The organism is Solwaraspora sp. WMMD1047 (assembly GCF_029626155.1).
Taxonomy (GTDB): domain Bacteria; phylum Actinomycetota; class Actinomycetes; order Mycobacteriales; family Micromonosporaceae; genus WMMD1047.
The window spans coordinates 3,944,331-4,403,592 of the sequence record NZ_JARUBL010000001.1 but is presented as its reverse complement, the minus strand read 5'-3'; the positions used below and the strand labels follow the sequence as shown (position 1 = coordinate 4,403,592).

Sequence of the window (459,262 nt, the reverse complement as noted above, 5' to 3'; positions counted from 1 at the left end):
CCTTGCCGCTGGTGCCTTCGACTCGCTGCGGATCGACGCGGTGACCGATCTGGAGGAGTTGCGCCGGGTCTATGACCTGCCCGGCGAAGCGGCGGTGCGGAAGCAGATGACCGAGCTCACCGAGCAGACCCGGCGGCTGATCGGCTGTTCGTCGCTGGTCCTGGTCGCCAGCGTTGACGCCAAGGGCAACTGCGACGTCTCCCCGCGCGGTGGCCCGGCCGGGTTCGTCGCCGTCCTGGACGACAGGACGGTGGCGGTTCCGGACGCGACCGGCAACAAGCGCCTGGACACGTGGCAGAACGTCATCGCGACCGGACGGGCCGGACTGATGTTCGTCATCCCGGGGCGTCCCACCACGCTGCGGGTCAACGGTCGGGCCTGCGTCTCCACCCGCCCCGAGCTGCTGTCGCAGCTGACCGCCGTGGGTAAGCCGCCGGCAAGTGCGCTGGTGCTGGGGATCGACGAGGTCTACCCGCACTGTCCCAAGGCGTTTCTGCGCGGCGGGGTGTGGAAGCCGGAGCAGTGGTTGCCGGCGGACGCCCAGCCGACCTCGGCCGAGGTGACCCTGGCCCAGCTGCGGATACCGGACCTGACGATCGCCGACATCGAACAGTCGGAGGCCGACGCGCTGAAATACCGGTACGACTGACGGACCGTACAGCGACAGTTCCTGGACTCGGCCGGCGCACCCCAACCAACCGCGTCGGGGTCCGTCGACGGCGGCGCGTGTCCGGTGGTGCGGGAGGTGTCAGCGGTCGGGGAGGAACTTGGCACCCTGGACGTACTCCATCGCCTTGACGAACTCGGGGTTGTTGAGCCGCTGATTCAGCTCTTCTCCGGTCGGTTCGGCCACCCGCTGGTGGATCCACCACAGGTGGCCGACCGGGTCGCGGAAACGGCTGACCCGGTCGCCCCAGAAGAGCTCGGTCGGTTCGGTGACGAGTATCGCGCCGCGTTCGAGGGCCCGCCGCAGCACCTCGGCGTCGTCGGCGACGTACAGGCGAAGGAAGGCCGGTGTCTGCGGCCAGTCTGGCTTGTCGAACATCATGACGACCGAGTCCCCGATGCGGACCTCGGCATGGCCGATCACCCCACCCACGTCCATCCGGGCCAGCTCCGTGGCGTCGAAGACGTCCACCACAAAGTCGATCAACTGTGCGGTGGTTCCGGGAGAGATCATCCACGGGGTCACGGTGTGGTAGCCGTCGGGCACGACCTTCATCATTCAGCTCCTTGTTTCCGGTGCACCGTCTTGTGCACTGCCAGAGACAACGCTAGAGCCCATGTAGGTCAGCTTCGGTCCTAGATCGCGAGGCACCATGGCATGGTGAGTGACACGTCGGCTCGCCTGCTGCGACTGCTGTCCCTGCTCCAGACGCCCCGGGAATGGCCGGGCAGCGAACTCGCCGACCGGCTGCAGGTCACCCCGCGCACCGTGCGCCGCGACGTCGATCGGCTGCGGGACCTGGGCTACCCGGTCCAGGCCACCATGGGCGCCCGCGGCGGGTACCGGCTCGTGGCGGGCAAGGCGATGCCACCGCTGCTGCTAGACGATGAGGAGGCCGTGGCCATCGCCGTCGGTCTGCGCGCGGCGGCGCGGCAGCCGGTCGCCGGCATCGCCGAGGCGTCCGTGCGAGCTCTGGCCAAGCTCCAGCAGGTGCTGCCGTCACGGCTGGGCCGCCGCGTCAGCGCCGTCGCGGCGACCACACTGCCGACGCTTCCAGCGACGGCCTCGCTTGTCGACCCCGCCCAGTTGACTGTCCTCGCGGCGGCGTCCTCGGCCAACGAACGGGTCCGGTTCGACTACCGCAACCACGACGGCAACACCACCCGGCGTCTCGCCGAGCCGCACCGGCTGGTCGTCGTCGGCCGTCGCTGGTATCTGCTCGCCTATGACAGCGAGCGCGCCGACTGGCGAACCTTCCGCATCGACCGCATCACAAACGCCCAGCACACCGGTACGCGGGTACCGCCGCGCCACCCACCAGCCGACGACCCGGCGGCGTTCGTCACCGCCGGACTCTACGACCTGGCACCGGTCTACCGGGCAGTGGTGACGCTCGCCCTGCCGGCAGCGCAGGCAGCAGCCCGACTGGGCGACCACGCCGGCGACCTGCTGCCCGTCGACGACGAATCCTGTCGGTGGCACAGCCCGGAGGACACCGTCGACTGGCTCGCCGTCCGGCTGACCCTGCTCGGCTGTGACTTCACCGTCCACGAGCCAGTCGAACTGGTCGACCACCTGCGCAGGCTCGGCACCCGGATCACTCGCGCAGCGGCCCCCGACACCTGACCGCCTGCAGGGCTGCCACACGATTAGCCTGACGGCTGGCGCGCGACGGCACCGGCTTGTCGACAACGAGAACCGCACGGTCGGTGGCGCGGGGTCCGCGCCTAACAGCTGGTTGAGGCAACATAACCACATGGCGTTGAAGAAGACGACAGTGATGGTCGATGAAGATGATCTGAGGGTCATCAAGGAGGCTGCTGCGAGGCAGGGGCGTCCGGAGTCGGAGTTCTTCCGGGAGGCGTTCCACATCGCGGCGCTGCGAGCGCGGCGCTGGTCGGGGGACTGGGACGTACCTGAGATCGGGTTCGGCGGGCCGGTAAGCGACAATGATGCGGCGGTGGCAGAGGATCACAAGTACGGCCCCGCTGCATGATCATTATCGGAGACGCCTCCGGGTTGGTGGCCGCGTTCAACATCGGCGATCTTGAGCCCGCCGCCGCGTGTAGGGCTCTTGACGAGACGTCGGCGTTCCGGGTCCTCCCCGACGATCTGTGAGGACCCGGCGCCGGACGACGGCTGTGCGTCAGGTGAGGTCGGCGCAGTCTGTCTCGTCGGGCAGCAGGGGTCGCAGGGTGACCGTCCAGCGCTTGCCGGCCGAGGTCCACGGGGTTGCCGCGTTCGCCTGCTCGGCCGCGCTGAGCAGCTTGGACGCCTCGTCGCCGGTGACCGTCACGCAGCCCAGCCCGAGATCCGCGTTGCCGAGTGGGGCGCCGGGCAGTTCTGGTCCCGGCCAGGTCAGCTCGGGTTGCTCGCCGACGTCGCCGGCCGCGACCCACGGCTCGGCGACCGCCGCGATCGCGGTCGGCACGTACGGCCGCGACTCCTCGCCGGTCACTCCGCCGAGCGGGCCGGAGTCGCTGGTCAGCGACTCGGCGAACTCGCGCAGCTTCTCCCGGGCCGCCTGCTGGTCGGCGGTCAGACCGGAATCGGCGGTGGCCTCGCTGAGGGCGTACACCTCAAGGGTTTCGACGCCCTTGTCGCCGCGCACGGTGAACCGGGTCGTCGTCACGTCGGCTACCGGGGGTGTGCCGAGGTCGCTCGCGCTGCCGACGCCGACCGCGCGGGCCTGGACGACCAGGTTCTCCAGCTCGGCCGCGCTGATCGTGCCGACCTGGAGGTTGGGCAGCGCCGGGCCGGGGAAGATCAGGGTGGTCGGCCCCTGGGTGATCACGCGCCCGTCGCCGTAGACGCTGACGGCCGGCAGCCGGGTGGCCACCACCGCCGGCGTGACGAAGCCGCCGGTGTGGTCCATCCGGAACACCACGGCGTCATCGGGGTACGACAGCGCAGCCGACTCGGCGTCCTGGGCACCGGCATCGCCACCCTGCTGCCCACAGCCAGCGGCCAACAACATCAGGGGTGCGCCCACCAGCCACCCGCTTCGAAGGGTTCTCATGTTGTTGAGACGTAGGTAGGCGTGACGACGTTCCCGCGTACCGGAACAAGCCCGTGGCGTGGTCGGAGGCCACCGTCGGCGGCGACGAGTCCTTCGACCGGACCTGGGCGCGCCCTCCGTTCGACTTCTGCGGTCAGTCGTCGAACAGGGACGAAACGAACCGAGCAACCTCGCTCAATATCTCTTCTTGAGAATGATCGTTCTGGCCGCTCAACGGCATGGACGCTTGGTTGAAGGCTTGAAACTCGGAGAGTTGTGGCATGCTACTGAAGAGACTTGGTTTGACGATGAGTGGCAGAATCTGACAGCCATCCGATCGCGCGGCGGCAAGCAGTGTGGGAAGCTCGACTTCGTCGATGAAGGCAGACCCGAGGAAGTCTGCCGTTACGAGGAGGATGGCGGCCCTTGCTCTCGCCATTGCGGCTACGATCTCCGCCCTCCATTGCGCGCCCGGGGTGATCCGGGTGTCGGTCCAAACGTCGACTCTTCCGCGACGCTGAAGAGGAGCCAGGTGCACCTTGAGTCTACCCAGCCATTCTGAGTCGCGATGACTATAGCTTATAAATACTTGACTCCGCCGTTCATTGATCCTCTTTCCTACCATCTTTGCCAGACTGTCTCGATGCTGTCGCTTGAGGTAGAAGAGGAATTGGGGATCATCTACCACCAGCTGCCTTGACCGAGGGTCGAAACAAAGGTGGTCTTCCATCGTCTCGTACTTTCCAAAGCCCTCAGGGAACCGCTCTGATATGTGCAGGTCAACGACAGCCTCGAGGTCGGGGCGCTTATCGAACACATCGTGCAACGACAGGATCCCGTCCGGAGTCTCAGCCAACATGAGCAGAAGCTCGATACAAGCCTGCCTGCTGTCGCCATCGAGCGAAGCGAAGGCTCGAACGACGGCATCGTACTTCCTGGAAAGCACTTCTTCGACACTGGCAAGAGCTTCGTCGATTCCGCCCCCGACGGACTTCTGCTGTAGCTGAGTCTGTGGGATGTTATTCTGCTCCGCCAGGTGCCAGCAGATCATTTGGGCGGTGTGGAGACTGCCGCGGGCGGTCTCGACGATCTGTTCAGAGGCTTCAAAGGCGACATTGAGTGCCTCCTCGCCTTTGCGAATCATGGTCAACACTAGCTTTCCGGGAACCGGAGGCAGTTTGAATACCAGAATCCTGGTGGCAATGTCTGAAGCAAGTTCTACCAGGCGCTGTCCCGTGCCGGGTATGCCGGAAATGATCAATCGGTCTTCGGTCGACTCCTCATCCGCAAGGAGCTTCAAGTAGTCAGCAATCAACTCCCGCAGCGCGGGGGGCAACCTGTGGAAGTCATCAACTGCAATGATCCCATGGTGTCCCGTCACAGGAAGCGCTTTGATCCGTTCCAGGTCGGCGACCCGTCGAGCTGAAAGGATCGGTATCTTCCGTCCTTCGTAGCTCTCTTGTCGGGCCGCTTGCTGAAGGAACGTACTCTTGCCGATCCCAGACGGACCCTCAAGGACTATCCCGAGACCTGGTTGCCGGAGCGCCAGCCGAAATGTCGAGAACTTTGGTGGTTCGACGAATGTGTAAGTAGGTACACCGTTCAGCTTGAAGACATCTCCAAGCTGGTGGATTACGGGACCCGCAATCGTGACATCCGCTGTATTCGTCGACGGATCAGACCCTGTGTCTGGGATGTCCGGATGAGATGGAGGGCCGCCCAATTCGGGATTTCCCTTCCCTGGCTTTTCTTCAATGGGCGTCGACGCGCATTCGGGCGCATCTGCTGAGTGAATCGGCCTATCCGCTGGGTTGAACGTTGCTTTCGGCGTAGATCCTCCGGACGTCACTCCGCCGACCGAGCTTTCCGCGTGATCGGAGGTCAACGGTGGAGGTGTCGCAGGTTGGAGCGTGTTGGAAGGATTGACGTCTGGCAGGTGGTCGGGGTCGGCGCCCGGTAGCCAGGTCAGTGCCTGGCCGGCAACCTCGCGAAGGTTGGGGTCGGTGTCGCTGCTGGCCAGCTCGGCCAGGAGCGTCCGGGTCTGCCGGTCGGCGCCGAACTGGGTGCCCAGGACCCGGACCGTGGCCGCCCGGACCGACCAGTCCTGGTCCCGCAGCCGCTCGACGAAGAGGGCCCGGACCTCGGGGTGCGCGGCCAGTCGGTCGCCGAGCACCCGTAGCACCTCCCGGCGGACCTGCACGTCTGGGTCGTGACCGGCGCGTTCGATGAGCAGTTCGCGGACGTGCCGGTCGGCGCCGAACCACTCGCCGAGGATGGCGACCGCAACGCAGCGGACGGTGGCGTCGTCGCCGGCCGCCCGGCCGACAAGTGCCTCGCACTGCTCGACGTCGGTGTCCAGATGGGCGGCGAGCTTGACGGCGGCCTCTCGGACCAGGTCGGGGTCGGGATCGGCGCGGACCCGTTCGAGTAGCAGTTCCCGGACCGGGGTGTCGACACCGAAGTGCTTGACCAGCAGCCGGACCGCGGCCAGCCGGACCCGGGCGTTGCCGTCGTGGCGGAGCCGGTCGGCGAGCAGCTGGTAACTGACCTCGGTGGAGCCGGTCCGGCCCAGCAGGGTGGTGGCCGCGTGTGCGAAGACCCGTTCGTCGGGGTCGTGCCGCGCCAGCTCGCCGAGCAGGTCGTCGAGATCGGCGGGTCCGCCGGCCGCGGTGACGGCCTGCAGGGCGGCGAGCCGGACGGCCGGGTCGCTGTCGAGTCGGGCCCGGTCCGCCATCACCAGCGGGACGGTCGGGTTGCTGCCGATGCTCGTGGCCAGTGCCTGGACGGCGGCGAGCCGGACCGCCTGGTCGGCGTCGTCGCGGGCCAGCCCGGCGAGCACGTCGCAGACCGCCGGGTCCGTTCCGACCCGGTTCACGAGCGCCTGGGCGGCGACCAGCCGGACCCGGGCGTCGGCGTCGGCGCGGGCGAGTTCGCCGAGGACGGCGCCAACCTCCGGCTCGACCCCGATCTGGTCGGCCAGGGCCTCGGCGGAAAGCAGCCGAACGTCGGCGTCCTTGTCGCCGCGGGCGGCGACGGCCAGCATGTCGACGAGCGCGATGTCCCGGTCGAAGTGGTCGGTCAACATTCGCAGCGCGGCCCGCCGGACCACCTCGTCCGGGTCGGTCCTGGTCCGCTCGATCAGCAGGTCGCGGAGCTTGCCGTCGGGGCCGAACCGTTCCACCAGGCTGCGGGCCGCGGCCCGCAGCACTCCGGGGTTGCCGTCGACCTGGATCCGGTCGATCAGCAGGGTGCGCACCTGCGCGTCGGTGCCGAGTCGTTCGCCGAGCACCCGCACGGCGGTGCGCCGGACCAGCCCGTCGGTGTCGTGGCGGGCGCGGTCGATCAGCAGGTCGCGGACCTGACGGGTGGCGCCGAACCGCTCGACCAGGGCGTGGGTGGCGGCCCGCATCACTTCCGGGTCCTGATCGGTGCCGAGGCATTCGAGCAGCACGGCCCGCAGCTCGTCGTCGCCGCCGTACCGGTCGCCGAGCGCCTGCACCGCGACCCGGCGTACCCTCGGGTGCCGGTCGGTATGCACCAGCTCGGTCAGCAGGGCGCGGACCTCCGGTTCATCGAGTAAGCGTTCCCGGAGTGCCTGCAGGGCGGCAAGCCGGACGCTCGAGTAGGGGTCAGCGCGGGCCAGTTCGACGAGCAGTTCCAGGGCCTGCGGGTCGGTGCCGAACTGCTCGCCGAGGGCGCGTACGGCGGCCAGCCGGACGCCGGCGTGGCCGTCGGCGCGGGCCCGCTTGACCAGCCGGGTCCGGGCTCGCGAGGCGGCCGCCTGGTGCGCCGGACTGTCCACGACGGTGGTGGCCAGCTGTGCGACCTCGGCCAGGCCGGCGACCGACGCGTACGAGGCGGGGCTGTCGTTGAGTTCGCCGAGGACCTCGTCGAAGAGGTCGTCGATCCGCTCCGAGGGGGCGGAGAGCATCGCCGCGAGCCGGGCGGCGTGCGCGGACACCGGCGACCAGACCACCCGTACCCCCCGCCGTCGGTACCAGGACAGGTAGACCTGCCGGCCGGGCCAGGCCGGGCCGATCGCCTTCGCCGAGGGGAGAATCTCCTCCTCGATCAGCGCTGCGGTCTCCCGGTCGTCGATCGACACGCAGTGCTCCAGCAGCAGGATGAGTTGCCGCAGCAGCGACTCGGCGGGCTCGGCGACGTCGGCGTACGGATTGCGCACCTCGGCCAGGCACTGCACCGCCAACGCCAGGTTCCACGGTGACGGTGCGAAACCCTCCGGCGGCCAGGGCTGGTTCACCTCGTGGGTGAGCAGCCGGATCAGGCGGGCGGTGTGCCGTTCGTGCAGCGCGCCGGCGAGCAGCCGGAGCACTTCCCGCCAGGACAGGTCGGCCCAGTGCCGGCGGAACAGTTCGGTGATCTCGTCCAGGCTGATCACCTGGTCGTGCTCGAACTTGGCCAGGATCGCGTCGGCGCAGAAGAACTCCAGGAACGTGCGGTGCACGAAGCCGTACAGGTGGGGGCCGTACCGGCTGAGGATGAAGTTCCGCTCTCGGAACTGGTTGATCATCGAGTGGGCGATCGACCGGGCCGTTGCCGGATCCTGCTGGTAGCGCTCGGTCAGGTACTGCTCGAAGACCTCGCTCAGCTCCTCGCCGGCGATGTAGTTCACGGTCAACCCGCGCTCGGCGGACTGCATCCGGTAGGCCAGCCGGCGCAGCAGCTCCTTCTTGTCCTCGGTGTCGAGGAACTCCAGGCTGGTGTTCTGTTCGCGCAGGTGCCGGTTCACGTCCCACTGCTCGACCAGCACGGTGGCCGCGTGGTCGTAGAGCTTCCAGCGTTCCTGCGGCAGTGGTTGGTGCTTGCCGATGATGGCCAGGATGGTCAGCAGCAGCGGGTTGCCGGCCAGTTCGCGGATGGCGTGCGAGTGCCGCATCGCGTCCAGCAGCCGGGCCCGCCGCAACGCGGCATCCTGGGGCCGGTCGTAAATGGCCAGCCGGTACCAGCTCGACAGGAACTCGGCGGTCTGCGCCTCGTCGAGGTCCTGCAGGGTGTAGTGGGTGAACCCGACCTCGGTGAGAATCCGCCGGGAGTAGCCGATGATCCGCGAGGTGACGATCACCCGCACCTGCGGATACATCGCCGTGAAGCCGGCGATCTGACCGGCCACCTCCTCCCGGCGTCGCCGGTCGAACACCTCGTCCAGCCCGTCGAAGATCACCACCGCCCGGCCGCTGCGGCTCAGGTGCCGCAGCAGCGCCGCGCGCTCCACCCCCAGTCCATCCGAGCCGGCCCGGTAGTCCAGGTAGTCCAGGAAGCTCTGGCACCGGCCCTCGGCCGACAGCGTCACGTACGACCGCAGCTCGATCAACAGCGGCAGGTGGTCGGCGAGCACCGCCAACCGCTCGTCGGTGTGCCCGCCGGCCAGCGCCAGCGCGATGTACCGGGCGGCGGTCGACTTGCCGGCGCCCGGGTCGCCGAGCAGCACGATCGCCCGCCGCTCCGGCGCCCCCAACACGTCGAAGAGCCGCTGCACCGGCCGGGCCTGGTACGACTCGGTCAGGTGGAACAGTTCGTCGGCGTCCACCTGGTCCGGCACGTCGTCGGTGCCGAGGTGCCCGTCGGCCCGCATCCGCCGCAGCAGCTCGCGGGGCAGTTCAATCGGGGGCGGATCCTCCCGCACCGACTGCTCGACGAATGCCGAGGTCAACCTGACCTGCAGGTACTCCTCGTTCTGGGCCGGGGCCAGCGCGTCCAGGTCAAGTACGCCGTACTGCTGGCGCAACCGGGTGTAGTACTGCTTGAGGCTGTCCGGGCTGAGCGCGTGCAGCCCCTGGCCGGGCCAGCCGGTGTCGGCCAGACAGCTGGCCACCGCCGCCGTCACCAGCGCGGCCAGGTCCGCCGCGTCGGAGAAGGTGCTGCACATGTGCCGGTCGGCCAGCTCCGCCCGCAGGGCCTCGATCCGGTCGGCGTCGGCACCCCGGTCGACGAAGTTGCGCGGCCAGGGCGCGTCCTCGCTGAGCAGGAAGATCAGGCACTGTTTTCCGCCGGCCAGCGCCTCCCGGTACTCCAGCTCGGTGATGGACCGGTCGAATCCCGGCGGGACGAAGCCGTACCGCCAGGCAAAAATGCCGATGTAGACGTCGCATTCTCGGACGTCGGCCAGGCAGCGCTCCAGCGGCCTTCGATCCTCTGCCACATAGGACTCGATTGCCGTGTCCTCGACCCGCAGCCGGCGCAGGGCGAGCTGAACCGCGGCCCGACCCTCCTGAAGGTCCCGGAAGGTAGCCGAAACGTAGACTTTGGTCACCGGACGATCCTCCAGGCAGGAAGGAGGCCTACTGGCCGAAGGTAGCACCCGGCATCTAGCGTGGATGCCTCACGTTGATCATCAAGAATTGCCGTTCGATTCCGCGCGGGAGGTGCCATTCCCATCGTCCGCACCTGTCGATCTGCCGGGCTGCCGCTGTCCGCCCATCTCGCCGACCGTCAAGACGCGCTACTCGAAAGCGTCGACCCTTGATCGACCACCCGACCGCGAATCCGTCCGGTTCCAGATCCTCGTCTTGACTACGCCGGGCGGCCAACGTTCAGGTTCTGCATGGCATGTGGGCCTGAACCTTCGAACCGCGCTCTAGCACCGGTCGGGTGAGCAGGTGCAGACGCTCGCGGGCCCGGTCGGCGTCGGGGTGGTCGAGGTCGGTCAGCAGGGTCAGGGCCTCCTGCCAGGCGGCCCGAGCCGCGTCCGGGTCGTCGGCGGCCTCGTAGGTGTCGGCGAGGTTGGCGAGCGTGGCCGCCCGGCCGTACCTGTCGTGGGTGATGGCGAACAGCGCCAGCGCGCGCTGGTAGCAGGCGGTGGCTTGCTGGTGTGCGCCGAGGTGGTGGTGGGCGTAGCCGAGGCTGTCCCAGGCGTCCGCCTCGCCCTGCTGGTCGCCGGCGTCCTGCAACTCGGCGACGGCCTGCCGACACAGGACTAGCGCTTGCTCGTGGTCACCGAGCAACGCGTGTTTCCAGCCGACGACGTTGCGGAGGTACGCCTGCCCGGCCCGGTGACCGGCGGACTCGAACAGGTCGAGGGCCTGCTCGGAGTGGATCAACGCCTCCTTGAGCCGGCCGTCACGTTCAAGCACTTGGCTCAGGTTGAGGTGGACGTGGGCCAGGCCGCTCGGGTCACCCACCTCGGCGAACAGGTCGCCGGACAGGGTGAGCAGCTGGACGGCGTCGTCGAGCCGGCCGAGACGGAAATGCGCCCAGCCGAGGCCGCGCTGGGCGTGCGCCAGCCCGTCGCGGTCGTCGGCGGCCCGCGCCGCGGCCACCGCGATGTCATGGACGGCGGTCAGGTCCTGCCAGCGTCCGATCCGGTCGAGCGGGCGGGTCACGACCCAGGCGAGTTGCCAGGCGTGGCGGGCGAAGCCGTGCTGGGCTGCTTGGCCGGCGGCGACCAGCAGGACCGGCAGTTCGGCGTCGAACCAGGCCTGCGCGGCCTGGGCGTCGGCGACCTCGTCGGTGGTCACGCCGGTCTGAGCCGGGGCGAGGCGGATCGTGCTGAACGGCGGGTGCAACGCGTCGGCCGCAAGGTGTCCGGTGTGCAGGTAGTGGTCGAGCAGGCGGTGTAGAGCCTGGCGCTGATCGGTCCGGTCGGATGCCTGCTCGGCCGCGTACGCCCGAAGCAGGTCGTGGAAGGCGTATCGGCCGGGGGACTGCTCGGTCAGCAGGTGCGCGCGGCAGAGTTCGGCCAGGTGGGCACGTACCCGCGACAGTGGCAGGCCGGTGAGGCTGGCCGCGGCGGGTGCGGCGATAGTCGGGCCGGCGTGCGCCCCCAACAACCGGAACAGGCGGGCGGCCGGCTCGCTCAGTGTGCGGTAGGACGAGGAGAAGACGGCGCGGATGTCGATCGTCGGGTCGCCGTCCGCGAACGGGTCCAGGGCGCCGGCCGCGCCGCGGAGTTCGGCCGCCAGCGCGGCGAGGGTGACGGCCGGGCGGGTCGCGGCGTGCGCGGCGGTGATGGCCAACGCGAGCGGCAGCCTGGCGCAGCGGGCGACGATTTCTCCGACCGCGACGGGTTCCTGCTGGACCCGGTGGGCGCCGAGCCGGCGGACGAGCAGGGCCCGCGCGTCCGCGGGCGGCAGCAGGTCGAGGGTCAACAGCCGGGCCCCTTCGGCGACCGCCAACGGCAGGAGCTGCTCGCGACTTGTCACCAGCACGACGCAACCTGAGGTGCCGGGCATCAGCGGCCGGACGTGTTCGACGTCGCGGGCGTTGTCGAGTACCACAAGCACCCGCCGGCCGGCCAGGACGCTGCGGTAGAGCGCGGCCTGCGCGGCGGGGCTGTCCGGGATCCGCCGGGCCGCGACGCCGTACGCTTCCAGAAACTCCCGGATCGCCTGGGCTGCTGTCACCGCCGCGCTGCTCGGGTCGAACCCGCGCAGGTTGATGAAGAGCTGCCCGTCGGGGAACCGCTTCGCGACCCGGTGCGCCCAGTGCACAGCGAGCGCCGACTTGCCGACCCCGGCGGTACCGGACAGCACCACCACCGTCGTGGCCGGGTCGCCCTCGGCGTCCAGTAGCGCGTCAAGAAAGGCGATCTCGTCGTGGCGCCCCGCGAACGCCGCGAGATCGAGCGGAAGCTGAGCGGGCGCGGACTCATCGTCGGCGGCCACCGACGACGATCCGTTCGACCCGGAAACCGGCCTGGCGGACAACTCGCCCCGAAGCACGGCCCGGTGCATCTCCTGCAACTGGGGACCCGGATCCACCCCGAGCTCGTCGACCAGCCGCTCCCGGACATCCTGATAGCACTGCAGCGCCTCGGCCATCCGACCGGCCTGGGCATGGAGCCGCATCAACGCCCCGGCCAACGACTCCACGAGCGGATGATCGGCGGCGAGGTCGGCTACCGAGCGGAAGGCACGCTCCGGTTCTCCGGCCGCGAGCTCGGCATCAGCCCAGGCCACCGTGGCAGCGATTCGCTCCTGCTGCCACGATTCGCGCATCCGGTCGGCCCACTGGCCGTCCAGCCCGGCCAGCGCCGGCCCGCGCCACAGCCGCACCGCTGCCCGGAGCAGGTCGACCCGCCGGGCGGAACGGCACGCCGGATCAACCGCCTGACCGACCAGCCGGCGGAACCGGTGCAGATCCACCCGCTCGGGATCGATCGCCAGCGCGTAGGTGCCGGAGCGGCCCTCGATGTGCACCCGGTCGTCGCCGACGTCCACGACGGCGAGCGCCCTCCGGGTGCGAGCGACGTACGCCTGCAAGGTCCGCCGCGCCCGCGGCGGGGGACTCGTGCCCCACACCCGGTCGACGAGGACATCCACCGGTACGGGCCGCCCGGCATCGACGGCCAGCGCGGCGAGCACCAGCCGCTGCCGTGGTGAGTCCGGCGTCGATCCCGCCGGATCCCATCCTTCGACCAGGCCCAACAGCCGCAACATCTCACACCCCCGGAATCCCCGGCATCTGTCTAGCGGCCGCCGGATGGCCCGTCAACAGCACTGCAACAGATCCGTCCACAACCCACTGACACGCTGTCGGCATTGGTCACCGCACCAAGGAATCGCCACCTGGGCGGGGCGAACTACCAGAATCAGTCGGAGGAACAGCATGATCGTCGAACAGCTATCCCGGCGGCAAGGGTCACCGCAGGCACCGCACCATTCGACCCGACCGGCAAGGCAGGTGGGTGTCATCTTCACGACGCTCGCCATGTCGAGACTGGCGAGGTTGGGTGCGGCGCTGGCGCTTGCCGCATCCTTCTTCGTGGTCCAGGCCGGCTCACCGGCGCAGGCGGCGGGAGTCTTCGCACAGCTCAGAACCGCGGGGGGCCTCTGCATCCAGCCGACCACGGCCGCGAGCGGTGCACCGCTGGTCACCGCGACCTGTGGTACGTCCACTCTCCAGAACTGGTGGCCGATGCGGAAGAGCGGCACCCGCTACGCATGGGTGAACCAGGGATCGGGCGGATGCATCTACCTCAACACCAATTCGGCGTGGAACGGGGCGCCGATCGTGAACGCCGTCGGCGGCAACTCCTGCAATGTCAGCAACGCAGAGTGGGACACGCACACGAGCAACCTCCAGGTGATCACCAAGATGGAGAGCCGGGTCGCCAACAGGAACACCGGGTTCTGCCTCAACAGCCCCGGCTATGGATCGCCGGGCGACCGGCTGATCCTCTGGACGTGCAGTCCCTGGGCCAACCAGACCTTCTTCTGGGTGGGCTGAGCCGCGCGAATCTGCGCGACGCGGGGCGGGGCGCATGCCCCGCCCCGTGAGCTCGTCAAGGGCGATCGGAGCGGAGTTGCTCCGGCAGGAATTCGGTGGACACCGGGATCGAGCGTGTAGAGCGCGCCGAAGGCGCTCGCGGTCATCACGTGACCGACGGCACCTGACCCGCCGACGCCCGCCTCCGCAAATTCACTGGCGGACCACCGCGACCGCTGCTACGTTGCCGAAGCCGTGCGAGAGACCGAGGAGGTGGTACCCGTGGATGTTTCGACATGGGTGCTCCCCGGTGGGGTCACGGTCGGGCGATAGATCGTCCGGGAGCGCCGTTCACGAGCACTCCCTGAAAGGTACGACCCATGCGATTCACTTCTGAGCAGCGCCTCGACGACGGTGTCCTGGAGCGCGAGTTCACTCTCGGTGAGATCCCCGGCATCCTGTGGACTCCCGTGTCCGGGTCCGCGCCGGCCCCGCTGATCCTGCTCGGCCACCCGGGCGGACTGCGTCGGATGTACCTCCGGCTGGCAGCTCGGGCCCGGCACGCCGTGGCCGAAGGCTTCGCAGCGGCCACCATCGAACTTCCGGGCGGCGGAGACCGACCCCGCTTCGCCGCCGTCGAGGAGGCCCGCGCGGACCTGCAGCGGGCGCTGGCGGCCGGCGAGCCGGTGGCCGACGAGATCGTTGACCGGCTCGTCCTCCCGCTGGTCGACAAGGCGGTGCCGGAGTGTCGGGCTGCCCTGGACGCTCTCCTCGCGCTTCCCGAGGTGGGTGGCCCGGTCGGCTACTCGGGAGGGGTGATCGCCATCGGTGTCCGGCTGGCGGTGGTCGAGCCGCGCATCTCGGCCGCTCTTCTCTTCGCCGGCAGTTTCGTACCCCGGATCATGTTCGAGGAGGCCCGGCAGGTCTCCATTCCGCTGCTGGTCCTGCTGCAGTGGGACGACGAGGGAAACGATCGGCAGCTGGCCCTGGACCTGTTCGACGCCTTCGGCTCCAGGGAGAAGACGCTGCACGCCAACATGGGCGGACACACCGGCGTCCCGCAGTTCGAGGGGGACGACACGAGCCGGTTCTTCGCCCGACACCTGACGTGAGGTCGGCCGCCCGGTTATCCGGTGGCACGTGACACCCCCATGGCAGACCATCAGTCGGTGATCAACGACTGCGCGACGGTGACGCTCTGGCGTCCCACGGGTCCGGAGGAGCTGGCGCTGGTGGAGGCGTCGGGGTGGCGGAGCTGGCCGCCGCGCCTGTCCGACCAGCCGATCTTCTATCCGGTCTGCAACGAGGAGTACGCGACGATGATCGCCCGGGACTGGAACGTCCCGGCCTCCGGCGCGGGCTACGTGACCCGATTCCGGGTACGCAAGACGTTCCTCGACCGCTACGACGTGCACCAGGTCGGCGGCCGGACCATCCTGGAGTACTGGATCCCGGCCGCCGACCTTCCCGAGTTCAACGCGAACATCGTCGGTGTCATCGAGGTCGTCGCCGAGTTTCACTGACGCCGGACTGCCGGGGCGCGTCCAGAAAGGTGGTTCTCGTGGAGGGCGCACCGGTCACCCTCAGCCCGTACGACCCGGGTTGGGCTGTGCTCTTCGAGCAGGAGCGGGTAAGCCTCGAAGCCGCCTTGGCGCGGTGGCTGGTCGGGCCGGTCGAGCACATCGGCTCCACCTCGGTCCCGGGTCTGTCGGCGAAGCCGATCATCGACATGATGGCTCCGGTGCGCAGCCTGTCAGAGGCGGCGGCCGCCATCGAGGTTGCGAACGCTCTCGGCTACCGCAACGGTGTGCACCGTCCGGAGGAGGCGCACTACTTCTTCAAGCCGGAGACCGACAACTGGTGGGAGCGTACGCACCAGCTTCATCTCACCGAGCCGACCTCCCTGCTCTGGCGGCGACGAGTCGCCTTCCGCGACGCGCTGCGGCGCCGTCCGGACTACCGATCCCGGTACGAGCAACTCAAGCGCGATCTCGCGTACGCGCACGGCGCCGACCTCGCCTCCTACGCGCGCAACAAGGACGACTTCGTCAACGAGGTACTCGGCGTGCGCGACAAGACGGAAGCTCCGCCCCTCGGCACACCCCAGAGGCCGTGACGTCCCCACGCCAAGATCGCCGCCGCGCCGCTCACCACGGGTACCTGTGAACCCAGGTCAAACGATGCGGTTGCCGTCTTCCAGGTAGACGGTTACGCCCTCGGAGACCGCTTCCATCGCGGCGGCGGCCCGTCGAGCCAGCAGCGGTGAGAGCCGCTGCTGTGCCTCGATCAGCGTTGACCACGCCCAACTCCGCAGTTCGTCAGCGGGCAGGTGGATCTCGTCGGTCCGGGCCGCGTCCAGGAGCCCGCCGTCATAGATGAACATGACCCCTTCCGTACGGCCGGTACGCGGCGGCACCCAGTCCACCACCAGCAGCCGGCCGGGGGCGATCCCCAGGCCGAGTTCTTCCTCCAACTCGCGCACTGCGGCGTCGTACGGCGACTCGTCTGCGTCCACCGCGCCGCCGGGCAGCTCCCAGTAGTCCTTGTACACCGGCTCGACCAGCAGAATTCTACCGTCGTCGTTGCGCAGAAGCACGGCGGAGCCCATCCGCTTGCGCGGCAACGTGGCCGTGTAGTCGCCAGACGATGAGGAGGTCACCAAGGGAGGCTACCCGTACACATTGTCCCCAATGACCAGATCGGGTTGGCTGGCCATCTGCAGCCCGGAGCGTAGCCGTGCGCGACGATGGGTTTGCGGTCTCGTTGGGCTCGGCATGGCCCTGGACGATCGGGACGGAAGGAAACCGCGATGTCTACCAACACAACCGGCACGGCTCCGGAGGTCCTGCGCGCGCAGATGGTCGAGCGCATTCTCGCCGGTCAGCGGCTCACCCCGGCGGTCGAGGCGGCGCTGCGACAGGTTGAGCGGCACCGATACGTCCCTGCCGCGCCGATCACCGACGCCTACAACGAGCAGGCCGTCATCACCCATACGTTCCCCGACGGCGCCCATCTGAGCTGTGCCTCCGGTCCAACCATCGTCGCCGGAATGCTCGACGCACTCGATGTGCGACCCGGCCACAAGATCATGGAGATCGGCGCCGGCACCGGCTACAACGCCGCACTTCTCGCTACCCTGGCCAGCGCCACCGGCGAGGTCACCACCATCGACATCAACAGCGACGTCACCGCCGCCGCCCGCCGCAACCTCGACGCCACGGGCTACGGCCACGTGCGGGTGATCACCGGCGACGGCGCCGAAGGCGCCGCCGAACACGGCCCGTACGACCGCATCATCGTCACCGTCGGCGCCTGGGACATCCCGCACGCTTGGTGGGACCAGCTCGTTCCCGGCGGCCGGCTGGTCCTGCCGCTGCGCTGGCGCGGCACCACCCGCGCCGTCGCGTTCGTCAAGCGAGACGACCACTGGAACTCCGACTGGGTCTTCCTGTGCGGGTTCGTTCCCATGCTCGGCCAGCCCGGTGAACAGAGCGCCACCATCGACGCCGACCGCCTGGTCACCCTGCACTACGACATAGACCAGCCAATCGACATCACCGCTCTCTACGGCGTCCTCGACCGGGACAGGTTGGAGGTGTGGTCGGATGCCAGCGTCGGCGGCGAGGAGCCCTTCGACCGGATCTGGCTGCACCTGAGCACGGTGCACGCTGGGACGGTCCGGATCCAGGCTGATCAGCGGGCGGTCCGCTCTGGCCTGTGCACGCCGGCCATCGCCACCCGCAGCCCTGCCTTGGTCGAGGACGGCTCGGTGGCCTACTTCACCATCCGCCGCAGGCAGGAGTCGCCGGAACGCTGGCAGCTCGGCGCCATTGGGCACGGCCCAGCAGGCGAGCAACTCGCCATCCGCGTCGTCGAGCAGATCGACGCCTGGGACCGCGACCGCGCTGCCGACCCCCACCTCCGGGCTTACCCGACCGATACGCCCGTTCCCTCCCCACCGGCGGGCAAGCTGATCGTCAAACCGCAAATCCGCTTATACGTGCGCTACTCATCAGCCGGGCCGGCCCTCAATCAGGGTCTGTGACGCTGCGTAGCGAGCGAATCGCGGCCAGAAGCGGGCGTCGCGGGGAGTGTTCGGGCCGCTTGGGATACTTGAGCTGTGAATTGGCAACGGACCGGCGACAGTGCGTACCAAGCTGCTGTCAGAGGTGTCGCTGCGTATCTCGCGGACGAGGACGCCGACGTCTACAACATCGCGGACGCTGCGGTGCGCGACAACGGGGTTGCCTACGCGTTGAACCTCACCGCTCTCGCCGCGACGGCGATCGCCGCTCTGGCCGCGAAAACCGGCCGCACACCGATGGAGGCGCTGTGGGCTATGAAGCCCGAAGGGCGGGACTCCCGCCGATAGATCGCACGGCCGACACCCTCCCGGCGGCACGAGAGCAACTCGCTGGACAGCCCTGCGATCATGCGAAGATGCCGTGTCTCGTCGCCACCGAACGCCTGGGGTGGCCCCGACGTCGGTGGTGGCATGCTTTCATGCTGTTGTTTGGTGAGTTGCAAACGCAGCTGCGTTACGACGTCGAACCGGAGAAGCCGACGGCCACTTGTCACCTACAGGTACGTGACAGCGACAACGCTCTGTGCGGCTATCCATGGGAGCTACTGGTTCTGGTGCCCGTCCAGCCTCCTTGGCGCGACCTCCCGAAATGGCTGCGTTGCGACGAGTGCGGGGAGATGTCGCACCGGCGGCCGTGAACGCGCTGTCGGCGGCAAAACAGGGCGTTCACCGAGGCCGAAACGGCGCGGTGGCGCTAAATCGTCGTGCGTCTGCTGTGAACCGATTTGGCATAGTTCATGGCCGGGTTTCTACTTCGATCTGTTCAGCTCGTGGTCGCATCTGCCTCGCCTCCTCGCCGATGGCCTCTACTCTGTGCTGATGCGTCTGCCAGTCAACACCCGTGTCCTGCTGATCCTGCTCGGCCTCGGCGTGGCCACAGTGGGTGTCGTCGGTTTGCTCTCCGAGTGGCCCTTGGGTACCCCCATGGTCGTGCTGGTCTTCGGCCTGCTGATGGTCACCGTGGCTGCCATCGGTTCCATGCCCAACCTCAACTGGCGCGAGGGCACCATCCTCTGGCCCGACCCGAAACTCTACGAGCGTCTCGACTTGCTGGAGAAGGCGCTTAAGGACTTGAGGGAAACCGACACTCAGCTCGCCGTGGAGGCCGAGAGCGACGCCGAGGTGCTCGACTACATTCTCTCCCGGTTGCCCGCCCCATCTGACGGCGACGAGTACGACAGCGACCATGCCCGGCTGGCCGTATGGGAGGAGAGATTGGGCGAAACTGAGCACGAGATCACCTCTCGCTACTACAGCGGCGAGGACTACGACGACGGGATTAGCATCCAAGGACTGGAGATGACGCGCGACGATCAACGACGCGACATCCGCCTCGAAAGCCGCCGCCTCAAGGCTAGGAAGCGCTTCGGTCCGGCCCGCTACGACGGCCACCACCAAACGCGCGAAGTATGACTGAAGGCAGCAATGCCAGTTCAAGCTCAGATGCTAAATTTGTCGTTTAACCTCCTGTTCCACCGAGGCGTCGCTGCGGACGAGGGCGGTGCGTTATAAAGGGTGGCTGCGATGCGTGCCGACCAGCGGGCTGGGCACAGGCTACGCTGGGGACCCAGCACCCGTTCTCTGCGGCAGATCCGTGCACGTGATCTTGGTCGACATGAGGCGGCAATCGAGGCAAATTATGCCCCTACTTAATCATCAAGGCCATTACGGCAGCACGGAACGTCGTCGACAGAGGTCCGCTCATCGACTACCACTTGCTTCATCGCCCCTATGATCGTGGCTGGCCAGGCTTCGATCTAGGCACCTGGGCAGTCGCTCTCTCATCGGCTGGAGGTTGACGACCGGGACGGCACTCATCCAGGGTTACGCTCGGTCGGCGGCAGAAGAGTGAACCTGACCTGTAGGCGAAAATCGCTCCATAGGACGCTAATGCCGAAGTCCCGCCGACAGCTACCATGCGCTTAAGTCTCGGCGTTGGTAGAATCGAGATTGTCTGTAGAGACGAAGTAGCCGCTTTTAAAACAGTGAGTCGCGCTCGCTTACGTCTGGGGTAGGTACAGTGTCTACAGCCCGAGCTCTCGCGATTGACACACCTGCTTGTCTCGCCCAGCTACGAAAATGTTTACCATTCAGTTCAATCGTGCTGTCCTTTAGTCTTGCCGGAGGCCCTTCTATGAGCGCTCGCCCAAGCGATAGATTGTCGACGGTAGGATCTCCTTCAAGGAGGCTCACGGCTCTTGGACCACCAGGCAAGGTCAGAAGTCCGCGCAGGAGCGCAGGTCCAGCCAGCTTACCTTCAACAAATACGTCAGGCGCAGGAAGCAGGACGTCCCTGTGTTGTTCCTGCACGAGTCCTAATACACGCAGATTGCGCGCAGCACGCTGCTGGCCACGACTGAGTTCGTCCACCTTCACGGCGCGCCTGCTAGCCAGCTCCAACAGCCGCAAGGATGGACCAGGTCCACCATTAATTGACTCGACGCGAATAGCCCGAAGTCGAGAGGTCATCAACAAGGTACCCTTGCCGGCGTGGTCCTCTGACGGGAGTCTTAAGTTGTGATTGTCCAGTTGAGCGATTCCCGCATATTCGAACCAAAGAGCGAACGCTCTGGCGTACGTTGCCCAGGTTCTTTCGCTCCGCTTGTCGATTGCCGGATATGCTTGAGCCAATTCACTTGCAAACAGTGGGATATCGATTCCGTCTGAATGCCGCTCCGCCAGCCTCAGGAACGTAGAATATGCCTTGTGCTGTTTCATGGCATCAGCGACGGTTCTCCGCAGTACCGCTTCTTGGTCGACGGAGCCGACAATAGCCTGAGCCAGACGGATCCTGTTTGGCTCAAATACACTAATTCCTAAGAGGCGAAGCGTCCGCGATGTATTGACAATGCTTCCAGTGGTAGCCCCGACCGCAGTCGCAACATCCGCAATTGCGAGGTCTCCGCCCGCCTTCATGACTTCCACGACGACAGGGGCGACCGCTTGAGGATTGAGGCCGATCGTGTACGAGTCCTGAATCGAAACTCTACCAAACTTTAAGAAGTCTCGAAAGATGTCGGAATACGTATCAAGCTTTTCATCTACTGCCACCAGAAGACGCTTGGCGTGAAGTAGAGAGGTTATGACCGCACTGCCATACCGCTCCGTCACTTCGAGGGCCGAGACGGGTGCATTCGATGCGACATAACGAAGGGCATCCTGCTCCGTCGGGTTCAGAAGGCTCAACTCCGACTCGAATAGGCTCTGGATGTTGATCGCTTCGCTAACTAGTTGTTCCTGAGTCGTACCTCGCTCCTCGATTTCCCGGATCACGTGCCCCGCGAACTTCTTAAAGAGCCAAGGGAGCCCTTGCGAGTACTCGCGTAGACGTTGACTCAGCTCGCGGATGATGTCTTGACCAAGCCGCTTCCGAAGTCGCCGAAGAAGGCCATCAATGTCTCTAGCGCCCATGGGACTGAGCGTGACCTTTACGCTTTTCTCGCGAATTTCATCGCGAAGATGGAAAGGGTGAGATTCAGTCCATCCTACAATGTCAGTTTTCCATGCAAAGCCCAGTAAGACCGGACGCATCAACTCTTGGGCAACGAAGGTTAGGTCGCGGAACTCCCGCGTTGTCGGTACATCCTGGAAGACATTCTCAAACTGATCAAAGAAAATCATCAAGGGCTGTCGGCGGTTCCACGTTGCCCGATCAATCGTTGCCGTGGCGCTCTGAAGGCTAGCCCAAGAGCTGTCCGCCGGAAGGACTATGAGTCCTGCCTCCTCCGCTCTCTGCGCGGCAATTCGAAGTGCCTCTGTAACGAATAACGGCGACGACGCAGTCCTGCTATCGATGACAATGCCGAAGCCTCCGCGTTCTTCCAGCATATCCTTCAGCTTTAGGGCGAGGGAACTCTTCCCCGATCCGGATGGGGCGTTGAGAACAAGAGAACCCTTGCCTGCCTCTAGTATCCTAGTCATTTCTGAAACCGTATTGCGCCTGCCGACGAAGAACTCGGGAGACGCCGGGAACTCGTACTCGAAATCTTCGGAACTGCCGCGTACCGTAACTACAACAGGTCGAGGAAAATCTGACGACGAACGAGTGGGACTGAATACGTGATTATCGTCGATGGGACGGACTCCGAGCCCATTTCCATACTCCGAAGTCTCAATCAGGCGCTTAGCCGTTTCAGGCACAACCGAATCCGGATAGCGCCCCCAGACCAGAATATATTCTGGTCGCCTGGAATATGGATCCAATACTGTGGCACACGAGTAGAGGCCGTCCTCAGTGATGACGATTACTGGATCACTCGGGACAACATCCGACGGCAGGACTAGGTGAGCTGGCCGCACTAGACCGCGATCCACCAAGAACTCCACTACCTGCTGCGCGTCGTAGTAGTGGAACATTGGATTGCGCTCTTGCGCAGCCTTTGCCTTTTCGTGCCCTGGCTTAACAAGCCGGGGCAACACAAACAGATAGCCCTCGACATCAGGATTGACCTCTTGCTCCATCTTGAGCTTGCCGTAGAAGGACGTAAGGGCCTGGGCTGACACATTCGTGCTGTACGCCTTGCATTCTACGACCGCGGTACGTCCCGTGAACGAGTTGGAAACCTCGACGTCTAGCTCAATTCCCTCAGACGTTGGATTCATGTGTTTCTCGCCTGGGGTGTCGTATCCGTATTCGCGGAGAAGAAGCGCGATAAAACGCTCGTATAAGTGGCCTTTGTTGTTATTTCTGACGGAGTCCGTCACGCCGTCAGCTATTACGACGATTCGGTAGTCCTCCACCGCGATGCGCTCCATGCAGATGGCCCCTAAGTTGTCCCGGTGCGGATTCATGGCTGGTTGCACTGAGAACAATCGGGCAGATCAGCGACCTGCCCGCGTTCCGGTTCCATTCGGTTCCGACTGGTCCGATCCGTGATCGGAAATCTCGGTGGGAAGGTGTGTTACGTCGAGCCGGTTAATGTTGCGCCCTGCGATCACCACCATCTGGGCGGGCAGAACGTGGTGACCACCGTCCGACGTCACGTAGACCAGCGGTGCGGTCAGAACAAGCTCCCGCTTGTCGTAGTCGAGGCCGCCAGCAGTGGAGGACACCAAGCTGCCCTGGACGTACGAGCCATCGTCTAGGAGGACGCCGACGGTAGTGATCCCTGTTCCAACCGGTTTCAACTCCTCGAAGACGCGCCACCACGCCGATACTTCGGTGATGTCCTCATTGCCCGCACCGGTCAACCACCGGATGGGACGCCGCCCGCCTAGCCGTCGCGCCAAGCGGCCTATCCGCGGATCGGCCATGACCCACGCGAGCACGGTGGCAGCGGCAAGCAACCCGAAGGACCACCACGCGAGTTGCACGTGGTGGTCGCGGGCGAACGGCCCGGGTGCCTGGATCAGGCCGCGCACGTTGAGGGTGCGATCTGGGGCAATGGCACGCAGCAGCGTCGCCAGCAGACCAACGGTCGTCAGGCTGGCGACGCTGACAAAGATGACCTGAAACGCCTCCCGGAACGCCGTCCGGGGCCCCGTCGGTACGGCCCTCTCGCGACGCAGAACGTAGGCGAGTCCGGGAGCGATCAGCATCAGCAGCAGCGCCACACCCAACGGTGTGGACGGGATCATGACTCCGCGTTCGCCTTAGTACCTGAAGGCGGAGGCGGTGGAGGCGGCGGGGTGCTGCTGGTGACTACCGGGATGGCGGCTGCTCCCGCCGCGTTGAGCTTCTGGCTACGGTCCGACTCGAAGACGCGGCTCGGGGACGTACGCGAGTGGATTTCACTATCTTCCGCCATGCAAACCTCCGGCATCGCGGGGTGGACCTGCTCCACCCCCAACCTATGGACCCCAAGATTGTGCCCGGTGGGTCCGACACTCCTGAATGGGAGGTATGGCCACCGACAGTGTCAACAGTCAGGGTACGCACCCCTTCCACCTGTTCGATGTGTGCCAGTAGACATTTCGCCTGGTCAGCTGTGCACGCACATCGGCTACTTGTTTCATTGACCTGCGACCGTGGCCATGAGCGGAAGCCGAGCGACTGTACCGCTACGCCAGAAATTGGCGATATGAACGGTCACCGGTTTGTCGTAGGCCGTCCGGTGGCGTCTCAATCCGACGGAGGCAGCGCAGGCACTGGTTAAGCCGAGGTTGTTTTGCCGTACTTGACCCATGAGGTCGGAGTTGGCTGGGAGGCCGAAGGGCTCCGGGCGCTTGTCACTCCTCGTCAGGGCGGTCCAAGTTGGGGCGGTGCTTCTTGATCCAGCGTTCGATGTCTGCCTTCAACCAAACGCGGCCGGACTTCAGGTTGTCGATCGGCTCCGGAAAGTCCGGCCGAGCGGTGATCTCGGCCAACCGCTGCCGCGAAACGCGCAGGCGTTCGCCGAGCTCAGCGTGCCCGTAGACGAGGTTGACCACGTGCCTGACGTTATGGATGCGCTTGCCGGACATCTGGTCAACGCGTCAAGCAGTCCGCCCTGAAGCGCTGGCCAGTATGCTTAGAGCCCTTGACAAACAGCCAAGGTCTAGCCAAGGTTGGAAGAGCCGATCGAGGGCCCGGCTCAAGTCGATCGGCAGTGCTCTGTTCGTCACCCAGCGGTGCGGCGACCCGTCAGTCGTACCCAGGCAACTATCCAGCGGCTCTGTGGTCGTACTCGCCGATTGAGGCTGCGGTCGCAGGGCGGGTGGCCCGACCCTGCCTTCCCCCTATCCGGGGTCGGGCCGCCCTTCCAACCGTTCACGGCACAACCCGGCACGACTCTTGAGACCTCGAAGGGTGGTCCCACCGTGCGCCGACTGCTGCGACGCCTGTTCCCGAGCCTCCGCCGCCACCGCCGGCGGGCCGAGCTCCTCGCCGACCTCGACGCCCGTACCCGCATCGCGAACCCAGCCAGCAGCGGCCCGCCCCGCGTGGGCCGCCGCAGCCCGAACGGCGGCGCGTACTACCGCAGCGTGCGGCACGAGCCGATCAGCCCCGGCCAGGTGCGCGACCGCCGCTTCCCGGAGCACATCCGGCACGGCTGCGACCCGGGGGAGGTGCGCGCCTTCCTGCACCTGGTAGCCGACGAACTCGCCGCACTCCGCGCCGAGCTGGCCACCACCCGAGACGAGAACCTGCGGATCAAGCAGGCGCTACGCGAGTGGCAGTCCCAGTTCCGACCAGGGGCGGCGGCATGACCCGGCCACGCGCCCAGCTCGTGATAAGCGTGGCGAACCCGGGCACCGGCCAGGTCGCCAGCGCCAACCTCGTACCCGGCGCTCTGGAGCCGGTCCGGAGCCCGAGCGGGCGGTGGCGGCTGCCGGTCGGCGCGCTGATCGTCGACCTCGCCGCCCAGGCCGGCGTCGCCGCCGCCACCCTCACCGAGCCCGACCAACCCCACAAACCCATAGAACCCATCGCGTACGACCTGAGCCTGCCCGCCGACTGGAAACCTGACCTGCCGACCGCGTACCGGCACGAGCTGGAGGCCCGGGTGCTGGCGGCCCGAGGCGCCGGCCGGAGCTGGATCGTCCTGATCGGCGACCCCCGCCCGCCGGTCCGACCGGACCCGGCCGGCCACCTGCGAAGGCTCTGCGACCTCGCCGACCAGCTCCGCGTCGACCTGGTCATCGACGCCCGCCCCGGGGCGACCCGCTCCGGGCTGGCCTGGGACATCCACCTCGCCCACCCCGGCGCCCCGCCGCCGGACCGCGGCTACCAGCTCTTCGACGACCTGTGGGCCGCGGTCGCCGGCACCACCGTCGACCAGGCCGCCATCGGCCTCGACCGGCCCGACCCGTGGACCCCCGCCCACTACCTCGCGCCCGCCTACGTCGCCGGCCCGCCGACCGCCGGGGGAGAGCGGCGCCCCGGCCCGCTGCCCGACCTCGACCAGCTCGAACGGCGGCTCACCCACGACTGCCGGACCGCCGCCGGGGCGCAGGCGATCTGGCGCGACCGCCACTGGTGGCACACCGCCCTACGACCCGCCCACGACCCGGCGCCGGCCGCCTCAAGCACCCACCCCACCGCCGTACGACGTGCGGTTGAACCGCCCGCCCCACGGCACCAGGGCGACCCCATCCCGACCAGCCCCTGCCGGCGCTGCGACGCCACCGGCACCGGCGACGACGAGCGCACCTGCCCCCGCTGCCGGGGCACCCGCCGACTCCTGCACGGCGCCGTACTCACCGTCACCGACCTGCGCGGCCGCTACCTGCACCTGAACTGGCGCCCCGACGACCCCGACCCGCCCGCCACAATCGTCGCCAGCTACGGCGGCGGCCCGCCCGTCCTGCGGCTACCCGACCACTACCGGCTCACCGGCTGGGCGAACATCTTCGGGGTACGACCACACGACCTGACAGGTCTCGACGGCGCCCACGTCATCGGGCAGCACCTCCGTGACGGGATCATCGAGCTGCCCGACCCGACCGCCGACCCGATCCGCGCCTACCTGACCCGGGTGGCGACCGGGCTGCCCGCCGGCCGGCTGATCGTCCGCGCCAACGACTGGCCCGGACCGGGCCTGGCCGACCTCGCCCGGCTCGCCCTCGGCCTGGACCTCGCCATCGAGATCACCGCCGTCGACCACCGCCTCGACCCCGGCGACCCCCGCCGCCGCCTCGGCGTCACATGGGCGGTAAACCTCGTCGACCCGGCCGCCCCCATCGGCCGGCATCCGGAGGCGCACCGGCACAGCGTCCCGGAAGCCGTCGCGTACTGCCTGCGCTACCTCGGCGCGGTCATCGCCGCCGCCGTCCCCACCGACCCGAACCACCCGATCCCCATCCCACAACACCCCAAGCCGATCACCGGCCACCTCGCCGACCTGCTCGACACCGCAACCCTGACCGACCCGGTACGCCGCCTCGCCGCCCGCCACCCTGGCCGCCCCGCCACCGCCCGCCTCGACGCCACCGGCTACCGCACCACGGTCGCCGACCGGGACGAGGGCAGGAGAGACAACGGGTACGACCACGAGTGGCGCCGGCACTGACCGGACCGGCCACGCCTGCCGGCCGGCAGGCGCCACGACCTCAGGGCAGCAGCCGGTCGTCGGGGACGAGAATGACCTTGCCTGTCGTTTCCCGGGCCTCCAGGGCGGCGTGTGCCTGGGCGGCCTGCGAGAGGGGGAAGGTCTGGAAGGCGGGCACGAGTCTGCCCTCAGCGGCCGCCGCGAGTGCTCGTACCTCGTCCACGGCCCGGTCCTGGCCCGCCAGGAGCAGGGCCAGCGCGTCGATGAAGGTCACGCCGCGCTCCTTCAGCTCCGTCTCATCGGGTCGGAACTCCTCCCGGGACGCCGCGCCGATGGTGACGTAACGACCGCCTTCGGCCAGCAGCCCGAACGCGGCCCGTCCGTTGTCGCCCTCGACACCGTCGAGCACAAGCGTGACGCCGCGCCCGTCCAGGGCGGCGCGGAGCGTGCCCGCCCAGCCCGGCAGGTTGTAGTCGACCGCGAAGTCGGCCCCGAGTGCGCGCACGGCCGCCGTCTTCGCCGGGCCGCCCGCCGCGCCGATGACCGTGGCGCCGACCTGGCGGGCGAACTGGACGGCCAGCCGGCCGATGCCACCGGCAGCGGAGGTGATCAGGACGACGTCGTCGGAGGTGACCTCGGCGATGTCGAGCAGACCGATGGTGGTGGTGCCGGTCATTACCATCGTCACGGCGGCCTCGGGCCCCAGGCCGGCCGGAATCCGGTGTAGAGACGAGACGTTGGCGACCGAGAGTTCGGCATAGCCTCCGGGTCTGCTGCGTGCGGTCACCACCTCGGCGCCGAGCCAGTCGTTGTCGATGTCCGGGCCGACCGATTCGACGACCCCGGCCACCTCTCCGCCGAAGACCGCCGGAAGTTCGGGAAGCGGCGGTCCGATATCCAGACCTTGCCGCATCGCCGTCTCGATCTGGTGGACGCCCGCGGCCGCCACCCGGATCCGGACCTCGCCCGCCCCCGGTACGGGATCGGGGAAGGTCTCGTAGCGGAGATTGTGAGCGGGTCCGAACTCGTGCAGCACGACGGCGTGCATGGCGTTACCTCCCGGTTGCTGACGGAGAACAACCAGTCTTGAACTTCCACCGCGCTTGAGGTCAAGGTCAGCCGGCGCGAGATGGTCAAGTCAACGAAAGACTGAGCGTGGCCCGCTGAGCGTCAGTCGTCCGGCAGACGCGGGCAGCGGGCCGCCACCGACAGACTTTCCCGCATGACATGGAAGATTGTGCTGGGTATCGGCCTCGTCGGAGTCCTCATGCTGATCACTGCCGGATACCTCAATCGGCGCGCCCGCGCGGTGGTCGCCAGCAAACCGATCGATTTCGCCGCGTTGCACAAGGACGTCACGAGAATTCTCGGCGGCGGTGACCGGGCCCGGGCCATCCGCATCTACCGGGAGCGCACCGGCGCCGGCATCCTCCAGGCGCGCGACGCCGTGGAGCGGATCGCGCGGGGCGGCGGCGGGTGAGCGGGCGCCGGTGACTGGTAGGAATACGCAATGGTTCTGGCCACGCTGCGCCGGGCTGGGTCGTGGCGACTGACCTACGAGATCCTGCTGACGGTGCTGGTGACCGCCGGGTCGACGATCCCGGCGGTCACCGCCGGCGTCCACCCGGCGGCGCCTTGGCTGGTTGGCGTGAGCACTCCGATCCTGCTGGTGGGTCGGCTGGTGAATCCGCTGGCCGCCTACCTCGCGGCCGCGATCGTTGGCCTCTGGACCGGCGGTGAGAACAGTTTGCTGCTGGCGGTGCTGAGCGTGTCGTTCAGCTACCGCGCGGCCCGGTGGTGGCAGCTCGCCGTCGGCCTGGCCGCGGCCTGGGCCTGCTTCCTCGGCGCGGCGTGGTGGTGGGAGGAGCGACCTGACGCGTCGACGGCCGTCGTACTGTCGGCGGCGTTCGTGCTGTTCGCGGTCTTCCCTGCCGCGGCCGGGCGGCTGGTGCGGCGACGTCGGACACTGCTCGCCGCCATGCACCGCCGCAACGTGCTGCTGCACCGCCAGCAGGACGACATCGCCCGGCAGGCGCAGGCCCGCGAACGGACCCGCATCGCCCGGGACCTGCACGACTCGCTCGGTCACAAACTGACCCTGATCTCGCTCTACGCGGGCATGTCCCGCGACGGCAACGCGCCGCTGCTGCGGGAGACGTCGGCCGCGGCGATGGCCGAGCTGCGGCAGATCCTGGGCATCCTCGGCCAGGACGACACACAGTCGCCGGTGCCGTCACTCACCAGCCTCGACGAGCTGGCGCAGAGCGCCCGCGCGGCCGGCTCCCGGGTCACGATCGTCGGAGCGGGCGACGACCGTCCACTCGCTCCGCTCACCGAACACGCGGCCTACCGGGTGATCCAGGAGGGGGTGACGAACGCGCTGCGCCACGCGCACGGCGGCGACATCGTGCTGTCGCTGCGGTACGAGCTGGACGCCCTGGTCGCGAGTGTGACCAATACGGCCGGGCGAAGGGTCGTCCGGCAGACCTCCGGGCAGGGTCTGCTGGGCCTGGCCGAGCGGGTCCGGGTTGCGGGCGGCACGCTGTACCACGGCGCGACCCCCGACGGCGGGTTCCGGCTGGCGGCGATACTCCCGTACCCCGAGAGTCCGGCGGACCCGGCGACCTTGGCGGACCCGGCGGAGTCGGCGCTGGTCGCGGCCGCGGCAGGGCCGGCGCCGCCGCCGGCCGCTCGCGCCGACTTCGCGGAGTTGGTCGACCGGGACCGCCGTCGGTCCCGGCTCACGCTCGCGGCGACCACGCTTGCCATCTGCGGCGTGTTGGCGATCTGCGGCGCCGGGCTGTGGCTCACCACCGCCTTCGTCACCGTCGACCGCGCGACGTTCGACCAGGCCCGCGTCGGCCAGGACGCCGACGAGGTCCGCGCGCTGCTGCCCGATGACGGCGGAATCAGCGGTGCGGTCGGGGGAGTGGTGGCGCCGGACGCCAGCTGCGTCGACTACCGTGCCTCCCTGGCCGAGCAGCTCGCCGTGGAGACCGGGCAGGACCTGATATTCCGGTTCTGCTTTCGCGACGGCGTCCTCGTCGACAAGCAGGAGTTCCTGGACGAGGGGTCCTGACCAGACGATGACGGGAAGCCCTGTCGTGAGTGACATCCGCGTTCTGCTGGCCGACGACGACCGGCTCATCCGTACCGCCATCGCGGCGATCATGGGCGCCAGCGGAGGATTCGAGCTCGTCGCGGAGGCGGCCGACGGCCGCGAGGCGGTCGACCTCACCGTGCGGCACCGGCCGGACGTCGCGCTGCTGGACATCCGGATGCCGGTCCTAGACGGGCTGGGTGCGCTGCGCGAGATCCGTCGGGTCGCCCCCTCGGTGTCCGTCGTCGTGCTCACCACGTTCGGCGAGGACGAGTACGTCGCCCAGGCGCTCGCCGCGGGCGCGGCCGGCTTTCTGCTCAAGGAGTCGGCCGCCGAGGAACTGCCCCAGGCGATCCGGGCCGCCGCCTCCGGCGCCGCGTTCCTGTCGCCGAAGGTCACCCGGCAGGTGCTCGACCGGCTGCCGCCGCCGCCCGCCCCCGCGCAGGAGGAGCTGCGGATGGTCGCCACGCTCAGCGATCGTGAGCGCGAGGTTCTGGTGTTGGTCGCGCAGGGATTGTCCAACGCGGAGATCGGCGCCCGGCTCTGGGTCAGTGAGGGGACGGTGAAGACCCACCTGTACCGGGTCTTCGCGAAACTCGGCTGTGACAATCGGGTGCGGGCGGCGATGCTCGCCCAGCGCGCGGGCCTGCTCGGCTGACGGCCCGCCGGCCGCGAGCGCTGGCCGGACTCCGCAGCTGATCCGGCTCAGGCCGCTTCGGTGGTGTGCCGGGCGAGGAACTCGTCGATCGCCTGGCGGATCAGGCCCGACCGGCCGCCCTTGTCGTTGCCGGCCAGCTCGTCCAGCCGTCGGACGGCGGTGGCGGACAGCCGTACCCCGGTCACGATCATCGGCACGCTCTCCGGGGTCGGCGCCGGACCCAGGTCGGGGCCTCTCGCCGCGTCGCGCAGCAGTTCGGAGATGTCGCCGCCCCGGTCGAAGTACGCCACCAGCTCCTCGCGGCTCATGGTCCGCGGATCCCGGCTCAGGCTCATCGCGCTGGCCTTGCCGGCATCCGTCCAGCCGTAGTCCCGCTCCACCACCACCGCAGCGTACAACGCGTAAAACGGAGAACCCAGTCAGGTAGAGGGCGAGTTCCTCTAGTTGACACTTGATAAAGCAGATGCTTGAGTAACCCGCATGGTAAGTACCGCCGAGGATCAGCAGCTCGATGCCCTGTTCACGGCGCTCAGCGACCGGACCAGGCGAGACATCGTGGCCCGGCTGAGCGTGGGCGAGGCGACGGTCAAGGAGCTGGCCGAGCCGTACGCCATGACCATGCAGGCCGTGTCGCAGCACCTCCGGGTGCTCGAACAGTCCGGCCTGATCAGCCGGGGGCGGCACCGGCAGACCCGGCCGTGCCGGCTCGAACCGGCGGTGCTCGGCGCCGCGCTCTCCTGGATCGAGGAGAGCCGGCGCGCGTGGTCGGAGCGGATGGATCGGCTGGAGACGCACCTCGCCCGCCTGCAGGACCCGGCCAACAAGTGAACGACGACGAACTCGTCTACCGGCGGGTCTTCCGCGCGCCGCGCGAGCTGGTGTGGCGGTGTCTCACCGAGCCGGCCGAACTCGCGCAGTTCTGGGGACCACGCGGCATGACCACGCCGATCGACGGCATCATCGTCGAACTTCGCCCCGGTGGCCGGTTCGAGACCCTGATGCGCGGCGAGCACGGCAGCCACCGGATGGTCGCCACCTTCACCGAGGTCGTCCCGCCCGAACGGCTCGCCTGGGTCGAGCCGGCGACCGGGATGCACACCACAAGCACCCTCGACGACCTCGGCGACGGCAGCACCGCTGTCGTCATCCACCAGCGGCATGTGCCCGAGCCGATGCGCGAGCCGCAGGCCCGCGCCGGCTTCCTCACCTCCCTCGACAAGCTCGGGGAGCACCTTGCCCACCTCATCCAGGGAGACCGATCGTGACCGACCCGCAGACCTGGGTGGCGCCGACCTACCAGGGGCTCGCCGATCTCCTGAGCACCACGGCCGCCGACAGCTGGGACGCCCCGTCGCTGTGCGACAAGTGGCTCGTGCGCCACGTCATCGCACACGTGACGATGCCGGCCCGACTGACTCCCGAGCAGTTCGGGGCCGAGATGGCGGCGGCCGGCGGCGACTTCACCGTGCTCTCCAACACCGTGGCCGCCCGGGACGCTTCGCTGCCCGTGACCGACCTTCTCGACCAGCTCCGGTCCCGAGGGCTGCACGCGTGGCAGCCGCCGGGCGGCGGCGCGGCCGGGGCACTGCGCCATGCCGTCATCCACTCCCTGGACGTGACGATCGCACTCGACCGGCCCGCGGTCGCACCAGCCGATGCGGTGACCGCCGTCCTCGACCAGCTCACCGCCGCGGGTGGCGCCTGGTTCGGGGTCGACCTGACCGGTGTCCGGCTGGCGGCCGCCGACACCGACTGGAGCTGGGGAAACGGCCAATCCGTACGCGCCGATAGCGGCTCGCTGGTGGCACTCCTGTCCGGCCGAACGCTGCCCGACGGCCGGACACTGCCCCGGGGCTGAGCCGCGTCCCCGCATCTCGAGATGCAGCCGTTCGGGCGAGCGTTTTCACCGGCTCGACGAGCAGAATCCTGCCCTCGTCGTCGCGAAGCAGCACTCCGAGTGGCCGCCGCTGCTACTACGGATCCTTCGCGCTCTCGCTGCCTATGTGCGATAATCGCACCTATGGCCGAGATTGACGAACGCGCGCTAGGCGAGCGCATCCGCGAAGCCCGCAAGCGTGTGGGCATGAGTCAAGAAGACCTTGGGCGAGCGGTTGGACTCGAGCGCACGGTCGTAAACAAGATCGAGGCGGGCGTACGCAAGGTCACGGCGCTTGAGCTGTCGGACGTGGCCGCCGCTGTCGGTGTGCGTATGTCGACGTTCTTCCAGGACTCAGTGCCAGCGCTTATTGCGCATCGGTCCAGCCAGGGCCTGGACACCGCAGACTCGCAGGTTGATGCACTGCTTGCGAGCCTTGCCAACGAGGTGGAGTTCGTCGCCTCATTGGACGTTGAGGAGTTAGGTCTCGATGCAGCCGATGCAATCTCTCGGGTTGACATCACGCGGCCCTCCACCAACGCGGAGGCCGAGGCGCTCGCGGTGAAAGCACGTGATTTGATGTCCCTTTCGGCTGAGGAACCCATTCGCAATATTTCCAAGAGCGTTGCAAGTGTCGGACTGTTGGTGTTCTCGCGCGATATCGGAAAGGACACTGCTGACGCCGGTACGGTCTTGTTGCCTCGTGGAGGTGTTAGTCTCGTCAACAGCTACATGAAGGTTGGCCGCAGGAGACTTGCGCTGGCACATGAACTCGGTCACTACCTGATCGCAGACGCCTACACCGTTGACTGGCGGGTGGCCGACCACTCCGATGATGCAGTCCCCATGGAATCGCGTCTCGATCGTTTCTCGCGCGCACTGCTACTGCCTGAGGCTGTGATCGCGCGGCAATGGCCTGCCAAGGTTGCTCTATCAGGAGAGCGTGGTGCGGCAATTCAAATCGCGAGTGAATTCCGGGTCGACATGGCTACTCTCGCAACGCGCTTGAAGGAACTGGGGCTGGCTGACAGCGAAACAGTAGCTTCCGTACGCAGGTATCGTACGACCCAGACCGACATTGTTGAAATGGAACTGCACGTCCCCCTTGAGGAGATGGCAGGAACGACGGTCCCCCGACCGTTTGCGCTTGCGGTACTGCGGCTCGTACGCGATGAGAGAATCAGCCGTGAACGGGCACTCGAATTGCTTCAATACACTTTCGACGAGGCCGATCTGCCGAACGTTCGCGAGCGGCGGCCCGATGAGATCTGGAAGTTCGTATCGTGACGGTTCCCAGTGACGCCTGGGTATTCGACACCGGCCCGTTACGGCATTTCGCGATTCATGGATGGCTCGGGATCTTGCGTTTTCTTGCAGGAGAGCGCCCTGTCTACATCCCCGATACCGTTGCGCGCGAACTCACCAACGCCACGGAGCATGTGTCGGCGGTTCGGGCGGTGCTGGATGCCAGTTGGATCCATGTTCACCGATCAACGGCCCGTGATTTCAGTGAAGCATTTGCCCACTACGCTGACCGACTGGTGGTCGGGGAGAGCAACCAAGGTGAATGTGGGGTCCTCGCCATGGGGCAAATTTACAAATGCGAAGTGGTGATAGACGACGCTATACCACGCAATATTGCGGAAGAGAAAGGGATCCAGGTCACAGCAACCGTGCCGCTGCTCTGCGATGCGATCCGAGCGCGGAAACTAACGACAGTCATGGTCGAGGCACTAGCCGACGACCTTCTGGAAGGTGACTACTACCTACCCTTTGGCCCCGGTGGTTTCCGTCGGCACGTACTGGAGAATGGACTTCTGGACTACGACGAGCTCTGAGCGTGCCGGCCGAGGAATTCGTCGATCGTCTGGCGGATCGGGGTCGACCGGCCGCCCGTGTCGTTGCCGGCCAGCTCGTCCAGTCGTCGGACAGCGGTGGTGACAGCAGTACCCCGGTCAGGACGCCCTGTCGCCGTCCTCGCGGCTCATGGTCCTGCGGGCGTTCCCCGACGTATTCCTGACCTGGGCATTCGTGGTGGGATCGAACCCGTCATACCAGCCAGAAATCCGAGGGAGTGCTCGCGATGGTCAGCTTCCGTACCACCCTGTGGGGAGCAGGCGGCACAACGTGGGCATCGTCGTACCCGAGGTGGTCGTGCTGTCGCTCGGTCGGGGCAAGCGCGTTCCGGTCCGCGTCACGATCGACGGTGGCTACACGTACCGGAACACGATCGCGTCGATGGGCGGCCAGTTCCTGATCTCGTTCAACGCCGAGACCCGGGCGAAGACCGGCAAGGGCGCCGGCGACGAGATCGAGGTGGCCCTGGCGGTCGACGACGCTCCCCGTACCGTCGAGGTTCCCGCCGCCCTGGCGGCGGCGCTCGACGCGGACCCGGCGGCCGCGCGGGCCTGGTCGGCTCTCTCCTACAGCAAGCAGCGGGCACACGCCCTGTCCGCGGAGGGCGCTAAGGGGGACGACACCCGGACCCGTCGCGTGCAGAAGCTCATCGAGGCACTCCGGTCCTGAGGTCGCGGGCGCCGCTTCATGCCAGCACTAGCTTATATAAGCGATGGCCGGTACTATTCCGGTCGTGCACGCGTTCGACATCCTCGGCGACCCTCGACGCCGGCGCATTCTGGAGCTGCTCGCCGACGGTGAGCAGACCTCCGGCGCGATCACGGACGTGATTCGGGCCGAGTTCGGCATCTCCCAGCCCGCTGTCTCGCAGCATCTGCGCGTGCTGCGGGACAGCGGGTTCGCGTCGGTGCGGACCGAGGGCACCCGCCGGTTCTACGCCGTCGAACCCGCGGCACTACGCGAGGTCGACGCGTGGCTGGACCGGTTCCGCCGCTTCTGGGAACAGCGCCTCGACGCGCTGGAAACCGAGCTGGCCAGGGGTCGGCGGGCAGCTCGGACTGCGGCTGGGCAGGAGCTCGACCAGCGGACCGGGTCCGGGCTCGGTGCGGGCAGGACCGATCCATCAGCGAAGGGAGCGTGACATGAAAGACGTACTGGAGGAACTGGCCGCCGCTCGCCGGGCGATGGGCACGGGTCGGGTGCCCGCCGGCGACGCGTACACCATCGAGCTGCGGCGTCGATACGACGCGCAGGTTGATGACGTCTGGGACGCCATCACCAGCCCCGAGCGGCTGGGTCGCTGGTTGAAGCCGGTCACCGGGGACCTGCGGCCAGGTGGGAAGTTCGAGCTGGACGGTGGTGAGCACGGCGAGATCCTCCGGTGCGAGCCGCCGCGTCTGCTGAAGGTGTCCTGGCTCTACGGGCCGGACGCCGACGCGTGGCCCGGCACGAGCGAGGTGCAGGTGCGCCTCGCCCCGGACCCGACCGGCGGGACCGAATTCGAGCTGATCCACGCGGCGTACGTCGACGAGCCGCTCTTCCCGACCTACGGCCCCGGTGCGGGCGGCGTCGGCTGGGACCTGGCTCTCCTCGCCCTGGCCGGGCTGTTGGCCGGTGGCGAGACCGTCGGCCACGAGGTGGCCCAGAAGTCGCCCGAAGGGCGCGAGTTCATCCGGCGCAGCGCCGCCGCCTGGGGCGAGGCCCACCTGGCTGCCGGTGGCGAACCGGGGCACGTCGCGGCCGCGGTCGAGGCCACCACCACGTTCTACGCACCCTGAAGGGAATTCGCGCCTTGAGGTACGCCAACTCGATCGAGATCGACCTGCCACGGGAGAAGGTGGCCCAACTGCTCGCCGACCCGGCACACCTACCGAAGTGGCTGCGGGGCATGGTGCTGCACGAGCCGGTGAACGGGGAACACGGACAGGTCGGCACCACATCCCGGGTCGTGCTGCAGGCGGGAAAGCGGCAGCTGGAGTTGACCGAGACGGTCACCCGCCGGGAGCCGGCAGATCTGCACGGGATCCCGAAAGATGTGGTCGTCCACTTCGACCGCGAGACCGTCGGCGCGGGCATGTGGAGTGTGGTGCGCGATCGGCTGACCGAAGCCGGTCCGGAGACGACGCGCTGGGAGAGCGAGAGCGAATTCCGGTTCAGCAGCCCGCTGATGCGACTGGTCGGGCTCCTCATGCCCGGCGCCTTCCGCAAGCAGTCGCAACAGCACATGCAGGATTTCAAGGCGTTCGCCGAGCAGGGGAAGGACGTCCGCGAAGGGACAGACTGACCTGTCGCGTCGGTCGTACCCGTCGTGGCTCCCGGTGTCGAACCGGGCGGACCGCCGTTATGAGCGGCGGCTGGACAGCCAACGTCCCGCCACGAGAGACCACAGCGGATGGCATCCGAGGCCGAAGCCGGATTCGAACCGGCGTAGACGGTGTTGCAAACCGCTCCCTGACCACTCGGGCATTCGACCGTGCGTGCCCTCGGCTGGATTCGAACCAGCGACAACCCGCCGTCGGAGGACGGTGCTCTATCCGCTGAGCTACGAGGGCATGGTGCGGGCGAGAGGATTCGAACCTCCTCAGCGTCAAGCAGCCGGGTTACAGCCGGCCCCACCTCACCATCGGTGGCGCGCCCGCATGGGGTGAAGTGCCCGCGGAAGGTGTCGAACCTCCGACCTTCTGGGTGTGGACCAGACGCTCTTCCGTTGAGCTACGCGGGCATGGCTCCCACGGCTGGACTCGAACCAGCACCTTGACGATTAACAGCCGCCTGCCCTACCGATTGGGCGACGTGGGACCAAGTGTTCCGGGAAGGATTCGAACCTCCGACCACCGCCGTGTCGAGGCGGCGCTCCACCTGGCTGAGCTACCGGAACGTGGCGGGACCAGGAGTCGAACCTGGGGCCTGCGGATTATGAGCCCGCCGCGCTACCACTGCGCCATCCCGCAAGTGCCGCCCCGAGGTCTCGATCCCCGTCAATCCTGGGTAAAAGCCAGGAGCCCGTCCCGTCAGGCGCAAGCGGCGAAGTCCCTCGGGCGCGACTCGAACGCGCACATCGCAGGGTAGAAACCTGCTGCTCTGTCCATTGAGCTACCGAGGGTGGACGTGGGCCGCCAGGGACTCGAACCCTGCTCTCCGGATTAAGAGTCCGGAGCATGACCATCCATGCTCGCGGCCCGCGAGCGGAGGGGAGGAGGGTCGAACTTCTACGGGTTTTCCCCAACGGTTTTCGAAACCGCGGCCGGCGCCGGCTGTCGGCTGTCCCCTCCAAGTCTGTGCCCCGGGCAGGACTCGAACCTGCAACCTCCGGCTTCGTAGACCGCCACTCTGTCCAGTTGAGCTACCGGGGCATGCGTGTCGCCGGGTGGAGTTGAACCACCGATCTCCTCGATATCAGCGAGGTGCCTTAACCGGGCTTGGCCACGGCGACGTGGCGGAAGGGCGCCACCCTTCCGTGTGGGCGTGCTGCGTACCCGGAGCAGGATTCGAACCTGCAACAACGACGTTCTGAGCGCCGCGCCTCTCCCGTTGGGCCATCCGGGCATGAACTGCGTGGAGTACCGGGGAGTCGAACCCCGCGCGGCAGGCTTGCAAAGCGAGCCTGTGCACCAGCACGTACCCCGTGGAGCCGCCGGCCGGACTCGAACCGACCCCCGCGCGTTGCGCTCCCGGACGAGGATTCGAACCTGGCGATTTCCTGATCCAGAGTCAGGCGTCCTACCGATTGGACGATCCGGGAAGGTGGCCGGCGGACCCCCTGGTTTCCGCCGGCCGGATCAGCGCTGGGCGAGGGCGACCCACGTGGGCGCCGCCGGCTTGGACCGCAACGTCATGCCCGCCTCGGCGGGGGTGCGGTCGCCCTTGCGCTGGTTGCAGTCGTAACAGGACGCCACCGTGTTCGACCAGGAGTTCCGGCCACCGCGCGAGCGGGGCAGGACGTGGTCGACGGTGGTGGCGTGCCCGCCGCAGTAGCCGCAGGTGCGGCCGTCGCGGGTGAGCACGCCCTTGCGGGACCAGGTCGGCCCCCTGGCGTAGCGCCACTTCGTGACGACATACCGGACGAGCCGGACCACGGTCGGCATCGGGTAGACGCCGATCAGCCGGTCGGGCTGCGCCTCGTGGATCTCGGCGACCTGCCGGCAGAGCATTCGGATCGCGTGCCGGAGACTGACCCGGTGGAGCGGGCCGAGATCGGCGTTGATGACCAGCACGTCCACCGGATACTCCCTTCGTTGTCGTGGTTGTTCGGTTGGAGCGGCTGCGGGGAGTCGAACCCCGATGTCCACCTCGGCAAGGTGGCGCTCTGCCGTTGAGCTACAGCCGCATGGCCTTGAAAGTCCGTGGTACCACGGGCGGGACTCGAACCCGCACTGAGCCAGGTTTGGCCGGCCGCCTCTACCGTTGGGCTACCGGGGCGTGGCTGGGGATGCAGGATTCGAACCCGCCCGTCCGGGGCCAAAACCCGGTGGCCTGCCGACTAGCCGAATCCCCATCGAGAGCGGTACCCGGGACTCGAACCCGGTCTGTGCCACTGTGGAAGAGTGGTGCCCTACCTGTGGCGAGTACCGCATGCGTCGGGAACTGGGGAGTCGAACCCCACGCTTCCTGGTCCCAAACCAGGTCCGGTCACCGCGCCGGTCGTTCCCGTTTCCCGGCGGCGCAGCCATTTGCTGCGCAGGCGGCGCCGCCGGATTTCATGCCATCCGCTGTGGAGTTCTCAACTATCAGTCCCGCCGGCCGAGGTCGGGGGAGAAGCAGGGGCGGCAGGATTCGAACCCGCGACATCCGGATTTGGAGGCCGGCGCTCTGACCGAACTGAGCTACACCCCTGAGCACGAACAAAGATCTGGGATCGGGGTACGAAAAAGCCGCCCGGTCCCTGGCCTGGGTGGGCGGCTACGCGATCGGCTCCGGTCTAGCCGGGCCACCCATCCAGCTCATAGTCGTCAATTCGGACGCGACCGTTACAAGGCGCGACCGCTTCGCCGAGCGACATCAGTCGCCACGGTGCACTGTTGGCTTGCCGCAACACGTCGGTCCTCCTCGCTCGGTCGCTCCGGTCCTTGCCTGTGCTCAAACGGTACGCCCCGGATGATCGTCGGGGCAACGACTTTTTCTCGCCGACCCGACGTCGATCGTCTTCGATGCCTTGACAGCCGGGATGAGAGCGCTAACACTTGCCCGTAACACGGCCTTAACGTACCTGCCGATTGGACATGTCATGACACGGAGCGGGCTGCCCCAGGCGTACCCGTCGGGGAGCGCCCGGCTGTTGCGCCGTCTGTTGGTCGCCCTGGTGGGAGCGTTGACGGCGGTGACTGGTGTCGTCGTCGTCGTGGCGGCGTCGCCGGCGGCTGCTGCCACCGCCCAGTTCCGTGGCATGAACTGGGCGGTGTTGGGTGACAACTTCAGCACCGGTCCGCTCGTGCTGCATGGGATGAGCGCGTCGGACAGCAACGCGACGGTGCGGGCCAAGGCCAATGCCCTCTATGACGACATGGCCGCCAGCATGGGGGTCAACACCGTCCGGTTGCCGATCAACACCCACACGGTGGGGACCGCGTGGTGGGAGGCGTACCGGGGCGCCATCGACGCCGCCACCGCCCGCGGGTTCAAGGTCATCCTCGCCTACTGGGAGGACGGCGCCGCCTCGGGCGGGCGGATCACGAACCTCGCCGCGTGGAACGCGATGTGGTCCACGGTGACCAACACGTACGGCTCGAACCCCAGTGTCTACTTCGAGCCGATGAACGAGCCGCACGGCTACAGCTCGGCGGACTGGCGCAACGTCGCGGCGAACTGGCTCAGCCACCACTACTCGGCGGTGCCCAGCCGGGTCCTCATCGGCGGCACCGGCTACAGCCAGGACCTACGCGACATCTGCAACGACAGCCGCTTCAACGCGACGTTGCTCTCCTTCCACCACTACGCCTTCTTCTACGGCGAGATGTCCTACGACGCGTTCCGTAGTCACATCCAGACCCGGCTGGGCACCTGCGCCTCCCGGGCGGTCGCGACCGAGTTCGGCGCGCCGATGAACGACGGCCGCAACTACGCCGACGCGGGCAGCACCGACAACTTCGTGCGCCACATCCGCGCCATGGCGCAGGTGATGCGGGACAACCAGATGGGCGGCACCTACTGGCCGGCGCTGGGCGGCAAACCCGGCACCATCGGCTACGACTGGTACTCGATGTTCGCCCTCACCGGCAGCGGCACCGACCTCAACCTGACCGTCCGCAACCCCTCCGGCGCCGACCGGATCCGCTACGGGTGGGGCGACACGATCGGACCGGACCCGACGACCCCGCCACCATCGACCGGATCGGTCTACCGGCTCACCGTGCGACACAGCGGCAAGGCCATGGACGTCCAGCAACCGAACACCGACAACGGCGCGCGCATCGGCCAGTACACCTACGGCGGCAACCCGTGGCAGCAGTGGCGGTTCGAGGACGCCGGCGGCGGCCACCAACGCATCATCAGCCGGCACAGCGGCAAATGCCTCGACGTGGTCAGCGCCTCCACCACCGACGGCGCCGACCTCATCCAGTACACCTGCGGCACCGGCACCAACCAACAGTTCCAACTGGTCACCAACGGCAGCTACTTCCAACTCCGCGCCCGCCACAGCGGCAAATGCGTGGACGTACCCGCCGCCTCGACCACCGACGGCGTCGTCCTCAAGCAGTACACCTGCAACACCGGCACCAACCAGCAGTGGTCACGCACGGTTGTCTGACGACCATCTCCTGCCGAGGAGCGGCGCTCAGCGCGACGTCCCGCCGCTATCTCGGCCAGGTCCAGGCGACCCGGGTGATGACCAGCAGTGGTCAGGCAGGTAGCCGACGGGCGGGTGGCGGTCGCGCTGGCCTGCCGGCTACGGCCGGACGTGCCTGTTCGACATCTGGATGCCGATCCTGGACGGCGTCGAGGCCACCCGTGGCAGGACGAACGCCGAGATCGCGCGAGAACTGCACATCAGCATGAGTACGGTCAAGTTCCACCTTGCCGGTCTGATGCCGGGAAGCGGCGAACAAAAGTGGGTGGAGAGCGGACTGACTTCTTGGAAGGTCGCCACGACTGAGGAGAGCTGTCATGAATCGTCCCTCATTTCCACGTTTCGTCGCCGTCGGTGTGCTGGCCCTGGGGCTGCTCGTCATGGCGGCGTTACCCGGGTCCGCCTCGCCCCGCGCAGCAGGCCCGGCGTACACCGAACTGGCCGGCCTGACGTCGGCCGGCACCGCCATGGAGCTTCCCGTCGGGTCGGTGTTGAGTGTTCGCGGTGCGGGTCCGTATCGGATCGGCGCTCGGCTGCAGGCCCTGCATGAGGCCGGTCTGATCGACTGGGTCACCCCGCCGCAGGAGTGTGACGTCGTACTCACCGGAGTGACGGGCGAATGGTCGGGGGCGCTCATTCTGGCCTTCCGGGCGGGCCGGCTGGTGGAGGTCGGCACCGCCACCGTCCCGCCCCGGTCTCCCGCCGGCGCGTCGGTCGGCATGAGCTGGAGCGAGCTCGAGAGCATCTACGGCGACCGCGGCCGCCTGATCCGCAACCCCGACGGTGAGCAGGCGTACGTCGTTCGCATCGGTTCCCGAGTGGAGTTGTACACCGGGCACCCGATCCGCGCTGGTGTCGGCTACTTCCAGGCCGGGCTGGCCAACTTCGTCCTCAGGAACTTCATGGGCCAGGCGGTCTGCTGATCAGGACCGGGTGCGGCCGGGCCACCACCTCGGCCGCACCCATGACCGTCGTGATTTGCGCCGGACGGGCTGTCGCCCCGCCACCGGCGAGCGCGGGTTTCGTCGCCTGTCGTTTCCGGGTAGCGGGTGGGCCATGAACCGCAATCTCGCCAAGGGTCTGCAGGTCGCCTGGGAACTGCCGGAGTTCCGCAGCGGTGTGCAACACCTCATCGATCTCGACGAGGTGGCCACGCTGCTGGCGGCGCTGGCCGTCTCGGACCAGAACCGCGAGGTTGAGCGCAGCCTGCTGACCCTGCTGCGGTCCGCGTCGGACTCGGTCGAGATCCGCGAGGCCGTACTGCTGCTGCTGGAGCGCGACGAGGTGCGACGGCCGCTGATCGCTGCGGCGGTGGAGCCGCTGGCGGATCGGCCCGGTCAGGCCGCCGCCGTCGCGTCGGCGGCCGAGGATCCCGCGGTGCGGCGTGAGGTGCGGGCGGTGCTCGACAGCGCGAAGGTGCGGGAGCTGATCTGGGCGGCGGCCGAGAATCAGGTGCGGGACAGTCGGTTCGGCCTGATCCGCCGGGTCGCGGTGTTGTTCGTGCGGCACCCCAGCGTCCGGCGGCTGGCGTGGGCCCTACGCCGGCACGGCGTGCTAAGGGAATTGCGCCGCAGGCACTGACCGGGCGCAATCTCAAGCGCGTGGGCCGAGGAAGAGGCCGCCGCTGGCGTCGATGACCTGCCCGGTGACCCAGCGCGCGGCGTCGGAGGCGAGGAACGCGACCACGTCGGCGACGTCACCGGTTCCGCCCAGCCGGCCGAGCGCCGTCATGCCGGTGATCAGTTCGGTCAGCCCCGGGGTCTCGAAAACCGGCCCGTTGGTGGCCGTCCGGGTGGCGCCGGGCGCGACGGCGTTGACCGTGATGCCCCGGGCGCCGAGCTGGTTGGCAAGCGTCAGGGTCATCGTCTCGACCGCGCCCTTGGTCATGGCGAACGACGTCTGGGTGGCGTTGGCCATCCGGGTCGCCACCGACGAGATCGTGATGATCCGGCCGCCGTCGTTGAGCAGGGCCAGCGCCCGCTCGATGATGAAGTACGGGGCCCGCACGTTCACCGCGAAGAGCCGGTCGAAGGCGGCCGGTGTGGTGGCGCCGAGCGGGCCGGCAGGTGGCGCAGCGGCGTTGTTGACGAGGATGTCGAGCTGCCGCCCGGCCAGCGCGGCCTCGACCCCGGCGAACAGGGTCTCGACGTCTCCGGTCACACCCAACTCGGCGCCGACGGCGTACGCCGTTCCGCCGGCCCGCTCGATCTGGTCGACCGTCTCCGACGCGCCGTCCTGGTCCGTGCCGAAGTGTGCGATGACCGTCGCACCCCGCGCTGCCAGCCGGAGCGCGATGGCCTTTCCGATGCCGCGCGACGCGCCGGTCACCAGGGTTGTCCTGCCGATCAGATCATCCATGTGTTAGCTACTCCCTAAATGGTAGTTACTACCAGTGCGATAGTGTCTACCACATGGGCGAGCGACACTCCACCCTGCGGGAGCAGCGACGGGCCGAGACGCAGCGCGTGATCCAGGCACACGCGGTGCGGTTGTTCGTCGAGCGCGGGTACGACGGCACGACCGTCAACGACGTGGCCGAGGCCGCCGGGGTGTCCCCGATGACGGTGTATCGGCACTTCCCCACCAAGGAGGACCTGGTGCTGGTCGACCAGAACGGCCCGTTGGTCGCCGAGCGGATCGCCGCCACGCCCGCCGGCCAGCCGCTGCCACGCCGCATCGGCGGCGCGCTCGTCGACTCGGCGCGGGCGCTGACCGCCTCCGACGACCGGTTCCTACTGGCCCGACTGAGGCTGATGATCTCGACGCCCGCCCTCCGGGCCAGGCACCTGGACAACCACTACGCGCTACAGCGGGCCATCGTGGCCGGTCTCGGGATCGAGGCCACCGACCCGGACGCCGCCTTCCAGGCCGAGGCCGCCGCCAGCGCCTGCCTGGCCGCCATGCACACCGCGCTGGTGCGCTGGGCGAACGACGACGGCCGCACCGACCTGCCCGACCTGATCGCGAAGGCGCTGGCCGCGACCTTCGGCGACGAGACGATCCGGTAGGGGACTGGTCAGCTCCTGTGGCGCCGCGACGCCAGGTCCGCAGCGGCGGCCGACCACCTCGGATGGTCCAAGGTGAAGCCGGCGTCGGTGAGCCGCAGGTTGACCGATCAGCGCACCTCGATGTTGAATGTCTCTCCGATCCATCGGCGGGCTTGAGGCACCGCTCGACGACACGGGGGAAACATGCGTCGAATGTGGAGGGTCGCCGTCGCGCGCCCACTGGCGGTTGTGGTCGCGATATCGGCCGCCGTGGTGGTGACCGTCGCGGCCGGCCCGGGGGCCGTCGCGGCCGGCGCCCCGTCGCTCCCGGGTGGGGCGGCGCGGACGGTCACGCTGGTCACCGGCGACCGGGTCACCGTGTCCGGGGGCGGGCCGCTGCGCGTCCAGCCGGGCCAGGGCCGCGCCGGGGTACGGTTCCTGACCCAACAGGACGGCCAGCGCCGATACGTCATCCCGCACGACGCCCTGGGACTGATCCAGCGGGACCGGTTGGACCGCCGCCTCTTCGACGTCACGCTGCTGCTGGAGCACGGTTACGACCGGCGGGCCGATCTGCCGCTCATCGTCGCGTACGACGATGCCGGTGGGGCGAGGCGGTCGGGCCGGGACGGCGCCGGGGTGCCGGGCGCCACGGTGGTCCGCGAACTTCCCGCCATCGACGGCGTGTCGATGCGGGCCGACCGCGCCGCGATGGCGGACTTCTGGCGCGGGATCACCGGCACCACCGAGGCCGCCGGCCGGGCGGGCGGCGGTGGCCGGCGTACCGCGCTGGCCGACGGCATGGCAAAGGTGTGGCTGGACGGGATGCGGACGCTCTCGTTGGCCACCAGCGTGCCCCAGATCGGCGCCCCGGCGGCCTGGCAGGCGGGATACGACGGCACCGGGGTGACGGTGGCGGTGCTGGACTCCGGGGTGGACACTGCGCACCCCGACCTGGTCGGACGGATCGCGCTTGCGGAGAACTTCACCGGCGACGCCGAGGACGGCCGGGACCGGTACGGCCACGGCACCCATGTTGCGTCCACGATCGGCGGCAGCGGAGCCGCCTCCGATGGCCGGAACCGGGGGGTGGCGCCGGGTGCCCGGCTGATCAGCGGCAAGGTCTGCGTCGCCACCGGCGACTGCGCCGAGTCCTGGATCCTGGCCGGCATGCAGTGGGCGGCCGAGCAGGGCGCGACGGTGGTGAACATGAGCCTGGGCGGGCCGGACTCGGCCGGTGACGACCCGATGGAAACGGCCGTCGAGACCCTGACCGAGCAGTACGACACGCTGTTCGTGGCCGCCGCGGGCAACGACGGTCAGGATGCCAGCGTCGGCTCGCCGGCCAGCGCCGACAGCGCCCTCGCGGTGGGCGCGGTCGACAGCACCGACGCGCTCGCCTGGTTCTCCAGCCGGGGGCCGAGATTCCACGACAGCGCGGTCAAGCCCGACCTCACCGGGCCCGGTGTGGAGATCACCGCCGCCCGCAGCGCGGATGGCTGGATCGGGGAGCCCGGCCAGCCGTACGTCGGTAGCTCCGGCACCTCGATGGCCACGCCGCACGTGGCCGGCGCCGCCGCGCTCCTGGCCCAGCGCCGACCCGACTGGTCCGCGCCGCAGCTCAAGGCGGCGCTGATGGGCTCGGCCAGCCCCGGTCCGGACGGCGGGGTGTTCGGGCATGGCGCCGGCCGGGTCGACGCGGCGCGGGCGATCGGCCAGGCGGTCACCGCGGACCCGCCGAGCGTCAGCCTCGGCCACCACCCGGCACCGCACGGCGACGACCATCCGGTGACCCGGACGCTCACCTACCGCAACCACGGATCGGCGCCGATCACCCTGGACCTGGCGGTCCGGGCCGGCGGACCGGACGGCGCACCGCCGCCGGCCGGGTTGTTCAGCACCAGCGCCGACCGGGTGACGGTGCCCGCGGGCGGGCAGGCCACCGTGGAGGTGACCGGCGACACCCGGGCGGTGACCGCGGACGGCTACTACACCGGATACCTGGTGGCGACCGCGGGGGAGCAGGTCGTGCGCACCCCGCTCGGTGCGGTCGCCGGCCCGGAGGAGCACGAGCTGACCCTGCACATGATCGACCGGGCCGGTCGGCCGGCGGAGCTCTACGCCGGCACGTTGGTGCGTACCGACGCCCCCGGTCTGTACCGGCTCGACCAGGTCGGCGGCACGGTCCGGCTCCGGCTGCCCGCCGGTCGGTACGCGCTGCTGGCCACCGTCTACTCCGACCCGTGGAGCGGCAGCCCCGACACGACGGTGCTCGCCCAGCCGCGACTCGACCTGACCGGCGCGCAGACCGTGCCGGTGGACGCCCGGCTCGGCCGCCCGGTCACCGTGTCGGTGCCGTCCACCTCGGCCGTCCAGTACCTCGCCGAGGTCGCCACCCAGGTCAGCGCGAACGGCGCCCGGCACAGCGAGGTGGTCTTCAGCTGGGATCCGGCCCGCCTCTACACCGGCCAGCTGGGGTCGGCCACCGATCCCGCCCTGACCGCGAAGGTGGGCGCCTGGTTCGCCGAGCCCACCGCCGTCGGCGGCGTCAACGGCAGCCCGACCGTCTACAACCTGGCCTGGTTCGTCGACGGCCACCTGCCCACCGGCTTCACCCGGGCGGTCGCCGCGGCGGACCTGGCCACCGTGCACGCCGAGCATGCCCGACTCGCGCCGGGCGGCAGGGCGGAGAAGTACGCGTACGCCATCGCGCCGGGCCGGATGGACGCCGGGGGCAACGTCAGCCTGCTGGAGTACGAGACGCCGTTCGGCCGGACCGAGTACTTCAACACCGACGGCGGCGGCGAATGGGTTTCCGGGTTCGACGAGTGGACCCGCCTGGACAGCGGACAGCGGGCGTACGTCAGCGGTGCAGTCGGCCCGCTCACCCGGTATCGGGCCGGCCGGGAGTACACCGAGCGGTGGAACCGCGGGGTCTTCGGCCCGGCGCTGAGCGCCCCGGGGCTGGCGGGAAGCTGGGGGGTGAAGCGCACCGACAACACCATCGAGGCGGCGCTGCCGCTGTTCAGCGACGGCGCCGGCCGGCTCGGCAGCGGCTACACCAACACCAGCCGGACCGCGCTCTACCGCGACGGCGCCCTGGTGGCCGAGGAACCGTACCTGTCCGGCACCTTTCCCGGACAGCCGGACGGCGAGGCGGCGTACCGCCTGGAGGCGACGGCTGACCGGACCGGCCTGGTTCCGCTCTCCACCCGGGTCAGCGCGGCCTGGACCTTCCGGTCCGCCGCCGGACCGGCCGGAGCGGTGCGGCCGCTGCCGCTGACCACCGTGGCCTTCGACACCGGACTGGCCGCCGCCGACGCGGCCCCGGCCGGCCGGGTTCATCCGGTCCCGCTGCGGGTGGTGCCGCAGCCGGGCTCGGCGGCGGGGCCGGCGCGCCGGCTGTCCGTGGCGGTGTCGTTCGACGACGGCGCGACGTGGCGGGAGGTGAAGGTGCGGGACACCCCCGGCGGCGGGGTGATGCTCGTGCCGCACCCGGCTGGGGATGGTTACGCGTCGCTGCGCGCCAGCGTGACCGACGCCGACGGCAACACCGTCGAGCAGACCGTCATCCGGGCGTACCGGATCAGCGGCGGGTGATCCCGGCGGCGGTCACCACCTGAGCCCTCGGCGCACCACCTCGTCGCGCCAGTGACCGGGGTTGCCCGGACCTGATGGAGCGATCTGTGCCGGCGGCGATGCCCGCCGTCCGGAGGACGGGGCGACGCCCCGGGGGACGGACATTCGCGTTGATCGTCGACGCCTCATTGGCGATATCAACCTTCCTGTGCGGAAGCATCCCTTACGCTGGCGATGGGTTTGGAGCGATTTCATGGCGGACACCACGTCCGTCCAAACCGTCCCGGTCCGGTGTAGTTCTGATGCTGACTCTCTTCGTTACCGACAGGAGAACCGAATGACCTGGCCTGGCGCCACCGCTGTCCGGCACAGCCGGCAGGTGTTGACCTACACCTGGTCACACCCGGCCAACCGTGGCCGGCAACTGAGCAGCATCATGCGGGCGGTGCGCTTTCAGGTCCGGGGACGCATCGGCCTGCCGACGCTGACCCGGGTGGGCGACCGCGGCCGGATGTGGGTCGAGCTGCACTGCGCGTCCGCATCAAAGGTGGTGTACGCCAACCCGCCGGACTGGGAGGAGATGCGCGCGTGGCGCCGCATCCTCAGGCCGGGCGACCTGTTCGTCGATGTCGGCAGCAATGTCGGCTACTACGCGCTGTGGGCCGGCGACCTCGGGGCCGAGGTCATCGCGATCGAGCCCTCCCCGGACGCCGCGCGGCGGCTCCGCGACAACGTCGGTCTCAACGACTTTCCCATCACGGTCCGGCAGTGCGGTCTCGCGGCCCAGCGGGGACGCATGACCCTGAGCAGGGGAGCGGACAGCATGAATCACCTGCTGCTCGGTCCCGACGCGGTGGGCGAGACGATCGAGGTCGACACCCTGGACAACGTGCTCGGCAACCGGTTCGCGGCGGGCGTGAAGATCGACGTCGAAGGTGCCGAGCGGCTGGTGCTCGAAGGGGGCCGCCGGGCACTCGAGGAGCAGCGGATCGGCGTCCTGCAACTTGAATGGAACGCGAGGAGTTCGCACCTGCTGGGGGAGGACCGAGGGCCGGTCGCCGCCATTCTCGCCAAGTACGGCTACCAGTTCGTCCGTCCGGACCAGCAGGGCGTGCTCCACGACGCGGACCCGGCGGGCGCCAGCTCGCGGGACATGTTCGCCGTGCTGCCAGCCTACCGATGATCAAGGAACAGAATGCGAACCGTCCGCCACTGGAAACCTCGTTACGTCGTCGACCGCCTGCGTGAACTGCGCTACACCCGGCGCCATCCCGACGCGCCCTGGCTGACGCCACAGGCAACCCAACTGCTGACCACCATGCTCCGCCCGGCCGATCACGGCGTGGAGTTCGGTTCCGGGCGCAGCACCCTGTGGTTGGCCGACCGGGTCCGACACCTGACAAGTGTGGAACATGACGAGGAGTGGTACAGCGCGGTCGCCTATCGGCTGAAAGATCGTGGCGTCCACAACGTGGACTACCTGTTCGCGCCGCTGGACGTTCCCGCCGATCGCGGCGCCGAAAGCGAGTACGCACGTACGATCGCGCGCTTTGCCGACGGCAGTCTCGACTTCGTGCTCGTCGACGGGACCTACCGCGACGCCTGCGCGCGGCTCGCCCTCGGCAAGCTCCGTCCGGGCGGGTTGCTGATCATCGACAACGTCGACCGGTACCTCCCCTCGGACTCCCGCTCTCCGGCGGCCCGGGGGCCGGCGCAGGGGCCGGCCGGTCCGGTGTGGTCGGAGGTCGCCGAGGCGCTCGCGGGTTGGCGACGCATCTGGACCAGCAACGGGGTCTGGGACACGGCCATCTTCCTCAAGCCCTGATCTTTCGCTGCGGTCGGTGCCCGACCAGGGATCATCTACACTGATGCCGGTCTATGTTGCCGGAACGCTTCAACCGTGCTGGAATGGGCTCATATCGCCGTAGTGCGGGGGCAACCGCGCTGAGACGGCCCGTACGGGAGCATTGGTTGTGCCGGCAGCGCGCCGACTCTGGGTAGACGCCTGCGCGCCGCATCGGCCGGACCGCCGGGCCAGCTCCACGACGGTGGGCGGACTTCTCCGGGCTGGTTCTCGCCCGCAACCCAAATCCGAGCGGTGTCCTCGCGACGGCCGGCGCGCTCCGCGCCTGCCGGCCGGAGGCCTCCGATCTGATCTTTCCGGTGTGGTCTGCCACGGCACCAGAGCCGGCGACGAGGTGAGAGGCAATCATGGGTTACCGAGAGAGTTTCGCGCGGTGGTACCGCAACCGGTTTGTGTGGGTTGCGGTGGTTCTGCTGGCGGCTTCGGCGGGGGCGGCCGTCCTCGTCACCCGATCGGGCTCGGAGGCGGCGGAGCCGGCGGACCTGCAGGAGCAGATTCTGGCCCGGATGCGTACCACTCTGGAGCAGGCCGACCCGGGGGAGCATCACCACGCCGGACAGGCTGTCGAGCAGGTGGCCGCCGACGGGGAGAAGCCGGCGGTGATCTGCGGGGTCCGCGTCTACGGCTACGAGCCGGCCGAGGTCACCGCGCTCACCGACGTGCAGACGGTCTACGGCTTCCACCTGTGCGGGGTCGCCGAGCGGGACTACCCCTGGGACGTGGCGGTCAAGCTGGCCGGCCCGGTGATCATGGACATGACGGCCGATCCGCCGGGCATTGAGGTGGTCGAGGCGACCGAAGGCGTCATGTTCGTCGACCGGCTGCGGGAGATGTTTCCGGACAAGTACGAGGAGTTGGCGCTCAAGGAGGCGCTCACCGACGCCGAGATGGCCGACCTGCGCCGCCGCTACGACGCCGCGGCGGGGGTCTGAGCAGCGGCTTTGCGTGGGAGTCGGACGAGCCGGTGATCTCGGTCAGCCTGCTTCAAACCAGGGCCAAAGCGGACCAGAGTTGACATCGACGAATCCCGATGTAACAGTTACTGGAAGCGATCCAAACTGATCTCCTTGTGCCGAGGAACGGAGGATGAACAGTGCGTCCACACAGGTTCGATCGATCCGGTGGCCGATCACGGCCAGCCGTCCGCAGACCGCTCCAGGCAGTCGGCCTGGCGCTCGCGGTGATGGTCGGCATGCTGCCCTGGGCCGGTGCGGCCCAGGCTCACGGCACCATCATCAACCCGGCCACCCGCGCCTACCAGTGCTGGAAGACCTGGGGCAGCCAGCACATGAACCCGGCCATGCAGCAGCAGGACCCCATGTGCTACCGGGCGTTCCAGGCCAACCCCGACACCATGTGGAACTGGATGAGCGCGCTGCGCGACGGCCTCGCCGGCCAGTACCAGGCCCGCACCCCGGACGGCCAGCTCTGCAGCAACGGCCTGTCCCGCAACGACACGCTGAACCAGCCCGGCGCGTGGAAGTCGACCACCGTCGGCCGTAGCTTCACGGTCCAGCTGTACGACCAGGCCAGCCACGGTGCGGACTTCTTCCGGGTCTACGTCACCAAGCAGGGGTTCAACCCGAGCACCCAGCGGCTCGGGTGGGGCAACCTCGACCTGATCACGACGACCGGCCGCTACGCGCCGGCGCAGAACATCTCGTTCAACGTCTCGACCTCGGGACGTAGCGGGAACCACATTCTGTTCGTGATCTGGAAGGCCTCGCACGCCGACCAGACCTACATGTGGTGCAGCGACATCAACATCGTCTGATCGGCACCACCCCACGGCGGCACCAACAACCGGCCCAGGACGTCACCTGTCCTGGGCCGGTTGCCGTCATCCGCGCCACCGCGCCGAACCCCCGGTCGGCTCCGGCGCCGTCGCGGGCCAGCCCGGAGCGAGGGTACGCACCAGGCCGGTCCATGCCGCCGAGCCGCCGGGCAGCGGCCAGGCGCGGGTCGGGCCGTACCCGGTCTCGACGGCGCTCAGGTCGCGGGCGACCCGGCGGTTGACCGCGGCGAGCGCCACCGACGCGCCCGGTGTTCCCGCGTCCACCGCCCGTGCCAGAGCGGCCACGGCGGCGGCGTGCCGGACGACCACCGCCGCGGCCTCGTCGGCCGCCTGCTCGCGGCGGACCAGCGAGAGCCCCAGCAGCGGCGGAGGTCGCCGCTCGGCCAGCGCCGCGACCAGCCGGTCGTGGCCGTCCAGGACGAGATAGCTGTCCAGGCCGCTGATCCACCACAGCAGCACCGGTGGAAGCGAGCCGTCCCGGCTCTGCTTCCGGTACGCCCTGACCCGCCCGTCGCCCGGGTCGGCCAGCCGGCGCAGCGGCAGGACCTGCCAGGCGCCGTTGTCGGTGAACCAGTCGATGCGGCCGGGACCGTGGGGCAGCAGCAGCTCCGCCCAGGACGCCGACCGGAGCCGGGGCACCTCCGCGCTGATCACCCAGCGGCCGGCGTGCAGCGGGCCGCTGCCAACCTCGGCCAGCGCGGTGGCGAAGTGGTGCGCCCAGCCGGCGTACCAGGAGTGGTCCTCGCGCTGGCGGGCGAGCGCCGCCGCGCGGGCGGCGCGGACCGGCGGCACCGGCGACCGGAACCGGCCGGTGGCCAGGTAGTCGACCCCGGCCCGGTCGTCGTCGAGGACGGCCAGCAGCGCCACACTGTCGCCCTGCCGCAGCAGCAGCCGCCCGCGGCCGGCCACCTCCACCCGCAGGGCGGCGGGGCCGGGCCGCTCGACGTCGAGAACGAGCGCCTCCCACGACCCGGCCACCGGAAGATTCGTTCGGCGTACGACCTGCTCTGTCACGCTCACCACCGCATCCTCCCCGGCGGCGGGCATAGGCTGGCGATGGAGGCCCCGATCGGGGCGCGGACCTCTTGCGAAGGGTCACGATGAGACTCGGACTGCACTACTGGAACTTCTCCACCCCGGCCGACCCGACCGAACTCGCGCCGACGCTGGCGCGGACCGCGCGGATCGCCGACCAGGCGGGGGTGGCGTCGTTCACGGTGATGGACCACTTCTTCCAGATGGAGGGCATGGCGACGGCCGAGGAGCCGATGCTGGAGGGCTACACGACGCTGGGCTTCCTGGCCGCCGCGACCGAGCGGATGACGCTCGGCCTGCTGGTGACCGGCGTGATGTACCGCTACCCGGGGCTGCTGGCCAAGACGGTGACGACGCTTGACGTGCTCTCCGGCGGCCGGGCCCGGCTGGGCATCGGTGCCTCCTGGTACGAGCGCGAGCAGCGCGGCCTGGGCGTGCCGGTGGTGCCGGTCGCCGAACGGTTCGAACGGCTGGAGGAGACGCTGCAGATCTGCAAGCAGATGTGGAGCGACGACAACGGCTCGTACCAGGGACGGCACTACCAGTTGACCGAGACGCTCTGCGTGCCGGCGCCGCTGAGCCGGCCGTACCCGCCGATCATGATCGGCGGCGGGGGAGAGAAGAAGACCCTGCTGCTGGTCGCCCGGTACGCCGACGCCTGCAACGTCTTCGGCAGCAGCGCGGCCGACGTGGCCGGCAAACTCGACGTGCTGCGCCGGCACTGCGAGGCCGAGGGGCGCGACTACGACGAGATCACCAAGACCGTGCTGGTGACCCGGGCGCCGCTGCCGGACGTGGACGCGTTCGTCGCCGAGGTACGCGAGTACGCCGCGCTCGGCGTGACCGAGGTGCAGACCATGCCGACCGGGCATCCGGTCGAGTTCGCCGAGCAGCTCGCCGAACGGGTGGTGCCCAGGCTGGCCGACATCGGCTGACCGTTCACCTCGGCTCCGGCGCTGTTCACGAGCTGTTGGCCGGGGCGTGTCAGTGCGCTGGTTGGCTCCCGGCATGACCAACTTCCAACATGCTGACATTTCCCTGGCCGCCGGTCAGGACGACAGTGGACCGGCGGCGCCGGTGACCCGGCGGGCGATTCTCGGTGGGGTGGTGGTCGGCGGTGCCGCGATCACGGCCGGTGCGGTGACCGGCGGCCCGGTCGGTGGCGGACCCGCCGCGGCCGCGCCGGCCGCCGGTGACCGCGACGACCACGGCCAGGTCCGGCCCGGTGGCCGGCGGCTGCTCTGCGAGCCGTACCTGCTCGACCCCCGCGCCGACGCGGTCTACGTGGTGTGGCACACCGAGGAGCACGGCACCCACCAGGTGGTGCTGGTCGGCCGGGCGGTGGCCGGGATGTCCGAACCGGACGCGATCGAGGCGGCGACCGGCGACCGCCGCTCCGGTCCCGGCTGGCGGCGGGTGACCGCCGCGACGACCCGGCTGACCCGCACCCGGGAGGACGCCGCCTCGGCGGTGCCGGGCCGCTCGTACAGCGCGGTGCTGGACCGGCACGTCTACCGGCACCTGGCCGACGTCGACCGGCTTGCGGCGGGCCGGACGCCGTACCGGGTGGTGTCGGTGGACCACCGGCGGCGGGCCACGGTGACCGCGGCGTACCGCCTGGCCCCGGCGGTGGCCCGCAACAAGCCGGTGCAGCTGCTGCTGACCAGCGACCACCAGCTCAAGAACATGACCCCGGCGAACCTGGAGCAGGTCGCCGCGACGGTCGGCGTCGAGCTCGACGGCGTGCTGGTCGCCGGTGACCTGGTGAACGTGCCGGACCGGGCCAGCGAGTGGTTCGACAGCGCCACCGGCCTGGCGTTCTTCGCCGGGCTGACCGGCCGGGCCGAGAAGGCGCTGGCCGGGCGGACCTACCGGGGCGCGCCGCTGGTGCAGCACGCGCCGATCTTCCCGGCGATCGGCAACCACGAGGTGATGGGGCGCTGGTCGGACACCGCCGGGCTGGACAGCCAGTTCAACGATCCGCAGCCGCGCGCGGTGGCCGAGGAGCTGTGGCGGCGGGACCGGCCGGCCGGCGAGGACCGGGCCGCCTGGCTGGCCGAGCGGTCCTGGGACGTCACCACGTACGAGGAGATCTTTCCCTATCCGCGCAGCGGCGCCGGCGGCCCGCGCTGGTGGTCGCGCAGCGTTGGCGACGTCTTCCTGGTCTCGCTCTTCGTCACCCAGATCTGGCGGTCACCCGCGTCCGGCGTGCGGGGCAAGTTCCAGGAGGCGCCGGCGGACCTGGCCCGGCCGGAGAACTGGGGGTACGGGCAGCACATCTTCGAGCCGATCAAGCGCGGCTCGGCGCAGTACGCCTGGCTGGAGCGGGAACTGGCCAGCCCGGCCGCCCGGCGGGCGCGCTACCGGGTGGTGATGTACCACCACCCGGGGCACGGGCTGGGCGACAACTCGGCGCCGCCGTTCACCGACCCGGTGCAGACCATCCACCGCGACGCGGCCGGCGCGGTCACCGCCGTCACCTACGACTACCCGCTCGCCGACGATTACATCCTGCGCGACCTGGAGCCGCTCTTCTCCGCCGCCGGGGTGCATCTGGTCCACAACGGACATTCGCACCTGTGGAACCGGTTCCGCAACGACCGCGGGGTCAACTGGTTGGAGACCTCCAACGTCGGCAACAGCTACGGGGCGTACGACGTCTCCTCCGGCGCGTCGCGCAACCTGCCCGCGGACCCGGACCACGTCCTGCAGGGCGACCCGGGCGGGCTGACGCCGATCGTGCCGACGGTGGCGCCGCTCACCGACGCCGCGGGCCGGCCGCTGCCGTATGTCGCCAGTAACGACATCACGGTCTTCTCGGTGCTCGACTCGGCCGCCGGGGTGGTGCGTTCCTACCGGTACGACACCCGCCAGCCCGGTACCGACGCCGTGCTCTTCGACGAACTGCCGCTGCGCTGAGGTCTTCTGAGCGGCGCGGTCAGGAGTTGGTCCTGCTTACCCTGACCGCCTGGCATTCGGCGGCCCGGTCGCGGCGGTGAGTTGCACGCCGGCCGGGCCGCTGTCAATACCGATCGTTGGTAAACGGCAGTCGAGTCTGCCGGTCAACCGTCAACGCTTTTGGCAACCGGCATCGCGAACTCGCCAGCTTTACGTTGCGCAATAGGGGTCTATACTCTTCGGCAACGGCCTCGACGTGGAGGATCACCCCTACTGACAAGATCACATCGTCCCAGACGGGCCAGGCCGCGGGTCGCCAACTCGGAGGTCACGTGCACTACTTCTTCCTCAGTTATGCCCGAGGTGACGAGGATGAACTGGTTCAGCGCTTCTTCGAGGATCTCAGTACCGAGGTGCGGCTGTTGGCGGGCCTACCCCGCCACGAGATCGTCGGCTTTCTCGATCGAACGATCCAGGTGGGTGAACGCTGGCCCCGACAGTTGTCCGAGGCGCTGGCCACCTGCCGGTCCTTCCTCGCTCTGATGACCCCACGCTATTTCCAGAGCCGGGCCTGCGGTCGGGAGTGGCACGCTTTCGCCGACCGGACCGCACGGTACGAGTCGGTGGCCGGGGTCGACTCCTCTCTTCTGAAACCCCTGATGTGGGTACCGACGCCACCGTCGAAGATGCACCGGGCCGCGGAAAACATTCAATACTACTCCGACGCACTCGGCGAAACCTACCAGCGACTGGGCATCCGTCAGCTGATGCGCCTACACCGACATCGAGACGACTACAGGTCCTTCACCTTCGAGCTGGCGACTCAGATTGTGGCGAGCGTCGAATCGCACCGGCTCGCGGAGGGCAACCTGGTCGACAACTTCGGCGCGCTGCCGAGCGCGTTTCACCGCAATGTCGCCCAGTTGGCGGAATCCGACCAACCTGACAAGCCATTCCTGACGCACATCATTGTCGCGGCCCTTCCGCGGTCGGACATGCGTGCGGTTCGCCAGGAACTCGACGTCTACGGTGATCAGGGGCTCGACTGGGCGCCCTACCGCCCGCCACTGCTCAGCCCGCTCGTCGAGTACGCCTGCGCCATCGCCGAGAACCACAGCCTGGACTTCCGGCTGGCCGACCTGAGCGAGCTGTCCGCCCGGGCGGTCCAGGCGCACCGCGACAATCAGATAATCCTGCTGCTGGTGGACGCCTGGGTCAGCAAGGTCGCCGACGCCCAGCAGGTGCTCGCCAGCACCGACCGCGACAAGGCACCGATCACGGCCGTCCTGATCCCGAAGAGCCGGGACGACCTGGAGACCCGGCGCAACTGGCCGGACCTGTCGATGGCCTGCCGGGAGATATTCGGGCGACTCGCGAACGACGACGAGCTGTACCGCTCTCCGATCACCTCACACGTGGCCTTCGGCGAGACGCTACCCGAGGTCCTGGAAGCGGCCCGGAACCGCGTACACAGCGTCGGCACGGTGCGACGAAGGCCGGACCGGCACACCAGCAACCAACAGGCCCGGGTGGACGGACCCTGGATGGATCCCGGCTGACAGGAGGGGCTCAGTGACGACTGCGAGCAGTACCCCACCGGGGTCGGGCCAGCGGCCGCCCGGCAATATCATCACGTTCTACTCGTACAAGGGCGGTGCCGGGCGGACGATGGCGCTGGCCAACGTCGCCTGGATCCTCGCCAGCGCGGGGCACCGGGTCCTCGCGGTCGACTGGGACCTCGAATCACCTGGTCTGCACCGGTACTTCAAGCCGTTCCTGCTGGACAAGAATCTGCGTACCTCGCGCGGTGTCATCGACATGGTCCGGGACTACGCCGACGCGATGCTGCAGCCGTTGTCGGAGGGTGAGGACCCGGACTGGATATCCACCTACACCGACGTTCTGCGCTACGCAGTGTCGCTGGACTGGGAGTTCGATCCACCGCCGGCCGAGGCGGACGAGACCGGACAGTCCCACCGGCGCCCGGCCGGATACCTGGACCTGCTTCCCGCCGGCCGGCAAGACTCCACCTACACCACCGCGGTCGGCACCTTCGACTGGACCGCGTTCTTCGAGCGGCTGGGTGGCAACGCCTTCCTGGAGGCGCTCGCGTCGAACATGCGTGAGAACTATGACTACGTCCTGGTCGACAGCCGCACCGGCGTCGGCGACGGCACCGGCATCTGCACGATCCGCCTACCGGACACCGTCGTCGCGTCGTTCACCATGAACGACCAGAGCATGGACGGAGCGGTGGCGGTCGCCCGGTCGATCGTCCGGCAGCGCGAGCAATCCGTCCGACTCCTGCCGGTGCCGATGCGGGTCGAGGACGCGGAGCAGGGCAAGCTCGAGGCGGGCCGTGACCATGCCCGGCGGAGCTTCGCCCCCTTCCTGCCGCGGATGAGCGCCGAGCAGTTCGATCGTTACTGGGGGGACATCGAGATTCCCTACAAGCCGTTCTACGCCTATGAGGAGATCCTCGCGCCGTTCGGGGACCGACCGCGCCAGGAGGGGACGCTGCTGGCCGCCTACGAGCGTCTCACCCGCGAGGTCAGCGGGGGCGCGGTGGAGAACCTGGTGGCGATGGACGAGCGGCGGCGTCGGCGCTGGCTGCCGGCATTCGAGCGGACCCGCCCCGGAACCGGTGTGGACCTGCTGATCAGCTACGCGGCGGTGGATCGGATGTGGGCGGAGTGGATCGGTGGGGAGTTGTCCGACACCGGCCTGCGGGTGAACCTGCGCGAGGTGGATTTCTCCTCACCGACCGCCGGCGTCGACACGCTCGGTGAATCCGAAACCAGCCAGGTCGTCGCCCTGCTCTCCCAGGACTATGTCCAGTCCCCGAACGCCGCGGAGTTGTGGAAGCAGACGATCGACCGGGAGCCCACCGGCAGCCACCAGTATCTGGTGCCGATCCGGCTGGACAGTGCCCGGCTGCCGTTGCTGTTCACCGGCCGCGAACCGCTCGAACTCGCCGGTCTGAGCGAGGAGCGGGCGCGGGAACAGCTTCTCGCCGCCTTCGAACGTCCGGATCTGCCCGGTCGGGAGACCGGCTCCGCCGGTTCAGGAACGCTGGCCCGGAAGCGATTCCCCAACGCTGAGCCACCCATCTGGAACGTGCCACCACGCAACGTGACCTTCACCGGTCGCCGGGCGTTGCTCGAGGACATCCGCGACCGACTCTCCGCCGCGGACACCGTGGTGGCGCCACAGGCCCTGCACGGCCTCGGCGGCGTGGGCAAGACCCAGACCGCGCTGGAGTACGCCCACCGGTTCCGGGCCGACTACGACGTGGTCTGGTGGGTGTCGGCCCGGCAACTGAGCGTTGTCCGGGGCTCCCTCGCCGAGCTGGCCGACCAGCTGGGGGTGGCGGCCGGCACGAGCGTCTCCGAACGGGTCCAGGAAGCACTCGCGTCGTTGCGTCGTGGCCAGCCGTTCCGGCGGTGGCTCCTGATCTACGACAACGCCGAGGAGCCGGCCGAGCTGCGTGATCTGATTCCCCAGGGTCCCGGCCACACCCTGTTGACCACCCGCAACCAGGCATGGCCGGGTCAGGCCATGACGGTCGAGGTGGGCGTCTTCAGCCGCGCCGAGAGCATCGCGTTCCTGCGCCGCCGGGCGATGCGCCTCACCGAGGCCGAGGCGTCGGTTATCGCGGAGCGGCTCGGCGATCTTCCGTTGGCCGTCGAGCAGGCCGGTGCGTGGCTGGCGACGACGGGGGATCAGGTCGAGACCTACCTTGAGCGGCTCGACCGGCAACTGCCGCAGATGCTGTCGGAGGAGCTACCTCCGGACTATCAGGAGACCGGGGCTCAGCCATGGCTGGTCTCCCTGGGCAGCCTCCGGGAGCGCAACCCGGCGGCCGCCAAGCTGCTGGAGGTGTGCGCCTTCTTCGCGGCCGAACCGATCCCGATGCCGCTGGTGACCAGCGAGCGATTTGCGTCGATCCTGGTGCCGTACGATTCCACGCTCCGCGATCCGCTGCTGGTGCAGCGGGCCATCCGGGAGATCGGCCGGTACGCGCTGGCCCGGATCGAGGCCAGCCGGTCGTCCGCCCAGCCCGCGCCGGGTCGTTCGGCGGACGATTCCGGCGCGCCGAGCGTCCAGCTGCATCCGTTGGTGCAGGCCGTGATCCGGGTTTCGCTGCCGACTGAGGAGGCGAACCGCAATCGGGAGCACGTGCACGCCATCCTGGCCGAGCGGAACCCGAAGGACCCGGACCGGCCCGAGAACTGGCCGCGCTACGCGGAGCTCTGGCCACACATCATTCCGGCGAAGACGGTGACGTCGGAGCAGCCGGAGGTTCGACAGCTGCTGCTCGACATGGCGCGATATCTCTGGAAGCGCGTCGACTACACCACCTGCGAGGAGCTCGCGACCGAGGCGATCGACCGGTGGCAGCGCCATTCCGGGAAGAACGATCCGCAGACCCTGCTGATGCGGTTTCACCTGGCGAACGCCCTGCGGTTGCGGGCCCGGTACTCGGCGGCGTACGAGATCGATCGTGACGTGCACGAACGGTTGCAGAGCGCGCTGGGCGCGGAACATCCGTACACGCTCATGGTGGCCAGCAGCCTCGCCGGCGACCTCCGCGCGTTGGGGCGCTTCACCGAGGCCCGCGACCTGGACGAGCAGACCGAACCGATCGCCAGGGACGTCTTCGGCGAGTACAACGCCCTGGCCCTCAACGCGGCGCACAATTTGGCGGTCTCGCTGCGGCTCGTCGGCGACCTGCGCCGGGCGCTGCAACTCGACGAGGACACCCTCAACCGGCGGCGCGCGGCACTGGGCGAGCGGCACCCCAACACCCTCTACAGCGCGGGGAACTACGGACGTGACCTGCGGGACACCGGAGACCTGCGGGAGTCACGGCGGGTCCTCGAGGCAACCGTGGAGGCGCATCGGGAGGTGCTCGGCGCGGACCATCCGGAAACCCTACGGGCGATGAAGAACTACGCGGTCACGCTTCGGAAGATCGGTGAGTTCGACAGGTCGCAGGAGATGAGCATGGACACGCTGGTGCGCACCCAACGGGTGTTCCAGGGGCCGGACCACCCCGATGTCCAGGCCTGCGCCATGAACCTCGCCTGCGACGAGTCGGCGCTCGGCCAGGACGAGGCGGCGCTACGCCGGGCCGCGCCGGTGTACGAATGGTGGCGGCAGAACATGGGTGAGGATCACCTTTTCACGCTCGCCTACGGCAGTAACGTGGCCATCTTCCTGCGCAAGGTCGGCCGGGCGGAGGAGGGTTACCAACTGAACCAGAAGATGGTCGACCGGTTCGCGGCGGTCGCCGGCGCCGACCACCCCTACACCCTTGCGGCGACCATCAATCTGAGCAACTGCCTGTACGACCGGGGCGACTTCGAGGCGGCCCGGCAGACCGACGAGCAGGAGTACGAGCGCATCCGCCGGTTGCTCGGCCCGGACCACCCCGACACGTTGGCCGCCGCGAACAACCTCGCGACCAGCCGGACGGCGGTCGGTGACCGGGCCGGCGCACAGGAGCTACGGCGATCCGTGTTGCCGATATTCCGCCGGGTCCTCGGCGACGACCACCCCAACACGATAGCCCTCACCGAGGAGAACCGGCTCAACTGCGACCTGGAGCCACCACCGACGTGACCGCGGCGGGCGCCAGCCAACCGGCCAGCTCCACCGGGTCGCAGCCGCGACCACGGCCGCGCAACTCTCGGTACGTGGCCAGGCAGATCTCGGGTGCGGCGAGTTTCACCGGACTGGCCGGGTCCCGGTCGAAGGCCAGGGTCAGGCCGATCCAGGCGTCGAGATCGTCGGGATCGGAGACGATCCGATCCTGGTACGCGACGCGCGCGGCGGCGTAGTCGGTCGCCGCCAGCGCGAGATCTCCGGCGGACACCTCCGCTCCTGCTGTCTGCGCCAGCGCCGCGAAGCGATCCGGGTCGGTGAGCCGCAGGCGGGTCAGGTCCAGTCGGTTGCTGACCGAGAGCATCCGGTCGGGCTGGGGCCGCACCTGAACTGCGAGGGTTGTCGCGGGACACTGTCGACCGGCGAGGTAGTCGTCCGCCAACCGGGTGACGGCGGGCGGATCCGGGTGGTGGTTGCGCAACCGCCAGCCCACCCGGTGGTCCGCTGCCGCCTGGGCGGCCAGCATTCGTGCCTCGGTCGAGGTGGGTTCGGACTGCCACGGCTGCTGCGCTTCGCGCAGCCCGTCGAGGAAACGCCGACCCGGCGCGGTGAAGCGGCCCGTCGCGGCGAGGGTGCGGTGCGTACTCCACACCAGGTCGCGCCAGCGCACGAACTCCGCTTCCGCCACCCGCGCGGCACCGCCGGCCTGCACTCGTCGCTGGACCCGCCAGAAGTCCGTTACGCCGGCGAAGGCGTAGATTCCCTGCAGCACGGCTCCTACCGGCCGGGGGTCGTCCCGCCACGGTGCATAGTGGATGGCGTCTTCGTCTCGTTCGTACAGCTCGACAATGTCGATCAATGCGCCCAGCTTGGCGTGTTGGAACTCGTGCAGCAGGCCGAGTGCGAACCCGATGCCGTCAGCCGGGCGGGTCATCGCCGTCGCGCCGAACGCGTCCGTGCTGGTGACATTGCTGCCCGCGTTGCTGCTCGGTGAGTCCAGCGGCACGATCGTCGTCAGTCCGGCGGCGATCGCTTCGGCGTACGGGCGATGGTGTCTGGTGAGCAGGGCCCAGGCGTCGGTGAGCGCCCGTTGCCACTCCAGTACCACGCCGTCGGGCAGCCGGGACGAGGCGCCCAGCCGATGCCGGTCGCGGAACGGATCGAGGTCGTCCAGCCGCAGCGCGATGCCGAGCCCGTCGCACTCGGCCCGGAGCGTGCGCATCGCCTGCCACCGCCTGGTGGGGCCACCCGGCCCGGTGGGGATGGTCACCTGATCGATGTGGATGGCGTCGGCGTCGCCGGAGACGACGACGGGTGTGTCCGGCGTGACCATGGCCAGCCCGTGCTCCGGCACCATGAGACCGTGGCCGACGGGAGCGAGCTTCAGCTGGAACTCCAGCCCGGCCTGCCAGGCGGCGACCGCCGCGACGCAGCCGAGGTAGTCGAGGTCCTCGCGGCTGGGCGGCCCTCCGTTCGCCCCGTTGTGCACCCGGCGCACCATCTCGGCGAGCCAGGTCCCGACGTGCGGCTGTCCGAGGACCTTCTGCTTGACGCCCGGACGTTTCCGATCGGCGGCGACCAGCAGCGCGAAGTGATCATGCAAGGGGTCGCTGCCGGGTAGCCTGTCGAGCAGGAGGCGGAGGTGGAGCATCCGCTTGCTGATCTGCCCGTCGCGGAGTCGGGCGATCAGGGCCGCGTCGCCCAGGCCGCCCGCGAGTTGATCAAATTCGGAATCACTCAATAGATGTGTCGACATGGGAATCTTTCTTCACCTTGGCAAGATCGACCTGCAGCCGGCTGGAGATGTGCCTGATCAGGCGGTCGAGGTCCGCGCAGTAGATGGATGGATTCAGGAATGAGCCGGCGCGGTACCGGTGTGGATAGTATCCACCCCCGCAGACCTGACGTATCGGGCATTTCCCGCACTGGGTCGAGAGGCTGGAGACCCCGGCCTGGCGGGTCCGGATCGCCGGATGTGCCATCGCGGCGTCCAGCGGATCGGCGAACACGTTGAGATCCGTCCGCACCGCGCCAGGGTAAGCTGATCGGAGGGTGTCGATCTGCTCGTAGGCGCCGTCCACGTTTATGACAATCGTGGCGACCGGGCTCAGTCCGACGGTTTCGGTGCGGCTGGGGGCGCCGCACAACAGTCGGATGATTTCCTCGAAGAGGCGGACCGTGCCATGCCGCGCCGGCGCCGTGTAGTACCGCTCGAAGACCTGCACCAGCCAATCCCCGTAGCGGGTGGAATCGGGGCTCCAGCCGGGCGGCGGTTGGTCCCAGTTCGCGTGCGGTAACAGGAAGTCCAGGACCGGCGGATGGTAACCTGTCAGGGACTCGTACGTCCGGACCGGATCGTTGTCGACGTCCACCACGCAGAGGATTCCGGCGAACGACTCCGGACGGTTGGCGAGCAGTCGAAGCGCACGGTCCACCGCGGGGAAACTCGTCCGTCCGTCGCGGTGTCGCCGATGTCGGTCGTTGGCGACCCGATCACCGTCGAGACTGATGCCGACGCGGACTCCGCAGGAGGCAAGTTGGTCCACCATCGACTCTGTGAGCAGGACGCCGTTCGTCTGCATGGCGACATCGATCGATCGGGCGGGCAGCAGTTCCCGCAGCCGCCTGGTCCGCGAGGTGAGCGTCCCCAACCCGGCCAGCAACGGCTCGCCACCGTGGAAAACCACGCGCACGCGGTCGATCCGGTGCGCCTTGACGTGTTCCGCGATGCGCGAACAGGTCCGTTCGAAAACCTGATCCGACATGACCGCGGGGTCGAAAAGCGTGCTCCGATCGGCGAGTTCGTACATGTAGCAGTAGTCGCAGGCAAGATTGCAGCGGGAATGGACCTTCAGCACGTACTCGCGGAAGGGGACAAGTGTTCCGGAAGTCGCTTGAGGTCGATTGTGATAGGCGGACTGGACGGGAGTAAGTGTCATGGATCAAATAGCCGAATTCCAACCAGCCACTACGTCGTGCGGCTGTTCAATGTCGCCCATGATTCGGCGCAGTGACCTGGCGAAGACGCTCTCCGGCAGCTCGCCCAGTTTCTCCAGGCTCACCTCGGAAAGATCAACGAGGTCGAAGTGACCATTCTTGGTCATAATTTCCATGCAAATCCATCCTGGATCTAGGCTGTTTGGCATCGGGCAGTCAAGGACGCGACTGTTCCGCCGCGTGTCCGGCGGCGATCCAGATAGTACTGACCGGGCACGGCGTCCCGAAGGCCCGTCTTGAATCGGCGGTGAAGTCAGGTGGGCCGAAAGGGATCGCCGTCGGCCCGCACTGCCTCCGGCCAGCGGATTCCTACAGGTGTTTGACCCTCCAGACTCCACTCCGACGACTGCGAAACCACGCCTAGCAGATTGTAGTGGGCTTGGGTATCCGCTAGTCGTCCTTTTTGCCAAAATCGGTACCGGGTCGACCGAAGAGTCGAGTGTTCCGACCGCCCGTCAGGGGTATAAGTACATTCATGTTGAAGAGGATGCTCGGCCTGGCCGGGGTTGGACTGCTGCTCGTGTTGAGTCTGGCCTGCGGGTTCGGCGGTGGCGGCGATGACGACGGCGACGATGACGATGACGACGACTTCGCGATGCGGCCAGCGGTGGTCAGCCTCCGCTGACGGGGTCAGCCCGGTCAGCGGCCGTTGCGGAGCGAGCCCGCCGGGCTCGGTCGCAGCAGGCTGATCCGGCTGGCGCCCAGCTCGGTGACGTAGAGGTTGCCGGTCGGCAGGTGCTCGACCAGGTCGAGCGGCTGGTTGAACCCGGTGAAGCCGGTGCGCCCGGTGGTCCGGTTGGCCAGCGCCCCACCGGCCGCCACGTCGAACGTGATGATGTCCTGGCCGGCGGAGTAGCGCACCACCAGCAACCGGCCGGCCAGGGCGCCGTCGAACGCGCCACCCCGGTACTCGATCACCCCATTGGCCGAGGCGTGCAGGCCGGCGTCGTACATGCCGGCCAGGTCGAGGTTGGGGTCCGGCGCGGTGCCGGCCGGGTACGCCGGCACCTGGAACGGGTCGGTCTCCGCGGTCGGATTGCCGCCGGCCAGCACCCACTCGCACCGGGCCGGGTTCGGGTGGCCGTAGTAGCGGCCGGGGTCGACGTCGAAGACGTAGTCGGTCTCGGCCGTCGGCACCCCGGTCAGCGCCGGCACGGCCGGCCCGGGGTACGGGTCGCCGTCGATCCGCCGGTCGCAGGCCGCCGGCAGCGGGTCCGGCGTGCCGGGGGTGTTCCCGCCGGCCGCCGAGCCGTTCGTCGGCACGTACAGGTGCCCGTTGCGGTGCCAGACCAGGTCGTAGGCGTTGCGCACGCCGCTGGCGTGGATGGTCAGCGCCGCGCCCGGCGCCCACGGGTGGTAGTCGCCGCCCTCCCCGGTCTTGGCGTCCAGTGGGCCGCCGGTCGGCAGCAGGTCCGGGTCCAGCCGCAGCACGGCCGCGCTGAGCAGCCGTTCCGGACGGTTGCCCCAGGTGGCGTCCGGCGCGCCCATCGCGTTGTTGGAACCCTGGGTGAGGTAGAGCGCGCCGTCGGGACCGAACGCGAGCGAGTTGGTCTCGTGATCCTTCACCGAACGCGGCAGGTTGATCACCGCGTCGGTGTAGGTGCCGAGGTTCGGGCCGGTCAGCCGGGCGATCCGGCTGGACCAGTCGGGGACGTTCAGTGAGCCGACGTACCGGTAGTTGTCGGTGATCCAGAGGATCGGCGCGGCGGCGGTCGAGGCCGGGTCGAACGCCATCCCGATGACGGTCCGGTTGGGAGCGCCGGCCAGCCCGGCGGCGGTGGCGTGGTCCCGCACGGTGGTGATGACCGTGCCGGTGCCGAGGGTGCCGTCGGCGTTGATCGGGAACCGGTGGATCCGGCCGTCCAGGGTGCCGGCGTAGAGCCGGTTGTCCGGCCCGACCACGACGGTGGTGAACGGGGCGCCGGTGGCCACCCCGAGGGTCTGGTCGAAGGCGACCGGCCCGCCGGGTCCGACGACGGTCCCGGTGCTGAAAACCATGGTGTACGGGGAGAAGGCGCGCCCGGCGATGTCGCGTACCCCGGCCGTGAGGGTGAGCCGGTAGCGGGTGGCCGGCTGCAGCGGCGCGGTGGGGGAGAGGTTCACCACGTCCCCGCCGCCGCTGGTGATGACGTTGGCGTCGACCGCCGCGCCGTCGGCGGCCCGGGCCAGGGTGACCGTCGACGCGGTGAGGGTGGCCGGGTCGACGCCGCCGCCGGGCAGCCGCAGGTCCAGCACGACGCTTGTGGTCTGCGGTACGCCGGTGGCCAGGTTCGCGGGGGTGGCGGCCCGCACGCTCGGGATCGCGGCGGCGGCCGGGACGCTGGCGATGTCGACGTAGTTGAGTTTGGTGTTGGTGCCGCTGGCCGGGCTCAGCGTGAGCCGGCCGTCGGTGACGGTGACCACCCGGGTGGCGCTGGCGTGTCGGACCGCGGCGGTCGGCGCGAAGGCGGCCACCGCGTTCTGGTCCTCGACGCTGAGCCAGTGGGCGCTGTCGGTGGCCGTGCCGGCGTCGCCGACGCTGACGGTCACCGTGTACGACCCGGCCGGGACGGCGGCCTCCCACCGCCCGGGGGTCGACACGCCGTTGCCGCCGGCCGGAAGCTGGGCGTGCAGCAGGGTGGCCAGCCGTACGTCGGGCTGGGCGGTGCCGCGGTTACGGCCGTTGCCGACCAGGCTCAGCGGGGTGGGGCCGGTCAGGGTCAGCCACCCGTAGCCGCGCGCGGTGCCGAACGCCTCCCCGGAGTCGCGCAGGTAGCCGGCCGGTGGCGGGGTCGCCGCGTCGGAGAAGTTCACCCGCAGCGCGTACGCGGCGGGGGTGGCGGTCACGGTGGCGGAGCGGGCGGACTCGTTGCCGTCGGCGTCGACCGCGCTGACGGCGTAGCCGTACCCGGTGCCGTTGACGGCGGTGGTGTCGGCGTACCCGCTGGTGGTCAGCAGGGCAGTGCCCGAGATCAGGGCGCCGTCCCGATAGACCCGGTAGCCGGCGAGGTCCGGTGCGGTGCCGGCGGTCCAGGCGAGGGCCACCTGGCTGTCGCCCGGGGTGACGGTCAGCCCGGTCGGCACCGGCGGTGGGTCGGTGTCGTCGCTCACCCGGGCGATCTGCAGGTGGGTGAGCTTGGTGTTGGTGCCGCCGATCGCGTCCACGGTGAGCCGCCCGTCGGCAACCGGCACGGTCACGGTGGCGGCCCGGTACTCCTGGCCGGCGGTGGAGCGGAACCCCTCGACGGCGGCGACGCCCTCGACCCGGATGGTGTGCAGGCTGTCGTACGGCGACTGGTCACCGGCCGAGACCGTCACCTGGTACGTGCCGGCGGGCAGCGCGTACTCCCAGGCTCCGGCGGAGGCCACGCCGTTGCCGCCGCCGGTGTCGCCGTACTGCAGGTGGATGAGGGTGTTCAGGCGGGCGTCGACGCCGGACCGGTTGCGGTTGCGGGTGTTTGCGGTCAGATCGAGCGGTACGGCGGTCGAGCCCACGCTGTCCTGCCGGATCCAGCCCCGGCCCCGGGCGGCGTCGTAGGCGGCGCCGGTGTCGGCGGTGTGGCCGGCCGGCACGGCGGCGGTGGCCGGCTGGAAGTTGATGCTCGCGATCGGGGTGACCGCCTGCGCCCGGGCCGTGGCCGGCGGCGCGAGGATGAGGACGACGGCGAGGGCGGTGAGGGCGGCCACCCGCGTCCGGCGGGTCCGGTGGGTCGCGTGTCGCATGCTCGAACTCCCGGTGATGAAAGTTGAATCACGCTCACACAGTGCAGCCGAATGCTGACTGTCCGGTATCGGACCGTGTTCGCCGCCCAGCTCACCGGGTCGGCGGTAAAACACTGTGGACAGTCGTTATCGGGGCCTGGCGCACATCCGGAAAAGTCGGTGCGGACGCCGGATGACTCCGTGTCGGACCCGTCTGGCAGGGTGCTGCCGTGCCTGTCGAACGGTGGTCCGCCACCCAGATCCTCGCCCTGGCGCCCGATGCCGGCTCGGCTCGGTCGGCGCGGGGTGTCAGCGGTGCCGGCAAGTGGGAGGCGACCGGGCTGGACGGCGAGATCCTCTGGGGGTCCTGCCGAGGCAGCGGCAGCAAGCCGTACCAGGTCTGTGTCGAGCTGTCCGAGCCGGCGTACCGCTGCTCCTGCCCGAGCCGCAAGTTCCCGTGCAAGCACGCTCTCGGCCTGCTGCTGCTCTGGTCGTCGGGGCACGACGGCGGCGCCCCGACGCCGCCGTGGGTGACCGAGTGGCGCGACCGGCGTAGCGCTCGGGCGGCCACCCGCGCCGCCCCGCGCACCGGCCCGCCGGCCGACCCGGCGGCCGCGGCGCGGCGGGCCGCCCGGCGCGACGGCCGGATCGCCGACGGCCTGGCCGAGCTGGACCGGTGGCTCGGCGACCAGGTGCAGCAGGGCCTCGCCGCCGCCGAGCAGGCCGGGCACCGGCCGTACGAGACGATGGCCGCCCGGCTGGTCGACGCCCAGGCGCCGACCGCCGCGACGGCTGTCCGCCGGCTCGGCCGGCTCGCCGGGGTCGGGCCGCACTGGGCCGACCGGCTCCTCGGCGAGCTGGCCATGCTCCGGTTGCTGGTGGCCGGCCACCGCCGGCTCGACGCCCTCCCCGCCGACCTGGCCGCCACCGTCCGCGCCCGGGTCGGCTACCCGGTCGGCGCCGACGAGGTGCTGGCCACCGCGCCGGTCCGCGACCGGTGGACGGTGATCGGGCAGGTCGACGACGTCGGCGACAAGGTGGCCAGCCGGCGCACCTGGCTCCACGGCGCGACCACCGGCCGGTACGCGCTGCTGCTGTCGTTCGCCGCCGGCGGCCAGGGTTTCCCCGCCGACGTGGTGCCCGGCACCGTCGTCGACGCCGACCTCTGCTTCTACCCGGGCTCCCCACCGCTGCGCGCCCTGATCGCCAACCGGCACCCGACCGCCCCGGCGCCACCCGGCGACGACGCGGCCCCCGGGCCGGGCGGCGGTGCGACGACGGCGCCTGGAGCCGGTCGCCGTGCTGTTGCGGCGGGCGGATCTGGTGGCGGTGCGGTTGTGGCGGCTGGATCTGGTGGCGGCGCGGTTGCGGCGGCCGGTGATGGTGTGCCGGACGGCGAAACGGTGGGTGCGGCGCTTGCCCGCTGGTCGGCGGCGCTGGCGGCCGACCCGTGGTGCGTCTCGGTGCCGGTGCTGCTCGCCGACGTGGCACCCACCGACGACGGGCACCTGGCCGAGCCGTCCGGTGCCGGGCTGCCGCTGCGGCCCGGCCATGAGCGGCCGTGGTGGCTGCTGGCGGCGGCCGGCGGCCGGCCGGTCACCGTGTCGGGCGAGTACGGCCCGGCCGGGCTGCGCCCGCTCGCGGCCTGGGTCGACGGGCGCTTCGTACCGGCCCCGCCGGGCCTGCCCGCCGGATCGGTCGGGCAGCGCCGCCCGGAGCTGCCGACCCGGCTGCTCTCGGCGGCGCTGGCCGGCACCGCCCGCCAGCCCTGGTCGGACGGGCCGGTCGAGGTCGCCGGCCGGACCGTGCTGCCCGGCCGGTCAGCCGTCGCTGGTGGGTCTGTGGCTGCTGGCCCGTCCGCCGCTGGTGGGTCCGCAAATGGCGGGTCGGCCGCGGCTGGTGGGTCGGTGGATGGCGGGTCGGCCGACGTTGGCCGGTCGGCTGCTGGCCGGTCCGCCGACGCCGGGCTGTCTGTGGTGGACGGTGCTGGTTCGGGTGCTGGTGGGTTGCTCGCGGCGGCGGCTGTCGCATTGACGTACCGCCGCGCCGGGTTGGCCGCCGTGACGGACCTGACGCCGGTGCCGCCGGCGCCGGCCGAGGAGCGGCCGTCGGTGCCGGCGTCGGCCGCGCGCCGGCTCGCGCTGCTGCTCGCCGAGGGCGCGCTCGCCGGTGGCCAGCAGTCCCAGCAGGCGGTGCTCGCCGAGTGGCTGCGGCTGGCCGCCGACCGGGACCTGCTGGCGCCCCCCGAGGAGCTGCCGGCGCTGCTGGACGCCGGCCGGCGCAGCACCGGCATCCGGCCGGCGCTGGCGGTGGTCGGTGGCCGGCAGGCCCGCTGGCTGGCCGCCCAGCAGCCGGACTGGCGATACCTGCTCGGCGCGGCCGACGCCGACCCGACTGGTGACGACGAGGTCTGGTCCACCGGCACGCCCGGCGAGCGGCTGGCGTACCTGCGCCGGGTCCGGCGCGGCGACCCGGTGGCCGGGCGGCGGCTGCTCGCCGAGACGTTCGCGGCCGAACCGCCGGCCGACCGGGCCGCCCTGCTGGGCGCGCTGGCGGTCGGACTCTCCATCGAGGACGATGACCTGATCGAGCGGGCGCTCGGCGACCGCCGCAAGGAGGTCCGCCAGGCGGCGCTGGACCTGGCGCGGGCACTGCCCGAGTCGGGGCTGCGCCGCCGGATGGCCCAGCGGGCGCTGGCCTGCGTCCGGCTGCACGGCCAGGCGTTCGGCCGCGACCGGCTCACGGTCGGCGCACCGGCCGACGACGACGGCCTGACCCGCGACGGCGTCGACCCGAAGCCGCCGCGCGGCCGCGGGGCCGGCGCCTGGCTGCTGGAGCAGGTCGTCGCCGCCACCCCGCTGCGGGTCTGGACCGAGACCTTCGAGCGCGACCCGGCCGGCGTGGTCGGGCTGCCCGTCGCCGACGGCTGGCGGTACCCGTGGCACCGGGGCCTGGCCCTGGCCACCCTCGCCGAGCGGGACCGGTCCTGGGCGCTGGCGCTGGCCGACCCGGAGCTGCACCGCATCGGGCCCGACACCGAGGACCAGGAGCTGACCTGGCGGATCTACGAGCTGCTGCCGCCGGACGAGCTGGCCCGCCGGGCGGACACCGCGTTGCGCCGCGATCCGACCCGCGCCCACCACCTGCTGGAGATGCTCGCCGGTGACTGGCCCGACGAGCTGACCGGCACCGTGCTGGACGTGATCCGCCGGCTCGCCGGCGACGGCGGCCGGCGCGACGGCTGGCAGCTCGCCGAGCTGTGCCGGCTCGCGGCCCTCGGACTGCCACCCGGGCACGCCGACCGGGTCGCCCGGTTCGCCGCAGACCTGGCCGGCGCCCAGCCGGCCGGTGCGCAACCGATCGGCACCCCCCGCCGCGAGCAGGCGATCAGCCAGCTCGCCACCACACTGGCCTTCCGTCACGAGATGCACAGGGAGTTCGAATGACCGCGCTACGCCCGCACGCGGAGCAGCAGTACGCCGACGAGCTGGCCGCCCTGGCCGCCGCCGACGACCGGCCCCGACCGCCGGGCTGGCAGCTGTCACCGCAGGCGGTGGTGACCTACCTGCTCGGCGACGGCGCGAAGATCACCCCGAAGTACGTCGGCCCGCGCCGGCTGATGGAGGTCGCCGTCGCGACCCTGGTCACCGACCGGGCACTGCTCCTGCTGGGCGTACCGGGCACCGCCAAGACCTGGGTCTCCGAGCACCTGGCGGCCGCGATCTCCGGCGACTCGACGCTGCTGGTCCAGGGCACCGCCGGCACCGCCGAGGAGGCGATCCGCTACGGCTGGAACTACGCGCGGCTGCTGGCCGACGGCCCGTCACCGGCAGCCCTGGTCGCCAGCCCGGTGATGCGGGCCATGGAGCGCGGCTCGATCGCCCGGGTGGAGGAGCTGACCCGGGTCCCCTCCGACGTGCAGGACGCCCTGATCACCATCCTGTCGGAGAAGACGCTGCCGGTGCCCGAGCTGAACTCCGAGGTACAGGCGCAGCGCGGCTTCAACATCATCGCCACCGCGAACGACCGGGACCGGGGCGTCAACGAGCTCTCCAGCGCACTGCGGCGGCGGTTCAACACGGTGGTGCTGCCGGTGCCGGGCTCCGCCGAGGAGGAGGTCGAGATCGTCACCCGCCGGGTCGCCCAGCTCGGCCGGTCGCTTGACCTGCCGGAGGTGCCGGCCGCGCTGGACGAGATCCGCCGGGTGGTCACCGTCTTCCGTGAGCTGCGTACGGGGCTGACCGAGGACGGCCGGACCAAGCTCAAGTCGCCCACCGGCACCCTCTCCACCGCCGAGGCGATCTCGGTGCTCACCAACGGCATCGCGCTGGCAGCGCACTTCGGCGACGGGGTGCTGCGCCCCGGCGACGTGGCCGCCGGCATCGCCGGCGCGGTGGTGAAGGATCCGGTCTCCGACGCGGTGGTGTGGCGGGAGTACCTGGAGACCGTGGTCCGGGAGCGGACCGACTGGCGGGACTTCTACCGGGCCGCCCGCGATGCCTGAACGGATCTACGGGATCCGCCACCACGGTCCTGGTTCGGCGCGGGCCGTGCTGGCGGCGCTGCGGCAACACCCGCCGCAGGTGCTGCTGGTGGAGGGTCCGCCCGAGGCCGACGACCTGGTCCGCTGGGTGGCCGACGGCGGGTTGGAGCCACCGGTCGCCCTGCTCGGCTACGCCACCGACGACCCGGGCCGGGCCGGCTTCTGGCCGTTCGCCGTCTTCTCCCCGGAATGGCAGGCGATCTCCTGGGCGGTCGCCAACGGCGTACCGGTCCGCTTCTTCGACCTGCCGTACGCTTACCGCGCGGCCGAGGCACCGACCTGCGAGCCGCCGAGCCTGCCGACGCCCGGTGACACGGCCACGGACAGCCCGACGCCGAGCGGTGCGGCACCCGGCGGTGCGGCACCCGGCGGGGAGGCTGCGGCCGGCGGGAAGGCTGCGGCCGGCGGGAAGGCTGCGGCCGGGGTGGCGCCCGGTGGGGACGCGGCGGGGAACGGTGTCGCGGTGTTGCGGCCGGTGGATCCGATCGGGGAGTTGGCGTCGGCCGCCGGCTACGACGATCCGGAGCGGTGGTGGGAGGACGTGGTCGAACACCGGGACGCGCCGGCCTTCGAGGCGATCGCCGAGGCGATGGCCGAGATCCGGTCGACCGTGCCGGACGATCCGCAGGACCTGCTCCGCGAGGCGTACATGCGGACCGTGCTGCGCCAGACCCGCCGCGCCCACGACGACATCGCGGTGGTCTGCGGCGCCTGGCACGTGCCGGCGCTGACGGCGAAGGTCACCGCCCGCGACGACGCGGCCCTGCTGCGCGGGCGCCGCAAGACCAAGGTCAGCTTCACCTGGATCCCGTGGACCTACGGCCGGCTGGCCTCCTGGCAGGGGTACGGCGCCGGGGTGCGCTCGCCGGGCTGGTACCACCACCTCTTCACAGCCACCGACGAGGTGATCCCGCGCTGGCTGGTGGCCGCCGCCGGGGTGCTGCGCGAGGAGGGGGTGCCGGCGTCCTCGGCGCACGTGATCGAGGCCACCCGGCTGGCCGAGTCGCTGGCGGTGCTGCGCGGCCGGCCGCTGGCCGGGCTCTCCGAGCTGACCGAGGCGGCCGGTGCGGTGCTCTGCGAGGGCGACGACCTGCGGCTGGACCTGATCGCCCGGCGGCTGGTGGTCAGCGAGCGCCTCGGCAGCGTGCCCGACCAGGTGCCGGTCGTCCCGCTGGCCCGTGACCTGGCCGCCCAGCAGCGGTCGCTGCGGCTCAAGCCGGAGGCGTTGGACCGGGACCTCGACCTCGATCTGCGTACCGACAACGACCTGGCGCGCAGCCGGCTGCTGCACCGGCTCGCGGTGCTCGACGTGCCGTGGGGTCGGCCGCAGGTGACCCGGCGCGGCAGTGGCACCTTCCGGGAGGAGTGGAAGCTGCGCTGGGAGCCGGAGTTCGCGGTCCGGCTGGTCGACGCCAGTGCGCACGGCACCACCGTGCTGGCCGCGGCGACCGCGAAGGTGACCGCCGACGCGCTGGCCGCGCAGACCCTGCCCGAGGTCACCGCGCTCGTCGAGACGTGCCTGCTGGCCGACCTGTCGGGGGCGTACCCGGTGGTGTTGCGGGCGTTGGACACCCGGGCGGCGCTGGACGCCGACACCGGACACCTGATGGCGGCGGTTCCGCCGCTGGCCCGGACGCTGCGCTACGGCGACGTGCGGCGGACCGACCTCGGTGGGGTGGCGGCGGTGACCGCCGGCCTGCTGGCCCGGATCTGCGCCGGTCTGCCGGCGGCCGTCCGGTCGCTGCACGACGACGCCGCCCGGGAGCTGCGGGATCGGATCGACGCGGTGCACGCGGCCGTCGGGCTGCTCGCCGACGAGGACCTGCGCGGGCGGTGGTTGGCCGCGCTGGATCCGCTGGCCGGCCTCGACGGGGTGCACGGGCTGGTCGCCGGCCGGTTGACCCGGCTGCTCTACGAGGCGGGCCGGCTCGACGCCGCCGAGGCCCGGCGTCGGATGGGGCTGCCGCTTACCGTCGGCGTGCCACCGGACCAGGGCGCGGCCTGGGTGGAGGGCTTCCTGGCCGGCGGCGGACTGCTGTTGGTGCACGACGCCGACCTTTTGGCCCTTGTGGACGAATGGCTGGCGGAGATCCCGGCGGACTCGTTCGTCGAGGTGCTGCCGTTGCTGCGGCGTACCTTCGGCAGCTTCGCCGACGGCGAGCGGCGGGCGATCGGCGACCGGGTGGCCGGCGGCGGCCCGACTGGGGACGCCGCCGGCGAACCGGAGATCGACCACGACCGGGCCGGAACCGTCCTGCCGACCCTCGGCCTGCTGCTCGGACAGCGCCTCGCGCTCCCCGGCCAACCGGCGCCGGCCGGGTCAGCGGCGGCCGGGTCAGCGGTGCTCGGGTCAGCGGCGGCCGGGTCAGCGCCGGCCGGGTCAGCGGCGCTCGGGTCAGCGGCGGCCGGCTTGGGGACGGCCGGGTCGGGACCCGCCGGGTCGGGACCGGTTCGGTCAGCGGCGGTTCGGGACGGGGAGGGTGGATGACGATCGGCGAGGACGAGCGGCGGCGCCGCTGGCGGTTGCTGCTGGGTGCGGCGGCCGACGAGTCCTGCGGGCGGCCGGCCGGGCGGGACGCCCAGGTCGACGCCGCGCTGGCGGCGCTCTACGACAACGGCGCGGCCGGCGGCGGGGGCCGGGACCGGTCGGCCGGGCTCGGCGGCTCCGCGCCCCGGGTGGCGCGCTGGCTCGGCGACATCCGGGAGTACTTCCCCAGCACCGTGGTGCGGGTGATGCAGACCGACGCGATCGACCGGCTGCGGCTCAACCAGTTGCTGCTCGAACCCGAGATGCTGGGCGCCGTCGAGCCGGACGTGCACCTGGTCGGCACCCTGCTCTCGCTCAACCGGGTGATGCCGGAGCAGACCAAGGGCCTGGCCCGGCAGGTGGTGGCGAAGGTGGTCGCCGACCTGGAACGCCGGATCGCGCAGCGGACCCGGGCGGCGGTCACCGGCGCGCTCAACCGGGCGGCCCGGGTCAACCGTCCCCGGCATGCCGACATCGACTGGGGTCGCACCATCCTGGCGAACCTCAAGCACTACCAGCCCGAGCACCGCACGGTGGTGCCGGAAAGGCTGATCGGGTACGGGCGGCGCGGCACCGCCGTGCAGCGCGACGTCGTGCTCTGCGTCGACCAGTCCGGTTCGATGGCCGCCTCGGTGGTCTACTCCGGGGTGTTCGCGGCCGTGCTGGCGTCGATGCGGGCGCTGCGTACGTCGCTTGTGGTGTTCGACACCGCGGTGGTGGACCTGACCGACCAGCTCAGCGATCCGGTCGAGGTGCTCTTCGGCACCCAGCTCGGTGGCGGGACCGACATCAACCGCGCCATCGGCTACTCGCAGCGGCTCATCACCCGGCCCCGGGACAGCATCTTCGTGCTGATCAGCGACCTGTACGAGGGCGGGGTCCGGGCGCAGATGCTGCGCCGGGTCGCCGAGATGGTCGCCTCCGGGGTGCAGGTGGTGGTGCTGCTCGCCCTCTCCGACGAGGGCGCGCCCGCGTACGACCACGGCAACGCCGCCGCGCTTGCCGAACTCGGAGTGCCGGCGTTCGCCTGCACACCGGACGCGTTCCCGGAGCTGATGGCGGCGGCGATCCAACGGCGCGACCTGATGGCGTTCGCCGAGCGGTTCGCGGACCGCTGACGGAGCAGAATGGCGGATGGTGCGGGCGGTCTGGCCGGTGGGTGGTTGCGAGCGGTTCTCCCTGGGGAACCATGCCGGCGGCGAGGAGGTTGAGGGCTCACCAGCGGTTGGTGAGGTGTAGCCGCGGCCGGCGGTGGCCGGCACGGAGACCCGAGCGGACGGTCCGAGCGGTTTCCCGGCGGCCCAGCCCGGCCCGGTGGGCGGCGTCGGCCAGGGCGGTGACGATGTCCCGGTCGTCGAGCAGGCCGACGGCGGCGAGTTGGCCGAGGTGGTGGGCGGCCAGGTAGAGGGTGGTGTTGCGGTGGCCGGGAAGCGCCGAGGCGGTGGCGGCCGCCTCGGCGGTCAGCGCCGCCGCCGCGTACCGGTCGGGGTGGCGCACCCCGACGATCCGACCCGGCACCGCGTCGACGTTGGCGGCGGTGCCGTCGCGTCCTCGGCTGGCGCCTCTGCCGCCGCCGCTGACGCATCTGTCGCCACCGCCCCCACCGGTGCCGCCACTAGCGAGGCGGACGGCATCGAAGGTGGCGGTGCGGATGGGCGGGGGCGGGTGCAGCAGGGACGCCAATGGGGGAGGCGGGTCGGTCAGCGCGGTGCCGGGTGGACGGATCCACCGGTAGCGGTCGCCGCTTGCGTGCCGCGACGGCGGGGCGACGACGTAGCCGCCCACGCCCCGCCAGTCGACGCCGGGCAGCAGGGCGGTGCGGTTGCCGACGCCGGTCGGGCGCAGGTAGAGATGCCAGCCGCCGGAGCCACTGCGCACCAGCGGACCGCCGATCGGATGGTCGGCGATCAGGTCGCGCAACGCGGCCAGGCCGTCGCGGCTGTCGATGTCGCAGACGTCGAACCGCTCGCCGGTACGCAGGCCGATGTTTGCCAGCGGCCAGCGCCCCCACCAGCGCCGGATCCGGTCCGGACGGGTGGATGCGTCGCGCAGGCCGTGCGGCAGCAGCGCGGGATGCCACTGCGGGTGCTTGCCGGGACGGTCACAGTCGGACCGCCCACAGTCGCAGGCACCGTCGTGGTCGGTCGAGTGCAGGGGCAGGACGGCGACGCCGGTGGCGGCGTAGCGCAGCGCGGCAGTGGACAGAGGCGTCATGGTTCACCCCCACCGGCAGTCTAGTCGAACATGAGTGCGAACAAGGTGAGCATTCTCAGAGAAGAGTCCGACGGGTCGCTGGGGAAGGATCGGGGTGGGCCTCAATCGTGCCCGACAGGTGACTCTTAGTGAGGGCGGCTGGATGTATCGTCCCGAGCTCGATCCGGTGGCGAACTCGGTGGCGTGGAGCGCTGCCGTCGCGGGGCTTCCGATTCTGACCCTGTTCGTCCTGCTCGGACTCTTCCGGGTCAGAGCCTGGGTGGCCGCCTGGGGAGCGCTGGCGGTCGCGCTGCTGGTGGCCAGCCTCGGTTACGCCATGCCGGCCGGTCAATCGGTGTGGGTAGCCGCGCAGGGGGCGGCCTTCGCGCTCTTCCCGTTGGCCTGGACGTTCGTCACCGCCATTTGGATCTACCAGATGACGGTCCGCACCGGGTCGTTCGATGTGCTGCGGCGTTCCTTCGCGCGGGTCAGCGACGACCGCCGGGTTCAGGCCCTTGTCATCGCGTTCTGCTTCGGCTCCCTCCTGGAAGGTCTGGCCGGTCAGGGCACTCCGGTGGCCATCACGACGGTGATGCTGCTCGCGCTCGGGTTCAGCCCGATGACCGCCGCCGTCGTCACGTTGACCGCCAACACGGTGCCGGCCGCGTTCGGCCCACTCGGACTGCCGATCACCACCCTCGCGAAGGTCACCGACCTGCCCGCGACGGAGCTGGGAGCGATGGCCGGTCGGCAGGTGCCCGTCATCGCGGTGTTCGTACCGCTGCTGCTGGTCTGGCTGGTCGACCGGCGGCGCGGTCTGCGCGAGACCTGGCACCTCGCCGTGATCTGCGGGCTCGCGTTCGGCCTGGCTCAGTTCCTGACCTCGAACTATCTGTCGATGGCACTGGCCGACATCGTCGCGGCGCTGGTCAGCGCCGTGGTCGTGGCTGTCGCGGCGCGACGCTGGCCACCGCGCATCTCGCCCGGCGTCCCGGAGACCGGCGTACCGGCCTCGTCGACTGCCCCGGATCCATTGATCTGGGGGCGGCCGGACGCGGGCGGCCCGACGGTGTTGGTCGGCGGCTCCGGAGCGGCTGACACCGCAACGGGGGGTGCCGGCGCGGGGCGTCCGGAGGGCGCGGTCATCACCCGAACCCGCGCGGACGGGGGCGACTCCAGGGCCGAGGTCTGGCGGGCGTACGCGCCGTACGCCACGATCGTGGCGATCTTCGGCCTGTCCCAGATCCCGGTGGTGTCCGAGGTCCTGAATCTGGTGACCGTCACCTTCAACTGGCCCGGTCTGCATCTGGAGACGACCTCCGGCGCACCGTCCACGCTTCCGCTGTTCCGGCTCAACTGGTTGTCGTCCACCGGCACCCTCCTGCTGCTGGCCGGTCTGATCACGATGGTCCTGCTCGGCGTCTCCGCGCGTACGGCCGGGAAGGCGTATCGGGATACGGTCGTCGACCTGCGGTGGGCGATCCTGACCGTCTGCGGGCTGCTCGCACTGGCCTTCGTGATGAACGCCAGCGGGCAGACGACCGTGCTGGGGACGTGGCTGGCCGGGGCCGGCGGTTTCTTCGCCGTCCTCTCCCCGGTGCTCGGCTGGCTCGGCGTGGCGCTCACCGGTTCGGACACGTCGTCGAACTCGCTGTTCGGCGCGCTTCAGGTGAGCGCCGCGGAGAAGGCCGGACTCGACCCGATGGTGATGGCCGCGGCCAACGCCTCGGGCGGGGTGGTGGGCAAAATGATCTCGCTGCAGAACCTCTGCATCGCGGCAGCCGCGGTGGGCCTCTACGGCCGTGAGGGCGACCTGTTCCGGCGGACCCTCGGCTGGAGCCTGGCGCTGATCGCGGCGATGGCGCTGCTGGTGGGCCTCCAGACAACGCCCATCCTGGCCTGGATGGTGCCCTGACCCGGACCGGCCGCCGGGCTGCCTGACGTGCCGGCTGGACCCGCCCCCTGACCCGGCGGCCCGACCCCCAGGGCCGGGCCGCCGGATCAGGGTCAGCAGCCGATCCGGGCGGTGCCCATCGCGACGTCGTCGAACCAGAGCGTGTCGGCGCCCTCGCCGTAGCTCTCCCAACCCAACCGCAGGTCGGTCAGGCTCGGCCGCCAGTTGGCCCGGTTGAGCCACTGGCCGTCGATGTCGTGGGTGGGGGTGCCGTCCGCGGCGAGGCCGGTCACCGCCGTCCCGTCGACCCAGGTCTGCAACCGACCCTGGGCGCCGTCGACCAGGAACTCCACACAGGTCCACCGATTGGTGGGCAGTGGCATGCTGAGCGCGACCCCGTTCGGGCTCTGCTCCGGCAGGGTGGCGTCGTCGGAGGCCCGGTTCCACTGCAGCGCCCCGTTCTGGCCGCCCATCCGCAGGTCCCGGTTGCCGTCGTTGGCGTCCCGCATGGCCAGGAAGGTGACGTGCTGGGTGGGCAGGGGCGTCGTGTGGCGTACCCAGAATCTGGCGTATCGGACCGCGCCGAGGCTGCTCAGGTCGCGGGTGACCCCGACGAAGACATGGTTGCAGTAGCCGGTGGCGCCGTTGATCCGTACCGACCGGCTGCCCTGGTGGGCCACGGTGTTGTCGATCGCGGCCGACCCGGTGCCCTGGCAGTCCGGGTAGGTCACCTGCCAGTCGCCCGACGGGGTGGTCCCGGCCTGGTTCTCGAACCCGTCACAGAAGGCCGCCGCACCGCACCCGGCCGGCGGTGGCGTGGTCGGCGGTGGCGTGGTCGGCGGCGGGGTGGTCGGCGGCGGGGTGGTGGGTGGTGGCGTGGTCGGGGGTGGGGTGGTCGGCGGCGGGGTGGTCGGTGGGGGCGTGGTCGGTGGGGCGGCGCCGTTGCACGCCGAGCCGTTGACCGCGAAGTCGGTCGGTGGCGCGGAGCTGGTGGCGTACGTTCCCTGCACGCCGAACTCGGTCGTGCCGCCGGCCGGCACGTTGCCGTTCCAGGCCATGTTGCGGGCGGTGACCGCCGCCCCGGTCTGCGTCACCTGGGCGTTCCAACTGTTGGTGATCCGCTGGTCGCCGCCGTAGGTCCAGGTCACCGTCCAGCCGGTCAGGGCGGTGTCGCCGCCGGTCAGGCGGATGTTGGCGGTGAAGCCGCCGGTCCACTGGTTGACCACGTAGTCGACCTGGCAACCGGCGGCGGCGCGGGCGGTCGAGCCGAGGTCCAGTCCGACCGCGGCGGTGGCGGTCGCGGCCAGGGCCACCGCCACGGCGATGGGCACCCGGCGGTGCGCTGTGGAAACCCTCATCGGGTCACGGTCCTCTCGGGAACTGTTGCGACAGTGGTGGCCGCGCAACCGCGCATACGCGGGGCGGACGGCCGTCGATCGGCTCCCGCGAACCGATGTCCCACCGGGAGGGCCGGCCAGCCCGTACGCGGTCGTCCCGGCGACGACGCCCGGCACAGTCTAGAGATGAACATCGATGGACACAACTCGTGGCGACCCTCGGCGCGCGCGGCCCGGGACAGGATCAGCCGGGCGCAGCGCGTGCCAGGGTCGGCCGCGCGCCACGTGCCAGGGTCAGCCGCCGCTGCCCGCCGGGGCCAGCGCCCGGATCCGACCGCTCAGCTCCCGCTCGAAGAAGTCGAAGAACCCGTCCTGGTCCGGACCGGCGTTCTGCAGCGCCAGATGGTCGAAGCCGACCTCGGCGTACGGCTGGACGGCCGCGAGGTGGGTCTCGACGTCCGGGCCCACCGCGAACTGCCCCCGGATCGCCCGCTCGTCCACCCAGGTGGTCGCCGCCTCGAAGTTCGCCGGGTTCGGCAACTCGCTCATCACCTTCCACCCGGTCACCGCCCAGCGGCTGGTCTCCAGCACCGCCCGTACCGCCTGCTCCTCGTCCTTGGCCCAGGCCAGGGGGACCTCGGCGTACCGCGGGCCGGAGCCGCCGGCGGCCCGGTAGCGGTCGATGATCTCGGACTTCGGCTCGGTCGCGAAGAGGCCGTCGCCGAGTTCGGCCGCGATCGTCGCCGACGCGGAACCGCTCGCCGCGACCGCGATCGGCGGCAACGGGTCGGGCAGGTCGAACACCCGGGCGTCCTCCAACTGCAGATGCTTTCCCTCGTACGACTGGTAGCCGCCGGACCAGAGCAGCCGGATGATCTCCAGCGCCTCGCGGAGCCGCTCGTGGCGGCCCAGCACGCTCGGGAAACCCTGGCCGACGATATGCTCATTGAGTCGTTCACCGGCACCGACCCCGAGGGTGAACCGCCCGTCGGAGATGATCGCCGTGGTCGCCGCGGCCTGCGCGATGATCGCCGGGTGGTAGCGGACCGTCGGGCAGGTGACGCCGGTGGCGAGCCCGATGGTCGTGGTCTTCGCGGCGATCGCGCCGAGCACGCTCCAGGCGAACGGGGAGTGCCCCTGGACGTCCAGCCACGGGTGGTAGTGGTCGCTGATCTCCACGAAGTCGAACCCGACCTGCTCGGCCCGCACCGCCTGCCGGATGATCTCCTCCGGCCCGAACGCCTCCGCCATCAGCTTGTACCCGATCCGCATCCCACCGACTCCCGTCCCGCTCGGTCGGCCCCGGACCCGCTGGCCCGCGCCCGCTCGGGCGCAGTTCCCGGGATCGAAGCCGCCAAACGCCCGTAGCCCGCGACAACCGCGACGAGGTGGGACGGCCGACTCAGCCGCCGTCGGCGACCCAGTCCATGTGTTCGATCCACCGGTCGAGCAACGCCCCGTCACCGTGCACCTGCAGCCCGGAGGCGGCCGCCAGCGGGCGACGCCGGCTGAGGACGAGCAGCAGCTCGGTGGCGGGGCCGCGGACCGCGACGTCCGCCTTGGTGTGCGTGTGGGCCAGGACGACCCGGTCCGGTTCCCGGCGGGCCAGCCACTCACCGGGCGCGTCGGTCGCGTGGAAGTGCAGGGTCTGGCCGTCGCCGCGCATCGCCTCGGCGAAGTCCGGCCGGTTCTCCCAGTAGCCCTGGGAGGTCATCGTGTCCAGCCAGTCCTCGACCGCCGCGGCGGCGTGCTCCGGCGCCAGCTCGTACGGCAGGTCCAGTGCCGCCGCCGCGTCGGCCCGGTGTACGCAGATCTCGCCGAACAGCCGACGGGACCAGAACGGCACGCCCGCTTCGGCGCCGGACGGGTCCCACACCGGCGTGTCATCGGCGACCCCCTCGAACGCCCGCTTCGCCTCGGCCGCGCCGTCGGTCAACCAGGCACGCCACTGAGCCGAATCGGTCGGACCCGGAGCGTAGCCGGCGAATGCTCCGCTCGGCTCGGTCATCCGCTCGCATACCAGCATCTGCACCATCCGCTGGGTCGCCCCGACGTGGTCGACCAGCTCGGCCAATGTCCATTTCGGACAGGTGGGTACCGGGGTCGCCGGGTTCCGGTCTGCCACCCAGTCGGCGAACGTGTTCGTCTGTTCCACGACTGCCTTGAGATACGCGGCCGTATCCATCGCTGTGCCTCCAAGTGATCGTCACATTTCGGGGTGGGTGGCCCTCCCGCTCCGGCGAGGCTAGGTGCCGGTCCGCCGCGTCCGCATCGGTCAAACGACTGTCGCTCGACCGCGGTCCCGGGTGCCGGTCACAGCTCGAGCTTTCCCAGCTCGGCGCGTCGGCGGACGCCCAATTTCGGGTACGCCCGGTAGAGGTGATGGCCGACCGTACGCGGGCTGAGGAAGAGCTCGGCGGCGATCTCCCGGTTGCTCATCCCCACCGCCGCGCGGCGTACCACCTGCAGTTCCTGGGGGGTGAGTCCACCGGCGCCGGCGGTGGCGGCCGCACCCGGCGCGGTCTCGCCGAGCGCCGTCAGCTCGGCCCGGACCCGGGGCAGCCAGCCACCAGCACCGATCCGGACAAACGTCTCGTACGCCGCCAGGAGCTGTTCCCTGGCCCTGGTCGGGCGGCGGTGCCGGCGGAGCCACTCACCGAACAGCAGCCGGGTCCGCGCCTGGTCGTACGGACCGCAGTCCTCTCCCGCCAGAGACTCCTCGAACCACCGCTCGGCCGGCCCGCCGCCGTCGAGCAGGCCACGGCAGCGCCGCAGCAGGGCGAGCGCCGCCGGGCTGCGGGTGTACGCCGCCCAGTCGGCGAGCCCGGCCAGGAACCGCCCGGCCCGGCTGGCGTCGCCGGCCCGTACCGCCGCCTCGACGTGGTCGGGAACCGCCCGCACCATGAGGTCACGGCCGGCTGGACCGGCGCAGGCGACCTCGAACCGGTCGAGAGCGCGCCGTGGGTCGCCACCCGCCAGGTCGACCAGCCCGAGTGCCCAGTTGGCCTGCGCGGCTGCCATCCCGTGCTGCCGCCGGTCGGCGAACACCCGCGTCGCCAGCCGCTGGGCGCGCTCGCCGTCCCCACCGACGGCGGCGAGCCAGGCCGCCGCGGCCGCCAGCACGACGAATTCCAGATCCTGACCCAACTCCTCGGCCAGCGCCATCGCCTCGGCGGCATTGCCGTCCGCGTCCCGGATCCGCCCGGCCGCCAGCTGCGCCAGCACCAGCGGCTCCTGGGCGTAGGGCAGCCAGCCCAGCGCCCCTCGGCCGCGCAGCTGTGCGACGTGCTCGTCGAGCATCGCCACGGCCGCCTCGTCCTCGCCGATCAGCAACCCGAGAAACGCGGCGTTCAACCGCTCCAGGCTGACTCCACCGTCGGTGTCCCGGACGGCGAGGAACGCCTTGCGCATCGGCTCGACCGCGGTCGCGATGTCGCCGCACAACAGCTCGGCGAAGCCCACCAGGCCGTCGATCAGGAGGGTGGGACCGGCGGGAATCGATCGAAGCAGCTGGGTGCAGTGGCGCAACAGGATGGGGTCCGCGGTGTCCCGGGCGCACCAGGTGGCCTCGGTGAGGATCGAGACGGCCAGCTCCGGCTCGACCGCGAGCACCGGGGCGGCCGCCGCCAGCGCGATCCGGGTCGCCTCGGCCGGCGACGTGCGCTCGTACGCCACCTGGGCACGGACCCAGCCGGCCTCCGCCACCTCAGCCGGCGTGCCGGCCAGCTCCGCTCCCTGCGTCGCGAGCTCGGCGGCCCGGTCAAGCTGCCCCGCGTCGTACGCCGCCCGAGCGGCGGCCACCAGCCGCCCACCCCGGATCGCCGGTGCGGCGGTCAGCTGGGCCGCCCGGTTCAACGCGAGCGCTGCGGCCGCCGCCGCGCCCCGGCCCGTCGCCCGCCGGGCGACCTGCTCCAGACCATCCGCCGCCGCGTCGTCCGGTCCGCCGGCGGCGGCCGCGACGTGCCAGGCCCGCCGGTCGGCGTCGCGCGGATCGGTGAGCGCCCGGGCCAGTGCCCGGTGCGCGGCGGCCCGATGTGCGAACGGCGCCTCCTGATAGACGGCCGACCGGATCAGCGGATGGCGGAAGGTCACCGCGTCGGCGGTCACCTGGACGAGCCGGCCCCGCTCGGCCGGCTCGAAGTCGACGGCGCCGCAGCCGAGTTCTGCGGCGGCGGTGACGAGGGTGGGCAGGGCGGAGCCGTGGTCGGCCGCGGCGAGCAGCAGGACGGTCCGGGTCGCCTCCGCCAGCCCCCGCACCTGCCGGCGGAAGTGCTCCTCCAACCGTCCCGCGGCCGACAGCGGGGCGATCGGCGCCGGGACCGTGGTCGCCTCGGCCGCGTGGGCCGCCAACTCGACGATGGCGAGCGGGTTGCCCCCGGACTCGGCGACGATCCGGTCGGTGACCCCGCCCGGCAGCGTCGCCGCGGCCGCGATGACCCGGGCGGCGTCGGCGACCCCCAGCCGCGGCAGCGCCACGCTCTCCATCCCGGCGGCGGGGAACCCGGGCTCCCCGTCGCGGGCGGCGAAGATGACCGCTACCGGGTCGGCGGGCAACCGGCGTACGGCGAAGAGCAGCGCGGCGATCGACGACCCGTCGAACCATTGGGCGTCGTCGAGCAGGCACAGCAGCGGCCGGTCACCGGCGATCTCGGCAAGCAGCGACAGCGTCGCCGCCCCCGGCAGCCCCCGGTCGACCGGGCCACCGCCGGCCCCGAACGCGGCCCGCAGCGCTGCCGCCTGGGCGGCGGGCAGCGCAGCCAGCCGGTCCTGGTCGCGCACGAACATCAGCTGGAGAGCGGCGTACGCCACGTCGGCCTCGGATTGGATGCCCACCACCCGCAGCACCCGCATCCCGCCGGCCGCACTCTGCGCATAGTCCAACAGCGCGGTCTTGCCGATGCCGGCCTCCCCGCGCAGCACCAACGATCCGCCGCGGCCGGCCTTCGCGTCGGCGACCAGGCGTCTGATCCGCGACTGTTCCGCGGAACGTCCGACAATCACAGCCGTCACGCTACGCTGCCGGCCGGGTTCCTTGCCCGACCGGACGTTGCGCCACTCATTGCAACAGCAGACGGGAGCCAGCACGGTGAAAGTGACGTGAAGGCGCCCTGAAAGCGGCGGGAAAGCTCTCTCCGGACCGTTGAGCGTGTTCCTACGACAACGAAGTGAGGGAGGCGCGCCAATGCTGGGAAGACCGTCTGCGCCCGTACGGGCGACATCCGGCACATTCGATGAGCGATCGCTTGAGGAGCGTTTCCGTGACGGCGACGAAGCCGCACTTCTTGAAACCTACCGAAAGCACTCTGGATCGATGTTCGCCACCGCATTCAGCCTCCTGGGTGACCGCGACCTGGCGGCGGAGGCGCTGCAGCAGGCATTCGTGCAAGCTTGGCGCGCGTCGGCCACCTTCGACCCGACCCGTGGGCTGCAGCCGTGGCTGTACGCGATCACCCGGCGAACCGCGGTCGACATCTACCGCCGGCAACGCCACACGTCATCCCATGTCCCGTACGACGATTCCTGGTCAACGAACGGTGAACTCACGGCCGAGGGACCATCGTTGGACGCAGCGTGGAAGGTGTGGCAGGTGCGGCAGGCACTCGGACGAATTCACCCCGACGAACGTGAAGTGCTGGAGTTGGCATACTACGGCGGAATGACTCAGGCGGAGATTGCCGCCAGCCTAGGCATCGCGATCGGCACGGTCAAGAGTCGGACATCCCGCGCTCAGAAGCGCCTCGCCATGCTGCTCCATCACGTAAGGGATGCGACGGGGACCCGTTCGACGGTCGCCAGTCTGCCGAACCAGACCGACTAAGGAAGTCCGGCCGTACCGTCGTGACCGGTGCGTTCGGGGTTGGGCGTGGTCCGGAGTCCCGATCAGGTGACGGGGGATGAAGCTGACCCGGAACCGTGCAACTTATTCCGACAGTACCGGGCGATGCTCGTAATCGACGGGGATGGACGTTATCGGCTCGTCCAGAGTGACGTCCGGCCGGCGACGACAGACCGCCCGGATGTATCCGAGGTTGCGACCCTGGTCGGCCCTCAGCGCTTCGATCTCCACACTGTTGTCCGGAGCCACGGCGTACTGCCACTGCAACCACTTTCTCCATCCCTCGGACATCGTGTCCGCCGTCTCCACCGCAACGACACCACTGCGCGACCAGTGGCGAGCCCACCAGTCGGCGGAGTGCAGGCAGGCCATGCTCGGCTCCCACCACCTGGCGAGATGATCAGGTATCGGACCGTCGATCTCCTGCGTGAGTCCGGCGTTGGCGATGCCCACCAGACCGCCCGGATTGACGAAACGCGCGAGGTGATTCATGAAGAGATCGTCGGTTCCGTAGTACATGAACGAGTCGATGCAGACCACCGCATCGAAGAACCCCTGCGAGAATGGCAGAGACCTCGCGTCGGCATGCAAGGCGAAGACGTTCCCGTGGCAACCAGCATCGCGTATGCGCTGAGCGCGTTCATCCACTCCGAACCACAGGTCCACCGACCACACCTGCACGCCGAACTCACGGTTGAGGAAGATCGACGAAGCGCCGCGTCCACTACCCAGATCCAAGACTCTCATGCCGCTCTCGAGTGGCATCTTCTCGGTCAGCCACTCCGCTAGCCACAGCGCGTTGGCGCCCCCACTGACGCAGGACTTCAACCAGTCCATCGAATACTTCGACGAACGAGGGAAGTCTACTGACTCCGTACCGGTCATCTTCGGATTCCTCTCGTATTCCAGGTTGTTCGGTGCGCGGCCGGCACCCCGGCCCCGGTACTTCCGCACCGGGGCCGGGGTGGACCGATCGGGCCTTCGTCACACGACGATCTCGAGGGAGAACTGGATTGAGTGCCGCTGGGCGGGGTGGTACTGCTCGAACCGGTTCTGGTCCATGTCGAAGCTCAGGTAGTTCGGCGAGTGCGCCGACCGGTTTTTCAGCGTGAACTGGTCGAAGACCTTGGAGAGCACCCACTGCTGGGTGCCCGAGACGTCGAACGGGGAGGTGCCGACGACCCCACCGGGACCCTCGATCGTGTACGGAATGTTCTCGGTGTCCATGACGTACCGGTAGCCGTCGGCCAGGCGGTTGCTGACCACGAAGACGACCGGGTTTCCGTTCTCCGTGATCGGATTACCGAGGTTGTCGTTCACCTGCCTGAAAAGCCACTGCTCACCTGCGGGGTTGTAGCCGTCCTTCGGGCGGACGGCGAGCGCGAAAATGCTACCTCCGCCGCTGGTGTCGAAGTGCTGGGCGCCGATGTTCCTCGTTCCGGAGAACTGGTCTGGAGTGTTCACGACGATCCGGTAGGGGACGCTCATGTCGAGCTTCGGGAACGTGGAGATCGGCGTGAACGGTTGGTCGGCCGCCGCGGCGGGAGCCGCCGAGAGAGCCACACCACCAGCCGCGGCCACAACGGCCATGATGCCGGCGACCAAGCGACGGGTCGAGAGCGTACGGGACATCTCGTCTCCTCCTAGAGGGCCACGGGTTACTTTCGCGGCCGCTGTTCGTAGTCACGGAGCAGTACGCCGACACCCCTCATTCCGGTTCGCGCGAAATCCGCCCGCCGTGGCTGCGGCGCGGGAGGCCACCACTGGCGGATCGGCACGCCCGTGACCGTACGTCGCGCACCGGACAGAGCCGCGACCCACCGGACCGCCTCATGATCTGTCGGCTTGTCGGGAGGGAAGCTCTGCGGTCATGTCGTCAGTCGCCCTCGATGATGTTCCGACCTGACTCACAGGCCAAGGTCGTCGTCGCTGACCTTCACATCTCCTACGTCGCGATAGATCAGGTCCACAACGTCACCGACCGGCGCGCCAGTCCATCGGAGTCGAATCTCTCTGGCCAGATCACCGAGCCGGCCCTCCGATCGGTCGACCGCCTGGCGCAGCCTTTCAGAGTCGACGCCGGGAGAATCCCTCGCTGGCGACGTGGCAACAGCCGAATCAAGCGCGACGGCGAGTTCGTCCTCACCCTCGTCGCTGTACAGGGTAATCATGAAACGAAGGTGAATCCAAACCCGGAACTGGTCGCCTACGTCCTGCCAGTACCGAACGGCATCTGCCCAGTGAATTATACGTTCCCGCCCAGCGGAGAGGTTCGCCGCCACGCTGGCCATCCCGCTGCGTGCGAGTGTCACCAGAAATCTGGCGCCGATCGGGGAGGCCAGAGCGTGGCAGCGCTTGAAACTGGCCAACGCGGACACGGGGTCGACCAGAGTTTTGGTTTCCCCGGCGACGAGTTCCGCTGTCGCACGGGCGGAAGGGCCGGGAAGGCTGGCGATTACGGCAGAGGTTCGGTGCAGCCACCTCTGGCTACCCGTCGGCTGCGCCATGTTGACCAGAACAGAGGTCATTCCTGCGGCGGTGACCGTCTCTCCCCAACGATTTCCGACCCGACGCGCCAACCGCCAGCCGCGGTGGAGGGCACGCATGCTCTCCGCGAGATCGCCGGCCAGAAGCAGCATCATGCCGTAGTCCCACCAGATAAACGGCGTCATTTCATGATCAGGGTCCGCGGTCCGCAGCGCTTCCGCGATGAGTCGGCCGGCGGACTCGACCGCACCGCGCGCCGCGCTTCCCATCGCTGCGATCGCCAGCACAACGGGCCGCATAGGGTGGCCGTCGCTGCCCGGGAGGTGACTTGCGGCCTCGGCCCATCCGCGGACCTCGTTGTCGCCTCTGAGCTCCGTGTGAAGCCACAAGGCGGCAGACAGTCGCAGTGCCAGGTCCGGATCGTGGCGACGAGCCCACGCATGGGCGGTGCGCAGATCATGTGTGGCATCCGACAGCTCAATGAACTCGCTGTCGTCCGCCAGGCCGAGCCGGGCAGCGCGTTCCTCGGTCCAGCTCACGACGAACCGGGCGTACTCCTGTCGGAACTGGTTCGCCTCGCCGGCGGCGTCGAGTCGCTCCTCGGCGTACTGGCGGATGACTCGCAGCAGCATGTGATGGCGGCGTTCACCATGGCTCTGCCGGTCCGTGCGGACGAGGGACTTCTCTACCAGCCGCGCCAGCAGGGGCAGGATCATCTCAGGCGTCAGGTCTCCGTCAGCGCAGACGCCCACGGCCCAGGACAGCGGGAACCGGGACGGAAACACGGCGAGACGACACAGAAGGCGTTGCTCGTCCGGGTCCAGCCGTTCAAAGGACCAGTCGAGGGTGGCTCGTAGGTTCCGGTGGCTTGCCCGCTCAGACCGTCGTCCGCTGGCGAGCCCCAACAGGTCCGTAGCCGTCGCGACGGCAGGCAGCCCCAGACTCGCTGTCTGGGCGGCAGTCAACTCGATCGCGAGCGGCAAGCCGTCGAGCCGTCGACAGATGGTTGTCACCAGGTCCGTCACCGCCGGGTCGCGTTCGTCGACCGGGCTGCCGGCAGCCTGGAGGCGGTCCAGGAACAGACGCACGGACGGTGATTCGGTGGCGGCGGGGTCGTACCGGTCCGGCACCGGTAGCGGCTGCAGGACGAGAACGTGTTCGCCGTCTACGGCGAGACGCTCACGGCTCGTGGCGACCACCCGCACCCGGGGGCAGAAGCGTGCGATGGCTGCCAGAATCTGGGCCACCGCCTCAATGACATGCTCGCAGTTGTCGACGATCAGGACGATGGATCGCGTATGCAAGGCGGTGATCAGCGCGTCCTGCGGCGTAATACGAGGCGGATTCGGAATGTCGAGCGCGTTCAGAAACACGCTCGCCACTGCGGCCGGATCTGCCAGAGAGGCCAGCTCAACCCACGCAACCTGCTGATCCGTGGCTAGCCGGCCTGTCCATTCCATGGTCAACCGAGTCTTGCCGACTCCCCCCGGACCCACGAGAGTTACAAGCCGCGACCGAGACAGCGCCTCCGAGATCGTCTGCAACTCGTCCACCCGCCCGAAGAACGCGCTGACAGGAACCGGTGCCGTCCCCGGGCGCACAGCAGGTGGTGCCTGTTCGGACGCACTCCACGGGCGAGCTTGGACCTCCGCCTCGCGCAGGATCTCCACGTGCAACGCCTGCACCTCGACCGAAGGCTCGCTGCCGAGTCCTTCAGTGAGCACCCCGCGTAGGCGTTGATACAGGGCCAGGGCTTCGCCACGTCGGCCACCGTTCGCCAAGGCGCGCATGGCCAATGCGTACGGTCGCTCCCGAAAGGGCTCGGTTGCGATGAGCCCTTCAGATTGCGCTACCGCTTCGCCCCATTCGCCGATGGCCACCAAGGCGGATATTCTCTCCTCGAGTGCCTGTAGCCGCAGTTGTTCCAGGCGGACGGCTTCGGCCGCGCCGAACGTATCGGCGAACTCAGCGTATGCGCGGCCCCGCCAAAGTGCGAGAGCCTGGTCGAGGCTGGTAAGAGCCGCCTGCGGCGCCCACCGCATCAGGTCCCGGCACTCTCGAACGCTGTTCTCGAATCTGTGAGCGTCGACCGCTGTCGCCGGTACGTCGAGTCGGTATCCAGGGGGATGCGTGATTACTTGGCCCCCCGCCGACCCGAGGAGGGACCGAAGACGGGATATCTGGGCGTGCAGGGCTGACCGCGCGTTTTGAGGGGCGGGTTCTCCCTCCCACACGGCCGCCACCAACGCGTCCACAGACACAGTCGAGCCAGGTTCGATCAGCAGCCGAGCCAACACCGCACGCTGCCGCCGACTCGTCATGTCGATCGGGGTACCGTCGATCACTACCGTGAGGGGACCCAGAACGCGAAACTCGTACATGGGCACCTCCGTCCCAACCTTCCATCCTGCCGGCTAAGCCCGGATCATTCCTGTCGCTACGGCAGCCGGCCGCACGGACAGCAATCGCCAGGCTACTCCCGGCCAACGGCGCGTCGGCAAGGCAAGCACCCAGGGCTACGAGAGCCCACCGAGCGATTCGGCCGGTGATGTCCTCCACGGCTTGCGGCAGGCGGCGTGGGGCAGGGGGTTTGCCACCCCGGGACCGACCCGAGTCGGGTCAGGTGGACATCACGCGTTCGTGGAGGGCGGTGACGGCGGTGCGGGCGGAGACGAAGGCGCCGTGCTGTCAGGCCACCGAGTGGCTCAGCCAGTCGCCGGCGAAGTAGACGTTGCCGGCCAGCTCCAGCAGCAGGTCGCAGCCCGGGGTGCCGTACGGGGCGAAGACCCAGGCGCCCTCCAGGAAAGCGGGTGCTCTGCCAGGCGATCGAGAACGACGACGCTGCGGCCTCTTTCCCAGCAGGATGCCGGCTGCCGAATGTCAGCGGCGCCGGATGGCCCCGCGCAAGGTGTCAGCTGCGGCCTGAGGGGACAGGCGCGCCACCAGGCGGGTGGTCAGGGGTCGGGCTCGGTGAGGCGCATCAGGGCGGTCTGCGCCTGCCGGCCGTAGTAGCACAGCCCCGTCTCCTCGCCCAGCGTCCGGCCGCACACGCACCGCCCGTCGGCCGCCGGGACGTGTCGGACGAGCAGCATCCGGAAGGCGTCGATCTGGACGTCGAGCGGCAGCCCGGCCTGGCGCGTCCGGTCAGCCGGCTCCGCAGCATCGTCCGGGTGCCGGCGGTTGGGTGGGTGCTGGCGGTCGGGTGGGTGTTCGCGGTCGGGTGGGTGTTCGCGGTCGGTCGGCTCGGAGAAGGTGCCGGTCGGGAACGGCGGCATCCGGAACCGGTGCGCCTCGTCCGCCGGCACCTCCGTGCTCGAATCACCGCCGGGTTCGGTTGGCGCCTTTCGCTTTCGCGGCGGCCACCCGCCGATCGAGCGCCACTGCCGGGGCGTCCCCCAGGTCACCGCTCGTCCTCCTCGGCCGCTTCCCGCTCCAACCGCCGGATGCGTCGCTCCGCCGCTGCGGCATCCCGGGCGTACGCCCGCTGGATCGCGTCGCCGAGCCGCCGATCGTCGTCCGGTGTGTATGGCAGGCCGTCATTTTCTCCGGTCTCCATCCTGAGACCTCCATTCGAGTTGTGAACGTTCATGTCTGCGCCCGCGTTGGAAAATCGATCGCGGATGCGATCCACCCTGGACTCATGAGCGGTTCAGGCGGAAGATGAGGGGCGTCGGTACCCGGTAGATACTCGTAGCGACACTCAAGAGACTTCGGGTCGAGCGGCGAATGTCGCAGCAAGCCGTAGCGCGTGCCTTGAACGTCTCGAAGTCGTTGATCGCGTCCTTCGAACAGGGCCGCCTGATTCCGCAGGATGACACCGCCGGCGCGCTCGATCGGTTCCTCGGCAGCGGTGACACGATCCGCAAGCTTTCGGCGGCGGCCCATGAGGACCGTGAGCATCAGCGACAGCAGCAGCCGAACTGGTTCCGGGATTGGCCGGACGTCGAACGCGACGCGTTGGCGCTGCGCTGGCATGAGACGAGCCTGATTCCCGGTCTTCTCCAGACGAAGCGCTACGCAGAGATGATTCTGGGCAGCGGACTTCTGACCCGCGCCCAGTCCGACGGCTACACCGCGACCCGGATGGGCCGGCAGGCGCAGTATTCGACCGGGAGAACATTCCGGTCTTGCAGTTCACGATCGATGAGGCGGCCCTGCGTCGGGGACACCCTGCGGTGATGTCAGAACAGTTGCTGCACCTGGTCGAGATTGGCCAGCGCGGAACGGTGATAGTTCAGGTGGTTCCCGAGACCGCAGGGCTCTACCTTGGCCAGTCGGGGAGCTTCATCCTGGCGGATCTGGAGAACGGCCAGCGCGCAGCGTACATCGACGATCAGTTGGAGGGCAGGGTCACTACGGCGTCGGCCCAGGTTGGTGCGCTCGATCCGGCGTGGCAGGCTATAACCGGAATCGCCCTGCCCCGCGACCAGTCGCGGGACCTGATCTTGAAGCTGGTGAGCCTCCATGAGCAGCGATGACCCGCACTGGCGCAAGTCTGGCCGGAGCAATGCGAACGGTGGTGCTTGCGTGGAGGTGGCCGACAATCTCACCGGCAGGGTGCTCGTTCGTGATACGAAGGACCGTGACGGGGGGCGCTGACCTTCGGGTCGGCGTCGTGGCGATCCTTCGTCGAGTCCGTCAAGGGATCAAATCGCGGGTGACTTGGTGATCGTGGACCTGCTCCGGAGTCATCGGCGACGGGTTGAGGCTCCCAGCCCAGACTCGTCACCTGCCGACGAAGGCATGCTCGACCTCTCCTGACGCGAAATGTGGGGTCACGGCGAACTCCATCAGCGTGAGACCGCCATCGGTGCCGTCGTACCGGGTGATCGATGTGTTCGCCACCGGAGCCGCCGCGACGATGACGGCGATCTCGTCGAAACTCAGGCCTTCGATGAGGTGGCGCATCACCACGATCACGGCGTCGTGGGCCACCAGCAGGACGCGCCGGCCCGCGTGCTGGGCGTTCAGGTCCGTCAGCACGGCCGCCAGCCGTCCCGCGATGTCGCCGAACGACTCGCCACCGGGAGGCCGGTAGGAGAACTCGCCTTCGGCCGAGAGCAGGGCTGACTCCGCGGGAAACCGTTGAGCGATCATGGCAGGGGTCAGTAGCTCCAAGTCGCCCATGAGCCGGTCGCAGAGGCGGTGATCGACGGCGGCGGTTGGGTGGTCGACACCCGACTGCGCCGCGGTTTCCGCCGCGCGTAACCAGGTCTGTCGAGCGCGGACGTACGGGGAGCAGACGACGACCTCGGGCCGGCGGTGATCCGGCAGCGCGGCGAGCCAGTGACCGAGTCGGGCGGCCTGCTTCCATCCCAGCGACGACAGCTCGATGTCGGCATCCCGCCCGGTCAGACCATGATCGCTCAGCCCTCGCGCGCGTGCCTCGGCGAAGGCGACGTTCGCCAGGCTCTCCCCGTGTCGGATGAGGGTCAGCTCAGCGACGGTGTCCATGTCTCCATTGTCCGTGGTGGGGGAGATGGATTTCGAGCTCCTGCGGCGAAGCCGGCGAGTTGCTGCCGGTCCTCCACCACGTCGTCCGGCAGGTTGGTGTCGTCGGCGATGAAGTGCCTGACCGGTAAGCAGCAATCAGCGCAGCCAGGCGCCGGGAGTCGGGTAGCAGGGGGGCGCGGAGACGGTCAGATCGGATGATGAAAAGTGCCGGGGAAATGGGGTCGGGGCGGGACTTCTCATCTGTTGATCACGGTGTGATCCGTCAGGTGGCCATCACGCGTTCGTGGAGGGCGGTGACCGCGGTGCGGGCGGAGACGAAGGCGCCGTGCTGCCAGGCCACCGAGTGGCTCAGCCAGTCGCCGGCGAAGTAGACGTTGCCGGCCGGCTCCAGCAGCAGGTCGTAGCCCGGGGTGCCGTACGGGGCGGAGACCCAGGCGCCCTCCACATAGGGGGTGCGCTGCCAGGCGATCGAGAACGACGACGCCAACTCGGTGCGGTACTTGTCGCCGTGGATCTTCACGCCCTGCATCACCGCCCGCGCCTCCCGCTCCGCCGGGGCCAGCGCCGCGTACGCCCGCGCCGAGGCGCCGGTGTTGTAGTAGCCGACGATCAGGCCGCGCTCGGCGTGGAAGTCGTGCGACGGGTACCAGACGTGCGCCAGGTCCAGGTCGGTCTCCGTGATCCCGCCGTAGATCCGCAGGTCCCGCTCCCACCACCGGCTCCGGTACTCCAGGCCGATCTTGCCGGCGGCCGACGCCGGGAAGCTGCCCAGCGCCGACTGCACCCCGGCGCCCAGGTTGTGCGGGATCCGGGCCAGCAGGTACGGCGGCAGCGTCGCCACGCAGAAGTCCGCCTCGATCTGCTTGAGCCGGCCGTTGTGCCGGTAGGTGACGGCCACCCCGGCGGCCAGGTTCGTCACGGCGGTCACCTCGGCGCCCAGCTTGACCCGACCGCCGCCGATCGCCCGCTTCAGCGCCTGCGGAATGCGGTCCATCCCGCCGACCGGCTGGAACATCAGCATCGCCTGGTCGTACCCGAGCTCGAAGCTGAAGTAGCGACCGACGTTGCTGGCGAAGACGTCGGCCAGCGGCGGCGGCGCCCCGAGCGGGGTGCCGGCGTCGTTGCCGGCGCCCGGGTCGCTGGCGTAGCCGCGCCGGCTGGTGCCGGTGTACGCCCACCCGGCGGTCCGCCCGCCGATCGCACCGAAGCTCTGCAGGAACGACAGCAGCCGGGCCTTGTCGTCGGCGGTCAGCGCCGCGTCCAGCGCACCCTGGTCGGTCGCCTTCGCCAGCAGCTCCGACACGTACCCGTAGACGTCCGCCTTGGCGGTGCGGTAGCGCACCGGGGAACCCGGCGTCATCCCGGCCGCCTCGTTGTAGATCAGCGCGTTCGCGTTCGCGTTGGTGAACACCTCGATCGGCACACCCAGCTCGCGGCAGTAGTCCAGGGTGACCATCCACTGCGCGATCCGCGCCGGACCGGCGTTGAAATAGGTCCCGTCGGAGAAGTCGGCCCGCTGGGTGTGGCCGTCCAGATCGGTCTCGACCGTGCCGCCGCGCACCGTCAGGTTCCGCCCGCCGGCGACCGCCCGCGCCTCCAGCACCGTGCAGTCGTAGCCGGCCTTGCCCAACTCGTACGCGGTGGCCAGCCCCGCCACCCCGCCGCCGAGGATCACCACCCGCTTCGCCGATCGGCCGGTCAGGCTGAAGTCGGAGCGCTGCGGGGCGCGGAACGGCGGCGCCGCCGCCCCGGCGGCCGGCGCCAGGCCGAGCGCCCCCATGGTGGCGAAGAGCGCGCCGGCACCACCTGAGATGCCGACCGACTGCAGGAACCGCCGCCGGCTGACCGCCGGAAGAGCCTCGGGCACGGATGCCTCCCCGGATCGAACGATCATGAGGCCCCGATTCTGTAATCGGCGCGTTGCCGCTCGACGCATCGACTGTTGCCGAAGTGTTTCGTTCCCGGCCGGACCGCGCCGGACAACCGGGCCACAACCGGAGCACAACCGGAGCACAGTCGGGCCGCAACCGGTGCCGCCTAGAACCGGTGGGACACCCGTCCCGACCGATGGAGGACCGAGATGCGTCGACGAACGATTTCCGCCACCGCGCTGGCGGCGGTGGCCGTACTGCTGCTCACTCCGGCCGTGGCGCCGGCCGCGCTGGCGACCCCCACCGGGCCGGCGGCGGTCGCGGCGGACGACTACGACGGCGAGACCCTGGCGTTCGCCAAGGAACGCGGTATCACCCCCGCCGAGGCCGAGCGCCGGCTCGGCTGGCAGCAACTCGCCCCCGACCTCGCCGAACGGCTGGCAGGCAAGCTCACCGACCGGTTCGGCGGGGTGTGGATCGCCACCGACCGCGGCGACCGGGTCCGGGTCGGCGTGGCCGGCGAGGTGACCAGGGAGATCGCCGAGATCGTCGAGCGGACCGCCGAGTCCGTCGGCCTCGTGCAGGGGTACGACGTCGGCACCGTCCGCCACCCGCTGGCCCGGCTCGACGAGGCGAACGACTGGCTCGCCGACGGACTGGAGAAGGTGAACGCCGACGCCCCGGCCACCCTGACCGCCGGCGTCCGCACCGACCTGAACGCCGTCGAGCTGCAGGTGCCGCCGCCGTCGCGGCTCACCGAGGGGCAGCGGGCGCTGGTCGCCGACGCCCGCAAGCGGCTGGCCGGGATGCTCGTCCTCGCCGACTCAATCGGCGACGCCACCCCGCGGGCGTGCGCCTACCCGTACTGCGACCCGCCGCTGCGCGGCGGCATCCGGATCACCCACCCGAACGCCGGCTGCACCGGGGCGTTCATCGCCAGGAGCAAGGTGGACGCCAAGCTGTACCAGTTCACCGCCGGACACTGCGCCTACCAGAACTACACCAACTGGTCGACCCGGTTCACCGACAACAGCGAGCACGTGATCGGGCCGGTCTGGACCTGGTGGTGGCACAGCGGCGGGGACATGGCGATCCTGCGGATCAACAACGTGCCCGGCTGGAACCCGCAGCCCTGGGTGCTCGTCACCAACGGGCCGGACACCACCGCCAACTCGACCTACCCCATCAGGTCCGACAAGACGAGCGTGCTCGGCATGCGGATCTGCACCACCGGCGCCTACTACGGGCGCAGCGACTGCGGCTACGTCACCCAGTTGAACGTCACCGCCACCTACGGCGGGGTGACGGTCAAGAAGCTCGGCCGGGGCTCGTTCTGCGGCGTCAAGGGCGACAGCGGCGCCCCCATGTACGCCAAGCACGTCGCCTACGGCCTCCAGGTCGCCGGCTACAGCGAATGCGACAGCCTCTACCAGGGCATCCGCGCCGCCGAGACCACATTGAACGTGAACGTCCTGCACGCCCCCTGAGCCGGGTCCACCCGGGGGCACCCCGGAACGCCGGGGTGCCCCCACAACCGAACCACAACCGGCGGCCGGTCAACTGAGGGCCACGGGTGCGCGGGCACCCGCCTCACCGAGGAGGGGGAGTCATGCCTTCAGGTCTGCGCCGGATCGCCGTCGGGGTCGCCGCCGCGTTGGCGGCCGCCGGAGGACAGGGCCTCGCGGCGGCCCCGGCGTACGCGGCGGCGGCGCCGGGAACCGCCGAGGTGGTCGACGGCGAGCTGCTCTTCACGGCCGGGCCGGGGGTCGACAACCAGGTCGAGTTCTTCTTCCACGTCGTGACCCTGCGCTGGCACGTTCGGGACCACGCGGCACCGGTCGTGCCCGGCCCCGGCTGCGCGCAGGCAACCTCCGCACACGAGGTGAGCTGCGTCGGAGTGACCACCGTCCAGGCCACCACCCTGGACGGCGACGACACGCTCGGCGTACGCGAGAAGCCGGCACCGACCGCGGCCGGGCACCGGGCAGCGGCGGCCGTCCCACCCAAGACGCCGACCCTCAACACAGTGCCGATGGCGCTGTTCGGTGGGTCCGGGAACGACAAGCTGACCGGTGGCTGGAGCGACGACCTGCTCGACGGCGGTCCCGGCTCGGACGTGCTGCTGGACTGGGCCGGCACCGACACGGTCAGCTACGCCGACCGCCGCCGGCCGGTGCGCGCCGACCCGGACGGCGTCGTCGGCGACGACGGTGAGGCCGGCGAGGGGGACACCATCGACAGCACCGTGGAGAACGTGATCGGCGGTGCCGGGGACGACCTGCTGGTCGGCAACGCCGGCCCGAACCGGTTGGTCGGCGGGGCGGGTGACGACGAGATCCACGGTCTGGCCGGCGCCGACCGGCTCTCCGGCGAAGCCGGCTACGACACCCTGATCGGCGGCAAGGACCGCGACCTCTGCCTGGTGGGCACGGACGGCGGCCGGGTCACCGGCTGCGAGGGCGGCGACGCCGCCACCTAGGCTTCGTCGGACTGTCGACGGCTGCCTTGCCGGCCGTCGACAGTCCGTGCTCTGCTTCCCGTACCCGCGGGAGGTGGCACGAGAGTTGGCGCAGTCGGGCACGACCACGGCGGTCCAGGCGGATGCGGTCGCCGCCAGCACGGTGGACGTCCGGGTGCTCGGTCCGGTCGAGCTGCTGATCCGGTGCGCATCGGGTGTGCGGCCGGTCCCGCTCGGCGGCCCCCGCCAGCGGGCCCTGTTCGGGCTGCTCGCGCTGCGCACCCCGGCGATCGTCGCGGTACCGGCCCTGATCGACGGCCTCTGGGGCGACCACCCTCCGGCCACCGCCGTGAAGACCCTGCACGCCCACGTCGCCTACCTGCGCCGGGCGCTCGGCGCGGTGGGCCGGCGCGAGCTGATCGGCACCCGGGCACCCGGGTACGCGCTGCGCACCGACGCCGGGCACGTCGACGCGTACCGGTTCGAGGAGCTGAGCCGGCGCGGCCGGGCGGCGCTGGCGGCCGGCTCCGCCGACCAGGCCGCCGCCCTGCTCGGCGAGGCGCTGCGGCTGTGGCGGGGCGACCCGCTTTCGGACTGCCCGGTCGGCGAGTGGGTGCGCGCCGAGGCGACCCGGCTGGAGGCGGCCCGGCTGCAGGTGGCGGAGGAGTACTACACCGCCGAACTGGGCCGGGGCCGGCACGGCTCGGTGGTCGCGGACCTGGCGGCCATGACCGCCCGGCACCCGCTGCGGGAGCGGCCGTGGGAGCTGTTGATGATCGCCCAGTACCGGTGCGGCCGGCAGGGCGACGCGCTGGACGCCTACCGGCGGGCGCGGGCCGCGCTGGTGTCGGAGCTCGGCGTGGAGCCGGGTCGGACGCTGCGCGGCCTGGAGCAGGCGATCCTGCGCGGCGACCACGGTCGACTCGCCGCCGCGCTGGCCCCGCCAGCCCCGCCCACCACCCGACCGGCCGCCGGCCAGCCGCAGTCCGTCCCGTCGGAGTTCGGTCCGTCGGAGTTCGGTCCGTCGGAGTTCGGTCCGTCGGGGTTCGGTCCGTCGCGGTCCGGCTCGTGGCGGTCCGGTTCGGCGGAGTTCGGCTCGCAGTCCGGTCCACCGGAGTTCGCCTCGTTGGCGCAGGGCCAGACGGTCGGGGAGGGTGATCCGGTCGCGCCGGTGCCGGTGCCGATCACCGCGCTTATCGGGCGCCAGCGGGAGCTCGCCGAGCTGTCCGGGCTGCTCGCCGACCGCCGGCTGGTCACCCTCACCGGGCTGGGCGGCGCCGGCAAGACCCGGATCGCGATCGCCGTCGCCGAGCGGCTCGCCACCCGGTACCCCGACGGCGTCCGGTTCGTCGACCTGACCCCGGTGACCGAACCGGATTCGCTGCCGGCCGCCGTCGCCACCACCCTCGGCGTGCCGGTCCGGGCCGGGGCCGACCCGGCCGACACGCTCCTGCGGCGGCTGCGGCCGGTGGAGACGCTACTGGTGCTGGACAACTGCGAACACCTGGCGGATGCCGGCGCCGCGCTGGTCGAGACGCTGCTCGGGCGCTGCCCGGGGCTGCGGGTGCTGGCCACCGGCCGGCAGGCGCTCGGCGTACCCGGTGAGGTGGAGTGGCCGGTGCGACCGCTACCGGTCCCACCCACGGCCGGGGACCGCCGCCGGGGAGACCGGCAACCCGGCTCCCTGGCGGAACTGACCCGGTACGACTCCGTGCGGCTGTTCCTGGAGCGGGCCGCCGTGGCGGCGGTGCGGGACCTGACCGACGCCGACGCGCCCGCGCTGGCGGCGATCTGCGCCGGGCTCGACGGGCTGCCGCTCGCCATCGAACTGGCCGCCGCCCGGACCGGGGTGCTGACCGTGCCGGAGATCGCCGCCCGGATCCGCGACCCCGAGCTGCTGCGTGCCGGCGGCCGGCCGGCCCGGCACCGGGCACTGCGCGACACCATGGCCTGGTCCTACGGGCTGCTCGGCCCGGCGGCCAGGTCCCGGTTCCGCCGGCTCGCCGTCTTCGTCGGCGGGTTCACCCTGCCGGCGGTCCGGGCCGTCTGGGCCGACGACGCCGAGTCGCCGGTGGAGAGCCTGGCCGGGCTGGTCGGCAGATCCCTGGTGGTGATGGAACGGCGGCCGGCCGGGGCCCGCTACCGGCTGCTGGAGACCCTGCGGCAGTACGCCGCCGAGCGGCTCGCCGACGACCCCGCCGAGGAGGCGACCGCCCGGCGCGACCACGCGGTCCACTACGCCGAGCTGACCCGGGAGGTGGACCGGGACCTGCACGGCCCGTCGCTGGAACGGTTGCTGGACCGGCTCGCCGTCGAACACGACAACCTGCGTACCGCGCTCGCCTGGTTCGCGGCCCACCGGCCCGGCTCCGAGGAGCTGCGGTTCGCCGCCGCGCTGGCCCGCTACTGCCATCTGCGGGGCCGGTACGCCGAGGGCCGCCGCTGGTTGGGCGACGCGATCGGCCGGTACGCCGGCCCGCCGGCACCCGAACTGGCCGACGCCCTGACCGGCGCGGCCCGGTTGGCCTTCTTCGCCTGCGACTACCCGGTGGCCAGCGGGTACGGCGAGCGGGCGCTGGCCGCGTACCGGGAACTGGTCGACCGGCGTGGTGCGGCCCGGACGCTGCGGCTGCTCGGTTCGATCGCCCGCGAACGCGGCGAGTACGACCGGTCCAGCGACCGCTACGCCGCGGCGATGACGGCCTTCGCCGAGGCCGGCGACGAGGCGGGGTCGGCGCTCACCGCGCAGCTCGCCGGCTTCACCCACTGGCTCACCGGTGACCTGGACCGGGCCGACGACCTGCTCGACCGGGCGGCCACCTGGTACCGCCGCGCCGACGACCCGGAGGGGATCGCCTCGGCCCGGGTCCACCAGGCGGCGGTGGCGTTCTACCGGGACGAGCCGGCCCGGGCACGTTGGCTGGCCGGCGACGCGCTGGACCGGTTCCGGCGGCTCGACTTCGACGAGGGCGTGGCCTGGGCGTTGAACATCCTCGGCCTGGTCGAACAGTGCGACGGCGCGCCGGGAACCGCCGTCGGCGCGCTTCGCGGCAGCCTGGAAATCCACTGTGCGGTGGGGGACCGGTGGCGGGCGGCCAGCGTCCTGGAGGCGTTGGCGGCGGTGCTCGTCGACGGAGCGGACCCGGCGGCGGCGGCCGAGCTGCTCGGGGCGGCCGACGCGATTAGGGTCTCCATCGGCGCCCCGGTGCCGCCGCGCGAGCGACCGGCCCGGGACGCGGCCCGCGCCCGGCTGGCCGAGGTGCTCCCCGACCGGGACCGGTACGCGGCCCAGGCCCGAGGCGAGGCGCTGCGGTTCGAGGACCTGCCCGCGCGGTTGCCGGACCTCGTCCCCGGAACACCGACCCCGGCTGCGGCTCGACCGGCCCGACCGCCCCGGGCGCTTCCCGATGCGAACGTGTCGGCCGACGCGCCCCCCGTGCCGGCCGATGCGCTCGCGGTGCCGGCCGGGTCGGGGTGATCCACCCCAACCCGGCCGGTGACGGACGGTCCGGTCAATCGCTGATCTCCACCTCCAGCGACCAGTCGTCCAGGGTGCCGGTGAGGGCGTTGTTCGCGCCCTGGTCGACAAGCAGCCACTCGACCCGGACGGTGTGCACCACCGCGACGTCGTTGCCGGCGATCCGCTTGCACGCCTGGGTGGCGTTGGCGTGCCCGAGGTCGGTGGTGAACGCGAGGTCGTTGGGCGGATCCATCTCTACGCCGTCCAGCATGATCCGGATCTGCAGGAAGTCGGTCGGTACCGCGTTCACCGGCGCGCCCAGCAGCCGGGCCTCGGCGAAGAAGCTGACCTTGATCTGGTCGGGGTCGTTCGCCGGGGTGACGAAGCTGATCACCGAACCGGGTAGCAGCGCGAAGCCGGCGTTCTCGGCGAGATTCGTCGGCAGATCGTTGGTCCGGACGATGTTGGACTCCTGAACGCCGCCCTGGCAGTTGGCGAGCCCCTGGCCGGGCGCGCTGATCATCAGGTCCTCCTCGGCCTGCAGGTTGGCGGTGATCGGCCGGGCGCTGGCCGGACCCGGCCCGACCGCCCCGGCCAGGGCCAGCACCAGCAGCCCCGAGATGAGCAGGAAGACGCGTCTCATGATTCCTCCTCGTGTCCACCCGGCGGTTCCGGGCGTCCTGAGTCGAGGGTGGGCCGGACCGTCACGGCGGCCTCACGGTCCGATCACGGCCGGGCGGCCCGCCACCATGACGCCACCGTGACGTCCACGCGGAGGATCGACCCGACGGACGAAACACAGCGGATGCGAGGCGTCCGCCGGTAGAGGGGGGCAACAGATGCGCGGCATCGGAATGAGGCGGCGGGTGATCGCCGGCACCGTGGCGGTGGCCCTGGGGGTCGCCGGCGGGCTCGTCGGACCGCCGGCCACAGCGGCGTACGCCCTGGGCGATCCGAGGCGGTCCGAGGAGACCAGCGACCACAACGGAGCCGTCAGCAAGGGCGTGACCGTACAGTGCCCGGGCAGGGGGCGGGTGCTGGGCGCGGGCGGACTGATCATCGACGACGGCACCGGCCGGGTGGTGCTGACCGGAGTGATCCCGGACGACACCCTGAGGTCGGTGACCGTCACCGCGACCGCCCGGGCCGGCTACCAGCAGCCGTGGTCGGTGCGGGCGTACGCGGTCTGCGACGAGGTGGACCGGCCGGTGAAGCGGGAGGAGAGCGTGGCCGTGCACAGCCGGGAGGCCACGGTCGAGTGCCCGGCGGACAGCCTGCTGCTCGGGGCCGGATTCCGGCTGACCGGCTGGGCCGAATCCTCCTACCTGGGCGGCGTCGAGTTCGGGCCGGACCTGCGGCGACTCCAGGTACGGGCGACCGGGGTGGGCATGCCGACAAGCGTCACCGCCTTCGGCGTCTGCCTGTACTTCCTGCCCCACGGCGACGACCCGGTCAGCACCCGGTCCGAGACGGTCACGCTCGACGGCACCTGGCCCAAGGTGGTCGCGGTGACCGGCACCGATCCGGACCGACGGCTGTACGGCGTCGCGGCGGCGGTCGACGGGCCACCGACCGTCTTCATCAACGCCCTGGTGCCCGACCCCGACACCGACACGGCGAGCGCCCGGGCGGTCCTGGCGACCCAACCGCCGGGACCCGACCCCGCCGCGGCCCCGGCGACTGTCGACCCCGCCGCCGTCGGCCGTGGTGCGGCAGCCGACGCCGGTCCGACCCTGACCGTCGAAGCCACCGAGGGCGGCACCTTCCACTGAATCGTCATGATCGTGGGGTCCGGTGTGTTCGGATGCGCCGGACCCCTCGCGCTCAGCGGGAGGCCGGGTCGCGGTGGGCTGGTTGCAGCAGCACCTGGGTCGGTGGCCGGACGCCGATCTCCCGCATCGCCGCCTCGTACCGGCGGAACGCCCGGCGGGCCTCGCCGTGCTGCCCGCCGGCCACCAGGGCGCGCACCAGCGCCCGGTGCGCCGGCTCGTCGTAGGGGTCCTGCTCCAGCAACCGGAGCAGATAACCGACGGCCGCCCCCGGCCCGGCCGACATCCGCCGGGTCTGGGCCAGCATCCGCAGCATCGCCAGGTACGCGGCCCGGGTCTCCTCCCGCAGCGGGACCGACCAGTCGGCGTACGGCTCGTCGGCGAACGCCTCCGCCACATCCCCCCGGTCGGCGGCGGCCAGCACCGCCGCCGCCTCCGGCACCGCACCCCGGTCCAGCAACCGGCGGCCGTGGGCGACCTGGGCCAGGAACTCCTCGACGTCCACCCGGACCCGGGCCACCTCCAACGCGATACTGGACTGGTCCGCGACGAGGAAGTGGTCGGGGCTGAACACCTTGGCCGGATCCAGCACCCCCCGAATGATCGACAGCAGCACCGAGAGCCGGTGACCGGTGCGCTCCGGCGGATCCTCCGGCCAGAGCAGGTCACACAGTTCCCCGCGCGGCACCGGCCGGCCGCGCCGCGCCACCAGAATCCGCACCAGATCCCGGGCCTTGCGGGACTGCCACTGCGAGGCGGGCACCGGTCGGCCGCCGACGATCACCTCGAACCGGCCGAGCGCGCGAACCGCCACCTCGGCGGCCGTCCCGCCGGTGCCGCCCGGCGCGGCGCACACGCTGGCGGCCCGGTCCACGACGGCGCCGGCCGCCGTGAGCCGTTCGGCGGCGAGCAGCCCGTCGAGTCGGGCGTCGGTGCCGGCGTCGGGCAGCCGGCCGAGCGCGACCGTGAGCCGGGCCGCCTCCACCGTCGCGCCCGCCTCCGTCCAGATCGCCCGGGCCTCACCGAGCAGGGCACGCCGTCGGTCGGGGCCGTCGTCCGCCGCCGCCCGAAGCTCCAGCGCCTCCGCCAGCCCGGCCCGGTCGTGGTGGGTCCGGGCCAGCCGGGCGGCCCGGGCCGCCAGCTCGGTGGCCGTACCCGGATCGGCGTCGTGCAGCGCGACCCAGCCCTGCGCCACCACGGCCGGCGCGGCGATGTCGTCGGCGGCGTGCCGGCTGGCCTGCTCCGCGTGCCCGGCCGCCGCCTTCGGGTCGTCGGGCAGGCTGGCCAGCGCCAGACCGGCCAGCGCCGGGACCAGGACGTGCACGTTGCCGGTCTGCTCGGCGACCCGCACCGCCTCCTCGTACGCGGCCCGGGCCTGCTCCTGCCAGCCCCGCCGGCGGTGCACCTCGCCGAGACCCAGCAGCGCGGCGGCGAACCGGCGGGAGCCCTTGCGCTGGTAGCGGGTCAGGGCCGCCTCGTACCGGCGGACCGCTTCGTCGTAGCGGCCCAGCATCGCCAGCGCGTCGGCCTCGTTGCAGGTCGCGATCGCCGACAGGCTGGGGGAGCCGGCGGCCGCCGCGTACCGGGCGGACTGCCGGGCCGTCTCCAGCGCGGGCGCGTACCGGGCGGTGCGGATCAGGTGGTAGGTCCGGTTGGTGTGGATGCGGGCGAGCAGCAGGACGTCGGCGGTCCGCTCGGCGATCGGCAGCGCGAGCGCGTAGTACTCCTCGGCGCCGGCGGCGTCGCCCGCGACGCCGAGGCAGAGCGCGACGGAGAGGTGGGCGGTGGCGAGCGCGTTGTCGAGCCCGGCGTCGGCGGCGATGGCCGCCGCCCGCCGGGCGTACCCGATCGCCGTGCCGGTGTCGCCCGCGAGCAGGTGGGCGTGCGCGGTCCAGACCTGCAGCAGGGCCGCGTCGAGCGGTGCGGCCGACCCGCCCGCGGCCCGCCCGAACGCGGCCAGCGCCGCCCGCGCGTCGCCCCGCTGGTACGCGATCCGCCCGACCCGCCAGGCCAACCCCGCGTCCCAGGCCGGCCCGCCGGTCCCGTCACCATCGCTGTGGCCGGTGCCGCTCTCGTCGCCATGGCCGCTGCCGTCGCCGTGACCGGCCCCGGCCCCGTCGCCGTCGCCGTCGCCGTCGCCATGGGCTGGGCCGGCTGCGCCCGGGCCGGTGCCCGGCGGCGGTTGCGCCGCGGCGGCGGCCCGGTAGGCGTGTTCGGCCCCCGGCAGGTCGCCAAGGGTGCGCAGCGCGTCGCCGTGCAGCAGCCGCAGCGGTCGGGTCATCAGCGGCGCGGGCAGCGTGGCGAGCAGCTCCGCGACCGGCTCGGCCCGGCCGGCGGCGATCATCTCGGCGCCCCGCTCGGTGAGCACCCTTGCGCAGTTCGGCAGGTCGTCGGCCTGCCGGTAGGCCAGGGCTGCGGACAGCGCCGGTCCGTGCCGGTCGTACCAGGCGGCGGCGACCCGGGCGGTCTCGTCGGCCGCCGGAGCACGGCAGTCCGGCGCGGCGGGCGCGACGGTTTCCTGCGCCCGTCGTTCGCGGCGACCGCGACGGTCCGCGGTCGGCTGCCGAGAAACCTCGGCCGCGCACTGCCGGACCACCTCCGCGACGACCGGCACCACCCGTTCGGCCGGCGCCGGTCCGTTCGGGATGACCACCGATCCGGCCTGGGTGAGCAGGCCGGTGCGGCGCAGCGTGTCGACGGTCCGGTCGGCGTCGGGATGGCCGAGCGCCCGGCACAGACCGGCCGTCACCGGCGAGAGCCCGCCGGCCACCCGGAGCAGTCGGGCCGCCTGCTCAGGCAGCTCCGCCAGCACCTGATCGGTCAGATACCGGGCCAGCGGCCCGCCGGGTCTGGCCACGGCCGCCGCCAACGGGCCGGGCGCCCGCCCGTCCAGCCGGATGCTCTCGGCGGTGAGCTGGACCAGCGCCGGCCAGCCCCCGGTGGCCTCGTGGACCAGCTCCGCCACGCCCGGCTCCCGCAGGCCGTACTCGTCGCCGATCAGGTCGGCGACCTGCTCCGGTGCCAGGACCAGGTCGGGCGGGCCGAGTTCCGTCCAGAGCCCCCGGCCGAGCCAGCGGGCCGGCGGTGCCGGCAGCGGTGCCCGGGCCGCCAGCACCACCGTGACCGGCTCGGGCAGGGCACCGACCGTCTCCAGCAGAGCGTCGATCTCAGCGGCCGGCGGCCGGGGAAGATCGTCGAAGACCACCACCGGATGGGCCGCGTCGACGGCCGCGCGGACCAGCCCGCTCAGCCCGGATCCGACCCCGCGGTGCCAGCGGGCCGCATCCGGTGGGAACCGGCGGCGCAGCGCGGTGGTCTTGCCGTACCCGGCGGCGGCGACCAGGATCCGACAACCCCGCCGCTCCCGGTCCGGCCTCCACCGGTCCACCGTGCCTCCCGACGGCGGGATCTCGGGGGACGAGCGTCGGCCCCGCAGTCCCGCCGGGCTCAGCCTCGCCGCCGACGGTTCCGGCGGCAAGGCTTTGTCAGGAATGCGAAGCGGCCCGCCTCCCGGCCGGTTCAGGCGCTCTCCCGCAGCACCAGCTCCGAGGCGTACGAGGTGGTCGGTGGGGTGGACACCCGGTCGAGCAGGGCGGCTGCCGCCCCGGCGGCGATCCGGCCGACCGGGTGGCTCGCGGTGGTCAGGGTCGGCGCGCTCAGCGCGGCGAACGGGATGTCGTCGAAGCCGGCGACGGCCACGTCACCGGGTACGTCGACGCCGCGCCGCCGCAGCTCACCCAGCACCCCCAGGGCCATCGCGTCATTGAGTGCGAAGATCGCGTCGGTGTCCGGCCACCGACGCAGCACCTCGGGGACGGCCGCCCGGCCGCCCGCGGCCGTGAAGTCGCCCGGCACGAGCCGGGCCGGCAGGCCGGCGCCACGCATCAGGGCCCGGTACGCCGCCACCGGACGCTGGGCGCAGGGCATCCAGGAATGCCCGGTCACCATGGCGATCCGGCGCCGCCCGGAGGCGTGCAGGTGCCGCAGTACCGCCAGCGTGCCGCCGGCGTTGTCGACATCGAAGGCGGGCACCGCGCGGGAGCCGACGCCGATCGAGGCGATCCGGCCGGACAACCCGGCCGGCACCGCCGCCAGCAGGGCCTCGGTCGAGTTGAGCAGCAGCACCCCGTGGATGCTGCGGTCCTCGGCCAGCCGGTGCAGGTCCGCGGGCCGGTCCAACGGCAGCCACTGCAACGCCACCCCCACGCCGCGCGGGGCGCAGACCTCCGCGGCAGCCCGGACGAACCGGTCGACGTACGGGTCGTCAAGCACCGCCGCGCTGGGTCCGGCGGCGGCCACCACCAGCCGGTACCCGGCGCCGGTCACCAGCGCCTTGGCCGCGGCGTTCGGGGCATACCCGAGCTCGGTCACGGCGGCGGCGACCCGGTCCCGGGCGGTGGTGGAGGCGGGACCGTTGCCGGCGAGCACCCGGGAGGCGGTGGCCCGGGAGACCCCGGCGGCCCGGGCCACGTCCTCCAACGTCACCCGCCGCTCCATCTGCCTGGTCATCCGTCCTCCGTACCGCCGTGGCTGTCGTCCCTGCATCATGCCCGGCCGCCGGGGTCGGCGGCGAACCTCGTCCGGCCGGTGGACGTCGGGCGCCCGACTTGCGGTGAGATCGCTCTCAGGGGTGCGATACGTGGGCGAACCGTCGAGGAGAGGACCACCCCAGGTGCCACCCACCGACGCGGCCGAGGCCGCCGCCCCGCCCGACCGCGTCGTACCCGGCCACGTGATCGCCGCCCGGACCGGGGTGGCCTTCGTCTTCGGGCTCAACGGCCTCGCCCTGGCCTCCTGGTTCGCCCGGGTGCCGGCGGTGCGGGACGGGTTGGGGCTCACCGCCGGGCAGCTCGGCCTGCTGCTGCTCGCCGGCTCGGCCGGTTCGCTGCTGGCGTTGCCGACGGCCGGCGTGGTGGCGCACCGGTTCGGGGCGGCCCGCACGGTGGCCGGCGCCACCATGCTCGTCGCCGGCGGGCTGGCGGTGGTCGGCACCACCGTCGAGGCGTGGGCGTCGGTCGCGGCGGTGGCGGTCGGCCTGTTCGCCCTCGGCTACGGCTCGGGGGTCTGCGAGGTCGCGATGAACGTCGAGGCAGCCGCCGTCGAGCGCCGCCTGGGCCGGACCGTGATGCCCCGCTTCCACGCCGCCTGGAGCCTGGGTACGGTGGCCGGCGCCGCGCTCGGCGCCGGCATGGCCCGGATCGGGCTGCCGGTGGCCGTACACCTGGTGTTGGTCGCCGCGGTGGTTCTGGTCGGCACCCTGGTCGCGGTCCGCGCCTTCCTGCCGGCGGGATCGACCGGTACGGCGACCCCGGCGGGATCGGCAGGCCTCGCCGCGCCAGCGGGATCGGCAGGTATCGCGACGCCGGCGGGACCGGCGGGCGTGCCGACACGCGCTGGTGGCGCCGCGGCCGTCGACCCGCTGGTAGCGGGTCGGCCGGCCCGGCGGGGCAGCGGGGTGCTGGCCGCCTGGCGCGAGCCGCGTACCCTGCTCATCGGTCTGCTGGTACTGGTGATGGCCTTCACCGAGGGGACCGCCAACGACTGGCTGGCGGTGGCGTTCGTCGACGGCTACGGGGTCGGTGAGGCCGGTGGCGCGGTCGTGTTCGGGGTGTTCGTCGCGGCGATGACCCTCGGCCGGACGTTCGGCACGATCGCGTTGGACCGCTGGGGGCGGGGACCGGTGTTGACGTTCTCGATGCTGCTGGCCGCCGCCGGAGCGGCCGTCGCCGTGCTGGCCGGCACGCTGCCGGTGGCGCTGGCCGGGGTGGCACTCTGGGGCCTGGGTACGGCGCTAGGCTTCCCGGTGGGGATGAGCGCCGCGGCCGACGATGAGGAACACGCCCCGGCCCGGGTCAGCGTGGTGGCCGTGATCGGCTACACCGCGTTCCTCGCCGGGCCGCCGGCCGTCGGGCTGCTCGGTGACCGGGTCGGCACCCTGAGCGCGCTGCTGGTGGTGCCGCTGTTGGTGCTGCCCGCCATCGCCCTGGTGCCGGCGACCCGCCGCCCGCCGCAGTCCCGGTAGACCCGTGATCACGAATGATCCGGTGATCTGGCGCGACCCGAACGTTTCGCGATCACGGGTGGGGGCAGGGGTGCGGTGGGTGGGTGGCGGGTAGCGTGACCCGGTGACCGTCACGATCCTTGCCCGGGTGGTCCGGGGGCTGGAGTGGGTGGCCGCCGACGAGGTCGCGACCGCACTGCCGGCGGTGCGGCCACGACTGGCGGCCCGGGAGGTGACCTTCGAGACCGGTCGCTGGCCGGAACCGGGATTGTTGGCGCTGCGGACCGTCGACGACGCCTTCCTGCGGGTGGCGGTGCGCGACGGCGTCGGCGCCACCCGGGACGTGCCGGCCCGGGTCGCGGCGTGGTGCGCCCGCCTGGACTGGGCCACCTGGCGGGACCGGCTCGGCCAACTCCGGCCGGTGCCGGAGCGGCCCCGGTTCGACGTGGTCGCGAGTCTGGACGGTCGGCGTTCGTTCAACCGGTTCGCGCTGGAGAACACGGTCGGCGCAGCGATCGCGGCGCGGCTCGGTGGGGTGTTCGCGGCCCGCGACGGCGCCGGCCGCACGCCGGGGGAGACCGACCTGACGGTACGACTCATGGTGCGTGGTCCGCAGCTCGTGGTCGCGCTTCGGCTCGGGGTGCGCCCGCTGCACCGGCGGGCATACAAGCTCGCGACCGGGGCGGGCACCCTGCACCCACCGCTGGCCGCGGCGATGGCTCGGCTCGCGCTACCAACCGGGCCGCCGGTGGCCGGGCTGCCGGTGGCCCGGCTGCCGGTGGCCGGGACCCCGCAGGCCGGGGCGGCGTCGCGGGGCGGGGCGGCGTCGCGGGGCGGGGTGTCGCAGGTGCCGGTGGTGGCCGACCCGTTCTGCGGGGACGGCACGATCGCGATCGAGGCGGCGTACGCGTTGCCGGCGGCGACCGTGCTCGGCACCGACCTGGACCCTGGCCGGCTGGCGAACGCCCGGGACAACGCCGGCCGGGCCGGTCAACGGATCGGGTTCGGCCGGGCGGACGCGGCCCGCCTGCCGTGGCGGCCGGGGGCGGTGACGTCGGTGCTCACCAATCCGCCCTGGGAGGTGGCGGTGCGGGCCGGTGGAGCGTTGGCCGAGTCGCTGGTGCCGTTCCTGTCCGCCCTGCCCGGCGTGCTGCCCGCGTACGGGCGGGTCGCTCTGGTCCTGGACGCGGAGCTGGACGGTGCCGACCTGCTCGCCCGGCGCGGCCTGCGGGTCCTGCTCGGCCAGCGGATCCGGCTGGCCGGGCGGATCTCCGACCTGCTGCTCTGCGCCCCCGACGATGCCGGCGCGGACGGGTTGGTGGATGGGTTGGGTGCCTGGCGGGAGCGGGCGCTGGCCGGAGGCCTGATCACCCCGGACGGCTTCTGACCTTTCGGCGCCGGCACGCGTCGGCTGAGCCGATCATCGAGAACTTTCATTAGGACTATTTACTGTTAAGAGTGTTTACATTATGGTGACAATTCACAGCCATCTCCGTCCACCATGACGGGAGGAGAACCCGATGCGACGAAGGATCACGCTGCCGGTGCTGTCGGCCGGCGCCATCCTCGGCACCCTGCTGGTGGCGACACCCGCCCAGGCACACGGCTACATCTCGTCGCCGCCGAGCCGGCAGGCGATGTGCTTCCAGGGAAGAGTCGCCAACTGCGGCCAGATCCAGTACGAGCCGCAGAGCGTCGAAGGACCCAAGGGGCAGCGCAACTGCCACGCCGGACTGAGCCGGTTCGCCATCCTCAACGACAACAGCGTCAACTGGCCGGTGACCCCGGTCGGCAACTCGGTCACCTTCAACTGGACGCTCACCGCCCGGCACTCCACCACCACCTGGGAGTACTTCATCGGCGGCAGCCGGATCGCGGTCTTCGACGACGGCGGCCGGCAACCGAACGCGACCGTGTCGCACACCGTCAACCTCGGTGGTCGGACCGGCCGCCAGACGGTGCTGGCCATCTGGAACATCGCCGACACCCCGATGGCCTTCTACTCCTGCGTGGACGTGCAGATCGGCGGCGGGAACCCGCCGCCTCCCAACCCGACCACGCCACCACCGAACCCGACCACGCCGCCGCCCGCCCCGACCACGCCGCCGCCCGCGCCGGGTGGCACCTGGTCGGCCGGCACGGCGTACGCGGTCGGCGCGACCGTCACCTACGGCGGGGCGAGCTACCGGTGCCGGCAGGCGCACACCGCCCTGACCGGCTGGGAACCGCCAAACGTCCCGGCCCTCTGGCAGCGGCTCTGACCACACCGCTCGGTGGCCGGCCGGCCCGGCCGGCCACCGTGACCGAGGGGGTGAGCTGCGACATGATGCGCCCAACCAAAGACAAGCGGCACCGAGGACCGGCTGGCCCGGCCGTGGGCGGGTCGTCAACCAGCACGTCGACCCCACCTCGGATCGGCACCGGCTCGCCGGTGAGAGCCCTGACGGCGGCAGCCCGGCTGGTTGTCGCCCGGCTGGTGGGAGTCGTGGTTGTGGGCGCCCTGCTCGCCGGCTGCGGCTCGGCACCGGCTGGCGGGCCGCAGCCGGCAGGTGACAGGTCAACGCAGGCCGGGTCCGGCCCCGCCGGCGGTCCGGCGTCGGTGCCGGCCGCGGCCGCCTTCAACGCCACCGACGTGATGTTCCTGCAGATGATGCTGGAGCAGCACGCGGCCGCCGAGCGGTTGCTCGCGTTGGCCGCCGAGCAGCCGCTGCGGCCGGAACTGGCGACCCTGGCCGCCGCCATCCAGGTGACCCAGCGGACCGAGGCCGAGACGATGACCGGGTGGCTGCGGGACTGGGACCAACCGGTGACTGCCGATCCGGCGGCGCACCTGGCGCCCGGCGCGCACGGCGGTCACCAGGTGCTGCGCGGCACCAGCACCGCCGACCTCGACCTGCTGCGGACCACCGACGCCACCCGGTTCGAGCGAACCTTCCTCAACATCCTCATCGCGCACCAGCACAACGCGATCGAGCTGGCCCGGATGGAGACCGCCGGTGGGGCGCACCCGGAGGCGAAGGCGCTCGCCCACCGGATCGACACCTCCCGCAACGGCCAGATCCGGCAGCTGCTGCCGATGCTGTCCGGCTGAGAAGGCCCGGTCCGCTCGAAGCCCCGCTGGTCGCCGGTGCGTGTCGGATGCCCCGCCGACGGCGCCGGGCCACTCACGGCGGCGGCCACCCCCGCCCGGGTCCGGCGCGTCGGACCCGGCGCAGCCGGTCGAGGCGGTCCCGCAGGTCCGCCCACGGCAGCCCGTCCAACCCGGTGACCAGGTCGGTGAGCAGCTGCCAGACCTCGTTGGCCGCCGGTCCGTCGGCGATGGTGCCCGGCTGTTCCAGGAAGGCGATCAGCTGCTCGGCCAGTTCACCGGTCGCGCCCCGGCGGTCCGGCGACCCGGACCGGGCCGCGGCACACCGGTACCAGCTCGCCAGCTCCCGGGCCGCCAGGTCGACGGCATGGTATTCCAACGCCTCGCGGACCACCGACCGCCGGTGCCGGCCGCAGTCGAACGAACCGGCGGCCTCCCGGTCGGTCAGGAACGCGTCGAGCCGCTGGCGGCGCGCCTCGGCGAGCTCCGGCCGACCCTGCCGCAACGCGTCCACCACATGCCACCGCAGGTCCTCGGCCGCGGCGTCCACCCGGTCGCCGGAGTGGCGCGGGCGGACCAGCCGGACGTCGATCTCCACCCGGCGGGCGGCGTGCTGCCAGGGGTCGGCCAGTTCGTGGGTGGCCACCGGGTGCCCGCAGTCCGGGCACGACCGTGGCCAGGCGCCGACCAGCGCCCCGGCACCGCGCCGGCCGCAGTCGGCGCCGGCACAGATCCAGGCGAGCGCGATCGCCTCCGGAGGTGGTCGGTATCCGAAGGCCGTCGGGGGTGGCGGGACGTCGCGTCCGGGAAACGATCTCATCCGGATTCGAGCCTGGCCGATACCGGCCCGCGCGTACCACGGTTGCCTGTTGCTGATCGGACGGTGACTTTCGGTGACCGGTGTGGAGCGTCAGCCGGCGGCGGCGAGCGCGGCCATCCGCGCCTGCACATGGCGTACACAGGACCGGCGCCGCCACCGGGTCAGCTCCTTCTCGAGCTGGCGCAGCTGGTGCCGGACCGTGGCCGAGCCGACCAGCCGGGCCCGGGTGAGGGCCTCGTCCGCCTGCCCGCAGGCGCCCTCCACGTCACCGGCGGCGGCCCGCGCCAGGGACAGCCGGACCCCGTACAACGCCTTCGCGCGGACCGCGTCGGCCGGCATCTCGGCCAACCCCTTCGCCAGCAGGTCGGCGGCCTGCTCGGGCAGGCCGAGGTCGTAGTAGCACCAGCCCCGGACCAACCGGTCGGCCCGCCCGGCGGCCGCCGACCCGAGCCAGATCTCGCTCTCCGATCTGGCCTGCGGTCGCCGGTTCAGCCGCGCCGCCCGGTCCAGGGCCGCCTCGCAGTCGGCGGTGTCACCGCTGAGGGCGTACCCCTGGGCGGCCCGTTGGGCGGCCAGGATGCGGACCCGGGTGGTGGCGTTGCGGTCCTGCTCGGCCTGCTCGGCGAGCTCGATCACCCGCCGCGCGTCGCCCCGGTAGAGCGCGAGCTCGGCGTAGCGCACCAGTGCGTACGGGGCCAGCTGGGGCGCCTCGGCGGGGGCCGCCAGCAGCTCGGCGGCGGCGGTCAACCGCAGCGCCCGCTCGTCGTCACCGGCCTCCTGGGCCATCCAGCCGGCGAACTCCAGATAGTGTGCCGCCAGGGCGAGCAGCTGGACGCGGACCGGCTCGGTGGCCGTGGCGCCCAGCCGGCAGAGCAGCCGGGCCGGCGTCAGGACGGTGGGCAGGATCAGCCCGGGATGCGACTGCCGCCCCTGCCGACGGAGCAGGTCGAACAACGTCCGGAACCGGTCGGGGGTCTCCGGGTCGGCGGCGGCGACGTCCAGGGTGGTGGGGCTCACCTCGTCGCCGAGCTGGTCGGCGTGCACCGCGACAAGATCGAGAATGTCCGCAAGGGAGCTTCCGGCGGCGAGCAGCTGCGGTCCGCCGGCCGGTCTGGGCGCCGGGGCGGGCGCGGCGACCAGCTCCTGCAACCGCCCACCGGCGTCGAGCACCGAGTCGCAGATCCGGGCGAGGGCCACACTGGCCGGTCGCCGGCCACGCTCCACCTTGCTCAGATGACCCTTGTCGTAGTGGACCAGGCGGGACAACTCGGTCAGCGACAGGTTCGCCGTGGCCCGTCGGCGGCGCAACTCGGCTCCAAACCGATCAGATGACACGATGCTCTCCCGGACGCGGCGTCTGACGTCAGCCGCTGTCACGGTACAACCACCGGCAACCTGGGGCAGTGGCCGATGTGGATCGATCACCCGGCCGCCCGGTCGGTCAGTGGCGGTCGAAGAGTCGACCCACCCGGTCCAGGAACTCCCGGAGATTCGCCTCGGTGGTCAGGGCGCGCGCCGAAGGTACGTCCAGCCACCGCAGCTCCGCGTCGGCCGACTCGGGTCGGGCCGCCGCCGGGTCGCCGGTGGCGAGCACGTAGCGCAGGTCGATGTGTTCGTGGGCGGGCTCGCCCTTGCCGGCCGCGACCGGGACCACCACCAGGTGGACGAGCGCGCCGTCCGGCCAGGGGACCAGGTCGGTCAGCCCGGTCTCCTCGTACCCCTCCCTAAGGGCGATGACCAGCGGATCCGTCTCGTCCGGATCGGCGTGGCCGCCGACCTGCAGCCAGGCCCGCTGGCGCGGGTGCCAACGCAGCAGCACCCGGCGGCTGGCCGGGTGGACGATCAGCGCCGAGCCGGTCAGGTGCAGCGGGTTGTCCCGCCGCCAGGGGTCGCCGGTGCCGAGCAGGGACCGGGCCCGGTCGAGATCGGCCCGTTCCCGCCCGGCCGCGGGACGGTATTCCGACAGTGCCCGGGCGAGGCTGCTGCCGCGGCCGGGTCGCTGATCATCGGATGCGGTCTGCATGCCTCTCCCGCTGGTGATCGTTGGTTGCCGTGGTTCGGGTGGTTTGCGCGGATGACTGGTTGGCGCGAAAAGCGAAGCTGACGGTAGCCTGATGCATCCCTGGAGGCGAGGACGTTATGCGACTGGCGAATCTGACCGACCGACTGGTGATCCTGACCGACGGTGGTGCGATCGACGTCGCCGCCGCCAGCGACGGCCGGTTCGGTCCGGATCCGCAGTCCGTGTACGACGTCTGGCCGGAGTTCGTCGCCTGGGCCGGCTCCGGCGGGCCGGGACCGGACGCCCCGCTGACCGCGGTGGACCCCGCCGCGCTCGGCCCGGCCGTGCCGCGGCCCCGGCAGATCTTCGCGGTCGGCCTCAACTACCGGGACCACACCGCCGAGTCCGGCTTCGCCCAGCCGACCGACCCCCTGATCTTCACCAAGTTCCCGTCCTGCCTGTTCGGCCCCGCCGGCGACATCGTCCTCTCCGGAGAGCAGGTGGACTGGGAGATCGAACTGGTCGCGGTGCTCGGCCGGGCGGCGTACCGGGTGTCGGCCGCCGACGCCTGGGACCACATCGCCGGGCTCGCCATCGGCCAGGACCTCTCCGACCGGGCGGTGCAGATGCGCGGCACGCCGCCACAGTTCAGCCTCGGCAAGTCGTTTCCCGGCTACGGCCCGGTCGGCCCCTGGCTGACCACCGTCGACGAGCTGGCCGACCCGGACCAGCTCGACCTGGTGTGCACGCTGAACGGGGAGCAGGTACAGGTCGGCAACACCCGGGACATGGTCTTCCCGGTGACCGAACTGGTCGCGTACCTGTCCGGCGTCGGCCCGCTGTACCCGGGCGACCTGATCTTCACCGGCACCCCGCCCGGCGTCGGGATGGGCCGCAGGCCACCCCGCTACCTGGCCCCCGGCGACGTGTTGGAAAGCCGGATCGCCGGGCTCGGCGAACTGCGGCACCGGCTCGTCGCAGCATCCTGACCCGGTCCCCCGATCGGTTACTCCACGTCACACTGTCCAGGTTGGCACGCCCCTGACCTGGACTTATGCGCATCGAGTTAGTTACTTTTCGGTTATCACCCCCGGCATCGTGGCCCGACCCGATACCTGGAGGAGAGACACCTGATGCGTTGGACCGACATCGCGAGATGGGTGGGACCCAGCCCCAACCAGGGCGGCCCGCTCACCCGGCACGACGGCGTGGTGCTGCACATCGCCGCCGGCACCTACGAGGGCACGATCGCCTGGCAGCGCAATCCCATCGCCCGGGTCTCGTCGCACTTCATCGTCAGCAAGTCCGGCGAGATCGCCCAGATGGTCGACACCGACGTCATCGCCTGGACCCAGCGGGCCGGCAACAGCGCCTGGCTGAGCATCGAGAACGCCGGCTTCCTGCCGGACCGGTTGACCCCGCAGCAGGTGGAGGCGGCGGCGCAGATCCTGGCCCGGGCACACCGGGAGTACGGGGTGCCGCTGCGGGTCACCGGCACCCCGGCCCAACGCGGCCTGGGGCACCACTCGATGGGGGCCGAGTCCGGTTACGACTGGGGCCACTCCCAGTGCCCGGGACCCGCGATCAAGGCGCAGAAGCCGGCCATCGTCGCCCGCGCCATCCAGATTGTCGACGAACAGGGGAACGAGATGGAACTCAGCGACCGGCTCAAGAACGGCAAGACCGTCAACGAGGGAATCAGTGACACCGCCGACCGGGTCTACATCATGGTGAACACCCAGTTGCCGGCCATCGCGAACGCGATCGCGGCCCTGGCGTCGGCGGTCAGCGAGATCGACGGGCTGGACCGCAGTGAGCTGACCGCCGCGCTGGCCGCCGAACGCCCCGCGCTCGTCGCCGGGGTGCTGGCCGGGTTGCCCGCCGAAGAGATCGCCGCGGCGATCCCCACCGACCTGGCCGCCCGGGTCGCCGACGAGCTGAGCGGCCGACTGGCCAGCTGACCGGAACGGCCGGCGGGCGGGGGCGGGCGCGGTCGGCCTGGTTTCGGCCCGTTGGGCGTCACCGCCACGGCTGCACGGTGCTCGCCGGCCGGTAGATCCGGTAGCCGGCGACCTCGGTCACGGTCGCGGCGATGTCGCGGTCGCGCAGGTAGGTCCGCAGCGCCGCCTCGCCGGGCGCGCCGGCCACGAAGACGAACCCCGGCCGCTCCGCGGCCCACACCCGCCAGCGGTACGGCAGATAGCGGTCCTGCCCCGCGCGGAGCCGGTCGTCGAGGACCGCGCAGACCACCTCCTCCCGGGTGGTGAAGGTCAGCCGGTTGCAGATCCAGTATTCGGCGTACACGTGGCGTAGGCCGGCCGCGCGAACCGTGTCGGCCAGCTCGCGGGCCCGCCGCTCCTCGGCCCTGATTTCACCGATCCGGGCGACCAGGGCGGCCGACGTGAGCACGCAGGCCACCGTCAGCAGGGCGAGCAGGCCGACGGCCGGCACCGCGAGCACCCGGCGCCGGTCGGGCCGGTCACCGCCGGGTCGCTGGTCGGGCGGTGCACCGCCGCGCTGGCGGGTCGGGCGGGCGGCGAGCCAGACCGGCCAGAGCACGGCCGGTAGGGAGATCTGCAGGATGGACAGGTAGCGGGCGCTCTCCAGCGGGGCCTGCGCCGCGTACGGGCTGCGGGCGTAGCCGGCGATGGTGAGCGCGGCGGCGGCGGCGAGGGCGAGCTGGCCGGCGTACCGGAGCCGGTCGGTGCGGTGCCGGCGTAGGCCCGCCACGGCGAGCCCGATCGCGGCGGCGACCAGGAGCAGGTACAGCACCCCCCAGGACTGCGCCGCGCCCCCGCAGCGCTGCGGGGTGCAGACGCCGGTGGCCAGTGGGATGCCCAGCAGCACCGCGCCGCGCAGCCGGGCCGACAGCGACGGTTCGGCCGGCTCGCCCCCGCTGACCGTGAGCAGTACGGTGAGCGAGTCCTCGCCCGGCGGCGCCGTCAGGTTGGCCACGACCAGCGGGGCGACCCCGACCAGGAAGCCGGTCACCAGCGCGAGGCCGGCCCGGCCGAACAGCTCCCGGCCGCAGCCGGCCAGCAGCACCAGGCCGACGGTGGCCAGGTAGGGCAGCGCCAGCCAGTCGCTCCAGACGCAGAGCCCGGTGAGCAGCCCGTACCCGGCGAAGCCGAGCAGCCGGTGCCGGCCCCGGCGCCGCGCCAGCCAGAGCGCGAGCAGCAGCAGCCCGGCCACCGCCGCCTTGATCTCGGGTCGGCCGCCGACCGCGGTGAGCTGGTCCCGGATCACCCGTTCCGAGCCGAGCGCCAGCAGCCCCACGGTGACCGCGGCCAGCCAGGGCGAGTAGAGCCGTCGGGTGAGCCGGTAGGTGAGGTAGCCGAACAGTGCCCAGAGCAGCAGCAGGGGCAGCCGCAGCAGCCGCCAGCCCGCCCCGAAGACCGCGAACAGCGGCGCCGCCAGGTACGACTCCAGCACCCCCATGTACTGCTGGCCGTAGAGCAGGACCGGGAACTCCCGGCCGTTGGCAATGTGCAGGGCCGCCAACCCGAAGGTCGCCTCGTCGCTGTTGGTGGCCGGCACGGTGAGCAGGGTGAGCGCCACCCGGTAGCCGAGCCCGGCCAGACCCAGGGCGAGCGCCAGCCGGGCCGGGCCGTCCAGCCGGCCCGGCCGGCGCACGGTGTGCCACTCGCGTGCCGTCATCCCCGAACAATCTTCCCATACAGGGCGAACCGGGCGGGCTCGATCGGCCCGATCCGCGGGCACCGGCCGACCGGGCCGCGTGGCCGGCCCCGGCCGGGTATGGCAGGGTGGCAGCGTGGCTCTCGTACCTGCTGGCCCGGCGGCCATAACTCGTCCGCACCGGGCGGCACGGATCGAGGACGCGATCCAGGCGGTGATCGGCCGCCGGCTGCTGCAGCGCGGCTGGCACCCGACGATCGTGGCCTACACCGGCTACGGCGCGCCCGGCTGGGTACGGGTGATGGGCCGGGTGCTGCTCACCCGACTCGACCCGGAGCCACGCCGCCCGGAGAAGGTCCGCGGCTGGCGCTCCTTCATGACCATGCCGGTCAAGGGCGCTCCGGTGATCATCGAGGCCGGCGGCGGCCGGCACGAGGTACGCGCCGACCGCAGCGGCTACATCGACGCCATGGTCGAGGCCGACCTGCCGCCCGGCTGGGCCACCGCCACCCTCAGCTGCCCCGGCGCGGAACCGGTCGAGGCGACCATCCGGATCGTCGATCCGCAGGTGCGGTTCGGCGTCATCTCCGACATCGACGACACCGTGATGGTCACCGCCCTGCCCCGTCCGATGCTCGCCGCCTGGAACACCTTCGTCCTCGACGAACACGCCCGGATGGCCGTGCCCGGCATGGCGGTGCTCTACGAGCGACTGGTCACCGCGCACCCGGGCGCCCCGGTTCTCTACCTCTCCACCGGCGCGTGGAACGTCGCGCCGGCCCTGACCCGGTTCCTCTCCCGGCACCTCTACCCGGCCGGCCCGCTGCTGCTGACCAACTGGGGGCCGACCGCGGACCGCTGGTTCCGCAGCGGCCGGGAACACAAGCGCGCCACCCTGGCCCGGCTGGCCCGGGAGTTCCCCGACATCCGGTGGCTGCTGATCGGCGACGACGGCCAGCACGACCAGGAGATCTACGCCGAGTTCGCCGCCGGGCATCCGGAGAACGTCGCCGGGGTGGCGATCCGCCGGCTCTCGCCCACCCAGGCGGTGCTGGCCGGTGCGTTCCCGGCCCCGTCCGGCGGCTCGGTGGCCGCCGGGCCGCCCGGCCGCCGCTGGCTCTGCGCCCCGGACGGCGCGGGTCTGTGGCGGCTGCTGCGCGACGCCAACCTCGTCTGACCACAGTCATCCCCGTACCGGTGTCGTGATCGGACCGGTAGCCGATGGTTTCCCCGCGGTGGTCGACATGCCGGAGACTGGGTGTGTCGCGAACGGAGGGAGGACCCGGTGACCGGAGCATCGGCCGGCGGGCAGCACCTCGCCCGAGTACGCCCCACCCCAGGCGGGGCGGCCGAACTGCTCGCGCTGGTCGCCCGGCTGCTGCGGCGGCCGCGGCGCAGCGAGCACCGGCTGCCCCTGATCTGGGTCGTCGGCGCGACCGGGTCGGACGTGCTGCGACCGCTGCTGCGCCGGCTGACCGGCGCCCCCCGGCGGCGGGTGCCCCACGTCACCGTGGACGCGGCCCGCTACCCCGACGGCGGTGACGTGCGGCCGCTGCTGGACGAGGCGCACAACCAGCTGTCGCTGGACGCCTTCGGCGCCGAGCCGTTCCAGTTCCGGCACTACTCGCTGGCCCGGTGGCTGATGGACCAGACGCTGCCCGGGGTCGAGGTGCACCACCGGCGGGCCCGGCTCGCCGAGCAGTTGCGTGACCGCCGCCGCCGGCTGGCCGACCCGGATCGGGGCGGCGCCGGCGCCGAGACGGCCTTCGCGGTCTTCTACCGGTTCCTGATCTGGCTGGTCCGCCGGGCCGTCCCCGGCGTGGTCTTCCGGGCCGCCGTCTCCGGCCGGGTGCCGCTGGTCGGCCGCCACTACCGGTGGTTCATGCGCCAGCAGTATCTCGCCCCCCGGCAGTCGGTGACCTTCGTCGGCTTCGCCGAACGGCTGACCACCGGCTGGCGCAACGGCGAACAGCCCGACCAGGTCAACAAGCTGCTGGTACACGCGTTCCTGGAGGACCTGCGGCGCGCGTACGGCCGGTGGCCGCTGCGGCTGGCCGGCTGGCGGCGCACCGCGTACCCGATCATGCTGGTCGACAACGTGCAGCTCGGCAACGCCGGCCACACCCTGCTGCGGCTGATGAACGAGGTACGCAACGAGACCGGCCGGGTTGACCCGCTGCTGGTGGTCGGCGCCGCCGACGAACCGCCGGCCGGCACCGGCGGGCCGGCGTACCGGCTGGTCGACGCGGAGGCGGCGCTCGACGACTGGTGGGACTCGCTGGCCGAGCGCCGCCGGTTGCGCCGCCCGGACGCCTGGTACCTGCTGCTCACCGCGGACGACGAGCCGAGCGGCCGGGTCGCGCCCCGGATCACCACCGACCTGGTGGTGCCGCGGCCGCCGTGGTGGGCGCGGCGGATCACGGTGGCCGGCCTGGTGCTCGCGCTGCTCGCCGGCAGCCTGGTCTGGGCCGGCGGCCGGTGGGGACCGGGTTGCCTGCCGCAGCCGCTGCGCGGCAACATCGCCGTCCGGCTGGTCGACGGCGAATGCATCGGCTACAGCGACAACGCCGGCTACGTGTTCAACCGGGACCCGGGGCAGGACGCGCTGCGCGCCGTACAGGAACGGATCTTCCGGCAGAACCAGGAGGTGGACCGGGTCTGGGCGGGCAGCGACCGGCGTCGACCGCTGATGACCCTGGTTTACCTCGGCATCATGACCGGCCAGCGGACCGGGCCGAACGAGGTCTCCTACGTCTCCGAGCGCGAGGAGCTGGAGGGGATGGCGGTCGCCCAGTACGCCCGGATGAAAGCCTCCGCGAGCACCGACGGCCAGGCACTGCTGCGGATCGTGATCGCCAACGGCGGCCAGCAGATGCGGCACGCACAGGCGACCGTGGAGCTGCTGGCCGAGCTGGCGGAGCGGGATCCGACCGTCGTCGGCGTGGTGGGACTGGTGGAGAGCCGGACCAGCACCGCGCGGGCGCTGCGCCGGCTCAACGAGATCGGGCTGCCCGCCATCGCGCCCACCCTCTCCGCCGACGGGCTCTACCGCAACTCCCGGCTCTACCTGCAGATGGTCGCCCCGAACGCCGACCAGGCCGCGCTGGTCGCCGGCTACGCCGCCGACGTGCTCGGCGTCGCCGACGCGCACCTGCACTACACCACCGGCGACGAGGCCCGGCTGGAGGACGACCTCTACGTGCGCACCCTGGTCGAGGGGGTGACCCAGCGATTCGGCGAGCGGGCGACGGTCAGCCAGTTCCGGTTCGGCGACTCGCTGGCCCACGAGTGCGGCTACCAGGGACTGCTCTTCTTCGCCGGCCGGTACTCCGAGTTCGACGAGTTCCTGGAGGCGCTGCGCGGCTGCGGCAACAACCCGCCCGCCCACCTGGTCGCCGACGACTCGGTGAACCGGTACATGGCAAACCACCAGCTCCGCGCGAACGCGCCGGGCAACCTGCCGGTGGCGTACGTCTCGAAGGCCGCGCTCGGCACCTGCAACCGGCTGCGCGCCGACGCGGCGACCGACGAGGTACGCCGCAGCTTCCTGGACCTGATCGGCCGCGACGACCTGCTCACCCCGCCACGCTGCACCTCCGGCGACTCACCGGCGGTGGGGGAGCGGGTGGCGCTGGCCTACGACGCGTCCATGATGCTGATCCAGGCGGTCGAGCAGCTGGCCGGCCGGCTCGCCATCGCCGGCCGCCCCTGGGAGCCGGCCGCGGTCAGCCCGGTGGCCGTCTTCACCGAGGTGCTCCGGCAGAACGCGACCGCCCCGTACCCCGGGGTCACCGGCCCGACCACCTTCTCCGTCGACACCGGCGAACCGGTGCAGAAGCGACTGTCCCTGATGTACGTCGGCAGCGTGCCGGACGTCTCCGTCCAGCCCCGGGAGATCTACTTCTGCGGCCGCGCCCGCCCCGACGACCCGCCCGGCTGCCGCCGCCCCTGACCCTTACCTGTCATGATCTCCGCATGGTGGAGCTGTCCGTGCGGAGCATGACCAAGGTCGAGTACGAGCGGTGGCGTTCCGAGATCGACCGGCGGTTCGCGGACTCGCAGGTCGCGGCCGGCACCTGGCAGCCGGAGCGGGCACTGGAGCTGGCCCGGCAGGGCAACGACACCCTGCTGCCCGAGGGGTTGGCGACCGACGGGTCGCTGCTGCTCATCGCAGAGCGCCCGGACGGCACGCCGGTCGGGCGCCTGTGGATCGGGCTGACGCACCCGCGCGGCACCGTCGACTGCGCCTTTCTCTACGACATCGAGGTCCGGGCCGAGCACCGGGGACGCGGCTACGGGCGGGCGCTGCTGGCCGCGGCCGAGGCCGCCGTCCGGGAACGGGGAATCTCCGCGCTCGAACTGAACGTCTTCGGCGACAACCAGACCGCGATCGCCCTCTACGCCGGGTCGGGCTACGCGGTCGTCACCCAGCAGATGCGCAAGGACCTGACCGCCGGCTGACCGGCGGGTGGCGGTGGTCAGCCGTTCCAGTCGACGAGCTGGATGATCACGCCGTTGGGGTCGCGTACCTGGAAGGCGCGCTCACCCCATTCCTCGCTGGTCAACGGCATGGTGATGGTCACCCCCTCGGACTGCAGCCGGGCCAGTTCCCCTTCCAGGTCGTCGACGACGAAGGCGAGGATCAACCCCTGGGCGTGGTCGTCGCGCTGGTCGTCGGGGAGGGTGGCCAGTCCGCGGCGCAGGAAGACGACGTTCATCCCGGCGTCGTCGCGGGTCAGGGAGGCGAACCCGTCGGCGGCCATCGCCTCCTGGAAGCCGAAGTGTCGACGGAGGAAGTCGCTGGACGCGGCGACGTCCTCGACGTTGAGGGAGACGGCGGACGAGGTGATCTTCATGCGGGGCTCCAGTGGATCGCGGCCGGCTTATCCCGTACAGCGTACAGGGTAAATTCGGCAGTTGCCCACCTACGCGGTGCCGGTGGCCCAGATCGGCGCGCCGTCGCGGTCCCGGTAGAGCACGAGGTTGCCATCCTCCTGCAGCCACAACGTCGAGGAGCCGGTGCCGGTGGTACGGGTCGACCAGGTCACGGTGCCGTTGGCCCGGTACAGCGCCAGGTTGCCGTCGGGCAGGTTGGCCAACCACACCCCGACCCCCCCCGTGTCGAAGACGCCGGCACGAGGCCGCTGCCGGGTTCGGACAGGTTACCTGTCAGGGAGCCGTCTCTGAGTCGGCGCCACCGTCGCTAGGCTCCGGTCCAAACAGGAGGGATTTCCGATGCTGTGGGTAGAGGGAAAGAAGATCGACGAGGTTCTCACCGACGCCCAGGCGACGAAGCCCTATGTCGACGATGATGTGGTGCGCGAGTTCGTCGACTGGGACGAGGCGCGCGCCTTCGCGGCGCGGACGACCGATCACATCGGCAACCTTCCCGGACCGGCCGAGCCCGGCACCTGGGTGCGGTTCGACCAGGCGGGTCTGAACATCGTCGGTGAGGAACACGACTATCTTTCCCTGGAGCAGACCGTCGCGGCGGTACGGTCGAACAGGTTCATCTACGAGCAGTTCGCCACCGATGTCCTAGCCGCGGAGAGCGAGTTCAAGAAGGCGTACCTGGTCGAGAACACCGCTCTGCTGAGCCAGTTCGGCGTCGACCTGCTCGGTGAGCTGACCCTGGTGGGCGGGGAATCCCTGCTCCCGAAGATCGCCGACACGGTCGCCGAACTCGTGCCGTTCTTCGACAAGACGGCCGACATGAAAGAGATGACCTCCGGGGAGGGCCGTTACTGGGGCCAGCCGGACCAGCGGTACATCAAGATCGGCTGGGGCTGGGCGAAGGACCTCGCCGGCCATGCCAAGACCGGTGCCGAGACCTTGCTGGTCCAGGCCGTCAACACCCACCGCGCCATCCTCGAACCGTTCATCACGGGTCTGCCCGTGGACGGTTTCCTCGGCGACCCGTTGGTCCTGGACATCCATGCGGACAAGTACGCACCCCTGCTGGAGCTCTGCCAGGCGTACGTGCCGGTGATGATCGAACGCGCCCACACCGACCCGGGGATCACCGGCGAGGAACAGCAGGTCCTGAAGGAGATGCCGACGGGAACGGTCGAGGAACAGCAGAGGATGTTCGCGCTGTGGCGCAACCTGTACTTCGCGAAGGCGGTCGAGAACGCCGCCGCGCGAGGCGTGCGGTACGCAGGCATGGGCGATCACCACCGCAAATGGCTCCAGCGGAACCACCGGGTACCGGACAATGCCCACGTACACGTGGTGACCCGCAAGTATTTCAAAGCCGTCGTCGAGCGCACCGGCCTGCTGCGGTCCTCCTGAGCGTCACGAACGAGAAAGGACCGGACATGGCCGTCGAACTCAACGTACGCACCGGCATCGTCATCACCCGCGAGCTGCCCGGCGCCGCCACCATCAAGGCGCCGGCCACGATCTGGTGGCTGGGCAGCCGCTTCCACGTCCGCGACGAGTCCGGGCTCCCGGTGGGCGACCTGCTCGCGTTGGCGACCTCGCCACGCGGTTTCGGCCGGGAACCGCGTACGAAGGAGGAGTTCATGGACACCCGGACCCGGCTGTCCGGCGTGACCGACGTGTACGGCGACCGCGCCGCCCGGCACGGCACCGTGATCGAGGAGGGCACGTCGCTGACGCTTGACACCGGGTCGCTGCTTCCCCTGGCCGAGCTGGTGCTCAGCGGTGACGTGGCCAGCCTGCGCCAGACCGGACGCGGCAAGGTGCTGGGGCGCGACGCGGTCGAGTACACGACCCAGCTGTCCGGTGGGGAGGGTCTGCGCAGCCGACTGCGGCGGCTGGTCGCCGGACCGTACACGCTGTTGCGCGAGGTCACCGACGAGCACCGCGAAGGCGCTCTGCTGCGCGTCGAGGTGTCGAGCCTCGACGAAGGCGTCGTCACCGACGCGGACGTACGGCTCACCCGACGTTGAGGAGCACCGCGGTCGCGTTGTCGTCCCCGGTCACCAGGGTGTCGGTCAGCAGCGTCCGCACCGCCGCGCCGGGGTTCGCCTCGCCCGCGACGACCTGGCTGATGCGGTCGTAGCCGACCTGGTCGGCGACGCCGTCCGTGCAGAGCAGGAACCGGTCGCCGGGGCGCAGGCTGACGTTGAGCAGGTCGGGCTCCGGCGCGCCGGGATGTCCGGCGTAGCGGGTCAGCCGGTAGCGGGCGGCCCGGCCCGGTGGGGAATCCGGCGCGTACCAACCGTTCAGCACCCCGAGCCAGGCGGCGGTGTGATCGACCGTAAGCAGCTCAAGCAGTCCGTCGCGCAGCCGGTACGCCCGCGAGTCGCCGAGCTGCACCAGCCAGGCGGCGCCGGCCGAGGAATCACCGACGAAGGCGGTGAGCGTGCACCCGGTCAGGTCGGACAGCTCGCGGCCCGCCGCGATCACCGCCCGCTGAACCTCGGCCACCGCACCGCGTAGGGCGCCCGCATCCTGGGCCGACGCGGCGTGCCGGACGAAGACGTCCATCGCCGTACGTCCGGCGGCCGTACTTCCCGGACCGTCGCCCATCCCGTCCGCCACCACCGCGAGTGGTCGCGCGGCGTCCAGGTGGAACACGTCGTAGTTGGCGCGGTACCGACGGCCGACGACGCTGCCCGCGGCTGCGGTCAACCGGCGTCCGGCGACGGTCCATTCGGCCAGGCTGATCTCCACGGTTACGCCTCCCCATCGGGCAGGCTAGCGCCGGCGGTCAAGCGACGCCCGGCGTCGGCCCGGCGTCAGGCCGGCCCGGCCGGGCGGAGCCAGAGGACGCCGAGCGGCGGCAGCCGGAGCGCCACCGAGGCCGGCAGCCCGTGCCAGGGCGTGTGGTCGGCGTGGACCGCCCCGAGATTGCCCACCCCCGACCCGCCGTAGTGGGCGGAGTCGGTGTTGAGCAGCTCGGTCCAGGTGCCGGCCCGGGGCAGCCCGATCCGGTAGTCGTCGTGCGGCACCGCGGAGAAGTTGACCACGCAGACCAGCGGCGACCCGTCGAGCCCGATCCGCACGAACGCCAGGGTGTTGTTCGCCGAGTCGTCGGCGACGATCCAGCGGAACCCGTTGGGGCTGGTGTCCTGGGTCCACAGCGCCGGGTTGTCCCGGTAGAGCCGGTTCAGGTCGCGGACCAGCCGCTGCACGCCGGCCCGCGCCGGGTCGTGCAGCAGATACCAGTCCAGGCCGCGCTCCTCGCTCCACTCCCGGTCGTCGGCGAGTTCGCAGCCCATGAAGATGAGCTGCTTGCCGGGGTGCGCCCACATGTAGCCCAGCAGCGACCGGACCCCGGCCATCCGCCGCCACGGGTCGCCGGGCATCTTGCCGGCCAGTGAGCCCTTGCCGTGCACCACCTCGTCGTGGCTGATCGGCAGCACGTAGTTCTCGCTCCAGGCGTACACCAGGGAGAAGGTGATCTGGTCGTGGTGCCAGGACCGGTGGATCGGGTCGCGGGCCAGGTACGACAGGGTGTCGTGCATCCAGCCCATGTTCCACTTGAAGCCGAACCCGAGCCCGCCGGAGTCGGTGGAGCGGGTGACGCCGGACCAGGCGGTGGACTCCTCGGCGATCATCAGCACGCCGGGGTGGTGCCGGTAGACGGTCGCGTTGACCTCCTGCAGCAGGCCGATCGCCTCCAGGTTCTCGCGTCCGCCGTGCCGGTTCGGCTCCCACTGGTCGTGTTCGCGGGAGTAGTCCAGGTAGAGCATCGAGGCGACGGCGTCCACCCGCAGCCCGTCGACGTGGAACTCCTCACACCAGTAGAGCGCGTTGGCGACCAGGAAGTTGCGGACCTCGGGCCGGCCGTAGTCGAAGACCAGGGTGCCCCAGTCGGGGTGTTCGCCCCGGCGCGGGTCGGCGTGCTCGTAGAGCGGGGTGCCGTCGAACCTCGCGAGTGCCCACTCGTCGCGGGGGAAGTGCGCCGGCACCCAGTCCAGCAGGACTCCGATCCCGGCGCCGTGCAGCCGGTCGATCAGGTGCCGGAACTCGTCCGGGTCGCCGAACCGGGCGGTGGGGGAGTAGTAGCCGGTGACCTGGTAGCCCCAGGAGCCGCCGAACGGATGCTCCATCACCGGCATGAACTCGACGTGGGTGAAGCCCAGGTCGACCACGTACTCGGTGAGCTGGTCGGCCAGTTCCCGGTAGCCGAGTCCGGGCCGCCACGAGCCGAGGTGCACCTCGTAGACGCTCACCGGGTCCTCGTGCGCCCGCCGCTGGGCGCGGGCGGCCAGCCACTGCTCGTCGGACCACTGATAGCTGGAGGCGTGCACCACCGAGGCGGTCCGCGGCGGCACCTCGGCGTACCGGGCCAGCGGGTCGGCTTTGTCCCGCCACACCCCGTCGGCGCCGAGAATCCGGAACTTGTAGCGCTGGCCGGCGGCGGCGCCCGGCACGTACAGCTCCCACACCCCGCTGGCGCCCAGCGACCGCATCGGCCAGCCGTCGTGCGCGCCCCAGCCGGTGAAGTCGCCGACCACCCGGACCCCCCGGGCGTTCGGCGCCCAGACCGAAAAAGCCACCCCACCGGTACGCGGCCGCGCGCCGAGCGCCTCCCAGAGGCGCTCGTGCCGCCCCTCGGCGATCAGGTGCAGGTCCATCTCGCCGAGCGTCGGCAGGTGCCGGTACGGGTCGTCGTGCGTCTCGCCGTCCACCTCGACCCGGTAGTCGTGCACCTGGCCGGGCACGGTCACCTCGAAGACGCCGTCGTCGTGGACCCGGTGCATCGGATGCCGGTCGTCGCCGACCAGCGCGGTGACCTTGTCGGCACCACGCCGCAGGGTGCGGATCACGGTGCCGCCGTCGCCCGGATGCGCGCCGAGCACGGCGTGCGGGTCGTGCACCTGGCCGGCGATCAGCTCGTCCATTGGTCACCTTCTGCGCGGGGCGCGGCGTCGCCGCGCGTCGGACCTTCTGATCGGGGTGCGGCGTCGCCGCGTGCTGGACCTTCTGAGCCGGGCTCGGCGTCGCCGTCCGCCTGGGGTGGGCGGCCGTGTGCGTGCACCGTGAAGACGTGGGCCGGGCCGAGTAGCGGGTCGAGCCGGACCGCGTTGTGCTGGCCCCAGTCGTAGCTGGCGCCGGAGAGCAGGTCGGTGACGGTGAACCGGTCGGGCCAGTCGAGCCCGAGCGCGGGCATGTCCAGGGTGGTGTTGCCCCACTGCACGTTCGTCGGGTCGAAGGTGCAGACCACCAGGACGGTGTTGCCGGTGACCGGGTCGCGCTTGGACCAGCAGAGCAGGGCCGGGTTGTCGATGTCGTGGAACCGCAGGTTGCGCAGCCAGTGCAGGGCCGGGTTCTCCCGCCGGATCGCGTTCAGCCGGGCGATGAACGGCGCCAGCGAGCGCCCCTGCGCCTCGGCGGCCGCCCAGTCCCGGTGCCGGATCTGGTACTTCTCGTTGTCCAGGTACTCCTCGGCGCCCGGCCGGGCGACGTGCTCGAACAGCTCGTACCCGGCGTACATGCCCCAGGAGGGGACCAGCAGGCTGGCCAGGATCGCCCGGATGGCGAACATCGGCGGCCCGCCGTGCTGCAGCGTCTCGTGCAGGATGTCCGGCGTGTTGGGCCAGAAGTTCGGCCGCATGTGGTCGGCGGCGGCGACCAGCTCCTCGCAGTACCGGCGCATCTGCGCCGCGTCGGTCCGCCAGGTGAAATAGGTGTACGACTGACTGAAGCCGATCTTGCCGAGCCCGTGCATGATCGCCGGCCGGGTGAACGCCTCGGCGAGGAAGAGCACGTCCGGGTCGGTCTTCTTGATCTGGAAGATCAGCCAGTGCCAGAAGTCGAACGGCTTGGTGTGCGGGTTGTCCACCCGGAAGATCCTGATGCCCTCGCCGACCCAGTGCCGGACCACCCGCAGGATCTCGGCCCGGATCCCGTCCGGGTCGTTGTCGAAGTTCAGCGGGTAGATGTCCTGGTAGCGCTTGGGTGGGTTCTCCGCGTACGCGATGGTGCCGTCGGGGCGGGTGGTGAGCCATTCCGGGTGCGCGGTGACCCAGGGGTGGTCCGGCGCGCACTGCAACGCCAGGTCCATCGCCACCTCCAGGCCGACGTCGGCGGCGGCGGCGATGAAGGCCCGGAAGTCGGCCGGCGTACCGAGGTCGGGGTGGATGGCGTCGTGGCCGCCCTCGGCCGCGCCGATCGCCCACGGCGAGCCGACGTCGTCGGGTTCGGCGACAAGCGTGTTGTTGCGGCCCTTGCGGTTGACCCGCCCGATCGGGTGGATCGGCGGCAGGTAGAGCACGTCGAAGCCCATCGCGGCGACGCCGGGCAGCCGGGCGGTGGCGGTGGCGAAGGTGCCGTGCCGGCCGGGGGTGTCGTCGATGCCCTCGGAGCGGGGGAAGAACTCGTACCAGGCGGAGTAGAGCGCCCGCTTGCGGTCCACCCAGATCGGGTGCGGTCCGCTGGCGGTGACCAGCCGCCGCACCGGGCGCCGCCAGAGCAGGTCGGCCAGGTCGAGGGCAGGGGCCAGGCGCTCGGCCAGCGGCAGTGTCTCGTCGCGCAGGGCGGCGGCTGCTGCGCGTACCCCGGATTTGCTCTTCTTGCCGACCAGGGCGACCGCCTCGTCGAGCAGGGCGGCGCCGGCGGCCAGGTCGTTGGCGAGCTCGGCCGGCCCCTGGCCGGCGGCGGTCTTCTTGGTGACCGCGTTGTGCCAGGTCAGGTAGGGGTCGTCGAACGCCTCGACGGTGAAGCTCCAGGCGCCGACGGCGTCCGGTGTGATGGTTGCCTGCCAGGTGTCGTTCTCGCCCGGTGCCATCCGGACCGGTCCGCCGGTCCGGCCGTCCGGCCCCTGCCAGACGAGGGTGCAGCCGAGCGACTCGTGGCCCTCCCGGTAGGCGCGGGCCGACACCGGCACCAGCTCGTCGACGACCGCCTTGGCCGGGTAGCGGCCGCAGGCGACCGAGGGCGACACGTCCTCGATCGGGAACCGTCCAGTCACCCTGCCAACCTACTGCCAATGATCCGCTCGCACCCGGGCGGTGGGCGCAGCGGTGAGCGGCCGCACTCGTCCAGTTCCGAGCCGACGGTTCGTCGTGCTGTGTCCTACAGCGGTGCGTCGCGCGTCGGATCGTCGGTGCGGTCGAGGTCCTCGGCCAGGCGCAGGAAGCCGTCCAGGTCGGTGCGGCCGTCCTCGCGGAGCAGGGCGACCAGCAGCAGCGTCAGGGCGGCGACGCACGCCGGAGTGACCGGGGGCCGCCGGCGCTCGCCCAGGGCGGCGCTGATCAGGCATTCGGCCAGGTTGGGGTCGAGGTTGGCGCCGCCCGGGTGGTAGGTCGCCCGGGCGGCGGCCACGAACCGGATGACGGGTACCCGGTCCTGGCCGGGTTGGAAGTGCTGGCCGACGGCGAGGGCGAATGCCAGGTCGAGGAAGCGGGCGTAGCCGCGCCAGTCGGTGTCGTCGAACCGGCGCAGCCGGGCGTGGTAGGCGCGGACCCGACCGGTGACCAGGTCGCGGATCGGCCGGGCGTACGCGCCGAGGACTGCCGTACCCCGGCGGTGCTGATCTTGGCGGCGTTCCCGGTGGTCGCGCCGGGGCCGGACCAGGCCGCGCCGTACGGTCGCCGCCCGCTCGGCCCGGATCACCGCCCCGGCGGTCGTGGCCCCGGCGGCGATCGCGGCCGGAAGGGACGCGTGGTCCTCGGTGGTGGTCACGGCCTGACCCGGGCCGGCGGTGGCGGGTGCTCGGCGGCGGCCAGGGCGGCGGCGTTGACGCGCAGCGCCCAGCGCACCGACGCGCACGGGTACTCCTCGCCGCAGGAGCACACCCAGCGGGCCACATGTTGCGGCGGGTGGCTGAACAGGATCTGCGCCGCCATTGCGGCCAGCTCGCTGAACGGGACGACGGCCGCCGAGTCGGCCGGGTCCGCCGGTCGGGTGGCCGCAGGGTCCGCTGGTACGGGAATCGTCGGCGGGGCTGGTGGCGGGTTCGTCGAGTCCTCGTCGGGTCGCCGGCTCGGCCCGGTCCGCCGCCACACGGTCGACCGGTTGTCCGGCTGCTGCTGTTCCACGTGCGTTACCTCCCGGGCAGGGATGCGGGCAGGTGCGCTTCGCCCGGCCGACCGGGGGGCCGATCAGCCGGGCTCTCTGCGGATGGAACGGACCAACACCTCTGGTTGCAGACCTGGGAGCCGATCGGCGTAAACTTCGCCAGACAACACTAGTAAAGTCAACGATAGCTCTACCGTACTTGTCACGTAAAGCCGACTGTGATCAAATGGTGGCGCAGACCTGGGAGCCACCATGCCCACCAAACCGAAATGGGCGTTGATCGCTGATCACATTCGGGATCAGATCGCGTCCGGCCAGCTCAAGTCGGGGGACAAGCTGCCCTCGACGGCTCAACTCCGTGCCGAGCACGGCGTCTCGGCAGGCGTCGTCCGCCAAGCGGTCCTTGTGCTCCAGACGCAGGGCCTGGTTCAAGGCGTACACGGGCTCGGGGTATTTGTCGCGGATCGCCCCGACTGACCACCGGCGCGACTCATCAGCACCGCCGCCCGCCCCGATCCCGCCTCCAACCGGCCGGACGACGAGTGCTGTCTGCGTGATGGTGCGTACGAACCCAACGCGTTGCTGAGTCGGCTCGTCGGCTTCCGCCTTTACTCGGTCCAGTTCGTCATGGACTACGTCCAACTGCGCTTCGACAGCCAAACGGAAGACATGCCGGTCCTCAACTGCGATGTGTTGCCCGTTGTGGAGACTCCCGCCGGTCTCATCGCTCCGGGGCAGGAGGGCTGGGCCGACGCGTTGCGCGCGTTCATACCGAGCCAGGTTGTCGCGACAGCAGAGGAGACGGGCCGTGGCCTTCGGATCGAGTTCGACGAAGGGACGATCTGTTTGCATCCCGACGTCGGTGATGTCCCCGGGCCGGAGATCGCGCTGTTGACCGGCTTCAAGGATAGGAAGTGGATGTGCTGGCGCCCTGGAGAGGAATCCTTCGAGGACCTCGTCTGACACACACTCATGCCGAGATGAGCGCGACGAAGTCGTTCGGCCGATCAATTAGTCCGGAGGCGCTGCGTGGTCGGCTCAGGCGCCTCCGGGAAGTGATCGCGTAGTACCTGAGTTCGGTCATTCGGTTAGTGCCTGAGGTGCGCTGGTGGTGAGGGCGTCGATGATGGTCTGCCGGTCGGGGTTGATCTGGGGTGGGAAGGTGTGGGTGGCGTTGTTGATCGCGAGAGTGGCGGATCGCAGCGGTCGTAGTTGACGCAGGACGTTGCGGATCGCGAGTCCGGTGCGGGTTTGGACTTCGCGGGTGACGGCCAGGGCGGTGAAGACGATGGTCAGGTGCGCCTCGATGGCGTCCTTGGTGTGGTGGAACATGGGTCGGGCGGCGAGGTCGGTCTTGGACATGCGGAAGGACTGCTCGACGTGCCACAGGTCGTGGTAGTTGGAGGTCACCTCGCTCGGGTTCATCACCTGGTGGCCGATGTTGGTGACGTAGCCTTTGAGCCCGACGAGCTTGCGTGCTCTGGCCAGCGACGCTTCGTCGAGGGTGCGGGCGTCGCTTTTGACGGTGACGAACCTCGGGGTCCGGGGTGTCTTCTCCCCGGCGACGACGGCCCGCGCTTTGGCCTCTTGGGCGTTGAGGGTTTTGTTGTCCCGGGCGGCGCGGGTGGCCGAGTATGCCCACACCGCTCGCCATGAGGACGGGTGCGTTCGCGGGTTCCACACCGGTTCGGCCTTGAGGGCGGGGTCGTTGTCGCGGTTGGCGCCGGTGCGGGGGGTGATCGTGTCGATGAGCTGCCCGTCGGTGAAGTAGGTCCCGTGCCAGCGGTAGTGGGACTCCAGGTCGATCGGCGCCTTGGTGGTGCGTGAACCGACGATGAAGCCGAGGCCGGCGTCGTCGAGCTCGCGCAGGTTGGTCGCCGAGAGCATGCCGGCGTCGGCGACGATGACCATGCCCTCGATCTGGTGGCGATCCTGGAACTGGCGAATGATGGGCAGCAACGTCAACGTCTCGGCCTTGTTGCCTTCGAAGCAGCCGATCTCCAACGGGAACCCGTACCGGTCGACGAGCAGCCCGACGACGATCTGCGGGTCCACCCGCCGTTCCTTGGAGTACCCGACCCTACGCAGGTCGTCCTCCTTGTCCGCCTCGAAGTACAAGGTGGTCACGTCGTACAAACACAGGCTGACGTCGCCGCTGCCCGAGGCGTGGGCGAAGCACAACTTTGCGATCTGGTCGCGGTATTCGCCCGTGTGCGCGCGGGTCAGGGTGCGGCGCATCGTCTTCTCACTGGCCGGCTTACACCCCAGATCGGTCAGCACCCGACCGGTGTCGCGGATCGAGGTCGGCTCCACGATCCGCGCGATCACCAGGTCCCGGAAAACCCTGTCGCCCACAGCGTCGAACCCCAGCGACGTGAACACCGAGGCCAGCACCTCGTACAACACCCGCGATGCCGTCGACACCACCCGCGGCGCGGCGACCGCCGCCGGCCCACGCCCCACCGACCCGTCGAGGTCGAACAGCGCCGCGTCACCGGCCGGGCCGACCAGCCTCGCCCTCGCAGCGACCGGCTCGACGCCAAGCTCCAACTCGCCCTGCCCCGGATCAGCGAGCAGCTCACGGGCCCGCGAGACCAGCAGCCCCAACTCAGCCTCGGTACGCGCCGAACCCAGATGAGCAACGATCCGCCGACGCCCGCCAACAGACTCGGCGATCTGCACCGCCGTCGCGCCCGAAGCCGTCCGCACCCGCCGAATCCACGCCACGAACCCGAGCGTAGGGGACCAATTAGTGCCTCAGAAACACCCCACCAACACCCAACACCCCAGGTCAGCGCACTGCCCACCGTCACGCCGCGAGCCAGTGACCAAACTCAGGAGGGCTGGGCCGACGCGTTGCGCGCGTTCATACCGAGCCAGGTTGTCGCGACAGCAGAGGAGACGGGCCGTGGCCTTCGGATCGAGTTCGACGAAGGGACGATCTGTTTGCATCCCGACGTCGGTGATGTCCCCGGGCCGGAGATCGCGCTGTTGACCGGCTTCAAGGATAGGAAGTGGATGTGCTGGCGCCCTGGAGAGGAATCCTTCGAGGACCTCGTCTGACACACACTCATGCCGAGATGAGCGCGACGAAGTCGTTCGGCCGATCAATTAGTCCGGAGGCGCTGCGTGGTCGGCTCAGGCGCCTCCGGGAAGTGATCGCGTAGTAGCGGCCATAGATCGGGACAGCCGAACGGCTTGTTTGCAACCTCAACCCTGATCGGCTCGGAGTGCTCTAGCATCCGAATACAGAATGCACTCCATTCCTTGAAAGAATCAGTCTGGGGGGACGGACTTGTGAAAAAAGAGGCCGATGGTGAGCACATCGGAATACATCGAGGCATACGTCCGAAGCCGAACCCTCTCGTGAGGGCTCAGATCCTGCGGGACAGACTCTCCTACCTGGAAGAACGGCAGAAGCCGTGGCTCGTCGAGAAGGCGACCTTGCACTTCATGCAGCCAGTTGAAGAGTTCTTGCATGGTGGCGGCGCCGGCCATCCCGTTCTGTACCGCGGTTTGGCGCGACAGTATGCGCGCTTGCCATCCCGAAAAGAGCAACGAGACCGCAGCGACAAGAACACTGACAATTGAGAGCACAGTCGCCACCAGAGCACCTCCTCGAGTGTCTCATCGTGCCATCGGTCCGCAAGTGAGATGTCCGCCGTGCCAAGAAGCGAACTCGTCCGACGCCAGGCGCATGATCTGGTCTCCGCGTGTGTCGCGACCGGGCGTAACGCTACGTGACAGGCAGTTGGGTAGGTTAGAACGCTCGGTCGTGCCGAATAGAGTGCCTCCAGGCGGCGTCGACCGCGTGGTCTGGTGCCGCTCCTTTGGACAAGGCTACCGTAGCTGGTAAACCGTCAGATCCGCTTCTGCCAGTAACGATGGCGGCACTCATTCTGGGTCACGGTAGATAGTTCGGTCCAATCTGAACGATGCTTGATTCCAGACACTAGTTCGCGTGGGGTCGATTGCATACCATTTTCGAGAAAGTCTGCGACAGTGTGTATCCGATTCCGTGAAGGCAGACCTGGCATGCGCTACAGAAAGGTTATCGACCACGATGCAGTCTCCCGAAAGCAACGAAACGGATTCAGCCGCGTGGGATAGCGAGCGCAGAAACTCGACAAACCACGGCGCGACCTGAGGGCTCGGCATCACCTCATACTCGCCGCCGCCAGCACGAAAATGAGCTGCTGGCACTCCCGTCTCATCGACATAGAACATCGGACCCGTGACGCTGACCGCTTGGGAGCCCGAGAAGCGAGTCACCGTCAACGCGTCTGCCTGTGTCGCATCAACGAACCGATTCCAATTGCGGTGGGCGAGCAATAGGCCGTGGGCAAGTAGGTTGACATAGAATTGGCTGCCCCCTGCGATCGGGCCGTGATCTAGGCACATCGCGACATATCGCACGGACCCAGCCGTGCCAAGTCCGTCCTGATGAAACGGCAGTCGGTCGGTGCTGAGTGCGGCGCCGGCCGAGGGAACACTGCGAACCGTTACGACCGAGGTGAAATCGCGGTGTTGATCACGATCGTCATGCTCAAGAGGGTGTTCGATCTCCCGTCCCAGCATCAAGACATGGTCGGTGCTACGGAGTATGCGTAGCATTGGATGAACTTTTGAGTCATTGCATCCGAAGTCGACACGGAACCTGAATCTTCCGATTGGTGACCGAAGCGCAGCGGCCGCGTCCGCGAGGGCCGTAGGTTCCCGAAGGTCAAACAGTCGCAATGCTGGCCTACTGTTGATCCACGGCAAGATCTCGCGCGGATGAGATAGCCCGTACCATGACAGCATCCTGTCTAGGACCGCCTCCGCCGTCGCATGGTTTACTCGCGGAACGGGGGCTTTGAAACTCACCGTCGGCTCGACTCGAGTGCCATGAGAAGCTGCTCTCGGCCGACGATCCAGAGGTCGGAGCCATCGAGCTTCAAAGGTTTCATTCCAATCTTTCTCATGATGCGCTCTCCCTCGGGGGTGGCCGGGCGCGCTAGCAGATGTTTGGGTCCATTCATGTCCACTCTTCCGAAAAGATTCATGAGGTGCTCAAGAGTGATTTTCAGTATTTCGTATCTCGACGTGATGTCCGATCCGTACACCATGGTGACGTACACCGCCTCCGGCTCGACCGAGACAATGTCCTCTTCCTGCAGATCAAGGCCCGATCTGTATTCGCCGGAGAGGTACCGTGCGCTCGCCGAGGCGGAGATGGTCCAACTGGCCAGGTAGCCTACAACAGCCTCACGCACGTGAAGCCGCTGAGGCCGTCTCACGAGTACCTTCACGCCTTGCGAATAACGGCCGAGTCGAAGTCGGAGGGTATCGACATCCGCATGCCCATCTCCCATTACCGCCCGTCCAATATCCACAATTCTGTCGAGATACGAGCCCTTGAGTAAGTCAAATCCTTCCACGATACGGAAATCGTTGCTCAGGCTCAACAATCCCCTGACCAGCCAGCCAACAAGTAGCGCCGCGAACGCCGCTGTTGCGACCCAGAAGAGTGCGTTTCCAACTCCCGTTTGGCTCCTCCAGGGCGATAGCTGCCAGAGTGCTGCTGCCCCGCCGAGGCAAAACGCGATCACCAACCGCAGGGTGATACTCGACCTAGATGCGAACGATGACCAGGTCATCTTCGCATGAAGCGACCAGCTACCCCATCCCATACTGGCTGATGCTATACATCGTCTTCTAGTACTCGGGCAGGTGATGTTGATCTTGGCTGAGAGGGCTAGGGGTCCTGGCCGGTGAAGGGGAGCAGCCACGGTTGATCATGGACAGTTGTGTGGACCGAACATGACGCCGCGGTGGCTGCGGCCTACAGGTAGACGCTCAGCGCTGGCGGGTGATACTCGACGACCTGATGCTCACGATCGGCCGACGTTTCCGCAGGTGGAACCCCGCCAGCGGGTTCGCGCGGCATCAGGATAGGCGGCCCGGTTTGTCATGAGGCCAGCGCACGGTTCACGGGGATCCGGGCATCCTGATCTGCCGCCGATCGCGCGCCCGCCAGTGCCGACACCTCCGCCACCTTCGGTAGCCTCCGACCTCGGGCGTGGTCAGCTGCGAGGTGCCCGGTCGTGCCGAAAGTAGTGCATCCGATCTGCTTCAGAGCGGGCATGGGTGCTGCTGCCTGAGCGATTGGCCGCAGCGCCGGCCGGCGATCTTCGACAAAGATAGCACATGTGCTACGCTCGGGTGTATGCGCGAAGTTGGGCTGCGGGAAATGCGGCAGAACGCCAGCGACCTGGTACGTCGGGCACAGGGCGGCGAACGGGTGACGATCACCGTCGCCGGCCGACCCGCGGCCGTGCTCGGCCCGGTCAGCCCTCGAACCTGGCGCGAGTGGGACGACCTAGCCGGCGTGTTCGACCAACCCGCAGACCCAGGGTGGGCAGACGATCGGGACCTGCTCGACGACGCCGTCACCGATCCGTGGGTTGAGCGGTGAGCCGCGGCATCCTCGATACCAGCATCCTCATCGCCACCGATGTGACCCCGATTCCCGGCGAACTGGCCATCAGCGTCGCCAGCCTCGCCGAACTCCAGTTCGGTGTACTGGTCGCGAAAACCGCCGAGGCGAGGGCGCTCCGGTTGGCGCGGTTGAGCGCCATTCAACGTCGATTCGACCCGCTTCCCATCGACGAAGCGATCGCTGACAGCTACGCACGATTGGCCGCACGCGTCGTCGAGACCGGCCGCCAGCCACGAGCCAGGGTGATGGACCTGCTCATCGCGGCAACCGCACACGCCCATGACGCCGCCGTGTATACGCGCAACGCCGATGACCTCGCAGGACTCGAAGACCTCATCACGATCCACACGATCTGACTCGCACAGTCCGCCAACGAAGGAGCTCCGGGCGACCCTGTGGACAAAGGTGACCGGATCTGCCGCGGAGATGGCGCCGTGGTGCAACGGCAGACTGGCCCCGAGGCCGTCTCGTTCTGCGTTGCGGCTCGCCCGGGCACCGAAAACGTGGTCGTGCCGTCCGCCGGAGGGCGCCATGATTGGCTCCGTGACGAGTTTCCCCGCACAGGCGCTCCGCGTTCGCGACAGCACGCTCTCACCGCAGTGCAGGCTCTACGCATTGCGGGAGTGCACTCTGCACTGCGCCCCGTACGGATTCCGCGCCACCTGGCACCACCTGGTTGTCGCCGCCCGTATCCCACGCAGGCTCACCGACGATCTCGATGCGCTCGTGCGCGCCGCTGACGAATTGCAGCAGGCCCGCGATGTGGTCCTGCAGCGTGCGCAGGAGTACGCCGCCCTGCGGCGTCGAGAGAAGGCGACTGGCAGGCGAACCCCACGCATGGCGCTGCCCTGGAACTCGTGGGGCTGGTCCCGAATCGCGTACTGTCCCGATCCCGAGCACCACCCGACGGGGTCTCTCGCCACGGTCGTCGAAGCGGTCCTCGATCGCCACGATGCCGGAATCAGCGTTGAGCGGCACTGCCTGGTATGCGGCATCGAACGGCACCGCCCGGGCCGCGCGTGCAAGACCTGCGGCGTCCATCCTGACGGCCCTGCGGCACGCTGGCGTGCCTCCCCAGTCGAGGATCGCTGGCCACGGGTCTGGCACCGTGAGCTTTGACGACCGGCCGGCGCCCCTCGTCCCGTGAGTTCGGGGTGTATGGATCTGCCGCCGACAGCGCGTTCAGGGCCGTCGGTGCGACATGTCTGCGCACTCGTCGCAACGCAGCCATTTCGGGAGATCGAGCCAAGGAGGCTGGACGGGCACCAGAACCAGTAGCTCCCATGGATGCCGCATAGGGCGTTGTCGTCGTTACGTACCTGTAGGTGACAGGTGGCCGTCGGCTTCTCCGGTTCGACTTCGTAACGCAGCTGCGTTTGCAACTCACCGAAGAACAGCGTGAAAGCATGCCACCACCGACGTCGTGGCCAGCCCAGGCGTTCGGTGGCGACGAGATGCGGCATCTTCGCATGATCGCAGGGCTGTCCAGCGACCTACTCTCGTGCCGCCGGTCGGGCGCCATGTTGCGTGCGGAGGTCGTGGGTGTCGGGCGTCGCGTCGGTGTCAGCTCCGAGCGGGACCGGTGGTGGGCTGTCCCGGCGAGAAAGGCCACTCCTCGAACGAGCTGCAGCGACCGTCCTCGGCGAAGCGCATGATCCATATGTCGCGGTATTCCTCGTCGGCAGGGTCACCGTAGCGGACCTGCACCCGCGCGACCGCGGTATCGCCCTCGACCGCGACGACATCTGTGGTCATCTGGAACATCTCGTCGGGGCCTTCCCGCTCGTTCTCCCACATCCGGGCTATGGCCGGCAGGCCGATGACCGGGTCGTGGTACGGCCCCTGCCGGTAGCTCGCCAGGGAGGTGAAGATTGTGGCGAGCGCCGCCGTCCCAGGCGTCCGCCACGCACGCTCGTATGCCGCGATCCAGTCAGCCACCTGCTTCCTGTCCATGGGTGTCAGCTTGGCAGGTGACGACCGCTCAGTAGGGGTATCCGGTCATGCCGCAGATCGGGTGTTGCGGTACGTGACCGAGGACAACGGAGCTTGGCGCGCGGTCGTGCCGAAGAGCATGCATCCGATTCAAGAATGCCCTGATCGGCCGCAGCTACCCACCGTCAGCGAACGCTGTCCGGTACCGCCTGACGCCACCGACCGATCACGACGGAATGTGTACCGGAGGGCCATTGTGAACTTCTTCGATCGGGATTCCACGGCCGGCCGCCGAGCCCGAGCCGGAGCAGCCGCCCCGGCCCGCCTGGATCAAGCCGGCGGATCTGCGTCGGCGCGGCGGTACCCCGGCACGTCGACCCGGCGCCTGTGGCTTGCCGCTGCCTTGCTAGGCCGGAGACATCGCCCTCTACGGCCCGCGGGCACCATCGCCTGATCCGCTTGCAGGCGGTAGCGTGCCGAGCGGGGCAAATTCCACGGAAGGATCAACGATGACGCTGCGCGACACCCCGCCGTTCCGTGCCGACCACGTCGGCAGCCTGCTCCGCCCAGCCCTTCTGCTCAAAGCGCGCGAGCAGATGGCCACCGGCGAGATCAGCGCCGACGAGCTGCGCGCCATCGAGGACGAGGCCATCCGCGACGTGATCCGCATGCAGCGCGACGTGGGTCTGCGCTCGGCCACCGACGGCGAGTTCCGGCGCACCTCATGGCACATGGACTTTATCTACCGTTTAGGGGGGATTCGTCCCACCGATGAGAAGATCCAGGTGCACTTCCGCAACGATCAGGGCGAGCTCGATTTCGAGTCGGCGGCGCTGGCGATCGACGCCCCGGTCCGGCTCACCGAGACGATCTTCGGCGACGACTTCACCTTCCTGGCGAACGAGGTGGATGACGACGTCACCGCCAAGCTGACCATCCCGTCGCCCAGCATGGTCCACTACCGGGGCGGCCGCGCGGCCATCGACCCGAAGGTCTACCCCGACGAGGAGCAGTTCTGGGCCGACCTCAGTGCCGCCTACGCCGAACAGGTCCGCCGCGTCGCCGACCTGGGCTGCCGCTACCTGCAACTCGACGACACCAGCCTCGCCTACCTGAACGACCCCGCCCAGCGGCAGCTGCTCAACGAACGCGGCGACGACGCCGAACACCAGCACCTGCGCTACATCCGCCAGATCAACGCCGCGATCGCCGACCGCCCCGCCGGCCTGGCCGTCACCACCCACATGTGCCGCGGCAACTTCCGCTCCTCATGGGCCGCCGAAGGCGGCTACGACTTCGTCGCCGAAGCCCTGTTCAGCGAGCTGGCCGTCGACGGCTTCTTCCTGGAGTACGACGACGAACGCTCAGGCGGTTTCGCCCCGCTGCGTTTCGTCCCGCCCGGCAAAATGGTCGTCCTCGGCCTGGTCACCACGAAGAAGGGCGCCCTCGAATCCAAGGACACCCTCAAGCGCCGCATCGACGAGGCCGCCAAGTACGTCCCGCTCGACCGAATCTGCCTCTCCCCGCAGTGCGGCTTCTCCTCAACGGTCGAAGGCAACGTGCTCACCTACGACGAAGAGGTCGCCAAACTCCGGCTGATCGCCGAAACCGCAGAGGAAATCTGGGGCTGACCGAGATTAAAGGCGGAGGGACTCGGCTGGGGAGTTTCCAGCAAGGGACCTGGCGTGACCAATTGCGAACCCGAGTGCTTCGTGTCTATCCCGACTCCGTGGCAGGCTGCCTCGAACCTTCTCGGGTCATTGGAGGGTGACCGGCAGCCCGACCAGCTCGGCGCTGTCCCGCCATAGGCGGTCCCGCACGTCGTCGCGGCGGGCCAGTTCGGACGGGGACAGCCAGGTGAGCTGACCTTGCACGAGCCGTGCGTAGTAAGCGTCGGCGGGCGGCACAGTCCGGCCCGAGGCGATGGCGGCCAGCGCGCCGCCGGCTGCCGGGACGCTGTTGAATCGGGGCACCAGCGCCCGGATCGGGGTGCCGAGCAGTCGCCAGATGAGGCGAACTGCGGGCGGGGTGTTGCGCAGGAGGCTCGTACCCGGCGTCGGGCCCGGGTCGAACGCGACGATCCGCAGCTGCGACGCCTCCGGCTGGGCGGCCAGTCCCCGGACGGTGAGGATGTTGCAGAGCTTGGATGAGGCGTAGGCTCGGCCGCCCGCCGCCTTGGCCTGCTCGTCGCGTTGCGGATCCCGTTCCGGGTTGGCCAGCAGCCGGGCGTCGGCGTGCCGGGGCGGGGTGCTGCTCAGCATGGTCCTGGTGGCCGGGTCGTGCGTGCCGCTGGTGGTGATCGCAACAACGGCGCCGTCCGCGAGCTGGGGCAGCAGCAGCCGTAGCAGCAGGTAGTGCGCGAGGTGGTTGACGGCGAAGGTGGTCTCGAAGCCGTCCGCCGTGCGTTCGTCGCCGGAGGTCAGGCTGACACCCGCGTTGAGCACGAGCGCGTCGATCTCCGTCGAACCGAGTCGGTCCCGCACCGCGACGGCGAAGGAACGGACGCTGTCGAGCCGGGCCAGGTCCAGCGGGATCGTCTCGACGCCCGCCGGCCCGGCGCCCCGCGCGCCGAGTATCAGCCTGGTGTCGGTGGACTGCGCCAACTGCCCAAGGGCGTACGCGCCGAGGCCGGACGTCCCCCGGTCATCACAACGGTCTTCACGTCTGCTGCTCCTGCTTTGCGGTCGGACAGGCTCGCGGCGGCGAGGGACACAAGATGAGTCCTGACTCCGTTTCGGATATTATGAGTGACCGCTCACCTTGTCAACGGAGTCGTCTTTCACCGGCAGTATCCTGTCGTCGACCCAGCACGGCCGATGGCGGAAGGAGCGACCGCGGTGAGCCCAGGTGCCCCTGCGGCCGACAGCGGAGACCCGGGCGGTGGCCGACCGTTGCGCGCTGACGCTCGGCGCAACCGGACCCGCATCCTCGACGCCGCCGACGCGGTCTTCGCCGTGAAGGGTCCGACCGCATCGACGGAAGAGATCGCCCAGCGGGCCGAGGTCGCGATCGGTACCGTCTTCCGGCACTTTCCGACCAAGGAAGCTCTGGTCGAGGCGGTGTTCGTCGGCCGGTTGCATGCGCTCGCCGAGCAGGCCCGGTCGCTGGCCGGTGCGGATGACCCCGGTGAGGCGTTCTTCGCCTTCCTCGCCGAGGCGGTACGCCAGTCGACCATCAAGCACACGTTCGCGGATGCCCTGGCGGACGCGGGCGTGGACCTGCATGCCTCCGAGGGCTCCGTGGCCGAGGCCATCCGGGATCTCCGGCAGTCGATCGGTGAACTGCTCGGTCACGCCCAGCAGGCCGCGAGGGTACGCACCGACATCGACGTCCGAACGTTGATCGCGCTGATAGCCGGCGCCGCCCACGCGATCGGGTACGCCAGCCAGGATGCCGCCGTGGAGAGCCACGTACTTTCGGTGACCTTCGACGGCCTCCGTCCACCGCCGTCGCCCTGAGTGCCGGTACGCGTCCGCCGCGGAGGCCATCTCGGATCGCTCGCCTAACCTGATCTTTAACCTGTTCGGCGTGAGCGGGAATTCGTAGGCTTCATTTTCTTCGTGGTTGGTCCCCTGGTCTTTGTCGTGTTCGCGATGAGGACCCTCGTGGCGTGGGGGGTGAGTCTTGCGGGGCGGCCGGGCGACCGTCCCGGTCCTGGTCGGGAGGGTTTCGGTGCGCCGGGCCAGCCCTAGACCGGGTGCACGGATCTGCCGCTGGCCGGTGCAACACGATGTCGCACGTTTTGAGTGGTTTCGTCGATGGGAGGTTCGACGTCCCAGCCGGATGCCTTCCGCCGAAGCCGCTCCAGGAAGGCCGCCTCCCCCTCGTTGCGACCAACCTCGTCTGGGAACCATCGCACCCCAGCTGCCTCACCCACTACTCGATCATGGCGGAGCGGCCCGACCTGTACCTCTGCGCTGAGAGACGTACATCGAACATCCGGTCATGCCGCCAGTGACGGGCTCCGGGTCGCGGACCTTGTGAGAGGTCAAACATGCACGTAGGGTGCAACAAGCGTGAGGCGGTGCCTACCTGTTTGGAGGCGGCAGCATGCCCGGTGGCGACGACCACGACGTTCCTGCCGGATTCCTCGCCGAGGAGCCGGACCGGCCCTTCGTCATGCTCAATCTGCTGCGGTTCGCCGACGGTGGCCGAGAACGGTATCGCCAATACACCAGGGCGTTGGGGAGACCCTGACAAAACGGTACGGCGTCGAAGTGATCTACGCCGGCGACGGCGACACCCCACTGGTGGCCGACGCGGGTCCGGGGTGGGACGCGGTGCTGCTCGTGAGATATCCCGATCGACATGCGTTCCGGCGGATGGTGCGGGACCCGGACTATCAGCGGATCGCCCAGCTGCGGACGGAGGCGTTGAGTGCGACGGTGCTGCAGCCCACCCGTCCGTGGCGGTCGGCCGCATCCGGGTCGCCGCAGTCATGAGCGTTCTGTGGCGGCGGGCCGCCGCCGGGCGCCGGCCTGATCGCCGGGGACGCGACCTCTATCGCAGCACACTGAGATAGAGGGACATGGTCTGGTCGGCGATGGCGTCCCAGGAGAAGTGCTCCACCGCCCGGCGCCGGCCGGCGCGGCCCAGCTCGGCCGTGTGGTCGGGGTCGGCCAGCAGGTCGGTGATGGCGGCGGCCAGGTCGGCCACGAACCGGTCCGGGTCGACCGGGGTGCCGGTGCCGTCGGTGGCCTGCTCGATCGGGACCAGCCGGCCGGTCTCCCCGTCGGCGACCACCTCCGGGATGCCGCCGGTGGCGGTGGCCACCACGGCGGTCTCGCAGGCCATCGCCTCCAGGTTGACGATCCCCATCGGCTCGTAGATCGACGGGCAGACGAAGACGGTGCTGTGCGTCAGGACCTGGATCACCTCGGGCTTGGGCAGCATCTTCTCGATCCAGACCACCCCGTCGCGGCCATCCCGCAGCTCGGCGACGAGCCCCTGCACCTCGGCGGCGATCTCCGGGGTGTCCGGCGCGCCGGCCAGCAGCACGAGCTGCGTGTCCGGCGGCAGCGACCGGGCCGCCCGCAGCAGGTACGGCAGGCCCTTCTGCCGGGTGATCCGCCCGACGTACACCACGCTCGGCCGGGCCGGATCCACCCCGAGCCGGTCCAGCACGTCGGTGCCATGATCGGGTGCGTACTGGTTGGTGTCGATGCCGTTGTGCACCACCCGGACCCGGTCCGGCGACACTGACGGGTACGCGGCCAGCAGGTCGCGGCGCATCCCGGCGGAGACCGCGATCACCGCGTCGGCGGCCTCCAGCGCGGTCCGCTCGCACCACGACGAGAGCGCGTAGCCGCCGCCGAGCTGCTCGGCCTTCCACGGCCGCAGCGGCTCCAGGCTGTGCACGGTCACCACGTGCGGCACGCCGTGCAGCAGCTTGGCGACATGGCCGGCGAGGTTGGCGTACCAGGTGTGGCTGTGCACCAGGTCGGCGCCAGCGCAGCCGGCCGCCATCGCCAGGTCGACGCCCATCGTCCGCAGCGCGGCGTTCGCCCCGGCCAGGTCCGCCGGCTCCGGGTACGCCGTGACCCCCGGCTCGGCGCGCGGCGCGCCGAAGCAGTGCACCCGCAGATCGGCGAGCCGGCGCAGCTCCCGGGCCAGATATTCGACGTGCACCCCGGCGCCGCCGTATACCTCCGGCGGATACTCCCGGGTGAGCAGGTCGACCCGGAGCTGGCCGGTGGCGGCGGGGGATGGGCTGTCGGGCATGCCCGAACCCTAATCGACCCGTGCCGGACCCTGGTCGACCGGCTGCGAGTTGGCCGTACGACTGGTGACCGGGCACGGGTGTGGTTAGCGTCGGGACATGTCTGCCCCCAAGGTCCTCGCGATCGTGCTGGCCGGTGGTGAGGGCAAGCGGCTGATGCCGCTCACCACCGACCGGGCCAAGCCGGCCGTCCCGTTCGGCGGGATGTACCGAATGATCGACTTCGTCCTGTCGAACCTCGCCAACGCCGGCTATCTCAAGATCGTCGTACTGACCCAGTACAAGTCCCACTCGCTGGACCGGCACGTCACCAAGACCTGGCGGATGTCGAACCTGCTCGGCAACTACGTCGCGCCGGTGCCGGCCCAGCAGCGGCGCGGGCCGTGGTGGTTCGCCGGCTCGGCCGACGCCATCTACCAGAGCTTCAACCTGATCAACGACGAGCGACCGGACTACGTCATCGTCTTCGGGGCCGACCACATCTACCGGATGGACCCGGAACAGATGGTGGCCGACCACATCGCCTCCGGTGCCGGGGTGACGGTGGCCGGCATCCGGCAGCCGCTGTCGACCGCGGACCAGTTCGGCGTGATCGAGGTCGGCGAGGACGGGCGGCGGATCAGCGCCTTCCGGGAGAAGCCCACCGACGCGCAGGGGCTGCCGGACGCGCCGGACCAGATCTACGCCTCGATGGGCAACTACGTCTTCACCACCCGGGTGCTGTGCGAGGCCGTCGAACGCGATGCCGAGGACAAGACCAGCAAGCACGACATGGGCGGCAGCATCATCCCGATGCTCGTCGAGCGCGGCGAGGCCAACGTCTACGACTTCCGCGACAACGTGGTGCCCGGCAGCACCGACCGGGACCGCGGCTACTGGCGCGACGTCGGGACGTTGGATTCCTTCTACGACGCGCACATGGACCTGATCGCCATTCACCCGGTCTTCAACCTCTACAACTACGAGTGGCCGATCTACACCGACCACCCGCCGTGGCCGCCGGCCAAGTTCGTGCACGGCTGGCAGGAGCGGGTCGGCCGGGCGGTCGGCTCGATGATCTCGCCGGGGGTGGTGATCTCCGGATCGCTGGTGGAGAACTCCGTGGTGGCGCCCAAGGTGCACGTGCACTCGTGGGCGCACGTCGAGGGTTCGGTGTTGATGGAGGGCGTCGAGATCGGGCGCCGGGCGGTGGTGCGCAACGCGATCCTGGACAAGAACGTCCGGGTGCCGGAGGGCGTCCAGATCGGCGTCGACGTGGAGGCCGACCGCAAGCGCTACACCGTCTCGGACAACGGCATCGTGGTGATCGGCAAGGGGCAACAGGTCATCGAGTGAAACGGCGGCCGAACGGCGGGGGCGAGGAGCGGCAACCCGGGCGCGGGTGCGGTGCGGCGGGTGATAATCGCTGAGCGCCCGCGACGTTCCGCGCACCCGCCATGGTCTGAGTACCCCGCCGTGATCCGAGTACCGAGGAGGTCCACCCGATGGCCCACGCCCGTGCCGGCCAGCCCGCCGAGCCCGCCGACCTGGTCGACGTGGCCCGGCTGGTCACCGCGTACTACGCCGAGCACCCCGATCCGGCCGAGCCGGCCCAGCAGGTCAGCTTCGGCACGTCGGGCCACCGGGGCTCCAGCCTGCAGAACGCCTTCAACGAGGACCACATCCTCGCCATCACCCAGGCCACCTGCGAATACCGGCGCGAACAGGGCATCGACGGGCCGATCTTCCTGGCCCGGGACACCCACGCCCTCTCCGAGCCGGCTACCGTCACCGCGCTGGAGGTGCTGGCGGCCAACTCCGTCACCGTGCTGGTGGACAGCCGGGACGGCTACACCCCGACCCCGGCGCTGTCGCACGCCATCCTCACCCACAACCGGGGCCGGGACGGCGGGCTGGCCGACGGCATCGTGGTCACCCCGTCGCACAACCCGCCGTCGGACGGCGGGTTCAAGTACAACCCGACGCACGGCGGCCCGGCCGACAGCGACGCGACCAGGTGGATCCAGGACCGGGCGAACGCGCTGCTGGCCGACGGCCTCAAGGAAATCAAGCGCATCCCGTACGCGCGGGCGCGGTCGGCCGAGACGACCGGCCGGTACGACTTCCTCGGCGCGTACGTCGACGACCTGCCCTCGGCGGTGGACCTGGCCGCGGTGCGGGCGGCCGGGGTGCGGATCGGCGCCGACCCGCTCGGCGGCGCCAGCGTGGCCTACTGGGGCGAGATCGCCGACCGGCACGGGCTGGACCTCACCGTCGTCAACCCGCTCGTCGACCCGACCTGGCGCTTCATGACCCTGGACACCGACGGCAAGATCCGGATGGACTGCTCGTCGCCGAACGCGATGGCCTCGCTGATCGCCGCGCGGTCGGCGTACCAGATATCCACCGGCAACGACGCGGACGCCGACCGGCACGGGATCGTCACCCCGGACGCCGGCCTGCTGAACCCGAACCACTACCTGGCGGTGGCGATCTCCTACCTGTTCCGCGGCCGGTCGGGCTGGTCGCCGAACGCCGCGATCGGCAAGACCCTGGTCTCCTCGTCGATGATCGACCGGGTCGCCGCCGACATCGGCCGGCCGCTGGTCGAGGTGCCGGTCGGCTTCAAGTGGTTCGTGCCGGGGCTGCTCGACGGGACGGTCGGCTTCGGCGGCGAGGAGAGCGCGGGCGCGTCGTTCCTGCGTACCGACGGCACCACCTGGACCACCGACAAGGACGGCATCCTGCTCTGCCTGCTGGCGGCGGAGATCCTCGCCAGCACCGGGCGCACCCCGAGCGAGCACTACGCGGACCTGGTGGGCCGGTTCGGCGACCCGGCGTACGCCCGGATCGACGCCCCGGCCACCCGCGAAGAGAAGGCGGTCCTCGGCAAGCTCTCGCCGGAGCAGGTGACGGCGACCGAGTTGGCCGGCGAGCCGATCACCGACACGCTGACCGCCGCGCCCGGCAACGGCGCACCGATCGGCGGGCTGAAGGTCTGCACGGAGTCCGGCTGGTTCGCGGCCCGGCCCTCCGGGACCGAGGACGTCTACAAGATCTACGCCGAGTCGTTCCAGGGGCCGGAGCACCTGACCCGGATCCAGCAGGAGGCCCGTGAGCTGGTCTCGGAGGTGCTCCGGACGGCCTGACGACCGTGGGCGGGCCACCGTAAACCGGCTGACTGTCGGAGCCCCCTGATATACCTTCGGCCGGCTTGACCTGCACCGCGATTGAGGTGCCAGGCTGAGCCGGATCATTCCACAGGGGGATATTGGTGACTGCGACATCAGATCTGGCGATCGAGACATCGGGCCTGGTCAAGACGTTCGGCGACAAGCGGGCGGTGGACGGCGTCGACCTCGCCGTGCGGCCCGGCAGCGTCTACGGCTTCCTCGGACCCAACGGGGCCGGCAAGACCACCACCATCCGGATGCTCGCCACCCTGCTGCGCCCCGACGGCGGCAGCGGGCGGGTCTTCGGGCACGACATCGTCCGGGAGGCCGACGCGGTCCGCGCCCGGGTCGGCCTGACCGGCCAGTACGCCTCGGTCGACGACGAGCTGACCGGCCGGGAGAACCTGGTCATGCTGGCCCGGCTGCTCGGCTCCCCCTGGGCGGCGGCCCGGCAGCGTGCCGACGACCTGCTGACCGCGTTCGGGCTGGCCGACGCGGGCGACCGGCTGGTGAAGACCTACTCCGGCGGGATGCGCCGCCGGGCGGACATCGCCGCGAGCATCGTGGTCACGCCGGACCTGCTCTTCCTCGACGAGCCGACCACCGGCCTCGACCCGCGCAGCCGCAACCAGGTGTGGGACATCGTCCGGGCGCTCGTCGACTCGGGCACCACGGTCCTGCTCACCACGCAGTACCTCGACGAGGCCGACCAGCTCGCCGACCGGATCGCCGTGATAGACCACGGCCGGGTGATCGCCGAGGGGACCAGCGGCGAGCTGAAGTCCTCGGTCGGCGCCGGGGCGGTGCACGTGCGGGTCCGCGACGCCGGTCAGCGACCGGCGGCCGAGCTGGTGCTGGCCGAGGCGCTGGGGGTGCCGGTGGCCGTCGGCTCCGACCCGCTGGCGCTCTCTGCCCGGGTCGCCGACCCGGAGCGGGTGGCCAACGCCCTGGTCGAGCTGAACCGGGCCGGCCTGGCGGTCACCGAGTTCTCGCTGGGCCAACCGAGCCTGGACGAGGTGTTCCTGGCGTTGACCGGCCGGCCGGCCGAGGAGAGCACCGACGAGCGCGCCGAGGAGGTGGCAGCGTGACGACGACCCCGACGACGACCTCGACCACGACGAGCCCGGAGCCGGGCAGCGCGGTCACCGGCGCGGAGAATCCGCTGCGGGCGGTGCTGGCCACCCGGACCCGGCCGCCGCGCCCGACCCCGCTGTCGGCGTCGGTGACGTTCGGCTGGCGGGCGATCCGCAAGATCCGGCACGTGCCGGAGCAGCTCTTCGACGTGACCATCTTCCCGCTGATGACCACGTTGATCTTCACCTACCTGCTCGGTGGCGCGTTGGCCGGCTCACCCCGGGAGTACGTGCAGTACCTGCTGCCGGGCGTGCTGCTGCAGACCGTCGTGATGATCTCCATGTACACCGGGGTGGCGCTGAACAACGACATCACCAAGGGCGTCTTCGACCGGTTCCGGACGCTGCCGATCTGGCGCCCGTCGGCGATCGTCGGCGCGCTGCTGGGCGACGGGCTCCGCTACACCCTCGCCTCGACGGTGGTGCTGGCGCTCGGCCTGGCGCTGGGCTTCCGGCCGGGCGGCGGGGCGCTCGGCGTGGTGCTCGGGGTGCTCGTGGTGCTGCTCTTCGCGTTCAGCCTGAGCTGGATCTGGACCATGCTCGGGCTGCTGCTGCGCACCCAGAACTCGGTGATGGGGGTGAGCATGATGGTGCTCTTCCCGCTCACCTTCGGCAGCAACATCTTCGTCGACCCGGCCACCATGCCCGGCTGGCTGGAGGCCGCGGTGCGGGCCAACCCGATCAGCCACGCCACCACCGCGGTCCGCGGCCTGATGGCCGGCGACGCCACCGCCGGACAACTGGGTCTGGTGCTCGCCGTCTCCGCCGGCCTGATCGCGGTGTTCGGACCGATCACCATGTATCTCTACCGCACCAAGCGCTAGCGCGCCGCCCGGCCTTCCGTTCCCGCGCCGGAGCATTCGCTAGATCGTCCCTTACTGCGGTTATTTGCGCATCAGGCCAGCAGTTGTCGTGTAAATGATGACATTGATGCAGGAAACTGTGAATTATGGCGTACAGCTATTGCCGTCCCTCTATTCCGCGCGTGCATTTTCGCTCCGGTCGGCCTAGCATTGAGATCGCGATCGGTGACAAGCCGTTAGCGCATTTTCCCCACCACCTCTGGAGTAGGCATGCCCAAAGTCCGTCCCTCCCGCTTCGTCCGCCTGCTGGCCGCGGTCGCCGTCGGCGTGACCGCAGTTGCCGCGCTCCCCGCGGTAAGCGCCCAGGCGGCCACGGCCTCGTTCAACGAATCGGTCCGAGGCGGCTACAACGACACCCAGCCGCTCGGCAACGCCACCGGTACCGTGACGAGGACGGGAAGCGCCTCGGCGAGCTACTCGGTGACGCTCTGCGGGCAGAACACCTATCCGAGCTCCCGCGTTGTCATTCAGGGCGGCACCGCCTCTGTCAACCACATCGTCTACTACCAGGACTGCGAGACGTTCAGCGGCACCTTCGCCTCGAGTTCCGCATTCGCCTTCGTGACTATCACCGTGTCCGGTTCAACCTTCTACCCCGGCAACCAGTACACGACATACACGAAGACCGCCACGAGGTACATCTGATCCGCCACCGTCTGACGACGGTCGCCGGTCCGGCAGAAGCAAGCTGACCGCCGTCCGGCGTAGACCTAGGTCGACCCGGGCCGTCGACCTCCGCACCTAGAGGCGGAGGTGGCGGCCCGACGACGATGTGCCGATGACCCCCTCCGAACCCGTCCGGCCACGCCGCCGGCTCGCCCCGGCGATCGGCCTGCTGATCCTCGCGCCGTGGGTGGGCGAATACCTGCTGGGCAACGTGCCGGCCGGCCAGCTCCTCGCGCTGCCGTTCCTGATTCCGCTCTACGGCGGCGGGGCGCTGCTCATCCGGGAGGTCACCCGCCGCGCCGGTCGCGGCTGGCCGACGATTCTCCTGCTCGGGGTGGCCTACGGCCTGATCGAGGCCGGACTGGTGGACCAGTCGCTGTTCAACCCCTCCTTCGAGGGCCACGAGTTCCAGCGCGTCACCCCGGTCCCCGCGATCGGCATCAGCGGGTACCACACGCTCTCCTTCCTGGTCGGGCATGCGGTCTGGAGCATCGGCATCCCGATCGCGATCGTCGAACTGCTCACCCCGGCGGGCCGGACCACACCCTGGCTGGGCCGACGCGGCCTGGTCGCGACCGCGCTGCTGTACCTGCTCGGCTGCGCCATCATCTTCCAGGCGCTGTCCGCGTCGGAGGGCTTCCTCGCCGCACCCGGACAACTCGCCGGAGCGGCCACGGCGGCCCTGCTGCTGATCGTGGCGGCCGTGGTCGGCGCGCGACCCGGACCGCCTCGACCGGGTCCGACCCGCCGGTGGGGCAGGGTCCCACCGGTCTGGCTGCTCGGTGCGGCCACCTTCGTGGCGTCGAGCGCGTTCATCGCGCGACCGGAGAACTGGTGGGGTGGTGTCATCGTGCCCGCCGTCCTGCTCCTCGGCGGCGCCGTCCTGGTGATCCACTGGTCCCGTTCGGCGGACTGGCGGGTCGGCCACCAGTTCGCGCTGGTGGCTGGCGCGTTGCCCAGCTATGCGTGGGCCGGCTTCGTGCTGACCGCGCTGATCAGGCCCGCGGACCAGGTGGCCTGGATCGGCAATGTCGTGTTCGCGGTGCTCGCCGGACTGCTGCTGGTGGTGACCGGGCGGCGGGTGCTGGGCCGCGCCGCTGACGGGCCGCGGGTGACCGGAGGCGCGCCGGCTCGTTGAGACATCGGGTGTGGATGCCCGATGTCGACCGCGGGTGACCGCGCGGCGAGCGGCGAGCGTGAAGGTTGGTGGTTTCGGTGCCCAGGCAGGACCTGGTACCTCGGCTGGTGCGCGGGATACCTCGGATGCTGGGCAGGATCGCCCGGCGCGAGCGGACCCGCCCGGCCGGACCCCCCCGGGTGCTCGTCGTCTACCCGTACCTTCCGCACTACCGCTACGGGGTGTTCGAGGAGCTCCGCGGATGCGGACCGGTCCGGTACGAGTTCGCGGCCGACGTGGACGCCCACAACTCCGGCATTCCGATCATCCCCGCCGACCAGATGACCCCCTTCCACCGGCTCCGCAACACCTGGCTGCGGGGGGCCCTCTGGCAGGCCGGGCTGGTCCGACTCCTGCTCACCGGCCGGTACGACGCGGTCATCTTCCAGGGCTGCGCCGCGTTCCTCTCCTCCTGGGTCGGGGCGCTGGTCTGCCGGCTGCGGCGGACTAGGGTTCTCTACTGGACGATCGGGTGGCACCGCCCGGACCAGGGCTGGCGGCGGCTGACCCGGCTGGCGTTCTACCGGCTCGCGCACGGCCTGCTGCTCTACGGCCAGGTCGGCCGGCGGATCGGCCGGGCCATGGGGTACCCCGACCACCGGATGACGGTGATCGGCAACAGCCTGCGGTCGTCCGTCGAGGAAAGTACCGACGAGGGCCCGGCCGGCGAGGGGAGCGCGGCCGGCGAGGGGAGCGCGGCCGCCGCTCTGGCGGAACTCGCCGCGCTGCTGCCTGCGCCGGGGGCCGACGCCGTCGCGGCGGTGATCCGGCAGAACGCGTACAAGCGTCTCGATCTGCTGCTCCAGGCGGCCGCCCGGTTGGCCGAGCGGGGCCGCCCGATCACCGTGATCCTGGCCGGCGGCGGCCCGGAGCACGACAACCTGCGGCGGCTGGCGAACGAACTCGGCGTCGACCTGCGGCTACTCGGCCCGGTCTACGGCGAACGCCGACTCCGGCTCATCTACGAGCGGGCGAGGCTGACCGTGGTACCGAAGTTCGCCGGCCTGACCGCGGTGCAGAGCCTCTCGTACGGCCGGCCCGTCGTCACCAGCGACAACGAGTACGAGCAGATGCCGGAATCGGAGTGCATCCGCGCCGGGGTGACCGGCGGCCACTACCGGGACGGCTCCGTCGACAGCCTCGCGGACGTCATCGCCGACTGGCTGGACCGGATGCGCGACGGCGAACAGGTGATCGCCGATGCCTGCCGGGAGGAGCTGCGTGAGCGCTGGTCGCCGCAGCGCCACGCGGCGGCGATCGACGCCGCGGTCCGGCGGCACCTCGACCCGGCGGACCGGCAGCCCGGTCAGCGCGACCGGACCGAGGCGCCGGCCGGTCAGGTTCTCACGGGCTGACTGCGGCGGAAACGGCCGGTGCCGCCGGGGAGGCCGAGCCTCCCCGACGGCACCGTGGTACCGGACGGATCAGGGCCGGGGCGCCCCGGCCGTCGGGCCGAACAGGTGCCCCATCGAGCGGGCCACCAGATCGTCCCGGGCGGCCGGAGCCAGACCCTCCAGGCCGAACCCGAGGAAGACGGTGTCCTCGGTGACCACCACCGCGCCCTCCTCGAACGCCTGCTGGCTGCGCGACCAGCTCTCGGCGGCCGGCTGGGAGCCGGCCGGCGGCGCGGCCACCGTCCAACCGCCGAGGTCGGACTCGAACGAGGTCTCCGCCACCGTCTCGCCGTCCACGATCACCCGGGTGTCGTCCAGGAACACCCCGAGGCCCTGGGTGGCCCAGTCCGAGGCGTACGTGATCGAGACCTCGACCTGCTTGCCGGCGTACCCGGTCAGGTCGATCGACCACTCCTGCCACCCGTTCGACGGGCCGGACGCGGCATGCCACGAACCGGTGCTGCCGGTCGGCGAGCAGTCGGCACCCTGGTAGTGGTCGAGGAACGGATGCAGCTCGTTCCACCCGGACTGGCAGCTCTCACCGGTGTCGGTGCTGGTGTGGCCGTTGGCGTCCGGCAGGGTGGTCCAGTTGTCGGTGCCCACCTCGTGCGCCTCGACGAACAGGTGGTCCCAGTTCGCCTCGGTGTCGTACGAGGTGAAGAACCGCAGTTCGCCGGCGGTGGCCTCGGTGAGGTCGACGGTCCGGCTCAGCCGCTTGTACGACACGTCGGACTGCCCGCTGAACAGGTACCACTCGCCGCTGTGCGGGTCGAACGGCGCGCCGCCCGGCCGCACCCAGTCGACCGGGGCCGAGCCGCCGAACTGCGGGAACTGGTCAGGCGGCAGGAACCCGGACGTGGTCAGGAACGACGCGGTGTGGTCCTGGTTGCCGGCCGAGCCGGCCGCGTTGAGCTCACCGGCGAACCCGTCGAACCCGCCCTCCGTGCCGGCCAGCGGATAGGGGTTGCCGTCCGGGTCCGTCCCGCCGTCGCTGACGTTGGCGTACGCGCCCAGGTAGTACTGCTGGAAATCGTTGAAGAGCGGCAGGCAGGTGCCGCCCGGCGCCGGGCACTCCGGCGGCGCGTCCGGTGCGTAGTAGTACGACCCGTCGGCGGCCTGCCCGAAGAGCGCGTACTTGCCGCTGACCAGCAGCTTGCCGCCCTCGTTGAGGTAGTCCCGGACGGCCAGTTCGGTCTCCAGCGCGGAGCGGGTGGTGGTCCCGGCGGGCTGCCCCACCGCGCGCAGGAGGATGTCGTCGCCGGTTTCCCAGACCACCGCGTCGTAGTGCGACAGCACCCCCAGCGGGTGCGGCGCCGAGCGGCCCATCACGTCGAAGTCGTACAGGTCGCTGGTGTAGCCGGCGGCGGTCAGGCCGGCGGCCACCTCGTCGGCGTACTTCGCCGCGTTGCCCTCCTGGGTGGGGCTGGCCCCGGTGACGTCCTCCATCGCCAGCACCAGCGCCTCGCCGCCGATCTCCGTGTGCACCCGGTAGGTGAACGGCTCGCTGGCGACCTTCTCGCGTTCCGGGTGGTGGGTGGAGCGCGGCCGGATGCCGGTGAACCAGACCTTCACCTCGTCGCCCGGCTTCGCACCGGTCACGTTGCCGCGGAACTCGGCGTAGTAGTCGTCGTGGCTGTCGCCGTACCGCTCACCACCGCGCCATTCGCGGGCCGCGACGGTGCGGGGCTTGCCGCCGTTGATGACGTAGTGCATCTCCAGGTTGAGCAGTGACCGCCGGGCGACCGTCGCCACCGGCTGCCTGGACCCGTAGGAGACCGGGAACTCGTCGACCACGAAGTCCGGGGTACGCAGCCCGAGGGAGGAGATCGGGTCGGCCGGGTCCCGGGCGGAATTGGCCACCGAGAGCGCGAACGGGATGTTCTTCGCCACCTCCTGGGCGATCAGCTCCTCGTCGTCGGGGAAGTTGAACCCGCTGGCACAGTCGGCGGCCTCCCACTCGTCGTCCGGGTAGAGGTTGGAGATGGTCTGGCAGGTGGACATCTCCGGGGTGAAGCCGAGGGTCCCGTGCCGGACCGTGGCGTGGGTGTCGGTGTCACCGTTGGTGGTGTAGAGCTCGGCGGAGATGTCCGGGTCGTAGCCGGGCACCGCCGGATTCGCGTCGTCGCCGACCAGCGCCTGGTAGATCACGTCGTCCGGGCTGGGGGTGCTCACCTGCCAGCCGATGCCGTAGAGCAGCAGCTCCGCCGCGGAATGATAGTTGATCATGAAGTCGAAGCCGATCCGGCCGAAGAGCCGGTTCAGCGCCTTCGTCTCCGGCTCCGAGTTCGGCCCCGGGCCGCGGTAGGTCTCGCTCGCCGGGTCGGGGGAGGAGCCCTCGTTGTCGTAACCCCACTTGTAGGCGAAGTTCCGGTTCAGGTCCACGCCGTCGCCCGCGGTGATCTGCCCGTCGCCGTTGTTGTCGCGCAGGTTCTTGCGCCACAGGCGGTTACCTTCGGTGAAGGTGAAGTCGTAGCCGTCCGGGTTGGCCACCGGGACGAACCAGAGCTCGGTGGTGTCGACCAGCTGCGTGATCGCCGGATCGGTGCCGTAGCTGTCCAGCACGTGGTGCATGAGCCGGCGGGTCATCTCCGGCGTGATCCACTCCCGGGCGTGCTGGGCACCGACGTAGAGCACCGACGGCCGGCTGCCGTCCGGTGAGTTCCGGGCGTTCTTCGTCACCTTGACGGCGAGGATCGGCTTGTTCTGGACCGATCGGCCGATCGTCTCGACCTTCGTCAACCGGGGGTGCCGGGCGGCGGTCGCGTTGATCTCGTCGCGGATCCCGCCTGGCTCACTGAAGGAGCGGAACGCGCTCCAACCCCGCGCCGACTCCGACCGCAGGGCCCGGGACGCCTCGGCGCCGTCGACCTTCTTCACCGCCAGCGGGACGCCCTGCCCGATCAGCCGGGCGGCCTGGGCCGGGCTGAGGACCGCCTCGACGGTGACCTTGCCGGTCCCGTCCTGGCCGGTCGTCGCGTCGTGAGCGTCCACTCCGGCCGCCCTCAGCAGGGCGAGCTGTGCTGAGTCGACGGTGCCGGTGTAGACCTCCAGCGTGGCCCGGTCGGTGGCCGCCCGCGGCGAACCCGCCGGGTCGGTCGGTGGTCGTGCGCTGGCCGGTGCGGTCAGCGCCAACGCGCCCACCAAGGTAAACACGCAGGCGATCGCCAGCCGTGTTCTCCTCATTCATGCCCCCTTGGTCGAAGGATCTCCACGCGGGAGCCTCGCCTGCCAGGAAAGGCATGTCAATGAGTTGATCGGTCGGGTTGTGCTGTCGACGCGCTCGGCCGGTCGCCGACCGGGCGATACCGCCGTGCTCAGCCGGTCGGTGGGACCAGCCGGTCGAGCTGGGAACCGCGCCGGGAATTCGCCACGGTCGGGGTAACCGGCCAGGGTGGCTGGACACAGAGACCGGCCAGCCTCGCGATGATCTTCTCCGGATCGTCGTACGGGTCGAGCGCCATCGCGTCCGCGGGATGCAGGGCCGGCACGGCGACGTGGGAGACGAGCGGATGCAGCGGCCGGACGTCGATCTCGCCGGAGCCGAGCAGGTCCTCGTGCAGCTTCTCGCCCGGCCGCAGTCCGGTGTAGAGGATGTCGACCGGCCGCGCGGCCTGCTCCGCGAGCTGGCGGGCCAAGTCGGCGATGCGGACCGGGCTGCCCATGTCGAGCACCAGCGCCTCGCCGTCCCGCCCGATCGCGGCGGCCTGCAGGACCAGGTGCACCGCCTCCTGAATGGTCATCAGATACCGGGTCACGTCGGGATGGGTGACGGTCAGCGGCAGACCGGCCTCGATCTGCTGCTGGAAGGCGGTGACCACGGACCCGCGGCTGCTCAGAACGTTGCCGAACCGGACGCTGAGGAAGGTCCCCTCGGTGTGGGCGGCGGCGTACGCGGTCAGCCGCTCGGTGATCCGCTTGGAGTAGCCGAGCACGCTTGTCGGGTTGGCCGCCTTGTCGGTGGAGATGTTGACGAACATCGCGACCCCGCGGCAGGCGTCCAGGACGGCCTGGGTGCCGAGCACGTTGGTCCGGACCGCCTCCCCGGGATGCCGCTGGAGCAGGGTCAGGTGTTTCAGGGCCGCGGCGTGGAAGACCACCTCGGGGCGGCGCTCGGCGAATATCCGCCGGACCCGTTCCGCGTCGCGCAGGTCGGCGAGGATCAACTCCGGCCCGTCCAGCAGGGCCCGACCGTGCAGCGACAGCTGCAGGGCGTGCAGGGCCGACTCGTCGCGGTCCAGCATCATCAGCTCGCCGGGATTCGCCCGCATGATCTGGCGGCAGAGCTCCGACCCGATCGAGCCGCCGGCGCCGGTGACCAGCACCCGCCGGCCGGCCAGGGCGGTGTCGGTGCCGGCCAGGTCGGCCACCACCTGGCGGCGGCCGAGCAGGTCGGCGATGTCGACATCCCGGACGTCGCTGACCCGGATCCGGTCGTCGACCAGTTCCCGGACCGGCGGCAGCACCTTGAAGTCGGCGCCCGCGTCCAGGGTGGCCGTGCGGATCGTCCGAATGAGTTCGGCGTTCGCGTTGGCCACCGAGAAGATGACCGTGCGCGCCCCGGTGCGCCGGACCGCCGCCGCGATGTCGTACCGGGTGCCGAGCACCGGAACGCCGTCGATGCGCAGATGCTGCTTGTCCGGGTCGTCGTCGAGCAGGGCGACCGGCAGGTACCCGCCCTGCGGGTCGCTCAGCATCGCCCTCAGCAGCGCCTGGCCGGCCGCCCCCAGGCCGAACAGCAGGACCGGGGTGGCCGCGTTGGCGTTGGGTCGCAGGGACCGGTCCCGGTGGTACCGGTACGCCGTGCGGGCGGCCAGCATGAACAGCAACGCCACCGCGCCACCGATGATCGGGGTGCTGGCCGGCACGGGCCGCTGGGCCGCCGTGATCACGTACAGGAAGAGGATGCTTGCCGTGCCGGCCACCGTCGCGGTCAGCTCCCGCACCTCCGGCAGGCTGCCCAGGGGGTGCTGACCGGTCGAGTGCCGCAGCAGCAGAGCGGCGGCGTGGTGCAGCACCGCGCCGGCGATTCCGATCAGGACGGCCTGCCGGATCCGGTCTCCGGTGAAGTCGAACTCGTACCGGGCCCACGACGCCGTGGCGGTGCCGACCACCCATGCCGCGGTCGTACCAATGACCATCGCAATGTTGAGCGCCGAGCGGACCGGTAACGATCGGGACGCGCTGGCGCGGGCGTGCTGGGGCGGGGCGGTCGTCTGCATGTGCGAACTTCCCATCACTTCCGCTGACCTGGCAATTGCGGCGGCATGCGGGCGTCCGCATTCCAGGTATAGCTCTATCTGAACCGCGGATGGTTCACGCGTGTTTCATTATTTTCCCCTCCAATGAGATATGAGACGGCGTCCTTTGCGGTCGGCGCGCGATTTTCGCAGCGGTTCGGGCGTCACGGCGCGGCAGTCCGGTCGTTGACCTCCGTACGACCTGCCGATGGGCTGGGTGCGAAGTCGGCACATAGTGGAGAAGCCTTGAAGAGGGGACAGGCCCGCCGGCTGGGGTCGCTCCTGGTCGCTCAGGTGATCAATCTCGGGGCCGTGCTTGTCGTCGTCCGGCTCTACCCGCCGGCCGCGTTCGGTCAGTTCGCGAGCCTGTTCGCGGTGGCCGTCGTGGTCGCCGGCGTCAGCGCGTTCCGGCTGGAGATCGCGATCACCACGGCGAGCGACGACGACGCGGCGGCGTTGATCGGGGTCGCCCGCCGGCTCAATGTCGCCGTCGGCGGGGGGGCGGCACTTGTCGGTCTGGCCTGGTCGGCGACGGCCGGGCGGGTGGACGACGGCGGCCTGCTGGAAGTGGTCGCGCTCGGTGCGGTGGTGACCCTGTTCGGCCTGAGCAACACGCTCACCTACGCCTGCGTACGGGACGAGCGGTACGGCCTGGTGGCCGCGTCGCGGCTGGCGGTGGCCGTGGTGTCGGCGTCCGGGCAGATCGCCTTCGGGCTGCTGGACCCGACGCCGGGTGGACTGCTGGTGGCCAGCGCGGCCGGCTACGGAGCGGGCGCGCTGCTGCTGCGCCTGCGCCTTCGGGTGCCGGCGTCCGGGGTACGGGTCCGGACGGTGCTCGACCGTCACCGCGGATTCGTCGTGGCAGCGGCGCCCGCCAGCCTGATGAACAGCCTGGCGTTGAACCTGCCGGTGCTGGTCGCGGTTCCGGTGGCCGGCGGGGCGGCGGCGGCCGACCTGGCACTGGCGATGCGGGTCGGGTTGATGCCCATCGCGTTGCTCGGGCAGGCGCTGCTCCCGATCGTTTTCGGGGAGGTCGCCCGGCAGGTGCGGACCACACCGGAGACGGCGTTGGCCGGCTACGACCGGGCGCTGGTCCGACTCCTCATGCTCGGGACCGGCTGCCTCGTGGTCCTCGCGGTCGGAGTGCACGCCCTGGCCGGCCGGATCTTCGGCGCCGAATGGGTCGGGGTGGGAACGATGCTGCTGATCCTGACCCCGTTCCTGATCGCCCAGTTCGCCGTCTCCCCCCTCGGTCAGACCCTGAACGCGCTCGGCCGGAACTGGGACCAGTTCGTCTGGGATGCCTGCCGGCTGACCGGCCTCACCCTGGCCTTCGTCCCGTTGGTGGCCGGCTGGATCGATCTGCGGGCCGCGGTGGCGTGCTTCTCCGCCCTGACGGTGGTCGCCTACGTCGGGCACGTGTCGCTCGCCCGCCGGGCGCTGCGGATGCGGGCCGGTCGGAATCTCAGCCGTGACCGGTCCGGACCGGAGACCGACCGGCCGGCTCAGCCTGCCGGTGGCGGAAGGTGAACCCCCGGTCGTCCTGTCCCATCAGCTCGTAGCCGAGCGCGTCCATCAGTGCCGTGTACGAGCCTCGGGTGTGGGCCAGGCAGATGTACGGCCGGAACCGTTCGATCGTCCGCCGCAGGCCCCGCAGAATCTCCTCCTCGGCGCCGTTGGTGGTGATGCTGACGACGTCGACCCGGTCCAGGCCGGCGCGGTCGACCAGGTCGTCGATGGGCAGGGCCTCGACGCAGATCTCCTGGAACCGGGCAACCTCGGCGGTGGAGTAGGTGGCGCAGCCGGCGGTGAAGTTGGTCGCCGGATGACCCGGGTCGACTCTCATGGTCAGGGTCGTCCGCTCCGACCAGGCCGCCGCGTGGACCACCTCGATGTGATCGAACCCGCGCCGGCGCGCCACCCGCTGGAACTCCTCGACGCTGGCCCGGTCCGGCTCCACCACCAGCAGTTGGCCCTGGGCGCGGGTCCGGCGGGCGAACGCCATGGCGCGGGAGCGTCCCGCCCGCAGGGTGTCCCGAGGGGCACCGACCTGGATGGCGACGGAGCCGGGAACGAGCAGGCGGTACGGCTGCTGGCCCCGGCGCAACGCGTCGGTCACGGCGTACTTCACCGGGTGGGGAACGAGCGGCAGTATCCGGTTCGCCGCCCGGACGACGATCCGGTGAATCGGACTGCGGTGGTTCCACCGGTAACGGAATTTTCTGCGGCCGTCGCCAGCGCGGCTCATGCGAATGCTCCTCGGGTCTGCCGCGATGTCGACAGCGCGGTCATCGGTCTGGTGGTGTCGGTGCCCGCGGGCGGGATTATCCCGGGTGACGAGCCGTGCCGACCCGACGGCGGGGTCGGGCAGAGGCTGGAGATTCCGAGCAGGGCGAAGAACAGCCCGCCGGTCCAGGGCTGGACCATGAACAGGTGGGCGAAGTTGCCCACACAGATCGCCGCGGTGATGCCCAAAAGGGCCGCGTGGAATCCCGCCATGTCCCGGTCGGGAGACTGGCGCGCGATTCTCCACGCCCGCACCGAGAACAGGATGAGCAGCGTAATGGCCAACAGGGCGGCCGGGACGCCACCCCGCAGGGCGATGTCGAGATACTGGTTGTGGGCCCGGAAGAGGACCATGTTGCTCAGTTCCCCGGCATCGGGTCCGAGGTCGAGTGGCCGGAAGCTGTCGCCGAAGATCGGACTGTGGACCAGCCGGTCGAATCCGTTCCGAAAGATGTCCACCCGGTTCTCCGCGGACAGCTTCGCGGATTCCTCGCCGCGCTCACCGATCATGCCGCGGGAGACCAGCGGCACCAGCAGCGCCAGCCCGGCGAGACCACCGATCGTGCCGATGGCCAGGCGCAGGGGGATGCTGACCTGCCTGGGTTGGGCGAAATATGCCACCGCGGCCGCCAGGAACAGCATCGCCAGTCCGGTGCGGGACCACAGCAGCGGCAGGGCCAGCACGGTGGCCGTGATGAGTGCGATGCTGCTGCGGCGGTGCGCGCGGAAGCAGCCCACGGCGAGTGCCAGACCGCAAACCATGATGAAGGGAAAGTAGTTGCGGTACTGCGGGATGCCGGCGGTGAGCACCCGCTCCACCGACTCGTTGCCCAGCAGGGTGGCTCCCGAGTGGTAGATGACCGTGGCGTGCACCAGCAGGAGACACCCGAGGGTCGCCACGATGACCACCCGGCAGACCTTCCGGATGTTCACCTGTCTGGTCGTGACCGCGTACCAGGCGAGCAGCGGGGTGATCGTCTGGATGTAGAAGACGATCGCGTTGAGGCCGCCGCCCAGCGCGACACCGATGACGATGCCGGCCGTGTAGAGGAAGAACAGCCACCCGATCAGCCGGCTGCCGTACGGCTGGCAGGCCCGCGGCCGCCAGGCCCGGTCGAGCAGGGCGAAGGTCGCCAACGGCAGGATGAGGATGATTCCCAGGTGAATCCCGCGCTCCTCCGGGCCGACGGCCCCCGGCGGGGTGATCAGCCGGGAGATGGTCGGCAGTCCCGAACTGGCCTCGATGAAGATCGGTGAGGCGAGGACGGCGAAGAGGGTGAGGGTGGCGGCCGTCCGGAACCGCGCCGCGATCATCGCGGCGATCGCGCCGGCGCAGACGGCTACCGTGATCATCGGAACGGTCGCCGCGCCGACACCCACCACGGCCGCCAAGGCGAGGGCCGGTCCGGCGGTCAGCAGCTCGCGCCACACCTTGCCGGGCCGTGTCGGCCGAGGTGGCCGAGACGGTCGGGGCATTCGAGGGGCGGATCGGCCGGGTGGATCCGCGACCGAGTCGCGGTGGGTCTGGTCAGTGTCCGTCGGCATGTCGCGATCCCATCCCGGAGCCGCCCAGGGCGCGCACCGCCGCCGGTCGTCGGTAACCGAGGCGCTCCAGGAGATCTCCGATTTCGGTGTCGATCGCGACGAGGTCGGCACGCGGGAGGTTCCGCTGTCCGGTGCCCAGGTGCCGGGGGGTCAGCATCGCGCAGGCCCGCCGCAGCCCGACCGGCCGCAGCGGGACCCGCAACCGGTCCGCCAGGTCGGTCAGTTCCCGTTCCGGGTCGCCCACCAGCCGTTCGTACCGGACCTCGACGAGGGGGAGACCGATCCGATCGGCGTCGGACCGCACCCGGGTGACCGACTCCCGCCACTGCCGGGCCGCGACCACGAGCAGGTCCTTCCGGCGCAGGTCGTCGTCGATCCCGGGGTACCGGGGCCCCCACGAGGCGAGCCGGTGGTCGCGGTCCACCCGCTGCCGGACGATGGAGCCCAGATATCTGGCCCCGTAGCGGGGTGCCAGCCGGACGGGGAAGTGCCGCCCCTTACGGAGCAGATAGCGTAGGTCGGTCGGCTCCGTCCACTGGCGACGGATCGACTCGGTGGCATCGACCCCGTCGCGGATCAGGTGGACGAAGCCCGCCTCCGGCAGCACGGCCGCCACCGCGGGCAGCCGCAGGCAGTTGCCGACGGTCTTCTCGATCACCGTCGGCGGGTCGCCGTCGGCGTACCGGTCGACGAATCCCCGGATGAACGCCCGGGCCCGGTCGTCGAGGAGGGCGGGATCGAGCACGTCGTCGCGCCGGTCCTCGTTGCCGTACCGCCACACGTACCCGATGTCGTAGGGCACCGCCCCCGCGCCGGTGGCCGTGGCGAGCGCGTCACGCAGCACCTTGGTCCCGGACCGGGCCGCGCCGAGGATCACGATGCGCCGCGGAGGCGCAGGTGGCTGTCCGGCTCGCCTCATACCGTCGTACCTTCCAGATCGGAGCCGGCGGCCTGCCGCGGCCCGCCGAGTCGGTCGAAGAGTTCCGTCCACCGGTCGAGTTGCCGCTCGGCCCGGAACCGGTCGTAGAGGGCGGCGGCCCGGTGGTGGGCACCGACCAGGTCACCCGGCTGGTGGGCGAGCGACCGGAGCGTCTCGGCGAGCTGCTCCGCGTCGGTCGGATCGACCTGCACCCCGGCGCCCGCGTCGACGATCATCTCGGCGAGTTCGCTCTCCCGTTCCACGAGCGCCAGCACCGGGCAGCCGTGCCGCAGGTAGCTCAGGGTCCGGCTCGGGTACGCCGCCCGGATCATCCCGGGCAGCAGTGAGACGATCCCGAGGTCCGCCTCGCGCCGCAGGAACCGGGCCACCTCGGCCGGTGGCCGGTAGCCGTGGACCCGGGCGTTCAGGCCGTGTCGGGCGATCTCCCGCTGCACCGGGCCGCGCATCGGTCCGTCCCCGAAGAAGTCCACCGTGACCAGGGGTTCGGCCGCCAGCCTGGTGAGTGCGACGAGCAGCGTCTCCAGATTCTGGAACCGGCCGAGGTTGCCGGCGAAGACCACCCGCAGGGGGTCACCCGGCCGGCGTCCGGGGCGGTCCGGCAGCGCTGAGTGCTCCGCGGAATCCGGCGACCACGGGTCGAAGTTGTTGATGACGGCGATCCGGTCGGGCCGCACGCCGCGGCCGCGGACGGTCTCCGCCATGTCCCGGGAGAGCACCACCACCCGGTCCGCGCGGCGATCGGTCCGCGCGTCGACGCGCCGCAGGGTGCCCACGACGCGGCCCGCTTGGGGCGACCCGGCGGCGACCATGACCTCCGGATAGATGTCCTGCTTGTGGTAGACGAACCGGGCCCGGCAGCGGCGCGCGATGAGGGACGCCACCCGGGCCACCGCGACGGGCGGCGTCGATGCCGCGAGCACGACGTCGGCCCGGCCCAGCCGGATTCCGGTGGCCAGCAACCAGCCGCAGAACAGCACGAGGTTGACCACCTTGACCGCGGCGTACCGGCGGTCCGGGAAGACCGGCCAGCGACGGACCGTCACCCGGTCGTCCAGCCGCTCCCGCCGGGGTGCCGGCGGCCCGGTCGGCGGCCGGTACGAGGGTTGGCAGGTCAGGACCTCCACCCGGTGCCCGTCCTCGCCGAGCCGGCGGGCGAGCTGATGGAGGATGTGGGCGTACGGCGCCGAGTCCGGCCAGAAGTAGCGATGGATCAGGACGACCCGCATCAGCCCTCCGTCCGGTGCCAGCGCTTCGGGCGCAGACCCGACCAACGGTGGTGCAGCCCGGCGAGCCCGTGGATGATCCGGCTGACCCGGATCGAGCAGTCCGGCACCTGGTAGTCCACCGGGACCGTGGGCCGTACCCCGGACTCCCACTGGGCGGTGACCAGGTCGACGCAGCGTCCGATCGCCTCGGCGGTGACGCCGGCCAGGACGATGGATCCACTGTCGAGGGCCTCCGGCCGTTCCATCGCGTCGCGGATGGTCACCGCCGGGAAGCCGGAGATGGCCGACTCCTCACTTATCGTGCCGCTGTCCGACAGCACGCACCGGGCCTGGCGCTGGAGCTTGTTGTAGTCGAGAAAGCCGAACGGTTCCAGGAACTCGATCCGGCCGGCGCCGCTCGGGCCCAGGCCGGCGAGCCGCTTGCGCAGCCGCGGGTGGGTGCTCGCCACCACCCGGGTCCGGTGCCGCGCCGCGAGCTCGTCGAGCGCCCGCACCAGCACCTCCAGCCGCGCCGGGTCGTCGACGTTCTCCTCCCGGTGCATCGAGACGAGGAAGTAGCCGCGCGGCGTCAGACCCAGCCGGTCCAGCACGTCGGACCGGACGATCCGATCGTCGTACGCGGTGAGCACCTCGGCCATCGGCGAACCGGTGACGAAGACCCGGCGGGCCGGCAGCCCCTCCGCCAGCAGGTTCCGGCGGGCGTGCTCGGTGTAGCAGAGGTTGAAGTCCGCGATGTGGTCGATGATCCGGCGGTTGGTCTCCTCGGGGACGTTCTCGTCGAAGCACCGGTTGCCGGCCTCCATGTGGAAGACCGGGATGCCCAGCCGCTTCGCCATGACGGCGGCCAGGCAGCTGTTCGTGTCGCCGAGCACCAGGACGGCGTCCGGGCGTTCGTCGAGCAGGACCGGCTCCACCCGGGCGAGGACCCCGCCGAGGACGGCGCCGAGGGAGGTCACCGGCACGTCGAGCCAGTGGTCCGGCGGCCGCAGTTCGAGCTCCTTGAAGAACACGTCGCTGAGCTGCGGGTCCCAGTTCTGGCCGGTGTGCACCAGCCGGTGCTCCACCTCCTCGTCCAGCCGGGCGATCACCCGGGAGAGTCGGATGATCTCGGGACGGGTGCCGACGACGGTCATCACCTTCACCGCGGCACCTCCGCGGCCATCGGTTCCGGGGCGACCGGCTCGGGGTACGTGTCCGGCCGGTCGGGGTCGTACGGCTCGTTGGTCCAGAAGAAGGTCACCAGCTCGTCGTCGCCCAGGTTGCGGATGTTGTGCACCCAGCCGGTCGGCATGTCCACGGCGGCCGGTGTCTCCCCGTCGACGTCGAAGGTGACGATCTCCGGCGTGAGCACCCGCCGCAGCGAGATCCGGGCACGCCCGCGCAGCACCAGGAACCGTTCCACCTTGCCGAGGTGGAAGTGCTCGCCCCGGGTCACCCCCGGCGCCGAGGTGGAGACGAAGCTCTGGCCCCGGCCGCCGTGGGAGCGTACGCATTCGACCAGCCCGCCCCGGTGGTCGCGGTGCGGGGTGAGTCCGATCGGATACCGGTGGGGGAAGGACGCCGCCCGCAGCGTGTTGAAGAGGTCGAGCCGGAGCGGGCCGTCCAGCGGGGGGATGTCACCGCGCGCGTAGTACCGCTGCGCCTCGCGCAGGATGTCCCAGACCGCGGCCACGGTGGTGGCCGCGCCGGCCGGCCGGAGCACCCCGCTCTCGGTGCGGTCGAGGGCGTCGATGACGAGTTGGGCGGCGTGCTGGACGTGCAGCAGCCGGACCGGACGGTCCTGAACATCCGGGGTGCGGCCGTCCACCGCGGCGTGGGCGAAGGTGGCGACGAAGGAGTTGTAGCCGGGCCGGCCGTGTTCGCCGAAGAGGTTGGGCAGGACCAGGTCCGCCAGGCTCGACCCGGCCTGGTCGGCGGCGGCCGCGAGCAGGTCCCGGGCCTGCGCCTTGCCCCGCCCGTACGGGGTGTCCTCGCCGACCCGGATCGAGTTGGCGAAGATCACCCGGGGGGCCTTCGGGCTGCGCCGCACCGCGCCGGCGACGGCGGCGGCCAACCGGACGTTGCCCTCCTCCACCTCGGTCTCCGGGCCGCGGTTGACGCCGGCCAGGTGGACGACCACGTCGGCGTCGCGCAGGGCGCTGTCGAGCTGGCCGTCGTGCCGGCCGACGGCGACGACCTGGTGCGCGGTGGTGGCGTGCAGCCGCGCCCGCAGGTGCCAGCCCAGGAAGCCGTACGCGCCGGTGACGACGATTCTCATGCCGGCACCCCGCTCAGCAGCTCCTGGAGCTCCGGGATCTCGCTCAGCAGCCGCATGGTCTGGTTGAGGTCGAGCCGCTCGGTGTTCTCGGAGGAGTAGTCCTGCACCGAGGTCCGGGCGCGTTCACCGCAGTCGTAGTAGAGGTCGTAGTCGAGGGACCGGGCGTCGAGCGGGACCCGGAAGTAGTCGTCCTGACTGGACGCCTTTCCCAGCTCCTCCCGGCTGAGCAGCGTCTCGTGCAGCTTCTCGCCGTGGCGCATGCCGAGCAGCCGGAACTGCGGTTCGCCGTAGCCCAGCAGCTTCGCCAGGGCCCGGGCGAGGGTGTCGATGGTGCAGGCCGGGGCCTTCCGGATGAACAGGTCGCCGGGCTCGGCGTGCAGGAACGCGTGCTCGACGAGCTCGACCGACTCCCGCAGCGACATCAGGAAACGCGTCATCTCCGGTTCGGTGACGGTCAGCGGCACCCCGGCGCGCAGCTGCTCCACGAAGGCCGGGATGACCGAGCCGCGGGAGTACATCACGTTGCCGTACCGGGTGATCGAGACGGTGGTCCGGCTGCCCGGGTGGTTGCGGGCGAAGGCCTGGGCGGTCTTCTCCATCAGCGCCTTCGACATGCCCATGGCGTTCACCGGGTAGACCGCCTTGTCGGTGCTGAGGCAGACCACCGACCGGACCCCGGCGGCGGCGGCCGCCTCGATGACGTTCCGGCTTCCGACGATGTTCGTCTGTACCGCCTGGTGGGGGAAGAACTCGCAGGAGGGCACCTGCTTGAGCGCGGCGGCGTGGAACACGAAGTCGGCGCCGGTGACGGATTCGGTCACGCTGGCCGGATCGCGGACGTCGCCGAGGAAGAGCCGCAGCCGGGAGTCACAGAACCGCCGCCGCATCGCCTCCTGTTTGGCCTCGTCCCGACTCAGCACGTGCACCGCGTGCACATCCTGGGAGAGCAGGCGCTCGACCATCGTCGAGCCGAAGGAGCCCGTCCCCCCGGTGATCGTCACCGTGGCGCCGGACATGGCACCGAGGCTGATCGACATATCCCGACATCCCGTCTGAAATAGATTCATAGGGCGATAAGAAGCGCAACGGAGCATATATCACGCTCCGGCGGTGGGTCGCTACTTCGCGTGTTCCAGTTCCCGGCGGGCGGCGGCCGCGTCCGACGCGGGGTGTGCCACCGCGTACAGGGTCCGGGCCAGGATGCCCAGGTCGCCGCGGAGGCTGGCGGACTCCACATAGTCCAGGTACAGGCGGACCTTGCGGGGCACCACGACGGTCAGGTAGTGCGCCTCCGGGTCGGCGGCGCGGGCGAGTTCGGCCGACTCGTTCCGGTAGACGATCGAGGCCGGATCGGTGATGCCCGGCCGGACGGTCAGGATGCGGTCCCGCGCGGCGGGGGGCCAGTGGTCGACGTAGCGAGGCACCTCCGGCCGCGGGCCGACCAGGCTCATCCGGCCGCGCAGCACGTCGTACAGCTGGGGAAGTTCGTCCAGTTTGCTGGCGCGCAGGAAACGACCGACCCGGGTGATCCGGTCGTCGGTGTCGGAGGTGACGGCGGGGCCCGGTGCGACGCGCATGGTCCGGAACTTGTGGATCCGGAACGGTCGGCCGTGCCGCCCCACCCGCTCCTGCCGGAACAGCACCGGCCCCCGGCTGTCCAGCCGGACCGCGATCGCGATGGCGAGCAGGACCGGAGCGCAGAGCAGGAGACCGGCGGCCGATCCGGCCACGTCGAGCAGTCGCTTGATCATCCGAGCACCTTCGTCACGGTGCCGATCACCCGGTCCACCTGGTCGTCGCTCATGGTCGAGAAGATCGGCAGGCTCACCACCCGGGCGAACTCCCGGCTGGCGACCGGGAACATCTGCTCGGTCAGCCGGTACGTGTCGCGCCAGTAGGTGTGCAGGTGCAGCGGGATGAAGTGCACGCTGCAGCTGACGCCGAGCCGGGACATCTCCTGGATGAACCCGTCCCGGCGAAGCGGAGCGTCGGGCCGCAGCCGGACGACGTAGAGATGCCAGGCGTGCCGCTGGCCGGCGGCCGGCGTCGCGGGCAGGTCCAGCGGGAGGTCGGCGAAGGCGGCCCGGTAGCGGGCCGCGATCCACTCCCGGCGCCGGCGCATCGTCTCCGCCCTACCGAGCTGGACCAGCCCCATGGCGGCCGCCGGGTCGGTGAGGTTGTACTTGAAGCCGGCCGCCACCACGTCGTACCGCCAGGATCCCCGGTCGTTGCGGTACCTGTCGAAGCAGTCCCGGCTGAATCCGTGCAGGCGCATGGTGCGGGCCCGCCGGGCCAGGTCCGGGTCGCGGGTGACGAGCATGCCGCCGTCGCCGGTGGTGATGGTCTTGGTGGCGTAGAAGCTGAAGACCGTGGCGGCGCTCTGCCCCGCGCCGACCGGCACGCCGTCTTCGCAGCTGGCCGGGAAGGCGTGCGCGGCGTCCTCCACCACCGCGAGGTCGTGCGCCGCGGCCAGCGCCCGCAACCCCGCGGAGGGCACCGCGTGGCCGGCGAAGTGCACCGGCATGACGGCCACCGTCCGGGGCGTGATCCGGCGTTCCGCCGCGGCCAGGTCAAGGTTGAGGGTGACCGGGTCGACGTCGACGAGGACGGGGTCCGCGCCGAGGTGCCGGACGACCTCGGCCGTCGCCGTGAAGGTCCAGGTCGGCACGAGCACCTCGGTGCCCGGGCCGACGTCGAGGGCCTCCAGGGCCAGGTGCAGGCCGGCGGTCGCCGAGTTGACGGCGACCGCGGTCACCCCCGGCCCCAAGTGGGCGGCGAACGCCTCCTCGAACCGGGAGACCATCGGGCCGGCGGTGAGCCACCCGGAGCGCAGCGCGTCGCTCACCGCGGCGATCTCCGCCTCGCCGATGTCCGGCAGGGCGAAGGGCAGCGGGTCGGAGACGGTGGTGACCTGCTCCGGATGGGATCCGATCAACGTGACCTCCAGGCCGAAACCTCAGACGGGTCACACAGTTGTAGCAGTGGGTACGGGGATCGAGCGTGACGAAACCACGCAAGACACCCGAAAGAGGTAAAAAAGGGTCAGGCGAGCCCGGCCCGGCGCAGCGCCTCGGCCATCGCACCGTCGGCCGGCGCCGCGCCCCGCCCGCCGGCACCCCGGCCACCCGTGCCCCGCCCGCCCGCGCCGCGCCCGCCCGGCTCGCCGCCGCGCTGCCGACCGGCCGTACCACCGCGGCCGTCGCCCCGGCCGTCGCCGCGCGCGTCCCGGCCGCCGCCCGCCTCCCGGCCGGGCCGCTCGCCGGCCGCGCCGCGCTCCCGGCCGGGGCGGGCCGTGGCGTCGTCCTCCAGCCGCAGGGTGAGCGAGATCCGCTTGCGCGGCACATCCACGTCGAGCACCTTCACCCGGACCACGTCGCCGGACTTCACCACGTCCCGCGGGTCCTTGACGAAGGTCCGGGACATCGCGGAGACGTGCACCAGGCCGTCCTGGTGCACCCCGACGTCGACGAAGGCACCGAACGCGGCGACGTTCGTGACCACCCCCTCCAGCACCATCCCCGGCACGAGATCGCCGATCTTCTCCACCCCGTCGGCGAAGGTCGCGGTCCGGAACGCCGGCCGGGGGTCCCGCCCCGGCTTCTCCAGCTCGCCGATGATGTCGGTGACGGTGGGCAGGCCGAAGGTGTCGTCGACGAAGTCGGCCGCCCGCAGCCCGCGCAGGATCGCGCTGCGGCCGATCAGCCCGGACAGGTCACCGCCGGTGGCGGCCAGGATCCGGCGCACCACCGGGTACGCCTCGGGATGCACCGCCGAGGCGTCCAGCGGGTCGTCCCCGCCCGGGATGCGCAGGAAGCCGGCGCACTGCTCGAACGCCTTCGGACCCAGCCGGGGCACCTCCTTGAGCGCCCGGCGGGACCGGAACGGGCCGTGCGCGTCCCGGTGCAGCACGATGTTCTCCGCCAGCCCGGCACCGATCCCGGAGACCCGGGTCAGCAGCGGCGCCGAGGCGGTGTTGACGTCCACCCCGACCCCGTTCACGCAGTCCTCGACCACCGCGTCCAGCGACCGGGACAGCTTCAGCTCGGAGAGGTCGTGCTGGTACTGGCCGACCCCGATGGAGCGCGGGTCGATCTTCACCAGCTCGGCCAGCGGGTCCTGCAGCCGGCGGGCGATCGACACCGCACCGCGCAGCGAGACGTCCAGGTCCGGCAGCTCCTGGGAGGCGTACGCCGAGGCGGAGTAGACCGAGGCACCCGCCTCGGAAACCACCACCTTCGTCAGGTTCAGCGCCGGGTGCAGCCGGATCAGGTCGGCAGCCAGCTTGTCGGTCTCCCGGGAGGCGGTGCCGTTGCCGATCGCGATCAGCTCCACGCCGTGCGCCTTCGCCAGCCGGGCCAGCACGTCGATCGAGGCGTCCCACTGCCGGCGCGGCTCGTGCGGGTAGATGGTCTCGGTCGCCACCACCTTGCCGGTGGCGTCGACCACCGCCACCTTCACCCCGGTACGCAGACCCGGGTCCAACCCCATCGTCGCCCGGGTGCCGGCCGGCGCCGCGAGCAGCAGGTCCCGCAGGTTGTCGGCGAAGACCTTGACCGAGGCGTCCTCGGCGGCCTGCCACAACCGGGTCCGCAGGTCCGCGCCGAGGTGGATCAGAATCCGGGTACGCCAGGCCCAGCGCACCGTGTCGGTCAGCCACCGGTCGGCCGGCCGGCCCCGGTCGGCCACCCCGAACCGGGCCGCGATGTCGCGCTCGTAGCGGCTCGGACCCGCCGCCGCGACGGACTCGGGGTCGGCTCCGGTCGGCGCCTCCTCCGGGTCGAAGGTCAGGTCGAGCACCCCCTCCTTCTCACCCCGGAACATCGCCAGCACCCGGTGCGGGGCCAGCCGGGTGTACGGCTCGGTGAAGTCGAAGTAGTCGGCGAACTTGGCGCCGGCCTCGCGCTGGCCGTCGCGTACCTGGGCGACCAGCCGGCCGCGCGACCACATCTGCTCCCGCAGCGCGCCGATCAGGTCGGCGTCCTCGGCGAAGCGCTCGACCAGGATCGCCCGGGCGCCGTCGAGCGCGGCGGTGGGGTCGGCCACCCCCTTCTCCGGGTCGACGAAGGCGGCGGCCGCCGCCCGCGGCTCCACGGACGGGTCGGCGAGCAGCCCGTCGGCCAGCGGCTCCAGGCCGGCCTCCCGGGCGATCTGGGCCCGGGTGCGGCGCTTGGGCTTGTACGGCAGGTAGATGTCCTCCAGCCGGGCCTTGGAGTCGGCCGCCAGGATCTGCGCCTCCAGCGCGTCGTCCAGCTTGCCCTGGGCGCGGATCGACTCCAGCACCGCCGCCCGCCGCTCGTCCAGCTCCCGCAGGTAGCGCAGCCGCTCCTCGAGCTGGCGCAGCTGCGCGTCGTCGAGCATCTCGGTGGCTTCCTTGCGGTAGCGGGCGATGAACGGCACCGTGGCGCCGCCGTCGAGTAGCTCGATGGCGGCGCGCACCTGCCGCTCCCGTACGCCGAGCTCCTCGGCGATCCGCTGGTCTACAGAGGTCGTCACGATCCTGATCCGCCCTTTTCCCGGTGGTGGCCGGCTGCTTTCCGGTGGTGGCCGTCCTGCATTCTGCCGTCTGAGGCCCGTCGCTGTCGCGGGCGGGCCGGTCGCGTCGATCGGCCGGCGGTCGTACGGAGGCGAGGTCGCCCCTGGACACCGTCAGCCGATTCCGGTTAGGTCGGCACGGTGATCTCCCGACTCCAGAAGGTGATGCCATGACCATCGCGGACTCCGCCCCGCCGGCCGCCGCCCGGCCCGCCGCCGCCGCCGCTGACGCCGCTGACGCCGCCGCCGCCGCTGACGGCGGCGGTGACCGGACCGGCCATCCGCTGCGGCGACTGACCGCCGACGAGATCCGGGTGGCGCGGACCGTGTTCGACGAGGCCGGCCTGCTCGGACCGACGGTCCGGTTCGCGGTGTTGGCGCTGGAGGAGCCGGCCAAGGAGGACGTCCTGGCCTTCCCGGCGGTGACGGTGGACCGCCAGGTCCGGGCGGTGCTGCTGGACGTGGCGACCGGGGCCGTCCGCAGCGTCGTCGCCTCGTTGACCACCCGGTCGGTGCTCTCGGTCGGCGAGAGCGATCCCGCCGTGGACGGCCAGCCGCCGATCCTGCTGGAGGAGTTCGTCGCCGTCGACGAGATCGTCAAGGCTGACCCGGGCTGGCGGGCGGCGATGGCCCGGCGCGGCATCACCGACCTGGACCTGGTGCGCCCGTGCCCGCTGTCGGCCGGCGACTTCGACCTGCCGGGCGAGCGCGGCCGGCGGCTGCTGCGGGTGCTGTCGTTCCTGGCCCACCGGCCGGCCGACCACTGCTGGGCACACCCGATCGACGGCGTGGTCGCCTACGTCGACCTGATCGAGCGGCGGGTCATCGAGCTGATCGACCACGAACTGCTGCCGATTCCGCCCGAGGAGGGCAACTTCGACGACCCCGGGTACGTCGGCCCGGCCCGCACGACCCTTCGGCCAATCGAGATCACGCAGCCGGAGGGGCCCAGCTTCTCCGTGGACGGCGACGTGGTGAGCTGGGAGAACTGGCGCTTCCGGATCGGCTTCGATCCCCGCGAGGGTCTGGTGCTGCACCAGCTGTCGATCCGCGACTCCGACCGGGACCGGCCGCTCATCTACCGGGCCTCGGTCGCCGAGATGGTGGTGCCGTACGCCGACCCGAGCCCGGTGCGGTTCTGGCAGAACTACTTCGACGCGGGGGAGTACCTGCTCGGTCAGCAGGTCAACTCGCTGCGGCTCGGCTGCGACTGCCTGGGGGAGATCCACTACTTCGACGCGGTGCTCGCCGACGGCGACGGCAACCCGCGCGAGGTGCCCAACGCGATCTGCATGCACGAGGAGGACTACGGGGTGCTGTGGAAGCACACCGACCTGTTCACCGAGTCGTCCGAGACCCGCCGGCAGCGGCGGCTGGTGATCTCCTTCTTCGTCACGGTGGGCAACTACGACTACGGCTTCTACTGGTACCTCTACCTCGACGGCACGATCCAGTTGGAGGTGAAGGCGACCGGCGTCGTCTTCACCTCGGCCTACCAGGACGGCAGCGCGTACGCCGCCGAAGTGGCGCCGGGCCTGGGCGCTCCCTACCACCAGCATCTGTTCAGCGCCCGGCTGGACATGATGCTGGACGGGACCGGCAACGCGGTCGACGAACTCGACGTCCGGCCGCTGCCGGTCGGCCCGGACAACCCGTACGGCAACGCCTTCACCCGCCAGGTGACCCGGCTGCGTACCGAGTCCGAGGCGGCCCGGCTCGCCGACACCGGCCGGGGCCGGGTGTGGCGGATCGTCAACCCCGGCCGGGTCAACCGGCTCGGCCAGCCGGTCGGCTACCTGCTGCGGCCGGAGGGGCAGCCGGTGCTGCTGGCCGACGGCGGCTCGTCGATCGCCCGCCGGGCCGCGTTCGCCACCCGGCACCTCTGGGTCACCCGCTACCACCCCGCCGAGCGTTATCCGGCCGGCGACCAGGTCAACCAGCACCCGGGCAACGGCGGCCTGCCGGCCTTCGTGGCCGGCGACCGGTCGATCGACGACGCCGACATCGTGCTGTGGCACACCTTCGGCAGCACCCACTTCCCCCGCACCGAGGACTGGCCGGTGATGCCGGTCGACACCTGCGGGTTCACGCTCCGGCCGGCCGGCTTCTTCGACCGCAACCCGACGCTCGACGTCCCGGCCAGCACCGCCGCGCGGTGTGCCGGCGACGCGCCGGACCCCGCGGGATGCGCGGGTCACGAGGCCGGTACCGGCTGACCGAGCCGGCGCACGCGCGCCGACCGGCCGCCGGGGAGGGCGGCCGGTCGGCGCGGGTCGGCCGCCGGGGAGAGCGGCCGATCGGGGCTCCGACCGTCAGCGTCGGACGGTCAGGGCCGCCGCGGCGATGGTCGCGTCGACCCCGTCGAGCAGTTCCCGCAGGGCCGGCGGCAGCAGCCGGCGGGCGGCGTTGATCCGGTCCACCGCCTGGGACCTGTTCGGCAGGTTCAGGACCCGGACCATCCGACCGGCGTGCACCAGTGCGGCGAGCAGCGCGGTACGCGGGTCGAGCGGCCGGTCCGACTTCTCCAGAATGGCGCTGAGCTTCACCCGGGGCACGGCCACCCGGTTCGGGTCCGTGCCGGGCCACCGCACCGCCCGGCGCAGGTTGAGGCCACGGCTGGTCTCCCGGCGGACCGCGCCGGCGCTGACCAGGCGGTCACCGACCTGGTAGCGGGCCTGTGGACCGAGAAACTCCAGCCAGGAACGGACCGGGTGCCCGTCACCGCGGTGCACGATCTCGCCGAGCGCGCGGTCGCTGACCGGCTCGTGCCAGGCCCGGTGGTCGTCCACGTAGACCTGACTGCGCATGATGGAGATCCGGTTCTCCAGGGCGAGTTCGCCGAGCACCGCACCGGCCAGGGTCGCGTCCAGCAGAGCCGGGGCCACCACCGCCTTGCCGCTGTAGTCGTCGTGCGCGATGAGAAACAGATCGTCCGCGAGCCGCCCGGCCGCACCACCCCGGTAGCTGTCCAATGCTCATCTCTCCAGCTGGTGCCGGATCCATGTGACCCCTTGGTGACTCCAAGTGTCGAGCAGGGACAGTACGCGAAGCGCACCGTGCGTTCAAGTCACGGTATCGCTCGGTGTGCGACATCAACTGGCGTTGATGGCATTTAACCCGTCGTTGAGGGCTTGTCGCCCGCAGTGATCGCCTCTAACCTCTCAGGTTGTCGATCCGCAGTGGTCGCGCGATCCATCTCCTTCCCCCACTTCGAGATGAGTCTGTCCATGTCATCGGATACCTCCCCCCGCGGCGCCGGCCTGCGCCGCGGCCGGTTGGGAACTGCCCACCTGGTGTTCTTCACGGTCGCCGCGTCGGCGCCGCTCACCGTGCTCGGCGGCGGCGTCACCACCATGTACGCCGTCAGCGGCAATACCGGAGCGGCGCTCTCCTACCTGCTGCTCGCGGTCGTTCTCGGCGTCTTCGCCGTCGGCTACGCCGCAATGAGTCGGCACGTCTCCAACGCCGGCGCGTTCTATTCGTACATCGCCAACGGACTCGGCCGGGCCGGCGGGGTGTCGGCCTCGTTCGTCGCGCTCTCGGCCTACAACGCGATCCAGATCGGACTGTACGGACTGTTCGGCGCCATCTTCGGCGATTTCATGGCGACGAAGTTCAACGTCGAACTGGCCTGGTGGGGTTGGGCGCTGCTGGCCTGGGTGGTGGTCGGTCTGCTCGGCCTGCTGCAGGTCGACCTGAACGCCACCGTGCTGGCGGTGCTGCTGGTGCTGGAGTGTGCCGCGGTGGTCATCTTCGACGCGGTGGCGATCGGCAATCCGGCCGGCGGTCAGATCAGCTTCGCCGGCCTCGCCCCGGAGAACCTGTTCACCGCCGGGTTCGGTGCGGTGCTGGCGCTGGGCATCGCGTCGTTCACCGGGTTCGAGTCGGGGGCGATCTACAGCGAGGAGGTCCGCGACCCGCGCCGGACGGTCGCCCGGGCGACCTACATCGCGGTCGCCTTCACCGGCCTGTTCTACGCGCTCTCGGCCTGGGCGCTGACGGTGCTCACCGGCCCGGAGAACGCGCCGGCCGCCGCCGCCGAGGCCGGCCCGGGGGTGGTCTTCGGCGCGATCGCCGAGTACGCCGGGGTACTGATCGCCGACCTCGCGAACGTCCTCTTCATCACCTCGGTCCTCGCCGCGCTGCTGTCGTTCCACAACGGAGTGGCCCGGTACGCGTTCGCACTCGGTCGGGAGCGGGTGCTGCCCGAGTTTCTCAGCCGCACCGGCGCCCGGACCGGCGCCCCGGTCGCCGGCTCACTGACCCAGAGCGCCCTGGCGATCGTGGTGGTGCTCGCGTTCGTCGCCACCGGCGGGGATCCGGTCCTCGACCTGTTCACCTGGCTCAGCGGCGTCTCCGCGGTCGGCGTGGTGCTGCTGATGACGCTCACCTCCGGCGCGGTGATCGGCTTCTTCGGCCACCACCGCGGCACCGGCGAAAGCGCCTGGCAGCGCCGGTACGCCCCGGCGCTGGCGACCGCCCTGCTGCTGGCCGTGCTGGGCGTGCTGGTCGGCAACTTCGACGCGTTGCTGGCCCCGGACAGTCCGTCCTACCTGTCCTGGCTGCTGCCGGGCATCACCGGGATCGCCGCGGCGGCCGGGCTGGCCTGGGGAGCCGTCCTGCGGTCGATCCGGCCGGCCGACTACGAACGGATCGGCCGGGGGGCGACCGAGCCGGTCGGTGACCGGGTCGATCCGGAGCTGGCGCTCACCCGCTGACGCCGGTTGCCGGGACACCGCCGGCCGGGCTGCTTGCGCTCGACCCGGCGGCGGTCGGCCCGGCGGCGGTCGGCCCGACCACCGCCGGTCGGGCCGACCGGACGGTGTCACTCGATCGCCTGCCACCAACCGTCCACCGGGGGCGGGTCGGCCACCACGACCCGCTCCCCGGGACGGGGGACCGCGAGCCGCACGTCGCGGGCCTTGGCCTCCCGCCAGAGCCGGTTGACCGGGTCCGCCCAGGAGTGCAGGGCGAGGTTGAAGGTCGCCCAGTGCACCGGGATCAGCAGCCCGCCGCGCAGGTCGAGGTGGGCGGTTACCGCCTCCTCCGGGAACATGTGGATGTTCGGCCAGGCCGGATCGTAGGCGCCGACCTGGACCAGGGTCAGGTCGAACGGGCCGTGGTCGCGCCCGATGTCGGCGTACCCGTCGAAGTAGCCCGAGTCGCCGGTGTAGAAGACCCGCTGGCGCTGCCCGGCGACGACCCAGGAACTCCAGAGCGTGCGGTCGCGGGTCAGGCCCCGGCCGGAGAAGTGCCGGGCCGGGGTGGCGATGAAGTCCAGCCCCGCCACGGTCGCCCGGTCGGCCCAGTCCAGCTCGACGATGCGGTCCTCCGGCACCCCCCAGCGGCGCAGGTGCGCGCCGACCCCGAGTGGCACCAGGAACGGGGCGGACTGCCCGTCCCGCAGCGTCCGGACGGTGGCCATGTCCAGGTGGTCGTAGTGGTCGTGCGAGATCAGCACGGCGTCGACCGCCGGCAGCCGGTCCAGCGGGACCGGGACCGGGTGCAGCCGGCGGGGCCCGACCAGCCGCGACGGCGAACACCTGTCGCTCCAGATCGGGTCGATGAGCACCCGGCGGCCCTCGATCTCGATCAGGGCGGAGGCGTGTCCGTACCAGATCACCGCGAGCTCGTCCGCGGCGGCGTCGGCGGTCGCCGGCGGCCGGTCGTCGGGCCCGGCCGGGGCGCTCGGGGTGACCACCGGCACCGGGCCGGACGGCCGGCGCCGCTGGCCGCCGAAGAGGAACTCGCGGATCGTCCGCTGTCCGTTGTCGGCCACCATCGTCCGGGTGGTCTGCTGGTTCTGGAACGCGCCGTCGCGGAAGTGCGGTGAGGTGCGGATCCGCTCGGCCGGCGGACCACCCGGCCGGCCGCCGAGGGCCGCGGGCAGATCCCGCACCGCCCAGGCGGCGCCGGCGACCGCCGCCAACGCCAGCAGCGTCCCGGTCCGCCGCCGCCGGCCGCCCGTGCCCGATCGTCCCGACCTTGCCATCCGCGCCTCCCAGCCCTCACCCCAACCGTAGATCAGGTCGGCCGGTCGGGACGCCCGTCGCCCGCGCACGCTCAGCCCCGCCTCAGCCGGCGGGGCCGGGCCGGTCAGGTGCCGGGCATGCCGCCGCGTCGGGCGGCGCTGGCCCGCAGGTAGTCCCGGTTGAGCCGGCCGATGGTGGTGAGCGGGATGCCCTTGGGGCAGACCGCGGTGCACTCGCCCGCGTTGGTGCAGCCGCCGAAGCCCGCCTCGTCGTGCGCCGCGACCATGTCCAGTACCCGGGCCGGCCGCTCCGGCTGCCCCTGCGGGAGCAGCCCGAGGTGGGTGACCTTGGCGGCGGTGAAGAGCATCGCCGAGCCGTTCGGGCAGGCCGCCACGCAGGCGCCGCAGCCGATGCAGGCCGCCGACTCGAACGCGGCGTCCGCGTCCGGCTTCGGCACCAGCTGGGCATGCGCGTCCGGGGCGCTGCCGGCGGCGGCCGAGATGTAGCCGCCGGACGCGATGATCCGGTCCAGCGCCGACCGGTCCACCACCAGGTCCTTCAGCACCGGGAAGGCCCGCGCCCGCCACGGCTCGATGGTGATGGTCTGGCCGTCCGAGAAGTGTCGCATGTGGAGCTGGCAGGCGGTGGTGGCCCGCTCCGGTCCGTGCGCCACGCCGTTGATCACCATGCCGCAGGCGCCGCAGATGCCCTCCCGGCAGTCGTGGTCGAAGGCGATCGGCTCGTCGCCGTCGGCGGTGAGCCGCTCGTTGAGCACGTCGAGCATCTCCAGGAACGACATGTCCGGCGAGATGCCGTCGACCGGGTAGTCGACGATCCGGCCCGGGTCGTCCGGGCCGGTCTGCCGCCAGACGCGCAGGGTCAGGCGCATGCCCTCCCGCGCGCCGCCGGGTTCCGTGCGATGCCGCGCGACCTGCTGGGTCAGTTTCACTTGTAGCTCCGCTGGCTGGGGTGGACGTACTCGAAGGTCAGGTCCTCGCGGTGCAGCACCGGCGGCCGGTCGGCGCCGGTGAACTCCCAGGCCGCCACGTACGCGAACCGGTCGTCGTCGCGTTGCGCCTCGCCGTCGGGGGTCTGGCTCTCGGCCCGGAAGTGCCCGCCGCAGGACTCGACCCGGTGCAGCGCGTCGACGCACATCAGCTCGGCCAGTTCGAAGAAGTCGGCGACCCGGCCGGCCCGCTCCAGCGACTGGTTGATGCCCTCGTCCCCGCCGGGCACCCGGACCCGCTGCCAGAACTGCTCGCGCAACGCCCGGATCTCACCGAGGGCCTTGCGCAGCCCCTCCTCGGTGCGCTCCATCCCGCAGTGGTCCCACATGATCCGGCCCAGCTCCCGGTGGAACGAGTCGACGCTGCGGTCGCCGTCGACGGCGAGCAGCCGGCCGATCCGGTCGGCCACGTCGGCGCGCGCGGCGACCACCTCGGGGTGGTCGTCGCCGACCGGCTCGAACGGCCCGGCCGCCAGGTAGTCGGCGATGGTCGCCGGCAGCACGAAGTAGCCGTCGGCGAGCCCCTGCATCAGCGCGGAGGCGCCGAGCCGGTTCGCGCCGTGGTCGGAGAAGTTGGCCTCGCCGATGACGAAGAGGCCGGGGATGGTCGACGCCAGGTCGTAGTCCACCCAGAGCCCGCCCATCGTGTAGTGCACCGCCGGGTAGATCCGCATCGGCACCCGGTACGGGTCCTCGCCGGTGATCCGCTGGTACATCTCGAAGAGGTTGCCGTACCGCTCCTCGATGGTCGGCCGGCCCAGCCGTTCGATCGCGTCGGCGAAGTCGAGGTAGACGCCGAGACCGGTCGGCCCGACCCCCCGGCCGGCGTCCGAGACGCTCTTGGCCGCCCGGGAGGCGATGTCGCGGGGCACCAGGTTCCCGTACGCCGGGTAGGCGCGCTCCAGGAAGTAGTCCCGCTCGGCGGCCGGGATGTCGCCGGGCGGCCGGTCGTCACCGGCGGTCTGCGGCACCCAGACCCGGCCGTCGTTGCGCAGCGACTCGCTCATCAGGGTCAGCTTCGACTGGTGGTCGCCGGAGACCGGGATGCAGGTCGGGTGGATCTGGGTGTAGCAGGGGTTGGCGAACAGGGCGCCCTTGCGGTGCGCCCGCCAGGTGGCGGTGACGTTGCAGCCCTTGGCGTTCGTGGAGAGGTAGAAGACGTTGCCGTAGCCGCCGGTGGCCAGCACCACCGCGTCGGCGTACGCGGTGCTGATCTCGCCGGTGGTCAGGTCCCGGACCACGACCCCGCGGGCCCGGCCGTCCACCACGATCAACTCCAGCATCTCGTGCCGGGAGTTCATCTCGACCGCGCCCGCACCGATCTGCCGCTCCAGCGCCTGGTACGCCCCGAGCAGCAGTTGCTGCCCGGTCTGGCCGCGCGCGTAGAAGGTCCGCTGCACCTGGGCGCCGCCGAAGGAGCGGGTGTCGAGCAGCCCGCCGTACTCGCGGGCGAACGGCACCCCCTGGGCGACGCACTGGTCGATGATCTCCACCGAGACCTCGGCGAGCCGGTGCACGTTCGACTCCCGGGACCGGAAGTCGCCGCCTTTGACGGTGTCGTAGAAGAGCCGGTGGATCGAGTCGCCGTCGTTGCGGTAGTTCTTGGCGGCGTTGATGCCGCCCTGGGCGGCGATCGAGTGCGCGCGCCGCGGGCTGTCCTGGTAGCAGTAGGAGATCACCCGGTAGCCCAGCTCGGCCAGGGTGGCGGCGGCCGACCCGCCGGCCAGCCCGGTGCCGACCACGATCACGGTGAGTTTGCGGCGGTTGGCGGGGTTGACCAGCTTGGCCGCGAAGCGGCGGCGCTGCCAGCGGGTCTCGATCGGCCCGTCCGGTGCCTTGGTGTCGGCGATCGGGTCGCCCTCGGTCCAGAGCGCGGCCTCGCCGCCGCCGGAGGTCGAGGCCAGGTCGGAGAAGGATGCCATCAGCGCACCAATCCGGTGAGTACGGCGAAGGGGACGAGCAGGTAGCCGACGCTGAGGGCGACGGCGAACCCGAGGGCGGCGGCGCGGGCCCGGCGCTCACCGCGCGGGGTCTGCTGACCGAGGCTGCGCAGCGCGCTGAACAGGCCGTGCCGCAGGTGGAAGCCGACCGCGACGATCCCGAGGACGTAGATCAGGGTGACGTACCAGCGCTGGGGGGCGAAGTCTGCCACCACGTTGGCGTACGGGCGGGCCGGGTCGCCGACCGGGTTGAGCTGGCCGGTGGTCAGGTCGAGGATGTGGTAGATCACGAAGAGCAGGATGATCACGCCACCCCAGCGCATGGTCCGGGCCGCGTAGCTGCCCTGCACCCGGGGGCGGTGGGCGTACCGGACCGGGCGGGCCCGGCGGGCGGCCAGCGCGAGCGAGGTGGCCGCCCAGATGTGCACCACCAGCGCGGCGCTGAGCACGGCGCGCTGGATCCAGAGATACCAGGTGGCCGGCAGCAGCGGGGCGCCGATCTCGCGCAGCCAGTGGGCGTACTCGTCGAACGAGGTTTGTCCGACGAAGATCTTCAGGTTGCCGAGCATGTGCGCGACGAGGAAGAGCACCAGGACGAGGCCCGAGACCGCCATCAGGACCTTGCGGCCCACGGTGGAGCGGATCGGTGCCCGGGTCGGTGAGCCGGTCGCTACTGCCATCCTTCGACGCTAAGAGAGCTGCCATCAGTCGTCCAATGCATCAAAGCAGCAGTCTTGATAGCGGTAGGCTATGTTGATGCAGCTCCATCAGTTGCGGTACTTCGTCGCGGTGGCCGAAACCCGGCATTTCACACATGCCGCCGACAGTGTCGGCATCACCCAGCCCTCGCTGAGTAAGCAGATTCACGTGCTGGAGGCCGACCTCGGCGCACCCCTGTTCGAACGGGTCCGCGGCGGCACCCGACTCACCGCCGCCGGCGAGGTGCTGCTGCCGCTGGCCCGCCGGATCCTCGCCGACGTCGACACCGCCCGGCGCGAGGTGCAGGAGCTGGTCGGCGTCCGACGCGGCCGGCTGCGGCTCGGCGCCACCCCCAGCCTCTGCGCGTCACTGGCGCCCCCGGTGCTGCGCCGGTTCCGCGACGCCCACCCCAACGTGGAGCTGCGGGTGGAGGAGAGCGGCTCGCAGGACCTCGTCCGCGACCTGCTCCGCGGCGAGCTGGACCTGGCACTGATCATCCAACCCGCACCCGGCCCCGACCCGGCGCTGCGGGTCGAGCCGATCCTGCGGGAGGGGCTGGTGGTCGCCTCGACCGATCCGCTGCCCGGCACCACCGTCGACGGTGCGCTGCCCCTAGCCGAGCTGCGCGACCACCCACTGGTGATGTTCCGGACCGGCTACGACCTGCGCGACGCGACGCTCGACGCGTGCCGGCAGGCCGGCTTCGAACCGACCCTGGCGGTCGACGGCGCGGAGATGGACTCGGTGCTCAGCTTCGTCGCCGCCGGCCTCGGCGTCGCCCTGGTGCCCGGCATCGTGGTGACCGGCCGCCCCGGCATCCGGATCACCCCACTCGCGCCGCCCGGGGTGCACCGGACCATCGCGCTGGCCCGGCGGCGGGAGGGCGAACCGACCCACGCCGCCCGGGCGCTGCGTCGGATCCTCTTCGGCTACCTGCGCGACGCCGCCGAGCGGGACGGCCTGCCGGCCGGCGTGCACCCCACCTTCGACCCGACCGGCTGACCGCCCGCCCGGGCGCCGTCGGAATCGCCAGTCGGCACCGAAGACGATGACGCCCAGGTAACCGTCCTCGGTGACCCGCATTGGGCGGATCGACCGCCCGGCCTGCCGGCCCGGTCAGCGCACCGGGTAGGTGTCCAGCAGCCCGCACATGCCGTGCCGGCCCCGTTCGTCCGGTTCGGCGATGGCGTAGACATCGGCCGCCGCCAGGTGCGGGGCCGCGCCGTCGGCCAGCGCGTCGAGCTGCCGACCGGTCTCCTCGGCGGCCCGCAGCGCCCCGTCGCGCCACCGCCGCCGCCAACCGGCCAGCATCGGCCGGACCAGGCGCACCGCCGCGGCGTGGAACTCCCGCAACGGCGCGACATCGCCGGCCAGCGCGGCGTCGCGGAGCCGCTCGAAGCCGCGGACCGCCAGGTCCCGGCGGGCGTACGCGGCGGCCAGGTCCCCGCCCGGCGCGCCACCGCCCGGCAGCGTCGCCGCCGCGGCGTACGCCGCGGGGTCGGCCAGCACCTCGGGCGGAAAGGTCAGCACCGCGTCGCCCGCCTCGGGTAGGCCGCTGTTCTGCATCAGCACCACGATCTCCAGGCCACCGTGGTTGACCAGCCGGTGGATGGTGCCCGGCGCGAACCAGACCACCGCACCCGGGCGTAGCACCGTCTCCCGGTAACCGGCCAGGGTCAGGGTCTGCACCAGCCCGGCGCCGGCCGACACCACGTACGCCTCCGCGCAGCACAGGTGCAGGTGTGGACTGCCGCCGACCGCGCCGTCCGGGGCGAGGGTGTCGTACACACAGAGCCGGGAGATCCCGACCCCGCCGGGCAACGGCGGCTGGTGTGGCTGCTCCATATCCGGGTGACCGTAGTTCGCCCGGCCGAGCAGCGTCAACGCCGTGACCTCCGGCAGCGGCGGCCGGTGTTGGCCGGCCTGGCTACCGTGGTCTGCAGCCGGGTGACGGGAGACGGCCATGCCACCGAACACGCTGGACGTTCTGGTTGCGTGCGGGATCACGCTCGCCTGCCTGACCATGCTGTTCATGGCCCTGCTCGACGCCAGCGCGCTGCCCCGGCTGCACCGGCTGCACCGGGAGGTCCGGCGGGCGCCTTCGCTGGAGCTGGCCCGACTGGTACAGATGCCGGCGACCGAACTGCCTCCGCTCTGCCGGGTGAGTGGAATCCTGCGACCCGGGCCGGCAGGACCGCTCAGCGCGCCGGTGACCCGGGTGGACTGCCTGGCCTTCGAGGCGGAGGTCGAGCACCGGTACGACACGAGTGGCGAACACGGCGCGACGGTGAAACAACCACTGCACCGGTTCCGGTCCGCCGGCCCGCTGCGGCTGGCGGCCGGGGAGGCCACCGGTTGGCTGGACGAGGCGCTCTACTGCCAGCCTCCGGGAGCGCTCTGGAAGGCTCCGGGAGCCTGGCGGCCGGCGGTCGAGGAGGTGTCGACCCGGCCGTGGCCCCCACCACCGGGCACCCGGCGCGGAACCGGTCCGATCGAGCTCGGGCCGCTCCTCGCCGACCTGGTGACCCGCGGGCTGGTGTCCGCCGGCACGCTGTCCGGCCCGCGGCCCAACAGCCGATACGTGGTCAGGGAGCGGATCGTCGAGCCCGACCAGCCGGTCAGCGTGCTGGCCCGGCCGCAGCGGCGACCGGAGGGACTGGTGCTGGCACCGGCGCACCGGCGGGAGACCTACGTGCTGGCCGGTTCGGCGGCCGAGGTGACGGCCCTGCTGGGCCGCAACCGGGTCCGGGACCGGCTGCCGCGTGTCGTGGGATGGCTCGGCGCCGCGGTCTTCGTCGGCTGGATCGCCGTTGCCGTCTGGACTGAGATCGGTGGTTAGTGGCTCCGTCAGAGCACCCTGGTCATGAAGACGCTGTGCGGGTCGGGGCGGTAGTCGGCGAACGGTTCGCAGACCTCGAACCCGAACTTCGCGTACAGCCGGCGGGCCGGCAGGAAGAAGTCGGCCGAGCCGGTCTCCAGGCTCAGCCGCCGGAACCCCATCCGGCCCGCCTCGGCGATCAGGTGCGACAGCAGTAGCGACGCGATCCCGCCGCGTCGGCGTCCCGGGTCTGTCCGCATCGACTTCACCTCGGCGTGCTCCGGGTCCAGCCGCTTGAGCGCACCGCAGCCGACGAGCGTGGCACCGTCCAGCACCGACCAGAAGGTGATCTCCGGCTTACGGAGCCCGTCCAGGTCGAGGGCGTGTTTGCTCTCCAACGGCGTGAGCGAGCGCATCTGCGCGACGTGCTCGGCGAGGAACCGGGCGATCTCCGGCCCGGACAGGTCGTCGTCGACGATCTTCATCAGCCTGCCTCCACCTCATCCATCACCCGGTAGATCCGCTGCTCGGAGACCGGGTACGGGGTGCCGAGCGCCTGGGCGAAGACGTTCACCCGCAGCTCCTCGATCATCCACCGCAGCTGGCGTACCGCGTCGTCGGCCCGGCGGGCCGGCGGCAGGCCGGCGACCAGGTCGGCGTACTCCTGCTGGACCTGCTCGATGCGGGCCTGCTGCTCCCGGTCGCGCTGCGGGTTGGTCGGCAGCCGGTCCAGCCGGCGCTCGATCGCCGCCAGGTAGCGGGGCAGGTCGGCGAGGCGGGCGTAGCCGACCTCGGTGATGAAGCCCCGGTGCACCAACGCGGAGAGCTGCCCCCGGATGTCGGCCAGCGCCGCGACCAGCGCCAGGTCCGTGGTCCGGCCGAGCCGCTGCTCGACCTGGTACGCCACCGCCAGCGTCCGGCGGACCCGGTCGACCACCTCGACGGCGGTCTCCACCAGACCCGCGCGGACCTTCTCCCGCAGCGCGGCGAAGCCGGCCTCGTCCCAGGCCGGCCCACCCGCCTCGGCCATCAGCTTGTCGACCGCCGCGCCGGCCGCGTCGTCGAGCAGGTCCAGCACACTCTGGTGCGGGTTGCGACTGAGCGCCAGCTTCTCCGCGTTGGTCAGCCGCCCGGAGACGAACTTCGCCGGCGACGGCAGGGTGAGCCGCAGCAGCCGGCGGGTGCCGGCCCACATCGCCTGCCGCTGCTCGGCCTCGGAGTCGAAGACCCGCACCGCGACGCTGTCGCCCTCGTCGACGAGCGCCGGATAGGCGGTCACCTGGTAACCGGCCCGGACCTGGTCGATGGTGCGCGGCAGGGTGCCGATGCTCCACTGGCGCAGCCCGCGCCGTTCCACCTCCGGCGCGACGGCGGCCACGGTCCGGCGTACCTCCGGAGCGAGCTGGCGTTGCAGCGCGGCCAGGTCCTTACCCTCGGCGACCGACCCGCGCTCGTCGTCGACGACCCGGAAGGTGGGCCGCAGGTGGGCCGGCAACCGGGTCAGGTCCCAGGCGTCCCGGGGCACCAGCACCCCGGTCAGCCGGCGCAGCTCCCGGGCCAGCGCGTCCAACAGCGGCTCCCGACCCGGCGTGATCGCGGCCAGCGCGGCCCGCGCGTGGTCCGGCACCGGAACAAAATTCCGGCGTACGGCCTTCGGCAGCGACCTGATCAGCGCGATCACCAGCTCCTCGCGCAGCCCCGGCACCTGCCAGTCGAAGTCGTCCGGGCTGACCTGGTTGAGCATCGGCAACGGCACGTCGACGGTGACCCCGTCGGTGCTGGTGCCGGGCTCGAACCGGTAGGTCAGTGGCAGGCTGAGATCACCGGCGCGCCACTCGTCCGGGTAGTCCTCCTCGGTCACCCCGCCGCGTCCCGGATTGACAAGCATCGCCTTCTCGAAGCCGAGCAGGTCCGGCTGGTCGCGGCGGGCGCGCTTCCACCAGCTGTCGAAGTGCCGGCCGGAGACGACGTCGGCGGGCAGCCGCTGGTCGTAGAACTCGAACAGCGCCTCGTCGTCGACGAGGATGTCGCGGCGCCGAACCCGGTTCTCCAATTCGGACACCTCGTCGAGCAGGGCCCGGTTGTCGTGGAAGAACTGGTGCCGGGTCTCCCAGTCGCCCTCCACCAGCGCGTGCCGGATGAACAGTTCCCGCGACAGCGCCGGGTCGATCCGGCCGAAGTTCACCTTCCGGCCGGTGACCAGCGGCAGGCCGAAGAGCGTGACCTTCTCGTACGCCAGCACAGCGGCCTGCTTCTTCTCCCAGTGCGGTTCGCTGTAGGAGCGTTTGACCAGGTGCCCGGCGAGCGCCTCGACCCACTCCGGTTCCACCCGGGCGGCCATCCGCCCCCAGAGCCGGGAGGTCTCCACCAGTTCGGCGGCCATCACCCAACGCGGCGGCCGACGGAACAGCGCCGAGCCCGGGAAGAGTGCGAACCGGGCGCCCCGGGCACCGAGGTACTCGTTGCGGGCGCCCGCCGGCCGGCCGCCGGCCTCGGGCGCCGGCCGCCCGGTCTTGTCGATGACGTCGCGGAACCCGACGTGTGACAGCAGCCCGGCCAGCAGCGACTGGTGGATCCGCGCGGCGTCCAGCTCTGGGCCGTCTCCCTCGGCCCGGGCCTCACCGTCGCTGGCCGCAAGGTCTCTGGACGCGTTGCCCCTGGCTGCGTTGCCTTTGGCTGCCTCGCCTCGGGCTGCGTCGCCTTTGGTTGGGCCGCCTTTGGCCGCACCACGGCCGGCGGCGCCGTCGTCGAGGGTGCGCAGCACCTGCCGGAGCTGGCTGACGATGTCCTGCCATTCGCGTACCCGTAGGTAGTTGAGGTATTCGGCGCGACACATCCGGCGGAAGGCGCTGGAGGAGAGCGCGGTCTGCTGCTCGCGCAGGTAGCGCCAGAGGTTTAGCAGGGTGACGAAGTCCGACTCCGGGTCGGCGAAGCGGGCGTGTGTCTGGTCGGCCTGGGCCTGCTTGTCAGCCGGCCGCTCGCGGGGATCCTGGATGGACAGCGCGGCCGCGATCACCATCACCTCGGTGGCACAGCCGTTGCGTTCGCCCTCCAGGACCATCCGGGCCAGCCGGGGATCCACCGGAAGCTGCGCCAGATGCCGACCGAGCGGGGTCAGCCCCAGCTCGGTCCGGCCGGGGGTGGCATCCAGCGCGCCGAGCTCGTGCAGCAGGTTCACGCCGTCGGTGACGTTGCGCCGGTCCGGTGGGTCGATGAACGGAAAGGCCGCGATGTCGCCGAGCCCGATCGCCGTCATCTGCAGGATCACCGAGGCGAGGTTGGTGCGCAGGATCTCCGGGTCGGTGAACTCGGGCCGGGCGAGGAAGTCCTGTTCGTCGTAGAGCCGGATGCAGATGCCGTCCGAGGTCCGACCGCAGCGGCCCTTGCGCTGGTTGGCCGACGCCTGGGACACCGGCTCGATCGGCAGCCGTTGCACCTTGAGCCGGTGGCTGTAGCGGGAGATCCTGGCGGTGCCGGGGTCGACCACGTACTTGATGCCGGGCACGGTCAGCGATGTCTCGGCGACGTTCGTGGCCAGCACCACCCGGCGGCCGGTGTGTGCCTGGAAGACGCGGTGCTGCTCGGCGGTGGAGAGCCGCGCGTAGAGCGGCAGGATTTCGGTGCCGCGCAACGCCGGCCGGGACTGGACCAGCCGGCCCAGCGCGTCGGCGGTGTCCCGGATCTCCCGTTCCCCGCTGAGGAAGACCAGGATGTCGCCCGGACCTTCGGCGGCCAGCTCGGTGACCGCGTCGCCGATGGCCTGCACCTGGTCGCGCACGTTGTCGCCGCCGGAGTCGCCCGCGTCGCCGGTTTCGCTGGGATCGCCGGTCGTGCGGGTATCGCCGGTGGCGGCTACGGGGGTGCTGTCGACGGCGGCGGTCGTGTCGGTGTCAGGGCCGCCGGTCGGGTCGTCGGCGGGGCCGGTGGTGAGCACGAGTGGGCGGTACCGGACCTCGACCGGGTAGGTCCGGCCGGAGACCTCGATGATCGGGGCGTCCCCGAAGTGCGCGGCGAACCGCTGGGGGTCGATGGTCGCCGAGGTGATGACCACCTTGAGGTCGGGCCGGCGGGGGAGCAGTTGCTTGAGGTAGCCGAGGATGAAGTCGACGTTCAGGCTGCGCTCGTGCGCCTCGTCGATGATCAGGGTGTCGTACTGGCGCAGCATCCGGTCGCGCTGCAACTCGGCCAGGAGGATGCCGTCGGTCATCAGCTTGACGAGCGTCCGGTCACTGACCTGGTCGGTGAAGCGGACCTTGTAGCCGACCGTGTCGCCGAGCTGGGTGCCCAGCTCCTCCGCGATCCGGTCGGCGACCGTGCGCGCCGCCAGCCGGCGCGGCTGGGTGTGCCCGATCTGGCCCCGCACGCCCCGACCGGCCGCCAGGCAGATCTTCGGCAACTGGGTGGTCTTGCCCGAGCCGGTCTCGCCGGCCACGATCACCACCTGGTGGTCCTGGATCGCGGTCAGGATGTCGTCCCGCTTCGCGCTGACCGGCAGCTCGGCCGGATAGTCGATCTGCGGTACCGCCGCCCGGCGGGCGGCGAGCCGGCGCTCCGCCGCCTCCAGGTCGGCCGCCACCTGCCCGGTGGCAGCCGCCCGCCGGCCCGCGTCGCGGATCTTGCGCAGGCCGTCCAGCCGGCGTTCGATCCGGCGCTGGTCGCGCAGCATCACCTCGGCCAGCCGCTCCCGCAGCTCGCGATGTCCGGGTAGTACGGCGGGCGTGGGGGCGGTGGCTGGCTTCGACATGACGCCGCCAAGAATATGCACCCCACCCCCCTCCCCGCCCCTGAGTTCCCGGTCACCCCCACCGTCATGGATCTTGGCGCGGTGAGGGTGGAGCCGAAATTGGCTCAGATAGTTCCGGATTTGTTGACACCTTTTTGGCTGCGGTGCGTATGTCTGGTCGAGCGGTGTCGGATTGTGGGGAGGCCTCGGTGAGATCGACGTGGGACGACAGTGGCACTGACCTGGACATTCCGCCGGTCGATCCGCTTCCGCCGTCGCGCTTCTCGCTGCCCGGCACCTTCGCCGTCCCGACCGGCCACCCCGAGGACCTGCCCGAGGCACCCGGGTTCCCCACCCCGCCGCCCCAGCCCGAGGTTCCCGACCCGTTCGGCTATCCCAGCCGGTTGAGCCGATCGACCGAGCTGGCCGGCTCCGACCTCCCGCCCCGGGGCGGGCCGGCGCCATGGGACGTGCCGGCGCCGTGGGAGAACCGATCCATCCGCGACCGCCGCTCCACCAGCTCCAGCCAGTCGACCCGCTCCGGCCAGTCGACCCGCGGCCCGTCGACCGGCGACAGCCAGGCGGCGTACGACGACCAGTGGGAGCGTGCCGAACCGTCGGCCGGTGACAGCCGGGCGGTCCGTGATGACCGGGCGGTCCGTGATGACCGGGCGGTCCGTGATGACCGGGCGGTCCGTGATGACCGGGCGGTCCATGATGACCGGGCAGACCGTGATGAGCGCGAGGACCGGGCCGACCGCGACGGGTCGGCTCAGGGTGGTCAGTGGGCGGGGGACGGCCGGGCCGCCGATGACGATCACTGGGCGCCGGACGGGCCGTCCACCCGGCACGGCGGGCCGCCGTGGGACGGCTACCCGGCGCCTCTCGCGCCACCGGGGGCGGCCGGCTTCTCCCGGCACCGGTCCAACCTGCCGCCGGGCTCGGTCTGGGACGGCAAGTCACCGGCCCCCAGGCGTCGTACCGGCCGACTGCTGCTGGCCGGGCTGGTGCTGGTCCTGCTGGCGACCGGCGGTGGCGCGGGCGCCGGTTGGTACGCCTCGTCCTGGTACTTCGCCACGTCCGAGCTGCGGACCCGCAACGTCGGCGCCAACGCCAATCTGACCGGGGCCGGGGTGAACGTCGCCGAACGGGTCCTGCAGGGGGTCGTGTCGGTGCAGGTGGACAACGCCGACGAGAGCTCGTCGGGGTCGGGTTTCGTGCTCGACGACGAGCAGCACATCGTCACCAACGACCATGTGATCGCTTCCGGCGGCGACATCACCGTGGTCAGCAACGAGGGCCGGCGGATCTCGGCCCAGCTGGTCGGTCGCAACCGCAACACCGACATCGCGGTGCTGCGGATCGCCCCGGCCGCGCAGCTGCGGGCGTTGCCGCTCGGCCGGACCGAGAACATCGTGGTGGGGGAGTCGGTGCTGGCGATCGGTTCGCCGCTGGGGCTGTCCGGCAGCGTCACCGCCGGCATCGTCAGCGCGGTGGAGCGCCAGGTGCGGCTGGATGGGCGCAACCGGCAGAGCGCCATCCAGACCGACGCCTCGATCAACCCGGGCAATTCCGGTGGTCCGCTGGTGAATGCCCGGGGTGAGGTGATCGGGGTGAACACCGCCATCGCCACCCTGGAGGGCAACGGCTCGATCGGCATCGGCTTCGCCATCCCGATCGAACGCGCCGAGTCCGCCGCCCGCGAGATCATCGCGCGGGGCTGAACGCGCCGTAGCCGCCTTGCGTCGTGCGGCTCGGAGTCGCCTTGCGTCGTCCGGCCCGGAGCCGCTCTGTGCCGCGCGGCCCGGAACCGCCTTGCGTCGTGGGCGGAACCGCCCTGTGGCCGCGCGCTGGAAGCCTCGCGCCGCGCGGCTTCGCCGAGGGTGGTCCCGGCCGGCGACCGGTGGCCGGCCGGGACCAACCGGGTCAGGCCGGGGTGGACCAGATCGCCGCGAAGGCTGCGGCCTCGCCGGCCAGCCACCGTTCGATCTGGTCGGCGCGGGCCGCCGGGTCGCGCCGGTGGGCGACGCCCCGGCGCAGGTCGACCAGGACCGGCTCGGCGTGCGGGAGCACGTGCTCCATGTGCCGGGCCATCAGGTGCAGGGTGGCCAGCACCGCCTCCTCGCTGGGCGGCGACTCGTCGAAGTGCAGGCGGACCGCCTCGGCGTGACCGTCGTCGTACCGCAGGCCGAGGTGGGGGTTGATCTTCACGGGTAGGCCGCCGACCATGCCGAGGGCGTCGCGGGTCTGGGCCAACGCGGCGGCCGGCGGCTCGCCGAGCGAGCGCAGGTAGGTGGTCGCGCCCGGCACCAGCGCCTCGTAGAGCGGCCGCCAGCGCGGCTTGACGACCGTCACGATCTCGGCGAGGTGCCGGCCGCCGGTGCGGAACGCGATGTCGGCCTTGAGCGCCTTGACCAGTTGGCCGTGTGGGTTGAAGCCCGACCGGCTGGCCCGTTGCTTGCGCAGGCTCCCGACGAAGTTGGCCTTGGCCGGGCCGGTGCGGTCGACGTAGCGGGTGAAGCCCAGCAGAGTGGCGTATGGGGTCGGGGCGGGCATTGACGGCGTGGTCGTGGGGGCGGCTGCGGGGGGTGCGGCGGAGGTGGGCGCGGGCACGGCTGTCCTCCCGGATCAAGGGGCGGACTCCCAGGTCAGGAGCCGAATTAGTACACCCATTCTAATAGATCCACGCCGCTTCGCCCAGCGGAATCCGGCTCGTCAGGGCTGCTGATCGGTGGGTCGTCGGGGCCGGTTGCGAGGTTGGTGCGCCGATAGTCTGGGCGGGTGACCGAGGAGTCTGGGGTCGATGGCCGGCGCCGCGATCCGATCGAGATCGTCGACTACGACAGCGACTGGCCGACCGCCTTCGAGCGGCAGCGCACGCGGGTCGAGGCCGCCCTCGGTCCGTGGCTGGCCGGTCCGGTCGAACACATCGGCAGCACCTCGGTGCCGGGTTTGGCGGCCAAGCCGATCATCGACATGCTGGCCCGGGTTCCCGACTACCGCGGCGGAGATTTCGGGTCGGCGATGTCCGGCATCGGCTGGTCGCACGCGCCGGAGCCGGGCGACGAGGCGGCCCGGAAGTGGTCGTTCTGCTTTCCTGACATCGGCTGGCGTACCCATCACCTGCACATCGTCGAGGCCGATGCGGAGAACTGGCGGTCGCTGCTGAGGTTCCGGGACCACCTTCGCGAGAACCCCGCCGACGCGGCCGAGTACGGACGGCTCAAGCGGCTCCTCGCGGCCGCCGACGCACAGGATCGTCCCCGCTACCGCGCGGCCAAGGCGCCGTTCATCGAAGGGCTGTTGCACGGCCTGGACCCGCGATAGCCGCAGCCGGGACTGCCGCGCCCGGTGTCATCCGCGGTGGCGTTCGAGTCCGTCCAGGAGCAGGTCGATGGTGAACTCGAACTCGGTCTGGCTGTCGCACCAGCCGAGCGTCGGGTCGGTGGCGGCGTGCATCTCGGACTGCACCATGGCGGTCAGGTGGGGCAGCGCCTCGGCCAGCGCGGCCAGGTCGGCCTCCGCGGCGTCGGCGTCCATGCTCCCGCCGGCCGCTGCCGGGCTGAACAGCTCCTGGGCGAACCCGAGCGGGAGGCTGCCGAAGGCGTGCAGCGCCCGGTGGGCGATCCGGTAGGAGAAGCCGGCGCCGACCAGCGTGGCCAGGATCCCGTCGTAGTAGGCGAAGACGGCGACCGGGATGCTGCGGCGCGATCCCAGCAGCGCGGGAGCCCACGGATGGCGCAGCATGACCTGGCGGGCGGCGGAGAACTGGCGCCGTAGCCGGAGGCGCCAGCCGTGCGGGTCGCCGTCGGCGTCCGGGTGTGCGACGGCGGCGCCGATCTCGGCGACCACCGCCTCGACGGCGCCGTCGAGCAGCGCCTCCTTGCCGGGCAGGTGGTGATAGAGCGACATCGCCTCGACGCCGAGTTCGGCGGCGAGCCGGCGCATCGTCAACGCCTGGATCCCCTCCGCGTCGGCGAGGGCGATCGCCGCCGTCAGCACCCGCTCGCGGCTCAAGGGCCGCCGGGAGGTCCGCTCCGCCATTTTCGCATCTCACCTCTTGTCTTGACCTTACAACGTATGGTTGCCTTACGTCGTAAGGTTGGTTCGACCGAGGAGTGACGATGCACCCCCTGATCCGTACCGCCCGGGTGACCGGACTGTGGTATCTCGCCCTCGGCATCGCCGGTGGGCTCGGCTTCCTGCTGATCCGGTCCCGGATCTTCGTGGCCGACGACCCGGCCGCGACCCTGGCCAACCTGGTCGAGCACGGCTCGCTCGCCCGGCTCGGGGTGGCGCTGGAGCTCGCCACCGTCGTCGCCCAGGCGTTCGCCGCCGCGTGGTTCTACCGGCTCTTCCGCGCCGCGGACCCGTTCCCGGCCGCCGGCATCGCCGTCTTCGGCCTGGTCAACGCCATCGCGATCCTGGTCAGCGCGGCCCTGACCGGCACCGCCGTCGAACTCGCCGCCGATCCGGTCGGCGACCCGGCGGCGAACGTGCAACTGCTCTATCTGATGAGCAACAACCTGTGGGGAGTGGGCGGCATCTTCTTCGGCCTGTGGCTGATCCCGATGGGCTGGTGCGTGCTGCGGTCCGGCTGGATGCCCGCCGCGCTCGGCTGGATACTCGTCGCCGGCGGGGTCGGCTACCTGCTCAGCAGCTTCCTGCGCTACCTCACCCCGGACGCTGCGGTGATCGTCGAAGCGCTGGTGATCCCCGCCACCGTGGGGGAGCTCTGGATGATCGGCTACCTGCTCATCCGGGGCGTACGCCGCACGGCACCCGGGAACGCGCCCGCCGCCGCGGAGGAGCCGGTGCCTGCGGTGCGGTGAACGGCCGTCAGCGGCCCGGGGCAGGTAGGGGTGAACGCGGGGTCGACGGAACGCGCGCCGGTGCCGTGGCGGAGCGTTCCGTCGCCCGGCGGCGGAGCCACGTCCCCCGAGGCCGTGGCTCCACCGCCGGGTCAAGCATCAGCCATCGGCCAGATCTCGTCATTGGACCTGCCTGCCAACCGATTGACTACCGGTGCCAGCGACACGTTCACCGGATCAGGTGCTGGTCCTGCCGGTAGGCCAGCGGACCCATGCCCACCGCGGCGGTGAAGAGCCGGGTGAAGTGCGCGCTGTCGGTGAAGCCCCACCGGGCGGCCACCGCGTGGATCGGCTGGCCGGCCAACCGGGGGTCGGCGAGATCACGCCGGCAGCGGTCGAGCCGCCGGTGCCGGATCCATCCGGCCACGGTCCGGCCCTCGGCGGCGAACAGCCGATACAGGCTACGCACCGAAACATGGTGTGCCGCAGCGATCGACGCGGGCGTCAGCTCCGGACCGGCGAGGTGGGCCTCGATGAAAGCCAGCACCTGCCGGTACGTGACCGCCTGCCGGGTGTCCGGCGGAAGGTCGGCCTCCCGATCAAGCCGGTGCGCGATGGTCGCCGCCACCAGGTCGAGGGTGATGCCCCCGAGCCGGGTCGCGTCCTCCGGCCGGAGCTGGTGGGCGTGCCGGGCGACCGCCACCAGGTGGCTGATGAGCACCGCGCCGACGCCCTGTGGCTCCGGCGTCAGGCAGGTCGCGTAGAGCCGCTTGACCAGGTCGGGACGGACCGGCAGGAGGGCGCGGGGGATCTGCAGGGTCAGCGCCGTACTGTCCGTGCCACCCTCGCCCTCGACGTAGTCGATCTCGTGTGGCGTCGACGAGTCGAAGGCGCTGAGCTGGCCGACCCTCGCGACGCAACGGTTGCGGGCCTGCTGGATGACGCCGCCGCCGCGTAGCGTCAGGTTGATCAGGAAGAGGTCGGGGTCGGACGGCCGGACCATCGACCGGCTCCGGGTGACGCGCAGCGACGGGAACCGGTGCAGCGCGAGGTTCAGCGCGCCCAGGTTTGTCGTGCGCACCGAAGCGATGAACTCGTCGGGATTCTCGCTCCGCACGTTCATCAGCCCCAGCGAGGTGGCCATCAACTCGTTCCAGTAGGCCAGCCGCTCAGCCGGTGGCTTGTCCTGGGTGGTCGCCAGCAGCTGCCCACGCACAACGGCATCCCCTGTCCCAACTCGGCCGGCTCGGCTCTGCCGGTCCTCCACCATAAGGACACCGCGGACACTCCGGGAAGGCCGTCGATATGCCGACAGTGGCGGATCGTTACCGGGGACGGGTCAACCCGGCAATGAACGGGCGAGTCAGAGTTGGCCGACGTCGGTGATCCGCAGCACCGCCTCGCCGGCCGCGTCCGAGGCGGCCAGGTCGACCTCGGCGCTGATGCCCCAGTCGTGGTCGCCGTCCGGGTCGTCGAAGATCTGCCGCACCAGCCACCGGTCCCGCTGCTGGTCGATCATCAGCAGCGCCGGCCCGCGCGCCGCCGGCCCGGTGCCCAGATCGTCGTACGCCTCGAAGTACGGCTCCAGCGCGTCGGCCCAGTCGTCGGCGGTCCAGCCGGAGTCGGCGTCGAGTGCGCCCAGCTCGTCCCAGCGGCGCAGCGCGGCCAGCTCCACCCGCCGGAACAGCGCGTTGCGTACCAGCACCCGGAACGCCCGCAGGTTGGCCGTGACCGCCGGTGGCCGCTCGTCGAGCACCTGCTCGACGCCCTCGGCGGCCGGGTTACGCAGCCGCTCCCACTCGTCGATCAGGCTGGAGTCGACCTGCCGGACCAGCTCGCCCAGCCACTCGATCAGGTCGATCAGCTCGTCGGTCTTGGCGTCGGGCGGCACGGTCTGCCGCAACGCCTTGAACGCGTCGGCCAGGTAGCGCAGCACCAGCCCTTCGGAGCGGGACAGCCCGTAGAAGTTGACGTACTCGACGAAGGTCATCGCGCGCTCGTACATGTCGCGGACCACGGCCTTGGGGCGCAGCTCGTAGTCGGCCACCCACGGATGCCCCTGCCGGTACATCTCGTACGCGGCGTCGAGCAGCTCGGCCAGCGGCTTCGGGTGGGTCACCTCGGTGAGCAGTTCGAGGCGGGCCTCGTACTCGATGCCCTCGGCCTTCATCGCCGCGACCGCCTCGCCGCGGGCCTTGAACTGCTGCGCCGACAGGATCTGCCGTGGATCGTCCAGGGTGGACTCGATGACCGAGAGCACGTCGAGCGGGTAGGTCGGCGACTCGGCGTCCAGCAGTTCGATGGCGGCCAGCGCGAACGGCGACAACGGCTGGTTGAGCGCGAAGTCGAGCTGCAGGTCGACGGTGAGCCGCACCGAGCGGCCCTCGGCGTCCGGCTCGGGCAGCCGCTCGACCACCCCGCCGGCCAGCAGCGCCCGGTAGATGGCGATCGCCCGCCGGATGTGCCGGCGCTGCGCGGCCCGGTCCTCGTGGTTGTCGGTGAGCAGGTGCCGCATGGCGGCGAACGCGTCGCCGGGCCGACCGATGACGTTGAGCAGCATCGAGTGGCTGACCGCGAAGCTGGAGGTCAGCGGCTCCGGTTCGGCTTCGACCAGCCGGTCGAAGGTGGGTCGTCCCCAGCCGATCGACCCCTCGGGCGGCTTCCTGCGTACCACCTTGCGCCGTTTCTTGGGGTCGTCGCCCGCCTTGGCCAGCGCCTTCTCGTTCTCGATGACGTGCTCGGGGGCCTGCACGACGACGGTGCCCATGGTGTCGTAGCCGGCCCGGCCGGCCCGGCCGGCGATCTGGTGGAACTCGCGGGCCTTGAGCAACCGGGTACGCACGCCGTCGTACTTGGACAACGCGGTGAACAGGACGGTGCGGATCGGCACGTTGATGCCGACGCCGAGGGTGTCGGTGCCGCAGATGACCTTCAGCAGGCCGGCCTGCGCCAGGGTCTCGACCAGCCGACGGTACTTGGGCAGCATCCCGGCGTGGTGTACGCCGATGCCATGCCGGACGAGCCGGGACAGGGTACGCCCGAAGCCGGCGGTGAACCGGAAGTTGCCGATCAGCTCGGCGATGGCGTCCTTCTCGGCCCGGCTGCAGACGTTGACGCTCATCAGCGCCTGGGCGCGTTCCAGGGCCGCCGCCTGGGTGAAGTGCACCACGTAGACCGGGGCCTGGTGGGTGCTGAGCAGCTCCTCCAGGGTCTCGTGCAGCGGCGTGGTGGCGTAGGTGAACATCAGCGGGACCGGCCGCTGCGCGGACTTGACCACGGCGGTGGTCCGCCCGGTACGCCGGGTCAGGTCGTCGATGAACCGGGTGACGTCGCCGAGGGTGGCCGACATCAGCACGAACTGCGCCTGCGGCAGCTCGATCAGGGGCACCTGCCAGGCCCAGCCCCGGTCCGGCTCGGCGTAGAAGTGGAACTCGTCCATGATCACCAGGCCGACGTCGGCGCGGGCGCCGTCGCGCAGCGCCATGTTGGCCAGGATCTCGGCGGTGCAGCAGATGATCGGGGCGGTCTCGTTGACGCTGGCGTCGCCGGTCAGCATGCCGACGTTCTCGGCGCCGAAGACCTCGCAGAGGGCGAAGAACTTCTCCGACACCAGCGCCTTGATCGGCGCGGTGTAGAACGACCGGCAGCCGGTGGGGGAGTCGGACCGGTCGGCCGCCAGCGCCGCGAAGTGCGCCCCGGTGGCGACCAGGGACTTACCCGAGCCGGTGGGGGTGCTGAGGATGACGTTGGCACCGGAGACGATCTCGATCAGCGCCTCTTCCTGGTGCGGATAGAGGTCGAGCCCCTGTTCCTTGGCCCAGCCGGCGAAGGCGTCGAAGAGGGAATCGGGATCGGCGCTGCCGGGCAGCTGTGCGGTGAGCGTCATGGCCGGTCAATGGTGCACTGATCGGTCGCCGAGCGCCAGCGGCGCCGGGTCTGCCCCGGTTTCACCCCGGCGGGGCGGCTCCGGGCGGTCACCGGCGCCGGAAGATCAGGTCGTGGACCGGGCGGCCGGCGGACAGGGCGCGCCGCTCGAACTTCGTGATCGGGCGCCAGTCGGGCCGGGGCGCGTACCCGGCGAACTCGTTCACCAGTTCCGGGTCGGCGGCCAGCGTCCGGGCCATCACCCCGGCGTACTCGGACCAGTCGGTGGCGCAGTGCAGCACGCCGCCGGGCGCCAGCCGGGAGCGCAGCAGCGCGACGTGCGCCGGCTGGATCAGGCGTCGCTTGTGGTGACGGGACTTGGGCCACGGATCGGGGAAGAAGATGTGCACGGCGGCCAGCGAGTCGGGCGCCAGCGCGTACCGGGCCAGGTCGACGGCGTCGCCGCGGGCGATCCGGACATTGGTCAGACGCCGCCGCTCGACCAGCGCGAGCAGGTTGGCGATCCCGGCGGTGTGCACCTCGACGGCGAGGTAGTCGCGCTCCGGGTCGCTGGCGGCCATCGCCGCGGTGGCCTCGCCCATCCCCGGGCCGATCTCCAACACCACGGGCGCCCGGCGCCCGAACAGCGCCGCCAGGTCCCACGGCGCGCCCGGCCGCTCCGGCACCAGCAGACCGTGTACGGGCCAGAGCCGCTCAAGGGCGTCGTGGTGGCGCTCGGACAACCGTCCCTGCCGGGGGTGGAATGTCCGGATCGGTCGTTCGGCGAGGGTCACAGGGAGGCAAGCCTACGCCAACCGAAGAGCCGGACATCTCCCGTCGGTCAACCCCGTGTGCTCGACGCCCTCGGATGAGAGGATTTCTCTGTCGGCTGGCTGGCCGTTTCCCGACCGACCGCCGGCCGCATCGTCCGTGACGCCGGTCATCCAGGAGGGGTCGTGGTGTTTCTCCGCCGCCGGATCGGCGTGCTGATCGCCGGTGCGGTCCCGCTGGCGGGCGTGCTGCTGCTCGCGACTCCCGCCCAGGCCGCCGACACCTACGTCCAGGTCAACCCCAGCACCGTGCGCGCCGGCCACCTGGTGGGCATCAAGGCCAGCTGCACCGAGAACAACGCGCCGGCCACGGTCGAGTCACCGGCCTTCGGCACCATCACCGTGCAGCCGCAGAACGGTCTGCTCACCGCTGCGGCGCTGGTGCCCGAGGGCACCGACGCCGGCACCTACCGGGTCCGGCTGCACTGCCCGGACGGCAAGAGCGCGTCGACGATGCTCAACGTGGTGGCCGCCGACAAGCCCAGCCGCGGCCCGGCCACCGGCTTCGGTGGCACGGCGGGCGGTGACAGCACCGGCGGCCTGCTGCTCTACGGCGGGCTCGCGACGCTCCTGGCCGGGGCCGCGCTGGGCGTGGTCACCCTACGCCGCCGCGTCAGCCCGGCCGGCGCCGGCCCCCGGTCCCGCACCCGCTCCTGACGGACGCCGATGGCCCGCTTCTCGCCCGCCGCCCCCCGGCCCTCCCCGGACGGGCGCCGGCCGGCGCGGACACCCCACTCCGATCGGGCCGCCTCGACCGACCCACCGTCCGCCCGAGCGGGCCGGACCGGGTTGCCGGCCGTCGCGGCGGGGTCGCCGTACAACCGGGCCGGGTCGACGGGTTCGCCGCCCGGTCGGGCGGTGGCCGTGGCGCCGGCCGGTCGGCCGGGCCGGATGGCGCCAGGCACCCCACCGGGCCGGATGGACCCCGGCACGAGACCTGGACGGGCGGTGCCGGGCACCCGACCGGGTCGGGTCGCGCCGGGCCGGCACCCGCACCGGGCCCGGTCGGAGGGCCGGCCGTCATGGACCGGGCCGCTGGCGGTCGTGCTGGTGCTGATCGGGGTCTTCGCCACCGGTGCCGGGCTGGGACACTCGGCCGGGTTGTCCTGGCCGTCGTTCCTGGGCGGCGGGAGCAAGGAGCCGCCCCGGGAGTTCCCGGTGCTGGAGCCGAGCCGGCCGATCCGGGTCGCCATCCCGTCGATCGAGGTCACCGCGCCGGTGCACCGGGTCGGGCTGGCCGACGACGGTTCGATCGCGGTGCCGGCGCTGGACAAGCACAACGAGACCGGCTGGTACGACCGGGGGCCGACGCCGGGGCAGTTCGGGCCGGCGATCATCGTCGGGCACGCCGACACCCGGACCGGCCCGTCGGTCTTCCACGACCTGGTCAAGCTGCGGCCGGGCGCGAAGATCGAGGTGACCCGGCAGGACCGGTCGGTGGCGATCTTCGAGGTCAACTCGGTGGAGCACTTCGACAAGGCGGCGCTGCCCGACGAGCGGGTCTACGCCGACTACAGCCGCCCGCTGCTGCGCCTGATCACCTGCGGCGGCGAGTGGCGCGGCGGCAGCGTCGGGTACGCCGACAACATCATCGCCTTCGCGTCACTCATCGACTCCCGCGACGCCTGACCACGGCGTCACCCACCCGAGGCGGCGGCGTGCTGGACCACCTCGAACTCCAGCAGGGAGGCGCCGGTGGCGACCGGGCGGGCCTGCGGGCCGTCGCCGGTGCGGCTGTGCGCCTCGCGGGCCGGGCCGCCGGCCCACGCCTGGTAGGACTCCTCGTCCTGCCACCGGGTGTAGACGAAGTAGCGGGTGTCGCCGGCCACCGGGCGCAGCAGCTCGAAGGAGAGGAAGCCGGGCGCCTTCTCCACCGCGCCGAGCCGGGCGGCGAACCGCCGCTCCAACTCCTCGCCCCCACCGGCGGGCACCTCGATAGCGTTGATCTTCACGACGGCCATGTGATCCACCCTAGTCCCGTCCGCCTCCCCAAACCGCGCCGCGCCGCCGGCAGACCACGATCGTGGCGCACTCAGCCGTGAATAGGGGCCGGATTCAACGGCTGAATGCGCCACGATCATTCACTGCGCGGCACGCGGGAGGCCAGTAGGGGGCGGGCAGCAAGTTGACGCGGGGTGGGTTGCGGCGGCGAAGGGCGGGGCGCGTAGGCGGGTGCCGGCTGGTCGTAGGCTGCCGGCCATGGAGCTTGCGCTGTCCATCGCGGCGTTTGTCGTCTCGGCGGTGACCCTCGGTTCGACCTATCGGATCTGGCAGCTCAGCGACCGCCGGTCCCGGATCCCCGTGCTGGTGTTCATTCTGGTCGACGGGAAGGGCTGGGTGCTGCGCAACGTCGGCAACGGGCCGGCGCTCAACATCGTGGTGGCCCGCAAGGCGCAACACGACGACCAGGAGTGGCTGGACCCGACAAGCGTTCCACCGCTGGCCCGCGACGCCGAGGTGCCGCTCGGCTGGATCCGCAAGGGCGTCGACGCCGCCGCGCTGGGCGCGACCTATCAGGACTTCGCGGGCGCCGACACGGCCCGCCCGGGCCGGACCTACACCGCCATCTGCGCCCACAGCCTGAGCAGCGTGCTGCCCGGCCGCCGGCTGCCGGCCTGGACCGTCGCCCAACTCGAACCGAGCTGGCAACGCGACCGCCAGCTCCGGATGCGGATCGCCGCACCGGCCGAGGTCGACCGGCAGCCCGCCGAGGAGGGCTGACCGGTCGACCTGGGCGCCGGATCAATGGCGGGTGGGGGAGGTTGTGCCGGTCAGTCGATCGGGCGGGGGGCGGTGCGGTCGGCCTCGGCCAGTGCCGCCGCCTCGTTGGCATACGGGTTGTAGGTGTAGGTGCGGGAGACGCCGCCGGGGATGGTGAAGTACTCGGCGGCGAGCTTCGCCGGGTCGGTGGCGATCTGCCCCCGCCCCGGCAGGTCGTCGCCGTCGTCCCAGCCCCACGGGGCGTTGGCCGAGTTGACGCCGCAGGACCAGGTGCCCCGGCCGCAGTCGCCGGAGTTGTCACCGGCGAAGGTGCCGAGGTTGGCGAAGAGGTCGGCGTTGGCCCGCTGCGTCCAGAGCCCGCCGGCGGCGAAGATGTCGACCAGGGCGTACCGCACGTCCCGGTCGTCAGCGCCGCTGGGGGTCTCGGCGACCGTCGACGGGTAGTAGACGATGCCGTCGCCGACGATGTCGTACTGCGGGTACGCCTTGAGCCCGTGGCCCTGCGCCTCCTGCGCGGTGACCGGCCGCTGGAACGAGTCGTGCGGCGAGGACTGCATCCGCAGGGTGCCGTCGACGCTCTCCCGGCCGGTGGTCCAGGTGCTGCCGGCCGGCGTGTAGGAGAAGAAGTCGCTGTGCGCGACGGTCACCGCCGACCGGAGTACGCCATAGGTCGAGCCGTCCCGCTCGACGGCGAACATCACCCCCTCGCCGTCGTTCTCGTGCTCGGTCTCGAAGAAGGGGTGGTCCGTCCAGTCCCGGGGGTGGAAGAACAGGTACGTGAGGTACCAGTGCGAGTTGGTCTCCACGACCGAGTAGTACACGTGGGCGGCGAACGAGACCCCGGACCGGGCCGCGTTGTCCCAGTTGTTGCGCCCGTTGAGGTCGCCGTCGAAGTCCACCTTGGTGAGGTAGTCGGACCGGCCGCCCAGCGCGTGGCTGCCGGTGGCGTCGACGTCCTGGTAGTGGATCGGCGCCCAGCGCAGCGCCAGCTCGGCCCGGCTCACCGTCGCGCCGGCCGGCGCCGGTGCCGCCCCGAGTCCGACGCCGACCAGCGCCGCTGCCAGTGCGGTTGCCACCAGGGATCGCCCGGCGGCGCGCTTCCTGTCGAGCATGTGTGCTCCCACGTCCAGAGGGGATGGATTGGGGGCAATCTATGCGCTCTGCGGCGATCGGGGCGTGTCCGAACGACGAAGCGTACGTGTCCGTCGGCGGACGGCTCGGCGAACCGGGGACGGACCATGATCACATGATGAAAACGGTCGCTACAGCCGGTCGTAGCGACCGTTTTCATCATTCGATCTTCGAGGACGGCGGCTCGGCGACGAACGCGGTCCAGGCGGCCGGCCGGAAGGCGAGCGTGCCGCCACGCGGGTCCTTGCTGTCCCGAACCAGCACCCGGTCACGCAGATTGGCGGCCACCTCGACACACTCCCCGCCGCTGCTGTTGGATCGGGTCGACTTGCGCCAGACGGCGCCGCTCATTTCCACGTCTCGGCCATCCTCGCGATCAGGTCCAGCGACTGTCGCTGGTTCAACGCATTGAGTTTGACCTCGTCCCAGGCTCGCATCAAGAGGTCGACCTCGTCCCGAACGTCGACCACCCGACCGCCCAACTGATCCTCGACGAAGCCGTAGGTCTCCGGTCCCACCGTGGCCAGCACGAACGGGCCGTTGGTGCCGGCGTAGGCGCCCGCGTCCTCGGGCACCACCTGGATCGAGACGTGGGGACGTAGGCACGCCTTGATGAGGGCGTCGCACTGGTCGCGCATGATCAGCGGGGTGCCCACCTTCCGGCGTAGCGCGGTCTGGTCGATGACTGCCATGAACCGGGGTGGTTTCGGACTGTTCAGGATCTCCTGGCGGGCCATCCGGTCGGTGACGTGACGGTGGATGTCGGTGGGATCGAGGGTCACCGACGACTCCAACGTGGCGAGCGCGTAGCCCTCCGTCTGGAGCAGCCCGGGAATCAGCAGTGGTTGGAAGGAGCGCAGCATCGTCGCCGAGGCTTCGAGGTCGGCCCAGGAGTCGAAGACGGGGAGTTGGCGTTGTTGGCGGTCGCGTTGGCGTTCGCGTTCCGCGACGGCGTCGGCCGACATCTTCGAGAGGGTGTCGCCGGTGCCGTAGAAGGTGTCGAGACGGTCCACGGTCTCGTACTGGGGGATGAGCCGGCCCTGCTCGAAGGAGGCGATGAGCGACTTGGAGACGTTTATCGCCTTGGCGACCGTGATCTGGGTGATCTTCCGTTCGTTGCGGAGTTGCCGGAGCTTCGCTGGCAGGTCGGACACGAATATATATCCTTCCAGTGTTCTCGACTGTCCTCGACAAGACGGCCATGCATCGGATAGTGCGTTCGCCCTTTCTTCAGTTGATATCGCGCGTCGTCCAGTGTGGATGAGACCACGTTATCGACTTGGTTGGAGAGTGGGAAGAGAAATGCGAAGGCGAAACGCGCCAGTTCCATTTGCGCCCCGGCACAGTCGCGATTGGCGCCGATTCTGGCGCTACTGCGTCTGCGGACTGCGGTGGCCGTGTCCGGACACACTGCCGTGCGTACCGATGCCGTATCCGCCGGCCCGGGACCCGGCGGTGGACTCGGCTGCTCCGGACCCCCGGTGGCGCAACCGTGGACCGCGTTACGGGCAGTGGCGCGGCGGCCGGTGGAGCGGTTCGTGACCCAGCCGCCGCCGACCGGCCGGCCCCGCGTGCACCTGCCCCGACGTCCGCTCTGGCTGTGCCGGGTCTGCGCGCACCCGTGGCCGTGCGGTCAGGCGAAACTCGACCTGCTCCGCGAGGTCGCCGCCGACACCTCCCGGCTGCGGATCCACCTCACCGACCAGATGCACGCCGCCCTGGCCGACCTGCACGCGCTCAACCCACACCAGATGCCGAGCCCAGCCGACATCTTCGCCCGCTTCCTGGCCTGGACCGCGCCACGGTCCAGCCGCCGGTCGACGGCCGTCCCCGATTTCGATCGCCTGACCAAGGACGAGATCCTTGCCTGGTTCGACGCGACCGAGGATCTGTCCGCTCTGGTGGCGTATCTGGTGGGGCCGCCTGACCCGGCGGCCGACGCGGACTGACCCGGCTACAGGCCCTCGACGGTCGGGGTGCCGGGGGCGGGCGGGGTTGCCTCGGCTGGGGCGGTGTCGACCACGATCGGGGCGTGGTCGGACGGGCCCTTGCCCTTGCGGGCCTCCCGATCCACGTACGCCGACGCGACGTCGGCCGCGAACCCCGCCGTCGCGTACACCAGATCGATGCGCATGCCCTTGTTCTGGTGGAACATCCCGGCCCGGTAGTCCCAGTAGGTGTACGGGTGCGGCCCCTTCATCGGGGTCGGCACGATGTCGACGAGCCCGAGCGCCCGCAACTCCGCCAGCGCCTGCCGCTCGGCCGGCGTCACGTGCGTCGAGTCGACGAAGAGCGCCGGATCCCAGACGTCCGCGTCGGTCGGCGCCACGTTGAAGTCGCCGCAGACCGCCAGCGGCCGGTCGTCGCGTAGGTCGGCCGCGACGGCGCCGCGCAACGCCGCCAGCCAGTCCAGCTTGTACGCGTAGTGCGGCGAATCCGGCGTCCGGCCGTTGGGCACGTAGACCGACCAGACCCGCAGCCCGCCGCAGGTGGCCGAGATGGCCCGCGCCTCCGGGTCCGGGAAGCCGGGCTCACCGGGGAAGCCGACGGTGACGTCGTCCAGCCCCACCCGGGAGAGCACGGCCACCCCGTTCCACCGGCCGTCGGAGTGGCTGGCGGTCAGGTAGCCGAGCTCGGCCACCTCGGCGGCCGGGAACGACCCGTCCGGACACTTCGTCTCCTGCAGGCAGACCACGTCCGGACGGGTGTCGGCCAGCCAGCCGAGCAGCCGGGGGAGGCGGGCCTTCACCGAGTTCACGTTCCAGGTGGCCAGGCGCATCCCACCAGCTTGCCGCATCGGCGTGTCAACCGGTCGGACCGTCGCCCGGCTTGCCCTGCTCGGCGAGGAAGCGCTCCAGCTCCGCGCCGAGTTCGTCGGCGGTCGGCAGCGGCCCGGTCGGCCCCAGCAGGTTGCTGCCGGCCCGGCCCCGGGTGAAGGCGTCGTACTGCTCCTCCAGGGCGTGCACCAGCGCGTTCGCCTCGTCGGTCTGGGCCACCTGCCGGTCGATGTCGGTGCGGACCAGCTCGGCGGCCGACCGCAGGCCCTCGGTGGGCAGCAGCAGGCCGGTGCTGCGGGAGACCGAGGCGAGCAGCAGTTCGGCGGCGGCCGGGTACTCGCTCTGCGCCACGTAGTGCGGCACGTGCACCGCGAAGCCCACCGCGTCCTGGCCCTGCTCGCCGAGGCGGTACTCCAGCAGATGGCCGGCGCTGCCGGGCACCTGGACCCGCTGCAGCCACGGTTCGTACCCGCTGATCAGGTCCTTGCGGGTGGCGTGCGCGGTGACCCCGGTGGGCCGGGTGTGCGGGACGGCCATCGGGATCGCGTTCAGCCCGACCGTGAGCCGCACGTTGAGCCGCCCGACCAGGGCGATGGCGGCGGCGGTGAACCGTTCCCACTGCAGGTCCGGCTCCGGGCCACCGAACAGCAGGAACGGGGTGCCGGCGTCGTCGCGCAGCAGGTGCAGCTCCAGCTTCGGCTCGTCGTAGGACTCCCAGTGGTCCTCGACGAAGGTCATGATCGGCCGGCGGGACCGATAGTCGAGCAGCTGGTCGAGGTCGAAGCTGGCGATCGGCTGGGCGTCGAGGGTCGACAGCAGGTGCTCCCGGGCCAACCTGGTGGCGTGACCGGCGTCGACGAAGCCGGTCAGGGCCTGGATCAGCACCGGTTGCCCCAGCTCTGGCAGGTCATCGGTGAGCTGGTAGAGCTCGTGCGGATCGAGCACCGGTTGGAACCTCCTCAACGAGAGCGCCGGGCCGCCGTCCGAGCCGGACGACGCCCTGTCTGTTGAACGCTCCCGCCATCTTGGTCCATTCCGCCAGCGGGCCGGCTACGGCCCCACCCGGTCGCTCGCCGCCGGCCAGGTGGCCGGGGCTGACTGGGCCGAACGGGGGAGAGCTGGACCAAGATGTGGCGAGCGCCACTGGAATCACTCTGTGTGATCGCGTTGGCGCCTGCCTAGCCTCGTCGGATGCCTGACGACGACCACCTTCAGAAGCAGGATCAAGCCGCCGACCAGGCCGGCCGACCCGATGCCGCCGACCCGGCGGCCCGGACCGCCCGGGGCCGGCTGGCCAGACCGTTGACCACGCTGCGGCGCCGGGTGGACCGGGCGCCGGTCCGGACCCGGGTCACCGCCGGGGCGCTCTGCTGCCTCGGGGTGCTGGCCTTCGCCGGCGCCCAGGCCCGCGAGACCGGCGGCGGCCGGGACACCGGAACCCACCCGACCGTCGACACCGCGACCGCTGCAACTGCCGCGCCCTCGACGGCCGGCCTGCCCGCCGGCGCTGCCGGTGGGCAGGGCGGCGGCGCCCCGACCGCCGCCCCGCCGGAGGCTGCCGCCGGGCCGGTGCCGGTCGAAGCGGCACCGGCCGAACCGCCGGCGATCGTCAACCCGGGACCGGTGGCCGGGCTGTCGCAGGTCCAGGTCGACAACGCCCAGGCGATCGTCCGGACCGGCCACGACCTCGGCCTGCCACGACGTGCGCTGGTGATCGCGGTGGCCACCGCGATGCAGGAGAGCACCCTGCTCAACCGGGCCAGCGAGGTGCTGCCGGAGTCGAAGAACTACCCGCACCAGGGCACCGGCTGGGACCACGACTCGGTGGGCCTGTTCCAGCAGCGCACCAGCAGCGGCTGGGGACCGGTGGCGAAGCTGATGGACCCGGCGTACGCGTCCCAGCGGTTCTTCGAGGCGCTGCTGCGGGTGCCCGGCTGGCAGTACCTGCGGCTCACCGAGGCGGCCCAGGCGGTGCAGGTGTCGGCGTACCCGGAGCACTACGCCCGGCACGAGGCGCAGGCCGAGCAGGTCGTCGCGGCGATCAAGCCGACGGACCGCTGACCACGACTCGGTCGAGGTCCGGCGCCGGCCGCCGGCCACCGCCGAACGTGATGGTGTTCTGGCCGCCGGCCAGGCTGAGGGTGAGCGTGCGGGCGCCGACGGTGGACCAGCCGCCGGTGGCGGCGAACTCGTGGCCGGCCGGTCGGCCGTTCACGGTGACCGTGGCCGCCCGCGGCTCGCCGCTGACGTAGTGGAACGTGACGGCGTACCGGCCGGGGGTCGGGGCGATGACGGTGAACCGGACCAGGTTGGCCGACCCGTCGCCGAGCCAACCGACCACCACGCCGCCCGACGCGCCGGAGACCGGGCGCGGGGTGGCCCGCCCGCCGCGCACCGCCTGCTCCGCCTCAAGGGAGAGGGTGAGGCCAGGCTCGGCCGCGTCCGGTGCCGCCGCGGTCGGCGGCCGGATCTCGGTGACCCCGGGTCGCTCGGACCGGCTCGCCGGCTGGCTGGGCGCCGGCGCGGTCCGGTCCCCGCCGCGACTGCCGTCGCTGGGGCGGGCGGCGCCCGGCCGGTCGGTGGTCGTACCGGTGCCGGTCGGCGTGGGCGCGGCGGAGCCGGTGGGGCCGGCGTCGGAGGGTAGGGCGACGGTGGGTGCCGGCCGGGCCTGACGGTCCGGGACGGACCGGTTGTCCAGCCGGTCGACAAGCAGCGGCACGGCGGTCGCGGCCAGCACGGTGGCGGCGGTGGCGACCGCCACCAACACAGCGGTACGCCAGCGGCGCGCGGGCCGCTCGGCGGGTTCCCCGACCGTCGGGTCGGTCCGGTCCGAGCCGTCGGCGGCCGACCCGGCAGCCGGCTTCTCGACCGGCTTTCCGGTCCGCCCGCCGGGCGTCGCGTGGCCCCCGCCGGGCGTCGCGTGGCCCCCGCCGGGCGTCGCGTGGCCCCCGCCGGGCGTCGCGTGGCCACCGTCCGGCTCGCGGATCACCGGGATGAGTTCGGTCACTGCCGCGTCACCGTCGGTCTGGTCGGCTCGCGCGCTGGGTGGCAGCCAGCCGCCGATCCGCAGCTCCGCCGGGCGCTCGTCGTCCGACCGTGCCATGAGACCTCCCGTCGCGCCCACCCGGCCGGTCCCGGTGCCGCCCGCGCCGGTGACCTCCATCCGCTCGTCGTCGATCGAGGAGGCTACCGCAGCGGCGCCCGGGCCGAGACCGGCCGTACGGGCGAGGGCACCTCGCCGCTGGGTTGACCTTGGAACCCACTATGGACGCGGGTCGGCGGCCCGGCAGGTGTCCCACGCATCGCCGCAGGGTAAGCCGTCACCCACCCCTGCTACCCCCGGAGCTTTCCGTGACCGAACCGCGAATGCCGAACGAATCGTCCGTGCCGAACGAATCGCCCGTGCCGGACGGATCACCAGCGATGAGCGAAGCCCCAGCGGCAGCTGAACCGCAAACGCCGTCGGCGGAGCCGATGGCGGATCCGATCGAGGTCCCGCCGGCCGGACTCTGGGACCGGATGAAGGCCGACCCGCAGTACGCCCCCGAGCACCTGGCCCTGGAGGCGGTCCGCCGGCTCGGCCCGGAGGCCCGCCGCTGGGCCGACCGGGTACGCCAGCAGCGGCCCGGTATCGGGTCGGACGAGTTGGCGAAGGTGGCGGTCAAGAAGTTCGTCGCCCGGGCCCGGCTCTCCGGCGCCGTCTCCGGCGCCGCCGGCCTGCCCGGCGCCATCGTGGACGTCGGCGTGCTGGCCTGGACGCAGGCCCGGATGGTGCTGCACATCGCCGCGGCGCACGGCGTCGACCCGGAGCACCCGGACCGGGCCACCGACCTGCTCGTGCTGCAGAAGGTCCACAAGGTGGCCGAGGCGGCCCGGCTCGCGCTGGGCGTCGCGGCCGGCCGGGAGCGGCTGGGTGGCGCGGTGAGCGCGCCGCTGGGCCGGGTGATGCTCCGGCTGGGTGTGCGGCTGGCGCAGATGGCCGGCGTCCGGGCCGCCAAGCGGATGTTCGCGAAAGTGGTCCCCGGTGCGGCGGTCATCCTCGGCACCTGGGCCAACTCGTCGGCCACCAGCGACCTGGCCCGACGGTCCATCGCGCACTACCGGGCCGCCCAGCCCGGCCCGCAGCCCGGCAGCCCGCAGCCCGGGGGTCAGCCGACCGCGCGGGCGTAGCCGGACGCGTCCCAGGTCACGTCCGCCAGCTTGTTCAGCCCGCTGACGTTCGGGTGGAAGTGGTCGAGCTGGGTCACCATGTCGAGGCTGAACCGCACCCGGTGCGCCGCGCCGCCGTCGTGCCGGCAGCGGGAGCCGTACTTGCGGCAGGCGGCGGCGAGGTGGTCGTTGTAGGCGTCGATGCGATCCCGGAACCGGGCCCGGCGGTCGGCGTCGGCGGCCGTGGTCGAGGTGGGGTTGGCCAGCAGCGCCGGGCAGATCCCGAAGTCCCAGGTCTCGACGACCCGCTCGTCGCGGTGGCCGATCTCCCAGAGTCGGTACAGGTCCGGGATGCTGACCACCAGCACCCGGGCCTTCGGCAGTCCCTTCTTCAGGGTGGCCAGCGCCTGGTCGATGTCGGCCCGGAAGTCCGCCGGGCTGGTCATCTCGTCGATCGCGTTGCGGCAGGCGTCGTTGGCGCCGATCAGCACCGTGACGTACTGCGCCTTGTGCCGGACCGCCCCGGCGGCCTGGTCCGGCAGCGCCGAGGCGCGGGCGCCGGCCCGGGCCAGGTTGTGGGCGTTGCGCCGTAGCGCCGGGTTGGCATCGACGAGTCGCCGGTAGTGACTGTCGATGCGCAGCCCGTCGCCGGTGGACCACGAGTTGCGGGTGCAGGTGCTCAGCGACAGGCAGGAGCCGAAGCCGGCCGTGATCGAGTCGCCGAGCGCGGCCATCGACGACGGTATCCCGCCCTTGGGCGAGGCCGGCGGGTCCGGCGCCGGCCCGCCGCTGTCGCCGCCCTCTTCGCAGGCCAACACGAAGACGGTCAGGAAGGCCAGGACGGCGGTGGTCCAGCGACGCATTGTTCCCCCGGATCTGGAGCGGAGCGCAACGGATCAGTAACCCTACGCGGTAACTTTGTTGGCCGAAACCGCCGTTCGGGAGGTTAGTCGGGTATCGGATCGGGTAGTTCGGGCCAATGGCCGCGAAATCGCAGCCCCGAGGGGCGAAGGGGACCGTCGGACATCCGAAGAGCGCGCTCAATCTGCGCCTGCTGCTGGCCGCGTTCGGGTTGGTGGTCTGCGTCGTACTCGGGTTCCTGACCGCCCGCGCCGGCTTCCCGCTGCCGGCGGTCATCCTGGGCTTGCTCGCCGCGGTCGCCGCCGTCGACCTGGTGGTGATTCAGCGTCGGCGGGCGGCCCGCCGCCGGGAGGAGCCGGGAACACGGCATTCGCTCTTCGAGTGAACCGGCAGCCGCGGGTGAGCCGCGAGGTGCGGGTGAGCCGCGGGGGCGCGGGACGGAAGGGATCCAGCATGACCATCGCCAGCGTCAACCCGGCCACCGGCCAGGTGATCAAGACTTTCGACCCGATGACGGACGAGCAGCTCGATGCCGCGATCGGGCGGGCTGCGGCGGCCTTCGCCGCCCTGCGCCGCACCGACGTCGGGCAGCGGGCCGGCTGGCTGACCGCCGCCGCCGACCTGCTCGACGCCGACCGGGACAGCGTGGCCCGGATGATGACCATGGAGATGGGCAAGACCTACGCCGCGGCCCGAGCCGAGGTGACCAAGTGCGCGGCGGCCTGCCGGTTCTACGCCGAGCACGCGCCGGCCTATCTGGCCGACGAGCCCGCCGACGCGGAGGCGGTCGGCGCCCGCCGGGCACTGGTCCGCTACCAGCCGATCGGGCCGGTGTTGGCGGTGATGCCGTGGAACTTCCCGCTCTGGCAGGTCATGCGCTTCGCCGCCCCGGCGCTGATGGCCGGCAACGTCGGGCTGCTCAAGCACGCCTCGAACGTGCCGCAGACGGCGCTCTTCCTCGACGAGCTGTTCCGCCGGGCCGGGTTCCCGGTCGGCGCCTTCCAGGCGCTGCTGATCGGCTCCCGGGAGGTCGAGCGGGTGCTCACCGACGACCGGGTGCGGGCGGCCACGTTGACCGGCAGCGAACCGGCCGGCCGGGCGGTCGCCCGGATCGCCGGCCAGCAGCTCAAGAAGACGGTTCTGGAACTCGGCGGCAGCGACCCGTTCGTGGTGATGCCCTCGGCCGACCTCGACCGGGCCGCCGAGGTGGCGGTCGTCGCCCGCTGCCAGAACAACGGCCAGTCCTGCATCGCGGCCAAGCGGTTCATCGTCCACACGGATGTCTTCGACGCCTTCGCCGAGGCGTTCGTGGCGCGGATGTCGGCGCTGCGGGTCGGCGATCCGATGTCCGAACAGACCGACGTCGGGCCGCTGGCCACTGAGAACGGCCGGGCCGACGTCCAGGAGCAGGTCCGCGACGCCGTCGACAAGGGCGCCCGGGTGCTCTGCGGCGGCGAACTCCCGCCGGGTGACGGCTGGTGGTATCCGCCGACGGTGGTCACCGACCTGACGCCGCGGATGCGGATGTGGTCCGAGGAGGTCTTCGGGCCGGTCGCGGGCCTCTACCGGGTCGGCTCCTACGACGAGGCGGTGGAGCTGGCCAACGGTACGAGCTTCGGGCTGGGCGCCAACGCGTGGACCACGGACCCGGCGGAGCAGGAGCGGTTCGCCACCGACCTGGACGCCGGCAGCGTCTTCATCAACGGCATGACCACGTCCTACCCGCAGTTGCCATTCGGTGGGGTCCGCAACTCCGGCTACGGCCGGGAGCTCTCCTCGCACGGGCTGCGGGAGTTCTGCAACGTCAAGACCGTCTGGATCGGCGCCGGTGGTGCCGCCGCCGGCACCGGCTCGCACAGCGAGTAGCCGGCTCCGCGGGTATGCCGCCGGCTGGTTCTGGGTACGAACCCCGGCCATGACGGTGTACGGAATCCACGCCTCCCACGAACAGATCCACCCCGCCGAGCTGCTGGCCGCGGTGGTGCACGCGGAGCGGGCCGGCTTCGACGCGGCGATGTCGTCCGACCACTTCTCCCCGTGGAGCGCCCGGCAGGGCCAGTCCGGGTTCGCCTGGTCCTGGCTGGGTGCCGCCCTGCAGGCCACCGACCTGCCGCTGGGAGTGGTGAACGCACCCGGTCAGCGCTACCACCCGGCGATCATCGCCCAGGCGATCGGCACCCTCGGGGCGATGTACCCGGGCCGGTTCTGGGCGGCGCTGGGCACCGGCGAGGCCAGCAACGAGCACATCACCGGGCAGACCTGGCCGCGCAAGGAGATCCGCACCGCCCGGCTGCGGGAGTGCGTCGACGTGATCCGGGCACTGCTGGCCGGCGAGGAGGTCAGCCACGACGGCCTGGTCACCGTCGACCGGGCCCGGCTCTGGACCCGGCCCGAGCAGCCGCCGGCGCTGGTCGGCGCGGCGGTGAGCGTGCCGACGGCCCGCTGGTGCGCCGAGTGGGCCGACGGGCTGATCACGGTGAACGCCCCGGTGCCGCACCTGCGCCAGATGATCGACGCCTATCGGGAGGCCGGCGGTCGGGGCAAGCTGCACCTGCAGGTGCACCTGAGCTGGACCCCCGACCAGGCCGAGGCGGAACGGCTGGCGTACGAGCAGTGGCGCAGCAACGTGTTCGCCCCGCCGGTCTGCTGGGACCTGGAGATGACCGAGCACTTCGACGTGGTCAGCGAGGACGTGCCGGCCGAGAAGGTCGCCGAGGTGGTGAACATCAGCGCCGACCTGGGCCGGCACACGGCCTGGCTGCAGGAGTACGCCGAGCTCGGCTTCGACGAGATCTACCTGCACCACGTCGGCCAGCGGCTGGAGCCGTTCATCGACGCGTTCGGGGCGGAGGTGCTGCCGAAGCTGCGGACCGCCACCGCCGGGTGAGCCCTTGGCCCTAGGCTCGCCCCATGGAGGCGCTGGTCGAGGCGGTGCTCTTCCTCACGGTGGCCATCCTGGGTACGGCGTTGGCCCGGCGGTTCGGGCTGCTCTCGCCGATCCTGCTGGTCTTCGCCGGGCTCGGGCTGTCGCTGGTGCCGGGATTCCCGGACATCCGGCTGCACCCGGAGGTGGTGCTCGCCGGCATCCTCCCGCCACTGCTCTACGTGGCCGCCGTCGAGACCTCGGTGCCGGCCTTCCGGCGCAACCTGCGACCGATCCTGCTGCTCGCGGTCGGGCTGGTGCTCTTCACCGCCGTGCTGGTCGGCGTCGTCGTACACCTGCTCCTGCCGGAGCTGCCGCTGGCGATCTGCCTGGCCTTCGGCGCGGTGGTCGCCCCGCCGGACGCGATCGCGGCGACCGCGGTGGCCCGCCGGGTCGGCCTGCCCCGCCGGGTCGTCACGATCCTGGAAGGCGAGAGCCTGGTCAACGACGCCACCGCGCTGGTGCTGCTGCGGGTGGCCACCGCCGCCGCGCTGGGCGCGGCCGTGCAGGTGGGCGAGGTCGTCGTCGAGGTGGTCGTCGCGGCCGGCGGCGGGATCCTCGTCGGTGCGGCGGGCGCGCTGGTCATCGGCCTGGCCCACCGCCGTACCTCCGATCCGGTACTGGACAACGCGCTGTCACTGCTCACGCCGTTCCTGGTGGCGCTGGTCGCCGAGCTGATCGGGGCGTCCAGCGTGGTGGCCGTGGTGGTGGCCGGCCTCGCGCTGGGGCACCGGCTGCCGGTGCTGATGTCGGCGGCCTCCCGGCTGCAGATGACCGCCTTCTGGAACTTGGTGAAGTTCCTGCTGGAGGGGGTGGTCTTCCTTCTCGTCGGGCTCCAGTTGCGGGACGTCGTGCAGGCGTTGGAGCCGCCCTGGACGCGGGTGGCGCTGGTGACCGGGGTCGTCCTGCTGACCGTGCTGGTGGGCCGGTTCGTCTGGGTCTTCCCGGCGGCCTACCTGGTCCGGCTCGCGCCCCGGTTCGCCGGCGGTGAGCCGAGGCCACCGGTCGGGCTGCCGGTGGTGGTCTCCTGGGCCGGCATGCGCGGGGTGGTCACCCTGGCCGCCGCCCTGTCGCTGCCGCTGACCCTGGCCGGCGGCGCGACCTACCCGCGGGAGCTGTTCATCTGGACCGCCCTGGCGGTGATCATGGTGACGCTGGTGGTCCAGGGCACCACCCTGCCGGCGGTGGCCCGCCGGTCCAACCTGCCGCCCGACGACCCGGCCGCGGATGTGTTGGCCGGGGCGGCCGTGCAGCAGGAGGCGACCCGGGCCGCGGAGCAGCGGCTGGCGGCGGCCGGTGACGAGCTGCCACCGGCGGTACGGGAGCGGCTGCGCCAGTCCGTGCGCAACCGCGCGCTCGGCGCCTGGGAACTGCTCGGCGGCGACGAGGAGACACCGTCGCAGGCGTACGCCCGACTCCGGCGGGAGATGATCGAAGCGGAACGGGAGGTGTTCCGCCGGGCCCGCGACGACGGACGCATCGCCGAGGAGGTTCTGGTCCGGGCGTACCGTGATCTGGACCTGGAGGAGTCACTGCTGCGACACGGGAGCGCCGAATGACCTGCCCGCACCTCACCGCCGCCGGCACGCCGGCACCGCAGACCACCGAGGGCTGCCAGGATTGCCTGGCCACCGGCTCGCACGACTGGGTGCACCTGCGCGAATGCCTGGACTGCGGGCACGTCGGCTGCTGCGATTCGTCACCGCGCCGGCACGCCACCGCGCACTTCCGGGGCACCGGCCACCCGGTGGTCCGGTCGTTCGAGCCGGGGGAGTCGTGGCGCTGGTGCTACCTGGACGAGACGGTCGGCTGACCACTGCCGGTCAGCCGCCGCTCCAGCAGTTGACCCGGCCATCCGCGGCCCGACAGCTCCACGATGAACGGTTCGGTGGCGACGAAGCCATGCCGCTCGTAGTAGCGGACCAGGGCCCGGTCGTCGCCGGCGTAACAGTCCACCCGGAGCAGTCCGAGGCCGCGTTCACGGGCGATCACCTCGGCGTACGCCAGCAGTCGCGACCCGATCCCGGAGCCGGCGTGCGCCCGGTCGGTGACCAGCAGGTTGATGTAGAGCTCGGGCTCGGCGGCGGGCGGCACGTACGGCATCGCCTCGCCGACCACCAGGGCACCAACCGGTTTGCCGGCCCGTTCGGCCAGGTGGAGGCCGCCGCCGGCCGCCCAGCGGCGGGCCTGGGCGACCCGGCGCGGGTCGGTCGAGTGCGGTTCGCTGCCCCACTGAGCCGTCCTGCCCTGCGCGACCAGCCACCGGGTCGCGCCGTCCAGCAACGCCAGCACGGCCGCCACGTCGTCCGGACCGCCCGGCCGGACCACGATCTGAGCGTCGCTCGCCATGCTGCCATGCTGACACCGCGTCGCCGGTTCCGTACCGTCGGCCCATGATGCGGGCCGGCGCCCGGTGCCGCCGCGCGGCCGGTCGACCCGGCCGCGCGGCACCGGTCCGGTCAGGTCACCGGCAGCCCCGCCCGATGTTGATGCACCGCGCGATCTTCTTCATCTGTCGCTCCGAGTTGACGTTGATGAAGTCGTTGTGGTCGGAGAACGGGTTGTGATCCTCCTCGGGGAAGGAATCGAGCGCGAACTGCCCGTTGAGCTGCACGTCACGCGGAATGTCGTAGGCGATGGTGATCCGCAGTTGCGGGATCGCCACGAAGTTCTCCGGGCACGCGCCGGTGGCCGCGTCGGCGAAGGAGAGATGCGACCGGTGGTTGTCGCTGTCGATGTTCTTGCCGTCCCAGCAGCCGGGGAAGTCGTGCACCCGCAACACCTGGCTGCCCTCGGGGCAGATCGGGTACCGCTCCGACAGCCGGTCGGCGAACCCGGTACAGGTCCAGGAGGGGCGGGCATTGGCGGGCCCCCGGCTGGTCGGCTTGGAGTCGCCGGTCAACGCCCGCATGAACCGGGGCATCGGCGTGACCTTGCTGGTGGGATTACCCCGGTACTCGATGCGGACCTCGGCCGGCCGGACGATTCCGCCGGTGTTGTTCGGCAGTTCCAGATTCGGCCCGGACGGCACGGGTAGCGCAGCGGGCTCCTCCTGGTCGGCGTTGCCGGCGCCCGCGTCACCCGGGGCGGCGCCGCCGAGGGCGCAGCTGGCCAGCGCGGTCAGCCCGGTGGGGCGGCTGGTGTGCCGGCCGATCGCGATCTCGATCCGGTCCAGGGTCGCGACCCGCTTGGCCGCCAGCGGTCCCATGATCGCGTTGTCGACGAAGTTCGGTCCACCCTGGCCCGCGGAGCTGACCAGACGTTCGTTCGCCTCGGCGATCTGCTTGTCGAGCAGGGCCAGGTTGCGGTTCACCTCGTCGACCGCCGGGGCCGGGACGCCCGGCAGGCGGTCCCGGACGTTGGGGCAGCGGACGGTCGGCGTGGCGAGGGTGCCGGTCCCGGTTGCCGAACCGGCGCCGTGGTGCCCGGCGTGCAGCGCGTCGTAGCTGACCGCGCAGTCCACCATCGACACCAGGCCGGTCGGCCGCGGGCCGTGCCGGTCCATCGCGACCGCGATCCGGTCGAGGGTGGCGGCCCGCCGGAACCGCAATGGTCCCAGCACCGAGTTGTTGAAGTCGGCGTCGATCCGGCCCCCGTTGGCGGCGAGCCGGGCGTTCGCCTCGGCCACCTGCCGGTCGAGCTCGGCCAGGCTGCGGCGTACCTCGTCGGCCGCGGCGGCCGGGACGGCCGGCAACCGGTCACCGGGACGGGGGCAGGAGACCGTCGGTACGCCGCCGGGATCCGCGCCGGCGTCGGCGCGCACCGAGCGGTCGATCCGTACGACCGGCCAGAAGTACGACGACCGGTCCCCGTTGGCGCAGGTCGTGCCGGCGGCGGCGAGGGCCTCGTCGCTGGTGTCGGCGGTGATCGCGAGATTGCCGACGAAGTCGTGCAGGTGCTCCGCGCCGTTGCTGATGCCCGGCTGCGCGACCGGATTGTCGGAGCTGAACTTGCCGTTCTCGTTCACTCCGCAGTCGACGCTGAAGACGCCGGTGGAGGCGTTCGGGCCGTTGGCCGGCGTGACCACGTTCGCGGCGACCTGCTCGATCGGGACGAAGTCGGACAGGTTGGCCTCGGCGGAGGCGGTGAAGCGGCCACCACCGGAGACGAACGTGACGGTGGCGGCGGCTCCGACGGTCACCGCGACCACCGCCAGCGCGAAGACCCGGGCCCGACCGGATCGGGTCAACGGATGTCGTCTGGGTCTGGTCCTCATTTCGCGGTCTCCTTCATCGATCTGCCGGAACCCTTCGCGGCTCCCGGGCCGGACGCGACACCCGACCTGGCGACCGGGTGCACCGGGAAGTACGGGCCGGCCGAGGCCGCGGGTCGATGAAGTGGGCGTGCGTAATCTGTTGGTAAGAACTCCACCTCAAAACGGGGTTCCAAACGCCACAAGGGACAGTCCTGATAGGACTGCCCCTTGGCTGGGCGATGCTTCGCCCGCGACTGGCGTCGGCGCGTTCCAGCCTACGCCGCCGGCCCCCGGCGACCCGGTAAATGATCTATTGCGAGCTTCTTACGGTCGGCAGTTCGCCGTCCCACCGCGCCACCTCCGCCGGCACCGGGATCACGTCCCCGGTGCCGACCAGGTGCACGTGCCACGGCAGCGGCTCGCCGGCCACCCGACTGGCGGTGAGCGCGGCCCCGGAACGGGCAACCACGAAGCGCGCCGCCTCGGTGCCGTCGGGAGCGGGGATCCGCACCGTCACCTCCGCGCCGTCGTCGAGCCGGTAGACCGCCAGGGTCACCCCGTCGGCGTACGGGTAGTCGGGGCGGTCGGCGACCGCCCCGAGCGGCAGCACCGTACCCGGTCGGACCAGGACCGGCACCCGGTCGAAGCCGACCGTCTCCCGCACCCACCCCGGGCCGGCGACCTCCGCCCCGGTCTGCAGATGCGTCCAGACCCCGGCGGGAAGGTAGTACCGCACCTCGCCGCCCGCGCTGAAGACCGGGGCGACCAGCAGGCTGTCGCCGAGCAGGTACTGCCGCTCCAGGTAGGGCACCGCCGGGTCGTCGGGGAACTCGGCGACCAGCGGGCGCATCACCGGCATCCCGTCGGTGTGGGCCAGCACCGCCTGCCCGAACAGGTACGGCATGAGTCGGGCCTTGAGCCGGGTGAACAGCCGCAGCACGTCGACCGCCTCCTCGTCGAACTCCCACGGCACCCGGTAGCTCTGGCTGCCGTGCAGCCGGCTGTGCGAGGAGAGCAGGCCGAACGGGATCCACCGTTTGAACAGCGCCGGATCCGGCCGGCCCTCGAACCCGCCGATGTCGTGGCTCCAGAAGCCGAAGCCGGACATCGCCAGCGACAACCCGCCGCGCAGGCTCTCGGCCATCGACTCGAAGGTCGACTCGCAGTCACCGCCCCAGTGCACCGGGAACTGCTGGCCGCCGGTGGTGGCCGACCGGGCGAACAGCACCGCCTCACCCTCGCCCCGGTGCTCGCGGAGCAGGTCGAAGACGGTCTCGTTGTAGAGGTGGGTGTAGTAGTTGTGCATCCGCTCCGGGTCGGACCCGTCGTGCCAGGCCACCTCGGTCGGAATCCGCTCGCCGAAGTCGGTCTTGAAGGCGTCGACCCCCATCTCCAGCAGGCCGCGCAGCTTGCCGGCGTACCAGCGCCGGGCGTCCGGGTTGGTGAAGTCGACGAGCGCCATGCCGGCCTGCCAGAGGTCGCACTGCCAGACGTCGCCGGCCGGAGTGCGGACCAGGTAGCCGCCGGCCATGCCCTCGGCGAACAGGGCCGAGCGTTGGCCGATGTAGGGGTTGATCCAGACGCAGATCCGCAGCCCGCGGGCGCGCAGCCGCTTGAGCATGACCGCCGGCTCGGGGAAGACCGCCGGGTCCCACTCGAAGTCCGACCAGTGGAACTCACGCATCCAGAAGCAGTCGAAGTGGAACACCGACAGCGGCAGGTCCCGGTCGGCCATTCCGTCGACGAACTTGTTCACCGTCTCCTCGTCGTAGGAGGTGGTGAAGGAGGTGCTCAGCCAGAGACCGAACGACCAGGCCGGCGGCAGCGCGGGCCGGCCGGTCAACGCGGTGTAGCGGCGCAGGATCTCCCGAGGGGTCGGGCCGTAGATGACCAGGTACTCCATCGTCTGTCCGGGGACGCTGAACGAGACCCGGGAGACGACCTCGGAGCCGACCTCGAACGAGACCCGACCCGGATGGTTGACGAATACCCCGTACCCGCCGGTGGTGAGGTAGAACGGCACGTTCTTGTAGGCGTGTTCGCTGCTGGTGCCGCCGTCCTCCTGCCAGATGTCGACGACCTGACCGTTCTTGACCAGCGGACCGAACCGCTCGCCCAGCCCGTAGACGGTGTCGCCGACCCCGAGGTTGAGCTGTTCGCGCACGTACGGACCGTCGTCGGTGTCGAGGGCGGCCATGCTCTTGCGGACGCTGGCGGTCAGCACCCGGCCGTCGGCGACGAACTCCAGCCGCCAGTCGTCACCCCGGTGGAAGCGGGCGGCGAGCGCGCCGGAGCTGATGGTGGCGTAGTCGACGCCGTCGCTGACCCGTACCTCGGTGTCCGGGTCGGTGGTCAGCGCGAAGTCGGGCCGCCGCGGCCGTTCGCCGAGAAAGTGGCCGACCTTGACGGCCAGCACGTTCGGTGCGGGGGAGGTGCACCGGATGGTCAGCATCGGCTGGTTGAGGGTGTCGCCCCGGTGGGTGATCTTCTTGGTCGAGGCGTACACGGTCAACGCGTCGGGTTCGACGGCGATGTCGTGCACCTCGACCGGGTGGATCGGCCGCACGCCGTCGCGCATCCGCCAGTAGCCGTTGCTGAACTTCATCGAGGCCCCATCTGCTTGACCGCGCCGGACATGACATTGGTACGGGTTCACGGAACGTCGATGCGGCTCTTCGTCGAAACGCTTCGACTGGAAAGCTATGAGGGCGTCGGAGTCATGTCAATGCCATGACGACGAAATTTCGCGCCCGTGTCAGAGGCGGATGCGTGCCGGCCGACCACGGCAGACCCGATAGACGGCGGTCAGCGGACCCGGTCCCGGGGGCAGGGTCCGGCGGGCGGGTGCCGGTCGGCGTGGTCGGCGGGCTCGCGGGGGCCGGGGCGCCAGGCCGCCGACGAGGCGGCCGGCCGGCCGATGGGCTTCAGGATGTGACTGAGCAGGGCGGACATCGCCGCCGACGGTTCCAGCTGAAGATCACGAAGGATGAGGTCGCGGTAGGTGTAGAAGGCGTGCAGCGCCTCGTAGGCGTTCCCCTCCGCCAGGTGCACCTCGACGATCAGCCGGTGCGGGGTCTCCCGGAGCGGCTCGGCGCGGGCCGCCTCCAGCGCCGCCTGCAGCGCCTCGCCGTGCCGGCCCAGGCGCAACTGCGCCCGGGCGATCTCCTCCAGCGCGTGCAACCGGAGCTGGCGCAGGCGTTCGCGTTCCAGCGTCACCCAGTCGTCGTACCAGCCCGGCAGCAGGTCGTGGCGACCGGCGGCGAGGATCCCGTCGGTGGTGCGCGGGTCGTCGCCGTCGCGTACCCGGGCCGCCGACCGGACCAGCTCGTCGACGTCGACATCGACGGCCGCGGCCAGCCGGACCGCGTCGCCGGCCGCCACGATCGTGCCGGGCGCCTGCCGACGCAGCCGCCACAACGCGGTACGCAGGCAGGAGAGCGCGCGCTCGTCGGGTGTCTCCGGCCACAGCAGACCGGCCAGGTGGCTGCGGGTGGCGCCGGGGCGGAGCGCGGCGAGGGCGACCACCCGCTGCAGGCCGTGCGGAAGTTCGGCGGGTACGCCGTCCACGGTGAGCCGGAAACCGTCGAGGAGGAACAACCGGACGATGTGCACCGTCGGCGGATCCGGATCGGAGGCCCTACGGTTCGCCGGGACGCGCCCGCCGTTGGAAGAGATCACGGTCGAACCCCCCTGCGCCGGAAGTCTGCGTCCCCGAAGCCGCTGGCCGGAGACCCCGATGTCCCGGGAGGGCTGCCCAATAAACCGCAGGTTAGCAATATTCGGAAGATAGCCACAAATATTGGGTCAATCTTCCGACTCGGCGGGTCTTCCGGCCGGTCGGGTGCCACCCGAAGTCCAGGTGCGGCAGACGCTCATCGTCACCGGGCCGGCGTCACGCCGGCGTTAACGCTGGCGGACGAGGCCGGCCCGGCCGGTGACAACACGTTGACGTCGGCCGCCGCATGGTGATCGAGCGCGGTGCCGAATCGGCGCCTTGATCAGCGGAAACGCCAGTTGTGGGGGTATTCGATGAGTCGGTTGGTGATCGTCGGTCGCGTCGTGCCGGGATCCGAGGACCAGGTGGCGGGGATCTTCGGCGAATCGGATCGGACCGAGCTGCCGCAGCTAGCGGGGGTCCGGCACCGGTCGCTCTACACCCTCAACGACCTCTACGTACACCTGATCGAGACGGACGCCGGTACGGCCGGCGTCGAGCGGGCCAGCGGTCACCCCCTCTTCCTGAAGGTCAGCCAGGAACTCTCGGCCTACATCTCACCGTACTCGCCGACCTGGCGGTCACCACGGGACGCGATGGCCCGGTGCTTCTACAGCTGGGACGCGCCGGTCCCCGTACCGGGGAGCCGGGGATGACCACGCCGGCACCGGCCGGCGTCGCCGACTGGATCCGCTGCGCGCACTGCGCGGTCCTGCTGTACGGCAAGCGGCTCCGGCGTCACCTCGACGTCTGCCCGGAGTGCGGTGCCCACCGCCGGGTGTCCGCACCGGACCGGATCGACCAACTCGTCGACCCGGGCAGCTTCACCGCCCTGCCGGGCCCGGCGGCGCCGGTGGACCCCGTCGGGTTCGTCGACTCGATGCCGTACCCGAGGCGGCTGGCCGCCGCCCGGGCCGGCACCGGTCTCGACGAGGCGGTGCTGGCCGGGGTGGCCCGGATCGGCGGTAACCCGGTGGTGCTGGCCGTGATGGACTTCCGGTTCCTCGGCGGCAGCCTCGGTTCCGTGGCCGGCGGGGTGATCACGGCAGCCGCGGAGCGTGCCCTGCGGTGCCGGTCACCACTGCTGCTGGTCACCGCCTCCGGCGGCGCCCGGATGCAGGAGGGGCCGCTGGCCCTGATGCAGATGGCGACGGTCAGCCAGGCGGTCGCCGCGCTTCGGGAGGCCGGCGTGCTCAGCGTCAGCCTGATCACCGACCCGACCTACGGCGGGGTGGCCGCGTCGTTCGCGACGAACACCGACATCGTGCTGGTCGAGACCGGCGCCCGGATGGGGTTCGCCGGCCCCCGGGTGATCTCGCAGACGCTCCGGCAGGGGCTGCCGCAGGGTTTCCAGACGGCCCGGTTCCTGCTGGAACACGGCCAGGCGGATCTGGTCGTCGACCGGCGGGAGCTGCGCAAGCGGCTGCGGCTGCTGCTCGCCGCCGCCCGACCGACGGGCCGGACCGCCTCGGGTGTCCGGGGCTGGTACGCCGACCGACCCGGCCCGGCTGAACCGGGCCCGGCTGAACCGGGCCCGGCCGAACCGGGCTCATCCGGAGCGGGCTCGGCCCAACCGGTCACGGCCGAGGGCGCGTCACCGGCGCTGGTGACCGACGCCGACCGGCTCGGGCAGCCGGACGCCTGGCAGGCCGTCCGGGCCGCCCGCGACATCGCCCGGCCGACCACCCTGGACTACCTGGCGACAGCCTTCGACGGCTTCGTCGAACTGCACGGGGACCGGCTCGGCGCCGACTGCCCGGCGACCGTGGCGGCCCTGGCCCGGCTCGGCGACCGGCACCTGGTGGTGATCGGCCACCAGAAGGGCCACCACACCAGGGACCTGCTGGCCCGCAACTTCGGAATGGCCACCCCGGCCGGCTACCGCAAAGCGCTGCGGGTGATGCGACTGGCGGCCCGGCTCGGGCTGCCGGTCGTCACCCTGATCGACACGCCCGGGGCGTACCCGGGGGTGGAGGCCGAGCGGCACGGCCAGGCGGCGGCCATCGCGGACAGCATCCTCACGATGACCGGGCTGCCGACCCCGGTGGTCGCGGTGATCACGGGGGAGGGCGGCAGCGGCGGCGCGCTCGCGCTGGCCGTGGCCGACCGGGTGCTGATGCTGCGGACGGCGATCTACTCCGTGATCAGCCCGGAAGGCTGCGCGGCGATCCTCTGGAACGACCCGGCGGCCGGCCCGCGGGCCGCCCGCGCCCTGCGGATCACCGCGCCCGAGCTGCTCCGGCTCGGCATCGTGGACGGGGTGGTCCCGGAACCGCCGGGCGGCGCCCAGGCCGATCCGGGGCACGCCGCCCGGCTGCTGCGCCGGGCGATCGTCGCGGCCCTGACCCCGTTGCTCGACCGGCCCGTCGAAACCCTGGTCCGCGAGCGGCGGCAGCGGTTCCGCAGGTACGGCGCGGCGCCGCAGCCGACCGATGCCGTAGCTGGACAGGTCTGCCGTACGACTGAGCCGGTCTGCCGTACGACTGAGCCGGTCTGCCGTACGACTGAGCCGGTCTGCCCACCGGGTGAGCCGGTCAGTGCCACGGCTGCGCGGGCCGCCGGTGCTGACCTGCGGGGTCGAGGCTGCGTACCGGCTGTCCGGCGGGCGTCATGACCGGGGCGGCGGGACCGGTCCGCCGGCCGGACGCGGTGCCGGCGCAGGCGAACGGCGGTGCCGGGTCGGTGACCGACCACGGCCGCGACGGTGGGTCGGACAGCCACGCCGGATCTGAACTGGCGGCGTTGCGGCGGCAACTGCGGCAGGTGACGGCGGAACTCGACGGTCCACTGCGACGGGTTCGGATGAGCTACGGCGACGCCCTGTTGGAGATCGAATGGCAACCGGCGGTGCCGGCGGACCGGCCGACCCGGCCGCCGGCTCCCACCCCGGCCACGGTCGAGGCCACCGCGCCGCGCCGGACGGTCGTCTCACCACTTGTCGGCACGTTCTACCGCGCGCCCGAGCCGGGCGCCGCGCCGTACGTCGAGGTCGGTGACGCGATCGAGGCCGGCCAGGTGATCGGGATCGTCGAGGCGATGAAGCTGATGAACCAGGTGACCGCGGAGCAGGCCGGCACGGTCGTCGCGGTGCTGGTCGACGACGGTCAGCCGGTCGAGTTCGAACAGCCGCTGGTCGCGCTGGCTCCCGGCGGTCCGGACGCACCGGATCCGGCCGACTGAATGCCGTGGTATCCGGCCATCGGGGAAGGACGGAGCGGGATGTTCGAGAAGGTGCTCATCGCCAACCGGGGCGAGATCGCGCTACGGGTCCTGCGGGCCTGTCGGGAACTGGGCGTGCGTACGGTGGCGGTCTACTCCACGGCGGACCGGGACTCCGCCGCGGTGCGCCTCGCCGACGAGGCGATCTGCGTCGGACCACCGCCGGGGCGGCAGAGCTACCAGAACGCCGCCGCGATCATCGAGGCGGCGCGGCGCACCGGCGCCCAGGCGATCCACCCGGGCTACGGATTCCTCTCCGAGGACGTCGACTTCGCCGAGATCTGCGCCGCTCACGACCTGGTGCTGGTCGGCCCGCCCGCGGAGGTGATGGCCACGCTCGGCGACAAGTCCAACGCCCGCGCGGTGATGCGGGCGGCCGGGCTGCCGGTGCTGCCCGGCACCGATCGGACCCTCGACACGCTCGCCGAGGCGGCGGCGGTCGGCCGGGAGATCGGCTATCCGCTGATCATCAAGGTGGCCGCCGGCGGTGGCGGGCGAGGGCTCACCGTGGTCGGGTCACCGGCCGAGCTGGCCGGGGCGTACGAGCTGTCCCGGGCCGCCGCCCAGGCCACCTTCGGGGACAGCCGGGTCTACCTGGAGCGGTACCTGCCCCGCGCCCGGCACGTCGAGGTGCAGGTGCTCTGCGACGCGGCCGGCGCCGGCATCCACCTGGGCACCCGGGACTGCTCGGTGCAGCGCCGGCACCAGAAGCTGGTCGAGGAGGGACCGGCGCCCGGGGTCTCCGCCGGCACGCTGGCGGCGATCAGCGCGGCCGCCGTACGCGGCGCGCTCAGCGTCGGGTACCAGGGCGCCGGAACGTTCGAATTCCTCCTCGACGAGGACGAGCAGTTCTACTTCATGGAGGTCAACTGCCGGATCCAGGTGGAGCACCCGGTCACCGAGATGATCACCGGCGTCGACCTGGTCCACGAGCAGTTGCACATCGCCAGCGGGTCACCGCTGCGGCTGCGCCAGGCCGAGGTCCCCCAACGCGGGGTCGCCGTCGAGTGCCGGGTCAACACCGAGGACAGCGGGCGCGGGTTCGCCCCGGCACCGGGGCGGCTGGTCCGGTTCCACCCGCCCGGCGGACCGTTCACCCGGGTCGACACCGACGCCCACCCCGGCTACGTGATCGGACCGCACTACGACTCGCTGCTGGCCAAGGTGGTGGTCTGGGCGCCGGACCGGGACCTGGCCCTGAACCGGATGGGCCGCGCGCTCGACGAGTTCGAGGTCGCCGGCCCCGGCATCCACACCACCATCCCCTTCCTGCGCCGGCTGATCGACGACGCGGCGTTCCGGAAGGTGCAGCACTCGACCAGCCTGGTCGACCGGCTGCTCAGCGGCTCCGAGGAGCCCGCCGTGGTGGCGACCGACTGAACCGGGGACCACCCGGAGCAGCAGAAACAAGGAGGACGAGATGACTGTGGAAACCGATCCGACCCGGCCGGCCACCGCCGTGGACATCGCGGCGATCCTGGTCCGCAACTGCGGTCTCGATCCCGCGGCTGCCGCCGGCCGGGCCGGCGAATCGTCGCTGGCGGAGCTGGGCCTGGACTCGCTCGCGGTGCTGGAACTGCAGGCCGTGGCGGCCCAGACGTTCCAGGTCCAGATCTCCGACGACGCGCTCGGCATGACCATCGCCGAGATCGCCGAGCAGGTCAACCGGGGCCGGGTCACCGCCGACCCGCCGGTCGGCGCCGACCCGCCGGTCGGCGCCGACCCGCCGGGTCACACCGAGAACAGCGTCTTCATCGCGGCGCCGCTGCCACTGGTCTGGGACATCACCAACGACGTCGCCCGCTGGACCGAACTGTTCACCGAGTACGCCGAGGTCGAGATCCTCGACCGGCACGACGACGTCGTCCGGTTCCGGCTGACGATGTTCCCGGACTCCAACGGCGCGGTGTGGAGTTGGGTGAGTGAGCGGCGCGCCGACCCGGACCGGCGGGAGGTGTCGGCGCATCGGGTCGAGACCGGACCGTTCGAGTACATGCGGATCCACTGGCGGTACGACGAACTGCCCGACGGCACCCGGATGACCTGGACGCAGGACTTCGCGATGCGGCCGACGGCACCGGTCGACAACGCCGCGATGACCGACCGGATCAACACCAACTCCCGGATTCAGCTCAACATCATCCGGGACCGGATCGAGCGGGTGTACCGGGAGTCGGCCGCGTCGGCGCGGACCGCCAGCACGGGGAGCGGATCGTGACCGGGCAGGTGGTCGCCGCGCGTGAGGTGCCGCCCGACCGGCGGCGCGGCGGCGAGCTGCGGGTCCTGCTCGGCCCGCGCACGGTCGGCAGCACCTCCGGCTTCCTCGGGGTGGTGCACCTGCAGCCGGGCGAACGGATCAGCGAGCACTACCACCCGTACAGCGAGGAATTTCTCTATGTCGCGCGCGGCGCGGTGGTGGTCGACCTCGACGACGTGCCGACCCCGCTCGCGGTCGGGGAGGCGCTCTTCGTGCCGGTGAACGTCCGGCACCGGCTGCGCAACGTCGCCGAGCGCCCGGCCGAGGTGGTGTTCCACCTCGGACCGCTCGCCCCCCGGCCCGAGCTGGGACACGTCGACACGGAACGCGCCGGCGGCCGGGCCGCCGCGGAACCCGCGCCGTGAGCCCGCCGGGCACCCGGCCCACCGGCCCGCGACGCACCGTGGTCACGGGCGTCGGGGTGGTGGCGCCCGGCGGGGTCACCCGGGACCGGTTCTGGACCACCGTGACCAAAGGGGAGACGGCCACCAGGCGGATCACCCTGTTCGACCCGGCCCCGTTCCGGTCCCGGGTCGCCGCGGAGTGCGACTTCGACCCGGCGGCCGCCGGGCTGACCCGCGCCGAGCGGGAGCGCGGCGACCGGTACGTGCAGTTCGCGTTGGCCGCCTCCATCGAGGCGGTCGCCGACAGCGGCCTGGAGCTGACCGACCGGACCCGGACCCGGACCGGGGTGGTGCTCGGCTCGGCGGTCGGCGGCACGATGGCCCTGGAGCAGCAGTACGTGACCGCCAGCGGCGGGGGAGCCCGGTGGCTGGTCGACCCCGACGGCACCAGCCCCTTCCTCTACCAGGCACTGGTGCCCAGCAGCCTGGCCGCCGACGTGGCCTGCCGGCACGGTCTGCACGGACCCGCGCAGGTGGTGTCGACCGGCTGCACCTCGGGCATCGACGCGATCGGCTACGGCCACCAACTGATCGAGGACGGGGTGGTCGACGTCGTTCTCGCCGGTGCGTCGGACAGCCCGATCTCCCCGGTGACGGTGGCCTCCTTCGACGCGATCCGGGCCACCACGCCGTGCAACGACGACCCGGCCCGGGCCTCCCGGCCGTTCGATGCGGACCGGCGCGGCTTCGTGCTGGCCGAGGGGGCGGCGGTGCTGGTCCTGGAGGAGCTGATGCACGCCCGCCGACGGGGGGCGCCGGTCTACTGCGAGGTGGTCGGCTACGCCAACCGCAGCAACGGCTACCACATGACCGGGCTGCGCCCGGACGGCGCGGAGATGGCGCTGGCCATCAGCGCCGCGATGGACCAGGCCCGGATCAATCCGGACCAGGTCTCCTACATCAGCGCGCACGGGTCGGCGACCCGGCAGAACGACCGGCACGAGACGGCCGCGTTCAAACGGGCGCTGGGCGCCGCGGCGTACCGGGTGCCGATCAGCTCGATCAAGTCGATGGTCGGGCACTCGCTCGGCGCCATCGGCTCGATCGAGATGGCCGCCTGCGCGCTGGCCATCGAGTTCGGCGTGGTGCCGCCGACGGCCAACTGGGCCAACCGGGATCCCGAGTGCGACCTGGACTACGTGCCGAACGTGGCCCGGGAGCTGCCGGTCGACGTGGCGCTCTCGGTCGGCAGCGGGTTCGGCGGGTTCCAGTCGGCGATGCTCTTCCGCCGGCTGCGGGAGCCGGCGTGCTGACCGGCCGGGCGGTCGTCACCGGGATCGGCGTGGTCGCGCCGAGCGGGGTCGGGCTGGACGCGCACTGGAAGACGGTGCTGGCCGGCGAGAACCGGGTCCGCCGGATCACCCTGTTCGACCCGGACCGGTACCCCACCACGTTGGCCGGGGAGGTGGCCGACTTCGACCAGCTCCGGTACGCCGACAACCGGCTCGCCGTGCAGACCGACCGGTGGACCCACCTTGGCTTCGCCGGCACCCTGCTCGCGCTGGCCGACGCCGGCCTGCCGGAGCAGGCCGACGACCCCTACCGGTACGCGGTGACCCTGGCCAGCTCGTCAGGCGGCAACCTGTTCGGGCAGCGGGAACTGCAGCGGTTGTGGAGCCAGCCGACCCGCACCGTCGGGGCGTACCAGTCGATCGCCTGGTTCTACGCGGCGAGCGTCGGGCAGGTCTCCATCCGGCACCAGTTCAAGGGGCCGTGCGGGGTGCTGGCCACCGAGGCGGCCGGTGGCCTGGACAGCCTGGCGCACGCCCGGCGTACCGTCCGCCGGGGAACCCCGGTGGTGATCGCCGGCGGCACCGAGTGCGCGCTCAGCCCGTACGCGTTGGTCTGCCAGCTGCGGACCGGGCTGCTGAGTTCGAGCCCGGAGCCCGGCCGGGCCTACCTGCCGTTCGACGCGGCGGCGACCGGATACGTGCCGGGCGAGGGCGGCGCGGTGTTCGTCGTCGAGGATCTGGGGCACGCGCTGGACCGGGGCGCCCCCCGGATCTACGGCGAGCTGGCCGGCTGGGCGGCGACCCACGACGGGACGCACACCGGCCCGGACGGCGGCGGCGACGCCGGCCAGTACGCACGCGCCATCCGGCTGGCCCTGGCCGAGGCGGGGGTGCCACCGGGGCGGGTGGGCGCGGTGTTCCCCGATGCGCTCGGTGTGCCGCGCTACGACCGGACCGAGGCGGCGGCGCTGCGGTCGGTGTTCGGGCCGCACACCCCGCCGGTCTCCACCCAGAAGCCACTCACCGGCCGGGCCCACCAGGGTGGCTCGGCGCTGGACGTGGCGACCGCGCTGCTCAGCCTGCGGCACCGGATGGTCCCGCCGTCGGCCGCTCCGGAGCGGGTCGCGGACGGGTGCGAGCTGAGCTTCGCCCGCCGGTCGGGGTCGCTGGACTCGGGCGTCGCGCTGGTCGCCGCCCGCGGGTTCGACGGCTTCAACAGCGCTCTGGTCCTACGGGACCTGGAAGACGCCGCTGGTCCTACGGGACCTGAAACCGAGGAGAAAGAGGGTGACCGGGATGGTTGATTCGTTGAGTCTCGGCGGGCCGGTCAACGGCCGGTCGGCGGGCGGTGCCGGCAACGGCGCCGGGCTGATCGGTGCCCGGGTGCTGTTCCTGCTGCGCATCCCGCAACCGCGTACGACGGAGTTCCTGCAGGCCTACGAACGGATCCGGCACCAGGTCGCCGCCAGCGTCACCGGGCACCTCCGCGACCAGGTCTGCCAGTCCGTCACCGACCCCGAGCAGTGGCTGATCACCAGCGAGTGGACGTCGTTGGCGTGCTTCGAGGCGTGGGAGCGGGAGGCGGCGCACCGGGAACTGGCCGGACCGTTGCGGGCCTGCGCGACCGAGGCCCGGTCGATGCGGTTCGTGGTCCGCGCCGAGACCACCGGGGCACAGTCGGGTCCGACCGGTTCCCGGCGGGTCGCGGCGGACGGGGGGTGACCGCGATGCCGGAGCGGCGGCCACACGTGCTGGTGATCGGCGCCGGCACGGGCGGGATGTGCCTGGCGCACGGTCTGCGCCGGGCCGGGGTGAGCGTCACGGTCTTCGAGAAGTACCGCACCCGCGCCGACGGGCTGCACGGCTACCGGATCGGCGTGGGACCCACCGGCTGCCGCGCGCTGCGGGAGTGCCTGTCGGCGGAGCTGTTCGAGACCTTCCTGGCCACCTGCGCCCGGTCGCCCGCCTACTTCAACGTGCTCACCGAGAAGCTGGGCCAGACCGCGTCGTTCGCGTTCCGCGCCGACGAGGACCCGGCCAACAGCGACCGCGCGGTGTCCCGGATGACGTTGCGGCAGCTCCTGCTGACCGGCATGGAGGACGTGGTCCGGTTCGGCAAGACCTTCACCCACTACCAGCGGCACGACGACGGCCGGGTGACGGCGTACTTCGACGACGGCACGTCCGCCACCGGCGACCTGCTCGTGGCCGCGGACGGCACCCACTCGGCGGTCCGGCAGCAGTATCTGCCGCAGGCCCGGATCGTCGACTCGGGCAGCGTCACCCTGGCCACCAAGGCGCCGCTGACCGACCGGGTCCGCGCCCTGTTGCCGGAGCGGGTCCGCCGGGGTGTGTCGTTGATTCTGGGCGGCGGCGGCATGATGGGGATGCTGCACGTGATGGAGTTCCCCTGGGATCGCGAGGGGGCGGTGAAGCCGGGTGTCGGCGGCACCGACGCCGCGCTCATCGAACGCTGGCCGGGCCTGCTCTACGACAACACCCGCGACTATGTCAACCTCATCCTCTGGACGTCGCGTCGCCGGCTACCACCCGATGTGCTGCAGCGTCGGGGCCAGGATCTGATCGACCTCGCCGGGTCGATGATCCGCCGCTGGCACCCGAACCTGCGGGAGTTGCTGGCCAGCGCCGACCCGGGCAGTTGTTTCCCGCTGCGCATCGTCACCTCGGTGCCGGTGCCGTCGTGGCCGGCCGGCAACGTCACCCTGCTCGGCGACGCGATCCACACCATGACTCCGGGCCGGGGGGTGGGCGCCAACACCGCGATGCTCGACGCGGCGTTGCTGACCCGGCAGGTGGTGGCCGCCGCGGCCGGGGAGAAACCACTGCTGCGGGCGGTCGCCGACTACGAGGCGAGGATGGTCCCGTTCGGGTTCGCGCGGGTCGCGGACTCGCTCAACAGCAACGGGACCAACGGCGACGACCTGCTCTTCCGGCCCGTGCTCGGCCGGCTCAAGCTGACCGCCGCGCGCGGTCGGTTCGGGGTGCTGAGCCGGGTGCCGGCGTTGAACCGGCGGTTCGTGGACCGGATCTACGCGTACCGGAGCGCCGAGGAGGTGGCGAACTGAGGTGGGGCGGCGACCACCGGGCGGTGCCGTACGGCGCGCCGCTCACGCACCGTACGGCTCGGTGGCCATTCCCGCCGGTGTCGCCGCGACCGGATCGGTCGCCACGCCGCCGGCCGGTGCCACCGCGACCGGCACCGGGACCAGCAGCGCCGCCGGCAGGGTGACGGTCGCGGCGAGGCCGGCGTGTTCCGGGTGGGTCAGCTTCACCTCCATGCCGTGCCGGCGGGCCAGCAGCGCGACGATCCGCAGCCCGGTCTCCTGACCGGACGGGTCGTCGGGTAGCGCGCCGGTCAGCCGGGCGTTGATGAGGGCCCGGCGGGGGAACGGCATGCCCGGACCGAAGTCGTGGATCTCGATGGTGACCCGGCCGTCCTCCCAGGTTCCGGCGAAGACGGTGACGGCCTGCTGCGGATTCGCGGCGGTGGCGTTGTCGAGCAGTTCCGCGAGCAAGTGCACGGTGTCGATGACCGCCCTGGCATCCACCGCCACGGTCGGCAGGTCGGCGAGTTTGACCTGGTCGTAGCGGTGCGACTCGGAGACGGCGGCCTGCAGGATCTCCAGCAGGGACAGCGGGCGGGGCCAGTGCCGCAGCGCCGGTTGGCCGGTGACGGTGATCAGGTTTTCGCCGTGCCGGCGCATCCGGGTGGCCAGGTGATCGAGTTGGAACAGCGCCGCCAGCCGCTCGGGGTCGGTCTCCGTCGACTCCAGCTCGCTGATGAGGGTGAGCTGCTCGTCGAGCAGTTCCTGGGTCCGGTGCGACAGGGTGCAGGGCAGCGGATCCTGCCAGCCGGTGGCGGATGTCGCCGGGCCGTCCGGGGTTGCCGGGTCGATGCGGCCCGATCGGGTGAGCAGCGCCCGCCGGGACAGCACCACCGCCACCCCGGCGACAAGGACGGCACCGACGCCGATGACGGCGCCGAGGGCGGCCGCCATCCGGTGCCGGTTCAGCGCGTCGCTGGCCCGGTCGATCAACTCGGTGGCGGCGGTCCAGGCGGTCAACCTGATCTGGTTGAGCCGGTCCGCCGAGAGGTCGGCCCAGTCGGCCGGGAGCAGACCCGCGGTGCTGTAGGGCCCGGCGTCGCCGATGATCCGGGCGGCGAACTCGTCGGCGTCGCCGGCCCGCCGCTCGTCGCCGGCCTCCTGGTAGACGCGCAGCACCGACGGCGCGGCGTCGGCGACGAAGGCGGCCAGGGTCTTTTGGGCGACGGCGGCGCTGGTCCGCAGCGCCTGTCGTTCCTCGGTGGTGGAGCGGTCCCGGGCGAGCACGGTGGTGATGGTGGTTCGTTGCTGGGACAACGCCTCGGCGGCCAGCAGCAGCACGGACAGCCCGGACGCCGGGCCGAGCGTGGCGCCCTGCCCGGTCAGCGCGGTGGCGCGTTGGGCGGTTCGTTCGTTGAGCCGGATCAGCGGTGTGATCAGTTCGCCGTATCCGGTCACGCTGCGGGCGGTCGGCCGTCCCTCGGTGAACGCCTCGGCGCGCAGGACCGTCAGGGTGGCGAGCCGGGAGCGTACCTCGGTCAGTTGGCCGCCGAACGCTTCGGCCGGGAACGGGCGCAGCGCGGATTCGAGGTCCGCCCGGGCCCGGTCGGTGGCGCCGTGCGACTCCTGCAGTCGGGGATTGTCCGAACCGGTCGCCCGGACCTGGGCGGCGATGTCCCGCTCGTCCTGCAGCCGTTCGATCAGGGTGACCGTGGCCAGTCCCGCCGACGCGTAGTTCCGGGCCGCACCGGCCTGTCGAACGTCGCCGATGGAACCGATCAGTTGCCAGGCGCCGAATCCCAGGGTGATGGCGGCCCAGAGGGCGAGGATGAGTAGCAGCCGGATGGCTGGGGGAAGACGGTCGAGCACCCGGCCGTCCGGGCGCGCACCGGGCCGCAACCGGGTTCGACCCGGACGATGTTCGGCAAGGTGTCTGCCCCCTTCGTGTCGCCGTCTGCTTCCACTCACCGGTCCCACCTCCGGACGTGGACAAGCCCTGTTGTCAAATCGAATCCGTGCGAAAAGCACGATGACACCAAGCGGTCAGCCGACATCGTGCGCGCTCGCGCGACTGAAACAGTAGGCATAATCCCTACTTGCGATCAAGAGCGCGGTTCGGACGGAGTTCGACATCGTAGCCTGATAGTGATCGATTGATCACGCTGTGCGTCGTGGGTGGGTGGGGCCGTGCCGGCTGCCGGGTGCCATGACCTGCGGATTGCCGATCTGTTTCAATCCGGTTGCCGTCCCGCCGACGTTCCGGGGAATTTGCTCCGGTTGTGGGTGATCCGGCTCGCCGGCGCGGATCGCCCGGGCGTCCTACTGGTCCACCCGGGCCGTTTCTGCGGCACGGCCGCCGGCCTGCCCCGCGGAGCACGCCGTCGATGCTGTTCAGGATGGCTGCCGGCCGCTGGAGGCCTGCCCCGGGTGGGGATGGGCGCGTGGTCGCAGGAAGGCTGAACTCCGGATGTCGCCGTCGCTGTCGCGGGGTCCGATCAAAGTGGACGGATTCCTGCCGACCGGGTCGGTGGTGCTCCGGGAACTCTTGGTATCCCAGGAGGTGCCACCTGCCGTGCACGATGGGTTGAGCCGGACCCCGGCGCCATTGGCGACCGCGAGATTGTGGTCAGCCGCGAAGTGGAGTTGGCGAACGTGAATCCGTGGTCGCTATTTCCCGGGCGCTGTTGCGTCGACCGTGATCCCGGGTCACCGCCACCCAGTTGGAAGCCGTTGCCCTGCCGTCGCCGGAGCCCGCCTTGATCCACGAGCCCGTCGGCGCTCTCGCCGTTCTTGCGTGGTCGCGGTTGCCGTGGGCGTCCAGGGTGATCACCTGGTGTTGCGCGCTGCCGGGGTTCGTTCGGCCGGCCGGGCCCAACCTGGTGGTACGGATCAGACCCGGCCGGCCAAAGGTCAGCGGTAGATCAGGTCGGACGAGGAGTAGATGCAGTTGGTGCCGTCGGCGCCCGTTCCGACCTGGGTCGGCTCGTTGCCGCTGTTGTTGCCGTTGTATTTGCGGCAGATCACCATCGACCGGCCGGAGTCGTTGACGATCGTGATTCCGGAGAACCGGGCCGTGTCGCCGTAGTTGACGTTGATGCCCGCCACGGTGTTGCCCGGTCGGGTCAGCGTGACGTTGCGGATCACCACCGCGCGGCGGTGCTGGGTGGAGCAGTTGCCGCAGGACCGGTAGAACGTGCCGAAGTTGGTGGCCTGGAAGTTCTGGACGGTCAGGGTCCCCGCTCCGTTGTGCTGGAAGACCTTGTCACTGGCGGAGCGGGCGCCGCCGCCGTCGACCAAAAAGCTCGGCGAGCCGCTGCCGCGGAACGTGGCGGCGTCCTCGCCCACGTCCTCCCACCAGACGTTGCGCAGGGTGCAGGCGCCGTCGCAGTGCACCCCGTCTCCGGCCGGCGCTCCGATGATCACGTTCTGCAGGGTGGCGCCGGCCGCGAGCCGGAACATCGGGTCCTGGCTCTCCTCCTGGCTCCCGTCACCGATGCAGCAGTACCGGCGCATCCCACCGTCCAGCGTGCCGGAGACCGCGATCGTGCCGTTGACCCCCACCTGGCCGGTCGGCGTCGGCCACGAACCGGAAGGTGGCGGCGCCGTTGTGGGGGGCGTGCTGCCGCCACCGACGTTCACCATCCGCCACTGCTGGTTGGCGCCGTTGAGGTCGGTGAACTGGGCGATCGGGGCGCCGTCGGCGGTGGACCACTCCCAGAGGTCGAGTGCCTTGTTGCTGTGCCGGTTGATGAAGCGGACGTAGCCGCCGTCGGAGTCGGCCAGCCGGAAGTGCTGCCGGGTGTTGTTGTTGTCGGTCATCTGCACCAGCCGGGCGCCGTCGGTGGCGTCCGGCACCTCCAGGACCTTCCCGCTGTGTGCGGATCTGACCTTGTAGTAGCCGCTGCCGACGCTGACGAACCGCCACTGCTGTACGGCCAGGTCGTTGCGTGCGTACTGAACGATCGGGGCGCCGTCGTTGGTGGCCCAGTTGTAGAGGTCGAGTGCCTTGTTGCTGTGCCGGTTGACGAAGACGTAGTTCACGTTGGTGTCGACGGTGGCGGCCGAGGCGGTGGTGACGCCGATGGTGCCGATCGTCGCGATCGCCGCGGCGGCCGTCGCCCCGACGGCGATCGCCACCCGCAATCCACGTCTGCCGGGAGCGGGTGGTGCGCCGACCTCGACGGCCGGGTCTGTCCGAGTCATGGTGGTGACCTCCGGGAGCTGTCGCGAGCGCAAAGAAAGCGCTTTCCCGGCACAATATGTATGACCGTCAATCAAGTCAACCGGGGGTGGGGGATCCGGTCGGCGTCGGATTGACTGGTGACCAATGGGTCACATAACGTGTGGCATGGCCGATGACGACCAGGTATTCAAGGCGCTTGCGGATCCGACCCGTCGCTTCCTGCTCGACCTGCTCTTCGTGACCGACGGTCGGACGCTGACCCAGCTGGAGTCCGAGCTGGCGATGAGCCGGTTCGGGGTGATGAAGCACCTGCGGGTGCTGGCGGAGGCGGGTCTGGTGGTGACCCGTCGATCCGGCCGCGAGAAGCTGCACTTCCTCAACCCGGTGCCGATCCGGCTCATCCACGACCGCTGGATCGACAAGTACACCGAACCGTTCGCGTCGATGCTCACCGGCCTGAAGAACCGGTTGGAGGACGAGTCCGGGCGGTCGGTCCGGACCGTCCAGGTGTACCGGATCCACGTCGGGGCGACCCGTGAGTCGATCTGGACCGCGCTCACCGAGCCCGCGCTGACCGCCCGGTACGGCTACCGCACAACCGCCCGGTACGAGCTGCGTCCCGGCGGGCGCTACCAGGGGCTGACAGGCGTGGTGGGGTGGCCCGAGGTGGCGATCGAGGGGGAGGTCGTCGAGGTCGATCCGCCGGGTCGACTGGTGCAGACCTGGCACCCGGTCTGGGATCCGGCCGCCGCGGCCGAACCGGTCACCCGGCTGACCTACCAGATCGAGGTCGATCGACCGGGTGTCAGTCGGCTCACCCTCACCCACGATCTGACCGGCGCCGCCCGGACGGCGGCCCTGGTCGGCGGCGAGATTCCGGGCGCCGGCGGCGGCTGGAGCGAACTGCTCAGCGACCTCAAGACCTTGCTGGAGACCGGGCAGCCACTCCCCGGCGGAGGAATGGCGTCAACCTAGAGTTGACGGAGGCCGATCGTCAACCTATGGTTGACGGCATGGCTACCGTGAAGCTCGACGACCTGATCACCACCATCAAGAAGGTTCACAGCGAACCCCTCGACCAGCTCACCAGCGCCGTCATCGCGGCCGACCACCTTGGCGAGGTCGCCGATCACCTGATCGGCCACTTCGTCGACCAGGCCCGCCGCTCGGGCGCCTCCTGGACCGAGATCGGCAAGGCCCTGGGGGTGACCAAGCAGGCCGCCCAGAAGCGCTTCGTCGCCAAGGGCGAGGCGATCGACCTCGACCCGTCCCAGGGCTTCACCCGGTTCATCCCGCGAGCCCGCAACGTGGTGCTGGCCTCCCAGGAGGAGGCGCGGGCCGCCGGCAACATCGAGATCAACCCCGCGCACATCACGCTCGGTCTGCTCACCGAGCCGGACGCGCTGGCCGCCAAGGCGATCACCGCCCAGCGCGTACCGCTGGACCGGGTCCGGGAAGCCGCCACCGCGACCCTGCCGCCGGCCACCGACGGGATCCCCGAGCTGATCCCGTACGACGCACAGGGCAAGAAGGTGCTCGAACTGACCTTCCGGGAGGCGCTGCGGCTCGGCCACAACTACATCGGAACCGAGCACATCCTGCTCGCGCTGCTGGAATTCGAGAACGGCGAGGGCGTGCTCGCCGGCCTCGGCCTCTCGAAGGCCGCCGCCGAGGAGAACATCATCGAGGCGGTCGAGGCGGCACGGATCGCGTACGAGAAGTCCCAGGAATGACCCGGTCGCGGTCCGCGCCGGCCCGACCGGCGCGGACCCGCGCACCGGTCAGTCGGCCGCGGCCTCGGCGAGCAGCCGGGCGAGCGCGGCCGGCCGGCTGGTCATCGGCCAGTGCCCCGAGTCGATGTCGACGAACTCGACATGCTTGGCGCTCGCCAACTCCGGCGCGTCGCCCTCGGCGATCGCCTGCCGGGCCTGGGCCGGGGTGAACTCCGGGCAGACGACAAGCACCGGAACGTCGAACCGACGCCCGTCGGTGTACCGGACCACGGCCTTGGTGACGCCGGCGGGGACCGGGACCGCCGCCGACGCGATCCGGCTCCGGGCCTGCTCGTCGAGGTCGGCCGCGTCCGGACCCTCGAACGGCGCCCAGCCGGGGAAGGGCAGCACGCCGTCCTTCGTCTCGAAGAAGTCGGCGTAGCGCTGTCCGTCGGCGGACGGGAAACCGCCGATCAGGGCGACCTTCGCGACCCGGTCCGGTCGCGCGTCGGCGGCCAGCCAGGCCAGCGTGCAGGCGGCCGAATGGCCCACCACCAGCGGCGGAGCCGCCGCCGCGTCCACCGCGGCGAGCACCGCCGCCACCTGGTCGTCGAGGGTGGCGGAGGAGGAACCGTCGCCCTGTCCCGGCAGGGTGAGCGGCACGGGCCGGTGGCCGAGCGCCCGCAGCGGCGGGAGCACCTCGTCCCACGCCGACCCGGTCAGCCACAGGCCGCCGATGAGCAGAATATCCATGATCAGCTCTCCCTCTCCAGCACGGTCAGATCGCGTTCGGCGTACAGCCGGTGTTCCCATTCCTCGTTGAGGACGATGTTCAGACACTCCCGGATCGGAAAGTCCTCGGCCTGTGGCCAGCCGGGCTCGGTCCGGGTCACCCGACCGGCTAGCTGGTCATCGGTAAGCGACGCCACGACCCGGCCGACCATCGCCTGCCGCTCGCGTCGAACCGCGCGGACCTCGTCGAGCGACGGGCGGGCCTGGCGGTCCCAGGGGATGCCGTCCCAGCCGGGCGCCTCGTCCCAGGGCAGATCGAGCGGATGCCACGGGGAAGCCTCGCCCAGCACCATCCGGCCGACCCAGGCCGCGCTGGCGAAATTCAGGTGGCGCAGGGTCTCGATGAAGGACCACTCGCCGTCGACGCCGCGGTGCAACGCCTCGGCCGGGAACGTCTCGGCCCGGGCCATGGTGCCGGCCCACAGCCGTTCCAGGATCGTCCACGCCTCCCGGAACCCGTCGGCGTCCGCCGGTCGCATCTTCGTCCGGTCGGGCATCCGGCGATTGAGCTCGGCCTCGACCAGCGGCGCGATGTCGACGCCGTTAACGGTCACGTTGCGTAGTTCGCCGTAGATCTGGACATCGACCAACTCGACGCCGCGCAGGCGGGCGCCGACGAACATGGCGCCGTGGATCAGCGCCCCGCTCAGGTCGACGGCGTGCATCCGGGCGTCGTTGAGGCGCACCCGGTCGAAGGTGGCGCCGCGCAGACTCACCCGGTCGAAGGAGGCGCCGGTGAGGTCCTGCTCGCGGAACTCGGTCATGCGGGCCACCCTAGGGGCGGTTCCGGACGATCTACTTCCGGTTCTAGTCTTCGTGGTGTGCCGACCGAGCTCAGCCCGACCGCGCGGGCGCTGCGCGCCATCGAGATCCTCCGGAGCCGGCCGGGCGCCACGGCCGACGAACTCGCCGCCGGGCTGGGCGTCACGGAGCGCGCCGCCCGCCGCTACATCGGCATCCTCCGCGAGGCGGGCATCCCGGTGGAGTCCACCCGCGGCCCGTACGGCGGTTACCGGCTGGGGCGGGGCACCCGGCTGCCGCCGGTCGTCTTCACCGAACCCGAGGCGCTCGGGCTGGTGATGGCGGTACTCGACGGCCAGCCGGCCGCCGCCGGCGCCGAGGACGTCGTCGGCCTCGCCCTGAGCAAGGTCATCCGGGCGCTGCCGGAGAGCGTCGGCCGGCAGGCGGCGGCCCTGCGGGACCACGCGTCGGCCGCCCCGGACCGGCACTCGGCCCGCCCGGACCCGGCGACCGCCAGCGCGCTCGTCGCCGCGATCGCCGCCGGCCAGAGCGTGGCACTGACCTATCGGAGCCGGCCGGACAGCGAGTGGGAAGCCGAGGTGGACCCGTGGGCGATCGTGGTACGTCACGGCCGCTGGTACCTGCTCTGCCGCTCCCACCGGGCCGACGCGACCCGCACCTACCGGCTCGACCGGATCCGCGCGGTCCGCCAGACCGCCCGCGCGTTCACCCCACCCGACGGCCTCGATCCGGTGGCGGCGGTGGAGGAGAACCTCGGCACCGGCTGGGAGTTCGCCACCCGCGTCACATTCGACGCCCCGGCGGCCGAGGTGGCCCCGTGGATCCCGGCCCCGATGGGCCGGGTCGAGGGGTGCGGAACCGGCTGCGTGCTGGTCGGCAGCACGAGCAACCCCACGATGTACGCACAGGAGTGGCTGGCCAGATTGCCGTTCGACTTCCGCGTCGACGGCGGTCCCGAACTGCGTGCCGCCGTGGCGACCCTCGCGTCGCGCCTCGCCGCCGCGGTCGCGGACCGGCCCAGAACCCCGGTGACCCGATGAGGTCGGGCCACCTGCCGGGCTGACCCCTGGTCGCGCGATACATCCTCCAGGCCCTGTTCGCGGGCGAACGGAACTACCGGACGGCTACAGGTCCGGGCCCTCCGGGTGGTCGGCGCGGTGGTCAAGCTGCAGTTCAAGCAACGCCCGCTGCGCCCGCCAGCCGTACCAGCACAGGCCGGTTTCCTCGCCGAGCGGCAACCCGCAGTGGCAGGTGTTCTCGTCGGCTGCCTCGTGCAGCTTGAGTAGCGCCCGGAGCGTGTCCGCCTGGACGGTCGCGGGGATGGCGTCCGGGAACACGGCCGGCCCGTGGGTCGGCCCCACGGACGGCGCCGGGCGGTCCGGGTCGCGGTGGTCCGGGGCGACCCGGGGCGGGTCGTTCGCGGACTCCAGACAGCCGCCCCAACCGACCGGTGGACCCCAACCACCGGACAGTGTCCCGGTCGGGAACGGCGGAACCCGCCACCGGTCCGCGTCCTCCTCCGGGACCTCGACCCCCGGGCCGCTCCCGGTGTCGATCCACTTGAGTCGGGGGCGCCCCCACCCCGGCAGCGGGTGGTGCCCACCGATCCGCCGATCGCTTATCGACCGCCACCGCCGGCCACCACCGGCGCGGGGTCGCGGCTCTTCGTCGTTCTTCTCCATGTGCGCTACCTCCGGTCGGGTCGGCAGGTGCGGTGCGAGGTTCGCAGAGGGCCGGCGCCCGGGGTGCGCCGCTAGGGAGCAACACCCCGGACACCGGGAACCTGGGAGCCCCCGCCGGCCCCTCACTCCGAGGAGGGATGTGGAACCCCTCGGGCAACCTCCGGCGGGGGTCCGGTCAGCCGGCCGGGTGTTGGCGATCCCGACCGGCCGGACCGGTGGCCATCGGGTCGCCGGGAGGGCATCCATCCGCCCGGCCCCTGACGGGTGACCCGTGGTTACCGACCACTCTGGACGGCGCGGCGCGACGATGGGAGACTATGCGCTGTCGGTGACCTTCGATAACATTCGGCAACATGTCATCCGGGAGGATGCGTGAGCGAATTTCGTGAACTGCTGCGCAGGCTCCGAAAAGAACGAGGGCTAACCCGCGACCAGGCGGGGGCGGGAGTGGGGTTCGCCGGTAGCACCGTTGCGGCGTGGGAAGCGGGCAGGCTGATCCCTAAGCCGGATGGCGCGAAGCGGCTTGACGACTTCTACGGCACCGGGGACGAGATTCAGCGAGCCGCAGCCCATGCGCGGGAGGAACTGACACCGTGGCTCCGCCCCTGGACTGACCAGGAAGCGCGAGCCGTCGCGCTCCGTTGGTTCGAACCCCTGGTGATCCCTGGTCTGCTCCAGACCGACGAGTACGCGCGAGCAATCGTCGGATGCTCGCCCCGGATGGCGAGCCGAGTCGACGAAGTCGTCGGCCGCCGGTTGGCGCGTCAGGCCGCGGCCTTGGAGCGGCCCGAGCCGGTCACGCTGGCTGCGATCATCGGGGAGCCAGCTCTACGTATCGGCGATCCGAAGATCATGCGCCCGCAACTCGAACGGCTTATGGAAGTCAGCCACCTTCCGCACATGCATGTTCGGGTAGTCCCGATGGCCGCCGGATTCCATCCCGGGCTCGCCGGGGCGTTCGTGTTGGCGAGCCTGCCCGACGGTCGCAGCGTGGCCTACCTCGACGATCAGCTACGTGGACGCGTCGCCCCCGACCCACCAGACGTGAGCGAGCTGGCCCAGACATGGGAAGCTATCTGTGAGTTGGCACTACCGGCCAACCAGTCCCGAGACCTGATACTGAAGGTGGGTCATGAACAACACTGAGCCACGGTGGCGGAAGTCCCGCCGGAGCAGCAGCAACGGCGGCGCGTGCGTTGAGGTTGCCGACAACATGCCCGGTGCCGTGTTGGTGCGGGACACGAAGGACCGCGACGGCGGAACGCTGACCTTCGGGCCGGCTGCCTGGTCGTCGTTCGTCGCGTCCGTCAAGTAGCCAATGCCGCCCGCTGGCTCCCGTGCCCGGCGCGGGGGCCGACGGCGGCGCTAGATCTATCACTCCATCCCAGGGTCGGCCGAGCGTGGACAGCCCAGCCCACGTCAGGTCCAAGGGGTGTCGACGCCGTCGAACTCGTCGAAGACCAGCCAGGTCCGGGTGGAGAGCACCCCGGGAATGCCCTGGATCCGACTGAGCACCACATCGCGCAGGGCGGCGTTGTCCGGGGCGCGGACCAGCGCGAGGACGTCGTGGTCGCCGCCGAGCAGCGCCGCGTGCTCCAGGTAGCGCACCCGGGCCAGCTGCGCGGAGACCTCCCGCCAGGTGTTCTGCTGGATCGTCAGACCGATGTACGCCGACGTGCCCAGCCCGGCCGGCTCCGGCGCCACCCGGGCGTGGAAGCCGGTGATCACCCCGTCGCGTAGCAGCCGCTCCACCCGGGCGTAGGCATTGCTGCGGGAGATGTGCACCCGGTCGGCAAGCGTCCGGATCGAGGTCCGGCCGTCCCGTACCAGGATGTCGAGGATCTTCCGGTCGACCTCGTCCGGAGCCGGCACCGGACCGACCGGCTCGGCCGTTTGTCCGGTCCCGCCCTGCGGGACGGGTGTCGTCTCGGCCGAATGGCTCACGAATGCGGCTCCTGGCGGTCAGTTGTCTCTCGTTTGACGGGGAGGTTGAGTCAACCATCCACCTGGCGCCAGCATAGGCCCATCGCCTGTCCAGGAGGTCAATGCCGTGACGACCAGCCCCCGGGCGGTCCGCCGGGCAACGCCCCGCAGCCGCCACCCGAGCCCGCCAGCCAAGTCCGGCGAACCGATCCGCTCGGGTGAGCCAGCCCGGTCGGGTGGGCCAGCCAGGTCGGGTGGGCCAGCCCGGCCTGGCGAGCCAGCCGGGCCGGTCCCCGGGGGCGCTGAGCGGGCATCGGATGCTGAGCGGGCATCGGGTCCCGCCGCCCCGTTCCTGCCCGGCGCCGAGCCGGTCCGACTGGTCGACGAGGCCGGCCGTCGGGTCGCCGGACCGCCCGGACGGCCGGGCGGCACCGGGTATCCGGAGCCGCCCACCGAGACCCTGCGCGAGTTGTACCGCCGGATGGTGATCGGTCGCCGGTTCGACCAGCAGTGCACCGCGTTGACGAAGCAGGGGCGGCTGGCGGTCTATCCGTCGGCGCGCGGGCAGGAGGCCTGCCAGGTCGCCGCCGTGCTGGCGGTCCGGCCGACGGACTGGGTGTTTCCCACCTACCGGGAATCGATGGCGCTGACCGCCAGGGGCATCGACCCGGTGCGCGTGCTGACCCTGCTGCGCGGCGACTGGCACTGCGGCTACGACCCGGCCGCCGAGCGGACCGCCCCGCAGTGCACCCCGCTGGCCACCCAGACCGTGCACGCCGCCGGCCTCGCCTACGGCGAGGCGTACCAGGGGCGGGACACCGTCGCGCTGGCCTTCATCGGGGACGGCGCCACCAGCGAGGGCGACTTCCACGAGGGCGTCAACTTCGCCGCCGTGTTCCGCGCCCCGGTGGTCTTCCTCGTCCAGAACAACGGGTACGCCATCAGCGTCCCGCTGGCCAAACAGACCGCCGCGCCCGCGCTGGCGTACAAGGGTGTCGGGTACGGCGTCGCGAGCGAACAGGTCGACGGCAACGACCCGGTCGCGATGCTGGCGGTGCTGACCGCCGCCGTCGAACACGCCCGGTCCGGCCGGGGACCGTTCCTGGTGGAGGCGCACACCTACCGGCTGGAGCCGCACACCAACGCCGACGACGCCGGCCGCTACCGGGATGCCGACGAGGTCGCCGGATGGCTGGGGCGCGACCCGATCGCCCGGCTGGAGGCGTACCTGCGGTCGGCCGGCGCCCTCGACGACCCGGCGGTGGCCGCGGTGGCCGCCGAGGCGGAGGCCGCCGCCGCCGACCTGCGCGACCGGATGGCCGTCGAGCCCACGGTCGACCCGATCGACCTGTTCGCCCACGTCTACGCCCGCCCCACCCCGCAACTTGTCGAACAGCGGGAGCTGGTCCGGGCCGAGCTGGCCGCCGAACAGGAACCGGCAAGCCGGACGGGACACGGCTGATGGCGGCGGTGACGATGGCGAAGGCCCTCAACGCGGCGCTGCGCGACGCGCTCGCCGACGACGAGCGGGTGGTGGTCTTCGGCGAGGACGTCGGCCGGCTCGGCGGGGTCTTCCGGATCACCGACGGGCTGCAGGCCGAGTTCGGTGAGCGGCGCTGCTTCGACACCCCGCTGGCCGAGGCCGGCATCGTCGGCTTCGCGGTGGGGATGGCGATGTCCGGGCTGCGGCCGGTGGTCGAGATGCAGTTCGACGCGTTCGCGTACCCGGCGTTCGAGCAGATCGTGTCGCACGTGGCGAAGCTGCGCAACCGCACCCGGGGCGGGCTGACCGCGCCGATCGTGATCCGGATCCCGTACGCGGGCGGGATCGGCGGGGTGGAACACCACTGCGACTCCAGCGAGGGCTACTACGCGCACACGCCGGGGCTCAAGGTGGTCACCCCGGCGACGGTGGACGACGCGTACTCGCTGTTGCGGGAGGCGATCGCGGACCCGGACCCGGTGGTCTTCATGGAGCCGAAGAAGCTCTACTTCGCCAGCGCGGAAGCGCAGCTGCCGGCCCGGACCGGCGGCTTCGGCCGGGCCGTGGTGCGCCGACCCGGCCGCGACGCCACGCTCGTCGCCTACGGCCCGGCCGTGCCGGTCGCCCTGGCGGCGGCGCAGGCCGCCGTCGAGGAGGGCTGGGACCTGGAGGTGGTGGACCTGCGCACCCTGGTGCCGTTCGACGACGAGACGGTGGCCGCCTCGGTGCGCCGGACCGGGCGCTGCGTGGTGGTCCAGGAGGCGCCGGGCTTCGCCGGGGTCGGCGCCGAGGTGGCCGCCCGGGTGCAGGAGCGCTGCTTCCACGCGCTGCAGGCGCCGGTGCTGCGGGTCAGCGGCCTGGACATCCCGTACCCGCCGCCGAAGTTGGAGCACGTGCACCTGCCGGGGGTGGACCGGGTGCTGGACGCCGTCGCCCGGTTGCAGTGGGACGACCGGCCGGACCCGCGCTGGCTGACCGACTCCGGGTCCTTCGGACTGACCGACTCCGGGTCCTCCGGACTGGACGACTCCGGGTCCTTTGGAGTTGTCGCGTGACGGCCACCGACACCAGCCAGCGGACCTTCGTCCTGCCGGACCTGGGGGAGGGGCTGACCGAGGCGGAGATCGTGCAGTGGCGGGTCGCGGTCGGCGACCGCATCGAGGTGGACCAGACGGTGGTCGAGGTGGAGACCGCCAAGGCGGTCGTGGACGTGCCCTGCCCGTACGCGGGCCGGGTGGTGGCGCTGCACGGCCGGGCCGGGGAGCGGCGCCCGGTCGGCCAGCCGCTGATCACCATCGAGCGGAAGCAGGGCGACCAGGGCCAGGGCGAGCGGGAGCAGGGCGACCGGGGCCAGGGCGACCGGGATGGTGGCCCCGTCGAGCGGGATCAGGTGGACGGCTATGCCGCGTACCGGGAACAGGAGCGGGCCGGTTCGGGGAACGTCCTGATCGGGTACGGCACCGGGCCGGACCGTCCGGGGCGGCGCCGCCGGCGGGTCGCGCCGGCCCGTCAGCAGAGCCCGACCGGGCCGGCGGCCGGGCACAGCCCACTGGTGATCTCGCCGCTGGTCCGCAAACTGGCCCGGGACCACGGGTTGGACCTGCGCGGACTGTCCGGCAGTGGTCCCGGCGGGGTGATCCGCCGGCACGACGTGACCGCCGCGCTGGCCGGCGCGCCGTCGACCTCGGCCGGTGGGCCGTCGACTCCGGCCGGGGACGATGAGGTGGTCGTGCCGCTGCGCGGGGTTCGGCGGGCGGTGGCCGAGAAGCTCGCCCGCAGCCGCCGGGAGATTCCCGAGGTGACCATCTGGGTGGACGTCGACGCCAGCGCACTGTTGGCGACCCGGGCCGCCATCAACGCGGCCCGGCCCGACCAGCCGCTCGGCGTGCTGGCGCTGCTGGCCCGGATCTGCGTGTACGCCCTCGGCCGGTTTCCCGAGCTGAACTCCCGGGTCGAGCCGGAGCGGGACCGGATCGTCCAGTACCGGCGGGTGCACCTCGGCATTGCGGCACAGACCGAGCGGGGGTTGGTCGTACCGGTGATCCGGGATGCCCAGGCGATGTCGGCCCGGCAGCTCGCCGCGAGCCTGGCCGAGACGACGGCGCTGGCCCGGGCGGGCCGGCTGCCGCCGGAGCGGCTCACCGGCGGCACGTTCACGCTGAACAACTACGGCGTGTTCGGAGTCGACGGTTCGACTCCGATCATCAACCACCCAGAGGCGGCGCTGCTCGGCCTCGGGCGGATCGCCGAGAAGCCGTGGGTGGTGGACGGTGCGTTGGCGGTCCGGCGGGTGACCCAGCTCAGCCTCACCTTCGACCACCGGGTCTGCGACGGCGGGGTGGCCGGTGGGTTCCTGCGCCTGGTGGCCGACTGCGTGGAGCGTCCCGAGCTGCTGATCGCCGAATTGTGAACACCGTGTTATATTGACGACCTTCGCTCAGTGACGCTCGGAGGTGGGTCATGCGTGCTCGGCTCGTGGTGGTCGCTGCCGCGCTCGTCGCCGGTCTCGGCGCGGCCGGAATGGCCGGCGCCGGCACCGTCCCGGGCGGTGTGGTCGACCCCGGCGCGGCGGCCGGGCCGGCGGTGCCGGACGTGGGTACGCTCGCCGTCGGCGACTTCGACTTCAGCCGGCCCCAGGTGGCGGCCAGCAACCTGGCGGTGCCGTGGGGGATGGCCTTCCTGCCCGACGGCAGCGCCCTGGTCACCGAGCGCAACAGTGCCCGGGTGCTGCAGGTCCGCCCCGGCCAGCCCCCGCAGCAGGTGGCCCAGATCTCCGGCGTCTCGGCCAGCGGCGAGTCCGGCCTGCTCGGCCTCGCCGTCTCGCCCAGCTACGCCCAGGACGGCTACGTCTACGTCTACTTCACCACCAGCAGCGACAACCGGATCGCCCGGTTCCGGCTGGCCAGCCCGCAGACCCAGCAGCCGATCCTGACCGGACTGGCCCGAGCCACCGTGCACGACGGCGGGCGGATCGCCTTCGGCCCGGACGGCATGCTCTACGCCGGGGTCGGCGACGCCGGCCAGACCGCCAGCGCGCAGAATCCGCAGAGCCGCAACGGCAAGATCCTGCGGATGCGGCCGGACGGCTCGGTGCCGGCGGACAACCCCACCCCGGGCTCGCTTGTCTACAGCCTGGGCCACCGCAACGTGCAGGGCCTCGCCTTCGACGCCCAGGGGCGGCTGTTCGCCAGCGAGTTCGGCCAGAACAGCTGGGATGAGGTGAACCTCATCGTCCCCGGCGGCAACTACGGCTGGCCGACGGTCGAAGGACGGGCCAACGACCCCCGGTTCCGCGACCCGGTGATCACCTGGACCACCGCCGAGGCGTCGCCGAGCGGTGCGGCCATCGCCGGCAACCGGCTCTTCGTCGCGGCGCTGCGCGGCGCCCGGTTGTGGACCGTGCCGCTGACCGGCGACGGCGGGGTGGGCACCCCGGTCGCCGAGCTGACCGGCGCGTACGGGCGGCTGCGCACGGTCGAGTACGGGCCGGACGGGTACCTCTGGGTGGCCACCAGCAACCGGGACGGCCGGGGCAGCCCGGCGGCCGCCGACGACCGGATCCTGCGATTCCCCCCGCGCGACGCGGTCACCCCGCCACCGACCACCGGCCCGCCGCCGACGACCCCGCCGCCGACCACCCCACCACCGACCACCCCGCCGCCGACCACCCCACCACCGACCACCCCGCCGCCGACCACCGGCCCGCCGCCGTCGACGGCCTGCACCGTCACCTACACGGTCAACCAGTGGGGGAACGGGTTCACCGCGACCGTCGGCATCACCAACCGCGGGCCGGCGATCTCCAACTGGACGGTGACCTGGTCCTTCGCCGGTAACCAGCAGATCACCAACGGCTGGAACGCGCAGGTCGCGCAGTCCGGCAGCAACGTGACGGCGAGAAACGCGAGCTGGAACGGCAACCTCGCCACCAACGCCAGCACCAGCTTCGGCTTCCAGGCCACCTACAGCGGAACCAACGCCCGCCCGACCGAGTTCCGACTCAACGGGACGGTCTGCCAGAACGGCTGACCCGACCGCGGCTCACACCTCGGGCAGCCCCACGTAGTTCTCGGCGAGGCTCGTCGCGTACGCCTTCGAGGAGGTCACGTACCGCAACGCCGAGCGCTGCAGTTGGCGCTCGTACGGGTCCTGGTCGGGCAGCCGGTGCAGCATCGACGTCATCCACCAGGAGAAGTGCTGGGCCCGCCAGACCCGGCGCAGCGCGTCGCGGGAGTAGGTCGCCAGCAGCTCGTCCTGGCCGCCGTCGTACCAGGCGCCGAACGCCTTGGCGAGCAGGGCGACGTCGGCCAGCGCCAGGTTCATCCCCTTGGCCCCGGTGGGGGGCACGATGTGCACCGCGTCGCCGGCGAGGAAGAGCCGCTTCCACTGCATGGGCTCGACCACGAAGCTGCGCATCGGGGTCACGCCCTTCTCCAGGATCGGCCCCTCGTTGAGCGTCCAGTCGGGCACCGTCTCCAGTCGGGTGCGCAGCTCCGACCAGATCCGGTCGTCCGGCCACTCGGCGATGTCGGTGTCAGCGGCGACCTGCAGGTAGAGCCGGGAGATCTCCGGTGAGCGCAGGCTGTACAGCGCGAAGCCGCGCTCGTGGTTGGCGTAGATCAGCTCGTGCACGGCCGGTGGCGCGGCGGCGAGGATGCCGAGCCAGGCGAACGGATACTCACGCTCGTAGGTGGTGAACACCCCGTCCGGCACGAACCCCCGGCTGACCCCGTGCGACCCGTCGCAGCCGGCCACGAAGTCGCAGTGCAGCTCCACGTCCCGGCCCTCGTGCCGGAACCGGATCGATGGTTCCTCGCTGTCCAGGTCCCGCAGGACGACGTCGTCGACCTCGAACAGGAGCTGGCCGCCGGCCGCCAGCCGGGCGGCGATCAGATCCTTGATCACCTCCTGCTGCCCGTAGACGGTGATCGCCCGGCCGGTCAGCTCGGTCATCGGCACCCGGTGTGACTCCCCGTCGAAGCGCAGCTCGATGCCCTCGTGCCGGGCGCCCTCGCGGAGCAACCGCTCACCCACGCCGCTGCCCACCAGCAGGTCCACCGAGCCCTGCTCCAGGACACCGGCCCGGACCCGCTTCTGCACGTACTCCCGGGACCGCCGCTCGATCACCACCGAGTCGATCCCGGCCAGGTGCAGCAGGTGCGACAGCATCAGCCCGGCCGGTCCGGCCCCGACGATTCCGACCTGGGTGCGCATCGCTACTCCCTACTCCGCTGCCGGTGACGCTCCGCTCTGTCTGAGCCTGCCGCATCGCCGCGTCCCGCGCTCGCCGGTCCTTCCACCCAGTGGAAGTCGGCTCGGTCCACGGGTCGGCGGGCCAGCCGCGCCGCGATCTGGTCCGCCGCCGCGCGCACCGCCGGCAGCAGCGGCCGCAGGCTGGTCCGCCGGCTGTGCACGACGATCCCGATGGCGGCCACCGCGACGGGGCCGCCGCCGGCCCCGTCGGCGGAGCCGGCGAGCACCGGTACGGCCACCGAGCACGAGCCGAGGGTCATCTCCTCGCGGGTGCTGGCCCAGCCGCGGCGCCGTACCGCGGTCAGGTCACCGGCCAGCCGGCCGGGCTCGACGATGGTGTACGGGGTGCACCGGATCAGCGGCTCGCGTAGGTAGTCGCCGACGAACCCGGGGTCCTGGAAGGCCAGCAGCGCCTTGCCGACCCCGGTGGCGTGCAGCGGTAGCCGGCCGCCGACCCGGCTGAGGATCGGCACCGCCCGCGCTCCGGTGAACTTCTCGACGTAGAGCGCCTGGCTGCCGTCGCGGACCGCCAGGTGCGCGTTCTCGCCGGTGGCGGCGGCCAGCTCGGGCAGGTAGGGCAGGGCCGTCTCCCGTAGCCGGTGGTGCAGCGGGCTGAGCAGGCCGAGCTCCCAGAGCCGGACCCCGATCGCGTACTCCCCGCGCGGGCCGCGGTGCAGGGCGCCCCAGCCGGCCAGCTCGCCGACCAGCCGGTGCGCGGTGGCCAGCGGCAGTCCGGCCCGGCGGGCGATGTCGCTGAGCGACAGGGTGGGGTGGCGGCTGTCGAAGGCGGCCAGGATGCCGAGCACCCGCGAGGTCACCGACGACCGGTGCCCGTCGGCGCCGACCAGGCCGCGCCGCGGGCCGGCCGGAACGGGCCGGCGGCGGTCGGGTCCCGCCTCGTCAGCCACTGGACCTCCGGGCACCTGGGTCCGGGGCGCTGTTCGCCTGCCGAACGACTGTTCTCACTTGGCACGTTGGCACGTGCTCCGGCCCGGCGTCAACGGCCGTCCGCGAACATTTCGCCCGCCTCCCGGGCCGCCGGCCCGCGCGGCCGGGTCGATTGACGGGCGGTTTCGGGGGAACTATGTTCGAGACGAGTCCTGTTCGAGATGAGGACGGGAGTCCGCATAGCGAACACCAGCCCGACCCGCTACGGCCGGGCGCGGCGACACCGGGAGGCGGCGGACCGATGGCGAAAATCGTCTCACTGGCCGAGGGGGTCGGTGAGCTGGTGCGGGACGGGGACACGGTGGCCCTGGAGGGCTTCACCCATCTGATCCCGTTCGCCGCCGGTCACGAGATCATCCGCCAGCGCCGACGGGGCCTGACCCTGGTCCGGATGACCCCCGACGTCATCTACGACCAGCTCATCGGCGCCGGCTGCGCCAGCGGTCTGGTCTTCTCCTGGGGCGGCAACCCCGGCGTCGGTTCCCTGCACCGGTTCCGCGACGCCGTCCAGAACTCCTGGCCCAACCCGTTGCGGCTGGAGGAACACAGTCACGCCGGGATGGCGAACCGCTACGTCGCCGGCGCCGCCGGCCTGCCGTTCGCCGTCCTGCGCGGCTACACCGGCACCGACCTGCCCCGCTACACCGCCAACATCAAACCGATCAGCTGCCCGTTCACCGGTGAGGAGCTCACCGCGGTCCCCGCACTGCGGCCGGACGTCACGATCGTGCACGCCCAGCGGGCCGACCGGGCCGGCAACGTACAGATGTGGGGCATCACCGGGGTGCAGAAGGAGGCGGTCCTCGCGGCCAGCCGGTCGCTGGTCACCGTCGAGGAGATCGTCGACAAGTTCGAACCGGTGCCGGGCCAGGTCGTCCTGCCCGGCTGGGCGGTGACCGCGGTGGCCGCCGCGCCCGGCGGCTCGCACCCCTCCTACACCCAGGGCTACTCGGTGCGCGACAACGACTACTACCTCGCCTGGGACAAGATCAGCCGCGACCGGGACACCTTCCAGGAGTGGATCGAGCGGCATGTGACGAACCCCGGGAGCGCGGCATGACAAGTGACCCCGTCCGCCCTGACGGCACCGGCGGCTGGACCGCCGACGAGATGATGACCGTCGCGGCCGCCCGCGCGCTGCGCGACGGCACCGCCTGCTTCGTCGGCATCGGGCTACCGAGCACGGCGGCCAACCTGGCCCGCGCCACGCACGCCCCGGGCCTCGTGCTGATCTACGAATCGGGCTGTCTCGGCGCGAAGCCCGACCGGCTGCCGCTCTCCATCGGCGACGGCATCCTGGCCGATACCGCCGACGCGGTGGTCTCCGTTCCGGAGGTCTTCAACTACTGGCTGCAGCCCGGGCGGATCGACGTCGGCTTCCTCGCCGCCGCCCAACTCGACCGGTACGGCAACATCAACACGACGGTGATCGGCGGCGACTACACCGACCCGTCGGTCCGGCTGCCCGGCGCCGGCGGTGCCCCGGAGATCGCCGCCTCCTGCCGCGAGGTGGTGATCGTGGTGCGGCAGAGCCTGCGGACGTTCGTCGAACGGGTCGATTTCGTCACCTCGGTCGGCTACGGCGCCGGCCCGGGCGACCGGGCGCGGCTCGGTCTGCGCGGCGGGGGTCCCCGGCTGGTCATCACCGATCTCGGCGTGCTGGAGCCGGACCCGCACACCAGCGAACTGACCCTCACCCGGCTGCACCCCGGCGCGACGGTCGAGCAGGCCCGCGCGGCGACCGGCTGGCGGCTCGCCGTCGCCGACCGGGTGCGTACCGGCGAGCCACCGACCGCCCGGGAACTGTCCGTGCTGCGGGCGCTGGAAGCCACCAAGGGCGGCGGCGCCGGCCGCGGCCAGAATCCCCTGAAGGGAGGGGTGTGATGTCCGCCGACGTCTACATCCTCGACGCGGTGCGGACCCCGATCGGCCGGTACGGCGGCGCGCTCGCCGGCGCCCGACCCGACGACCTCGCCGCGCACGTCGTCGGGGAGCTGGTCCGGCGCAGCCCCGACCTGGACCCGGCCCGCATCGACGACGTGCTGCTCGGCAACGCCAACGGCGCGGGTGAGGAGAACCGCGACGTGGCCCGGATGGCGGTTCTGCTCGCCGGGCTGCCGACGTCGGTGCCCGGGGCCACCGTCAACCGGCTCTGCGGATCCGGTCTGGAGGCGGTCATCGGCGCCGCCCGGGCGATCGCGGTGGGCGACGCCTCGATCTGCCTGGCCGGCGGGGTCGAGTCGATGTCCCGGGCCCCGTGGGTGCTGGCCAAACCCGAGCAGGGCTACCCGCGCGGCCACGAGTCCCTGCACTCGACCACCCTCGGCTGGCGACTGGTGAACCCCCGGATGCCCGCGGAGTGGACGGTCACCCTCGGCGAGGGCGCCGAGATCCTCGCCGAGCGTCACCAGATCGGGCGCGAGGAGCAGGACGCGTTCGCGCTGCGCAGCCATCAGCTCGCCAGCCGGGCCTGGGACGCCGGCTGCTACGCCGACGAGGTGAGCGTCGTCCCCGGCACCGAGCTGGACCGGGACGAGAGCATCCGGCCGACCACCTCACTGGCGGCGCTGGCCCGGCTCAGGCCGGTGTTCCGGCCCGACGGCACGGTGACCGCCGGGAACTCCTCGCCGCTCAACGACGGGGCCAGCGCGCTGCTGCTCGCCGACCGGGCGGGAGCCGACGCGGTCGGCCGGGAGCCGCTGGCCCGGATCGTCTCCCGCGCGGTCACCGGCGTCGAGCCGCAGCTGTTCGGGATCGGGCCGGTGCAGGCCGCCCACCAGGCGCTGCGCCGGGCCGGCATCGGCTGGGGTGACCTGGCCGTCGTCGAACTCAACGAGGCGTTCGCGGCGCAGTCGCTGGCCTGCCTGCGGGAGTGGCCGGAGCTCGACCCGGAGATCGTGAACCCGCAGGGCGGGGCGACCGCGCTCGGCCACCCGCTCGGCTCCTCCGGGTCGCGCATCCTCGGTTCGCTGGCCTGGCAACTGCGCCGCCGCGGCGGCGGGTACGGTCTGGCGGCCATCTGCATCGGGGTCGGCCAGGGGCTCGCGGTGGTACTGGAGGCCTGACGGTGCCCGGACCGGCGGGCCGGATCGGGCGGGACCGCCACGTCAGGTGGCCCGCCGTGATGGGGTGATTGGCGTGATCGGAGAGCGATGATGAGCCACGAGACGACCCAGCCGGCGGACCACCTGATCCGGCCGGCCGCCGGCGGCCTGGTCGTACCCGCCTACCGGCCGGACCCGCCCGGCGTTCACCCGCCGCTGCTGAGTCCGGACTACCGGTCCACGGCGCTGCGGGCGCCGACCCGGCCGCTGGCGCTGCTGCCGCACCGGCTGACCGAGATCACCGGCCCGTTGTTGGGGGAGGGGCGGCTCGGCCCGCTCGACCACGACCTGACCCGCCAGCACGCCGGCGAACCACTCGGCCAGCGGATCATCGTGCACGGCCGGGTCCGCGACGGCGACGGCCGACCGGTACCCGGCACCCTGGTGGAGATCTGGCAGCCGAACGCCGCCGGCCGGTACCGGCACGCCAACGACAACTGGCCGGCCCCGCTGGACCCCAACTTCACCGGGGTGGGGCGCACCGTCACCGACGCCGACGGGCACTACCGGTTCGTCACCATCGCGCCGGGCGCCTACCCGTGGCGCAACCACGACAACGCCTGGCGGCCAGCACACATCCACTTCTCACTCTTCGGCCGGGCGTTCACCCAGCGCCTGGTCACCCAGATGTACTTCCCCGGTGACCCGCTCTTCTTCCAGGACCCGGTCTTCAACTCCATCCCCGACCCGGCGGCCCGGCAACGGCTCATCTCCCGGTACGACCACGCCGTCACCACGCCGGAGTGGGCGCTGGGCTTCGAGTTCGACATCGTGCTGCGGGGTCGGGAGAGCACCCCGTTCGAGAACGAGGACGACGATGACTGAGCGGCTGCCCGTGACCCCTTCACAGACCGTCGGGCCGTACCTGCACATCGGCCTGGTCTGGCCCGACGGGCCGTACGTGGTGCCCGACGGCACCCCGGGCGCGGTCTGGATCCACGGTCGGGTCTTCGACGGTGCCGGCGCGGTGGTCCCGGACGCGTTGGTGGAGAGCTGGCAGGCCGACCCGGCCGGCCACTTCGACCATCCCGACGATCCGCGCGGCGCGTTTCCACCCGCGGTGCCGGGTTTCCGCGGCTTCGGCCGCAGCGCCACCGACGCCGATGGCCGCTACCGGATCTGCACCGTCAAGCCCGGCGCCCTGCCGTCGCCGGACGGGGCTGTCGAGGCCCCCCACCTGGACATCTCGGTGTTCGCCCGCGGCCTGCTGCATCGGGTGGTGACCCGGCTCTACTTCCCCGACGAGGGCGCGGCCAACGCCGCCGACCCCGTGCTGCGCGGCATCGACGCGACCCGTCGCTCTACGCTCCTGGCGACGGAGGACGACGACGGCCTCCGCTTCGACATCCATCTGCAGGGGGAGCATGAGACCGTTTTCTTCGCCGTCTGACGGATCGGTCGCCGCGCTCGCCGGTGGTCCGCCCACCCCGGCGGACGGGTCGCCGCCGCCCACCGGGCTACTCACCGGCTTGTCCGGGACACCGGCGGTGGCCGCCGAGCTCTCCGACGACGCGCTGCTGCGGGCCATGCTGGACGCCGAGCGGGCGCTGATCACCGCGGCGGCTGACGCCGGCGTCGCACCGCTTGCGGCCGCCGAGACGATCGCCGAGCACTGCCGGCCCGACCTGTTCGACCCGGCCGAGCTCGGCCGGGCGGCGGAGGCGGCGGGCAACCCGGTGGTCCCGCTGGTCCGCGAACTCACCGCGGCCGTCCCGGCCGAGGCCCGTCCGTGGGTCCACCTCGGCGCCACCAGCCAGGACATCCTCGACACCGCCCTCGCGCTGGTGCTCGGCCGGGCGGCCGGACCGGTGCTGGCCGCCCTGGAGGCGGCCGCGGACGAGGCGGCCCGACTGGCCGGGCAGCACCGGGACACGGTGCTGGTGGCCCGTACCCTCGGCCAGCAGGCCACCCCCACCACCTTCGGGCTGAAGGCGGCGAACTGGCTGCTCGGGCTCCGCGACGCCCGTACCCGGCTGCTGGTGGCCCGGGCGGCGCTGCCGGTGCAGCTGGGCGGCGCCGCCGGCACCCTGGCCGGACTCGGCCCGGCCGGCTGCGAGGTGGCCGACCGGATGGCGGCCCGACTCGGCCTGGCGGTCAGCCCGCTGCCCTGGCACACCCGCCGGCAGCCGCTGCTCGACCTCACCGCCGCGCTCGGTGCCGTTCTCGTCGCCACCGGCAAGGTGGCCCTCGACGTCGGGCTGCTCGCCCAGACCGAGGTGGCTGAGGTGGCCGAGGGCGGCGGCCCGGGTCGCGGCGGGTCGTCCGCCATGCCCCACAAGCGCAACCCGGTCGACTCGGTCCTGGTGACCGCCGCCGCCCGACGCGGCCCGGGCCTGGTCGCCACGATGTACGCCGCCGCCAGCCAGGAACACGAGCGGGCCGCCGGCGGCTGGCACGCCGAATGGGAGCCGGTGATCGAGTTGACCCGGATCGCCGGCGGCGCGGCCGTCCGTACCCACCGGATTCTCGGCGGGCTGCAGGTCGACGCCGCCCGGATGCGGGCCAATCTGGCGGCGACCGGCGGGCTGGTGCTGGCCGAGGCGGTGTCGGCGCGGCTGGCACCGCTGATCGGGCGGGCCCGGGCGCACGACGCCGTCGGCCGGGCGGTCCGCGCCGCCGGCCGGACCGCCAGCTTCCGCGACGCCCTGCTCGCCGACGCCGAGATCGGCGCCCACCTGGACGCGGCCGAGATCGACGCCGCCCTCGACCCGGCGAACTGGCTCGGCTCCGCCGGCCGGCTCGTGGACCGGGCCCTGGCCACCCACCGCCGCGGCGACGCCGACGAGCCCGGCGCCGACGACCCCGGCGCCGACATAGGGGAGCCCGGATGAGCCCGCGCCTGCACGCCGTGCTGGACGGTCCGGTCGACGCGCCGGTGCTGGTGCTCGGCTCCTCGCTCGGCACCACCAGCGAGATGTGGCGGCCGCAGGTCGGTCCGCTCAGCGAACGGTTCCGGGTGGTCCGCTACGACCACCTCGGGCACGGCGGATCGGCGGGGCCGACCGGCCGGACCACCATCGACATCCTCGGCACCGAGCTGCTCCGGCTGCTGGACGACCTGGCGTTGCCCCGGGTGTCGTACGCCGGGCTGTCCCTCGGCGGCATGGTCGGCATGTGGCTGGCCGCGCACGCCCCCGACCGGGTCGACCGGCTCGCGCTGCTCTGCACCGCCGCCCGGCTCGGGCCGGAACGGGCGTGGCGGGACCGCGCCGGCACGGTCCGGGAGGGCGGCGTCGAGGCGGTCGCCGAGGCGGTCCTGTCCCGCTGGTTCACCCCAGACTTCGCCGCCGCGCACCCGGCCGTCGTCGCCGGCTACCGGGGCATGCTCACCAGCACCCCGGCGGCCGGATACGCGGCCTGCTGCGAGGCGATCGCGGCGATGGACCTCCGGGCCGACCTGCCCGGCATCGTGGCGCCGACGCTTGTCGTCGCGGGCGCCGACGACCCGGCCACCCCGGTCGAACAGGCCCGCGAGATCGCCCGACTCGTTCCGGCCGCCCGGCTCGCGGTGGTCGACCGCGCCGCCCACCTCGCCAACGTGGAGCGTCCGGAGCCGGTGACCCGGCTGTTGCTGGAACACTTCGAGCCGACCAGGGTGGACGCCGCGGGGACCGGTAGCGGACAGGAGCGGGTCGATGGATGACCGGGAACGGCACGAGACCGGCATGACGGTGCGCCGGGAGGTGCTCGGTGACGCCCACGTCGACCGGGCGGTGGCCGGTACCGACCCGTTCACCGCGGCGTTCCAGGACCTGATCACCCGGTACGCCTGGGGCGAGGTCTGGAGCCGTCCCGGACTGGACCGGCGGACCCGCAGCGTGATCACCCTGACGGCGCTGGCCACGCTGAACCACGACGAGGAGCTGGCGATGCACGTGCGGGCGGCGGTGCGCAACGGGCTCACCGCCGACGAGATCGGCGAGGTGCTGCTGCAGGTCGCCGTCTACGCCGGGGTGCCGGCGGCGAACCGGGCGTTCCGGGTGGCCCAGCAGACGCTGCGGGAGCTGCCCGACCGGCCGGCCGGAGGCGGGGAGCGCGGATGACGAGTGCGGAACAGGCGGAGCAGTCCGCGGTCCGCACGCCGGAGTTCGTCCAGTCCCTGGAACGCGGGCTCGCCGTCATCCGGGCGTTCGACGCGGATCACCCGCAGCTCACCCTGAGCGAGGTTGCCAGGGCGACCGGGTTGACCCGGGCCGCCGCCCGACGGTTCCTGCTCACCCTGGTCGAGCTGGGCTACATGCGCACCGACGGGCGGCTCTTCTCGCTGCGGCCCCGGATCCTGGAGCTGGGCTACGCCTACCTGTCCAGTCTGAGTCTGCCCGAGGTGGCCCAGCCGCACATGGAGGCCCTCGTCGCCGAGGTGCACGAGTCCTGCTCGGTGTCGGTACTCGACGGCGACGAGGTGGTCTACGTCGCCCGGGTGCCGACCAAGCGGATCATGACGGTGGCGATAAGCGTCGGCACCCGGTTCCCGGCGTACGCCACCTCGATGGGGCGGGTGCTGCTGGCCGGGCAGCCGGCCGACTGGCTGGACAGCTATCTCGCCACGGCCGAGCTGCGTCCGCTGACCCGGCGTACGGTAACCGATCCGGCCCGGCTGCGGACCGTGCTGGCCCGGATCCGGAGTCAGGGTTACGCGATCGTGGACCAGGAACTGGAGGAGGGGCTGCGGTCGTTGGCGGCGCCGATCCGGGACGAGCACGGGGTGGTGGTCGCCGCGGTGAACGTCTCCGCGCGCGCCAGCCGGGGTTCGTCCGAGGTGATCCGTCGGGAGCTGCTGCCGCCGCTGCTGGCCACCGCCCGCCGGATCGAGGAGGACCTGGGCACCGGCCAACGGTGAGCCGGCAGTCGACCATCCACAAGGGATGCGTCGGCGCGTCGGTCGAATCGGCGAGCCGGTGCCGACCGTGGACGATCGGTTGCCACACTGGACCGATGACCTCCGCTTCCACGGCACCGTCCGTCGTACCCGAGACCGCGGTCGTGATCGGGGCCGGTATCGCCGGTCTCGCCGCCGCCCGCACGCTGTCCGACCGCTTCGCCGAGGTGGTGGTGCTCGACCGGGACGAGCTGCCGGATCTGGCGACGCCCCGCCGGGGGGTGCCGCAGGGCGCCCACGGTCACATCCTGCTCGGCTCCGGCCAGGAGGCGCTCGGCGAGCTGTTCCCGGGTCTGGTGGCGGAGCTGGTGGCGGCCGGGGCGATCCCGTTCGACCCGGGAGCCGAGCTCTCCTACCACCGGTACGGCATCATCTGGCCGCTGGTGTCCACCGGTGTCGGACTGCTGGCGTTCAGCCGGCCGCTGCTGGAGACCGCCCTCTACCGGCGGGTGCGGGACCTGCCGAACGTGCGGGTCCGGGACCGCACGGCCGTCGCCGGGTTGGTCAGCGCCGACCGGCGGGTGACCGGCGTACGGCTGGCCGACGGTGCGGTGATCGCGGCGGCCCTGGTGGTCGACTCCACCGGGCGGGGCAGCCGGTCGGACCGGTGGCTGGCCGACCTCGGCTGTCCGGCGCCCCGGGTCGTGGAGATCAAGATCGGTCTCGGGTACGCCAGCCGGCTGCTGCGTCGCCGGCCGGGCGACTTCGGACCGCAGGTGGGCGCGTTCGCCCTGCCGGCGCCGCCGCACGAGAAGCGGGCCGGCCTGGTGCTCGCCGTGGAGGACGACCGCTGGCTGGTCTCCCTCGGCGGCTGGCACGGTGAGTTCCCGGGCGCGGACGAGGAATCCTTTCTCGCCCACGCCCGCAGCCTGCCGCATCCGGCCATCGCGGAGATTCTCGGCCGGTGCGAGCCACTGACCGAGATCGCCACCCACCACTTCCCGTCCAGCCGGCGTCGCTACTTCGAGGAGCAGACGGACGCGCCCGCCGGCTACCTGGCCCTCGGCGACGCGATCTGCAGCTTCAACCCGATCTACGGGCAGGGGATGACCTGCGCGGCGCTTCAGTCGATCGCGCTGGGTCGGCTGCTGGACCAGCACGGCACACCTGGCGCGGCGCTGTCGCGCGACTTCTACCAGGAGGCGGGACGGATCATCGCGACGCCGTGGAAGTTCGCGGCCGGGGGGGACTTCGCCTATCCGGAGACGGTGGGGCGCCGGCCCCGGGGCATCCGGCTGCTCAACCGCTACAGCCGGCGGATCCAGCTCGCCGCCCAGGTCGATCCGGAGATTCGGCGCACCTTCACCCAGGTGCAGCACCTGCTGCTCCCGCCCAGCGTGCTGCGGCGGCCGGCGATGGTGTGGAAGGTGCTCCGGACGTCGCGGAGGGCGCCCGGGGCGCGGGCCTGAAAAGTTCCCCTCGCGGCCGTTCGGGTCGCGCGTCCGGTTCGGGTTGTCGCAACTCGACCGAACCCCCTCCTCGGTGATCCTGCCAATACAGAATGTGGTCAGGACGCGACGAAGCGGGGGTGGGGGCGATGGTGTGGAGGCGACAAGGGGTACTGCTGTTGACGGCTGTGGCGACGACCGGGTCGCTGCTGCTGACGTCGTGCACGAGCGAGCGCCGGCCGCGCCCGGCGCCGCCGCCGGCCGCCACGCTGTCGGTGGCTCCGGCGGCGGATGCGAAGGATGTGCCCCTGAGCGCCGAGATCGCCACCACGGTCACCGGCGGCCGGATAACCGCCGTGCAGGTCACCGACGACCGGGGTGGCCGGGTCGACGGCGAACTGCGTGCCGACGGCACCTCGTGGGTGCCGGCCGGTCCGCTCAAGCCGAAGCGGACGTACCAGGCCGAGGTGGTGGCGACGAACGACGCCGGGCAGAACACCACAGCGAGTACCCGGTTCACCACAATGGACAAGCCGACCCGCCGGACCGCCAGCACCCTCTACCTGGAGAGCGACCGGACCTACGGGGTCGCGATGCCGGTGACCCTCTCGTTCGAGGAGGGGATTGCCGAGTCGGCCCGGGCCGACGTGCAGCGCCGGCTCTTCGTGACGACGGATCCGCCGCAGCCGGGCGTGTGGGCCTGGACGGAGAATGGTCGGCAGGTCTCCTACCGGGCGCCGGACTTCTGGCGATCGGGTACCACCATCACCGTCCGGGCGGCTCTCGACGGGCTGCCGCTGGGCGGGAACAGGTACGGCGACGCGGATCGGACCGCGACGGCTCGGATCGGCGGCAAGCTGACGCTGGACATCGACAACCGGACGAAGCAGATGTCGGTTTTCCGGGACGACCGGCTGATCAGAAAGATCCCGGTCAGCCTCGGCAAACCGAGCACGCCGACGTCCAGCGGCAAAATGGTGATCATGGAGAAGCACGACTCGACGGTCTTCGACACCCGGGACGACCCGGATGGCGGCTACGTGGTGACCGTCTCCGATGCCCAGCGGTTGACCTGGGGCGGGGAATTCATCCACGCCGCTCCCTGGTCGGTCGGCGACCAGGGCAGCCGCAACGTGTCACACGGTTGCACGAACGTGTCGAGTGATAACGCGGCCTGGCTGATGGAGACGACGCAGGTCGGCGACCTGGTCACGATCTCCGGCACCGAGGTCCAACTCGACCCGGGAAATGGATGGACCGTCTGGGACCAGAGCTGGGCCGAATACGTCAAGGGCAGCGCCCTGCCGGTACCGGCCGGCCTCGAACCGAAACCGGACCCGAGCGCGCCGGCCGGGGCCGCGCCCGCCGGCACCGGGGCACCGACGCCGAGTGCCGGACCGGATAGCGCACCGTCAGCCAACGAGGGCGGCTAGCCCGCCCGATTACGTGGACAACGTGGGCCGGGCATTGACCCCGCACCACGTTGTCCACGTCCGCCGGCCCGCCGGCACGACCCGCGTGCCCGGTCAGTGATTGTTGTAGGCCGTCACCACCGAGGCCGGAATCCGGCCCCGCTCGGAAATGTCGTAGCCGTTCTTGACGGCCCATTCGCGGATCGCCCGGTTCTGGTCGCGGTCGCTGCGGGTCGGCGCTCCACCGTTGCCGCGCCGGCCGCCGCGCCGGCTCTCGTTGCCGCCGCGCCCGACGCGGCTGCCTGCGTCGATGTAGACATTGAGGGCCTGCCGGAGCTTACCCACGTTCTTCTCGGAGAGATCGATGGTGTAGGTCACGCCATCGAGGCCGAACTCCACCGTGCGATCGGCCTCGCTGCCGTCCAGGTCGTCGGTCAGAAGCGTGATTACTTGTTTGGCCATGGTCGATCACTCCTCGTGCGCGAATTCGGGTAGGGATCGATTTTGACTCATCGGACGATAATTGTGCAACTCATTGCCGCTTTCGGCGTGGCCGCACCGTTCGCCACCGGCCGGATCGGGGTCCGACCAGCCGTCGCAATTCAGCCGCCAATCGTGATCGAATACGCGCACCGGTCGGGTCAGCCGCCGCGCGGGTCCGGGTCGCGCCCCCGGACCCGCGCGGGCGTCATCCCGCGGCTGCCGCGGTGGCCAGCACCGCCCGGGCGGCCGCGGCGTCGCCGGCGGCGAGCGCCGCCTCGGCGAGCCGGCGGCAGTCGGCCAGGGTGTGCTCCGCGAGGGCGGCCCGGACCGCGGGCACCGAGCGGGCGGACATCGACAGGCTGGTCACCCCGAGACCGGTGAGCACCACCGCCAGTCCCGGATCGGCCGCCGCCTCGCCGCAGACACCGACCGGCTTGCCGGCTGCCCGGCCGGCGGCGGCGCAGCCCGCGATCAGTTCCAGCAGCACCGGCTGCCAGGGGTCGAGCAGGTCGGCCAGGTCGCCGCACTGCCGGTCGGCGGCGAACGCGTACTGGCTCAGGTCGTTGGTGCCGATGCTGAGAAAGTCGACCGCGCCCAGCAGGGCGCCGGCGCGCAGCGCCGCCGCGGGGACCTCCACCATCGCGCCTGCCGTCGGCAGGCCCGCCGCCCGGCACCGGTCGGCGAACTCGGCCGCCTCGGCGGCGGTGGTGACCATCGGGGCCATCACCCAGACCTCGGCGTCGGCGGCCCGGGCCGCCTCCGCGACCGCGTCCAGCTGGCCGGCCAGCACGTCCGGCCGGCTCCGGGCGGTACGCAGCCCGCGGACCCCGAGCGCCGGGTTGGGTTCGTCGCCCTGGTCGAGAAAGGGCAGCGGCTTGTCCGCGCCGGCGTCCAACGTCCGCAGGACCACCCGGCGCCCGGCCATCGCGCGGAACACCTCCGCGTACGCCGCGACCTGTTCGTCGTGGCCCGGCGGCTCGGTGCGGTCGAGGTAGAGCAGCTCGGTGCGGAACAGGCCGACCCCCTCGACCTCTCCGGTGAGGTCGCGGACCGAACCGATGTTGGCCAGCAGGGCGACCCGGTGGCCGTCGGCGGTACGCCCGGGTCCGGTCGAGGCGGCCACCCGGTCACGCCGCCGGCGTTCCCGGTCCTGGACCCCCTCGACGGTGTCCGGGTCGATCCCGGCCCGCACCTGCCCGGTCGCGCCGTCGACGCTGACCAGTGTGCCGTCCGTCAGGTCGAGCACCTCGGGGCAGCGGACCACCGCGGGCAGGCCGAGTGACCGGGCCACGATCGCGGTGTGGCTGGTCGGCCCGCCGGCCGCGGTGACCAGCGCCAGCACCCGGCCGGGGTCCAGCCCCGCGGTGTCGGCCGGGGCGAGGTCCCGGGCGACCAGCACGAACGGCCGGCCCGGGTCCGGGATGCCCGGCATCGGTTCGCCCAGGCAGGCGGCGACCGCCCGATCGCGCAGGTCGTCGAGATCGGCCACCCGTTCGGCCAGGTAGCCGCCGGCGGCCTCGAACGCCGCCCGATGGGCCAGCAGCGCCTGCCGGATGGCGTGCGGGGCGTCCTGGCCCTCGCCCACCGCTGCCTCGACGGCCTCCCGCAGCACCGGATCCTCGGCCATCATCACCTGGGCCCGCAGGATCTCGGCGGCGGTCGCGTCGGTGGCGGCGCCGGCCCGCCGGTTCAGTTCGGCGGCGACCGTGGCCAGGGCCTCGACGGCCCGATCGACCTCGGCCGCCGGGTCGGTGACCGGGGTGGCCGGGGGGAGCCGGGGCGGCGGCGCGACCCGGTGCACGGGCCCTGCCGCCAGCCCCGGGCTGACCCCGATTCCGGTCAGGGTGGCGGTGCCGGTCCGGGTGTCCGCGTTCGCCGGGTCAGGCATCCGCGGGCTCCCCCTGCGCGGTCGGTGTGTCGGTCGCGTCCTCGGCGTCGAGGTCGCGGGCGAGCAGTGCGGCGAGCTCGTCGAGGGCCGCGTCGGCGCCGTCGCCGTCGGCCGCCAGGACGACCTCGGTGCCCTGCCGGGCGCCGAGGGCGAGGACCGAGAGCATGCTGCGGGCGGGCACCGCCGGCCGGTCGCCGGTCCGGATGGTCACCGGTACGGACTGGGCGGCCGCCGCCGCCACGAAGAGCGCGGCGGGTCGGGCGTGCAGGCCGCTCGCCGATCCCACGGTCACGGTTCGGGTGGGCATGGCTTCCCCTCTCAGGGTTCGATGGTCACCTTGATGGCCTCGCCCCGGGCCACGATGTCGAACGCGTCGAGCGCCGCCGAGGCCGGCAACCGGTGCGTGATCAGGTCGGTCACCGGCACCGCGCCCGAGGCGATCAGCTCCAGCGCCTGGGCGTTGTGGGCGGGGCTCGAGCCGTTCGCGCCGACGATCGTCAACTCGCGGTAGTGCACCAGGTTGGAGTCGCAGGCGATGATCGGGTTGTCCTTCGGCAGGCCGCCGAAGAAGCTGATCCGGCCCTGCCGGGCGGCCATCTGCAGCGCCTGCTCCTGGGCGGCGCCGGCGGCGGTCGCGGTGATCACGACGTCGGCTCCCCGGCCGTCGGTCAGCTTGAGAATGCCGTCGACCGGGTCGGTCTCCGCCGCGCAGACCGTGCCGTCCGGCGCGACCAGACCGGCGGCCAGGTCCAGCCGTTCCCGGTTCACGTCGACGAGGAAGACCCGGGCGGCCCCGCGCGACCGGGCCAACCGTACGTGCAGGCAGCCGATCGGCCCGGAGCCCATCACGACCACGTCGTCGCCGGGGCCGACCCGGGCCAGCTCCTGTCCGTTGAGGACACAGGCGAGCGGCTCGGCGACGGAGGCCTCGGCGTACCCGAGGCCGGCGGGGATCCGGTTCAGCCCTCCCACCGCCAGCACCTTCGCCGGGACCACCAGATACTCGGCGAAGCCGCCGTCGTAGTGGTAGCCCATCGATTCCTGGTTCGGGCAGACGGTCATCCGCCCGCGCCGGCACTCGGCGCACCGGCCGCACGGGATCGCCGCGATCACCTGGACCCGGTCACCGGGCTGCCAGTCGTCGACGCCGGCGCCGACCTCGGTCACCTCGCCGGCGATCTCGTGCCCCATCACCCGGGGTGGGGAGATGTGGTGGTGCCCGAACTTGGAGATCTTCACGTCGGTGCCGCAGGTGGAACAGGCCCGAACCCGGATCTTGACGTCCCCGGGACCCGGGTTCGGTTCCGGCGCGTCCTCGATCCGGACGTCGCCGGGTGCGTGGAATCGGACGACCTTCACCGCGGGTTCTCCTCTCCAACCGGCTCCAACAGCCGGAGTACGTCAGCTATCTCGGTCGCCTCGCGCAGTTGCCGGGCCCGGTCCGGGTCCAGCAGGATCTGGGCGAGTTCGGACAACAGGGCGACGTGGCCGTCGCCGCGGGCGGCGATCGCCACGCAGACGGTGACCGGGGAACCGCCCCAGTCCACCCCGGCCGGGAAGCGCAGCACCGCCAGCGCGTCCCGGTGCACCGCGTCCTTGCCGGCCAGGGTGCCGTGTGGGATGGCCACCCCCTCCCCGACGTAGGTGGAGACGGACCGCTCCCGCTCCAGCATCGCGTCGAGGTAGCCGGGTTCGACCGCGCCGATCTCGATCAGGGTCTGGCCGCACCTGCGGATCGCGTCGTCCCGGTCGGCGGCCTGCTCGGTCAACCGGACCGCCCGGCGCTCCAACAGCGCGCCGGGCGATCCGAGCTGTTCAGCCATCGACCTGGCCGCCGCTCTGCACGGCCTTCACCAGCTTGGCCACGGCGGGGTCGCCGATGAACACCTGGACCGGAACGATCACCTTGCCCGGCGCGCTGCCCCGGGCCCGGGCGGCCAGTCCGGTGTGGCAGACCACCACGTCGGCATCGGCCGGGATCGAGTTGACCGGGGTGTGCTCGACCGTGACCTGCTGCTTCTGCAACTGCTTGCGGAGCTGGCTGGCGAGCATGACGCTGCTGCCCATGCCGGCGTCGCAGGCGACGACGACCTTGCGGATCTCTGCTCCGTTGATGGTGGCCATTCGGCTCACACCTTCCGTGGTGGGTGGGTTGCGGTCCGGGTCGGTGATGCCGGCCGTCAGGTGGTGACCGGCTGGCCGGCGGTGCGCCCGCCGGCGGTGGTGGAGTCCTGCGGCTGCCCGGCGGTCGCCGGGTCGTCCTGCCCGTCGGTCGGCTCATCGCGCTCCAGCCGACCGAAGCCGAGCAGCGCCGAGGCGACCGCGAAGGTCACCGCCGCGGAGATCAGCACGCCGAGTACGACGGCGAACCAGCCGCCCCTGGGCGCGACGGCGAGGTAGGCGAAGATACTCCCCGGGGACGGGGCGGCGACCAGTCCGGCGCCGGTGGCCATGAAGGTCAGCACACCGGAGGCGCCACCGACGATCATCGCGATGATCAGCCGGGGCTTCATCAGCACGTACGGGAAGTAGATCTCGTGGATGCCGCCGAGGAACTGGATGACGATCGCGGCCGGGGTGCTGGAGCGCAGCAGCCGGGGACCGAAGAACATGAAGGCCAGCAGCAGGCCGAGGCCCGGCCCGGGGTTCGTCTCGATCATGAACAGGATCGACTTGCCGTCGGCGGCCGACTCGGCCGCGCCGAGCGGGGTGAAGACGCCGTGGTTGATGGCGTTGTTCAGGAAGAGCACCTTGGCCGGCTCGACCAGGACCGAGACGAACGGCAGCAGGCTGTTGTCGACCAGCCAGTCGACGGCGTCCCCGGCGGCGTTGGTGATGGTCTCGATGACCGGTCCGATCGCCAGCAGGCCGGCGATCGCCATCACGCCGCCGATGATGCCGGCCGAGAAGTTGTTCACCAGCATCTCGAAGCCCGGCTTGATCCGGTTCTCGACCAGCCCGTCGAAGAGCTTCAGCAGGTACGCGGTCAGCGGGCCGATGATCATCGCGCCGAGGAACATCGGCACGTCGGCGCCGACCACCAGACCCATGGTGGCGATCGCGCCGACCACCGCGCCGCGCTGGCCGTGCACCAGCTTGCCGCCGGTGTAGCCGATGAGCAGCGGCAGCAGGTACGCGATCATGGGATCGACGAGCTCGGCCAGGGTCTCGTTCGGGATCCAGCCGGTCGGGATGAACAGGGCGGTGATCAGGCCCCAGGCGATGAACGCCCCGATGTTGGGCATCACCATCCCGGCGAGATGGCCGCCGATCCGCTGGACGGTGGCTTTGACCCCGGTGCCCTGCACCGCGGGTGTGTAGTCGGTTGCCATGTGTGCTGCTCCTTAAGGGTGGGGGTGGGGAGGGGATCGGCAGCGAAGCATCAGGGTGGATCCGCCGCCGTCAACCGTTCGCGAGAGGCTTCTGCGGGACCAGGCGTTTCTCCTCGGCCGGCCGCGGCTGGGCCGGCGCGTCCCGGGCGGTGGACCGGAACTCGACCGTCCGGTCGCGGACCTGGACGTCCGCCCGGTTCAGGTCGGCCGGGCCGGGCATCCGGCTGCCCGGCAGCCGGACCGCGGCGGCGCCCCACGCCAGCCCCTCCGCCAGGGCGGCCGGGCCGGCGGCGCCGGCGGCCAGGAACCCGGCCAGCAGTGCGTCTCCGGCGCCGACGCTGCTGCGCGGTCGGGCCACCGGGCAGTCGCCGCTGACCACGCCGGTGGCGTCGACCAGGACGGCACCGTCGGCGCCGAGGCTGGCCAGCACCGCCGCGGCACCCCAGGACCGCAGTTGCTCGGCGGCGGCCACCACGTCGGCAAGTGACTCCATCCGGCGGCCGACCGCCTCGGCCAGCTCCTCCCGGTTCGGCTTCAGCAGCGCCGCCCCGGCGGTGGCGGCCACCTGCAGGGGCGGTCCGCTGGTGTCCACCACGAGCCGGGCGCCGGCGTCGACAAGACGCTCGCAGAGCAGACCGAACGCCTCGACCGGCAGCCCCGGCGGGATGCTGCCGCAGACCACCACCCAGTCGGCCTGTCTGGCGGCGGCCAGCACCTGGTCGGTGACGGCTTCGAACTCGGCGGGAGTCAGGCCGGGACCGGGCTCATTGATCTTGGTCACGGTGCCGTCCGGCTCGGCCAGCGTGATGTTCGACCGGGTCCGCCCGGCGATCGGCACCGCGAACAGGTCGACGCCCTCGGCGGCGAGCAGCCGGACGAGTTGGGCGCCCTCGTCGCCGCCGCACGGCAGCACCGCCCGCGACGCCACCCGGTTGGCCAGCAGCGCCCGGGAGACGTTCACGCCCTTGCCGCCGGGATCGAGCCGGGCCGAGGCGGCCCGCAACACGTCGCCCCGGGCCAGGTGGTCGATCTCGACGGCCCGGTCCAGGCTCGGGTTCAGGGTGACGGTGAGGATCATGCCCGCACCACCCGTACGCCGGCGGTCTCCAGGTCGGCGACGAGATCCTCGTCCAGGCCGCTGTCGCTGATCAGCAGGTCGATGTCGGAGAGCGCGCCGAACCGGGCCAGGTAGTCGTTTCCGATCTTCGTGTGGTCGGCCAGCACCACGGTCCGCCGGGCGGCGGCGATCATGGCCCGCTTGACCGCCGCCTCGGCCGGATCGGGGGTGGTCAGGCCGCGCTCCACCGAGCAGCCGTTGGTGCCGAGGAAGGCGATGTCGACGTACATGTCGGCGAGCGGGCGCAGCGCCCAGTCATCGACGGTGGCCAGGGTCTTGCCCCGTACCCGGCCGCCGAGCAGCAGCACGTTCAGGTTGGTCCGGGTGCCCAGGGTGCTGGCCAGCACCGGCGAGTTCACCACCACGGTCAGCTCGCGGTCGCCGGGGATGGCCTGGGCGAGCCGGGCGGTGGTGGTCCCGGCGTCGAGGATGACGGCACCCTCCTCCGGCAGCTCGGCGAGGGCCGCCTTGGCGATCCGCTCCTTCTCGTCGATGAGTACGGAGTCCCGGGTGGCCAGCGCCGGCTCGAAGCCGATCCGCTCGACGGGGATGGCGCCGCCGTGCACCCGGCGCAGCACCCCGACGCGTTCGAGGGTGGTCAGGTCGCGCCGGATGGTCTCCGCCGTCACGTTGAGGGTTTCGGCCAGGGTGGTGACGTCGACCCGACCCTCGGCCCGGGCCAGCCGGACGATCTCCTGCTGGCGCTCCTCGGCGTACATGTGGTTTCACCGCCGTTTCATTTTGCTTAGCGTTTGTTTACGCCCGAGTCTGTGGGAGTGTCAAGCCTTCACGGCGTTGAACTGCGAAATTGTTCCGCGCCGCGGGCGCGGTGAGGCGATCGTGGTGGTCGGTACCCCGGGTCTCGCGGGCAGGGTTCTGCGCGCGGAGGGCGGCAAGGTGCCCGCCACCGGCTGGCGGGGCGGGCGGGAGGTGCGGGGTCCGGCGGGCGGTGGGCGCGGCTAACCGCGGCGGGCCGGGGCCGGCCCCGAGCTCGCCCGGGTGACCAGCCGGGGCGTCAGCATCAGGTGGCGGTCGGCGCGTACCCCGGTGCTGAGTTGGCCGAGCAGCAGGTCGAGGCTGCGCCGGCCGAGTTCCACGAAGTCCTGCCGGACCGTGGTCAGCGGCGGCAGGTAGAACGGTGACTCGGGTACGTCGTCGAAGCCGACGACACTCACCTGTTCGGGCACCCGGCGGCCTGCCTCGTGCAGAGCCCGCAGCGCGCCCAGGGCGATCTGGTCGTTGCCGCAGAAGATGGCGGTGACCGAGTCGTCGGCGGCCAGCGCCCGGCCCTGCCGGTAGCCGGAGCGGGCGCTCCAGTCCTCGGGCCGGATCACCGGTACGGCCGCTCCGGCGGCGCTGAGCGCGTCCCGCCAACCGTCCATCCGGTCCCGCGCCTCGGGCCAGTCGGGGGGGCCGGGGATGTGGTGGACGGTGGCGTGGCCCAGGGCGAGCAGGTGCCGGGTGGCCATCGCCGCGCCGGCCGCGTTGTCGATCCGCACGGTCGGCACCGCGTCCCCGTCCGCGCCGCCCACGGCGACCGCCGGCAGGCCGGCCGGCACCTGGGTCAGCGCACTGGCGACGGTGCTCTTCGGGGCGATCGCCACGATCCCCTCGACCGACTGGGCGCAGAGTCGGTCGACGGCCTCCAGTACCGAGGCGCGGTCCAGCGAACGGACGCTCGCCACGCTGACGAAGTAGCCGGCCGCGTGGGCGGCCTGCTCGATGCCGTAGAGGGTCGAGGCCGGCCCGAACAGGGTGGTCTCGAAGGCGATCAGGCCGAGCGTGCCGGATCGGCGGGTGACCAGGGCGCGGGCGGCGAGGTTGCGCCGGTAGTTGAGGGCCCGCATGGCGTCCAGGACCCGGGTCCTGGTCTCGGGCCGAACGTTCGGGTGGCCGTTGAGCACCCGGGAGACGGTCTGGTGGGACACCCCGGCGAGCCGGGCGACATCGCGCATCACCGGGTGATCACGGGACAAGATCGCTCCCTCCGCGTCGCGATCCGGCGACCGTCGGACCGGCCTCGGGCCACCGTCGTATCACGGATCCGTACCTACGCCGTCCAGCCTCTTGACGGCACGGCATGAGAACGTTAACACTCTCGAAACGAGGAATCCCAGAGGTCCGAAGGATCGATCGATGTTGAGCCAGTTCTCCCGGCGCCAAGGCGGCTCTCGGCGGCGCTGGTGGGTGGGGCGACGGCGGTCCGATGCCGGAGGGGGTCGAACGAGAAGTTCGGCCATGTGAACGGTAACTACGACCGATGACGATATGAGTCAGGGCCGGGTGGCGATTTCCCGCGACGACGCGGGCCGCGGGTGCTGACGAGTCACCTGATTCGCAACGATGAGGAGGAAACGGTGCTGAAGAGGATCTCGGCGACCGCACTCGGCGTGGTGATGGTCGCCGCGCTGGCCGCCTGTGGTGGCGATACCGGGGGAGAGCCCGCCGACGACGGCCAGATCACGCTCGGGTTTTCCCAGGTGGGCGCGGAGAGTGGCTGGCGAACCGCGAACACCAAGTCGATCCAGGATGCGGCCAAGGAGGCCGGCATCAAACTCCAGTTCTCCGACGCGCAGCAGAAGCAGGAGAACCAGATCCAGGCGCTGCGGTCCTTCGTCACCCAGAAGGTCGACGTCATCGCCTTCTCGCCGGTGGTCGAGACCGGCTGGGACACCGTGCTGCGCGAGATCAAGGACGCCGGGATCCCGGTGATCCTGACCGACCGGGCCGTGGACTCGGCCGACACCTCGCTGTACAAGAGCTTCATCGGCTCGGACTTCGTGCTGGAGGGCAAGAAGGCCGGCGAGTGGCTGGTCGCGGAGTACGAGGGCACGACGGAGCAGGTGAACATCGTCGAGCTGCAGGGCACCACCGGCTCGGCGCCCGCGAACGACCGGAAGGCCGGCTTCGCCGAGGTGATCGGCGCGGACCCGAAGTTCAAGATCGTTGCCTCGCAGACGGGCGAGTTCACCCGTGCCAAGGGCAAGGAGGTCATGGACGCCTTCCTGAAGTCCAACAGCGACATCGACGTGCTCTACGCCCACAACGACGACATGGGTCTGGGTGCGATCGAGGCGATCGAGGGCGCCGGCCTCAAGCCCGGCGTGGACATCAAGATCATCACCGTGGATGCTGTCAAGGACGGCATGCAGGCGCTCGCCGATGGCAAGATCAACTTCATCGTCGAGTGCAGCCCGCTGCTCGGCCCACAGCTCATGGAGCTGGTCAAGAAGGTCGACGCCGGGGAGGAAGTCGAGGCCCGGGTGCTCACCGAGGAGACCACCTTCACCCAGGAGCAGGCCAAGGCCGTGCTCCCGGAGCGACAGTACTGAACCGTACCGATTCGGGTGCCGGCCGTCCCGACGGCCGGCACCCGCGGGTACGCCGCACCGCCAGAGAGGACGCTGACGTGGTCGAACCAGAGCCACTGGTCACAATGACCGGTATCGGCAAGGCGTTCCCCGGGGTCAGGGCGCTCGACGACGTCAACTTCCGGCTGCTGCCCGGCGAGGTGCACGCCCTGATGGGCGAGAACGGCGCCGGGAAGTCGACGCTCATCAAGGTCCTCACCGGGGTGTACGACATCGACGAGGGGGAGATCCGGCTGGCCGGCGTGCCGGTCCGCTTCACCGGCCCGCTTCAGGCGCAGCGGGCCGGGGTGAGCACGGTCTACCAGGAGGTCAACCTCTGCGCCAACCTGTCGGTGGCGGAGAACATCTTCATCGGGCGTGAGCCCCACCGGTTCGGCCGGATCCACTGGTCGAAGATGCGCGACGACGCCGCCGGGCTGCTGCGCCGGCTGGGCGTCGAGGTCAACCCGTCGTCCCTGCTGGGCAGCCACTCGCTCGCCATCCAGCAGATGGTCGCCATCGCCCGCGCCATCGACATCTCGGCGAAGGTGCTGATCCTCGACGAGCCGACCTCCAGCCTCGACGCGGCCGAGGTCGAGCAGCTGTTCCGGGTGATCCGCAAGCTCCGCGACGAGGGCATGGCGATCCTCTTCGTGACCCACTTCCTGGACCAGGTCTACGAGGTCTCCGACCGGATCACGGTGCTGCGCAACGGCCGGCTGGTCGGCGAGTACGCCACCCGCGAACTGCCCCAGCTCGAGCTGGTGGCGAAGATGATCGGCCAGGAACTCGCCGCGCTGGAGCAGCTGGAGGAGCAGCCCAAGCCCTCGCTGGCCGCCCTGGAGGGGGGCGAACCGGTCGTCGAGGCGCACGAACTCGGCCGTACCGGCGCGGTGGAGCCGTTCAGCCTGGCGATCCACTCCGGCGAGGTGGTCGGCCTCGCCGGACTGCTCGGCTCGGGCCGGACCGAGGCGGCCCGGCTGTTCTTCGGTGCCGACCGGGCCGATCGCGGCGAGCTGCGGGCGGGCGGGCGGCCGGTGACGATGCGCGGCCCGCGGGTAGCGATGCGGCACGACATCGCGTTCTGCTCGGAGAACCGGCGGACCGAGGGCATCATCGGCGACCTGACCGTCCGGGAGAACATCATCCTGGCCATGCAGGCCGCCCGCGGCTGGTCCCGCCCACTGCCGCGGCGCCGCCAGGACGAACTTGTCGACAAGTACGTGAAGGCCCTCCGGATCTCGCCGCCCAATCCGGAGGCGCTGGTCCGTAATCTCAGTGGCGGCAATCAGCAGAAGGTCCTGCTGGCCCGCTGGCTGATCACCGAGCCGAAGCTGCTGATCCTCGACGAGCCGACCCGCGGCATCGACATCGGGGCCAAGGCCGAGATCCAGCGGCTGGTCGTGTCGCTGGCCGACGGCGGGATGGCGGTGCTGTTCATCTCGGCGGAACTGGACGAGGTGCTCCGGCTCAGCCACAAGGTCGCCGTCCTGCGCGACCGCCGGATGGTCACCGAACTGGCAAACGACGCCGACCTGGACGCCGAGCGGGTCATGCAGGCAATCGCGAGTGGAGCACGGGAATGACCCGACTGACCGCCCTGACCCGGCACCGCCTGCTGTGGCCGGTGGTGATCCTGCTGGTGCTGCTCGTCAGCAACCTCTTCTTCACGCCGAACTTCTTCTCCATCCAGGTCCGCGACGGCCACCTGTACGGGAGTCTGATCGACATTCTCCGGTTCGGTGCGCCGTTGATCCTGGTGGCGCTCGGCATGACGCTCGTCATCGCCACCGGCGGGATCGACCTCTCGGTCGGCTCGGTGGTGGCGATCTGTGGTGCCCTCTCCTGCCTGCAGATCAGTGACCTGAGCAACCAGAACAGTGTCACCGGCGTCCTGGTCGCGGTGGGGCTGGCGCTGCTGCTGGCCCTCGGGCTCGGAGCCTGGAACGGTCTCCTGGTCGCCGGGGTGGGCATCCAGCCGATCATCGCGACGCTGATCCTGATGGTGGCCGGCCGGGGACTCGCCCAGCTGATCACCGGTGGCCAGATCATCACCATCAACTCCTCGCCGTACAAGCTGATCGGCGGCGGCTACTGGCTCACCCTGCCGTTCTCGGTGTTGATCGCACTGGTGATGCTCGTGCTGACCGTGTTGTTCACCCGGCGTACCGCGCTCGGCATGCTCATCGAGTCCGTCGGCGGGAACGCCGAGGCCAGCCGGCTGGCCGGGGTCCAGGCGAAGCGGCTGATCCTGACCAGCTACATGTTCTGCGCGCTCTGCGCCGGCATCGCCGGGCTGATGATCAGTTCCAACGTCTCCAGCGCGGACGGCAACAACGCCGGGCTCTGGATCGAACTGGACGCGATCCTCGCCGTCGTGATCGGCGGCACCTCGCTGGCCGGCGGCCGGTTCTCCATCGGCGGCACCGTGATCGGCGCGCTGATCATCCAGACCCTCACCACCACCATCTACACCACCGGCATCCCGCCGGAGACGACGCTGCTGTTCAAGGCGCTGGTGGTCACCATCGTCTGCCTGCTCCAGTCGCCATCCTTCCGGGCCAAGGTCTTCCGGCAGCGACGCGAGCCACCGCTGGCGAGACGACCACCGGCCAGCGAGGAACCGAGGATCGAGGTACCGGCATGACGACCCAGGGAACCGTCGCGACCCTCGCGCCGCGCGCCTGGCGACCACAGCAACGCTACGTCCCGGTGCTGGCGACGCTGATCCTGCTGGTGGTGATGTACACCGCGGGGGTGCTGAACTACCCGGGCTTCTCCGACACCCAGGTGGTGCTGAACGTCTTCATCAACAACGCGTTCCTGCTCGTGGTCGGGGTCGGGATGACCTTCGTCATCCTGACCGGCGGGATCGACCTGTCGGTGGGCGCGGTGGTCGCGCTGAGCACCATGCTGGCGGCGACGATGCTGGGCACGTGGAACTGGCCGGCCGCGGTGGCACTGCCCGCGGTGCTGCTGGTCGGATCGCTGCTCGGCGCCGGGATGGGCGCGATCATCCACTACTTCGACATCCAGCCGTTCATCGTCACCCTCGCCGGCATGTTCCTCGCCCGGGGTCTCTGCTACACGATCAGCACCTCGTCGATCCCGATCACCGATCCGTTCTGGACGTCGATGGCGCAGGAGCGGATCCGGTTCGGTGGGTTCTTCATCTCCCCCAGCGTGGTCGTCGCGCTGTTCGTGGTCGCCATCGCGGCCTGGGTGCTCGCCTACACCCGGCTCGGCCGCAACACCTACGCGTTCGGCGGGAACCCGCAGTCCGCCCTGCTGATGGGGCTGCCGGTGGCCCGGACCCAGATCGGGGTCTACACCATCAGCGGGTTCTGCTCGGCGCTCGGCGGGGTGCTGCTCAGCTTCTACATGCTCTCCGGCAACGGGCTGCACGCCGTCGGCATGGAGCTCGACGCGATCGCGGCCGTGGTGATCGGCGGCACGTTGCTCAGCGGCGGTTCGGGCTTCGTGCTCGGCACCGTGCTTGGGGTGCTGGTGCTCGGCCTGATCCAGTCCATCATCACCTTTCAGGGAAACCTGAGCTCGTGGTGGACCAAGATCGTCATCGGGGTGCTGCTCTTCGTCTTCATCCTGTTGCAGCGCACCGTGACCCGTAGCCGGCGGAGCGGGTAGCGGTGTCGGAGCAAGCCGACCAGGCGCGGTCCGGCCGCGCGCCCCAGGCCGTCGTTGGAGGAGGAGTTCAGGTGGGCGAGAACCACACCGACCAGTACGTGATCGGCGTCGACTACGGCACGCTGTCCGGCCGGGCCGTGGTGGTCCGGGTGGCCGACGGCGCCGAGGTCGGCTCGGCCGTGCACGAGTACGAGTACGGCGCCATCTCCGAGCGGCTGCCGGCCACCGGCGCGCCGCTGCCGGGGAACTGGGCGCTGCAGCTGCCGGCCGACTGGCGGGCGGTGCTGCGCGAGGCGGTGCCGAAGGCGGTGGCGGCGGCCGCCGTCGACCCGGCGGCCGTGATCGGCATCGCCACCGACTTCACCGCCTGCACCGTGCTGCCGGCGTTGGCCGACGGCACCCCGCTCAACGAGCTGCCGGAGCTGGCCGACCGGCCGCACGCCTATCCGAAGCTGTGGAAGCACCACGCCGCCCAGCCGCACGCCGACCGGGTCAACCAGGTCGCCGAGGAACGCGGGGAGCCGTGGCTGGCCCGCTACGGCGGCCGGATCTCGGCGGAATGGCAGTTCGCCAAGGCGTTGCAGGTGCTCACCGAGGACCCGGAGGTGTACGCCCGCGCGGACCGGTGGATCGAGGCGGCAGACTGGATCGTCTGGCAGCTGACCGGGGTGGAGACCCGCAACGTCTGCACCGCCGGGTACAAGGGCATCCACCAGGACGGCTACCCGTCCCGCGACTACCTGGCCGCGCTGCACCCCGACTTCGCCGGCTTCGTCGACGACAAGCTCGCCCACCCGCTCGCCCCGCTCGGCGGGCTGGCCGGCCGGCTCACCGACGAGGCGGCCGCCTGGACCGGTCTGCCGGCCGGCATCGCGGTGGCGGTGGGCAACGTCGACGCGCACGTCACGGCCGCGGCGGCCAAGGCCGTCGAGCCGGGCCAGCTGGTCGCCATCATGGGCACCTCCACCTGCCACGTGATGAACTCCGACGCCCTGGCCGAGGTGCCGGGCATGTGCGGCGTCGTGCGGGACGGCATCGTGCCCGGCCTGTGGGGGTACGAGGCGGGCCAGAGCGGGGTGGGTGACATCTTCGCCTGGTTCGTGGCCAACTCACTGCCGGCCGGTTACGCCGAGCGGGCCGCCGAGCGCGGCCTGGACCCGCACCAGTACCTGACCGAGCTGGCCGCCGCGCAGCGACCCGGCCAGCACGGCCTGGTGGCGCTGGACTGGCACAACGGCAACCGGTCGGTACTTGTCGACCACTACCTGTCCGGGATGATCGTCGGGCAGACCCTGGCCACCCGGCCGGAGGAGCAGTACCGCGCACTCATCGAGGCGACCGCCTTCGGCACCCGCACCATTGTGGACGCATTCGAGTCCGCCGGGGTCCCGGTCACCGAGTTCATCGTGGCTGGCGGGCTGCTCAAGAACACCTTCCTGATGCAGGTCTACGCCGACGTGCTGCGCCGGCCGCTGAGCGTGATCGACTCCGAACAGGGGCCGGCGCTCGGCTCGGCGATCCACGCGGCGGTGGCCGCCGGGGCGTACCCGGACATTCGGGCCGCGGCCCAGGCGATGGGCAAGGTACGCCGCGCGGTCTACACTCCCGACCCGGCCGCCGCCGACGTCTACGACCGGCTCTACGCCGAGTACCGACTGCTGCACGACCACTTCGGCCGGGGCGGCAACGACGTACTGCACCGGTTGCACGCGCTACGCGAGGAGGCGACCCGATGACCGGCAAACCCTGGTCCGACGAGATCGGCACCGAGATCGCCCGGCTCCGCGACGAGGTGTGCCGGCTGCACGCCGAGCTGACCCGGTGGGGCCTGGTCACCTGGACCAGCGGCAACGTCAGCGCCCGGGTGCCCGGTGCCGACCTGATGGTGATCAAACCGAGCGGGTTGTCCTACGACGACCTGACGCCTGCGTCGATGGTGGTCACCACCCTCGACGGTGAGGTGGTCGACGGTGAGCACCGGCCGTCGAGCGACACCGACGCGCACGGGTACGTCTACCGGGCGATGCCGGACGTCGGCGGCGTGGTGCACACCCACAGCCCGTACGCGACCGCCTGGGCGGCCCGCGGCGAGGCCATCCCGTGCGTGCTCACCGCGATGGCCGACGAATTCGGCGGCGAGATCCCGGTCGGGCCGTTCGCCCTGATCGGCGGCGACGACATCGGCAAGGGAATCGTGGCGACCCTGGCCGGACACCGCTCCCCGGCGGTGCTGATGCGCAACCACGGCGTCTTCACCATCGGCCGGTCCGCGAAGGCGGCCGTGAAGGCGGCGGTGATGTGCGAGGACGTCGCCCGGACCGTGCACATCACCTGCTCGGGCGGTGACCCGGTGCCGATCGAGCCACACCACATCGACGCGCTGTACGAGCGGTACCAGAACGTCTACGGCCAGCGTTGACCAATCACGGAGGGGTAAGCAGATGACATCGCACCTGGCACAGTCGGCACAGCCGGAGATCTGGTTTCTCACGGGCAGTCAGGGACTCTACGGCCCGGAGACGCTGGAGCAGGTCGCCGATCAGTCCCGGGAGATCGCCGGTCTGCTGGACGCCTCCGCCGACGTGCCGGCCCGGGTGGTGTGGCGGCCGGTGCTCACCTCCAGCGCCGAGATCCTGCGGGTCTGCCGGGAGGCGAACGCCGCCGACCGGGTGATCGGCGTGATCGCCTGGATGCACACCTTCTCGCCGGCGAAGATGTGGATCTCCGGCCTGGACGCCCTCACGGCGCCGCTGCTGCACCTGCACACCCAGTCGAACATGGCCCTGCCCTGGGCCGAGATCGACATGGACTTCATGAACCTCAACCAGGCCGCGCACGGCGACCGGGAGTTCGGCTTTGTGCAGACCCGGCTCGGGGTGGCCCGCAAGACCGTCGCCGGTCACGTCCGCGATCCCCGGGTCACCGCCCGGATCGGCGCCTGGACCAGGGCGGCGATCGGCGCGGCCGAGATGCGCGGCCTGCGGCTGGCCCGGTTCGGCGACAACATGCGCGACGTCGCGGTCACCGAGGGGGACAAGGTCGAGGCGCAGCTGCGGTTCGGCGTCTCGGTGAACACCTACGGGGTGACCGAGTTGGTCGAGGCGGTCGACTCGACCTCCGACGCCGACGTCGACAAGCTCGTCCAGGACTACGGCGACCAGTACCGGCTGGCGGCGGAGCTGCGGCCCGGCGGGGACCGGCACGAGTCGCTGCGCTACGCCGCCCGCATCGAACTGGGGCTGCGCGGCTTTCTCACCGGCGGCGGGTTCCGGGCCTTCACCACCAACTTCGAGGACCTCGGCGGGCTGCGCCAGCTGCCCGGCCTCGCCGTCCAGCGGTTGATGGCCGACGGGTACGGCTTCGGCGGCGAGGGTGACTGGAAGACCTCGGTGCTGGTCCGCACCCTCAAGTCGATGTCGGTCGGCACCACCGGCGGTACCTCGTTCATGGAGGACTACACCTACGACCTGACCCCCGGTGAGGAGCTGATCCTCGGCGCGCACATGCTGGAGGTCTGCCCGAGCATCGCCGCCGACACCCCGAGCTGTGAGATCCACCCGCTCGGCATCGGCGGTCGCGAGGACCCGGTCCGGTTGGTCTTCGACGCGGCGGCCGGCCCGGCGGTGGTGCTCGGCCTGGTGGACATGGGGGAGCGGTTCCGGCTGGTCGCCAACGAGATCGAGGTGGTCCCGCCGAGCCAGCCGCTGCCCCGGCTGCCGGTGGCCCGGGCGGTCTGGCGACCCGCGCCGGACCTGCCGACCTCGGCCGAGGCGTGGCTGACCGCCGGCGGGCCGCACCACACCGTGTTGTCCCAGGCGGTCGGCACCGAGGAACTCGACGACCTGGCCGAGATGACCGGGACCGAACTGGTCGTCATCGACGCCCAGACCACGGCCCGCCGGTTCGCCCAGGAGCTGCGCTGGAACCAGGCGTACCACCGGTTGGCCCGGGGTTTCTGACCGGTCCGGCGGCCGGCCGGCACGTCTCGCGCGCCGGCCGGCCGACGCGCGAGGGCTGGCATACTCGCGTCAGGTGGTCGGGTCGTGCCGGGTCGACGGTCCGCCCGCCACCCGCCGACCCCCGGATCGACCCGCACCGCGATGGATGGGCCGCCGATGACCGGAACGACCACCCCGCTGCACGACCTGCTCGGTCGGCTCACCGCGCCAGCGCCCGACGAGTGCCACGTCTGGCGGTTGCCGGTGGTTGCGGGCCGCTGGGACCGCTACGACCAGATCCTCGATGCCGGCGAGCAGGCCCGCCGGGAACGGTTCCTGCGGGAGGCCGACCGGATCCGCTACCAGACCGCGCACGTCGGGGTCCGACTGCTGCTCGGCGGTTACCTCGGCGTATCCCCGCAGGGGTTGCGGTTCGGCCGGGACTGCCGGCACTGCCCTGCGGTCGACCACGGCAAGCCCATGGTGCTGGACCCGCCGTCGGTGCTGGACTTCTCCCTCAGCCACTCCGGGGATCTGGTCACCATCGCGGTGGCGGCCGCCCCGGTCGGGGTGGACGTCCAGGAGGTCGAGGCCCGCACGGACATCGCGTCCATCAGCGCGGTGAGTCTCTCGCCGGCCGAGCAGGAGTGGCTCGGCGCCCAGCCGGTCGAGCAGGCCCGGCAGAACTTCTTCGGCTACTGGGCCCGGAAGGAGGCCCTGCTCAAGGCGACCGGCCACGGGATGGCGGTGCCGATGTCGCGGATCACCCTGAGCCCGCCGACCGAGCCGGCCCGGCTGGTGCGGTGGGCCGCGGACCGGCCGCTGGACGGACCGGCGCAGCTGTTCGATCTGACGGTCGGCCCCGGCTACACCGGCAGCGTCGCGGTGCTGGCCGCCGGCCCGGTCCGGGTGGTCGAGGCCGACCTGCCGGAGCCGCCGGATTAGCCCGGCGCCGTCGTCGGCGCGGCGGCGGCGCCGGTGGTCCGACCGGCGGCCCGCAGGCTCCCGGTCGGCCGAGATAGCACGGGCGTTCGAACGGCGGGGTAGGATGACCGGCATGGTCGAAGCCGCCTACCAGCCGTCGATGCTGGATCTCGCCCCGGCCGGGGCCGGACTGGGCGCGCTCGCCGGCCGGCTACGCCGGCACCAGCTCACCCGGGGAGCCTGGGTCGACCATCTGCCCGGCTGGGTGGGTGGCTCCGACGAGGTGCTGCGGGTCCTGCTCGACGAGGTCGACTGGCGGGCCGAACGGCGCCGGATGTACGACGGAGAGGTGGACGTCCCCCGGCTGCTGCGCTGGTACTCCGCGCGGGAACCGCTGCCGCACGAGCTGCTCACCGAGGCCCGGGACCGGCTCACCGCCCACTACGCGGCCGAGCTGGGCGAGCCGTTCGTGACGGCGGGGATGTGCCTGTACCGCACCGGCCGGGACAGCGTCGCCTGGCACGGCGACACCCTCGGCCGGTCCGCCCACGTCGACACGATGGTCGCCATCGTCTCCTTCGGCTCGCCCCGGCCGCTGCTGCTGCGCCCACGCGGGGGCGGACCGAGCCGACGGTTCGCGCTCGGACACGGCGACCTGATCGTGATGGGCGGCTCCTGCCAGCGCACCTGGGAGCACGCGGTGCCGAAGACGGCCCGCGCGGTCGGCCCCCGGGTCAGCGTGCAGTTCCGCCCGGCCGGCGTCGCCTGAGCGGCGGCCGCCGTCCGGCCCGTACCATCGCGATCGTGACGACCCCCGCCCCGGCCGCCGGGAACCTCCTCGCCATCAGCGACCTGCACGTGTCGTACGCCGAGAACCGCAGCCACGTGGAGACGCTGCGACCGCTGACGCCGGACGACTGGCTGCTGGTCGCGGGGGATATCGGTGAGCGGGTGGCCGACATCGAGTGGACCCTCGACCAGCTCCGGCAGCGGTTCGCGACGGTGATCTGGGCGCCGGGCAACCACGAACTGTGGACCTCGCCCCGCGATCCGGTGCAGCTGCGGGGGGTGGAGCGCTATCTCGACCTGGTGCGGCGGTGCCGCGAGATCGGGGTGCTGACCCCGGAGGACCCGTACCCGGTCTGGTCCGGCCCGGGCGGGCCGGTGACCATCGTGCCGCTGTTCCTGCTCTACGACTACACGTTCCGGCCCGAGGGCGCCAACACCAAGCAGGAGGCGCTCGCCATCGCGTACGAGACCGGGGTGGTCTGCACCGACGAGTCGCTGCTGCACCCGGATCCCTACGCCAGCCGGGAGGAGTGGTGCGCGGCCCGGCTGGCCGCGACCGAGCGGCGGCTGGCCGACCTCGATCCGGCCGTGCCGGTGGTGTTCGTCAACCACTATCCGCTGGTCCGGGAGCCGACCCGGGTGCTGCGCTATCCGCAGTTCGCGCAGTGGTGCGGCACGGTACGCACCGCCGACTGGCACACCCGCTACCGGACCGCGGCGATGGTCTACGGCCACCTGCACATTCCGCGCACCACGTGGTACGACGGGGTGCGGTTCGAGGAGGTGTCGGTCGGCTACCCGAGGGAGTGGAAGGCGCGCCCCGGCGGCCTGCCCAGCCAGCCACGGCGGATCCTGCCGTACGGGTAGCGTCCGCCGCCGCAGCGGGCCGTCTTGACATCGATGGCTTTCGCTCGCTAGCGTCCCGAAAAACGTTTCAATCGCCTCGCCACCTCAGACGACCGGGCCGTCGTGGCTTGCCAGGCGCTGCTGTCCCCACCCGGAGGTGGAACCGCAATGCCAGCAGAAGCAGTCAATGACCGGACTCCAACGCGGGCCGCCCGGGCCGACCGTCGGACGCTGCGAGTCCTGGTCGCCGCCGGCTCGGCGGCCCTGGTCGTCGCCGGCCTCACGACGGCGGCGGTCAGCGCCCAGGCCGCCGTCGCCGGTTGTCGGGTCGGCTACTCGCTCGGCTCGCAGTCAGGCGGTGCCTCGTTCGCGCTCGACGGGGTGACGTGCACCGCCGACGTCGCGCCGACCTCGCCGCCGCAGGGTCCGCCGCCGTCGTCGGATTGGAGCCCGCCGGCGAACCTGGTGACACCGCTGGACGAGGTGTGGGCGCACCAGGAGCAGACCTACAACAACGGGAATCTGTACGGGTTCCGCAACTACGGCTGGGACCAACTGTTCGCCAATGGCGGTTATCTGAACTTCTGTGTGCGGTGGGATTCGGCGGCGTCGGTGACGGCGGCGCAGCGGGACCAGATCCACGCCCAGTTGGCGCGGCAGTACCGGAAATGGTTCGACGCCATGGTCGGGCACCACAACTGGCCGTACGCCGAGGTGCCGATCCGGGTGGTCGGCTGGGCGGTGCGGGACCGGGCCCAGTTGCAGTGGTCGGACCCGTCGGTGGACATCTACGTCAACGACATCCGGGAGAACGCGCCACAGTGTTCGGCCGGGTGCGGCCGGTTCTTCAATCAGGACGGTCAGTACCCGAACTGCCCGGGTGGGTCGGCGCGGCACTACGACCAGTCACTGTGGTTGACCGACGGCTTCGGCGGCGGTGCCGGCGGCGACTGGGGTCAGCGGATGGGCCGCGAGTACTTCATGAACAACCTGACCGCCGCGGACCTGACGATCCTGCTGCACGAGATGGGGCACACCTTCGGCCTGGACGACTTCTACGACTGGACGCCGACGGGGGTGTCGAGCTTCATCATGCGGGCCGGCTCGTCGGGTGTGCTCACCGAGTTCGACCGGTGGATGTTCCGGGACTGGTGGCGGCACCTGAAGGGCCGGTACGGCTACTGACAACGACCGGCCACCGGACCCGGCCGTCAGCCGCCGTCGACGACGACCGCGGGTCGCCGGCCGGCCCAGGGCACCGCCTGTTCGAGTTGGGCGGCCACCCGCAGCAGCAGGTCCTCCCGGCCGCGCCCGGCGACCAGTTGCACGCCGATCGGCAGGCCGGTGCGGCTCTGACCGAGCGGCAGACTGATCGCCGGGTGGCCGGAGATGTTGAACGGCGCGGTGAACGGCCCGTACTCGAACAGCCGCCGCAGCCACGAGCGCACGGTGTGGTGGGGATTGTCGTAGTCCAGCGTGCCGTGCCGGGCCGGCAACCGGCCCAGGGTGGGGGTCACCAGCAGGTCGTACCGGTTGAGGAAGAGCCCCACCGGGCGGGTCACCCGGTGCTGGGCGTCGGCGGCCCGCTGCACGTCCAGCACGGTGAACGACTCGGTCTCGGCCAGCACCTGCCGCGACACCGCCGCCAGCCGGGACCGGTCGGGCCGCACCGGTGCCAGCAGCAGCGCCGCTCCGGTGGCGACCGCCGCCAGGACGGCGCCCTCGACGATCGCGTCGGGGTCGAGCCCCGGAGTTGCCTCGCTGACCGTGTGCCCCAGCCATTCCAGCGTCTGCCCCACCGTCGTGGTGACCGCCGCGACCTCCGCGTCCACCGGTACCCCCGACCAGGCCGTGGTGGTCAGCGCCACCTGGAGCCGGCCGGGGTCGGTGCACAGCTCCTCGGCGTACGGGCGGGTCGGTGCTGGTAGGGCGAACTTGTCCCCGACGGGCGGCGCGCAGACCGCGTCGAGCAGCGCGGCCGCGTCCCGGACGGTCCGGGTCAGCGCGAACTCGACGACCAGTCCGAAGCCGACCTCACCGGCGTACGGGCCGCAGGGGGTGCGGCCACGGCTCGGTTTGAGCCCCACCAGGCCGCAGCAGGAGGCCGGCACCCGGATCGACCCGGCGCCGTCGTTGGCGTGCGCGAGTGGCACCGCGCCGGCCGCGACGAGCGCCGCCGCGCCGCCGCTGGAGCCGCCGGCGCCGTGCTCCGGGTCCCACGGGTTGCGGGTCGGCCCGGTCGCCACCGGCTCGGTGGCGAAGCTGAGCCCCAGTTCCGGCGCGGTGCTCTGGCCGAGGGTGACCAGCCCGGCGGACCGGAAGCGGGTCATCAGGTCGTGGTCGACCAGGGCGACCGCGCCGCGGATCGCGCGGCTGCCGAGGGTGAACGGAACCCGGCGCGCGAACGGTCCGCTGTCCTTGACCACGAACGGCACGCCGCCGAGTGGTCCGTCGGGATCGTGGTCGAGGGCGGTTCCGAAGGGGCCCAGGGTGAGCGCGTTGAGCTCCGGGCCGGCGATGGCCAGGGCGGTCCGGGCGACCTGTTCGACCTCGCCGGCGGTGACCTCACCGGCCCGGATCAGCGCCCGCAGCCCGACCGCGTCGAGGGCCGCGTACTCGTGCAGCTCCACCGGTCAGCGTCGGTTTCCGGGGTCAGCGACCAAGGTGGATCTTTTTTGGGTTGCCGGCCGACGCGGCGGGGTAACGAGGGGTTGCGTCACCCTTACCCCGGCTCGTGAACGGAGTGCATACATGTTGGTGTTAGGCGTCATCCTGCTTCTCCTGGGCATCCTGCTGAACGTATCGATCCTCTACACGATCGGCATCATTCTGCTGGTCGTGGGTGCGGTGCTCTTCATCCTGGGATCGGTCGGCCGCCCGGTCGGTGGTCGAAAGCATTACTGGTAGTCGTCCCGACACCGTCAGCGCCGGACCGGCCCGTCCCCTGGCTTCCCCGCCAGGGTGACGTGGCCGGTCCGGCGCGTTCCGGTGCTCCCCGGATTAGAACAACTGTGCGAAGATGGCCGGGTGACCACCGGGGCGACGATCCTGCACGCGGACCTGGACGCGTTCTACGCGTCGGTCGAGCAGCGCGACGACCCACGGCTGCGGGGCCGGCCGGTGATCGTCGGGTCGGGGGTCGTCCTCGCGGCCAGCTACGAGGCCAAGGCCTGCGGCGTCCGCACGGCGATGAGTGGCTGGCAGGCCCGGCGGCGCTGTCCGGCGGCGGTGGTGGTGGAACCCCGGATGTCGGCGTACTCCGCGGCGAGCCGGGCCGTGTTCGAGGTCTTCCGGCAGACCACACCGCAGGTCGAACCGCTCTCCATCGACGAGGCCTTCCTCGACGTGGCCGGCCTGCGCCGGCTGGGTCGGACCCCGGCCGAGGTGGCGGCCGGACTGCGGGCCGAGGTCCGGACCCGGGTCGGGTTGCCGATCACCGTCGGCGTGGCCCGGACGAAGTTCCTCGCCAAGGTCGCCAGCGGGGTGGCCAAGCCCGACGGCCTGCTGCTGGTGCCGCCCGACGGCGAGTTGGCCTTCCTGCACCCGTTGCCGGTCGAGCGGCTCTGGGGGGTGGGTCCGGTGACCGCCGGCAAACTCCGCGAGCGGGGGATCACCACGGTCGGCCGGGTGGCCCGACTCGGCGAGGCGGCCCTGGTGTCGATGCTCGGCGTGGCGGCCGGCCGGCACCTGCACGCGCTCGCCCACAACCGCGACCCCCGGCCGGTGCAGGTCGGGCGTCGGCGGGCCTCGATCGGCTCGCAGCAGGCGCTCGGCCGGTCGCAGCGGTCGCCGGCCAGCGTCGAGGCGACCCTCGCCGGCCTCGTCGACCGGGTCTGCCGGCGGATGCGGGCCGCCGGCCGGGCCGGCCGCACCGTGACGCTGCGGCTGCGCTTCGGTGACTTCACCCGGGCCACCCGGTCGCACACGATGGCGCGGGCGACCGCGCACACCCAGACGATCCTGTCGACCGCGCGCGACCTGCTGGCCGCCGCCCGGCCGCTGATCGAGTCGCGCGGCCTCACCCTGGTCGGCGTCTCGGTCGGCAACTTCGACCGGGGGAACGCGGTGCATCCGACGCTGCCGTTCGACAGCCAGAGCGGCAACGAACTCGACGCCGCGCTGGACGCCGTTCGCGACCGGTTCGGCTCGTCGGCGGTCGGTCGGGCGGTCCTGCTCGGCCGCGGGCTGGGCCCGGCGATGCCGATGCTGCCGGACTGAAGCCGCGGCTCACGGCCACAAATTCATTGATGCTCATCAGGGCAACTCTGGTCATCGTACTATGTCGTTGGCTTATCATAAGGGTCGATATATGGGTTCCCGTCCGTCCCGGCGGGGAGCTCCTGCCGTCCCCTGCGAAGGAGGCGCCATGCGCGCCGCGCGCCGACCCGTCACCCGATCCCGGTCCCTCCTGCTCGCCGTCTGCGCGGGCCTGCTCGCCCCGTTCGCGCTGGCCGCCGCGCCCGCCCAGGCGGCCCCGGTCACCGTCACCAACGGCACCCAGTTCACCGACACCTCCGGCGCCGCGCTGCACGCGCACGGCGGCGGCATGATCCGGGTCGGCGGCTACTACTACTGGTTCGGCGAGAACCGCAACGACAACAACACCTTCCGGTACGTCTCCGTCTACCGCTCCACCGACCTGCGCAACTGGGAGTTCCGCAACCACGTGCTGACCCAGAACTCGGCGGCCGAGCTGACCGTGGCGAACATCGAGCGACCCAAGGTGCTCTACAACTCCAGCACCGGGCAGTACGTGCTCTGGATGCACTGGGAGAACGGCGTCGACTACGGCCAGGCGCGGGTGGCGGTGGCCACCTCCGACACGGTGGACGGCAACTACACCTACCGCGGCAGCTTCCGGCCGCTGGGTTACGACTCCCGGGACATGACCGTGTTCCGCGACGACGACGGCACCGGGTACCTGATCTCCTCGACCCGGGTGAACGCGGACCTGAACATCTACCGGCTGACCCCCGACTACCTGGGCGTGGCCGGCCTGGTGCGGACGCTGTGGCCCGACAACTACCGGGAGGCGCCGGCCATGTTCAAACGCAACGGCGTCTACTTCCTGGTCACCTCCGGCGCTACCGGCTGGTCGCCGAACCAGGCCCGGTACGCCACCGCCAGCAGCATCGCCGGCACCTGGACCTCGCCGACCACCTTCGGCGACAGCCTCACCTTCGGCTCGCAGTCGGCGTACGTGCTGCCGGTGCAGGGCAGCGCGACCACCTCCTACCTCTACCTGGGTGACCGGTGGGCCGGCGCGTGGGGTGGCCGGGTCAACGACTCGCGCTACGTCTGGCTGCCGCTCTCCTTCCCGTCGAACACCTCGCTGAGCATGAGCTGGCATCCGCGGATCACCATCGACACCGCCACCGGCACGGTGGTCGGCAACGGCTCGGGCTACCCGTACGAGTCGCTGCGACCCCGGCACAGCGGCCGCTGCCTGGACGTGGTCAGCCAGTCCACCGCCGACGGTGCGAACATCGTCCAGTACGGCTGCAACAACGGTGGTAACCAGCACTGGCAGGTGCTGGACCTGGGCACCGGCTACCACCAGCTCGTCGCCCGGCACAGCAACCGGTGCCTCACCGTGCCGGCCGGGTCGACGGCGGACCACGTCCAGGTGCAGCAGTTCACCTGCCAGCCGGGCCGCGCCGATCAGCAGTGGCAGTTCGTCGACGCGGGTGCCGGCTACCACCGGCTGGTGGCCCGGCACAGCGGCAAGTGTCTCGACGTCGCCGGCCACTCCACCGCCGACAGCACCCGGATCATCCAGTACACCTGCGGCAGCGGCACCAACCAGCAGTGGCAGCGGGTCGGCGTCTCCTGACCGACGGCGGGTGCCGTACCCTGCTCAGGGTCTGTCCCTGACACTTAGTAGAAGGGGTAGATTTTGTATGTCGGCGAGGCGGTGAAGGACGGTCACGGGTGAAGCGCACCTCCAGGGACATCCGGGTGGCCAACCGTTTCGAAGTGCTGCGGCAGATCATCGGCGCCGCCATCGTGTCGCGCCAGGAGGTCGCCAGCCAGTCCGGGCTCAGCCTCGCCACCGTGTCGAACCTGGTCGGTGAGCTCCTGGAACTCGGCCTGCTGGTGGAGGTCGGGTTCCAGGATTCCGGCGGTGGGCGGCCGCGCGGCCTGGTCTCGGTGAACCCGGCCGGCGGCGTGCTGGTCGGGGTCGACGTCGCCGAGACCTACGTGCACGTCGAGGCGTTCGACACCGGCCTGGCCGTGTTGGCGACCGCCGAGGAACACCTGCACCAGACCGAGAACCGTCCCGAGCAGGTGGTCGGGCACATCGTCTCCGGCATCCGGTCGGTGATCGCCGCGGCCGGCGTCGCGGCCGACCGGGTGCTCGGGGTCGGGATCAGCGTGCCGGGTCAGGTCGACCGGGAGGGCGGTGTGTCGATCTTCGCACCCAACTGGGACTGGCACGACGTACCGCTGCGGAGCCTGCTCGCCTCCGTCGACCTGCCGCTCTACCTCGACAACCCATTACGGGCCAGCGTCGTCGCGGAGCTCTGGTTCGGTGCCGGTCGCGGCCGGGACGACGTGGCGGTGCTGACCCTGGGCACCGGGGTCGGCGCCGGCCTGGCCTTCGGCGGCGTGCTCTACCGGGGCGCGACAAACAGCGCGGGGGAGTGGGGGCACACCACGCTGGTGCTCGACGGCCGCCCCTGCCACTGCGGCGCGCGCGGCTGCGTGGAGACCTACGTCGGTGCCCCCGGCATCATGCAACACCTGCGCGAGCGGGACCGGGCCAGCCCGATGCTGCGCCCCGACGACCAGACGGCGACCATCGACGCACTGGCGGAAGGGATCGCCGCCGGCGATCCGGTGGCCCTCGACGTGCTGGCCGAGACCGCCCGCTATCTCGGGGTCGCTGTCGCCGACCTGGTAAACCTCGTCAACCCGGAGGTGATCGTGCTGAGCAGCTGGGTGGCGGCCCGACTCGGCCCGGCTCTGCTGCCGGTGGTGCGCGACGAGGTGGCCCGGCACGCGCTGCGCCGGCCGCTCGCCGCCACCGAGATCACCCTCGGCCGGGTGGCCGGGAATCCGGTAAGCCTCGGCGCGGCCACCTTCGCGCTGGAGGGTGTACTCGCCGGCATCGGCATGCCGACCCGGCCGGGCCGGCACGCCCGACCGGCCGCACCGGCCCGCTGATCCGTCGGCGCCGGACCCGGCGCCGCTCGGTCCGAGGCGGGCCACCCGCGTTGTCCGTCGCCGGGCCCCGGGTCGCGGGTACCGTCCCCGGCATGGACGCCGTCGAGGAGTTCACCTCGCTCAACCCAGCGGACTGGGACGTCTACCGCGGACCCGGGCACGCCGGCCGGGGCCTGCGCCGGCCGTCCCAGGTCAGCGTCGCCGGCGGGCTGCTCACCATCACCGGCACCGCGGACGGCACCACCGGCGGCCTGAAATGGCGTGGCCGCAGCCAGCGGCACGGCCAGTGGGACATCCGGCTGCGCACCCGGCGCGGCTGCGGCTGCTACCACCCGGTGGTGCTGCTCTGGGGCACCGGCGGCGGTTCCGGGGTCGACAATCCGCGCGGCGAGATCGACATCGTCGAGGTCTGGCAGCGCCCGGAGCGGGACCGCAACTCGTTCAGCGTGCACTACGGCGACGGGTCCCGGTTCGTCGGCGGCAGCGTGGCCGTCGACCTGACCGCCTGGCACGTCTACCACCTGGTCTGGCAGGAGACCTACCTCTACACCTGGATCGACGACGACCCGGCGTACTTCACCACCACCCGGGCCGAGGTGCTGCCGACCGGCCCGATGGATCTGGCCATCCAGCTCGACTGGTTCCCGGACGAGGGCGCCCGCGGCGGCTCCACCGCCTCCATGCAGGTCGACTACGTCCGCCAGTACACCCATCCCGTCGGCTACCGCGCCCGGGACTGACCCGCCACGTACGTCTCGGTATGCCGCTCTTCGAGCGGGGTGACCTCGCGGGTGCCCGGGCCGCCCTCTGCGCTCCCTGGTGTCACATCCGCGGTACCGGTGGTGCTTACTAGATGTGAAGCAAGATGTGGAGCTCGTAGGGCCCGGTGGGAACCCACCGGCCGCCGCCGTGCCGGCAGCCTGGCCGCCCGGCCGGCGCCCGGCGGTCCGGCGAGCCGAGCGGAAGGACGACGGGGCCGTGTCGACTCCTGCGGGGCGAGGGACCGTCCGGGCCGACCTCGAAGAGGTCTTCCGCCGCACCTACCCGAGGATCGTCGCGGTCGCCGCCCGGGTGCTCGGCTCCGGGCACGCGGCCGAGGACGTGGCGCAGGAGGTGTTCCTGACCTTCGGCCGCTCATCCGTGCCGGCGGGGGAGGCCACCGGCTGGTTGTCGGTCGCCGCCGCCCACACCGCGCTGAACCACCTGCGCTCGGACCGCCGCCGCGCCGCGCGGGAGGAGGCGGCCGCCGGTGCCGGCGCCGTCGCTCCGGACGTCGCCGACGCCGTCGTGACCCGCGACGAGCGCCGCCGGGTCCGGGCCGCGCTGGCCCGGCTTCCCCGGCGCCAGGCGGTCGCCCTCGTCCTGCGGCACAGCGGCCTCAGCTACGCCGAGGTCGCGGCCGCCCTCAACGTCTCCCCGAGCGGTGTCGGCACCACCGTACGCCGTGCCGAATCCGCCCTACGCAAGGAGTTGAACCGCGATGCGTCATCCGAATGACGGCACGCTGCGCCGGCTGCTGGACGAGCCGGCCGGCGTCGCCGACACCGATCGCGAGCACGTCGCCGGCTGCCCGAGGTGCCGGTCCGGGCTGGCCACCGCGCAGCGGGACGCGATGCTGACCCGCGCGGCGCTGGACGTGGAGCCCGCCGTGGATGTGGACTCGGCGTGGTCGCGGCTCTCGCAAGCGGCCGCGGCCGAGGGGCCGCGACGGCAGCCCGCCGCCCCGCGGTGGCGCGCGACCGCCCTGCGGTGGCGCGCTGGGCTGCGCCGGCCGGCGGTCGCCGCGTTCGCCGTCGTGGTGCTCCTCGGTGGCGCGAGTGCCGCCGCCGCGGCGAACTGGCTGCAGATCTTCCGGACCGAGCAGATCGCCCCGGTCACCCTCACCCAGGCCGACCTGATCGCGCTGCCGGATCTGTCCGCCTACGGCACGGTCGAGATCAAGGAGCCCCGGGTACGCGGCGTCGCCGACGCCGCCACCGCGCGGCAGGCCACCGGGCTGACCCTGCCACCGGTACGGAAGCTCCCCACGGGCGTCTCCGGGGAACCGGCGTACCAGGTCGGCGAGCAGCTGAGCGCGGTCTTCACCTTCTCGGCCGAGCGGGCCGCGCAGACCGCCGCGGCGGTCGGCGAACCGCTGCCGCCGCCACCGGCCGGCCTCGACGGCAGCCAGTTCCGGCTGACCGCCGGCCCGGGTGCCGCCGCCGTCTGGAAGGGAGCGGGCGGCGCGCCGGCCCTGATCGTGGCCCGGGTGGTGGCACCCACCGCCTACTCGGCCGGTATCCCGTTCCAGACGGCCGTCGGTTACCTGCTCACGCTGCCCGGTCTGCCCGATGCCGTCGCGGCGCAGCTGCGCGGCTTCGCCGGTGACGGCACGACGCTGCCGCTGCCGGTGAACTCCCGGTACCTGACCAGCTCCACCACCGATGTCAACGGCCGGCCGGCCACCGTGCTCACCTCGCACGACGGCCTGCTGGCCGGGGTGGTCTGGGTGGCCGACGGTGTCGTCACGGCGGTGGCCGGCTCACTGGACAGCGACGAGGCGCTGTCGGTGGCCCGTGGGCTGGGGCAGCGGTGAGCCCCGCCCCCACCGGGCCTATCGGCCCCGCTGGCCCCGACGGTCGTGCGGGCGGTGCCGTGGCCGTCGGCGACGAGCCCCGGCCCGACCCGCGGCGGCTGCTCGACGAGCTGCCGGCCGCCCCGGCGGTGTGGTGCTCCGGGCTGCGCAAGCGGTACCGGCGGCAGGTCGCGGTCGACGACGTTTCCTTCACCGTGGGCCGCGGTGAGGTGCTGGGCCTGCTCGGCCCCAACGGAGCCGGCAAGACAAGCGTCATCAAGATCCTGCTCGGGCTGGTCCGGCCCGACGCCGGGGAGGCGCTGCTGCTCGGCCGACCGGCGGCGGACCCCCGGGCCCGCACCAGGGTCGGCTACCTGCCGGAACTCTTCCGGTACCAGCCCTGGCTCACCGCCGTCGAGGTGCTGGACCTGCACGTCCGGCTCGCCCGGGTACCGGTGGCGGCGGGGGAGCGGCGCGAGTGCCTGGCGCTCGTCGGCCTGGCGGACCGGGCCAAGGACCGGGTGGGCGGCTTCTCCAAGGGGATGCAGCAGCGCCTCGGGTTGGCCGTCGCGCTGGTGGCTCGCCCGGAACTTGTCGTCCTCGACGAGCCGACCAGCGCGCTGGACCCGCTCGGCCGCGCCGACGTCCGGGATCTGCTGCTCTCGCTCAAGGCCCGCAACGTCGCCGTGCTGCTCAACTCGCACCTGATCGGCGAGGTCGAGCGGGTCTGCGACCGGGTCGTCATCCTCGACCGGGGCCGGGTCGCCGCCTCCGGCACCCTCCCGGAGCTGCTCGGCCGGCGCGAGGTGCGGCTGCGGCTCGACGGAGTGGACACCCGGGCGGAGGCCCGGCTGGCCGCCGCCGGCCCGGTGACCCGGGAGGGCGATTCGTTCACCGTCGAACTGACAAGCGAAGGAGATCCCGCCGTGCCGGAACCGGACAGCGTCGTACCGGAGCTCGTGGCCGACCTGGTCGGCCTCGGCGTGCGCGTGCACGCCGTCGAACCGGGACGGATCAGCCTGGAGGAGCGGCTGCTCGACATCCTGCGGTCCGGCGGTGACCGCCGATGACCGGGCGGACCGTGCTGACCATCGCCGCCCTCACCATCCGGGAGGCCGCCCGCCGCCGGGTGCTGCGGTCGCTCGTCGTGATGACGGTGGTGCTGCTGTCCCTGAGTGCCTGGGGGTTCTACCGGCTCGACGCGGAATTCGGTTCGCTGACCAGCGGTGAGTCCCGGCTCGCCGCCTCCACGGTGCTCAATCTGGTGATGTTCGGCCTGAGCCTGATCGCCGCGCTCGGCACGGCGTTCCTCGCCGGCCCGACCCTGGCCGGTGAGATCGAGTCCGGGACCGCGTTGGCGATCATGACCCGGCCGATCCGGCGGTGGGCGGTGCTGCTGGGCAAGTGGCTCGGCCTGGTCGCCTTCGGCAGCGGGTTCGTGGCGGTGGCCGGGCTCGGCCAGCTCCTCATCGTCCGGACCACCGTGGACTACTGGCCACCGCAGCCGGTGACGGGGCTGGCCCTGCTCGCGGCGCAGACGGCGGTGCTGCTCACCCTGGGCCTGCTGCTCTCCACCGCGATCTCGCCGATGGCCTCGGGCATCGTCGCGGTCGGCCTCTTCGGCGCCACCTGGATAGCGGGGGTGGTCGGCCTGGTCGGCGAGGCCTTCGGCAACGCGGGCGTGGCCCGCGTCGGCACCGTGTCCCGGATGCTGCTGCCGACCGACGGCCTGTGGCGCGGCGCCATGCACGCGTTCCAACACCCCGGGCTGGCGCGGGTCCCCGGCTTCGAGGCCTCCCCGTTCCTGAGCATGGCCCCGCTCACCGCCACCTACCTGGCCTGGTCGGTGATCTGGGTCGCCCTGATCCTCGGACTCGCGGCCCTCGCCTTCCAACGCCGCGACCTCTGACGCGTCAGTCAGGACAGTGGCGCCAGCCCGGTGCTGCCGGACCAGTCGACGTACTCCTGCCGGACGGGCCGGGACGGTTCGTCGTCCTCGTCGAGCATGCTCAGTGCGGCGTAGTACCGTCCGAACCCGTAGCCGCCGTCCATGCCCTGCGGCTCGCCAACGAGGCCGACGACCGGGCGCTCGCCGGATTCACGCTTCGGGCAATGACTCATCAGGCGGTCGACCTCGGCCCGGCCTCGGACCGCGGCTGCCTTCGTACGCCAGACAACTCGATCAGCGTGCCGCGTCCTTCCTTCGCGGCCCGGGGTGATCGTCGGGAGCAGGCGGCAGGGTGTGCGGGCGTCGGGGGATCTGCTCAGCGGGTCCAGGCCCAGCCGCGCGGTGCGAGGGAGCGGGCGGCGGGCGGTGGATCGGGGAACGAGCCGTCGCCGAACAGCACCCGTGCGGCGGCGGCCCGGCCGGGGCGGGTGCGCAGCAGGGCGAAGGCGTGCTCGGTGAGGGTCGGGGCGCGGACCCCGGACAGGGCGCGGCGCATCAGCAGCCGGACCCGGAAGCGCGCCCGCAGCGTCGCGCCGTCGTAGTGCCGCAGCACCGACCGGTCCCCGGTGCGCAGGTAGGCGGCGGTCACCTCGGCGGCCAGCTCGGACATCCGCAGGCACGGGTCGAGGCCGCCGGCGGTCAGCGGCGACACCGCGCCGGCCGCGTCGCCGACCAGCAGCCCCTGCGGGCAGGCGAGCCGGCGCAGCACGCCGCCGACCGGGATCGGCCCGCCGCGGCGCTGGACCGGGCCGGCCACGGCCGGCAGCCCGCCGAAGCCCTGCCCGAACGCCCGCAGCAGCCGGGGCAGCGGGCCGGCCAGCCGGTCTGGCAGCCCGGCCAGCCCGACGTGGGCGTGCCGGCCGTCATCGACGACCCAGGCGAGGTAACCGGGCGCGAGAACCGGGTCGAGGACACAGTGGAATGTCGGCGGCCGGTCGCCGCCGGCCACCGGGTAGACCTCCTCCACCCCGACGATGACGCGCCGGTTGACGTCCAGACCGAGTCGGCGCGCCACCGTCGACCGGACACCGTCCGCGCCGATGGTGAAGCGGGCGGCCACGCCCTCGACCGGATAGGAGACGCCGAGCCGCACTCGCGCGCCGGCCAGTCTGGCGCCGGCCAACGCGTCGGCGTAGACGCCGGCCATGTCGGCGACCCGGAACTCGTCGCGCGGGCTGACCAGCTCGACCGGTTCCCGCAGCGACGGCGGATACAGCACGACCCGACGGATCGCCGGACCGAGATGTCCGGCCGGCAGCGCGAAGTCGTCGAGGGTGCGGCGGACGAAGATGCCGGTGGTGCGGATGCCGACGTCGAGTGCGCTACGGCGGTCGACGACAAGCACGTCGTACCCCCGCCCGGCCAGCAGCCGCGCGGTGCGTAGCCCGGCGAGGCCGGCACCGACGACGAGGACGTCCACGGTCTCCATGCCGCCGACGGTAGCGGCGCCCGGGCCCGCCGGCCGGCGCCCGCGCAACACCTTCACACACTCTCCCCGATCCCGGCGGTTTCCCGGTTCAGGCGGATGCCACCGGTGGAGCCGCGCCGACCGGAGCGGTGCCGGCGGCCGGGTCACCGTCGCGTCGCACGGTGAGGGTCGGGGCGGTCGGGCCGTCGGTGGCGATGAAGGTGTACCCGCGCCCGTCCGGGTGTCGCCGTTGGACGGCCGTCACGCCCTCGGGCGGGTCGGGCAGCACCGGCGTGACACCGGCGTCCCGGGCCAGCCGGGTGAGCAGGTCGCGCAGGTGCGCGCCGGCCAACAGGGTGGTCAGGTAGTACGCCGTCCCGGCGCCGTGCGCCCGGCGGGTGAGCGCCGGTGAGCCGGCGAGCGGGCCGTCGGCGTACCCGGTCAGGACCTCGGCGTCGGTCGGCACCGCGAGTTCGGTCCAGACGGAGCCGGCGCCGCCGTCGGTGAGCGCCACCCGGGCGCCCGCCGGCAGCGGAAAGTGTTCCTGGACGCGGACGCCGAGCAGGTCCCGCCAGGCTCCCGGGTAGCCGCCGAGCCGGACGTGGTCGTTGTCGTCGACGACCCCGCTGTACGGGCCGACCAGCGCGGTGCCGCCGCCGGCGACGAACCCGGTCAGGTTCGCCGCCCCGGCGTCGCTGACCAGGTACAGCGCGGGCGCCAGCACCAGCCGGTAGCGGCGCAGGTCGGACTCCGGGTGGGCCAGGTCGCAGGTGATGGTGGCTTCGGTGAGCGCCGCGTGCCAGCCCTTGATGACAGCCAGCGGATCCAGGTCGACGCTCGGCTGGCTCGGCTGCCGCTGCGCCCACAGGCTCGACCAGTCGAGCAGGATGGCGACGTCCGCGACCACCTCGCTGCCGACCACCTCGGCCAGGGCGCCCAGTTCGGCGCCGAGCGCCACCACCTCCTGCCACACCTTGCTGTCGGTGCCGGCGTGCGGCACCATCCCGGAGTGCCACTTCTCGGCGCCCGCCTTCGAGGCCCGCCACTGGAAGTAGAGCACCGAGTCGGCGCCCCGGGCGACGTGTGCGAGCGAGTCCCGGCGCAGCCGGCCGGGCGGCTTGGCGAGGTTGCGCGGTTGCCAGTTGACCGCGCTGGTGGCGTGCTCCATCAGCGCCCAGGGCCGGCCGCCGGCCAGCGACCGGGCCAGGTCCGCGACAAAGGCCAGATCCGCGTACGGCTGGGGGTGCTCGGCGATCAGGTAGTGGTCCATCGACACCACGTCGACCTCGCGGGCCCAGGCCCAGTAGTCGAGGTCCCAGAGGCCGCCCAGGAAGTTCGTGGTGACCGGCACTCCGGGGCTGAGCCGGTGCAGCAGGTCGCGTTCGACCCGGAAGCAGGCCAGCAGTTCGTCGGAGGAGAACCGGTGGAAGTCGAGCTGCTGGGTCGGGTTGGGGTAGCTGGGGGTGTCCCGGGGCGGGATGATCTGCTCCCAGTCGGTGTAGCGCTGGGACCAGAACGAGGTGCCCCACGCCGCGTTGAGCCCGGCCAGGTCGCCGTAGCGGTTCCGCAGCCAGTCGCGGAACGCGGCTGCGGAGATGTCGCACCAGCAGCGCGAGATGTGGCAGCCGTACTCGTTGTTGACGTGCCACATGGCCAGCGCGGGATGCCCGGCGTACCGGGTGGCGAGCTGTTCGACGAGCCGGGCCGCCGCCGTGCGGTACGCCGGTGAGCTGGGACAGTATGCCTGCCTGCTGCCGTACCAGATGGTGGTTCCGGTGGGTCCGACGGGCAGCGACTCGGGGTGGGCGTGGCTGAACCAGGGCGGTGGGGAGGCGGTCGCGGTGGCCAGGTCGACCGCGACGCCGTGCCCGGCGAGCAGGTCGAGCAGCCGGTCCAGCCAGTCGAATTCGTAGCGTCCGGGGGCGGTCTCCAGCAGCGCCCAGGAGAAGACGCCGACGGTGGCGAGGTTGACCCCGGCGGTCTTCATCAGCCCGACGTCCTCAACCCAGACCGGCTCGGGCCACTGCTCGGCACTGTAGTCGCCGCCGAAGGCGAAGCCGGGTACGGCCGGGATGTCGAACGCCATACACAGAGATCGTCCAGACCCGACGGGCGGCCGTCAACGGATCGACAGCACTTATTATGATCCCTTGACTAAGTGTTGGGCGAACCTTAGGCTACGGCTCACTTAACCTCATCGAAATATGCCGATAACGCGGGTTCCACGAGGAGTTGAGCCGCCATGGCAATGCGTCCCACCTCGCCGGCCAAGCCCGGGTTCACCCGCCGTGACCTGCTGCGCGTTGCCGGTGGCCTCGGCGTCGCCGGGTTGCTCGCCGGCTGCGGGTCCAACACCGGCCGGTCCTCCGGCCCGACCATCTCGCAGTGGTACCACCAGTACGGCGAGGCCGGCACCCAGCAGGCCGCGCAACGGTACGCCGACGCCTACCAGGCGGCCGACGTGACGATCCAGTGGATCCCCGGGGACTTCGACGCCAAGATCTCCAGCGGGCTGCTCTCCAGCAACGGGCCGGACGTCTTCGAGTACCACTTCAACTACCAGCTTGCCAAGGCCAACCAGGTGGTTCCGCTCGACGACATCCTCGGCGACGCCCGCGCCGACTTCAGTGAGATCGACCTGACCGCCAACTCGTACGACGGCAAGGTCTACGGGATCCGGATGATCGACGACCCGCAGCTCTTCTACTACCGCAAGAGCATGCTCGCCGACGCCGGGATCGCCCCGCCGGTGACCATCGACGACCTGATCGCGGCGACGAGGGCACTCACCACAAAGGACGTCAAGGGTCTGTTTCTCGGCAACGACAACGGCATCGGCTGGGCGGCCACCCAGATCCTGCCCGCCACCGGGCAGCAGTACCTCACCGCAGACAACAAGGTCGCCTTCGACACCCCGGAGACCGCCGACGCGATGCTCAAGGTCCGCGAACTGGTCGACACCGGCGGGCTGCTCTCCGGCGCCCCGGCCGACTGGTGGGACCCGTCCGCGTTCAACCAGGGTCTCTGCGCGATGACGAAGAACGGGCTCTGGGCGATGCCGGCCATCCAGCAGGCGCTCGGTGACGACTTCGGGGTCTTCCCCACCCCGGCCTTCGGAGCCGCCGGCCGGCAGGCGGTCTACCTCGGCGGCTGGTCCAGCTTCGTCAGCGCCAAGGCCAAGGATGTCGACGCGGCGAAGGCGTTCGTCAAATGGCTATGGATCGACAACGTGGAGTACCAGGAGGACTGGTGCCTCAACTACGGCTTCCACATCCCGCCGCGCAAGAGCCTGGCCGCCCGCGCCACCAAGCTGCAGAGCGGGCCGGCGGCCGAGACGGTGAGCCTCACCGAGCAGTTCGGCTGGGTCGACAACCCGGCCTGGACCACCGCGATGGGCGCGGCCTTCGAGACGTTCGCCACGGACGTCATCCTGAAGAAGGCCGACGCCGGCCGGGAACTCGCCGCCACCGTGGACCGGGTGGAGACGGAACTGAAGACCCTCTTCGGGTAGGCCGGCGATGACCAGGAGCAAGGTGGCGGCCGGGCCCGCCACCGCAGAGAACGACCCGCGCGGGGTCGGCGTCGGGCCGGTGGGTGATGCACCGGCCCGACGGCGCCGACCGGGGCACGCCTGGACGTTCTGGCTCTTCACCGGTCCGTTCCTGATCGGCATGCTGATCTTCGTCTACGTGCCGATCCTGTGGAGCCTGGCGCTGAGCTTCTTCGAGGCGCAGAACACCGTCACCCCGGACACCTTCGTCGGACTGGCCAACTACCGGGAGATGCTGGCCGACGGACCGTTCCGCGACAGCCTGCTGATGTTCACCGGGTACGCCGCCTTCATCGTGCCGGTCACCGTCGTCCTCGCGTTGGGGCTGGCCCTGCTGGTGCACCGGTTGCGGTTCGCCCAGGCGTTCTTCCGGTCGGCCTTCTTCATCCCGACCGCCTGCTCGTACGTGGTCGCCTCGCTGATCTGGAAGATGTCCATCTTCAACGGGGTCCGGTTCGGGCTGGCCAACACCGTGCTGGAGATCTTCGGCATCGAGAACATCTCCTGGCTGATCAGCACCGACCCGCCGTGGTACTGGGTGCCGCTGGTGACCGTGCGGCTCTGGCTGCAGCTCGGCTTCTACATGATCCTGTTCCTGGCCGGTCTGCAACGCATCCCGCGCGAACTCTACGAGGCGGCCTATGTGGACGGCGCGGCACCGGGTTGGACCACGTTGCGCCACATCACCCTGCCACAGCTGCGGGCCACCTCGGTGGCGGTGCTGATGCTCACCATCATCGCCGCCTACCAGGCGTTCGACGAGTTCTACAACCTGCTGCCGGGCAAGGCCGATCTGGCCCGCCCGCCGCTGCAGCAGCTCTACACGATCGCGCTCGGGGCCCAGCAGGACTACGGGCGGGGCAGCGCCGGGGCGATGATCCTCTCGGTCCTGATCATCGCGATCACCCTCTTCCAGGGCCGGTTGCTCGGCTTCGGCAAGCCGGCGGAGTAGGGGGAGACGATGAGCGGCACCCCGTACGCGGTCGGCCAGCGCCGCCGGGCGGCCGGCACCGCCGGCGCATACCTGGCGGCCAGCCTGGCCGCGGTGCTCTTCCTGATCCCCTTCTACCTGCTGGTCCGCAACGGCCTGGCCACCGACGCGGAGATCACCTCGCCGGACTGGACGTTCTTCCCGACCGAGCTGCGCTGGGGCAACCTCGCCGAGGTGTTCCAGAACCCGGCCGTGCCCTTCGCCCGCAGCCTGTGGAACTCGACCGTGGTCGCGGTGCTGCACACGGTCGGTACCCTGCTGATCTGCTCGCTGGCCGGCTACGGGCTGGCCCGGGTGCCGTACCGGCACGCCAACAAGGTCTTCTACGCCGTGCTTGTCACCCTGATGATTCCCGGCGCGGTGACCTTCGTGCCCAGCTTCGTGCTGGTCTCCTCGCTGGGCTGGGTCTCCTCGCTGCGTGGCCTGATCATCCCGGGCCTGTTCAGCGGCTTCACCGTCTTCCTGTTCCGGCAGTACTTCCTGAACTTTCCGAAGGAGCTGGAGGAGGCGGCCCGGGTCGACGGACTCGGCTACTGGGGGGCGTACTGGCGGATCGTGCTGCCCAACTCGCTCAACTTCACCGCCGCCATCGCGGTCATCACCTTCATCACCGGGTGGAACTCGTTTCTCTGGCCCCTGGTGATCGGCCAGGACCAGCAGTCCTGGACGGTGCAGGTGGCGCTCTCGTCGTATCTGACGGCGCAGACCATCAACATCCACGAGCTCTTCGTCGCCGCGGCGATCTCGATCCTGCCGCTGGTGGTCGTCTTCGTCTTCCTGCAACGCTGGCTGGTCGAGGGGGTGGCACAGACCGGCATCAAGGGATGACGGGCGGTGCGGTTTCGACCCGTGGTGGGGGGCACCGGGCCGTTTGGGCGTCGCGAACGGGTACGTCCCGTTTGCGGACGGCGGCGGGATAGGCCACCGTAGGCGGAGGCTGGACCGTGGACGCGGATCGATGGTCACCGGGGTCTGTTACGGGAATGTGACTTCAAGATTGCGGACGCCTGTTGACCTCGGCAATGTGAACGCTAACACTGGCCGGAGCGCGGCATCGCCGGATGATGGCACGTACGTGGGAGGGGAATCCTGTGAGTAGGAAGTTCTTGGTGGCTCTCGGTAGCGCCGCGTTGGCGCTCAGCCTCGCGGCCTGCAGCGGCGAGGGCGCCGGCAGCGGCGGCGACACGTCGGGTGAGCAACCGTCGGATCTGACCATCGGCGTCTCGATGCCGACCCAGACCTCGGAGCGGTGGATCGCCGACGGCAACTCGGTGAAGGAGAAGCTGGAGGGCAAGGGCTACAAGGTCGACCTGCAGTACGCCGGGGACGACATCCCCACCCAGTCGCAGCAGATCGACCAGATGATCACGCAGGGCGCGGACGTGCTGGTGATCGCGGCCATCGACGGCACGGCGCTCAGCGGTCAGCTGCAGGCGGCCGCGGACGCCAACATCCCGGTCATCTCCTACGACCGGCTGATCCGGGAAAGCCCGAACGTCGACTTCTACGTCAGCTTCGACAACTACAAGGTCGGCGTCGCGCAGGCCACCGCCCTGCTGGTCGGGCTCGGCCTGCAGAACAAGGACGGCTCGAAGGGGACGGCGACCGGCCCGTTCAACATCGAACTGTTCGCCGGCTCGCTCGACGACAACAACGCGCACTTCTTCTTCGACGGCGCGATGGACACCCTCAAGCCGTTCATCGACGACAAGTCACTTGTCGTGAAGTCGAACCAGACCGCGATCGAGCAGGTGGCGATCCTGCGGTGGCAGCAGGAGACCGCCCAGCGTCGGATGGAGGACCTGCTGACGTCGAGCTACAACGACGGCACCAAGGTCGACGGCGTGCTCTCCCCGTACGACGGCCTGTCCCGGGGCATCATCACCGCCCTGCAGAACGCCGGCTACGGCAAGGGCAGCGCCAAGATGCCCGTGGTGACCGGCCAGGACGCCGAGATCGCCTCGGTCAAACTGATCAACGACGGGGTCCAGAGCTCCACCATCTTCAAGGACACCCGGCTGCTCGCCGAGCAGGCCGCGATCGCGGCGGAGGCGTTCCTGAAGGAGACCGAGCCGGAGGCCAACGACACCACCACGTACGAGAACGGTGTCAAGGTCGTCCCCTCGTATCTGCTGCCGGTGCAGACCGTCTACAAGGAAGACATCCAGTCGGCGCTCGTCGACTCCGGCTACTGGACGGCGGCGGAAGTGGCCGCCGGTCAGGCCCAGGGCTGACGGCCGGGTCGGGCCCGGTCACCCACCGGGCCCGACCCGCCCGCCACCGGCAACGGAAACGACCAGGAAGTTGACCGTGGACGACAACATCCTTGAGATGCGTGGCATCACCAAGACCTTCCCGGGCGTGGCGGCGCTCCAGGACGTCTCGATCACCGTTCGGCGGGGCGAGATCCACGCCATCTGCGGCGAGAACGGCGCCGGCAAGTCGACCCTGATGAAGGTGCTGTCCGGTGTCTACCCGTCCGGTTCCTACGACGGCGAGATCGTCCTCGACGGCGAGCCGGTGCAGTTCCGCAGCATCCGCGACAGCGAGGCCCGGGGCATCGTCATCATCCACCAGGAGCTGGCCCTGGTGCCGCACCTGTCGATCACCGAGAACATCTTCCTCGGCAACGAGCGCCGGGGGCCCGGCGGCCTGATCGACTGGAACCGCGCCCACGCCGAAGCCGCCCAGTTGCTGGCCTCGGTCGGACTGCACGAGAACCCGGTGCACCCGATCATCCAGTTCGGCGTCGGCAAGCAGCAGCTGGTGGAGATCGCCAAGGCGCTGTCCAAGAACGTCCGGCTGCTGATCCTCGACGAGCCGACGGCGGCCCTCAACGACGTCGACTCGGCGCACCTGCTCGACCTGCTGCGGCGACTGCGCGAGCAGGGCATCACCTGCATCATGATCTCGCACAAGCTGAACGAGATCACCGCGATCGCCGACTCGATCACCGTGATCCGGGACGGGCGGACGGTCGAGCGGCTGGACGTCACCGCCGGCGAGGTGACCCAGGAACGCATCATCCGGGGGATGGTCGGCCGGGACCTGCACAGCTTCTATCCCGAGCGGGAGTCCAACCCCGGCGAGGAGGTGCTCCGGATCTCCGACTGGTCCGTCCGGCACCCCACCCAGGACCGGCTGGTGGTCGACGGCGCCAACCTCGACGTGCGGGCCGGCGAGGTGGTCGGCCTCGCCGGCCTGATGGGCGCCGGCCGGACCGAACTCGCGATGAGCGTCTTCGGCCGCTCCTACGGACGTGACATCACCGGCCGGCTCTTCCTGCGCGGCCGCCAGATCCGGGCCCGCTCGGTCGCCGAGGCGATCAGCAACGGCATCGCGTACGCCACCGAGGACCGCAAGCGGTACGGCCTCAACCTGATCCAGGACATCCGGCGCAACATCTCCGCGGCGGCGCTGGACAAGCTCTCCCGGCTCGGCTGGGTGAACGACAACGAGGAGATCAAGGTCGCCGAGGAGAGCCGGCGTGGCATGAACATCAAGGCGCCCAGCATCATGGCGCTGGCCGGCAAGCTCTCCGGCGGCAACCAGCAGAAGGTCGTCCTGTCGAAGTGGCTGTTCACCGATCCGGACGTGCTGATCCTGGACGAGCCGACCCGCGGCATCGACGTCGGGGCGAAGTTCGAGATCTACACGATCATCAACCGGTTGGTGGCCGACGGGAAGGCCGTCATCATGATCTCCTCCGAGCTGCCGGAACTGCTCGGGATGTGCGACCGGATCTTCACGATCTCGGCCGGCCGGGTGACCGGTGAGGTGCCGGTGGCGCAGGCCACCCAGGAGAAGCTCATGCAACTAATGGCTAAGGACAAGGAACTGGCCGGATGACTAGCACCAAACCCCCCTCGACCCCGCAGCAGGCGCCGGCCGAGCCGGCTCCTGCCCAGGCCCTGCACACCGGCAGCAGCGACCCACGCAAGCTCATCATGAGCAACCTCCGGCAGAGCGGGATCTACGTCGCGCTGGTCGTCATCGTGGCGCTCTTCGCGATCCTGACCGACGGCGTCTCGCTGAGCCCGGGCAACATCACCAACATCGTCCTGCAGTACTCGTACATCCTGGTCCTCGCGGTCGGCATGGTCATCGTGATCGTCGGGGGACACATCGACCTGTCGGTCGGGTCGGTGGTGGCCCTCACCGGCGCGGTCTCGGCCGTGCTCGTGATCCAGCAGGGCCAACCGTGGTGGATCGGGGTGCTGGCCGCGCTGGCGGTCGGGGTCGCGGTCGGCGCCTGGCACGGCTTCTGGGTGGCCTACGCCGGAATTCCGGCCTTCATCGTGACGCTGGCCGGCATGCTGCTGTTCCGCGGCCTCACCCTGCGGGTGCTGGACAACATCTCGCTCTCGCCGTTCCCGGCCGAGTACCAGCGGATCGCCGCCGGATTCCTCAACGGGCTGCTCGGCGGCGAGGGCTACGACGCCTTCACCCTGCTGATCGGGGCGGTCGCGGTGGCCGGCTACGCGGTGAGCGGCTTCCGTACCCGGGCGGCCCGGGTCCGCTACCAGCAGTCCGTCGAGTCGTTCCCGCTCTTCGTCGCGCGGGTGGTGCTGGTCGGCGCGGTCATCATGTACTTCGCCTGGCAGTTGGCGAACGCCCGCGGGCTGCCGATCGTGCTGATCATCCTGGCCGCGCTGGTGCTCGTCTACGGACTGCTCACCCGCCGGACGGTGTTCGGCCGGCAGGTCTACGCGATCGGCGGCAACCTCTCGGCGGCGATGCTGTCCGGGGTGAAGGTCCGGACGGTCAACTTCTGGATCTTCGTCAACATGGGTCTGCTATCGGCCGTGGCGGGCGTCATCTACTCCTCGCGGTCCAACGGGGCACAGCCCGCCGCCGGCAACATGTTCGAGCTGGACGCGATCGCGGCGGCCTTCATCGGCGGCGCGGCCGTCACCGGCGGGGTCGGCACCGTGGTGGGCGCCATGGTCGGTGGCCTGATCATGGCGGTGATGAGCAACGGCATGCAGCTGATGGGCGTCGACCAGTCGGTGCAGTCGGTGGTGAAGGGGCTGGTGCTGCTCGTCGCGGTCGCCTTCGACGTCTACAACAAGCGCCGGGCGGGCGCCTCGCGGTGACGGCGGTGCGAACCCGGAAATGTCGTACCCGGCTCGGATGATGCCGGGCATGACAGCGACGACCCACCACCGGCACCACGCCATCGACTACGTCGAGCTGACCGTCACCGACATCGGCGCCGCCAAGCGGTTCTACGCCGAGGCGTTCGACTGGGCGTTCACCGACTACGGGCCGGCGTACGCCGGCATCCGGACGTCGGGGGGAGACACCGCCGAGGTGGGTGGACTGCGCGAGGACCAGCAGGTCAGGCCGGGCGGCCCGCTGGTCCTGCTCTACTCGGCCGACCTGGACCGGTCGGTCGAGGCGGTGCGGACGGCCGGCGGCGTGGTGGTGGCCGGTCCGTACGACTTCCCCGGCGGACGGCGGTTCCACTTCACCGACCCGAGCGGCAACGAACTGGGCGTGTGGGCGTCGGCCTGACCCGGGTCTGACGGGCGGTCGCGGCGGCTCAGCGGGGCGGCGCCGGAAGCGGCACGTCGTCGCGTTCGCCGTCCGGCCAGTCGATCCGGACCAGGCTGGCCCCGTCTCCGGTCACCGTCACGGTCACGGTCGGGAGCCGGCCCGGCCAACCGGCCCCGGCGAGCACCACCGCGGCGGCGAACACCTCGCCGAACGGCACCGCGTCCGCCGGTTCGCTGGTGACGAACGGGGTCGCCGCATGCCGCCCGAACGCGTCGCCGCCCGACCCCTCGGCGACGCCGGCGATCGGCAACCGTCGCAGGCCGACCACCGTGCTGGTCAGCCCGTCCGGCCGCCGGCAGCGGGCCACCGCCCCGCGCCGCACGACCCGCGGCGGGCCGGCGTCGTCGGCGACCGGGTGCCCGCCCACGCGCAGCCGCCAACCGCCGGCGTCGGCAGCGCCAGCGGCCGTCGCGGCCGGCCCACCGACTGCCGGTTCCCGGCCGGCGGTGGGTCCGCCGGTTGTCCCAGCGCGGCCGATGCCGTCGCCGCCCGGGTCGCCGCCCGCGTCGCCGGCCGGGTCGATGCGGGCCAACCGGATCTCCACCGCCCCGCGTAACACCGACGCGGTGGTCAGCCACGGCCCGGGCGCGAAGTCGACCGGCTCCGGCGGCCAGCGATCCCGCGGTGGCAGCGGCCCGACCGGCCAGTGCGCCCGGTGCCGGGAGACCCCGACCCGCCCGCGCACGCCGAGCGGGGTCAACGGCTGCCGGTGCGAGGCGACCCCGTCGGGGCCGATCAGGGCGACGTGGTTGTCCAGCGGCGACCGGCGGGACCCGTCGTCGTAGCCGGGACCGGTGTGGGTGCTGAAGGCATGCCGGGCGTACCCCGGGTCGTCGAGGCCGAGCAGTTCGTCGGCGCCGTGGTCGGTGCCGTGGTTGACCACCCGGACGATCCCGTCGGCGCGGGTCGCGGAGACCAGCCACCCCGGCGTCCGCAGGCAGACCGCGACGTCGCCGAGCTCGACCGCCATCGGCTCCTCGGTCGCCGCCCACACCGGATGTTCCGGGGGCAGCACCAGACCGGCGAACGCCTTGCTGGACCAGTAGGGCGAGCCGGCCCCGCTATACGGCTGCCGGATCGGGTCGAAGGCGCCGTACCAGCCGATCGGCTCCAGCCCGGCGGGATCGCGGGCGCCGGCGGCGCGGAAGTGGCGCAGCACCCCGCTGGCCAACCGGCGTAGCCGCCCCGGTGGCACCGGTCCGGCGTCGAAGATCGCGCCGGCCCAGAGCGGGGCCAGGGCGGCGTACCGGTAGGTCAACGACCGGCCCTGGTGCAGCGGCGGCCCGTCCGGTGCGAACAGGTGCTGGGCGGTGCTCAGGTATCGGCCCAGCCGGTCCCGGTAGCGCGCCGGCAGGGCGGGATCGACCCGGTCACCGGCGATCCGGCAGTACCAGAGCGGGTAGAAGTTCATCGCCCAGCCGGCGTACCAGTCGAAGTTGCGGCCGGTCGCCCGGCCCTCGCGGCCGTCGGTGTACCAGCCGTCGCCGAGATACCAGGTCTCCATCGTCGCGATGTTGCGCTCCACCTCCTCGGCCGACCACGGGCCGCCCACCGAACGCAGGAACGCGTGCACGAGATTCTGGAACCAGAGCCAGTTGCAGGCCGGGTAGCGCTGACCTATCACCTCGGCCAGCCACTCCACCAGCCGCTCGCGGACCCGGTCGTCGAGCCGGTCCCAGATCAACCGGCGGGACTCGTGCAGGGCCAGCACGATCGAGGCGGCCTCCACCCGGGCCTGGGGTATCTCGTTGACCCGGGGCCAGCGTTCGGACCCGGCGGGGTCGACGCCGGCGGCGAGGCCGTCGGCGTACCACTGGGCCAGGCCGTCGTCGGCGGCGGATCCGCACCCGGCGAGCCGGAAACCGGCGGCGAGGAAGGTACGGGCGAAGCCCTCCAGCCCGTCGCTGGCCGGGCCGGAGACGCTTGTCGGACCGGGCAGCCGGAGCTGCGCGTGCCCGGGGGAGGCGTACCGGCGGGTGGCGGCCAACGTGGCGTCGACGGCGGCCGTCCAGTGCGCGCGGGTCCAACCGGTGTACGGCGACAGCCGCCGGTCCTCGGCCGGCTGCCGGCCGGTGGGTCGACCCTGCGGCACCTGCGGCCCCCGATCCGTCCGGCCGGTCTACCGGGTCGGCGGCGCGGTGCTGGACCGCAGCACCAGGATCGGCTCGACCGGCACGGCGGGGGCGAGAGCGGCGGCGGCCTCGGCCGCGTTGCCGCCGGCCGCCTCGGTGGTGTCCAGCAGCCGCAACAGGGTGGCCATGCTGCGGCGGCCCACCTCGTCGAAGTCCTGCCGGACGGTAGTCAGCGGCGGCAGCATGAACTCCGCCTCGGGGATGTCGTCGAAGGCCACCACACTGATGTCCTGCGGCACCCGGACGCCCCGCTCGTGCAGCGCCCGCAGCAGGCCGAGAGCCATCTGGTCGTTGCCGGCGAAGACGGCGGTGACGTCTGGGTTGCCGGCCAGGGCGGTGCCGGCGACGTAGCCGGACCGGGCGCTCCAGTCACCGGAGATGATCGGCGGGACGACCGCGCCGGCCTCCTCCAGGGTCTGCCGCCAGCCCTCGATGCGGTCCCGGGCCTCCAGCCAGTCCGACGGGCCGGAGATGTGCCAGACGGTCTGGTGTCCCTGTTCCAGCAGGTGCCGGACGGCGAGCCGGGCACCGGCGATCTGGTCGACCGAGACCGAGGGCAGGCCGCTGTCCTGGCCCGCCTCGACCGCGACCGCCGCCATGCCGCGGGGCAGGCTGTGCAGCGCGGCGGCGGCGGCCATCTGCGGCGCGATGATGATCACACCGTCCACGCCCTGCCCGTCGAGGGCCTGCACGGCGGCGAGCACGCCCTTGCGGTCCACCCGTTCCAGGGCGACGATGCTGACCCCATAGCCGGCGGCGCGGGCGGCCCGCTCGATGCCGAGCAGCGTCGAGGCGGGGCCGAAGAGGATGGTGTCGAAACTGACCACGCCGAGGACCCGGGAGCGGCGGCTGGCCAGGCCCCGGGCCATCGCGTTGGGCCGGTAGCTGAGCTCGGCCATCGCCCGCAGCACCCGTTCCCGGGTCTCGGCCCGGACCCGGGGATGGTCGTTGATCACCCGGGAGACCGTCTGGTGCGACACGCCGGCCAGCCGGGCGACGTCGGTCATCACTGCCGGCCGATTGGTCTGGGGTGATGTGGTCACTGGTTCCTCCGCCGGCACGCCGATTACCGCCGCCACCGCCTACCGCCGGCACACCCGCCGCGCCGATCACTGCAGTTCAGGTTAGCGCTACCATGCCGCACCGCCGCTGACCGTCCCGCTTTCGGGGCGGCGCGGTCAAGCCCGGCGCGGTTTGCGTTTCGGCGCCTTTGCCGAGGGGTTACGGCCGCGGCCCGCTGCGGGTCGCGCGTGGTCGCGGCCGGTCGTGCACGGCCTGACGGATATGACGGGTAGTGCTCGAAATAAGTATGAGGCAATTGCTATGCGACGCGCCGTCCGACCATCGTTACATTAGCGAACATCGATCGAGAGTGTCGTGCTCTCGTCCTGCCTCCCATAAGGAGCACTGATGTACAGACGGCACCTCCTGCGTACCGCCGCCGCGGGCATCCTCGCGGTCGCCATGTCGCTGGTCGGGGTCCAGGCGGCCAACGCCGCGCCGGTCGCCCCGGACGACGTCTCGATCGCCGCCCGGACCATCTACTACGACGCCAGCCGGGCCGGCGAGTTCACCACCAACTTCACCCAGGCCGCGCAGATCTGGAACAGCCGGGTGAGCAACGTCCGGCTGCAGGCCGGCTCGCCCGCCACCATCGTCATCTACGTCGACAACGGCTGGCCGCGGGCGTACGTCAACGGGCTCGGTTCCGGGCGGATCTACATGGGCTGGCAGGCGGTGAACCAGGGCTACCACCGGACCCGGATCGCCACCCACGAGTTCGGGCACCTGCTCGGCCTGCCGGACCGGCGGACCGGCCTCTGCTCCGACCTGATGTCGGGCAGCAGCGCCCCGGTCTCCTGCACCAACGCGTACCCGAGCGCCGCCGAGGCGGCCCAGGTGGACCGCAACTTCGCCGGCTCCCGGGTGCCCGCCACGATCGGCGCGGCGGGCGGCACCGCGTACACCTGGACCGGTCGCTGACCGCGGCCGGACCGCCTGACCTGCGGTAGCCCGCGGCTACCCGGCCGCGGCCGGTCCGGCCTTGACGGGGTCGGAGTCGGCCCGGTCGGACTTGGCCTGGTCGGAGTCGGTCTGACCCGCGGCCTGGTCGGAACTGGTGTCGGCCGTCGGGGGCTGGTCCGCACCGGGTTGGTCGGTGGATGGGGCGTCGTCGGCCGGCAGGTCGGCGACCCCCCACCGGTCGCGGAACAGGTACCAACCGGCGATCCCGAGCCCGAGCAGCAGGGCGCCGGCCAGGCCGATGTCGAGCAGGCTCAGCCCGCCGTCGTCCTGACCGGCGCCGGCCGGATCGGCCTGGTCGGCCTGGTCGCCCTGACCGGCCGGCGGCGGGGCGACCGGCGGCGCCACCAGTCGCACCACCGCGGCGGGCCGCTCCGGTCGGGCGCCGTCCGCGCCGGCGACCCCGTCCCAGTTGGCCACGAACCCGTCCGAGTACGTCTGCACCACCGTGAAGACCATCTGGTCGGCCTGCTGCGGCATCGGGCCGAGGGAGATGCTGAGTTCGGCCGGACCGGGGTTGTCGCCGGGCGGAGTGGCCCGGATCCAGGTGATCGCCGCGACCACCTCCCCGGTCTGGCCGTGGTGCAGGCCCGGCAGCGGCTCGTCGAGGGTGCGCATGGTGATCTGCGGCGCCCAGTCCGGCACCGACATCGGCCAGGTCTCCGCGACCGGCAGGCTGTCCGGCATCCGGAGCTGGATTCTGGTGGTGTGCGCTCCCGGCCGGTCCTCGGTGACCCGGAAGGTCAGCCGGGCCGGGTCGCCCTGGATCGCCTGGACCGGGTCGACCGTCACATCGGCCGAGGCGGGCGCCGCCCCGACCGCGACGGCGAATCCGGTCGCGAGGACGACGAGTGCCGTCCGTGCGCTGCCGAGGATCGACCTGTACGTCCTGCGCTCCACCACGAGTCCTCCCTTTCCGCCACCGGCCCGACCGGCCGGCGGCGATCCGGTCCGCGCCCTGCCGGCACGGTAACCGACCCCGGGCCGAAGCCGCGCGCCGCCGGTCGCCACCCGCCGGCCGACCCCTCCCGGCCGGCGCGCCACGGCCCAGCTTCCCGGCCCCCAGCAGGTAGTTCGGCCGGTGGGCCGGAAAGGTTCAATTTGATCTTGAATATCGCGGACCGGGCGGCAGGTTGTGATTGATCCGGAAGAGGTTCCGCGGGTCGTACGCCTTCTTGAATCTGGTCAGCCGCTGGTAGGTGTGCGCCGGGTAGGCGCGGCGGACGGCCTCGGCCGGAGCCAGCTCGGCGGCCGGGACGCCCCCGGCGCCCCGGAACGGCGAGCCGCTCCGGGGCGCCGGGGCTCGGCTCACCCGCCTGGTTCAGGCGTCGCGCTTGGCCTCGTTGACGCGCAGCGTCCGTACCCAGCTGGAGGCGGTGTGCCGGGGTACGCCGTAGTGCGCGGCGACAGCGCTCACCGAATCGGTCCGGCCCAGCACCTGTGCCAGATCGGCAGGGCTGCGGCGGTAGGACCGGCCGGCCACCTTCCGCTGCCCGCCGGCCCCGGTCGTCACCTTCGTGCCGCCCGCCGGCTTGGCGGTTGCCGACTTCCTGGCCGTCACCGTCCTGGGAGACGCCGCCGCAGCCGTGGTCGTCCCGCGGGCGGCCTTCTTGGCTGTCGTCTTCTTGGCTGTCGTCTTCTTGGCCACCGCCTTCTTGACGGCGGTCGTCCTCGGCGTGGCCGCGGTCGCAGTGCTCTTCCTGGACCTGGTCTGCCCGGTCGCCTTCGCCTTCGCCTTCGTGGTGGTCTTCCGAGGCGTTGTCGCCTTGGCGGTGGTCTTCCGTGGCCGGCGCGCCGCACCTTCGGCCGTCGTCGTCGTCGCGGCGGTGGCGGCCGGAGCGGTGGTCTTCTTGGCCGTGGTCTTCTTGGCCGTGGTCTTCTTGGCCGTGGCCTTCCGGGGAGTTGCCGCCTTGGCGGCCGTCGCCTTGGCCGTCGTTCGGTTGGCTGTCTTCCGGTCGGCTGTCGTGGTGCCGGCTGCGGCCTTCCGGAGCGCGGTCGTACTGGTCGCGGGGGTGTCGACCGTGGACTTCCTCGTGCTGGGCCGCCTGGCGGCGCGCGCCGTGGTCACCGCTTCGGACGGGCCGTCGGGCGCCGCGGCGGGCTGGTCCGGGACCGCCGGCTCCGGTGCGGCCGCGGGAGACTCTGATGTGGACACGTCGACCTGATCGACCGACGCCGGAGCCGGGTCGGGCAGCGGGGCCGGTTCGGGGCCGCCCTCCAACACCTCGGGAGCGGGCGTCGATGCCGGATCGGGCTGTCCGGAGAGCGCGGAGGAGGCGGTGCCGGGGGCGATGGCGCGCAGCAACTGGTCCAGGTCCACGGCGGGTAGTTGACCCGCCGACAGCCCGCCGCCGGCGCCGGCGCGGACCAGCAGTTCGGTGATGCGGGCGGTGGACTCGCCCACCTCGACCCGCAGGGTGGTGGTGGCCCGGGTCTGATCGTCCGGGGCGATCGTGATGGTGTAAGAACTCACCGGGATACGGAACCTCTCCTGGATGACGGCTGTCGGGGCACGCGGGCGGCCCCGTAGCGGCCGCGATGCAGACGACAGTGTTGTTGATGTTGGGCGTCAAGCTACCTCCGGGTAGTCCTTCTCGCCAACTGTCCGGTCGTCCAGATCGGCTGATGGGGCTGGTCGGCGCCGTTCGGGATCGACTGTCATCGGTATCCGATCTACCATGGGCGATCGAACGGTGTCGGTCCATGATGGGCGCCGATCGGATGGAACTTCCGTGTGCGGCGCCGCGAACCGGTGCTCACGCAACGACTTCGGCGACGCGCCGGGTCGGTCCGGCCACCGCCGGTGCCGACGGCGCGAGCCGCGAAGGGAGCGTCGGATGCCGAGTCTCGGTCCCGTCATGTCGATCGTCGCCGGAGTCACCGGCCTGCTGACCATCATGGTTCCGGTAGCACCGGCGGTCGCCGCGGCCGATCCACCGGGCATCGTGGTCCGCGACGGGCTGACCCAGCCGGTCTTCCCGCTCGCCGAGGCGATCGAGGAACGGGTGTGGGTGCAGACCGGACTCGACACCGACCACGACGGTGTCCCCGACCGGGTGGCGATCGACATCAGCCGGCCGGGCGCGACGGCGACCGACGGACTGAAGGTGCCGGTCATCTTCGAGCACAGTCCGTACCGCAAGGACGTCTGGGGGGACGTGCCGTACCCGAGCGTGCTGGTCGACGAGTTGCCCCAGTCGGGGGTGGGGGCCGGCTCGGCCAGGTCCGCCCGATCGTCGAACGCGCGCGGCGTCGCGAACCTGCCCGGCAGCCTGGACGACTACTACGTGCCGCGTGGTTACGCGGTGGTGCTCGGCCAGAGCATCGGCACCGGTGACTCGGACGGCTGCCCCACCTCCGGCGACATGGCGGAGACCCTCGGCACCAAGGCGGTGATCGACTGGCTCAACGGGCGGGCGATGGGCTACGACGCCGCCGGCGCACCGGTCACCGCGAGCTGGACCACCGGTGCCGTCGGCATGATCGGCGTCTCCTACAACGGAACCCTGCCGAACATGGTGGCCACCACCGGGGTCACCGGACTGCGCACGATCGTGCCGATCGCCGCGATCAGCAGCTGGTACGACTACTACCGGGCGCACGGCCTGGTGGTGGCTCCCGGCACCTACCAGGGCGAGGACGCCGACGTGCTGGCGAAGTTCACGGCCGGTCGGACCCGGGCGCAGGGACGGTGCCGAGACGAGCTGGACCGCCTGACGGCGGAACAGGACCGGGTCACCGGTGACTACACGCGGTTCTGGCGCGACCGTGACTACGTGGACGCGCGTCGGGTGCGGGCCAGCGTGTTCCTGGTCCACGGGCTGCAGGACTGGAACGTCAAGACGGAGAACTTCGCGGGTTGGTGGGACGAACTCGCCCGGCACGGCGTGGACCGCAAGATCTGGCTGCACCAGGGCGGGCACGGCGGGCCGGGCAATGCCGCCGCGGTGACCCTGCCGGACGGCCGGACCTGGACCTACAAGCAGACCGAGCACCGCTGGTTCGACCACTGGCTGTGGAACGTGGACAACGGGATCATGGCCGAACCGACGGCGGTGGTGCAGCGGGAGGACCGCGGCTACCGCAGCTACCGGGACTGGCCGGACCCGGCTGCCCGGGACGTCGCGCTGCGGCTCTCGGCGACCACTGCCACCGCGCCGGGCGATCTGGTGCCGGTTCGGCGACCGCGTACCGGCACCACCCAGAGCCTGGTCGACGAGGGCCGGACCATCCCGCCCGACGAGCTGGTGGCGGATCCGGATCAGGCCAGCCCGAACCGACTCGTCTACCGGACGCCGCCGCTCGCCGCCGAGGCGCGGCTCTCCGGCCGGCCGGAGGTGGTGCTGCGACTGTCGGTGGACAACCGGACCGCGGCCAACGTCACGGCCTACCTGGTCGAGTACGGCCCACCCGGAACCGCCGCCGATCCGGTCGTGGTGACCCGGGGCTGGCTTGATCCCCAGAACCGGTTCGGCCTGGCCAACAGTCGACCGGTCCGGCCCGGCCACGCCTACGACCTGCGCTGGACGCTGGAACCGAAGGACCACGTGTTCCGGTCGGGCAGCCGGATCGGCCTGGTGGTCTTCTCCAGCGACCAGGAGTACACCCTGCTCCCGCTCGGCGGCACCCGGCTGACCGTCACGCCGTCGTTCAGCGAGGTGCGGCTGCCGATCGTCGGTGGCGCGGCGGCGTTGGGTCGCTGAGCGGATGGCCACCATGCCGGGGTCGGCACCCGTCGCGAATATTCCTCTCTGTATCGGGAAGCTCACTCGCCCGCTCGCCCTCCTCACATTACGGTCGAGTCGTGGACCGTACTGATCTGGATGTCCTGGTGGTCGGTGCCGGTGTCTCCGGCCTCACCACCGCGGTGCTGCTCGCCGAGGAGGGTCTGCGGGTGGGCATCTGGACGGCCGAGCAGCCGCAGGCCACCACCTCGGTGGCCGCCGGTGCACTGTGGGGTCCGTACCTGGTCGAGCACGTCGACCGGGTAGCCGTCTGGAGTGGACAGACCCTGGCCGTGCTGCGGGAGCTCGCCCTGCTGCCGGAGACCGGGGTTCGGATCGTGTCGGGTATCGAGGCGTCCCGGACCCCGGTGGAACCGCCGGACTGGGGCCGGCAACTCGACGGGTTCCGGATCTGCGTCCCCGCCGAACTGCCGGCCGGTTTCCGGGTCGGCTGGCGATTCACCGTGCCGCTTGTCGACATGCCGACCTACCTCAGCTACCTGGAGAAGCGGCTGGTCAGTGCCGGGGGGTTCATCGAGATCCGGCGGATAGCCGCGCTGCGGGAGGCCACCGCGATGGCTCCGGTGGTGGTCAACTGTGCCGGCATCGGCGCGTACGAGCTGGTCCCCGACTCGAACCTGACGCCGATCCGCGGCCAGCTCGTGGTGGTGGAGAATCCCGGCATCACCGAGTTCTTCTCGGAGGACACCGGCGACTCGCCGGAGCTGGTGCATTTCTACCCGCACATCGACACGGTGGTGCTGGGCGGCAGCGCCCAGTACGGAGTGTGGAGCCGCGAGCCGGATCCGGCGATCGCGGCCGGGATCATCGCCCGGTGCGCGGCCATCGAACCGCGGCTGCGGGACGCCCGGGTGATCGACCACCGGGTGGGGCTGCGACCGGCCTGCCCGCGGCCCCGGGTGGAGACCGAGGTGTTGGACGGGACCAGGGTGATCAGCAACTACGGTCACGGCGGGGCCGGCGTGACGCTCTCCTGGGGGTGCGCCCGCGACGTCGCGGCCGCGGTACGCGCCGGGTGACCGGGCCGCCGCTGATCGCCGCCGGCCGGGACGCCGACGGATAATCGGTCGCCAGGCGAGACCGGCCCGGCTAGGGTCGACGCCATGTCGGGCACCTTCCACGCCCTGATCGGCGCATCCCTGACCGGGATGTGCTCCGCCGGCTGGGCACCGCAACTCGTCGTCCGCCCCCGGGCCGGCCGCCAGACCTTGGCCGGCTAGGGCAGGCTCACCACCCGCCGGGCCACCGGGACCCACGCGCCCGTCGCGTGGGCCGTCGACCACGACGTCGTGGCCCGGGTCCCAGCCTTCGTAAGCGCACCGCACCCCGAGCCGGGTCCGTCCGTACGCCATCGCCACGTGCCCGGACGCCCTCCGGGTGCGGTCCGCCGCGCCCGCACGCCCAAGGTCACCCGCGTCCAGATCATCAGGACAGGCCACGGGCACCTCGTGTCGCCTGTCCCGTTCCCGGCTCGCCGAGCCGGGCGGGAGGACAAGGCTGTGCCACGACACCAGAGACCAGATCGACCCGGACGGCCCGACCGTTCGGGGCACCATCAGCGGGCCGACCAGCCACGGCCCGAGGCACGACGATCCCCGCGGACCGGGCAGGACCGGAGCCGGCGAGTGCTGGGGCAGAACTTCCTGCGCGACCCCGCGATCATCGCCGAGATCGTCCGCGCCGCGCGACCCGGTCCGGACGACCTGATCATCGAGGTCGGGGCCGGCCGGGGGAGCCTGACCCGGCCGCTGGCCCGCGCCTGCCGCGCCCTGGTCGCGTACGAGGTCGACCCGGACCTGGCGGCCCGGCTCGCCGCCGAGTCGCGGGCCGACCCCTCGGTCCGGGTCCTGGCGGGGGACTTCCTGGCCAGCCGCCCACCGGACGAGCCGTTCGCGGTGGTGGGCAACATCCCGTACGCCTCGACCACCCGCATCGTCGAGTGGTGCCTGGCCGCGCCGCGGCTCACCGCGGCCACCCTGGTGACCCAGCTGGAGTACGCCCGCAAGCGGTGCGGCGACTACGGACGGTGGAGCATGCGCACGGTGCAGACCTGGCCGCTGTTCGACTGGCGACTGGCCGGGCGCATCCCCCGGCACCGGTTCCACCCCGCGCCCCGGGTGGACGCCGCGATCCTGCGCCTGAGCCGCCGGGCCGTGCCGGCGCTCGGCGACCGCGAACTGGCCGCGTACGAGCGGTTCGTGGCGCTGGGGTTCAGCGGAGTCGGCGGTTCGCTGCGGGCCTCGCTGTGTCGCGGACACGATCGGCGCCGGGTCGAGGCGGCGTTGCGGTCCTGCCGGGTGTCGCCGGAGACGGTGGTCGGGCAGGTCTGGCCGGAGCAGTGGATCGCCCTGTTCCGCGCCGTGCACGGAAGGCGCTGATCCCGACGCCGTCGGGTCGGTCGGCCATGACATTCGTCATGGCCGACCGGTGACGGCGGCACCCGTACCGGTGAGGGTTGGCACTGCCCGGCCCGGCCGGCGGCTTCCAGGATGGGAGCATGACAACGGACGTGGTGACGGATCGGCGGGCCGCGGGGGAGCGGGACGCGGTCATCGAGGTCGCCGACCTGATCCGGCGGTACGGCGGGCGGACCGGGTACGAGGCGGTGCGGGGCGTCTCGTTCTCGGTCGGCCGCGGTGAGCTCTTCGCCCTGCTCGGCACGAACGGGGCCGGCAAGACCTCGACCCTGGAACTGGTCGAGGGGTTGGCCCGGCCGGCCGCCGGCACGGTCCGGGTGCTCGGTCACGACCCGTACCGGGAACGGGCGCTGGTCCGGCCCCGCACCGGCGTGATGCTGCAGGAGGGCGGCTTCCCGGCCGACCTCACCGTGGCCGAGACGGCCCGGATGTGGGCTCACCGAGGTGGTCCGTACCGTGCATCGGGGCGGCCGCTACGTCGACCCGCAGCTTGCGGCGGAGGCGATAAGCGCCGGGGACAGCCCGCTGACGCCCCGCGAGGCGGACGTCCTGGAGTTGGCCGCCGACGGCGCCCCGGTCGACGAGATCGCCGAGCGGGCAGCGCTGTCGCCCGGCACCGTCCGCAACTACCTCTCCTCGGCGGTGGCGAAGGTCGGTGCCGCCAACCGGCACGAGGCGGCCCGCATCGCCCGCCGGTACGGCTGGATCTGACCGCCGGCGGCCGGACCCTGGCTGACCCTCGGCGGACCACGGCCGGTCGGATCGCGGCCGGTCGGATCGCGGCCGGACGGAACGCGGCCGGACGGAACGGGAGAATCCGGCCTGCCGGCCCCGCCGATTTGATCGGATGAAGGGGCGACCGCGCGGGGGCAACCGGCGGCGGGGGACACGGCGGGGGCGGCCATGGCGACGGTACGGGACATCACCTACGACCTGCTTCGCGCGCTCCGGTTGACCACCGTCTTCGGCAACCCGGGTTCGACCGAGGAGCCGTTCCTCGGCGACTTCCCGGCCGACTTCACCTACGTGCTCGCCCTGCAGGAGGCCTCGGCGGTCGCGATGGCCGACGGTTACGCCCAGGCCAGCAACCGGCCGGTGCACGTCAACCTGCACACCGCGCCGGGCGTCGGCAACGGGATGGGCGGACTGGTGACCGCCTGGCACAACAAGACCCCGCTGATCGTCACCGCCGGTCAGCAGAGCCGGGAGATGCTGCTGATCGAGCCGCGGCTGACCAGCGTGCGGGCGACCGAGCTGGCCCAGCCGTACGTCAAGTGGGCCTACGAGCCGGTCCGGGCTCAGGACATTCCCGCCGCGCTGATGCGCGCCTACGCCACCGCGGTGCAGCCGCCGACCGGGCCGGTGCTGCTCTCCCTGCCGCTGGACGACTGGAGCCAACCCGCGGCCGGGGTGCCGGCGCTGCGCTCGCTGAGCACCCGGTACGCGCCGGACCCGCAACGGCTGCGCGAGTTCGCCGAGGCCCTGGCGGCCAGCCGGAACCCGGTCCTGGTCACCGGCGGCGGCCTGGACCGCGGCGGCGGTTGGCCGGCCGCGGTGGCGCTGGCCGAACGGCTGCGGGCGCCGGTCTGGTCGGCCCCGGCGTCCGAGCGGGTCGGCTTTCCGGAAAGCCACCGGCAGTTCCAGGGCTTCCTGCCGTTCGCGATCGGACCGTTGGCCGAGCGACTGCGCGGACACGACGTGGTGCTGGTGGTCGGCGCGCCGGTGTTCCGGTACTACCCGTACCTCCCGGGGGACTACCTGCCGGTCGGCGCCCGGCTGCTGCACGTCACCGACGATCCGGACGAGGCTGCCCGGGCGCCGGTCGGGGACAGCCTGGTCGCCGATCCGGAGCTGACCTGCACCGCGCTGGCCGGGCTGCTGCCGGTGGCGCACCGGCCCGGGCCGCCCGCCCGCCCGGCCACCCCGGTCCCGGAACCGGGCACACCACCGTCGCCGGACGCGTTCTTCGCGGTGCTCGCCAGCGCCTGGCCAGCCGACGCGATCCTGGTCCAGGAGGCGCCGTCGAGCCTGTCAGCGCTGCGGCGCCAGCTCCGGGTCAACCGCCCGGGCTCCTATTTCGCCAGCGCCAGCGGCGGCCTCGGGTACGGGCTGCCCGCCGCGGTCGGCATCGCCCTGGCCGAGCGGGACAGCGGCCGGAACCGGCCGGTGGTGGCGGTGATCGGTGACGGCTCGTTCCAGTATTCGGTACAGGCGCTCTGGACCGCCGCCCAACTGTCCCTGCCGGTGGTCTTCCTGGTGCTGGTCAATCAGCAGTACGCGATCCTGAAGGCGTTCGCGCGCCTGAAGCGGACCCCCGGCGTGCCCGGCCTGGACCTGCCGGGCCTGGACATCCCCGCCATCGCCCGCGGGTTCGGCTGCGGGGCGGCGACGGTGGCGGCCGTGGCCGACCTGCCGGACGCCCTGGCCGCGGGGTTGCGGGCCGACGGCCCGACCGTGCTGGCGGTGCCGATCAGCACCGAGGTGCCGGCCCTGCTGTGACACCGTCCCGGCGGCGTTCACCGGCCTGGGTAGAGTCGGTCCGTGACCGACGCGGAACCGACGCCGGGCCGGATCGTGCCCCCCGACCGGGCCGACGGTCCGGATCCGACCCCCGCCGAACCCACGAGCGTCCTGCTCGCCGGGCACGACGTGCCGCTGGGCCGCTACACCACCGTTCGCCGGCTGCTGCCGCAGCGCCGGCGGCGCATGATCGGCGCGTGGTGCTTCGTGGACCATTTCGGGCCCGACGACGTCGCCGGTCGGCCGGGTATGCAGATTCCTCCGCATCCGCACACCGGCCTGCAGACCGTCACCTGGCTGGTCGAGGGGGAGATCCTGCACCGGGACAGTCTCGGCAACCGGCAGTCGATCCGGCCGGGGCAGCTCAATGTGATGACGGCCGGGCGGGGGATCGCCCACTCGGAGCAGTCCCCACCCGACCACCCGCCGGTGGTGCACGGGCTCCAGTTGTGGGTCGCGATGCCGGACGCGGCCCGGCTCGGCCCGCCCCGGTTCGCCCACCACGCCGACCTGCCGGTGGTGGGGGACGCGGACCTGACCGCGACGGTGCTGGTCGGCGAGCTGGCCGGGGCGTCCTCGCCGGCCGTCGTGCACACCCCGCTGGTCGGCGCCGAGGTGCGGCTGCCGGCCGACGGTGGCGTGGCCCGGCTGCCGCTGGCGGTCGGATTCGAGCACGGCGTGTTGGTGATGTCCGGCTCCGCCGAGGTGGCCGGGGTCCGCCTGACGCCGGGATCACTGCTGCATCTCGGGCCGGGGCGCCGCGAGGTCGGGCTTCGCGGGCTGACCGATGCCCGGCTCGCGCTGCTGGGCGGCGAGCCGTTCGACGAGCCGCTGGTGATGTGGTGGAACTTCGTCGGCCGGTCGCACGAGGAGATCGTCGAGGCGCGGTCCGACTGGATGGCCGGCCGGCGGTTCGGTGCCGTCACCGAGGATCCGGCGGATCGGCTGCCGGCGCCGCCGATGCCGACGACCCGGCTCAAGGCGCGCGACCGGCACGGAAACGGCCCGGGCTGACCTGCCGCTTTTACCACGAAGTCCGCCTTTGGCGCGATTAGATGGCGTGCCTTTGCCCACAATTGCTGGGTATCTAGCTATCCGGTCGATATCGGATCGTAGGATCGGGGTGGCACGCCGGTCCGGTTCGGGCCGGGAGGGCCACCCGGCTCGCCCGCCCGGTTCGGACGGGCCTGCCCGGGGCTCCGTCGGACGCGGTGCTCCGGTCACGCCAGCCGTGACCGGGCATCTCGTCCGGTCACGGTGCCAGCCCGGCCAGCAGGTTGACGGTCACCGCGATGATGACCGCGCCGAACAGATACGACAGCAGGCCGTGGAAGAGCGCCGTCACCCGCATCTCGTTGCTCGTCAGGTTCGTGTCGGAGATCTGGAACGTCGTCCCGACCGTCAGCGACACGTACGCGAAATCCGAGTAGCGCGGCGGCGCCGACTGGTTGAAGTCGATCCCGCCGTCGGCGCCGGTGTAGTAGAGCCGGGCATACCGGGTTGTAAAGACGGTGTGGATCACCGTCCACGAGATCAGCACACTGAGGATGCCCAGCCCGACGTGCACCTGCTCGGACCGGCCCCGGATCGAACCGGCGGTCGCCAGGACCAGCCCCACCCCCACCAGGCTCGCCAGGCAGGCGGCCAGCAGCAGCGCGTCGCGCAGCGCGCGGTTCGGGTCCGCCCGGACCGCCAGCCGTGCGGTCTGCTCGGCGGTCAGCGGCCAGATCGTGCGCCAGACCCAGACCAGGTAGACAAGCGCGGCGGCGTCCCAGCCCGCCAGCGGGCCGAGGGCCGGGGAGCTGACCGCCGCGACCAGCAGGCCGGCGCAGACGCCGACGCCGGCCATCGCGGCCAGTTGGATGGCGGACGGCGCGGGTTCTCCCCGCGTCCGCCACCCGGTCAACGATCGCCCGGACCGGCGGTCATCGCCGGTCAGATCCCGCGCAGGTGCTGGGCGACGCGCTGGTGGCGGTTCCGGGCCTTCGCGGCGGCGGCGGCCGGGGTCTCCTCGGGTGCCGCGGCGGTCCGGGCGGAGCGGGCCACCTCGCCGGAGTTGCCGTACTCCACCGGAGGCATCGCCCGCAGGGCGCGTAGCACGTCGGGTGGGGCGCCGGCCCGCTCCGCCGTGCGTACCAGGTCGTCCCGGTGGGCCGGGTAGTCGGCCGCTGACAGATGCCGCAGTACGTCCGCGTCGCTCACCATGGAATCGCCACTCCTCGCCACTGCCGGCCGGTGCTGATTGGGCCGGCACCGCATACCCCCTCGCGCCGCAACCAGTCGTCACGGCGGCCGTCGGATCCGGGTCCCGAACCGGCGGGGCCGGCCCGCCGAACCACGGGCGTTTCCTCCGTCGTCATCTTCCGTTGATACTTCGCTACCCCTCGTTTCATCCGGCGCTCGGATGCTGTGCGACGGCCGGACCGACGCGGATGGCCCGAAGATCGACGCGGAGGGGCTGGGGATGACCCTGTTGAGCCTGATCGTCCCGGTGTACCGGGTCGAGGAGTACCTCGAACGCTGCCTCGACTCGATCTTCGCCCAGGCGTACACCGGTCGGGTGGCGGGGGAACTGGAGGTGATCGCGGTCGACGACGCCTCCGACGACGGGTCGGCCAAGATCCTGGCCTGGTACGCCGACCGCCACCCGCAGCTGCGGGTGGTCAGCCTCGACCGCAACGGCGGGCTCGGCGCCGCCCGCAACGTCGGCATCGGCCGGGCCACCGGTCGCTACCTGTGGTGCGTCGACAGCGACGACTGGCTGCCCGACGGGACCCTGGCGGCGGTCGCCGACCGCCTGCTGGCGACGGCGCCGGACCTGCTCGTCACCGGGTACTCCCGGGTGTACCCGGACGGCCGGGCCGAACCCCACCGGGTCACCGCGGCCGGCGCCGACCTGCCGGACACCTTCACCTTCGTCGAGCAGCCCGGCCTGCTCGACGTGCTCTGGATCGCCTGCAACAAGGTGATCCGCCGGGAGTTCCTGGCCGGCACCGGGCTGCGGTTCGGCCCCGGCTGGTACGAGGACGTCGCGTTCGTCGTACCGGTGATGCTGGCCGCCGAGCGGATCAGCCTGCTCGACCGGGACTGTTACGCCTACCGGCAGCGCGCCGCCGGGGCGATCACCCAGACGGTGAGCGACCGGCACTTCGAGGTATTCGACCAGTGGCGCCGGGTCTTCGAGTTCATGGACGGACGACCCGGCGAGTACGACCCGCTGCGGGTACTGATCTTCCAGCGGATGATCTGGCACTGCTTCCAGGTCCTCGGCCACCGCAGTCGGGTGCCGAGCGCCCGGCGCCGGGAGTTCTTCGCCACGCTGACCCGGCAGTACCACCGGTACCTACCGCCGGGCGGCTGCCCGGCGCCGCCCGGCAACGACGGGGTCAAGCAACGGCTGGTGGCGGTCGGCGCCTATCGTCTCTTCGAAACCCTGATGACGGCCTGGCAGGTGGGCGGCGGACTCGCCCGGATCGGCCGACGGCCACCGGCCGCCACCCCGGTCGGGCAGGTCCCGGCCCGGGTGCGCTGAGCCGGCCCAGGGCGGCACCGCAGCTTGTACCGACAATCAGGCAGCACGGACACCATGGTCGGCCACCCCGGGCGGGGCGGCGGCCGGGAGGGTGGTTGGGACGTGGGGAGGGACGCCGGGCCGGCGCCGGGCAGCACCGAGCGGCGGCGACGGCCGGGGAGTTGGCGACTCACCGGTACACCGTCACCGGCCCACAGCGAGCGGCTCGGCCGGATCGTCGGACTGCGCGTGCTGCGGGTGCCCGGCATCCGCCGGGCGCTGGTGCTCGCGGGCTCGGTGGACCGGCTGCGCGACCTCGCGGCGGCCCCGGCCGGGCTGATTCCGCTCCGCTCGGCGCTGATCGTGGTGGCCTGGTGGCGCCCGTCCCGCCGCGGCTGGTGCGGCGTGGTCGACCCGCTGCCCGGGATGCTCGGGCACCGGGTCTCCCGACCGAGGCTGCCGCGCGGCCCGGCGACCGCGAAGGTCCGGCTCGCCCGACCGACCGCGCTGCGCGAGATCGTCCGGGCCGTCCTGCCGGCGTTCGGTCCCGGCCGGCCGCTGCCGGGGCCGGCCAGCGCGGCGTGGACCGCCCAGGACGTGCTGCCGGCCTACCTGCCTGCCGAGCCGGGTAGCTCGGTGATCCTCGGTGAGCTGCCGGACAGCCCGGACATCCGCGCCCACGACGTGGTGCTGTCCGCCGCTGACCAGCGCCTCGCCGCCGATGACGACCGCCCGCGGTCCGCCGCCGGTGGCGCCGGCACGCACGGCGACGGCGGAACCGGCGACGTGGATTCCCGGTACGCGGTCGGTTTTCGCGCCGGCCGACACGCGCTGGTGCTGCCGCGGCCGGCGGTCCTGGTCGACGCCCGCCGGATCAACCCGCGCGGTCGGCGGGCCGCCGCCTACCGGCCGGACAACTCCCCGGCCCGGCTGGAGTTCGACCCGACCGGCCGGGCCCCCCGGCTGGCCCGGCTGGTCGGGGCCGGTCCGGTCCGGGGGTCGCTGGACGGGCCTGGCCTGGACGCCGCCGCCCTGGCCACGCTGCGCGGGGTCGGAGTGGTCGAGGTCCCGGCCGTACCCCGGACCGACCCGGCCGGTGTCGCGGCGCTGCTGGTGCAGGTGGCGATGACCGGCGCCGTGCTCGCCGTACCCGAACTGCCGGCGCAGGTCGCCGACCTGATCGCACCGGAGCTGCGGGAGTTGTTCGCACTCGCGCCGCCGGTCGGCGGTGGGCTCGCGCTGGAGGCGCGCAGCGTGCGTCAGCGCCGGGCGGCGCTGCGTGGGCACGGCACCGCGTTCGCGCTGCCCCGGGCCACGGCCGGGACCTTCCCGGAACTGGCCCGACCGCCGACGGTCAGCGCGGTGCTGGCCACCCGACGGCCGGAGATGCTCGCCTCCGCCGTCGGCGCGATCCTGGCCCAGACGTACCCGGAACTGGAGCTCGTGCTCTGCCTGCACGGTATCGAGCTGCCGGCCGGGGTACGGGCCACGCTGGCGGCCGCCGACCGTCCGGTGGAGATCGTCCGGGTGCCGGCGACCGCCAGCTTCGGCGTCGCGCTGGGTGCGGCGACCCGCCGCTGCCGCGGCACTCTGGTGACCAAGTTCGACGACGACGACAGCTACGCCACCGAGCACGTGTGGGACCTGGTACTGGCCCGGCACTACTCCGGCGCGACGCTGGTCGGCAAGGGCAGCGAGTTCGTCCACCTGGAGACCCTCGGCGCCACCGTCCGCCGTCCGTCCGGGGTGCCGGAGGCGGACGGGGACCTGGTCGCCGGCGGCACCATGCTGCTGGCCAAGGGTGACCTGGAGGCGGTCGGCGGCTGGCGGCCGGTGCCCCGATCGGTCGACCACGGCGTGATCGACCGGCTGCGCCGGGCCGGTGCGGTGATCTTCCGCACCCACCCGCTCGGCTACATCTACCACCGTCGCGAGTCCGGGCACACCTGGGACCCGGGTCAGCAGTACTTCCTGGAGACGGCGTACGCGCGGTGGCCGGGAATCCCGCCCGACGCGTACGGCGAGCCCTGGCCGCCGCCGGTCGGGCCGGCCGCACCGGACGGTCCCGACGGTTCGGCGGTGGGCGGGCTACCCGCCGTTGTCGGCCCGGGTCCGGTGGCCTAACCTGGGACGCCGAGGGGAGTACTTCCCACGAATCATGCCGGTCATCACGGCTGCCCACTGGCGGCAGCCCCGGGTGGTTGTCCGCGAAAGCGGGTGAAGGAGACCTCGAACATGGCACCGTGTTCGAGGAGGCTCCATGACCGGAATGTCGATCTCTGCCGCGCCGGGCGCGGTGACCGCCGCCGAGGTGTCGACGGTCGGCTCACCGACCCTGTGGCTGGTCACGATCTTCGGTGTGCTCGCGCTGCTGGTCCTGGACTTCCTGGTCACCCGGCGCCCGCACGAGGTCTCCATCCGGGAGGCGCTCGGCTGGTCGGCCTTCTACATCGCACTGCCGCTGGCGTTCGCGGTCTTCGTCTGGCTCCGCTTCGGCTCCGGCCACGGCCTGGACTACCTCACCGGCTACCTGGTGGAGAAGTCCCTGTCGGTGGACAACCTCTTCGTCTTCATGCTGCTGCTCGCCGCGTTCGCGGTGCCGACCGAACTGGCCCAGCGGGTGCTGCTGTTCGGGATCACCGGGGCGCTGGTGCTGCGGGCCATCTTCATCGCGCTCGGCGCCGCCGCGCTGCAGACCATCGACTTCGCGTTCCTGATCTTCGCCGCCATCCTGATCGTCACGGCGGTGAAGCTGCTCCGGGACGCGGTCACCGGGCACGAGAAGCAGATCGACGTCAGCTCGATGCGCTCGGTCCGGCTGCTGCGCCGGTTCATGCCGGTGGTCGACAGATACCACGGCACCGCCCTGACCATCCGGCAGGACGGTCGGCGGGCGCTGACCCCGCTGGCGCTGGTGGTGGTCGCGGTGCTCGCCACCGACGTGGTCTTCGCCATCGACTCGGTGCCGGCGGTCTTCGGGATCACCGAGGACCCGTACCTGGTCTTCGTGACGAACGCCTTCGCCCTGCTCGGCCTCCGGGCGCTCTACTTCGTGCTGCACGCCGCGCTGTCGCGGCTGGTACACCTCAGCTACGGCCTGGCGGCCATCCTCGGCCTGATCGGGGTCAAGCTGGCCCTGCACTGGGCGCACGGGATCTGGCCCTCGGTCCCCGAGATCCCCACCCTGGCCTCGCTCGGGGCGATCGTGGGAATCCTCGCGGTGGTCACCGTGACCAGCCTGCGGGTCACCCGGCCACCGACCGACACACCGACCGGCCCACCCGGCCCGGCCCGCTCCGTCGCCGGCGACTGACGGCGCTCCGGCGGGCTCCTGGCGGGAATCCTGGTCGACGGCCGGCCCGCGGTGGTACGACTAACCGATGGGCATCGTGTCGCCGGGCTTCCAGGGCAGACGCCGGTCAACCGCGGAGACGCTACCGCCGGGCCAGTATCTGACCGAGGACTTCCCGGTGCTGTCGGCCGGCCCCACCCCGCGGGTGCCGACCGACAGCTGGGAGTTCGTGATCACCACCGAGACCGGTGAGGAACACCGGTGGACCTGGCCCGACCTGATGGATCTGCCGGTCGAGACGCCGACGGTGGACATCCACTGCGTGACCCGGTGGTCCAAGCGGGACACCACCTGGCAGGGGGTGTCGCTGGACACGCTGCTGGCCGACGTGGACACCGCGGCCGACTACGCGCTGGTCCACTCGTACGGCGGTTACACCACCAACCTGCCGCTGGACGACCTGCGCGACGGTCAGGCCTGGGTGGCGCACCGCTTCGAGGGTGCCGAGCTGGCTCCCGAGCACGGCGGCCCGGCCCGGCTGCTGGTGCCGCACCTGTACTTCTGGAAGTCGGCCAAGTGGGTGCGGGGCATCCGGCTGATGCTCACCGACGAGCCCGGGTTCTGGGAGACCGCCGGCTACCACGACTACGGAGACCCATGGCGCGAGCAGCGGTATCAGGGGGACTGACGGGTACCGGCGGTGGCCCGCCGAAGCGGGCCGGCTGGCGGGTCGCCCGGCTCGTGGACCGGCGCGCCGAGACGCCCACCGCGCAGACCCTGGTCCTGTCGGTGCCCGGCTGGCCGGGACACCTGGCCGGCCAGCACGTCGACATCCGGTTGACCGCCGAGGACGGCTACCGGGCCGAGCGGTCGTACTCGATCGCCGGCCCGGCCGACGGGGACCGGATCGAGGTGACCGTGCAGCGGGTGCCGGACGGCGAGGTGTCCGGCTACCTCTGCGACGTCTTCGCGGTCGGCGACCAGGTCGAGGTCCGCGGTCCGCTCGGCGGCTGGTTCGTCTGGCGGCCGACGGAGCCGGCCCCGGTGCTGCTGGCCGCCGGCGGCTCGGGCATCGTGCCGCTGATGGCGATGCTGCGGGCCCGGCGGGCCGCCGGCAGCCGGGTGCCGTTCCGGCTGATCTACTCGGTCCGCACCGGGCGGGATGTCTACTACGCCGACGAGCTGCGCCGCCGGGTCCGGGACGACCTGGGCCTGGACGTGACGTACGTCTACACCCGGCAGGCCCCGCCGGGGTGGCCGGGCGAGCCGCACCGGGTCGGGGTCGCCGACGTCAACAGCAACGGCTGGCCGCCGGAGCTGGAACCCGCCTGTTTCGTCTGCGGGCCGACCGGCTTCGTCGAGTCGGTCGCCGACATCCTGACCGCGCTCGGTCACGACCCCCGCCGGGTACGCACCGAGCGGTTCGGACCCACCGGAGGCTGAGATGACCGACCAGGACCACACCATCGCGAGCGCCGTCGCGGATCGTCTCGCCGCCGATCCGGCCGGCGCCGGTCGGGTGGCCGCCGAGTACGTCGACGGGAACATGCTCGCCGGGCCGCTGCGGGAGATCTTCGCGATGGATGTCTCCGCCGCCGTCGGACGCTGCGCGAGCTGCGGGCTCACCGGCCCGTTCGCCGCCCTGCGGGTCTATCCGCACGCGCCCGGACTGGTGGCCCGCTGCCCCGGCTGCGAGCACGTCGTGCTGCGGCTGGTCCGGACGCCGACCAGCGCCTGGCTGGACCTGCGCGGCGCCACCTTCCTGCGGCTGCCGATGCCGTTCGACCCGCCCCCGACCGGAGCGGCCTGACCGGGCCGGACCGCGGCCCGGTCCGACCGGGTTTGCCGGGCGCTTCGGCGGGAACGGCACCGGCATGGCGAAACCACGCGTGGTGATCGTGGGGGCTGGCTTCGCCGGCTACCACGCGGCGAAGAAGCTGGCCCGGATCGCCCGGGGCCGGGCGGAGATCGTCCTGCTCAATCCGACCGACTACTTCCTCTACGTCCCGCTGCTGCCGGAGGTGGCGGCCGGTGTGATCGGACCGACCCGGGTCACCATCCCGCTCGCCGGAACGCTGTCCGGGGTCCGGGTGGTGATCGGCGCCGCGACCGGGGTGGACCTGCGCGCCCGCCGGGTCGACTACACCGCCGCCGAGGGCCAGCCGGCGCGGCTGGACTACGACCGGCTGGTGCTGGCGGTCGGCAGCGTCAACAAGCTGCTCCCCATTCCCGGGCTGACCAAGCACGCGCACGGTTTCCGGGGCCTGCCCGAGGCCGTCTACCTGCACGACCACGTGGTACGCCAGATCGAGCTGGCCGAGGCCGCCGACGACCCGCGGGAGCAGTGGGCGCACAGCACCTTCGTGGTGGTGGGTGCCGGCTACACCGGAACCGAGGTGGCCGCCCTCGGCCAGCTCTTCACCGACCAGTTGGCCCGCCAGCACCCACGGCTGCCGATCCGCCCCCGCTGGTTGCTGCTCGACGTGGCCGGCCGGGTACTGCCGGAGCTGGACCGGCGGATGTCCGAGACGGCCGACGAGGTGCTGCGCCGGCGCGGGGTCGACGTGCGGATGGGCTGCTCGGTCCGGGAGGCGGTGGCGGCCGGGGTACGGCTCACCGACGGCGACTTCGTCGCCACCCGGTCGTTGGTCTGGTGCGTCGGGGTGCGGCCCGATCCACTTGTCGCCGGCCTGGGTCTGCCCACCGAGCGGGGCCGGCTGGTGGTCGACGAGTTCCTCGGCGTACCGGGCTTCCCGGAGGTCTTCGCCTGCGGCGACGCGGCCGCCGTACCGGATCTGCTGCATCCCGGGCAGCTGACCGGCATGACCGCCCAGCACGCCCAGCGGCAGGGCAGACTCGCCGCCCACAACGTGGCCGCCTCGTTCGGACACGGTCGCCGGCGTGCCTACCGGCATCCCAACCTCGGCTTCGTCGTGGACCTCGGCGGCATCGACGCGGCCGCCAACCCGTTCGGGGTGGCTCTGTCGGGGCTGCCGGCCAAGGCGGTGACCCGCGGCTACCACCTGCTGGTGATGCCGGGCAACCGGGCCCGGGTGGCCGCCGACTGGGCCCTCGACGCGACCCAGTCCCGGCAGGCCGTCCAGCTCGGCCTGGTGCCGGCCCGGGCGGTGCCGTTGGAGAACGAGGCACCGGAGGTGCCGGTCGGCGCACTGAGCTGACACCCCGCGCCCGGTCGTCGGCGGACCGCCTCAGCCCGGTGCCGGCGGCGGGTCCGGCCCGGCGGGCGGCCGGCCGGCGGTGGTGCGGTGTGCGCGCAGGTCGCGCAGGATCACCTGGATGATGCCGACCGCCGGGATCGCGAGCAGCGCGCCGGCGATGCCGGCCAGGTCGGCGCCGAGCAGGACACTGACCAGGACGGTCAACGGGTTGAGCCGGACGATCCGGGAGAAGATCAGCGGCTGCAGGACGTGGTTCTCGACCTGCTGGTAGACGACGCAGAAGATCAGGATCACGATGCCGGCGCGGGGTGAGTGGACGAAGCCGGCGCCGGCGGCGATCGCCGCGCCGACGGTCGCGCCGACCAGCGGCACGAGATCGGCGATCGCCACCAGCAGGGCCAGCACCCCGGCGTACGGAACTCCCAGCAATGCCAGCACCACGAAGGTCAGAGCACCGCAGATGACGCTGATCAGCAGGTTGCCGCTGAGATAGCCGGTGATGGTGCGGGCGCAGTCGCGGCCCACCACGCGTAGCCGCCCGCGGTGCCGGGCCGGCACCAGACCGAGGGTGCCGGCGGCCAGGCGCGGCGCCTGCAACACCATCAGGTACGCCAGGACGCTGATGGTCACCACCCCGGCAGCGGTGGTGAGCGCGCCCCGGAGCAACCCGGCGCTGGGCTCGCGGACCCGGGTGCCGTAGCTCTCGATCTGGGCCTGCTGCGACTCGACGTAGCGGCGCAGGTGGAACCGTTCCAACGCCTCGCCGATCGGCCCCCGCCCCTGCGCGGCGTCGCGCATCAACCGGGGGAACTGCTCGACCAGCCGGCCCATCTCGTCGGCGAGCGGCACCAGGATCAGCGCGGTGAGTGCGGCGAGGAGGCCGAGCGCGGCCAGGAAGACCAGTAGGGTGGCGAGCCAGCGGGGCCGGGCCAGCCGGCGTTGCGCCCAGTTCACCGCCGGGTGCAGCGCCACCGCGAAGAAGGCCGCGATGCCGATCCAGCTCAGCACCCGGCGGGTGGCGTAGATCAGGAACAGACCCGCGGCGGTGGCCAGCAGTACTCCGATGACGACCGCCGCGCGGCGCGCGGTTGCCCGGTCATCGCCGTTGGTCACCGAACGGGCTACCCGGCCGGAATGCCGGAAAACCTGATGCCGGAGACCGGCCGCCGCGCCCGGTCTCCGGCGGTCGCTGCCCACCCGCACGCCCGAGCCGTTCGACAGGGCCGCGTCTATAATTGCTCAGCTGCAACTATCCGACGCGTGCCCGGAACCGAGAGGGTCTGCCTTGACGACGTTCACCGTCACGCCCGTGGAGCGGGCCGACGTCGTGCGGCTGGAGCTGCGGGGCGAGCTCGACATGAGCAGCGCGCCGCAGTTCAACGCCGTGGTCGACCGGCTGATCGACGACGGTCGGCCCCGACTCCTGGTCGATCTCGGTGAACTCGGATTCTGCGACTCGATGGGGATGGCCGCTTTCGTCCGGGGCGACAACCTTGCGACCGCCGCCGGTGGCTGGTTGCGGTTGACCGGGGCCGCCGGCCGGGTGGAGCGCGTACTGCGGATCAGCGGGCTGGCCGAGGTGCTGCGACACGACGACCCCGGCGCGGGTCGGGACCGCTGACTGGGCTACATTTCCCCCGCCGCGAGGCCGGTGCACTTGTTGCCGGTCGCGCTTCCATCCGCCGACCCGAGGCAGGTAGTCATGGGCACTGACCCGTCGAGCCCGGTACGTATCCTGGTCGTCGACGACGACCCCGGCGATGTCCTGATGATCGAGGAGGCGCTGGAGGGCTCCGACGTCGACAAGGCGATCGACGTGGTCGGTGACGGCCAGGAGGCGATGGAGTTCCTGCGGGGCGAGGGCCGGCACGTCGGCGCCGCCCGCCCGGACGTCATCCTGCTCGATCTCAACATGCCCCGGATGGATGGCCGGCAGGTGCTCAGCGAGGTCAAGAGCGACGAGGACCTGCGGACCATCCCGATCGTCGTGCTGACCACCTCGAACGCCGACACCGACATCATCAGCAGCTACACGCTGCAGGCGAACGCGTACGTGACCAAGCCGATCGGCCTGGACGAGTTCAACGACGTCGTACGGCGGATCGACGAGTTCTTCGGTCGGATCGTGGTGCTGCCCAAACGCCGCTGACGCCGGCTCGCCACACGCCCCCGCAGATTACGAATATTTTTCCCAAACCCCCGCGCCGGGCGGCTGCGCTGGCGACGATTCAGGGGTAGGGATTCCGGCTGCCTGGGGGGCAAGAGCATGGAGTTTTCCGTCGTCGAGATGGGGTATGACCGGGGCCAGGTCGATTCGTGCCTGGCCGATCTGGCGGAGCGGCTGGCCCGGATGGTGGCGCAGGCGGACGTTGCCGCGGGGACCAACGAGGAACTGGCCGGCGTCCGGGTGGCGGCGGCCCAGCTGCGCGACTTCCTCGCCGACGCCCGCTCCGACAGTCACCTGCCGTCGCACCGGATGCAGCGGTTGATCGCCTCGGCGGAGGAGGAGGCCGCCGGCATCCTGCTGCGGGCCCGGGCCGAACTGACCGCCGCCCGGGAGGAGGCCCGACAGCTGCGCGACCGGGTGTACGCCGAGGCGATGCAGGCCCGGCGGGACTTCGAGGCAGCCCTGCACGCCCGGCGGATGCGGGCGCACCAGGTGGACGAGATCCTGCGTACCGTCCAGGTGGTGACCGTCCCGGCGGACCAGGCGCCGGCCGAGGACGGGCCGGCGGGGGCCGCGCCGGGGCAACCGCAGCCGGACCCCTCCTGGGTCCCGGACCGCAGCACCGCGCAGGTCTGACCGTCGCCGCGGGGGGTGGTCCGGGCCGTCGACGGTCAGAGCAACGCGTCGACGATGGTGGTGGCCCGCCCCTCGTGCTGCGCGTACGCGTCGGGGAAGGCGGAGATCTGCACCGACTGGGCGGCGACGCTGATGCTGAGCCCCTGCCAGTTGGGGATCTGCAGCAGGGCCTCGAAGAACTGCCGGGCCGCGTACGCCGGCCGCATCAGGTCGGCGACCGTGCCCCAACCGGTACTCGGCCGTTGCTGGAAGAGCCCGACCGAGTCGTGATCCCAACCGGTGCCCTGATTGGGCAGGTTCTGCGATTCGGGGAGCGCGCCGCTGGCCAGGTTGTAGAGGTTGCTCTCCTGCATCGCGGTGGCGATCGCGACGATGAGACCGCGCCGCGGGATGTCCATCTCCCGACCGACCTGAACGATCGTCGCGGCGTTGTCCATCTGGTTTCGGGTCAGGCCGGCCACCGGGTCCGGCCGGGCCGGTCGGGTGGGCTCGGGGCTCGGCTTCGGCGGTTCGGTGCTCGGCGACGCGGCGGGGGTCGGGCTGGCCGACGGGCTCGGGGCGGTCCGGGCCATCGCCGCCCGCTCGTGGGCGCGCGAGGCGGCCTGCTCCGCGGCGGCGGCCCGGTCGAGCACGGCGCTCGGCGCGGCGGTCGGCGGCGCCGCCGGGCGATCCGGCCGGGTCGCGGCGCTCGCCGCGGCGATGCCCAGGCAGCAGGTGAGGCCGGCGGCGACCGTGAGCCGGGCGGGCGGCGAGGTGAGCAGCGTCGCGAACCGGGGTCGGCCGGTCAGGCGAGCCGCGCGATGCCGGCCGGCGGGCCGGTCGGCGGACCCGGGCTCACCCGTTCGGTCAGCGGGCTTGGCTGCGGCGGTGAGGTGTTGTGGTTGGTACCTGCGATGCACCCGCCGAGGTTAGGCGGGAACACTGCGTGCGCGACCGCGTCGATCGGTGGCGTGCATCACAGTTTTCCCAGCTCAGGTGGGCAGTCCGTAACAGCGGGTCAGCGGCGGGTGTGGACCGAACAAGACCGACATGCCTACTTTGTCGGCGTGACGACCGCTGCGGCTCCCAATCCGGACCACCCGCGATCGGTCGGGAGCGGCATGTCCCCCGATCCACCGAACGGAGGGCTGGCGGTGGCACCTTTCGGTGCCAGCGGCACGCCGGAAGTGCCGATGCTGGTAGCGTGATATGGGTAAATAGCGTGGATATCGGCGGTTAATACCTATCTTGGGGAAATGAGGAGATTGCTCGGTTCGCTGCTCGTCGTCGGCGCGCTCGCCACCGCCTCCTGCGCCCGGCCCGCCGCCGACGACCCGGCGTCCGGTGTCCCGACCGGGGCGCCCGAGCCGGTGGCCGCGCCCGCCGCCACCGCACCGCCGGACCGGATCACCATCGTGGCCGCCGGTGACCTGCTGGTACATCCGCCGCTCACCGACCAGGCCGCGGCCGACGCGCGGGCCGCCGGGGTACCCGGCCACGACTTCACCCGGGTGCTCGCGGCGGTCCGTCCGGTGGCCAGCCGGGCCGACCTGGCGATCTGCCACCTGGAGACACCGCTCGCCGAGCCGACCGGCCCGTTCACCGGGTTCCCGCTGTTCAGCGTTCCGCACCAGCTGGCCGACGCGGCCGCCTGGGCCGGCTTCGACACCTGCTCGACCGCGTCGAACCACTCGCTGGACACCGGCCTGGCGGGCGTCACGCGTACCCTGGACAACCTGGACCGGGTCGGGCTGCGACACGCCGGCACCGCCCGCACCCCGGCGGAGGCCGCCCGCCCGACCATCATCGACGTCTCCGGCGTCCCGGTGGCGCACCTGTCCTACACCTTCAGCCTCAACGGGATTCCCCGGCCGCCCGGCCGGCCCTGGGTGGCCAACCTGATCGATCGGGACGCCATCCTCGACGAGGCGCGCCGAGCCCGAAAGCTGGGCGCCCAGATCGTGGTCCTGTCGGTGCAGTGGGGGACCGAGTACCAGAACGCCCCGGACGACGGGCAGCTCGCGCTGGCCCGGGAACTGCTCGCCGCACCCGACCTCGACCTGATCGTGGGACACCACGTGCACGTGGTGCAGCCGTTCGAGAAGATCGGCCAGAAGTGGGTGGCGTACGGGATCGGCAACCTGATCACCCGTTTCCCGGACGGCTCCCCGGAGAACACCCAGGACGCCGTGGTCCCGGAGTTCACCTTCGTCCGGACCTCGCCGACCCGGTGGCGGGTGGCCCAGGTGGAGGTCACGCCCACCTGGATGGAGTACTACCCGGCCGCCCGCCTGGTCGACCTGACCAGCGCGCTCGCCGACCGGCGGGTGTCCGGCGCCCGGCGGGCCGACTACACCCGCATCCGGCACCGGATCATCGGTTACCTGGACCTGCTCGGCGCGCTGGACCAGGGGCTGCGGATCGTCCGGCCCGGGGCCGGCTCCCCGGCCATCGAGCCGGTCTGACCTGCCGACGGGCCGCCGGCACCCGTCGGTGGGCGCCCGGCCGGCCGGGTCGGGTCAGCGGTCCCGGGAGTCGGCCGGGACCACGGTGAGGGTGTGCCGGCCGCCGCCGTCGCTGGAGAACGGCCAGAGGTGGTCGGCGGACTCCACCAGGTCGGTGAGCTGGGCCCGGGTCAGCCCGACCGAGGAGATGCTGGCCCGGACATCCGCGTGGTAGCGGCCGGAGTCGTCCCGGGCCAGCCGGGCCATCGCCCGGACCTCGACCGTGTGGGACTCGTCGGTGATGTCGGTCGCCGCCTCCACCGCCGCGTGGTGCAGGCAGGAGGCGAACGCGGCGGCCAGCAACTGCTCCGGGGTCAGCCCCTTGCAGTCCGGTGCCAGTGGTGAGGCCAACGCGGTGGAGAGTTCCCCGTCGTCGGTACGCAGGTGGCCGCCCTCCGCGGTCGCGCTCGCCTCGTGCACCCAGACGTCCGAATCCGGCATGGCGTACCCCCGTCGCTCCCGGCCCGGCTACCCGGCCCGCGCGGCACGAAACCCGCCCGGCAGCCGGTCAGGCGTCCGGCGGTGTCCGGTCGGACCCCGGCGCGGTGTGCCGACCGAAGGCCCGGCCGAGCGAACGGACCTGCGCCTCCAGTTCGGGCACCGACCGGCGGGCACCCCGGCTCAGCAGCCATTCGGCCGGCGGGCTGCCGGCGACGGTCCGGGTGGCCTGCAGCAGCCCCACCGCGCGGGGCACGTAGATCCGCCGCCGGCGCCGTTCGATGCCGCGGACCAGGGCGTCGGCGCAGGCCTCGACCGAGGTGGTGGAGCCGACCGGCCAGGGCAGCCGGTCCAGGGCGAGCCGGAACGACGGCAGGTCCTCCTTGGCGTCCCGGACCAGATCGGTGTCGACCCAGGCCGGATGGGCGGTACCGACCCGTACGCCGTGGTGGGCCAGCTCCAGCCGGAGGGCGTTGCCGAGCTGCTCGACCCCGGCCTTGGCGGCGCAGTACGCGGCCAGCCCCGGCACCCCGGCGTACGCGGCGGCCGACGAGACCAGCAGCAGGTAGCCCCGGCGCTCGATGACGTGCCCGACGGTGGCGGCGACGGTGCGCAGCACGCCGATCAGATTGACCTCGATGGTCCGGACCGACGCTTCGACGTCGCCGGCCGCGACCGTGCCCCGGTTCGCCACGCCGGCGTTGGCCACCACCGCGTCGATGCCGCCGAGGGCCGCCACCGTGCCGGCGGTGGCCCGGACGAGGTCGGCCTGGTCGGTGACGTCTGCCTCGAACCAGGCGTGCCGGTCGCCGAGTTCGGCGGCGAGCGCGGCGAGCCGGTCCGGCTCCAGCCCGACCAGGGCCACCCGGGCGCCCCGGGCGGCGGCGGTCCGGGCGGTCCGCGCGCCGATTCCCCGGGCGGCGCCGGTGACCAGCACCACCCGGCCGGCGAGCGGCCCGGTCACGGCCGGACCGCCCGGTCGGCCGCGGCGCCGGTGCGGTCCGGTTGGCGCAACCGCACGAGGAGCTCGATCATGAAGCACCGCCGAGGTGTGCCCGGCCCGGTGTTCGGGCCGGCTGGGAGAAAGCCAGCATCGCACAGCTCACCCACAGGCAACGCCGTGCGCCGGCACAGCGACTCGGGCGAGGATGGAGGCCATGGTGAGCAACGGGCGATCCGGTACCCCGGTCGAGCTGCGCCGTCCGGACGGTGAGCCGGTCCGGGTGCTGGTCGTCGACGACGAGCCGATGCTCACCGACCTGCTGGCGATGGCGCTGCGCTACGAGGGCTGGCAGGTGCGGGCGGAGGCCACCGGGTCGGCGGCGGTCCGGGCCGTGCGGCAGTTCCAGCCGGACGCGGTGGTGCTCGACATCATGCTGCCGGACCTCGACGGGCTGGAGGTGCTACGACGCATCCGCGGCGACGCGCCGACCGTACCGGTGCTGTTCCTGACCGCCCGCGACTCCGTCGAGGACCGGGTGGCCGGCCTGACCGTCGGCGGGGACGACTACGTGACCAAGCCCTTCAGCCTGGAGGAGGTGGTGGCCCGGCTGCGCGCGCTGATGCGCCGGGCTGGTGTCGGGGTGGTCACCCGGACCGACGCGGTGCTGGTGGTCGGCGACCTGAGTCTGGACGAGGAGAGCCACGAGGTACGCCGGGCGGGCCGGGTGATCTCGCTGACCGCGACCGAGTTCGAGCTGCTGCGCTATCTGATGCGCAATCCCCGCCGGGTGCTGAGCAAGGCCCAGATCCTGGACCGGGTGTGGAAGTACGACTTCGGCGGTCAGGCCAACGTCGTCGAGCTCTACATCTCGTACCTGCGCAAGAAGATCGACGCCGGCAACCAGCCGATGATCCATACGTTGCGTGGCGCCGGATATGTCCTCAAGCCCACCGACTGACGCGCCGCCGCCCGACCCACCCCCGGCGGCGCCGCCGGCCCTGCCGCGGGCGCCGCGCCGCGGCCTCGCCGGCTGGTCGCTGCGGGCCCGACTGGTGGCCGCCGTGATCGCGCTGCTCGCCGCCGTCTGCCTGGTCATCTCCGTCGCCACCACGGTGGCGTTGCGGCAGTTCCTGCTCGACCAGGTGGATCGGCAGCTGACGGCGCTGGCGGACCGGCCGGCGGGCGGCCGCCCGCCCGGTCCACCCGCCGCGCCCGGCCCGGCCAACCCCGGCCGCCGGGTCCAGCCGCCCGGCACGCTCTCCGCGCTGCTGGTGGCCGGCGAACTGCGCTGGGCGGTCACCCTCGGCGCGGACGGCACCGACGTGACGCTGCCCGAGCGGCCCCGGGCGCTGCTCACCGAACTGCCCGCCGACGATCGGCCGCGCACGCTCGACCTCGGGGAACTGGGGGAGTACCGGCTGCTCGCGCGGCCCGTCGCCGGCGACGCGGTGGCGGTGACCGGTCTGCCCCTGGCCGAGTTGCGGCAGACCGTCTGGTGGTTGGTCGCAGTCCAGGTCGCGGTGGCCGGGGCCGGCCTGGTCGTCGCGGCCGGCGCCGGGGCGCTCATCGTCCGGGCGGCCCTGCGGCCGCTGCGGCGGGTCGCGGCCACCGCCGGCCGGGTCGCCGAACTGCCGCTGGACCGGGGCGAGGTGGCCCTGAAGGAGCGGGTACCGGACACCGACACCGACCAGCGCACCGAGGTGGGACAGGTCGGCGCGGCGCTCAACCGGATGCTCGGCCACGTCGCCGCCGCGTTGGCCGCCCGCCAGGCCAGCGAGACCCGGGTCCGCCAGTTCGTCGCCGATGCCAGCCACGAACTGCGGACCCCGCTGGCCGCGATCCGCGGTTACGCCGAGGTCACCCGACGCAGCCGCGACCGGGTGCCACCCGACATCGCGCACGCGCTGCGCCGGGTCGAGTCGGAGAGCGTCCGGATGACCGCACTCGTCGACGACCTGCTGCTGCTGGCCCGGCTCGATTCCGGCCGGCCGCTGGCGACCGGACCGGTGGATCTGTCGGCCCTGCTGGTGGACGCGGTGAGCGACGCGCACGCCGCCGGGCCGGACCACCGGTGGCTGCTGACGCTGCCCGAGGCGCCGGTCACGGTCGCCGGCGATGCCGCGCGGCTGCACCAGGTGGTCGGCAACCTGCTCGCCAACGCGCGGGTCCACACCCCGCCCGGCAGCACCGTCACGACCCGACTCCGCCCGGACGCGGACGGCGGGGCGGTCCTCACCGTCACCGACGACGGGCCGGGCATCCCCGAGGCCCACCAGCCGGAGGTGTTCGACCGGTTCGCCCGGGGCGACACCTCCCGGTCCCGGGCGGCGGGCAGTACCGGCCTCGGACTGGCCATCGTCGCCGCCGTGGTGCGGGCACACGGCGGCGCGGTCGGGGTGACCAGCCGGCCCGGCCGGACCGAGTTCACCGTCCGGCTGCCGCCGACCTGAGAGCCCGGGGGTCAGCCGGACGTCTGGTAATCGCACGGTTCGGGTGGGTGTGGTCCGCGCGTGCCGGTGCGGCGCAGCGGTCCACCGCGTACGGTGGGGTTAACGGCACGCGAAGCCCGGCTGTCCCGGCAATGTCCGGCGATGGAACGGGCCTTCGTCGTGTTGTCACGCGTCCGACAGCGCTCGGGTCGAGACGCGGCGCGGGGCGTTATTTGGGCACGGGGTTGACCGGATAGGAGATAGCCGGATGGATGTGGCCTACCTGGACGCGGGTTCGGGCAGTCTGATCGTGCAGGCCGTCATCGGCGGGGTGGCCGGCGTGGCGGTGGCCGCCAAGCTGTACTGGCGGCGGCTGACCGGCCGGTTCCGCAAGCAGTCCGCGGAGAAGGACTGAGCGGCGGGGCGACGAGCGGATCCACTGACATGGCGCCACCACACCCCGCCCCCGCCGAACCCGTGACGCGGACCGAACCGGGCTCCTTCCGGGACCCCGCCAACCGGGTCTTCTACGCCGGCGACGAGGTCTACCGCGGGCTCGGTCCACGTGCCGCCGAGGACTGGCTGGCACTGGCCGGCACCGACTTCTTCCCCCGGCTGGTCGCCGAGGGCAGGATCTGCGCCACCGAGGCGGTCGACCCGACCGAGCTGCCGGCCGGCGTCGGCGCGGACTGGAGCACCGTCCTGCGCCACGAACGGGTGCCGTTCGTCTCGTATCCGTACGAGTGGTCGTTCGCGATGCTGCGGGACGCCGCGCTGCTGCACCTGGACATCCTCCGGGAGGCCTTGGCGGCCGGCTTCACCACCAAGGACGGCTCGGCCTACAACGTGCAGTGGCGCGGGTCGGAGCCGTTGTTCATCGACATCGGCTCGTTCGAGGCGGCCCGCGACGGTGAGCCCTGGGCCGGCTACCGGCAGTTCTGCCAGACGATGCTCTACCCCCTGATGCTCCAGGCGCATCTCGGCCTGGACTTCCAGCCCTGGCTGCGGTCCCGGGTCGACGGGGTGGAGGCCGGGCAGATGCGCCGGATGTTCGGCGGCACCCGCCGGTTCCGGGCCGGCGTGCTCAAGCACGTCCACCTGCACGACGCGATGCAGAACCGCAACGCCGCGAACAGCACCGACGCGGTACGCGGCCAGCTGCGAGACGCCGGCTTCTCACGTGAGCTGGTGCTGGCCACCGTCCGCGCCGTGCGCAAGCTGGTCGACCGGCTCGACTGGCAACCGCCGGCCAGCCACTGGGCGGACTACCAGGAGACCTGCACCTACTCCGACGCCGACCGGGCGCACAAGCAACGGTTCGTCGACGAGGTGCTCGCCGAGGCCGGCGGCCCCGACCTGGTGCTGGACCTCGGCGCCAACGACGGAACGTACGCCAGCATCGCCGCCCGGCACGCCGGGTACGTGCTGGCGCTGGAGAGCGACCCGGCAGTGGTCGACCGGCTCTACCAGCGGCTGCGCGCCGACGGCGAGCGCCGGATCCTGCCGCTGGTGATGGACCTCGCGGACCCGTCGCCCGGCGGCGGCTGGCGGGGCGTCGAACGGGCCTCGCTGACCAGCCGCGGGCAGGCCGACGCGGTGCTCGCGCTGGCCGTGATCCACCACCTCGCGATCGGACGCAACGTGCCGCTGGCCGAGGTCGTCGACTGGCTGGTCAGCTTCCTCGCCGCGGCCGGACCGCGCGGCCGGCTGGTGGTCGAGTTCGTGCACCCGGAGGATCCGATGGCCCGCCGGCTGCTGGCCAACAAGCCCGCCGGGCTCTTCCCGGACTACCGGCGGGACGAGTTCGAACGGCTGCTCGCCGCCCGGTGCACGATCGCCCGGCGGGAGGAGCTGCCGTCGGGCACCCGGACCCTCTACGTCGGGATACCGGATGACTGAACCACCACGCCCGTCGGACCCGGCCGGTCCGACGGGCGCCGGTGGGGGTGACCACGGTGCGGGCGGCCGCCGACGGGCCGAGCTGCGGGCGCTGCTGGAGATCCTGGCGCTCTGCGGCCTGGTCATCACCCAGCCGCTGCTCGACGTCACCGGCCGGAGCCCCGACTTCTTCCTGTTCCACGGCGCCGGGTCGGCCGACGTGCTGGTGCTGGTGGCGCTCTTCGCGCTGCTGCCCCCGGTGCTGCTCTGGGCGGCCGGCGCGTTGACCGGGCTGGCCGGCCCGGCGGTCCGGGCCTGGGTCCAGGTCGGCACCGTCGGCGGGCTCACCGCCGCGCTCGCCGTCCAGGTCGGCAAGCACCTGCTCCCGGTACGCGGGGTGCCGCTGCTCCTGCTGGCCCTGGCCGTCGGGGTGGCCGGCGGGTACGCCTACCGGCGCTGGCGGGTACCCGGGCAGGTGCTGCGGGTGGCCTCCATCGGGACGCCGGTCTTCGTGCTGCTCTTCGTCTTCGCCTCCCCCTCGTCGGCCGTCGTGCTGCCCGGTCAGAAACCCGGCGCCGCCGCCGACGCCGGCCCGGACGCCGCGCATCCGCCCGTGGTGATGCTGGTCCTCGACGAGTTCCCGCTAGTCTCCCTCCTGGACTCCAGCGGCGCGATCGACGCCACGCGCTACCCCAACATCGCCCGGCTGGCCGGCGAGTCGACCTGGTACCGCAACTCCACCGCGGTCAGCGGCTGGACCCCGTACGCCCTGCCGGCCATGCTGACCGGCCGGTATCCGAGCCGGGAGCAGGCCCCGCACTACTCGCAGTATCCGGAGAACCTCTTCACCGCCTTCGGCGCCGACTACGACGTGCGGGTCCGGGAGACCATCAGCCAGCTCTGCCCGCCCAGCGTCTGCCCGGAGGACCGGCGGGAGACCACCCGCGGCGGCCTGCCGGTGCTGCTGCGGGAGAGCGCCACGCTGCTGTGGGAGATCGTCTCGCCGTACGACAGCGACCGGGACCCGGAGACCGCCTATCGGGAGGAGACCCGGCGGGAGGCCGGCTCGCCGACCGGCGGGCGGCTCACGCCCACGCCGACCCCGGCGCCGGACCCGACCGACCCGACGTTCCGGTGGGACCGGCTCGACGAGAACCAGCCGGCCCGGTTCACCGACTTCCTGGCCGAGCTGCGCCCCGCCGACCGGCCCGCCCTGCACTTCCTGCACCTGCTGATGCCGCACTCGCCGTGGAACTACCTGCCCTCGGGCGTCCGGTACGAATCCGGGCCGGGGATGCGCAACGACGGTGACTGGTGGGTGTCGCTGGCCCACCAGCGGCACCTGGCGCAGGTCGCGTACACCGACCGGCTGGTCGGCGAGACGCTGCGGACGCTGGAGGAGACCGGACTCTACGACGACGCGGTGGTGGTGCTCACCTCCGACCACGGGGTCAGCTTCACCCCGGGCGTGCAGGGCCGCAGCCTGAACGCGGTCCGGCAGTCGCCGGCCGAGGTGCTCTGGGTGCCGACCTTCATCAAGCGGCCGGGCCAGCGCACCGCGGCGGTGGACGACCGCAACTGGGAACACGTCGACCTGCTGCCGACCGTCGCCGAGCTGGCCGGCGTACCCGTGTCGTGGCGGACCGACGGCGTCTCCGGCCTGGCGGCGCCCCGCGACCGCGCCGAGAAGTACTTCCACGACCAGCCGGGGGACCGGCTGGAGATCCCCGGTCCGGCCACCTTCGCCGAAGTGACCAGCGGGGTGGGTGGTCCGACGCTGCCCGACCCGCCGCTGCCCGAGCTGGTCGGGCGGGCGGTGGCCGACCTGCCGGTGGCGCAGGGCGGGGACGGGGGCGCGGTGACGGTCACCAACCGGGCGGAGTTCGCGCGGATCGATCCGGACAGCGGCCGGCTGCCGGCCCTGGTCTACGGCACGGTGGCCGAGCAGGTTCCGGACGGCACGCTGCTCGCCGTCGCGGTCAACGGCCGGATCGGCGCCGTCGCCCCGGTGGTCCCACCGGATCCGGAGGGGCGGCGGTTCGCCGCCCTGCTGCCGGACGAGTCGCTGTTCAGCCCCGGCGGCAACCAGCTGGAGATCTTCGCGGTGGCCGACGGCCCGGTGCTGACCCGGCTGGCCACCCCGCCCGGGTGACGGGACCACCTGACCGGCCGTACCCGCAGATTTTCGGTCCGTGCCGCCCGGCGGGCGGCACGACTCGTGGGTGACCGACTTTTCCCGCCCGCCCCACCCGTCATCGGGCGCCCCATCGGGCCGAGGTGACGCATCCCTCACAGCCGGACCACGCCGGGCGGCCCACGCACCATGCGATTACGGTAAAAGTGAAGGCAATTTCAACGACGACATGCCGCCGAAATGAGGACCTCACATGACGGATGTCAAACTCGAGCACCCCGACGGCCAGTTGTCGATGCCGGTACATCCCGCCGTGGAGGGGCCGTCCGGCGTCGGTGTCAGCAAGCTGCTGAAGGATACCGGATACGTCACCTACGATCCGGGCTTCGTCAACACCGCCGCCTGCTCCTCCGACATCACCTACATCGACGGTGATGCCGGCATCCTCCGCTACCGCGGCTACCCGATCGACCAGTTGGCGGAGAAGTCGTCGTTCCTGGAGGTCTCCTACCTGCTCATCTACGGTGAGTTGCCGAACGCCACCGAGCTGGCCACCTTCACCGAGCAGATCCGCCGGCACTCGCTGCTGCACGAGGAGATGCGCCGGTTCTTCGACGGATTCCCCCGCGAGGCGCACCCGATGGCGGTGCTCTCCTCCGCGGTGAGCGCGATCTCCACCTTCTACCAGGACAGCCTCGACCCGTTCGACGCCGAGCACGTGCAGATCTCCACGGTCCGGCTGATGGCCAAGGTGCCGACGATCGCCTCGTACGCGTACAAGAAGTCCATCGGACAGGCGATGCTCTACCCGGACAACTCCCTCAACTACGTGGAGAACTTCCTCCGCATGACGTTCGGGGTGCCGGCCGAGGAGTACGAGGTCGACCCGGTCGTCGCCCGGGTGCTGGACATGCTCTTCGTGCTGCACGCCGACCACGAGCAGAACTGCTCCACCTCGACGGTCCGGTTGGTCGGCTCCAGTCAGGCGAACCTCTTCGCGTCCATCTCGGCGGGCGTGAACGCCCTCTTCGGCCCGCTGCACGGCGGCGCCAACCAGGCCGTCCTGGAGATGCTGGAGCAGATCGACGCCGACGGCGGCGATGTCGCCGCGTTCGTCCGCAAGGTCAAGGCCAAGGAGCAGGGCGTCAAGCTGATGGGCTTCGGCCACCGGGTCTACAAGAACTACGACCCTCGCGCCGCGATCGTCAAGCAGGCCGCCCAGGACGTGCTCGGCCGGATGTCCAAGCCCGATCCGCTGCTGGACCTCGCCCTGCAGCTGGAGGAGATCGCGCTGGCCGACGACTTCTTCGTCTCGCGCAAGCTCTACCCGAACGTGGACTTCTACACCGGCCTGATCTACAAGGCGATGGGCTTCCCGACCAAGATGTTCACCGTGCTGTTCGCGCTCGGCCGGCTGCCCGGCTGGATCGCCCAGTGGCGGGAGATGATGTCCGACCCGGAGACCAAGATCGGCCGGCCCCGCCAGCTCTACACCGGCGCCCCCGAGCGCGCCTACGTCCCGGTCGACAACCGCTGACCGCACCCACCGCGACCGCCCCGGGGTGGTCGTCGGGCCGAGTCCACTCGGCCCGACGACCACCCCGGAGTCGTCGGTAGCGGGTCAGTAGGCGCCGGCGAGTGCCAGCAGGTTGCCCTCCGGGATCGGCGCGACACCCGGGTTGGCCATCCGGGCGGCCACCTGCTCCGCGGTGACGGTGGCGGAGAGCGCCACCGCCGTGTCGTAGCTGGCCGCCGTGCGGTGCGCGATGCTCGGCCAGCCGTACCGGTCCCGCACCATGCCCCGCGCCCGGCGGGCCAGCGTCCGGGTCCGCTCCTGGTCGACAAGCAGGTCGTGCACCGCCCCGGCCAGCGCGTCCGGGTCGCTGTGCGGGAAGGTCACCCCGGTGACGCCGGGTTCGACGATCTCGGCCAGGCCGCCGGTGGCGGCGACCGCGAGCGGGGCACCGGCGGCGGCGCCCTCCAGCGCGACCATCCCGAACGGCTCGTAGATGCTGGGCACCGCGAAGCAGTCCGAGGCCGCCATCATCGCGGGCAGCTCCACCCCACCCAGGAAGCCGGGCATGGCGACCGTGCCGCCCAGGCCGAGGCGGTCGACCTCGGCCTGCAACGCCGGCCGGTACGGACCGTCGCCGGCGATCACCGCCCGCAGCCCGGGGTGCGCCGCCCGCAGCCGGGGCAGCGCCGCGATCAGGTGCTGCACGCCCTTCTCGTACACCAGCCGGCCGGCGAAGGTCACCAGCGGTCCGTCCCCGGCGAACCGCCGCCGGGCGTCGGCCACCGCGGTCGCCGGGGCCTGCCACCGGTACGCCTCGACCCCGTTGGGGACCACGTCGACCCGGCGGGCCGGCACGTCGAACAGCCCGGTGACCTGTTGGCGCATGTATTCGGAGCAGACGATGAGGCGGGTGGATTCGTGGCTGAGCCAGTGTTCGACGGAGTGGATGGTCTTGTTGAGGTCGTCGGGGAGCCAGCCCTGGTGTCGGCCGGCTTCGGTGGCGTGGATGGTGGTGACCAGGGGGAGGTTGAGGTGTTCTTTGAGGGTGACGGCGGTGTGGGCGACGAGCCAGTCGTGGGCGTGGATGATGTCGTACCCGCCGCTGGTGTCGGCGGCGCGGAGGGCGGCGCGGGTGAGGGTGTGGTTGAAGGCCATGGTCCAGGCGAGCAGGGTGGGGGTGGCCAGGGCGAATCCGACGGGGTCTTCGGGGGCGCGGATGACGCGGACGCCGTCGGTGTATTCCTCCAGGGGGGCGCCGTCGGCGTGGCGGGTGATGACGGTGACGTCGTGGCCGGCGGTGGCGAGGCTGGTGGCGAGGGCGTGGACGTGTCGGCCGAGTCCGCCGACGAGGACCGGCGGGTACTCCCAGGAGAGCATCAGGATGCGGCGCGGCCGGTCCGGCGACGCGGACCCGGTCTGATCCGGTGCCGCGACCATCGATACGTGCGAACGGGAGGTGGGGGAGGGGCGGCACGGGGCGCTCGCGAGCTGCTCACCGACCCGTCGGGTCGTCACGATGCGGTCTCCATCTTCGGTCTAGGCGGGATCTTCGTTGCGGGGCGGATCGTTGTTGCGGGCGGGTCGCGTTGGCCCGGCTGCCGTCGGGCGCGGGGCAGCCGGAAGCCGGCCGCGGTGGCGGGCTTGGCGGTTCGGTGCGGGTGAGGTGGCCGATCGGCCGAGTGGACCCGTCCCGCCGCTTCGGTGCGGTGGACGGCTCCCCTACAAGAAATAGGGCACCGGGGACGCGACCGCACCTCCGGCGGGCCGAAGGTGACCGATGACACCTCGACTACCGACCGGGCCCTCTCCCCGGGACACTGGATTGCAGCGAATGCCGCCGGGGCAATACCGGCCAACGCCGGTCGCCGCTCCGGGCGACCGGCGTCGCGCCGTCCGGGCACGGGCGCCGCGTCGACCGGACGAGGGAGCGAGATGCAGGTCTGGCCGGGTGACCCCTACCCGTTGGGCGCCACCTACGACGGAATGGGTACCAACTTCGCGATCTTCTCCGAGGTCGCCGAGTCGGTGGAGCTGTGCCTCTTCGACGAGTGGGACATCGGCACCGAGCGGCGGGTGCCGCTGCGCGAGGTCGACGCCTACGTCTGGCACGCCTACCTGCCCGGGATCGAGCCCGGCCAGCGGTACGGCTTCCGGGTGCACGGCCGGTACGACCCGGCGAACGGGTTGCGCTGCAACCCGCACAAGCTGCTGCTCGACCCGTACGCGAAGGCGATCGACGGGGACGTCGAGTGGCATCCGGCGGTCTACGACTACGAGTTCGACGACCCGGACCGGATGTCGGAGACCGATTCCGCCCAGTACATGCCGAAGGCGGTCGTGGTCAACCCGTACTTCGACTGGGGCAACGACCGGCCGCCGCGGACCCCGTACCACCACTCGATGATCTACGAGGCGCACGTGCGGGGGTTGACCCGCCGGCACCCGGACGTGCCGGAGGAGCTGCGCGGCACGTACGCCGGCATCGCCCACCCCGCGGTGATCGAGCACCTGAAGCGGCTGGGGGTGACCGCGCTGGAGTTGATGCCGGTGCACCAGTTCGTCCACGACCACCGGCTGGCCGACCTCGGGCTGCGCAACTACTGGGGCTACAACACGATCGGCTTCTTCGCGCCGTACCACGGCTACTCCGCGATGGGCCGGCTCGGCCAGCAGACGCAGGAGTTCCGGGGCATGGTGAAGGCGCTGCACGCCGCCGGCATCGAGGTGATCCTCGACGTGGTCTACAACCACACCGCGGAGGGCAACCACCTCGGCCCGACGCTCGGCTTCAAGGGCATCGACAACCCCAGCTACTACCGGCTCGCCGAGGATGACCGGCGGCACTATGTCGACTACACCGGCACCGGCAACAGCCTCAACGTGCGCAGCCCCCACTCACTGCAACTGATCATGGATTCGCTGCGGTACTGGGTGCAGGAGATGCACGTCGACGGCTTCCGGTTCGACCTGGCGGCCACCCTGGCCCGGGAGTTCTACGAGGTGGACCGCCTCTCCACCTTCTTCGAGGTGGTGCAGCAGGACCCCGTTGTCAGCCAGGTCAAGCTGATCGCCGAGCCGTGGGACATCGGCCCCGGCGGCTACCAGGTCGGCAACTTCCCGCCGGTCTGGACCGAGTGGAACGGCAAGTACCGCGACACCGTGCGGGACTTCTGGCGGGGCGAACCGGCCACCCTCGCCGAGTTCGCCTCCCGGATCTCCGGCTCGGCCGACCTCTACCAGGACGACGGGCGCCGGCCGTTCCACAGCATCAACTTCGTCACCTGCCACGACGGGTTCACCCTGGCCGACCTGGTCGCCTACAACGACAAGCACAATAAGGCCAACGGCGAGGAGAACCGCGACGGCGAGAGCCACAACCGGTCCTGGAACTGCGGCGTGGAAGGACCCACCGAGGATCCGGACGTGCTCGCGCTGCGGGCCCGGCAGCGCCGCAACTTCCTGGCCACCCTGCTGCTGTCGCAGGGCGTGCCGATGCTCGGCCACGGCGACGAACTGGGGCGGACCCAGCAGGGCAACAACAACGCCTACTGCCAGGACAGCGAGCTGGCCTGGGTGGACTGGGAGAACGCCGACACCCACCTGCTGGATTTCGTCCGGTCCCTCACCGCGTTCCGGGCCCGGCACCAGGTCTTCCACCGCCGCCGGTTCTTCACCGGTCTGCCGGTGGCCACCCGGATCGCCGGCGCCCCGCTGCCCGACCTGGCCTGGTTCACCCCCGACGGCCGGGAGATGACCGCGGAGGACTGGAACAACGACTTCGGCCGGGCGGTGCTGCTCTTCGTCAACGGCGAGGGCATCCGGGAACGCGGCCAGTACGGCCAGCGGCACGTCGACGACTCGTTCCTGCTCTGCTTCAACGCCCACGACGCCCCGCTCGACTTCATCCTGCCGGGCGACGACTACGGCCAGAAGTGGCAGCCGGTGATCAGCACCGCGGAACCTGCCTCCGACAGCCAGGAGCTGGTCGAGCCCGGCGGCCGGGTGCGGGTCACGGACCGCTCCCTGCTGGTCCTCGAACGGCGGCCCTGAGATGGCGCGGCCGGTCAGCGCCAGCTACCGGATCCAGGTCCGCCCCGACTTCGACCTGGACCGCACCGCCGAGGTCGCCGGCTACCTGGCCGACCTGGGGGTGAGCCACCTCTACAGCGCCCCGCTGCTGGCCGCCACGCCGGGGTCCGCGCACGGCTACGACGTCGTCGACCACCGGGCGGTGAACCCGGAGCTGGGGGGCGAACCGGCCCGCCGCCGGTTGGTCGCCGCGCTGCGGGCGGCCGGCCTCGGCCTGGTCATCGACATCGTCCCCAACCACGCCGGGGTCGCCGTACCGGCGGCCAACCCGGCCTGGTGGGACCTGTTGCGCCGGGGACAGGACTCGGCGTACGCCACCTGGTTCGACATCGACTGGTCGCGGGGGCGGCTGGTGCTGCCGGTGCTCGCCGACACCCCGGACGCGCTGGCTGACCTGCGGGTCGTCGACGGCGAGCTGCGCTACCACGAGCACCGCTTCCCGCTCGCCGACGGCACCGCCGGGCCCGGGGACGACCCGGCGGCGGTGCACGACCGGCAGCACTACCGGCTGGTCTCCTGGCGGTGCGACGACCAGCTCAACTACCGGCGGTTCTTCGCGGTGTCCGGGCTGGCCGGGCTGCGGGTCGAGGAGCCGGCGGTCTTCGAGGCCACGCACGCCGAACCGTTGCGCTGGTTCGCCGCCGGCGAGGTCGACGGCATCCGGGTGGACCACCCGGACGGGCTGCGTGACCCGGCCGGCTACCTGGCCCGGCTGCGGGCCGCCGCGCCGGCCGCCTGGCTGCTGGTGGAGAAGATCCTGGAGTACGGCGAGGAGCTGCCCGACTGGCCGGTCGACGGCACCACCGGGTACGACGCCCTGGCGCAGGTCTGCGGGGTCTTCGTCGACCCGGCCGGCGAGCCCGAGCTGACCGCGTTCGACACCCGGTTCACCGGCCGGGCCACCTCCTGGCCGGAGCTGACCCACGCCACCAAGCTGGCGGCCGCGACCCGGCTGCTCGCCGCCGAGCTGGCCCGGCTGACCCGGCTGGCGCCCGAGATCACCGGCGCCGCCGAGGCGCTGGCCGAGCTGGCGGCCAACTTCCCCGTCTACCGCGGCTACCCGCCGCACGGTGCCCGGCAGCTGGCCGCGGCCCGCTCGGAGGCCGGCCGCCGCCGGCCGGACCTGGCCGGGGCGTTGGACGCCCTCGCCGCCCGGCTGCGTGACCCGGCCGACGAGTTGGCGGCCCGGTTCCCCCAGTACACCGGCGCGGTGATGGCCAAGGGGGTGGAGGACACCGCCTACTACCGGTGGAGCCGGTTCATCGCCGGCAACGAGGTGGGCGGCTCGCCGGCCCACTTCGGGGTGGCGCCGGCCGAGTTCCACCGGGCGGCGGCCCGGCGGGCGCAGCGCTGGCCGTCGGGGATGACCACCCTCTCCACCCATGACACCAAGCGCGGCGAGGATGTCCGGGCCCGGCTGGCGGTGCTGGCCGAACTGCCCGACCGGTGGACCGCCGCGGTGCGGGGGTGGGCGGAGCAGGCGCCGCTGCCCGACCCGGCGCTGGCGCACCTGATCTGGCAGACCGTCGTCGGGGCCTGGCCGATCAGCCGGGAGCGGCTGCACGCGTACGTCGAGAAGGCGGCCCGGGAGGCGGGCGTCTCGACGAGCTGGACCGAGCCGGACGTCGACTTCGAACGCGCCATGCACGCGATGGTGGACCGGATCTACGACGAGCCGACGCTGCACGAGTCGGTGGCCGCCTTCGCGGCCGGGATCACTGCGCCCGGCTGGACCAACTCGCTGGGCCAGAAGCTGGTGCAGCTCGCGATGCCCGGGGTGCCGGACGTCTACCAGGGCACCGAGCTGTGGGAGGACTCGCTCGTCGACCCGGACAACCGGCGCCCGGTCGATTTCGCCGTCCGCCGGGAGCTGCTGGACCGGATCGACGGTGGCTGGTTGCCGCCGGTCGACGCGACCGGCGCGGCGAAGCTGCTCGTGGTCTCCCGGACGCTGCGGCTGCGCCGGGACCGGCCGGAACTCTTCACCGGCTACCGGCCGCTGCCGGTCCGTGGGCCGGCCGCCGACCACCTGCTCGCCTTCGACCGGGGCGGCGCGGTCGCGGTGGCCACCCGGCTGCCGGTCGGCCTGGCCCGGCGCGGCGGCTGGGCCGGCACCACCCTGCGGCTGCCCGACCCGGCCGGAGCCGTACCGACCGGGTCGGGGCCGACCGGTACGGGGCCGGCCGGGGCCCGTTCACCCGCCGGTCACGCGGCGGCGTCCGGGTCCGGAGCCGTTCGCCGCGACGTGTTCACCGGGCGGGTCTACAGTGGCGATGAGATCGCGGTGGCCGACCTGCTCGACCGCTATCCGGTCGCGCTGCTCGCCCCCGCCGACCCGCTGGTGGTGCCATGATCGACTCTGCTGGGCAACCGCCCGCCGGCGGTGGGTTCGCCGTCTGGGCGCCCGCCGCCCGCCGGGTCCGGCTACGGGTGCCCGGCTCGCCCGACCGCGAGCTGCCGGCGGCCGACGGCGGCTGGTGGCGGCTACCGGCCGCGGACGCGCCGGCCGGCACCGACTACGGGTTCCTGCTCGACGACTCCGACCAGCCGCTGCCCGATCCGCGTTCGCGGTGGCAGCCGCACGGCGTACACGGCCTCAGCCGGCGCTACGACCACGCCGCCTTCGAGTGGACCGACCAGGGCTGGACCGGACGGCAGCTGGCCGGCAGCGTCCTCTACGAGCTGCACGTGGGGACGTTCACCCCGGCGGGCACCTTCGACGGGGTGATCGACCGCCTCGACCATCTGGTCGCGCTCGGCGTCGACCTGATCGAGCTGCTCCCGGTCAACGCCTTCAACGGTGAGCACAACTGGGGCTACGACGGGGTCTGCTGGTACGCCCCGCACGAGCCCTACGGCGGGCCGGACGGTTTGAAGCGCCTCGTCGACGCCGCGCACGCGCGCGGGCTGGGGGTGATCCTCGACGTCGTCTACAACCATTTCGGGCCCTCCGGGGCCTACGCGCCGCTGTTCGGGCCGTACCTGTCCGAGCGCGCCAACCCCTGGGGAAGCGGGATCAACCTCGACGGCCCGCACTCCGACGAGGTACGCCGCTACATCATCGACAGCGTGCTGATGTGGCTGCGCGACTACCACGTCGACGGGCTGCGGCTGGATGCCGTGCACGCGCTCGCCGACAGCCGGGCGACGCCGCTGCTGGAGGAGCTGGCCGCCGAGGTGGAGACCCTCTCCACCCACCTCGGCCGGCCGCTGTCCCTGATCGCCGAGTCCGACCTCAACGATCCCCGGCTGGTGACACCGCGGGAGGCGGGCGGGTTCGGCCTGCACGCGCAGTGGAACGACGACGCCCACCATGCGCTGCACACGTTGCTCACCGGCGAGCGGCAGGGCTACTACGCCGACTTCGGCAGCCTGCAGTGCCTGGCCGAGGTGCTCACCGGCGGCTTCTTCCACGCCGGAACCTGGTCCAGCTTCCGGGGCCGCCAGCACGGCCGCCGGATCGACCGGGACCGGCTGCCGGCCCACCGGCTGGTCGCGTACCTGCAGAACCACGACCAGATCGGCAACCGCGCCACCGGCGACCGGATCTCCGCCACCCTGTCGCCCGGGCTGCTGCGGGTCGGCGCGACCCTGCTGCTGACCGCGCCCTTCACCCCGATGCTGTTCATGGGGGAGGAGTGGGGGGCCAGCACCCCGTGGCAGTTCTTCACCAGCCACCCCGAGCCGGAGCTGGCCGCGGCGGTGGCCAGCGGGCGGCGGCGGGAGTTCGCCGCGCACGGCTGGCCGGCCGGCGACGTGCCCGACCCGCAGGACCCGGCCACCGTGCAGCGGTCCCGGTTGGACTGGGCCGAGCTGGACCGGCCGGCGCACCGGGAGCTGCTCGACTTCTACCGCCGCCTGATCGCGTTGCGCAAGAGCCGCGCCGACCTCTCCGATCCCCGGCTGGACCGGGTCGATGTCCGCTGCGGTGACCAGTTCATCGTGATCCGGCGGGGTCGGTGCGTGGTCGCCGCCAATCTGGCCGGCCGGGCGCGGCGGATCAACCTGCCGGAGGTGGTCCGGTCGGTGCTGCTGGCCACCGGTCCCGGGGTGACGGCGATGCGGGACGTGGTGGAGCTACCGGCCGAGTCGGCGGTGGTGGTGGCGACCTGAGTCGGCGGTCCGGGCGCGCGTGACGCGCCGGTCAGCCGTCCGCCGGCCACTCGTGCACCGGGTCGTTGCTGTGCATCAGCGGGAGGTAGCGACGCAGCGTCTCGCGCAGCGCTTCGGGCCGGTCGAGGTGGTCGCCCTCCTCCAGCCGTCGCAGCGTGCCGAGCTGCCAGGTCGCCCCGTTGCGGCCGGTCAGGCAGCGGCCCTCGATGACGCCGAGCAGCCGGTCCCGTTCCGCGGCCGCCACCTGCCAGCGGTCCAGCCCGTCGGCGGCCATCGGCAGCAGCCGGCGCAGCACCAGTTCGGCCACCGGTAGGTAGCCCAGGCCGGGCCAGAACACCTGGGCGTCGATGCCGTTGCGGGCGCAGGTGTGGAAGTTCTCCTCGGCCGCGCTGAACGACATCTGCGACCACAGCGGCCGGTCCGACTCGGCCAGTTGGCGGACCAGGCCGAAGTAGAAGGCGCCGTTGGCGATGGCGTCGAGCACGGTCGGGCCGGCCGGCAGGACCCGGTTCTCCACCCGCAGGTGTGGCCGGCCGCGCACCACGTCGTAGACCGGCCGGTTCCAGCGATAGACCGTGCCGTTGTGCAGCCGGAGTTCGGACAGCGCCGGCACCCCGCCGGCCGCCAGCGTCGCCGCCGGGTCCTCGTCGTCGCAGACCGGCAGCAGCGCGGGGAAGAACCGCACATTCTCCTCGAAGAGGTCGAAGACCGAGGTGATCCAGCGTTCGCCGAACCACACCCGCGGCCGGACCCCCTGCGCCTTCATCTCCGCCGGCCGGGTGTCGGTGGCCTGCTGGAAGAGCGGGACCCTGGTTTCGTGCCAGAGCTTCCGCCCGAACAGGAAGGGCGAGTTCGCGCCCAACGCCACCTGTATCCCGGCGATGGCCTGGGCCGCGTTCCAGTAGGCGGCGAACTGTGCCGGTGCGGTCTGCAGGTGGAACTGGGTGCTGGTGCAGGCCGCCTCCGGGGTGATGGTGTCGGCGGTGGCCACCAGCCGTTCCGCGGCGTTGATCCGGATCTCCAGGTCCTCGCCCCGGGCGGCGAAGATCTGTTCGTTGAGCAGCCGGTAGCGGGCGTTCGCCGAGATGGCGTCGGCGGTGAGATGGCCGGCGGCCAGCGTCGGCAGGATACCGATCATCACCAGGTGGGTCCCGATCGTCCCGGCCCGTCCGTCCGCCGAGTTCAGGCTGGCCCGTACCTCGTTCTCGAAGTCGGCCAGGCCGGTGCCGGCGAGCCGGCGGGGCGGCACGTTGATCTCCAGATTGAACTGCCCCAGCTCGGTCTGGAACTTCGGGTCCGCGATCACCGCCAGCACGTCCGCGTTGCGCATCGCCGGGGCCGACCGGTCGTCGACGAGATTCAGTTCGATCTCCAACCCGGTCAGCGGCCGGTCCGTCTCGAACCGCTCCTCCCGCAGCAGTTCGGCGAGGACGTCCAGGCAGCGCCGGACCTTCTCCCGGTACCGGGACCGGTCCTGCCGGGTGAAGGTGCGGGGTGCGACCTCCTCGCCCATCCGGCGTCCTTCCGTCGCTCGGCGCCGTCGGGGCCGCGGGAGGCGGGTCCGGCGGCCCATCACCGGGGATTACCCGCCGGGTGGCCAGGTCATCCCTGCCCGGGGCAGATCGCCGGAGAATCGGTGCGACGTCCGGTGGCCGCGCGTGCGGATCGTGGCCGGCTGCCGGCCCCGGTGGCCGGTCAACCCCGGGTGACCAGCCAGAGGGCGACCGCGCCGATCAGCAGCAGACCGATCACGGCCTGGAACAGCAGGGCCGGGCCGAGGTGGGACCAGACCGTCGGGGTCCGCGGGGTGAGGAGCTGACCGGTGGTGATGTTGACGATCCGCTCGACCCGGGGCGCCAGTTCGCGGTCGCGCTGCGGGCGGACGGTTACCTGGATGTGGTCGGCCGGTTCCAGCGCGCTCTGCGGCAGGTGGCCGTGCACCTCCATCTCGCAGAGCACGCCGTCGTCGGCCCGCAGCCGCAGCGGCGTGACCAGGAACTCCGGACCCTTGCGGAGGTCCTTCCACCGGCGGCGGGCCCCGCTGCCGGCGCCGGCCCGCAGCACCGACGCGACCAGCAGCAGGAGCACCTTGGCGACGCCGGCCGTGGTCAGCACGGCGACCAGCAGCGGCTGCTGGATTTTGATCTCCCTCGGGTAGCCCTCGAGCAGGCGGACGAACCGGCCGGTGATCACCGGGCCGGGCCGGTGCGCGGGCCGTTCGGGGAAGAGTTCCCGGTCCATCAATCACCACCGATTGTCCTTACCCGTTCACGCATTGTATCGATTTGCTCCGATGAGGCCCAGTGAGTGAATCGATTCACGCGCGGTGCCGGAGCCGGACGTGACAAACCGGCCGGCCTGGGTAACCGCTCGGCGAGCCGGAGAGGGGTCGATCATGGAGCTGTCCTTCCTGCGACCGATGTACGAGCGTCCGGGCCCGTGGGTCTCGGTCTACCTGGACGCCTCCCGCGACACCGAGGACGCCCGACCCGCCCTCGACCTGCGGTGGCGGGCGCTGCGCGACGAACTTCTCGACCAGCGGGCCGCGCCGGCCGCGGTGGCGGCACTCGACGACGTGATCCGGGGACACGACCCGATGCCCGGCGACTACGGCCTCGCCGCCTTCGCCAGCGATGACCGGATCACCCTGACCGAGTACCTCGACGCCCCACCGGCGCGGGATCTGGCCAGTCACGGACCGCTGGCCCACGCCATGCCGCTGGTGGCCCAGCGCGGTGAGCAGATCCCATGGGTACGGGTGCTGGCCGACCGGACCGGCGCCGACGTGGACGCGGTCAGCGCGGGCGGCGTCGCCCGGCGGGCCCGGGTCACCGGCAGCGACCAGTACCCGATCCGCCGGGTCAAACCGGGTGCCTGGTCGCAGGCGAACTACCAACGCGAGGCGATGACGGCGTGGCAGCGCAACGCCGGCGACGCAGCGGCCGCGACGGCCGAGCTGGCCGACCGGATCGGCGCCGAGGTCGTGGTGGTGGCCGGGGATCCGCAGGCCAGGTCGATGCTGGCCGCGGCGTTGCCGGCCCGCTGGCAGAGCCGGATCGTGCAGACCGAGGCCGGCTCGCGGGCCGACGGCGCCGACCCCCGTGCCCTGGACGACGTGACGGCCCAGGCGGTGGCCGAGGTGGCCGAGGCGCACGCCAACGCCGCGCTGGACCGGTTCGGCAGCCAGGAACGCATCGGCGAGGGACTGGCCGCGGTGGTCGCGGCCCTGCAACGCGGCCAGGTGGAGACGATGCTGATCGTCGACGACCCGTCCTCGACCGACCGGCTCTGGATCGGTCCCGAACCGACCGAGATCGCGGTCGCCCCGGACGAACTGGCCGCCATGGCGGTGACCGAACCCCAACGGGTCCGGGCCGACGCGGCTCTGCTGCGCGCCCTGGTCGGCACCGACGCCGGGCTCACCGTACTCGGGCCGGACGAGGCACCGGAGCTGACCGACGGCGTCGGCGCGGTGCTGCGGTACGCCGACGCCGGCACCCCGGGCCGGGACAGTGCCTGACCCGGGCCGGTACGGCCGGGTCCGGCTCGGCGCCGACCTGGTGGTCGAGCGACTGCGCGCCTGGCGGGTACCGCGGCTCTTCGGCCAGCCCGACGAGGCCGTCGCCCCGATCGTCGAGGCGCTGCGGCACGGTGGCGGCGATCCCGCCTTCGTGGCGGTCCGCCACCAGGAGACGGCCGCGTTCATGGCGACCGGGCACGCCAAGTACACCGGCGGTGTCGGGGTCTGTCTCGCCGCCCGCGGGCCGGCCGCGGTGCAGCTGCTCAACGGTCTCTACGACGCGAAGCTGGACGGCCAGCCGGTGGTCGCCATCGTCGGCGAGCCGGCCGGCGGGCCACCCGGCGAGCCGCACCGGGACATCGAACCGGCCCGGCTCTTCGGCGACGTCTGCGCCCCGTTCGTCCGCGCGGCCACCGACGTCGACCAGCTCCGGCTCCTGCTCGACCAGGCGTTGCGGACCGCCCAGGCGGTCCGCGGCCCGACCTGCGTGCTGATCCCCACCGACGTGCAACTGGCCCTGGTGCCGGATCGGGCGCCGTACCTGGAACCGGCCGTGGCCGCGCCGGCGCTGCCGCCGACCGGGATCGCCCCGCACGAGGCGGATCTGGGCGCCGCGGCCCAGCTGCTCGCCGCCGGGCGGCGGGTGGCGGTGCTGGTCGGGCAGGGCGCGGCCGGGGCGGCGCCGGAGATCGTCGCGCTGGCGGATCGGCTCGGCGCCGGGGTGGCCAGCTCGCTGCCGGGAAAGCCGGTGCTCGACGAGCGGTTGCCGTTCCACACCGGGGTGCTCGGACACGTCGGAGGCGCCGCCAGCGCCGAGTTGATGGGCGGCTGCGACACCCTGCTGCTGATCGGCACCAACGATCCGTGGACCGAGTACTACCCGGCGCCGGGCCAGGCGAAGGCGGTCCAGATCGACCTGGACGGCCGGCGGCTGGCGACCCGCTACCCGATCGACGTGCCGCTGATCGGGGATGCCGCGCAGACCCTGCGGGCGCTGCTCGACCGGCTGCCCCACCGGCACAACCGGCAGTGGCGGGACCGGGTCGAGCGTTCGGTGGACCGGTACCGGGCGGAGCTCGGCGCCCGGGCCCGCCGCCCGGCGCACCCGGTGAACCCGCAGCGGGTGGTGCAGGAGCTCTCCCCCCGACTGCCGCGGACCTGCGCGTTGGCGGTGGATGTCGGTTCGGTCACCTACTGGTACGCCCGGCACCTGCTGCTGCCCGCCGGTGTCCCGGCCGCACTCTGCGCCGGTCTGGCCGCGACCGGCTGCGCCGTCCCGTACGCCCTGGCGGCGAAGCTGGCCGAACCGGGCCGGCCGGTCATCGCCCTCACCGGCGACGGTGCGATGCAGATGACCGGTCTCGCGGAACTCGTCACCGTCGCCCGGCAGTGGCCGGACTGGCCCGATCCGCGGTTCGTGATCCTGGTGCTGAACAACCGGGACGCCAGCGGGCGCACCGGTGGCGGCCCGGCCGACGCCGCCCGCCTGCCCGACGTCCCGTACGCGGCCTGGGCCCGGATGCTGGGCCTGCACGGGATCCGGATCGACCGGCCGGAACTGGTCGGCGCGGCCTGGGACGAGGCGCTGGCGGCGAACCGGCCCACCCTCGTCGAGGCGGTGGTGGATCCGGCCGTTCCGCTCGAACCGCCGGCGGTGCCGCTGGCCGACCTACGGGAGCTCGCGGCCGTCCCGTCCGGCTAGTCCCCGGACCGGTCCCGATGTCCCTTCCGGGGGCCGGCAAAACGACCCGACGCCGTGCCGTGGCGTGGTTGAGTACCTACAGAGCGGTACCAACGCTTGTCGCGGCGGTACGCCAGCGCACGGTGTGACGCTGCGGCCCGTCGTCCGCTCGATCCCGAATCGACATGTTCGCTCCCGGCCCGGTCGCGGCCCTGCGTCGTGCCTGACCAGTTCGTGGTCCGGGCGGGGGACCTTCCTGAGGGAGGCGCGGATGTTCGGACAGACCACCACCGGTACGCCGCCGGCCACCGAGCGCGGACTGGAGGATCTCGACGCCGCCGCGGTCGCGTACGCGGCGCGGATCGCCGGCCTGCCACCGGATCGCCGCCAGGAGGCCCGCGACGACCTGGTGCGGTTCGCGCTGCCGTTCGCGGGTCGGCTGGCCCGCCGCTACCGGGGGCGCGGTGAGCCGCTGGAGGACCTGGAGCAGGTGGCCCGGCTCGGCCTGGTCAACGCCGTGGACCGGTACGACCCCGAACGCGGTTCGTTCACCGCGTACGCGGCGATCACGATCGTCGGTGAGATCAAGCGGCACTTCCGGGACCGGACCTGGGGGGTGCACGTGCCGCGCCGGCTGCGCGACCTGATCCTGGAGGTGGGTCAGGCGACCGCGGCGTTGACGAGCGAACTGTCCCGGTCGCCGACCGTGGCCGAACTGGCCGAACGGCTGGAGACGCCGGAGGAGGAGATCCTCGCCGCCCTGGAGTCGGCGGCCGGGTACAGCCCCGCCTCGCTGAACGCGCCGGTCGGTGGGGAGAGTTCGGCCGAGTTCGGCGACCTGGTCGGGGCCTCCGACAACGATCTGGAGTCGGTGGACGACCGGGTCACGGTCAGCGGTCTGCTCGGCCGGCTGCCGTGGCGGGAACGCCGGATCCTGGCCATGCGCTTCTACGGCAACCAGACCCAGGCGGAGATCGCCGCCCGGTTCGGCATCTCCCAGATGCACGTCTCGCGGCTGCTCTCCCGGGCGCTGACCTGGCTGCGGCAGGCGATGCTCGCCGACGCGCCGGCGCCCTGGCAGACCGGCGCGGCCGACGGCGATCCGCAGCGCGGCCCGCTCGCGGTGCGCCAGGCCGGCGACCGGCTGGTGGTCGAGCTGGCCGGCGAGATCGACCGGGACACCGCGGAGCAGCTGCGCCGGACGGTGGTCGAGGCCGCCAGCGCCGGTACGGCGGCGGCGGTGGAGGTCGATCTCGACGGGGTGGACTCGGTCGACATGGGAGGTGTCGCCGCGCTGCTCGCGGCGCGGGAGGCCGGCCGGCGTACCGGGATCGAGCTGGTGATCGCGGGGGCCGGGCCGCAGGTGCGGCAGTCGCTGGCCAGAGCGGGCCTGGCGGTCGCGGTGCCGGACTGAGACCGGCCGTCCCCCAGCGGTCACGGCCCGCCCGGCGACCGGTCGGTCGGCGGCTCGGCGCCGGGGGACGCCGGGCGGCCTTCCCCGGTACGCCAGCGCTCACTCTCCGGCCCGCCCCGGTCGGCGTCCAGCCCGACGTCGGGCTGGCCGGGCTCGAACTCGGGCCGGCGGACCGCCTCGGGCGCCGGCACCTCGATCGGGCGGGCGCCGGTACGCGGATCGGAGTCCGGCACCACGACCCGCAACCGTCCCGCCGTCGGCCGGCCGGTGCCCTCCGCCGGGTGCAGCTGCTCGTGCAGTTCCCGGGGCGCCTTGGCGGCCCGCTGCGGCAGATCCCGGCCGAGGTCGGCGATGAGTGGGCCGTACTTGAGATCGAAGGCCGGTCGTTCGGAGCGGATCCGGGGCAGCCGGTCGAAGTTGCGCAGCGGCGGCGGGCAGCTGGTGGCCCACTCCAGTGAGTTGCCGAAGCCCCAGGGGTCGTCGACCTCGACCTCGCGACCGAACCGGTACGACTTCCACACGTTCCAGATGAAGAAGAGGGTCGAGGTGCCGAGGACGAACGAGCCGACCGTCGAGATGGTGTTCAGGGTGGTGAAGCCGTCCGTCGGTAGGTAGTCCGCGTAGCGGCGGGGCATCCCTTCGGCGCCGAGCCAGTGGTGCACCAGGAAGGTGCCGTGGAAGCCGAGGAACATGGTCCAGAAGTGCAGCTTGCCGAGCCGTTCGTCGAGCAGCCGGCCGGTCATCTTCGGGAACCAGAAGTACACCCCGGCGAACGCGGCGAAGACGATGGTGCCGAAGAGCACGTAGTGGAAGTGCGCGACCACGAAGTAGCTGTCGTGGGTGTGCCAGTCGACCGGCGGGCTGGCCAGCAGCACCCCGGTCAGCCCGCCGAGCAGGAAGGTGACGAGGAAGCCGACCGCGAACAGCATCGGCGTCTCGAAGGTGAGCTGCCCCTTCCACATGGTCCCGATCCAGTTGAAGAACTTGACCCCGGTCGGCACCGCGATCAGGTAGCTCAGCAGGCTGAAGAACGGCAGCAGGACCTGGCCGGTGCCGAACATGTGGTGGGCCCAGACGGTCATCGACAGCACCGTGATGGCGATGGTGGCCAGCACCAGACCCTTGTAGCCGAAGATCGGTTTGCGGGCGAACACCGGGATGACCTCGGTGATGATGCCGAAGAACGGCAGCGCGACGATGTAGACCTCCGGATGGCCGAAGAACCAGAACAGGTGCTGCCAGAGCAGCGGCCCACCGTGCGCGGGGTCGTAGACGTGCGCGCCGAGCAGCCGGTCGGCGGCCAGCGCCAGCAGGGTGGCGGCCAGCAGCGGGAAGACCAGGATCACCAGGACGGCGGTGAAGAGCATGTTCCAGGTAAAGATCGGCAGCCGGAACATGGTCAGGCCAGGGGCCCGCAGCGTCATGATGGTGGCGATCAGGTTGACCGCGCCGAGGATGGTGCCGAGTCCGGAGACGACAAGTCCGACGATCCACATGTTGGCCCCGACGCCGGGGCTGTGCTCGGGCAAGCTCAACGGCGTGTAGGCGGTCCAGCCGAAGTCCGCCGATCCGCCGGGGGTGAGGAAGCCGCCGAGCACCAGCAGCCCGCCGAAGAGGTACAGCCAGTACGCCAGCGCGTTCAGCCGGGGGAAGGCGACGTCGGGGGCGCCGATCTGCAGCGGTACGACGTAGTTGCCGAAACCGAAGGCCAGTGGGGTGGCGAAGAGCAGCATCATCACGGTGCCGTGCGCGGTGAAGAGCTGGTTGTACTGCTCCGTCGAGAGGAACTGCAGGCCGGCCCGGGCCAGTTCGGCCCGCATCAGCAGGGCCATGATGCCGGCGGCGACGAAGAAGCCGAAGGACGTGCCGAGGTAGAGCAGGCCGATCTGTTTGGCGTCGGTGGTGCCGAGCAGCCGGATGATCTTTCCGCCGGGCAGGTGTGGCCGGACCGGACCCGGCCGGGCGCCGAGCCGGGGTGGCGCCAGCAGCACCGGCGGGGTGGTCGGCCCCGACTCGGTGATGACGTGTTCCGACATGTCCCCACCCCGCTCGACGATTGCGTCGGGCGTGGCTACCCGGCCCCAGCTGCCAGCAAACCAGGCAATTAGGATGTATTACGCGACCGCTCGGTTGTCGGCAGATCGGACGAACGGCGGACCCGGAGTGCGCTCAGTGCGCCGGCAGGACCGCCCAGACCACCTTGCCGTCACCGATCGGCAGGCTGCCCCAGCGCTGCGCCAGCTCCCGGACGAGCAGCAGACCACGTCCGCCCTCGGCGCGTGGGTGCGGGTTGCCCGGCAACACCGCCCCCTGGCTGCCGTCGGCGACCGCGACATGCAGGAACGGCCGGCGCAGGGTCAACGTGACGTCCATCGGGGTGCCGGCGTGCCGCACCACGTTGCCGACGAACTCGCTCAGGACCAGCCGGGTCGGGCCGGCCAGGTCCGGCAGGTTCCACCGCTGGCAGGCCTCGCTGGCCAGTTCGCGGGCCCGCCGGCAGGCGCCGCTCACCGGCTCCAGGTGGGCCCGGAGCCGGGGCGCGGCGGACCGTCGGGTGGCCTCCCGGATCGCCGCGGCGCAGTCGCGACGCACCGCGACCCGCCGGCCGGCGGACGTCGCGGCCAGCCAGTCGGCGGTGTCGTCGGTGGGTCCGCAGACCACCACCGGAACCTCCGGCCAGATGGCGGCCTGCCGGGCCACCGCGGCGAAGACCGACAGCGCCAGCCGCTCCTCGACCCGGACGGTGGTGAGGTCGACCACCAGGGCGTCCGGCTGGTCGGCGAGGCAGCGCTGCAGGGCGGCGTGCACCGGCCGGGTGGTGGTGAGGTCGAGTGAGCCGCGCAGCCTGACCACCGTCACCGGTGAGTCGTCCTCGACCTGACAGTCCAGCCGGCTCGCCATCTCGACCCTCTTCCCAACGTCCCTGGGCCGTCCCGCATCCTGCGGATCGTCCGCGTCCGGGGGCGTGCCGCCGTCCCGATCGGGGCCCCGCCCGGCCGCGTCGGGACAGGTACCCGGCTGGCCGCCGGGCGAAACGGGGTGCGGTCAGCGCGCCGGTGGAGCGGTTCCGGCCCGCAGTCCGACAGCGAGCAGGGCCGTGCCCAGCAACAGATGCAGCCAGTTGCCGGCCTGGTTCGCGGGCAGGAAGTTGGTCGACCGCTGGTCGTCGGTGGCCAGCCCGACGATCCAGAGCAGCAGCAGCGCCAGGCCGGCGCCGACGAGGAACGCTCGGGCGCCGCGGTCGGTCCGCGCCAGCACCAGGCCGACGGCACCAATCAGCAGGTGCACCGCGTTGAGCAGCACCGACACCTGAATGACGCCGAACAGCCGGGCGCCGGAACCGGCGCCGACCAGCTCGAGGTCGGCCAGGTCGGAGGTGACCCCGGGTACGAACCCCAGCACCCCGATCAGGGTCACCGCCCCGGCCGCGAGGTTGGCCAGGAGCCGCACCACCGGCCGGCCGGTCCTGGGCTGGTCGAGAGCGGAGCCAGGTCGAGATGCCATCGGCCCACCTTCCGGTTGCGGATCGTCCTCCGGTCGGGCTCACCGGGTCCGGGCCACCGGACTCATCGGGTCCCGGCCACCGGCCTTCCCGCAGTCTCGTCGGCCAAACGGCGCAGGGCCGGCGGTTCCAGCACCTCGAGGCGGAGCTGACGGACCCGGTCGTACAGGTCGAGGTAGCGGCGGGCCATCACGTCCGGGGTGAACCGTCGGGCCGCCTCCCGGCGGCACTCGTCGCCGCTGAGCCGGTCGACCGCGCAGACCAGGTCGGCGAGCTCCGTCTCGTCGTCCGCGAGCAGGCCGGTACGGCCGTGCTCGACCAGTTCGGGCAGGCAGCCCCGGGCGGTCGCCACCACCGGGGTGCCGAGCGCGAGCGACTCGACCACGGCGGTGCCACCCGGCTCCTCCCAGCGCAGCGGGAACAGCGCGGCGCGGGCGGTGGCCACCAGCTCGTCGCGCTCCGCGCCGGCCACGGTGCCGACCCACCGGACCCGGTCGCCGTCGACGAAGGGCGCCACCTGCTCCCGCCAGAACCGCACATCCGGGTTCTGCTCCGCGGGGTCCGCGACGGCCAGGTCGGCCGGTCGGTGGTACGGCCCGACCGGTCCGGCCAGCACCAGGTCGAACCCGACCTGGTGGGCCAGCCGGGCGCCGAGATCCTGCCCCTTGCCCGGCGTGATCCGGCCGAGGACGACCAGATGGCTGCCCTTCTCGGTCCGGGGCCGCCGGTCGGCCGCCACGGCCAGTGGGGTGGCCAGGTGCACGTGCCCGACCGAGTGCGCCCGCAGCGCGGCCGGGGCGCGGGCGAGTTGGGCGGCGGAGACCCCGTTGACCTTGACCCGCTCACCGCCGTCGATCGTCCCGTACAGCTCCGGATGTTTGGCCAGATCCCAGTGCAGGGTGTGCAGCACCGGGACGGAATCGGCCGGCAGCGCCGCCAGGGTGGCCAGCCCGACCGCCTCGACGTGGTCGTGCACCAGGTCGATGTCGTCGCGGTCGCGCAGCGCCCGGATCACCCCGTGCAGGTGCGCCTGGGCAAGCCCGCACACCTGGTTGTACGGGCGTTGCAGGGCGGCGAACTGGCCGGTCTCGAAGACCGACACCCGGCCGTCGGCCGGCAGTGCGCTGTCGCCGACCGAGGCGAGCACCACCCGGACGCCCAGCCGGCGCAGCGGCGGGACGAGGGTGGCGATGACGTTCTCGATGCCGCCGTAGCCCGGCGGCGGCACCGCCAGCCACGGGCCGGCGTTCATCAGCACGGTCAGGCTCACCGCCGCCTCCCGCGGCGGGCGGCGGCCGGCGGGCGGTGGCCGCGCCGGTCCTGGTCGGCGGTCACCGCCGGGCCAACTGGGCCGGCCAGGGCCGGGCCTGCGTGCGCAGCTGGGCCAGCGGCGGCCGTTCCTGCACGGAGACGTCGCTGACCACGATCTCCCGCCCGAGGTTGGGCAGCGCGTCGCTGTCGGCGCCGCGTCGGAACTGGGTGAGCAGCGTGCCCGGGGGAGTGTGGGTGGCGACCTTGCCCTGGCGGTGCAGCCGGGACCAGACCGTGAGCAGGATCTGGGCCGACATCCGGCCGAGTGCGGCGGTGTCCTGGTGCCGGTGCAGCCGTTCGCCGAGGTCCACCTGGGCCAGCGCGTCCAGCCCGACCAGCTCCAGCAGGTCGATGAGCAGTGCGGTCTCCACGCCGTACCCGGAGACGAACGGCACCTGTTCGAGCACCGCGCGGCGGCCGGCGTACTCGCCGGCGAGTGGCTGGACGAACCCCGCCAGCTCCGGCCAGAAGAGGTTGAACAGCGGGCGGGCGACCAGTTCGGTGACCCGGCCGCCGCCGTCCTGCTCGACGCCGGTGGCGCTGACCAGGGGCCGGTGGTAGAAGCCCTTCACGAACTCCACCGAGGGGTCGGTGAGCAGCGGGCCGAGCAGCCCGGTGACGAAGTGCGCCCGGAACTCGCGCAGGTCCGCGTCGACGAAGGCGATCACATCGCCGGTGCTGGCCGCCAGCCCCGCCCAGAGGGCGTCGCCCTTGCCGGACAGCTGCGGCAGGCCGCGGGTGATCTCGTCCTGGCTGACCACCCGGGCGCCGGCCGCGGTGGCCACGGCCGCGGTCCGGTCGTTGGACCGGGAGTCGACCACGATCAGCTCGTCCACCAGCGGCATCCGTGCGACGAGGTGCCGGTGGATCGTGGCGACGATGGCGCCGACGGTGGCCTCCTCGTCGCGGGCCGGGATGACCACGCTCACCCGCTGGGCGCCCTTGGCCCGGACGAGTTGGTCGGCCGTCCAGCGCTCAGCCGAACCAGTACGATACGTTGTCCAGGCTTCCAAAACCGGCGATACAGTATTTGTCGGCTGCAACACGGCCCAACCCCCCCAGTTCTGCTCTGGTCCGAGCCATTTCCGCTCCGAGCCGACCGGGAGAGTTCCCCGAGCGGAACCGGCTAACCGTCGAGCCGGTTAATTGTTGATCAACAATTAGTTGTGGCTGGGCGGCACCGAGCGGGCCACCCGGACCCGGGGCAGAATCGGTGGCCGGCGGCGAGGTGGGAGGTCGGATGCGGACCTGTCGGATCGGACTGGTGGGCGCGGGCAACGTGGCGCAGCGGCACGCCCGGGTGCTGACCGGATTCGAGGACGTGACCCTGGTCGGGGTGACCGACCCGGACCGGTCGGCAACCGACCGGCTGACCTCGGCCCACGGCGGACGCGGCTACGCCGACATCGACGGCCTGCTGGCCGCCGGGCCGGACGCCGTCTACGTCTGCGTTCCGCCGTTCGCGCACGGTCCGGTCGAGGAACGGATCATCGACGCCGGGGTGCCGATGTTCGTGGAGAAGCCGGTCGCCGCGGACCTGCCCACCGCCGAGCGGATCGCCGAGCTGGTCCGGCGGCGCGGCCTGCTCACCTCGGTCGGGCACCACTGGCGCTATCTCGGCGTCGTCGGGCAGGCCCGGGAACTGCTCGCCGAGCGGCCGGCCCGGCTGGTCAACGGCGCCTGGCTGGACAAGGTCCCGCCGGTGGCCTGGTGGTGCCGCCGGGACGCCTCCGGCGGCCCGCTGGTGGAGCAGGCCAGCCACGTACTGGACCTGATCCGGGCGTTGGTCGGCGAGGCCGTCGAGGTGACCGCGTACGGTGACGGGTCGCCACCGGCGGTGCCGGCGGCCGACATCGACGCGGCCACCGCCGCCACGCTCCGCTTCGCCAGCGGCGCGGTGGGCACCCTCACCTCGACCTGCCTGCTCGGTTGGAAGGAGCGCGCCGGGGTCGAGATCATCGCCGACGGCCTGGCGCTGCGGCTCGGCGAGGAGGGCATGGTGGTCCGCGACGCCGACGGCGAACGCCGCATCCCCGCCGACCCGGACGGCGCGCGGGTCGCCGTCGACCGGGCCTTCGTCGACGCGGTCCGGGGCATCGGCGACGACATCCGGGTGCCGTACCCGGAGGCGCTGGCCACCCACCGGCTGGCCTGCGCGGTGGCCGAGTCGGCCGCGAGCGGTCGCCCGGTACGGCCCGCGGCCGGGCGCGCGGACCCGGCCGGATCCGGCGACCCGACCGGACCGGGCGACCCCGACCGGATCGGTCGGCGATGACTGACCGGGTAGTGGTGATCCCCGCGCCCGGCGAGGTGGCCGTCCGGCACGAGGAGGCGGCCGCGCCGGGCGCCGGGCAGTTCCGGGTACGCACCCGCTACAGCGGCGTCTCCGCCGGCACCGAGCTGAGCTACGTCAAGGGCAGCAACCCCTATCTGCGGGTCGCCTGGGACGCCGGGCTGGGACTGTTCCGGCCCGGCGGACTGCCGACCCCCTACCCGGTCGACCGGCTCGGCTACATGCAGGTCGGCCAGGTCTGCGAGAGCCGGTTCGCCGGTCTCGCCGAGGGCACCATGCTGGCGATGGCGTACGGCCACCGCACCGGCTACCTGGCCGACCCGCTGCGGGACCGGTTCGTGCCGCTGCCCGACGGCCTCGACCCGGTGCTCGGCATCTACGTGGCGCACATGGGGCCGATCTGCGCCAACGGGCTGCTGCACGCCGCCGCCGACCTGCACGGCACGGACGTGCGGACGCTCGGCGACGGGGTCCGCGGCCGCCGGGTCGCGGTCACCGGCGCCGGGGTGGTGGCGCTGCTGACCGCGCTCTTCGCCACCCACCACGGCGCTGCCTCGGTGGTGGTGGTCGACCCGACCCCGCGGCGCCGGGCGGTGGCCGCCGCGCTCGGCCTGGACACGCTCGATCCGACGACCGAGGACCCGGCCGTGCTGCTCAAGTCGCGCTGGCCGCACGCCCCCGGCGACCGCGGCGCCGACGTGGTGTTCCAGTGCCGGGGCCAGGCCGGTGCCCTGCATCTCGCGCTGCGCCTGCTGCGGCCGCAGGGCACCGTGATCGACCTCGCCTTCTACCAGGCCGGGGCGGACGAGTTGCGGCTCGGCGAGGAGTTCCACCACAACGGGCTGGCGGTGCGCTGCGCGCAGATCGGCCGGGTGCCGCGCGGGCTCGCCCCGACCTGGGACCGGGAGCGGCTCTCCGCCGAGACCATCGACCTGCTGGCGGCGTACGGGGAGCTGATCCGGGCCAACCTGGTGTCGACGATCGTGCCGTTCGACGAGGCGCCGGCCCTGCTCACCGAGCTGGCCGCCGGGCGCCGGCACGAGCTGCAGGCCGTGCTCGCCTGCTGACGGCCGGGCCGCCGGCCGGCTGTCCGGATTCTGTCCGGCACGCTCCGGGGTGGCCGGCATACGGATATCCGCCGATGTCGCGTACCGTTGCGCGTCATGGGTGTGTCTCAACGGTTGAAGAGCAGGGTCCGGCGTTTCCTCCAGCGGCCGGGCACCACGGTTGATCTGGCTCCGCTGGAGAAGCTCCTGCCGGAGATCGAGGCACGCGAGGACGACCTGCGGGAACTCGACGACGCCGAGTTGACCGAGGCGGCCGGCCGGGCGACCGACTACACCGAGATCTGCGCGGTCGGCCGGGAGGCCGCCCGCCGCGGCCTCGACCAGCGGCCGTACGACGTCCAGCTGCTCGGCGCCATGTCCCTGCTGGCCGGCAAGGTGGCCGAGATGGCCACCGGCGAGGGCAAGACCCTGACCGCCACGATCGCCGCCTACGGGCACGTCCGGCGGGGCAACGGCCCGGTGCACGTGCTCACCGTCAACGACTACCTGGCCCGCCGGGACGCCGAGTGGATGGAGCCGGTCTACCGGCTGCTCGGGCTGACCGTCGGCTGGGTGACCGAGTCCTCCACGCCGGAGGAGCGCCGGGAGGCCTACGACCGGGACGTCACCTACGTCTCGGTCAGCGAGGCGGGCTTCGACTACCTGCGCGACCAGCTCGTCACCGACATCGCCGACCGGGTCCAGCCCGCGCTGACCACCGCGATCGTGGACGAGGCCGACTCGATCCTGATCGACGAGGCGCGGGTGCCGATGGTGCTGGCCGGCTCGATCACCAGCGAGCAGGACCCGGTGCACACCGCCGCCGCACTGGTGCGCGGCCTGCGCGCCGGGCGCGACTACGAGGTCGCCGACGACGGGCGCAGCGTGGCCTTCACCTCGGCCGGCCTGGCCGCCGTCGAGGCCAAGCTCGACGACATCAACCTGTACGCCGACGAGAACGTCGACCAGCTCTCGGCGATAAACGTCGCGCTGCACGCCGAGGCGCTGCTGCACCGGGACGTGGACTACATCGTCCGGGACGGCGCGGTCGAGCTGATCGACGAGATGCGGGGTCGGGTGGCGCAGCGCCGCCGCTGGCCGGACGGGCTGCAGGCGGCGGTCGAGGCGAAGGAGGGGCTGTCGGCGACCGCCGAGGGGGAGGTGCTCGGCACGATCACCGTGCAGGCGTTCGTGGCGCTCTACCCGACCGTCTGCGGGATGACCGCGACCGCGGTGCTCGTCGGCGAGCAGCTGCGGGAGTTCTTCTCGCTGGAGGTCGCGGTCATTCCACCGAACACGCCGTGCGTGCGGGTGGACGAGCCGGACCGGATCTACGCCACCCGGGCGGAGAAGGACGACGCCCTGGTCGAGGAGATCAAGGAGGCGCACGACGCCGGCCGGCCGGTGCTGATCGGCACGCTCGACGTCAAGGAGTCGGAGGCGCTGGCCACCGCCCTGGTCTCCGCCGGGGTGCCGTGCACGGTGCTGAACGCCAAGAACGACGCCGAGGAGGCGGCGATCATCGCCGAGGCCGGCGCGTACGGGGCGGTGACCGTCTCCACCCAGATGGCGGGTCGGGGCGTGGACATCCGGCTCGGCGGCAGCGACCAGGCCGACCGCGAGCGGGTGGCCGAGCTGGGCGGCCTGTACGTGATCGGCAGCGGCCGGCACGACAGCCGCCGGGTGGACGACCAGCTCCGCGGCCGGGCCGGCCGGCAGGGCGACCCGGGCCGGTCGGTCTTCTACGTCAGCCTCCAGGACGACCTGGTGGTCCGGCACGCGCCGGACGCCATCCCGCCGTCGCCCCGGATGAACGCCGACGGGCTGGTCACCGACGAGCAGGTCGACTACGCGGTGGAGCACGCCCAGCGCATCGCCGAGGGCGTCAACCACGAGATCCACCGCAACACCTGGCGGTACAGCGTGGTGATCGAACAGCAGCGCAAGGCGCTCGCCGAGCGCCGCGAACGGCTGCTCAACAGCGAGGTCGCGGCGCTGATGCTGGCCGACCGGTTCCCGGACCGCACCGCGGAGATGGACGAGGCGCTGCTGTCCCGGGTGGCCCGCTCGATCGCGCTCTACCACCTGGACCGGCTCTGGGCCGAGCACCTGGCCACCCTCTCCGAGGTGCGCGAGGGCGTACACCTGCGGGCGCTGGGCCGGCTCGACCCGCTCGACGAGTTCCACCGGGCCGCGGTGCCGGCGTTCAACGAGCTGATCCCGGAGATCGAGACCCGGACGGTGGCCACCTTCGAGGAGACCGAGTTCGACGAGGACTGGAAGCCGGCCGAGTCCGAGCTGGTACGCCCCAGCGCCACCTGGACCTACCTGGTCCACGACAACCCGTTCGGTTCCGAGCTGGACCGCCTGATCGCGGCGGTGGGCCGGCGGCTCAGTTCCGGCTCGCGCTGACGCCCGAACCGCCCGGCCGCCCGCTTCGTCGGCGGTCGGGCGGTTTGACCACCAGTCCTCCCGGGTAGAAGCGCGGGTCCGAAGACATGACGGGAGCACGCCGCGCGGTAGTGATGCGCGCGCGGTGGATCATGCGCGGGGGGATCGGCCGGATGACTGGATCGACGGCAGGAGCTGGGCACACCGCGGCGTACGCGGTGGTGGCGCGGACCGCCGAGCGGTGAGGCTCGGAACGTGGCAGCCGGGCGGCGCGGCGGGTGCCGGCTCGGTGGTGGTGGCCAGGACCGTCCCCGGGGTGGTCGAGACGGCGGCCCTCCTGCGCGAGTTGACGGCCCGGCTGATCGGTGGCACCGACCTCGACGAGGCGTTGGGCCGGCTGGCCCGGATCGCCCGGGACGCCGTACCCGGTGCCACCGGTTGCGGTGTCACCCTGCTGCGGGGCGGTGGCCCGGCGGCGGTGGCGGCGACCGACCCCCGGCTGCGTGATCTGGACCACCCCCGGCACGGCGCCGACGGCCCGGCGATGACCGCCATCCGGCGCCGGGAGCTGGTCCGGGTGGCGGAGCTGACCGGCGAGACCCGCTGGCGACGGTGGACCCGGCGGGCGGTCGGGCTCGGCGTGAACGCCCTGATCGCCGCCCCGTTCGACGTCGACGACCAGGTGATCGGCTCGCTCAACCTCTACGCCCGCCGGCGCCCCGGGCTGACCGACTCCGACCAGCTCACCGCGATGCTGCTCGCCGAGCACGCCGGGCTGCTGCTGGCCGCGGTGCGCGACCGGGCCGGCCGAACCGCGCCGGTGGACGACGCGGTCGGGTCGGATTCCGGCACGGGGGTGATCGGCCAGGCGATCGGTGTCATTATGACTCAACGTGGTTGCCCGGCCCCGGAGGCGTTGCGGGTGTTGCGTACCGCCTCCTCGGCACTGTCGATCCCGCTGCGGGAGGTCGCCGAGCGCCTGGTCAGCTCCGTCGCCCGGCCGCGGCGGTCCTGACGCCGCCGGCCGGCCGGAGCCGGACCGGACCGTTTCGCGGGTCCGGGCCGGGGGTACGACGCTGACATCGACCGATACGTGACCTGCACCGACATCGGGGGACCCGACCGGTAGCGGTGATTCGACCCGATGATGAACCGGGAGGCCGGCGCGATGGATAGCCGACTGCGGGTGCAGGGGCACCCGATCCAACCGATGCTGGTGACCTTCCCGTACGGGATGTTCGTCTGTGCCGTCCTGTTCGACCTGGCCGACGTGGCCGGCGGCCCGGCGTTTCTCGGCGCGGTGGGCTACTGGACGGTGGTGGCCGCGCTGGTGGCCGCGGCGCTGGCCGGCGTCGCGGGCATGGTCGACCTGTGGGACGGTCCCGGTACCCCGGGTGACCGGACCCGCCGCACGGCGGTCACCTTCAACCTGGTCAACGCCGCGATGGCCCTGCTCTTCGTCTTCGTCTGCCTGGTCCGGGCGGGCAGTCCGGAGCGGGCTGCCACCGGCGGCCTGGTCCTGGTCGAGCTGCTCGCGCTCGTGATCGGTGCGGTCGGGGTGCGGCTGGGCGCCACCCTGATCCGCACCTTCGACGACGGCCGAGGCGAGGCGACCACCTTCGAAGCGCTGACCGCCGGCCCGGAGCCGGCCTTCGGCGACGCCGTCCGCTCCCGCTGAGACCGGCCGACACATGTCCACCCCCCGGCTGGTGTTGTCGACGGTGAACCTCAGCGCTCCCGACCCGGCGGCGCTGGCCGGTTTCTACCGCCGGCTGCTCGGCTGGCGGACCGCGGCGGCCGAGCCGGACTGGGTGGTGCTCCGGTCGCCCGACGGTGGGGTCGGCCTGGCCTTCCAGACCGAACCGGGGTACGTGCCGCCGGTCTGGCCGGCCGGTCCCGGCGACCCGCAGATGATGATGCACCTGGAGATCCGGGTGGACGACCTGGCCGCGGCGGTGGCGCACGCACAGGAGTGCGGCGCCCACCTGGCCGACCACCAGCCGCAGGACGACGTCCGGGTCTGTCTCGACCCGGCCGGCCACCCGTTCTGCCTCTGGGTGGAGTGAGCCCGGTCCGCCGGCGCCGGGATCAGTGGTGGTCGCGGCGGTGCCGGTCCAGCACGTCGTCACCGAAGTCGCCGTCCGGCCGGCGGAGCACGGTGTGCGCGTGGTTGCCGTCGTCGGTGGTGTTGTCGTACTCGATAAGCAGGTCGTCGCCCTGGATCCGGTAGTAGTGCCGGCCACCCGGCCGGGTCGGACCCTCCCAGGCGAAGTGCAGGTCCCCGCCGAACACCCGGTCGGCCTCGCGGGCGGCCAGCTCCGCCGGGAGTCGGTCCAGGTAGAGGTGGACCACGCGGTCCAGCAGCGACCGGGCGGCCGGGGCGAGCGTCGTGGCGGCGATCCCGAGCGGCTCGATCCGGTCGGGGTATCGGGGCCGGGTTCCGCTGTGTACGTCGCCGGGGGCGTGGTCGGCGACCACCGCCACGCGGCGCCCGGCCGGGTCGAGCGCGGCCAGCAGGGCGTGCCCGAGATCCTCCTCGGGGGCGAGCGGGCGGCTCACCGGCTGGCCGCCGTGGTCGACCCGGGCCGGGTTCGCGCCGAGGAAGATCGGCGCCGGGGAGATCACGGAGTCCACGACGGTCATCGTGACCGAGAGGTGGTGCCCTTCGAACCGCCAGGCCCACCGGTCGTCGCGGATCGGGTCGCCGAAGACGGCGACCCAGTAGTCGGCGCTGTGCCGGCCGCGCCGCCAGTCCTCGCGCCGGTCCAGCACCTCCTCCAACGCCATGATCGTCATCGCCTGCGCGTACGCGGGTGGGCTGAGCGCGGTGGCCAGCAGCCGGTGGGCCGCCTTGCGGGCGGTCCGGTCCAGGTCGGCCACGCAGACGCCCGGCCGGGGCCGGGGCCGGTACTCGATCCACCGGCGGCCCGCGTCGTCGAACGGGTGGCCCGCCTGCTCGCGTCCGGGTCCGGTCAACGCCGCGAGCAGGTCCGCCGCCGCCTGCCGCATGGTGGCCGCCGGTCCCTGGTCGAGCGGTGCCGCAGCCCTCATCCGGTTCCGCCCGGTCGGCCGGGCCGGAGCAGTTCCAGCATCTCGGGCAGGTCGAAGAAGGTCGCCGTCTCGATCGCGGAGGGGCTGCCGTGGTCCGGGTCGGCGCCCGCGGTGAGCAGGGCCGAGACGGTGTCGGCGGAGCGCCGGAACACGGCCGCCGCGAGCGCGGTCTGCCCCCGGTCGTTCACCCGGGCGTGGTCGGCTCCCCGGTCCAGCAGGGCGGTGACGGTCTCCGGGTGGGCGTGGTACGCGGCCAGGATCAGCAGCGTGTCGCCCTTGTCGTTCGTCATGTTGACCGGCAGGCCGGCGTCGACGTAGCCGGCCAGCTCCCCGGTGTGTCCGCCCCGGGCCAGGTCGAACATCCGATGCGCGAACGCCAGCGTCTCCTCGTCCAGGTCATCACCCACACCGACAGCGTAGGCGCCGGCGCGGCCCCGGGCCGGCGGGTGGGGCGGTCAGGTGACGGCCAGGTCGCGCATCCGCCCGATCTCGGCACCCTGCTCGGTGGCGATCGAGGTGGCCAGCTGGCGCACGGTGACGTCGACGCCGACCCGCAGCACGCCGGTGGCCATCTCGATGGCGCCCTGGTGGTGGTCGGTCATCATCTCGACGAAGAGCCGGTCGAAGTCGGCGCCCCGGGCCTGGGCCAGGGCCCGCAGGGCGGCGTCGCTCTGCATGCCGGGCATGTCGCGGTGGTCGTGCCCGCCACCGGGGGCGTCGGGCGGCAACCGGTTCTCGGCCAGCCAGCCGCGCATCCGCTGGATTTCCGGTAGCTGGCTGACCCGGACCCGCTCGGCGAGCGCCCGGATCCGCGGATCGCCGGCCCGGTCGGGGGCCATCGCGGCCATCCGCAGGGCCTGCGTGTGGTGCGGGATCATCATCCGCACGAAGGTCACCTCCTGCGGGTTGTGCACCGGTTCAACCGGCCTGCCGTCGGTGCTGACCGCAGCCGACTCGCCGGGCCGGCCGGGCACGATGACGGGTGGTCCGACCTCCGATGTGGCCGGTGCCAACGGCGTGCCGCCGGCGCCGGTTCCCGGGTCTGACGCTTCGTCGGCGTTCGTGCCGGACAGTGCCACACCGGCGGCGGCGACGACTCCGGCGAGCAGCACGGCCGCGACCGCGAATCCGGCCCGACGGTGCTGCGTGAGGCGCATCTGGCCGACCTCCAGCTCGGGGGACTGGGCCGAGCATAGGACGCGGATTGGCATCATCGATGTGATCGAGGTCACATCGATGATGACCGAGTCCGGGTAACGTCTCCCGCACGCACAAACCCCTTTCGAAGGGTGCCGCCAGATGATCAGCTTCTCCCCACAAGGGACACGCCGACTCAGGATTGTCGGGCTCGCGGCGACGGCACTGCTGGTGTCGAGTGTCGTCGTGGCCCCGGCCAGCAGCGCCGGCGCGCCGACCGACCGCTGCGCCGACCTGCCCGAGGCAGGCGACAACTTCTACGAGCTCTGCCTCTCCGAAGCGGAGCTCACCGCGATGGACGACGACGGTGCCGACCTCGGCGTGGATGAGATCGACAGCAGCGACAACATCCGCCAGGTCGCCAACATCCCGAAGCAGGGACCGTTCGACAGCACCAGCGCCCTCAACTCCGACCTCGCGTTCCAGGGCCGGTACGCGTTCGCCGGCAACTACAACGGCTTCGTCATCTACGACGTCAAGAACCCGCGGTCGCCCAAGGTGGTGTCGCAGGTGCTCTGCCCGGGATCGCAGAACGACATCTCCGTCTACGGCGACCTGCTCTTTCTCTCCACCGACCAGCCGCGCAGCGACGACTCCTGCACCAGCACCGCGGTGCCGAGTTCGGCGACGGTCTGGGAGGGAATGAAGATCTTCGACATCCGGGACAAGCGCAACCCGCGCTACATCAAGTCCGTGCGGACCGCCTGCGGCTCGCACACCCACACGCTGGTGCCGGCCAAGGACCGCAGGTCGGTCTACCTGTACGTCTCGTCGTACGGTCCGTCGGCGAGCTACGTCGGCTGCGCGCCGCCGCACGACTCGATCTCGATCATCAAGGTGCCGCTGAAGAAGCCGACGCAGGCGGCCGTGGTGGCCACCCCGAACCTCTTCCCGGACGGCGGCAACCCGGGCGGCAACGGCAGCTCGACCACCAGCGGCTGCCACGACATCACGGTCTACCCGACCAAGGACGTCGCCGCCGGCGCGTGCATGGGCGACGGGGTGCTGCTCAACATCGCGAACCGGGAGGCGCCCCGGGTGATCAACCGGGTGCGCGACACCACCAACTTCGCCTTCTGGCACTCGGCGACCTTCAACGAGGCCGGCACGAAGGTGGTCTTCACCGACGAACTCGGCGGCGGTGGCGGGGCGACCTGCAACGAGACGGTCGGCCCGAACCGGGGCGCGAACGCCGTCTACGACATCACCGGCCGCGGCGACTCCCGGGAGATGACCTTCCGCAGCTACTTCAAGATCCCGCGGACCAACGCCAACACCGAGAACTGCGTGGCGCACAACGGCTCCCTGGTGCCGGTGATCGGCCGGGACGTCATGGTGCAGGCGTGGTACCAGGGCGGAGTGTCGGTGTGGGACTTCACCAACTCGGCCCGCCCGGTCGAGATCGCCTACTGGGAGCGCGGGCCGCTGTCGGAGACCGAGAGAATCGCGGGCGGCTCCTGGTCGGCGTACTACTACAACGGCCACATCTACTCGAACGACATCCAGAAGGGCCTCGACGTGCTGGCCCTCAACGACTGGCGGACCTGGACGGCGAAGTTCTCGCACGTCAAGGAGCTCAACGTGCAGACCCAGCCCGACTACTGGCCCTGGTGACCGGGGCAGGTTGACCGACGCCGGCCGGGGCCGGCCGCGACGCCCACCCGGCGCCGTGGCCGGCCCGCGCCGTTTCCGGGTCCACCCGCATCGACATATGTTGCTGTCCGCTGCCGCTCGTGATGGAATGTCGGTGCGTGGCGGTCGCGAGTGGTCGAATACGCCGACGGTCCCCGGGCAGGGAGCGACAAGGGCAGCGCTCCGATGCGGACCGGTTCGGTCGGCCGGCGATACCGAAATGACACTGCGGCGACGGGCGACCAGGCGAACCTGAGTCGGCCCGCGCCCACGCCCCCGTGCCGGCGAGCCCGGCCGCCGCCGCCCGGCGGCGGTGCCGGTCGCGCCCACCGGGGGTGGACCCACCGAGAGGAATACCTTGAAGATCAAGCGCAGGGTGGTGGTCATCACCGCCGCCGCGGTGCTGGGCACCGGGCTCCCGCTGGTTCTGAAGCCCGACGCGGCTCTCGCCCACGGGGCGATGACCTATCCCGCGACCCGCACATACGCCTGCTACGAGGACGGCCGGGCGGCCGGCGGCGGCGATCTGTACCCGACGAACCCGGCCTGTGTGGCGGCCGTGGCCGAGGGCGGCAAGCAGCCGCTCTGGGACTTCTACGGGGTGTTGATCGGCAACGCCGGCGGCCGGCACCGGGAGATCATCCCGGACGGCCAGCTCTGCGGCGCCGGCACCACCAAGTACGCCGCCTACAACGCCGCCCGCACCGACTGGCCGACGACGAACCTGCAGTCGGGCGCCAACATCACCTTCCGGTACAACGCGTGGGCGCCGCACCCGGGTACCTGGTACCAGTACGTGACCAAGGACGGCTTCGACCCCAGCCAGCCGCTGAAGTGGTCGGATCTGGAGGCCACGCCGTTCGACCAGGTGACCAACCCGCCCACGGCGGCCGGTCCGTCCGGTTCGGAGTACGTCTGGAACGCGCGGCTGCCCAACAAGAGCGGCCGGCACATCATCTACTCGATCTGGCAGCGCTCGGACAGCCCGGAGGCGTTCTACAACTGCTCCGACGTCAACTTCGGCGGCGGCGGCACGCCGACCACGCCGCCCACGACGCCGCCGACCACCCCGCCCACCACGCCACCGACGATCCCGCCGACCACCCCGCCCACCACCACTCCGCCGGTGGGCACCGGGGCGTGCGCCGCCACGGTGTCGGTCGACAGCTCCTGGTCGGGCGGCTACCAGGCGACCGTGACGGTGCGCAACACCGGCACCGCGGCGGTCAGCCCCTGGACCGCGTCCTGGACGATGCCGAGTGGCAACACGATCAGCCAGGGCTGGAACGCGACCGTGTCGCAGACCGGCAGCACCGCCACGGCCACCGCGCCGAGCTGGGGCCAGTCGTTGGCACCCGGGGCATCGGTCTCGGTCGGCTTCATCAGCAGCGGATCGTCCAGCCCGCCGCCGAGCGCGGTCCGGCTCAACGGCGCCGCCTGTTCCTGAGCTGCACCATCCGGCGGTGCTGACCGGCCGCCGGAAACCGCACCACCGGTGAGCAGACGGGCCCCGGACCAGCAACGTCGCTGGTCCGGGGCCCGTCCATCCGAGCTGTCTGCAGGTGTCTACGAGCTGGCGCAGCTGACCGTCGCCGGGACCGGGTTGCTGCCGGACCAGCTGCCGATGAAGCCGAACGCGGTGCTGGCCCCCGGCGGCAGACCGCCGTTCCAACCGACGTCGCGGGCGGTGACCGCCGACCCGCTCTGGGCCAGCGAGGCGTTCCACGCCTGGTTGATCTGCTGCCCGCCGGCGAGGGTGAACCGGACGGTCCACCCGGTGATCGCGGCGGTGCCGCCGTTGGCGACGGTGATCTCACCCTGGAAGCCGCCCTGCCACTGCCCGATGATCCGGTAGCTGGCCGTACACCCGCCGGCCGGCGGTGGTCCGGTGGGGGTCGCGGTCGGCGTCGGCGTAGGACCGGGTGTCGGGGTCGGCCCGGGCGTGGGAGTGGCGGTGGGGGTCGGCCCGGGCGTCGGCGTGATGCCGCGCAGGACCGCGGTCAGTGCCGGGTACCACCGGTCGGCGATCTTCTGGTCGCCGGCCGCGTTCGGGTGTACGCCGTCGTAGGTGTCACTGCCGGTGCTGAAGCCGGTCCACTGGTCGACCACGACGACCGGCGAGGCGGCCGTGCTCTTCGCCGCCGCCCAGCCGGGGATCGCGTTGTTGAGCGCCACCACCCGGGCGCCGCACTCGCCGCAGCTGGTCGGCGCCATCGGGATGAGCTGGGCGACGAGCACCCGGATGGCCGGGTTGCTGGCCCGCATCTGGTCCACCAGCTTGCCGTACGCGGCCAGGACGGTGGCCGTCGACCGGTTGCTCCAGACGTCATTGGTGCCGAAGTGCATCAGGACGACGTCCGGCCGGGTGGCCGACAGCCAGGCGGGGAGTTGGTTCTGGTTGGCGACCGCGGTCACCAGGGCGCCGCCGTGCCCCTCGTTGTCGCCGTCGTACGGCTGGCCGCAGCCCTGCGGGCCGAGGGTGCCGACGAAGTCGACATCGGGGTAGCCGGTGTTCTGCAGCCGGTTCCAGAGCACGGACCGCCAGCAGCCGGGTGACCCGGTGATGGAGTCGCCGAGCGGCATGATCCGGACCGGGGCGGCGGCTGCCGCGGCCGGATCGGGGGACGCCGGGGTGGCGAGGAGCAGCCCGGCCAGTAGCACGAGCGCGGTCAGGAAAGCCCTGAGGAGGGGCCAGCGGAGCATGGGTTTCTCCTGTCACGGTGACGGTGCGGGAACGCGTGACGGCCCTGACTCCTCGGCAATTGAATCATTTTAATCGAGGTAACTCAATCTTGGTCGAGCGTCCATCTTTTGGGATTACCTATCAAACCGATAGGCTTTGCAGTCTATTCTGAACGGGTCGAACCGCACGCACCCGAGGACTGCTGATGATCTTCCTGGCGGCTGATCCGCTCACCGTCGCGCGGCGCTACGCCGCCGACCCGGCCGGCTGGCCGGTGGCACCCCGATTCGACCCGGCCGGCCGCTGGTACGCCCGGCTGGCGGCCGACCCCGGACACGAGGTCTGGTTGCTCACCTGGCTGCCCGGTCAGCAGACCGACCTGCACGACCACGGCGGCTCGTCCGGCGCCTTCCTGGTCGTCTCCGGGGCGCTCACCGAGCAGACGGTCAGCGGTGGGCGGCTCCGGCCGGCGGTGCTTTCCGCCGGCGCCGGTCGGCGGTTCGGGGCGCGCCACGTGCACCTGGTCGCCAACCGCGGTGACCAACCCGCCGTCAGCCTGCACGTCTACCGGCCCGCGCTGCGCCGCATGACCCGCTACCGCCTCGACGGCGGCCGACTGCTGGTGGCCGAGGTGGCCGAGGCGGGGGTGGCCTGGTGAGCACCGCGACCGGGCTGCGTCCCGCCGGACCGGCGGGTCCGGTGCCGCCGGTCGGCTCGCTGGGCATCGACGACCTCCTGACCGCCGCCCGGGCCCGGCTGCGCCGGCTCGACCCGGAGGGCGCCCACCTGGCACACCGCGGCGGCGCGGTACTCGTCGACATCCGGCCGGCCGCCCAACGGGCCGCCTCCGGCGCCGTGCCGGGTGCCCTGCTGGTCGAGCGGAACGTACTGGAATGGCGCTTCGATCCACGTAGCTCCGCGCGGCTGCCCGTCGCCGACCGTTACGACCTGCCGGTGGTGGTGTTCTGCGAGGAGGGCTACACCTCCTCGCTGGCCGCCGCGGCCCTGCAGGACCTCGGCCACCGCCGGGCGACCGACGTCGTCGGCGGCTTCACCGCCTGGCGGTTGGCCGGCCTGCCCACCTTCGGACCACGGTCGGACTCCAAGGAGGAGGCACCATGACGGTGACCGTCATCTCCCCGCGTACCCACCCGGCGACCGTCCGACGCCGTCCGCAGCCGGACCAACCGTCTGGGCGTGTGCCTGGGGCCGGGCCGGAGCCGGCTCCGCCGACGCTGCGGATCCTGACCGCCTCCCGCCGGGTGCTGCGCGACGGTGTGGCGTTGGTGCTGACCCGGCTGGAGTTCGACCTGCTGCGGTTCCTCGCCCAGCATCCGCGGCGGGTCTTCACCCGGCTGCAACTGCTGAATCAGGTCTGGGGCTACGAACACGCCCTGGTCCGCACGGTCGACGTGCACGTACGCCGGCTGCGGGCCAAGGTCGGCGACGCGCTCCCGGTGGTGACCACCGTCTACGGAGTCGGCTACCGGCTCGCCGACGGCGTCCGGGTCGTCGTCGAACCCGACAACTGACCGGTCGATCAGCCCAAACCGGCGGCGATCAGCGCCAGGCTCACCGTCGCGACGACGGTGGAGAGCACCACCGCGTCCCGGGCCAGCGACTGCGCCACCCGGTAGTGGGTGGCGAAGATGAAGACGTTCTGCGCGGTGGGCAGCCCCGAGATGAGGACGGCGGCGAGCAGGGTCGGCCCGGTCAGACCCAGTGCGAAGTGCGCGATCAGGTACGCCACCACGGGTTGCGCCAGCACCTTCAGCCCGACCGCGGGGTAACGCAGCGCCGCCTCGGGGCCCGGCGCCAGCGGGCGGCTGCCCCGCAGTGACATCCCGAGCGCCAGCAACGCCAGCGGCACGGCGGCCGCGCCGACCAGATCGAACGGCCGCATCACCTCGGCCGGCGGCCGCCAGCCCGACGCCGAGACCGCCAACCCGGCGGCACAGCCGATCATGATGGGGTTGCGGGCCGGCAGCAGCGCCAGCCGCCGCACCGATGGCCGCCGGCCAGCGGTGACCGCGTCCAGCACCGCCAGCGCGGTCGGCGCGGCGATGAGCACCTGGAACAGCAGCACGGGCGCGACGAACGAGACCTGACCCAGGACGTACGCGGAGACCGGCAGGCCGAGGTTGCCGGCGTTGACGTAGGACGCGCTGAGGGCACCGATGACCGCGTCGGCAGCCGGCTGCCGCCAGGCCCACCGGGCGATGGCGAGGTAGGCCGAGGCGACCACGATCGTGCTGGCGACGAACGCCGCCAGGGCCGGCGTGAAGACCTCGGCCAGCGCCGACCGGGCCAGCGTGGTGAAGAGCAGCGCCGGGGTCGCGACGAGGAACGCCAGCCGGGCGAGCACCTCGGTGGCCCGCGGCCCCAGCAGGTCGAACCGGCCGACCAGATAGCCGGTCAGGGTCACCGCCCAGATCGCGACGAATCCGGTCAGCACCCCACGCATATGATCATCCTGCCGTTATCGGCGGCGGGCCGTTATCGGCGGCCCCTCGCGTCGCGGTTGACCGGGCGGGGTAGGCTGCGCCCTGGCACACAGCGCAAGCGGTCGATTCCTTAGCGTTTGTCTTTTGTCACATTCAAGCAACGCGAACGGCACTTGACCCTTGCCCGGGTGCCCGGAAACATCGACAGAGCGGCGTTTCCGGGCCGCGGGGGTAACCCCGGAAGAGCGCCAAGGAGGACTATGTCGGTCAGCCCTGCCTCGTCGCGCGCCGGTTGGCACGCGTCCCAGCACAGCGGTCCTGGCCGCCCACCGGTCGCGCCGCGCCGGCCCGGCAACACCGGTGCCCAACCGGCGCCAGCGCTGACCGTGACGCTGTCCATCCCGCTGGCCGGCGAAGAGGCCCTGACACCGCCGGCCCGGCGACTGCTGGAGGCGGCCCGGGAGCTCCTCGAACGCGGTGAGGGCACCGTCAGCGTGGCCACCCTCCCGCCGGAGCGTCGCGCGGACCGGACCGACCTGCCCGCACCACGGCGTACCGCTGCGGTGCAGCGACCACCGACCGGCCCGGCGGATCCGTCGGTGGCCGGCTCCGACGCGACCCGGTTGCACATCCTGGCCGCGTCCCGGTCGGTGTTGCTCGGCGGCGAACCGCTGCCGCTGACCCGGCTGGAGTTCGACCTCTTGCTGCACCTGGTCGCGCATCCCCGCCGGGTCTTCACCCGGTTGCAGCTGCTCGCGGCGGTCTGGGGCTACGAACACGCCGGAGTGCGGACGGTGGATGTGCACATCCGCCGGCTGCGCGGCAAGGTCGGCGCCGACGTGCCGTTGGTCACCACGGTCTACGGGGTGGGTTACCGGCTCGCCGACGACGCCCTGGTCACCGTCGACCGCACCGGCTGACCCACACCCGGCCGCCCGGCGGTCCGGGCGCCCGCCGTGAGCCGCTGCGACCGGGTTCGGCACGATGGGTGGGTGCGGGTCCGTCCGATCACGCCCGAACTGCTTGTCGACGAACTCGCCGACCGGCTTGCCGGGCAGCGTCCGTCCGACCGGCTGCGGGTGGCCGTCGACGGCCCGGACGCGGCCGGTCCCGACCGGCTCGCGACGGCCCTGGTCGACCCCCTGCGGGTACGCGGGCGGCCGGCGGTGTCGGTACGCGCGGGCGACTTCCTCCGACCGGCCTCGCTGCGGTACGAGTTCGGCCGGACCAATCCGGAGGCGTTCTACACCGGCTGGCTGGACGAGGCGGCGCTGCGCCGGGAGGTGCTCGATCCCCTCGCCCCCGGCGGCGCCGGATTCATCCTGCCGTCGCTGTGGGACCCGGAGACCGACCGGGCGACCCGGGCGGCGTACCTGTCGGTGCCGCCCGGCGGGGTGGTCCTGGTCAGCGGTCCGCTGCTGCTCGGCGGCGGGCTGCCGTTCGACCTCACCGTCCATCTGGTCCTGTCGGCCGCCGCGCTGGCCCGGCGTACCCCCGAGACCGACGCCTGGACGCTGCCGGCGTTCGCCCGGTACGCCTCGGAGGTGCGGCCCGAAACCTTCGCCGACGTGGTGGTCCGGGCCGACGACCCGCGCCGGCCGGCCGTGGTGGAACCGGCCGACTGACCCGCCGAACCCTGCCGGTGACCCGGGCCGGCGGCGGCCGGACCGGCGGAATTCCGCCGGTCGGGTGATCGTCAGTCGGCGGTGGTTTGGCGGTGGGCCGCGCGGGGTACTCGCGCGAATCACGGCGGCCGTAACCGGACATCCGGTCCGTGGCGACGGGCGCCACCCTCCATGGAAAGGCAGGCAGCGCCATGCTCGTCAACGAAACGGTCACCACCGGCCGTTCCCAGGCGGACATCGACCAGATCCGCCTCTCCCTGCAGGCCCGCTACGACGAGCTGAGTGCGGAGTACGAAGAGGCCGTGACGCAGAGCCAGGTGCTGCGGCTGGTCGAGGTGGGGGACACCGCCGGGGACGACCAGGCCGACAGCGGCACGAAGACGGCGGAACGGGACACCGCGCAGTCGCTGCTGCGGACCATCCTCGACCGGCGGGCCCAGTTCGAGCACGCGCTGGCCCGGCTGGCCGAGGGAAGCTACGGCTGGTGCGAGGGATGCGGGTCGGCGATCCCGGTCGAGCGGCTGGAGATCTTCCCCGCGGCGACCTCCTGCGTCGGCTGCAAGCAGACCCGCGAGCGCCGCGCCGCCTGACCCCAGACCGGAGAACATGGGCGAGATCAAGGTAGGGACCGCTTCCTGGACCGACCGGACGCTGCTGGACTCGGGCTGGTACCCGCAGACCGCGGACACTCCGGAGAAGCGGCTCGCCCACTACGCCAAGCGGTTCCCGCTGGTCGAGGTCGACGCCACCTACTACTCGCCCCCGGCGGAGCGGACCGCCGAGTTGTGGGTGCAGCGCACCCCGGTCGACTTCACCTTCAACATCAAGGCGTTCAGCCTGCTCACCGGGCACCCGACGAAGGTGTCGGCGCTCTACAAGGACCTCCGTCCGGAGACGGACAAGGCGAACGTCTACCCGGGGGACCTGCCGCCGCAGGCGTACGAGGAGGTCTGGACCCGGTTCCTGTCCGCGCTGGACCCGCTGGTCGAGGCGGGCAAACTCGGCGTGCTGCTGTTCCAGTTCCCGCCCTGGTTCACCATCCGGCGGTCGAACAAGCAGTACCTGCTTGAGGTCCAGCAGCGGTGCCAGCCGCTGCGGGTGGCGGTGGAGCTGCGGCACGCCTCCTGGTTCGCCGACGGCAACCAGGACGAGACCCTGGGCTTCCTACGCGAGCACGACCTGCCGTACGTCTGTGTGGATATGCCGCAGGGGCACAAGTCGTCGATCCCGCCGGTGGTGGCCGCCACCGCGGACCTCGCGGTGGTCCGCTTCCACGGGCACAGCAGGAAATGGACCAGCAGGGACATCCACGAGAAGTTCGGCTACCGCTACTCCGACCGGGAGCTGGCCGACTGGGCGCCGAAGCTGCGCGAACTGGCCGACTCCACCGGCGAGACGCACGTGTTGATGAACAACTGCTACCGCGACTTCGCCACCCGCAACGCCGAGACCCTGACGGACCTGCTGGCCGGCTGACCCACCGGCGGAGCGGCGGCGCTCCTCCCGCTACGGTCGAAGCATGGTCACCGTCGCGGACGTACGGGCGCTGGCACGGACCCTGCCACGGAGCAGCGAGCACGTGATCCGGGACCGGGTCAAGTTCCGGGTCGGCTCCATCGTGTACGTCGCCTTCTCCCGCGACGAGACGACGATGGGCTTCGCGTACCCGAAAGAGGAGCGCGATGCGCTCATCGTCGCCGATCCGGACCTGTTCTTCCTGCCCGGCGCATCTGACCTGCGTTTCAACTGGGTGTGCTGCCATGTTGCCCGGCTCGACCACGGGCAGATGGCCGAGCTGGTGACGGAGGCGTGGCGCATGGTCGTGCCGAAGTTCCTCGCTCGGCAGCGCCTTGGCGGGTGACCTGAGCCGCGCGAAGCCGGGATGCCGCGACCCGTTGCCGGGCGCGAGGTACGGCGAATGTACCGACGGTTGTCACACTCGGGCCATGGACAGACGGTGGGGTAGGGCGCTCGGGGTGGCGCTGGCGTTGTTCGTCGGCGGGGTGTTCACGACGGGCTGCTCGCCGTCGGCGGGGCCGGAGTCGACCGCGGAGAGTTCGGCCAGCGCGCCATCGAGCGCCGACGGGGCGACCCGGCCGCAGCCGACCATAGCGCCGACGACCGCGCCGGCCGCCCTGGTGGCCGAGGACGGCACCGACTCGGCGGCGTGCCAGGACGGCAGGTGCCAGGTGCTGGTGACCGACACGCTGGGGTTCGTGCTGGGTGGAAAGTTCTCCTGCGAGGGGATCTCGTTCGTCTACACCGCACCCAACCAGGTCCTGATCATGGTGACGACCACAAGCGCGGGGCAGGTCAACGCCCAGATCACCGGCACCGGGCACCTGAAGCTGACCTACGGCCTGACCGTCCTGGTGGAACAGGTCGACGCGACCGGGGCCGTCATCCGCGTCAAGCCGGAGAAGAACGACACGAAGGCGCACAAGGCCAATGGTTCCGAAGGGCTGTCGCTCTGGTCGAGCGAGTGACCGCGTCCGCGTCAGGCGCGCTTGGCGTACCCCACGAAGGCTCGCCAGGCGTCCGGGCCGAAGGTGAGGGTGCCGCCGTCGCGGTCCTTGGTGTCCCGGACCAGGATCACGCCGGGGAGGTTGTCGGCCACCTCGACGCATGAGCCGCCGTTGTTGCTGCTCCGCGTGCTCTTCCGCCACCGGGCACCGGTCAGGTCCATGATGCCGCCGCCTTCTTGACCAGCTCGAGGGAGTGCTCGTCGGCGAGGGCCTTGCCGCGAATCTGCTCCCACCTGTTCATCAGCTTAGCAACCTCCGTGGGCCGGTTCTCGATGTGCGCCTTGAGCTGGCTGTCGGCATGCGCGACCCATTCGGCATCCGGTGTCTCGGCGAGGATCAACGCCCCGGCGTGACCGGCGTGCATGCCGACGCTGGCCGGTACGACGTGCAGAAAGACGTTTGGCAGTTCGGCGCAGGCGAGCAGGTGGTTGATCTGCTCGGCCATCAGGGCGCGGTCGCCGTACGCCGGTCGGGTCAGCACCAGCTCGTCGAGAACCACGAAGAAGAGCGGCGGCTTGTCACGGGTCAGCACGGACTGGCGCTCGAGTCGGGAATTGACCAGGCTGTCGACCTCGATGGGCGTCAGTGCTTCGCAGCGGAGGGTGGCGCGGGCGTACGCCTCGGTCTGCAGCAGGCCCGGCACGAAGAGTGGCTCGTACCAGCGCAGGGATAGTGCCTCGCGCTCGATTCTGATCCAGTCACGGAGCCGATGCCGAAGCAGTGTCCGGCGGTGGTGACGCCGATCACCCCGGTCGTGTTGTGCCGCACCGGCCAGCCGCTCGTGCACCAGCCGGCGGTGGTGTCGAAGTCGACCATGCCACCGAACGCGGCCGTCAGGGTGCCGACCGGCTTGTCGACCACCGTCAGCTGGGTGCCGGCCAGCAGCTCGCTGGGCAGCGCCGCCGACAGCGCGGACTTCGATGTGGGCAGACCCGCGCGGGCGGTCACCGAGGCGAGCACCTGCCCTTTGGCCACGTCGACCGCGATGCCGATGTCCCGGGGTGGCGCGGCAGCTGGGCCGGGAGGGGATTCTGCTCACCTACCAAGGGTGGGGACACGGCGTCTACGGGCGCAGTGCGTGCGTGAACGACGCGATCGACCGTTACCTCATCGACCGGACACTCCCGGCGCGCGGGCGACCTGCCCGGCCGTCGAGCCGCCGCCGATGGTGTTGCGCACCCGGCCGCCGGTCCCGCACCGTCCCTTCCCCTACTTCCCGGCTTCTACTGTCCGGCCTTGACGGCGACGGCGGCGTACTCGGAACACGGGGTGGTGTCGTTGCCGTCGGGGCGCCACCGGGAGCAGGTGACCAGGCCGGGTTCGAGCAGCGTGAAGCCGTCGAAGTAGCGGGCGATCTGGGCCGGGGAGCGGACCGCCATCGGGGCGGATCCGCCCTCGTTCCACATCTGCACGGCCCGATCCACCGCCTCCGGGTTGACCTCCCGGGTGGGGTGGGAGATCACCAGGTGACTGCCGGGCGGCAACGCCGCGGTCAGCGTCCGCACGATCTGGTACGCCTCGTCGTCGTCGACCACGAAGTTGAGGATGCCGAGCAGCATGACCGCGACGGGCCTGTCGAAGTCGAGGGTGTGCCGGGCGGCGGCCAGGATCTTCTCCGGGTCCTGGATGTCCGCGTCGATGTAGTCGGTCGCTCCCTCGGGGCTGCTGGTCAGCAGTGCCCGGGCGTGCACCAGCACCAGCGGGTCGTTGTCCACGTACACGATCCGCGACTCGGGCGCGACCGACTGGGCCACCTCGTGGGTGTTGCCGGCGGTCGGCAGGCCGGTGCCGACGTCGAGGAACTGGCGGATGCCGACCTCGCCGGTCAGGTGCCGGACGGCCCGGCCGAGGAACTGCCGGTTGAAGCGGGCCGACTGGACCAGTTCGGGGAGGAAGGCGAGAACCTGCTCGGCCGCCTCCCGGTCGACGGTGAAGTTGTCCTTCCCGCCGAGGAGGTAGTTCCACAGTCGCGCCGAGTGCGGCACGGTGGTGTCGAGCTTGTCGACATGATTTTCGGTGGCGGGCGACGAATCAACCATGGCAATCCTCCACACTGGCCCGGGATCGCCGGGACTGGGTCCGGGGGCGGGGTGTTCGCGGCAAGCCTAGGACACCGGTCCTGGCCAGCCACTGGTGGGGATCATCGCCCGGCGGGATGGCGGAAAGAGGTTGCGCTGTACCTACTGGTATGTACAAAATGCTGGCATGGACTCGCGACAGCTGCTGGTCGAGACGATGAGCCAGCTCATGTGGGAGCGCGGCTACGCCGACACCAGCCCCCGTGACGTGCGCGAACGCTCCGGCGTCGGCCAGGGGAGCATGTACCACCACTTCCCGACCAAGCGGGACCTGGCGGTCGCCGCTCTCGAACGCAACGTCGCCGATCTGCTGCCGGCCGCCGCCGAACTCGACGGCCCGGGCGACCCGATGGACCGGATCGAGGCGTACCTGATGCGCCCCCGCGACGCCCTCAAGGGCTGCAAGGTCGGCCGGATGACCCAGGACCCCCAGGTCCGCGAGGACCCGGTGCTGCTCGCCCCGGTGTCCCGCGCCTTCGCCCAGGTCCACCAGAGCTGGGTAGGGGTGCTCGGCGAGGCGGTCGCCGCCGGCGAGCTGCGCGACGACCTCGACCCGGAGCGCCTCGCCCACACCCTGATGGCCGTCCTGCAGGGCGGCTACGTGCTCGCGATCGCACGGCAGGACCCCGGCCCGTTCGACGACGCCCGCGCCGGGGTCCTCGATCTGCTCCGGGCGGCGGCACCGTCCCCGCCCAACCACCACAACGGGAGGAACGCAACGCCATGACGGTACGCATCGGCATCAACGGGTTCGGGCGGATCGGCCGCAGCTACCTGCGCGCGGCCCTGGCGAACGACGCCGACGTCGAGGTGGTCGCGGTGAACGACCTCACCGACGCCCGTACGCTGGCCACCCTGCTCGAATGGGACTCCATCTCCGGCCACCTCGACGGGGTCGCCGTCGACGGCGACGCGATCACCGTCGGCGGCCGGCGCATCACGGTCTTCGCGGAACGGGACCCGGCCGCCATCGCCTGGGGTGACGTCGGCGCCGACATCGTGATCGAAGCCACCGGCCACTTCACCGACGGCGTCGCGGCGGCGGCCCACCTCAAGGGCGGCGCGCGGAAGGTCATCATCTCGGCGCCGGCCAAGGGCGACGTCCCCACCTTCGTCCTCGGGGTCAACGACGACCGGCTCGATCCGGCCAGCCACGATGTCTTCTCCAACGGTTCGTGCACCACGAACTCCCTCGCCCCGCTGGCGAAGGTGCTCAACGACGCGTTCGGCATCGAGTCCGGCCTGATGACGACGGTGCACGCCTACACCGGCGATCAGCGGCTGCACGACGCCCCGCACTCGGACCTGCGCCGGGCGCGCGCGGCCGCCGTCTCGATCATCCCAACCTCGTCGGGCGCCGCGAAGGCGATCGGCAAGGTCATCCCCGAACTCGACGGGCGTCTCACCGGCGCCGCGCTGCGGGTCCCCGTACCGGTGGGCTCGGTGACCGACCTCACCGTGGTGCTGCGGCGCAGCACCAGCGTCGAGGAGGTCAACGCCGCGTTCCGGGAGGCCGCCGGTTCCCCGGCGCTGCGACGCTACCTGCAGTACTCCGAGGCGCCGCTGGTCTCCGCCGACATCGTCGGCAACCCGCACTCGTCGATCTTCGACGCGCCGCTGACGGAGTCCGTCGGCAACCAGGTCAAGGTCTTCGGCTGGTACGACAACGAGTGGGGGTTCTCCAACCGCCTCGTCGAGTTCTCCGAACGGATCGCGGCGACCAGCTGACGGCCCGCGTACCGCGGGTCACCGTTCCAACCGCTCCAGCCGGGCCATCCAGTGCTGGTCGACGTGGGACTGCACCACGCGGACCGCCCGGAACGCCTCGCGCAGGTGCCGGCGGGTGAGGGTGTCCAGGGTGCCCGGCGCGAGGTAGGTGGTCGGTGTCCGACCGGCGCGCAGCGCGTCGGCCTCGTGCCGGAGCAGCATCCCGTAGACGTCCTCGAAGGCACGGGTCAGGGTCCGGGACTCGTCGAGGGTGAGGACACCCCGGGCGGCACCCCGGCGCAGCCGCTCCGGGGTGCCCCCGGTGACGTCACCGGTGACGATCGCGACCCAGCGGGCCAGCGCGACGACCGGTGCCAGTCCGCCCTTCTTGAGGTCGAGTTGCCCGCTGTGCGCGCCGTCGTGCTCCACCACGAAGTCGCGGACGAATCCGGTGGGTGGCCGGAACCCCAGCGCCTCGTCCAGCAGCGCGCGGACCACCCGGGACCCACGCGGCTGGGCGCCGATCGGCTCGGTGAGGTGTCGGCCCAGCGACGGTTCGGTGATTGGCCTGCTGTCGGCCAGGGTTGCGGTCATCAGCAGGCTCTGCCCGCTGGTCGAGCCGCGCCGCCAGGCGGCGGCCCAGGCCGAGCGGGAGCGGCCGAAGGTCGGGCTGTCGGCGTTGACGCCGTTCGGGCACGGCACCAGCCCGCACCGCCGTAGGTCATCGAGTACGCCGGCCGCGGCCGCCCGGAGCGGCCCGGCCGGGTCGTGGTCTGTCAGGGCCGGGTCGGACGGGGCCGGGTCGTCGTCCCAGACCAGGGCGGTGTCGACGTCCGACAGCGGCAGCGACTCGCGGCGGGCCAGCGAGCCCAGCACGAGCCACGAGTGGCGTACCTGCGCCAGCACCGGGTCCGCACGTAGCCGCAGCACCCGCCGGATGACCGCGTCGATGGCGGCGGCGTGTACCGCACCGACGTGTGGCGGGGCGATCCCGTCGTCGCAGAGCGCGACGATGGTGGCGGAGAGGTGCCGGACGGCACCGGCCAGACCCTCCAGGTCGCGCGCGGTGTCGATCTCGGACCGGACGACCAGCGGATCACGCACCGCCGTCTGGGCGAGGTCGACCGCCCGGACCACCCCGACCGCCCGACCAGCGCCGTCGGTCAACACCAGATGGTGTACGCCGTGCTCGACCATCCGCAGCAGGCCGGCGATCTGGGTCTCCTGCTCGTCCATGGTCAGCGCCGGCACCGTCGCGATCGCGGAGACCGGCGCGTCGATGCCGACCTCGCCGGTGGCGACCCGGCGCCGGAAGTCGCTGTCGGTGACGATGCCGACCGCCGCGCCGGCCTGGACCAGGGCGCAGGAATGGTGTCCGGCGCCGATCCGGCCGGCCACCTCGCGAATCCGCTCGTCGGCCGTACACCAGGCGACCGGCCGCGCCACCTGGGCCAGTCGCCGGTCCAAGGCCAGCCCGCCGTACGGGCCGACGCCGGCCGGCGCGGTCTGGGACCCGACCGGCGGGTGTGCCGTTGGTTGCGCCATGTCCGGATGCTAGTGCGGGCACGGCGCGCGCGTCGCGGGCCGGACCGGCCGGCGCACGCCGAGGGGCACGCTTCCGGACCGCGACGGCCATGGCGTTTCCACCGCGGACGACACCCGCGCCCGCGTGGCAATTCTGCGGGCGGCGGAGCTGACGGGCTGTCGGGTGATGTCAGCGGCGCGAATCGACGGCACCGCGGTCTGGACCTGAGCCGGTCCGCCCGCCCGGGGCCAGGTGGCCCGCGGGCTCGGGTCCGATCCCGGCGCTTGCGGCGTACCGCGCCGGCGTGATCGAGACGTGCCGCTTGAAGTGGCGGGTGAGGTGCGCCTGGTCGTGGAATCCGACCTCGGACGCGACCTGCGCGGCGGGCATCCCCCGCAGCAGCAGGGTCCGCGCCGCCTCGACGCGCTTGGCGACGACATAGGCGTGCGGGGAGATGGCGTACCTCTTGGTGAAGCTTCGGACGAGGTGCGGCACGCTGCGGTGAAGTGACTCTGCGGCCTCGCGCAGCGTGACGCTGTCGCCGACGTGGCCGTCGAGATACTGCCGGAGCTGGTCGGCGATGGCGGGCTCCGGCTCGCGGGCGGCCGGCGGGCGTCGTTGCAGCCGTCGTCGCAACCGGCCGGCGATCAGTGCGAGCCGTGCTTCGACATCGAGCGGATCGGGCGCGGCGAGACGGTCGTGCAGTGCGCTGATCGCCGCCCGCAGGCGGGCGTCCTGGAAGGTGGAGGCGTCGACGGCACGGCCCACCAGGTCCAACGAGAGAAAGTCGGGGTCCAGGTAGAGATTACGTTTGCGGAAATAGCCGAAGCGCTCCGCCGGATACCCGTTGTGGACGACCCCCGGCGGCAGGACGCTGACCGTCTGCCCGACCGCCCCGTGGTGGCGCGTGTCGAGGTCGTACCGGATCGCGCCATGGTCAACGATCAGGACGGTCCAGGTGTCGTGACAGTGCCTGGGGTACCGGTAGTCGGCGATCCGGGCGTGGAAGACCTCCGCGATTCCCGCCACCTCCGGCCGCCAGGCGACGACCCGGCAGGACCCGGGCGGCGGTTCACTCACATCAACAACGTACAAGACGCGCCGCCCCGATCCGGGCAGGCTGGACCGCATGCACGAGCCAGTGAACCTGACCGAGGCGCTCGCCTCCTTCGACCAGATCTACAGCCCCCGGATCGTCGCGCGCGTCAACGACTACGACGTCCGAATCGCGCACACCCGGGGCGAACACGTCTGGCACGTCCACAACGACACCGACGAGTTCTTCCTCGGCCTGGACGGCCGGTTCGACATCGCGCTGCGCGACGCCGACGGGAACGAGCGAACCGTGACACTCAAGGCGGGCGATGTCTTCGTCGTGCCCAGAGGGACTGAGCACAAGCCGTCGTCACCGGGCGGTGCCATCCTGATGTTCGAACCGACCGGCACCGGCACCACCGGTGACCGCCACGACGGCGTCGTCCCCGTCCACGTGGACAGCACCACGGGCCATCAGCTGGCCTGACTCCGGTCGGCTATCCGAACCGGTCGGCCAACTTCGTCAGCTTGGTGACGTACGCCGGCCAGTCGTAGTCGTCGGGGACGTTGGGGTTCTCCCGCCGCAGGCCGATCGCGTTGTCGTGCTGCTCCCGCATGATGTCGGCATGACCGGCGTGCCGCGCGAGGTCGCAGGTCACGTGGATGATGATCCGCTGCAGCGTCACGTCCTGTGCGCCGGGCTGCCACCACGGCACCCGTCCCGGCGCGTCGAGCGGCAACTCCTCGATCGTCTGGTCGGCGAATGCCGCGACCCGGCGGTACAGGTCGAGCAGCCCTTCCTTCGACTCATCCTCCCGCGCGTACCAGTCCGCCTGCGGATCTTCCTCGTACGCCCGCATCGGGACCAGCTCCTCGGGCTGCGGAAACTCTCGCCCGAAGGTGAGCCCGAAGTAGCCGGCTTCAACATTGAGGCAGTGCTTGATGACGCCCAGCAGGTTGTTGCCGGTCGCGGTGCGAGGCAGCCTGGCCTCGCGTTCGCTGAGCCCGTCGAGCTTCCAGATGAGGTTCTCGCGGATCGCCTGCAGGTAGTGATGCAGCGCCGCCTTCGAGTCGTTCAGATCAGCCATGCCCGCCAGTCTCGCCGACCCGTCGGACATTTCTTGGAGGAAGGCGCGGGCCGGTAGATTCGCCCCGACGGCGGCCGTCGAGGGGGAGGTTGGGCGGGGATGGATGCCAGGACCGAGGAGCTGCGGGACGCGCACGACGTGCTCTCGGAGTGGTACGCCAAGAACCTGGCCGGCCTGCTGGAGAGCATGCCGGTGGAGCGGGCGATGCTGGACATGTTCGCCGAGTTGACCCTGGCCGTGGGCGTCGAGGTCGCCGACGTGGGGTGCGGTACCGGGCGGCTGCTGCCGTACCTCGCGGGCCGTGGCCTGTCGCCGCGCGGGGTTGATCTCTCGCCCGGGATGATCGAGGTGGCACGGCGGGATAATCCGGGCTTCGGTTACGAGGTCGCGGACCTGCGCGAGCTGCCGTTCGAGGACGCGTCGCTGGCCGGGGTGGTGTGCTGGTTCTCGTTGATCTACCTCGCGCCGGACGACAGGGATCGGGCGTTCGCCGAACTCGCCCGGGTCGTGCGGCCGGGCGGCTACCTGGTGACCGCTTTCAAGCTCGGCGACGGCACGCTGCGGCGCAACGGCCCCAGCACCGCGCTCGGAGTCGACTTCGACCGGTACTGGCTCTCGGCCAGGGAAATGGAGGACCGCTTCGCCGCCGCCGGTCTCGACCTGATCTTCCAGGGCAGCACCCCGCCCGAGGGTCAGGAGCCACCGTACGGCTACCTGCTGGTCCGCAGGACCGGGTCCGGCAGCGCGTAGCGGTAGCTCCGCTGCCACCCGGCCCGGTCCAGCTATGACAGGGGTGGCGCGCATGGTGTGTTGGGGGCGGGCCGCCCCCGCGTCCGTCAGCCGCGCACGAGCGCGTCGTACGCCTCGGCGAATCGCGCGCGCCGTTGCGCGTAGTGCTCGACGAATGCGGGCCGGGGCTCGTAGGTCGCCCCGGTGACCCTGGGCGCGCGCGGGACGTCCGGTGCCAGCACGTCGAGCGCGAGCAGTGCCGTGCCACGCTGCGTGGCCCGCCGCCAGGTCACGTGCGTGACGGGTCGCCCGAGCACGTCCGCGAGGATCTGGAGCCATTCGGGGTGGTCGTTGCTGACCCGTCCGGCCGCCGCGACCGTCACCACCCGCGGGGCGGCCGGCCGCAGTTCGTCGGCGACCCGCGCGTAGGTCATGGCCACGCCCTCGATGATCCCGCGGAACAGGTCGTCGGCGTCCGTGGCGGCCGACACCCCGCCGAGAACGGCACGCGCCTCACCGACCCAGCCCGGCGCGCGTTCACCGGTGAGGTACGGCAACACCAGCGGTGTGGCCGGACTCGGTGGCGCGGTGAGGGCGGCCGCGGGCGCCGGACTGAGCCGCAACGTGTCCTGCGCCCAACTGACGGCGCGACCGACATCGTTGATGGCCCCGCCGAGCAGCGTGCGACCCGCATCGACCCGGTAGTTCCACAGCCCGAACGGTAGGGGATCGGCAGCCCCGTCGAGCACCACCCGCAGCGCCCCGCTGGTGGAGGTCGACGCGGCCAGCACCGTGGCGTCGGTCGCCCCGGACCCGACGTTGCTGGCGAAGCCGTCGGTGATGACGGGGAACCAGACGGCCTTCGCGAGGGCGGGCCAACGGGCGGGGGCCGCCGACGGTGCCGGTGCGGTCATGTCCCGCGGCGGGGAAAGCTGCTCGGGGCCGATACCCGCGGCGGCGAGCAGTTCGGCGTCGAACCCGCCGGTGCGACGGTCGAGCAGGCCGGTCCACGCCACCGTGGAGGTCCCGGCGAGCGGGTGCCCGACCAGCCGGGCCAGGACGTACTCACCCAGGGACCACCAGGCCGCGGCCGCGGCGACGACGCGTGGCTGCGCTGTTGCGAGCCAGCGCAGCCGCGGGGCGTGGTAGCTGGTGTGCAGGCGGGTGCCGGTGCGCTGCTGTATCGCCCGCTCGTCGAGTTCCGCGCGCAGCGCCGTGACCGCGTCGGCACTGCGGGAGTCGGCGTAGGTCAGGCACGGGGTGAGGGCGCGTCCGGCCGCGTCGACCGCGATCAGCGAGGCGGCGAAGGTGTCCATCGCGACGCCGGCGATGCGGGTCCCCAGCCGCGGGTCCCGGGTTACCGCGTCGAGAACCTGCTCGACCTCCGCGGTCACCTGATCGGCGTCGATGACCGAGGTGCCGTCGGGCGCGACCGTGAAGGCGTGCGGCACCTTGTGCTGCAGTCCGTCGACCCGCTGGCCCGACGCGTCGTGTACGCCACCGCGGGTCGCGGTGGACCCGACGTCCAGCGCGAGGACCAGCGGGTCCACGGCCGAGTCGAGGGTGACGTCGTCGTCGGTCCGGGTCATCGTAGTCCTCGACGTTGGCGGCGCGGGTCTCCGGCAACCCTAGCTGGAGGCGCCGGCCCGCGCCGGTTCGAGCTGGGGGAGAGGCGGATGGGCGTTCGCCAGCAGTGCGCGGAAGTGCGCGGGGAACCACTCGTCGATGTCGGGGCTGCCGGGCATCGCGCCGGTGGGGTTGAAGCTGTTGGCGACGCCGCCGCCGTACGTCGGGTCGCACATGCGGTTGAAGCCGCGGATGGGCGCGGGTGACGCGCTGCCGTCGGACTCGCCCGGCGGGTTGGCCCAGACGAAGGCGTCCACGCCCCGCGCCGGAACGGCCCGGGGCCGCTCGCCGAGCCCGGCGCCGACCTGATTGCACCAGTTGCCCTTGTGTGCCCGGCGGTCAACGCGGGACTCGTCGACCCGGACATCCAGGTCCGGGTCGGTGCTCGGCGCGGTCGGCCGATCCGGCCCACCCCAGCCGTTGCGGGAGGTGTCGATCAACATGCCGATTCTGGGGGAGAACCCCAACGCGATGAGTCTGGCGCGCAGCGCCTGCGCGAACGGCAGCTCGGCGTTGAAACGGTTCCCGTCGCTCCACTCGCTGTGCTCGACGCCGTCGAAGGTGAGGAACGGCTCGGTGACCGGGGCGTAGTCGGCGGTGTTGGTGATGAAGCCGTCCAGCCTGGCCGGTCCCATCGTGGTGCCGCGCACGGTGTCGGCCAGCAACTGGGCCACCGGTCCGAGCACGTCGTCCCGTCCGGTCCACGCGTGGTTTGCCACGTCCAGATAGGTGTAGACGTTCGGCATGGTGTGCAGGCGGTTCAGCGCGTGCCGGATGCCGGCGACGTAGCCGCCGTTGGCGCGCATCATGTCGCAGGCGGGTGTCGCGGTGGGGCGCGGGGTGGTGTTGTAGACCAGGTTCGGCAGTGCGCGTACCTCGACGATGGTGATGATGCGCAGCGCCGCGTAGCTGGGGTCGGCCAGGATCTCAGCGATCGGGTCGATGAACTCCCCGCGGTAGCGGGCGACTTCGGCCGGGCCGAAGTCGCCTTCGGCGATCAGCTTGTCGCAGCCGCGGCCAGGCAGGTTGTTGAGGACGAACTGGATGTAGCCGGCACGCTGGGCGAGCGCCTCGTCCAGGTGGGCACGCAATCCCATGCCGCCGTCCGTGCCGCCGATGCTGCCGACACTGTCCAACCACACCGCGGTCGGGGTGGCGGCGACCCGGTCCCCGCCCGGCTCGCCCGCCGCCAGCGCCCGCCACTCGGGGTTCACATAGCCCGTCACGCCCAGGTACGGGTTGTCGACGTGCACCGAGGACTGAACCTGCGCTGGCACCGCAGTGGGCGCCGTTACTGCCGCAGCCCCGGCCAGCAGGCCCGCCGCAAGGAACGTGAGACCAGCCACGCCCTTCTCCCTCCGTAAACACTTCGACAGACATCGATGCTACGCGGCCTCGCGGCCAGGAGCACCCGGGCGAATCGGAGCAGCTTGCTAATGGCCGGACCATCGGCCCCGGTAGCGGTGTGGGCGGCGGTTGTCCAGCCATGGTGGGGCCAGTCGGTCGAGGGGGAGCGTGGGGGCCTGGTCCGTTTCGTTGACGGGTTGCCAGAGGTCGAGGGCGCGACGTAGCCGGGCGAGGATCATCGACTCTCGGGCGGTCTCGGCTGCCGCGCGCAGGTCGTCGCCGCGTCGGGGCGGCCGGGCGCTCAGGGGATCCATCTGGTCACCTCCCAGTTGGGGGCGCAGCGGCCGGGACCCTTGCCAGCCGACCGCCACGCCCGTCGGAGGGCGCGGCGCCCGGTAGGGGGAGAGGCGTCACGCGGGCGCCGCGCCCGCTCAGGTGGACGCGACCGCGACCAGGTCATTTGCCGATGGAGCCGTGCCCGTCGCGTCCCTGTTGGACGCTAGGGCCGATCTCCCAGGGTGGTGGAACGGTTACGCACCAGTGTTCAGGCCGCCACTCCCAGCCGTTCGCAGAGCCCCCGGAGTTCGCTGCCCGGGCTACCCCGTCGAAGCAGGTCACGGGCGGTCTCGCGAGCAGCGGTCGAGGCCCGGGTGTGCTGCTCGCCGGTCCGTTCCGCCGCGAGCAGCATTCGGACCGCGTCGCGGTCCCGGCCGGCGCCGACCATCGCGCGTGCCGAATCGAGCCAGTAGTAGACCTGCCGGACGGGCGGTAGCCCGGTGATCGGTGTCCGCGCCGCGATCTCGGCGGCTGCACCCGGCCGTCCGGTATCCAGCAGCAGAGCCATCCGCCAGAGAGCGACGTTCCGAGGACCCCACTCCAGGTCCCAGGCGGAGGTCTCGCCGGTCCGATCCGCGATGCTGGCGGCCTCCGCGAGATGGTCCTCCGCCGCGGGAAGGTCATGCAGGCCGGCGGCGTGGTGGCCACGCGCGAGGTGCAGGAAGCCCAGCACGTCCGGTGCGGCGGCAGCCCGGTGGTGCTCCAGGTCGGCAGCGGCTGCGTCGCAGATCGACCGGGCCGGGCCGAAGGCACCCGAGTAGGCGGCAACCCTGGCCCGGTTCGCCGCCGCCACACCGCGCGCCACCGGATCGTCCAACGACTCCGCCGCGGCGGCGCTCCGCTCTGCGGCCAGCCACGCCTCGGCGGGGAAACCGACATTGAGCAGGGCGCCCATCGCGACCCCGTAGATGGCGACCATCTTGGTGCGGGCCCGCCGCACGTCGCGGGCGGCGTGCAGGTGAGGAATCAGGTGGTGCAGGCGTTGCAGGACCCCCGCGTAGTCGCAGCGGCGGTAGAGATCGCGGACCAGGTCCACCTCGGCGTCGAGGCCGTCCGGGGCGACATCGCCTCGGACGGCCTCGATCGGATGCGCCATCATCGCCCGCCAGACCCGGATGGCGTTGATCCTCGAGGTCTCCAGCCTCCGGTCGGCAGACGTGTAGGGCTGGCCGGTCAGCTCGGTGACCGAGCATTCCAGCGCGGCGGCGAGATCGACAACGAGGTACCGGTCGGTGCGTTGGCGCCCCCGTTCGATCCGCGACCACGACGTGTGGGAGATCCCGGCCCGGGCCGCCGCCTGGCGGATGCTCCACCCGCGAAGCTGGCGACGAGCCCGGATCCGGTCGCCGATCGACGGGTCGGTCGGCAGCGGGCGTGGCGGCATGGTCGGCCTCCGGACCGTGGACCCACCGCCGTGTCAGGTGTGCTGACTTTGGCGGCTCGGTTCAGACGCCGGACAGGCGGTTCGGGGAGGGACGCAGGTAGACGAACCACGTTAGCAGGAAGCACAGCGCGTAGTAGACGATGAACGCGATGTACGCGCCGTCGCCGGTCCCGGTCTCCAGGAACGACTGCCGGAAGGCCAGGTTGACGAGCACGCCGCCGAAGGCGCCGATCGCGCCGGCGATGCCGATCAGGGCGCCGGCCAGCCGGCGGGCCTCCCGGTCGCTGGTGGTCAGGTCCGCGCCCTGCCCGACCAGCAGCCGCGACTTCGCCCGGAAGATCGCCGGGATCATCTTGTAGGTCGACCCGTTGCCGATGCCGGAGAAGACGAACAGCGCGATGAACCCGACCAGGAACAGCGGCAGCGAGTTGCGGATCGAGGCGGCCAGCACCAGCCCCGCGCCGACCGCCATCGCCACGAAGTTCCAGAAGGTGACGAGCGCCCCGCCGATCCGGTCGGCCAGCAGCCCACCCAGCGGCCGGATCAGCGAGCCCAGCAGCGGGCCGAGGAAGGTCAGGTACGCGGCCTTGATCGCGGTGTCGAAGTCGGCCTTGAACTGGACCTGCAGCACCTGCCCGAAGGCGAACCCGAACCCGATGAAAGAGCCGAACGTGCCGATGTAGAGGAACGACATGATCCAGGTGTGCGGGTCCCGGGTCACGTCCCGCATCGCCCGCTTGTCGTTGCGGGCCGAGGCCAGGTTGTCCATGTAGAGCCAGGAGCCCAGCGCCGCGAGCACGATCAGCGGGATGTAGATGCCCGGTACCAGCCGGGGATGGGCCGCCCCGGCGGTGGCCAGCACCAGCAGCCCGACGAGTTGGATGGTGGCGACGCCGATGTTGCCGCCGCCGGCGTTGATGCCCAGCGCCCAGCCCTTGTGCCGGTCCGGATAGTAGGCGTTGATGTTCGCCATCGAGGAGGCGAAGTTGCCGCCGCCGACCCCGGCGATGGCGGCCACCACCAGCAGCGTCGAATACGACACCCCCGGCTCCAGCACGATCGCCACCAGCACTGTCGGCACCAGCAGCAACGCGGCGCTGAACACGGTCCAGTTGCGGCCGCCGAACTTGGCCACCGCGAACGTGTACGGCAGCCGCAGCAGTGACCCGACCAGCGCCGGTACGGCGGTGAGCACGAACTTGCCGGCCGGGTCGATGCCGTACGCCGGACCCAGGAACAGCACCAGCACCGACCACATCGTCCAGACCGAGAAGCCGATGTGCTCGGAGAAGATCGAGAAGATCAGGTTCCGCCGGGCCACCGCCGACCCGACGGAGTTCCAGAAGCTCTCGTCCTCGGGCCGCCAGTCCTCGATCCACCGGCCGGTCCGCCCGTGCCGGCTGTGCTCGACGACGGGGCGCTCAATTGTCGTGGTCATCGCGTGCCACCTTCCGTCGGGCGGCCGGCGGGTACGCCGACCACCAGTTCGCCGTCGGCGTCGACCCGGGCTGGGTAGACCCGCAGCGGCGGCTGTCCGCTCCGCGAACAGCCGGTCGCCAACTCGTAGATGTGCTGGTGCAGCGGGCAGATCACCACCTCGGCGTCGGCCAACCCGTCGGCGATCGGGCCGCCGGCGTGCGGGCAGACCGCCGAGACGGCCCGGATCGCCCCGTCGCGCAGCCGGAAGACGGCCACCATCTCGTCGCCGACCGCGTACGCCCGTCCCTCGCCGACCGGTAGGTCGGCCACCGGTCCGAGCCGGTGTTCGACGGCGGCCGGGGTCACTGCTGGGCCCCGGCGGTCTCGGCGCCGGCCTCCCGCACCGGCACCTGCGGCAGCGGGATCAGCGGCAGCGCGGTGCGGAACTGCCCGGGGCTGGCCGGGGCCTCGCGTTCCAACCAGGGGTCGCGGTACGCGTCGACGGACTCCTGCATCCGCCGGTCCAGGTCGGCGGCGATGCCGTCGCTGTCGGCGAGGATGATCTCCCGGAGCCGGTCGATGCCGATCCGGGGCACGAACGCGTAGGTGCGTTCCAGCCAGTTGGCGTTCTCCCGGTAGTACTGCAGGAACCGGCCGGTGAGGGTGATCACCTCGTCGGGGCTGTCGACGGTGGCGAGCAGGTCGCCCTTGCGTACGTGCGCGCCGGCCGCGCCGCCGATGTAGATCTCCCAGCGTCCGCCGTCGATGGCGACCACACCGAGGTCCTTGACGTACGCCTCGGCGCAGTTGCGCGGGCAGCCGGTGACCGCGAGTTTCATCTTCCCGGGCCCCTCGATGCCCTGGAAGCGGGTCTCGATGGCGATGCCCAGCGCGGTCGAGTCGCCGACCCCGAACCGGCAGTAGTCGCTGCCGACGCAGGTCTTCACGGTCCGGAAGCTCTTGCCGTACGCGTACCCGGAGGGCATGCCCAGGTCGGCCCAGACCTTCGGCAGGTCCTCCTTGCGGATGCCGAGCAGGTCGATGCGCTGCCCGCCGGTGAGCTTGACCAGGGGTACGGAGTACCTGTCCGCCACGTCGGCGATCTTGCGGAGCTGCTCCGGGGTGGTGCAGCCGCCCTTCATCTGCGGCACCACCGAGAAGGTGCCGTCCCGCTGGATGTTGGCGTGCACCCGGTCGTTGATGAACCGGGCGTCACGCTCGTCGACGTACTCGTCGCCCCACATCATCCGCAGCAGCGAGACCAGCCCCATCTTGCTCTTGGCGTCCTCGCGGCCGTCGGCGAGCGCGGCGAAGACCGCCGAGACGCTGCGCAGGCCCTGTTCCCGGATCACCGTCATCAGCTCCGGCTTGGCCAGCGGGATGCCGGGCACGTACCAGTTCGCGGCCGGGTCCTCGGCCACCTCGCCGCCGTTGGCCCACTCGACGATCTGGCTGACCAGCGACCTACAGGAGCCGCAGCCCTTGCCGGCCCGGGTGGCGTCCATCACCGCCGAGACCGTCTTCGCCCCGCCGTGCACGGTGCTGACCAGGTCTTTCTTGCTGACCCCGTTGCAGTTGCAGACCTGGGCGCCGTCGTCGAGTTCGGCGGCCGATACCTCGGCGGGTGGGCCGCCGAGGTCGAACAGCAGCCGGATCCGTTCCTCGGGCAGCGGCAGGCCCCGGTCGAACGCCTGCATCAGGAAGCCGACCTTGCTGACGTCGCCGAGCAGGGTCGCGCCGACCAGCCGGTCGTCGCGGATCACCACGCTCTTGTAGACCCCGCGCCTCGGTTCGGCGAAGACCACGAACTCGTCGTCGTCGCGTTCCGGGGCGGTGATCCCCATGGCGGCCACGTCGACCCCGGCGACCTTGAGCTTCGTCGCGGTCCGCGAGCCGTGGTACGCCGACCGCGGGTTGACCCCGGTGATCTGGTCGGCGAGCACCTTCGCCTGCTCCCAGAGCGGCGCGACCAGCCCGTACACCTGGTCGCGGTGCTGGACGCACTCGCCGACGGCGTAGATGTCCGGCTCGTCGAGCACCCGCAGGTGATCGTCGACCACGATGGCCCGCTCCACCGGCAGCCCGCTGACCTGCGCTAGTTCGGTGTTGGGGCGGATGCCGGCGGCGACCACCACCATGTCGCAGGCGATGGTCCGGCCGTCGTCGAACCGGACTCCGGTCACCCGGTCCGCGCCGAGCACCGCCTTGGTCCGGGCGTTCAGCTCGACGGTGATGCCGAGGTTCTCCACGCTGCGCCGCAGGATCGTCCCGGCCTGCTCGTCGAGCTGTGCGTTCATCAGGTGCCCGGCGGCGTGCACCAGGGTGACGTCCACGCCGTAGCCCTGCAGCCCCCGGGCGGCCTCCAGGCCGAGCAGCCCGCCGCCGATCACCACCGCGCGTTCGTGGTCGCGGGCGTAGCGGACCATCGCCCGGGTGTCGTCGATCGTGCGGAAGGTGAAGACGCCCTGGTGGAAGCCGCGCTTCGGGTTGTGCATGCCGTCGATCTCGGGCACGTACGGCCGGCTGCCGGTGGCGATGATCAGCTTGTCGTACGAGGTGACCGAGCCGTCGGCGGCGTGCACCTGTTTGGCGAACCGGTCGATCCGCTCGATGCGTACGCCGGTGCGCAGGTCGATGCCGTGCTCGGCGTACCAGGGCAGGCTGTTGAGGAAGATCCCGGTCTCGTCCTCGGCGCCGGCCAGGACGTTGGAGAGCAGGATCCGGTTGTAGTTGCCGTACGGTTCCTCGCCGAACATGGTGATGGCGAAGCGGTCCCGCCCGCCGCGTTCCAGGATCTCCTCGACGGTGCGGGCGCCGGCCATGCCGTTGCCGATCACCACCAGTCGCTCGGTCATCGGCTCACACCTCCACGAGGCCGACGTCGACGACCACGCTGCCGGTGACCCCGGCCGGCGCGGCCACCTGAAGGTCCAGGACCGTGCCGCCGTCGAGGTCCTCGACCACCCGCAGCGGCACGTGCACGTCGCCCCGGGCGCCGATCGGGAAGTAGCGCATCGGGCTGCCGTCGCGCACCAGCACGATGTAGATCAGCTCGGCGGCGGTGTTGCCGCCCCGGAAGTACACCGGCTGGGTGGTCACCCCGAACGGGACGGTGTAGGTCAGGGCGGTGTCCAGCGGGACCGGCGTGTCGATGCCCTTGCCCTCGAACGGGAACACCCCCTGGAGAAAGCGAGGTTTCGAAGTCACGTCGTCCGTCCTTTCTTGGCGTGCGGTGCTAGGTCGCGGCAAGTTTCGGCAGTTCGGCGGGCAGATTGCGGGCCGGGTGGGCGGGTGGCGGCACGGCGACGGCACCGTCGTCCGGCCCCCCGATCCGGGTCACCGCCACCGCGCAGACCTTGAAGGCCGGCATCCGGGAGTGCTTGTCGAGAGTCGGGTCGGTCAGGGCGTTGGCGCTGGCCCGCCCACCCCAGTGGAACGGGACGAAGACGGTGTCCGGGCGGATCGTGTCGGTGACGTGCGCCCGGAAGACCGCGCGGCCTCGCCGGGTGCGCAGTTCGACCAGGTCGCTGGGGCCGATCCCGAGTCGGCGGGCCAGGTCGGGATGGAGCTCGGCACGCGGGTCACCCGCGGTGAACTGCAGGGACCGGGCCCGCCTGGTCTGGTTGCCGCTCTGGTACTGCTGCATGATGCGCCCGGTGGTCAGCACGTACGGGTACTCCCGGTCCGGCTGCTCGGCCGGGTCACGGTGCTCGACCCGGATGAACCGGGCGCGGCCGTCCGGGGTGGCGAACCGTTCGGTGAACAGCCGGGGCGTGCCGGGGTGCTCCGGTGTCGGGCACGGCCAGAAGACGCCCTGCTCGGCCTCGATCCGTTCGTAGCTGATCCCGGCGTAGTCGGCGATCCCGCCGGCGCTGGCCCGCCGCAGCTCTTCGAAGACGGTGTACGGGTCCGGCGAGAAGTACCGGCCCCGGCCCAGCCGGTCGGCGAGCATGGCCAGCACGGTGAGGTCGTCGTGCACCCCCGGTGGCGGGGACAGCACCCGCTGGCGGCGCAGCACCCGGCCCTCCAGGTTGGTCATCGTGCCCTCCTCCTCGGCCCACTGGGCGGTGGGGAGCACGACGTCGGCCTCGGCCGCGGTCTCGGAGAGGAAGATGTCGGAGACCACCAGGAAGTCCAGCGACCGCAGCTGGTCCCGGACCCGGTTGCGGTCGGGCGCGGAGACCAGGATGTTGGAGGCGAAGACCAGCATCACCCGGACCCCGTCGGCGGTGCCGAGCCGGTCCAGCATCTCCACCGCCGAGCGGCCCGGGCCGGGCAGCTCGGCCGGGTCGATGCCCCAGACGCCGGCCACGTGGGCGCGGGCGGCCGGGTCGTCGATGCGCCGGTAGCCGGGCAGCTGGTCGCACTTCTGGCCGTGCTCGCGGCCGCCCTGCCCGTTGCCCTGGCCGGTCACCGTGCCGTAGCCGGAGTACCGTCGGCCGGGCAGCCCGAGGGCCAGGGCCAGATTGATGTACGCCTGCGCGGTGTCGGTGCCGCCGCTGTGCTGCTCGGCGCCGCGGGCGGTGAGGATCATCGCGGTCGGCGCCTCGGCGAGCAGCCGGACCGCCTCGCGGAGCTGCCCGGCGTCGACCCCGGTGATCCGCTCGACCCGGCTCGGCCAGTAGCCGGCGACCGCGTCCCGTACCGCGGCGAAGCCGGTGGTCCGCTCGCTGACGTACCCGTCGTCGACGTGACCCTCGCGGATGGCGATGTGCAGCAGGCCGTTGGCGATGGCCAGGTCGGTGCCGGGCAGCGGCTGCAGGTGCAGGGTGCCGCCGCGCGCGGTGGCGGTCCGCCGGGGGTCGACCACGATGTGGCTGGCGCCGGCCGCTCGGCCGGCGTCGAAGTACTGCATCGCCGGTGGCATGGTGTCGGCCGGGTTGCTGCCGACCAGCAGGACGGTGCGCGCCTCGGCGATGTCGGACAGCGGGAACGGCAGCCCGCGGTCCACCCCGAACGCCCGGTTGCCGGCGGTGGCCGCCGACGACATGCAGAACCGGCCGTTGTAGTCGATGTTCGGCGTCCGCAGCGCCACCCGGGCGAACTTGCCCAGCTGGTACGCCTTCTCGTTGGTCAGGCCGCCGCCGCCGAAGCAGCCGACACTCTCCGGACCGTGGCTGCGTTGACTGGCCGTGATGGCCGCGACGATCCGGTCCAGCGCCTCGGCCCAGGTGGCGGGTCGCAGCGGGCTGCGCCGGTCGGCGGGGTCGGTCCGGACCAGCGGTGTGGTCAGTCGGTCGGGGTGGTCGAGCAGTTCGGCGGCACTCCAACCCTTGGCGCACAGCCCGCCCCGGTTGGTGGGGAATTCGGCCGGTTCGATGACTGGTGGCCGGGGTGCGGCCGGGCGCATCGTGACCCCGCACTGCAGCGAGCAGTACGGACAGTGCGTGGCGATGTCGCTCGATGCTCCCACCTGACCGATCGTCGGGGTGGGCCGTTTCCGGTTGGTACCGCGTTTGTTTCTGCCGTTTGGCGAAGAGCGCACCTTGGGAGTCGTGAGAATGCTGGCTTGATCCAGAGGCGGGCCACCGGCGGTGCTTCCGATCTGCGGCGTCCTGTTCGGAATGTCCCTCGGATTTACCGAAACGTTACACGTCTATCCCTTGCTCGACATGAGGGCCACGGGCGCTAATTTGTCCAGCGCCAAAACAAATCTCGGTGGGCCGGGGCGGTGGCAGCCCTTCCACCGATCCACCAGGGGAAGCCATCGGCGGGCCGACCCGAGACACCGCTGTCCACCAGGACGAGGAGACCACGTGTCCCGACCCCGCCGACGCCGCTTCACGCGCGGCCCGCTCACTGCTGCCCTGCTCGCGTTGACCATGCTCAGCACCGTCCTCATGGGTAACCCGGCCGCCCACGCGGCGCCCGCTCAGGCGCCCGGCCAGGCCGCGGCCGCCGCTGACCCGTACTCGGTGCTGGTCTTCTCCAAGACCGCCGGGTTCCGGCACGACTCCATCCCGGCCGGCATCGCGGCCATCCAGCAGCTCGGGGAGGAGAACGGCTTCACCGTCGACGCCACCGAGGACGGGGCCGCCTTCACCGACGCCAACCTGGCGAACTACCGGGCCGTGATCTGGCTGTCGACCACCGGGGACGTCCTCACCCCCGAGCAGCAGTCGGCCTTCGAGCGCTACATCCAGGCCGGCGGTGGCTACGCCGGCATCCACGCCGCCTCGGACACCGAGTACAGCTGGGCCTGGTACGGCGACCTGGTCGGCGCCTACTTCGCCAGCCACCCGGCCAACCAGCAGGCCACCGTCAAGGTGGAGGACCCGGCCCACCCGTCCACCGCCGGGCTGCCCGAGCGCTGGTCCCGCTTCGACGAGTGGTACAACTTCCAGTCCAACCCGCGCGGCGACGTACACGTGCTGGCCAGCCTGGACGAGACCAGCTACACCGCGGGCGCGGGCGCGATGGGCGCCGACCACCCGATCGCCTGGTGCCAGGACTACGACGGCGGCCGGGCCTGGTACACCGGCGGTGGCCACACCCAGCAGTCGTTCGCCGAACCGGAGTTCCTCGCCCACCTGCTCGGCGGCATCCAGACCGCCGCCGGGGTGGCCGACGCCGACTGTGGAGCCTCGCTGACCGAGAGCTTCGAGAAGGTCACCCTCGACAGCAACACCAGCAACCCGATGGAGCTGGACATCGCGCCGGACGGCCGGGTCTTCTACGCCGAGCGCGACGGCCGGGTGCAGATCGTCAAGCCCGACACCGGCACCACCGTCACCGCCGTCGACCTCGACGTCTTCACCGGCAACGAGGACGGCCTGATCGGGCTCCGGCTGGACCCGGACTTCGCCAGCAACAACTGGATCTACCTGTACTACGCCCCCAACGACGGGGTGGCCCGCAACCTGCTGTCCCGGTTCACCGTCACCGGCGACACCATCGACCTGGCCAGCGAGGAAGAGGTCCTGCGGGTCGACACGCAGCGCAACACCTGCTGCCACGCCGGCGGCAGCATGACCTTCGACAGCGCCGGCAACCTGTACCTCGCCACCGGCGACAACACCAACCCGTTCGAGTCGGACGCGTTCACGCCGATCGACGAGCGGCCGGGCCGGCAGGACTACGACGCCCAGCGCACCTCCGGCAACACCAACGACCTGCGCGGCAAGATCCTGCGCATCCACCCCGAGGACGACGGCTCGTACACCGTGCCGGAGGGCAACCTCTTCGCCCCCGGCACCGCGCAGACCCGGCCGGAGATCTACGGGATGGGCTTCCGCAACCCGTTCCGGATCGGCGTCGACCCGGCCACCGACACCCTCTACGTCGCCGACTACGGGCCGGACGCGGGCTCGGCCAACCCGAACCGCGGCCCCGAGGGCACCGTGGAGTGGAACATCGTCGCCACCGCCGGCAACTACGGCTGGCCGTACTGCGCCGGGGCGAACTACGCCTACAACGACTACCAGTTCCCGTCCGGCCCGAGCGGGGCGAAGTTCGACTGCGCCGCGCCGGTCAACAACTCGCCGAACAACACCGGCCTGACCAACCTGCCGCCGGCCATCCCGGCCACCGTCGACTACGACTACAGCGGCAACCCGCTGTTCCCGGAGATCGGCGGCGGCGGCGCACCGATGGGCGGGCCGGTCTACCGGTACGACGCCGAGCTGGACTCCGACCGCAAGTGGCCCGCCTACTACGACGGCAAGGCGCTGCTGGGCGAGTGGAACCAGTCGAAGATGTACACCATGCAGGTCACCGCCGACGGTGAGTCGCTCGTCGACATCAACCAGCTGCTCGCCGGGATGACCTTCATCCGTCCGATGGACTTCGAGTTCGGTCCGGACGGCGCGATGTACATGATCGAATGGGGCAGCGGCTTCGGCGGCAACAACGACAACTCCGGCGTCTACCGGATCGACTACATCGCCGGTGTACGCGCCCCGATCGCGGTCGCCAACGCCACCCCGACCTCGGGTCAGGCGCCGCTGACCGTGCAGTTCTCCAGCGACGGCTCCCGCGACCCGGACGGCGGCACGCTCACCTACGCGTGGGCGTTCGGCGACGGCGAGACCTCCACCGAGGCCGACCCGACCCACACCTACGCCGAGGCCGGCAACTACACCGCCCAGCTGACCGTCACCAACCCGGCCGGCCGCAGCGCGGTGGCCAACGTGCCGATCACGGTCGGCAACACCGCCCCGACGGTGACCATCGAGTTCCCGCCCGACGGCGGCTTCTTCGAATGGGGCGACCAGGTCCGCTACACCATCTCCGTCACCGATCCCGAGGACGGCGAGATCGACTGCGACCGGGTCCAGCTGCAGGTGCTGCTCGGCCACGACGAGCACGCCCACCCGCTGGAGCAGCACACCGGCTGCACCGGCGTAGTGCAGACGGCGCTCGCCGCCGGACACGGCGCCGAGGCGAACGTCTTCCAGGTCTTCGAGGCGACCTACACCGACGACGGCGGTGTCGGCGGCGCCGAGCCGCTGACCGGTCGGGCCATCGAGCTGTTGCAGCCCAAGCGCAAGCAGGCCGAGTACTTCACCTCGACCGGCCGAGTCGCGGACGGCGTGGGCGGCGGTGACCCGGGCGTGCAGCGGGAAGCCGCGTCCGACCCGGCCGGCGGCGGCGAGGCCATCGCCTTCATCGAGGACGGCGACTGGTGGTCGGTCGACCCGGCCAACCTGACCAGCATCGACGAGATCCGCTTCCGGGTCGCCTCGGCGGCCGCCGGCGGACGGATCGAGGTCCGCGCCGACGCGGCCGACGGTCCGGTCGTCGCCACGGTCGACGTACCGGGCACCGGGGACTGGCAGAGCTGGGTCGACGTGACCGCGCCGGTGACCGGCACGAACGCCGACACGCTCTACTTCGTCGCCCGGGACCCGGCCGGCGGAACCGGTTCCCTGTTCAACGTCAACTGGATGGACTTCCTCGGCCGGGGCGTCACCGACAACGCGCCCCCGCAGGTCAGCGCCGTCGCCACCCCCAACGCCGGCACCGCGCCGGTCACCGTGGAGTTCGACGGTACGGCCACCGACGCCGAGGACGACAGCCCGCTGACGTACGCCTGGGACTTCGGTGACGGCGCTACGGCCGACACCCTGGACGCCACCCACACCTACACGGTGCCCGGCCGGTTCACCGCCACCCTCACGGTGACCGACAGCCGCGGCGCCCGGGGGTACGTGAACGTCCCGATCCGGGTCGACGCGCCGAACACGTCCTGCTTCGGGGCGCGGTCGGACGACTTCCTCGGCACCTCGCTGGACCGGGACCGCTGGCCCACCGTGATCCGGGAGAACCAGCTCTACTCGGTCGCCGACAGCGCGCTGCGGCTGCCGACCGGCGTGGGTGACCTCTACGGCACCCGCAACGACGCCACCAACCTGGTCCTGCAGCCGCTGCCCAGCGGGGCCTGGCAGGCCACCACGAAGGTGACCCTCCCGGTCACCGCCAACTACCAGCAGGCAGGTCTGCTGGTCTACGGCGACGACGACAACTACGCCAAGCTGGATCTGCTCTACAACGGCAGCCGCCGGGTGGAGTTCATCCGGGAGACCGCCGGCACCCCCCGCAACGAGGGCGCCGACGCCACCGACGCACCCGCCGGTGACCTCATCCACCTGCGACTGACCAGCGACGGGACCAGCCTGACCGCGGAGATGTCCGCCGACGGCCAGACCTTCACCCCGGTCGGCCGCGCGGCCGAACTGGCCGGCATCACCAACCCGCAGATCGGGGTCTTCGCCCTCAACGGCGGCACCGAGGCGCCGGTGGTGGACGCGGTCTTCGACTGGTTCCAGTTCACCCCCGACGAGCCGGCCGGACCGGTCGACCCGTCAGACGAGTTCACCGGGGACTCGCTGGACAAGTGCCGGTGGAACGCGATCGTCCGGGAGGACCCGGCGGCCTACCGGATCGTCGACGGGCAGTTGCGGATCGACGTGCCCAACGGCGACATCTACACCGCCAACAACACCGATCCGACGAACTTCATCCTCCAGGACGCGCCCGACGGGGACTGGACGATGGAGACCAAGGTCGACGGCAGCCTGCTGGACGAGCAGTACCAGCAGGGCGGTCTGCTCGTGTACGGCGACGACGACAACTACCTGAAGTTCGACTTCGTCCTCGACAACACGGCAGGTGCCACGCCCAGCCGGCGGATCGAGTTCCGCAACGAGATCGACGCCGTGATCCAGGACCCGCAGCCGGGGGCCACCGGGCTTACCTCGGCGGTGTGGTACCTGCGGGTGACCAAGGAGGGTGACACCTACACGGCGGCCTACTCGGCCGACGGCACGGAGTGGACGGCGCTCGAGCCGTTGACCAGCACCGCCCTCGGGGACGATCCGAAGATCGGGTTGTTCAGCCTCAGCGGCAACCAGACCGCCTCGAAGACGGTGGCGTTCGACTACTTCCGGCTCACCACCGCCGGCGGTGGCGGCGACACCACCGCGCCGGTGACCAGCGCCGAGGTGTCCGGCACGGCGGTCGAGGGCTGGTACACCGGGGACGTCACGGTCACCCTGACGGCAGTCGACGAGGCCGGCGGCAGCGGGGTCGAGAGCACCGAGTACCAGCTCGACGACGCCACCGCCTGGACCGCCTACACCGGTCCGGTGCCGGTGAGCGGCGACGGCAACCACGAGGTGCGGTTCCGCTCCACCGACGCCGCCGGCAACGTCGAGGCGACCAAGTCGATCACCATCAAGATCGACGGTACGGCCCCGGTCAGCTCCGCGGAGTTCGCCCCGGCGAACGACAACGGTTGGCACGACGGCACCATCCCGGTGGTGCTGACCTCGACCGACGCCGGTTCCGGGGTGAGCCTGCTGGAGTGGTCGCTCGACGGTGGCGACTGGACGCCGTACACCGAGCCGGTGAACATCAGTGGCGACGGTGAGCACGAACTGCTCTACCGGGCCACCGACGCCGCCGGCAACGAGGAGACCCTGAAGTCGGCGATCGTCAAGATCGACGGCACCAAGCCGACGCTGCTGGTCTCCGGGCTGGCCGACGGTCAGCTCTACGGCGACAGCCAAGACGTCCGGATCTCGTGGCAGGCGGTCGACCCGACCTCCGGCGTCGAGACCACGACCGGCACCCTGGACGGCCGCTCGTACGACAGCGGTGACCTGGTGGCGCTCTACGAGCTGCCGCTGGGCCTGCACGAGCTGACCGTGACCGCGACCGACCGGGCGGGCAACAGCACCACCTCGACGGTCCGGTTCTTCGTCACCACCTCGTTCCGGGACATGCAGAACCTGCTGGACCGGTTCAAGGCGACCGGTCGGCTCTCGAACCTGGCCCACCGGAAGCTGTCCAACAAGTTGGACGCGGTCCGGGTCTCGGAGGCGGCCGGCAACGACCGGCGGGCGGTGCAGCAGTTGACCGCCTTCAAGGCGCTCGCCACCGACGCAACCCTGGTCACCGACGCCGACGTGCGGGACACTCTGGTCCGGGACGCCGACGCGATGATCGTGCGGCTCGGCGGCACGGCCAGCAAGGCCGGGGTGCGGGCGAACGACGGTCAGCCGGTCACCGGCACCGGCCGGCTCGGGTCCGACCCCACCCGGGTCGCCCCGGACGGCCAACTCTGACGGTGCGGGGCGTCCTCCCACCTCCCACGGTGGGAGGACGCCCCGCCCATCCCCGGGACGAGGACATCCCGGGGGCCAGGCAGCGGTGATCTGTCGCTGAGTGGATCGAGCGACGATCTGTCGCTGAGCAGGAGGAGCAACCCGATGCGTCGTATCCGAACCGCCGCGGCCACCCTGGTCGGCCTGCTGCTGGCGTTACTGCCGGTGAGCGGCCCGGCGTTCGCGCACGACGGCAAACTCAACCTGAACGTGGCTGGCGACGGCGCGACCGGGGTCACCATTCAGGCGACCTACTCCGACGGCCATGCCCTGGACCGGCCGGTCCGGTTGGTGCTCACCGCGACCGCCGAGGGTGGCCGGGTGGTCGGCCCGATGCAACTGGAACCGTCGGGGGAGGGGCAGGGCTTCTACAGCACCGGCCCGGTGCTCGCCCCCGGCAACTGGTCGGTGGAGGTCAGCGCACCGGCCCCGAACAAGACCGAGGTGGTCGTGCAGGTGCTGGCGCGGGCCGCCCAGGAGGCACCCGACCTGACCACCGCGGCGCCGGACGCCCAGCGGTCGGAGTCCGCCGGCCTGGACCTGTGGCGGTGGTGGCCGGTCGCGGCCGTCGTACTCGTGCTGGCGGTGGCGCTGACCATCGTGCCGGCCCTGCGCAGCCGGCGTCGCGAGCGGGTCTGACGCTATCCGGTGGCGGTCATGGCGAGTAGCGGCTGATCGTCTGCTCGACGGCGGCGCGGTCGCCGGATATCCGTACCGTGTCGGCCTGTTCGGCCTGGGCCAGCCGAAGGTCGCCGAAGAGGACGTCGCTCCAGGTGGTCGAGTCTGCCGTCACCGTCGCGGCGGGGGAGTCGGGCGCCCCGGGCTCGATTACCAGCATGCCGCCGGTGGTCACCAGGCGGTAGTCGCGGGTCGGGGGATCGGGGCGGCGGCCGTCGTAGAGGCGCAGGGCGATGGGCGGGAGGTCGCCGGGCTGCGGGCCGGCCATCGTCCGCATCGCGAGGATCACCGCGTCCGGGGTCATCCCACCGCTGGTCGCGGGGTCGGGACCGGCCGAATACCACTGGCCCAGCGCCCGCAGCACCGACTCCAGCCCGCGACCCCAGTCGGTCACGGCGTACGCGCGGGTGCGGGCCAGGTCGGGCAGGACCACCTGTTCGACGATCCCGGCCTGCTGCAGGGACCGAAGGCGGTCGGTGAGGACGGCGGGAGTGATGCCGCGAACCGCCTCCTGCAGGTCCGCGAAGCGCTTCGGGCCGAGAACCAGTTCCCGCACCACGATCAGCGACCAGCGGCCGCCGACGAGGTCGAGCGCGTTGGCAGCGCGGCAGGCGTCGCCGTGCTGCCCGTACGTCCGGTTGATGGTCACGCGTCCCTCACTATTTCCACAGAAGCTCCAACTATGTTTAATATACGAGCCATGAACGCTCACCACGCACTGACCGCCCTGCCCGCCGTCGTGGATCGGGAGACCTGGCGCCGCGAACGCGAGATCGTGCTGGCCCGCGAGAAGGCCCACACCCGCGAGGGCGACGCGATCGCCGCCGCCCGACGACGGCTGCCGATGACCGAGGTCACCCCCGTTGACCTCATCGGCGCGGCCGGCCCGACCTCGCTGCTGGACATCTTCGCCGGCCGCGACCAGCTCGTCGCCTACCGGCACATGTGGCACGCCGGCAAGCCCATCGAGGGCCAGTGCGAGGGCTGCACCATCAGCATCTGGGACTTCCAGAACCCGGTATACCTGGAGGCGCGCGGCGTCTCCTTCGCCGTCTTCTGCGGCGGGCCGTGGGAGGAGGTGGCACCCTTCCGGGAGTTCATGGGCTACCAGGTCCCGTGGTACTCCACGCACGGCGTCGAGGACCCGGTCTTCGCCGGTGACGGCAGCATCGCCTGCTTCCTGCGCGACGGTGACCGGGTCTTTCTCACCTACGAGACGACCGGCCGCGGCGTCGAGCAGATGATGACCTCCCTGCGGCTGCTCGACCTGACCGTCTACGGCCGGCAGGAGAGCTGGGAGGACTCTCCCGAGGGCTGGCCGCAGCAGGACCCGGCATTCAGCTGGTGGCGCCGCGACGGCCGCCCGGTGGCCCAGTGGACCCGACCGGCCGCCACCCCCGTCGCCGCCACCCACGGCAACCACTGCTGACCTCGGGGCCGGTGGCGGGCCAGCGGAGATCCACAGGGCATCGGGCACGCGACACGGGGGCACGTGCCCGATGCCCTGTGGATCTCCGTCCGCGCCGTGGCCCGCGCACGGCGCCTACTCACCGGGTCGGTTCAGGCGTGGTGGTCGGCCTGCCACGACCGGAGCTTCTCCGGATTGCGTACCGACCAGATGCGGGTGATCCGGCCGCCCAGGACGTCGAACGCCATCACGGTCGCGGTGACCCCACCCTGCTCGACCACGAGCCCGGGTTGACCGTTGACCAGGCGCTCAAGGATCGTCAGGTGGGGCGCCGAGGCGACCAGATCGACGAAGACCCGGGCGATCCGTTCCCCACCGTGAACGGGTTCGAGGGTGGCGCTGACCAGGCCGCCGCCGTCGGCGGTCGCGGTGGCGTCGGGGTCGAGCAGGCCGATCAGGGCGCTGATGTCCCTGGCCTGCCAGGCCCGCTTGAAGTCGCGGACCAGGCCGGCCTGCTGGGCGCCCGGCGTCGAGGAGGCCCGTGACTCGCGGATCCGCCGGCGAGCCGAAGTGGCGAGCTGCCGGCATGCCGCCGGCGTGCGGCCGACGACCTCGGCGATCTCGGCGAACGGATACCGGAAGACGTCGTGCAGGATGAACGCGACGCGCTCGGCCGGGGTCATCGTTTCGAGTACCACCAGGAAGGCCATGCCGACGACTCGTCGAGGGTCACCCGGTCGGCCGGATCCGCACCGCCGGCACCCGGACCGCCACTGACCGGCCCGGTGCGGTCGGGCAGCGGCTCCGGAATCCACTCGCCCACGTAGCGTTCCCGCCGCAGGCGTGCCGAACCCAGCAGGTCGAGACAGATCCGGCCGGCGACCTTCGTCAGCCACGCTCCGGGGGTCTCGATGGCGTTCCGCTCCCGCCAGATTGATCAGCTGACGCCGCTCGCGTACGACCGCGCTCAGGGCCGGATCGGGTACCGACCTCCACTCGCGTCTGCCCGACCCCCTCCAGCTCTTCCCGGAAATGGTGGAGATGGCCGCGACCATGACCAGGATCGTCCAGCACGGTTCGATTCCGCAGACCACCATCAACCTGGTGCAACTGCGCGCCGGGCAGCTCGTCGGCAACACCTACCTCACCATCAGGCAGAGCGGCGAACTCCGCCAGGCAGGGGAGACGGAGCAGCGCCTCGCCGCCGTGTCGTCGTGGCGGGACGCCCCGTACTTCACCGACGCCGAACGGGTCGCGCTGGAACTCGTGGAGGCAGTCCTCACCCCGAGCCCGTCCGGGGAGCGCGTCTCCGACGCCCTCTACGACCGGGCGGCCGACCACTACGACGACAAGGCGCTCTGGACGCTGACCCTGGCGATCAGCCAGATCTGCTACTTCATCCCGGTCGCGCTCATCGCCAAGCCCATCCCCGGCATGCCGCCGGGAAAGAACTACCGGCGCTAGCGCTTGGGCCACTGCCACGGCGGCTGGTCGAGCCGGCCCTGACCGGCCACCGCGGTCTCGCCGAGCTCCTTGACCAGTTCGATCCTGGTCAACTCGGCGGCGTCGTGTTCCAGCGCGTTCACCAGCGCGCGGGCGTGACTGACCACCACCACCTGGGTACGCGCCACGCCGGTCAGGATCAACCCGGCCAGCGGGCGGATCAGGTCGGGGTGCAGGCTCGTCTCCGGCTCGTTGAGCACCAGCAACGCCGGCGGCCGGGGGCTGAGCAGCGCGGCCACCCACAGCAGGTAGCGCAGGGTGCCGTCGGACAGTTCGGCGGCACCCAGCGGACGCAGCAGGCCCGGCTGCCGCAGCCGCACCTCGAACCGGCCGCCGGCCGCCACGTCGATCGCCAACTCACTGCCGGGGAACGCCGCGTCGACGGCGGCGCCGAGCGCGCCGCCGTCGCCGGTCTCCCGGATCGTCTGCAGCGCGGCGGCGAGATCCCCGCCGTCGTGGCCGAGCACCGGCGTACGGGTGCCGATCCGCGCCTGCCGGGCCGGCGCCTCCGCGTCGGTGCGCAGGTGGTCGTAGAACCGCCAGGACCGGATCCGCTCGCGGACGGTCAGCAGTTCGGGCGCCCGCTGCGGATCGGTGTACTCGCTGAGCATGCTGTCGAACGGCGCGACGGCGTCGGGCACCGCCAGCCAGGAGCGGCCGTCCCGGATCCGCAGCGCGCTGCCTGCCCGCTCGGCCAGCAGCGCCGAGGGGCGCAGCACCGGACCGGCCCAGACCGCCTCGCGCTTGACCAGCGGGTCCAGCCCGAAGAACGACGCGCCCGGCGGCGGCAGACCGAAATCGATCGCGTACCCGAAGTCGTCGCTGGCGAAGCCGAGCCGCAGGCTGACCGGGCCGCGTCGCACGGTGCCCTGCACCGGATGCTCGCCGGCGCGTACCGCCCGGCCGATCGCCCCCGGCCCCGCCCACAGCGTCGAGGCGAGCCCACCCTCGCGGGCCAGTGCGGCGACCGCGCCGTTGCGCGACGAGTCCGCCAGCAGCCGCAGCGCCCGGTAGAGGCTCGACTTGCCGGTGCCGTTCGCCCCGGTCACCACCGTCAGCCGACCCAGCCCCACGACCAGGCTGCGCAGCGACCGGTAGTTCTCGATGGCGAGCGTGGTGATCACCGCTCCAGGTTATGGCGTGCTGGTGGCGTCGCCGTCAGCCGGGCGGCCGGCCCGGACGGATCCGGACCGGCCACCGAGCGGGGAGGGGCTACGGGAGCTGGTCGAGGACCAGCGAACCGATCGACTTGCCCAGCGACTCGGCCCGGTTGCCGTCGACGCCGTCGGCGCGGTTCATCAGGACCGCGATGGTGACCCCGTCGTCGGGGAACATCTGCAGGTACGCGGTGGAGCCGTTGGCGCCGCCGTTCTTGTAGACCCGCAGGTGGCCGTCCTCGGTGTCGTTGGTCCAGCCGTACGCGTAACCCCACGGCGGGTCCACCCACATCGCGTCCAGCGAGTCGGCGGAGACGATCTGCCCGTCGATCAGCTTGTCGCCGAAGGACGCCAGGTCGCGCGCCGACGCCTCCAGTCCGCCGCCGAGCACCTTCCAGCTCACCTCGTCCGGGTCGGTGTACTCGCTGTTCGTCGAGGTGTAGAGGGTGGTCCGGCGGACCGAGGTGTCGGACATGTCCTCCGGTCGCAGGGTACCGAGGTCGTACGGGTCGGTCAGTTCGTCGACCACCAGGTCGGCGACCGGGCTGCCGGTGGCGCCCTCCAGGGCGGCGCCGAGGATGGCGTACCCGTGGGTGGTGTAGTGCGAGGTGCCCACGGCACAGACCAGGTCGCTGCCCCAGAAGACGGCCGACGCCGCGGTGGCGGTGGCGTACTGGTTGGTGGCCAGGGTGCCGTCCTCGGCCGCCCACTGCGCCACGTCGGCCGGGTCGGCGCCGTCGTCCTCCTCGGCCCCGGCGTAGTGCCGCACGCAGCCGCGGTTGCTCGCCACCTGCTCGACCGTGTAGCTGTGGTGGCCGGGCAGCCCCGGGATGTGGTCGGCAACGGCGTCCGCCGGGTCGATCTCGTCCTGTTCGGCCAGCCGCAGGGTGAGCACCCCGCCGACGCCCTTGGCGACCGAGGCCAGCCGCTGCACGTGCGCCGAGTCCAGCCAGACGTCGTCGTCGATGTTGGCGTGCCCGAATCCGCGCAGGTAGCGCGCCTCGCCGTCCTGCATGATCGCCACGCTGATGCCGGGCATGTCGAGGCTGTCCCGTTCGGCCTCGATCAGCGCGTCCACCTTCTCGCGCGGCGTCCACGCCGGCCGGTCCGAGTTCTGCCGCCAGATGCCGGCGTACCGGGTGCCGTCAGCGGTCTCGTACCGCTCGAAGTTGATCACCCGGTAGCCCTCGTCGGCGTACCGGTGCCACCAGTTGACGTATTGCTGGCGGGTCAGGTCGCTGCGCACCCACCAGCCGCGCTTGTTGACGTTGGCCACCCAGATGCCGGTGTACCGCTGGCCGGCCCCGGTCAGCGCCGAGTCGACCACCAGCGACCGGAACGTCGACTGGTACGCGTCGATCGCGTCCTGGTACGCGTCGCGGGTGATCCCGCCGAGCAGCCGCCAGTCCAGTTTCTCGGCATTGTCCACCCAGATCAGCGCGTACCGGGTGCCGGTGCCGGTTTGGTAGATGTCCACGTCGACCGGCATCCGCCGGTCCCGCTGCTCATGGTAGTAGGTCTCGAACTCGGCCGCGGTCAGGCCGTACTTCGCCGACCAGCCGTAGCCCTCCACGTTGCGCACCCAGACAGCGGCGTAGTAGCGGACCCCGGACCGGACCCAGGTCTCGAAGTCGACCATCCGCAGGTTGCCCCGGACCGCCTCGTCGAACGCGGCGTCGAACTCCGCCTCGGTCATCATGGTGCGGACCAGCCAGCCCCGCTTGTCCAAGTTGTACTGGAACACCGCACCCATCCGGGGGCCGTCGGCCGACATGTCGACGTCCACGTCGATCACCATGTACCCGGCCCGCGACCGCTTGTCGAACTCGGCCTGGAACGCGGCCGGGTCCAGGTCCCGCACGGACGCCCAGCCCACCTCGTCGGGGTCGAACACCGCCGACGGCAGACCCGGGTGGGCCGCCGCCGGCGCCGCGCCGGCCAGCGTCATCGCCCCGAGTACGACGGCAGCCAGCCCTGCCACCAGCCGGCGGGGGATGCCGCGGTCGAATCCCGATCTCATCGGATTCCTCCTGTCACCTCGCCCGGCGGATGCCGGACAAGGCTGGGAGGCGCGACCGGACCGGACCCCAACAGATTTCGGCCGGGATTCTCGCGAGCTTGGCTCGGGCGTCCACGGTGGCCGGTCGACCGTTGCTGGCCGGGACGACCCGGCACCGACCTGGCGACCCGCTGCGGTCAAGCCCTGCGCCCGGCTCCTGGGAGGATCGGATCGGTGGCCAGACGTCCGGTTCAGCGGCCGGGCCGACCGGGTCGGTGGCTCAGCCGGCGGGTCGGGGACAGGGATCGGTGGCCGTGCCGGTCGACGTCCGGGCGGTCCGGCCATCGGGGGCGGTGACCGCGACCCACCAGGTGGCCCGGGCGGCCGTCAACCGCGGCGCGGTACCGGTCGCGCCGCGCCCGCTCACCGTCATCCGGCCGGTGCGCTGGTCCGCCGCGCGCCAGGTGAGCGTGGCCGCCGAGATGGCCTCGCTCGCGGTGGCCGACACCGTGATCGCGTACGACTGGCCACCGGTGCAGGCGACCCGGGCGGTCGCCCGCACGCTCAATTCCCGGACCGGCGGCGTCGGATCGTCGGACGACCCGCCCGGGCCGGGCGGGTCCGGTGGTGTGCTCGGGTCCGGTGCGTCCGGGTCTGGCCGGTCCGCGTCCGGGTCGGGTGCCGCCGGGTCACCGGGGGCCGGGCTGATCCGGGCACCCTCCGGCCGTACCGGATCGGCGAAGCCGCCCGGGGAGGGTGACGGACCGGCGGTGCCGGTGGCGGGCGGAGCATGGCCAACCGCCGTCCCGCCGACGTCGACTGCCGGCGGTGAGACCGTGACCGGTGCGGATCCGGTCGGCAGGAGCGCGGCCCCCGGACCGGCCGCTGCGAACAGGCCCGCCCCGCACGCGGTCAGCAGGACCAGCGCGGCGGCGAGGCCGACCCGGCGCCGCCGATCACCCGGCGCGCGGTAGCGGACCGGAAACCCGGTCCGCGGTTCCCACCGGTAGCCGTCGGCGGCCGGGCCGACCCCGGCCGGACCGACGGGGCCGACCCCGGCAGGGCTGTCGCCGGTCGGGGATTCGACCTGCCTGGCTCCGCCGGTCGGCGGCCCGGGCGAGGTGCCCAGCGCCGGCGGTGGTTGGGCCAGCCGCCAGTGCGCGGCCACCAGGTCCAACCGCTGCCTGGCCAACGGGAGGAGCGCGGCCAGCGGCAGGGCGGCGTAACCGGTCAGCAGGGCGGCCGGGTTGAGCTGACGGCGTCGGTGCGCCCCGCAGGTCGGGCACGACTCGGTGTGCCGGTGGATCCGCTTGCGCAGCAGCGGGGTGAGCGCGCCGTCCCAGTCGGTCAGCAGGCCGGCCAGCACCGGACAGTCGGTTCGGCCGGTGCGGGCCACCAGCAACGCGCCCAACGAGACGGCGAACTGGGCGCGGGCGCGTGAGATCCGGGCATGCGCGTGCTTGTCCGACACGCCGAGCACCCCGGCCAGGTCGGCCGCCGACAGCCCGTGCCGCACCGTCAGCTCGATGACCTCGCGGTCGGCCTCGCCCAGCCCGCCGTAGGCCGCCCGGACCAGCTCGACGAGCTGGCCGCTCTGCACGGCGGCGCCCGGGTCGGTCGGCTCCGCCGCGGGCTCCACGCCCGGGCCGTACGCTTCCAGGGGCACCACCCGGACCCGGCCGCGGAGCTGGCGCAGGCACTCGTTGCGGGCGACGGAGAACAGCCAGGGTCGCAACCGGGTCGGGTCACGGAGCTGGGTGACGTGCCGGGCGGCGATCAGGAAGGTGTCCTGGACGACGTCGGCCGCGGTGGCGGCGTCACCGACCAGGGTGCGCGCGTACGCGTACAGTCTGGGCGCATAGCGCCGGTATGCCCCGTCGAGCCCGGTCGGGTCCCGCCGGGAGATCGCCGCCACGAGCGCCTGGTCCTCCACGCCAGGCACGGTAGGTAACCGGTGCAACACCCGTCGACCGTGCTGTCGGCGATCCGGCTCCCGCCCCGCGTCGCCCCGGTCGGATGTGGTGTCATCAGCGGATGAGCCGTGTGGTCGAGGAGTCCAACCGGCGACTGCTGCGGGCCCGCGACGCGATGGACCGCGACTACGCGCAGCCACTGGACATCGCGGCGCTGGCGCGGATCGCCATCGCCTCGGAGGCCCACTTCATCCGCACCTTCCGGGCCACCTTCGGCGAGACGCCGCACCGCTACCTGCAGCGGCGCCGGGTGGAGCGGTCGATGTACCTGTTGCGGGAGAGCGACCGCAGCGTGACCGAGATCTGCCTGGAGGTCGGTTTCACCAGCCTCGGCACCTTCAGCCGGACGTTCCGCGACATCGTCGGCGAGTCGCCGACCGGGTACCGCCGCCGCAGCGGGCCGGTCGCGGCGCCGACCTGCTTCGCGATGGCCTGGATGCGACCGGGCAGAGCAGTTTCGGATAAGCCTTCCGGCGGGCCGGCCGACTAGCGTGACCTGCATGTTCAACGCGATCACCCACTCCCAGATCTTCGTCCTCGACCAGGACGAGGCCCTCGATTTCTACGTCGGCAAGCTCGGCTTCGAGGTGCACACCGACAACGACCTCGGCTTCATGCGCTGGCTGACGGTGAACCTGCCGGGCCAGTCCGACCGCCAGGTGCTGCTGGAGAAGCCGGGGCCGCCGTCGATGGACGAGGCGACCGCCGCCCAGGTCCGGGACCTGCTCACCAAGGGGGCGATGGCCGGCTGGCTGATGTTCACCACCGACGACTGCCAGAAGACGTACGACACCCTGGTGGCCCGGGGGGTCGAGTTCACCGAACCGCCCACGGAGCGGCCGTACGGTATCGACTGCGGGCTGCGTGACCCGTTCGGCAACCGAATCCGGTTCGGGCAGCTCTTCGACCAGGGCTGAGCGCGGCGGTGGCGGTCGCCGGCTCCGGCGACCGCCGCCGGCGACGTCAGCGCCGCGCCGCGCCGAGCGCCACGTCCAGCAGCAGCGCCAGGGCGTCGGGCGTCGGCAGGTGGGCGAGCAGGTGCCGGACGCTGCGGTCGGCGTACCGGCGGTCCTCGTCGTCCCGGGCCGCGAGGGCGTACCGGATCTGCCCGGTCAGGTAGTTCGCCTGGCCGGTGATCGCGCCCCGGAACATGCCGGGGCCGATCGGCGGCAGGGCGCCGGCGGCGGTGTGGTAGCCGTCGACCAGCGCCCGCGCCCCGGCGGTGTTGACCCCGCCGCCGGGGTTCACGGTCCAGTCCATCAGGGCGTTGCCGAGTTCCCACGCCGGCGGTTGACCGCCCGCGTGCTCCCACCCGACGACGATCACCCGTCCGTCCGCGCCGAGCCGTGCCTGACCGGGGCCGAGGGTGTTGTGGGACAGCACCGGCTTGGCCACCTCGTCTCCGGCCTTCTCGTCTCCGGCCTTCTCGTCGGCGGCGACCGCGTCGAGCCGGACCAGGGTGTCCACCGCGCGCTCCAGCTCCGGTGCCCAGCTCGCGCCGGCGGCGCGGGCCGACGCCGCCAGGTCCGGCCAGCTCGCCTCGGACAGGCGCAGCCGGTGCCAGGGACTGATCCGCTCCACCGGCCAGTTGAGCCCGTGCAGCGTGGCGAGGATGCCGCCCACCTCGCGGGTGACCGCCGAACCGGCCGGCGCCGCCAGCGGCGGTCCGGAGTGCAGCCATTCGTCGACCCGCCACCGGTGCCCGCCGATCTCCACCACGATGTCGCCGGCGCGGCCGCGGACCGGCGTCGGTAGCCGCACGCCGGCGGCGGCCGCGGCGAGCCGGAACGCGACCTCGGTCTCGACGTCGACGATCGGCCACCAGGTGTCCATGGTGCGCACCGACCAGCGGCCCCGGTCGGTGCGCAGCGACCACCGGCGGCCGGACTCGTCGGGCCGGGCCAGCGACCGCATCTCGCCGGTCACCTGACCCAGGTCGTAGTGCGCCGCGATCGCGCGGGCCAGTGCCGGGTCGGCCACCGCCGCGCAGCCGCGCCGGCGGTCGACCTCGGCCAACAGGTCGGTCCAGGTACGGAAGCCGTACTGCCCGGCCAGCGTCGCCTGCGCGCCGGCCAGCGTCACCGTGGGGTCGCTGTCGCGCAGGCCCGCCAGCAGGTCCTTGGCCTGCCGGCGCAGGTGTTCGGGGTGTGGGTTGTCGGGGAGCGTCTTCACGGGGAGCACCTCGCTCATCGCCCGGACTCGCACGGGCGGTCCAGAGCTTCGGTGTCCGTCGCTCGAACCGAACGGGTAAGGGTGGCTTCCAGCCTTCCGGCGAGTCTCGGCGCGATCCCCGGCGCGCTGCCAACGACGATAACGCGGGGTGCCGGCCGGCTGTCAAGCGGCGCGACCGGCACCCCGTTGCGCTCACTCCAGGTGGAAGGTGGCGGCGGCCTGCTCGGCCGCGCTGCCGACCGGCTCCAGGTTCACGTCGAACTGGTTGTGCCGCAGGTATCGGCCGGGGAAGTTGGTGGACTCGAAGGAGACCCCCGCGGCGTCGGCCAGGCCGGCGCGGCGGTGGAAGCTGGCGTCGGCCCGGAACACCGCCGAGTTGTCGTTGCGTTCCACCCAGACCTGGTAGTTGCGGTGGCGCAGGTAGTAGCCCGGGAAGTTCGTCGACTCCAGCGAGACGCTGCCCCCGCCGGCCAGCCCGGGCACGATCCGGAACTGCGAGTCGGGCAGGTTGGTGACATTCGGCTCGATCTTCGCCCGGTACTCCCAGTGCCGCAGGTAGCGGTCCGGGTGGCTGTGCGATCGGAACCGGTACGGCGTCGCGCCGTCCGGAACCGGGATGCCGAAGTTCGGGGTGCCGTCGGCGTTCCAGTAGAACTTCTGCACCCGGGTCCGCCGGTTCGGGTCGTTGAGCGGGTCACCGGAGATGTCCCGGTAGTTGCGGTCGTGGTAGACGAGGAGGTCGCTCTGGCCGTCCTCGGCGACGGTGAACGAGTTGTGTCCCGGGCCGTACTGGCCGGTGGCGGCGTTGCTGCGGAACACCGGCTGCGGGTTCTTCGTCCACGACGCCGGGTTGAGCAGGTTGCTGTTCGCCGAGGCGGTGAGCAGGCCGATGCAGTAGTTGCTGTCGGTGGCGCTGGCCGAGAAGGTCATGAAGACCCGCCCGTTGCGCTGGATCACCGCCGCGCCCTCGTTGACCCGGTGCCCGATGGTCTCCCAGGAGTGCGTCGGGGTGCTGATCCGGACCGGGTTGCCGGTGATCGTCCACGGGTTGCTCATGGCGGCCAGGTAGAGGCTGGTGCCGCTGCCGACGGCCGGGTCGTTCTGCGCCCAGGACAGATAGCGGGTGCCGTTGTGGACGAAGGTGGTCGCGTCCAGGGAGAAGGTGTCCAGCGGGGTGGCGATCCGGCCGCGTTCGGTCCAGCCGCCGGCCAGCGGGTTGGCGGCGGCGTTCTCCAGCACGTACATCCGGATCCGCCAGACGTCGTCGGTGCGGCCGGCGGCGAAGTAGATGTACCACCGCCCGTTGATGTGGTGCAGCTCCGGCGCCCAGATGTGGGCGCCCATCTCGCCGCTGCCGTGCCGGCGCCAGATCACCGTCTCCGGGGCGCTGGCCAGGCCGGCGATGGTGGTCGCCCGGCGCAGCACGATCCGGTCGTACTCGGGCGCGGTGGCGGTGAGGTAGTAGAACCCGTCGGTGTGCTTGACGATGTGCGGGTCGGCCCGCTGGGCGGCGATCGGGTTGGTGTAGAGCACGGGCGGTGCGGCCGGGGCGGGCGTCGCGATCAGGAGACTCGACAGGACGGCGGCGGCGGTGGTGAGCGCGGCGAGGGCTCTCACCCTGGCCGGGGGCCGGGGGCGGTGGAGGCGCACGGGCGATCCTCTCGGGGACGGGAGCTGATCCAGGAACGTCCATGTTATCGCTCACATGACCTGGGTCAGGGCCGCCGGCCGTGGCGAATCCGGCGGTTCACCCCGACCGGGTGAGTCCGGCTCACCCGGGGCCGGCGCAACGTGGACGGGTCCGCGCGTCGGCGCGGACCCGAATCCACTGACGGAACGGGGGATTGGCCGTGGCCAGCAACATCTACTCGACGTTCCAATCGTCGATCGAGAAGACGAACCTCATCCTCGCCGACATCGAGCAGGCGTACGGGTGGCCACCGGACCGGCGGGACCAGTCCTACGCCGCGCTGCGCACGGTGCTGCACCTGCTGCGCGACCGGCTGCCGGTGGAGGAGAGCGCCCAGTTCGCCGCGCAGCTTCCGGTGCTGGTGCGGGGCGTCTACTACGACGGCTGGAACCCGACCGACGTGCCGATAAAGCTCAACCGCGACGACTTCCTCTACGAGGTGCGCCAGGGCTTCCGGTACGACGTGGACGGCGGCGCCGAGGGTGTGGTCCGCACCGTCCTCAACGCCCTGCGGCGACACGTCACCGAGGGCGAGTGGGAGGACGTGCGCGCCAGCGTGCCCCGGGACCTGAGCCCGATCATTCCGTGACGCCGCGCAGACCGGTGCCGGCGGTCACGGGGCGGGGGCGCGGGTGACCCGCAGCCCACCCGCGCGGGCCGCTGCGGCGAACGCCGCGGCGTCGACCACCGCCGCGCCACCGGGGTCGTTGTTGAAGAAGACGTATGCCCGCCGGTCGTCGCCGAACGTCGAACCGAGCCGCTCCAGCCATGACCGCAGCGCCACCCGGCCGTACCGGGGCCACGGTCGGGCCCGGCCCTCGTGCAGTCGCAGGTAGCCGAAGTCGGTGGTCCGCCACAGCGGAGTCACCGGCCGGCCCCGCCGGTCGGCCCAGCAGAGCGCGGCCCCCCGCCGCTCCAGCACCAGCCGGGTGCGGTCGGTCCACCACGACGGGTGCCGGGGCTCGACGGCCACCCGCACGCCGGCCGGGAACCGGGCGAGGACGGCGTCCAACGCGTCGACGTCCGCCCGCAGGTTCGGCGGCAGCTGCAACAGCACCGGGCCGAGCCGGTCGCCGAGCGCGGCGGCGCGGTCGAGGAAGCGGGCGACCGGTTCGGCGGGATCCCGCAGCCGACGGACGTGGGTGAGGAAGCGGCTCATCTTCACCGCCACCTCGAAGTCGGCGGGGGTGCGGTCCCGCCAGTTCGCGAAGGTCCGCCGTTCGGGGAGCCGGTAGAAGGCGTTGTTCACCTCGACGGTGGCGAACTGTCCGGCGTAGTGCTCCAGCCAGCACCGCTGCGGCACATCGGCCGGATAGAACCGGCCGCGCCAGTCGCGGTACTGCCAGCCGGAGGTGCCGACGAGGAGCGTCGCCGCCATCATGGCCCGCCGGGCGACGACAGGGCGGTACGCAGTGCGGCCAGGCCCACGTCGGCCAGCCGTGCGCACGGGGCGGGACCGCCCGGGTCGCCGTCGACGATCGTCACCGCGTACCGGAATCGCAGGGTTTCGCCGGGGGCGACCGGCACCTCGGTGCTGAAGAAGGGTGCCGGGCAGACGCAGGCGAACGGCCCGGAGCGTACGAACCAGCGGGTGGGGTGCCCGGCGTTGTCCGGGTCGTCGACGAAGACCAGGGTGGAGCTGCGGTCGCGCTCGTCGTGCCGGCCGGCGAAGCCGAGCCAGGGCGCCCGTATCCCCATCAGCTCGTCGCCGCCGGCCACCCCGGGCGCGTACACGGTGCCGCCGCTGAAGGAGCGCGGCCCGCGCCAGAACAGCCCGCCGTAGCCGGCGTTCTCCCGGCCCTCGGTGGTCGGGCTGCCGATGGTGACGACGGCGTCGGAGACGTTGCGGAACCGGGTGTCGTACGCCAACGTCCAGCCGGTGTCCGCCGGCCCGACGGTCACCGCGAACGCCCGGTCCTCCTCGAACCAGGTCTCGCCCGGCTCGGTCACCCAGTCCAGCCGGTGCCGGACCCGCACCACGTCCGGTTCGGCGGCCAGCTCGGTGAAGTCCCGGTGCCGCATGGCGCCGTCGTTGGGCAGTTGCCGGTAGCCGTGGCCCCGGTGGTAGCTGGGACCGCCCCAGAAGTTCGCCGCGCCGACGTTCGGCAGCGACCAGGCGATGCCCCGGTGCCAGACGTGGTCGTGTGGCCGGTAGAGGCTGACCTGGTCGCCGCGCAGCGTGCGCAGCGGGTGGAAGTACGGCCGGGGTGACTCCAACTGGACGTCCCACGGCCGGTAGACGTACCGCAGCAGTGGCTGGTCCCGGTGCCGGACCGTCAGCGCCAGGCCGTGTTCGTGCAGCAGGCTCAGGCCCGCCGGGATCGGCTCGCCGGCACCCGACCCGGTCATCGGCCCGGTCATCGGTCGGCCGTCCGCTGGCCGGGTACCGCGTGGTCCGCGGCCCAGGGGGCGCCGGTGCCCGCCATCGCGTGATGGAACGGCGAATCGGGCGTGAGCTGCCCCCGGGCGATCCGTTCTCCGGTGAAGGCCGAGGCGTAGACGGCGGCCACCAGCTCCAGGGTGGCGCGGGCGTCGGCACTGGTCACCGGGGGCGGCTGGCCGGCCGCCAGGGCGTCCAGGACCGCGATCAGCTGCGCGGTGTGGCCGCTGCCCTGCCCCGCCGGCCCCTCGGCCCAGGCAGCGTCGACCGCCGTCGCGTGCCCGGGGGCGGGCGTGATCCGCCAGTCCCGGTCCTGGTAGCCGTAGAGGTGTTCCACCTCGACGGTGGCGTGCGCGAAGTCGAACCGCAGGTAGCTGGTCTCGCGGGGGGAGAGCAGGCTGTTGACGACGGTGGCGACGGCACCGTTGTCGAAGGTGACGATCGCGCAGGAGAGGTCCTCGGTGGAGGTCGGGCGGGTCTGCCGCGCCGCCACCGCCACCACCTCCCGCCAGTCGCCGAGCACGGAGAGCAGCAGGTCCATCTGGTGGATGCCGTGACCCATCGTCGGTCCGCCGCCCTCCACCTCCCACCGGCCGCGCCACGGCACGGCGAAGTAGCTGTCCGGCCGGTACCAGAGAGTGTGGCAGACGGCGGTCAGCGGCGCGCCGAGCCGGGGGTCGCCCACCAGCCGGCGCAGCCGCGCGGCGGCGCTGCCGAACCGGTGCTGGAAGACGGTGGCGAAGTGCGCACCGCCGGCCGCCTCGGCGGCGGCGATCTCGTCCAGCTCCGCCAGGCTGAGCGCGGGGGGTTTCTCGCAGAGCACCGGCACGCCCCGGCTGAGACAGGCGACGGCCTGGTCCCGGTGCAGGCCCGGTGGGGTGCAGAGGATGACCAGGTCGGGCTTTTCCTCGGCGAGCAGGGCCGCCGGCTGCGGATAGGCCCGGGGCACCGACCAGGTCCGGGCGAACTCGGCGAGCCGGTCCGCGTCGATGTCGGCCGCGGCGACCAGCCGGGCCCGGCCGCCGAGCCCGGCCACGGCCTCGGCGTGCAGCCGGGCTATCCCGCCCGTGCCGATCACCGCCAGGTCGAAGGTTCTCATCCGGCCACCTGCCCGGCGCCGGATGCGCTCTCCCGGCCGGCGAGCCGCTCGTAGCGTTGCCGCGCGGCCTGGGCCGAGCCGAGGCCGAGGCCGAAGCCGATCGCCTGCCAGGTCAGGCCGCGCTGCCGCGCCATGGTGAGCAGCCCCAGCTCGATCGCGTCCAGGTCGGCGCGGACGTGTGGGATCAGGGTCAGCGCCGAGGTCAGGTCCGCCGGGTCGACCTCCGCCTCGCCGGGCTCCAGCTGGGCGGCTCCGGCGGCGAGGGCGAGCACGAGACGGACGGCATCCTGCGGTTCGAGCACGTCGGCGTGGGCGTGCCGGCGTCGGCGGGAACTGGTGTCGCCGTGCCGTTCGGTGATCCGGTGCAGGGCGGCGTACTGCCGGTGGGCGCGGGCCCGGCTCGCGTCGGGCGGGGTGAACGGATCGATGAGCTGCTCGGGCATACCGCCATCCTGGGCCTGTGAACGTTCGCTTGTCAACTAGTTGTTGAAAACCTGATGTTCAAGAGCCGGGTGTCCGGCCGCGGTTCGGACGGGGGAGCGGGAGCAGGGCCGGCACCCGGGCCATGTGCGCGGCGTATCCGGGCCGGCGGGCCAACGAGCGCCGGTCCATCATCGGAATACTCACGCCCACGAAGAGCGCGACCATCGCCAGCGGCCCGGCCACCGTCCACCACCAGTGCGGGGCCGCGGCGAGCCCGAACAGCCACAACCCCCACCAGAAGCCGATCTCGCCGAGGTAGTTCGGGTGCCGAGAGAACCGCCAGACGCCGTGGTCGAGCACCCGGCCACGGTTGGCCGGCTCGCTTACGAAGTGCCGACGTTGCCGGTCGGCCACCGCCTCGAGGACGATCGCCGCCGAGGTCACCAGGGCGGCCAGCCCGTCCAGCGGGCCGACCGGGCGGTCGCCGACAACCGCCGGCCAGGCCGACAGCAGGCCGGCGAAGACCACGAGCGTCGGCATCAGCTGGATCCCGCCCAGGTTGACCAGCCACCACGGCAACCGCCCCCGGGTGCGCTCCCGCAGCGACCGGTAGCGCCAGTCCTCGTGTCCCAGGCCGGCCCAGCCGATCGCCCAGTTCGCCGTCAGGCGGACCGCCCAGACCGCGACCAGCAGCAGCACCACCGCCTGCCGGGCACCGACCCCGCCGTCGCCCGCCACGATCCAGCCGGCGACGATCAGCGGCGGGGCGACGCTCCAGTACGGGTCGTAGAGGCTGGCGTTGGCGAGCACCGTCGAGCCGGCGAAGACCACGACGGTCGCCGCCAGGTCGGCCCCGAACGCGGCGGTGACCGGATGCGCCGTCGAGGCCAACCGCCACACCGCCCAGCCGGCGAGGCCCGCGACCAGATAGCATCCGACCACCACCGCCATCGAGGTCGTCCACGATGGCACCCGACTGCTGCCTGCTCGGTCCACTCCGCCCGGTCCCCTCGACCACCCGCCGTACGGATCACAGTAGAGGGCATCGATCGGATCGTGGCCACCCGGCCGGTGGACGATCCGCTCACCTTGGGCCAAGATGTGACCACGCCGGGTGAGGTGGCTTCCACCGGCTTCAATGGGAGTCGCACCGCCGGCCACCGGGGTGACCGCCGTCGGTGCACCGAGGCGACGATGGGATGACGCATGGGCAAGATGGGGCAGATGCAGCGGGAGCACGCCCAGCAGGTGCACGCCCAGCAGCGAGCCCGGACCACCACCTACCTGCAACACCAACAGATGCTCTGGGAGGCCGAGCACGCCCGCCAGGCCGCGGAACGGTCGGCCGCGGCCAACGAACGCGAGCGCAAGCGCCTGTACGCAGAGGCCAGGGCGGCCCGGGTGGCGGCCGCCAACGCCAACCTCGAAGCCAGGCTGGACGAGTTGGACGGACTGCTCGCCACCACGCTGGCGGTCGACGACCACATCGACCTGAACCGCCTGAAGAAGCGCGTCACGCTACCGGAGTTCAAGCCGGGCCGGCTGGGGGTGCCGCTCCAACCGCCCGAGTGGAACCGGTTCGAGCCGCCGCCGCCGGGCAGCCTGGGCAAGGTGTTCGGCGGGGAGACCCGCTACCAGCAGCAACTCGCCGCCGCCCAGGAGGCCTTCGCCCAGGCCCGCGCGAGGTTCGCGGCGGCCGAGTCCGAACGCGAACAGCGGCTGGCCGCGGCCCGCCGCCGGTACGAGGCGCACTGCGAGCAGCTCACCGCGCAGGTCGCCGCCCACAACGCCGAGATCGACCAGTTCGCCGCCGCCCTGGCCGCCGCCGAGCCGAAAGCCGTGGTGGAGTACTTCGGCCTGGTGCTGGGCAACTCGGTCTACCCGGACGACTTCCCACAGCGCTACCGGCTCGCCTACGTCCCGGAGTCCCGGCAGATCGTGGTCGAGTACCACCTGCCCACCATCGACGTGATCCCGTCCGTGCGGGAGTACCGGTACGTCGCCGCCGGCGACGAGGTGCTCACCTCGCCCCGCCCGGCCCAGGAGATCCGGGAACGGTACGCCGACCTGCTCGGCCAGGTCACCCTCCGCACCGTGCACGAACTGTTCGAGGCGGACCGGTCGCGGCTGGTGGAGACCATCGTGTTCAACGGCATGGTGGATGCGACCGACCCGCGTACCGGACAGTCGGTGCGGCCGTGCCTGGTCACCCTGCGGACCACCCGGGACACCTTCGTCCCGATCGTGCTCGGCAGGATCGACGTCGAGGCGTGCATGCGCTACCTCAAGGCGGCCGTCTCGACCCGGCCCTGGGATCTGGTGCCGGTCCGCCCGGTGGTGGAATTCGACATGGTCGACAAGCGTTTCGTCGACGAGGTCGACGTGCTGGCCGACCTGGACCACCGCCCCAACCTGCTGACCCTCAGCGCGGCCGAGTTCGAGAGCCTGATCCAGAACCTCTTCGCCAAGATGGGGCTGGACACCCGGCACGTCAGCACCCCCGCCGACGGCGGAGTGGACTGCGTGGCGTTCGACCCGAGACCGATCTTCGGCGGCAAGGTGGTGATCCACGCCCGGCGCAACCGGGGCACCGTGGACGTCTCGGCGGTCCGTGACCTGTTCGGCACCCTGCACGACGAGAACGCCTCCAAGGGCATCCTGGTGACGACCGGCGGATACGGACCCGCGTCGTTCGAGTTCGCCTCCGGCAAGCCGCTCGAGCTGATCGACGGCTCCAACCTGCTGAACCTGCTCGCCGAGCACGCGGGCGTGCGGGCCCGGATCGACGCCGGCGAGCCGCACTGACCCGACCCGGATGTCCGGTGCGGTGCCGGATGCGTCGGCGTCGGGCCATGATCGGGTGGGTGGGGGTCGGGTTCGGCCGGAATGCTGGGCGGGTCGGGTCGGTTATATCTCGCGTACGCCTGAGGAGCCCCCGCCCTCGGGCGTGCCGTCTTCTTCTCTGCTTTTCTCTCTTTCCTTTCGTTGGCGATTGCCCGCGCGCGCCTGTGGGCGTGGTGGGTGTCGTCCATCCCCGGATGGAAGGTGTGGGTCTGATGACTGTTTTCCAGACTGAGAAGCGTTTTGGTGTGGTGGCTCGGCGGGCGGTGTTGGGTGTCGCGGGTCTGGCGTTCGCTGGTGGGATCGTGGCGGCGCCGGTGGCGGCGCAGGCGGCGCCGGAGCGGCCGCCGGTGGTGGCGTCGGCGCAGCAGCGTGACGCTGGGGTGAAGGAAGTGCGGTATGAGTACCGTAAGCAGGAGAACTATTACTACTGTGGGCCGGCGGCGACGCGGATCGCGTTGACGGCGGCTGGTGCGGCGCCGTCGCAGGATGAGGTGGCGAAGCTGTTGGGTACGACCGAGGCGGGGACGAATTCCGCTGAGGATGTGACCCGGGTGCTCAATGGTGGCGGTGCGGGCCGGGATGACGACCGGGACCGTGGCGACGACCGGGATCGTGGTCGGGATCGTGGCGACCGGGATCGGGATCGTGGGCGTGATGAGCGGCGCGGCGACCGGGACCGGGATGGTCGTGGGGTGTACAAGACGGTGACGGTTGAGGGTCCGTCGGCCAGTGACGCGGCGACCGAGCGGTTGTCGGCTGATGTGGTGGCCGCGGTGGATGCCGGTCGTGCGGTGGTGGCGAACATCAAGGGTACGGCGACCGATGTCGATGGTGGTGTGCATGCGTACGAGGGTGGGCACTACCTGACGATCGTGGGGTACCGCGATGGCGGCGGTGTCGTGAAGATCGCCGACCCGTACGACCCGGTGGGTGAGTACTGGGTCACCGCCGACGAGATGGCGGACTGGATGGCCGACCGCGGCTACTCCGCCTGAGCGGCACACCCGATAAGTGACGCGCGAGGGGCCGGCCCGGCAACGGGCCGGCCCCTCGGCGTATCCGGGTCTCGACCGGCTACGGGTCGAGGCGTTCGTACTCGTACCAGTCCACCCGGACCGTTCCCTCGGTCGCGTACATGCCGATCACCCGGCCGGTGAAGCCGCCGCCCACCTCGGTGGAGAGGTAGCGGCCGTCCAACTCGGCGAGGGTGACGAAGCCGTCCCGGGGATGTTCGTAGCCCAGCTGCACGACGTCCGGCTCCTGGCGCGGATGGTCCGGACTCGGTCCGGTGGCGAGCGTCCGGATGCCGAGCACCACCGGCCCGGCCGGCGCGGCCCGCTCGGCGAGCACCTGGCTGAGCGGGCCGACCCGGGCCCGGACGACGACCCGCCCGCCGGTCAGTTCGACGGCGTAGTGGTGCTGTTCGTCGAGGCGTACCGCCAGGCCGCCCCGACCGGCCGCGGCGTCCACCCGCGCCCCGACGCGCACGCTGTGGTGCTGCTGGCGCCGCCCGACGAAGGTGACGGTCAGCTCGTCGAGTGACGCGCCCCGGGCCCGCAGGGTGAGCCAGCCCGGTTGTTCGGCCAGGCTGACCGCCGCCGCGGGCCGGTTGCGGATCGAGATCCAGCGCGGATGCAGGTTCGGTTCGTCGAAGTCGTCCCGCTCCTTCACCGGCAGCGACCCGGGGCCGTCGGCGCCGGCCGGCAGGGTGCCCGGCGCACCGACCACCGGCCAGCCATCCACCCAGTCCACCGGGGCGAGGAAGGTCTCCCGGCCGAGGACGTGCCAGCCCGGGCTGCCGCCGCGTGGCCGTACCCCGAGGAAGACCAGCCACCACGAACCGTCCGGTGCCTGGACCAGGTCGCCGTGCCCGGTGTTCTGCACCGGGTCGTCGGTACCGCGGTGGGTGAGGATCGGGTTGGCCGGACACGGCTCGAACGGGCCGTTTGGTGCCGGCCCCCGGGCCACCGAGATGCCGTGGCCGCGCTCGGTGCCGCCCTCGGCGATGAGCAGGTACCACAGGTCGCCGATCCGGTAGAGGTGCGGAGCCTCCGGGTAGGTGGCGCCCGGGGTGCCCGACCAGATCCGGCGCGGCTTCTCCAGCGCCGATCCGTCCCGCGGGTCGATCCGGACCTGGCCGATGCCCGCGAACGTGCACCAGCAGACCCCGTCGTCGTCCCAGGCCAGGTCGGGGTCGATGCCGGGCACGTCGGGCAGCCGTACCGGATCGGACCATTCGCCGGCCGGGTCCTCGGTGTTGAACAGCAGCGTCCCGCCGTGCGGGATGTTCGAGGTGATCAGCCAGAACCGGCCGTCGTGGTGGCGCAGGGTCGGTGCGTAGATGCCGCCGGAGGACGGGGTGGTCGGCGGCAGGTTGAGTTGGCTGGGCCGGTCCAGGGCGTTGCCGATCTGGGTCCAGCCGACCAGGTCGCGGCTGTGGAAGATCGGTACGCCAGGGAAGTACTCGAAGCTGGAACAGGCCAGGTAGTAGTCGTCCCCGACCCGGCAGACGGTGGGATCGGGGTGGAATCCTGGGATGATCGGGCCGGCGTCTGGCCGGCTGGCGGCGTTCACCGGTGAAGGAGGACAGTCGGCCGGCCGGCGGTGGCGACCGCTGGGGTCACCTTCATGGGAATCCTCTCGGGTGGGGCGGTGTGCGGGCGGGGTGCGACGGTGCGGTGCGGTGGCGTGCTGGGGGCGCGGACGGGGTGCGGCGCGGATGGCCATGGGCGGAGCGGAGGTACACCGCCGCGGTGGCCCATCCGCTAGGCTGTCGGGGTAGCTTTCCGGAACAGTTCCGTAACTTAATGGGAACGCTAGGACCGACGGTGCGGGACAGTCAACCCCAACGGCGCGGCCGGACAACGCCAAGGAGGGTAATCGCGTGCCGCCTAGGCCGCGAAAACCTTCCGGTCGTACGCTGGAGCCTCGACGAAGGAGCTGCCTCGTGACGGTCGACGAAGGACGCAGAATCACGATCACCGCGATCGCCCAGGAGGCCGGGGTGTCGGTGCCTACCGTCTCCCGGGTGCTCAACGGTCGCAACGACGTGGCCCCACAGACCCGGGAGCGGGTCGAGGAACTGCTGCGCCGGCACGGATACCGGCGCCGGGCGAGCCGCCCCCGGGCCGGCGCCAGTCTGATCGACCTGGTCTTCAACGACCTGGACAGTCCGTGGGCCGTCGAGATCATCCGGGGCGTCGAGGACGTCGCCCACGCGGCGGGCGTCGGCACCGTCGTCTCGGCCATCCACCGCCGCTCCACCTCGACCCGGCAGTGGCTGCAGAACCTGCGCGGCCGGGCCACCGACGGGGTGATCCTGGTGGCCAGCGATCTCGCCCCGCCGGTGCACGCCGAGCTGCGCCGGCTCAACGTGCCGATGGTGCTGGTCGACCCGGCCGGCGTGCCGAGCCTGGACATCCCCACCATCGGCGCCACCAACTGGGCCGGCGGGATCCGGGCCACCGAGCACCTGCTCTCGCTCGGCCACCGCCGCATCGGCTTCATCGCCGGTCCGCCCCGGCTGCTCTGCAGCCGGGCCCGACTCGACGGCTACCGGGCCGCGCTGGAGGCCGCCGGGCTGCCGATGCGCGAGGAGCTGATCGCGCCCGGCGACTTCTACCACGAGTCCGGCTTCTCCGGCGCCGCGACCCTGCTGGACCTGCCGGAGCCGCCGACGGCGATCTTCGCCTCCAGCGACCAGATGGCCTTCGGGGCGTACGAGGCGGTCCGCCGGCGGGGGCTGCGGGTGCCCGACGACGTCAGCGTGGTCGGCTTCGACGACCTGCCCGAGGCGCGCTGGGCGTCCCCGCCGCTGACCACGGTCCGTCAGCCGCTCGCCGAGATGGGACTGCTCGCGGCGCGTACCGTCCTGCGGCTGGCGCAGGGCGAACCGCTGGACACCCCGCGGGTCGAGCTCTCCACCGACCTGGTGGTCCGGGACAGCACAGCCTCGCTGCCGGCGAGCTGACCGCCGGGCGACGCTCGCTGAAACTTCCGGTTCCAAGCTCGGTAGTTTCGGTTCCCCTTCGGGTGTTTCCGCTGGTGGGATCGCTCCCAGGGTGGTTATCGCCTCCGCCGGTCCTGGCTTGACGCGCCAGTTCCGGCTCGATCGGTGCCGACCACCGCCGGCCCGCGCGTCCGGTTGGCCGCGCCTCAGGTTAGAGGCGGATCTTCCCGGGTACCAGCACCGGGCAACCCGGACGGGGTGGACGGATCCGGGGTATCCGAGGCGAGGGGGCTGTGATGAGGCTCGACGACGACGACATCCGCACCGGCGGCGCCGGCGGTGCCGAGGGTCCGGCCGATGGTGGTGCGACGCCGGGTCAGCAGGACGGTGGCGCGGACGGCGGTGCCGAGGGTCCGGCGGACGGTGGTGCGACGCCGGGTCAGCAGGACGGTGGCGCGGACGGCGGTGCCGAGGGTCCGGCGGACGGTGGTGCGACGCCGGGTCAGCAGGACGGCGGTGCGGACGGCGCCGCGCGCTGACGCCACCGCCCGCGACCGAACATGGACGACACCGTGGCCGCGACCGACGGACCGCCGGCGGCCCGGCCGGCGTTGGCCCGGTGCGTCGCGATCGAACCGGCGAAGTTCGCCGCCGCCAACTGGGGCCGGGCGCCCCTGCTGTCCCGCGCCGCCGACCTCGCCGGCCCGACCGGATTCAGCGACCTGTTCTCCCCGGCCGCGGCCGACGAACTGCTCAGCCGGCGTGGCCTGCGTACCCCGTTCCTGCGGGTCGCCCGCGACGGCCAGGTGCTGCCGGCGGCGCGCTACACCGGCGGCGGCGGCGCCGGCGCCGAGATCACCGACCAGGTCCTCGACGAGCGGGTCCTGGAGCTGTACGCCGACGGCGCCACCCTGGTCCTGCAGGCGCTGCACCGCACCTGGCCGCCGATCGTCGACTTCACCCGGGAACTCTCCGGCACCCTGGGCCAGCCGCTGCAGGTGAACGCCTACCTCACCCCGGCCGGCAACCAGGGGTTCGGGACCCACTACGACACCCACGACGTCTTCGTCCTGCAGGTCGACGGGGAGAAACACTGGCGGGTCCACGAGCCGGTGCTGCCCGACCCGCTGGAACGGCAGCCGTGGGGCGGGCGGGCCGACGAGGTGACGGCGGTGGCCGACGGGCCGCCCGCGCTCGACGTGGTGCTGTCCCCCGGTGACGCGCTCTACCTCCCCCGGGGCTGGCTGCACAGCGCGCAGGCGCAGGACGGCAGTTCGCTGCACCTGACCGTCGGAGTCCGGGCGGTGACCCGCTACACCCTGGTGGAGGAGCTGCTCGCACTGGCCGCGGAGGACCGGCGCCTGCGGGCGCCGCTGCCGTTCGGCATCGACGTCGCCGACGCCCGCCAGGTCGAACCGGAGCTCACCGAGACCGTGGCGGCGCTGCGCGACTGGCTGGCCCGGGCCGACCCGGCCACCGTCGCCGGCCGGCTCCGGCAGCGGGCCTGGCCGGCCGCCCGGCCGGCGCCGCTGCGTCCGCTCGCCCAGGCCGCCGCGATCGCCGCGCTGACCCCGCAGAGCCGACTCGTGCCCCGCGGCGGGCTGCGCTGGCAACTGGTGCCGGAACCCGGCGGGGGACCGGACGCGGCGCCCCGGGTCACCCTGCGGCTCTTCGACCGGACCATCAGCCTGCCGGGGCAGTGCGCGCTCGCGGTCCGCGCCTTCCTCTCCGGCGGGGTGACCCGGGTCGGCGACCTGCCGGGCCTGGACACCGACGACGACCGGCTGGTGCTGGCCCGCCGGCTGCTCCGCGAGGCCGTCGCCGTCCCGGCCTGACTGGCGGCCGTACGGGTCGGCGGAACCCGTGGTGGCCGGCGGCCGGTCAGCGGGTGAGAACCAGCAGCGTCGCGGTGGTCAGCAGGCCGGCGATCAGCACCACCAGCACCGCCCGGATGTCCAGACCGGCGTGCCGGCGGTCGGCGTACAACCGGGCCGGTGCCAGCCCCACCACCGGGCCGAGCAGCGTGAACACCAGGGCGACCACCGGCATCCCCACCGCCAGATCGCCGCCGTACCGGTGGCCGACCGCCCGGGCCGCCAGCCCCAGACCGAACGAGGCGGCGGCGCCCAGCGCCCCGCACAGGGCCAGCACCGGTTGCGCCGAGCCCGCCAGCTCACCCGGCTGACGGGTCCGTTCCAGCAGGTCACGGACGCCGTCGAGCAGGGTGGCCGGATCGGCCTCGGCGCCGGGCACCGGCACCGGCGGGGTGCCGGCCCGGCGGGCGGCCGGGCCCAACCGGCCGCGCAGCGTCTGCCACAGATGGGCGGCCTCCGCGGTGGTCGACTCGACCTCCTCCTGGGCGGCCGCCAGCTCCGCCTCGGCCCGACCGACGGTGTCGGTGGCCTCCCGCACCGCGCGTTCGGCCTTGCCACACTGGTCGGCGTACCAGTCGTCCGCCTCGGCGATCTGGGCCTCGATCCGCGCGTTCACCTCAGCGAGCTGGCGGATCAGGTCGCGGTAGCTGTCGCTCATCGGGGCGGACCGTACGGGATGATCACCTGTCCGGTGCGGTGCACGGCCCGGTCGAAGAAGAGCCCGCGCCACGGACGCGGGTACCAGTCCGGCCCGCCGGAGCCCGGGTAGAGGTTCGAGCCCAGCTCACCGCCCTGCACGTCCAACGCCACCCAGGCCCCGATCTGATCCGTGCGGGACGCCGGTCCACCCAGGTCCGCCCGCATCCGCGCCACCCCCCGCCACCAGGCCAGCACGTGGCTGCGCCGCTCCGGTCCGTCGTGCAGGATCCGGCGCAGGTGCTCCAGACCGGTCCGGCCGCCGACCCGGGACGCGAGCCGCCCGGCCGCCGCGTCGACGGCGTACAGCAGGAGATAGTGCGGTTCGCCGGGGGTGGCTCCGTAGCCCAGCCCGGCGGCGGTCTCGGCCATCAGCTCGGGCATCGTCTCCTCGTCGTACCAGGCGGCGTCGGGACCGAGCCGGTCGTACAGCGCCCGGGCGGCCGGGTCGGCGTCCGGGTCCAGACAGGCGATGGAGAAGCGCGCGGTCCCGGGCCGATGCTGGCGAGCCAGTGAGCGGGCGGCCGCGTCCAGCACGGCGCACGCCTCCTCCACCCGGGTGCCCAGCACGGCCAGGTTGCGGCCCGGCGCCCGGGGCAGCCGCAGCACCGCCGACCGGGCCTGGACGTCGATGATCTCGCCGAGCAGCGCCACCGGCCCCCGTCCGGTGCCGTCGGGCCGCCCACCCGGCCTGGTCCCGTCCGCGGCGGCGGGCGGCCTCAGCGCCGCGAAGTCGGGCGCGTCGTCGAGCCGGGGCACGGCGTCACCGTCGAAGAGCCGCGCCGGAGCGGCGTCGGACGGGCGCATCCGCCAGAGCCGGTGCTGCAACTCGCTCCAGGTCTCCCAGTCGCTGGCCGACGGGATCCGCGCCACCTGGTTGCCCTCGGCCAGGCCCGACTCGGCGTTGACCACGGCGTGGTGGCGGGGGAGCACCTGGGCCGCGTCGTTGCGTTCGGCCAGGATGCGCAGGGCCTTCGGCAGCGCGATCCGGAGGGTGAACTGGGCGACCAGCGCCGGCCGCCCCCAGAGGGCCTCGATGCCGCGCACGTCCTGGGAGGCCAGCACCAGGTGGATGCCCTGGGACCGACCCCGCCGGGCCAGGTCCTCCAACAGCTCGGCCGCCTCCCGGGCCACCGCGTCGCGGCCGGCCAGCAGCATCTGGAACTCGTCCACCACCGCCACGATCCGGGGCCAGCGGCCGGTCGGGTCCACCGCGCGCAGTTCGGCGAGCTTTGTCACCTCGTGCCGCTTGGCGGCGTCCGCCCGGCGGCGCAGCTCCTCGGCGAGAAACCGCAGCAGGGCCAGGCCGAACTCCCGGTCGGTGTTGACGTTGATCCCGACCAGCCGCATGTGCGGCAGCCAGCTCGGGTCCCGCCGGCCCTGGGCCAGCCGGGCGAACGAGACGCCCTCCTTGAAGTCCAGCAGATAGAACTCCAGCTCGGCGGGGGAGTAGCGGGCGGCCAGCGAACCGATCCAGGCGAAGATCAGGTTGGTCTTGCCGGTGCCGGACGGCCCGCCGATCAGGGCGTGCGGTGGGTAGTCGCCGAGGGTCAACAGCACCGGCCGGCCCTGCGGTCCGTCGCCGATCGGCGCGGTCAGACCGGTCGCCGAGTCGTCCTGCCACATCCGGTCCGGGGGCGGCAGCAGGTCGGTGAAGGGCGCCGGGGCCGGCCCGGCGTTGACGTGCGCGGCCACCTCCCGGCAGGTCTCGGTGACCAGCGCGGCCGGCGGTGCCGGGTCGGGCCGGACCGCCAGCCCGGGACAGCCGCTGAGGCGGGTCAGCCGTGGGTCGACCACGATCCGGTGCACCGCCGGTTCGTCGGGCAGCGCGATGCCGCGCACCACCAGGTGCACTCCGCAGGCGGCGCCGGTGCGGACCACCCGGTCGAGCTGTCCGCGTTCGTGCCGGGACAGTTCGTCGCCGCCGAGCAGCACCGCCACCCGCCACGGTTCGGGCCGGCGGCCGGTGGCGGCGGCCAGCTCGCGCAGCGAGCCGTACTCACCGGCCAGCACGGTCTCGTTGATCCGCCGGATCTGGTCGACCAGGTCGTCGAGGAGCCGGCCCAGCCCGCCCGGCCCCACGAAGGTGAGCAACCCCGCGGTGGCCAGCGGTGCGAAACCGGCCAGTCCGCCGCCGAGGTGCTCGGGGTCGTACCCGGTCAACCGCAGCGCGCCCGGTGCGGCCCGGCCGAGGGCGCGCAGCAGCAGCGTGGAGACCACGGCGTCGCAGCCGGCCCGGTCGGCGCCGGAGACGTGCACGTGGCCGAGGTCCAGCAGCGGCACCAGGGCGGGTGGCGGCTCGGCGCCGCTGAGTTCGACCATCCCGATCCGCAGCTCACCGGGGGGCTCCGCGCGGACCGCCGGGGTCGGGCGCCAGCTGTCCCAGGTGGTGCCGGCGGCGCCGGGTGCCTGCCGTCGGGCGGCCTCGGCGGCGCGGGCGGCCAGTTCGGTGAGCTGCGCGGCGGACCGCGAGTTGATCTCGTCGATCCGTTTGCGCCGCTCGGCGTCGACCCGGTCCGGCACCCGGGCGGCGAGTCGGCTGGTCCGGGCCAGCCGTTCCCGGGCGGCGTCGAGTTCGGACCGGGCCACGGCCTGCCGTTGCCGCGCGGCACCGAGCGCGTGCGACAGCATGCCGCGGACCCTGGTGACGAGCTGGGTCCGCACGTCAGCCATGGGTCTCCCGCGCGGGCTGGGTGCCCGCCGGCGGCCGTCGCGGGCCGACCGTGGCCGGCCGGCCGGCCCGGTCACCGCCGGCCGGTGCCGGCCGACCGGGCGGCACCGACCGGCCGCCGCGATCGGCACCGACCGGCGCCGGCCGGCCGGTGGCCGCGGGACTGGCCGGCCGACCCGCCGGTGGCGGCGGCTGGCCGAGCCGCCGCAGCAGCAGCCCGGCGAAGACCGCACCGGCGACCGCGGGATCGGCCGGATGGGTCCGCTCCTTGGGCTGCTGCGGCGGTGGCATCCGGCAGATCCGGGTGATCAGGGTGTCGAGCACCGCCGGGGACAGCCCGGGAAGCAGGTCGCGCAGGTCCCCGGCGGCCCGGCGGAGCCGGGCCTGGTCCGCCGCCCGGGGCGGGGCGCCGAGCAGCTCGGTGGCGAGTTCGCGCAGCAGCGGCGGGGCGACCGCGGCCAGCCCGAGGCCGACGTCGGCGTCGACGTCCCTCAGCTCGGCGTGCATCCGCCCCCGGTCGCCGGAGCGGATCGCGGTGGCGACCCGGCGCAGCAGCTCGTCGGCGGTCTGCGCCCGGTGCGGCCGATCCGCGGCGGGGCGGCTGACGGTGGACTCGTCGGTGCGGCCGGTCAGCTCGGCGACCCGGCTCGGCCACCAGCGGCGTACCGGATCGGGAGCGGCCGGGCCGGCCACCGGGACCGGCGGTTCGTCGTCCGATTCCGATTTCGCTTCCGGTCGGTTCCGGTCGGCGGGGTCACCGGCCGGTCCGCGCCCGGCCCGGTCCTGACCCATCCCGATGGCGGCGAGGTAGGCCGCGAACTGCTCCTGGGCGACCCGCAGCGCGTGTCCGGCCGTCTCGGCGTGCTCGGTGGCGGCGGAGAGTTCCGGTACGCCCATCGGGCTGACCGACTCCTGCCGGACCCACCGCAGCCGGTCCGACGCCGCCTGCAGGTGTTCCAGGGCCTTCATCACCTGGGGCAGCGGCAGCTCCTCGGCGGCGGCCCGGACCTGCGCGGCCAGCTCCTCGATCAGCGACATGATCGGCGCTAGAGCGTCGCCACGTAGAGCTGGGCCTGCTCCACCGCGGCCAACGTCGCGGCGAGACAGTCCTCCAGCTCCTGGTTGGCCTGGGAGAGGGACGCCTGTGCCGCGTCGACGGTCTCGTGTCCGCTGCCCTCCAGCACCCCGGCGAGCGTCTGTTGCGCCTCGCCGAGCCGTTCGGTGGCGGCCTGGACCGCGGCCTGCACATCGGCGATCTGCTGAAGCGCGGCATCGATAGCCGTTTTCACTTCGGCGACAGTCGCCACGACATAACCTCCTGGGAGCGGGGAGGGTCCATTAGAGCTTATCCCGTTCTGGCCTCGACGTTCCCCCTGGGCGGTTCCTACCTGGCTGTCCGATCCACCACCCGGTCGGGCCCGCCGGCGGCCGGGGACGGATCGGCCGGTAGATGCGGCGCAGCAAGCAACAGTCAGATCTCCGACAGTTGGCCGGACCATCCCGCCAACTGGTGGCGGTCGGCCGTCAACGGCCCGTCACCAGCGCCCGGCGCAGCCAGCCCGGGCCTTCGACCCGGGCACCCAGTACGGCGACCCGACCCCGAAGTTCACGGTCGGCGGTCACCACCAGCATGCGGCGGCCATCGGGTTCGGCCGCCACCACGGTCACCAGGGCGTCGTCGCCGGACCCGGCGGCCGGCACCACCCGCACCCCCGGCACCGCCGGCACGCCCCGGGCCCGCCCCTCGGTCACCAGGACCACCTCGACCGGCGGCGGCAACTCGGCCAGGCCGCCGGCCGCCACGCCGGCCAGCTCGTCGCGGAGCCGGGCGACCGCCCCCGCCCGATCCCGCCACCAGCCGTCCGGCCGGGAGCCGATCACGTTTGCGGCATCCACGACGAGCAACGGCGGAAGGTCCATCACCGCAGCCTGCCACGGGCGCCGGACGGCCCGGTCGACCGGCACCCCGCGGGCCGGCCACGTTTGTCGGACCCTCCGCCGGGTAGCCCACGCCGACCCCCGTGCCGCGCGCCGACAGGGAGACGACAATGACGCAGGGACCCGGCGACTACGGCACCGACCCGTGGGACGAGTTCCTGGCCCGCTATTTCGGGCGGGGGCAGGGGCGGCGACCGGGTCAGCGGGTCGACATCACCCGGCTGATGACCGCCGATGCCCGGGAGATGCTCGCCGACGCGGCCCGCCGGGCCGCGCAGGCCAACAGCAACGACCTCGACACCGACCACCTGCTCTGGGCGGCGCTGCAGCGGGAGCCGTTGAAGGACCTGATCCGGCGCGCCGGCGCCGACCCGGACGCGCTGCTCGGTGCCCTCGGCGGCGCCCGCCGCGTCGACGAACCGGCGCCCCAGGGCCAGGTACCGGCGAACATGTCGCTCACCCCGGCCGCGAAGCGGGCGCTGCTCGACGCGCACCAGCTCTCCCGGGCGATGGGCGCCTCCTACATCGGCCCCGAGCACATTCTGATGGCGCTGCCGCTGAACCCCGAATCGCCCGCCGGCCGGATGCTCGCCGCCGGCCGGATCCAGCCGCAGGCCCTGCAGGCGGCGAGCGTGGAACGCAACGGCTCGGGCGGGGTCAAACCCGATCGGGGAACGCCCACCCTCGACCAGTACGGGCAGGACCTGACCGACCTGGCCCGGGCCGACGAGATCGACCCGGTCATCGGCCGGGCCGACGAGATCGAGCAGGCGGTGGAGATCCTGTCCCGCCGGACCAAGAACAACCCGGTGCTGATCGGCGAGGCCGGGGTGGGCAAGACCGCCATCGTGGAGGGCCTGGCCGAGCGGATCGCCGACGGCGACGTGCCGGAGACCCTGCTCGGCAAGCGGGTGGTCCAGCTGGACCTGGCCGGCCTGGTCGCCGGGACCCGGTACCGGGGCGACTTCGAGGAGCGGCTCAAGAAGGTGCTCGACGAGATCAGGTCGCACGGCGACGACCTGATCGTCTTCCTCGACGAGCTGCACACCCTGGTCGGGGCGGGCGGGTCGGGCAGCGAGGGCGGGATGGACGCCAGCAACATGCTCAAGCCGGCGCTGGCCCGCGGCGAGCTGCGGGTGGTGGGGGCCACCACCCTCAACGAGTTCCGCCGGCACATCGAGAAGGACGCCGCGCTGGCCCGCCGGTTCCAGCCGGTGCTGGTGCCCGAGCCGACGGTCGACGACACGGTCGCCATCCTGCGCGGCCTGCGGGACCGCTACGAGGCCCACCACCAGGTGCGCTTCACCGACGAGGCGCTGGTCGCCGCCGCCGAACTCTCCGACCGGTACGTCACCGACCGGTTCCTGCCGGACAAGGCGATCGACCTGCTCGACCAGGCCGGCGCCCGGGTCCGGCTGCGCACCCGGACCCCGGCCGGGGACGTCCGCGAGCTGGAGCGCGAACTGGAGGAGGTGCAGCGGGAGAAGGAGCAGGCGGTCGCCGACGAGCAGTACGAACGCGCGTCGAGCCTGCGCGACCGGCTGCAGGCCATCGGGCGCCGGATCGAGGAGGCGCGCGGTGGCGACGGCCCGCACGAGGTGCCCCGGGTACGACCGCAGGAGATCGCCGAGGTGGTGTCCCGCGCCACCGGCATCCCGGTCAGCCAGCTCACCGAGGAGGAGCGCGACCGCCTGCTGCGGCTGGAGAGCCACCTGCACGAGCGGGTGGTCGGCCAGGACGACGCCGTCACCGCGGTGGCCGAGGCGGTCCGGCGGTCCCGCACCGGCCTGGCCGACCCGAACCGGCCGATGGGCAGCTTCCTGTTCCTCGGCCCGACCGGGGTCGGCAAGACGGAGCTGGCCCGGGCGCTGGCCGAGGCGCTGTTCGGCGACTCGGACCGGATGGTGCGGCTGGACATGTCGGAGTTTCAGGAACGGCACACGGTCAGCCGGCTGGTCGGCGCCCCGCCGGGCTACGTCGGCTACGAGGAGGCCGGTCAGCTCACCGAGGCGGTGCGCCGTCGGCCGTACGCGGTGGTGCTGCTCGACGAGATCGAGAAGGCGCACACCGACGTGTTCAACATCCTGCTGCAGGTGCTCGACGAGGGGCGGTTGACCGACAGCCAGGGCCGGACGGTGAACTTCCGGAACAGCGTTCTGATCATGACGAGCAACCTCGGCTCCGAGCTGATCACCGGCAGCCAGCGCAGCGTGGGGTTCGGCGGCGAGGGCAACGAGGCGGACCAGGAGAACAGCGAGCTGCGGGACCGGCTGATGCGCCGGCTGCAGGAGCACTTCCGCCCCGAGTTCCTGAACCGCATCGACGAGGTGATCATCTTCCGCCGGCTGGAGGCCGAGCAGCTCCGGCAGATCACCGGCCTGCTGCTGGAGGAGACCCGTCGGCGCATGCACGCCCAGAACATCGGCATCGAGATGACCGGGGCCGCGGTGGACTGGCTGGCCGAGAACGGCTACCAGCCGCAGTTCGGGGCCCGGCCGCTGCGCCGCACCATCCAGCGCGAGGTCGACAACCGGCTCTCCCGGATGCTGCTGGACGGCTCCCTCTCGCCCGGGCAGCGGGTCGTCGTCGACGTCCGGGAGGCAGCGCTGACGTTCGAGGTTGTCCCGGGCGACCGGCCGGCGGCCCGGCGGCCGGCGACCGCGGCGGCGGGTGAGTGACGGTCGAGTGAGAGGAGCCGAGGTGAGCGAGCCGGAGGAAGAGCGGGAGAAGAGTCCCGGGACCGACGCGGTGCTGCGTCCGCCGCGGGTCGGTGCGGGTCCGGCGGACGCCGATCCGCCACCCGGTACGAGCCGGCGGGGCGGGACCGCCCGTCGCGTCGGGGCCGCTCGCGGCACCGGCGCCGGCCACGCCGGGGGCGCCCGCCGCGACGGCGCCGGCCGACGGGACCGGTCGGGTCCACCGCGCGGGCGGGCGTGATGGTCCGCGACCAGCGGGTCGAGCCGGACGTCGAGCTGCTCTGGCAGGACTTCCACAGTCGGGTCACCATGAGCTCGGAGCAGTTGCGCACCTGGCTGCTGACCCAGGGTTCGGGGGAGCGGGCCTTCACCGAGGATCCCGACCTCGACCTGCCCGAGCCCGGCCGGCAGATCCTGGCCGTGCTGCGCAAGCGCAAGGTCGACCTGACCCGGGCCGACATCGAGGTGATGCGCCAGGCGGTGGACCGGATCGACCGCCTGCTCCGGACCCGGCCATCGGGCGCGGCGGAGGACGACCAGTGGCGGCACGCGCTGCTCGACCTGGGCCACGACCCGCTGAACGAGAGCTAGCCGGCCGGCGCGTGGCGGTGGCGGTCGGCCAGGTGGTCCAGTGTGCGGGCCGGTGCGCCCGGTCGGCGGCCGCGCGGTCGATCGGTCAGCGTTCGGTGCCGAGGCTGGGCGTCGCCAGGCCGGCGGCGTCGGCCGCCGCGGCGCGGTCGGCGCGGACCGCGTCCTCACGGGAGAGCAGGGCAGCGTACTCGGCGACGTCGGCGGCGGTCGGGGTCGCCGGCACCCGGCGCAGGAACGCCTCCAGATCCCGGGAGGCCGAGGTGTGCGCGGCGGCGATCCGGCGGGCGGCGTCCAGTCCGCCTGCGCCGTCGGCCTGCGCGCCGTCCGCCCGCGCGTCATCGGCGGGTGCGTCGTCGGCGGGTGGAATCAGGTCGGTCATGTGGTTGTCGGTACCCGGTCCGCGCCGGTTCGCACCCGGTCGCCCGGCCCGGATCCGGCCGGACCGGGCCAGCTGGAACGGTCCGGCCGGGGCGGATCGCCGCCCCGGCCGGACCGGCGTTCACGGTCGGCTGATGGTCAGGCTGTAGCTGCCCGAGCCGCTGTAGGCGTGCACCCGGTAGCGGTAGTACCCGGCGGTGCCGGAGTAGCTGACCGTCTCGTCCGGGCCGGAGGTGATGCCCTGGGCCACGGTGACCCAGCTGCTGCCGCTGTACTTCTGCAGGTAGAGGTCGAAGTCGACACCGTTCGGGCCGTCCAGGCAGCCGCGGTGCACACCGGAGGCCGAGGAGTAGTAGTAGCTGCCACCCGGCTGGTACTGGCTCGCGCCGCTGGACAGCGATCCGCTGTAGGCGGTGCCGGAGCAGCTGCCGCCCGGCGGCGGGGTGGTGGGCGGCGGGGTGGTCGGACCGCCGCCGCCGGAGGTCCGCAGGGTCAGCCCGTACACCGACAGGATCTCGTTGACCGGCTGGAAGTAGGTGGTCCCGCCGGAGCTGCAGTTGCCCGAGCCGCCGGAGGTGACGCCCTGGGCCTGCTGGCCGGAGAGCCACGAGCCGCCCGAGTCGCCCGGCTCGGCGCAGGCGTTGGTCCTGGTCAGACCGGAGACCGTGCCCTGCGGGTAGTTGACCGTCGAGTTCTTCGCCTGCACCGTGCCGCAGCGCCAGCCGGTGGTCGAGCCGGACCGGCAGATGGAGGCGCCGATCGCGGCCTCGGTGGAACCGGCCACCGTCACGTTGCCGCCGGAGTAGTTGTTCACCCACGGCTGCGGGGTCCAGTTGGAGTTGGTCTGCACCCAGGCGTAGTCGTTGCCGGGGAAGGACGAACCCCGGAAGGTGCCCTGCGAGACGTTGTTGTAGCCCTGGGTCGCGGTGCCGGTGGTGCCGCAGTGCCCCGCCGTCACGAAGCCACCGGTCACCGAGAAGCCGATCGAGCACCGGCCGCCCATGTAGTAGGCGTCGCCGCCGCGTACGTCGTAGTAGGTGGTCGGTGTCTCGGTGCTGGCCACCACCCGGACGGCCTTGGCGTCGACGCCGCTGGCCTTGACGAACGCGGTCGCGGCCGCGGTACCGCCCTTGGCGAGGACGACCACGGTGTTGGTGGCCACGTCGACGTACCAGCCGGGGATCGAGGCGGCCGGAGCCTTCGCGGCGCTGCGGTCCAGCGACGCCTTGACGCCGTCGAGCTGTGCGGCTCCGCGGTCGACCAGGCGGACCTGGGCGCCGGCGGCGCGGGCCCGCTGCGCCGCGGCGTCGGTGGTGACGGCGACCGTGAGGCTGGTGGCGTCGGCGGTCAGCCACGAGCCCGCGTACGCCGACCCGAGGGCCTTGCGCAGCTCCACGTCGGTGCGGCTGGCCTTGTCGTCCCGGGCGATCCGGGACTTCGCCTGGTCGGCGCTGAGCCCCAGGTCGCGCTGCATCGCGGCGAGCATCTGCGGGGACGCGGCGTCCGCGCCGACGCCGGTGGCGGTGAAGCCGGTGTCCGGGGCGGCCAGTGCCGGTAGCGCCACGGCCGCGACCGCACCCGCGGGCAGCAGGATCACCGCTGCCACCGCGGCAAGTCTTCGCTTCATCGGTTGTCTCCTTCGGGGAGCAGAGCATGGCGCGGAGCCGGGGGTGGGCGCCGCGGTCGGAGTGGGGGTCGCTCCGGATGCCACCGGACGCCCGCCCGGGCTCGGGGACCGGGCGGGCGGCAGCGGCCGGTGCCCTGCCGACCGGGGGTCAGGACCGGCAGCCGGCGTCGACCGCCGGGTGCGCGTTGCCGGCCCTGGATCGGACAGGGCACGGTTAACCTAACGGTCGATAATCGACGCAGCTAGATACCAGTTTGCTCATACCGCCAGGGGTCCGACCGGCCCGTGACCAGCGGCGTTCAGGCGGCCATCATCTGCTGGGCACCGAAGTTGGGGTTGCGGGTGAGCCAGGCCAGATAACCGGGATTGCGGGCCAGCGAATCGTTGTACGCGGAGACCGCGTGGTCCACCACCCGTCCGGCGATCCGGGCCGCCGGCGCGTCCGGGTGCCAGCCGAGCAGCAGCCGCCAGCGCAACGGGGCGCCGGCCAGCGGCCGGGTCACCAGGCCCGCCACCGGCCGGAAGGTGGCCTGGCACAGCGCCACCGCCTCGCCGGCGTCGACCAGGTCGAGGCAGCCGCGCACGTCGGTCTCGTACACCTTGCGCGGGGTGAAGCCGGCCCGTGCGCAGGCGGCCGCGAAGCAGTCGCCGAAACAGCCGTCGCCGGGCGCGGCGACCCACCGTTCGGTGCCGAGGTCGGCCAGGTGCACCTCGTCGTCGGCGGCGAGCGGGTGCCCCTCGGGCAGCATCACGAAGACCGCGTCCACGGCCACCGCCCGCCAGGTCAGCCCGAATTCGGCCGACGGGGTGGCGTCGCCGCAGACGCCGGAGAGCACGTAGTCCAGCCGGCCGCTGATGACCATCTGGGACAGTTCGTCGACCGACCAGGAGGCGTAGGTGCTGATCTGGGCGTGCGGTTGGTCGGCCGCGATCCGGTGCACCAGCCGGCCGAGGATCGGGCTGTTCACGCCGCCGAAGCGGTACTGGCTCATCGCGGTGCCGGCCCCGGCCAGTCGGGCGGCCTCGTCCTGTAGCCCTTTCATCGCCGGCAGCAGCACCCGGGCGCGGGCCAGCACCAGCTCGCCCAGCGCGGTGGGCCGCGCGCCCCGCCGGTCGCGTTCGAACAGCGGCCCGCCGAGGGTGCGCTCGATGCGTTGGAGCTGCGCGGTGAGGGCCGGCTGGGCGAGCCCGAGCGCGGACGCGGCCTTGGTCACGCTGCCGGTCTCCGCGATGGCGCACACCACCTTCAGGTGCCGCAGCTCCAGGTTCATAGCGTGACGGTAGGACCAGAAAGGGATCCACGGGAAGACCTTCGGCCAGTGAAAGATCCCCCAAAGGAAACATGAATAGCAACCGAACGGACACCTCGCCGCCGGGAACGGTTCCACGGCCCGCCGGTACGGCCGGTCCGCCGCCGCCTCGGGCGGACTGGGGATGTTATGGGCGAAGGTCCGGAATTATCGCGGCTGCGGGCGGTTGCCGAGGTCCTCGACGTACGTGCGGCGGCCGGTCACCGCGTCCCGGACCTTGTCGACCACGCCCAGCGCCGGCTCGACCACCCGGTTCCAGGGTGGACTGACCGGATGTCCGGGATGCGGCCGGGTCGGGGCGGCCTCCTCGGCGATCTCCACCCGGTTGCCGAGCCGGATCAGCTCCGCGTCGGTGGCGACCTCGCGCAGCACCGGGAAGATCTCCCGGTCGGCCGCGTCGGCGTGCCGGCGCAGCTTGCCGCCCAGGTCGTCGGCGAGCCCGCCGAACCGCGGGTCCTCGGGTGCCGTGCCGGCCAGGTCCCGCAGCATCCGCAGCACCTCGGTGTCGGCGGCGATCTCCCGGTCGGCGAGCGGCCCGCCGTCGGGCAGGCTGGCCCGCATGGCGGGGTAGAGGTACTGCTCCTCGGCGGAGAGGTGCCGCGACACCGTGGCGGTCAGCACCTGCGCCACCTGGCTGCGCCGCTGCGCCGGCAGCCGTGGGTCGGCCAGCTCCCGCAGCAGCCCGCCGATTCGGGCGTGCTCCTCGGCCAGCAGGTCGACCACGCTGCGCCCGCCGGGGCGGTACTCCTCGTCGTCGCCGGGGGCCGGTGGCAGGGGCGGCAGGGGTACGGGCACGGTCACCCTCCTCGGTCTCGGCGGCGCCGACCGCTGCCGACGCGTGCGATCGGTACCCGGCCCGGCCGCCGCCGAAACCGGCACCGCTGGTATGAAGAACCGCATGACCAGTCCCCCGGTTCCGGCCCCCGCCACCGACGAGGTCGTCGGGATCTGCCGCGACCTGCTGCGGATCGACACCACGAACACCGGGGACACCGCCAGCAGCGCCGGCGAGCGGGTCGCGGCGGAGTACGTCGCCGGCAAGCTCGCCGAGGTCGGCGTCGCCGCCGAACTGCGCGAGTCGGCGCCGGGGCGGACCAGCCTGGTGGCGCGGATCCCGGGCACCGACCCCGGCCGGGGCGCCCTGCTGGTCCACGGTCACCTGGACGTGGTGCCGGCCGACGCCAGCGAGTGGTCGGTGCACCCGTTCTCCGGCGAGTTGCGGGACGGCTACCTGTGGGGCCGGGGTGCGATCGACATGAAGGACTTCGACGCGATGGTGCTCGCGGTCGTCCGCGAGTGGCAGACCACCGGGGTGCGACCGCCGCGCGACCTGGTGCTGGCGTTCACCGCCGACGAGGAGGCCGGCGGTGAATACGGCGCACACTTCCTCGCCGACCACCACCGGGACCTGCTCGACGGCTGCACCGAGGCGATCGGCGAGGTTGGCGGCTTCTCCTACTCGGTCACCGAGGACCTGCGGCTCTACCTGATCGAGACGGCGGAGAAGGGGATTGACTGGCTGCGGCTGCACGCCCGGGGCCGGCCGGGGCACGGGTCGATGGTGCACGACGACAACGCGGTGACGGCGTTGGCCGAGGCGGTCGCCCGGGTGGGCCGGCACCGGTTCCCACTGGTGATCACGCCGACCGTGCGGACCTTCCTGGAGCAGGTCTGCGACCTGTTGGGGATCGAGTTCGACCCGGACCACCCGGAGGCGGCGATCGGCAAGCTCGGCCCGATCGCGAACATCGTCGGCGCCACGGTGCGCAACACCGCGAACCCCACCCGGCTCGCCGCCGGCTACAAGGACAACGTCATTCCGGGTCGGGCCAGCGCCACCATCGACTGCCGCAGCCTGCCGGGCCAGTCCGAGCTGCTGTTGCGGCAGCTGCGGGAGGTGGTCGGTCCGGACATCGAGATCGAGTACGCCCAGCGCCAGCCGGCCGTCGAGACCAGCTTCGACGGCGCCCTGGTCGACGCGATGGGGGCGGCCCTGCGGGCCGAGGACCCCGGTGCCCGGCCGGTGCCGTACATGCTCTCCGGCGGCACCGACGCCAAGGCGTTCCAGAAGCTCGGGATCCGCTGCTTCGGGTTCGCGCCGCTGCGGCTACCGGCCGACCTGAACTTCTCCGCGCTGTTCCACGGCATCGACGAGCGGGTCCCGGTCGACGGGCTAAAGTTCGGCGTGCGGGTGCTCGACCGGTTCCTGCGGAACTGCTAGCGGTCCCGCCGACCGGCGCCCGCTCCTCGAAATCGAAGGGACTGCCCCACCATGACCGACCAGCACGCCGAGCTGGACGCCGCCCTCGAAGCGGTCTTCGCGGCCGCTCGCGCCCACCTCGCCGCGGTCAAGGCCGCCGACGGCCGGATCGACGACGACGAGGTGTGGCAGTCCTACGTCGCCCTCAACAACGCGAGCTACTCCTACGACGAGCGGCTGCTGGACACCTTCGGCGAGGTGACGCCGTGGGACGTGGAGTCCATCGACCCGAACGAGGCCGATCAGCGGTTCGGGGTGGGGCTGGGCGGCGTGGACGGCGACGAGTCCGGTGATCCGTACCCGCGGGTGCTCTCGGTCCGCCAGCGGCGCGACTACCAGGTGCCGAGCGTGGCGGCGCTGGTGCGGGTGGCGGAGGCGGCCCGGCGCACCGGGCTGGCCGAGGACGAGGAGTCCGCCCCGGTCGAGGGGGTGGGCGAGGCGGTACTGGAGCTGCTGCAGGCCGGCGACGGCTCGCTCGGTGCCCTGGACATCCCCGAACTGGAGCCGCTGGACGGGGTGGTGATGGTCAGCGAGGTGACCGAACCGCTGGCGGTGGACGCGTACGACGACACCGACGGCGTCGGGCCGTTCCAGCCGGCCGACGGCGATCGGCTGGTCGGTCGGCTCGACGAGCACCCGTACGCGGCCGACGACGAGTTGGTCGACGACGACGAGGCGGGGCGGGTCGGCTAGCGCCCCTCCCGCGACGGCCGGTCCCGGTCCGGGGCCGGCCGGCGGTTCAGTACGACAGGCCCGGCTGCGACCGGTTGGCGATCCGACGGCGGAGCACCACCTGCCGGGTGCCGTCGCGGAACAGTCGGACCCGGGCCAGTTCCCAGCCGGAGAACTCGGCCTGGATCGCCAGTTGCGCCGCGGCGGCCACCCGGTCGACATTCGGCGGTAACCGCAGCGGCGCGTATTCGTAGTCCATGTTTTACATCCTGCCCAGCCCACCGGGCGTGGCACCAGTCCCGGGTCGGACCGACTCGCCGCGCGACCGCCCGGACGGGCCGGTCAGCCGTCCCGCTCCGGATAGCCGAACGGGATCGCCGAGACGTCGTCGAGGGCCCGGGCGATCTCGTCCGGCAGGGTCATCCGCTCCACCTGCAGGGCGCCCTGCAGTTGCCCGGCGCTGCGGGCGCCCAGGATCGGCGCGACCACCCCGGGCCGGTCCCGGACCCAGGCCAGCGCCACCTCCAGCGGTGAGACGCCCAGCCCACCGGCCGCGGTGGCGACCGCCTCGACGATGCTGGAGCAGCGCGGCTCCAGGTAGGTGGCGACGAATCTCTCGAAGTGGGGGGAGGCGGCGCGCGAGTCGGCCGGTCGGCCGTGCCGGTACTTCCCGGTCAGCACCCCCCGGCCCAGCGGCGACCAGGGCAGCACGCCCAGTCCCAGCGCGGCGCAGGCCGGCAGCACCTCCCGTTCGATGCCGCGTTCCAGCAGCGAGTACTCCACCTGGGCGGCGACCACCGGCGCGCGGCCGGGCACGGCCTGCTGCCAGGCGGCGGCCCGGGCGGTCTGCCAGCCGGCGTAGTTCGACACCCCGACGTAGCGCACCCGGCCGCTGGCCACCGCGTGATCCAGCGTGGCGAGCGTCTCCTCCAACGGGGTGTCCGGGTCGTACCCGTGCACCTGCCAGAGGTCGACGTGGTCGGTGCCGAGCCGCCGCAGCGAGGCGTCCAGGGTGCGCAGCAGGTGCCCACGGGAGCCGTCCCGGCGGCGTCCGGTGCCCGGCCGCAGCCCGGCCTTGGTGGCGATCAGCAGGTCGTCGCGGGGGACCAGGGTGCCGATCAGTGACCCGATCACCGCCTCGGCGTCCCCGTCGCCGTACACGTCGGCGGTGTCCACCAGGTTGCCCCCGGCGTCCAGGTAGCTCTTGAGCTGGGCGGCCGCGTCGTCGGCATCGGTGTCCCGACCCCAGGTCATGGTGCCGAGCGCGAGCCGCGAAACCGCCAGCCCGCTTCGGCCGAGCGGTCGTTGTTGCATGGGTGAACCTTATTCAGAACATCGCCCCGCCGATATCCTCGCCGCCTCTATTGCCGCGGACCGGACACCTGCCGCCGGGGGCGGCGGGTCCGCCCCGGGTCGGCTGCGGCGCCGTTCGGCGAGCCGGTCGTCGAGTGGCGCGAGTGGATTGCGTACCCTGATGCGACTCGTGGTGCGGATGGGGAGGACCAGTGCGACTCGGGCTCAGCCTCGGATATCAGACGGCGTGGAGCACACCCGCCGACCACCTGGCCCTGGCCAGGGAGGCCGACCGGCTGGGCTACTCGGTGGTCTGGGCCGCCGAGGCGTACGGCTCGGACTCGCCGACCATGCTGGCCTGGCTCGCCGGGCAGACCGAGCGGATCGACCTGGGCAGCGCGGTGATGCAGATCCCGGCCCGGACCCCGGCGATGACGGCGATGACCGCGGCGACCATCGACACCATCTCCGGGGGGCGGTTCCGGCTCGGCCTCGGGGTGTCCGGCCCGCAGGTCTCCGAGGGCTGGCACGGTGTCCGGTTCGGCCGCCCGCTGGCCCGGACCAGGGAGTACGTCGACATCGTCAAGCTGGCCATCGCCCGTCAGCCGGTCGCGTACGACGGCGCGCACTACACGTTGCCGTTGCCCGACGGTCCCGGCAAGGCGCTGCGGCTGGGGTTCCACCCGCCCCGCGAGCGGATCCCGATCTACCTGGCCGCGGTCGGCCCGAAGAACCTGGAACTGGCCGGTGAGATCGCCGACGGCTGGTTGGCCATCTTCTTCGCCCCGGACCACGCCGACGAGCAGCTCGCCGCCGTCGCCGCCGGCCGGGCCCGGGCCGGCCGGGAACTGGCCGGCTTCGACGTGGTGCCGTCCGTGCCGGTCGTGGTCGGCGACGACGTGGCCGCCTGCGCCGAGCTGGTCCGCTGGTACGCCGCCCTCTACGTCGGCGGGATGGGCAGCCGGGAGCAGAACTTCTACAACCAGCTCGCCACCCGGATGGGCTACGGTGACGCCGCCCGCGAGGTGCAGGACCTCTACCTCGCCAAGCGTCAGCGGGACGCGGCGGCCGCGGTGCCGCTGGAGTTCATCGACCGCACCTCGCTGCTCGGCCCCCGGGAGCGGATCGCCGACCGGATGCGCGAGTACGCGGCGGCCGGCGTGACCACCCTGTCGGTCACCCTCTTCGTCGCGGACGCCGAGAGCGGCATCCAGACGCTGCGGACCTGCGCCGAGGCGCTGGAACTGGCCGGGGTCGGCGAGTGAGGCCGCCGGTCGGACGCCGCGGCGGTGCCGGTCGGGTCGGGGAGCGGGCGCGATGAGCTGGATCGAGGCGATCGTCCTCGGCATCGTTCAGGGTCTGACCGAGTTCCTGCCGGTCAGCTCCTCCGCCCACCTGCGGATCACCTCGGCGATCTTCTTCGAGCAGGACGCCGGGGCCTCCTTCACCGCGGTCACCCAGCTCGGCACCGAGGCGGCCGTGCTGCTCTACTTCGCCAAGGACATCTGGCGGATCGGCCGGACCTGGGTGGTCGGCCTCTGGGACCGCTCGGTGCGGACCAGCCTGGACTACCGGATGGGCTGGTACGTCATCGTCGGCTCGATTCCGATCGGGGTGCTGGGCTTCCTGTTCAAGGACCAGATCCGGGCCACCGCCCGGAACCTCTGGCTGGTCGCGACGGTGCTCATCGTCTTCGCCTTCGTGCTGGCCTTCGCCGAGTACTGGGGTCGCCAGACCCGCCGGGTGGAGAACCTCACCCTCCGCGACGGCATCATCATGGGCTTCGCCCAGGCGATGGCGCTGGTCCCGGGGGTCTCCCGGTCCGGGGCCACGTTGACCGCCGGCCTGTTCCTCAGCCTCACCCGGGAGGCGGCGGCCCGGTACTCCTTCCTGCTGGCCATCCCGGCGGTGGTGATGTCCGGGGTGTTCAGCGTTCCGGACGTCTTCGACACCAGCGGCACGGGTTCGATCCCGACGGTGGCCCAGATGGTGGTCGCCACCGCGATCGCGTTCGCGGTCGGCTACGCGGCGATCGCCTGGCTGCTGCGCTATGTCGCGCACCACACCCTGTACGTCTTCGTCCTGTACCGGGTGGCGCTGGGCACCCTGGTGCTCGGCCTGCTGATGACCGGCACCATCTCGGCGACCTGAGCCGGCTCACCGCGTGGCGTGCGGGCCGGCCGTAGGCTGATCACCGTGGCGACCCTCCTGCTCCTGCGACACGGCCGGACCACCGCGAACGCGGACGGTGGCCTGGCCGGCCGACGCCCGGTCGAGCTCGACGAGACGGGCCGGGCCCAGGCGGCCGCGGTGGGCGCCCGGCTGCGCGCGGTCCCGTTGGCCGCGGTGGTGACCAGCCCGCTGATCCGGTGCCGGCAGACGCTCGACCTGGCACTGCCCGGCGTGGCACCGGTGGTGGAGGAGGGACTCGTCGAGTGCGACTACGGCGCCTGGGAGGGCCAGCCGCTGAAGAAGCTCGCCAAGGATCCCCTGTGGCCGGTGGTCCAGCAGCACCCCAGCGCCGTGGTCTTCCCCGGCGGCGAGGCGATGGCGGCGATGGCCGGTCGGGCGGTCGCGGCGGTCCGTGCCTGGGACGCCCGGATCACGGCCGAGCACGGCCCGGAGGCGCTCTGGGTGGCCTGCAGCCACGGCGACGTGATCAAGGCGATCGTCGCGGACGCGCTCGGCGTACACCTTGACCTTTTTCAGCGGATCGTGGCCGACCCGGCCTCGGTGACCGCGATCCGCTACACGCCGGTACGCCCCTTCGTGGTCCGGCTCAACGACTCCGGCGGCGACCTCACCGACCTGGTGCTGCCGAAGCGGCGCCGGCGGCGCCGGTCGGCGGCGGCCGAGTCCGACGCCGCGGTCGGCGGCGGCGCGGGCGCCGGCTCCGTCGAGCCGGCCGGCTGACCCGGCCGCCAGGGCCGCGACCAGCACCGCGTTGGCCCACCCAGGGCCGCCGTGCGAGGGTGCTGACCGGCCGCGGCCGGGCCGGGCGGCGATTCGGGTCGGTGGGCTGCGCGGGGTGGTGACCGGCCGGATAGGGTCGAGGGTATGACCCACCAGGTGCACGCATTCGAGCCGCCCGAGCGGTTCGTCGCCGGAACCGTGGGGGCGCCCGGGGAGCGGACGTTCTTTCTGCAGGCGCGGGGCGGTGGCCGGCTGGTCAGCGTGGCGCTGGAGAAGGTTCAGGTGTCACTGCTGGCCGAGAAGCTGGAGGAGCTGCTGACCGAGGCGCACCGCCGGTTCGGCATCGAGCTGCCGGATCCGCCGCCCGCGGCCTCCGACAACGAGCCGTTGGAGACGCCGGTCGACGAGGAGTTCCGGGTCGGTACGCTCGGCCTGGCCTTCGACGTCGACACCGCCACGGTGGTCATCGAAGCGATCGCGGCGGGGGAGGGCGAGGCCGAGGTCGAGCTCGGCGACCCCGACGGCGATCCGACCGCCGATCCCGATCCCGACGACCTGGACGACGACGAGGAGGAGCCGGACGACGACCTCGACCGGCTGCGGGTCCGGCTGACTCCGCAGGCGGCCCGCGAGTTCATCGACCGGGCCCGCCGGGTGGTAGCCGCCGGCCGACCGCCGTGCCCGCTGTGTGGGCAGCCACTGGATCCCGCCGGGCACCTCTGCCCGCGGAACAACGGCTACCACCGGTGACCGGACCGGCCAACCGACCGCCCCGGCCGCGATGACCTCCTCCGACCTGTGCGCGACGCTCGACGAGAGCGACGCCCTGCGGCTGCTGCGCGGCGGTCAGTTCCAGCTGGAGGGGCGGCTGGTCGACGCCTCCAACACCACCCTGCGCGCCCGGCTGACCCTGGACGGGGTGACCGCCCGCTGCGTCTACAAGCCGGTCCGCGGCGAGCGGCCGCTCTGGGACTTTCCGGACGGCACCCTGGCGGGGCGGGAGGTCAGCGCCTACCTGGTCTCCCAGGCCACCGGATGGGGACTGGTGCCCCCCACCGTGCTGCGCGACGGCCCGCTCGGGCCGGGCGCCTGCCAGCTCTGGATCGACGAGCCCGACGACGCCGAGGCGCTGGTCGGCTTCGTGCCGTCCGACCAGCTGCCGCCGCGGTGGTTCCCGGTGGCGGGCGCCCGCGACGAAGACGGCACCGCGTACGCGCTGGCGCATGCCGACGACCCCCGGCTGGCGGCGTTGGCGGTCCTGGACGCGGTGATCAACAACGCCGACCGCAAGGGCGGCCACGTGCTCCGCGGCCCGGACGACCGGGTCTACGGGGTGGATCACGGCGTCAGCTTCCACGTGGAGGAGAAGCTGCGTACGGTGCTCTGGGGCTGGGCCGGCCGGCCGTTGCCGGCGGAGGCGGTCGAGGTGCTGCGCCGGCTGGCCGGCGCGGTGGCCGGCCCGCTCGGCGCCGAGCTCGCCGAGCATCTGACGACGGCGGAGATCGCCGAGCTGGCCGGCCGGGTGGACCGGTTGGTGGAGCAGGGCCGGTTCCCGCTCCCGCCGCAGGACTGGCCGGCGATGCCCTGGCCGCCCATCTGACCCGCCGGCCGCGGTGACTGTCGGACCGGTCACGTCCGCCGTCCGGGTCGGTCCGGACCGTCCGTGGGCCTGGCTAGGCTGATGGTCATGGACTCCTGGGTGGGGCACGAGATTCCGCGGCTGCCGGGCACGGGTGAGCCGTTGACCCTGTTCGACTCGGCCCGGGGCGGGCCGCACCCGACCCGCCCCGCCGGCCCGGCCACCATGTACGTCTGCGGCATCACCCCGTACGACGCGACCCACCTCGGCCACGCCGCGACCATGATGACCTTCGACCTGGTGCAGCGGATGTGGCGGGACGCCGGGCATCCGGTGACCTACGTGCAGAACGTCACCGACATCGACGACCCGCTGCTGGAGCGGGCGGAGCGCGACGGTGAGGACTGGGTGGTCCTGGCGATGCGGGAGACCGCGCTGTTCCGGGAGGACATGGAGGCGCTGCGGATCATCCCGCCGACGCACTACGTCGGGGCGGTCGAGTCGATCCCGGCGATCGCCGACCGGGTCCGCCGGCTGCTCGACGACGGCGCCGGCTACCGGCTCGACGACGGCTCCGGCGACGTCTACTTCGACCTCGCCGCGGCGCCCCGGTTCGGCTACGAGTCGAACCTGCCCCGGGAGCAGATGCTGCTCCTGTCGGCCGAGCGCGGCGGCGACCCGCAGCGGCCTGGCAAGCGCGACCCGCTCGATCCGCTGCTCTGGCGCGGCGCCCGGGACGGCGAGCCGGCCTGGGACGGCGGGCCGCTCGGGCCGGGCCGCCCCGGCTGGCACATCGAGTGCGCGGTGATCGCGCTGGACCTGCTGGGCGACAGCATCGACGTGCAGGGCGGCGGCAACGACCTGATCTTCCCGCACCACGAGTGTTCCGCCGCGCACGCCGAGCGGCTGACCGGTATCGCGCCGTTCGCCCGGCACTACGTGCACGCGGGCATGATCGGGCTGGCTGGCGAGAAGATGTCGAAGTCCCGGGGCAACCTGGTCTTCGTCTCCCGGCTGCGGGCCGACCGGGTGGATCCGATGGCGCTTCGGCTGGCCCTGCTCGCCGGCCACTACCGGGCCGACCGGCAGTGGACCGACGAGTTGCTCAAGGACGGCGTACAGCGGTTGGGCCGGTGGCGGGAGGCGGTCCGGGCCGCCGCGGGTCCGGCCGGGACGGAGCTGCTCGCCGGGGTACGCGGCCGCCTCGCCGACGACCTGGACACCCCGGGTGTGTTGGCGCTTGTCGACCGGTGGGCCGACGCCGCGCTGGCCGGCGACGGCGCCGACCGGGGGGCTCCGGCGTTGGTCGCCGAGACGGTCGACGCGCTGCTGGGCGTCCGGCTGTAGCCGCACCGCCGACGGCTGACCTCGGTTCCGTCCGGGCCGCCATGGCTGACGGCGGCCCGGCCGACCCGCCGGGCCGCCCGAGGCGTCCGATGCCGGGCGGTCGGCGGGATCAGCCCCGGAGGCGGGGGGATCAGCCCAGGAGTCGGCGGGATCAGCCCAGGACGAGTCCCGGGTCGGGGTCCGGGTCCGGGCTGGGTCCGGGAATCCGGTACTGCTCGGTGAGCGTGGTCATCGGCCCGGGCCAGGTCGCCTGGGCCACCTCGATCGGCCGGTGGTCGGCGTCGAAGGCGACGTGCAGCAGGTGCAGCACCGGCGTGTCCGGCCGGACCTGCAGGATCTCGGCCTCCTCGCGGGTCGGCTGGCGGGCGCTGATCTGGTCGGTGGCCGAGGCGTAGCGCCGGCCGATGGCCTCCTCGGCCTCCTGGTAGAGCGGGCGGCCGTACGCCTCCATCCGTTCCAGCGAGGTGCCGGCGGCGTCGGTGAGCCGGAACCAGGAGGCGCCGACCTCGACCGGGACGTCCTCGGTGCGTACCAGGTGCCGGCGGACGAGCAGTTCGGTGCCGTCGCTGACCCCGAAGGCGTCGGCGACCTCCGGCGGGGCGGGTGCCCGGCCGACCTGGATGAGCTGCTGGCGGTACCGGGCGGCCAGGTCGGCGTGGTAGCCGCGATGTCCGCCGTAGCGGCCCCGGGAGAGCCGGTTGAGCCGGCGCCGGGTGCCGCGCACGTACGTCCCGGAGCCGGGCTTGGTGATCAGGACGCCCTCGACCCGGAGCTGGTCGATGGCCCGCTGCACGGTCTGTTTGGCGACGCCGAACAGCTCGGCGATCGCCGGGATGGACGGCAACCGGTCGCCGGCCGCCCAGTCCCCGTTGCGGATCCGGGCCCGCAGTTGCGCGGCGATCTGCCGGTGGGGGAACTCCGCCGCGCCCGGGTTGATCTGCACGGTCACCTCCGAAGCTGTCTGGGACCATAACACTAGGTTCCTAGGATGCCGTACGGAGTGTGACACGCCGGCCGACGACCCGCCGACAGCGGGGCCAACCGAGGAACGAGGGGAGTCAGTCCGGTGGGAAAGCCCGTACCGGCGTACGGCGGGTCAGGTGGTCACCAGGAGCCGGCGGTGGGGCCGGCCGAGCCGCCCCGGCGCCGCAGGTACTTCTCGAACTCCTGGGCGATCTCGTCGCCGGTGAGCGGCTGGATGCCGGCGTCGCCGACCCGTTCCTCCAGCTCCCGGACGTATTCGCCGAGCTCCGCGTCCTGCTCGGCGGCGGTGCGGACCCGCTGCTCCCACTCCGCCGCCTCCTCGGCCAGGTCGGCCATCGGTACCGGCAGGTCCAGCACGTCCTCGACCCGGTGCAGCAGCGCCAGGGTGGCTTTCGGACAGGGCGGGTTGTTCGCGTAGTGCGGCACGTGCACCCAGAACGAGACCGCGTCCACCTCGGCCCGGGTGGTGGCGTCGTGCAGTACGCCGACGATGCCGGTCGGGCCGTCGTAGCGGGTCGGGGTGAGTTGGTAGCGCTGGGCTGCGTCGGGGTCCGACGCGCTGCCGGTGATCGGCAGTGGCCGGGTGTACGGCACGTCCGCCAGCA

399 protein-coding genes, 19 tRNA genes and 9 pseudogenes (2 of these 427 only partly in view) are annotated in these 459,262 nt (G+C 72.0%); 232 read left to right on the top strand and 195 right to left on the bottom strand.

Annotated elements, in window-relative coordinates; translation table 11 throughout:
- Positions 1-649 carry the 3' portion of an MSMEG_1061 family FMN-dependent PPOX-type flavoprotein gene (locus O7627_RS20050; protein ID WP_278095040.1) on the top strand. 11 nt of this gene lie to the left of the window's left edge, so only the last 649 of its 660 coding nucleotides appear in the window; the start codon falls outside the window, past its left edge; its stop codon occupies positions 647-649.
- Between the two features lie 99 nt (positions 650-748).
- Here O7627_RS20050 and O7627_RS20045 read toward each other — a convergent pair whose 3' ends face one another.
- On the bottom strand, positions 749-1,225 hold the full coding sequence (locus tag O7627_RS20045) for a VOC family protein (protein WP_278095039.1): 477 nt from the start codon (positions 1,223-1,225) through the stop codon (positions 749-751).
- Positions 1,226-1,327: 102 nt separating this feature from the next.
- Between O7627_RS20045 and O7627_RS20040 the strand changes: the two genes are divergently transcribed.
- From O7627_RS20040 to O7627_RS20030, 3 genes are all read left to right on the top strand, one after another.
- Positions 1,328-2,293 (top strand): YafY family protein, encoded by a 966-nt coding sequence (locus tag O7627_RS20040; RefSeq protein WP_278095038.1) that lies wholly within the window; start codon positions 1,328-1,330, stop codon positions 2,291-2,293.
- Between the two features lie 130 nt (positions 2,294-2,423).
- Positions 2,424-2,663 (top strand): ribbon-helix-helix domain-containing protein, encoded by a 240-nt coding sequence (locus tag O7627_RS20035; RefSeq protein ID WP_278095037.1) that lies wholly within the window; start codon positions 2,424-2,426, stop codon positions 2,661-2,663.
- Positions 2,660-2,785 (top strand): hypothetical protein, encoded by a 126-nt coding sequence (locus O7627_RS20030; RefSeq protein WP_278095036.1) that lies wholly within the window; start codon positions 2,660-2,662, stop codon positions 2,783-2,785. The genes O7627_RS20035 and O7627_RS20030 overlap by 4 nt, the downstream gene beginning before the upstream one ends.
- Positions 2,786-2,813: 28 nt before the next feature.
- Here O7627_RS20030 and O7627_RS20025 read toward each other — a convergent pair whose 3' ends face one another.
- The 3 genes from O7627_RS20025 to O7627_RS20015 form a co-directional block, all read right to left on the bottom strand.
- Positions 2,814-3,686, bottom strand: coding sequence for a hypothetical protein (locus O7627_RS20025; RefSeq protein WP_278095035.1), 873 nt, complete (start codon positions 3,684-3,686; stop codon positions 2,814-2,816).
- Positions 3,687-3,819: 133 nt separating this feature from the next.
- Positions 3,820-9,936 (bottom strand): HEAT repeat domain-containing protein, encoded by a 6,117-nt coding sequence (locus O7627_RS20020; RefSeq protein WP_278095034.1) that lies wholly within the window; start codon positions 9,934-9,936, stop codon positions 3,820-3,822.
- Positions 9,937-10,216: 280 nt separating this feature from the next.
- Positions 10,217-13,060 (bottom strand): BTAD domain-containing putative transcriptional regulator, encoded by a 2,844-nt coding sequence (locus O7627_RS20015; protein ID WP_278095033.1) that lies wholly within the window; start codon positions 13,058-13,060, stop codon positions 10,217-10,219.
- Between the two features lie 169 nt (positions 13,061-13,229).
- Between O7627_RS20015 and O7627_RS20010 the strand changes: the two genes are divergently transcribed.
- The 4 genes from O7627_RS20010 (at position 13,230) to O7627_RS19995 (ending at position 15,945) form a co-directional block, all read left to right on the top strand.
- Positions 13,230-13,850: an RICIN domain-containing protein gene (locus O7627_RS20010; RefSeq protein ID WP_278095032.1), complete on the top strand. Its 621-nt coding sequence runs from the start codon at positions 13,230-13,232 to the stop codon at positions 13,848-13,850.
- A 359-nt stretch (positions 13,851-14,209) separates the two neighbouring features.
- The gene (locus tag O7627_RS20005; protein ID WP_278095031.1) at positions 14,210-14,941 is read left to right on the top strand and encodes an alpha/beta hydrolase; all 732 of its coding nucleotides are present in this window, start codon (positions 14,210-14,212) and stop codon (positions 14,939-14,941) included.
- 39 nt (positions 14,942-14,980) lie between these two features.
- A complete protein-coding gene (locus O7627_RS20000) occupies positions 14,981-15,352 on the top strand; it encodes a hypothetical protein (protein WP_278095030.1) in 372 nt (123 codons plus the stop codon).
- Positions 15,353-15,390: 38 nt separating this feature from the next.
- On the top strand, positions 15,391-15,945 hold the full coding sequence (locus tag O7627_RS19995) for a GrpB family protein (protein WP_278095029.1): 555 nt from the start codon (positions 15,391-15,393) through the stop codon (positions 15,943-15,945).
- 57 nt (positions 15,946-16,002) lie between these two features.
- Here the strand turns inward: O7627_RS19995 and O7627_RS19990 are convergent, their stop codons facing one another.
- Entirely contained in the window at positions 16,003-16,488 is a 486-nt protein-coding gene (locus tag O7627_RS19990; protein WP_347404665.1) for an NUDIX hydrolase, read from the bottom strand.
- Positions 16,489-16,575: 87 nt separating this feature from the next.
- Here O7627_RS19990 and fxlM point away from each other — a divergent pair, with 87 nt between their 5' ends.
- The 3 genes from fxlM (at position 16,576) to O7627_RS19975 (ending at position 19,326) form a co-directional block, all read left to right on the top strand.
- Complete coding sequence (gene fxlM, locus O7627_RS19985) at positions 16,576-17,874, top strand: methyltransferase, FxLD system (protein ID WP_278095028.1); 1,299 nt, start codon at positions 16,576-16,578, stop codon at positions 17,872-17,874.
- Between the two features lie 75 nt (positions 17,875-17,949).
- Positions 17,950-18,201: a hypothetical protein gene (locus O7627_RS19980; protein WP_278095027.1), complete on the top strand. Its 252-nt coding sequence runs from the start codon at positions 17,950-17,952 to the stop codon at positions 18,199-18,201.
- A 531-nt stretch (positions 18,202-18,732) separates the two neighbouring features.
- The gene (locus tag O7627_RS19975) at positions 18,733-19,326 is read left to right on the top strand and encodes a hypothetical protein (protein WP_278095026.1); all 594 of its coding nucleotides are present in this window, start codon (positions 18,733-18,735) and stop codon (positions 19,324-19,326) included.
- Positions 19,327-19,890: 564 nt separating this feature from the next.
- On the opposite strand, the gene O7627_RS19970 is transcribed toward O7627_RS19975, so the two are convergent.
- The 3 genes from O7627_RS19970 to O7627_RS19960 all read right to left on the bottom strand — a co-directional run bounded on the left by O7627_RS19970 (position 19,891) and on the right by O7627_RS19960 (position 24,282).
- Complete coding sequence (locus tag O7627_RS19970) at positions 19,891-22,668, bottom strand: restriction endonuclease (protein ID WP_278095025.1); 2,778 nt, start codon at positions 22,666-22,668, stop codon at positions 19,891-19,893.
- A gap of 66 nt (positions 22,669-22,734) precedes the next feature.
- On the bottom strand, positions 22,735-23,490 hold the full coding sequence (locus O7627_RS19965; RefSeq protein WP_278095024.1) for a DUF6338 family protein: 756 nt from the start codon (positions 23,488-23,490) through the stop codon (positions 22,735-22,737).
- A 591-nt stretch (positions 23,491-24,081) separates the two neighbouring features.
- Positions 24,082-24,282 carry a DNA-binding protein gene (locus O7627_RS19960; protein ID WP_278095023.1) on the bottom strand — a complete coding sequence of 67 codons (201 nt, stop codon included), beginning with the start codon at positions 24,280-24,282 and terminating at the stop codon, positions 24,082-24,084.
- Between the two features lie 459 nt (positions 24,283-24,741).
- On the opposite strand from O7627_RS19960, the gene O7627_RS19955 reads away from it, so the two are divergent.
- Positions 24,742-25,041 carry a DivIVA domain-containing protein gene (locus tag O7627_RS19955; protein WP_347404714.1) on the top strand — a complete coding sequence of 100 codons (300 nt, stop codon included), beginning with the start codon at positions 24,742-24,744 and terminating at the stop codon, positions 25,039-25,041.
- On the top strand, positions 25,038-26,843 hold the full coding sequence (locus O7627_RS19950; protein ID WP_278095021.1) for a hypothetical protein: 1,806 nt from the start codon (positions 25,038-25,040) through the stop codon (positions 26,841-26,843). Before O7627_RS19955 ends, O7627_RS19950 begins: the two co-directional genes overlap by 4 nt.
- Positions 26,844-26,883: 40 nt before the next feature.
- Here the strand turns inward: O7627_RS19950 and O7627_RS19945 are convergent, their stop codons facing one another.
- Positions 26,884-27,870 (bottom strand): zinc-binding dehydrogenase, encoded by a 987-nt coding sequence (locus O7627_RS19945; protein ID WP_278095020.1) that lies wholly within the window; start codon positions 27,868-27,870, stop codon positions 26,884-26,886.
- Positions 27,871-28,089: 219 nt separating this feature from the next.
- Between O7627_RS19945 and O7627_RS19940 the strand changes: the two genes are divergently transcribed.
- From O7627_RS19940 to O7627_RS19930, 3 genes are read left to right on the top strand one after another with little or no spacing between them, the layout of a single operon-like run.
- Positions 28,090-28,302 (top strand): hypothetical protein, encoded by a 213-nt coding sequence (locus O7627_RS19940; RefSeq protein ID WP_278095019.1) that lies wholly within the window; start codon positions 28,090-28,092, stop codon positions 28,300-28,302.
- Between the two features lie 30 nt (positions 28,303-28,332).
- Entirely contained in the window at positions 28,333-29,901 is a 1,569-nt protein-coding gene (locus O7627_RS19935) for a histidine kinase (RefSeq protein ID WP_278095018.1), read from the top strand.
- A gap of 7 nt (positions 29,902-29,908) precedes the next feature.
- On the top strand, positions 29,909-30,580 hold the full coding sequence (locus O7627_RS19930; protein ID WP_278095017.1) for a response regulator transcription factor: 672 nt from the start codon (positions 29,909-29,911) through the stop codon (positions 30,578-30,580).
- 47 nt (positions 30,581-30,627) lie between these two features.
- Here O7627_RS19930 and O7627_RS19925 read toward each other — a convergent pair whose 3' ends face one another.
- A complete protein-coding gene (locus O7627_RS19925) occupies positions 30,628-30,963 on the bottom strand; it encodes a ribbon-helix-helix protein, CopG family (protein ID WP_278095016.1) in 336 nt (111 codons plus the stop codon).
- Positions 30,964-31,060: 97 nt separating this feature from the next.
- On the opposite strand from O7627_RS19925, the gene O7627_RS19920 reads away from it, so the two are divergent.
- The 9 genes from O7627_RS19920 to O7627_RS19880 all read left to right on the top strand — a co-directional run bounded on the left by O7627_RS19920 (position 31,061) and on the right by O7627_RS19880 (position 36,597).
- Positions 31,061-31,408, top strand: coding sequence for a metalloregulator ArsR/SmtB family transcription factor (locus O7627_RS19920; RefSeq protein WP_278095015.1), 348 nt, complete (start codon positions 31,061-31,063; stop codon positions 31,406-31,408).
- The gene (locus O7627_RS19915; protein ID WP_278095014.1) at positions 31,405-31,845 is read left to right on the top strand and encodes an SRPBCC domain-containing protein; all 441 of its coding nucleotides are present in this window, start codon (positions 31,405-31,407) and stop codon (positions 31,843-31,845) included. The genes O7627_RS19920 and O7627_RS19915 overlap by 4 nt, the downstream gene beginning before the upstream one ends.
- On the top strand, positions 31,842-32,438 hold the full coding sequence (locus O7627_RS19910; RefSeq protein WP_278095013.1) for a maleylpyruvate isomerase family mycothiol-dependent enzyme: 597 nt from the start codon (positions 31,842-31,844) through the stop codon (positions 32,436-32,438). Before O7627_RS19915 ends, O7627_RS19910 begins: the two co-directional genes overlap by 4 nt.
- Before the next feature lie 162 nt (positions 32,439-32,600).
- Complete coding sequence (locus O7627_RS19905) at positions 32,601-33,743, top strand: XRE family transcriptional regulator (protein WP_278095012.1); 1,143 nt, start codon at positions 32,601-32,603, stop codon at positions 33,741-33,743.
- Positions 33,740-34,294: a nucleotide-binding protein gene (locus tag O7627_RS19900; RefSeq protein WP_278095011.1), complete on the top strand. Its 555-nt coding sequence runs from the start codon at positions 33,740-33,742 to the stop codon at positions 34,292-34,294. Before O7627_RS19905 ends, O7627_RS19900 begins: the two co-directional genes overlap by 4 nt.
- A 289-nt stretch (positions 34,295-34,583) precedes the next feature.
- Positions 34,584-34,982, top strand: coding sequence for a YdeI/OmpD-associated family protein (locus O7627_RS19895; protein WP_278095010.1), 399 nt, complete (start codon positions 34,584-34,586; stop codon positions 34,980-34,982).
- 64 nt (positions 34,983-35,046) lie between these two features.
- Entirely contained in the window at positions 35,047-35,454 is a 408-nt protein-coding gene (locus O7627_RS19890; RefSeq protein WP_278095009.1) for a metalloregulator ArsR/SmtB family transcription factor, read from the top strand.
- A gap of 1 nt (position 35,455) precedes the next feature.
- The gene (locus O7627_RS19885; protein ID WP_278095008.1) at positions 35,456-36,091 is read left to right on the top strand and encodes an SRPBCC domain-containing protein; all 636 of its coding nucleotides are present in this window, start codon (positions 35,456-35,458) and stop codon (positions 36,089-36,091) included.
- Positions 36,092-36,105: 14 nt separating this feature from the next.
- Entirely contained in the window at positions 36,106-36,597 is a 492-nt protein-coding gene (locus tag O7627_RS19880) for an SRPBCC family protein (RefSeq protein WP_278095007.1), read from the top strand.
- A gap of 118 nt (positions 36,598-36,715) precedes the next feature.
- Here the strand turns inward: O7627_RS19880 and O7627_RS19875 are convergent.
- From O7627_RS19875 to O7627_RS19780, 20 genes are all read right to left on the bottom strand, one after another.
- Positions 36,716-36,786 (bottom strand) — tRNA-Cys (locus O7627_RS19875).
- Between the two features lie 5 nt (positions 36,787-36,791).
- Positions 36,792-36,865, bottom strand: a tRNA-Arg gene (locus O7627_RS19870).
- A gap of 1 nt (position 36,866) precedes the next feature.
- Positions 36,867-36,952 (bottom strand) — tRNA-Tyr (locus tag O7627_RS19865).
- An 11-nt stretch (positions 36,953-36,963) separates the two neighbouring features.
- Positions 36,964-37,035: transfer RNA gene (locus O7627_RS19860), tRNA-Val, on the bottom strand.
- A gap of 1 nt (position 37,036) precedes the next feature.
- Positions 37,037-37,112: transfer RNA gene (locus O7627_RS19855), tRNA-Asn, on the bottom strand.
- 5 nt (positions 37,113-37,117) lie between these two features.
- Positions 37,118-37,191: transfer RNA gene (locus O7627_RS19850), tRNA-Val, on the bottom strand.
- 1 nt (position 37,192) lies between these two features.
- Positions 37,193-37,264 (bottom strand) — tRNA-Met (locus O7627_RS19845).
- A gap of 79 nt (positions 37,265-37,343) precedes the next feature.
- A tRNA-Arg gene (locus O7627_RS19840) sits at positions 37,344-37,416 on the bottom strand.
- Between the two features lie 6 nt (positions 37,417-37,422).
- Positions 37,423-37,494 (bottom strand) — tRNA-Lys (locus tag O7627_RS19835).
- Between the two features lie 98 nt (positions 37,495-37,592).
- A tRNA-Arg gene (locus O7627_RS19830) sits at positions 37,593-37,666 on the bottom strand.
- Positions 37,667-37,671: 5 nt separating this feature from the next.
- Positions 37,672-37,746: transfer RNA gene (locus O7627_RS19825), tRNA-Ile, on the bottom strand.
- Positions 37,747-37,786: 40 nt separating this feature from the next.
- Positions 37,787-37,859, bottom strand: a tRNA-Leu gene (locus tag O7627_RS19820).
- Between the two features lie 10 nt (positions 37,860-37,869).
- Positions 37,870-37,938, bottom strand: a tRNA-OTHER gene (locus O7627_RS19815).
- 43 nt (positions 37,939-37,981) lie between these two features.
- Positions 37,982-38,055 (bottom strand) — tRNA-Gln (locus O7627_RS19810).
- Positions 38,056-38,092: 37 nt separating this feature from the next.
- Complete coding sequence (locus tag O7627_RS19805; protein WP_278095006.1) at positions 38,093-38,533, bottom strand: HNH endonuclease; 441 nt, start codon at positions 38,531-38,533, stop codon at positions 38,093-38,095.
- A gap of 33 nt (positions 38,534-38,566) precedes the next feature.
- Positions 38,567-38,640: transfer RNA gene (locus tag O7627_RS19800), tRNA-Gly, on the bottom strand.
- A gap of 93 nt (positions 38,641-38,733) precedes the next feature.
- Positions 38,734-38,808 (bottom strand) — tRNA-Gln (locus O7627_RS19795).
- Positions 38,809-38,813: 5 nt separating this feature from the next.
- A tRNA-Gly gene (locus tag O7627_RS19790) sits at positions 38,814-38,885 on the bottom strand.
- Between the two features lie 5 nt (positions 38,886-38,890).
- A tRNA-Pro gene (locus tag O7627_RS19785) sits at positions 38,891-38,963 on the bottom strand.
- Between the two features lie 108 nt (positions 38,964-39,071).
- A tRNA-Trp gene (locus tag O7627_RS19780) sits at positions 39,072-39,146 on the bottom strand.
- A 391-nt stretch (positions 39,147-39,537) separates the two neighbouring features.
- Here O7627_RS19780 and O7627_RS19775 point away from each other — a divergent pair.
- From O7627_RS19775 to O7627_RS19760, 4 genes and pseudogenes are all read left to right on the top strand, one after another.
- Positions 39,538-41,058, top strand: coding sequence for an RICIN domain-containing protein (locus tag O7627_RS19775; RefSeq protein ID WP_278095005.1), 1,521 nt, complete (start codon positions 39,538-39,540; stop codon positions 41,056-41,058).
- Positions 41,059-41,227: 169 nt separating this feature from the next.
- Positions 41,228-41,299: pseudogene (locus O7627_RS19770) on the top strand (hypothetical protein); the annotation flags it as partial.
- A gap of 115 nt (positions 41,300-41,414) precedes the next feature.
- Positions 41,415-42,020 carry a hypothetical protein gene (locus tag O7627_RS19765; protein ID WP_278095004.1) on the top strand — a complete coding sequence of 202 codons (606 nt, stop codon included), beginning with the start codon at positions 41,415-41,417 and terminating at the stop codon, positions 42,018-42,020.
- A gap of 133 nt (positions 42,021-42,153) precedes the next feature.
- Positions 42,154-42,678 (top strand): hypothetical protein, encoded by a 525-nt coding sequence (locus tag O7627_RS19760; RefSeq protein ID WP_278095003.1) that lies wholly within the window; start codon positions 42,154-42,156, stop codon positions 42,676-42,678.
- Positions 42,679-42,690: 12 nt separating this feature from the next.
- Here the strand turns inward: O7627_RS19760 and O7627_RS19755 are convergent, their stop codons facing one another.
- Positions 42,691-43,455, bottom strand: a complete 765-nt coding sequence (locus tag O7627_RS19755) for an SDR family oxidoreductase (protein WP_278095002.1) — start codon at positions 43,453-43,455, stop codon at positions 42,691-42,693.
- A gap of 53 nt (positions 43,456-43,508) precedes the next feature.
- Here O7627_RS19755 and O7627_RS19750 point away from each other — a divergent pair, with 53 nt between their 5' ends.
- From O7627_RS19750 to O7627_RS19725, 6 genes are all read left to right on the top strand, one after another.
- Positions 43,509-44,105 (top strand): TetR/AcrR family transcriptional regulator, encoded by a 597-nt coding sequence (locus tag O7627_RS19750; RefSeq protein ID WP_278095001.1) that lies wholly within the window; start codon positions 43,509-43,511, stop codon positions 44,103-44,105.
- A 192-nt stretch (positions 44,106-44,297) separates the two neighbouring features.
- Complete coding sequence (locus O7627_RS19745; protein ID WP_278095000.1) at positions 44,298-47,684, top strand: S8 family serine peptidase; 3,387 nt, start codon at positions 44,298-44,300, stop codon at positions 47,682-47,684.
- A gap of 316 nt (positions 47,685-48,000) precedes the next feature.
- Entirely contained in the window at positions 48,001-48,846 is an 846-nt protein-coding gene (locus O7627_RS19740) for an FkbM family methyltransferase (RefSeq protein WP_278094999.1), read from the top strand.
- 12 nt (positions 48,847-48,858) lie between these two features.
- Positions 48,859-49,488 carry a class I SAM-dependent methyltransferase gene (locus O7627_RS19735; RefSeq protein ID WP_278094998.1) on the top strand — a complete coding sequence of 210 codons (630 nt, stop codon included), beginning with the start codon at positions 48,859-48,861 and terminating at the stop codon, positions 49,486-49,488.
- 386 nt (positions 49,489-49,874) lie between these two features.
- On the top strand, positions 49,875-50,459 hold the full coding sequence (locus O7627_RS19730; protein ID WP_278094997.1) for a hypothetical protein: 585 nt from the start codon (positions 49,875-49,877) through the stop codon (positions 50,457-50,459).
- A gap of 251 nt (positions 50,460-50,710) precedes the next feature.
- The gene (locus tag O7627_RS19725) at positions 50,711-51,301 is read left to right on the top strand and encodes a lytic polysaccharide monooxygenase (RefSeq protein ID WP_278094996.1); all 591 of its coding nucleotides are present in this window, start codon (positions 50,711-50,713) and stop codon (positions 51,299-51,301) included.
- Between the two features lie 66 nt (positions 51,302-51,367).
- On the opposite strand, the gene O7627_RS19720 is transcribed toward O7627_RS19725, so the two are convergent.
- Complete coding sequence (locus O7627_RS19720) at positions 51,368-52,342, bottom strand: hypothetical protein (protein WP_278094995.1); 975 nt, start codon at positions 52,340-52,342, stop codon at positions 51,368-51,370.
- A gap of 80 nt (positions 52,343-52,422) precedes the next feature.
- Between O7627_RS19720 and O7627_RS19715 the strand changes: the two genes are divergently transcribed.
- From O7627_RS19715 to fxsT, 4 genes are all read left to right on the top strand, one after another.
- The gene (locus O7627_RS19715) at positions 52,423-53,292 is read left to right on the top strand and encodes an LLM class F420-dependent oxidoreductase (RefSeq protein WP_278094994.1); all 870 of its coding nucleotides are present in this window, start codon (positions 52,423-52,425) and stop codon (positions 53,290-53,292) included.
- A 73-nt stretch (positions 53,293-53,365) separates the two neighbouring features.
- Positions 53,366-55,276: a metallophosphoesterase gene (locus tag O7627_RS19710; protein ID WP_278094993.1), complete on the top strand. Its 1,911-nt coding sequence runs from the start codon at positions 53,366-53,368 to the stop codon at positions 55,274-55,276.
- Between the two features lie 116 nt (positions 55,277-55,392).
- Complete coding sequence (locus O7627_RS19705; protein ID WP_278094992.1) at positions 55,393-56,814, top strand: TIR-like protein FxsC; 1,422 nt, start codon at positions 55,393-55,395, stop codon at positions 56,812-56,814.
- 13 nt (positions 56,815-56,827) lie between these two features.
- Entirely contained in the window at positions 56,828-60,880 is a 4,053-nt protein-coding gene (gene fxsT, locus O7627_RS19700; protein WP_278094991.1) for an FxSxx-COOH system tetratricopeptide repeat protein, read from the top strand.
- Here fxsT and O7627_RS19695 read toward each other — a convergent pair.
- The 3 genes from O7627_RS19695 to fxsA all read right to left on the bottom strand — a co-directional run bounded on the left by O7627_RS19695 (position 60,849) and on the right by fxsA (position 63,975).
- Positions 60,849-62,603, bottom strand: a complete 1,755-nt coding sequence (locus tag O7627_RS19695) for an HEXXH motif domain-containing protein (RefSeq protein WP_278094990.1) — start codon at positions 62,601-62,603, stop codon at positions 60,849-60,851. The two genes, fxsT and O7627_RS19695, sit on opposite strands and share 32 nt — an antisense overlap.
- A complete protein-coding gene (locus O7627_RS19690) occupies positions 62,596-63,720 on the bottom strand; it encodes an FxsB family cyclophane-forming radical SAM/SPASM peptide maturase (protein ID WP_278094989.1) in 1,125 nt (374 codons plus the stop codon). The genes O7627_RS19695 and O7627_RS19690 overlap by 8 nt, the downstream gene beginning before the upstream one ends.
- 84 nt (positions 63,721-63,804) lie before the next feature.
- Positions 63,805-63,975 carry an FxSxx-COOH cyclophane-containing RiPP peptide gene (fxsA, locus tag O7627_RS19685; RefSeq protein WP_278094988.1) on the bottom strand — a complete coding sequence of 57 codons (171 nt, stop codon included), beginning with the start codon at positions 63,973-63,975 and terminating at the stop codon, positions 63,805-63,807.
- A gap of 359 nt (positions 63,976-64,334) precedes the next feature.
- On the opposite strand from fxsA, the gene O7627_RS19680 reads away from it, so the two are divergent.
- Positions 64,335-64,484 carry a hypothetical protein gene (locus O7627_RS19680; RefSeq protein WP_278094987.1) on the top strand — a complete coding sequence of 50 codons (150 nt, stop codon included), beginning with the start codon at positions 64,335-64,337 and terminating at the stop codon, positions 64,482-64,484.
- Between the two features lie 14 nt (positions 64,485-64,498).
- On the opposite strand, the gene O7627_RS19675 is transcribed toward O7627_RS19680, so the two are convergent.
- A complete protein-coding gene (locus O7627_RS19675; RefSeq protein ID WP_278094986.1) occupies positions 64,499-67,561 on the bottom strand; it encodes an Ig-like domain-containing protein in 3,063 nt (1,020 codons plus the stop codon).
- Positions 67,562-67,770: 209 nt separating this feature from the next.
- Between O7627_RS19675 and O7627_RS19670 the strand changes: the two genes are divergently transcribed.
- From O7627_RS19670 to O7627_RS19655, 4 genes are read left to right on the top strand one after another with little or no spacing between them, the layout of a single operon-like run.
- Positions 67,771-70,986: a DUF5691 domain-containing protein gene (locus O7627_RS19670; RefSeq protein WP_278094985.1), complete on the top strand. Its 3,216-nt coding sequence runs from the start codon at positions 67,771-67,773 to the stop codon at positions 70,984-70,986.
- Entirely contained in the window at positions 70,983-72,044 is a 1,062-nt protein-coding gene (locus tag O7627_RS19665; RefSeq protein WP_278094984.1) for an AAA family ATPase, read from the top strand. The genes O7627_RS19670 and O7627_RS19665 overlap by 4 nt, the downstream gene beginning before the upstream one ends.
- Positions 72,037-74,571 carry a DUF5682 family protein gene (locus O7627_RS19660; RefSeq protein ID WP_278094983.1) on the top strand — a complete coding sequence of 845 codons (2,535 nt, stop codon included), beginning with the start codon at positions 72,037-72,039 and terminating at the stop codon, positions 74,569-74,571. The genes O7627_RS19665 and O7627_RS19660 overlap by 8 nt, the downstream gene beginning before the upstream one ends.
- A complete protein-coding gene (locus O7627_RS19655) occupies positions 74,568-75,728 on the top strand; it encodes a VWA domain-containing protein (protein ID WP_278094982.1) in 1,161 nt (386 codons plus the stop codon). The genes O7627_RS19660 and O7627_RS19655 overlap by 4 nt, the downstream gene beginning before the upstream one ends.
- 97 nt (positions 75,729-75,825) lie before the next feature.
- Here O7627_RS19655 and O7627_RS19650 read toward each other — a convergent pair whose 3' ends face one another.
- Positions 75,826-76,824, bottom strand: coding sequence for a bifunctional DNA primase/polymerase (locus tag O7627_RS19650; protein ID WP_278094981.1), 999 nt, complete (start codon positions 76,822-76,824; stop codon positions 75,826-75,828).
- Positions 76,825-76,918: 94 nt separating this feature from the next.
- Here O7627_RS19650 and O7627_RS19645 point away from each other — a divergent pair, with 94 nt between their 5' ends.
- Positions 76,919-78,718, top strand: a complete 1,800-nt coding sequence (locus O7627_RS19645; RefSeq protein WP_347404664.1) for an L-lactate permease — start codon at positions 76,919-76,921, stop codon at positions 78,716-78,718.
- A gap of 92 nt (positions 78,719-78,810) precedes the next feature.
- On the opposite strand, the gene O7627_RS19640 is transcribed toward O7627_RS19645, so the two are convergent.
- From O7627_RS19640 to O7627_RS19625, 4 genes are all read right to left on the bottom strand, one after another.
- The gene (locus tag O7627_RS19640) at positions 78,811-80,055 is read right to left on the bottom strand and encodes a cellulose-binding domain-containing protein (RefSeq protein ID WP_278094980.1); all 1,245 of its coding nucleotides are present in this window, start codon (positions 80,053-80,055) and stop codon (positions 78,811-78,813) included.
- A gap of 273 nt (positions 80,056-80,328) precedes the next feature.
- Positions 80,329-81,306: a TIGR03557 family F420-dependent LLM class oxidoreductase gene (locus O7627_RS19635; protein ID WP_278094979.1), complete on the bottom strand. Its 978-nt coding sequence runs from the start codon at positions 81,304-81,306 to the stop codon at positions 80,329-80,331.
- Positions 81,307-81,436: 130 nt separating this feature from the next.
- A complete protein-coding gene (locus O7627_RS19630; protein ID WP_278094978.1) occupies positions 81,437-82,219 on the bottom strand; it encodes a maleylpyruvate isomerase family mycothiol-dependent enzyme in 783 nt (260 codons plus the stop codon).
- Between the two features lie 128 nt (positions 82,220-82,347).
- Positions 82,348-85,035 carry a LuxR family transcriptional regulator gene (locus tag O7627_RS19625; RefSeq protein WP_278094977.1) on the bottom strand — a complete coding sequence of 896 codons (2,688 nt, stop codon included), beginning with the start codon at positions 85,033-85,035 and terminating at the stop codon, positions 82,348-82,350.
- A 181-nt stretch (positions 85,036-85,216) separates the two neighbouring features.
- Between O7627_RS19625 and O7627_RS19620 the strand changes: the two genes are divergently transcribed.
- Positions 85,217-85,852, top strand: a complete 636-nt coding sequence (locus O7627_RS19620) for an RNA polymerase sigma factor (protein ID WP_278094976.1) — start codon at positions 85,217-85,219, stop codon at positions 85,850-85,852.
- 102 nt (positions 85,853-85,954) lie between these two features.
- On the opposite strand, the gene O7627_RS19615 is transcribed toward O7627_RS19620, so the two are convergent.
- The 5 genes from O7627_RS19615 to O7627_RS19595 form a co-directional block, all read right to left on the bottom strand.
- Positions 85,955-86,755 carry a methyltransferase domain-containing protein gene (locus O7627_RS19615; RefSeq protein ID WP_278094975.1) on the bottom strand — a complete coding sequence of 267 codons (801 nt, stop codon included), beginning with the start codon at positions 86,753-86,755 and terminating at the stop codon, positions 85,955-85,957.
- Between the two features lie 99 nt (positions 86,756-86,854).
- On the bottom strand, positions 86,855-87,502 hold the full coding sequence (locus O7627_RS19610; RefSeq protein ID WP_278094974.1) for a hypothetical protein: 648 nt from the start codon (positions 87,500-87,502) through the stop codon (positions 86,855-86,857).
- Between the two features lie 275 nt (positions 87,503-87,777).
- Positions 87,778-90,678 carry a BTAD domain-containing putative transcriptional regulator gene (locus O7627_RS19605; protein ID WP_278098339.1) on the bottom strand — a complete coding sequence of 967 codons (2,901 nt, stop codon included), beginning with the start codon at positions 90,676-90,678 and terminating at the stop codon, positions 87,778-87,780.
- Between the two features lie 633 nt (positions 90,679-91,311).
- A complete protein-coding gene (locus tag O7627_RS19600; RefSeq protein WP_278094973.1) occupies positions 91,312-91,662 on the bottom strand; it encodes a hypothetical protein in 351 nt (116 codons plus the stop codon).
- A 95-nt stretch (positions 91,663-91,757) separates the two neighbouring features.
- The gene (locus O7627_RS19595; protein ID WP_278094972.1) at positions 91,758-91,913 is read right to left on the bottom strand and encodes a hypothetical protein; all 156 of its coding nucleotides are present in this window, start codon (positions 91,911-91,913) and stop codon (positions 91,758-91,760) included.
- 128 nt (positions 91,914-92,041) lie between these two features.
- Here O7627_RS19595 and O7627_RS19590 point away from each other — a divergent pair, with 128 nt between their 5' ends.
- From O7627_RS19590 to O7627_RS19580, 3 genes and pseudogenes are all read left to right on the top strand, one after another.
- Positions 92,042-92,536 (top strand): Scr1 family TA system antitoxin-like transcriptional regulator, encoded by a 495-nt coding sequence (locus O7627_RS19590; RefSeq protein ID WP_278098338.1) that lies wholly within the window; start codon positions 92,042-92,044, stop codon positions 92,534-92,536.
- A complete protein-coding gene (locus O7627_RS19585; RefSeq protein WP_278094971.1) occupies positions 92,485-92,835 on the top strand; it encodes a Scr1 family TA system antitoxin-like transcriptional regulator in 351 nt (116 codons plus the stop codon). The genes O7627_RS19590 and O7627_RS19585 overlap by 52 nt, the downstream gene beginning before the upstream one ends.
- A pseudogene (locus O7627_RS19580) lies at positions 92,822-93,018 on the top strand (DUF397 domain-containing protein). Before O7627_RS19585 ends, O7627_RS19580 begins: the two are co-directional and overlap by 14 nt.
- 64 nt (positions 93,019-93,082) lie before the next feature.
- Here O7627_RS19580 and O7627_RS19575 read toward each other — a convergent pair.
- Both O7627_RS19575 and O7627_RS19570 read right to left on the bottom strand, forming a co-directional pair.
- Entirely contained in the window at positions 93,083-93,811 is a 729-nt protein-coding gene (locus O7627_RS19575) for a histidine phosphatase family protein (protein WP_278094970.1), read from the bottom strand.
- Between the two features lie 262 nt (positions 93,812-94,073).
- Positions 94,074-95,678 (bottom strand): FAD-dependent oxidoreductase, encoded by a 1,605-nt coding sequence (locus O7627_RS19570; protein WP_278094969.1) that lies wholly within the window; start codon positions 95,676-95,678, stop codon positions 94,074-94,076.
- Between the two features lie 213 nt (positions 95,679-95,891).
- Here O7627_RS19570 and O7627_RS19565 point away from each other — a divergent pair, with 213 nt between their 5' ends.
- The 3 genes from O7627_RS19565 (at position 95,892) to O7627_RS19555 (ending at position 101,618) form a co-directional block, all read left to right on the top strand.
- The gene (locus tag O7627_RS19565) at positions 95,892-97,169 is read left to right on the top strand and encodes a hypothetical protein (protein WP_278094968.1); all 1,278 of its coding nucleotides are present in this window, start codon (positions 95,892-95,894) and stop codon (positions 97,167-97,169) included.
- 122 nt (positions 97,170-97,291) lie between these two features.
- On the top strand, positions 97,292-98,161 hold the full coding sequence (locus O7627_RS19560) for a calcium-binding protein (protein WP_278094967.1): 870 nt from the start codon (positions 97,292-97,294) through the stop codon (positions 98,159-98,161).
- 73 nt (positions 98,162-98,234) lie between these two features.
- Positions 98,235-101,618: a BTAD domain-containing putative transcriptional regulator gene (locus O7627_RS19555; protein WP_278094966.1), complete on the top strand. Its 3,384-nt coding sequence runs from the start codon at positions 98,235-98,237 to the stop codon at positions 101,616-101,618.
- A gap of 34 nt (positions 101,619-101,652) precedes the next feature.
- Here the strand turns inward: O7627_RS19555 and O7627_RS19550 are convergent, their stop codons facing one another.
- A complete protein-coding gene (locus O7627_RS19550) occupies positions 101,653-102,243 on the bottom strand; it encodes a hypothetical protein (protein ID WP_278094965.1) in 591 nt (196 codons plus the stop codon).
- 196 nt (positions 102,244-102,439) lie between these two features.
- On the opposite strand from O7627_RS19550, the gene O7627_RS19545 reads away from it, so the two are divergent.
- Positions 102,440-103,372, top strand: coding sequence for a hypothetical protein (locus O7627_RS19545; protein WP_278094964.1), 933 nt, complete (start codon positions 102,440-102,442; stop codon positions 103,370-103,372).
- 52 nt (positions 103,373-103,424) lie between these two features.
- Here the strand turns inward: O7627_RS19545 and O7627_RS19540 are convergent, their stop codons facing one another.
- Positions 103,425-106,757, bottom strand: a complete 3,333-nt coding sequence (locus tag O7627_RS19540; protein WP_278094963.1) for a BTAD domain-containing putative transcriptional regulator — start codon at positions 106,755-106,757, stop codon at positions 103,425-103,427.
- 131 nt (positions 106,758-106,888) lie between these two features.
- Positions 106,889-107,878, bottom strand: coding sequence for a LacI family DNA-binding transcriptional regulator (locus O7627_RS19535; protein ID WP_278094962.1), 990 nt, complete (start codon positions 107,876-107,878; stop codon positions 106,889-106,891).
- 223 nt (positions 107,879-108,101) lie between these two features.
- Here O7627_RS19535 and O7627_RS19530 point away from each other — a divergent pair, with 223 nt between their 5' ends.
- From O7627_RS19530 to O7627_RS19515, 4 genes are all read left to right on the top strand, one after another.
- The gene (locus O7627_RS19530; protein ID WP_278098337.1) at positions 108,102-109,391 is read left to right on the top strand and encodes an MFS transporter; all 1,290 of its coding nucleotides are present in this window, start codon (positions 108,102-108,104) and stop codon (positions 109,389-109,391) included.
- A 103-nt stretch (positions 109,392-109,494) separates the two neighbouring features.
- Positions 109,495-110,757: a methyltransferase domain-containing protein gene (locus O7627_RS19525; RefSeq protein ID WP_278094961.1), complete on the top strand. Its 1,263-nt coding sequence runs from the start codon at positions 109,495-109,497 to the stop codon at positions 110,755-110,757.
- 133 nt (positions 110,758-110,890) lie between these two features.
- Positions 110,891-111,631 carry a lytic polysaccharide monooxygenase gene (locus O7627_RS19520; RefSeq protein WP_278094960.1) on the top strand — a complete coding sequence of 247 codons (741 nt, stop codon included), beginning with the start codon at positions 110,891-110,893 and terminating at the stop codon, positions 111,629-111,631.
- Positions 111,632-111,801: 170 nt separating this feature from the next.
- Positions 111,802-112,461, top strand: coding sequence for a DUF305 domain-containing protein (locus O7627_RS19515; protein WP_278094959.1), 660 nt, complete (start codon positions 111,802-111,804; stop codon positions 112,459-112,461).
- A 73-nt stretch (positions 112,462-112,534) separates the two neighbouring features.
- Here O7627_RS19515 and O7627_RS19510 read toward each other — a convergent pair whose 3' ends face one another.
- The 3 genes from O7627_RS19510 to O7627_RS19500 all read right to left on the bottom strand — a co-directional run bounded on the left by O7627_RS19510 (position 112,535) and on the right by O7627_RS19500 (position 115,301).
- Positions 112,535-113,278 carry a hypothetical protein gene (locus O7627_RS19510; protein WP_278094958.1) on the bottom strand — a complete coding sequence of 248 codons (744 nt, stop codon included), beginning with the start codon at positions 113,276-113,278 and terminating at the stop codon, positions 112,535-112,537.
- Positions 113,279-113,368: 90 nt separating this feature from the next.
- A complete protein-coding gene (locus O7627_RS19505) occupies positions 113,369-114,613 on the bottom strand; it encodes a helix-turn-helix transcriptional regulator (protein ID WP_278094957.1) in 1,245 nt (414 codons plus the stop codon).
- A gap of 106 nt (positions 114,614-114,719) precedes the next feature.
- Positions 114,720-115,301: an NUDIX domain-containing protein gene (locus tag O7627_RS19500; RefSeq protein WP_278094956.1), complete on the bottom strand. Its 582-nt coding sequence runs from the start codon at positions 115,299-115,301 to the stop codon at positions 114,720-114,722.
- A gap of 116 nt (positions 115,302-115,417) precedes the next feature.
- On the opposite strand from O7627_RS19500, the gene O7627_RS19495 reads away from it, so the two are divergent.
- Together O7627_RS19495 and O7627_RS19490 are read left to right on the top strand one after the other, a co-directional pair.
- Positions 115,418-116,269: a fumarylacetoacetate hydrolase family protein gene (locus tag O7627_RS19495; protein WP_278094955.1), complete on the top strand. Its 852-nt coding sequence runs from the start codon at positions 115,418-115,420 to the stop codon at positions 116,267-116,269.
- Positions 116,270-116,413: 144 nt separating this feature from the next.
- Positions 116,414-117,241, top strand: coding sequence for a peptidoglycan recognition family protein (locus O7627_RS19490; RefSeq protein ID WP_278094954.1), 828 nt, complete (start codon positions 116,414-116,416; stop codon positions 117,239-117,241).
- Positions 117,242-117,299: 58 nt separating this feature from the next.
- On the opposite strand, the gene O7627_RS19485 is transcribed toward O7627_RS19490, so the two are convergent.
- Positions 117,300-118,937 (bottom strand): hypothetical protein, encoded by a 1,638-nt coding sequence (locus O7627_RS19485; RefSeq protein WP_278094953.1) that lies wholly within the window; start codon positions 118,935-118,937, stop codon positions 117,300-117,302.
- A 115-nt stretch (positions 118,938-119,052) separates the two neighbouring features.
- Between O7627_RS19485 and O7627_RS19480 the strand changes: the two genes are divergently transcribed.
- The 3 genes from O7627_RS19480 (at position 119,053) to O7627_RS19470 (ending at position 123,377) form a co-directional block, all read left to right on the top strand.
- Complete coding sequence (locus tag O7627_RS19480) at positions 119,053-120,093, top strand: phosphatase domain-containing protein (protein WP_278094952.1); 1,041 nt, start codon at positions 119,053-119,055, stop codon at positions 120,091-120,093.
- Positions 120,094-120,201: 108 nt separating this feature from the next.
- A complete protein-coding gene (locus tag O7627_RS19475; protein WP_278094951.1) occupies positions 120,202-122,868 on the top strand; it encodes a hypothetical protein in 2,667 nt (888 codons plus the stop codon).
- A 23-nt stretch (positions 122,869-122,891) separates the two neighbouring features.
- Positions 122,892-123,377, top strand: coding sequence for a GNAT family N-acetyltransferase (locus O7627_RS19470; protein WP_278094950.1), 486 nt, complete (start codon positions 122,892-122,894; stop codon positions 123,375-123,377).
- A gap of 17 nt (positions 123,378-123,394) precedes the next feature.
- Here O7627_RS19470 and O7627_RS19465 read toward each other — a convergent pair whose 3' ends face one another.
- Both O7627_RS19465 and O7627_RS19460 read right to left on the bottom strand, forming a co-directional pair.
- Positions 123,395-123,772 carry a VOC family protein gene (locus O7627_RS19465; protein WP_278094949.1) on the bottom strand — a complete coding sequence of 126 codons (378 nt, stop codon included), beginning with the start codon at positions 123,770-123,772 and terminating at the stop codon, positions 123,395-123,397.
- A gap of 69 nt (positions 123,773-123,841) precedes the next feature.
- A complete protein-coding gene (locus tag O7627_RS19460; RefSeq protein WP_278094948.1) occupies positions 123,842-124,021 on the bottom strand; it encodes a hypothetical protein in 180 nt (59 codons plus the stop codon).
- Positions 124,022-124,151: 130 nt separating this feature from the next.
- On the opposite strand from O7627_RS19460, the gene O7627_RS19455 reads away from it, so the two are divergent.
- A complete protein-coding gene (locus O7627_RS19455; protein WP_278094947.1) occupies positions 124,152-125,207 on the top strand; it encodes a hypothetical protein in 1,056 nt (351 codons plus the stop codon).
- A gap of 26 nt (positions 125,208-125,233) precedes the next feature.
- Positions 125,234-125,830 (top strand): hypothetical protein, encoded by a 597-nt coding sequence (locus tag O7627_RS19450; RefSeq protein WP_278094946.1) that lies wholly within the window; start codon positions 125,234-125,236, stop codon positions 125,828-125,830.
- Here O7627_RS19450 and O7627_RS19445 read toward each other — a convergent pair.
- From O7627_RS19445 to O7627_RS19425, 5 genes are all read right to left on the bottom strand, one after another.
- The gene (locus O7627_RS19445; RefSeq protein WP_278094945.1) at positions 125,817-126,557 is read right to left on the bottom strand and encodes a protein phosphatase 2C domain-containing protein; all 741 of its coding nucleotides are present in this window, start codon (positions 126,555-126,557) and stop codon (positions 125,817-125,819) included. The two genes, O7627_RS19450 and O7627_RS19445, sit on opposite strands and share 14 nt — an antisense overlap.
- Positions 126,558-126,622: 65 nt before the next feature.
- Positions 126,623-128,734 carry a 1,4-alpha-glucan branching protein GlgB gene (gene glgB, locus O7627_RS19440; protein WP_278094944.1) on the bottom strand — a complete coding sequence of 704 codons (2,112 nt, stop codon included), beginning with the start codon at positions 128,732-128,734 and terminating at the stop codon, positions 126,623-126,625.
- Positions 128,722-130,803, bottom strand: coding sequence for an alpha-1,4-glucan--maltose-1-phosphate maltosyltransferase (locus O7627_RS19435; protein ID WP_278094943.1), 2,082 nt, complete (start codon positions 130,801-130,803; stop codon positions 128,722-128,724). Before O7627_RS19435 ends, glgB begins: the two co-directional genes overlap by 13 nt.
- Positions 130,804-130,907: 104 nt before the next feature.
- Complete coding sequence (locus tag O7627_RS19430; protein WP_278094942.1) at positions 130,908-131,516, bottom strand: hypothetical protein; 609 nt, start codon at positions 131,514-131,516, stop codon at positions 130,908-130,910.
- Complete coding sequence (locus O7627_RS19425) at positions 131,513-131,872, bottom strand: hypothetical protein (protein WP_278094941.1); 360 nt, start codon at positions 131,870-131,872, stop codon at positions 131,513-131,515. Before O7627_RS19425 ends, O7627_RS19430 begins: the two co-directional genes overlap by 4 nt.
- Before the next feature lie 232 nt (positions 131,873-132,104).
- Between O7627_RS19425 and O7627_RS19420 the strand changes: the two genes are divergently transcribed.
- Both O7627_RS19420 and O7627_RS19415 read left to right on the top strand, forming a co-directional pair.
- Positions 132,105-132,329 (top strand): winged helix-turn-helix domain-containing protein, encoded by a 225-nt coding sequence (locus O7627_RS19420; protein WP_278094940.1) that lies wholly within the window; start codon positions 132,105-132,107, stop codon positions 132,327-132,329.
- A 102-nt stretch (positions 132,330-132,431) separates the two neighbouring features.
- Positions 132,432-132,815, top strand: a complete 384-nt coding sequence (locus O7627_RS19415; RefSeq protein WP_278094939.1) for a hypothetical protein — start codon at positions 132,432-132,434, stop codon at positions 132,813-132,815.
- 117 nt (positions 132,816-132,932) lie between these two features.
- Here the strand turns inward: O7627_RS19415 and O7627_RS19410 are convergent, their stop codons facing one another.
- From O7627_RS19410 to O7627_RS19395, 4 genes are all read right to left on the bottom strand, one after another.
- Entirely contained in the window at positions 132,933-134,579 is a 1,647-nt protein-coding gene (locus tag O7627_RS19410; protein ID WP_278094938.1) for an IS1634 family transposase, read from the bottom strand.
- Positions 134,580-135,128: 549 nt separating this feature from the next.
- Positions 135,129-135,458 (bottom strand): hypothetical protein, encoded by a 330-nt coding sequence (locus tag O7627_RS19405; protein ID WP_278094937.1) that lies wholly within the window; start codon positions 135,456-135,458, stop codon positions 135,129-135,131.
- Between the two features lie 288 nt (positions 135,459-135,746).
- Positions 135,747-136,430: a TauD/TfdA family dioxygenase gene (locus tag O7627_RS19400; protein ID WP_278094936.1), complete on the bottom strand. Its 684-nt coding sequence runs from the start codon at positions 136,428-136,430 to the stop codon at positions 135,747-135,749.
- A gap of 284 nt (positions 136,431-136,714) precedes the next feature.
- Entirely contained in the window at positions 136,715-137,443 is a 729-nt protein-coding gene (locus O7627_RS19395; RefSeq protein WP_278094935.1) for a hypothetical protein, read from the bottom strand.
- Between the two features lie 617 nt (positions 137,444-138,060).
- Between O7627_RS19395 and O7627_RS19390 the strand changes: the two genes are divergently transcribed.
- The 3 genes from O7627_RS19390 to O7627_RS19380 all read left to right on the top strand — a co-directional run bounded on the left by O7627_RS19390 (position 138,061) and on the right by O7627_RS19380 (position 139,452).
- The gene (locus O7627_RS19390; protein ID WP_278094934.1) at positions 138,061-138,309 is read left to right on the top strand and encodes a type II toxin-antitoxin system prevent-host-death family antitoxin; all 249 of its coding nucleotides are present in this window, start codon (positions 138,061-138,063) and stop codon (positions 138,307-138,309) included.
- The gene (locus O7627_RS19385; protein ID WP_278094933.1) at positions 138,306-138,689 is read left to right on the top strand and encodes a PIN domain-containing protein; all 384 of its coding nucleotides are present in this window, start codon (positions 138,306-138,308) and stop codon (positions 138,687-138,689) included. The genes O7627_RS19390 and O7627_RS19385 overlap by 4 nt, the downstream gene beginning before the upstream one ends.
- A 187-nt stretch (positions 138,690-138,876) precedes the next feature.
- Entirely contained in the window at positions 138,877-139,452 is a 576-nt protein-coding gene (locus O7627_RS19380; protein WP_278094932.1) for a hypothetical protein, read from the top strand.
- 444 nt (positions 139,453-139,896) lie between these two features.
- Here O7627_RS19380 and O7627_RS19375 read toward each other — a convergent pair whose 3' ends face one another.
- Positions 139,897-140,286 carry a nuclear transport factor 2 family protein gene (locus O7627_RS19375; protein ID WP_278094931.1) on the bottom strand — a complete coding sequence of 130 codons (390 nt, stop codon included), beginning with the start codon at positions 140,284-140,286 and terminating at the stop codon, positions 139,897-139,899.
- 488 nt (positions 140,287-140,774) lie between these two features.
- Here O7627_RS19375 and O7627_RS19370 point away from each other — a divergent pair, with 488 nt between their 5' ends.
- Entirely contained in the window at positions 140,775-141,896 is a 1,122-nt protein-coding gene (locus O7627_RS19370) for a 5-methyltetrahydropteroyltriglutamate--homocysteine S-methyltransferase (RefSeq protein ID WP_278094930.1), read from the top strand.
- Between the two features lie 126 nt (positions 141,897-142,022).
- Here the strand turns inward: O7627_RS19370 and O7627_RS19365 are convergent, their stop codons facing one another.
- A complete protein-coding gene (locus O7627_RS19365) occupies positions 142,023-142,868 on the bottom strand; it encodes an SDR family NAD(P)-dependent oxidoreductase (RefSeq protein WP_278094929.1) in 846 nt (281 codons plus the stop codon).
- A gap of 288 nt (positions 142,869-143,156) precedes the next feature.
- Here O7627_RS19365 and O7627_RS19360 point away from each other — a divergent pair, with 288 nt between their 5' ends.
- From O7627_RS19360 to O7627_RS19350, 3 genes are all read left to right on the top strand, one after another.
- Positions 143,157-143,723 carry a TetR/AcrR family transcriptional regulator gene (locus O7627_RS19360; protein ID WP_278094928.1) on the top strand — a complete coding sequence of 189 codons (567 nt, stop codon included), beginning with the start codon at positions 143,157-143,159 and terminating at the stop codon, positions 143,721-143,723.
- A gap of 592 nt (positions 143,724-144,315) precedes the next feature.
- Positions 144,316-144,462 (top strand): hypothetical protein, encoded by a 147-nt coding sequence (locus O7627_RS19355; protein ID WP_278094927.1) that lies wholly within the window; start codon positions 144,316-144,318, stop codon positions 144,460-144,462.
- Between the two features lie 20 nt (positions 144,463-144,482).
- Entirely contained in the window at positions 144,483-144,707 is a 225-nt protein-coding gene (locus O7627_RS19350; RefSeq protein ID WP_278094926.1) for a DUF1330 domain-containing protein, read from the top strand.
- A 58-nt stretch (positions 144,708-144,765) separates the two neighbouring features.
- Here the strand turns inward: O7627_RS19350 and glgA are convergent, their stop codons facing one another.
- Positions 144,766-145,986: a glycogen synthase gene (glgA, locus tag O7627_RS19345; RefSeq protein WP_278094925.1), complete on the bottom strand. Its 1,221-nt coding sequence runs from the start codon at positions 145,984-145,986 to the stop codon at positions 144,766-144,768.
- Positions 145,987-146,083: 97 nt separating this feature from the next.
- Between glgA and glgC the strand changes: the two genes are divergently transcribed.
- From glgC to O7627_RS19310, 7 genes are all read left to right on the top strand, one after another.
- Positions 146,084-147,319, top strand: a complete 1,236-nt coding sequence (gene glgC, locus O7627_RS19340; protein ID WP_278094924.1) for a glucose-1-phosphate adenylyltransferase — start codon at positions 146,084-146,086, stop codon at positions 147,317-147,319.
- A gap of 149 nt (positions 147,320-147,468) precedes the next feature.
- Complete coding sequence (gene pgm, locus O7627_RS19335; protein ID WP_278094923.1) at positions 147,469-149,112, top strand: phosphoglucomutase (alpha-D-glucose-1,6-bisphosphate-dependent); 1,644 nt, start codon at positions 147,469-147,471, stop codon at positions 149,110-149,112.
- Between the two features lie 119 nt (positions 149,113-149,231).
- The gene (locus tag O7627_RS19330; RefSeq protein WP_278098336.1) at positions 149,232-150,224 is read left to right on the top strand and encodes an ATP-binding cassette domain-containing protein; all 993 of its coding nucleotides are present in this window, start codon (positions 149,232-149,234) and stop codon (positions 150,222-150,224) included.
- A gap of 74 nt (positions 150,225-150,298) precedes the next feature.
- Positions 150,299-151,093 (top strand): ABC transporter permease, encoded by a 795-nt coding sequence (locus tag O7627_RS19325; protein ID WP_278098335.1) that lies wholly within the window; start codon positions 150,299-150,301, stop codon positions 151,091-151,093.
- A 249-nt stretch (positions 151,094-151,342) separates the two neighbouring features.
- Positions 151,343-151,777 (top strand): hypothetical protein, encoded by a 435-nt coding sequence (locus O7627_RS19320; RefSeq protein WP_278094922.1) that lies wholly within the window; start codon positions 151,343-151,345, stop codon positions 151,775-151,777.
- A gap of 133 nt (positions 151,778-151,910) precedes the next feature.
- The gene (locus O7627_RS19315) at positions 151,911-152,936 is read left to right on the top strand and encodes a hypothetical protein (RefSeq protein WP_278094921.1); all 1,026 of its coding nucleotides are present in this window, start codon (positions 151,911-151,913) and stop codon (positions 152,934-152,936) included.
- Between the two features lie 125 nt (positions 152,937-153,061).
- Positions 153,062-154,330 (top strand): glycosyltransferase, encoded by a 1,269-nt coding sequence (locus tag O7627_RS19310; protein WP_278094920.1) that lies wholly within the window; start codon positions 153,062-153,064, stop codon positions 154,328-154,330.
- A gap of 69 nt (positions 154,331-154,399) precedes the next feature.
- Here O7627_RS19310 and O7627_RS19305 read toward each other — a convergent pair whose 3' ends face one another.
- Together O7627_RS19305 and O7627_RS19300 are read right to left on the bottom strand one after the other, a co-directional pair.
- Positions 154,400-157,552 (bottom strand): M14 family zinc carboxypeptidase, encoded by a 3,153-nt coding sequence (locus O7627_RS19305; protein WP_278094919.1) that lies wholly within the window; start codon positions 157,550-157,552, stop codon positions 154,400-154,402.
- Positions 157,553-157,683: 131 nt separating this feature from the next.
- Entirely contained in the window at positions 157,684-159,507 is a 1,824-nt protein-coding gene (locus O7627_RS19300) for a nucleoside-diphosphate sugar epimerase/dehydratase (protein ID WP_278094918.1), read from the bottom strand.
- 345 nt (positions 159,508-159,852) lie between these two features.
- On the opposite strand from O7627_RS19300, the gene O7627_RS19295 reads away from it, so the two are divergent.
- Positions 159,853-161,136 carry a hypothetical protein gene (locus O7627_RS19295; protein WP_278094917.1) on the top strand — a complete coding sequence of 428 codons (1,284 nt, stop codon included), beginning with the start codon at positions 159,853-159,855 and terminating at the stop codon, positions 161,134-161,136.
- Here the strand turns inward: O7627_RS19295 and O7627_RS19290 are convergent.
- The 10 genes from O7627_RS19290 to O7627_RS19245 all read right to left on the bottom strand — a co-directional run bounded on the left by O7627_RS19290 (position 161,072) and on the right by O7627_RS19245 (position 173,353).
- Positions 161,072-161,854 (bottom strand): FkbM family methyltransferase, encoded by a 783-nt coding sequence (locus tag O7627_RS19290; RefSeq protein WP_278094916.1) that lies wholly within the window; start codon positions 161,852-161,854, stop codon positions 161,072-161,074. The two genes, O7627_RS19295 and O7627_RS19290, sit on opposite strands and share 65 nt — an antisense overlap.
- Positions 161,851-163,245, bottom strand: coding sequence for an O-antigen ligase family protein (locus tag O7627_RS19285; RefSeq protein ID WP_278094915.1), 1,395 nt, complete (start codon positions 163,243-163,245; stop codon positions 161,851-161,853). Before O7627_RS19285 ends, O7627_RS19290 begins: the two co-directional genes overlap by 4 nt.
- 175 nt (positions 163,246-163,420) lie before the next feature.
- Entirely contained in the window at positions 163,421-164,356 is a 936-nt protein-coding gene (locus tag O7627_RS19280; protein ID WP_278094914.1) for a sulfotransferase, read from the bottom strand.
- Positions 164,353-165,603 carry a glycosyltransferase family 4 protein gene (locus O7627_RS19275; protein WP_278094913.1) on the bottom strand — a complete coding sequence of 417 codons (1,251 nt, stop codon included), beginning with the start codon at positions 165,601-165,603 and terminating at the stop codon, positions 164,353-164,355. Before O7627_RS19275 ends, O7627_RS19280 begins: the two co-directional genes overlap by 4 nt.
- Positions 165,603-166,736, bottom strand: a complete 1,134-nt coding sequence (wecB, locus tag O7627_RS19270) for a UDP-N-acetylglucosamine 2-epimerase (non-hydrolyzing) (protein ID WP_278098334.1) — start codon at positions 166,734-166,736, stop codon at positions 165,603-165,605. Before wecB ends, O7627_RS19275 begins: the two co-directional genes overlap by 1 nt.
- Positions 166,737-166,741: 5 nt before the next feature.
- Positions 166,742-167,860, bottom strand: a complete 1,119-nt coding sequence (locus O7627_RS19265) for an NAD-dependent epimerase/dehydratase family protein (protein ID WP_278094912.1) — start codon at positions 167,858-167,860, stop codon at positions 166,742-166,744.
- A complete protein-coding gene (locus O7627_RS19260) occupies positions 167,857-168,876 on the bottom strand; it encodes a polysaccharide biosynthesis protein (RefSeq protein WP_278094911.1) in 1,020 nt (339 codons plus the stop codon). Before O7627_RS19260 ends, O7627_RS19265 begins: the two co-directional genes overlap by 4 nt.
- A 102-nt stretch (positions 168,877-168,978) precedes the next feature.
- Positions 168,979-169,611 carry a sugar transferase gene (locus tag O7627_RS19255; RefSeq protein WP_278094910.1) on the bottom strand — a complete coding sequence of 211 codons (633 nt, stop codon included), beginning with the start codon at positions 169,609-169,611 and terminating at the stop codon, positions 168,979-168,981.
- Positions 169,608-170,795 carry a DegT/DnrJ/EryC1/StrS aminotransferase family protein gene (locus O7627_RS19250; protein WP_278094909.1) on the bottom strand — a complete coding sequence of 396 codons (1,188 nt, stop codon included), beginning with the start codon at positions 170,793-170,795 and terminating at the stop codon, positions 169,608-169,610. The genes O7627_RS19255 and O7627_RS19250 overlap by 4 nt, the downstream gene beginning before the upstream one ends.
- Positions 170,796-170,902: 107 nt before the next feature.
- Complete coding sequence (locus O7627_RS19245) at positions 170,903-173,353, bottom strand: Tex family protein (protein ID WP_278094908.1); 2,451 nt, start codon at positions 173,351-173,353, stop codon at positions 170,903-170,905.
- A 209-nt stretch (positions 173,354-173,562) separates the two neighbouring features.
- Between O7627_RS19245 and O7627_RS19240 the strand changes: the two genes are divergently transcribed.
- Complete coding sequence (locus O7627_RS19240) at positions 173,563-175,608, top strand: primary-amine oxidase (RefSeq protein WP_278094907.1); 2,046 nt, start codon at positions 173,563-173,565, stop codon at positions 175,606-175,608.
- Between the two features lie 96 nt (positions 175,609-175,704).
- Here O7627_RS19240 and O7627_RS19235 read toward each other — a convergent pair whose 3' ends face one another.
- Positions 175,705-176,364, bottom strand: a complete 660-nt coding sequence (locus O7627_RS19235) for a GPP34 family phosphoprotein (RefSeq protein ID WP_278094906.1) — start codon at positions 176,362-176,364, stop codon at positions 175,705-175,707.
- Between the two features lie 255 nt (positions 176,365-176,619).
- Here O7627_RS19235 and O7627_RS19230 point away from each other — a divergent pair, with 255 nt between their 5' ends.
- Positions 176,620-178,110 (top strand): APC family permease, encoded by a 1,491-nt coding sequence (locus O7627_RS19230; RefSeq protein ID WP_278094905.1) that lies wholly within the window; start codon positions 176,620-176,622, stop codon positions 178,108-178,110.
- Positions 178,111-178,217: 107 nt separating this feature from the next.
- Here O7627_RS19230 and O7627_RS19225 read toward each other — a convergent pair whose 3' ends face one another.
- From O7627_RS19225 to O7627_RS19210, 4 genes are all read right to left on the bottom strand, one after another.
- The gene (locus tag O7627_RS19225) at positions 178,218-179,330 is read right to left on the bottom strand and encodes an MBL fold metallo-hydrolase (protein ID WP_278098333.1); all 1,113 of its coding nucleotides are present in this window, start codon (positions 179,328-179,330) and stop codon (positions 178,218-178,220) included.
- A 158-nt stretch (positions 179,331-179,488) separates the two neighbouring features.
- Entirely contained in the window at positions 179,489-180,253 is a 765-nt protein-coding gene (locus O7627_RS19220) for a succinate dehydrogenase/fumarate reductase iron-sulfur subunit (RefSeq protein ID WP_278098332.1), read from the bottom strand.
- Between the two features lie 56 nt (positions 180,254-180,309).
- Positions 180,310-182,292, bottom strand: coding sequence for a fumarate reductase/succinate dehydrogenase flavoprotein subunit (locus O7627_RS19215; RefSeq protein ID WP_278094904.1), 1,983 nt, complete (start codon positions 182,290-182,292; stop codon positions 180,310-180,312).
- Positions 182,292-182,990, bottom strand: a complete 699-nt coding sequence (locus O7627_RS19210) for a succinate dehydrogenase cytochrome b subunit (RefSeq protein ID WP_278094903.1) — start codon at positions 182,988-182,990, stop codon at positions 182,292-182,294. The genes O7627_RS19215 and O7627_RS19210 overlap by 1 nt, the downstream gene beginning before the upstream one ends.
- A 70-nt stretch (positions 182,991-183,060) precedes the next feature.
- Between O7627_RS19210 and O7627_RS19205 the strand changes: the two genes are divergently transcribed.
- Positions 183,061-184,011 (top strand): LysR substrate-binding domain-containing protein, encoded by a 951-nt coding sequence (locus O7627_RS19205; protein ID WP_278094902.1) that lies wholly within the window; start codon positions 183,061-183,063, stop codon positions 184,009-184,011.
- A gap of 114 nt (positions 184,012-184,125) precedes the next feature.
- On the opposite strand, the gene O7627_RS19200 is transcribed toward O7627_RS19205, so the two are convergent.
- Positions 184,126-184,974 carry a cupin domain-containing protein gene (locus O7627_RS19200; protein ID WP_278094901.1) on the bottom strand — a complete coding sequence of 283 codons (849 nt, stop codon included), beginning with the start codon at positions 184,972-184,974 and terminating at the stop codon, positions 184,126-184,128.
- On the opposite strand from O7627_RS19200, the gene O7627_RS19195 reads away from it, so the two are divergent.
- The gene (locus O7627_RS19195) at positions 184,973-185,848 is read left to right on the top strand and encodes a hypothetical protein (RefSeq protein WP_278094900.1); all 876 of its coding nucleotides are present in this window, start codon (positions 184,973-184,975) and stop codon (positions 185,846-185,848) included. The genes O7627_RS19200 and O7627_RS19195 overlap by 2 nt on opposite strands.
- 8 nt (positions 185,849-185,856) lie before the next feature.
- On the opposite strand, the gene O7627_RS19190 is transcribed toward O7627_RS19195, so the two are convergent.
- Both O7627_RS19190 and hrpA read right to left on the bottom strand, forming a co-directional pair.
- Positions 185,857-186,312, bottom strand: a complete 456-nt coding sequence (locus O7627_RS19190; RefSeq protein ID WP_278094899.1) for a GNAT family N-acetyltransferase — start codon at positions 186,310-186,312, stop codon at positions 185,857-185,859.
- The gene (gene hrpA, locus O7627_RS19185) at positions 186,312-190,571 is read right to left on the bottom strand and encodes an ATP-dependent RNA helicase HrpA (protein WP_278094898.1); all 4,260 of its coding nucleotides are present in this window, start codon (positions 190,569-190,571) and stop codon (positions 186,312-186,314) included. Before hrpA ends, O7627_RS19190 begins: the two co-directional genes overlap by 1 nt.
- A gap of 188 nt (positions 190,572-190,759) precedes the next feature.
- Between hrpA and O7627_RS19180 the strand changes: the two genes are divergently transcribed.
- A complete protein-coding gene (locus tag O7627_RS19180) occupies positions 190,760-192,274 on the top strand; it encodes a trypsin-like peptidase domain-containing protein (protein WP_278094897.1) in 1,515 nt (504 codons plus the stop codon).
- A gap of 202 nt (positions 192,275-192,476) precedes the next feature.
- On the opposite strand, the gene O7627_RS19175 is transcribed toward O7627_RS19180, so the two are convergent.
- Entirely contained in the window at positions 192,477-193,106 is a 630-nt protein-coding gene (locus O7627_RS19175; RefSeq protein WP_278094896.1) for a hypothetical protein, read from the bottom strand.
- A gap of 225 nt (positions 193,107-193,331) precedes the next feature.
- Between O7627_RS19175 and O7627_RS19170 the strand changes: the two genes are divergently transcribed.
- Positions 193,332-193,877 (top strand): GrpB family protein, encoded by a 546-nt coding sequence (locus tag O7627_RS19170; RefSeq protein WP_278094895.1) that lies wholly within the window; start codon positions 193,332-193,334, stop codon positions 193,875-193,877.
- A gap of 27 nt (positions 193,878-193,904) precedes the next feature.
- Here O7627_RS19170 and O7627_RS19165 read toward each other — a convergent pair whose 3' ends face one another.
- Positions 193,905-194,594: a TetR/AcrR family transcriptional regulator C-terminal domain-containing protein gene (locus O7627_RS19165; RefSeq protein WP_278094894.1), complete on the bottom strand. Its 690-nt coding sequence runs from the start codon at positions 194,592-194,594 to the stop codon at positions 193,905-193,907.
- 80 nt (positions 194,595-194,674) lie between these two features.
- Here O7627_RS19165 and O7627_RS19160 point away from each other — a divergent pair, with 80 nt between their 5' ends.
- Positions 194,675-195,382, top strand: a complete 708-nt coding sequence (locus O7627_RS19160; protein WP_278094893.1) for a DUF4386 domain-containing protein — start codon at positions 194,675-194,677, stop codon at positions 195,380-195,382.
- 208 nt (positions 195,383-195,590) lie between these two features.
- Here the strand turns inward: O7627_RS19160 and O7627_RS19155 are convergent, their stop codons facing one another.
- The 3 genes from O7627_RS19155 to trmB all read right to left on the bottom strand — a co-directional run bounded on the left by O7627_RS19155 (position 195,591) and on the right by trmB (position 200,019).
- Positions 195,591-196,577, bottom strand: a complete 987-nt coding sequence (locus tag O7627_RS19155) for a helix-turn-helix domain-containing protein (protein WP_278094892.1) — start codon at positions 196,575-196,577, stop codon at positions 195,591-195,593.
- A gap of 147 nt (positions 196,578-196,724) precedes the next feature.
- The gene (locus O7627_RS19150; protein WP_278094891.1) at positions 196,725-199,247 is read right to left on the bottom strand and encodes a DEAD/DEAH box helicase; all 2,523 of its coding nucleotides are present in this window, start codon (positions 199,245-199,247) and stop codon (positions 196,725-196,727) included.
- 88 nt (positions 199,248-199,335) lie between these two features.
- The gene (gene trmB, locus O7627_RS19145; protein WP_278094890.1) at positions 199,336-200,019 is read right to left on the bottom strand and encodes a tRNA (guanosine(46)-N7)-methyltransferase TrmB; all 684 of its coding nucleotides are present in this window, start codon (positions 200,017-200,019) and stop codon (positions 199,336-199,338) included.
- Positions 200,020-200,181: 162 nt separating this feature from the next.
- Between trmB and O7627_RS19140 the strand changes: the two genes are divergently transcribed.
- Both O7627_RS19140 and O7627_RS19135 read left to right on the top strand, forming a co-directional pair.
- Positions 200,182-200,712 (top strand): hypothetical protein, encoded by a 531-nt coding sequence (locus O7627_RS19140; RefSeq protein WP_278094889.1) that lies wholly within the window; start codon positions 200,182-200,184, stop codon positions 200,710-200,712.
- 291 nt (positions 200,713-201,003) lie between these two features.
- Entirely contained in the window at positions 201,004-201,684 is a 681-nt protein-coding gene (locus O7627_RS19135) for a class F sortase (RefSeq protein ID WP_278094888.1), read from the top strand.
- An 8-nt stretch (positions 201,685-201,692) separates the two neighbouring features.
- Here O7627_RS19135 and O7627_RS19130 read toward each other — a convergent pair whose 3' ends face one another.
- The gene (locus tag O7627_RS19130; RefSeq protein ID WP_278094887.1) at positions 201,693-202,016 is read right to left on the bottom strand and encodes an antibiotic biosynthesis monooxygenase; all 324 of its coding nucleotides are present in this window, start codon (positions 202,014-202,016) and stop codon (positions 201,693-201,695) included.
- A gap of 238 nt (positions 202,017-202,254) precedes the next feature.
- On the opposite strand from O7627_RS19130, the gene O7627_RS19125 reads away from it, so the two are divergent.
- Positions 202,255-202,776 carry a hypothetical protein gene (locus O7627_RS19125; RefSeq protein WP_278094886.1) on the top strand — a complete coding sequence of 174 codons (522 nt, stop codon included), beginning with the start codon at positions 202,255-202,257 and terminating at the stop codon, positions 202,774-202,776.
- 50 nt (positions 202,777-202,826) lie between these two features.
- Here the strand turns inward: O7627_RS19125 and O7627_RS19120 are convergent, their stop codons facing one another.
- The 3 genes from O7627_RS19120 to O7627_RS19110 all read right to left on the bottom strand — a co-directional run bounded on the left by O7627_RS19120 (position 202,827) and on the right by O7627_RS19110 (position 205,061).
- On the bottom strand, positions 202,827-203,888 hold the full coding sequence (locus O7627_RS19120; RefSeq protein WP_278094885.1) for a hypothetical protein: 1,062 nt from the start codon (positions 203,886-203,888) through the stop codon (positions 202,827-202,829).
- A gap of 178 nt (positions 203,889-204,066) precedes the next feature.
- Entirely contained in the window at positions 204,067-204,258 is a 192-nt protein-coding gene (locus tag O7627_RS19115; RefSeq protein WP_278098331.1) for a DUF397 domain-containing protein, read from the bottom strand.
- Positions 204,255-205,061, bottom strand: a complete 807-nt coding sequence (locus O7627_RS19110; protein WP_278094884.1) for a helix-turn-helix transcriptional regulator — start codon at positions 205,059-205,061, stop codon at positions 204,255-204,257. Before O7627_RS19110 ends, O7627_RS19115 begins: the two co-directional genes overlap by 4 nt.
- Before the next feature lie 384 nt (positions 205,062-205,445).
- On the opposite strand from O7627_RS19110, the pseudogene O7627_RS19105 reads away from it, so the two are divergent.
- A pseudogene (locus O7627_RS19105) lies at positions 205,446-205,715 on the top strand (hypothetical protein); the annotation flags it as partial.
- A gap of 146 nt (positions 205,716-205,861) precedes the next feature.
- Here O7627_RS19105 and O7627_RS19100 read toward each other — a convergent pair.
- Together O7627_RS19100 and O7627_RS19095 are read right to left on the bottom strand one after the other, a co-directional pair.
- Positions 205,862-206,686, bottom strand: a complete 825-nt coding sequence (locus O7627_RS19100; RefSeq protein ID WP_278094883.1) for an exodeoxyribonuclease III — start codon at positions 206,684-206,686, stop codon at positions 205,862-205,864.
- Between the two features lie 25 nt (positions 206,687-206,711).
- On the bottom strand, positions 206,712-207,629 hold the full coding sequence (locus O7627_RS19095; RefSeq protein WP_278094882.1) for a PAC2 family protein: 918 nt from the start codon (positions 207,627-207,629) through the stop codon (positions 206,712-206,714).
- Between the two features lie 246 nt (positions 207,630-207,875).
- On the opposite strand from O7627_RS19095, the gene O7627_RS19090 reads away from it, so the two are divergent.
- On the top strand, positions 207,876-208,745 hold the full coding sequence (locus O7627_RS19090; protein ID WP_278094881.1) for a hypothetical protein: 870 nt from the start codon (positions 207,876-207,878) through the stop codon (positions 208,743-208,745).
- Here O7627_RS19090 and O7627_RS19085 read toward each other — a convergent pair.
- Positions 208,726-209,787: a hypothetical protein gene (locus O7627_RS19085; RefSeq protein ID WP_278094880.1), complete on the bottom strand. Its 1,062-nt coding sequence runs from the start codon at positions 209,785-209,787 to the stop codon at positions 208,726-208,728. The two genes, O7627_RS19090 and O7627_RS19085, sit on opposite strands and share 20 nt — an antisense overlap.
- 371 nt (positions 209,788-210,158) lie before the next feature.
- Here O7627_RS19085 and O7627_RS19080 point away from each other — a divergent pair, with 371 nt between their 5' ends.
- On the top strand, positions 210,159-210,854 hold the full coding sequence (locus O7627_RS19080) for an EcsC family protein (protein ID WP_278094879.1): 696 nt from the start codon (positions 210,159-210,161) through the stop codon (positions 210,852-210,854).
- Here O7627_RS19080 and O7627_RS19075 read toward each other — a convergent pair.
- The gene (locus tag O7627_RS19075) at positions 210,833-211,696 is read right to left on the bottom strand and encodes an SGNH/GDSL hydrolase family protein (protein WP_278094878.1); all 864 of its coding nucleotides are present in this window, start codon (positions 211,694-211,696) and stop codon (positions 210,833-210,835) included. The two genes, O7627_RS19080 and O7627_RS19075, sit on opposite strands and share 22 nt — an antisense overlap.
- A gap of 116 nt (positions 211,697-211,812) precedes the next feature.
- On the opposite strand from O7627_RS19075, the gene O7627_RS19070 reads away from it, so the two are divergent.
- From O7627_RS19070 to O7627_RS19050, 5 genes are all read left to right on the top strand, one after another.
- Positions 211,813-212,079: a DUF6343 family protein gene (locus O7627_RS19070; protein WP_278094877.1), complete on the top strand. Its 267-nt coding sequence runs from the start codon at positions 211,813-211,815 to the stop codon at positions 212,077-212,079.
- A 68-nt stretch (positions 212,080-212,147) separates the two neighbouring features.
- Positions 212,148-213,560, top strand: a complete 1,413-nt coding sequence (locus O7627_RS19065) for an NADP-dependent succinic semialdehyde dehydrogenase (RefSeq protein WP_278094876.1) — start codon at positions 212,148-212,150, stop codon at positions 213,558-213,560.
- Between the two features lie 49 nt (positions 213,561-213,609).
- Positions 213,610-214,581: a TIGR03885 family FMN-dependent LLM class oxidoreductase gene (locus tag O7627_RS19060; RefSeq protein WP_278094875.1), complete on the top strand. Its 972-nt coding sequence runs from the start codon at positions 213,610-213,612 to the stop codon at positions 214,579-214,581.
- Between the two features lie 23 nt (positions 214,582-214,604).
- Positions 214,605-216,176, top strand: a complete 1,572-nt coding sequence (locus O7627_RS19055; protein ID WP_278094874.1) for a Na+/H+ antiporter — start codon at positions 214,605-214,607, stop codon at positions 216,174-216,176.
- Positions 216,173-216,430 carry a UBP-type zinc finger domain-containing protein gene (locus O7627_RS19050; protein ID WP_278094873.1) on the top strand — a complete coding sequence of 86 codons (258 nt, stop codon included), beginning with the start codon at positions 216,173-216,175 and terminating at the stop codon, positions 216,428-216,430. Before O7627_RS19055 ends, O7627_RS19050 begins: the two co-directional genes overlap by 4 nt.
- On the opposite strand, the gene O7627_RS19045 is transcribed toward O7627_RS19050, so the two are convergent.
- From O7627_RS19045 to O7627_RS19030, 4 genes are all read right to left on the bottom strand, one after another.
- Positions 216,406-216,966 carry a GNAT family N-acetyltransferase gene (locus O7627_RS19045; protein ID WP_278094872.1) on the bottom strand — a complete coding sequence of 187 codons (561 nt, stop codon included), beginning with the start codon at positions 216,964-216,966 and terminating at the stop codon, positions 216,406-216,408. The two genes, O7627_RS19050 and O7627_RS19045, sit on opposite strands and share 25 nt — an antisense overlap.
- Before the next feature lie 115 nt (positions 216,967-217,081).
- Positions 217,082-218,833, bottom strand: coding sequence for a DUF1996 domain-containing protein (locus O7627_RS19040; RefSeq protein ID WP_278094871.1), 1,752 nt, complete (start codon positions 218,831-218,833; stop codon positions 217,082-217,084).
- A gap of 289 nt (positions 218,834-219,122) precedes the next feature.
- A complete protein-coding gene (gene yicI, locus O7627_RS19035) occupies positions 219,123-221,417 on the bottom strand; it encodes an alpha-xylosidase (protein ID WP_278094870.1) in 2,295 nt (764 codons plus the stop codon).
- Between the two features lie 200 nt (positions 221,418-221,617).
- Complete coding sequence (locus O7627_RS19030) at positions 221,618-222,418, bottom strand: BTAD domain-containing putative transcriptional regulator (RefSeq protein WP_278098330.1); 801 nt, start codon at positions 222,416-222,418, stop codon at positions 221,618-221,620.
- 423 nt (positions 222,419-222,841) lie between these two features.
- Here O7627_RS19030 and O7627_RS19025 point away from each other — a divergent pair, with 423 nt between their 5' ends.
- The 10 genes and pseudogenes from O7627_RS19025 to O7627_RS18980 all read left to right on the top strand — a co-directional run bounded on the left by O7627_RS19025 (position 222,842) and on the right by O7627_RS18980 (position 232,725).
- Positions 222,842-223,183 carry a TcmI family type II polyketide cyclase gene (locus tag O7627_RS19025; protein WP_278094869.1) on the top strand — a complete coding sequence of 114 codons (342 nt, stop codon included), beginning with the start codon at positions 222,842-222,844 and terminating at the stop codon, positions 223,181-223,183.
- A pseudogene (accA, locus tag O7627_RS19020) lies at positions 223,180-224,946 on the top strand (acetyl-CoA carboxylase carboxyl transferase subunit alpha); the annotation flags it as partial. The gene O7627_RS19025 and the pseudogene accA, both read left to right, overlap by 4 nt.
- A 191-nt stretch (positions 224,947-225,137) precedes the next feature.
- The gene (gene accB, locus O7627_RS19015; RefSeq protein WP_278094868.1) at positions 225,138-225,707 is read left to right on the top strand and encodes an acetyl-CoA carboxylase biotin carboxyl carrier protein; all 570 of its coding nucleotides are present in this window, start codon (positions 225,138-225,140) and stop codon (positions 225,705-225,707) included.
- A 39-nt stretch (positions 225,708-225,746) separates the two neighbouring features.
- Positions 225,747-227,126, top strand: a complete 1,380-nt coding sequence (locus O7627_RS19010) for an acetyl-CoA carboxylase biotin carboxylase subunit (protein WP_278094867.1) — start codon at positions 225,747-225,749, stop codon at positions 227,124-227,126.
- Between the two features lie 40 nt (positions 227,127-227,166).
- The gene (locus O7627_RS19005; protein ID WP_278094866.1) at positions 227,167-227,964 is read left to right on the top strand and encodes an SRPBCC family protein; all 798 of its coding nucleotides are present in this window, start codon (positions 227,167-227,169) and stop codon (positions 227,962-227,964) included.
- Entirely contained in the window at positions 227,961-228,368 is a 408-nt protein-coding gene (locus O7627_RS19000; protein WP_278094865.1) for a cupin domain-containing protein, read from the top strand. Before O7627_RS19005 ends, O7627_RS19000 begins: the two co-directional genes overlap by 4 nt.
- Entirely contained in the window at positions 228,365-229,660 is a 1,296-nt protein-coding gene (locus O7627_RS18995) for a beta-ketoacyl-[acyl-carrier-protein] synthase family protein (RefSeq protein WP_278094864.1), read from the top strand. Before O7627_RS19000 ends, O7627_RS18995 begins: the two co-directional genes overlap by 4 nt.
- Complete coding sequence (locus tag O7627_RS18990) at positions 229,657-230,943, top strand: beta-ketoacyl synthase N-terminal-like domain-containing protein (RefSeq protein WP_278098329.1); 1,287 nt, start codon at positions 229,657-229,659, stop codon at positions 230,941-230,943. Before O7627_RS18995 ends, O7627_RS18990 begins: the two co-directional genes overlap by 4 nt.
- Complete coding sequence (locus tag O7627_RS18985) at positions 230,936-231,361, top strand: antibiotic biosynthesis monooxygenase family protein (RefSeq protein WP_278098328.1); 426 nt, start codon at positions 230,936-230,938, stop codon at positions 231,359-231,361. The genes O7627_RS18990 and O7627_RS18985 overlap by 8 nt, the downstream gene beginning before the upstream one ends.
- A 5-nt stretch (positions 231,362-231,366) precedes the next feature.
- On the top strand, positions 231,367-232,725 hold the full coding sequence (locus O7627_RS18980; protein WP_278094863.1) for an NAD(P)/FAD-dependent oxidoreductase: 1,359 nt from the start codon (positions 231,367-231,369) through the stop codon (positions 232,723-232,725).
- A gap of 42 nt (positions 232,726-232,767) precedes the next feature.
- Here O7627_RS18980 and O7627_RS18975 read toward each other — a convergent pair whose 3' ends face one another.
- Both O7627_RS18975 and O7627_RS18970 read right to left on the bottom strand, forming a co-directional pair.
- Positions 232,768-234,573 carry a nitrate- and nitrite sensing domain-containing protein gene (locus tag O7627_RS18975; protein WP_278094862.1) on the bottom strand — a complete coding sequence of 602 codons (1,806 nt, stop codon included), beginning with the start codon at positions 234,571-234,573 and terminating at the stop codon, positions 232,768-232,770.
- A gap of 1,041 nt (positions 234,574-235,614) precedes the next feature.
- On the bottom strand, positions 235,615-236,907 hold the full coding sequence (locus O7627_RS18970) for a pectate lyase (protein WP_278094861.1): 1,293 nt from the start codon (positions 236,905-236,907) through the stop codon (positions 235,615-235,617).
- Positions 236,908-237,052: 145 nt separating this feature from the next.
- On the opposite strand from O7627_RS18970, the gene O7627_RS18965 reads away from it, so the two are divergent.
- Together O7627_RS18965 and O7627_RS18960 are read left to right on the top strand one after the other, a co-directional pair.
- Entirely contained in the window at positions 237,053-237,862 is an 810-nt protein-coding gene (locus O7627_RS18965) for a metalloregulator ArsR/SmtB family transcription factor (protein ID WP_278094860.1), read from the top strand.
- A gap of 38 nt (positions 237,863-237,900) precedes the next feature.
- Entirely contained in the window at positions 237,901-238,620 is a 720-nt protein-coding gene (locus O7627_RS18960) for a Clp protease N-terminal domain-containing protein (protein WP_278094859.1), read from the top strand.
- A 48-nt stretch (positions 238,621-238,668) separates the two neighbouring features.
- On the opposite strand, the gene O7627_RS18955 is transcribed toward O7627_RS18960, so the two are convergent.
- Both O7627_RS18955 and O7627_RS18950 read right to left on the bottom strand, forming a co-directional pair.
- Positions 238,669-239,352: an alpha/beta fold hydrolase gene (locus O7627_RS18955; protein WP_278094858.1), complete on the bottom strand. Its 684-nt coding sequence runs from the start codon at positions 239,350-239,352 to the stop codon at positions 238,669-238,671.
- A gap of 2 nt (positions 239,353-239,354) precedes the next feature.
- A complete protein-coding gene (locus O7627_RS18950) occupies positions 239,355-240,155 on the bottom strand; it encodes a DinB family protein (RefSeq protein WP_278094857.1) in 801 nt (266 codons plus the stop codon).
- Positions 240,156-240,212: 57 nt separating this feature from the next.
- On the opposite strand from O7627_RS18950, the gene O7627_RS18945 reads away from it, so the two are divergent.
- Positions 240,213-241,193, top strand: coding sequence for a WYL domain-containing protein (locus O7627_RS18945; protein ID WP_278094856.1), 981 nt, complete (start codon positions 240,213-240,215; stop codon positions 241,191-241,193).
- A gap of 84 nt (positions 241,194-241,277) precedes the next feature.
- Here the strand turns inward: O7627_RS18945 and O7627_RS18940 are convergent, their stop codons facing one another.
- Positions 241,278-241,835: a hypothetical protein gene (locus tag O7627_RS18940; protein WP_278094855.1), complete on the bottom strand. Its 558-nt coding sequence runs from the start codon at positions 241,833-241,835 to the stop codon at positions 241,278-241,280.
- A 372-nt stretch (positions 241,836-242,207) separates the two neighbouring features.
- On the opposite strand from O7627_RS18940, the gene O7627_RS18935 reads away from it, so the two are divergent.
- Positions 242,208-242,981, top strand: a complete 774-nt coding sequence (locus O7627_RS18935; RefSeq protein WP_278094854.1) for a helix-turn-helix transcriptional regulator — start codon at positions 242,208-242,210, stop codon at positions 242,979-242,981.
- Positions 242,968-243,150 carry a DUF397 domain-containing protein gene (locus O7627_RS18930; RefSeq protein WP_278094853.1) on the top strand — a complete coding sequence of 61 codons (183 nt, stop codon included), beginning with the start codon at positions 242,968-242,970 and terminating at the stop codon, positions 243,148-243,150. Before O7627_RS18935 ends, O7627_RS18930 begins: the two co-directional genes overlap by 14 nt.
- Before the next feature lie 104 nt (positions 243,151-243,254).
- On the opposite strand, the gene O7627_RS18925 is transcribed toward O7627_RS18930, so the two are convergent.
- Positions 243,255-243,707 carry an Lrp/AsnC family transcriptional regulator gene (locus O7627_RS18925; RefSeq protein WP_278098327.1) on the bottom strand — a complete coding sequence of 151 codons (453 nt, stop codon included), beginning with the start codon at positions 243,705-243,707 and terminating at the stop codon, positions 243,255-243,257.
- A gap of 145 nt (positions 243,708-243,852) precedes the next feature.
- Between O7627_RS18925 and pdhA the strand changes: the two genes are divergently transcribed.
- The 4 genes and pseudogenes from pdhA (at position 243,853) to O7627_RS18905 (ending at position 249,270) form a co-directional block, all read left to right on the top strand.
- Positions 243,853-245,220 carry a pyruvate dehydrogenase (acetyl-transferring) E1 component subunit alpha gene (gene pdhA, locus O7627_RS18920; RefSeq protein WP_278098326.1) on the top strand — a complete coding sequence of 456 codons (1,368 nt, stop codon included), beginning with the start codon at positions 243,853-243,855 and terminating at the stop codon, positions 245,218-245,220.
- A pseudogene (locus O7627_RS18915) lies at positions 245,220-246,215 on the top strand (alpha-ketoacid dehydrogenase subunit beta); the annotation flags it as partial. The gene pdhA and the pseudogene O7627_RS18915, both read left to right, overlap by 1 nt.
- A 77-nt stretch (positions 246,216-246,292) precedes the next feature.
- On the top strand, positions 246,293-247,651 hold the full coding sequence (locus O7627_RS18910) for a dihydrolipoamide acetyltransferase family protein (RefSeq protein WP_278094852.1): 1,359 nt from the start codon (positions 246,293-246,295) through the stop codon (positions 247,649-247,651).
- Positions 247,652-247,701: 50 nt separating this feature from the next.
- Positions 247,702-249,270: a PQQ-dependent sugar dehydrogenase gene (locus tag O7627_RS18905; protein WP_278094851.1), complete on the top strand. Its 1,569-nt coding sequence runs from the start codon at positions 247,702-247,704 to the stop codon at positions 249,268-249,270.
- A 12-nt stretch (positions 249,271-249,282) separates the two neighbouring features.
- Here the strand turns inward: O7627_RS18905 and O7627_RS18900 are convergent, their stop codons facing one another.
- Together O7627_RS18900 and O7627_RS18895 are read right to left on the bottom strand one after the other, a co-directional pair.
- Positions 249,283-250,455: a 4-hydroxybenzoate 3-monooxygenase gene (locus O7627_RS18900; RefSeq protein ID WP_278094850.1), complete on the bottom strand. Its 1,173-nt coding sequence runs from the start codon at positions 250,453-250,455 to the stop codon at positions 249,283-249,285.
- Between the two features lie 2 nt (positions 250,456-250,457).
- A complete protein-coding gene (locus O7627_RS18895) occupies positions 250,458-251,402 on the bottom strand; it encodes an IclR family transcriptional regulator (protein ID WP_278094849.1) in 945 nt (314 codons plus the stop codon).
- A gap of 281 nt (positions 251,403-251,683) precedes the next feature.
- Here O7627_RS18895 and O7627_RS18890 point away from each other — a divergent pair, with 281 nt between their 5' ends.
- From O7627_RS18890 to O7627_RS18840, 11 genes are all read left to right on the top strand, one after another.
- Positions 251,684-252,502 carry a CoA-transferase gene (locus O7627_RS18890; protein WP_278094848.1) on the top strand — a complete coding sequence of 273 codons (819 nt, stop codon included), beginning with the start codon at positions 251,684-251,686 and terminating at the stop codon, positions 252,500-252,502.
- Positions 252,499-253,326 (top strand): CoA-transferase, encoded by an 828-nt coding sequence (locus tag O7627_RS18885; protein ID WP_278094847.1) that lies wholly within the window; start codon positions 252,499-252,501, stop codon positions 253,324-253,326. The genes O7627_RS18890 and O7627_RS18885 overlap by 4 nt, the downstream gene beginning before the upstream one ends.
- Entirely contained in the window at positions 253,326-254,507 is a 1,182-nt protein-coding gene (locus O7627_RS18880; RefSeq protein ID WP_278094846.1) for a thiolase family protein, read from the top strand. The genes O7627_RS18885 and O7627_RS18880 overlap by 1 nt, the downstream gene beginning before the upstream one ends.
- A gap of 90 nt (positions 254,508-254,597) precedes the next feature.
- Entirely contained in the window at positions 254,598-255,371 is a 774-nt protein-coding gene (gene pcaH / locus O7627_RS18875; protein WP_278094845.1) for a protocatechuate 3,4-dioxygenase subunit beta, read from the top strand.
- On the top strand, positions 255,364-255,936 hold the full coding sequence (gene pcaG, locus O7627_RS18870) for a protocatechuate 3,4-dioxygenase subunit alpha (RefSeq protein WP_278094844.1): 573 nt from the start codon (positions 255,364-255,366) through the stop codon (positions 255,934-255,936). Before pcaH ends, pcaG begins: the two co-directional genes overlap by 8 nt.
- Positions 255,911-257,377, top strand: a complete 1,467-nt coding sequence (gene pcaB / locus O7627_RS18865) for a 3-carboxy-cis,cis-muconate cycloisomerase (RefSeq protein ID WP_278094843.1) — start codon at positions 255,911-255,913, stop codon at positions 257,375-257,377. Before pcaG ends, pcaB begins: the two co-directional genes overlap by 26 nt.
- Positions 257,374-258,189: a 3-oxoadipate enol-lactonase gene (gene pcaD / locus O7627_RS18860; RefSeq protein WP_278094842.1), complete on the top strand. Its 816-nt coding sequence runs from the start codon at positions 257,374-257,376 to the stop codon at positions 258,187-258,189. Before pcaB ends, pcaD begins: the two co-directional genes overlap by 4 nt.
- Positions 258,182-258,589 carry a 4-carboxymuconolactone decarboxylase gene (gene pcaC / locus O7627_RS18855; RefSeq protein ID WP_278094841.1) on the top strand — a complete coding sequence of 136 codons (408 nt, stop codon included), beginning with the start codon at positions 258,182-258,184 and terminating at the stop codon, positions 258,587-258,589. The genes pcaD and pcaC overlap by 8 nt, the downstream gene beginning before the upstream one ends.
- Entirely contained in the window at positions 258,586-259,386 is an 801-nt protein-coding gene (locus O7627_RS18850; RefSeq protein ID WP_278094840.1) for an IclR family transcriptional regulator C-terminal domain-containing protein, read from the top strand. Before pcaC ends, O7627_RS18850 begins: the two co-directional genes overlap by 4 nt.
- A 95-nt stretch (positions 259,387-259,481) precedes the next feature.
- Positions 259,482-260,834: an NAD(P)-binding protein gene (locus O7627_RS18845; RefSeq protein WP_278094839.1), complete on the top strand. Its 1,353-nt coding sequence runs from the start codon at positions 259,482-259,484 to the stop codon at positions 260,832-260,834.
- A 158-nt stretch (positions 260,835-260,992) separates the two neighbouring features.
- On the top strand, positions 260,993-262,246 hold the full coding sequence (locus O7627_RS18840; protein ID WP_278094838.1) for an Ig-like domain-containing protein: 1,254 nt from the start codon (positions 260,993-260,995) through the stop codon (positions 262,244-262,246).
- 93 nt (positions 262,247-262,339) lie between these two features.
- On the opposite strand, the gene O7627_RS18835 is transcribed toward O7627_RS18840, so the two are convergent.
- From O7627_RS18835 to O7627_RS18790, 10 genes are all read right to left on the bottom strand, one after another.
- Positions 262,340-262,687 (bottom strand): Lsr2 family protein, encoded by a 348-nt coding sequence (locus tag O7627_RS18835; RefSeq protein WP_278094837.1) that lies wholly within the window; start codon positions 262,685-262,687, stop codon positions 262,340-262,342.
- A gap of 226 nt (positions 262,688-262,913) precedes the next feature.
- Complete coding sequence (ptsP, locus tag O7627_RS18830) at positions 262,914-264,596, bottom strand: phosphoenolpyruvate--protein phosphotransferase (protein ID WP_278094836.1); 1,683 nt, start codon at positions 264,594-264,596, stop codon at positions 262,914-262,916.
- On the bottom strand, positions 264,589-264,903 hold the full coding sequence (locus tag O7627_RS18825; RefSeq protein ID WP_278094835.1) for an HPr family phosphocarrier protein: 315 nt from the start codon (positions 264,901-264,903) through the stop codon (positions 264,589-264,591). Before O7627_RS18825 ends, ptsP begins: the two co-directional genes overlap by 8 nt.
- An 11-nt stretch (positions 264,904-264,914) precedes the next feature.
- The gene (locus tag O7627_RS18820) at positions 264,915-265,955 is read right to left on the bottom strand and encodes a zinc-dependent dehydrogenase (protein WP_278094834.1); all 1,041 of its coding nucleotides are present in this window, start codon (positions 265,953-265,955) and stop codon (positions 264,915-264,917) included.
- A complete protein-coding gene (locus O7627_RS18815) occupies positions 265,952-266,419 on the bottom strand; it encodes a PTS sugar transporter subunit IIA (RefSeq protein WP_278094833.1) in 468 nt (155 codons plus the stop codon). Before O7627_RS18815 ends, O7627_RS18820 begins: the two co-directional genes overlap by 4 nt.
- Complete coding sequence (locus tag O7627_RS18810) at positions 266,412-266,720, bottom strand: PTS lactose transporter subunit IIB (RefSeq protein WP_278094832.1); 309 nt, start codon at positions 266,718-266,720, stop codon at positions 266,412-266,414. The genes O7627_RS18815 and O7627_RS18810 overlap by 8 nt, the downstream gene beginning before the upstream one ends.
- Positions 266,721-266,776: 56 nt before the next feature.
- Positions 266,777-267,928 (bottom strand): PTS mannitol transporter subunit IICB, encoded by a 1,152-nt coding sequence (locus O7627_RS18805; protein WP_278094831.1) that lies wholly within the window; start codon positions 267,926-267,928, stop codon positions 266,777-266,779.
- Between the two features lie 70 nt (positions 267,929-267,998).
- Positions 267,999-269,006, bottom strand: a complete 1,008-nt coding sequence (gene pfkB / locus O7627_RS18800) for a 1-phosphofructokinase (protein ID WP_278094830.1) — start codon at positions 269,004-269,006, stop codon at positions 267,999-268,001.
- Positions 269,003-269,764 (bottom strand): DeoR/GlpR family DNA-binding transcription regulator, encoded by a 762-nt coding sequence (locus tag O7627_RS18795; RefSeq protein WP_278094829.1) that lies wholly within the window; start codon positions 269,762-269,764, stop codon positions 269,003-269,005. Before O7627_RS18795 ends, pfkB begins: the two co-directional genes overlap by 4 nt.
- 240 nt (positions 269,765-270,004) lie before the next feature.
- Positions 270,005-271,021 (bottom strand): LacI family DNA-binding transcriptional regulator, encoded by a 1,017-nt coding sequence (locus tag O7627_RS18790; RefSeq protein WP_347404663.1) that lies wholly within the window; start codon positions 271,019-271,021, stop codon positions 270,005-270,007.
- A gap of 420 nt (positions 271,022-271,441) precedes the next feature.
- On the opposite strand from O7627_RS18790, the gene O7627_RS18785 reads away from it, so the two are divergent.
- The 11 genes from O7627_RS18785 (at position 271,442) to O7627_RS18735 (ending at position 283,722) form a co-directional block, all read left to right on the top strand.
- The gene (locus O7627_RS18785; RefSeq protein ID WP_278098324.1) at positions 271,442-272,377 is read left to right on the top strand and encodes an ABC transporter substrate-binding protein; all 936 of its coding nucleotides are present in this window, start codon (positions 271,442-271,444) and stop codon (positions 272,375-272,377) included.
- Positions 272,378-272,454: 77 nt separating this feature from the next.
- Complete coding sequence (locus tag O7627_RS18780; RefSeq protein WP_278094828.1) at positions 272,455-273,981, top strand: sugar ABC transporter ATP-binding protein; 1,527 nt, start codon at positions 272,455-272,457, stop codon at positions 273,979-273,981.
- Positions 273,978-275,042 (top strand): ABC transporter permease, encoded by a 1,065-nt coding sequence (locus tag O7627_RS18775; protein WP_278094827.1) that lies wholly within the window; start codon positions 273,978-273,980, stop codon positions 275,040-275,042. The genes O7627_RS18780 and O7627_RS18775 overlap by 4 nt, the downstream gene beginning before the upstream one ends.
- Positions 275,039-276,040, top strand: a complete 1,002-nt coding sequence (gene yjfF, locus O7627_RS18770) for a galactofuranose ABC transporter, permease protein YjfF (protein ID WP_278094826.1) — start codon at positions 275,039-275,041, stop codon at positions 276,038-276,040. Before O7627_RS18775 ends, yjfF begins: the two co-directional genes overlap by 4 nt.
- Before the next feature lie 71 nt (positions 276,041-276,111).
- On the top strand, positions 276,112-277,776 hold the full coding sequence (araB, locus tag O7627_RS18765; RefSeq protein ID WP_278094825.1) for a ribulokinase: 1,665 nt from the start codon (positions 276,112-276,114) through the stop codon (positions 277,774-277,776).
- Complete coding sequence (locus O7627_RS18760; protein ID WP_278094824.1) at positions 277,773-278,459, top strand: L-ribulose-5-phosphate 4-epimerase; 687 nt, start codon at positions 277,773-277,775, stop codon at positions 278,457-278,459. Before araB ends, O7627_RS18760 begins: the two co-directional genes overlap by 4 nt.
- A 22-nt stretch (positions 278,460-278,481) precedes the next feature.
- Positions 278,482-279,999: an L-arabinose isomerase gene (gene araA, locus O7627_RS18755; RefSeq protein WP_278094823.1), complete on the top strand. Its 1,518-nt coding sequence runs from the start codon at positions 278,482-278,484 to the stop codon at positions 279,997-279,999.
- Positions 280,000-280,155: 156 nt separating this feature from the next.
- Positions 280,156-280,923: a 4'-phosphopantetheinyl transferase superfamily protein gene (locus tag O7627_RS18750; RefSeq protein ID WP_278094822.1), complete on the top strand. Its 768-nt coding sequence runs from the start codon at positions 280,156-280,158 to the stop codon at positions 280,921-280,923.
- 112 nt (positions 280,924-281,035) lie between these two features.
- The gene (locus tag O7627_RS18745; protein WP_278094821.1) at positions 281,036-281,671 is read left to right on the top strand and encodes an alpha-ketoglutarate-dependent dioxygenase AlkB; all 636 of its coding nucleotides are present in this window, start codon (positions 281,036-281,038) and stop codon (positions 281,669-281,671) included.
- 35 nt (positions 281,672-281,706) lie between these two features.
- The gene (locus O7627_RS18740; RefSeq protein WP_278094820.1) at positions 281,707-282,558 is read left to right on the top strand and encodes a metallophosphoesterase; all 852 of its coding nucleotides are present in this window, start codon (positions 281,707-281,709) and stop codon (positions 282,556-282,558) included.
- A 147-nt stretch (positions 282,559-282,705) separates the two neighbouring features.
- Positions 282,706-283,722, top strand: coding sequence for a hypothetical protein (locus O7627_RS18735; RefSeq protein WP_278094819.1), 1,017 nt, complete (start codon positions 282,706-282,708; stop codon positions 283,720-283,722).
- A gap of 26 nt (positions 283,723-283,748) precedes the next feature.
- Here the strand turns inward: O7627_RS18735 and O7627_RS18730 are convergent, their stop codons facing one another.
- Positions 283,749-285,167: an amidase family protein gene (locus O7627_RS18730; protein ID WP_278094818.1), complete on the bottom strand. Its 1,419-nt coding sequence runs from the start codon at positions 285,165-285,167 to the stop codon at positions 283,749-283,751.
- Positions 285,168-285,288: 121 nt separating this feature from the next.
- Between O7627_RS18730 and O7627_RS18725 the strand changes: the two genes are divergently transcribed.
- The 9 genes from O7627_RS18725 to O7627_RS18685 all read left to right on the top strand — a co-directional run bounded on the left by O7627_RS18725 (position 285,289) and on the right by O7627_RS18685 (position 294,167).
- On the top strand, positions 285,289-285,444 hold the full coding sequence (locus O7627_RS18725; RefSeq protein ID WP_278094817.1) for a DUF6131 family protein: 156 nt from the start codon (positions 285,289-285,291) through the stop codon (positions 285,442-285,444).
- A 120-nt stretch (positions 285,445-285,564) separates the two neighbouring features.
- Positions 285,565-286,755: a DNA polymerase IV gene (gene dinB, locus O7627_RS18720; RefSeq protein WP_278094816.1), complete on the top strand. Its 1,191-nt coding sequence runs from the start codon at positions 285,565-285,567 to the stop codon at positions 286,753-286,755.
- A gap of 148 nt (positions 286,756-286,903) precedes the next feature.
- Entirely contained in the window at positions 286,904-288,370 is a 1,467-nt protein-coding gene (locus O7627_RS18715; protein ID WP_278094815.1) for an RICIN domain-containing protein, read from the top strand.
- A 98-nt stretch (positions 288,371-288,468) separates the two neighbouring features.
- Positions 288,469-289,704 carry an ROK family protein gene (locus O7627_RS18710; protein ID WP_278094814.1) on the top strand — a complete coding sequence of 412 codons (1,236 nt, stop codon included), beginning with the start codon at positions 288,469-288,471 and terminating at the stop codon, positions 289,702-289,704.
- Positions 289,705-289,796: 92 nt separating this feature from the next.
- Positions 289,797-290,444, top strand: a complete 648-nt coding sequence (locus O7627_RS18705) for a family 16 glycosylhydrolase (protein ID WP_278094813.1) — start codon at positions 289,797-289,799, stop codon at positions 290,442-290,444.
- Positions 290,445-290,682: 238 nt separating this feature from the next.
- On the top strand, positions 290,683-291,201 hold the full coding sequence (locus tag O7627_RS18700) for a sigma-70 family RNA polymerase sigma factor (RefSeq protein WP_278094812.1): 519 nt from the start codon (positions 290,683-290,685) through the stop codon (positions 291,199-291,201).
- Positions 291,185-292,279: a hypothetical protein gene (locus O7627_RS18695; RefSeq protein WP_278094811.1), complete on the top strand. Its 1,095-nt coding sequence runs from the start codon at positions 291,185-291,187 to the stop codon at positions 292,277-292,279. Before O7627_RS18700 ends, O7627_RS18695 begins: the two co-directional genes overlap by 17 nt.
- Before the next feature lie 59 nt (positions 292,280-292,338).
- Positions 292,339-293,328: an ABC transporter ATP-binding protein gene (locus O7627_RS18690; RefSeq protein WP_278094810.1), complete on the top strand. Its 990-nt coding sequence runs from the start codon at positions 292,339-292,341 to the stop codon at positions 293,326-293,328.
- Positions 293,325-294,167: an ABC transporter permease subunit gene (locus O7627_RS18685; protein ID WP_278094809.1), complete on the top strand. Its 843-nt coding sequence runs from the start codon at positions 293,325-293,327 to the stop codon at positions 294,165-294,167. The genes O7627_RS18690 and O7627_RS18685 overlap by 4 nt, the downstream gene beginning before the upstream one ends.
- A gap of 8 nt (positions 294,168-294,175) precedes the next feature.
- Here the strand turns inward: O7627_RS18685 and O7627_RS18680 are convergent, their stop codons facing one another.
- The 3 genes from O7627_RS18680 to O7627_RS18670 form a co-directional block, all read right to left on the bottom strand.
- Entirely contained in the window at positions 294,176-294,379 is a 204-nt protein-coding gene (locus O7627_RS18680; RefSeq protein ID WP_278094808.1) for a hypothetical protein, read from the bottom strand.
- Positions 294,380-294,522: 143 nt separating this feature from the next.
- Positions 294,523-295,635, bottom strand: a complete 1,113-nt coding sequence (locus tag O7627_RS18675; protein WP_278094807.1) for an NAD(P)/FAD-dependent oxidoreductase — start codon at positions 295,633-295,635, stop codon at positions 294,523-294,525.
- An 88-nt stretch (positions 295,636-295,723) separates the two neighbouring features.
- Positions 295,724-297,700 carry a beta-galactosidase gene (locus O7627_RS18670; protein WP_278094806.1) on the bottom strand — a complete coding sequence of 659 codons (1,977 nt, stop codon included), beginning with the start codon at positions 297,698-297,700 and terminating at the stop codon, positions 295,724-295,726.
- Between the two features lie 156 nt (positions 297,701-297,856).
- Between O7627_RS18670 and O7627_RS18665 the strand changes: the two genes are divergently transcribed.
- From O7627_RS18665 to O7627_RS18635, 7 genes are all read left to right on the top strand, one after another.
- Positions 297,857-299,125 carry an extracellular solute-binding protein gene (locus O7627_RS18665; protein ID WP_278094805.1) on the top strand — a complete coding sequence of 423 codons (1,269 nt, stop codon included), beginning with the start codon at positions 297,857-297,859 and terminating at the stop codon, positions 299,123-299,125.
- A gap of 7 nt (positions 299,126-299,132) precedes the next feature.
- Entirely contained in the window at positions 299,133-300,116 is a 984-nt protein-coding gene (locus O7627_RS18660) for a sugar ABC transporter permease (RefSeq protein ID WP_278094804.1), read from the top strand.
- Positions 300,117-300,125: 9 nt separating this feature from the next.
- A complete protein-coding gene (locus tag O7627_RS18655; protein WP_278094803.1) occupies positions 300,126-300,983 on the top strand; it encodes a carbohydrate ABC transporter permease in 858 nt (285 codons plus the stop codon).
- A 263-nt stretch (positions 300,984-301,246) separates the two neighbouring features.
- Positions 301,247-302,389, top strand: a complete 1,143-nt coding sequence (gene chvE / locus O7627_RS18650; RefSeq protein WP_278094802.1) for a multiple monosaccharide ABC transporter substrate-binding protein — start codon at positions 301,247-301,249, stop codon at positions 302,387-302,389.
- A 76-nt stretch (positions 302,390-302,465) separates the two neighbouring features.
- Positions 302,466-304,004 carry a multiple monosaccharide ABC transporter ATP-binding protein gene (mmsA, locus tag O7627_RS18645; RefSeq protein WP_278094801.1) on the top strand — a complete coding sequence of 513 codons (1,539 nt, stop codon included), beginning with the start codon at positions 302,466-302,468 and terminating at the stop codon, positions 304,002-304,004.
- Positions 304,001-305,251 carry a multiple monosaccharide ABC transporter permease gene (gene mmsB / locus O7627_RS18640; protein ID WP_278094800.1) on the top strand — a complete coding sequence of 417 codons (1,251 nt, stop codon included), beginning with the start codon at positions 304,001-304,003 and terminating at the stop codon, positions 305,249-305,251. Before mmsA ends, mmsB begins: the two co-directional genes overlap by 4 nt.
- A gap of 49 nt (positions 305,252-305,300) precedes the next feature.
- Complete coding sequence (locus O7627_RS18635) at positions 305,301-305,672, top strand: VOC family protein (protein ID WP_278094799.1); 372 nt, start codon at positions 305,301-305,303, stop codon at positions 305,670-305,672.
- 28 nt (positions 305,673-305,700) lie between these two features.
- On the opposite strand, the gene O7627_RS18630 is transcribed toward O7627_RS18635, so the two are convergent.
- Together O7627_RS18630 and O7627_RS18625 are read right to left on the bottom strand one after the other, a co-directional pair.
- On the bottom strand, positions 305,701-307,806 hold the full coding sequence (locus O7627_RS18630) for a DUF2264 domain-containing protein (RefSeq protein WP_278094798.1): 2,106 nt from the start codon (positions 307,804-307,806) through the stop codon (positions 305,701-305,703).
- Positions 307,807-307,833: 27 nt separating this feature from the next.
- Positions 307,834-308,889 (bottom strand): LacI family DNA-binding transcriptional regulator, encoded by a 1,056-nt coding sequence (locus O7627_RS18625; protein WP_278094797.1) that lies wholly within the window; start codon positions 308,887-308,889, stop codon positions 307,834-307,836.
- 367 nt (positions 308,890-309,256) lie between these two features.
- Here O7627_RS18625 and O7627_RS18620 point away from each other — a divergent pair.
- Positions 309,257-309,772: pseudogene (locus O7627_RS18620) on the top strand (snapalysin family zinc-dependent metalloprotease); the annotation flags it as partial.
- A 93-nt stretch (positions 309,773-309,865) separates the two neighbouring features.
- On the opposite strand, the gene O7627_RS18615 reads toward O7627_RS18620, so the two are convergent.
- The 3 genes from O7627_RS18615 to O7627_RS18605 form a co-directional block, all read right to left on the bottom strand.
- Positions 309,866-310,768 carry a YcnI family protein gene (locus O7627_RS18615; protein WP_278094795.1) on the bottom strand — a complete coding sequence of 301 codons (903 nt, stop codon included), beginning with the start codon at positions 310,766-310,768 and terminating at the stop codon, positions 309,866-309,868.
- A 196-nt stretch (positions 310,769-310,964) separates the two neighbouring features.
- Complete coding sequence (locus tag O7627_RS18610; protein WP_278094794.1) at positions 310,965-311,180, bottom strand: BBE domain-containing protein; 216 nt, start codon at positions 311,178-311,180, stop codon at positions 310,965-310,967.
- 9 nt (positions 311,181-311,189) lie between these two features.
- Positions 311,190-312,341 carry a hypothetical protein gene (locus O7627_RS18605; RefSeq protein ID WP_278094793.1) on the bottom strand — a complete coding sequence of 384 codons (1,152 nt, stop codon included), beginning with the start codon at positions 312,339-312,341 and terminating at the stop codon, positions 311,190-311,192.
- 364 nt (positions 312,342-312,705) lie between these two features.
- Between O7627_RS18605 and O7627_RS18600 the strand changes: the two genes are divergently transcribed.
- The 7 genes and pseudogenes from O7627_RS18600 to O7627_RS18570 all read left to right on the top strand — a co-directional run bounded on the left by O7627_RS18600 (position 312,706) and on the right by O7627_RS18570 (position 320,564).
- Complete coding sequence (locus O7627_RS18600) at positions 312,706-314,571, top strand: Xaa-Pro dipeptidyl-peptidase (RefSeq protein WP_278094792.1); 1,866 nt, start codon at positions 312,706-312,708, stop codon at positions 314,569-314,571.
- Positions 314,572-314,672: 101 nt separating this feature from the next.
- The gene (locus O7627_RS18595; RefSeq protein WP_278094791.1) at positions 314,673-315,632 is read left to right on the top strand and encodes an FAD-dependent oxidoreductase; all 960 of its coding nucleotides are present in this window, start codon (positions 314,673-314,675) and stop codon (positions 315,630-315,632) included.
- 606 nt (positions 315,633-316,238) lie between these two features.
- Positions 316,239-316,991: an ErmE/ErmH/ErmO/ErmR family 23S rRNA (adenine(2058)-N(6))-methyltransferase gene (erm, locus tag O7627_RS18590; RefSeq protein WP_278094790.1), complete on the top strand. Its 753-nt coding sequence runs from the start codon at positions 316,239-316,241 to the stop codon at positions 316,989-316,991.
- Positions 316,992-317,110: 119 nt separating this feature from the next.
- Positions 317,111-317,455 (top strand): annotated as a pseudogene (locus O7627_RS18585) (ATP-binding cassette domain-containing protein); the annotation flags it as partial.
- A 19-nt stretch (positions 317,456-317,474) separates the two neighbouring features.
- Positions 317,475-317,741 carry a LuxR C-terminal-related transcriptional regulator gene (locus tag O7627_RS18580; protein WP_278094789.1) on the top strand — a complete coding sequence of 89 codons (267 nt, stop codon included), beginning with the start codon at positions 317,475-317,477 and terminating at the stop codon, positions 317,739-317,741.
- A gap of 192 nt (positions 317,742-317,933) precedes the next feature.
- Positions 317,934-319,529, top strand: coding sequence for a benzoylformate decarboxylase (gene mdlC, locus O7627_RS18575; protein WP_278094788.1), 1,596 nt, complete (start codon positions 317,934-317,936; stop codon positions 319,527-319,529).
- Positions 319,530-319,601: 72 nt separating this feature from the next.
- Positions 319,602-320,564 carry a pirin family protein gene (locus O7627_RS18570; protein WP_278098323.1) on the top strand — a complete coding sequence of 321 codons (963 nt, stop codon included), beginning with the start codon at positions 319,602-319,604 and terminating at the stop codon, positions 320,562-320,564.
- A gap of 238 nt (positions 320,565-320,802) precedes the next feature.
- On the opposite strand, the gene O7627_RS18565 is transcribed toward O7627_RS18570, so the two are convergent.
- A complete protein-coding gene (locus tag O7627_RS18565; protein ID WP_278094787.1) occupies positions 320,803-321,399 on the bottom strand; it encodes a DUF1345 domain-containing protein in 597 nt (198 codons plus the stop codon).
- A gap of 86 nt (positions 321,400-321,485) precedes the next feature.
- Entirely contained in the window at positions 321,486-321,755 is a 270-nt protein-coding gene (locus tag O7627_RS18560; protein WP_278094786.1) for a DUF2795 domain-containing protein, read from the bottom strand.
- Between the two features lie 199 nt (positions 321,756-321,954).
- On the opposite strand from O7627_RS18560, the gene O7627_RS18555 reads away from it, so the two are divergent.
- The 7 genes from O7627_RS18555 (at position 321,955) to O7627_RS18525 (ending at position 329,532) form a co-directional block, all read left to right on the top strand.
- Positions 321,955-323,082, top strand: a complete 1,128-nt coding sequence (locus O7627_RS18555) for a glycosyltransferase family 2 protein (RefSeq protein ID WP_278094785.1) — start codon at positions 321,955-321,957, stop codon at positions 323,080-323,082.
- Positions 323,083-323,184: 102 nt separating this feature from the next.
- Entirely contained in the window at positions 323,185-325,185 is a 2,001-nt protein-coding gene (locus O7627_RS18550; RefSeq protein WP_278094784.1) for a glycosyltransferase, read from the top strand.
- Positions 325,186-325,321: 136 nt separating this feature from the next.
- Positions 325,322-326,374 (top strand): TerC/Alx family metal homeostasis membrane protein, encoded by a 1,053-nt coding sequence (locus tag O7627_RS18545; protein ID WP_278094783.1) that lies wholly within the window; start codon positions 325,322-325,324, stop codon positions 326,372-326,374.
- A gap of 67 nt (positions 326,375-326,441) precedes the next feature.
- Positions 326,442-327,041 (top strand): sulfite oxidase-like oxidoreductase, encoded by a 600-nt coding sequence (locus tag O7627_RS18540; protein WP_278094782.1) that lies wholly within the window; start codon positions 326,442-326,444, stop codon positions 327,039-327,041.
- On the top strand, positions 327,011-327,796 hold the full coding sequence (locus tag O7627_RS18535; RefSeq protein ID WP_278094781.1) for a ferredoxin reductase: 786 nt from the start codon (positions 327,011-327,013) through the stop codon (positions 327,794-327,796). Before O7627_RS18540 ends, O7627_RS18535 begins: the two co-directional genes overlap by 31 nt.
- A 103-nt stretch (positions 327,797-327,899) precedes the next feature.
- Entirely contained in the window at positions 327,900-328,163 is a 264-nt protein-coding gene (locus O7627_RS18530; protein ID WP_278098322.1) for a DUF6510 family protein, read from the top strand.
- 64 nt (positions 328,164-328,227) lie between these two features.
- Positions 328,228-329,532 carry an FAD-dependent oxidoreductase gene (locus O7627_RS18525; protein ID WP_278094780.1) on the top strand — a complete coding sequence of 435 codons (1,305 nt, stop codon included), beginning with the start codon at positions 328,228-328,230 and terminating at the stop codon, positions 329,530-329,532.
- Positions 329,533-329,562: 30 nt separating this feature from the next.
- Here the strand turns inward: O7627_RS18525 and O7627_RS18520 are convergent, their stop codons facing one another.
- The gene (locus O7627_RS18520) at positions 329,563-330,645 is read right to left on the bottom strand and encodes an AI-2E family transporter (protein ID WP_278094779.1); all 1,083 of its coding nucleotides are present in this window, start codon (positions 330,643-330,645) and stop codon (positions 329,563-329,565) included.
- A 172-nt stretch (positions 330,646-330,817) separates the two neighbouring features.
- Here O7627_RS18520 and O7627_RS18515 point away from each other — a divergent pair, with 172 nt between their 5' ends.
- The 3 genes from O7627_RS18515 (at position 330,818) to O7627_RS18505 (ending at position 332,335) form a co-directional block, all read left to right on the top strand.
- A complete protein-coding gene (locus O7627_RS18515) occupies positions 330,818-331,153 on the top strand; it encodes an STAS domain-containing protein (RefSeq protein WP_278094778.1) in 336 nt (111 codons plus the stop codon).
- Between the two features lie 81 nt (positions 331,154-331,234).
- Positions 331,235-331,681, top strand: coding sequence for a response regulator (locus tag O7627_RS18510; protein WP_278094777.1), 447 nt, complete (start codon positions 331,235-331,237; stop codon positions 331,679-331,681).
- A gap of 117 nt (positions 331,682-331,798) precedes the next feature.
- Positions 331,799-332,335, top strand: a complete 537-nt coding sequence (locus tag O7627_RS18505; RefSeq protein WP_278094776.1) for an ATPase — start codon at positions 331,799-331,801, stop codon at positions 332,333-332,335.
- Positions 332,336-332,370: 35 nt separating this feature from the next.
- Here the strand turns inward: O7627_RS18505 and O7627_RS18500 are convergent, their stop codons facing one another.
- Positions 332,371-333,234 carry a hypothetical protein gene (locus O7627_RS18500; RefSeq protein WP_278094775.1) on the bottom strand — a complete coding sequence of 288 codons (864 nt, stop codon included), beginning with the start codon at positions 333,232-333,234 and terminating at the stop codon, positions 332,371-332,373.
- A gap of 336 nt (positions 333,235-333,570) precedes the next feature.
- Between O7627_RS18500 and O7627_RS18495 the strand changes: the two genes are divergently transcribed.
- Complete coding sequence (locus O7627_RS18495) at positions 333,571-334,779, top strand: CapA family protein (protein WP_278094774.1); 1,209 nt, start codon at positions 333,571-333,573, stop codon at positions 334,777-334,779.
- 54 nt (positions 334,780-334,833) lie between these two features.
- On the opposite strand, the gene O7627_RS18490 is transcribed toward O7627_RS18495, so the two are convergent.
- On the bottom strand, positions 334,834-335,259 hold the full coding sequence (locus tag O7627_RS18490; RefSeq protein ID WP_278094773.1) for an OsmC family protein: 426 nt from the start codon (positions 335,257-335,259) through the stop codon (positions 334,834-334,836).
- A 67-nt stretch (positions 335,260-335,326) separates the two neighbouring features.
- Positions 335,327-336,220: an SDR family oxidoreductase gene (locus O7627_RS18485; RefSeq protein ID WP_278094772.1), complete on the bottom strand. Its 894-nt coding sequence runs from the start codon at positions 336,218-336,220 to the stop codon at positions 335,327-335,329.
- A 193-nt stretch (positions 336,221-336,413) separates the two neighbouring features.
- On the opposite strand from O7627_RS18485, the gene O7627_RS18480 reads away from it, so the two are divergent.
- The 6 genes from O7627_RS18480 to O7627_RS18455 all read left to right on the top strand — a co-directional run bounded on the left by O7627_RS18480 (position 336,414) and on the right by O7627_RS18455 (position 344,177).
- Positions 336,414-337,157, top strand: a complete 744-nt coding sequence (locus O7627_RS18480; protein WP_278094771.1) for a response regulator transcription factor — start codon at positions 336,414-336,416, stop codon at positions 337,155-337,157.
- A gap of 94 nt (positions 337,158-337,251) precedes the next feature.
- The gene (locus tag O7627_RS18475; protein WP_278098321.1) at positions 337,252-338,649 is read left to right on the top strand and encodes a HAMP domain-containing sensor histidine kinase; all 1,398 of its coding nucleotides are present in this window, start codon (positions 337,252-337,254) and stop codon (positions 338,647-338,649) included.
- A 247-nt stretch (positions 338,650-338,896) separates the two neighbouring features.
- Entirely contained in the window at positions 338,897-339,043 is a 147-nt protein-coding gene (locus O7627_RS18470; RefSeq protein ID WP_278094770.1) for a hypothetical protein, read from the top strand.
- A gap of 29 nt (positions 339,044-339,072) precedes the next feature.
- Positions 339,073-340,527, top strand: a complete 1,455-nt coding sequence (locus tag O7627_RS18465; protein WP_278094769.1) for a class I SAM-dependent methyltransferase — start codon at positions 339,073-339,075, stop codon at positions 340,525-340,527.
- Complete coding sequence (locus tag O7627_RS18460; protein WP_278094768.1) at positions 340,520-342,658, top strand: sulfatase-like hydrolase/transferase; 2,139 nt, start codon at positions 340,520-340,522, stop codon at positions 342,656-342,658. The genes O7627_RS18465 and O7627_RS18460 overlap by 8 nt, the downstream gene beginning before the upstream one ends.
- Before the next feature lie 235 nt (positions 342,659-342,893).
- On the top strand, positions 342,894-344,177 hold the full coding sequence (locus O7627_RS18455; RefSeq protein WP_278094767.1) for a citrate synthase: 1,284 nt from the start codon (positions 342,894-342,896) through the stop codon (positions 344,175-344,177).
- Positions 344,178-344,261: 84 nt separating this feature from the next.
- On the opposite strand, the gene O7627_RS18450 is transcribed toward O7627_RS18455, so the two are convergent.
- Positions 344,262-345,671 carry a glycosyltransferase family 4 protein gene (locus O7627_RS18450; protein ID WP_278094766.1) on the bottom strand — a complete coding sequence of 470 codons (1,410 nt, stop codon included), beginning with the start codon at positions 345,669-345,671 and terminating at the stop codon, positions 344,262-344,264.
- A gap of 417 nt (positions 345,672-346,088) precedes the next feature.
- Here O7627_RS18450 and glgX point away from each other — a divergent pair, with 417 nt between their 5' ends.
- The 3 genes from glgX to treZ are packed head-to-tail and all read left to right on the top strand — an operon-like array spanning position 346,089 to position 352,358.
- Positions 346,089-348,206: a glycogen debranching protein GlgX gene (gene glgX / locus O7627_RS18445; RefSeq protein WP_278094765.1), complete on the top strand. Its 2,118-nt coding sequence runs from the start codon at positions 346,089-346,091 to the stop codon at positions 348,204-348,206.
- A gap of 1 nt (position 348,207) precedes the next feature.
- Complete coding sequence (gene treY / locus O7627_RS18440) at positions 348,208-350,598, top strand: malto-oligosyltrehalose synthase (protein WP_278094764.1); 2,391 nt, start codon at positions 348,208-348,210, stop codon at positions 350,596-350,598.
- Positions 350,595-352,358: a malto-oligosyltrehalose trehalohydrolase gene (gene treZ, locus O7627_RS18435; RefSeq protein WP_278094763.1), complete on the top strand. Its 1,764-nt coding sequence runs from the start codon at positions 350,595-350,597 to the stop codon at positions 352,356-352,358. The genes treY and treZ overlap by 4 nt, the downstream gene beginning before the upstream one ends.
- Before the next feature lie 31 nt (positions 352,359-352,389).
- On the opposite strand, the gene O7627_RS18430 is transcribed toward treZ, so the two are convergent.
- Entirely contained in the window at positions 352,390-353,871 is a 1,482-nt protein-coding gene (locus O7627_RS18430) for a glutamate--cysteine ligase (protein WP_278094762.1), read from the bottom strand.
- A 182-nt stretch (positions 353,872-354,053) separates the two neighbouring features.
- Positions 354,054-354,599, bottom strand: coding sequence for a hypothetical protein (locus tag O7627_RS18425; protein ID WP_278094761.1), 546 nt, complete (start codon positions 354,597-354,599; stop codon positions 354,054-354,056).
- A 154-nt stretch (positions 354,600-354,753) separates the two neighbouring features.
- Between O7627_RS18425 and O7627_RS18420 the strand changes: the two genes are divergently transcribed.
- The 3 genes from O7627_RS18420 to O7627_RS18410 all read left to right on the top strand — a co-directional run bounded on the left by O7627_RS18420 (position 354,754) and on the right by O7627_RS18410 (position 358,973).
- Positions 354,754-355,878 carry a Vms1/Ankzf1 family peptidyl-tRNA hydrolase gene (locus O7627_RS18420; RefSeq protein WP_278094760.1) on the top strand — a complete coding sequence of 375 codons (1,125 nt, stop codon included), beginning with the start codon at positions 354,754-354,756 and terminating at the stop codon, positions 355,876-355,878.
- Positions 355,871-357,580 (top strand): thiamine pyrophosphate-binding protein, encoded by a 1,710-nt coding sequence (locus O7627_RS18415; protein ID WP_278094759.1) that lies wholly within the window; start codon positions 355,871-355,873, stop codon positions 357,578-357,580. Before O7627_RS18420 ends, O7627_RS18415 begins: the two co-directional genes overlap by 8 nt.
- 250 nt (positions 357,581-357,830) lie before the next feature.
- Positions 357,831-358,973: a SigB/SigF/SigG family RNA polymerase sigma factor gene (locus O7627_RS18410; protein ID WP_278094758.1), complete on the top strand. Its 1,143-nt coding sequence runs from the start codon at positions 357,831-357,833 to the stop codon at positions 358,971-358,973.
- A gap of 20 nt (positions 358,974-358,993) precedes the next feature.
- On the opposite strand, the gene ctaD is transcribed toward O7627_RS18410, so the two are convergent.
- The 5 genes from ctaD to O7627_RS18385 form a co-directional block, all read right to left on the bottom strand.
- Positions 358,994-361,009 carry a cytochrome c oxidase subunit I gene (gene ctaD, locus O7627_RS18405; RefSeq protein WP_278094757.1) on the bottom strand — a complete coding sequence of 672 codons (2,016 nt, stop codon included), beginning with the start codon at positions 361,007-361,009 and terminating at the stop codon, positions 358,994-358,996.
- 133 nt (positions 361,010-361,142) lie between these two features.
- The gene (locus O7627_RS18400) at positions 361,143-361,874 is read right to left on the bottom strand and encodes an ATP-binding protein (RefSeq protein WP_278094756.1); all 732 of its coding nucleotides are present in this window, start codon (positions 361,872-361,874) and stop codon (positions 361,143-361,145) included.
- A gap of 144 nt (positions 361,875-362,018) precedes the next feature.
- Positions 362,019-362,477, bottom strand: coding sequence for a DUF4383 domain-containing protein (locus O7627_RS18395; RefSeq protein WP_278094755.1), 459 nt, complete (start codon positions 362,475-362,477; stop codon positions 362,019-362,021).
- Positions 362,478-362,539: 62 nt separating this feature from the next.
- Entirely contained in the window at positions 362,540-363,745 is a 1,206-nt protein-coding gene (locus tag O7627_RS18390) for a glycosyltransferase (RefSeq protein WP_278094754.1), read from the bottom strand.
- A gap of 61 nt (positions 363,746-363,806) precedes the next feature.
- The gene (locus tag O7627_RS18385) at positions 363,807-364,799 is read right to left on the bottom strand and encodes a glucosyl-3-phosphoglycerate synthase (protein ID WP_278094753.1); all 993 of its coding nucleotides are present in this window, start codon (positions 364,797-364,799) and stop codon (positions 363,807-363,809) included.
- Positions 364,800-365,026: 227 nt separating this feature from the next.
- On the opposite strand from O7627_RS18385, the gene O7627_RS18380 reads away from it, so the two are divergent.
- The 6 genes from O7627_RS18380 (at position 365,027) to O7627_RS18355 (ending at position 371,582) form a co-directional block, all read left to right on the top strand.
- Positions 365,027-366,061: a Gfo/Idh/MocA family oxidoreductase gene (locus tag O7627_RS18380; RefSeq protein ID WP_278094752.1), complete on the top strand. Its 1,035-nt coding sequence runs from the start codon at positions 365,027-365,029 to the stop codon at positions 366,059-366,061.
- Positions 366,058-367,146, top strand: a complete 1,089-nt coding sequence (locus O7627_RS18375) for a zinc-binding dehydrogenase (RefSeq protein WP_278094751.1) — start codon at positions 366,058-366,060, stop codon at positions 367,144-367,146. The genes O7627_RS18380 and O7627_RS18375 overlap by 4 nt, the downstream gene beginning before the upstream one ends.
- A 96-nt stretch (positions 367,147-367,242) precedes the next feature.
- Positions 367,243-369,537, top strand: coding sequence for an accessory Sec system translocase SecA2 (gene secA2 / locus O7627_RS18370; RefSeq protein ID WP_278094750.1), 2,295 nt, complete (start codon positions 367,243-367,245; stop codon positions 369,535-369,537).
- Positions 369,538-369,805: 268 nt separating this feature from the next.
- Positions 369,806-370,531: a GAF and ANTAR domain-containing protein gene (locus O7627_RS18365; protein WP_278098320.1), complete on the top strand. Its 726-nt coding sequence runs from the start codon at positions 369,806-369,808 to the stop codon at positions 370,529-370,531.
- A gap of 153 nt (positions 370,532-370,684) precedes the next feature.
- Positions 370,685-371,194, top strand: coding sequence for a DUF2231 domain-containing protein (locus tag O7627_RS18360; protein ID WP_278094749.1), 510 nt, complete (start codon positions 370,685-370,687; stop codon positions 371,192-371,194).
- Positions 371,195-371,207: 13 nt separating this feature from the next.
- Positions 371,208-371,582: a VOC family protein gene (locus O7627_RS18355; protein ID WP_278094748.1), complete on the top strand. Its 375-nt coding sequence runs from the start codon at positions 371,208-371,210 to the stop codon at positions 371,580-371,582.
- Between the two features lie 22 nt (positions 371,583-371,604).
- Here the strand turns inward: O7627_RS18355 and O7627_RS18350 are convergent, their stop codons facing one another.
- From O7627_RS18350 to O7627_RS18340, 3 genes are read right to left on the bottom strand one after another with little or no spacing between them, the layout of a single operon-like run.
- Complete coding sequence (locus tag O7627_RS18350; protein WP_278094747.1) at positions 371,605-372,567, bottom strand: DUF3500 domain-containing protein; 963 nt, start codon at positions 372,565-372,567, stop codon at positions 371,605-371,607.
- Positions 372,564-372,974, bottom strand: a complete 411-nt coding sequence (locus O7627_RS18345; RefSeq protein WP_278094746.1) for an ankyrin repeat domain-containing protein — start codon at positions 372,972-372,974, stop codon at positions 372,564-372,566. Before O7627_RS18345 ends, O7627_RS18350 begins: the two co-directional genes overlap by 4 nt.
- Positions 372,975-373,022: 48 nt before the next feature.
- Positions 373,023-373,724 carry a DUF305 domain-containing protein gene (locus O7627_RS18340; RefSeq protein ID WP_278094745.1) on the bottom strand — a complete coding sequence of 234 codons (702 nt, stop codon included), beginning with the start codon at positions 373,722-373,724 and terminating at the stop codon, positions 373,023-373,025.
- Positions 373,725-373,866: 142 nt separating this feature from the next.
- On the opposite strand from O7627_RS18340, the gene O7627_RS18335 reads away from it, so the two are divergent.
- Entirely contained in the window at positions 373,867-375,378 is a 1,512-nt protein-coding gene (locus tag O7627_RS18335; RefSeq protein WP_278094744.1) for a hypothetical protein, read from the top strand.
- Positions 375,379-375,754: 376 nt separating this feature from the next.
- Positions 375,755-376,843 (top strand): lytic polysaccharide monooxygenase, encoded by a 1,089-nt coding sequence (locus O7627_RS18330; RefSeq protein WP_278094743.1) that lies wholly within the window; start codon positions 375,755-375,757, stop codon positions 376,841-376,843.
- Between the two features lie 119 nt (positions 376,844-376,962).
- Here the strand turns inward: O7627_RS18330 and O7627_RS18325 are convergent, their stop codons facing one another.
- Complete coding sequence (locus O7627_RS18325) at positions 376,963-378,099, bottom strand: cellulose binding domain-containing protein (RefSeq protein WP_278094742.1); 1,137 nt, start codon at positions 378,097-378,099, stop codon at positions 376,963-376,965.
- A 185-nt stretch (positions 378,100-378,284) separates the two neighbouring features.
- Here O7627_RS18325 and O7627_RS18320 point away from each other — a divergent pair, with 185 nt between their 5' ends.
- Genes O7627_RS18320 through O7627_RS18310 form a run of 3 tightly spaced genes read left to right on the top strand, consistent with a single transcriptional unit; the run spans position 378,285 to position 379,611 of the window.
- Complete coding sequence (locus O7627_RS18320; protein WP_278094741.1) at positions 378,285-378,737, top strand: cysteine dioxygenase family protein; 453 nt, start codon at positions 378,285-378,287, stop codon at positions 378,735-378,737.
- On the top strand, positions 378,734-379,201 hold the full coding sequence (locus O7627_RS18315; protein WP_278094740.1) for a rhodanese-like domain-containing protein: 468 nt from the start codon (positions 378,734-378,736) through the stop codon (positions 379,199-379,201). The genes O7627_RS18320 and O7627_RS18315 overlap by 4 nt, the downstream gene beginning before the upstream one ends.
- On the top strand, positions 379,198-379,611 hold the full coding sequence (locus O7627_RS18310) for a winged helix-turn-helix domain-containing protein (RefSeq protein ID WP_278094739.1): 414 nt from the start codon (positions 379,198-379,200) through the stop codon (positions 379,609-379,611). The genes O7627_RS18315 and O7627_RS18310 overlap by 4 nt, the downstream gene beginning before the upstream one ends.
- An 8-nt stretch (positions 379,612-379,619) precedes the next feature.
- On the opposite strand, the gene O7627_RS18305 is transcribed toward O7627_RS18310, so the two are convergent.
- Complete coding sequence (locus O7627_RS18305; RefSeq protein WP_278094738.1) at positions 379,620-380,543, bottom strand: AEC family transporter; 924 nt, start codon at positions 380,541-380,543, stop codon at positions 379,620-379,622.
- Between the two features lie 240 nt (positions 380,544-380,783).
- Here O7627_RS18305 and O7627_RS18300 point away from each other — a divergent pair, with 240 nt between their 5' ends.
- The 5 genes from O7627_RS18300 to O7627_RS18280 all read left to right on the top strand — a co-directional run bounded on the left by O7627_RS18300 (position 380,784) and on the right by O7627_RS18280 (position 384,009).
- Positions 380,784-381,443 carry a winged helix-turn-helix domain-containing protein gene (locus O7627_RS18300; protein WP_278094737.1) on the top strand — a complete coding sequence of 220 codons (660 nt, stop codon included), beginning with the start codon at positions 380,784-380,786 and terminating at the stop codon, positions 381,441-381,443.
- Positions 381,444-381,515: 72 nt separating this feature from the next.
- Positions 381,516-382,148 (top strand): uridine kinase, encoded by a 633-nt coding sequence (locus O7627_RS18295; RefSeq protein ID WP_278094736.1) that lies wholly within the window; start codon positions 381,516-381,518, stop codon positions 382,146-382,148.
- 191 nt (positions 382,149-382,339) lie between these two features.
- Positions 382,340-382,738, top strand: coding sequence for a TraR/DksA C4-type zinc finger protein (locus O7627_RS18290; protein ID WP_278094735.1), 399 nt, complete (start codon positions 382,340-382,342; stop codon positions 382,736-382,738).
- A gap of 16 nt (positions 382,739-382,754) precedes the next feature.
- Positions 382,755-383,624 carry a DUF72 domain-containing protein gene (locus O7627_RS18285; protein WP_278094734.1) on the top strand — a complete coding sequence of 290 codons (870 nt, stop codon included), beginning with the start codon at positions 382,755-382,757 and terminating at the stop codon, positions 383,622-383,624.
- A gap of 43 nt (positions 383,625-383,667) precedes the next feature.
- Positions 383,668-384,009 carry an MmcQ/YjbR family DNA-binding protein gene (locus O7627_RS18280; protein ID WP_278094733.1) on the top strand — a complete coding sequence of 114 codons (342 nt, stop codon included), beginning with the start codon at positions 383,668-383,670 and terminating at the stop codon, positions 384,007-384,009.
- Positions 384,010-384,081: 72 nt separating this feature from the next.
- Here O7627_RS18280 and O7627_RS18275 read toward each other — a convergent pair whose 3' ends face one another.
- Positions 384,082-384,354, bottom strand: coding sequence for a hypothetical protein (locus O7627_RS18275; protein ID WP_278094732.1), 273 nt, complete (start codon positions 384,352-384,354; stop codon positions 384,082-384,084).
- On the opposite strand from O7627_RS18275, the gene O7627_RS18270 reads away from it, so the two are divergent.
- Complete coding sequence (locus O7627_RS18270) at positions 384,344-384,634, top strand: hypothetical protein (protein WP_278094731.1); 291 nt, start codon at positions 384,344-384,346, stop codon at positions 384,632-384,634. The two genes, O7627_RS18275 and O7627_RS18270, sit on opposite strands and share 11 nt — an antisense overlap.
- Positions 384,635-384,645: 11 nt before the next feature.
- Here the strand turns inward: O7627_RS18270 and O7627_RS18265 are convergent, their stop codons facing one another.
- The 3 genes from O7627_RS18265 to O7627_RS18255 are packed head-to-tail and all read right to left on the bottom strand — an operon-like array spanning position 384,646 to position 385,648.
- Positions 384,646-384,834 carry a DUF397 domain-containing protein gene (locus O7627_RS18265; RefSeq protein WP_278094730.1) on the bottom strand — a complete coding sequence of 63 codons (189 nt, stop codon included), beginning with the start codon at positions 384,832-384,834 and terminating at the stop codon, positions 384,646-384,648.
- Positions 384,825-385,340, bottom strand: a complete 516-nt coding sequence (locus O7627_RS18260; RefSeq protein WP_278098319.1) for a DUF5753 domain-containing protein — start codon at positions 385,338-385,340, stop codon at positions 384,825-384,827. Before O7627_RS18260 ends, O7627_RS18265 begins: the two co-directional genes overlap by 10 nt.
- Positions 385,256-385,648: a hypothetical protein gene (locus O7627_RS18255; protein ID WP_278098569.1), complete on the bottom strand. Its 393-nt coding sequence runs from the start codon at positions 385,646-385,648 to the stop codon at positions 385,256-385,258. Before O7627_RS18255 ends, O7627_RS18260 begins: the two co-directional genes overlap by 85 nt.
- Positions 385,649-385,674: 26 nt before the next feature.
- On the opposite strand from O7627_RS18255, the pseudogene O7627_RS18250 reads away from it, so the two are divergent.
- A pseudogene (locus O7627_RS18250) lies at positions 385,675-385,913 on the top strand (alpha/beta hydrolase); the annotation flags it as partial.
- Here O7627_RS18250 and O7627_RS18245 read toward each other — a convergent pair.
- On the bottom strand, positions 385,897-386,712 hold the full coding sequence (locus O7627_RS18245) for an SAM-dependent methyltransferase (RefSeq protein WP_278094729.1): 816 nt from the start codon (positions 386,710-386,712) through the stop codon (positions 385,897-385,899). The pseudogene O7627_RS18250 and the gene O7627_RS18245 overlap by 17 nt on opposite strands.
- Positions 386,713-386,878: 166 nt before the next feature.
- On the opposite strand from O7627_RS18245, the gene O7627_RS18240 reads away from it, so the two are divergent.
- Positions 386,879-387,478, top strand: coding sequence for a TetR/AcrR family transcriptional regulator (locus tag O7627_RS18240; protein ID WP_278094728.1), 600 nt, complete (start codon positions 386,879-386,881; stop codon positions 387,476-387,478).
- Positions 387,475-388,479, top strand: coding sequence for a type I glyceraldehyde-3-phosphate dehydrogenase (gene gap / locus O7627_RS18235; protein ID WP_278094727.1), 1,005 nt, complete (start codon positions 387,475-387,477; stop codon positions 388,477-388,479). Before O7627_RS18240 ends, gap begins: the two co-directional genes overlap by 4 nt.
- Before the next feature lie 18 nt (positions 388,480-388,497).
- On the opposite strand, the gene O7627_RS18230 is transcribed toward gap, so the two are convergent.
- Positions 388,498-390,003 carry a putative nucleotidyltransferase substrate binding domain-containing protein gene (locus O7627_RS18230; RefSeq protein ID WP_278094726.1) on the bottom strand — a complete coding sequence of 502 codons (1,506 nt, stop codon included), beginning with the start codon at positions 390,001-390,003 and terminating at the stop codon, positions 388,498-388,500.
- A 169-nt stretch (positions 390,004-390,172) separates the two neighbouring features.
- Positions 390,173-391,063 carry an AraC family transcriptional regulator gene (locus O7627_RS18225; protein ID WP_278094725.1) on the bottom strand — a complete coding sequence of 297 codons (891 nt, stop codon included), beginning with the start codon at positions 391,061-391,063 and terminating at the stop codon, positions 390,173-390,175.
- A 49-nt stretch (positions 391,064-391,112) separates the two neighbouring features.
- On the opposite strand from O7627_RS18225, the gene O7627_RS18220 reads away from it, so the two are divergent.
- Entirely contained in the window at positions 391,113-391,505 is a 393-nt protein-coding gene (locus O7627_RS18220; RefSeq protein WP_278094724.1) for a cupin domain-containing protein, read from the top strand.
- A 10-nt stretch (positions 391,506-391,515) separates the two neighbouring features.
- Here the strand turns inward: O7627_RS18220 and O7627_RS18215 are convergent, their stop codons facing one another.
- On the bottom strand, positions 391,516-392,106 hold the full coding sequence (locus O7627_RS18215) for a DinB family protein (RefSeq protein WP_278094723.1): 591 nt from the start codon (positions 392,104-392,106) through the stop codon (positions 391,516-391,518).
- A gap of 99 nt (positions 392,107-392,205) precedes the next feature.
- Here O7627_RS18215 and O7627_RS18210 point away from each other — a divergent pair, with 99 nt between their 5' ends.
- A complete protein-coding gene (locus O7627_RS18210; RefSeq protein ID WP_278094722.1) occupies positions 392,206-392,856 on the top strand; it encodes a class I SAM-dependent methyltransferase in 651 nt (216 codons plus the stop codon).
- Between the two features lie 86 nt (positions 392,857-392,942).
- Here O7627_RS18210 and O7627_RS18205 read toward each other — a convergent pair whose 3' ends face one another.
- From O7627_RS18205 to O7627_RS18165, 9 genes are all read right to left on the bottom strand, one after another.
- Positions 392,943-394,424: a gluconokinase gene (locus O7627_RS18205; RefSeq protein ID WP_278094721.1), complete on the bottom strand. Its 1,482-nt coding sequence runs from the start codon at positions 394,422-394,424 to the stop codon at positions 392,943-392,945.
- A 39-nt stretch (positions 394,425-394,463) separates the two neighbouring features.
- Positions 394,464-395,738 carry a glycoside hydrolase family 6 protein gene (locus tag O7627_RS18200; RefSeq protein WP_278094720.1) on the bottom strand — a complete coding sequence of 425 codons (1,275 nt, stop codon included), beginning with the start codon at positions 395,736-395,738 and terminating at the stop codon, positions 394,464-394,466.
- A 156-nt stretch (positions 395,739-395,894) separates the two neighbouring features.
- The gene (locus O7627_RS18195; RefSeq protein ID WP_278094719.1) at positions 395,895-396,122 is read right to left on the bottom strand and encodes a hypothetical protein; all 228 of its coding nucleotides are present in this window, start codon (positions 396,120-396,122) and stop codon (positions 395,895-395,897) included.
- 230 nt (positions 396,123-396,352) lie between these two features.
- The gene (locus O7627_RS18190; protein WP_278098318.1) at positions 396,353-397,495 is read right to left on the bottom strand and encodes a helix-turn-helix transcriptional regulator; all 1,143 of its coding nucleotides are present in this window, start codon (positions 397,493-397,495) and stop codon (positions 396,353-396,355) included.
- Between the two features lie 94 nt (positions 397,496-397,589).
- Entirely contained in the window at positions 397,590-398,966 is a 1,377-nt protein-coding gene (locus tag O7627_RS18185; protein WP_278094718.1) for a nitrate/nitrite transporter, read from the bottom strand.
- On the bottom strand, positions 398,963-399,313 hold the full coding sequence (locus tag O7627_RS18180) for a Rieske (2Fe-2S) protein (RefSeq protein ID WP_278094717.1): 351 nt from the start codon (positions 399,311-399,313) through the stop codon (positions 398,963-398,965). The genes O7627_RS18185 and O7627_RS18180 overlap by 4 nt, the downstream gene beginning before the upstream one ends.
- Positions 399,310-401,802: a nitrite reductase large subunit NirB gene (gene nirB, locus O7627_RS18175; protein ID WP_278094716.1), complete on the bottom strand. Its 2,493-nt coding sequence runs from the start codon at positions 401,800-401,802 to the stop codon at positions 399,310-399,312. Before nirB ends, O7627_RS18180 begins: the two co-directional genes overlap by 4 nt.
- 4 nt (positions 401,803-401,806) lie before the next feature.
- A complete protein-coding gene (locus tag O7627_RS18170; RefSeq protein WP_278094715.1) occupies positions 401,807-402,154 on the bottom strand; it encodes a molybdopterin oxidoreductase in 348 nt (115 codons plus the stop codon).
- Between the two features lie 28 nt (positions 402,155-402,182).
- Positions 402,183-404,360 carry a molybdopterin oxidoreductase family protein gene (locus tag O7627_RS18165; RefSeq protein ID WP_278094714.1) on the bottom strand — a complete coding sequence of 726 codons (2,178 nt, stop codon included), beginning with the start codon at positions 404,358-404,360 and terminating at the stop codon, positions 402,183-402,185.
- Between the two features lie 343 nt (positions 404,361-404,703).
- Here O7627_RS18165 and O7627_RS18160 point away from each other — a divergent pair, with 343 nt between their 5' ends.
- Together O7627_RS18160 and O7627_RS18155 are read left to right on the top strand one after the other, a co-directional pair.
- The gene (locus O7627_RS18160) at positions 404,704-410,514 is read left to right on the top strand and encodes a ThuA domain-containing protein (RefSeq protein WP_278094713.1); all 5,811 of its coding nucleotides are present in this window, start codon (positions 404,704-404,706) and stop codon (positions 410,512-410,514) included.
- A 144-nt stretch (positions 410,515-410,658) separates the two neighbouring features.
- Entirely contained in the window at positions 410,659-411,192 is a 534-nt protein-coding gene (locus tag O7627_RS18155; RefSeq protein WP_278094712.1) for a hypothetical protein, read from the top strand.
- 16 nt (positions 411,193-411,208) lie between these two features.
- Here O7627_RS18155 and O7627_RS18150 read toward each other — a convergent pair whose 3' ends face one another.
- A complete protein-coding gene (locus tag O7627_RS18150) occupies positions 411,209-411,880 on the bottom strand; it encodes a winged helix-turn-helix transcriptional regulator (RefSeq protein WP_278094711.1) in 672 nt (223 codons plus the stop codon).
- Positions 411,881-411,931: 51 nt separating this feature from the next.
- Here O7627_RS18150 and O7627_RS18145 point away from each other — a divergent pair, with 51 nt between their 5' ends.
- The gene (locus O7627_RS18145; protein WP_278094710.1) at positions 411,932-412,660 is read left to right on the top strand and encodes a DUF899 family protein; all 729 of its coding nucleotides are present in this window, start codon (positions 411,932-411,934) and stop codon (positions 412,658-412,660) included.
- Between the two features lie 131 nt (positions 412,661-412,791).
- On the opposite strand, the gene O7627_RS18140 is transcribed toward O7627_RS18145, so the two are convergent.
- Positions 412,792-413,349: a sigma factor-like helix-turn-helix DNA-binding protein gene (locus O7627_RS18140; protein ID WP_278094709.1), complete on the bottom strand. Its 558-nt coding sequence runs from the start codon at positions 413,347-413,349 to the stop codon at positions 412,792-412,794.
- Between the two features lie 343 nt (positions 413,350-413,692).
- Between O7627_RS18140 and O7627_RS18135 the strand changes: the two genes are divergently transcribed.
- A complete protein-coding gene (locus tag O7627_RS18135) occupies positions 413,693-414,103 on the top strand; it encodes a carboxymuconolactone decarboxylase family protein (RefSeq protein ID WP_278094708.1) in 411 nt (136 codons plus the stop codon).
- Here the strand turns inward: O7627_RS18135 and O7627_RS18130 are convergent.
- The 3 genes from O7627_RS18130 to O7627_RS18120 form a co-directional block, all read right to left on the bottom strand.
- A complete protein-coding gene (locus O7627_RS18130) occupies positions 414,100-415,266 on the bottom strand; it encodes an AAA family ATPase (protein ID WP_278094707.1) in 1,167 nt (388 codons plus the stop codon). The two genes, O7627_RS18135 and O7627_RS18130, sit on opposite strands and share 4 nt — an antisense overlap.
- 88 nt (positions 415,267-415,354) lie before the next feature.
- The gene (locus O7627_RS18125) at positions 415,355-417,319 is read right to left on the bottom strand and encodes a serine hydrolase (protein ID WP_278094706.1); all 1,965 of its coding nucleotides are present in this window, start codon (positions 417,317-417,319) and stop codon (positions 415,355-415,357) included.
- Positions 417,320-417,578: 259 nt separating this feature from the next.
- Positions 417,579-419,231, bottom strand: a complete 1,653-nt coding sequence (locus O7627_RS18120; protein WP_278094705.1) for an RNA polymerase sigma factor — start codon at positions 419,229-419,231, stop codon at positions 417,579-417,581.
- 101 nt (positions 419,232-419,332) lie between these two features.
- Between O7627_RS18120 and O7627_RS18115 the strand changes: the two genes are divergently transcribed.
- A complete protein-coding gene (locus O7627_RS18115; RefSeq protein ID WP_278094704.1) occupies positions 419,333-419,761 on the top strand; it encodes an AraC family transcriptional regulator in 429 nt (142 codons plus the stop codon).
- Positions 419,762-419,771: 10 nt separating this feature from the next.
- Positions 419,772-420,188, top strand: a complete 417-nt coding sequence (locus O7627_RS18110; RefSeq protein ID WP_278094703.1) for a VOC family protein — start codon at positions 419,772-419,774, stop codon at positions 420,186-420,188.
- Positions 420,189-420,234: 46 nt separating this feature from the next.
- Here O7627_RS18110 and O7627_RS18105 read toward each other — a convergent pair whose 3' ends face one another.
- Both O7627_RS18105 and O7627_RS18100 read right to left on the bottom strand, forming a co-directional pair.
- Positions 420,235-421,443 carry an aminoglycoside phosphotransferase family protein gene (locus O7627_RS18105; RefSeq protein ID WP_278094702.1) on the bottom strand — a complete coding sequence of 403 codons (1,209 nt, stop codon included), beginning with the start codon at positions 421,441-421,443 and terminating at the stop codon, positions 420,235-420,237.
- A gap of 192 nt (positions 421,444-421,635) precedes the next feature.
- The gene (locus tag O7627_RS18100) at positions 421,636-423,093 is read right to left on the bottom strand and encodes a family 43 glycosylhydrolase (protein ID WP_278094701.1); all 1,458 of its coding nucleotides are present in this window, start codon (positions 423,091-423,093) and stop codon (positions 421,636-421,638) included.
- A gap of 200 nt (positions 423,094-423,293) precedes the next feature.
- Here O7627_RS18100 and O7627_RS18095 point away from each other — a divergent pair, with 200 nt between their 5' ends.
- Positions 423,294-423,722 (top strand): DUF2267 domain-containing protein, encoded by a 429-nt coding sequence (locus O7627_RS18095; protein WP_278094700.1) that lies wholly within the window; start codon positions 423,294-423,296, stop codon positions 423,720-423,722.
- Between the two features lie 24 nt (positions 423,723-423,746).
- Here O7627_RS18095 and O7627_RS18090 read toward each other — a convergent pair whose 3' ends face one another.
- From O7627_RS18090 to O7627_RS18070, 5 genes are read right to left on the bottom strand one after another with little or no spacing between them, the layout of a single operon-like run.
- Positions 423,747-424,511: a DUF72 domain-containing protein gene (locus O7627_RS18090; RefSeq protein WP_278094699.1), complete on the bottom strand. Its 765-nt coding sequence runs from the start codon at positions 424,509-424,511 to the stop codon at positions 423,747-423,749.
- Positions 424,511-425,494: a PmoA family protein gene (locus O7627_RS18085; protein ID WP_278094698.1), complete on the bottom strand. Its 984-nt coding sequence runs from the start codon at positions 425,492-425,494 to the stop codon at positions 424,511-424,513. The genes O7627_RS18090 and O7627_RS18085 overlap by 1 nt, the downstream gene beginning before the upstream one ends.
- On the bottom strand, positions 425,491-426,612 hold the full coding sequence (locus tag O7627_RS18080) for a Gfo/Idh/MocA family oxidoreductase (RefSeq protein ID WP_278094697.1): 1,122 nt from the start codon (positions 426,610-426,612) through the stop codon (positions 425,491-425,493). Before O7627_RS18080 ends, O7627_RS18085 begins: the two co-directional genes overlap by 4 nt.
- A complete protein-coding gene (locus O7627_RS18075) occupies positions 426,609-427,055 on the bottom strand; it encodes a DNA-binding protein (RefSeq protein WP_278094696.1) in 447 nt (148 codons plus the stop codon). Before O7627_RS18075 ends, O7627_RS18080 begins: the two co-directional genes overlap by 4 nt.
- 58 nt (positions 427,056-427,113) lie before the next feature.
- Entirely contained in the window at positions 427,114-428,007 is an 894-nt protein-coding gene (locus O7627_RS18070) for a DUF1295 domain-containing protein (RefSeq protein WP_278094695.1), read from the bottom strand.
- 234 nt (positions 428,008-428,241) lie between these two features.
- On the opposite strand from O7627_RS18070, the gene O7627_RS18065 reads away from it, so the two are divergent.
- Together O7627_RS18065 and O7627_RS18060 are read left to right on the top strand one after the other, a co-directional pair.
- A complete protein-coding gene (locus O7627_RS18065; RefSeq protein ID WP_278094694.1) occupies positions 428,242-429,840 on the top strand; it encodes a restriction endonuclease in 1,599 nt (532 codons plus the stop codon).
- A 203-nt stretch (positions 429,841-430,043) separates the two neighbouring features.
- Entirely contained in the window at positions 430,044-430,874 is an 831-nt protein-coding gene (locus O7627_RS18060) for a C39 family peptidase (RefSeq protein WP_278094693.1), read from the top strand.
- Positions 430,875-430,953: 79 nt separating this feature from the next.
- On the opposite strand, the gene O7627_RS18055 is transcribed toward O7627_RS18060, so the two are convergent.
- On the bottom strand, positions 430,954-432,453 hold the full coding sequence (locus O7627_RS18055) for a glycoside hydrolase family 43 protein (protein WP_278094692.1): 1,500 nt from the start codon (positions 432,451-432,453) through the stop codon (positions 430,954-430,956).
- Between the two features lie 373 nt (positions 432,454-432,826).
- Between O7627_RS18055 and O7627_RS18050 the strand changes: the two genes are divergently transcribed.
- From O7627_RS18050 to O7627_RS18040, 3 genes and pseudogenes are all read left to right on the top strand, one after another.
- Entirely contained in the window at positions 432,827-433,849 is a 1,023-nt protein-coding gene (locus O7627_RS18050) for a LacI family DNA-binding transcriptional regulator (RefSeq protein WP_278094691.1), read from the top strand.
- 275 nt (positions 433,850-434,124) lie between these two features.
- Positions 434,125-434,361, top strand: a pseudogene (locus O7627_RS37205) (hypothetical protein); the annotation flags it as partial.
- Between the two features lie 27 nt (positions 434,362-434,388).
- Entirely contained in the window at positions 434,389-435,663 is a 1,275-nt protein-coding gene (locus tag O7627_RS18040; RefSeq protein ID WP_278094689.1) for a cupin domain-containing protein, read from the top strand.
- A 46-nt stretch (positions 435,664-435,709) separates the two neighbouring features.
- Here O7627_RS18040 and O7627_RS18035 read toward each other — a convergent pair whose 3' ends face one another.
- The 5 genes from O7627_RS18035 to O7627_RS18015 all read right to left on the bottom strand — a co-directional run bounded on the left by O7627_RS18035 (position 435,710) and on the right by O7627_RS18015 (position 440,989).
- On the bottom strand, positions 435,710-436,360 hold the full coding sequence (locus O7627_RS18035; protein ID WP_278094688.1) for a hypothetical protein: 651 nt from the start codon (positions 436,358-436,360) through the stop codon (positions 435,710-435,712).
- Entirely contained in the window at positions 436,357-439,071 is a 2,715-nt protein-coding gene (locus O7627_RS18030) for an FtsK/SpoIIIE domain-containing protein (RefSeq protein ID WP_278094687.1), read from the bottom strand. The genes O7627_RS18035 and O7627_RS18030 overlap by 4 nt, the downstream gene beginning before the upstream one ends.
- Entirely contained in the window at positions 439,064-440,107 is a 1,044-nt protein-coding gene (locus O7627_RS18025; protein WP_278094686.1) for a hypothetical protein, read from the bottom strand. Before O7627_RS18025 ends, O7627_RS18030 begins: the two co-directional genes overlap by 8 nt.
- 8 nt (positions 440,108-440,115) lie before the next feature.
- Entirely contained in the window at positions 440,116-440,376 is a 261-nt protein-coding gene (locus O7627_RS18020; protein ID WP_278094685.1) for a hypothetical protein, read from the bottom strand.
- A 217-nt stretch (positions 440,377-440,593) separates the two neighbouring features.
- Entirely contained in the window at positions 440,594-440,989 is a 396-nt protein-coding gene (locus O7627_RS18015; protein WP_278094684.1) for a hypothetical protein, read from the bottom strand.
- 128 nt (positions 440,990-441,117) lie between these two features.
- Between O7627_RS18015 and O7627_RS18010 the strand changes: the two genes are divergently transcribed.
- The 3 genes from O7627_RS18010 to O7627_RS18000 are packed head-to-tail and all read left to right on the top strand — an operon-like array spanning position 441,118 to position 444,294.
- Positions 441,118-443,685, top strand: coding sequence for an ATP-dependent Clp protease ATP-binding subunit (locus O7627_RS18010; RefSeq protein ID WP_278094683.1), 2,568 nt, complete (start codon positions 441,118-441,120; stop codon positions 443,683-443,685).
- Positions 443,686-443,707: 22 nt separating this feature from the next.
- Positions 443,708-443,944 carry a hypothetical protein gene (locus O7627_RS18005; protein WP_278094682.1) on the top strand — a complete coding sequence of 79 codons (237 nt, stop codon included), beginning with the start codon at positions 443,708-443,710 and terminating at the stop codon, positions 443,942-443,944.
- Positions 443,944-444,294, top strand: a complete 351-nt coding sequence (locus O7627_RS18000; protein ID WP_278094681.1) for a DUF3140 domain-containing protein — start codon at positions 443,944-443,946, stop codon at positions 444,292-444,294. The genes O7627_RS18005 and O7627_RS18000 overlap by 1 nt, the downstream gene beginning before the upstream one ends.
- Positions 444,295-444,379: 85 nt before the next feature.
- Here the strand turns inward: O7627_RS18000 and O7627_RS17995 are convergent, their stop codons facing one another.
- The 4 genes from O7627_RS17995 to O7627_RS17980 form a co-directional block, all read right to left on the bottom strand.
- Positions 444,380-444,673: a hypothetical protein gene (locus O7627_RS17995; protein ID WP_278094680.1), complete on the bottom strand. Its 294-nt coding sequence runs from the start codon at positions 444,671-444,673 to the stop codon at positions 444,380-444,382.
- Positions 444,674-444,793: 120 nt separating this feature from the next.
- Complete coding sequence (locus tag O7627_RS17990) at positions 444,794-446,299, bottom strand: S1 family peptidase (RefSeq protein WP_278094679.1); 1,506 nt, start codon at positions 446,297-446,299, stop codon at positions 444,794-444,796.
- 299 nt (positions 446,300-446,598) lie between these two features.
- Positions 446,599-447,570, bottom strand: a complete 972-nt coding sequence (locus O7627_RS17985) for a LysR family transcriptional regulator (RefSeq protein WP_278094678.1) — start codon at positions 447,568-447,570, stop codon at positions 446,599-446,601.
- A 186-nt stretch (positions 447,571-447,756) separates the two neighbouring features.
- Positions 447,757-448,404: a hemerythrin domain-containing protein gene (locus O7627_RS17980; protein ID WP_278094677.1), complete on the bottom strand. Its 648-nt coding sequence runs from the start codon at positions 448,402-448,404 to the stop codon at positions 447,757-447,759.
- A 103-nt stretch (positions 448,405-448,507) separates the two neighbouring features.
- Here O7627_RS17980 and O7627_RS17975 point away from each other — a divergent pair, with 103 nt between their 5' ends.
- Together O7627_RS17975 and O7627_RS17970 are read left to right on the top strand one after the other, a co-directional pair.
- Positions 448,508-449,830: a M20/M25/M40 family metallo-hydrolase gene (locus tag O7627_RS17975; protein WP_278094676.1), complete on the top strand. Its 1,323-nt coding sequence runs from the start codon at positions 448,508-448,510 to the stop codon at positions 449,828-449,830.
- Between the two features lie 51 nt (positions 449,831-449,881).
- Positions 449,882-450,562, top strand: a complete 681-nt coding sequence (locus O7627_RS17970) for a hypothetical protein (protein ID WP_278094675.1) — start codon at positions 449,882-449,884, stop codon at positions 450,560-450,562.
- A gap of 46 nt (positions 450,563-450,608) precedes the next feature.
- Here O7627_RS17970 and O7627_RS17965 read toward each other — a convergent pair whose 3' ends face one another.
- Both O7627_RS17965 and O7627_RS17960 read right to left on the bottom strand, forming a co-directional pair.
- Positions 450,609-450,800, bottom strand: coding sequence for a DUF5703 family protein (locus tag O7627_RS17965; RefSeq protein ID WP_278094674.1), 192 nt, complete (start codon positions 450,798-450,800; stop codon positions 450,609-450,611).
- A gap of 83 nt (positions 450,801-450,883) precedes the next feature.
- Complete coding sequence (locus O7627_RS17960; RefSeq protein WP_278094673.1) at positions 450,884-451,855, bottom strand: aldo/keto reductase; 972 nt, start codon at positions 451,853-451,855, stop codon at positions 450,884-450,886.
- A 191-nt stretch (positions 451,856-452,046) separates the two neighbouring features.
- Between O7627_RS17960 and O7627_RS17955 the strand changes: the two genes are divergently transcribed.
- The 6 genes from O7627_RS17955 (at position 452,047) to mshC (ending at position 457,673) form a co-directional block, all read left to right on the top strand.
- Positions 452,047-453,099 (top strand): LLM class F420-dependent oxidoreductase, encoded by a 1,053-nt coding sequence (locus O7627_RS17955; RefSeq protein WP_278094672.1) that lies wholly within the window; start codon positions 452,047-452,049, stop codon positions 453,097-453,099.
- 52 nt (positions 453,100-453,151) lie between these two features.
- A complete protein-coding gene (locus tag O7627_RS17950; RefSeq protein ID WP_278094671.1) occupies positions 453,152-453,985 on the top strand; it encodes an undecaprenyl-diphosphate phosphatase in 834 nt (277 codons plus the stop codon).
- Positions 453,986-454,021: 36 nt separating this feature from the next.
- Complete coding sequence (locus tag O7627_RS17945) at positions 454,022-454,747, top strand: MSMEG_4193 family putative phosphomutase (protein WP_278098317.1); 726 nt, start codon at positions 454,022-454,024, stop codon at positions 454,745-454,747.
- A 144-nt stretch (positions 454,748-454,891) separates the two neighbouring features.
- The gene (locus O7627_RS17940; protein ID WP_278094670.1) at positions 454,892-455,497 is read left to right on the top strand and encodes a DUF3090 domain-containing protein; all 606 of its coding nucleotides are present in this window, start codon (positions 454,892-454,894) and stop codon (positions 455,495-455,497) included.
- Positions 455,498-455,528: 31 nt separating this feature from the next.
- Positions 455,529-456,347, top strand: a complete 819-nt coding sequence (locus O7627_RS17935) for an SCO1664 family protein (RefSeq protein WP_278094669.1) — start codon at positions 455,529-455,531, stop codon at positions 456,345-456,347.
- Positions 456,348-456,434: 87 nt separating this feature from the next.
- Complete coding sequence (gene mshC, locus O7627_RS17930; RefSeq protein ID WP_278094668.1) at positions 456,435-457,673, top strand: cysteine--1-D-myo-inosityl 2-amino-2-deoxy-alpha-D-glucopyranoside ligase; 1,239 nt, start codon at positions 456,435-456,437, stop codon at positions 457,671-457,673.
- A gap of 151 nt (positions 457,674-457,824) precedes the next feature.
- On the opposite strand, the gene O7627_RS17925 is transcribed toward mshC, so the two are convergent.
- Together O7627_RS17925 and O7627_RS17920 are read right to left on the bottom strand one after the other, a co-directional pair.
- On the bottom strand, positions 457,825-458,616 hold the full coding sequence (locus O7627_RS17925; RefSeq protein ID WP_278098316.1) for a GntR family transcriptional regulator: 792 nt from the start codon (positions 458,614-458,616) through the stop codon (positions 457,825-457,827).
- Between the two features lie 161 nt (positions 458,617-458,777).
- Positions 458,778-459,262, bottom strand: partial view of a PAC2 family protein gene (locus O7627_RS17920; protein WP_278094667.1) — the 3' portion only. 385 nt of this gene lie beyond the right edge of the window; 485 of the gene's 870 nt are visible here — the last part of the coding sequence; its start codon lies beyond the right edge, outside the window; the stop codon is at positions 458,778-458,780.

What these genes read in the sequence shown, in the direction of transcription:
- O7627_RS20045 (WP_278095039.1), bottom strand. Translation starts at nt 1,225, where the DNA reads ATGATGAAGGTCGTGCCCGACGGCTACCACACCGTGACCCCGTGGATG.
- O7627_RS20035 (WP_278095037.1), top strand. Translation starts at nt 2,424, where the DNA reads ATGGCGTTGAAGAAGACGACAGTGATGGTCGATGAAGATGATCTGAGG.
- O7627_RS20030 (WP_278095036.1), top strand. Translation starts at nt 2,660, where the DNA reads ATGATCATTATCGGAGACGCCTCCGGGTTGGTGGCCGCGTTCAACATC.
- O7627_RS20025 (WP_278095035.1), bottom strand. Translation starts at nt 3,686, where the DNA reads ATGAGAACCCTTCGAAGCGGGTGGCTGGTGGGCGCACCCCTGATGTTG.
- O7627_RS20015 (WP_278095033.1), bottom strand. Translation starts at nt 13,060, where the DNA reads ATGTTGCGGCTGTTGGGCCTGGTCGAAGGATGGGATCCGGCGGGATCG.
- O7627_RS20010 (WP_278095032.1), top strand. Translation starts at nt 13,230, where the DNA reads ATGATCGTCGAACAGCTATCCCGGCGGCAAGGGTCACCGCAGGCACCG.
- O7627_RS20005 (WP_278095031.1), top strand. Translation starts at nt 14,210, where the DNA reads ATGCGATTCACTTCTGAGCAGCGCCTCGACGACGGTGTCCTGGAGCGC.
- O7627_RS20000 (WP_278095030.1), top strand. Translation starts at nt 14,981, where the DNA reads ATGGCAGACCATCAGTCGGTGATCAACGACTGCGCGACGGTGACGCTC.
- fxlM (WP_278095028.1), top strand. Translation starts at nt 16,576, where the DNA reads ATGGGTTTGCGGTCTCGTTGGGCTCGGCATGGCCCTGGACGATCGGGA.
- O7627_RS19975 (WP_278095026.1), top strand. Translation starts at nt 18,733, where the DNA reads ATGCGTCTGCCAGTCAACACCCGTGTCCTGCTGATCCTGCTCGGCCTC.
- O7627_RS19970 (WP_278095025.1), bottom strand. Translation starts at nt 22,668, where the DNA reads ATGGAGCGCATCGCGGTGGAGGACTACCGAATCGTCGTAATAGCTGAC.
- O7627_RS19965 (WP_278095024.1), bottom strand. Translation starts at nt 23,490, where the DNA reads ATGATCCCGTCCACACCGTTGGGTGTGGCGCTGCTGCTGATGCTGATC.
- O7627_RS19950 (WP_278095021.1), top strand. Translation starts at nt 25,038, where the DNA reads ATGACCCGGCCACGCGCCCAGCTCGTGATAAGCGTGGCGAACCCGGGC.
- O7627_RS19945 (WP_278095020.1), bottom strand. Translation starts at nt 27,870, where the DNA reads ATGCACGCCGTCGTGCTGCACGAGTTCGGACCCGCTCACAATCTCCGC.
- O7627_RS19940 (WP_278095019.1), top strand. Translation starts at nt 28,090, where the DNA reads ATGCTGATCACTGCCGGATACCTCAATCGGCGCGCCCGCGCGGTGGTC.
- O7627_RS19935 (WP_278095018.1), top strand. Translation starts at nt 28,333, where the DNA reads ATGGTTCTGGCCACGCTGCGCCGGGCTGGGTCGTGGCGACTGACCTAC.
- O7627_RS19930 (WP_278095017.1), top strand. Translation starts at nt 29,909, where the DNA reads ATGACGGGAAGCCCTGTCGTGAGTGACATCCGCGTTCTGCTGGCCGAC.
- O7627_RS19920 (WP_278095015.1), top strand. Translation starts at nt 31,061, where the DNA reads ATGGTAAGTACCGCCGAGGATCAGCAGCTCGATGCCCTGTTCACGGCG.
- O7627_RS19905 (WP_278095012.1), top strand. Translation starts at nt 32,601, where the DNA reads ATGGCCGAGATTGACGAACGCGCGCTAGGCGAGCGCATCCGCGAAGCC.
- O7627_RS19885 (WP_278095008.1), top strand. Translation starts at nt 35,456, where the DNA reads ATGAAAGACGTACTGGAGGAACTGGCCGCCGCTCGCCGGGCGATGGGC.
- O7627_RS19775 (WP_278095005.1), top strand. Translation starts at nt 39,538, where the DNA reads ATGACACGGAGCGGGCTGCCCCAGGCGTACCCGTCGGGGAGCGCCCGG.
- O7627_RS19765 (WP_278095004.1), top strand. Translation starts at nt 41,415, where the DNA reads ATGAATCGTCCCTCATTTCCACGTTTCGTCGCCGTCGGTGTGCTGGCC.
- O7627_RS19760 (WP_278095003.1), top strand. Translation starts at nt 42,154, where the DNA reads ATGAACCGCAATCTCGCCAAGGGTCTGCAGGTCGCCTGGGAACTGCCG.
- O7627_RS19755 (WP_278095002.1), bottom strand. Translation starts at nt 43,455, where the DNA reads ATGGATGATCTGATCGGCAGGACAACCCTGGTGACCGGCGCGTCGCGC.
- O7627_RS19750 (WP_278095001.1), top strand. Translation starts at nt 43,509, where the DNA reads ATGGGCGAGCGACACTCCACCCTGCGGGAGCAGCGACGGGCCGAGACG.
- O7627_RS19745 (WP_278095000.1), top strand. Translation starts at nt 44,298, where the DNA reads ATGTGGAGGGTCGCCGTCGCGCGCCCACTGGCGGTTGTGGTCGCGATA.
- O7627_RS19740 (WP_278094999.1), top strand. Translation starts at nt 48,001, where the DNA reads ATGACCTGGCCTGGCGCCACCGCTGTCCGGCACAGCCGGCAGGTGTTG.
- O7627_RS19735 (WP_278094998.1), top strand. Translation starts at nt 48,859, where the DNA reads ATGCGAACCGTCCGCCACTGGAAACCTCGTTACGTCGTCGACCGCCTG.
- O7627_RS19730 (WP_278094997.1), top strand. Translation starts at nt 49,875, where the DNA reads ATGGGTTACCGAGAGAGTTTCGCGCGGTGGTACCGCAACCGGTTTGTG.
- O7627_RS19725 (WP_278094996.1), top strand. Translation starts at nt 50,711, where the DNA reads ATGGTCGGCATGCTGCCCTGGGCCGGTGCGGCCCAGGCTCACGGCACC.
- O7627_RS19715 (WP_278094994.1), top strand. Translation starts at nt 52,423, where the DNA reads ATGAGACTCGGACTGCACTACTGGAACTTCTCCACCCCGGCCGACCCG.
- O7627_RS19710 (WP_278094993.1), top strand. Translation starts at nt 53,366, where the DNA reads ATGACCAACTTCCAACATGCTGACATTTCCCTGGCCGCCGGTCAGGAC.
- fxsA (WP_278094988.1), bottom strand. Translation starts at nt 63,975, where the DNA reads ATGGAAATTATGACCAAGAATGGTCACTTCGACCTCGTTGATCTTTCC.
- O7627_RS19680 (WP_278094987.1), top strand. Translation starts at nt 64,335, where the DNA reads ATGTTGAAGAGGATGCTCGGCCTGGCCGGGGTTGGACTGCTGCTCGTG.
- O7627_RS19675 (WP_278094986.1), bottom strand. Translation starts at nt 67,561, where the DNA reads ATGCGACACGCGACCCACCGGACCCGCCGGACGCGGGTGGCCGCCCTC.
- O7627_RS19665 (WP_278094984.1), top strand. Translation starts at nt 70,983, where the DNA reads ATGACCGCGCTACGCCCGCACGCGGAGCAGCAGTACGCCGACGAGCTG.
- O7627_RS19660 (WP_278094983.1), top strand. Translation starts at nt 72,037, where the DNA reads ATGCCTGAACGGATCTACGGGATCCGCCACCACGGTCCTGGTTCGGCG.
- O7627_RS19655 (WP_278094982.1), top strand. Translation starts at nt 74,568, where the DNA reads ATGACGATCGGCGAGGACGAGCGGCGGCGCCGCTGGCGGTTGCTGCTG.
- O7627_RS19650 (WP_278094981.1), bottom strand. Translation starts at nt 76,824, where the DNA reads ATGACGCCTCTGTCCACTGCCGCGCTGCGCTACGCCGCCACCGGCGTC.
- O7627_RS19640 (WP_278094980.1), bottom strand. Translation starts at nt 80,055, where the DNA reads ATGAGGGTTTCCACAGCGCACCGCCGGGTGCCCATCGCCGTGGCGGTG.
- O7627_RS19635 (WP_278094979.1), bottom strand. Translation starts at nt 81,306, where the DNA reads ATGCGGATCGGGTACAAGCTGATGGCGGAGGCGTTCGGGCCGGAGGAG.
- O7627_RS19630 (WP_278094978.1), bottom strand. Translation starts at nt 82,219, where the DNA reads ATGGATACGGCCGCGTATCTCAAGGCAGTCGTGGAACAGACGAACACG.
- O7627_RS19620 (WP_278094976.1), top strand. Translation starts at nt 85,217, where the DNA reads ATGCTGGGAAGACCGTCTGCGCCCGTACGGGCGACATCCGGCACATTC.
- O7627_RS19615 (WP_278094975.1), bottom strand. Translation starts at nt 86,755, where the DNA reads ATGACCGGTACGGAGTCAGTAGACTTCCCTCGTTCGTCGAAGTATTCG.
- O7627_RS19610 (WP_278094974.1), bottom strand. Translation starts at nt 87,502, where the DNA reads ATGTCCCGTACGCTCTCGACCCGTCGCTTGGTCGCCGGCATCATGGCC.
- O7627_RS19605 (WP_278098339.1), bottom strand. Translation starts at nt 90,678, where the DNA reads ATGACGAGTCGGCGGCAGCGTGCGGTGTTGGCTCGGCTGCTGATCGAA.
- O7627_RS19595 (WP_278094972.1), bottom strand. Translation starts at nt 91,913, where the DNA reads ATGGAGACCGGAGAAAATGACGGCCTGCCATACACACCGGACGACGAT.
- O7627_RS19575 (WP_278094970.1), bottom strand. Translation starts at nt 93,811, where the DNA reads ATGGACACCGTCGCTGAGCTGACCCTCATCCGACACGGGGAGAGCCTG.
- O7627_RS19565 (WP_278094968.1), top strand. Translation starts at nt 95,892, where the DNA reads ATGCGTCGACGAACGATTTCCGCCACCGCGCTGGCGGCGGTGGCCGTA.
- O7627_RS19560 (WP_278094967.1), top strand. Translation starts at nt 97,292, where the DNA reads ATGCCTTCAGGTCTGCGCCGGATCGCCGTCGGGGTCGCCGCCGCGTTG.
- O7627_RS19550 (WP_278094965.1), bottom strand. Translation starts at nt 102,243, where the DNA reads ATGAGACGCGTCTTCCTGCTCATCTCGGGGCTGCTGGTGCTGGCCCTG.
- O7627_RS19545 (WP_278094964.1), top strand. Translation starts at nt 102,440, where the DNA reads ATGCGCGGCATCGGAATGAGGCGGCGGGTGATCGCCGGCACCGTGGCG.
- O7627_RS19535 (WP_278094962.1), bottom strand. Translation starts at nt 107,878, where the DNA reads ATGACCAGGCAGATGGAGCGGCGGGTGACGTTGGAGGACGTGGCCCGG.
- O7627_RS19520 (WP_278094960.1), top strand. Translation starts at nt 110,891, where the DNA reads ATGCGACGAAGGATCACGCTGCCGGTGCTGTCGGCCGGCGCCATCCTC.
- O7627_RS19510 (WP_278094958.1), bottom strand. Translation starts at nt 113,278, where the DNA reads ATGAGATCGTTTCCCGGACGCGACGTCCCGCCACCCCCGACGGCCTTC.
- O7627_RS19500 (WP_278094956.1), bottom strand. Translation starts at nt 115,301, where the DNA reads ATGCAGACCGCATCCGATGATCAGCGACCCGGCCGCGGCAGCAGCCTC.
- O7627_RS19495 (WP_278094955.1), top strand. Translation starts at nt 115,418, where the DNA reads ATGCGACTGGCGAATCTGACCGACCGACTGGTGATCCTGACCGACGGT.
- O7627_RS19490 (WP_278094954.1), top strand. Translation starts at nt 116,414, where the DNA reads ATGCGTTGGACCGACATCGCGAGATGGGTGGGACCCAGCCCCAACCAG.
- O7627_RS19485 (WP_278094953.1), bottom strand. Translation starts at nt 118,937, where the DNA reads ATGACGGCACGCGAGTGGCACACCGTGCGCCGGCCGGGCCGGCTGGAC.
- O7627_RS19470 (WP_278094950.1), top strand. Translation starts at nt 122,892, where the DNA reads ATGGTGGAGCTGTCCGTGCGGAGCATGACCAAGGTCGAGTACGAGCGG.
- O7627_RS19465 (WP_278094949.1), bottom strand. Translation starts at nt 123,772, where the DNA reads ATGAAGATCACCTCGTCCGCCGTCTCCCTCAACGTCGAGGACGTCGCC.
- O7627_RS19455 (WP_278094947.1), top strand. Translation starts at nt 124,152, where the DNA reads ATGCTGTGGGTAGAGGGAAAGAAGATCGACGAGGTTCTCACCGACGCC.
- O7627_RS19450 (WP_278094946.1), top strand. Translation starts at nt 125,234, where the DNA reads ATGGCCGTCGAACTCAACGTACGCACCGGCATCGTCATCACCCGCGAG.
- glgB (WP_278094944.1), bottom strand. Translation starts at nt 128,734, where the DNA reads ATGGACGAGCTGATCGCCGGCCAGGTGCACGACCCGCACGCCGTGCTC.
- O7627_RS19420 (WP_278094940.1), top strand. Translation starts at nt 132,105, where the DNA reads ATGCCCACCAAACCGAAATGGGCGTTGATCGCTGATCACATTCGGGAT.
- O7627_RS19400 (WP_278094936.1), bottom strand. Translation starts at nt 136,430, where the DNA reads ATGCTGGGACGGGAGATCGAACACCCTCTTGAGCATGACGATCGTGAT.
- O7627_RS19390 (WP_278094934.1), top strand. Translation starts at nt 138,061, where the DNA reads ATGCGCGAAGTTGGGCTGCGGGAAATGCGGCAGAACGCCAGCGACCTG.
- O7627_RS19375 (WP_278094931.1), bottom strand. Translation starts at nt 140,286, where the DNA reads ATGGACAGGAAGCAGGTGGCTGACTGGATCGCGGCATACGAGCGTGCG.
- O7627_RS19370 (WP_278094930.1), top strand. Translation starts at nt 140,775, where the DNA reads ATGACGCTGCGCGACACCCCGCCGTTCCGTGCCGACCACGTCGGCAGC.
- O7627_RS19355 (WP_278094927.1), top strand. Translation starts at nt 144,316, where the DNA reads ATGCCCGGTGGCGACGACCACGACGTTCCTGCCGGATTCCTCGCCGAG.
- glgA (WP_278094925.1), bottom strand. Translation starts at nt 145,986, where the DNA reads ATGCCCGACAGCCCATCCCCCGCCGCCACCGGCCAGCTCCGGGTCGAC.
- glgC (WP_278094924.1), top strand. Translation starts at nt 146,084, where the DNA reads ATGTCTGCCCCCAAGGTCCTCGCGATCGTGCTGGCCGGTGGTGAGGGC.
- pgm (WP_278094923.1), top strand. Translation starts at nt 147,469, where the DNA reads ATGGCCCACGCCCGTGCCGGCCAGCCCGCCGAGCCCGCCGACCTGGTC.
- O7627_RS19320 (WP_278094922.1), top strand. Translation starts at nt 151,343, where the DNA reads ATGCCCAAAGTCCGTCCCTCCCGCTTCGTCCGCCTGCTGGCCGCGGTC.
- O7627_RS19315 (WP_278094921.1), top strand. Translation starts at nt 151,911, where the DNA reads ATGACCCCCTCCGAACCCGTCCGGCCACGCCGCCGGCTCGCCCCGGCG.
- O7627_RS19310 (WP_278094920.1), top strand. Translation starts at nt 153,062, where the DNA reads ATGCTGGGCAGGATCGCCCGGCGCGAGCGGACCCGCCCGGCCGGACCC.
- O7627_RS19305 (WP_278094919.1), bottom strand. Translation starts at nt 157,552, where the DNA reads ATGAGGAGAACACGGCTGGCGATCGCCTGCGTGTTTACCTTGGTGGGC.
- O7627_RS19300 (WP_278094918.1), bottom strand. Translation starts at nt 159,507, where the DNA reads ATGGTCATTGGTACGACCGCGGCATGGGTGGTCGGCACCGCCACGGCG.
- O7627_RS19290 (WP_278094916.1), bottom strand. Translation starts at nt 161,854, where the DNA reads ATGAGCCGCGCTGGCGACGGCCGCAGAAAATTCCGTTACCGGTGGAAC.
- O7627_RS19285 (WP_278094915.1), bottom strand. Translation starts at nt 163,245, where the DNA reads ATGATCACGGTAGCCGTCTGCGCCGGCGCGATCGCCGCGATGATCGCG.
- O7627_RS19280 (WP_278094914.1), bottom strand. Translation starts at nt 164,356, where the DNA reads ATGAGGCGAGCCGGACAGCCACCTGCGCCTCCGCGGCGCATCGTGATC.
- O7627_RS19275 (WP_278094913.1), bottom strand. Translation starts at nt 165,603, where the DNA reads ATGCGGGTCGTCCTGATCCATCGCTACTTCTGGCCGGACTCGGCGCCG.
- wecB (WP_278098334.1), bottom strand. Translation starts at nt 166,736, where the DNA reads ATGACCGTCGTCGGCACCCGTCCCGAGATCATCCGACTCTCCCGGGTG.
- O7627_RS19265 (WP_278094912.1), bottom strand. Translation starts at nt 167,860, where the DNA reads ATGAGAATCGTCGTCACCGGCGCGTACGGCTTCCTGGGCTGGCACCTG.
- O7627_RS19260 (WP_278094911.1), bottom strand. Translation starts at nt 168,876, where the DNA reads ATGTCCGGCGCCACGGTGACGATCACCGGGGGGACGGGCTCCTTCGGC.
- O7627_RS19255 (WP_278094910.1), bottom strand. Translation starts at nt 169,611, where the DNA reads ATGATCAAGCGACTGCTCGACGTGGCCGGATCGGCCGCCGGTCTCCTG.
- O7627_RS19240 (WP_278094907.1), top strand. Translation starts at nt 173,563, where the DNA reads ATGACCATCGCGGACTCCGCCCCGCCGGCCGCCGCCCGGCCCGCCGCC.
- O7627_RS19230 (WP_278094905.1), top strand. Translation starts at nt 176,620, where the DNA reads ATGTCATCGGATACCTCCCCCCGCGGCGCCGGCCTGCGCCGCGGCCGG.
- O7627_RS19220 (WP_278098332.1), bottom strand. Translation starts at nt 180,253, where the DNA reads ATGCGCCTGACCCTGCGCGTCTGGCGGCAGACCGGCCCGGACGACCCG.
- O7627_RS19215 (WP_278094904.1), bottom strand. Translation starts at nt 182,292, where the DNA reads ATGGCATCCTTCTCCGACCTGGCCTCGACCTCCGGCGGCGGCGAGGCC.
- O7627_RS19210 (WP_278094903.1), bottom strand. Translation starts at nt 182,990, where the DNA reads ATGGCAGTAGCGACCGGCTCACCGACCCGGGCACCGATCCGCTCCACC.
- O7627_RS19205 (WP_278094902.1), top strand. Translation starts at nt 183,061, where the DNA reads ATGTTGATGCAGCTCCATCAGTTGCGGTACTTCGTCGCGGTGGCCGAA.
- O7627_RS19195 (WP_278094900.1), top strand. Translation starts at nt 184,973, where the DNA reads ATGCCACCGAACACGCTGGACGTTCTGGTTGCGTGCGGGATCACGCTC.
- O7627_RS19200 (WP_278094901.1), bottom strand. Translation starts at nt 184,974, where the DNA reads ATGGCCGTCTCCCGTCACCCGGCTGCAGACCACGGTAGCCAGGCCGGC.
- O7627_RS19190 (WP_278094899.1), bottom strand. Translation starts at nt 186,312, where the DNA reads ATGAAGATCGTCGACGACGACCTGTCCGGGCCGGAGATCGCCCGGTTC.
- hrpA (WP_278094898.1), bottom strand. Translation starts at nt 190,571, where the DNA reads ATGTCGAAGCCAGCCACCGCCCCCACGCCCGCCGTACTACCCGGACAT.
- O7627_RS19175 (WP_278094896.1), bottom strand. Translation starts at nt 193,106, where the DNA reads ATGCCCGCCCCGACCCCATACGCCACTCTGCTGGGCTTCACCCGCTAC.
- O7627_RS19165 (WP_278094894.1), bottom strand. Translation starts at nt 194,594, where the DNA reads ATGGCGGAGCGGACCTCCCGGCGGCCCTTGAGCCGCGAGCGGGTGCTG.
- O7627_RS19160 (WP_278094893.1), top strand. Translation starts at nt 194,675, where the DNA reads ATGCACCCCCTGATCCGTACCGCCCGGGTGACCGGACTGTGGTATCTC.
- O7627_RS19150 (WP_278094891.1), bottom strand. Translation starts at nt 199,247, where the DNA reads ATGACGCTCACCGCACAGCTGCCCGGCAGCGCCGATCCCGATTCCCTC.
- O7627_RS19130 (WP_278094887.1), bottom strand. Translation starts at nt 202,016, where the DNA reads ATGGCCGTCGTGAAGATCAACGCTATCGAGGTGCCCGCCGGTGGGGGC.
- O7627_RS19125 (WP_278094886.1), top strand. Translation starts at nt 202,255, where the DNA reads ATGGAGCTTGCGCTGTCCATCGCGGCGTTTGTCGTCTCGGCGGTGACC.
- O7627_RS19120 (WP_278094885.1), bottom strand. Translation starts at nt 203,888, where the DNA reads ATGCTCGACAGGAAGCGCGCCGCCGGGCGATCCCTGGTGGCAACCGCA.
- O7627_RS19115 (WP_278098331.1), bottom strand. Translation starts at nt 204,258, where the DNA reads ATGAGCGGCGCCGTCTGGCGCAAGTCGACCCGATCCAACAGCAGCGGC.
- O7627_RS19100 (WP_278094883.1), bottom strand. Translation starts at nt 206,686, where the DNA reads ATGCGCCTGGCCACCTGGAACGTGAACTCGGTGAAGGCCCGCCTCCCC.
- O7627_RS19090 (WP_278094881.1), top strand. Translation starts at nt 207,876, where the DNA reads ATGCCTGACGACGACCACCTTCAGAAGCAGGATCAAGCCGCCGACCAG.
- O7627_RS19085 (WP_278094880.1), bottom strand. Translation starts at nt 209,787, where the DNA reads ATGGCACGGTCGGACGACGAGCGCCCGGCGGAGCTGCGGATCGGCGGC.
- O7627_RS19080 (WP_278094879.1), top strand. Translation starts at nt 210,159, where the DNA reads ATGGCGGATCCGATCGAGGTCCCGCCGGCCGGACTCTGGGACCGGATG.
- O7627_RS19075 (WP_278094878.1), bottom strand. Translation starts at nt 211,696, where the DNA reads ATGCGTCGCTGGACCACCGCCGTCCTGGCCTTCCTGACCGTCTTCGTG.
- O7627_RS19070 (WP_278094877.1), top strand. Translation starts at nt 211,813, where the DNA reads ATGGCCGCGAAATCGCAGCCCCGAGGGGCGAAGGGGACCGTCGGACAT.
- O7627_RS19065 (WP_278094876.1), top strand. Translation starts at nt 212,148, where the DNA reads ATGACCATCGCCAGCGTCAACCCGGCCACCGGCCAGGTGATCAAGACT.
- O7627_RS19060 (WP_278094875.1), top strand. Translation starts at nt 213,610, where the DNA reads ATGACGGTGTACGGAATCCACGCCTCCCACGAACAGATCCACCCCGCC.
- O7627_RS19055 (WP_278094874.1), top strand. Translation starts at nt 214,605, where the DNA reads ATGGAGGCGCTGGTCGAGGCGGTGCTCTTCCTCACGGTGGCCATCCTG.
- O7627_RS19050 (WP_278094873.1), top strand. Translation starts at nt 216,173, where the DNA reads ATGACCTGCCCGCACCTCACCGCCGCCGGCACGCCGGCACCGCAGACC.
- O7627_RS19045 (WP_278094872.1), bottom strand. Translation starts at nt 216,966, where the DNA reads ATGGCGAGCGACGCTCAGATCGTGGTCCGGCCGGGCGGTCCGGACGAC.
- O7627_RS19040 (WP_278094871.1), bottom strand. Translation starts at nt 218,833, where the DNA reads ATGAGGACCAGACCCAGACGACATCCGTTGACCCGATCCGGTCGGGCC.
- yicI (WP_278094870.1), bottom strand. Translation starts at nt 221,417, where the DNA reads ATGAAGTTCAGCAACGGCTACTGGCGGATGCGCGACGGCGTGCGGCCG.
- O7627_RS19025 (WP_278094869.1), top strand. Translation starts at nt 222,842, where the DNA reads ATGAGTCGGTTGGTGATCGTCGGTCGCGTCGTGCCGGGATCCGAGGAC.
- accB (WP_278094868.1), top strand. Translation starts at nt 225,138, where the DNA reads ATGACCGGGGCGGCGGGACCGGTCCGCCGGCCGGACGCGGTGCCGGCG.
- O7627_RS19010 (WP_278094867.1), top strand. Translation starts at nt 225,747, where the DNA reads ATGTTCGAGAAGGTGCTCATCGCCAACCGGGGCGAGATCGCGCTACGG.
- O7627_RS19005 (WP_278094866.1), top strand. Translation starts at nt 227,167, where the DNA reads ATGACTGTGGAAACCGATCCGACCCGGCCGGCCACCGCCGTGGACATC.
- O7627_RS18985 (WP_278098328.1), top strand. Translation starts at nt 230,936, where the DNA reads ATGGTTGATTCGTTGAGTCTCGGCGGGCCGGTCAACGGCCGGTCGGCG.
- O7627_RS18980 (WP_278094863.1), top strand. Translation starts at nt 231,367, where the DNA reads ATGCCGGAGCGGCGGCCACACGTGCTGGTGATCGGCGCCGGCACGGGC.
- O7627_RS18970 (WP_278094861.1), bottom strand. Translation starts at nt 236,907, where the DNA reads ATGACTCGGACAGACCCGGCCGTCGAGGTCGGCGCACCACCCGCTCCC.
- O7627_RS18965 (WP_278094860.1), top strand. Translation starts at nt 237,053, where the DNA reads ATGGCCGATGACGACCAGGTATTCAAGGCGCTTGCGGATCCGACCCGT.
- O7627_RS18960 (WP_278094859.1), top strand. Translation starts at nt 237,901, where the DNA reads ATGGCTACCGTGAAGCTCGACGACCTGATCACCACCATCAAGAAGGTT.
- O7627_RS18955 (WP_278094858.1), bottom strand. Translation starts at nt 239,352, where the DNA reads ATGGATATTCTGCTCATCGGCGGCCTGTGGCTGACCGGGTCGGCGTGG.
- O7627_RS18950 (WP_278094857.1), bottom strand. Translation starts at nt 240,155, where the DNA reads ATGACCGAGTTCCGCGAGCAGGACCTCACCGGCGCCTCCTTCGACCGG.
- O7627_RS18940 (WP_278094855.1), bottom strand. Translation starts at nt 241,835, where the DNA reads ATGGAGAAGAACGACGAAGAGCCGCGACCCCGCGCCGGTGGTGGCCGG.
- O7627_RS18930 (WP_278094853.1), top strand. Translation starts at nt 242,968, where the DNA reads ATGAACAACACTGAGCCACGGTGGCGGAAGTCCCGCCGGAGCAGCAGC.
- O7627_RS18905 (WP_278094851.1), top strand. Translation starts at nt 247,702, where the DNA reads ATGCGTGCTCGGCTCGTGGTGGTCGCTGCCGCGCTCGTCGCCGGTCTC.
- O7627_RS18900 (WP_278094850.1), bottom strand. Translation starts at nt 250,455, where the DNA reads ATGCGCACCCAGGTCGGAATCGTCGGGGCCGGACCGGCCGGGCTGATG.
- O7627_RS18890 (WP_278094848.1), top strand. Translation starts at nt 251,684, where the DNA reads ATGGCGAAAATCGTCTCACTGGCCGAGGGGGTCGGTGAGCTGGTGCGG.
- O7627_RS18885 (WP_278094847.1), top strand. Translation starts at nt 252,499, where the DNA reads ATGACAAGTGACCCCGTCCGCCCTGACGGCACCGGCGGCTGGACCGCC.
- O7627_RS18880 (WP_278094846.1), top strand. Translation starts at nt 253,326, where the DNA reads ATGTCCGCCGACGTCTACATCCTCGACGCGGTGCGGACCCCGATCGGC.
- pcaH (WP_278094845.1), top strand. Translation starts at nt 254,598, where the DNA reads ATGAGCCACGAGACGACCCAGCCGGCGGACCACCTGATCCGGCCGGCC.
- pcaG (WP_278094844.1), top strand. Translation starts at nt 255,364, where the DNA reads ATGACTGAGCGGCTGCCCGTGACCCCTTCACAGACCGTCGGGCCGTAC.
- pcaB (WP_278094843.1), top strand. Translation starts at nt 255,911, where the DNA reads ATGAGACCGTTTTCTTCGCCGTCTGACGGATCGGTCGCCGCGCTCGCC.
- pcaD (WP_278094842.1), top strand. Translation starts at nt 257,374, where the DNA reads ATGAGCCCGCGCCTGCACGCCGTGCTGGACGGTCCGGTCGACGCGCCG.
- pcaC (WP_278094841.1), top strand. Translation starts at nt 258,182, where the DNA reads ATGGATGACCGGGAACGGCACGAGACCGGCATGACGGTGCGCCGGGAG.
- O7627_RS18850 (WP_278094840.1), top strand. Translation starts at nt 258,586, where the DNA reads ATGACGAGTGCGGAACAGGCGGAGCAGTCCGCGGTCCGCACGCCGGAG.
- O7627_RS18845 (WP_278094839.1), top strand. Translation starts at nt 259,482, where the DNA reads ATGACCTCCGCTTCCACGGCACCGTCCGTCGTACCCGAGACCGCGGTC.
- O7627_RS18835 (WP_278094837.1), bottom strand. Translation starts at nt 262,687, where the DNA reads ATGGCCAAACAAGTAATCACGCTTCTGACCGACGACCTGGACGGCAGC.
- ptsP (WP_278094836.1), bottom strand. Translation starts at nt 264,596, where the DNA reads ATGCCTGACCCGGCGAACGCGGACACCCGGACCGGCACCGCCACCCTG.
- O7627_RS18825 (WP_278094835.1), bottom strand. Translation starts at nt 264,903, where the DNA reads ATGCCCACCCGAACCGTGACCGTGGGATCGGCGAGCGGCCTGCACGCC.
- O7627_RS18815 (WP_278094833.1), bottom strand. Translation starts at nt 266,419, where the DNA reads ATGGCTGAACAGCTCGGATCGCCCGGCGCGCTGTTGGAGCGCCGGGCG.
- O7627_RS18810 (WP_278094832.1), bottom strand. Translation starts at nt 266,720, where the DNA reads ATGGCCACCATCAACGGAGCAGAGATCCGCAAGGTCGTCGTCGCCTGC.
- O7627_RS18805 (WP_278094831.1), bottom strand. Translation starts at nt 267,928, where the DNA reads ATGGCAACCGACTACACACCCGCGGTGCAGGGCACCGGGGTCAAAGCC.
- pfkB (WP_278094830.1), bottom strand. Translation starts at nt 269,006, where the DNA reads ATGATCCTCACCGTCACCCTGAACCCGAGCCTGGACCGGGCCGTCGAG.
- O7627_RS18795 (WP_278094829.1), bottom strand. Translation starts at nt 269,764, where the DNA reads ATGTACGCCGAGGAGCGCCAGCAGGAGATCGTCCGGCTGGCCCGGGCC.
- O7627_RS18785 (WP_278098324.1), top strand. Translation starts at nt 271,442, where the DNA reads ATGGTCGCCGCGCTGGCCGCCTGTGGTGGCGATACCGGGGGAGAGCCC.
- O7627_RS18775 (WP_278094827.1), top strand. Translation starts at nt 273,978, where the DNA reads ATGACCCGACTGACCGCCCTGACCCGGCACCGCCTGCTGTGGCCGGTG.
- yjfF (WP_278094826.1), top strand. Translation starts at nt 275,039, where the DNA reads ATGACGACCCAGGGAACCGTCGCGACCCTCGCGCCGCGCGCCTGGCGA.
- O7627_RS18760 (WP_278094824.1), top strand. Translation starts at nt 277,773, where the DNA reads ATGACCGGCAAACCCTGGTCCGACGAGATCGGCACCGAGATCGCCCGG.
- araA (WP_278094823.1), top strand. Translation starts at nt 278,482, where the DNA reads ATGACATCGCACCTGGCACAGTCGGCACAGCCGGAGATCTGGTTTCTC.
- O7627_RS18750 (WP_278094822.1), top strand. Translation starts at nt 280,156, where the DNA reads ATGACCGGAACGACCACCCCGCTGCACGACCTGCTCGGTCGGCTCACC.
- O7627_RS18745 (WP_278094821.1), top strand. Translation starts at nt 281,036, where the DNA reads ATGGTCGAAGCCGCCTACCAGCCGTCGATGCTGGATCTCGCCCCGGCC.
- O7627_RS18735 (WP_278094819.1), top strand. Translation starts at nt 282,706, where the DNA reads ATGCCAGCAGAAGCAGTCAATGACCGGACTCCAACGCGGGCCGCCCGG.
- O7627_RS18725 (WP_278094817.1), top strand. Translation starts at nt 285,289, where the DNA reads ATGTTGGTGTTAGGCGTCATCCTGCTTCTCCTGGGCATCCTGCTGAAC.
- O7627_RS18715 (WP_278094815.1), top strand. Translation starts at nt 286,904, where the DNA reads ATGCGCGCCGCGCGCCGACCCGTCACCCGATCCCGGTCCCTCCTGCTC.
- O7627_RS18705 (WP_278094813.1), top strand. Translation starts at nt 289,797, where the DNA reads ATGGACGCCGTCGAGGAGTTCACCTCGCTCAACCCAGCGGACTGGGAC.
- O7627_RS18695 (WP_278094811.1), top strand. Translation starts at nt 291,185, where the DNA reads ATGCGTCATCCGAATGACGGCACGCTGCGCCGGCTGCTGGACGAGCCG.
- O7627_RS18685 (WP_278094809.1), top strand. Translation starts at nt 293,325, where the DNA reads ATGACCGGGCGGACCGTGCTGACCATCGCCGCCCTCACCATCCGGGAG.
- O7627_RS18680 (WP_278094808.1), bottom strand. Translation starts at nt 294,379, where the DNA reads ATGAGTCATTGCCCGAAGCGTGAATCCGGCGAGCGCCCGGTCGTCGGC.
- O7627_RS18675 (WP_278094807.1), bottom strand. Translation starts at nt 295,635, where the DNA reads ATGGAGACCGTGGACGTCCTCGTCGTCGGTGCCGGCCTCGCCGGGCTA.
- O7627_RS18670 (WP_278094806.1), bottom strand. Translation starts at nt 297,700, where the DNA reads ATGGCGTTCGACATCCCGGCCGTACCCGGCTTCGCCTTCGGCGGCGAC.
- O7627_RS18665 (WP_278094805.1), top strand. Translation starts at nt 297,857, where the DNA reads ATGGCAATGCGTCCCACCTCGCCGGCCAAGCCCGGGTTCACCCGCCGT.
- O7627_RS18660 (WP_278094804.1), top strand. Translation starts at nt 299,133, where the DNA reads ATGACCAGGAGCAAGGTGGCGGCCGGGCCCGCCACCGCAGAGAACGAC.
- O7627_RS18655 (WP_278094803.1), top strand. Translation starts at nt 300,126, where the DNA reads ATGAGCGGCACCCCGTACGCGGTCGGCCAGCGCCGCCGGGCGGCCGGC.
- mmsB (WP_278094800.1), top strand. Translation starts at nt 304,001, where the DNA reads ATGACTAGCACCAAACCCCCCTCGACCCCGCAGCAGGCGCCGGCCGAG.
- O7627_RS18635 (WP_278094799.1), top strand. Translation starts at nt 305,301, where the DNA reads ATGACAGCGACGACCCACCACCGGCACCACGCCATCGACTACGTCGAG.
- O7627_RS18600 (WP_278094792.1), top strand. Translation starts at nt 312,706, where the DNA reads ATGCCGAGTCTCGGTCCCGTCATGTCGATCGTCGCCGGAGTCACCGGC.
- mdlC (WP_278094788.1), top strand. Translation starts at nt 317,934, where the DNA reads ATGGCGACGGTACGGGACATCACCTACGACCTGCTTCGCGCGCTCCGG.
- O7627_RS18565 (WP_278094787.1), bottom strand. Translation starts at nt 321,399, where the DNA reads ATGGCCGGCGTCGGCGTCTGCGCCGGCCTGCTGGTCGCGGCGGTCAGC.
- O7627_RS18560 (WP_278094786.1), bottom strand. Translation starts at nt 321,755, where the DNA reads ATGGTGAGCGACGCGGACGTACTGCGGCATCTGTCAGCGGCCGACTAC.
- O7627_RS18555 (WP_278094785.1), top strand. Translation starts at nt 321,955, where the DNA reads ATGCTGTGCGACGGCCGGACCGACGCGGATGGCCCGAAGATCGACGCG.
- O7627_RS18545 (WP_278094783.1), top strand. Translation starts at nt 325,322, where the DNA reads ATGACCGGAATGTCGATCTCTGCCGCGCCGGGCGCGGTGACCGCCGCC.
- O7627_RS18540 (WP_278094782.1), top strand. Translation starts at nt 326,442, where the DNA reads ATGGGCATCGTGTCGCCGGGCTTCCAGGGCAGACGCCGGTCAACCGCG.
- O7627_RS18535 (WP_278094781.1), top strand. Translation starts at nt 327,011, where the DNA reads ATGGCGCGAGCAGCGGTATCAGGGGGACTGACGGGTACCGGCGGTGGC.
- O7627_RS18530 (WP_278098322.1), top strand. Translation starts at nt 327,900, where the DNA reads ATGCTCGCCGGGCCGCTGCGGGAGATCTTCGCGATGGATGTCTCCGCC.
- O7627_RS18525 (WP_278094780.1), top strand. Translation starts at nt 328,228, where the DNA reads ATGGCGAAACCACGCGTGGTGATCGTGGGGGCTGGCTTCGCCGGCTAC.
- O7627_RS18510 (WP_278094777.1), top strand. Translation starts at nt 331,235, where the DNA reads ATGGGCACTGACCCGTCGAGCCCGGTACGTATCCTGGTCGTCGACGAC.
- O7627_RS18505 (WP_278094776.1), top strand. Translation starts at nt 331,799, where the DNA reads ATGGAGTTTTCCGTCGTCGAGATGGGGTATGACCGGGGCCAGGTCGAT.
- O7627_RS18495 (WP_278094774.1), top strand. Translation starts at nt 333,571, where the DNA reads ATGAGGAGATTGCTCGGTTCGCTGCTCGTCGTCGGCGCGCTCGCCACC.
- O7627_RS18490 (WP_278094773.1), bottom strand. Translation starts at nt 335,259, where the DNA reads ATGCCGGATTCGGACGTCTGGGTGCACGAGGCGAGCGCGACCGCGGAG.
- O7627_RS18480 (WP_278094771.1), top strand. Translation starts at nt 336,414, where the DNA reads ATGGTGAGCAACGGGCGATCCGGTACCCCGGTCGAGCTGCGCCGTCCG.
- O7627_RS18470 (WP_278094770.1), top strand. Translation starts at nt 338,897, where the DNA reads ATGGATGTGGCCTACCTGGACGCGGGTTCGGGCAGTCTGATCGTGCAG.
- O7627_RS18465 (WP_278094769.1), top strand. Translation starts at nt 339,073, where the DNA reads ATGGCGCCACCACACCCCGCCCCCGCCGAACCCGTGACGCGGACCGAA.
- O7627_RS18460 (WP_278094768.1), top strand. Translation starts at nt 340,520, where the DNA reads ATGACTGAACCACCACGCCCGTCGGACCCGGCCGGTCCGACGGGCGCC.
- O7627_RS18455 (WP_278094767.1), top strand. Translation starts at nt 342,894, where the DNA reads ATGACGGATGTCAAACTCGAGCACCCCGACGGCCAGTTGTCGATGCCG.
- glgX (WP_278094765.1), top strand. Translation starts at nt 346,089, where the DNA reads ATGCAGGTCTGGCCGGGTGACCCCTACCCGTTGGGCGCCACCTACGAC.
- treY (WP_278094764.1), top strand. Translation starts at nt 348,208, where the DNA reads ATGGCGCGGCCGGTCAGCGCCAGCTACCGGATCCAGGTCCGCCCCGAC.
- treZ (WP_278094763.1), top strand. Translation starts at nt 350,595, where the DNA reads ATGATCGACTCTGCTGGGCAACCGCCCGCCGGCGGTGGGTTCGCCGTC.
- O7627_RS18430 (WP_278094762.1), bottom strand. Translation starts at nt 353,871, where the DNA reads ATGGGCGAGGAGGTCGCACCCCGCACCTTCACCCGGCAGGACCGGTCC.
- O7627_RS18425 (WP_278094761.1), bottom strand. Translation starts at nt 354,599, where the DNA reads ATGGACCGGGAACTCTTCCCCGAACGGCCCGCGCACCGGCCCGGCCCG.
- O7627_RS18420 (WP_278094760.1), top strand. Translation starts at nt 354,754, where the DNA reads ATGGAGCTGTCCTTCCTGCGACCGATGTACGAGCGTCCGGGCCCGTGG.
- O7627_RS18410 (WP_278094758.1), top strand. Translation starts at nt 357,831, where the DNA reads ATGTTCGGACAGACCACCACCGGTACGCCGCCGGCCACCGAGCGCGGA.
- ctaD (WP_278094757.1), bottom strand. Translation starts at nt 361,009, where the DNA reads ATGTCGGAACACGTCATCACCGAGTCGGGGCCGACCACCCCGCCGGTG.
- O7627_RS18400 (WP_278094756.1), bottom strand. Translation starts at nt 361,874, where the DNA reads ATGGCGAGCCGGCTGGACTGTCAGGTCGAGGACGACTCACCGGTGACG.
- O7627_RS18395 (WP_278094755.1), bottom strand. Translation starts at nt 362,477, where the DNA reads ATGGCATCTCGACCTGGCTCCGCTCTCGACCAGCCCAGGACCGGCCGG.
- O7627_RS18380 (WP_278094752.1), top strand. Translation starts at nt 365,027, where the DNA reads ATGCGGACCTGTCGGATCGGACTGGTGGGCGCGGGCAACGTGGCGCAG.
- O7627_RS18375 (WP_278094751.1), top strand. Translation starts at nt 366,058, where the DNA reads ATGACTGACCGGGTAGTGGTGATCCCCGCGCCCGGCGAGGTGGCCGTC.
- secA2 (WP_278094750.1), top strand. Translation starts at nt 367,243, where the DNA reads ATGGGTGTGTCTCAACGGTTGAAGAGCAGGGTCCGGCGTTTCCTCCAG.
- O7627_RS18360 (WP_278094749.1), top strand. Translation starts at nt 370,685, where the DNA reads ATGGATAGCCGACTGCGGGTGCAGGGGCACCCGATCCAACCGATGCTG.
- O7627_RS18355 (WP_278094748.1), top strand. Translation starts at nt 371,208, where the DNA reads ATGTCCACCCCCCGGCTGGTGTTGTCGACGGTGAACCTCAGCGCTCCC.
- O7627_RS18350 (WP_278094747.1), bottom strand. Translation starts at nt 372,567, where the DNA reads ATGAGGGCTGCGGCACCGCTCGACCAGGGACCGGCGGCCACCATGCGG.
- O7627_RS18340 (WP_278094745.1), bottom strand. Translation starts at nt 373,724, where the DNA reads ATGCGCCTCACGCAGCACCGTCGGGCCGGATTCGCGGTCGCGGCCGTG.
- O7627_RS18335 (WP_278094744.1), top strand. Translation starts at nt 373,867, where the DNA reads ATGATCAGCTTCTCCCCACAAGGGACACGCCGACTCAGGATTGTCGGG.
- O7627_RS18325 (WP_278094742.1), bottom strand. Translation starts at nt 378,099, where the DNA reads ATGCTCCGCTGGCCCCTCCTCAGGGCTTTCCTGACCGCGCTCGTGCTA.
- O7627_RS18320 (WP_278094741.1), top strand. Translation starts at nt 378,285, where the DNA reads ATGATCTTCCTGGCGGCTGATCCGCTCACCGTCGCGCGGCGCTACGCC.
- O7627_RS18310 (WP_278094739.1), top strand. Translation starts at nt 379,198, where the DNA reads ATGACGGTGACCGTCATCTCCCCGCGTACCCACCCGGCGACCGTCCGA.
- O7627_RS18305 (WP_278094738.1), bottom strand. Translation starts at nt 380,543, where the DNA reads ATGCGTGGGGTGCTGACCGGATTCGTCGCGATCTGGGCGGTGACCCTG.
- O7627_RS18300 (WP_278094737.1), top strand. Translation starts at nt 380,784, where the DNA reads ATGTCGGTCAGCCCTGCCTCGTCGCGCGCCGGTTGGCACGCGTCCCAG.
- O7627_RS18290 (WP_278094735.1), top strand. Translation starts at nt 382,340, where the DNA reads ATGCTCGTCAACGAAACGGTCACCACCGGCCGTTCCCAGGCGGACATC.
- O7627_RS18285 (WP_278094734.1), top strand. Translation starts at nt 382,755, where the DNA reads ATGGGCGAGATCAAGGTAGGGACCGCTTCCTGGACCGACCGGACGCTG.
- O7627_RS18280 (WP_278094733.1), top strand. Translation starts at nt 383,668, where the DNA reads ATGGTCACCGTCGCGGACGTACGGGCGCTGGCACGGACCCTGCCACGG.
- O7627_RS18265 (WP_278094730.1), bottom strand. Translation starts at nt 384,834, where the DNA reads ATGGACCTGACCGGTGCCCGGTGGCGGAAGAGCACGCGGAGCAGCAAC.
- O7627_RS18245 (WP_278094729.1), bottom strand. Translation starts at nt 386,712, where the DNA reads ATGGTTGATTCGTCGCCCGCCACCGAAAATCATGTCGACAAGCTCGAC.
- O7627_RS18240 (WP_278094728.1), top strand. Translation starts at nt 386,879, where the DNA reads ATGGACTCGCGACAGCTGCTGGTCGAGACGATGAGCCAGCTCATGTGG.
- gap (WP_278094727.1), top strand. Translation starts at nt 387,475, where the DNA reads ATGACGGTACGCATCGGCATCAACGGGTTCGGGCGGATCGGCCGCAGC.
- O7627_RS18230 (WP_278094726.1), bottom strand. Translation starts at nt 390,003, where the DNA reads ATGGCGCAACCAACGGCACACCCGCCGGTCGGGTCCCAGACCGCGCCG.
- O7627_RS18220 (WP_278094724.1), top strand. Translation starts at nt 391,113, where the DNA reads ATGCACGAGCCAGTGAACCTGACCGAGGCGCTCGCCTCCTTCGACCAG.
- O7627_RS18215 (WP_278094723.1), bottom strand. Translation starts at nt 392,106, where the DNA reads ATGGCTGATCTGAACGACTCGAAGGCGGCGCTGCATCACTACCTGCAG.
- O7627_RS18210 (WP_278094722.1), top strand. Translation starts at nt 392,206, where the DNA reads ATGGATGCCAGGACCGAGGAGCTGCGGGACGCGCACGACGTGCTCTCG.
- O7627_RS18205 (WP_278094721.1), bottom strand. Translation starts at nt 394,424, where the DNA reads ATGACCCGGACCGACGACGACGTCACCCTCGACTCGGCCGTGGACCCG.
- O7627_RS18195 (WP_278094719.1), bottom strand. Translation starts at nt 396,122, where the DNA reads ATGGATCCCCTGAGCGCCCGGCCGCCCCGACGCGGCGACGACCTGCGC.
- O7627_RS18185 (WP_278094718.1), bottom strand. Translation starts at nt 398,966, where the DNA reads ATGACCACGACAATTGAGCGCCCCGTCGTCGAGCACAGCCGGCACGGG.
- nirB (WP_278094716.1), bottom strand. Translation starts at nt 401,802, where the DNA reads ATGACCGAGCGACTGGTGGTGATCGGCAACGGCATGGCCGGCGCCCGC.
- O7627_RS18155 (WP_278094712.1), top strand. Translation starts at nt 410,659, where the DNA reads ATGCGTCGTATCCGAACCGCCGCGGCCACCCTGGTCGGCCTGCTGCTG.
- O7627_RS18145 (WP_278094710.1), top strand. Translation starts at nt 411,932, where the DNA reads ATGAACGCTCACCACGCACTGACCGCCCTGCCCGCCGTCGTGGATCGG.
- O7627_RS18140 (WP_278094709.1), bottom strand. Translation starts at nt 413,349, where the DNA reads ATGGCCTTCCTGGTGGTACTCGAAACGATGACCCCGGCCGAGCGCGTC.
- O7627_RS18135 (WP_278094708.1), top strand. Translation starts at nt 413,693, where the DNA reads ATGACCAGGATCGTCCAGCACGGTTCGATTCCGCAGACCACCATCAAC.
- O7627_RS18125 (WP_278094706.1), bottom strand. Translation starts at nt 417,319, where the DNA reads ATGAGATCGGGATTCGACCGCGGCATCCCCCGCCGGCTGGTGGCAGGG.
- O7627_RS18115 (WP_278094704.1), top strand. Translation starts at nt 419,333, where the DNA reads ATGAGCCGTGTGGTCGAGGAGTCCAACCGGCGACTGCTGCGGGCCCGC.
- O7627_RS18110 (WP_278094703.1), top strand. Translation starts at nt 419,772, where the DNA reads ATGTTCAACGCGATCACCCACTCCCAGATCTTCGTCCTCGACCAGGAC.
- O7627_RS18090 (WP_278094699.1), bottom strand. Translation starts at nt 424,511, where the DNA reads ATGGCGGCGACGCTCCTCGTCGGCACCTCCGGCTGGCAGTACCGCGAC.
- O7627_RS18085 (WP_278094698.1), bottom strand. Translation starts at nt 425,494, where the DNA reads ATGACCGGGCCGATGACCGGGTCGGGTGCCGGCGAGCCGATCCCGGCG.
- O7627_RS18080 (WP_278094697.1), bottom strand. Translation starts at nt 426,612, where the DNA reads ATGAGAACCTTCGACCTGGCGGTGATCGGCACGGGCGGGATAGCCCGG.
- O7627_RS18075 (WP_278094696.1), bottom strand. Translation starts at nt 427,055, where the DNA reads ATGCCCGAGCAGCTCATCGATCCGTTCACCCCGCCCGACGCGAGCCGG.
- O7627_RS18065 (WP_278094694.1), top strand. Translation starts at nt 428,242, where the DNA reads ATGGGCAAGATGGGGCAGATGCAGCGGGAGCACGCCCAGCAGGTGCAC.
- O7627_RS18040 (WP_278094689.1), top strand. Translation starts at nt 434,389, where the DNA reads ATGGACGACACCGTGGCCGCGACCGACGGACCGCCGGCGGCCCGGCCG.
- O7627_RS18035 (WP_278094688.1), bottom strand. Translation starts at nt 436,360, where the DNA reads ATGAGCGACAGCTACCGCGACCTGATCCGCCAGCTCGCTGAGGTGAAC.
- O7627_RS18030 (WP_278094687.1), bottom strand. Translation starts at nt 439,071, where the DNA reads ATGGCTGACGTGCGGACCCAGCTCGTCACCAGGGTCCGCGGCATGCTG.
- O7627_RS18025 (WP_278094686.1), bottom strand. Translation starts at nt 440,107, where the DNA reads ATGTCGCTGATCGAGGAGCTGGCCGCGCAGGTCCGGGCCGCCGCCGAG.
- O7627_RS18015 (WP_278094684.1), bottom strand. Translation starts at nt 440,989, where the DNA reads ATGGACCTTCCGCCGTTGCTCGTCGTGGATGCCGCAAACGTGATCGGC.
- O7627_RS18010 (WP_278094683.1), top strand. Translation starts at nt 441,118, where the DNA reads ATGACGCAGGGACCCGGCGACTACGGCACCGACCCGTGGGACGAGTTC.
- O7627_RS18000 (WP_278094681.1), top strand. Translation starts at nt 443,944, where the DNA reads ATGGTCCGCGACCAGCGGGTCGAGCCGGACGTCGAGCTGCTCTGGCAG.
- O7627_RS17995 (WP_278094680.1), bottom strand. Translation starts at nt 444,673, where the DNA reads ATGACCGACCTGATTCCACCCGCCGACGACGCACCCGCCGATGACGCG.
- O7627_RS17990 (WP_278094679.1), bottom strand. Translation starts at nt 446,299, where the DNA reads ATGAAGCGAAGACTTGCCGCGGTGGCAGCGGTGATCCTGCTGCCCGCG.
- O7627_RS17985 (WP_278094678.1), bottom strand. Translation starts at nt 447,570, where the DNA reads ATGAACCTGGAGCTGCGGCACCTGAAGGTGGTGTGCGCCATCGCGGAG.
- O7627_RS17975 (WP_278094676.1), top strand. Translation starts at nt 448,508, where the DNA reads ATGACCAGTCCCCCGGTTCCGGCCCCCGCCACCGACGAGGTCGTCGGG.
- O7627_RS17970 (WP_278094675.1), top strand. Translation starts at nt 449,882, where the DNA reads ATGACCGACCAGCACGCCGAGCTGGACGCCGCCCTCGAAGCGGTCTTC.
- O7627_RS17965 (WP_278094674.1), bottom strand. Translation starts at nt 450,800, where the DNA reads ATGGACTACGAATACGCGCCGCTGCGGTTACCGCCGAATGTCGACCGG.
- O7627_RS17960 (WP_278094673.1), bottom strand. Translation starts at nt 451,855, where the DNA reads ATGCAACAACGACCGCTCGGCCGAAGCGGGCTGGCGGTTTCGCGGCTC.
- O7627_RS17950 (WP_278094671.1), top strand. Translation starts at nt 453,152, where the DNA reads ATGAGCTGGATCGAGGCGATCGTCCTCGGCATCGTTCAGGGTCTGACC.
- O7627_RS17940 (WP_278094670.1), top strand. Translation starts at nt 454,892, where the DNA reads ATGACCCACCAGGTGCACGCATTCGAGCCGCCCGAGCGGTTCGTCGCC.
- O7627_RS17935 (WP_278094669.1), top strand. Translation starts at nt 455,529, where the DNA reads ATGACCTCCTCCGACCTGTGCGCGACGCTCGACGAGAGCGACGCCCTG.
- mshC (WP_278094668.1), top strand. Translation starts at nt 456,435, where the DNA reads ATGGACTCCTGGGTGGGGCACGAGATTCCGCGGCTGCCGGGCACGGGT.